The 445546-nt window shown below is 68.7% G+C and carries 404 protein-coding genes, 1 tRNA gene and 3 pseudogenes (2 of these 408 cut by a window edge); 218 read left to right on the top strand and 190 right to left on the bottom strand.

Annotation, left to right across the window (positions count from 1 at the left end; all coding sequences use genetic code 11):
- From ACSQ2H_RS16380 to pepN, 3 genes are all read right to left on the bottom strand, one after another.
- A protein-coding gene (locus tag ACSQ2H_RS16380) for an ATP-binding protein (protein WP_436062452.1) crosses the window boundary here: on the bottom strand, nucleotides 1–1195 show its 5' portion. It extends 1340 nt beyond the left edge of the window; the window shows 1195 of its 2535 coding nt (coding positions 1–1195); the start codon lies at nucleotides 1193–1195; the stop codon falls past the left edge of the window.
- Nucleotides 1196–1284: 89 nt separating this feature from the next.
- A complete protein-coding gene (locus ACSQ2H_RS16375; RefSeq protein ID WP_436062451.1) occupies nucleotides 1285–1779 on the bottom strand; it encodes a response regulator in 495 nt (164 codons plus the stop codon).
- Nucleotides 1780–1865: 86 nt separating this feature from the next.
- Nucleotides 1866–4484, bottom strand: a complete 2619-nt coding sequence (gene pepN / locus ACSQ2H_RS16370) for an aminopeptidase N (protein ID WP_436062450.1) — start codon at nucleotides 4482–4484, stop codon at nucleotides 1866–1868.
- A gap of 124 nt (nucleotides 4485–4608) precedes the next feature.
- Here pepN and ACSQ2H_RS16365 point away from each other — a divergent pair, with 124 nt between their 5' ends.
- Nucleotides 4609–5256 (top strand): OmpW/AlkL family protein, encoded by a 648-nt coding sequence (locus ACSQ2H_RS16365; RefSeq protein ID WP_436062449.1) that lies wholly within the window; start codon nucleotides 4609–4611, stop codon nucleotides 5254–5256.
- Here ACSQ2H_RS16365 and ACSQ2H_RS16360 read toward each other — a convergent pair.
- Together ACSQ2H_RS16360 and ACSQ2H_RS16355 are read right to left on the bottom strand one after the other, a co-directional pair.
- Nucleotides 5253–6242 (bottom strand): helix-turn-helix transcriptional regulator, encoded by a 990-nt coding sequence (locus ACSQ2H_RS16360; RefSeq protein ID WP_436062448.1) that lies wholly within the window; start codon nucleotides 6240–6242, stop codon nucleotides 5253–5255. The genes ACSQ2H_RS16365 and ACSQ2H_RS16360 overlap by 4 nt on opposite strands.
- A gap of 266 nt (nucleotides 6243–6508) precedes the next feature.
- Complete coding sequence (locus ACSQ2H_RS16355; RefSeq protein ID WP_436062447.1) at nucleotides 6509–7078, bottom strand: hypothetical protein; 570 nt, start codon at nucleotides 7076–7078, stop codon at nucleotides 6509–6511.
- Nucleotides 7079–7221: 143 nt separating this feature from the next.
- Between ACSQ2H_RS16355 and ACSQ2H_RS16350 the strand changes: the two genes are divergently transcribed.
- Together ACSQ2H_RS16350 and ACSQ2H_RS16345 are read left to right on the top strand one after the other, a co-directional pair.
- Nucleotides 7222–8343 (top strand): acyl-CoA dehydrogenase family protein, encoded by a 1122-nt coding sequence (locus tag ACSQ2H_RS16350; RefSeq protein WP_436062446.1) that lies wholly within the window; start codon nucleotides 7222–7224, stop codon nucleotides 8341–8343.
- Between the two features lie 14 nt (nucleotides 8344–8357).
- A complete protein-coding gene (locus ACSQ2H_RS16345) occupies nucleotides 8358–9587 on the top strand; it encodes an acyl-CoA dehydrogenase family protein (RefSeq protein WP_436062445.1) in 1230 nt (409 codons plus the stop codon).
- Between the two features lie 78 nt (nucleotides 9588–9665).
- On the opposite strand, the gene ACSQ2H_RS16340 is transcribed toward ACSQ2H_RS16345, so the two are convergent.
- Together ACSQ2H_RS16340 and ACSQ2H_RS16335 are read right to left on the bottom strand one after the other, a co-directional pair.
- Complete coding sequence (locus ACSQ2H_RS16340; RefSeq protein WP_436062444.1) at nucleotides 9666–10802, bottom strand: glycosyltransferase; 1137 nt, start codon at nucleotides 10800–10802, stop codon at nucleotides 9666–9668.
- A gap of 213 nt (nucleotides 10803–11015) precedes the next feature.
- Nucleotides 11016–12806: a vWA domain-containing protein gene (locus tag ACSQ2H_RS16335; RefSeq protein WP_436062443.1), complete on the bottom strand. Its 1791-nt coding sequence runs from the start codon at nucleotides 12804–12806 to the stop codon at nucleotides 11016–11018.
- A gap of 218 nt (nucleotides 12807–13024) precedes the next feature.
- Between ACSQ2H_RS16335 and ACSQ2H_RS16330 the strand changes: the two genes are divergently transcribed.
- Entirely contained in the window at nucleotides 13025–15193 is a 2169-nt protein-coding gene (locus tag ACSQ2H_RS16330; protein WP_436062442.1) for a TonB-dependent receptor domain-containing protein, read from the top strand.
- A 69-nt stretch (nucleotides 15194–15262) separates the two neighbouring features.
- On the opposite strand, the gene ACSQ2H_RS16325 is transcribed toward ACSQ2H_RS16330, so the two are convergent.
- Together ACSQ2H_RS16325 and ACSQ2H_RS16320 are read right to left on the bottom strand one after the other, a co-directional pair.
- On the bottom strand, nucleotides 15263–15445 hold the full coding sequence (locus tag ACSQ2H_RS16325) for a CsbD family protein (RefSeq protein WP_436062441.1): 183 nt from the start codon (nucleotides 15443–15445) through the stop codon (nucleotides 15263–15265).
- A 60-nt stretch (nucleotides 15446–15505) separates the two neighbouring features.
- The gene (locus ACSQ2H_RS16320; RefSeq protein ID WP_436062440.1) at nucleotides 15506–16093 is read right to left on the bottom strand and encodes a TetR/AcrR family transcriptional regulator; all 588 of its coding nucleotides are present in this window, start codon (nucleotides 16091–16093) and stop codon (nucleotides 15506–15508) included.
- 93 nt (nucleotides 16094–16186) lie between these two features.
- Between ACSQ2H_RS16320 and ACSQ2H_RS16315 the strand changes: the two genes are divergently transcribed.
- From ACSQ2H_RS16315 to ACSQ2H_RS16305, 3 genes are all read left to right on the top strand, one after another.
- A complete protein-coding gene (locus ACSQ2H_RS16315; RefSeq protein WP_436062439.1) occupies nucleotides 16187–16546 on the top strand; it encodes a CC_3452 family protein in 360 nt (119 codons plus the stop codon).
- A 163-nt stretch (nucleotides 16547–16709) separates the two neighbouring features.
- On the top strand, nucleotides 16710–18377 hold the full coding sequence (gene ettA / locus ACSQ2H_RS16310; RefSeq protein ID WP_436062438.1) for an energy-dependent translational throttle protein EttA: 1668 nt from the start codon (nucleotides 16710–16712) through the stop codon (nucleotides 18375–18377).
- Between the two features lie 111 nt (nucleotides 18378–18488).
- Nucleotides 18489–19760, top strand: coding sequence for a calcium-binding protein (locus tag ACSQ2H_RS16305; RefSeq protein ID WP_436062437.1), 1272 nt, complete (start codon nucleotides 18489–18491; stop codon nucleotides 19758–19760).
- Here the strand turns inward: ACSQ2H_RS16305 and ygiD are convergent.
- The 3 genes from ygiD to ACSQ2H_RS16290 are packed head-to-tail and all read right to left on the bottom strand — an operon-like array spanning nucleotide 19757 to nucleotide 22310.
- Entirely contained in the window at nucleotides 19757–20548 is a 792-nt protein-coding gene (ygiD, locus tag ACSQ2H_RS16300; protein WP_436062436.1) for a 4,5-DOPA dioxygenase extradiol, read from the bottom strand. The two genes, ACSQ2H_RS16305 and ygiD, sit on opposite strands and share 4 nt — an antisense overlap.
- A gap of 35 nt (nucleotides 20549–20583) precedes the next feature.
- Complete coding sequence (locus ACSQ2H_RS16295; protein ID WP_436062435.1) at nucleotides 20584–21801, bottom strand: MFS transporter; 1218 nt, start codon at nucleotides 21799–21801, stop codon at nucleotides 20584–20586.
- Entirely contained in the window at nucleotides 21798–22310 is a 513-nt protein-coding gene (locus ACSQ2H_RS16290; RefSeq protein ID WP_436062434.1) for a hypothetical protein, read from the bottom strand. Before ACSQ2H_RS16290 ends, ACSQ2H_RS16295 begins: the two co-directional genes overlap by 4 nt.
- 51 nt (nucleotides 22311–22361) lie before the next feature.
- Between ACSQ2H_RS16290 and ACSQ2H_RS16285 the strand changes: the two genes are divergently transcribed.
- From ACSQ2H_RS16285 to metH, 6 genes are all read left to right on the top strand, one after another.
- Nucleotides 22362–23297 carry a 2-hydroxyacid dehydrogenase gene (locus ACSQ2H_RS16285; protein WP_436062433.1) on the top strand — a complete coding sequence of 312 codons (936 nt, stop codon included), beginning with the start codon at nucleotides 22362–22364 and terminating at the stop codon, nucleotides 23295–23297.
- 98 nt (nucleotides 23298–23395) lie between these two features.
- Complete coding sequence (locus tag ACSQ2H_RS16280; protein ID WP_436062432.1) at nucleotides 23396–24367, top strand: ArsR/SmtB family transcription factor; 972 nt, start codon at nucleotides 23396–23398, stop codon at nucleotides 24365–24367.
- Nucleotides 24364–25296 (top strand): methylenetetrahydrofolate reductase [NAD(P)H], encoded by a 933-nt coding sequence (gene metF, locus ACSQ2H_RS16275; protein WP_436062431.1) that lies wholly within the window; start codon nucleotides 24364–24366, stop codon nucleotides 25294–25296. The genes ACSQ2H_RS16280 and metF overlap by 4 nt, the downstream gene beginning before the upstream one ends.
- On the top strand, nucleotides 25293–26153 hold the full coding sequence (bla, locus tag ACSQ2H_RS16270; protein WP_436062430.1) for a subclass B3 metallo-beta-lactamase: 861 nt from the start codon (nucleotides 25293–25295) through the stop codon (nucleotides 26151–26153). The genes metF and bla overlap by 4 nt, the downstream gene beginning before the upstream one ends.
- Nucleotides 26150–27211: a homocysteine S-methyltransferase family protein gene (locus tag ACSQ2H_RS16265; RefSeq protein ID WP_436062429.1), complete on the top strand. Its 1062-nt coding sequence runs from the start codon at nucleotides 26150–26152 to the stop codon at nucleotides 27209–27211. The genes bla and ACSQ2H_RS16265 overlap by 4 nt, the downstream gene beginning before the upstream one ends.
- Nucleotides 27212–27292: 81 nt before the next feature.
- On the top strand, nucleotides 27293–29953 hold the full coding sequence (metH, locus tag ACSQ2H_RS16260) for a methionine synthase (protein ID WP_436062428.1): 2661 nt from the start codon (nucleotides 27293–27295) through the stop codon (nucleotides 29951–29953).
- 79 nt (nucleotides 29954–30032) lie between these two features.
- Here the strand turns inward: metH and ACSQ2H_RS16255 are convergent, their stop codons facing one another.
- On the bottom strand, nucleotides 30033–30578 hold the full coding sequence (locus tag ACSQ2H_RS16255) for a hypothetical protein (RefSeq protein WP_436062427.1): 546 nt from the start codon (nucleotides 30576–30578) through the stop codon (nucleotides 30033–30035).
- A 199-nt stretch (nucleotides 30579–30777) separates the two neighbouring features.
- On the opposite strand from ACSQ2H_RS16255, the gene ACSQ2H_RS16250 reads away from it, so the two are divergent.
- Nucleotides 30778–31527, top strand: a complete 750-nt coding sequence (locus ACSQ2H_RS16250) for a DUF5131 family protein (protein WP_436062426.1) — start codon at nucleotides 30778–30780, stop codon at nucleotides 31525–31527.
- A gap of 56 nt (nucleotides 31528–31583) precedes the next feature.
- A complete protein-coding gene (gene tcmP / locus ACSQ2H_RS16245; RefSeq protein WP_436062425.1) occupies nucleotides 31584–32744 on the top strand; it encodes a three-Cys-motif partner protein TcmP in 1161 nt (386 codons plus the stop codon).
- A 141-nt stretch (nucleotides 32745–32885) separates the two neighbouring features.
- On the opposite strand, the gene ACSQ2H_RS16240 is transcribed toward tcmP, so the two are convergent.
- Together ACSQ2H_RS16240 and ACSQ2H_RS16235 are read right to left on the bottom strand one after the other, a co-directional pair.
- Nucleotides 32886–33206, bottom strand: a complete 321-nt coding sequence (locus ACSQ2H_RS16240; RefSeq protein ID WP_436062424.1) for a hypothetical protein — start codon at nucleotides 33204–33206, stop codon at nucleotides 32886–32888.
- Nucleotides 33207–33230: 24 nt separating this feature from the next.
- Entirely contained in the window at nucleotides 33231–33494 is a 264-nt protein-coding gene (locus ACSQ2H_RS16235; RefSeq protein WP_436062423.1) for a hypothetical protein, read from the bottom strand.
- A 219-nt stretch (nucleotides 33495–33713) separates the two neighbouring features.
- On the opposite strand from ACSQ2H_RS16235, the gene ACSQ2H_RS16230 reads away from it, so the two are divergent.
- The 5 genes from ACSQ2H_RS16230 to ACSQ2H_RS16210 all read left to right on the top strand — a co-directional run bounded on the left by ACSQ2H_RS16230 (nucleotide 33714) and on the right by ACSQ2H_RS16210 (nucleotide 40242).
- A complete protein-coding gene (locus ACSQ2H_RS16230) occupies nucleotides 33714–34469 on the top strand; it encodes a hypothetical protein (protein WP_436062422.1) in 756 nt (251 codons plus the stop codon).
- Between the two features lie 576 nt (nucleotides 34470–35045).
- Nucleotides 35046–35816: a TIM barrel protein gene (locus tag ACSQ2H_RS16225; RefSeq protein ID WP_436062421.1), complete on the top strand. Its 771-nt coding sequence runs from the start codon at nucleotides 35046–35048 to the stop codon at nucleotides 35814–35816.
- Nucleotides 35817–35825: 9 nt separating this feature from the next.
- Nucleotides 35826–37490, top strand: a complete 1665-nt coding sequence (locus ACSQ2H_RS16220) for a GMC oxidoreductase (protein WP_436062420.1) — start codon at nucleotides 35826–35828, stop codon at nucleotides 37488–37490.
- A gap of 116 nt (nucleotides 37491–37606) precedes the next feature.
- On the top strand, nucleotides 37607–38026 hold the full coding sequence (locus tag ACSQ2H_RS16215; RefSeq protein ID WP_436062419.1) for a hypothetical protein: 420 nt from the start codon (nucleotides 37607–37609) through the stop codon (nucleotides 38024–38026).
- A complete protein-coding gene (locus ACSQ2H_RS16210; RefSeq protein WP_436062418.1) occupies nucleotides 38026–40242 on the top strand; it encodes a zinc dependent phospholipase C family protein in 2217 nt (738 codons plus the stop codon). The genes ACSQ2H_RS16215 and ACSQ2H_RS16210 overlap by 1 nt, the downstream gene beginning before the upstream one ends.
- Here the strand turns inward: ACSQ2H_RS16210 and ACSQ2H_RS16205 are convergent.
- The 3 genes from ACSQ2H_RS16205 to ACSQ2H_RS16195 all read right to left on the bottom strand — a co-directional run bounded on the left by ACSQ2H_RS16205 (nucleotide 40239) and on the right by ACSQ2H_RS16195 (nucleotide 41970).
- On the bottom strand, nucleotides 40239–40844 hold the full coding sequence (locus ACSQ2H_RS16205) for a peptidylprolyl isomerase (protein WP_436062417.1): 606 nt from the start codon (nucleotides 40842–40844) through the stop codon (nucleotides 40239–40241). The two genes, ACSQ2H_RS16210 and ACSQ2H_RS16205, sit on opposite strands and share 4 nt — an antisense overlap.
- 34 nt (nucleotides 40845–40878) lie before the next feature.
- Nucleotides 40879–41322, bottom strand: coding sequence for a c-type cytochrome (locus tag ACSQ2H_RS16200; protein WP_436062416.1), 444 nt, complete (start codon nucleotides 41320–41322; stop codon nucleotides 40879–40881).
- Between the two features lie 75 nt (nucleotides 41323–41397).
- Nucleotides 41398–41970 carry a CAP domain-containing protein gene (locus ACSQ2H_RS16195; RefSeq protein WP_436063579.1) on the bottom strand — a complete coding sequence of 191 codons (573 nt, stop codon included), beginning with the start codon at nucleotides 41968–41970 and terminating at the stop codon, nucleotides 41398–41400.
- A gap of 144 nt (nucleotides 41971–42114) precedes the next feature.
- On the opposite strand from ACSQ2H_RS16195, the gene ACSQ2H_RS16190 reads away from it, so the two are divergent.
- A complete protein-coding gene (locus ACSQ2H_RS16190) occupies nucleotides 42115–42768 on the top strand; it encodes a glutathione S-transferase family protein (protein ID WP_436062415.1) in 654 nt (217 codons plus the stop codon).
- Here the strand turns inward: ACSQ2H_RS16190 and ACSQ2H_RS16185 are convergent.
- The 6 genes from ACSQ2H_RS16185 to ACSQ2H_RS16160 form a co-directional block, all read right to left on the bottom strand.
- Nucleotides 42765–43442 (bottom strand): nitroreductase, encoded by a 678-nt coding sequence (locus tag ACSQ2H_RS16185; RefSeq protein ID WP_436062414.1) that lies wholly within the window; start codon nucleotides 43440–43442, stop codon nucleotides 42765–42767. The two genes, ACSQ2H_RS16190 and ACSQ2H_RS16185, sit on opposite strands and share 4 nt — an antisense overlap.
- 121 nt (nucleotides 43443–43563) lie before the next feature.
- Nucleotides 43564–43737, bottom strand: coding sequence for a hypothetical protein (locus tag ACSQ2H_RS16180; RefSeq protein WP_436062413.1), 174 nt, complete (start codon nucleotides 43735–43737; stop codon nucleotides 43564–43566).
- A gap of 10 nt (nucleotides 43738–43747) precedes the next feature.
- Nucleotides 43748–44119: a hypothetical protein gene (locus ACSQ2H_RS16175; RefSeq protein WP_436062412.1), complete on the bottom strand. Its 372-nt coding sequence runs from the start codon at nucleotides 44117–44119 to the stop codon at nucleotides 43748–43750.
- 106 nt (nucleotides 44120–44225) lie between these two features.
- Nucleotides 44226–46832: an AMP-binding protein gene (locus tag ACSQ2H_RS16170; protein WP_436062411.1), complete on the bottom strand. Its 2607-nt coding sequence runs from the start codon at nucleotides 46830–46832 to the stop codon at nucleotides 44226–44228.
- A gap of 154 nt (nucleotides 46833–46986) precedes the next feature.
- Entirely contained in the window at nucleotides 46987–49176 is a 2190-nt protein-coding gene (gene katG / locus ACSQ2H_RS16165; RefSeq protein WP_436062410.1) for a catalase/peroxidase HPI, read from the bottom strand.
- 166 nt (nucleotides 49177–49342) lie between these two features.
- The gene (locus ACSQ2H_RS16160) at nucleotides 49343–50665 is read right to left on the bottom strand and encodes a pyridoxal phosphate-dependent aminotransferase (protein ID WP_436062409.1); all 1323 of its coding nucleotides are present in this window, start codon (nucleotides 50663–50665) and stop codon (nucleotides 49343–49345) included.
- 166 nt (nucleotides 50666–50831) lie between these two features.
- Between ACSQ2H_RS16160 and ACSQ2H_RS16155 the strand changes: the two genes are divergently transcribed.
- A complete protein-coding gene (locus tag ACSQ2H_RS16155; RefSeq protein ID WP_436062408.1) occupies nucleotides 50832–51650 on the top strand; it encodes a MipA/OmpV family protein in 819 nt (272 codons plus the stop codon).
- Between the two features lie 31 nt (nucleotides 51651–51681).
- Here ACSQ2H_RS16155 and ACSQ2H_RS16150 read toward each other — a convergent pair whose 3' ends face one another.
- Nucleotides 51682–53094: an aldehyde dehydrogenase family protein gene (locus ACSQ2H_RS16150; protein WP_436062407.1), complete on the bottom strand. Its 1413-nt coding sequence runs from the start codon at nucleotides 53092–53094 to the stop codon at nucleotides 51682–51684.
- A 107-nt stretch (nucleotides 53095–53201) separates the two neighbouring features.
- Nucleotides 53202–55130 (bottom strand): pyrroloquinoline quinone-dependent dehydrogenase, encoded by a 1929-nt coding sequence (locus ACSQ2H_RS16145; protein ID WP_436062406.1) that lies wholly within the window; start codon nucleotides 55128–55130, stop codon nucleotides 53202–53204.
- 214 nt (nucleotides 55131–55344) lie between these two features.
- On the opposite strand from ACSQ2H_RS16145, the gene ACSQ2H_RS16140 reads away from it, so the two are divergent.
- Genes ACSQ2H_RS16140 through ACSQ2H_RS16130 form a run of 3 tightly spaced genes read left to right on the top strand, consistent with a single transcriptional unit; the run spans nucleotide 55345 to nucleotide 58106 of the window.
- On the top strand, nucleotides 55345–56130 hold the full coding sequence (locus ACSQ2H_RS16140) for a DUF2092 domain-containing protein (protein ID WP_436062405.1): 786 nt from the start codon (nucleotides 55345–55347) through the stop codon (nucleotides 56128–56130).
- Nucleotides 56131–56143: 13 nt separating this feature from the next.
- Nucleotides 56144–56953 carry a hypothetical protein gene (locus tag ACSQ2H_RS16135; RefSeq protein WP_436062404.1) on the top strand — a complete coding sequence of 270 codons (810 nt, stop codon included), beginning with the start codon at nucleotides 56144–56146 and terminating at the stop codon, nucleotides 56951–56953.
- A 13-nt stretch (nucleotides 56954–56966) separates the two neighbouring features.
- Nucleotides 56967–58106, top strand: a complete 1140-nt coding sequence (locus ACSQ2H_RS16130) for an amidohydrolase family protein (protein WP_436062403.1) — start codon at nucleotides 56967–56969, stop codon at nucleotides 58104–58106.
- Here the strand turns inward: ACSQ2H_RS16130 and ACSQ2H_RS16125 are convergent.
- From ACSQ2H_RS16125 to ACSQ2H_RS16080, 10 genes are all read right to left on the bottom strand, one after another.
- Nucleotides 58103–59662: a hypothetical protein gene (locus tag ACSQ2H_RS16125; RefSeq protein WP_436062402.1), complete on the bottom strand. Its 1560-nt coding sequence runs from the start codon at nucleotides 59660–59662 to the stop codon at nucleotides 58103–58105. The genes ACSQ2H_RS16130 and ACSQ2H_RS16125 overlap by 4 nt on opposite strands.
- Before the next feature lie 12 nt (nucleotides 59663–59674).
- Nucleotides 59675–60709, bottom strand: coding sequence for a glutaminase A (glsA, locus tag ACSQ2H_RS16120; RefSeq protein WP_436062401.1), 1035 nt, complete (start codon nucleotides 60707–60709; stop codon nucleotides 59675–59677).
- A 16-nt stretch (nucleotides 60710–60725) separates the two neighbouring features.
- The gene (locus tag ACSQ2H_RS16115) at nucleotides 60726–61934 is read right to left on the bottom strand and encodes a DcaP family trimeric outer membrane transporter (RefSeq protein ID WP_436062400.1); all 1209 of its coding nucleotides are present in this window, start codon (nucleotides 61932–61934) and stop codon (nucleotides 60726–60728) included.
- Nucleotides 61935–62127: 193 nt separating this feature from the next.
- Nucleotides 62128–62550, bottom strand: a complete 423-nt coding sequence (locus ACSQ2H_RS16110; RefSeq protein WP_436062399.1) for a DUF202 domain-containing protein — start codon at nucleotides 62548–62550, stop codon at nucleotides 62128–62130.
- 9 nt (nucleotides 62551–62559) lie between these two features.
- Nucleotides 62560–63996: an OprO/OprP family phosphate-selective porin gene (locus ACSQ2H_RS16105; protein WP_436062398.1), complete on the bottom strand. Its 1437-nt coding sequence runs from the start codon at nucleotides 63994–63996 to the stop codon at nucleotides 62560–62562.
- Between the two features lie 131 nt (nucleotides 63997–64127).
- Complete coding sequence (locus ACSQ2H_RS16100; RefSeq protein WP_436062397.1) at nucleotides 64128–65027, bottom strand: transporter; 900 nt, start codon at nucleotides 65025–65027, stop codon at nucleotides 64128–64130.
- A 10-nt stretch (nucleotides 65028–65037) separates the two neighbouring features.
- Nucleotides 65038–66444, bottom strand: a complete 1407-nt coding sequence (locus ACSQ2H_RS16095; protein ID WP_436062396.1) for a dihydrolipoyl dehydrogenase family protein — start codon at nucleotides 66442–66444, stop codon at nucleotides 65038–65040.
- Nucleotides 66441–67784: a Dyp-type peroxidase gene (locus ACSQ2H_RS16090; RefSeq protein WP_436062395.1), complete on the bottom strand. Its 1344-nt coding sequence runs from the start codon at nucleotides 67782–67784 to the stop codon at nucleotides 66441–66443. The genes ACSQ2H_RS16095 and ACSQ2H_RS16090 overlap by 4 nt, the downstream gene beginning before the upstream one ends.
- Nucleotides 67785–67791: 7 nt before the next feature.
- Entirely contained in the window at nucleotides 67792–68802 is a 1011-nt protein-coding gene (locus ACSQ2H_RS16085; protein ID WP_436062394.1) for a hypothetical protein, read from the bottom strand.
- Between the two features lie 12 nt (nucleotides 68803–68814).
- A complete protein-coding gene (locus tag ACSQ2H_RS16080) occupies nucleotides 68815–69369 on the bottom strand; it encodes a hypothetical protein (RefSeq protein ID WP_436062393.1) in 555 nt (184 codons plus the stop codon).
- 255 nt (nucleotides 69370–69624) lie between these two features.
- Between ACSQ2H_RS16080 and ACSQ2H_RS16075 the strand changes: the two genes are divergently transcribed.
- From ACSQ2H_RS16075 to ACSQ2H_RS16060, 4 genes are all read left to right on the top strand, one after another.
- Nucleotides 69625–70080 carry a surface-adhesin E family protein gene (locus ACSQ2H_RS16075; protein ID WP_436062392.1) on the top strand — a complete coding sequence of 152 codons (456 nt, stop codon included), beginning with the start codon at nucleotides 69625–69627 and terminating at the stop codon, nucleotides 70078–70080.
- Nucleotides 70081–70170: 90 nt separating this feature from the next.
- The gene (locus tag ACSQ2H_RS16070) at nucleotides 70171–71160 is read left to right on the top strand and encodes a helix-turn-helix domain-containing protein (protein ID WP_436062391.1); all 990 of its coding nucleotides are present in this window, start codon (nucleotides 70171–70173) and stop codon (nucleotides 71158–71160) included.
- Between the two features lie 14 nt (nucleotides 71161–71174).
- Nucleotides 71175–72416, top strand: coding sequence for an amidohydrolase family protein (locus ACSQ2H_RS16065; RefSeq protein WP_436062390.1), 1242 nt, complete (start codon nucleotides 71175–71177; stop codon nucleotides 72414–72416).
- Nucleotides 72413–72730, top strand: a complete 318-nt coding sequence (locus tag ACSQ2H_RS16060; protein ID WP_436062389.1) for an antibiotic biosynthesis monooxygenase family protein — start codon at nucleotides 72413–72415, stop codon at nucleotides 72728–72730. Before ACSQ2H_RS16065 ends, ACSQ2H_RS16060 begins: the two co-directional genes overlap by 4 nt.
- On the opposite strand, the gene ACSQ2H_RS16055 is transcribed toward ACSQ2H_RS16060, so the two are convergent.
- Nucleotides 72727–73146 carry a YybH family protein gene (locus ACSQ2H_RS16055; RefSeq protein ID WP_436062388.1) on the bottom strand — a complete coding sequence of 140 codons (420 nt, stop codon included), beginning with the start codon at nucleotides 73144–73146 and terminating at the stop codon, nucleotides 72727–72729. The genes ACSQ2H_RS16060 and ACSQ2H_RS16055 overlap by 4 nt on opposite strands.
- Nucleotides 73147–73296: 150 nt before the next feature.
- Between ACSQ2H_RS16055 and ACSQ2H_RS16050 the strand changes: the two genes are divergently transcribed.
- Nucleotides 73297–73626: a hypothetical protein gene (locus ACSQ2H_RS16050; protein WP_436062387.1), complete on the top strand. Its 330-nt coding sequence runs from the start codon at nucleotides 73297–73299 to the stop codon at nucleotides 73624–73626.
- A gap of 39 nt (nucleotides 73627–73665) precedes the next feature.
- On the opposite strand, the gene ACSQ2H_RS16045 is transcribed toward ACSQ2H_RS16050, so the two are convergent.
- A complete protein-coding gene (locus tag ACSQ2H_RS16045) occupies nucleotides 73666–73980 on the bottom strand; it encodes a hypothetical protein (protein ID WP_436062386.1) in 315 nt (104 codons plus the stop codon).
- Between the two features lie 89 nt (nucleotides 73981–74069).
- On the opposite strand from ACSQ2H_RS16045, the gene ACSQ2H_RS16040 reads away from it, so the two are divergent.
- Nucleotides 74070–74456 (top strand): hypothetical protein, encoded by a 387-nt coding sequence (locus tag ACSQ2H_RS16040; protein ID WP_436062385.1) that lies wholly within the window; start codon nucleotides 74070–74072, stop codon nucleotides 74454–74456.
- Here the strand turns inward: ACSQ2H_RS16040 and ACSQ2H_RS16035 are convergent.
- Together ACSQ2H_RS16035 and ACSQ2H_RS16030 are read right to left on the bottom strand one after the other, a co-directional pair.
- Nucleotides 74453–74863 (bottom strand): hypothetical protein, encoded by a 411-nt coding sequence (locus tag ACSQ2H_RS16035; protein ID WP_436062384.1) that lies wholly within the window; start codon nucleotides 74861–74863, stop codon nucleotides 74453–74455. The genes ACSQ2H_RS16040 and ACSQ2H_RS16035 overlap by 4 nt on opposite strands.
- 90 nt (nucleotides 74864–74953) lie before the next feature.
- The gene (locus ACSQ2H_RS16030; RefSeq protein ID WP_436062383.1) at nucleotides 74954–75181 is read right to left on the bottom strand and encodes a hypothetical protein; all 228 of its coding nucleotides are present in this window, start codon (nucleotides 75179–75181) and stop codon (nucleotides 74954–74956) included.
- A gap of 287 nt (nucleotides 75182–75468) precedes the next feature.
- Here ACSQ2H_RS16030 and ACSQ2H_RS16025 point away from each other — a divergent pair, with 287 nt between their 5' ends.
- Complete coding sequence (locus tag ACSQ2H_RS16025; protein WP_436062382.1) at nucleotides 75469–75879, top strand: hypothetical protein; 411 nt, start codon at nucleotides 75469–75471, stop codon at nucleotides 75877–75879.
- On the opposite strand, the gene ACSQ2H_RS16020 is transcribed toward ACSQ2H_RS16025, so the two are convergent.
- Nucleotides 75876–76805, bottom strand: coding sequence for a LysR substrate-binding domain-containing protein (locus ACSQ2H_RS16020; RefSeq protein WP_436062381.1), 930 nt, complete (start codon nucleotides 76803–76805; stop codon nucleotides 75876–75878). The two genes, ACSQ2H_RS16025 and ACSQ2H_RS16020, sit on opposite strands and share 4 nt — an antisense overlap.
- A gap of 97 nt (nucleotides 76806–76902) precedes the next feature.
- On the opposite strand from ACSQ2H_RS16020, the gene ACSQ2H_RS16015 reads away from it, so the two are divergent.
- The gene (locus ACSQ2H_RS16015) at nucleotides 76903–77079 is read left to right on the top strand and encodes a hypothetical protein (RefSeq protein WP_436062380.1); all 177 of its coding nucleotides are present in this window, start codon (nucleotides 76903–76905) and stop codon (nucleotides 77077–77079) included.
- A 62-nt stretch (nucleotides 77080–77141) separates the two neighbouring features.
- On the opposite strand, the gene ACSQ2H_RS16010 is transcribed toward ACSQ2H_RS16015, so the two are convergent.
- Nucleotides 77142–77396, bottom strand: coding sequence for a DUF3297 family protein (locus ACSQ2H_RS16010; RefSeq protein WP_436062379.1), 255 nt, complete (start codon nucleotides 77394–77396; stop codon nucleotides 77142–77144).
- Between the two features lie 32 nt (nucleotides 77397–77428).
- Nucleotides 77429–78346: an HAD family hydrolase gene (locus ACSQ2H_RS16005; protein ID WP_436062378.1), complete on the bottom strand. Its 918-nt coding sequence runs from the start codon at nucleotides 78344–78346 to the stop codon at nucleotides 77429–77431.
- Between the two features lie 174 nt (nucleotides 78347–78520).
- On the opposite strand from ACSQ2H_RS16005, the gene ACSQ2H_RS16000 reads away from it, so the two are divergent.
- A complete protein-coding gene (locus tag ACSQ2H_RS16000) occupies nucleotides 78521–78904 on the top strand; it encodes a hypothetical protein (protein ID WP_436062377.1) in 384 nt (127 codons plus the stop codon).
- Nucleotides 78905–79018: 114 nt separating this feature from the next.
- A complete protein-coding gene (locus ACSQ2H_RS15995; RefSeq protein ID WP_436062376.1) occupies nucleotides 79019–80974 on the top strand; it encodes an oleate hydratase in 1956 nt (651 codons plus the stop codon).
- Here ACSQ2H_RS15995 and ACSQ2H_RS15990 read toward each other — a convergent pair.
- Nucleotides 80971–82344: a PLP-dependent aminotransferase family protein gene (locus ACSQ2H_RS15990; RefSeq protein WP_436062375.1), complete on the bottom strand. Its 1374-nt coding sequence runs from the start codon at nucleotides 82342–82344 to the stop codon at nucleotides 80971–80973. The two genes, ACSQ2H_RS15995 and ACSQ2H_RS15990, sit on opposite strands and share 4 nt — an antisense overlap.
- Before the next feature lie 80 nt (nucleotides 82345–82424).
- Between ACSQ2H_RS15990 and ACSQ2H_RS15985 the strand changes: the two genes are divergently transcribed.
- On the top strand, nucleotides 82425–82865 hold the full coding sequence (locus ACSQ2H_RS15985) for a DUF983 domain-containing protein (RefSeq protein ID WP_436062374.1): 441 nt from the start codon (nucleotides 82425–82427) through the stop codon (nucleotides 82863–82865).
- Nucleotides 82866–83105: 240 nt separating this feature from the next.
- On the opposite strand, the gene ACSQ2H_RS15980 is transcribed toward ACSQ2H_RS15985, so the two are convergent.
- Both ACSQ2H_RS15980 and ACSQ2H_RS15975 read right to left on the bottom strand, forming a co-directional pair.
- A complete protein-coding gene (locus ACSQ2H_RS15980) occupies nucleotides 83106–83468 on the bottom strand; it encodes an EthD domain-containing protein (protein ID WP_436062373.1) in 363 nt (120 codons plus the stop codon).
- A complete protein-coding gene (locus ACSQ2H_RS15975) occupies nucleotides 83468–84187 on the bottom strand; it encodes a dienelactone hydrolase family protein (RefSeq protein WP_436062372.1) in 720 nt (239 codons plus the stop codon). The genes ACSQ2H_RS15980 and ACSQ2H_RS15975 overlap by 1 nt, the downstream gene beginning before the upstream one ends.
- A gap of 135 nt (nucleotides 84188–84322) precedes the next feature.
- On the opposite strand from ACSQ2H_RS15975, the gene ACSQ2H_RS15970 reads away from it, so the two are divergent.
- The 3 genes from ACSQ2H_RS15970 to ACSQ2H_RS15960 all read left to right on the top strand — a co-directional run bounded on the left by ACSQ2H_RS15970 (nucleotide 84323) and on the right by ACSQ2H_RS15960 (nucleotide 86007).
- Nucleotides 84323–84685: a nuclear transport factor 2 family protein gene (locus ACSQ2H_RS15970; protein ID WP_436062371.1), complete on the top strand. Its 363-nt coding sequence runs from the start codon at nucleotides 84323–84325 to the stop codon at nucleotides 84683–84685.
- Nucleotides 84686–84953: 268 nt separating this feature from the next.
- Nucleotides 84954–85715, top strand: coding sequence for an outer membrane protein (locus ACSQ2H_RS15965; RefSeq protein WP_436062370.1), 762 nt, complete (start codon nucleotides 84954–84956; stop codon nucleotides 85713–85715).
- 82 nt (nucleotides 85716–85797) lie between these two features.
- Nucleotides 85798–86007, top strand: coding sequence for a dodecin (locus tag ACSQ2H_RS15960; RefSeq protein ID WP_436062369.1), 210 nt, complete (start codon nucleotides 85798–85800; stop codon nucleotides 86005–86007).
- Here ACSQ2H_RS15960 and ACSQ2H_RS15955 read toward each other — a convergent pair.
- Nucleotides 85994–86647, bottom strand: a complete 654-nt coding sequence (locus tag ACSQ2H_RS15955) for a DsbA family protein (protein ID WP_436062368.1) — start codon at nucleotides 86645–86647, stop codon at nucleotides 85994–85996. The two genes, ACSQ2H_RS15960 and ACSQ2H_RS15955, sit on opposite strands and share 14 nt — an antisense overlap.
- Nucleotides 86648–86804: 157 nt before the next feature.
- Between ACSQ2H_RS15955 and ACSQ2H_RS15950 the strand changes: the two genes are divergently transcribed.
- The gene (locus tag ACSQ2H_RS15950; protein ID WP_436062367.1) at nucleotides 86805–87305 is read left to right on the top strand and encodes a GNAT family N-acetyltransferase; all 501 of its coding nucleotides are present in this window, start codon (nucleotides 86805–86807) and stop codon (nucleotides 87303–87305) included.
- Between the two features lie 147 nt (nucleotides 87306–87452).
- Here ACSQ2H_RS15950 and ACSQ2H_RS15945 read toward each other — a convergent pair whose 3' ends face one another.
- Nucleotides 87453–88058: an FMN-dependent NADH-azoreductase gene (locus ACSQ2H_RS15945; RefSeq protein WP_436062366.1), complete on the bottom strand. Its 606-nt coding sequence runs from the start codon at nucleotides 88056–88058 to the stop codon at nucleotides 87453–87455.
- A gap of 111 nt (nucleotides 88059–88169) precedes the next feature.
- Between ACSQ2H_RS15945 and ACSQ2H_RS15940 the strand changes: the two genes are divergently transcribed.
- The gene (locus ACSQ2H_RS15940) at nucleotides 88170–89099 is read left to right on the top strand and encodes a LysR family transcriptional regulator (protein ID WP_436062365.1); all 930 of its coding nucleotides are present in this window, start codon (nucleotides 88170–88172) and stop codon (nucleotides 89097–89099) included.
- A gap of 66 nt (nucleotides 89100–89165) precedes the next feature.
- Here ACSQ2H_RS15940 and ACSQ2H_RS15935 read toward each other — a convergent pair whose 3' ends face one another.
- The 4 genes from ACSQ2H_RS15935 to ACSQ2H_RS15920 all read right to left on the bottom strand — a co-directional run bounded on the left by ACSQ2H_RS15935 (nucleotide 89166) and on the right by ACSQ2H_RS15920 (nucleotide 97579).
- Nucleotides 89166–91946: a TonB-dependent receptor gene (locus tag ACSQ2H_RS15935; protein WP_436062364.1), complete on the bottom strand. Its 2781-nt coding sequence runs from the start codon at nucleotides 91944–91946 to the stop codon at nucleotides 89166–89168.
- Between the two features lie 511 nt (nucleotides 91947–92457).
- On the bottom strand, nucleotides 92458–93141 hold the full coding sequence (locus ACSQ2H_RS15930; protein WP_436062363.1) for a division plane positioning ATPase MipZ: 684 nt from the start codon (nucleotides 93139–93141) through the stop codon (nucleotides 92458–92460).
- A gap of 166 nt (nucleotides 93142–93307) precedes the next feature.
- The gene (locus ACSQ2H_RS15925) at nucleotides 93308–93907 is read right to left on the bottom strand and encodes a hypothetical protein (protein ID WP_436062362.1); all 600 of its coding nucleotides are present in this window, start codon (nucleotides 93905–93907) and stop codon (nucleotides 93308–93310) included.
- Nucleotides 93908–93928: 21 nt separating this feature from the next.
- Nucleotides 93929–97579 (bottom strand): hydantoinase B/oxoprolinase family protein, encoded by a 3651-nt coding sequence (locus ACSQ2H_RS15920; protein WP_436062361.1) that lies wholly within the window; start codon nucleotides 97577–97579, stop codon nucleotides 93929–93931.
- A gap of 70 nt (nucleotides 97580–97649) precedes the next feature.
- Between ACSQ2H_RS15920 and ACSQ2H_RS15915 the strand changes: the two genes are divergently transcribed.
- From ACSQ2H_RS15915 to ACSQ2H_RS15905, 3 genes are all read left to right on the top strand, one after another.
- A complete protein-coding gene (locus ACSQ2H_RS15915; RefSeq protein ID WP_436062360.1) occupies nucleotides 97650–98345 on the top strand; it encodes a TerB family tellurite resistance protein in 696 nt (231 codons plus the stop codon).
- 102 nt (nucleotides 98346–98447) lie between these two features.
- On the top strand, nucleotides 98448–98741 hold the full coding sequence (locus tag ACSQ2H_RS15910; RefSeq protein ID WP_183774354.1) for a hypothetical protein: 294 nt from the start codon (nucleotides 98448–98450) through the stop codon (nucleotides 98739–98741).
- Between the two features lie 11 nt (nucleotides 98742–98752).
- On the top strand, nucleotides 98753–99220 hold the full coding sequence (locus ACSQ2H_RS15905; protein ID WP_436062359.1) for an N-acetyltransferase family protein: 468 nt from the start codon (nucleotides 98753–98755) through the stop codon (nucleotides 99218–99220).
- On the opposite strand, the gene ACSQ2H_RS15900 is transcribed toward ACSQ2H_RS15905, so the two are convergent.
- Entirely contained in the window at nucleotides 99217–99597 is a 381-nt protein-coding gene (locus ACSQ2H_RS15900) for an energy transducer TonB (protein WP_436062358.1), read from the bottom strand. The genes ACSQ2H_RS15905 and ACSQ2H_RS15900 overlap by 4 nt on opposite strands.
- Before the next feature lie 180 nt (nucleotides 99598–99777).
- On the opposite strand from ACSQ2H_RS15900, the gene ACSQ2H_RS15895 reads away from it, so the two are divergent.
- From ACSQ2H_RS15895 to ACSQ2H_RS15855, 9 genes are all read left to right on the top strand, one after another.
- The gene (locus ACSQ2H_RS15895; protein ID WP_056015703.1) at nucleotides 99778–100068 is read left to right on the top strand and encodes a putative quinol monooxygenase; all 291 of its coding nucleotides are present in this window, start codon (nucleotides 99778–99780) and stop codon (nucleotides 100066–100068) included.
- A 5-nt stretch (nucleotides 100069–100073) separates the two neighbouring features.
- Entirely contained in the window at nucleotides 100074–101297 is a 1224-nt protein-coding gene (locus ACSQ2H_RS15890) for an acyl-CoA dehydrogenase family protein (RefSeq protein WP_436062357.1), read from the top strand.
- Between the two features lie 198 nt (nucleotides 101298–101495).
- Nucleotides 101496–102308 carry a DUF2092 domain-containing protein gene (locus tag ACSQ2H_RS15885; RefSeq protein WP_436062356.1) on the top strand — a complete coding sequence of 271 codons (813 nt, stop codon included), beginning with the start codon at nucleotides 101496–101498 and terminating at the stop codon, nucleotides 102306–102308.
- Entirely contained in the window at nucleotides 102305–103228 is a 924-nt protein-coding gene (locus ACSQ2H_RS15880) for a hypothetical protein (protein ID WP_436062355.1), read from the top strand. The genes ACSQ2H_RS15885 and ACSQ2H_RS15880 overlap by 4 nt, the downstream gene beginning before the upstream one ends.
- Nucleotides 103229–103235: 7 nt before the next feature.
- Nucleotides 103236–104180 (top strand): tetratricopeptide repeat protein, encoded by a 945-nt coding sequence (locus ACSQ2H_RS15875; RefSeq protein ID WP_436062354.1) that lies wholly within the window; start codon nucleotides 103236–103238, stop codon nucleotides 104178–104180.
- Nucleotides 104181–104239: 59 nt separating this feature from the next.
- A complete protein-coding gene (locus ACSQ2H_RS15870; RefSeq protein WP_436062353.1) occupies nucleotides 104240–104872 on the top strand; it encodes a TetR/AcrR family transcriptional regulator in 633 nt (210 codons plus the stop codon).
- A gap of 143 nt (nucleotides 104873–105015) precedes the next feature.
- Nucleotides 105016–106629, top strand: coding sequence for a long-chain fatty acid--CoA ligase (locus ACSQ2H_RS15865; RefSeq protein WP_436062352.1), 1614 nt, complete (start codon nucleotides 105016–105018; stop codon nucleotides 106627–106629).
- Nucleotides 106630–106648: 19 nt separating this feature from the next.
- Nucleotides 106649–108211: a tannase/feruloyl esterase family alpha/beta hydrolase gene (locus tag ACSQ2H_RS15860; protein WP_436062351.1), complete on the top strand. Its 1563-nt coding sequence runs from the start codon at nucleotides 106649–106651 to the stop codon at nucleotides 108209–108211.
- A gap of 25 nt (nucleotides 108212–108236) precedes the next feature.
- Complete coding sequence (locus ACSQ2H_RS15855; protein ID WP_436062350.1) at nucleotides 108237–109184, top strand: alpha/beta hydrolase; 948 nt, start codon at nucleotides 108237–108239, stop codon at nucleotides 109182–109184.
- Nucleotides 109185–109217: 33 nt separating this feature from the next.
- Here ACSQ2H_RS15855 and ACSQ2H_RS15850 read toward each other — a convergent pair whose 3' ends face one another.
- From ACSQ2H_RS15850 to ACSQ2H_RS15840, 3 genes are all read right to left on the bottom strand, one after another.
- Nucleotides 109218–110000, bottom strand: coding sequence for a DeoR/GlpR family DNA-binding transcription regulator (locus tag ACSQ2H_RS15850; RefSeq protein WP_436062349.1), 783 nt, complete (start codon nucleotides 109998–110000; stop codon nucleotides 109218–109220).
- A 93-nt stretch (nucleotides 110001–110093) separates the two neighbouring features.
- Nucleotides 110094–111386, bottom strand: a complete 1293-nt coding sequence (gene rhaI, locus ACSQ2H_RS15845; RefSeq protein ID WP_436062348.1) for an L-rhamnose catabolism isomerase — start codon at nucleotides 111384–111386, stop codon at nucleotides 110094–110096.
- Nucleotides 111387–111496: 110 nt separating this feature from the next.
- Nucleotides 111497–113614 (bottom strand): bifunctional rhamnulose-1-phosphate aldolase/short-chain dehydrogenase, encoded by a 2118-nt coding sequence (locus tag ACSQ2H_RS15840; RefSeq protein ID WP_436062347.1) that lies wholly within the window; start codon nucleotides 113612–113614, stop codon nucleotides 111497–111499.
- Between the two features lie 100 nt (nucleotides 113615–113714).
- Between ACSQ2H_RS15840 and ACSQ2H_RS15835 the strand changes: the two genes are divergently transcribed.
- From ACSQ2H_RS15835 to ACSQ2H_RS15805, 7 genes are all read left to right on the top strand, one after another.
- A complete protein-coding gene (locus ACSQ2H_RS15835; protein WP_436062346.1) occupies nucleotides 113715–115136 on the top strand; it encodes an FGGY-family carbohydrate kinase in 1422 nt (473 codons plus the stop codon).
- The gene (locus ACSQ2H_RS15830) at nucleotides 115133–116299 is read left to right on the top strand and encodes an L-lactate dehydrogenase (protein ID WP_436062345.1); all 1167 of its coding nucleotides are present in this window, start codon (nucleotides 115133–115135) and stop codon (nucleotides 116297–116299) included. Before ACSQ2H_RS15835 ends, ACSQ2H_RS15830 begins: the two co-directional genes overlap by 4 nt.
- A gap of 83 nt (nucleotides 116300–116382) precedes the next feature.
- Nucleotides 116383–119721 (top strand): glycosyl hydrolase, encoded by a 3339-nt coding sequence (locus tag ACSQ2H_RS15825; protein WP_436062344.1) that lies wholly within the window; start codon nucleotides 116383–116385, stop codon nucleotides 119719–119721.
- Nucleotides 119722–119966: 245 nt separating this feature from the next.
- A complete protein-coding gene (locus ACSQ2H_RS15820; protein WP_436062343.1) occupies nucleotides 119967–122627 on the top strand; it encodes a TonB-dependent receptor domain-containing protein in 2661 nt (886 codons plus the stop codon).
- Nucleotides 122628–122673: 46 nt separating this feature from the next.
- The gene (locus tag ACSQ2H_RS15815; protein WP_436062342.1) at nucleotides 122674–123981 is read left to right on the top strand and encodes an MFS transporter; all 1308 of its coding nucleotides are present in this window, start codon (nucleotides 122674–122676) and stop codon (nucleotides 123979–123981) included.
- 90 nt (nucleotides 123982–124071) lie between these two features.
- Nucleotides 124072–125052 carry an NAD(P)H-dependent flavin oxidoreductase gene (locus tag ACSQ2H_RS15810; protein WP_436062341.1) on the top strand — a complete coding sequence of 327 codons (981 nt, stop codon included), beginning with the start codon at nucleotides 124072–124074 and terminating at the stop codon, nucleotides 125050–125052.
- A 149-nt stretch (nucleotides 125053–125201) separates the two neighbouring features.
- On the top strand, nucleotides 125202–125798 hold the full coding sequence (locus ACSQ2H_RS15805) for a malonic semialdehyde reductase (protein WP_436062340.1): 597 nt from the start codon (nucleotides 125202–125204) through the stop codon (nucleotides 125796–125798).
- Nucleotides 125799–125804: 6 nt separating this feature from the next.
- Here the strand turns inward: ACSQ2H_RS15805 and ACSQ2H_RS15800 are convergent, their stop codons facing one another.
- Both ACSQ2H_RS15800 and ACSQ2H_RS15795 read right to left on the bottom strand, forming a co-directional pair.
- A complete protein-coding gene (locus ACSQ2H_RS15800) occupies nucleotides 125805–126614 on the bottom strand; it encodes a class I SAM-dependent methyltransferase (protein ID WP_436062339.1) in 810 nt (269 codons plus the stop codon).
- Nucleotides 126615–126693: 79 nt separating this feature from the next.
- Nucleotides 126694–127311: a TetR/AcrR family transcriptional regulator gene (locus ACSQ2H_RS15795; protein ID WP_436062338.1), complete on the bottom strand. Its 618-nt coding sequence runs from the start codon at nucleotides 127309–127311 to the stop codon at nucleotides 126694–126696.
- A 137-nt stretch (nucleotides 127312–127448) separates the two neighbouring features.
- Between ACSQ2H_RS15795 and ACSQ2H_RS15790 the strand changes: the two genes are divergently transcribed.
- Nucleotides 127449–127976 (top strand): VOC family protein, encoded by a 528-nt coding sequence (locus tag ACSQ2H_RS15790; RefSeq protein WP_436062337.1) that lies wholly within the window; start codon nucleotides 127449–127451, stop codon nucleotides 127974–127976.
- Between the two features lie 11 nt (nucleotides 127977–127987).
- Nucleotides 127988–128539, top strand: a complete 552-nt coding sequence (locus tag ACSQ2H_RS15785; RefSeq protein WP_436062336.1) for a carboxymuconolactone decarboxylase family protein — start codon at nucleotides 127988–127990, stop codon at nucleotides 128537–128539.
- A gap of 40 nt (nucleotides 128540–128579) precedes the next feature.
- On the opposite strand, the gene ACSQ2H_RS15780 is transcribed toward ACSQ2H_RS15785, so the two are convergent.
- From ACSQ2H_RS15780 to ACSQ2H_RS15765, 4 genes are all read right to left on the bottom strand, one after another.
- Complete coding sequence (locus tag ACSQ2H_RS15780) at nucleotides 128580–129677, bottom strand: hypothetical protein (protein ID WP_436062335.1); 1098 nt, start codon at nucleotides 129675–129677, stop codon at nucleotides 128580–128582.
- A 13-nt stretch (nucleotides 129678–129690) separates the two neighbouring features.
- Complete coding sequence (locus ACSQ2H_RS15775; RefSeq protein ID WP_436062334.1) at nucleotides 129691–131646, bottom strand: outer membrane protein assembly factor BamB family protein; 1956 nt, start codon at nucleotides 131644–131646, stop codon at nucleotides 129691–129693.
- 64 nt (nucleotides 131647–131710) lie between these two features.
- A complete protein-coding gene (locus ACSQ2H_RS15770; protein ID WP_436062333.1) occupies nucleotides 131711–134101 on the bottom strand; it encodes a TonB-dependent receptor in 2391 nt (796 codons plus the stop codon).
- A 212-nt stretch (nucleotides 134102–134313) separates the two neighbouring features.
- Nucleotides 134314–135111 carry an SDR family NAD(P)-dependent oxidoreductase gene (locus ACSQ2H_RS15765; RefSeq protein WP_436062332.1) on the bottom strand — a complete coding sequence of 266 codons (798 nt, stop codon included), beginning with the start codon at nucleotides 135109–135111 and terminating at the stop codon, nucleotides 134314–134316.
- Nucleotides 135112–135251: 140 nt separating this feature from the next.
- On the opposite strand from ACSQ2H_RS15765, the gene ACSQ2H_RS15760 reads away from it, so the two are divergent.
- Both ACSQ2H_RS15760 and ACSQ2H_RS15755 read left to right on the top strand, forming a co-directional pair.
- Nucleotides 135252–136820, top strand: coding sequence for a class I adenylate-forming enzyme family protein (locus ACSQ2H_RS15760; protein ID WP_436062331.1), 1569 nt, complete (start codon nucleotides 135252–135254; stop codon nucleotides 136818–136820).
- A 118-nt stretch (nucleotides 136821–136938) separates the two neighbouring features.
- On the top strand, nucleotides 136939–138147 hold the full coding sequence (locus tag ACSQ2H_RS15755) for a TetR family transcriptional regulator (RefSeq protein ID WP_436062330.1): 1209 nt from the start codon (nucleotides 136939–136941) through the stop codon (nucleotides 138145–138147).
- Nucleotides 138148–138430: 283 nt separating this feature from the next.
- Here ACSQ2H_RS15755 and ACSQ2H_RS15750 read toward each other — a convergent pair whose 3' ends face one another.
- Nucleotides 138431–139633 (bottom strand): acetyl-CoA C-acyltransferase, encoded by a 1203-nt coding sequence (locus tag ACSQ2H_RS15750; RefSeq protein ID WP_436062329.1) that lies wholly within the window; start codon nucleotides 139631–139633, stop codon nucleotides 138431–138433.
- Nucleotides 139634–139809: 176 nt separating this feature from the next.
- On the opposite strand from ACSQ2H_RS15750, the gene ACSQ2H_RS15745 reads away from it, so the two are divergent.
- From ACSQ2H_RS15745 to ACSQ2H_RS15725, 5 genes are all read left to right on the top strand, one after another.
- Nucleotides 139810–140682, top strand: a complete 873-nt coding sequence (locus tag ACSQ2H_RS15745) for an alpha/beta hydrolase (protein ID WP_436062328.1) — start codon at nucleotides 139810–139812, stop codon at nucleotides 140680–140682.
- A 12-nt stretch (nucleotides 140683–140694) separates the two neighbouring features.
- Entirely contained in the window at nucleotides 140695–141567 is an 873-nt protein-coding gene (locus ACSQ2H_RS15740; protein WP_436062327.1) for an SDR family NAD(P)-dependent oxidoreductase, read from the top strand.
- 22 nt (nucleotides 141568–141589) lie between these two features.
- Entirely contained in the window at nucleotides 141590–142873 is a 1284-nt protein-coding gene (locus ACSQ2H_RS15735; protein ID WP_436062326.1) for a 3-hydroxyacyl-CoA dehydrogenase NAD-binding domain-containing protein, read from the top strand.
- An 80-nt stretch (nucleotides 142874–142953) separates the two neighbouring features.
- The gene (locus ACSQ2H_RS15730) at nucleotides 142954–144381 is read left to right on the top strand and encodes an MFS transporter (protein ID WP_436062325.1); all 1428 of its coding nucleotides are present in this window, start codon (nucleotides 142954–142956) and stop codon (nucleotides 144379–144381) included.
- Nucleotides 144378–144740, top strand: coding sequence for a c-type cytochrome (locus ACSQ2H_RS15725; protein ID WP_436062324.1), 363 nt, complete (start codon nucleotides 144378–144380; stop codon nucleotides 144738–144740). The genes ACSQ2H_RS15730 and ACSQ2H_RS15725 overlap by 4 nt, the downstream gene beginning before the upstream one ends.
- Nucleotides 144741–144742: 2 nt before the next feature.
- On the opposite strand, the gene ACSQ2H_RS15720 is transcribed toward ACSQ2H_RS15725, so the two are convergent.
- The 6 genes from ACSQ2H_RS15720 to ACSQ2H_RS15695 form a co-directional block, all read right to left on the bottom strand.
- Complete coding sequence (locus ACSQ2H_RS15720) at nucleotides 144743–146137, bottom strand: efflux transporter outer membrane subunit (RefSeq protein ID WP_436062323.1); 1395 nt, start codon at nucleotides 146135–146137, stop codon at nucleotides 144743–144745.
- Nucleotides 146130–149291, bottom strand: a complete 3162-nt coding sequence (locus ACSQ2H_RS15715) for a multidrug efflux RND transporter permease subunit (RefSeq protein ID WP_436062322.1) — start codon at nucleotides 149289–149291, stop codon at nucleotides 146130–146132. The genes ACSQ2H_RS15720 and ACSQ2H_RS15715 overlap by 8 nt, the downstream gene beginning before the upstream one ends.
- Before the next feature lie 18 nt (nucleotides 149292–149309).
- Nucleotides 149310–150419: an efflux RND transporter periplasmic adaptor subunit gene (locus tag ACSQ2H_RS15710; protein WP_436063578.1), complete on the bottom strand. Its 1110-nt coding sequence runs from the start codon at nucleotides 150417–150419 to the stop codon at nucleotides 149310–149312.
- A 147-nt stretch (nucleotides 150420–150566) separates the two neighbouring features.
- Nucleotides 150567–152042, bottom strand: coding sequence for an efflux transporter outer membrane subunit (locus ACSQ2H_RS15705; RefSeq protein ID WP_436062321.1), 1476 nt, complete (start codon nucleotides 152040–152042; stop codon nucleotides 150567–150569).
- The gene (locus tag ACSQ2H_RS15700) at nucleotides 152026–153558 is read right to left on the bottom strand and encodes a DHA2 family efflux MFS transporter permease subunit (RefSeq protein WP_436062320.1); all 1533 of its coding nucleotides are present in this window, start codon (nucleotides 153556–153558) and stop codon (nucleotides 152026–152028) included. Before ACSQ2H_RS15700 ends, ACSQ2H_RS15705 begins: the two co-directional genes overlap by 17 nt.
- Complete coding sequence (locus tag ACSQ2H_RS15695) at nucleotides 153555–154634, bottom strand: HlyD family secretion protein (RefSeq protein WP_436062319.1); 1080 nt, start codon at nucleotides 154632–154634, stop codon at nucleotides 153555–153557. Before ACSQ2H_RS15695 ends, ACSQ2H_RS15700 begins: the two co-directional genes overlap by 4 nt.
- 150 nt (nucleotides 154635–154784) lie before the next feature.
- On the opposite strand from ACSQ2H_RS15695, the gene ACSQ2H_RS15690 reads away from it, so the two are divergent.
- Together ACSQ2H_RS15690 and ACSQ2H_RS15685 are read left to right on the top strand one after the other, a co-directional pair.
- On the top strand, nucleotides 154785–155732 hold the full coding sequence (locus ACSQ2H_RS15690; RefSeq protein ID WP_436062318.1) for a LysR family transcriptional regulator: 948 nt from the start codon (nucleotides 154785–154787) through the stop codon (nucleotides 155730–155732).
- Between the two features lie 141 nt (nucleotides 155733–155873).
- Nucleotides 155874–157061 (top strand): OprO/OprP family phosphate-selective porin, encoded by a 1188-nt coding sequence (locus tag ACSQ2H_RS15685; RefSeq protein ID WP_436062317.1) that lies wholly within the window; start codon nucleotides 155874–155876, stop codon nucleotides 157059–157061.
- A gap of 41 nt (nucleotides 157062–157102) precedes the next feature.
- On the opposite strand, the gene ACSQ2H_RS15680 is transcribed toward ACSQ2H_RS15685, so the two are convergent.
- Nucleotides 157103–158380 (bottom strand): cytochrome P450, encoded by a 1278-nt coding sequence (locus tag ACSQ2H_RS15680; protein ID WP_436062316.1) that lies wholly within the window; start codon nucleotides 158378–158380, stop codon nucleotides 157103–157105.
- Between the two features lie 167 nt (nucleotides 158381–158547).
- On the opposite strand from ACSQ2H_RS15680, the gene ACSQ2H_RS15675 reads away from it, so the two are divergent.
- Nucleotides 158548–159648, top strand: coding sequence for an NADH:flavin oxidoreductase (locus ACSQ2H_RS15675; protein WP_436062315.1), 1101 nt, complete (start codon nucleotides 158548–158550; stop codon nucleotides 159646–159648).
- A gap of 136 nt (nucleotides 159649–159784) precedes the next feature.
- Here the strand turns inward: ACSQ2H_RS15675 and ACSQ2H_RS15670 are convergent, their stop codons facing one another.
- From ACSQ2H_RS15670 to ACSQ2H_RS15645, 6 genes are all read right to left on the bottom strand, one after another.
- Nucleotides 159785–160696 (bottom strand): SMP-30/gluconolactonase/LRE family protein, encoded by a 912-nt coding sequence (locus tag ACSQ2H_RS15670; RefSeq protein ID WP_436062314.1) that lies wholly within the window; start codon nucleotides 160694–160696, stop codon nucleotides 159785–159787.
- Between the two features lie 59 nt (nucleotides 160697–160755).
- Nucleotides 160756–161274 carry a dihydrofolate reductase gene (locus tag ACSQ2H_RS15665; RefSeq protein WP_436062313.1) on the bottom strand — a complete coding sequence of 173 codons (519 nt, stop codon included), beginning with the start codon at nucleotides 161272–161274 and terminating at the stop codon, nucleotides 160756–160758.
- The gene (locus ACSQ2H_RS15660; RefSeq protein ID WP_436062312.1) at nucleotides 161271–162671 is read right to left on the bottom strand and encodes an ATP-binding protein; all 1401 of its coding nucleotides are present in this window, start codon (nucleotides 162669–162671) and stop codon (nucleotides 161271–161273) included. Before ACSQ2H_RS15660 ends, ACSQ2H_RS15665 begins: the two co-directional genes overlap by 4 nt.
- Nucleotides 162668–163351 carry a response regulator transcription factor gene (locus ACSQ2H_RS15655; RefSeq protein WP_436062311.1) on the bottom strand — a complete coding sequence of 228 codons (684 nt, stop codon included), beginning with the start codon at nucleotides 163349–163351 and terminating at the stop codon, nucleotides 162668–162670. Before ACSQ2H_RS15655 ends, ACSQ2H_RS15660 begins: the two co-directional genes overlap by 4 nt.
- 116 nt (nucleotides 163352–163467) lie before the next feature.
- A complete protein-coding gene (locus tag ACSQ2H_RS15650; protein ID WP_436062310.1) occupies nucleotides 163468–163692 on the bottom strand; it encodes a hypothetical protein in 225 nt (74 codons plus the stop codon).
- Between the two features lie 111 nt (nucleotides 163693–163803).
- The gene (locus tag ACSQ2H_RS15645; RefSeq protein WP_436062309.1) at nucleotides 163804–164640 is read right to left on the bottom strand and encodes a thymidylate synthase; all 837 of its coding nucleotides are present in this window, start codon (nucleotides 164638–164640) and stop codon (nucleotides 163804–163806) included.
- 175 nt (nucleotides 164641–164815) lie between these two features.
- Between ACSQ2H_RS15645 and ACSQ2H_RS15640 the strand changes: the two genes are divergently transcribed.
- On the top strand, nucleotides 164816–165106 hold the full coding sequence (locus ACSQ2H_RS15640; RefSeq protein ID WP_436062308.1) for a hypothetical protein: 291 nt from the start codon (nucleotides 164816–164818) through the stop codon (nucleotides 165104–165106).
- On the opposite strand, the gene ACSQ2H_RS15635 is transcribed toward ACSQ2H_RS15640, so the two are convergent.
- On the bottom strand, nucleotides 165103–165657 hold the full coding sequence (locus ACSQ2H_RS15635; RefSeq protein WP_436062307.1) for a DUF924 family protein: 555 nt from the start codon (nucleotides 165655–165657) through the stop codon (nucleotides 165103–165105). The genes ACSQ2H_RS15640 and ACSQ2H_RS15635 overlap by 4 nt on opposite strands.
- 205 nt (nucleotides 165658–165862) lie before the next feature.
- Between ACSQ2H_RS15635 and ilvC the strand changes: the two genes are divergently transcribed.
- Nucleotides 165863–166882, top strand: coding sequence for a ketol-acid reductoisomerase (gene ilvC / locus ACSQ2H_RS15630; protein ID WP_436062306.1), 1020 nt, complete (start codon nucleotides 165863–165865; stop codon nucleotides 166880–166882).
- 136 nt (nucleotides 166883–167018) lie between these two features.
- Nucleotides 167019–167507, top strand: a complete 489-nt coding sequence (locus ACSQ2H_RS15625) for a hypothetical protein (protein ID WP_436062305.1) — start codon at nucleotides 167019–167021, stop codon at nucleotides 167505–167507.
- Nucleotides 167508–167520: 13 nt separating this feature from the next.
- Here the strand turns inward: ACSQ2H_RS15625 and ACSQ2H_RS15620 are convergent, their stop codons facing one another.
- Nucleotides 167521–168219, bottom strand: a complete 699-nt coding sequence (locus tag ACSQ2H_RS15620; protein ID WP_436062304.1) for a peptidoglycan DD-metalloendopeptidase family protein — start codon at nucleotides 168217–168219, stop codon at nucleotides 167521–167523.
- A gap of 375 nt (nucleotides 168220–168594) precedes the next feature.
- On the opposite strand from ACSQ2H_RS15620, the gene ACSQ2H_RS15615 reads away from it, so the two are divergent.
- Nucleotides 168595–169968, top strand: a complete 1374-nt coding sequence (locus tag ACSQ2H_RS15615; RefSeq protein ID WP_436062303.1) for an alpha,alpha-trehalose-phosphate synthase (UDP-forming) — start codon at nucleotides 168595–168597, stop codon at nucleotides 169966–169968.
- Here the strand turns inward: ACSQ2H_RS15615 and ACSQ2H_RS15610 are convergent.
- Complete coding sequence (locus ACSQ2H_RS15610) at nucleotides 169965–170387, bottom strand: VOC family protein (protein ID WP_436062302.1); 423 nt, start codon at nucleotides 170385–170387, stop codon at nucleotides 169965–169967. The genes ACSQ2H_RS15615 and ACSQ2H_RS15610 overlap by 4 nt on opposite strands.
- 80 nt (nucleotides 170388–170467) lie before the next feature.
- Here ACSQ2H_RS15610 and ACSQ2H_RS15605 point away from each other — a divergent pair, with 80 nt between their 5' ends.
- Nucleotides 170468–170749, top strand: a complete 282-nt coding sequence (locus tag ACSQ2H_RS15605) for a hypothetical protein (RefSeq protein ID WP_436062301.1) — start codon at nucleotides 170468–170470, stop codon at nucleotides 170747–170749.
- Here the strand turns inward: ACSQ2H_RS15605 and ACSQ2H_RS15600 are convergent.
- The gene (locus ACSQ2H_RS15600; protein WP_436062300.1) at nucleotides 170746–171510 is read right to left on the bottom strand and encodes a tRNA1(Val) (adenine(37)-N6)-methyltransferase; all 765 of its coding nucleotides are present in this window, start codon (nucleotides 171508–171510) and stop codon (nucleotides 170746–170748) included. The genes ACSQ2H_RS15605 and ACSQ2H_RS15600 overlap by 4 nt on opposite strands.
- Before the next feature lie 113 nt (nucleotides 171511–171623).
- On the opposite strand from ACSQ2H_RS15600, the gene ACSQ2H_RS15595 reads away from it, so the two are divergent.
- Complete coding sequence (locus tag ACSQ2H_RS15595) at nucleotides 171624–172640, top strand: polyprenyl synthetase family protein (RefSeq protein ID WP_436062299.1); 1017 nt, start codon at nucleotides 171624–171626, stop codon at nucleotides 172638–172640.
- Nucleotides 172641–172708: 68 nt separating this feature from the next.
- Here the strand turns inward: ACSQ2H_RS15595 and fumC are convergent, their stop codons facing one another.
- Nucleotides 172709–174100 (bottom strand): class II fumarate hydratase, encoded by a 1392-nt coding sequence (gene fumC, locus ACSQ2H_RS15590; RefSeq protein WP_436062298.1) that lies wholly within the window; start codon nucleotides 174098–174100, stop codon nucleotides 172709–172711.
- An 84-nt stretch (nucleotides 174101–174184) separates the two neighbouring features.
- On the opposite strand from fumC, the gene ACSQ2H_RS15585 reads away from it, so the two are divergent.
- On the top strand, nucleotides 174185–174574 hold the full coding sequence (locus tag ACSQ2H_RS15585; RefSeq protein WP_436062297.1) for a RusA family crossover junction endodeoxyribonuclease: 390 nt from the start codon (nucleotides 174185–174187) through the stop codon (nucleotides 174572–174574).
- A 67-nt stretch (nucleotides 174575–174641) separates the two neighbouring features.
- Here the strand turns inward: ACSQ2H_RS15585 and sciP are convergent, their stop codons facing one another.
- From sciP to ACSQ2H_RS15565, 4 genes are all read right to left on the bottom strand, one after another.
- Nucleotides 174642–174929 carry a CtrA inhibitor SciP gene (gene sciP / locus ACSQ2H_RS15580; RefSeq protein ID WP_436062296.1) on the bottom strand — a complete coding sequence of 96 codons (288 nt, stop codon included), beginning with the start codon at nucleotides 174927–174929 and terminating at the stop codon, nucleotides 174642–174644.
- 166 nt (nucleotides 174930–175095) lie between these two features.
- Nucleotides 175096–176484, bottom strand: coding sequence for a flagellar hook protein FlgE (locus ACSQ2H_RS15575; protein WP_436062295.1), 1389 nt, complete (start codon nucleotides 176482–176484; stop codon nucleotides 175096–175098).
- A gap of 41 nt (nucleotides 176485–176525) precedes the next feature.
- On the bottom strand, nucleotides 176526–177269 hold the full coding sequence (locus ACSQ2H_RS15570) for a flagellar hook assembly protein FlgD (protein WP_436062294.1): 744 nt from the start codon (nucleotides 177267–177269) through the stop codon (nucleotides 176526–176528).
- A gap of 9 nt (nucleotides 177270–177278) precedes the next feature.
- Nucleotides 177279–178760, bottom strand: coding sequence for a flagellar hook-length control protein FliK (locus ACSQ2H_RS15565; RefSeq protein WP_436062293.1), 1482 nt, complete (start codon nucleotides 178758–178760; stop codon nucleotides 177279–177281).
- 418 nt (nucleotides 178761–179178) lie between these two features.
- Here ACSQ2H_RS15565 and flgK point away from each other — a divergent pair, with 418 nt between their 5' ends.
- From flgK to ACSQ2H_RS15545, 4 genes are read left to right on the top strand one after another with little or no spacing between them, the layout of a single operon-like run.
- Entirely contained in the window at nucleotides 179179–181275 is a 2097-nt protein-coding gene (flgK, locus tag ACSQ2H_RS15560; RefSeq protein ID WP_436062292.1) for a flagellar hook-associated protein FlgK, read from the top strand.
- Between the two features lie 12 nt (nucleotides 181276–181287).
- Nucleotides 181288–182214 carry a flagellin gene (locus tag ACSQ2H_RS15555; protein ID WP_436062291.1) on the top strand — a complete coding sequence of 309 codons (927 nt, stop codon included), beginning with the start codon at nucleotides 181288–181290 and terminating at the stop codon, nucleotides 182212–182214.
- A 55-nt stretch (nucleotides 182215–182269) separates the two neighbouring features.
- Nucleotides 182270–183430: a tRNA 2-thiouridine(34) synthase MnmA gene (gene mnmA, locus ACSQ2H_RS15550; protein ID WP_436062290.1), complete on the top strand. Its 1161-nt coding sequence runs from the start codon at nucleotides 182270–182272 to the stop codon at nucleotides 183428–183430.
- A gap of 48 nt (nucleotides 183431–183478) precedes the next feature.
- Complete coding sequence (locus ACSQ2H_RS15545) at nucleotides 183479–184669, top strand: acetyl-CoA C-acyltransferase (protein ID WP_436062289.1); 1191 nt, start codon at nucleotides 183479–183481, stop codon at nucleotides 184667–184669.
- A 117-nt stretch (nucleotides 184670–184786) separates the two neighbouring features.
- On the opposite strand, the gene ACSQ2H_RS15540 is transcribed toward ACSQ2H_RS15545, so the two are convergent.
- Both ACSQ2H_RS15540 and ACSQ2H_RS15535 read right to left on the bottom strand, forming a co-directional pair.
- Nucleotides 184787–185083, bottom strand: coding sequence for a GIY-YIG nuclease family protein (locus ACSQ2H_RS15540; RefSeq protein ID WP_436062288.1), 297 nt, complete (start codon nucleotides 185081–185083; stop codon nucleotides 184787–184789).
- The gene (locus ACSQ2H_RS15535; RefSeq protein ID WP_436062287.1) at nucleotides 185084–185638 is read right to left on the bottom strand and encodes a DUF3617 domain-containing protein; all 555 of its coding nucleotides are present in this window, start codon (nucleotides 185636–185638) and stop codon (nucleotides 185084–185086) included. It lies immediately after the preceding gene.
- A gap of 69 nt (nucleotides 185639–185707) precedes the next feature.
- Here ACSQ2H_RS15535 and ACSQ2H_RS15530 point away from each other — a divergent pair, with 69 nt between their 5' ends.
- A complete protein-coding gene (locus tag ACSQ2H_RS15530) occupies nucleotides 185708–185983 on the top strand; it encodes a GNAT family N-acetyltransferase (RefSeq protein WP_436062286.1) in 276 nt (91 codons plus the stop codon).
- Here the strand turns inward: ACSQ2H_RS15530 and ACSQ2H_RS15525 are convergent.
- From ACSQ2H_RS15525 to ACSQ2H_RS15510, 4 genes are all read right to left on the bottom strand, one after another.
- Nucleotides 185980–186264 carry a hypothetical protein gene (locus ACSQ2H_RS15525; protein WP_436062285.1) on the bottom strand — a complete coding sequence of 95 codons (285 nt, stop codon included), beginning with the start codon at nucleotides 186262–186264 and terminating at the stop codon, nucleotides 185980–185982. The two genes, ACSQ2H_RS15530 and ACSQ2H_RS15525, sit on opposite strands and share 4 nt — an antisense overlap.
- A 73-nt stretch (nucleotides 186265–186337) precedes the next feature.
- The gene (locus ACSQ2H_RS15520) at nucleotides 186338–186628 is read right to left on the bottom strand and encodes a hypothetical protein (RefSeq protein ID WP_436062284.1); all 291 of its coding nucleotides are present in this window, start codon (nucleotides 186626–186628) and stop codon (nucleotides 186338–186340) included.
- 228 nt (nucleotides 186629–186856) lie between these two features.
- A complete protein-coding gene (gene uvrB / locus ACSQ2H_RS15515; protein WP_436062283.1) occupies nucleotides 186857–189100 on the bottom strand; it encodes an excinuclease ABC subunit UvrB in 2244 nt (747 codons plus the stop codon).
- A gap of 70 nt (nucleotides 189101–189170) precedes the next feature.
- Entirely contained in the window at nucleotides 189171–190286 is a 1116-nt protein-coding gene (locus ACSQ2H_RS15510; RefSeq protein ID WP_436062282.1) for an alpha/beta fold hydrolase, read from the bottom strand.
- Nucleotides 190287–190329: 43 nt separating this feature from the next.
- Between ACSQ2H_RS15510 and ACSQ2H_RS15505 the strand changes: the two genes are divergently transcribed.
- Genes ACSQ2H_RS15505 through ACSQ2H_RS15495 form a run of 3 tightly spaced genes read left to right on the top strand, consistent with a single transcriptional unit; the run spans nucleotide 190330 to nucleotide 193042 of the window.
- Entirely contained in the window at nucleotides 190330–191469 is a 1140-nt protein-coding gene (locus tag ACSQ2H_RS15505) for a beta-ketoacyl-ACP synthase III (protein WP_436062281.1), read from the top strand.
- On the top strand, nucleotides 191406–192128 hold the full coding sequence (locus tag ACSQ2H_RS15500; RefSeq protein ID WP_436062280.1) for an iron-containing redox enzyme family protein: 723 nt from the start codon (nucleotides 191406–191408) through the stop codon (nucleotides 192126–192128). The genes ACSQ2H_RS15505 and ACSQ2H_RS15500 overlap by 64 nt, the downstream gene beginning before the upstream one ends.
- The gene (locus tag ACSQ2H_RS15495) at nucleotides 192125–193042 is read left to right on the top strand and encodes a DUF6999 family protein (RefSeq protein WP_436062279.1); all 918 of its coding nucleotides are present in this window, start codon (nucleotides 192125–192127) and stop codon (nucleotides 193040–193042) included. Before ACSQ2H_RS15500 ends, ACSQ2H_RS15495 begins: the two co-directional genes overlap by 4 nt.
- Here the strand turns inward: ACSQ2H_RS15495 and ACSQ2H_RS15490 are convergent.
- The 3 genes from ACSQ2H_RS15490 to ACSQ2H_RS15480 all read right to left on the bottom strand — a co-directional run bounded on the left by ACSQ2H_RS15490 (nucleotide 193039) and on the right by ACSQ2H_RS15480 (nucleotide 194199).
- On the bottom strand, nucleotides 193039–193446 hold the full coding sequence (locus ACSQ2H_RS15490) for a hypothetical protein (RefSeq protein WP_436062278.1): 408 nt from the start codon (nucleotides 193444–193446) through the stop codon (nucleotides 193039–193041). The two genes, ACSQ2H_RS15495 and ACSQ2H_RS15490, sit on opposite strands and share 4 nt — an antisense overlap.
- Before the next feature lie 205 nt (nucleotides 193447–193651).
- A complete protein-coding gene (locus tag ACSQ2H_RS15485) occupies nucleotides 193652–193834 on the bottom strand; it encodes a hypothetical protein (protein ID WP_436062277.1) in 183 nt (60 codons plus the stop codon).
- 122 nt (nucleotides 193835–193956) lie between these two features.
- Complete coding sequence (locus ACSQ2H_RS15480) at nucleotides 193957–194199, bottom strand: hypothetical protein (RefSeq protein ID WP_436062276.1); 243 nt, start codon at nucleotides 194197–194199, stop codon at nucleotides 193957–193959.
- A 37-nt stretch (nucleotides 194200–194236) separates the two neighbouring features.
- Here ACSQ2H_RS15480 and ACSQ2H_RS15475 point away from each other — a divergent pair, with 37 nt between their 5' ends.
- Both ACSQ2H_RS15475 and ACSQ2H_RS15470 read left to right on the top strand, forming a co-directional pair.
- Nucleotides 194237–195196: a cell wall hydrolase gene (locus tag ACSQ2H_RS15475; RefSeq protein WP_436062275.1), complete on the top strand. Its 960-nt coding sequence runs from the start codon at nucleotides 194237–194239 to the stop codon at nucleotides 195194–195196.
- Nucleotides 195197–195291: 95 nt separating this feature from the next.
- Nucleotides 195292–195852, top strand: a complete 561-nt coding sequence (locus tag ACSQ2H_RS15470) for a DUF1003 domain-containing protein (protein WP_436062274.1) — start codon at nucleotides 195292–195294, stop codon at nucleotides 195850–195852.
- Here ACSQ2H_RS15470 and ACSQ2H_RS15465 read toward each other — a convergent pair.
- Nucleotides 195849–196790 carry a GlxA family transcriptional regulator gene (locus tag ACSQ2H_RS15465; RefSeq protein ID WP_436062273.1) on the bottom strand — a complete coding sequence of 314 codons (942 nt, stop codon included), beginning with the start codon at nucleotides 196788–196790 and terminating at the stop codon, nucleotides 195849–195851. The two genes, ACSQ2H_RS15470 and ACSQ2H_RS15465, sit on opposite strands and share 4 nt — an antisense overlap.
- Nucleotides 196791–196872: 82 nt before the next feature.
- Between ACSQ2H_RS15465 and ACSQ2H_RS15460 the strand changes: the two genes are divergently transcribed.
- Nucleotides 196873–197562: a DJ-1/PfpI family protein gene (locus ACSQ2H_RS15460; protein ID WP_436062272.1), complete on the top strand. Its 690-nt coding sequence runs from the start codon at nucleotides 196873–196875 to the stop codon at nucleotides 197560–197562.
- Here the strand turns inward: ACSQ2H_RS15460 and ACSQ2H_RS15455 are convergent.
- The 6 genes from ACSQ2H_RS15455 to ACSQ2H_RS15430 form a co-directional block, all read right to left on the bottom strand.
- On the bottom strand, nucleotides 197559–199244 hold the full coding sequence (locus ACSQ2H_RS15455) for an ATP-binding protein (protein WP_436062271.1): 1686 nt from the start codon (nucleotides 199242–199244) through the stop codon (nucleotides 197559–197561). The genes ACSQ2H_RS15460 and ACSQ2H_RS15455 overlap by 4 nt on opposite strands.
- 102 nt (nucleotides 199245–199346) lie before the next feature.
- The gene (locus tag ACSQ2H_RS15450) at nucleotides 199347–199556 is read right to left on the bottom strand and encodes a hypothetical protein (protein WP_293399526.1); all 210 of its coding nucleotides are present in this window, start codon (nucleotides 199554–199556) and stop codon (nucleotides 199347–199349) included.
- A gap of 57 nt (nucleotides 199557–199613) precedes the next feature.
- Nucleotides 199614–200459: a carboxylating nicotinate-nucleotide diphosphorylase gene (gene nadC, locus ACSQ2H_RS15445; RefSeq protein ID WP_436062270.1), complete on the bottom strand. Its 846-nt coding sequence runs from the start codon at nucleotides 200457–200459 to the stop codon at nucleotides 199614–199616.
- Nucleotides 200456–201967: an L-aspartate oxidase gene (locus ACSQ2H_RS15440; protein WP_436062269.1), complete on the bottom strand. Its 1512-nt coding sequence runs from the start codon at nucleotides 201965–201967 to the stop codon at nucleotides 200456–200458. The genes nadC and ACSQ2H_RS15440 overlap by 4 nt, the downstream gene beginning before the upstream one ends.
- 2 nt (nucleotides 201968–201969) lie before the next feature.
- Nucleotides 201970–203052: a quinolinate synthase NadA gene (nadA, locus tag ACSQ2H_RS15435; protein ID WP_436062268.1), complete on the bottom strand. Its 1083-nt coding sequence runs from the start codon at nucleotides 203050–203052 to the stop codon at nucleotides 201970–201972.
- A 186-nt stretch (nucleotides 203053–203238) separates the two neighbouring features.
- The gene (locus ACSQ2H_RS15430) at nucleotides 203239–205506 is read right to left on the bottom strand and encodes a PAS domain-containing protein (protein ID WP_436062267.1); all 2268 of its coding nucleotides are present in this window, start codon (nucleotides 205504–205506) and stop codon (nucleotides 203239–203241) included.
- A gap of 191 nt (nucleotides 205507–205697) precedes the next feature.
- On the opposite strand from ACSQ2H_RS15430, the gene ACSQ2H_RS15425 reads away from it, so the two are divergent.
- Both ACSQ2H_RS15425 and ACSQ2H_RS15420 read left to right on the top strand, forming a co-directional pair.
- On the top strand, nucleotides 205698–206951 hold the full coding sequence (locus tag ACSQ2H_RS15425; protein ID WP_436062266.1) for a cell wall hydrolase: 1254 nt from the start codon (nucleotides 205698–205700) through the stop codon (nucleotides 206949–206951).
- A gap of 11 nt (nucleotides 206952–206962) precedes the next feature.
- Nucleotides 206963–207742 (top strand): PIG-L deacetylase family protein, encoded by a 780-nt coding sequence (locus ACSQ2H_RS15420; protein ID WP_436062265.1) that lies wholly within the window; start codon nucleotides 206963–206965, stop codon nucleotides 207740–207742.
- Here ACSQ2H_RS15420 and ACSQ2H_RS15415 read toward each other — a convergent pair.
- The 3 genes from ACSQ2H_RS15415 to ACSQ2H_RS15405 are packed head-to-tail and all read right to left on the bottom strand — an operon-like array spanning nucleotide 207718 to nucleotide 211184.
- On the bottom strand, nucleotides 207718–208875 hold the full coding sequence (locus tag ACSQ2H_RS15415) for a Gfo/Idh/MocA family protein (RefSeq protein ID WP_436062264.1): 1158 nt from the start codon (nucleotides 208873–208875) through the stop codon (nucleotides 207718–207720). The two genes, ACSQ2H_RS15420 and ACSQ2H_RS15415, sit on opposite strands and share 25 nt — an antisense overlap.
- A gap of 53 nt (nucleotides 208876–208928) precedes the next feature.
- Complete coding sequence (locus ACSQ2H_RS15410; RefSeq protein WP_436062263.1) at nucleotides 208929–209426, bottom strand: GNAT family N-acetyltransferase; 498 nt, start codon at nucleotides 209424–209426, stop codon at nucleotides 208929–208931.
- Nucleotides 209427–209447: 21 nt separating this feature from the next.
- A complete protein-coding gene (locus ACSQ2H_RS15405) occupies nucleotides 209448–211184 on the bottom strand; it encodes an N-acyl-D-amino-acid deacylase family protein (RefSeq protein WP_436062262.1) in 1737 nt (578 codons plus the stop codon).
- A gap of 127 nt (nucleotides 211185–211311) precedes the next feature.
- Here ACSQ2H_RS15405 and ACSQ2H_RS15400 point away from each other — a divergent pair, with 127 nt between their 5' ends.
- Entirely contained in the window at nucleotides 211312–211821 is a 510-nt protein-coding gene (locus ACSQ2H_RS15400; RefSeq protein ID WP_436062261.1) for a hypothetical protein, read from the top strand.
- Between the two features lie 134 nt (nucleotides 211822–211955).
- On the opposite strand, the gene ACSQ2H_RS15395 is transcribed toward ACSQ2H_RS15400, so the two are convergent.
- The 8 genes from ACSQ2H_RS15395 to ACSQ2H_RS15360 form a co-directional block, all read right to left on the bottom strand.
- Nucleotides 211956–213254 carry a UDP-N-acetylglucosamine 1-carboxyvinyltransferase gene (locus ACSQ2H_RS15395; protein ID WP_436062260.1) on the bottom strand — a complete coding sequence of 433 codons (1299 nt, stop codon included), beginning with the start codon at nucleotides 213252–213254 and terminating at the stop codon, nucleotides 211956–211958.
- 79 nt (nucleotides 213255–213333) lie between these two features.
- Nucleotides 213334–214341, bottom strand: coding sequence for a thioredoxin-disulfide reductase (gene trxB / locus ACSQ2H_RS15390; protein WP_436062259.1), 1008 nt, complete (start codon nucleotides 214339–214341; stop codon nucleotides 213334–213336).
- Nucleotides 214342–214417: 76 nt separating this feature from the next.
- The gene (gene pseG / locus ACSQ2H_RS15385; RefSeq protein WP_436062258.1) at nucleotides 214418–215473 is read right to left on the bottom strand and encodes a UDP-2,4-diacetamido-2,4,6-trideoxy-beta-L-altropyranose hydrolase; all 1056 of its coding nucleotides are present in this window, start codon (nucleotides 215471–215473) and stop codon (nucleotides 214418–214420) included.
- Between the two features lie 48 nt (nucleotides 215474–215521).
- Nucleotides 215522–215953 (bottom strand): N-acetyltransferase family protein, encoded by a 432-nt coding sequence (locus tag ACSQ2H_RS15380; RefSeq protein ID WP_436062257.1) that lies wholly within the window; start codon nucleotides 215951–215953, stop codon nucleotides 215522–215524.
- A gap of 4 nt (nucleotides 215954–215957) precedes the next feature.
- On the bottom strand, nucleotides 215958–216953 hold the full coding sequence (locus ACSQ2H_RS15375) for a mitochondrial fission ELM1 family protein (protein ID WP_436062256.1): 996 nt from the start codon (nucleotides 216951–216953) through the stop codon (nucleotides 215958–215960).
- 17 nt (nucleotides 216954–216970) lie between these two features.
- Nucleotides 216971–217444, bottom strand: coding sequence for a transcription elongation factor GreA (gene greA, locus ACSQ2H_RS15370; RefSeq protein ID WP_436062255.1), 474 nt, complete (start codon nucleotides 217442–217444; stop codon nucleotides 216971–216973).
- Nucleotides 217445–217616: 172 nt separating this feature from the next.
- Nucleotides 217617–218117, bottom strand: a complete 501-nt coding sequence (locus tag ACSQ2H_RS15365; protein WP_436062254.1) for an AAA family ATPase — start codon at nucleotides 218115–218117, stop codon at nucleotides 217617–217619.
- A 56-nt stretch (nucleotides 218118–218173) separates the two neighbouring features.
- Nucleotides 218174–218971, bottom strand: coding sequence for an SDR family NAD(P)-dependent oxidoreductase (locus tag ACSQ2H_RS15360; RefSeq protein WP_436062253.1), 798 nt, complete (start codon nucleotides 218969–218971; stop codon nucleotides 218174–218176).
- 102 nt (nucleotides 218972–219073) lie between these two features.
- On the opposite strand from ACSQ2H_RS15360, the gene ACSQ2H_RS15355 reads away from it, so the two are divergent.
- Nucleotides 219074–219592 (top strand): N-acetyltransferase family protein, encoded by a 519-nt coding sequence (locus tag ACSQ2H_RS15355; RefSeq protein ID WP_436062252.1) that lies wholly within the window; start codon nucleotides 219074–219076, stop codon nucleotides 219590–219592.
- Nucleotides 219593–219618: 26 nt separating this feature from the next.
- Here the strand turns inward: ACSQ2H_RS15355 and ACSQ2H_RS15350 are convergent, their stop codons facing one another.
- Nucleotides 219619–219783 carry a hypothetical protein gene (locus ACSQ2H_RS15350; protein WP_293399576.1) on the bottom strand — a complete coding sequence of 55 codons (165 nt, stop codon included), beginning with the start codon at nucleotides 219781–219783 and terminating at the stop codon, nucleotides 219619–219621.
- A gap of 292 nt (nucleotides 219784–220075) precedes the next feature.
- Between ACSQ2H_RS15350 and ACSQ2H_RS15345 the strand changes: the two are divergent.
- The 3 genes and pseudogenes from ACSQ2H_RS15345 to ACSQ2H_RS15335 all read left to right on the top strand — a co-directional run.
- Nucleotides 220076–220270: pseudogene (locus ACSQ2H_RS15345) on the top strand (sigma factor); the annotation flags it as partial.
- Between the two features lie 106 nt (nucleotides 220271–220376).
- A complete protein-coding gene (locus ACSQ2H_RS15340) occupies nucleotides 220377–220667 on the top strand; it encodes a hypothetical protein (protein ID WP_436063605.1) in 291 nt (96 codons plus the stop codon).
- A gap of 13 nt (nucleotides 220668–220680) precedes the next feature.
- The gene (locus tag ACSQ2H_RS15335) at nucleotides 220681–221064 is read left to right on the top strand and encodes a VOC family protein (RefSeq protein WP_436062251.1); all 384 of its coding nucleotides are present in this window, start codon (nucleotides 220681–220683) and stop codon (nucleotides 221062–221064) included.
- Between the two features lie 49 nt (nucleotides 221065–221113).
- Here ACSQ2H_RS15335 and carB read toward each other — a convergent pair whose 3' ends face one another.
- Nucleotides 221114–224404, bottom strand: a complete 3291-nt coding sequence (gene carB, locus ACSQ2H_RS15330) for a carbamoyl-phosphate synthase large subunit (RefSeq protein ID WP_436062250.1) — start codon at nucleotides 224402–224404, stop codon at nucleotides 221114–221116.
- Nucleotides 224405–224640: 236 nt separating this feature from the next.
- Nucleotides 224641–224847 (bottom strand): cold-shock protein, encoded by a 207-nt coding sequence (locus tag ACSQ2H_RS15325; RefSeq protein ID WP_183774102.1) that lies wholly within the window; start codon nucleotides 224845–224847, stop codon nucleotides 224641–224643.
- Between the two features lie 754 nt (nucleotides 224848–225601).
- Here ACSQ2H_RS15325 and ACSQ2H_RS15320 point away from each other — a divergent pair.
- The 3 genes from ACSQ2H_RS15320 (at nucleotide 225602) to ACSQ2H_RS15310 (ending at nucleotide 227377) form a co-directional block, all read left to right on the top strand.
- Nucleotides 225602–226117, top strand: coding sequence for a sigma-70 family RNA polymerase sigma factor (locus ACSQ2H_RS15320; RefSeq protein WP_436062249.1), 516 nt, complete (start codon nucleotides 225602–225604; stop codon nucleotides 226115–226117).
- The gene (locus tag ACSQ2H_RS15315) at nucleotides 226114–226839 is read left to right on the top strand and encodes an anti-sigma factor (protein ID WP_436062248.1); all 726 of its coding nucleotides are present in this window, start codon (nucleotides 226114–226116) and stop codon (nucleotides 226837–226839) included. The genes ACSQ2H_RS15320 and ACSQ2H_RS15315 overlap by 4 nt, the downstream gene beginning before the upstream one ends.
- A gap of 67 nt (nucleotides 226840–226906) precedes the next feature.
- Nucleotides 226907–227377, top strand: a complete 471-nt coding sequence (locus ACSQ2H_RS15310; RefSeq protein WP_436062247.1) for a YbjN domain-containing protein — start codon at nucleotides 226907–226909, stop codon at nucleotides 227375–227377.
- A gap of 46 nt (nucleotides 227378–227423) precedes the next feature.
- On the opposite strand, the gene carA is transcribed toward ACSQ2H_RS15310, so the two are convergent.
- A complete protein-coding gene (gene carA, locus ACSQ2H_RS15305) occupies nucleotides 227424–228596 on the bottom strand; it encodes a glutamine-hydrolyzing carbamoyl-phosphate synthase small subunit (RefSeq protein ID WP_436062246.1) in 1173 nt (390 codons plus the stop codon).
- A 700-nt stretch (nucleotides 228597–229296) separates the two neighbouring features.
- Between carA and ACSQ2H_RS15300 the strand changes: the two are divergent.
- Nucleotides 229297–229398 (top strand): annotated as a pseudogene (locus ACSQ2H_RS15300) (PEPxxWA-CTERM sorting domain-containing protein); the annotation flags it as partial.
- Between the two features lie 66 nt (nucleotides 229399–229464).
- On the opposite strand, the gene ACSQ2H_RS15295 reads toward ACSQ2H_RS15300, so the two are convergent.
- Nucleotides 229465–230577 (bottom strand): response regulator, encoded by a 1113-nt coding sequence (locus tag ACSQ2H_RS15295; protein ID WP_436062245.1) that lies wholly within the window; start codon nucleotides 230575–230577, stop codon nucleotides 229465–229467.
- Between the two features lie 155 nt (nucleotides 230578–230732).
- Between ACSQ2H_RS15295 and ACSQ2H_RS15290 the strand changes: the two genes are divergently transcribed.
- From ACSQ2H_RS15290 to ACSQ2H_RS15275, 4 genes are all read left to right on the top strand, one after another.
- The gene (locus ACSQ2H_RS15290; protein ID WP_436062244.1) at nucleotides 230733–231428 is read left to right on the top strand and encodes an HAD family hydrolase; all 696 of its coding nucleotides are present in this window, start codon (nucleotides 230733–230735) and stop codon (nucleotides 231426–231428) included.
- Between the two features lie 73 nt (nucleotides 231429–231501).
- Nucleotides 231502–231894 (top strand): hypothetical protein, encoded by a 393-nt coding sequence (locus ACSQ2H_RS15285; protein WP_436062243.1) that lies wholly within the window; start codon nucleotides 231502–231504, stop codon nucleotides 231892–231894.
- Nucleotides 231894–232445, top strand: coding sequence for a hypothetical protein (locus ACSQ2H_RS15280; protein WP_436062242.1), 552 nt, complete (start codon nucleotides 231894–231896; stop codon nucleotides 232443–232445). Before ACSQ2H_RS15285 ends, ACSQ2H_RS15280 begins: the two co-directional genes overlap by 1 nt.
- Nucleotides 232446–232456: 11 nt before the next feature.
- Nucleotides 232457–233329, top strand: a complete 873-nt coding sequence (locus tag ACSQ2H_RS15275; RefSeq protein ID WP_436062241.1) for a sigma-70 family RNA polymerase sigma factor — start codon at nucleotides 232457–232459, stop codon at nucleotides 233327–233329.
- Here the strand turns inward: ACSQ2H_RS15275 and ACSQ2H_RS15270 are convergent.
- Nucleotides 233323–234258 carry a DUF808 domain-containing protein gene (locus tag ACSQ2H_RS15270; protein WP_436062240.1) on the bottom strand — a complete coding sequence of 312 codons (936 nt, stop codon included), beginning with the start codon at nucleotides 234256–234258 and terminating at the stop codon, nucleotides 233323–233325. The genes ACSQ2H_RS15275 and ACSQ2H_RS15270 overlap by 7 nt on opposite strands.
- A 178-nt stretch (nucleotides 234259–234436) precedes the next feature.
- Here ACSQ2H_RS15270 and ACSQ2H_RS15265 point away from each other — a divergent pair, with 178 nt between their 5' ends.
- The 5 genes from ACSQ2H_RS15265 to ACSQ2H_RS15245 all read left to right on the top strand — a co-directional run bounded on the left by ACSQ2H_RS15265 (nucleotide 234437) and on the right by ACSQ2H_RS15245 (nucleotide 242039).
- The gene (locus ACSQ2H_RS15265; RefSeq protein ID WP_436062239.1) at nucleotides 234437–235450 is read left to right on the top strand and encodes a sensor histidine kinase; all 1014 of its coding nucleotides are present in this window, start codon (nucleotides 234437–234439) and stop codon (nucleotides 235448–235450) included.
- 41 nt (nucleotides 235451–235491) lie between these two features.
- On the top strand, nucleotides 235492–237393 hold the full coding sequence (dnaG, locus tag ACSQ2H_RS15260; protein WP_436063577.1) for a DNA primase: 1902 nt from the start codon (nucleotides 235492–235494) through the stop codon (nucleotides 237391–237393).
- 79 nt (nucleotides 237394–237472) lie between these two features.
- Nucleotides 237473–239416: an RNA polymerase sigma factor RpoD gene (rpoD, locus tag ACSQ2H_RS15255; protein WP_436062238.1), complete on the top strand. Its 1944-nt coding sequence runs from the start codon at nucleotides 237473–237475 to the stop codon at nucleotides 239414–239416.
- Between the two features lie 70 nt (nucleotides 239417–239486).
- Complete coding sequence (locus ACSQ2H_RS15250; protein ID WP_436062237.1) at nucleotides 239487–241094, top strand: M28 family metallopeptidase; 1608 nt, start codon at nucleotides 239487–239489, stop codon at nucleotides 241092–241094.
- A 51-nt stretch (nucleotides 241095–241145) separates the two neighbouring features.
- Entirely contained in the window at nucleotides 241146–242039 is an 894-nt protein-coding gene (locus tag ACSQ2H_RS15245) for a hypothetical protein (protein WP_436062236.1), read from the top strand.
- Here ACSQ2H_RS15245 and ACSQ2H_RS15240 read toward each other — a convergent pair.
- Nucleotides 242036–242656: a TIGR02466 family protein gene (locus ACSQ2H_RS15240; protein ID WP_436062235.1), complete on the bottom strand. Its 621-nt coding sequence runs from the start codon at nucleotides 242654–242656 to the stop codon at nucleotides 242036–242038. The two genes, ACSQ2H_RS15245 and ACSQ2H_RS15240, sit on opposite strands and share 4 nt — an antisense overlap.
- Nucleotides 242657–242693: 37 nt before the next feature.
- Complete coding sequence (locus ACSQ2H_RS15235) at nucleotides 242694–242915, bottom strand: flagellar basal body rod C-terminal domain-containing protein (RefSeq protein ID WP_436062234.1); 222 nt, start codon at nucleotides 242913–242915, stop codon at nucleotides 242694–242696.
- A gap of 145 nt (nucleotides 242916–243060) precedes the next feature.
- Here ACSQ2H_RS15235 and ACSQ2H_RS15230 point away from each other — a divergent pair, with 145 nt between their 5' ends.
- Complete coding sequence (locus ACSQ2H_RS15230; protein ID WP_436062233.1) at nucleotides 243061–243420, top strand: hypothetical protein; 360 nt, start codon at nucleotides 243061–243063, stop codon at nucleotides 243418–243420.
- Nucleotides 243421–243465: 45 nt separating this feature from the next.
- Here ACSQ2H_RS15230 and ACSQ2H_RS15225 read toward each other — a convergent pair whose 3' ends face one another.
- Both ACSQ2H_RS15225 and ACSQ2H_RS15220 read right to left on the bottom strand, forming a co-directional pair.
- Nucleotides 243466–244722, bottom strand: a complete 1257-nt coding sequence (locus tag ACSQ2H_RS15225; RefSeq protein ID WP_436062232.1) for a serine hydrolase domain-containing protein — start codon at nucleotides 244720–244722, stop codon at nucleotides 243466–243468.
- Nucleotides 244723–244820: 98 nt separating this feature from the next.
- Nucleotides 244821–245366 (bottom strand): YbhB/YbcL family Raf kinase inhibitor-like protein, encoded by a 546-nt coding sequence (locus ACSQ2H_RS15220; protein WP_436062231.1) that lies wholly within the window; start codon nucleotides 245364–245366, stop codon nucleotides 244821–244823.
- An 85-nt stretch (nucleotides 245367–245451) separates the two neighbouring features.
- Between ACSQ2H_RS15220 and ACSQ2H_RS15215 the strand changes: the two genes are divergently transcribed.
- The 3 genes from ACSQ2H_RS15215 to ACSQ2H_RS15205 all read left to right on the top strand — a co-directional run bounded on the left by ACSQ2H_RS15215 (nucleotide 245452) and on the right by ACSQ2H_RS15205 (nucleotide 247373).
- Entirely contained in the window at nucleotides 245452–246360 is a 909-nt protein-coding gene (locus tag ACSQ2H_RS15215; protein ID WP_436062230.1) for an alpha/beta hydrolase, read from the top strand.
- Nucleotides 246361–246558: 198 nt separating this feature from the next.
- A complete protein-coding gene (panD, locus tag ACSQ2H_RS15210; RefSeq protein ID WP_056025476.1) occupies nucleotides 246559–246915 on the top strand; it encodes an aspartate 1-decarboxylase in 357 nt (118 codons plus the stop codon).
- On the top strand, nucleotides 246915–247373 hold the full coding sequence (locus ACSQ2H_RS15205; protein ID WP_436062229.1) for a hypothetical protein: 459 nt from the start codon (nucleotides 246915–246917) through the stop codon (nucleotides 247371–247373). The genes panD and ACSQ2H_RS15205 overlap by 1 nt, the downstream gene beginning before the upstream one ends.
- Before the next feature lie 29 nt (nucleotides 247374–247402).
- Here ACSQ2H_RS15205 and ACSQ2H_RS15200 read toward each other — a convergent pair whose 3' ends face one another.
- Entirely contained in the window at nucleotides 247403–248143 is a 741-nt protein-coding gene (locus tag ACSQ2H_RS15200) for an SIMPL domain-containing protein (RefSeq protein ID WP_436062228.1), read from the bottom strand.
- A gap of 151 nt (nucleotides 248144–248294) precedes the next feature.
- On the opposite strand from ACSQ2H_RS15200, the gene ACSQ2H_RS15195 reads away from it, so the two are divergent.
- The 6 genes from ACSQ2H_RS15195 to ACSQ2H_RS15170 all read left to right on the top strand — a co-directional run bounded on the left by ACSQ2H_RS15195 (nucleotide 248295) and on the right by ACSQ2H_RS15170 (nucleotide 255528).
- Nucleotides 248295–248370: transfer RNA gene (locus tag ACSQ2H_RS15195), tRNA-Ile, on the top strand.
- Between the two features lie 256 nt (nucleotides 248371–248626).
- On the top strand, nucleotides 248627–249133 hold the full coding sequence (locus ACSQ2H_RS15190; protein ID WP_436062227.1) for an RNA polymerase sigma factor: 507 nt from the start codon (nucleotides 248627–248629) through the stop codon (nucleotides 249131–249133).
- Nucleotides 249126–250124 carry a FecR family protein gene (locus tag ACSQ2H_RS15185; protein ID WP_436062226.1) on the top strand — a complete coding sequence of 333 codons (999 nt, stop codon included), beginning with the start codon at nucleotides 249126–249128 and terminating at the stop codon, nucleotides 250122–250124. Before ACSQ2H_RS15190 ends, ACSQ2H_RS15185 begins: the two co-directional genes overlap by 8 nt.
- A 95-nt stretch (nucleotides 250125–250219) precedes the next feature.
- On the top strand, nucleotides 250220–253426 hold the full coding sequence (locus ACSQ2H_RS15180; protein ID WP_436062225.1) for a TonB-dependent receptor: 3207 nt from the start codon (nucleotides 250220–250222) through the stop codon (nucleotides 253424–253426).
- A 2-nt stretch (nucleotides 253427–253428) separates the two neighbouring features.
- Nucleotides 253429–254289, top strand: a complete 861-nt coding sequence (locus ACSQ2H_RS15175; RefSeq protein WP_436062224.1) for a glycerophosphodiester phosphodiesterase family protein — start codon at nucleotides 253429–253431, stop codon at nucleotides 254287–254289.
- Between the two features lie 159 nt (nucleotides 254290–254448).
- On the top strand, nucleotides 254449–255528 hold the full coding sequence (locus tag ACSQ2H_RS15170; protein WP_436062223.1) for a flavodoxin family protein: 1080 nt from the start codon (nucleotides 254449–254451) through the stop codon (nucleotides 255526–255528).
- A gap of 3 nt (nucleotides 255529–255531) precedes the next feature.
- On the opposite strand, the gene ACSQ2H_RS15165 is transcribed toward ACSQ2H_RS15170, so the two are convergent.
- Complete coding sequence (locus tag ACSQ2H_RS15165; RefSeq protein WP_436062222.1) at nucleotides 255532–255729, bottom strand: hypothetical protein; 198 nt, start codon at nucleotides 255727–255729, stop codon at nucleotides 255532–255534.
- Between the two features lie 648 nt (nucleotides 255730–256377).
- Between ACSQ2H_RS15165 and ACSQ2H_RS15160 the strand changes: the two genes are divergently transcribed.
- Together ACSQ2H_RS15160 and ACSQ2H_RS15155 are read left to right on the top strand one after the other, a co-directional pair.
- On the top strand, nucleotides 256378–256803 hold the full coding sequence (locus tag ACSQ2H_RS15160) for a response regulator (RefSeq protein WP_436062221.1): 426 nt from the start codon (nucleotides 256378–256380) through the stop codon (nucleotides 256801–256803).
- Nucleotides 256804–256897: 94 nt separating this feature from the next.
- Complete coding sequence (locus ACSQ2H_RS15155) at nucleotides 256898–257086, top strand: DUF3606 domain-containing protein (RefSeq protein WP_436062220.1); 189 nt, start codon at nucleotides 256898–256900, stop codon at nucleotides 257084–257086.
- Nucleotides 257087–257537: 451 nt separating this feature from the next.
- Here the strand turns inward: ACSQ2H_RS15155 and ACSQ2H_RS15150 are convergent, their stop codons facing one another.
- Nucleotides 257538–257699 carry a hypothetical protein gene (locus tag ACSQ2H_RS15150; protein WP_436062219.1) on the bottom strand — a complete coding sequence of 54 codons (162 nt, stop codon included), beginning with the start codon at nucleotides 257697–257699 and terminating at the stop codon, nucleotides 257538–257540.
- A 130-nt stretch (nucleotides 257700–257829) separates the two neighbouring features.
- Between ACSQ2H_RS15150 and ACSQ2H_RS15145 the strand changes: the two genes are divergently transcribed.
- A complete protein-coding gene (locus ACSQ2H_RS15145; protein ID WP_436062218.1) occupies nucleotides 257830–259923 on the top strand; it encodes a catalase in 2094 nt (697 codons plus the stop codon).
- A gap of 200 nt (nucleotides 259924–260123) precedes the next feature.
- Here ACSQ2H_RS15145 and ACSQ2H_RS15140 read toward each other — a convergent pair whose 3' ends face one another.
- Together ACSQ2H_RS15140 and ACSQ2H_RS15135 are read right to left on the bottom strand one after the other, a co-directional pair.
- Complete coding sequence (locus tag ACSQ2H_RS15140; RefSeq protein ID WP_436062217.1) at nucleotides 260124–260666, bottom strand: hemerythrin domain-containing protein; 543 nt, start codon at nucleotides 260664–260666, stop codon at nucleotides 260124–260126.
- 65 nt (nucleotides 260667–260731) lie between these two features.
- Nucleotides 260732–260956 (bottom strand): hypothetical protein, encoded by a 225-nt coding sequence (locus tag ACSQ2H_RS15135; protein WP_436062216.1) that lies wholly within the window; start codon nucleotides 260954–260956, stop codon nucleotides 260732–260734.
- 279 nt (nucleotides 260957–261235) lie between these two features.
- Here ACSQ2H_RS15135 and ACSQ2H_RS15130 point away from each other — a divergent pair, with 279 nt between their 5' ends.
- The 6 genes from ACSQ2H_RS15130 to ACSQ2H_RS15105 all read left to right on the top strand — a co-directional run bounded on the left by ACSQ2H_RS15130 (nucleotide 261236) and on the right by ACSQ2H_RS15105 (nucleotide 265684).
- Complete coding sequence (locus ACSQ2H_RS15130; protein ID WP_436062215.1) at nucleotides 261236–262276, top strand: sensor histidine kinase; 1041 nt, start codon at nucleotides 261236–261238, stop codon at nucleotides 262274–262276.
- Nucleotides 262273–263034, top strand: coding sequence for a Crp/Fnr family transcriptional regulator (locus tag ACSQ2H_RS15125; protein ID WP_436062214.1), 762 nt, complete (start codon nucleotides 262273–262275; stop codon nucleotides 263032–263034). Before ACSQ2H_RS15130 ends, ACSQ2H_RS15125 begins: the two co-directional genes overlap by 4 nt.
- Nucleotides 263035–263079: 45 nt before the next feature.
- A complete protein-coding gene (locus tag ACSQ2H_RS15120; protein ID WP_436062213.1) occupies nucleotides 263080–263493 on the top strand; it encodes a response regulator in 414 nt (137 codons plus the stop codon).
- A gap of 90 nt (nucleotides 263494–263583) precedes the next feature.
- A complete protein-coding gene (locus tag ACSQ2H_RS15115) occupies nucleotides 263584–265176 on the top strand; it encodes a sensor histidine kinase (RefSeq protein WP_436062212.1) in 1593 nt (530 codons plus the stop codon).
- 68 nt (nucleotides 265177–265244) lie between these two features.
- Nucleotides 265245–265451: a hypothetical protein gene (locus tag ACSQ2H_RS15110; protein ID WP_436062211.1), complete on the top strand. Its 207-nt coding sequence runs from the start codon at nucleotides 265245–265247 to the stop codon at nucleotides 265449–265451.
- Nucleotides 265448–265684: a hypothetical protein gene (locus ACSQ2H_RS15105; protein WP_436062210.1), complete on the top strand. Its 237-nt coding sequence runs from the start codon at nucleotides 265448–265450 to the stop codon at nucleotides 265682–265684. Before ACSQ2H_RS15110 ends, ACSQ2H_RS15105 begins: the two co-directional genes overlap by 4 nt.
- 26 nt (nucleotides 265685–265710) lie before the next feature.
- On the opposite strand, the gene ACSQ2H_RS15100 is transcribed toward ACSQ2H_RS15105, so the two are convergent.
- Nucleotides 265711–267141 carry a L,D-transpeptidase family protein gene (locus ACSQ2H_RS15100; RefSeq protein ID WP_436062209.1) on the bottom strand — a complete coding sequence of 477 codons (1431 nt, stop codon included), beginning with the start codon at nucleotides 267139–267141 and terminating at the stop codon, nucleotides 265711–265713.
- A gap of 111 nt (nucleotides 267142–267252) precedes the next feature.
- On the opposite strand from ACSQ2H_RS15100, the gene ACSQ2H_RS15095 reads away from it, so the two are divergent.
- The gene (locus tag ACSQ2H_RS15095; protein WP_436062208.1) at nucleotides 267253–267573 is read left to right on the top strand and encodes a hypothetical protein; all 321 of its coding nucleotides are present in this window, start codon (nucleotides 267253–267255) and stop codon (nucleotides 267571–267573) included.
- 9 nt (nucleotides 267574–267582) lie between these two features.
- Here the strand turns inward: ACSQ2H_RS15095 and ACSQ2H_RS15090 are convergent, their stop codons facing one another.
- The 5 genes from ACSQ2H_RS15090 to ACSQ2H_RS15070 all read right to left on the bottom strand — a co-directional run bounded on the left by ACSQ2H_RS15090 (nucleotide 267583) and on the right by ACSQ2H_RS15070 (nucleotide 274263).
- A complete protein-coding gene (locus tag ACSQ2H_RS15090; protein ID WP_436062207.1) occupies nucleotides 267583–268131 on the bottom strand; it encodes a hemerythrin domain-containing protein in 549 nt (182 codons plus the stop codon).
- Between the two features lie 140 nt (nucleotides 268132–268271).
- Nucleotides 268272–269444: a hybrid sensor histidine kinase/response regulator gene (locus ACSQ2H_RS15085; RefSeq protein ID WP_436062206.1), complete on the bottom strand. Its 1173-nt coding sequence runs from the start codon at nucleotides 269442–269444 to the stop codon at nucleotides 268272–268274.
- A 3-nt stretch (nucleotides 269445–269447) separates the two neighbouring features.
- Entirely contained in the window at nucleotides 269448–270014 is a 567-nt protein-coding gene (locus ACSQ2H_RS15080) for a chemotaxis protein CheB (RefSeq protein WP_436062205.1), read from the bottom strand.
- On the bottom strand, nucleotides 270011–270814 hold the full coding sequence (locus tag ACSQ2H_RS15075; RefSeq protein ID WP_436063576.1) for a CheR family methyltransferase: 804 nt from the start codon (nucleotides 270812–270814) through the stop codon (nucleotides 270011–270013). Before ACSQ2H_RS15075 ends, ACSQ2H_RS15080 begins: the two co-directional genes overlap by 4 nt.
- 20 nt (nucleotides 270815–270834) lie before the next feature.
- Nucleotides 270835–274263, bottom strand: a complete 3429-nt coding sequence (locus ACSQ2H_RS15070) for a response regulator (protein WP_436062204.1) — start codon at nucleotides 274261–274263, stop codon at nucleotides 270835–270837.
- Nucleotides 274264–274551: 288 nt separating this feature from the next.
- Here ACSQ2H_RS15070 and ACSQ2H_RS15065 point away from each other — a divergent pair, with 288 nt between their 5' ends.
- Nucleotides 274552–274794, top strand: a complete 243-nt coding sequence (locus tag ACSQ2H_RS15065) for a hypothetical protein (RefSeq protein WP_436062203.1) — start codon at nucleotides 274552–274554, stop codon at nucleotides 274792–274794.
- Between the two features lie 61 nt (nucleotides 274795–274855).
- Here ACSQ2H_RS15065 and ACSQ2H_RS15060 read toward each other — a convergent pair whose 3' ends face one another.
- A complete protein-coding gene (locus ACSQ2H_RS15060; protein WP_436062202.1) occupies nucleotides 274856–275557 on the bottom strand; it encodes a 4'-phosphopantetheinyl transferase family protein in 702 nt (233 codons plus the stop codon).
- A 287-nt stretch (nucleotides 275558–275844) separates the two neighbouring features.
- On the opposite strand from ACSQ2H_RS15060, the gene ACSQ2H_RS15055 reads away from it, so the two are divergent.
- Together ACSQ2H_RS15055 and ACSQ2H_RS15050 are read left to right on the top strand one after the other, a co-directional pair.
- A complete protein-coding gene (locus tag ACSQ2H_RS15055; RefSeq protein ID WP_436062201.1) occupies nucleotides 275845–280284 on the top strand; it encodes a MupA/Atu3671 family FMN-dependent luciferase-like monooxygenase in 4440 nt (1479 codons plus the stop codon).
- A gap of 10 nt (nucleotides 280285–280294) precedes the next feature.
- Nucleotides 280295–289576, top strand: coding sequence for an amino acid adenylation domain-containing protein (locus ACSQ2H_RS15050; protein ID WP_436062200.1), 9282 nt, complete (start codon nucleotides 280295–280297; stop codon nucleotides 289574–289576).
- Here the strand turns inward: ACSQ2H_RS15050 and ACSQ2H_RS15045 are convergent.
- Entirely contained in the window at nucleotides 289498–290142 is a 645-nt protein-coding gene (locus tag ACSQ2H_RS15045) for an alpha/beta hydrolase (RefSeq protein ID WP_436062199.1), read from the bottom strand. The genes ACSQ2H_RS15050 and ACSQ2H_RS15045 overlap by 79 nt on opposite strands.
- A 294-nt stretch (nucleotides 290143–290436) precedes the next feature.
- Entirely contained in the window at nucleotides 290437–291021 is a 585-nt protein-coding gene (locus tag ACSQ2H_RS15040; protein ID WP_436062198.1) for a hypothetical protein, read from the bottom strand.
- Between the two features lie 240 nt (nucleotides 291022–291261).
- Here ACSQ2H_RS15040 and ACSQ2H_RS15035 point away from each other — a divergent pair, with 240 nt between their 5' ends.
- A complete protein-coding gene (locus ACSQ2H_RS15035; RefSeq protein WP_436062197.1) occupies nucleotides 291262–294033 on the top strand; it encodes a M14 family zinc carboxypeptidase in 2772 nt (923 codons plus the stop codon).
- Nucleotides 294034–294162: 129 nt separating this feature from the next.
- Here the strand turns inward: ACSQ2H_RS15035 and ACSQ2H_RS15030 are convergent, their stop codons facing one another.
- Entirely contained in the window at nucleotides 294163–296457 is a 2295-nt protein-coding gene (locus ACSQ2H_RS15030; RefSeq protein ID WP_436062196.1) for a TonB-dependent receptor, read from the bottom strand.
- 96 nt (nucleotides 296458–296553) lie between these two features.
- Nucleotides 296554–297459 carry a transcriptional regulator GcvA gene (gene gcvA, locus ACSQ2H_RS15025; RefSeq protein WP_436062195.1) on the bottom strand — a complete coding sequence of 302 codons (906 nt, stop codon included), beginning with the start codon at nucleotides 297457–297459 and terminating at the stop codon, nucleotides 296554–296556.
- A 106-nt stretch (nucleotides 297460–297565) separates the two neighbouring features.
- Here gcvA and ACSQ2H_RS15020 point away from each other — a divergent pair, with 106 nt between their 5' ends.
- The 6 genes from ACSQ2H_RS15020 (at nucleotide 297566) to ACSQ2H_RS14995 (ending at nucleotide 302830) form a co-directional block, all read left to right on the top strand.
- Nucleotides 297566–298597, top strand: a complete 1032-nt coding sequence (locus tag ACSQ2H_RS15020) for a DUF1338 domain-containing protein (RefSeq protein WP_436062194.1) — start codon at nucleotides 297566–297568, stop codon at nucleotides 298595–298597.
- Nucleotides 298594–300039, top strand: a complete 1446-nt coding sequence (locus ACSQ2H_RS15015) for an FAD-binding oxidoreductase (protein WP_436062193.1) — start codon at nucleotides 298594–298596, stop codon at nucleotides 300037–300039. Before ACSQ2H_RS15020 ends, ACSQ2H_RS15015 begins: the two co-directional genes overlap by 4 nt.
- A 133-nt stretch (nucleotides 300040–300172) precedes the next feature.
- Nucleotides 300173–301480, top strand: a complete 1308-nt coding sequence (locus ACSQ2H_RS15010) for a dicarboxylate/amino acid:cation symporter (RefSeq protein WP_436062192.1) — start codon at nucleotides 300173–300175, stop codon at nucleotides 301478–301480.
- Between the two features lie 205 nt (nucleotides 301481–301685).
- On the top strand, nucleotides 301686–302321 hold the full coding sequence (locus ACSQ2H_RS15005) for an RNA polymerase sigma factor (RefSeq protein ID WP_436062191.1): 636 nt from the start codon (nucleotides 301686–301688) through the stop codon (nucleotides 302319–302321).
- Nucleotides 302206–302478 (top strand): FecR/PupR family sigma factor regulator, encoded by a 273-nt coding sequence (locus ACSQ2H_RS15000; protein WP_436062190.1) that lies wholly within the window; start codon nucleotides 302206–302208, stop codon nucleotides 302476–302478. Before ACSQ2H_RS15005 ends, ACSQ2H_RS15000 begins: the two co-directional genes overlap by 116 nt.
- Nucleotides 302405–302830, top strand: a complete 426-nt coding sequence (locus ACSQ2H_RS14995) for a c-type cytochrome (RefSeq protein ID WP_436062189.1) — start codon at nucleotides 302405–302407, stop codon at nucleotides 302828–302830. Before ACSQ2H_RS15000 ends, ACSQ2H_RS14995 begins: the two co-directional genes overlap by 74 nt.
- On the opposite strand, the gene ACSQ2H_RS14990 is transcribed toward ACSQ2H_RS14995, so the two are convergent.
- Both ACSQ2H_RS14990 and ACSQ2H_RS14985 read right to left on the bottom strand, forming a co-directional pair.
- Entirely contained in the window at nucleotides 302827–303180 is a 354-nt protein-coding gene (locus ACSQ2H_RS14990) for a c-type cytochrome (protein ID WP_436062188.1), read from the bottom strand. The two genes, ACSQ2H_RS14995 and ACSQ2H_RS14990, sit on opposite strands and share 4 nt — an antisense overlap.
- An 11-nt stretch (nucleotides 303181–303191) precedes the next feature.
- Nucleotides 303192–305108 (bottom strand): thiamine pyrophosphate-binding protein, encoded by a 1917-nt coding sequence (locus tag ACSQ2H_RS14985; protein ID WP_436062187.1) that lies wholly within the window; start codon nucleotides 305106–305108, stop codon nucleotides 303192–303194.
- A gap of 251 nt (nucleotides 305109–305359) precedes the next feature.
- On the opposite strand from ACSQ2H_RS14985, the gene ACSQ2H_RS14980 reads away from it, so the two are divergent.
- Together ACSQ2H_RS14980 and ACSQ2H_RS14975 are read left to right on the top strand one after the other, a co-directional pair.
- Nucleotides 305360–308176 (top strand): M14 family metallopeptidase, encoded by a 2817-nt coding sequence (locus tag ACSQ2H_RS14980; RefSeq protein ID WP_436062186.1) that lies wholly within the window; start codon nucleotides 305360–305362, stop codon nucleotides 308174–308176.
- 106 nt (nucleotides 308177–308282) lie between these two features.
- Entirely contained in the window at nucleotides 308283–309623 is a 1341-nt protein-coding gene (locus ACSQ2H_RS14975) for an OprO/OprP family phosphate-selective porin (protein WP_436062185.1), read from the top strand.
- On the opposite strand, the gene ACSQ2H_RS14970 is transcribed toward ACSQ2H_RS14975, so the two are convergent.
- The gene (locus tag ACSQ2H_RS14970) at nucleotides 309620–310873 is read right to left on the bottom strand and encodes a pyridoxal phosphate-dependent aminotransferase (protein WP_436062184.1); all 1254 of its coding nucleotides are present in this window, start codon (nucleotides 310871–310873) and stop codon (nucleotides 309620–309622) included. The two genes, ACSQ2H_RS14975 and ACSQ2H_RS14970, sit on opposite strands and share 4 nt — an antisense overlap.
- A 280-nt stretch (nucleotides 310874–311153) precedes the next feature.
- Between ACSQ2H_RS14970 and ACSQ2H_RS14965 the strand changes: the two genes are divergently transcribed.
- The 6 genes from ACSQ2H_RS14965 to ACSQ2H_RS14940 all read left to right on the top strand — a co-directional run bounded on the left by ACSQ2H_RS14965 (nucleotide 311154) and on the right by ACSQ2H_RS14940 (nucleotide 319870).
- Nucleotides 311154–311660: an RNA polymerase sigma factor gene (locus ACSQ2H_RS14965; protein ID WP_436062183.1), complete on the top strand. Its 507-nt coding sequence runs from the start codon at nucleotides 311154–311156 to the stop codon at nucleotides 311658–311660.
- Nucleotides 311657–312673 carry a FecR family protein gene (locus ACSQ2H_RS14960; protein ID WP_436062182.1) on the top strand — a complete coding sequence of 339 codons (1017 nt, stop codon included), beginning with the start codon at nucleotides 311657–311659 and terminating at the stop codon, nucleotides 312671–312673. Before ACSQ2H_RS14965 ends, ACSQ2H_RS14960 begins: the two co-directional genes overlap by 4 nt.
- 71 nt (nucleotides 312674–312744) lie before the next feature.
- Complete coding sequence (locus tag ACSQ2H_RS14955; protein WP_436062181.1) at nucleotides 312745–315915, top strand: TonB-dependent receptor; 3171 nt, start codon at nucleotides 312745–312747, stop codon at nucleotides 315913–315915.
- A gap of 59 nt (nucleotides 315916–315974) precedes the next feature.
- Nucleotides 315975–317678 (top strand): gamma-glutamyltransferase, encoded by a 1704-nt coding sequence (gene ggt, locus ACSQ2H_RS14950; RefSeq protein ID WP_436062180.1) that lies wholly within the window; start codon nucleotides 315975–315977, stop codon nucleotides 317676–317678.
- 75 nt (nucleotides 317679–317753) lie between these two features.
- Nucleotides 317754–319436, top strand: a complete 1683-nt coding sequence (locus tag ACSQ2H_RS14945; protein ID WP_436062179.1) for a sulfatase-like hydrolase/transferase — start codon at nucleotides 317754–317756, stop codon at nucleotides 319434–319436.
- Complete coding sequence (locus ACSQ2H_RS14940) at nucleotides 319424–319870, top strand: hypothetical protein (protein WP_436062178.1); 447 nt, start codon at nucleotides 319424–319426, stop codon at nucleotides 319868–319870. Before ACSQ2H_RS14945 ends, ACSQ2H_RS14940 begins: the two co-directional genes overlap by 13 nt.
- On the opposite strand, the gene ACSQ2H_RS14935 is transcribed toward ACSQ2H_RS14940, so the two are convergent.
- A complete protein-coding gene (locus ACSQ2H_RS14935) occupies nucleotides 319867–320283 on the bottom strand; it encodes a DUF1330 domain-containing protein (protein WP_436062177.1) in 417 nt (138 codons plus the stop codon). The genes ACSQ2H_RS14940 and ACSQ2H_RS14935 overlap by 4 nt on opposite strands.
- Before the next feature lie 10 nt (nucleotides 320284–320293).
- On the bottom strand, nucleotides 320294–321196 hold the full coding sequence (locus ACSQ2H_RS14930; RefSeq protein ID WP_436062176.1) for a haloalkane dehalogenase: 903 nt from the start codon (nucleotides 321194–321196) through the stop codon (nucleotides 320294–320296).
- A gap of 87 nt (nucleotides 321197–321283) precedes the next feature.
- Between ACSQ2H_RS14930 and ACSQ2H_RS14925 the strand changes: the two genes are divergently transcribed.
- The 3 genes from ACSQ2H_RS14925 (at nucleotide 321284) to ACSQ2H_RS14915 (ending at nucleotide 324040) form a co-directional block, all read left to right on the top strand.
- Nucleotides 321284–322378, top strand: coding sequence for an MBL fold metallo-hydrolase (locus ACSQ2H_RS14925; protein ID WP_436062175.1), 1095 nt, complete (start codon nucleotides 321284–321286; stop codon nucleotides 322376–322378).
- Between the two features lie 12 nt (nucleotides 322379–322390).
- Complete coding sequence (locus tag ACSQ2H_RS14920) at nucleotides 322391–323422, top strand: glutathione S-transferase family protein (protein ID WP_436062174.1); 1032 nt, start codon at nucleotides 322391–322393, stop codon at nucleotides 323420–323422.
- A gap of 66 nt (nucleotides 323423–323488) precedes the next feature.
- On the top strand, nucleotides 323489–324040 hold the full coding sequence (locus ACSQ2H_RS14915; protein ID WP_436062173.1) for a TetR/AcrR family transcriptional regulator: 552 nt from the start codon (nucleotides 323489–323491) through the stop codon (nucleotides 324038–324040).
- Here ACSQ2H_RS14915 and ACSQ2H_RS14910 read toward each other — a convergent pair.
- The 4 genes from ACSQ2H_RS14910 to ACSQ2H_RS14895 form a co-directional block, all read right to left on the bottom strand.
- The gene (locus ACSQ2H_RS14910) at nucleotides 324037–325533 is read right to left on the bottom strand and encodes a S10 family peptidase (protein WP_436062172.1); all 1497 of its coding nucleotides are present in this window, start codon (nucleotides 325531–325533) and stop codon (nucleotides 324037–324039) included. The genes ACSQ2H_RS14915 and ACSQ2H_RS14910 overlap by 4 nt on opposite strands.
- Nucleotides 325521–327236 carry a hypothetical protein gene (locus ACSQ2H_RS14905; protein WP_436062171.1) on the bottom strand — a complete coding sequence of 572 codons (1716 nt, stop codon included), beginning with the start codon at nucleotides 327234–327236 and terminating at the stop codon, nucleotides 325521–325523. The genes ACSQ2H_RS14910 and ACSQ2H_RS14905 overlap by 13 nt, the downstream gene beginning before the upstream one ends.
- On the bottom strand, nucleotides 327236–328486 hold the full coding sequence (locus ACSQ2H_RS14900) for an aminotransferase class V-fold PLP-dependent enzyme (protein ID WP_436062170.1): 1251 nt from the start codon (nucleotides 328484–328486) through the stop codon (nucleotides 327236–327238). Before ACSQ2H_RS14900 ends, ACSQ2H_RS14905 begins: the two co-directional genes overlap by 1 nt.
- Nucleotides 328487–328646: 160 nt before the next feature.
- Entirely contained in the window at nucleotides 328647–329129 is a 483-nt protein-coding gene (locus ACSQ2H_RS14895; RefSeq protein WP_183774014.1) for an Lrp/AsnC family transcriptional regulator, read from the bottom strand.
- Nucleotides 329130–329292: 163 nt separating this feature from the next.
- On the opposite strand from ACSQ2H_RS14895, the gene ACSQ2H_RS14890 reads away from it, so the two are divergent.
- The 6 genes from ACSQ2H_RS14890 to ACSQ2H_RS14865 all read left to right on the top strand — a co-directional run bounded on the left by ACSQ2H_RS14890 (nucleotide 329293) and on the right by ACSQ2H_RS14865 (nucleotide 338685).
- The gene (locus ACSQ2H_RS14890; protein WP_436062169.1) at nucleotides 329293–330447 is read left to right on the top strand and encodes a pyridoxal phosphate-dependent aminotransferase; all 1155 of its coding nucleotides are present in this window, start codon (nucleotides 329293–329295) and stop codon (nucleotides 330445–330447) included.
- Nucleotides 330448–330690: 243 nt separating this feature from the next.
- Complete coding sequence (locus ACSQ2H_RS14885) at nucleotides 330691–333663, top strand: TonB-dependent receptor domain-containing protein (protein WP_436062168.1); 2973 nt, start codon at nucleotides 330691–330693, stop codon at nucleotides 333661–333663.
- 102 nt (nucleotides 333664–333765) lie between these two features.
- The gene (locus tag ACSQ2H_RS14880) at nucleotides 333766–334743 is read left to right on the top strand and encodes an ornithine cyclodeaminase family protein (protein ID WP_436062167.1); all 978 of its coding nucleotides are present in this window, start codon (nucleotides 333766–333768) and stop codon (nucleotides 334741–334743) included.
- Nucleotides 334740–336047, top strand: coding sequence for an APC family permease (locus tag ACSQ2H_RS14875; protein WP_436062166.1), 1308 nt, complete (start codon nucleotides 334740–334742; stop codon nucleotides 336045–336047). Before ACSQ2H_RS14880 ends, ACSQ2H_RS14875 begins: the two co-directional genes overlap by 4 nt.
- Complete coding sequence (locus tag ACSQ2H_RS14870; RefSeq protein WP_436062165.1) at nucleotides 336047–336997, top strand: ornithine cyclodeaminase family protein; 951 nt, start codon at nucleotides 336047–336049, stop codon at nucleotides 336995–336997. Before ACSQ2H_RS14875 ends, ACSQ2H_RS14870 begins: the two co-directional genes overlap by 1 nt.
- Nucleotides 336997–338685, top strand: a complete 1689-nt coding sequence (locus tag ACSQ2H_RS14865) for a hypothetical protein (RefSeq protein WP_436062164.1) — start codon at nucleotides 336997–336999, stop codon at nucleotides 338683–338685. Before ACSQ2H_RS14870 ends, ACSQ2H_RS14865 begins: the two co-directional genes overlap by 1 nt.
- A gap of 126 nt (nucleotides 338686–338811) precedes the next feature.
- Here the strand turns inward: ACSQ2H_RS14865 and ACSQ2H_RS14860 are convergent, their stop codons facing one another.
- Nucleotides 338812–340299, bottom strand: coding sequence for a S10 family peptidase (locus tag ACSQ2H_RS14860; RefSeq protein ID WP_436062163.1), 1488 nt, complete (start codon nucleotides 340297–340299; stop codon nucleotides 338812–338814).
- 355 nt (nucleotides 340300–340654) lie between these two features.
- Here ACSQ2H_RS14860 and ACSQ2H_RS14855 point away from each other — a divergent pair, with 355 nt between their 5' ends.
- The 4 genes from ACSQ2H_RS14855 (at nucleotide 340655) to ACSQ2H_RS14840 (ending at nucleotide 345276) form a co-directional block, all read left to right on the top strand.
- Nucleotides 340655–342103, top strand: a complete 1449-nt coding sequence (locus tag ACSQ2H_RS14855; RefSeq protein WP_436062162.1) for a S10 family peptidase — start codon at nucleotides 340655–340657, stop codon at nucleotides 342101–342103.
- A gap of 173 nt (nucleotides 342104–342276) precedes the next feature.
- Complete coding sequence (locus tag ACSQ2H_RS14850) at nucleotides 342277–344304, top strand: amidohydrolase family protein (RefSeq protein ID WP_436062161.1); 2028 nt, start codon at nucleotides 342277–342279, stop codon at nucleotides 344302–344304.
- Between the two features lie 140 nt (nucleotides 344305–344444).
- Nucleotides 344445–344642, top strand: coding sequence for a hypothetical protein (locus ACSQ2H_RS14845; RefSeq protein ID WP_436062160.1), 198 nt, complete (start codon nucleotides 344445–344447; stop codon nucleotides 344640–344642).
- A gap of 40 nt (nucleotides 344643–344682) precedes the next feature.
- The gene (locus ACSQ2H_RS14840) at nucleotides 344683–345276 is read left to right on the top strand and encodes a hypothetical protein (protein WP_436062159.1); all 594 of its coding nucleotides are present in this window, start codon (nucleotides 344683–344685) and stop codon (nucleotides 345274–345276) included.
- On the opposite strand, the gene ACSQ2H_RS14835 is transcribed toward ACSQ2H_RS14840, so the two are convergent.
- Nucleotides 345273–345548: a hypothetical protein gene (locus ACSQ2H_RS14835; RefSeq protein ID WP_436062158.1), complete on the bottom strand. Its 276-nt coding sequence runs from the start codon at nucleotides 345546–345548 to the stop codon at nucleotides 345273–345275. The genes ACSQ2H_RS14840 and ACSQ2H_RS14835 overlap by 4 nt on opposite strands.
- 83 nt (nucleotides 345549–345631) lie before the next feature.
- On the opposite strand from ACSQ2H_RS14835, the gene ACSQ2H_RS14830 reads away from it, so the two are divergent.
- The gene (locus ACSQ2H_RS14830; RefSeq protein WP_436062157.1) at nucleotides 345632–346390 is read left to right on the top strand and encodes a class I SAM-dependent methyltransferase; all 759 of its coding nucleotides are present in this window, start codon (nucleotides 345632–345634) and stop codon (nucleotides 346388–346390) included.
- Here ACSQ2H_RS14830 and ACSQ2H_RS14825 read toward each other — a convergent pair.
- Both ACSQ2H_RS14825 and ACSQ2H_RS14820 read right to left on the bottom strand, forming a co-directional pair.
- Nucleotides 346387–348534 carry a beta-N-acetylhexosaminidase gene (locus ACSQ2H_RS14825; protein ID WP_436062156.1) on the bottom strand — a complete coding sequence of 716 codons (2148 nt, stop codon included), beginning with the start codon at nucleotides 348532–348534 and terminating at the stop codon, nucleotides 346387–346389. The two genes, ACSQ2H_RS14830 and ACSQ2H_RS14825, sit on opposite strands and share 4 nt — an antisense overlap.
- A gap of 136 nt (nucleotides 348535–348670) precedes the next feature.
- On the bottom strand, nucleotides 348671–351007 hold the full coding sequence (locus ACSQ2H_RS14820; RefSeq protein WP_436062155.1) for a TonB-dependent receptor: 2337 nt from the start codon (nucleotides 351005–351007) through the stop codon (nucleotides 348671–348673).
- Between the two features lie 304 nt (nucleotides 351008–351311).
- Between ACSQ2H_RS14820 and ACSQ2H_RS14815 the strand changes: the two genes are divergently transcribed.
- From ACSQ2H_RS14815 to ACSQ2H_RS14795, 5 genes are all read left to right on the top strand, one after another.
- Nucleotides 351312–351914: a TetR/AcrR family transcriptional regulator gene (locus tag ACSQ2H_RS14815; RefSeq protein WP_436062154.1), complete on the top strand. Its 603-nt coding sequence runs from the start codon at nucleotides 351312–351314 to the stop codon at nucleotides 351912–351914.
- The gene (locus ACSQ2H_RS14810; RefSeq protein ID WP_436062153.1) at nucleotides 351911–352774 is read left to right on the top strand and encodes a GDSL-type esterase/lipase family protein; all 864 of its coding nucleotides are present in this window, start codon (nucleotides 351911–351913) and stop codon (nucleotides 352772–352774) included. The genes ACSQ2H_RS14815 and ACSQ2H_RS14810 overlap by 4 nt, the downstream gene beginning before the upstream one ends.
- Before the next feature lie 2 nt (nucleotides 352775–352776).
- The gene (locus ACSQ2H_RS14805; RefSeq protein WP_436062152.1) at nucleotides 352777–353556 is read left to right on the top strand and encodes a 3-keto-disaccharide hydrolase; all 780 of its coding nucleotides are present in this window, start codon (nucleotides 352777–352779) and stop codon (nucleotides 353554–353556) included.
- A 5-nt stretch (nucleotides 353557–353561) separates the two neighbouring features.
- The gene (locus ACSQ2H_RS14800) at nucleotides 353562–354308 is read left to right on the top strand and encodes a carbon-nitrogen hydrolase family protein (RefSeq protein WP_436062151.1); all 747 of its coding nucleotides are present in this window, start codon (nucleotides 353562–353564) and stop codon (nucleotides 354306–354308) included.
- Nucleotides 354309–354369: 61 nt separating this feature from the next.
- On the top strand, nucleotides 354370–356193 hold the full coding sequence (locus ACSQ2H_RS14795) for an AAA family ATPase (protein ID WP_436062150.1): 1824 nt from the start codon (nucleotides 354370–354372) through the stop codon (nucleotides 356191–356193).
- Here ACSQ2H_RS14795 and ACSQ2H_RS14790 read toward each other — a convergent pair.
- Nucleotides 356190–356933, bottom strand: coding sequence for a PEP-CTERM sorting domain-containing protein (locus ACSQ2H_RS14790; RefSeq protein WP_436062149.1), 744 nt, complete (start codon nucleotides 356931–356933; stop codon nucleotides 356190–356192). The two genes, ACSQ2H_RS14795 and ACSQ2H_RS14790, sit on opposite strands and share 4 nt — an antisense overlap.
- Before the next feature lie 145 nt (nucleotides 356934–357078).
- Here ACSQ2H_RS14790 and ACSQ2H_RS14785 point away from each other — a divergent pair, with 145 nt between their 5' ends.
- Nucleotides 357079–357945, top strand: a complete 867-nt coding sequence (locus ACSQ2H_RS14785; protein ID WP_436062148.1) for a helix-turn-helix domain-containing protein — start codon at nucleotides 357079–357081, stop codon at nucleotides 357943–357945.
- Between the two features lie 9 nt (nucleotides 357946–357954).
- Here ACSQ2H_RS14785 and dmeF read toward each other — a convergent pair whose 3' ends face one another.
- From dmeF to ACSQ2H_RS14770, 3 genes are all read right to left on the bottom strand, one after another.
- Complete coding sequence (dmeF, locus tag ACSQ2H_RS14780; RefSeq protein WP_436062147.1) at nucleotides 357955–358914, bottom strand: CDF family Co(II)/Ni(II) efflux transporter DmeF; 960 nt, start codon at nucleotides 358912–358914, stop codon at nucleotides 357955–357957.
- Nucleotides 358915–358922: 8 nt separating this feature from the next.
- The gene (locus ACSQ2H_RS14775) at nucleotides 358923–359198 is read right to left on the bottom strand and encodes a metal/formaldehyde-sensitive transcriptional repressor (RefSeq protein ID WP_436062146.1); all 276 of its coding nucleotides are present in this window, start codon (nucleotides 359196–359198) and stop codon (nucleotides 358923–358925) included.
- A gap of 85 nt (nucleotides 359199–359283) precedes the next feature.
- The gene (locus tag ACSQ2H_RS14770; RefSeq protein WP_436062145.1) at nucleotides 359284–360225 is read right to left on the bottom strand and encodes a homocysteine S-methyltransferase family protein; all 942 of its coding nucleotides are present in this window, start codon (nucleotides 360223–360225) and stop codon (nucleotides 359284–359286) included.
- Between the two features lie 228 nt (nucleotides 360226–360453).
- Between ACSQ2H_RS14770 and ACSQ2H_RS14765 the strand changes: the two genes are divergently transcribed.
- Nucleotides 360454–360897: a hypothetical protein gene (locus tag ACSQ2H_RS14765; RefSeq protein ID WP_436062144.1), complete on the top strand. Its 444-nt coding sequence runs from the start codon at nucleotides 360454–360456 to the stop codon at nucleotides 360895–360897.
- 48 nt (nucleotides 360898–360945) lie between these two features.
- On the opposite strand, the gene ACSQ2H_RS14760 is transcribed toward ACSQ2H_RS14765, so the two are convergent.
- The gene (locus ACSQ2H_RS14760) at nucleotides 360946–361854 is read right to left on the bottom strand and encodes a hypothetical protein (protein ID WP_436062143.1); all 909 of its coding nucleotides are present in this window, start codon (nucleotides 361852–361854) and stop codon (nucleotides 360946–360948) included.
- 67 nt (nucleotides 361855–361921) lie between these two features.
- Here ACSQ2H_RS14760 and ACSQ2H_RS14755 point away from each other — a divergent pair, with 67 nt between their 5' ends.
- Entirely contained in the window at nucleotides 361922–362461 is a 540-nt protein-coding gene (locus ACSQ2H_RS14755; RefSeq protein WP_436062142.1) for a hypothetical protein, read from the top strand.
- A gap of 30 nt (nucleotides 362462–362491) precedes the next feature.
- Here ACSQ2H_RS14755 and ACSQ2H_RS14750 read toward each other — a convergent pair whose 3' ends face one another.
- A complete protein-coding gene (locus tag ACSQ2H_RS14750; protein ID WP_436062141.1) occupies nucleotides 362492–362980 on the bottom strand; it encodes a globin domain-containing protein in 489 nt (162 codons plus the stop codon).
- A gap of 113 nt (nucleotides 362981–363093) precedes the next feature.
- Between ACSQ2H_RS14750 and ACSQ2H_RS14745 the strand changes: the two genes are divergently transcribed.
- Nucleotides 363094–364062, top strand: a complete 969-nt coding sequence (locus ACSQ2H_RS14745) for a LysR family transcriptional regulator (RefSeq protein WP_436062140.1) — start codon at nucleotides 363094–363096, stop codon at nucleotides 364060–364062.
- Between the two features lie 11 nt (nucleotides 364063–364073).
- Here the strand turns inward: ACSQ2H_RS14745 and ACSQ2H_RS14740 are convergent, their stop codons facing one another.
- Nucleotides 364074–364559 carry a 2TM domain-containing protein gene (locus tag ACSQ2H_RS14740; protein WP_436062139.1) on the bottom strand — a complete coding sequence of 162 codons (486 nt, stop codon included), beginning with the start codon at nucleotides 364557–364559 and terminating at the stop codon, nucleotides 364074–364076.
- 276 nt (nucleotides 364560–364835) lie between these two features.
- On the opposite strand from ACSQ2H_RS14740, the gene ACSQ2H_RS14735 reads away from it, so the two are divergent.
- Nucleotides 364836–365504 (top strand): AAA family ATPase, encoded by a 669-nt coding sequence (locus tag ACSQ2H_RS14735; RefSeq protein ID WP_436062138.1) that lies wholly within the window; start codon nucleotides 364836–364838, stop codon nucleotides 365502–365504.
- Nucleotides 365505–365680: 176 nt separating this feature from the next.
- Here ACSQ2H_RS14735 and ACSQ2H_RS14730 read toward each other — a convergent pair whose 3' ends face one another.
- On the bottom strand, nucleotides 365681–366691 hold the full coding sequence (locus tag ACSQ2H_RS14730) for a LacI family DNA-binding transcriptional regulator (protein ID WP_436062137.1): 1011 nt from the start codon (nucleotides 366689–366691) through the stop codon (nucleotides 365681–365683).
- Between the two features lie 185 nt (nucleotides 366692–366876).
- Between ACSQ2H_RS14730 and ACSQ2H_RS14725 the strand changes: the two genes are divergently transcribed.
- The 5 genes from ACSQ2H_RS14725 to ACSQ2H_RS14705 are packed head-to-tail and all read left to right on the top strand — an operon-like array spanning nucleotide 366877 to nucleotide 371729.
- Nucleotides 366877–368163, top strand: a complete 1287-nt coding sequence (locus ACSQ2H_RS14725; RefSeq protein WP_436062136.1) for an MFS transporter — start codon at nucleotides 366877–366879, stop codon at nucleotides 368161–368163.
- A gap of 24 nt (nucleotides 368164–368187) precedes the next feature.
- A complete protein-coding gene (locus ACSQ2H_RS14720) occupies nucleotides 368188–369156 on the top strand; it encodes a sugar phosphate isomerase/epimerase family protein (protein ID WP_436062135.1) in 969 nt (322 codons plus the stop codon).
- Nucleotides 369156–370304, top strand: a complete 1149-nt coding sequence (locus tag ACSQ2H_RS14715; RefSeq protein WP_436062134.1) for a Gfo/Idh/MocA family protein — start codon at nucleotides 369156–369158, stop codon at nucleotides 370302–370304. Before ACSQ2H_RS14720 ends, ACSQ2H_RS14715 begins: the two co-directional genes overlap by 1 nt.
- Entirely contained in the window at nucleotides 370301–371356 is a 1056-nt protein-coding gene (locus ACSQ2H_RS14710) for a sugar phosphate isomerase/epimerase family protein (RefSeq protein WP_436062133.1), read from the top strand. Before ACSQ2H_RS14715 ends, ACSQ2H_RS14710 begins: the two co-directional genes overlap by 4 nt.
- 16 nt (nucleotides 371357–371372) lie before the next feature.
- Nucleotides 371373–371729: a c-type cytochrome gene (locus ACSQ2H_RS14705; RefSeq protein WP_436062132.1), complete on the top strand. Its 357-nt coding sequence runs from the start codon at nucleotides 371373–371375 to the stop codon at nucleotides 371727–371729.
- On the opposite strand, the gene ACSQ2H_RS14700 is transcribed toward ACSQ2H_RS14705, so the two are convergent.
- On the bottom strand, nucleotides 371726–372733 hold the full coding sequence (locus tag ACSQ2H_RS14700; RefSeq protein WP_436062131.1) for a methyltransferase: 1008 nt from the start codon (nucleotides 372731–372733) through the stop codon (nucleotides 371726–371728). The genes ACSQ2H_RS14705 and ACSQ2H_RS14700 overlap by 4 nt on opposite strands.
- A gap of 68 nt (nucleotides 372734–372801) precedes the next feature.
- Nucleotides 372802–373608, bottom strand: coding sequence for a 3-keto-disaccharide hydrolase (locus ACSQ2H_RS14695; RefSeq protein ID WP_436062130.1), 807 nt, complete (start codon nucleotides 373606–373608; stop codon nucleotides 372802–372804).
- 181 nt (nucleotides 373609–373789) lie between these two features.
- Here ACSQ2H_RS14695 and ACSQ2H_RS14690 point away from each other — a divergent pair, with 181 nt between their 5' ends.
- Together ACSQ2H_RS14690 and ACSQ2H_RS14685 are read left to right on the top strand one after the other, a co-directional pair.
- Complete coding sequence (locus tag ACSQ2H_RS14690; protein WP_436062129.1) at nucleotides 373790–375520, top strand: GMC oxidoreductase; 1731 nt, start codon at nucleotides 373790–373792, stop codon at nucleotides 375518–375520.
- Nucleotides 375520–376080 carry a gluconate 2-dehydrogenase subunit 3 family protein gene (locus tag ACSQ2H_RS14685; RefSeq protein ID WP_436062128.1) on the top strand — a complete coding sequence of 187 codons (561 nt, stop codon included), beginning with the start codon at nucleotides 375520–375522 and terminating at the stop codon, nucleotides 376078–376080. The genes ACSQ2H_RS14690 and ACSQ2H_RS14685 overlap by 1 nt, the downstream gene beginning before the upstream one ends.
- Here ACSQ2H_RS14685 and ACSQ2H_RS14680 read toward each other — a convergent pair whose 3' ends face one another.
- The 5 genes from ACSQ2H_RS14680 to ACSQ2H_RS14660 all read right to left on the bottom strand — a co-directional run bounded on the left by ACSQ2H_RS14680 (nucleotide 376081) and on the right by ACSQ2H_RS14660 (nucleotide 379339).
- Nucleotides 376081–376785, bottom strand: a complete 705-nt coding sequence (locus tag ACSQ2H_RS14680) for a DUF3313 family protein (RefSeq protein WP_436062127.1) — start codon at nucleotides 376783–376785, stop codon at nucleotides 376081–376083. It lies immediately after the preceding gene.
- Between the two features lie 103 nt (nucleotides 376786–376888).
- Nucleotides 376889–377752, bottom strand: a complete 864-nt coding sequence (locus ACSQ2H_RS14675; protein WP_436062126.1) for a bile acid:sodium symporter family protein — start codon at nucleotides 377750–377752, stop codon at nucleotides 376889–376891.
- Between the two features lie 33 nt (nucleotides 377753–377785).
- Entirely contained in the window at nucleotides 377786–378391 is a 606-nt protein-coding gene (locus tag ACSQ2H_RS14670; protein ID WP_436062125.1) for a DUF4136 domain-containing protein, read from the bottom strand.
- Nucleotides 378392–378528: 137 nt separating this feature from the next.
- Nucleotides 378529–378891 carry a DUF1622 domain-containing protein gene (locus ACSQ2H_RS14665; protein WP_436062124.1) on the bottom strand — a complete coding sequence of 121 codons (363 nt, stop codon included), beginning with the start codon at nucleotides 378889–378891 and terminating at the stop codon, nucleotides 378529–378531.
- A gap of 19 nt (nucleotides 378892–378910) precedes the next feature.
- Nucleotides 378911–379339 carry an EF-hand domain-containing protein gene (locus ACSQ2H_RS14660; RefSeq protein WP_436062123.1) on the bottom strand — a complete coding sequence of 143 codons (429 nt, stop codon included), beginning with the start codon at nucleotides 379337–379339 and terminating at the stop codon, nucleotides 378911–378913.
- A gap of 324 nt (nucleotides 379340–379663) precedes the next feature.
- Here ACSQ2H_RS14660 and ACSQ2H_RS14655 point away from each other — a divergent pair, with 324 nt between their 5' ends.
- On the top strand, nucleotides 379664–380446 hold the full coding sequence (locus tag ACSQ2H_RS14655; protein WP_436062122.1) for a hypothetical protein: 783 nt from the start codon (nucleotides 379664–379666) through the stop codon (nucleotides 380444–380446).
- Here the strand turns inward: ACSQ2H_RS14655 and ACSQ2H_RS14650 are convergent.
- The 5 genes from ACSQ2H_RS14650 to ACSQ2H_RS14630 form a co-directional block, all read right to left on the bottom strand.
- On the bottom strand, nucleotides 380443–381387 hold the full coding sequence (locus ACSQ2H_RS14650) for a formylglycine-generating enzyme family protein (RefSeq protein ID WP_436062121.1): 945 nt from the start codon (nucleotides 381385–381387) through the stop codon (nucleotides 380443–380445). The genes ACSQ2H_RS14655 and ACSQ2H_RS14650 overlap by 4 nt on opposite strands.
- A 307-nt stretch (nucleotides 381388–381694) precedes the next feature.
- On the bottom strand, nucleotides 381695–382276 hold the full coding sequence (locus ACSQ2H_RS14645; protein WP_436062120.1) for a hypothetical protein: 582 nt from the start codon (nucleotides 382274–382276) through the stop codon (nucleotides 381695–381697).
- 10 nt (nucleotides 382277–382286) lie between these two features.
- Nucleotides 382287–383063, bottom strand: a complete 777-nt coding sequence (locus tag ACSQ2H_RS14640; protein WP_436062119.1) for a DUF2092 domain-containing protein — start codon at nucleotides 383061–383063, stop codon at nucleotides 382287–382289.
- Complete coding sequence (locus ACSQ2H_RS14635; protein ID WP_436062118.1) at nucleotides 383060–384361, bottom strand: DUF1254 domain-containing protein; 1302 nt, start codon at nucleotides 384359–384361, stop codon at nucleotides 383060–383062. Before ACSQ2H_RS14635 ends, ACSQ2H_RS14640 begins: the two co-directional genes overlap by 4 nt.
- A 96-nt stretch (nucleotides 384362–384457) precedes the next feature.
- Nucleotides 384458–385093: a response regulator gene (locus tag ACSQ2H_RS14630; RefSeq protein WP_436062117.1), complete on the bottom strand. Its 636-nt coding sequence runs from the start codon at nucleotides 385091–385093 to the stop codon at nucleotides 384458–384460.
- A 230-nt stretch (nucleotides 385094–385323) separates the two neighbouring features.
- On the opposite strand from ACSQ2H_RS14630, the gene ACSQ2H_RS14625 reads away from it, so the two are divergent.
- The gene (locus ACSQ2H_RS14625; RefSeq protein WP_436062116.1) at nucleotides 385324–386826 is read left to right on the top strand and encodes a PAS domain-containing protein; all 1503 of its coding nucleotides are present in this window, start codon (nucleotides 385324–385326) and stop codon (nucleotides 386824–386826) included.
- A gap of 1 nt (nucleotide 386827) precedes the next feature.
- On the opposite strand, the gene trhA is transcribed toward ACSQ2H_RS14625, so the two are convergent.
- Nucleotides 386828–387490, bottom strand: a complete 663-nt coding sequence (trhA, locus tag ACSQ2H_RS14620) for a PAQR family membrane homeostasis protein TrhA (RefSeq protein ID WP_436062115.1) — start codon at nucleotides 387488–387490, stop codon at nucleotides 386828–386830.
- A gap of 175 nt (nucleotides 387491–387665) precedes the next feature.
- Here trhA and ACSQ2H_RS14615 point away from each other — a divergent pair, with 175 nt between their 5' ends.
- From ACSQ2H_RS14615 to ACSQ2H_RS14595, 5 genes are all read left to right on the top strand, one after another.
- Entirely contained in the window at nucleotides 387666–389549 is a 1884-nt protein-coding gene (locus ACSQ2H_RS14615; protein WP_436062114.1) for an ATP-binding protein, read from the top strand.
- On the top strand, nucleotides 389546–390226 hold the full coding sequence (locus ACSQ2H_RS14610; RefSeq protein WP_436062113.1) for a response regulator transcription factor: 681 nt from the start codon (nucleotides 389546–389548) through the stop codon (nucleotides 390224–390226). The genes ACSQ2H_RS14615 and ACSQ2H_RS14610 overlap by 4 nt, the downstream gene beginning before the upstream one ends.
- A 194-nt stretch (nucleotides 390227–390420) precedes the next feature.
- The gene (locus ACSQ2H_RS14605; RefSeq protein WP_436062112.1) at nucleotides 390421–391833 is read left to right on the top strand and encodes a pilus assembly protein TadG-related protein; all 1413 of its coding nucleotides are present in this window, start codon (nucleotides 390421–390423) and stop codon (nucleotides 391831–391833) included.
- Entirely contained in the window at nucleotides 391830–392393 is a 564-nt protein-coding gene (locus ACSQ2H_RS14600; protein ID WP_436062111.1) for a TadE/TadG family type IV pilus assembly protein, read from the top strand. Before ACSQ2H_RS14605 ends, ACSQ2H_RS14600 begins: the two co-directional genes overlap by 4 nt.
- Before the next feature lie 5 nt (nucleotides 392394–392398).
- Nucleotides 392399–392782: a TadE/TadG family type IV pilus assembly protein gene (locus tag ACSQ2H_RS14595; RefSeq protein WP_436062110.1), complete on the top strand. Its 384-nt coding sequence runs from the start codon at nucleotides 392399–392401 to the stop codon at nucleotides 392780–392782.
- 12 nt (nucleotides 392783–392794) lie between these two features.
- Here ACSQ2H_RS14595 and ACSQ2H_RS14590 read toward each other — a convergent pair whose 3' ends face one another.
- Nucleotides 392795–392983, bottom strand: a complete 189-nt coding sequence (locus ACSQ2H_RS14590) for a hypothetical protein (protein ID WP_436062109.1) — start codon at nucleotides 392981–392983, stop codon at nucleotides 392795–392797.
- Between the two features lie 95 nt (nucleotides 392984–393078).
- On the opposite strand from ACSQ2H_RS14590, the gene ACSQ2H_RS14585 reads away from it, so the two are divergent.
- The 14 genes from ACSQ2H_RS14585 (at nucleotide 393079) to ACSQ2H_RS14520 (ending at nucleotide 405411) form a co-directional block, all read left to right on the top strand.
- Nucleotides 393079–394038, top strand: coding sequence for an ABC transporter ATP-binding protein (locus tag ACSQ2H_RS14585; protein WP_436062108.1), 960 nt, complete (start codon nucleotides 393079–393081; stop codon nucleotides 394036–394038).
- Nucleotides 394035–395009 (top strand): ABC transporter permease, encoded by a 975-nt coding sequence (locus ACSQ2H_RS14580; RefSeq protein ID WP_436062107.1) that lies wholly within the window; start codon nucleotides 394035–394037, stop codon nucleotides 395007–395009. Before ACSQ2H_RS14585 ends, ACSQ2H_RS14580 begins: the two co-directional genes overlap by 4 nt.
- A 389-nt stretch (nucleotides 395010–395398) precedes the next feature.
- Entirely contained in the window at nucleotides 395399–395575 is a 177-nt protein-coding gene (locus ACSQ2H_RS14575) for a Flp family type IVb pilin (RefSeq protein WP_436062106.1), read from the top strand.
- 124 nt (nucleotides 395576–395699) lie between these two features.
- Nucleotides 395700–396542, top strand: coding sequence for a Flp pilus assembly protein CpaB (gene cpaB / locus ACSQ2H_RS14570; RefSeq protein WP_436062105.1), 843 nt, complete (start codon nucleotides 395700–395702; stop codon nucleotides 396540–396542).
- A 44-nt stretch (nucleotides 396543–396586) separates the two neighbouring features.
- The gene (locus tag ACSQ2H_RS14565) at nucleotides 396587–398041 is read left to right on the top strand and encodes a type II and III secretion system protein family protein (protein ID WP_436062104.1); all 1455 of its coding nucleotides are present in this window, start codon (nucleotides 396587–396589) and stop codon (nucleotides 398039–398041) included.
- A 10-nt stretch (nucleotides 398042–398051) separates the two neighbouring features.
- Nucleotides 398052–398339 (top strand): hypothetical protein, encoded by a 288-nt coding sequence (locus ACSQ2H_RS14560; protein WP_436062103.1) that lies wholly within the window; start codon nucleotides 398052–398054, stop codon nucleotides 398337–398339.
- A gap of 50 nt (nucleotides 398340–398389) precedes the next feature.
- Complete coding sequence (locus ACSQ2H_RS14555) at nucleotides 398390–399595, top strand: AAA family ATPase (protein WP_436062102.1); 1206 nt, start codon at nucleotides 398390–398392, stop codon at nucleotides 399593–399595.
- 4 nt (nucleotides 399596–399599) lie between these two features.
- Nucleotides 399600–400937 carry a CpaF family protein gene (locus tag ACSQ2H_RS14550; protein ID WP_436062101.1) on the top strand — a complete coding sequence of 446 codons (1338 nt, stop codon included), beginning with the start codon at nucleotides 399600–399602 and terminating at the stop codon, nucleotides 400935–400937.
- Nucleotides 400938–401921 (top strand): type II secretion system F family protein, encoded by a 984-nt coding sequence (locus tag ACSQ2H_RS14545; RefSeq protein ID WP_436062100.1) that lies wholly within the window; start codon nucleotides 400938–400940, stop codon nucleotides 401919–401921.
- Nucleotides 401922–401931: 10 nt separating this feature from the next.
- The gene (locus tag ACSQ2H_RS14540; RefSeq protein WP_436062099.1) at nucleotides 401932–402879 is read left to right on the top strand and encodes a type II secretion system F family protein; all 948 of its coding nucleotides are present in this window, start codon (nucleotides 401932–401934) and stop codon (nucleotides 402877–402879) included.
- A 17-nt stretch (nucleotides 402880–402896) separates the two neighbouring features.
- Nucleotides 402897–403736, top strand: coding sequence for a LytR C-terminal domain-containing protein (locus tag ACSQ2H_RS14535; protein ID WP_436062098.1), 840 nt, complete (start codon nucleotides 402897–402899; stop codon nucleotides 403734–403736).
- Between the two features lies 1 nt (nucleotide 403737).
- Nucleotides 403738–404616, top strand: coding sequence for a tetratricopeptide repeat protein (locus ACSQ2H_RS14530; RefSeq protein ID WP_436062097.1), 879 nt, complete (start codon nucleotides 403738–403740; stop codon nucleotides 404614–404616).
- The gene (locus tag ACSQ2H_RS14525) at nucleotides 404603–405118 is read left to right on the top strand and encodes an A24 family peptidase (RefSeq protein ID WP_436062096.1); all 516 of its coding nucleotides are present in this window, start codon (nucleotides 404603–404605) and stop codon (nucleotides 405116–405118) included. The genes ACSQ2H_RS14530 and ACSQ2H_RS14525 overlap by 14 nt, the downstream gene beginning before the upstream one ends.
- Nucleotides 405119–405225: 107 nt before the next feature.
- Nucleotides 405226–405411, top strand: a complete 186-nt coding sequence (locus tag ACSQ2H_RS14520) for a hypothetical protein (RefSeq protein WP_436062095.1) — start codon at nucleotides 405226–405228, stop codon at nucleotides 405409–405411.
- On the opposite strand, the gene ACSQ2H_RS14515 is transcribed toward ACSQ2H_RS14520, so the two are convergent.
- From ACSQ2H_RS14515 to ACSQ2H_RS14505, 3 genes are all read right to left on the bottom strand, one after another.
- The gene (locus ACSQ2H_RS14515) at nucleotides 405412–405795 is read right to left on the bottom strand and encodes a DUF3597 family protein (protein WP_183773907.1); all 384 of its coding nucleotides are present in this window, start codon (nucleotides 405793–405795) and stop codon (nucleotides 405412–405414) included.
- A 58-nt stretch (nucleotides 405796–405853) separates the two neighbouring features.
- Nucleotides 405854–408574, bottom strand: a complete 2721-nt coding sequence (locus ACSQ2H_RS14510; protein WP_436062094.1) for a TonB-dependent receptor — start codon at nucleotides 408572–408574, stop codon at nucleotides 405854–405856.
- A 155-nt stretch (nucleotides 408575–408729) separates the two neighbouring features.
- Nucleotides 408730–409932 (bottom strand): M24 family metallopeptidase, encoded by a 1203-nt coding sequence (locus ACSQ2H_RS14505; protein ID WP_436062093.1) that lies wholly within the window; start codon nucleotides 409930–409932, stop codon nucleotides 408730–408732.
- Nucleotides 409933–410001: 69 nt separating this feature from the next.
- Between ACSQ2H_RS14505 and ACSQ2H_RS14500 the strand changes: the two genes are divergently transcribed.
- The 4 genes from ACSQ2H_RS14500 to ACSQ2H_RS14485 all read left to right on the top strand — a co-directional run bounded on the left by ACSQ2H_RS14500 (nucleotide 410002) and on the right by ACSQ2H_RS14485 (nucleotide 413556).
- On the top strand, nucleotides 410002–410499 hold the full coding sequence (locus ACSQ2H_RS14500) for a GAF domain-containing protein (RefSeq protein ID WP_436062092.1): 498 nt from the start codon (nucleotides 410002–410004) through the stop codon (nucleotides 410497–410499).
- A gap of 66 nt (nucleotides 410500–410565) precedes the next feature.
- Nucleotides 410566–411711: a GNAT family N-acetyltransferase gene (locus ACSQ2H_RS14495; RefSeq protein ID WP_436063575.1), complete on the top strand. Its 1146-nt coding sequence runs from the start codon at nucleotides 410566–410568 to the stop codon at nucleotides 411709–411711.
- A 4-nt stretch (nucleotides 411712–411715) separates the two neighbouring features.
- Entirely contained in the window at nucleotides 411716–412648 is a 933-nt protein-coding gene (locus tag ACSQ2H_RS14490) for a glycosyltransferase family 2 protein (protein WP_436062091.1), read from the top strand.
- Nucleotides 412645–413556 carry a hypothetical protein gene (locus ACSQ2H_RS14485; protein WP_436062090.1) on the top strand — a complete coding sequence of 304 codons (912 nt, stop codon included), beginning with the start codon at nucleotides 412645–412647 and terminating at the stop codon, nucleotides 413554–413556. The genes ACSQ2H_RS14490 and ACSQ2H_RS14485 overlap by 4 nt, the downstream gene beginning before the upstream one ends.
- Here ACSQ2H_RS14485 and ACSQ2H_RS14480 read toward each other — a convergent pair.
- Nucleotides 413553–413969 (bottom strand): hypothetical protein, encoded by a 417-nt coding sequence (locus tag ACSQ2H_RS14480; RefSeq protein ID WP_436062089.1) that lies wholly within the window; start codon nucleotides 413967–413969, stop codon nucleotides 413553–413555. The genes ACSQ2H_RS14485 and ACSQ2H_RS14480 overlap by 4 nt on opposite strands.
- A 154-nt stretch (nucleotides 413970–414123) precedes the next feature.
- On the opposite strand from ACSQ2H_RS14480, the gene ACSQ2H_RS14475 reads away from it, so the two are divergent.
- From ACSQ2H_RS14475 to ACSQ2H_RS14460, 4 genes are read left to right on the top strand one after another with little or no spacing between them, the layout of a single operon-like run.
- Nucleotides 414124–415356 (top strand): FAD-dependent oxidoreductase, encoded by a 1233-nt coding sequence (locus tag ACSQ2H_RS14475; RefSeq protein WP_436062088.1) that lies wholly within the window; start codon nucleotides 414124–414126, stop codon nucleotides 415354–415356.
- Nucleotides 415357–415701, top strand: a complete 345-nt coding sequence (locus ACSQ2H_RS14470; RefSeq protein WP_436062087.1) for a nuclear transport factor 2 family protein — start codon at nucleotides 415357–415359, stop codon at nucleotides 415699–415701. It abuts the gene before it with no gap.
- Nucleotides 415698–416774 carry a phosphotransferase gene (locus tag ACSQ2H_RS14465; RefSeq protein ID WP_436062086.1) on the top strand — a complete coding sequence of 359 codons (1077 nt, stop codon included), beginning with the start codon at nucleotides 415698–415700 and terminating at the stop codon, nucleotides 416772–416774. The genes ACSQ2H_RS14470 and ACSQ2H_RS14465 overlap by 4 nt, the downstream gene beginning before the upstream one ends.
- A gap of 13 nt (nucleotides 416775–416787) precedes the next feature.
- Nucleotides 416788–417189 carry a GFA family protein gene (locus tag ACSQ2H_RS14460; RefSeq protein ID WP_436062085.1) on the top strand — a complete coding sequence of 134 codons (402 nt, stop codon included), beginning with the start codon at nucleotides 416788–416790 and terminating at the stop codon, nucleotides 417187–417189.
- 4 nt (nucleotides 417190–417193) lie between these two features.
- On the opposite strand, the gene ACSQ2H_RS14455 is transcribed toward ACSQ2H_RS14460, so the two are convergent.
- Together ACSQ2H_RS14455 and ACSQ2H_RS14450 are read right to left on the bottom strand one after the other, a co-directional pair.
- On the bottom strand, nucleotides 417194–417772 hold the full coding sequence (locus tag ACSQ2H_RS14455) for a pyridoxamine 5'-phosphate oxidase family protein (protein WP_436062084.1): 579 nt from the start codon (nucleotides 417770–417772) through the stop codon (nucleotides 417194–417196).
- An 87-nt stretch (nucleotides 417773–417859) separates the two neighbouring features.
- A pseudogene (locus ACSQ2H_RS14450) lies at nucleotides 417860–417967 on the bottom strand (PEPxxWA-CTERM sorting domain-containing protein); the annotation flags it as partial.
- 626 nt (nucleotides 417968–418593) lie between these two features.
- On the opposite strand from ACSQ2H_RS14450, the gene ACSQ2H_RS14445 reads away from it, so the two are divergent.
- The 3 genes from ACSQ2H_RS14445 (at nucleotide 418594) to ACSQ2H_RS14435 (ending at nucleotide 423176) form a co-directional block, all read left to right on the top strand.
- Nucleotides 418594–419766: an acetyl-CoA C-acetyltransferase gene (locus ACSQ2H_RS14445; RefSeq protein WP_293399988.1), complete on the top strand. Its 1173-nt coding sequence runs from the start codon at nucleotides 418594–418596 to the stop codon at nucleotides 419764–419766.
- Between the two features lie 51 nt (nucleotides 419767–419817).
- Nucleotides 419818–420516, top strand: a complete 699-nt coding sequence (locus ACSQ2H_RS14440; RefSeq protein ID WP_436062083.1) for an SDR family NAD(P)-dependent oxidoreductase — start codon at nucleotides 419818–419820, stop codon at nucleotides 420514–420516.
- Between the two features lie 113 nt (nucleotides 420517–420629).
- The gene (locus ACSQ2H_RS14435) at nucleotides 420630–423176 is read left to right on the top strand and encodes a TonB-dependent receptor (protein WP_436062082.1); all 2547 of its coding nucleotides are present in this window, start codon (nucleotides 420630–420632) and stop codon (nucleotides 423174–423176) included.
- On the opposite strand, the gene ACSQ2H_RS14430 is transcribed toward ACSQ2H_RS14435, so the two are convergent.
- On the bottom strand, nucleotides 423157–424488 hold the full coding sequence (locus ACSQ2H_RS14430) for a PQQ-dependent sugar dehydrogenase (protein WP_436062081.1): 1332 nt from the start codon (nucleotides 424486–424488) through the stop codon (nucleotides 423157–423159). The two genes, ACSQ2H_RS14435 and ACSQ2H_RS14430, sit on opposite strands and share 20 nt — an antisense overlap.
- 146 nt (nucleotides 424489–424634) lie before the next feature.
- Between ACSQ2H_RS14430 and ACSQ2H_RS14425 the strand changes: the two genes are divergently transcribed.
- Both ACSQ2H_RS14425 and ACSQ2H_RS14420 read left to right on the top strand, forming a co-directional pair.
- Nucleotides 424635–426215, top strand: a complete 1581-nt coding sequence (locus ACSQ2H_RS14425; RefSeq protein WP_436062080.1) for a carboxylesterase/lipase family protein — start codon at nucleotides 424635–424637, stop codon at nucleotides 426213–426215.
- Between the two features lie 55 nt (nucleotides 426216–426270).
- Nucleotides 426271–427278 (top strand): LacI family DNA-binding transcriptional regulator, encoded by a 1008-nt coding sequence (locus ACSQ2H_RS14420; RefSeq protein WP_436062079.1) that lies wholly within the window; start codon nucleotides 426271–426273, stop codon nucleotides 427276–427278.
- On the opposite strand, the gene ACSQ2H_RS14415 is transcribed toward ACSQ2H_RS14420, so the two are convergent.
- The 5 genes from ACSQ2H_RS14415 to ACSQ2H_RS14395 form a co-directional block, all read right to left on the bottom strand.
- Nucleotides 427275–428291 carry a LacI family DNA-binding transcriptional regulator gene (locus ACSQ2H_RS14415; RefSeq protein WP_436062078.1) on the bottom strand — a complete coding sequence of 339 codons (1017 nt, stop codon included), beginning with the start codon at nucleotides 428289–428291 and terminating at the stop codon, nucleotides 427275–427277. The genes ACSQ2H_RS14420 and ACSQ2H_RS14415 overlap by 4 nt on opposite strands.
- Nucleotides 428292–428503: 212 nt before the next feature.
- The gene (gene bioB, locus ACSQ2H_RS14410; RefSeq protein ID WP_436062077.1) at nucleotides 428504–429520 is read right to left on the bottom strand and encodes a biotin synthase BioB; all 1017 of its coding nucleotides are present in this window, start codon (nucleotides 429518–429520) and stop codon (nucleotides 428504–428506) included.
- A complete protein-coding gene (locus tag ACSQ2H_RS14405) occupies nucleotides 429517–429915 on the bottom strand; it encodes a MerR family transcriptional regulator (protein WP_436062076.1) in 399 nt (132 codons plus the stop codon). Before ACSQ2H_RS14405 ends, bioB begins: the two co-directional genes overlap by 4 nt.
- Complete coding sequence (locus ACSQ2H_RS14400) at nucleotides 429912–431888, bottom strand: acetyl-CoA carboxylase biotin carboxylase subunit (RefSeq protein ID WP_436062075.1); 1977 nt, start codon at nucleotides 431886–431888, stop codon at nucleotides 429912–429914. Before ACSQ2H_RS14400 ends, ACSQ2H_RS14405 begins: the two co-directional genes overlap by 4 nt.
- Nucleotides 431889–431898: 10 nt before the next feature.
- Entirely contained in the window at nucleotides 431899–433458 is a 1560-nt protein-coding gene (locus ACSQ2H_RS14395; protein WP_436063574.1) for an acyl-CoA carboxylase subunit beta, read from the bottom strand.
- 144 nt (nucleotides 433459–433602) lie between these two features.
- Here ACSQ2H_RS14395 and ACSQ2H_RS14390 point away from each other — a divergent pair, with 144 nt between their 5' ends.
- Entirely contained in the window at nucleotides 433603–435012 is a 1410-nt protein-coding gene (locus ACSQ2H_RS14390; protein ID WP_436062074.1) for a helix-turn-helix domain-containing protein, read from the top strand.
- On the opposite strand, the gene ACSQ2H_RS14385 is transcribed toward ACSQ2H_RS14390, so the two are convergent.
- The 5 genes from ACSQ2H_RS14385 to ACSQ2H_RS14365 all read right to left on the bottom strand — a co-directional run bounded on the left by ACSQ2H_RS14385 (nucleotide 435009) and on the right by ACSQ2H_RS14365 (nucleotide 438698).
- Nucleotides 435009–435482: a DUF411 domain-containing protein gene (locus ACSQ2H_RS14385; protein ID WP_436062073.1), complete on the bottom strand. Its 474-nt coding sequence runs from the start codon at nucleotides 435480–435482 to the stop codon at nucleotides 435009–435011. The genes ACSQ2H_RS14390 and ACSQ2H_RS14385 overlap by 4 nt on opposite strands.
- 88 nt (nucleotides 435483–435570) lie before the next feature.
- Entirely contained in the window at nucleotides 435571–435687 is a 117-nt protein-coding gene (locus ACSQ2H_RS14380; protein WP_436062072.1) for a DUF2474 family protein, read from the bottom strand.
- A complete protein-coding gene (cydB, locus tag ACSQ2H_RS14375; RefSeq protein WP_436062071.1) occupies nucleotides 435687–436688 on the bottom strand; it encodes a cytochrome d ubiquinol oxidase subunit II in 1002 nt (333 codons plus the stop codon). Before cydB ends, ACSQ2H_RS14380 begins: the two co-directional genes overlap by 1 nt.
- Complete coding sequence (locus tag ACSQ2H_RS14370) at nucleotides 436685–438112, bottom strand: cytochrome ubiquinol oxidase subunit I (RefSeq protein WP_436062070.1); 1428 nt, start codon at nucleotides 438110–438112, stop codon at nucleotides 436685–436687. Before ACSQ2H_RS14370 ends, cydB begins: the two co-directional genes overlap by 4 nt.
- Complete coding sequence (locus tag ACSQ2H_RS14365) at nucleotides 438105–438698, bottom strand: GbsR/MarR family transcriptional regulator (RefSeq protein ID WP_436062069.1); 594 nt, start codon at nucleotides 438696–438698, stop codon at nucleotides 438105–438107. The genes ACSQ2H_RS14370 and ACSQ2H_RS14365 overlap by 8 nt, the downstream gene beginning before the upstream one ends.
- Before the next feature lie 788 nt (nucleotides 438699–439486).
- Between ACSQ2H_RS14365 and ACSQ2H_RS14360 the strand changes: the two genes are divergently transcribed.
- The 4 genes from ACSQ2H_RS14360 to ACSQ2H_RS14345 all read left to right on the top strand — a co-directional run.
- Entirely contained in the window at nucleotides 439487–440317 is an 831-nt protein-coding gene (locus ACSQ2H_RS14360; protein WP_436062068.1) for an aminotransferase, read from the top strand.
- Nucleotides 440317–443940, top strand: coding sequence for a DEAD/DEAH box helicase (locus ACSQ2H_RS14355; protein WP_436062067.1), 3624 nt, complete (start codon nucleotides 440317–440319; stop codon nucleotides 443938–443940). Before ACSQ2H_RS14360 ends, ACSQ2H_RS14355 begins: the two co-directional genes overlap by 1 nt.
- A gap of 208 nt (nucleotides 443941–444148) precedes the next feature.
- Nucleotides 444149–444979, top strand: a complete 831-nt coding sequence (locus ACSQ2H_RS14350; RefSeq protein WP_436062066.1) for a hypothetical protein — start codon at nucleotides 444149–444151, stop codon at nucleotides 444977–444979.
- 250 nt (nucleotides 444980–445229) lie between these two features.
- Nucleotides 445230–445546, top strand: partial view of a hypothetical protein gene (locus tag ACSQ2H_RS14345; protein WP_436062065.1) — the 5' portion only. It continues 262 nt past the right edge of the window; the window shows 317 of its 579 coding nt (coding positions 1–317); its start codon is at nucleotides 445230–445232; the stop codon falls past the right edge of the window.

Below are 445546 nucleotides of genomic sequence, written 5' to 3'. Positions count from 1 at the left end.
CGCGGAACGAGACGTCGAAGCCGCCGTACATCGCCGCCGTCGACAGCGCCTGGCGGACCCGCTCGCGATGATCGGGCGACACCCGGTCCAACACCTCCTGGCCGGAGACCACGCCGCCGCCGCCCCAGCCGAGGATCGCGCCGGTGACGTCGGACATGAACATCTGGTCGGTGGTCAAGTCCCACTCCCAGATCCCGCAGCGGGCGGCCTCGACCGCCAGGCGGAAGCGTTGCTCGGAGTCGATGAAGGCCTGTTGGGCGCTCTCAATGCGGCGGCTCTGATTCAGCAGCAGCAGGCCGAGCGCGAAGGCGACCACCAACGGGGCGGTGAGCCAGGCGAGCTCGCGGCTCACCGACAGGCCTTCGTGGGCGCTTGAAGGCGTGGCCGCCACGGTCAGCAACGCGCCGCCCATCGACGGGCGGGCCACGATGTCGAGCGGCGCGCCGTCAGGCTTGGCGCCCTTCAGCAGGCCGCCAGCGCGGTTGAGATCGGCGGCGGAAACGCCGAAGCCCCGGCTGACGTCCGGGGCCTGCGACAGTCCGCCGGCGCCGAGCGCCGCGATGATCCGCCCGTCGGCGGCGGCGAGCGCCTGGTCTGGGGAGAGGGCGGCGCCCAAACGTGTCGGATCGCCGATGGCGACGATGCGGCGTCGGCCTTTCGGGGTCATCGCCTCGATCGAGGCGGCCATCGCCGGCGAGGCCTGGGCCGAGCCGCCGAACCAGAGCGCCGTCTTGCCGCGCTCGATCTCGGCCGTCAGGGCGCGCCAATCGACGCCCGTCGCCTTGCCGGCCAGCGCGATCACGCCCTGATCGTCGAGGACGGCCACGGCGGTGGCGGCGCCTGCGGCCACAGCCAGGCCGGATTCGGCTGCGTCCAGCGGTGGGTCGGCGCGGCGCTGTAGGGTTTCTCGCGCCGCCAACAGGCCGCCGCGCAGCGCTGCGCCTTCGGCCTCGATGCGTCCGGCCAGCGCCTCGGCGCGGCCGGGCAGGGCGGCGTTCTCAAGCGTTTGGGCCTGGGGCTCGCGGCTGATCCGCACCACGGCGACCGCCGTGTAGACGGCCAGCAGCAGCAGGGTCGACAGGATGGCGATGCGCACGAACCCCTGGTGCGCAAGGAGCCCCGCCCCCGGCGCGGGGGCGCCGCGCAGGCGGCCGGGCCGACCTTCGGCCTTGTCCTTGCCCCCGCGTTTGGCCAAAGCCCAGCCGCTCCTCTGCGTGCCGATTCACCTTAACGATGAGTCTACGCAAGCCGGCTGGTCGCGTCACGGCCCGTCTAGCTCAACCGTCAGGGTTTCGCGCGCCGATCGGCACGACGTTCCGGACCTGTGTATTTCGGGTCATCATGCCGGCGGCGATCGGGTCCGAAATAGCTGCCGCAGCGGACGAAGGGCCGGCTCTTGTCGATCACCCAGGCGATGCGCTTGAGCAGGTCGGCGGGGGTGATCGGCTTGACGCAGAACTCGTTCACGCCGGCGTCCCGCGCAGCCATGATCCTTGGCCGGTCGGCATGGCCGGTCAGCAGGATGATCGGCGTATAGGGCGCCGGGCTTTCGGGCGCGGTGCGCAGCCAGCGCGCGAAGTCGACGCCTTCCTCGGCGCCCAGCATGTAGTCGAGGATGACGATATCGCTCGGCGACGCACGCATCCGTGCCTTGGCCGTCGCGATGGTCTGGGCGTCGTCGAGTTGGCTGGCGCCGAACCCGCGCAGCATCGCCTTCACCAGGTTCACCGCGTGGGTGCTGTCATCGACGATCAGGAACCGCAGCCGATGAAGGGACATGACGGGCGCTCCAAGCCTGTCCCCGACGTTCCGGAATTCACGTAAAGATTCCGTTCGTTGCCGTGCGCCGGGGACGGTCGGTGGCGCTAGTCGGCCAACGCCTTGCTGGCCAGTTCGTAGACGTTCTTCGACAGGCCTTCAGTCGCGGCGATGCGAGCCAGTTGCTCCTTCATCAGCGCGCCGAGCTCGGGCTTGTAGCGCCGCCAGCCACCGAGAGGTTCGACCAGGCGCGCGGCGGTCATCGGGTTGAAACCGTCGACGGCTAGGATCTGGTCGGCCAGGAACCGGTAGCCGGCGCCGCTCGGGTCGTGGAAGCGCGCCGGGTTGAAGTTGGCGAAGGTCGAGACCAGCGCTCGCAGGCGGTTAGGGTTCTTCTGGTCGAAGGCCGGATGTGCGGTCAGCCCCATGACGCGGCCCAGAGCCGATTCGTCCGGGTCGCGGGCCTGCAGGGCGAACCACTTGTCGATCACCAGCGGCTCGGACTTCCAGCGCTCGAAGAAGTCGGTCAGAGCGTTCTCGTAGAGCTCGCCGCCAACCAGCATCAGCGCCGACAGGCCGCCGATCGCGTCGGTCATGTTGGCCGCGGCACGATAATGGCCGTCCGCCAGCTCGCCGATCTCGGCCCGCGGATTGGCGGACATCAGGTCCAGGGCGGCGTTGCGCAGCGCCCGACGTCCCGCACTGGCCGCGTCCGGCGAGAACTCGCCGAGCTCCTGCAGCCCGATGTGCAGGTGCTTGAGGTCGTCGGTCAGGTGCAGGGCCAGGCGCGTCCGCAGCGCCTCGCGCGCCTCATGGATGGCGGCCGGGTCGGCCGGCTGGATGGCCAGGGCGAGGTCGGACTCGCTAGGCAGCGACAGCAGCAGAGCCTTGAACGCCGGGTCGGACGCCTGGTCGGACAGCGCCCGGCCGAGAGCCTCGGCGAAACGCTCTTCGCCGACCTCGTCCGGCGCGCCCTGGGCGCGGGCGATGATCAGGGCGCGGGCCAGTTCCTGGCCGGACTCCCAGCGATTGAACAGGTCAGGGTCGCCGGCCAGCTGCACGTAGCGATCGGCCGGGCGCGCATCGGTGCGCAGCGTCACCGGCGAGGAAAACCCGCGCAGGGCCGAAACCACCGGTGCTGCGTCAACGCCGGTGAGGGTCACGGTCTTGGCGGCGCCGTCGAGGACGATCAACGTCTCGTCGACCGCCTGGCCGTCACGCTCGAAGGCCAGGGTCCGGCCCTCGCCGTCGAGCAGGCCGAGGATCACCGGCACCGGCAATGGCCGCTTGTCGGGCTGGCCCGGCGTCGGCGGCGTCGCTTGGCTGAGCTCGACCGTCAGGGTGCGCGCCGCGGCGTCATAGCGGTGGGCGAGCGACACCTTCGGCGTGCCGGCCTGTTCGTACCAGGCGAAGAAGTCGCTCAGGTCCTGGCCGCTGACCTCGGCGAAACAGCGGATGAATTCCTCGACCGTGGTGGCGTGGCCGTCCCAGCGCTCGAAATAGAGATCCATGCCCTGCCGGAAGGCCTCGGCCCCGATCAGGGTCTTGAGCATCCGGATGACCTCGGCGCCCTTCTCGTAAATCGTCGCGGTGTAGAAGTTGTCGATCTTCATGTAGCTCGACGGGCGCACCGGGTGGGCCAGCGGGCCCTGGTCTTCGGGGAACTGGCGCGCGCGCAGCGCCTTCACGTCCTTGATCCGCTGGACCGCGTGGCCGCGCATGTCGGCCGAGAAGCTCTGGTCGCGGAAGACGGTCAGGCCTTCCTTCAGGCACAGCTGGAACCAGTCGCGGCAGGTGATCCGGTCGCCAGTCCAGTTGTGGAAGTACTCGTGGGCCACGACGCTCTCGATACGCTCGTAGTCGAGGTCGGTGGCGGTGGCGGGATCGGCCAACAGCAGCGAGGAGTTGAAGATGTTCAACCCCTTGTTCTCCATGGCCCCGAAGTTGAAGTCGCGGACAGCGACGATCATGAAGAGGTCGAGGTCGTACTCACGTCCGAACGCGTCCTCGTCCCACTTCATCGAGCGCTTGAGCGCGTCCATTGCGTAGGCGGCGCGCGGCGCCATGCCGGTGTCGACGAAGATGCGCAGGTCGACGGTGCGGCCGGTCATGGTGACCAGCTTGTCTTCCAGCACGTCCAGTTCGCCGCCGACCAGGGCGAACAGGTAGGCGGGCTTGGGGAAGGGGTCGTTCCAAACCGCGAAATGGCGGTCGCCCGGCAGTTCGCCGGCCTCCAGCAGGTTGCCGTTCGACAGCAGATGGCGGAACGCCTTGTCAGCGACGATCCGCACCGTGAAGCGTGACAGCACGTCCGGCCGGTCCGGATACCAGGTGATCTTGCGGAATCCCTCGGCCTCGCACTGGGTGCAGAAGCGGCCGCCGGACATGTAGAGGCCTTCGAGGGCCTTGTTGTTCTCCGGGTCGATCTCGACCTCGGTCTCCAGCACGAAGACGTCCGGAACGTTGGGCACGGTCAGGAACTCGGCGTCGATCGTGCGCTCATCCTCAGCCAGCATGCGGCCGTCCAGCGCCACCGAGATCGGCTTCAACCGCTCGCCGTTCAGCACCAGGGGATCTGCGTGCTCCCCATTGCGCCGGATGCTCAGCCTTGCCTTCACCCGCGTGGTGTTGGGCGCGAGGTCGAAGTCGAGACGGACCTCGTCGATCAGGAAGGCGGGCGGGGTGTAGTCGGCGAGCCGGATCGCCTGGGGCGTTTCTGTGCGCATGAGGCGCATTTAGCCATGCGCGGCGCCGTCCGCCAGTACGCCGATTTGAGGTCGGTCAAGGCGCAGCTTCCTGATCGGCGGGATGTCTCCCCAGGTAATAGTCACAAGAGTTTTGGGGATATTCATGACGACCGCTCGCTTTGCGGTGGCCCTTGGGGCCGCCCTCGCCATCGCCGCGCCCGCCGCCGCGCAGGACTTTCGTCCGAAGGAAAAAGGACTGCTGATGCTGAACGCCCGCATCAGCGGCGTCCTGACCGATGCAGAGGATCCGATCCTGACCCGCGGCGGCGCCGACAGCGGCCTGAAGGCCAAGGTCGGCGACGACGTGATGCCGACGCTGGGCCTGACCTACTTCCTGACCGACAACCTCGCCATCGAGGCCATCGCCGGGACCACCCAACACGAGGTCAAAGCGGTCGGGCCGGGGACGGACGTCGCGGTGCACGAAACCTGGGTGCTGCCGCCGGTCGTGTCGCTGCAGTACCACTTCGCGCCACAAGCCAAGGTCAGTCCCTATGTCGGCGCGGGCGTCAACTACATGATCTTCTACGGCGGCGAGGACGAGAACGGCTTCAAGGTCGATATCGACAACGGCTTTGGCTATGCGCTGCAGGCCGGGGTCGACGTCGCTCTGAGCGGGCCGTGGAGCGCCAACCTGGACGTCAAGAAGGTGTTCTTCGAGACCGACGCCTCGGTCAACGGCGGGGCGCTCAAGAGCAAGGTGAAGCTCGATCCGTGGGTGGTCTCGGCCGGGTTCGGCTACAAGTTCTAGCCGCCTGACGGCGGGAACCGCCGCGCAAGCTCGGCCTTCGAATGGATGTCGAGCTTGCGGTAGATCGAGGTGAGCTGGTTGCGGACCGTGGCGGGGCGAACACCCAACTTCGCGGCCACCTCGCCATGCGAGGCGCCGTCGGCGAACAGGCGGGCGACCCGCATCTCGGCCGGCGTCAGCCCCTGATCGTCGCGACGGCCCGCCGAGAGCACGCTGCGTCCCGGGCTGCGCATGAGGTGGAAGTCCAGGCCGGCCGCAGTCAGCTCCGACGTCCCCGGCTGCAGGATCATGCGGACCTCGGCTGGCAAGAGCGGCCCGGTCCAGTCTGGGAAGGCGCTGCGCAACAGCCCGCTGAACCCGGAGTCGGCCGCTTGCAGCCGGCCGTCGTCATCGATCACCGCGTGACTGCGACCGGGCAGCACGGCGCTGGTCTCATGGGCGGCCAACGCCTGGCGCTGCCGCCAGGCGGTCGCCAAGTGCGGCATCAGCAACTGCAGCCGATCGCGCTCGGCGTCGGAGTACGCGGCGGCTGGATCGGCGCGGAACAGAAACAGCATCTCGCCGAGGTCCGCGGCGGGATCGGCATGGACCAGTCCCAGCGCATGCTCGATGCCGGCGGGACTGGAGAACTCGCGATAGATGTCGGTGCGGTGATAGTCGGCCAGCGCCATGACGTCCTCGTTGCGGAACGCCACGCCCGGCTCGGCGACGGCGGCGGCGCGCACGAAGTCGTGCGCCTGCCAGTTCAGCGCGTAGTTCATCAGCATCTCGGGCGCATGGTCGACCAAAGCGACGCTATGGATGGTGTTGGTCGAGTGCGCGCCGGACGCCCAGACGCCGGAGTCGAACGCCAGAACCTCGCGCAGCTGGCGAAGGGTAAGCTCCTTGAACTCAGCGTACGGGAGGGTGAGGACGCCCTGGTAGATCCGGTTGATCGCCTCATTGAGGGACGCCCGGGATGACTTCGGCTGGATATCGTCGGGCACGGCCGCCTTTCAGTCGCTCATAGGGCATTTGCACTATTGAGGGGTGTACGCGCCGGCGGCAATACTAGTTGCGAACAAGCAACGAGCGGACTTGCTCAGGCGGGGCCAGTTGCTGGTTTGCGGAGTTCGGGCGGGGCGTCTCAGATGACGCGGGTTGGCGCCGCGCCGGATCGCCGAAAGGGAAGGGGCCGCGTCGGGGGACACGGCCCCTCCCGAATTCAGGGTCCGTCGTCCTTAGCGCTCAGCCTGTCCCCAAGGATCTGCGCTCAGGCCACGGCCGCCCTGGCGGGAGTCGGGCTCGCCGTCGGCGCTTCTCGGAAGTGCCGGTCCAGCTTGGCGATTTCCTCGGCGATGCGCTGCAGCTCGGGCGGTGCATCGCCGGCGCTCTCGTCCACCAGCCGCACGACTTCACGGGCCAGCGCCAGCAGGTGCGGCGAGCGTGCGATGAGACGCGCCTGAAATTCGATCTTGTGCGGGTCGCGGTCGTACTCGGCGCCCGGCACGCGCCAGCCGCCCCAGTCGGCTGCATCGGTGACCACCACCGGATAGGTGCCCGGGTAGGGGTGATGCGCGGCGTCCTCTTCGGTCTGCCACTTGTTGCGGGCGCGCATGAGCCGCCAGGGCGGTGCGCCGGTCCCCAACGCTTCGGCGCCGCTTTCCTGCTCAGGCTTCAACTCGTGCGCCTGGAACTCGCGGTTCAGTCCGACGTCGTAGGTTACCCGGACCGGCTCGTCGAAACCCTTGGCCCAGACCGGCACGATCTTCTCGATCGTCGCCCAGACTCCGACGCTCTCGACCCAGACCTTCTGGTTACGCTGGTAGATCGCCTTGGCCATGCGCGCCTTCCCGGGCTCTTGTTCAGCAGGCCATAAAACCCTGAATTTCTTGACGCGGGGTCAATCTTTTCAAGGCGCGTCGGGTGCGTATGGTGGCCGCCAGCAAGCATCAACCGGCCGCACAGACGGCGGAATGGGCGGAAATGAATTTCGATTTCTCCGACGACCAGAAGTTTCTGAAGAACGAGGCGCGCAAGTTCCTCGACGCCAACTGCCCGACCTCACGGGTGCGCAAGGTGCTCGACGACGAGGCCGCGGCCTATGACGCCGACCTCTGGAAGGCGGTCGCCGGACAGGGCTGGCTCGGCGCGGCGATCCCCGAGGCGCATGGCGGCCTTGGACTGGGCCATCTTGAGCTTTGCGTGATCGCTGAGGAGCTTGGTCGCGCCGTCGCGCCGATCCCGTTCGCCTCGACGGTCTACTTCCTGGCCGAGGCGGTCATGCTGGCCGGCGACGATCAGCAGAAGGCCGAGCTGCTGCCGAAAGTCGCGGCCGGCGAAATCATCGGCGCGGTCGCCACGTCCGAAGGCCCCGGCGTCGTCACCGCCTCGAACCTGCAGGCCGTCGTTGCGGACGGCAAGCTCAGCGGCGTGAAGGTGCCGGTGGCCGACGGCGACATCGCCGACATCGCCCTGGTGCTGGCCAAGGAGAACGGCAAGCCGGGCCTATACCTCGTCGACCTCAACGACGCGGCGGTGACGCGCGAGGCGGTCAAGACCCTCGACCCGACCCGTGACGCCGCCAAGCTGAGCTTCAACGGCGCGGCGGCTCGCCGGTTGGGCGGCGCCGGCGAAGGCGTCGACCTGCTTGAGCAGGTCTTCGACCGCGCCGCCGTGCTGCTGGCCTTCGAACAGACCGGCGGCGCCGACCGATGCCTTGAGATGGCCAAGGAGTACGCCATGGAGCGCTACGCTTTCGGCCGGGTCATCGCCTCCTATCAGGCGATCAAGCACAAGCTCGCCGACATGTACGTCAAGAACGAGCTCTCGCGTTCGAACGCCTACTACGGCGCCTGGGCGCTGAACACGAACGCGCCGGAACTGCCGGTCGCGGCCAGCGCTGCGCGGATCGCCGCCAGCGAGGCCTACTGGTTCGGCTCCAAGGAGAACATCCAGACCCACGGCGGCATCGGCTTCACCTGGGAGATGGACTGCCATCTGCACTATCGGCGCTCGCGCCAGCTCTCGCTCGTGGCCGGTGCGCCGCGCGTCTGGAAGGAGCGTCTCGTCAGCCACCTCGAACGCCGCAACGTCGAAGCCGCCTAAGGGAGAGCAGGACCATGGATTTCAACGACACTCCCGAAGAAGCCGCCTACCGCAAGCAGGTTCGCGACTGGCTCGACGCCAACGCCCCGAAGAAGCAGGAAGGCTCGGCCGATCCTGAAGGCGGCGACGGCATGGCCGCCTCGAAGGCCTGGCAGGCCAAGAAGGCCGCCGCCGGCTACGCCTGCATCACCTGGCCCAAGGAATGGGGCGGGCAGGGCGGCACGCCGGTGCAGCAGGTGATCTTCAACCAGGAAGAGGCCAAGCATCCGATCCCCGGCAATCCGTTCCAGATCGGCCTGGGCATGTGCCTGCCGACGGTGATGACCTTCGCCGACGCCGAAACCAAGACGCGGTTCGTGGGCCCCGCCCTGCGCGGCGAGGAGATCTGGAGCCAGCTGTTCTCCGAACCGTCCGGCGGCTCGGACGTGGCGGCCTCGCGCACCAAGGCCGAGCGCGTCGACGACGGCTCCGGCGATTGGGTTATCAACGGCCAGAAGGTGTGGACGACGGGTGCCCAGTTTTCGGACTATGGGATTGTAATCGTTCGGACAAATCCGGACGTGCCGAAGCATAAGGGCCTGACGATGTTCTGGCTCGACCTCAAGGATCCGGGGGTCGAGGTCAAGCCGATCCACCAGATGTCGGGCGGTTCGGGCTTCAACGAGGTGTTCTTCACCAACGTGCGGGTCAAGGACAGCCAGCGGCTGGGCGCGGAGGGCGACGGCTGGAAGGTCAGCCTGGTCACGCTGATGAACGAGCGTCTCGCGGTCGGCGGCGCAACCGGTGCGGGCTGGAGCCAGTTCATGGAGACGGCGCGCAAGACGCCCGGTCTCGACGGCGCCTCGGCGCTGCAGGACCAGGCGCTGCGCGAGAAGCTGGCCGACTGGTACGTCCAGGCCGAGGGGCTCAAGCATACCCGCAACCGCACCATGACGGCGCTGTCGCGCGGCCAGACGCCGGGACCCGAGAGCTCGATCGGCAAGATCATCTCGGCCGTGCAAATGCAGGAGCTGGCCAACACCGCGGTCGAGATGCTCGATCAGTACGGGATCATCAATGACGAGGACCTGGCCCCGCTCAGCGCGGCGTTCCACTGGTCGCTGATGTTCGCGCCGGGCCTACGGATCGCGGGCGGCACCGACGAGATCCTGCGCAACATCATCGCCGAGCGCGTGCTCGGCCTGCCCGGCGACATCCGCGTCGACAAGGACGTGGCGTTCAAGGATATGCCGACCGGCCGCTGAAGCCACTGGGCGCCGACGAGTTGGGAGGCGCTCCGGCCTTGAAGGCTCCCCGCGAGGGGAGCCTTTCTTTTTTTCGGCTCAGGCCCGCAGGGGGACGATCTCGACCGCGCTGCGGCGAGCGACCAACTCGCCGTAGATCCGGGTCAGGCCCTCGAAGGTGTTGTCCCACCGGTGACGTTGTTCGGCGCGGCGCCGCGCGGCGCGCTTCAACTGCGCCATGTCCCGCTCGAACAGCGCCTCGATCGCCTCGGCCATGCCGGCAGGATCGACGCTCCTGGCGCGCTGTCCGACGCTATCGTCGATCAACTCGGAGATGCCGCCGCGCGACGGTCCGACCACCGGCAGGCCGGCGGCCAGGGCCTCCAGCACCACCAGGCCGAAAGGTTCGTTCTCATTGGCGTGCACCAGGGCGTCGCAGCTGGCGATCACCCCGGCCAGCTTCACCGGATCGCGCTCGTAGCCCATGGGGATCACCCGCGGGGAGTAGTGGGTGTCCTTGGCTGCGCCGACCAGCAGCAGGTAGTAGGGCGCGCCGAGCCGTTCGACCGCGCAGATCAGGCTTTCGATATTCTTCTCGCGCGCCGGCCGCCCGGCGAACACCAGCAGCCGCGCATTGCCCGGCAGGCCGAGGCGCCGCTTCAGCCGCTCGCTGTCGGCCCGGCTGGGGTGGAAGAGTTCGGTATCGACGCCGAGCATCTGCACGCTGACCTTCTCGACTCCGGCCTCGGACAGGCGTTGGGCGATGTGGCGGCTTGGAGCGACGACACGGTCGAAACGCTGGAAGGTGGCGGCCCAGTGCTTCATGGCCGGCGCCTCGGCCCACTCGCCGAAGTGCAGCGCGGCCAGGGCGGCCGCGTCCGTATGGCAAAAGCCGACCACAGGGACGCCCAAGGCCTCGCCGGCGTCGAGCGCCGCATGACCTGGCACGAACATGTCGCCAGCCTCGATGATGTCGGGCTCCAGCATCCGGATCACAGTTTCCCACTTCGTGGTCGAGGCAGGCATCCGGTAGCCGTCGCCGAACGGCAGCCGGGCGGCGGCGACGCTGACGATCCCATGCGCGGCAAGGCCCGTGGTCGCGCCCGGGACCACCATTGTGTGGCTGATGTCGGGGCGGCGCTCGGCCAGCCAGTCGCGCTTCTGATGCAGGTATCGTTTCACGCCGCCGGAGCGCGGCGCGTACATCATGGTGGTGTCGATCAGGTGGAAACCCATGCGACCCGGTGCACCAAAATGCGGAGCCTCTGTCGGGTCGAGTCGTATCAGATTCTCAGAGCGCGAGTCGGTGACGTCGAACACTCGCCGCCTCCCTCATGTTTGGACCCTGGGCTAACGAACGGGCGAGGGATTTGGTTTCTTACAGTTTTCACGCCGCAGGCGAACTGGCGCAGGCCCGCACGTCGGACGGCGGACCTGCGCACTGCCCGGTCAGTCGGCGCGCGGCTGGCTCTCCCCGGCGGCGCGGACCAACTGAACGAACTCGGCGCGGATCCCGTAGGGGTCGTCCCCGCGGGCGCTCTGGGCCAGGGCGCTGACGTCGTTCCACCCGTAGGCCGCATCGATACGCGGATCGGCCTTCAGCATCTGCCCGAAGGCGGCGACGGCCAGGGCCCAGCGCGTCGCCTCGGGCGCGGCCTGCACGGTCGGGAAGGCGTCGCGCGCGCCGATCGGCCGCTCGATCAGCTTTGACGTGGCGCCGCCTGGAAGCTTGTAGCGGATCTTCAGATAGGCGAGCTCGCGGGCCGCGCCCGGCGCCGCCGACGGCCGGGCCGAGCTATAGCGCAGGGGATCACTGGAGCCGCGCGCGCCGGCCCGGGTGATTTCATAGAGCGCCGTGACCGAAGCGCGGGATCCGACCTCGCCGGCGTCGACCTGGTCGTTGTTGAAATCTTCGCGCTGCAGCATCCGCGTCTCGTAGCCGATCAGCCGGTACTCGCTGACGCTCGCAGGATTGAACTCGACCTGGATCTTCACGTCGTCGGCGATCGGGAACAGCGAGCTGGCGAAGTCGTCGCGCAGCAGCTTGCGGGCCTCGTTCAGCGTGTCGATGTAGGCCGCGATCCCGTTTCCGTTCTGGGCCAGGGTCTGCATCATCACGTCGTTGTAGTTGCCGCGGCCGAAGCCGTAGACCGACAGGTACGTCCCTTCCTTGCGCTTGGCGGCGACCAGGTCCTTGAGCTTGGCGGGGTCAGCGACGCCGACGTTGAAGTCGCCGTCAGTCATCAGGATCACGCGGTTGACCGCTTTCGGATCGAAGTTCTGCTTGGCGAGGTCGTAGGCCAATTTCAGGCCTGAACCGCCGGCTGTGGAGCCGCCGGCCCGCAATGCGCCGAGCGCGCATCGCACCTTCAGCTTGTTGCGCCCGTCGGTCGGGGCAAGGACGGCGCCGGCCGACCCCGCGTAGGCGACGATGGCCACGCGGTCCTGCGGTCGAAGTTGATCGACCAACAGGTTCAGCGACTTGATCGCCAGCGGCAGCCGGTCTGCGCTCCACATCGAACCGGAGGTGTCGACCAGGAACACAAGGTTGAGCGGCGGCTCGCTGTTGCGCGGCAGGTCGTACCCCTGCAGTCCGATGTGCACGATCTGACGATCCTTGGCCCAAGGGGACGGGGTGACCGCCACATAGGGCCGGAAGGGCGTCGCGCGGTCGGCGGGCTGGGCATAGCCGTAGTCGAAGTAGTTGATCATCTCCTCGACGCGGACCGCGTCGCCAGGCGGACGCGCGCCATCGTTCAGGAACCGTCGCACATTGGCGTAGGAGGCGGTGTCGACGTCGACCGAGAAGGTGGAGACGGGCTCCTCGGCGACCTGTTTGATCGGATTGGCCTGGGCGCCTGGGTAGCGCTCGGTGTCGACGTGCGGGCGGACCGATGACCCGGTGACCACCATCGGGCTCGGCGGCGGCGGTTCGGGCGGCGCGATCCGGTATTGGACCGGCGGGACCGGCAGGGGCGGGATCTGCGGCAGCGCCTCGGCGGCGCGAGGCGAAGGCATCGGCGGCGGGGCCGGCATCGGCGCCGCGCGATAGGTCTGGCGCGGCGACGCACCGTCGTATCCCGTCGGCTGGGCCGGGTAGCCCAGGGCTTCGCAGGCGGCGGGCGTAGGCGCGCCGTCGCGGACCGCTGGCTGCGCCTGCGGGGCGGTGGGGGCGGATAGCGCAGTCAACGCCGCCAGGCTGGTGACGGAGGCGCTACGCAACATCTTCTGCACTGTCATGGCGAACCTCTCGATAACTCCATGGCCCAGCTTGGCGCGTCGGCTGCGGCGAAATGTCGGCGTCATCGCGACGCGGGCGAGGCATCACAACTGCGTCAGATTGTTGAGAATAGGTCTCAGGAGCGATTGCATCTGAGCTTGGGCGTGTTAGTGCGACTAAATCGCATGTAGCTTAAGTGTAGGGGATAGCTTTGTTAGCGCCGATAACCCGTGCCCTCGTGAGGACCAGCGCGGGCGTTTGTCTCGCCTTCTCGGCCGGAGCCGCCTTCGCGGAGGTCGAGACCGAAGATCGGCGCAAGGCTCCGGCCGCCCGTGCGGTGAGCGCCGAGAGCGCGGCCACAGACGTCAACGACATCGAGGGCGTGGTCGTCACCGCTGCGGGCTTCGAGCAGAAGATCGTCGATGCGCCGGCCAGCGTCACGGTGATCTCCCGTACGGACCTGCAGCAGATGCGCGCGACCAACCTCGCCGAGGTGCTCTCGACCATCGAGGGCGTCGACGTCGGCGGTTCGGTCGGCAAGACCGGCGGCCTCAACATCAACATCCGGGGCATGGGCAGCGACTACACGCTGATCCTGATCGACGGCCGCCGTCAGAACACCGCCGGCAGCGTGACGCCGAACGGCTTTGGCGAAACCTCGACCAGCTTCATGCCGCCGGTGAGCGCGATCGAGCGCATCGAGGTCGTGCGCGGGCCGGTGTCCACGCTCTACGGCTCGGACGCCATGGGCGGCGTGGTCAACATCATCACCCGCAAGGTCGGCGAGACCTGGGGCGGCTCGGTCACCCTGGACGGCACGATCCAGACCGACGACGAGTTCGGCGACATCTACGGCGGCAACGTCTACGCCAGCGGACCGCTGGTGCCGGGCCTGCTTGGCCTGACGCTGCGCGGGTCTTTCGTCGATCGCCAGGCTTCGGGTCTGACCTTCGAGAACGTCAACGGCATGTCGACGCCGGTCACCGGCTTTGGCCGAAGCTCGACCAAGAGCGAGATTCGCGGCTACGGCGCGCGGCTCAGTTGGACGCCGACGGACGACATGGACTTCTGGCTCGACGCCGACATCGGCACCCAGTGGTACGACAACTCCAAAGGCCAGATGGGCACCAACACCGTGGCCGGCGGCTATGGCGATGCTCTGGAGTTCAATCGTCAGCAATACGCCCTGGCGCACAATTGGCGGCTGCCGTTCGGCGTGCTCGAGAGCAACCTCTCGCGCGGGATCACCGAGACCAAAGGCCGGATCATTCCGCCAGGCGTCGCGGGCGCCGGCGGCGCACGGACGCTGGAATCGACCAACACCATCTTTGACACCAAGTTCTACTCGCAGTGGCGCAACCACACTTTCACGGTGGGCGGCCAGTACTGGGACGCCGAGATGGTCGACGGCGTCGCGCCCGGCAATTTCGAGCACCAGCAATGGGCGATCTACGCCGAGGACGAGTGGCGCTTCACCGAGACGCTCGCCCTGACGGTTGGCGCGCGCCATGACGACCACAGCAAGTTCGGCGGTCACTTCAGCCCGCGCGCCTACCTCGTCTGGAACCCGAACGAACACTGGACGGTGAAGGGCGGCGTCAGCCAGGGCTTCAAGACCCCGCGCCTCGAGCAACTGGCCAGCGGCATCAATGGCTTCGGCAATCAGGGCCGCCTGCCGCTGCTGGGCACCCCGACCCTGACGCCGGAGACCAGCACCAGCAGCGAGATCGGCGTCTACTTCGACAACCTGCAGGGCTTCTCGGCGAACGTCACGGTCTTCGACAACCAGTTCAAGGACAAGATCGCCACTGGTGTTCCGGTCGCCAACTGCAGTTCCGGCATGACCCAGGCCCAGTACAACTCCGGCGCCGGGCGCCCGGCCGGCTGCGTCGACGTCGGCTTCTTCCCCGGCTTTGCGACCTTCGGCCAGAGCGTCAACATCGACGAGGCGGTCACCCGCGGCGTCGAGACGGCCATGCGGCTGCGGTTCCTGGAGACCTGGACCCTCAACGCCAACTACACCTACACCGACAGCGAGCAGAAGAGCGGCGCCTCGGCGGGGCAGAAGCTGACCGACACGCCCGAGCACATGGCCAACGCCGAGCTGCGCTGGAACGCCACCGAGCGTCTGGCGGCCTGGCTGCGCGGCGAGTACCGCAGCGAGCGGTTCCGCAGCGATGCGCCGTCCCGCGCGGCGCTTGGCGACTTCAAGGCCTACAGCCTGTTCCACGTCGGCGGCTCGTTCCAGGTCACCGAGCGCGTGACGGTCAACGCCACGATCTACAACCTGTTCGACAAGGACTTCGTGCGCCTGCTGCCCTACGGCTCGCCGGTCGCCTATGCGCCCGAGTACACCAACAACCAGGAACCGCGGCGCCTGTGGCTGTCGGTGAAAGTCGACTTCTAGCCTGCCGCCCTAGCGGGCATGAGAAAGGCCGCGCCTTTGGGCGCGGCCTTTTTTCGTTCTGGGGCGTCGCTAGTGCTTCAGCGCGTCGCGCGCGGCGTCCTTGATGTCGCCGACACCCTTTTGAAGCTTGCCCTCGGTCTTTTCGACGGCGCCTTCCGCCTCGAGCCGGCGATTGCCGGTGGCCTTGCCGGCGGCCTGCTTGATGGAGCCGGTGGCTTCCTTAGCGGCGCCTTTGATCTGATCCTTGTGCATCACGTACTCCTTACGACTGTCGGCAAGGATTACGCGGCGCGGCCGCGATCGTTCCCTCGCTTAGAGGCGCGCCAGACGATCGAGCAGGGCCCCGAAGGCCGCCCGCGCCGCCTTGCGGGCGGTCGCGTCTTCCAGCATCCGCCGCGCATCGTTGTGGCCGAGCACGTAGCTCTTCATCTGGAACACGGCCATCGCGACCTCTTCGTCGGGCAGGGGAGGATCGCGCAGGGCCTGCATTTCCCGCGACAGCGTGCGCCGCCATTGCCGGACGCGCTTCTGCAGCAGGTCGCGCAGCGGGCCCGGCTGATCGTCCAGCTCGATGCTGGCGGCCATGATCAGGCAGCCGCCGGCCGCCTTTTCGACCTCCGACCAGTCCAGCCAGCGCTCGAAGATCGCCTCAAGCCGCGTCCGGCCGGCGGGCAGGGCCTCGGCCGGCGTCCAGACGAACTCGACGAAGCGGTCGAACTCCTGCTCCAGGGCGACCAGTTCCATCGCCTCCTTGGACTCGAAATGCTTGAAGAGGCCGCTCTTCGACAGGCCGACGGCCTCGGCCACGTCGTTCAGGCTGACCGCGCCGAACCCCTTGAGCGCGGCCTGACGCGCCGTCTCATCCAGGATCCTCGCCCGTGTGGCGTCGCCCTTGCGCAAGTCCGGCCTCCCGCCGCTTGACAAAAAGTGACCGATCGTGCTCTTTTGGCGTTAGTGACCGATCGTGCCTTTTCTACGTCGTCAGGACGCAACATGCAATTTCAAGCTCTCTCCCTCGCCGCGGCTGCTGCGGCTCTTCTGATCGCCAGCCCGGCCGCCGCGGCCGGCGTCGGCTTCTCCGCCAACGCCAAGCTGCAGGCGCCGGTGTCGGCCCCGACCAAGACCGTGGTCGGCGACCTGGCGTGGACCTGCGAAGGCGACACCTGCAAGGGCGTCTCCGAGCGCCGCGCCGGCCTCGACTCGCTGATGAAGGAATGCCGCAAGGTCTCGGCCGCCATTGGCCCGCTCGCTAGCTACAACAGCCGCGGCCGGGTGATGACCGAGCGCAACGTCGCCGCCTGCAACCGCCTGGCGGGCGAGAGCCAGGCTGACAAGGAACTCGCCGCGAAATAGCCGTGGCTCCGCCGCCCGCCTCTTTTCCTGCTCGGGGCGGGCGGCGTTTTTCTTAAGGCGAGGAGGAGCGGCGCAAGCCCCACACATTGCGCCTTGCGTCTGCGGCGGCTATTTCCCTCGTCGAATTCCCTGATCTTTTCGGCAGAGCGAGCGCGGACGCCTCATGGCGCAGCAGTATATTTTCCAGATGCAGGGCCTGACCAAGGCCTATCCCGGCGGCAAGAAGGTGTTCGAGAACATCTGGCTGTCGTTCTACTCGGACGCCAAGATCGGCGTCGTCGGGGTCAACGGCTCGGGCAAATCGACCCTGCTGAAGATCATGGCCGGGATCGACAAGGAATTTAACGGCGAGGCCAAGGCGGCCGACGGCGTGAAGATGGGCTACCTGCAGCAGGAGCCCCACCTCGACGAACAGCTGAACGTCTGGGGCAACGTCATCGCCTGGTGCGAAGAGAAGAAGATCTTCGACCGCTACAACGAGATCGCCGCCAAGCTGGGCGAGGACTACTCCGACGAGCTCATGGAGGAGATGACCGCCCTCCAGGAGAAGATCGACGCCGGCGACCTGTGGGACATCGACAGCCGCGTCGAGATGGCCATGGACGCCCTGCGCTGCCCGCCGAACGACTGGCCGGTGGACAAGCTGTCGGGCGGTGAGAAGCGCCGCGTGGCGCTGGCCCGCCTGCTGCTGTCCAAGCCGGACATGCTGCTGCTCGACGAACCGACCAACCACCTGGACGCCGAGTCGGTGGCCTGGCTGCAGCATCACCTGGAAGCCTTCCCGGGCTGCGTGATCCTCGTCACCCACGACCGCTACTTCCTGGACCAGGTCACCAAGTGGACGCTGGAACTCGACCGCGGCAAGGGCCACCCGCACGAGGGCAACTACTCCAGCTGGCTGGAAGCCAAGACCAAGCGGATCGTCCAGGAGCAATCGGAATCCGAGGCTCGCCAGCGCGCCATGACCCGCGAACTGGAGTGGGTCCGCTCGGGCGCAAAGGCCCGCCAGGCCAAGTCCAAGGCCCGTCTGGCCGCCTATGACGACATGGTGCGCGAACAGGAGAACTCGCGCCAGGCGCAGAGCTTCTCGACCATCCAGATCCCGCCCGGTCCGCGCCTGGGCAACCTCGTCATCGAGGCCAAGGACCTTTCGAAGGCCTATGGCGACAAGGTGCTGTTCGAGAACCTCTCGTTCAGCCTGCCGCCGAACGGCATCGTCGGCGTCATCGGCCCGAACGGCGCCGGCAAGTCGACCCTGTTCCGAATCATCACCGGCCAGGAGCAGCCGGATTCGGGGACCTTCCGTCTCGGCGAGACGGTGAAGCTGTCCTACGTGGACCAGAGCCGCGACGCGCTCGATCCCAACAAGACCATCTGGCAGGAGGTCTCCCAGGGCCTCGACATCCTCACGGTCGGCAAGCGCGAGATCAACACGCGCTCGTATGTGGGCTCGTTCAACTTCAAGGGCGGCGACCAGCAGAAGAAGGTCGGCCTGCTGTCGGGCGGTGAGCGCAACCGCGTCCACCTGGCCAAGACCCTGACCACCGGCGGCAACGTCATCCTGCTCGACGAACCGACCAACGACCTCGACATCGAGACCTTGCAGAACCTCGAAGAGGCGCTGGAGGAATTCGCCGGCTGCGCCGTGGTCATCTCCCACGACCGCTGGTTCCTGGACCGTCTGGCCACCCACATCCTGGCCTTCGAGGGCGACAGCCACGTCGAGTGGTTCGAAGGCAACTTCGAAGCCTACGAAGAGGACAAGAAGCGCCGCCTGGGCGCCGACAGCCTGATCCCGCATCGGATCAAGTTCCAGAAGTTCACGCGCTGACCTTGCGTCAAGGTTGCATGGCGCAGCCTTGACGTGCGACGCTAACCCCGCGTGACCTGTCTATGGGGCGGCCTTGTCGTGGGGCCGGGGCAGGTCGCTGGGGGATGCGGCATGACCGTCGCCTACATTACGACCGCCGACAACGAGACGCTGAGCGGCACGCTGGGCAATGACAGCCTGGCCGGCGGGAGCGGCAGCGACTCCCTGACCGGACTGGCCGGCGACGACACGCTCTACGGCGGCGCCGGCGATGACCTGATCGTCGATGGAGCGGGCCTCGACCGTATCGACGGCGGCGCGGGCATGGACATCGTGTCGCTCGAGGACGCGACCACTCCGCTCGAGGTCTGGGTCAACCAGGAAGGCCTGCCGGGCGGCGCGCGCGTCTTCAACGCCGAAGCGATCTTCCTCGGACACTACGGGACGCGGGTCTACGCCACCTTCGGCGAGGACATCATCATCGGCGGCCGCGGCGGCGACTATATCGACGGGGGCTTCGACGACGACGCCCTGGCCGGGATGGGCGGCAACGACACCCTGCTCGGCGGCTTCGGAATGGACGTCCTGGACGGCGGGGCCGGGGACGACATCCTGGACGGCGGCGCCGACGATGATCTGGCTGACTTCTCCGGCGCGCCGGGCGTCGTGAACATCGATCTCAACATCACCGGGCCGCAGTTCACGGGCTATGGCCTGGATCAGTTGATCCGCATCGAGGCGCTGCAGGGCTCGCGGCACGGCGGCGTGCTGCGCGGCGACGCCGCCGACAACGTCTTCTTCGGCCTGACCGGCTCGGACACCATGTTCGGGGGCGCGGGCGACGACATCCTCATCGACGACGGCGGCCGCAACATGCTGCGCGGCGAGGAAGGCAACGACTACCTCGAAGGCGGCAACGAGTTCGACGACCTGCACGGCAACACCGGCGACGACACGGTCGTGGGCTTTGGCGGCGACGACTGGGTGGTCGGCGGCCAGGGGCGCGACGTGCTCCTGGGCGACGGCGGCAACGACCTCGTCTACGGCAACATGGGCGACGACACCTGTTACGGCGGCACAGGCGCGGACACGATCCGCGGCGGCCAGGACAACGACACCATAATCGGCGGAGCCGGTGACGACTGGCTGTTCGGCGACCGCGGGGCCGACACCATGAGCGGCGGGCTCGGCGCCGACACCTTCACGATCTTCGACGGGGCCGGGATCGACCGGGTGATCGACTTCTCGTCGGCCGAGGGCGATCGCGTGCGGATCGAGGGCGGCGGCACCTACACCGTGACCCAGCAGGGCGCTGACACGGTGGTCACGGTCGGCGAGGCCCAGATGACCCTGGTCGGGGTGCAGGCCTCGACCTTGCCGCCCGGGTGGATCTTCGCCGCCTAGGCGGCGCGGCCCAGCACCACCCCGGTCATGCTGATCGCGCCCAGGTCGATGGCGTCGTTGAAGAAACGCACCTCGTCGTCCTGGCTCTGCGCACCCAGCACGTAGAGCAGCGGCAGGTAGTGCTCGTCTGTCGGGATCGACAGACGGGCGTCCTGGCCCAGGCTCATCCAGTCGATCAGCGGCGCGTGGTCGTGGGCGGCGATCAGGTCCTTGACGGTCTCGTTGAAACGGTCGGCCCAGTCGAGCGGCTCGGCGCTCTGGGCGCGGATCGCCAGGCGCAGGTTGTGCACCCAATCGCCGGAGCCGACGATCAGCACGCCCTCGTCGCGCAGTTCGGCCAGCTTGCGCCCCAGGTCGTAGTGGAACTGCGGCGGCTGGCGCAGGTCGATGGCCAGCTGCAGGACGGGGATGTCGGCCTGCGGGAACATGTGCATCAGCACCGACCAGGTCCCGTGATCCAGGCCCCAGTCGTGATCCTGGCGCACCGCGACTGGCGCGAGCAGGTCGCTGACCCGCTCGACCAGCCAGGCGTCGCCCGGAGCCGGATACTGGATGTCGTAGAGCGGCTTGGGGAAGCCGTAGAAGTCATGGATCGTCCGCGGCTGGCTCATCGCCGTGATGGCGGTCTCCTCGACGTACCAATGCGCCGAGACGCAGAGGATCGCCTTCGGGCGCGGCAGGCTGGCGCCTAGTTCGCGCCAGGTCCGCGCATAGTCGCCGCCAAGGGCGTTCATCGGGCTGCCGTGGCCGACGAAGATCGCCGGCATGTGGGGGACGCGTTCGCTCATGACGCCCTTCTAGATCGGTAGCGCTTGGCGCTAGGTCAATCGGCCGCGTCAATCTCGCGCAAATCGCGCAGCGGCGACAGCGCTCCGATCAGCGGCAGGGCGACGAATCCCAAGGCGGCGATCAGCAAGGCGGCGCGTGGACCGACGGCGGCGCCCAGCGCCCCGCCGCCCAAGGCGCCGACGACGGCCATCGCGCCGGGCCCGGCCAGGAAGGCGCCCGAAACGCGGGCGAGCGCGGCCTGCGGGACCAGCGCTTGGCGCAGGCTCGCCGCCAGGATTGCGCCGGCGACAGCCAGTGCATCACCGATCAGCTGCGAGACCACCAATGCCGCCAGCCCCGCCGTCGGAGTGGCGGGCGCGAACGGCGTGATCAGCACGGCGAGCCCGGCGCCGGTCATCGCCGCGAGGATCGCCGGTCCATGGCCGAGCCGGCGCGCCAGCCGGGAGGCGAGGGCGGCCCCGGCCAATGCGCCCGCGCCGCCCGCCGCGATCGCCAAGCCGAGCATGGACGGCGAGAGGCCGAGCGTGCGGATCGCGAACAGCACGTAGAGCGCGCTGAACACGCCGCCGAACAACCCCTGCGCCGACTCCATGGCCAGCAGCGGCCGCACGCGCCGGTCGGTCCAGGCCATGCGTAAGCCGGCCGTGAATTCGCGACGCCAGTTTTCCCGCGGGCCTTGGAAGGGCGCGGGCTCAGGCGTCTTGATCGTCGCCAGCCACAGCGCCGAGGCGCCATAGGTCGCCGCGTTGACCGCGAGCGCGATCGGGGCGCTGAGCCACTGAAACAGCAGCCCGGCCAGGGCGGGGCCGCCGACCTCGGCGGTCGCGTCGGTCGCCGCCAGGCGGGAATTGGCCGCGATCAGCCCTTCGCGTTCGACCAGGGTCGGCAGATAGGCGTGGCTGGCCATCTTGAAGATCGCGCTGATTGCGGCCGTCAGGGCCGCGACCACGAACACCTGCGGCAGATCGAGCACGCCGAGCACCGCTGCAACCGGAATGGAGATCAGCAGCGCCGCGCGCAGCAGGTCTGCCCAGATCAGCACCGGCCGGCGACGGGCGCGATCTATGTACGGACCGCCGGCCAGCGCCGCCAGCAGGGCCGCGCCGCTGGCGACGGCGGCCAGGGGCCCCAAGGCCGAGGCCTGCGCGCCCAGGGCGATCACCGCCATGATCGGCAGGCCCTCGCGGGTTATGCGTGCGCCGAACGCCGAGATCGCCTGGGCCGCCCAAAGCCGTTGAAAGGCCGGGCTCACGGCGTCAGGCTCGACAAGAAGGTCTCTATCGCGCGGTCGCCCGCCAGCCGGCGTACGCTTGCATGCGGCGCGAGTTGCGCCAGGCGACGTTCGATCTCGGGGCGAGCGTGGCGATCATAGGTCCAGATGTCCGCCAGCATCTCGCGGCTGGGCGTGTCGCGGCAGCCGTCAGGCAGGTCGGCGCGCCGGGCGCCGGAGGGAGCGAGACATCGCCTGAGCGCCCGGGTCAGCGCCAGCCACCGGGGCTGCTCCAGCCAGACGATCAGTTCGGCGCGGGGCAGGGTGATGTCGCCGACCAGGGACAGGAAGCTCCCGTCCACGATCCAGGCGTCGCCAGCCAGCGCCTCGCCGACGCGCTCGCGGAACGCGGTCGGGTCACCGTGGGTCCAGCCGGGGCCATAGTAGAGCGGGTCGAGGTGAACGACCGGCAGGTCGAGGGCGCCGCCCAGCCGGCGCGCCAGGCGAGACTTGCCGCTGCCGGAATTGCCAAGGATCACCACGCGACGCATGACGGCCTCCCTCGACCCTGGCTATAGGACGTCCACACCTCGGAGAACCCCATGACCGACGCCGCCAAGCCGCTTGTCCTGATTTCCCACCAGATGCTGTCGCCGGTGCAACAGGCGCTGGAGGCGGCGGGCTACGACGTGGCGCGTCGGTGGGAGCTGGCTCCGGGCCAGGCGGAGCGGGTGCGGGCGATCGTGCATGCCGGCGAAATCCCGCTGAGCGGCGAATTTCTCGAAAGCCTGCCGCGGCTAGGTCTCATCGCCAATGTCAGCGTCGGCTACGACGGCGTCGACGTGCCGTGGTGCCGTTCGCGCGGCATCGAAGTCACCCACGCCAAGGGGCTGAACGCCGACGACGTCGCTGATCACGCCATCGGCCTGCTGATCGCCGGCTGGCGCAACATTGTGGCCGGGGACGCGGTGGTGCGCGCGGGCGGATGGCGCGACGACCCGCGGGTCGGCAACCGGCCAGGACTGCGCGGCCGCAAGCTTGGGGTCATGGGGCTCGGTGCGATCGGCGAGGCGGTCGCCATGCGGGGCGCGGCGATGGGCATGGAGATCCTCTGGTGGGGTCCGCGCGAGAAGCCGGAGGCTCCCTGGCCGCGAGCCGAGAGTCTGTCGGCGTTGGCGCAGGCGAGCGACATCCTGGTCGTGGCCTGCCGCGCCGACGAGACCAACCGCAAGGCGGTCAATCGAGAGGTGCTCGACGCGCTGGGCGCTCGCGGCATGCTGGTGAACGTCGCGCGCGGTTCGATCATCGATGAGGACGCCCTGATCGCGGCTCTGAAGGAGGGGCGACTGGGCCGGGCGGCGCTGGATGTGTTCGAAACCGAGCCGACGCCCGCCGCGCGATGGGCTGACGTTCCGAACACTGTGCTGACGCCGCACAGCGCGGGCGGGACGGTCGACTCCATCCCGCGAATGGTCGGTCAGGCGCTCGAGAATGTTCGCCTGTTCATCGCCGGCGAACCGGTGATGAGCGCGGTTTAACCGCGCCGCGCCGACGCATGCTATAAGCCGCCCGTTCAGGCGGGTTCGCGGACCGTCCGCAGCTTGACATAAAGACATAAAGATATCTTTATGTGCCCATGACGCTCACCACGAGTCAGGCGGTGGAGATTTTGCGCGCGGCGGGCGAACCGACGCGTCTGCGGATTCTTGCGCTGCTGGCGGGCGAGGAGCTGGCGGTCCTGGAGCTGTGCCGGGTGCTGGACCAGAGCCAGCCGCGCGTCTCGCGTCATCTCAAGTTGCTGGCCGAGGCCGGGCTGGTCGAGCGGTTCCCCGATGGAGCCTGGGTGTTCTACCGCCTCGTGACCTCGGGCGACGCCCGGCGCCTGGCCGACGAGGCGCTGCGGCTGATCGATCCGACCGACGCGATCATCATCCGCGACGCCGAGCGGCTGCAGGCCGTCCGCGGCGAGCGTTCGGCGGAGGCCGGCGAGTACTTCGCGCGCAACGCCGCGCGCTGGGACGAAATCCGCTCGCTTTATGTCTCGGAGAACGATGTCGAGACGGCGATCCTCGACGCTGTCGGGCCAGGGCCGTTCAAACGGCTCGTGGACCTGGGCTCCGGCACGGGCCGCATGCTGACCCTCTTGGGACCGCACGCCGAAGCGGCGGTCGGTCTCGACCTCTCCCAGCAGATGCTCAACATCGCGCGCAACCATGTCGCCGAGGCCGGCCTCGAAGGCTTCGAGCTGCGCCACGGCGATATCTTTGGCACCCGCCTGCCGGGGCAGAGCGCCGACCTCGTGGTCGTCCACCAGGTCCTGCACTACCTCGCCGACCCCGCCGCCGCCGTGCGCGAAGCCGCACGCCTGGTCGCCGAGGGCGGCCGGCTGCTCATCATCGACTTCGCCCCGCACAACCTCGAGTTCCTGCGCGAGCAGCACCAGCATCGGCGTCTCGGCTTCGCCGAGCCGGAGATGGCGCGCTGGCTGGAGGAGGCGGCGCTGACCGACATCCGCGTGACTGCGCTGCCGCCCGCCCGGGCTGAAGGGCTCACCGTGAAAATCTGGGTCGCCGAGCGCGCCCGCCTGCCGCAAAGGAGCGCCGCATGAGCCCTCATGAAACCGCGCTCGGACCCGTCGCCCGCGCCGCCGCTGGAAATGCGCGCCGCCCGTCCGTGTCGTTCGAGTTCTCGCCGCCCAAGACGCCCGAGGCCGAGGAGAGCCTGTGGGAGGCGATCCGCCGGCTCGAGCCGCTGAACCCGTCCTTCGTCTCGGTGACCTATGGCGCCGGCGGCTCCACCCGTGACCGCACGCACCGCACGGTCGTCAGGATGCTGAAGGAGACGACCCTAAAACCTGCCGCTCACCTGACCTGCGTCGAAGCCTCGCGCGCCGAGGTCGACGAGGTCGTGCAGGCCTACTGGGACGCCGGCATCCGCCATATCGTCGCTCTGCGCGGCGACCCGCCGGGCAATATCGGCGGCGTCTATGTGCCCCGCGCCGACGGCTATCTGAACGCCACCGAACTGACCGCCGGCATCAAGGCCGTCGCTCCGTTCGAGGTCAGCGTCAGCCTCTATCCGCAGATCCATCCGGAAAGCCCGTCGATCGATCACGACATCGACGTCCTGAAGGCCAAGATCGACGCGGGCGCGACCCGAGCCATCACCCAGTTCTTCTACGACATCGACGCCTACCTGTTCTTCATGGACAAGCTGCGCAAGGCGGGGGTCACGATCCCGGTCTCGCCGGGGATCATGCCGGTGTCGAACTACAAGGGCCTGAAGAAGATGGCCGGGCCGGTGGGCATCCCGATCCCGGCCTGGCTGGGCAACCTGTTCGAAGGCCTCGACAAGGACCCGGAGACACGCAAGTTGATCGCCGCCTCGGTGGCCTCGGAAATGTGCGTGCGCCTGGCTGAAGAAGGCTATTCGGACTTCCACTTCTACACGCTGAACCGGGCCGACCTCGTTTACGCGATCTGCCGGGTGCTGGGCGTGCGCGAGACCCCGATCGAGCCGGCCGAGGCGGCGGCATGAAGCGTCTCGCCCTCGCTCTGGGCCTGCTGACCTACGCCTCCGCCGCGCAGGCGCAGTCGCCGGCCAACTGGACCCAGCCGACCGAGCCGTTCCAGATCGCCGACAACCTCTACTACGTGGGGACGGCGGGCCTGTCGGCGTTCCTGATCACGACGCCGGAGGGCCACGTCCTGATCGACGGCGCCATGCCGACCAGCGCCAAGCCGATCGAGGCGAGCATCGCCAAGCTGGGCTTCAAGCCGGCGGACGTGAAGGTGCTGCTGAACACCCACGCCCACTTCGACCATGCCGGCGGCCTGGCCGAGCTGAAGAAGGATACGGGCGCGAAGCTCGCCGCCTCGGCCGGCGACCGCCAAGCGCTGGAGAGCGGCAAGTACATCGGCTCCGAAGACGTGAAGGCGTTCGACTTCGCGCCGGTGAAGGTCGACCGGGTCCTCAAGGACGGCGACACGGTCACGCTTGGCGGCGAGACTCTGACCGCGCATGTGACGCCGGGCCATACGGCGGGCTGCACGACCTGGACCTTTCCGGTGACCATAGGTGGCCAGCGTCACGAGGCGGTGCTCTATTGCAGCACCTCCGTCGCCGCCAACCGTCTGGTCTCCAAGACCAAAGGGCCGCAATACCCGGGCATCGTCGCCGACTACGAGCAGAGCTTCGCCAAACTGCGCGCCCTGAAGGCCGACGTCTTCCTGGCCCCGCACGCCGAACAGTTCGGCATGGCGGCCAAGCGCGCCAAGCTGGCGGACGGCGGCCCCAATCCCTTTATTGATCCCGGCATGCTGCAGGCGACGATCGCCAGCAGCGAAAAGGCCTTCCGCCAGGATCTCGCCAAGCAACAGGAAGCCGCGAAATGACCCGTCAGGACCGTATCGCCGCGCTCAAGCAGATCGCCAAGGAGCGCATCCTCATCCTCGACGGCTCCTGGGGCGTGATGATCCAGAAGCGCGGCCTGGCGGAGGCCGATTACCGCGGCGAGCGCTTCGCCGGCCACGCCCTTGAGCTCAAGGGCAACAACGACCTGCTCTGCATCACCCGTCCGGACATCATCGGCGACCTGCACGACCAGTACTACGGCGCCGGCGCTGACATCTCCGAGACCAACACCTTCTCGGCGACGACCATCGCCCAGGCCGAGTACGACTGCGGCGAGGCGGTCTATGACATCAACTTCCTGGGCGCGAAGATCGCCCGCGAGCGGGCCGACGCCTGGACGGCCAAGGAGCCGCACAAGCCGCGCTTCGTCGCCGGCTCGATCGGCCCGCTGCCGAAGATGCTGTCGATGTCCTCGGACGTGAACGATCCGGGCGCGCGCCTGGTCACCTTCGACGAGGTCTATCAGGCCTACCGCGAGCAGATGATCGCGCTGCACGACGGCGGCGTGGACATGTATCTGATCGAGACCATCACCGACACGCTCAACTGCAAGGCGGCGATCAAGGCCATCCTCGACCTTGAGGACGAGGGCTACGAGCCGCTGCCGATCTGGATCTCGGGCACCATCACCGACCGCTCGGGCCGCACGCTGTCGGGCCAGACGGTCGAGGCGTTCTGGAACTCGGTGAAGCACGCCAAGCCGTTCGCCATCGGCCTCAACTGCGCGCTGGGCGCGGACCTGATGCGGCCGCACATCGCCGAGCTGGCCCGGGTCGCCGACACCCTGGTCTCGGCCTATCCGAACGCGGGCCTACCCAACGCCATGGGCGAATACGACGAGCAGCCGCACCAGACCGGCCATCAGCTGCACGAGTGGGCCGAGCAGGGCCTGGTCAACATCCTCGGCGGTTGCTGCGGCACGACGCCGGACCACATCAAGCACGTAGCCGAGGCGGTCGCCGGCGTCACGCCGCGCCAGCCGCCCGAGCGGCCCAAGGCGATGCGGCTGGCGGGCCTCGAACCGTTCGAGTTGGCGTAGGTCCGTCCGCGGACTGTGTTACTTCCCGGCTTCGGCCAAACCTGATTCAGCTTGGGTCCCCGCTTCGGCGGGGAATTTGCGATGCGACCTGTCTTCATCAACGTCGGCGAACGGACCAACGTCACCGGCTCGGCCAAGTTCAAGAAGCTGATCGTCGAGGGCGACTACGCCGCGGCGCTGAGCGTCGCGCGCCAGCAGGTCGAGGCCGGGGCGCAGGTCATCGACATCAACATGGATGAGGGTCTGCTGGACTCGGTCCAGGCCATGAAGACCTACCTCAACCTGCTGGCCGCCGAGCCCGACATCGCCCGCGTGCCGGTCATGGTCGACTCGTCCAAGTGGGAGGTCATCGAGGCGGGGCTGAAGTGCGTCCAGGGCAAGTGCATCGTCAACTCGATCTCGATGAAGGAAGGCGAGGCCAAGTTCATCGAGCAGGCCAAGGCCTGCCTGCGCTACGGCGCGGCCGTCGTGGTCATGGCCTTCGACGAGGTCGGCCAGGCCGACACCGCTGAGCGCAAGTACGAAATCTGCGAGCGCGCCTACCGCATCCTCGTCGACCAGGTCGGCTTCCCGCCCGAAGACATCATCTTCGACCCCAACATCTTCGCGGTCGCCACCGGCATCGAGGAGCACGACAACTACGCCGTCGACTTCATCGAGGGCACGCGGCGCATCAAGCAAAACCTGCCGCACGCCCGCGTCTCGGGCGGCGTCTCCAACGTCTCGTTCAGCTTCCGCGGCAACGAGCCGGTCCGCCGGGCGATCCACTCGGTGTTCCTCTACCACGCCATCGCCGCAGGCATGGACATGGGCATCGTCAACGCCGGCGACCTGCCGGTCTATGACGACATCGACCCCGAGCTGCGCGAGGCCGTCGAGGACGTGATCCTCAACCGCCCCCAGCGCACCAACGTCTCCAACACCGAGCGGCTGGTCGACCTGGCCCCGAAGTACAAGGGCCAGAAGGGCGAGGCCAAGGTCGTCGACCTGGCCTGGCGCCAGGCCAGCGTCGGCTCGCGCCTGGCCCACGCCCTGGTCCACGGCATCACCGACTATATCGACGCCGACACCGAGGAAGCCCGGCAAGCGGCCGAGCGCCCGCTGCACGTCATCGAAGGCCCGCTGATGGACGGCATGAACGTCGTCGGCGACCTGTTCGGCTCGGGCAAGATGTTCCTGCCCCAGGTGGTCAAGTCGGCCCGGGTGATGAAGCAGGCCGTCGCCTACCTGATGCCGTTCATGGAGGCCGAGAAGGAAGGCCAGCCGCGCACCAGCGCCGGCAAGATCCTGATGGCCACCGTCAAGGGCGACGTCCACGACATCGGCAAGAACATCGTCGGCGTGGTCCTGCAGTGCAACAACTACGAGGTCATCGACCTCGGCGTCATGGTCCCGGCCGACCGCATCCTCGACGCGGCCAAGGAGCACGCCGTCGACATCGTCGGCCTCTCGGGCCTGATCACCCCCAGCCTCGACGAGATGGTCTATGTCGCCGGCGAGATGGAGCGCCGCGGCTTCGACATCCCGCTGCTGATCGGCGGCGCCACCACCAGCAAGACCCACACCGCGGTCAAGATCGAGCCGGCCTACAAGGCCGGCGGCACCACCTATGTGCTCGACGCCAGCCGCGCGGTCGGCGTCGTCGCCGGCCTGCTGTCGCCGACCGAAAAGGCCCGCATCGGCGCCGAGACCCGGGCCGACTACGCCAAGGTCCGTGAGAGCTACGCCCGCGGGCTGGGGAACCGCGCCCGCGCCACCCTGGCCGAGGCGCGGGGCAACGCCTTCCAGCCGGACTTCAAAGACTATGCGCCGCCCAAGCCCAGCTTCCTCGGCACCCGCAGCTTCGTTTCCTACGACCTGGCCGAACTGGCCCGCCACATCGACTGGTCGCCGTTCTTCGCCTCCTGGGAGCTGATCGGCCGCTTCCCGCAGATCCTCGAGGACGACGTGGTCGGCGAGGCGGCCCGCGACCTCTATCGCGACGCCCAGGCGATGCTCACGAAGATCATCGACGAGAAGTGGTTCGAGGCCCGCGGCGTGGTCGGCTTCTGGCCGGCCGCCGCCGACGGCGACGACATCGTGCTCTATACGGGCGAAGACCGCGCCGCCGAGCTCACCCGCCTGCACAGCCTTCGCCAGCAGATGCCCAAGGACAAGAGCCGCGAGGACGGCGGCAGGGCCAATGTCGCCCTGGCCGACTTCGTGGCCCCGGTCGGCGGCCGGCCCGACTATGTCGGCGGCTTTGCGGTCACCGCCGGCCACGGCGAGATCGAGGTCGCCCAGCGCTTCAAGGAGGCCGGCGACGACTACTCGGCCATCCTCGCCACCGCGCTCGCCGACCGCCTGGCCGAGGCCTTCGCCGAAGCCATGCACCGCAAGGTCCGCACCGAGCTCTGGGGCTACGCGCCCGAGGAGCCCTTCGACATCGACGCCCTGGTCGCCGAACAGTACCGCGGCGTGCGCCCGGCCCCCGGCTACCCGGCCCAGCCCGACCACACCGAAAAGGCGACGCTGTTCAAGATCCTCGACGCCGAGGCGGCGACCGGCATGGAGCTGACCGAAAGCTTCGCCATGAACCCGCCGGCCAGCGTCTCAGGCCTCTACTTCGCCCACCCGGAGGCGCACTACTTCGGCGTCGGCCGGATCGAGAAGGACCAGGTCGAGGACTACGCGGCGCGCAAGGGCTGGGAACTGAAGACGGCCGAACGCTGGCTGGCGCCGATCCTCAATTACGAGCCGTAGGGGGGCGGGCTCTCAGCTGACGGAGGGAAGACCGACACTCCGGCAGTAGGTTCGAATGCCCGCGGTGTACCCACAGATATCAGCGCATCCGGCGCACGTCGCTTCGTACGCGGATCGCTTGGGGCGGACGCTCGGCGTCCCGGAAGTCGACGTCGTGGAACGTGATCGAATACTCCTTGTGCTCGATCGTAATTGATCCAGCGCGTTTCACTGATCGCCTAAGCTGGTCGATCAGCGCGATCTCCTTATCGTCGGGGGGAACCGAGGTGGTTGTAACCTGCGGCAGCGAGCGGACGCTTCCCCTGCCATCCTTCAAGTTCTGAAGCGTCTCCAAGAGGAACTTGATCGCCCCCGGCCCATCAGCGAGCAGTGCGACCACGCCTGCGCTCAAGCTGATCAGCTGTACCCAAACCTCAAGGGAGCCGAGCTTGGCTCCGACCAATCGAAAGTGGAACTGGTCGGAGAGTTGCCCCCGGTAGCGAAGATCGCGATTGATCAGACCCTCAAGGACCTTCACCACATCATCGATTTGAGCGAACGACGGCGGAGGCTTGTCGCCCTCGAACATCGACCCTGGAAACGCGAGGCGAAGGACCTCCTCGGCGTTTCCTCGATAGTCGGTCATTGCCCCCTCCAGCCTGTGAAGCCCACCTGCGACTCGCACGCTTTACGGTTGCGCTCAAGGCACCGTCGTCGGGGGGCGCGCCGGTGGCGCTCTGGATCGCGCGCGCAGTCGATCACGACTGGCTGGGGAATTAGGCGTCCCATCGCATATTGTCACGCTGCGCGAACGCAGATATGTTCTTGATATGTTCGAGTGAAACATGGCCGATAGCAGCGCAATCGAATGGACTGACGCAACGTGGAACCCAGTGACCGGGTGCACGAAGATCACGGCCGGCTGTGACAACTGCTACGCGGAGCGTTTCTCGGAGCGTTTCCGGGGCACGGCAGGTCACCCGTTCGAAAACGGCTTCGACCTGCAGTTGCGGCCGGCACGACTGGAGCAGCCGCTGGGCTGGCGTCGACCTCGCATGATCTTCGTCAACTCCATGAGCGACCTGTTCCACAAGGATATCCCGGCCGGGTTCATCGACCGGGTGTTTGACACCATGGAGGCGGGCAACTGGCACACGTACCAAGTGCTCACCAAACGAAGTTCGCTAATGCGCGACTACCTGATCCGGCGGTACGGGTCGAGCAGCGCGCCGGTACACATCTGGTGCGGCGTGTCGATTGAAGACGGCTCCAACACCGCCCGTCTACGGCACCTGCAGGAGAGCCCCGCCACTGTCCGATTCCTCTCGATCGAACCACTCCTGGGTCCGGTCGGCCGCATCAACCTAGACGGCATCTCGTGGGTGATCGCAGGCGGTGAGAGCGGCCCCGGCGCGCGGCCGCTAGAGGCGGAATGGGTTCGTGGGGTGCGCGACCAGTGCACCGCGCAGGGCGTCGCCTTCTTCTTCAAGCAGTGGGGCGGGCTGCGCCCTAAGTCCGGTGGGCGGCAGCTCGACGGGCGCGAATGGAGCCAGTTCCCCACGGTGGGCACCCCGGTGACAATAGCCGCCGAATGAAGCTTGAACGCCAGCCCGAAATCGTGCTGCCGCCGCCAGGGCAAAGAGGCTAAGGCGTGGTCGCTGACCCTTTGAACTATGTGGGCCGCGAGCAGGCGCTCGTTAAGCACTACTTCCTTGAGGCCTATCTTGAGAGTCTAATCTTCAAGACGGCCAGCGCATACGACGAGGTCGCCTACGTCGACGGCTTCTCAGGACCTTGGCAGAGCACGGGCGAGGACTTCGAGGACACCTCCTTCGGGATAGCGCTTGCAGCCCTGCGGAAAGCGAAGGCCTCTTGGAAGGATCTACGCGGCCGGGACGTGAAGATGTCCGCCTTCCTGGTCGAGAAGTCCTCCGCCGCCTTCACGAACCTAGATACGATCAGGGCGAAGTTCCCGGACATCGAGATACGTACCTACAACCGCGACTTTATGGCGGTCGCAGACACCCTGGTTCGCGACATCCCCGCTCAGGCGTTCGCCTTTGTCCTCATCGACCCCAAGGGCTGGCGCATCAACATGCAGCAGCTCGGAGGCTTGCTCGGGCGACCAAACTCTGAGGTCGTGTTCAACTTTATGTTCGACTTCATCAACCGCGCGGCCTCGATGAGCCTTCCTGCGCTCCAGGACGGGCTGAGGGAATTGATGCCGTACGGCAACTGGCGTGCGAAGCTGTCTGGAAACTTGGAGCCGGACGAACGGCGCGCAGTGCTGGTCGAGGGCTTCCGCGACACCCTCGCAACCATCGGCCGCTACAAGTACGTCGCCGAGATCCCGGTCCTCCGGCCGCTGAAAGACCGAACGCTCTATTCCTTGTTCTACGGCACCCGGCACGAGAAGGGCATCGAGGTCTTCCGTGCTTGCCACTTGAAGACCGAGCGCCATCAGGCGGAGGTGCGAACGGCCACAAAACGCACTCACGAGGAACGGTCCACCGGACAACCGTCCCTCTTCGGTCGCGATGTCCAGTTCGGGCCGCGGGAGATCGAGGCGTACTTGGAGGAGCAAAAGTTACGGGCCGAGCAGACAATTCTCGCACTGGCACCTCAAGCACCCGCCCAGATAACCTATGCTGGCCTATGGCCGCAGGTCCTGGCGAGGCACGCTGTGACCCTTCCGGACGTCAACAGGATCTCTGCGAAGCTGAGGGGATCCGGTGATTTGATCTTCCACGACTGGGAGCCGGGCAAGCGGGTGCCGGCCGACACATACCGGCTCTCACGCAAGCCCGCTTGAAGGCGCGACACAGGATCGCCGGCGTTCGAGGGAGAGCTTCTTCGCCGACGGTGCGGCGAATGAACGTCTGCTTCCCGTAGCGATCCCAACGTCCGCTCCTAGCGCTAAACGGCCGCGCGCAAAATCGTGCTGTTCGTTTGCCTATCCGTCTTCATCTCGACGAGTTAGCCGGTGGACGATCGCGCCGGCGCAGTGGCGATCGCCAGCGTCGTCGACGACGATTCTGCCGAGGGGCCGCGTTTCAACGGTAGTTGGCTTCAGGCCCACGGCCAGCGCGGCCTCAGAAACACGAGCGCTGATGTCCTGCATGACTGTGTCCCTCGTTCGGGCACGATCGCCCAGCCGTTGCTGGAAGTATGTCGCGAGGAAGCCGTAGCGTAGCGTTTCGGACTCTTCGAACAGATCGCGAATCTTTTCGAGATCCGCCTGGAAGGCAGCCGGTGCCTTCTTGATCTCAACCACGCAGAATGGGTGTGGCTTCGCGTATTACTTATCGCCATGCCTCATTAGCGCGATGTCCACGCGCCGCCGATCGCCCTCAATTCCAAGTCGCGCAAGGGTGGCCTCAAGCTCGATGACCGGCCTCGAGATCTTGCCCGCGGCATAGAGCTTCTCCGCCACCGACACTTGAATGAGATTTTCCGCCCCGGAGTCGCCGGGCCAAACTCGGCCGTTGCTCCAAGCCTTGGCGCGCTTGAGGGCCAAACCCAGGCCAGCGACCACGCCGCTACGAACTTCCACTTCGTTCATGATCCATCCCGACTCTCCGATGCGAAGCTGCACCATAAGCTACCAGCGGCGCAGGGGGAGCCGTAACGGGGCGGGTTCGTGCGAAGACGCCTTGGTTCCGAAGTCCGGACTTGGCGCATCGTAGACGAATGTGTGGAAGTGAAGTTCCCATTTTGTTCTTGCGCTCCCGCCGCCGCCGTGAGACACTGAAGCCTTCTCATTTGCTGTCGTGGGGGCGTGATGCCTTCGTTGTCGCCGGGCCCGGGGCGGGCCAGGGTTCGGGCGTGCGTGCGCTTTACGCCGGAGCTGGGACGGGAGATCTGCGCGCGGGTGGCGGCGGGCGAGAGCCAGCATGCGCTGGCTCGGGAGCCCGGGATGCCGTCGCGGCGGACGTTTCGCGACTGGGCGCTGCGCGAGCCTGAGTTCGGGGCGGCGTTCGAGGCCGCCAAGCTGGAGGGGCGGCGGCGGCAGATCGCGGCCGACCGCGCGGCGGACCTGCGGCCGGGCAGCGGCAAGCTCTGGCGGCGGATGATGGCCCAGGCCTCGCCCGTGCGGCGGCGCGGGGGCAGCGTCTCGATCCTGACGCCGGAGCTGGCCGAGGAGATCTGCCTGCGTATCGCCGGCGGCGAGAGCGTGCTGGCGCTGTCGGCCGATCCGGACATGCCGTGCGCCGGCTCGATCTATGGCTGGGCGCGGCGCGACGACTGGTTCCGCGAGATGTACGTGCGCGCCAAGGAGATCGCCGCCGATCTGCATTTCGACCTGGCCTACGAGGTGGCGCTGGAGGCGACCGAGGATTCGGTGCGCGGCGACCGGCTGCGGGTGCAGGTGCTGCGCTGGCGGGTGGCGCTGATCGAGCCGAAGAAATACGGGCTGCGGCGGATGTTGGGGCCGGCGGGGGAGGCTGGCGAGGCCGAGGGGCCGCAGCCGTTTGGGATCGAGTTGGTGAACTTCGTGCAAGAGCCGGGCGGAGGCTGGCGGGAGGCGGGGTCTTGAGCGCGCTGGCGCGCTGTGCGGCGGAGGGGCCCCCCTCACCCTGACCCTCTCCCCCAGGGGGGCGAGGGGACGCTGTGTCGAACGCTTTCTCACTCTGCGGCGGGGCCGCCCCTATTCCTCCTCTCCCCGCTGGAGGGGAGAGGTTGGGTGAGGGGAGGGCGGCGCGGAGCGGCGCTCTTGCAGGGTTGGCGGTTGTGGGCGGAGGGGTTGGTCCCCTCACCCTAACCCTCTCCCCCAAGGGGGCGAGGGAATGTGTCCGGGGAGTTGCGCCGTCATCTTCTCCGCCTGGTCCTCGGCGTGGGGTTGGTCCCGGTCTTCTCCTCTCCCCGCTCGAGGGGAGAGGTTGGGTGAGGGGAGAGGCGGCGCGGAGCGGCGCTTTGCGGGCTGGCGGTTGCAGGGCGGAGGGGTTTGGCCCCCTCACCCTAGCCCTCTCCCCCAGGGGGGCGAGGGAACTGGTCTGCGCTGCTGGGCCGGAACGTGCGCTGCGGCGTCCTTGGGTCTTGCCGTGTAATCGATTGTATGGACACTGGCGCGCGATGGCTGCGCCTGTGGGACGGCGGCTGCAGGGAGGTGAGCGTGCGGCAGAGCTTTGCCTGGTGGTCGTTTACGGCCGGCCGCGAGGTCGAGCCGGCGGGGTTCCTGCGCGCGGCGGTCGAGGCCGGGGCGCGCGGCGTGGAGATGCTGCCGCCGCAGCTGTGGCCGCTGGCCCGCGAGCTCGGGCTGTCGATCGTCACCGTCACCGGCCACAAGCTGGAGGAAGGCTTCAACGATCCAGCCCGGCATGCGGGCTTGCGGGACCATGTGCGGCGCACGATCGACGCGGCCGCGGCGGGCGGGGCCGAGGCGGTGATCGTGTTCGCGGGGAACCGGTTCGGCGACGGCGACGACGCGCGGGCGGTGGCCGCCTGCGTCGAGGGGCTGGGGCCGGTCGTGGAGCATGCGCAAGGGGCCGGGGTGCGGCTGCTGATGGAGTTGCTGAACAGCAAGGTCGACCATCCGGGGCAGCAGTGCGACCGCACGGAGTTTGGCGCGCAGGTGGTGCGCGGGGTCGGCTCGCCGACGCTGAAGCTGCTCTATGACGGCTATCATATGCAGTTGATGGAGGGCGACCTCAGCCGCACCATCAAGGCCAATTTCGAGCTGATCGGTCATGTCCATACGGCCGGGGCGCCGGGGCGGCGCGACCTGGATGACCGCCAGGAGATCAACTGGCGCGGCATCGCCGGGCTGCTGGACCATCTCGGCTACGACCAGTGGGTCGGCCACGAATTCATTCCGCGGGGCGAGCCGATCGCCGCGCTCAAGCAGGCGCTGGCGGTGTTCGACGCGCCGGGCGGTAAGGCGTAAGGTTTGACCATGCAGTTCGACGCGATCGTAGTGGGTTCGGGCATCAGCGGCGGCTGGGTCGCCAAGGAGCTGTGCGAGCGCGGCCTGAAGGTGCTGATGCTCGAGCGCGGGCCGAACATCGAGCATGGGGACGACTACAGCCACGAGGAGGCTGGACGGCTGCGCTGGCGCGACGACCAGATCCCCGACGACGAGAAGGCGCTGCACTACCCGTATTATGTCGGCGTCAGCTACGCGATGTTCAACTCGAACAAGAAGTTCTGGGCCAGCGACCACGACTATCCGTACGAGCAGGCCGAGGGAAAGCCGTACCGCTGGATCCGCGGCTATCACCTGGGCGGGCGCTCGCTGACCTGGGCGCGGCAGTCCTATCGCTGGGCGCCGGACGACTTTGAATCCAACCTCAAGGACGGGCACGGCGCCGACTGGCCGATCCGCTACGAGGACCTGGAGCCGTGGTACGACCACGTCGAGGCGTTCGTCGGGGTCAGCGGCAATTACGATGAGGTCCCGCAACTGCCGGACGGCGACTTCCTGCCGCCGTTCCCGTTCAATTGCGTCGAGGAGGACGCCCAGGGCCGCATCGAGGCGGCGTTCCCGACGAGGCGCTTCCTGATGGGGCGCTGCGCGAACCTCAGCCGGGTGGCCAAGCCGCAGATGGACCTGGGGCGCAAGCGCTGCGAGGGCTATGTGCGCTGCCATCACGGCTGTCCGCTGGGGGCGGCGTTCTCGACCCAGGCCGCGACGCTGCCGGCGGCGCGGGCGACCGGCAACCTGACCGTGATCACCGACGCGATCGTCGAGAGCGTGGTCTACGACCCGGCGACGAAGCGGGTGACCGGCGTGCGGACGATCGACCGGCTGAGCAAGGTCGCGACGACCTATGACGCCAAGATGGTGTTCCTCAACGCCTCGGCGATCAACTCGGCGGCGTTGATGCTGAACTCGCGCTCGGAGGCGTTCCCGCGCGGGCTGGCCAACGGCAGCGACCAGGTCGGGCGCAACCTGATGGACCATGTCGGCTGCGGCCAGATCGTCGGGACCTATCCGGCCGGCTTCGAGGACCAGCCCTGGCAGGCCGACCGGCCGACCGGCATCTACATCCCGCGCTATGCGGGGATCACCGAGACCGACAAGCCCTATCTGCGCGGCTTCGGCATGCAGGGCGGGGCGCGCAAGGTCCGCCGCAGCGACGGCGAGGGCCGCGCCTGGGTGCTGTCGCTGGGGCCGTTCGGCGAGGTGCTGCCCGATCCAGAGAACCGGGTGACGCTGTCGGCCTCGCGGGTCGACAGCTGGGGGATCCCGCTGCCGCGCATCGAGGCCGCGCACGGGGCCAACGAGCAGGCGATGATGCGCGAGGCCGCGCGCGACGCCGCCGCCATGCTGGCCGCCGCCGGCTGCACCGACATCACCCCCTGGGAAGAGGCCGGCGCCAGCCTGACGCCGCCGGGCGACCGCATCCACGAGATGGGCACGGCGCGGATGGGCCGCGACCCGGCGACCTCGGTGTTCAACGGCTGGGGCCAGGCGCACGAGGTGGCGAACCTGTTCTGCTCGGACGGAGCGGTGATGGCCTCCAGCGCCTCGATGAACCCGTCGCTGACCTACATGGCGCTGTCGGCCAGGACCGCGAACCACGCCGCCGACCTGCTGGAGCAGGGGGCGTTTTCGTAAGGCGCAGGGCGCGCTTCGTCGCTTGAGCGCGCCGGGCCCGCCGCCCGGCGCAGCGGCGCTGCAAAGCTGAACGGCGGGCGGCAGGGTCGCGGCGACCTCAGCCCCAGGACCGCCCGATGAAACTCGCCGCCGCCGCGCTCGCCGCGCTCTTCGTCTGCCTCGCCCAGCCGGCCGCCGCCGACGACGGCTTCAAGCCGCTGGGCGTCTGGGCCGCCCGCATCGACAAGGTCGAGACCCCGTCGCAGGACCGGCTGGTCCACGTCTACGTCACCTTGCGCAACATCAGCGACAAGCCGCTGGTGCAGACCGAGCGGGTGGCGCTGCTGATGGAGGACAGCCTGGGCGTCACGGTCGAGAGCGGCCAGGGCCTGCAGCCGATCGCCGGCTATCCGAAGCTGTTCGACTCGCCGCCGCCGATGACGCCGCCGGGCGGCGAGATCGCCGCCAAGTACGTCTTCGACCGCAACAAGGACGCCAGGGTCGTGGCGATCATGGTCGAGGAGAGCCGCGAGCACCTGGCCACCTTCACGTTCTGATGCGCGGGGGACATGTTCTGGCGGCGGGCGCGGCGCTGAGCCTGTGCCTGGCCGGGCCGGCCCTGGCCTGGAAGCCCAAGACCCACGTCTACCTGGCCGAGGAGGCGATGCGCGACGCCCTCGCCGACGGCAAGGTGACCTTGGGCGAGATCGACCCGCAGACCGGCGAACTGGTCGGGACTCTCGGCGCCTTCGAGGTCGAGCCCAAGGCGCTGGCGGCGCTGAAGGGCGGGGCCAAGCAGTTCCGGGCCGGGGTGCTGGGCCCCGACGCCTATCCCGACATCCTGACCGGCCAGCAGATCATCCATCCCGACGAGTCGGCGGCCGGCGGCGGCGGGGCGAGCGGCAGCGACGCCTGGCTGAGCTGGATCCACCGCAAGGGCTTCGTCGAGAGCGGCGACGCCAAGGTCAACGCCTTCGCGCTCGGCTACCTGACCCACGCGGCCGGCGACGTGTTCGCCCACACCTACGTCAATCACTATGCCGGCGGCGAGTTCACCCTCGACCCGGCGATGAACGCGGTGAAGCACCTGACGCTGGAGGGCTATATCGGCGAGCGGACGCCGCGCACGGTCAACGCCTTCTCGACGCGGATCGCCAGCGGCCGGCCGTGCGACCGGCGCAAGCAGGACGACCTGCCCGACGACGGGACGCCGTGCGGCATCCGCTATGAGTCCGTCTACCTGCCGGTGACCAGCGAGGACACCTCGATCGCCGGGGTCGAGGCGTTCATCTGGCGTGAGATGATCGACGCGCGGCCGGGCAGCGAGCTGGCGACCCGGCTCTATCGGGGCGAGGCCACCGGACGCTCCATCCCCTGGATCTTCTCGCGGCTGCGCACGCGGGTGCAGGCGCGGGTCGACGCCTATGAGGCCAAGCGCGCGACGCTGTCGGGCCTGGAGCGGGCGGCGTTCGAGGCGACGAGCGGACCGGGCGCGGCCTATGACCGGGCCTGGGTCGAGGACATCGACCGCGGACTGCAGGCCTGGCCCGCGACCAGCCACGAGGTCGCCAAGGCGCTGGTGTTCTCCGACGCTGGGGCCGACCTCGACCGGGCCGAGACCGCGATGGGGCTCTATGTGCGCGACCACATGCTGTCGATGGCCGGCGCGCCGGACGGGGTGGTGCAGGTCAGCGCCGCGGTGATCGAGACGATCTCGAAGCTGATGCCCGAGGTGTTCGTCGGCGTGCTGGAGGAAATCCTGCGGGCGCCGCTCAACGCCACGGTCGAGGGCGCGACCGGCCAGACCCTGGACAAGTGGAAGGACTATCTGAGCCGCCCGCACGCCCACTTCGACGATGTGATGGGGCAGGGCGGCGGCGGCCACGGCGGGGCGCAGGCGCACACGGTGAACCTGAGCGACTTCAACCGCGAGCAACTGAAGATCGACGACGCCGGCTATGCGAACGCGGCGTTGCGCTGGGAGACGGAGCGCTTCGCACCGGCCTTCAACACCCTGCAGATGACCAAGCTGCTGCTGCTCAGCGACAAGGGCAGGCGCGAGCTGGAGCAGGCGCTGACCGGGCGCGGCGCCCTGGTGGCGCTGGGCTCGGACAACCTGATGCTGGGCTGGGTGCGCTCGATGGACGCCGGCAACCAGTGGCAGGCGCTGCCCTCCAAGCAGCCGGGGGCCTCGCCGCAGCCCACCCTTGCGCAGAGCGGCGGGGCGGCCTGGCGGCGGCTGTTCATGCGCCAGCTGGGCGAGGAGCCGCTGGCGCAGGAGCCGGCCAGGGAGCCCGAAACCCCGGCGCCGCAGGAGCCGCAGGGACCAGGGACCCCCGCGCCGCAGGAGCCCGCGCCGCCGCAGCAACCCGAAGCGCCGCCGCCGAAGCCGCCTGCGCCGCAACCGCCGCGCCCGGACCCGACCGGAACCTTCAAGCGGCTAGGCGCCTGGTCGGTGCGGATCGACCGCGTCGAGCGGCCGGCCGACGACCGGCTCGTGCATGTCTACCTGACCCTGCGCAACGACGGGCCGCGGCGGCTGTTGCAGACGCAGGACGTCAGCGTCGTGCACCGCGACAGCATGGGGATCAGCGCCGAGAGCAGCCAGAGCCTGAAGCCGCAGACTGGCCGTCCGGAGCTGTTCGGGGCGCCGCAGCCGGTGGCGCTGCCCGGGCGCGAACTGCGCGCCAAGTACGTGTTCGACCGCAACGGCGCGACGACGGGGATTACGGTGCGCGAGGGCGCCGACTACAGCGCCGAGTTCGGCTTCTAGGCCCGGCGCATGGTCAGGATCGGCACCGGCGGCTTCAGCCACTGGCCGCGCTGGTCCTTGAACTTGGTCTCGCCGTTGGTGGGCAGCGAGAGGATCTTCTCGACGATCGGCATGCCCTGGACCACCTGGCCGAAGGCGGCGTAGCCGAGGTTGTCGCCGGAGGCCTTGGGATTGGCGTCGAGATAGGGCTGGTCGCCGACGCAGATGAAGAAGTTGCTGGTCGCCGTGCCGGTGGCGAAGCGGCCGAGCGAGATCGTGCCGTTGAGGTGCTTGAGGCCGGTCCTGGTCGTGCTCTCGTGGGCGATCGGCGGGAACGGCCGGACCTTGGCGTCCGGGGCGCCGACGATGGTGCCGTCCTTGGGAACGCCCGGCGTGCGTGCGGCGCGGAAGAAGCTCCCGCCGTCATAGGACTTGGCGTCGACGTAGCGCAGGAAGTTGGCGGTGGTCAGCGGCGCCTTGCGCGGCTCCAGCTCGACGATGATGGACCCGCGCGGGGTCTTGATGACCACCCGCGGCTTGCCTGCGGCGGCCAGCGCGGCGCGCGGCGCGGCGAGGACCAGGCCGCCGGCGGCGATCAGGCTGCGTCGAGGAAGGTCGCTCATCGGGGCTCTCCGGTCACGTCTGCGCCATAGCAGATCAGCCTTTGGGGCGGGAAGTCCGCGCGGCCTCGCGCATCGGGCCGCGGCCGTCCGTGCCGTGCCAGATCTGCAGGGTGACGCCCTCGGCGTCGGTCGCGTAGCGGAACTGGCCGCGGGTCAGGTCCGGGGTGCCGAGGATCTCGGCGCCCTCGCCGCCGAGACCGTGGCAGGAGGCGCAGTGCGCCTGGTAGAGCGGCACGGCGCGGACGATCGCCGCCTGATCGCGCGGCGCGCCGGCCAGGGCCAGGACGTACTCGGTGAGGTCGGCGATCTCGGAGGGGCCGAGCTCGCCGCTGTCGCCGAAGCCCGGCATGCTCGCGGTCTGCGGCCAGGAGGTCAGGCGGGCGCTCTCGGAAGCGCGGGGAATCTGCTGGAGGCCGTAGGCGCCGAGCGCCAGGGCGCCGACCAGGCCGGCGCAGAGGAAAGCGGGTACGCGGGACATGGCCGCAGTCTAGGGCCCGCCGGGCCCGCGCGCCTAGACCATCGTCAATGCATCAGAGTTGGACGCGGCAGGCGCCTAGCGCGGAGCCAGCGCCCCGGCGAAGTCGATCACGCACATGGCGCCGTAGGCCGAGTGCGAGCCGCAGGCGACCCCAGCCAGGCTGTAGCCGGCGCCGAAGATGGTCTTGCGGTGGCCGCGGCCGGGCACGCGGCTGTCGACGATCAGCTGGACCACCACCTCGCGGGCGCTGGCGTAGCCGTAGGAGATGGTCTCGGCGCTCATCCCGGCCCAGACGCCCTGGTTCTTGAGGCGGGCGGCGAGCCCGCCGGCCCCAGCGCCATGGCCCTCGGCCCCGCGGCGGGCCTGAGCGCGGACGTGGGCGCCGGCGGCGGCGGCCAGACCCGGATGGGCGGCCAGCGGCGGCAGCGGCCGCTGGGACAGCAGGAAGCCGATGGCCTCGTCGACCACGTACGGGTCCTCGTCGCGCAACGCCCAGCCGCCGCGGGCCAGCTCGTCGGCGTAGCGGGCGGGATTGGCGCGGGCGTAGTTGAGTTCGGCCAGCACCTCGGCCTCGAGGCCGCGGGCCTGGGCGGAGACGGGCAGGCAAAGCACGGCGAGCAGCGCGACAAGGCGCGCGCGAAGGGACATCGTGACCACGCACGAACTCCAGTCATCAGATGTCCCCCGGCCAAGCTCTAGCGGGGTTCGCGGCGGCCGCGCCCTGCGGCAAAGCGCGCGGCCTGTCGGAACGCAGAGCGCCGGTTCGTCCTTGGGGAAATGAAGGAGACCCGCATGGCCCCGATCATCACCGCATTCGAAGCCTCGCCGGATCGCGGGCGCGGCCTGGCGCGCGACATGCGCGTGCGCTGGGCGCTGGAGGAGGTCGGCCAGCCCTATGACGTGCGGCTGGTGTCGTTCGCGGCGATGAAGCAGCCGGCGCACCTGGCGCTGCATCCGTTCGGGCAGATCCCGACCTTCGAGGACGGCGAGCTGGCGCTGTTCGAGTCCGGGGCGATCATCCTGCACCTGGCCGAGCGCCACGAGGGCCTGCTGCCGGCCGATCCGGACGCGCGGGCCCGAGCGATCGGCTGGATGTTCGCGGCGCTGAACACGGTCGAGCCGCCGATCGTCGAGCGCGAGCAGACCCGGCTGGTGGAGCGCGACAAGCCGTGGTTCGACGCGCGGGCGCCGATGCTGGAGGCTCGCGTGCGCCAGCGGTTGGACGCGCTGTCGCGTCGGCTGGGCGAGGCCGAATGGCTGGACGGGGCGTTCAGCGCCGGCGACCTGATGATGGTCAGCGTGCTGCGCCGGCCGGCGGGGGCCGAGCTGTTGGCCGACTATCCGAACCTGGCCGCCTATGTGGCGCGCGGCGAGGCGCGGCCGGCCCACCAGCGGGCCTTCGCCGACCAGCTGGCGGTGTTCGAGACGTCCGGCGGGACGGCTTAGTCGTCGAAGCCGACGAAGACGCTGGCCTCGGCCACAGACTTGCGCTCGGAGACCACGGCGTTGGCCGGGAAGTCGTCGTCGGGCCAGCCCAGGGCGACCGCCTTCATGATCACCTGGTCGTCGGCGATGCCGGCGTGCTCGCGGACCACGGGCGACTGCATGATGCCCTGGCTGTTGATCACCGCGCCGAGGCCGCGCGACCAGGCGGCGTTGACCAGGGCGGTGGTCACCGCGCCGCAGTCGAACGGGGTGTCGTCGCTGGTGGCCAGGACGCGGTCATAGGTGATGATCACGCAGACCGGCGCGTCGAACTGGCGAAAGCCGCGCAGCACCCAGTCCTGGCGGCCCTCCTTGTCCTCGCGGGCGATGCCCATGGCGGCGAACAGCTGCTTGGCGACTCCGACCTGGCGGTCGCGGTGCAGGCCGGCGAAGGCCTCGCCGGTGCGGAATTCGCGCGAATGCGGGACGCCCGCCAGGTTGCGCTCGGTGTTGCCGGCCCGGATCCTGTCCAGCGGCTCGCCGGTGAGGACGTAGAAGTTCCACGGCTGGGTGTTCATCGACGACGGCGCGCGCATGGCCAAAGCGAGGACCTCCTCGATCAGCTTGCGGGGAACCGGATCGGGCTTGTAGCCGCGGATGCTGCGGCGGCCGAGGATGACGTCGTCAAACTGCATGATGGAGCTCAGGTTCGTTGGCGCAGGGCCAGAGAACTGCCAGCATTCCGCAGCGAAAGCCAATGGGGCGTTTGTTGCTGGGGCGGCCCGGACAGGGCGCGCCGCAGAGGTTCCGCAGAGATTAGTCGACGATGTCGACGACGGCCCCGACGGCGCCGCCGATGGCCGCGCCCTTGCCGGCGTTGCCCGACAGGCTGCCGATCCCCGCCCCGACGGCGACGCCGGTGGCGGTGGCGCAGGCGGCGAGCATCGCGCTCAGGGCGATCGCCGCGACGGTGAAACCGAGCTTCTTCATGTCGTCGGTCCTACTTGGCCGGAGGAAATTGCGGCTTGGCGATTTCGCGCCAGACCACAGAGAGGACGGGCTTGTTCAACTGGGTCGGGTTGGCGCGGTACCAGCCGTCGACGACCCGGATGGCTTCTTCGAGGTCGGTGTGCTTGAGGCCGCGCTGGGCGGTCCGCGAGAAGGTCTGCTCGGCGCCCGGCATGTTCTTGGCGTCCCACGAGGCGCCGACGGAGATCATGTTGGAGACGCCGGCGAGATAGGCGCGCTGCTGTTCGATCGAGGAACGCTTCCAGTCGTTGCCGTCTGCGAGGTGCGTGAGGATCGGCTGGGCGGCGGCGGGCCAGGCGCCCAGCAACGCGGCTGCGACGAAGAGCGGGAAGCGGCGGCGCATACGCAGGTCCTTCCTTCAGGCGACGGTTCCGACCCTCGCAGCTGTACGACGGCGCCGGCTGAAGGTGGATCGGGCGAAACCCCGAACGCGATCGTCGTGAACGGCCCTAGCGCAAGTTGGCGGCGCGGGCGGCAAGCAGGCCGCCGAGCCGCGCGCGCACCAGGCCGTCGGCGGCGCCGAACGCCCGATAGGCGATCCAGGCGATCGCAAAGCTCAGCGTCAGGGCGACGGCGATGTTGGCCGGATCGGAAAGCCCGCGCGGGTCCACGTAGTGGATCACGATCGAATGCAGCAGGTAGACGTAGAGCGTCGCCATGCCGAGCGTGGCGGCCAGGCGTCCGAGCCAACGCGGGGCCGGAATCGACACGCGCAGCCCCAGGATGGCCAGCGCCGCGGAGGTGAAGCCGAGAACCTGCAGGTTCATGTCGATCCGGTCGAGCAAGGCGAGGGTCAGGATCGCCATGGCGATGGTGGCGGCGACCTGCCGGCGCCCGCGCATCGCCTGCATCATCCAGCCGAGCACGAAGACGCTGAACGCCTCGGGCAGGCCGCGCTGGCCGACATAGGGCAGGCCCTGCTCCTGCTGGACCAGCGCCAGCACCGCCAACACCGGCGCCAGCAGCGCCGAGGCGATCAAGCCTGACCGCCAGGGCCGCGCAGCAACTTCCCGGCGCAAGGGACCGAGCGCCGCGACCAGCGCCATCACCACCACGATCTGCGCATAGAGGCTGACGAACCAGAACGGACCGAGCAGCGAGCCGAACATCAGCGGCTGGTAGTTTCCGACCAGCAGGACGTAGCTGAGCGGCGGCGGCTCTCGCATCAGCCCATAGGCCGCCAGCAGCAGGAAGTAGAGCGGCACGATCGGGTAGAGCAGGCGCCTGGCGAAGGCGACCGCGTCGCCGTCGGCGATCTGCCGCAGCTGGAAGCGGCTCATGGAAAAGCCCATGACCGCGATCAGCGCCCAGGTGCCGCCGCGGATCGGATAGTCGCTGGCGTGCTGGGCGACGACGAGCGAGATCGCCAGGAGCCGCAGCAGCAGGTCGGTGTCGATGCGCGCGAGCGGCGGCCTGGCGGCGTCGGCCGGGACCATCGCCTCCAGCTCGGCCAGGGTCATGTTCTCCCAACCGCTCGGCGCGCGCCCCAGCCGGTCCTCGAGCGCCAGCTGCATGGTCAGGTAGCTCAGCGAGTCGCCCCCGAGACTGGTGAAGCTGTCGTGGGGGGCCACGGTCGGGCTGCGGGTGGCCTCGCGCAGGATCGCGGCCAGGCTCCCCGACGCCGCCGCCTCGCGACGGGCGGCCAGCGAGGCGTCCGCCGCCTCGGCGGCGATCTGCTCCAGCGCCTGCTGGTCGATCTTGCCCGACGGCAGCAGCGGCGGATCGGCGAGCAGGGCGGTGGCGATGGCGGCCGGCGGCAGGTCGTAGAGACTGGCGACGAGCGTGCGTGCGGCGTCCACCTGGGCGGCGTCGCGCACCAGCAGCACCAGCCGGTCGCCCGCGCCGACGGCGTGGGCGCGAACGCCGGCCTGGCCCAGCGCGAGTTCGATCTGGTCGAGGCTCAGGCGCAGGCCGAAGAGCTTCACGAAGCGCTTCATGCGCCCGACGATGCGGTAGAAGCCCTGGGGCGTGCGCTCGGCGATGTCGCCGGTCCGCAGTTGCGGCGGGCCGGGCGGCGCGGCGAGGCCGGCGCGCCCGGTGGCGTAGCCCATCATCACGTTCGGGCCCTCGTAGACCAGTTCGCCCGGGCGGCCGACGCCGGCGATCTCGTCGCCGTTCTCGCCCGCCAGCCAGATCCGGCCGCCGGGGATCGCCTGGCCGATGGTGTCGGCGGCCTCGGGCAGAGCCTGCGGCGGGACCCAGGCGATTCGCGGCGCAGCTTCGGTCTGGCCGTACATCAGCACGAGGTCCCAGCCGGCCTTGAGCCCGAGATCGGAGAACCGCCGGACCATGTCCGGGGCGAGCCGGCCGCCGGCCTGGGTGACGTAGCGCAGGCGCGGCAGCTCGGCGCCGGAGAAGCCCGATGCGGCGAGCAACTCGAACTGGTGCGGCACCAGCGCCAGGCTGGTCACGCCCGCCGCGCGGGCCTCGGGGAGAAACGCCGGATCGCTCACCGAGCGGTCGCTCAGCGCCAGCGCCGCGCCGACCGAGAGGTACGAGTTCAGCACCGACATGCCATAGGAATAGAACAGCGGCAGGGTGGCGGCGGCGCGGTCGTCGGCGGTCAGGCGCAGGTACTGGGCGATGGCGTCGGCGTTGGACGCGACGGCGTCCCGCGAAAGGCGGACCATCTTGGGCTCGCCGGTGCTGCCCGAGGTCGACAGGAGCAGCGCCAGGTCAGGGTGCGGCCGCGGCCAGTCCCGGGCCTGCCAGCCCGCGCGGGGCTCGATGAGCATGCGCCCGGCCGGCGCAGCCTTCAGGTGGACGTCGGGCGTCCAGACCTCATCGATGCGGCTGCCTGGCGGCGACGCGCCGGGCTCCTGCAGGATGACCGGGAAGCCCGCGCGCAGGGCGCCTAGATAGGCGGCGATCGCCTCGGGCGTCGCGGCGAAGTCGAGCAAAAGCAGCGGCGTACGGCCGGCGGCCAGGGCCTGTAATTCCGCGGCCCAGCGGTCGGCGCTCTGCGACAGCGCGCGATAGCTCGTCTCGTCGCCATTGGCCGCAATCAGCGCCGGCCGGTCAGCATCGACGACGTCCAACGTCCAGAACGGCCGCATCGCTACACCGAATGGTATTTTCCCACGGCGCAACTCTACATTGGATCTCGGTCGCGTCTATCGGGTCGGTGCGGGCGAGGAGCAGATTGCCCAAAAACGCAGCGCCCCCGGGCGGGCCGGGGGCGCTGTTTCGTCCGTCGACGTGGTTCCGACCCTAGGCGAGGTCGAAGCGGTCGGCGTTCATGACCTTGGTCCAGGCGGCGACGAAGTCCTTGACGAACTTCTCGCCGGCGTCGGCCGAGGCGTAGACCTCGGACAGCGCGCGCAGCTGGGAGTTGGAGCCGAACACCAGGTCGGTGCGGGTGGCGGTCCAGAGCTCCTGCTTGCTGTCCCGGTCGGTGCCGACGAACACCTCGTCGGCGTGGCCGTCGACCTCTTTCCAGGCCGTCTTCATGTCGAGCAGGTTGACGAAGAAGTCGTTCGTCAGCGCGCCGGGACGGTCGGTGAGCACGCCATGAGCCTTGCCGCCGGTGTTGGCGCCCAGCACCCGCAGGCCGCCGACCAGGACGGTCATTTGCGGCGCCGAGAGGCCCAGCAGCTGGGCGCGGTCGACCAGCAGTTCTTCGGTCGGGACGTTGAAGGCCACCTGCAGGTAGTTGCGGAAGCCGTCGACCCGCGGCTCGAGCACCGCGAAGCCCTCGACGTCGGTCTGGTCCTGCGAGGCGTCGGTGCGGCCCGGCGTGAACGGGACGTCGATCTTGTGGCCGGCGTCGGCGGCGGCCTTTTCGATGCCGACCGAGCCGCCCAGGACGATGAGGTCGGCGATCGAGACGGACTTGCCGAAGCCGGCCTTGATGTCCTCATAGGCCTTGAGCACGCGGGCGAGCTTGGGCGGATCGTTGACCTCCCAGTCCTTCTGCGGGGCCAGGCGGATGCGCGCGCCGTTGGCGCCGCCGCGGTGGTCGGAGCCGCGATAGGTCGAGGCCGAGGCCCAGGCGGTCGAGACCAGCTCGGCGACGGTCAGGCCCGAGGCGGCGATCTTGTCCTTCAGCGCCTTGATGTCGGCGGCGTCGATGACCGGACCGCTCTGGGCCGGGATCGGGTCCTGCCAGATCAGGTCCTCGGCCGGGACTTCCGGACCGAGGTAGCGGGCCTTGGGCCCCATGTCGCGGTGGCAGAGCTTGAACCAGGCGCGGGCGAAGGCGTCGGCGAACAGGGCCGGGTCGTCGCGGAACGACTCCGAGATCTTCCGGAAGCCCGGGTCGATCTTCAGGGCCATGTCGGCGGTGGTCATCATCGTCGGGACGCGGCGGTCAGGGCTGTGAGCGCCCGGCGCCATATCCTCGGGCTTCTGGTCGACCGGCTGCCACTGCTTGGCCCCGGCCGGGCTGCGCACGAGCTCGTACTCGTAGTCGAGCAGCATATGGAAGAAGGTGTTGTCCCACTTGATCGGCGTGGGGGTCCAGGCGCCTTCCAGGCCCGAGGTGATGGTGTGGTCGCCCATGCCGCTCTCGTGGCCGCTCTGCCAGCCGAGGCCCTGCTGGGCGATGTCGGCGCCCTCGGGGGCGGAGCCGACCTTGGAGGCGTCGCCGGCCCCGTGGGCCTTGCCGAAGGTGTGGCCGCCCGCCGTCAGGGCGACGGTCTCTTCGTCGTTCATGCCCATGCGGTGGAAGGTCTCGCGGATGTCGCGGGCCGAGGCCAGGGCGTCGGCGACGCCGCCGGGACCTTCCGGATTGACGTAGATCAGGCCCATCTGGATCGCCGCCAGCGGGCTTTCCAGGACCATGTTCTTCTCAGGCTGGATGCGGGTCTCGTTGCCTTCCTGGCCGACCCACAGCTCTTCGGTGCCCCAGTAGACGTCGCGCTCGGGCTCCCAGACGTCGGCGCGGCCGCCGCCGAAGCCGAACACCGGGCCGCCCATGGACTCGATGGCGACGTTGCCGGCCAGGATCATCAGGTCGGCCCAGGAGAGGTGAGCGCCGTACTTCTGCTTGATCGGCCACAGCAGGCGGCGGGCCTTGTCGAGGTTGCCGTTGTCCGGCCACGAGTTCAGCGGCGCGAACCGCTGTTGGCCCGCGCCCGCGCCGCCGCGGCCGTCGCCGGTGCGGTAGGTGCCGGCGCTGTGCCAGGCCATGCGGATGAAGAACGGGCCGTAGTGGCCATAGTCGGCCGGCCACCAGGGCTGGCTGTCGGTCATCAGCGCGGTCAGGTCGCGCTTCACCGCCTGATAGTCGAGCGCCTTGAAGGCCTTGGCATAGTTGAAGTCCTCGCCCATCGGGTCGCCGGTGCGGAGGATTTCGAGCGAAAGATGGTTGGGCCACCAGTCGCGATTGGTGCGTCCCAGCAGCGAACGCAGGGCGCCCCGCTCTTTGCGCGGGTCGTTGAGCGGCGATGCGTCATCCATGTCCAAAGTCCTCCCGTAACGGCGATCTCCAAAGAGCGTAGGCCCAGGATTTCGCGCTGGCTAATGGGAAAACTTTGTCGTCGCTATTGAGACAATCAATGGAACGCTTCGTATTCATAGAACCGCCCCGCGCGTAGACCGGCGCGGGGCGAAGCCTAGCTTGGCTTTAAGCGGCCGAGATGCTGGGGCGGGCGGCGCTGGCGAGATAGCCGCGCAGGGCCGCGGCGAGGTCAGTCAGCACGGCCTCGAACTTGGCTTCGTCGGCCTCCAGCAGCGTGAAGCGGAAGCCCTGCAGGTCGGAGTTGAAGCCGGTGGAGAGCGGCACCACGCAGATGCCGGTGGCGGCCAGCAGGTGCAGCACGAAGCGCTGGTCCAGCGCTGCGCCGAGATGCGGGGCGATGATCGCCGAGGCGCTGTCGGAGGCAGGCAGCGACTGCGCGAGATTGAGGGCCCCGTGCTGGAACACCGCGGTCATGTAGAAAGCGCCGCGGGCCGGATGGATGGTGATCTCGGGGATCGTGGACAGCACCTCGGCGGCGCGCTTGGCGCGGCGGTCATAGGCGCCGACGCGCTGCTCGAGGTAGGGATAGTAGCGCGGGTCGCCCATCACCTGCGGCAGCACGCGCTGGGGCAGGGTGGTGGCGCAGACCTCCAGCATCTTGGTCTCGAGCAGCGAGCGCGCGAAGCGGTCGAAGTCGGCGTCCTGGTCGCGGTTGTAGATCTCGATCCAGCCGCAGCGCGCGCCGGGCCAGGGGAATTCCTTGGAGATGCCGCGCATGGCGATGGCCGGCACCTGCCCGATCACCGAGGCCAGCTTGCGCATGTCCGAGCCGGGATAGGCGAGGTTCGAATAGATCTCGTCAGAGATCAGGAACAGGCCGTAGCGGCGGGCGATGTCGACGATCGCGGCCAGGGTGTCCTGCGGATAGACGAAGCCGGTGGGGTTGTCGGGATTGATGATCAGGATGGCGGCGATCTGCGGATTGGCCGCGACCTTGGATTCCAGATCGGCGAGGTCCGGCTTCCAGCCGTTCTGCGGATCGAGGCGATAGGTGATGTGCGGCGCGCCGGCGTGGGCGGCCTCGGCCGAGGAGTGGGTCGGATAGGCCGGGTTCGGGCCGATCACCCGGGCGGCCGGATGCAGCGCGCCGTAGATCGTCGAGATCGCGTCGCCGAGCCCGTTGAAGAACAGGATGTCGTCGGCGGTGATCTGGATGCCGCCTTCCAGGTTCCGCTCGTTGGCGATGTAGGCGCGGGTGTCGTCCAGGCCCTTGGTCGGCGAGTAGGCGAAGCTCAGGTCGTCCTGAGCGACCTGGCCGACGATCTCCTTGATCCAGGCCGGCGGCCGTTCGCCCTTGGCGACGGGGTCGCCGATGTTCTCCCAGCGGATCGGCTGGCCTGCTGCCTCGATAGCCTTGGCGACCTCCACGATCTGGCGGATTTCGTAGCGGAGGTTGTCGGCTCCGGGATGGACGATGGAGGTGCGCAAGAGAGTTCCGTTCGATCACTCTGGGTTCGGACGGCTCTGATCCTAGATCGCAGAGATGAACGCAAGCTGGCATCATCGTACCGGCGACAATCTGCGGCGACGTGACTTCGGCAACCGAACGGCGAAGCTGTGCGTTGGGTGATCTGCAGCGGGTGGAGGGTACGCCATGGGCGTTCGAGGTTCAGTCGCGTCCCAGCTTATCAAGCCTGGCTTCGCCGCGGTGATCGCGGTGGGCGTCGCCGCGCCGGCGGCGTCGCAGGAGGCCCCGACCATTCTCGGCTGGACGCTGGACAGCCTACGGGCCGGCGTGAACTACGCCCCCGACTACATGGGATCCGACGACTACCGGCCGTGGTTCACCGGGGCTGTGGTGCTGGTGCGGCGCGATGCGCCGCCGACCCCGAGCGGCGCGCCTGACGACGGCGTGAGCCTGGGCCTGTTCGACGCCGGGCCGCTGACCTTCGGCGTGGTCGGGCGCTGGCGCTCCGAGCGGAAGGACGAAGACGACCTGCGCGGGTTCGAGAAGATCGATCCGGCCGTGGAGGCCGGCGGCTTCGTCAATTGGTGGGCGTCCGACTGGCTGCGGATGCGGGCCGAGGTGCGGCGCGGGTTCGGCGGCCATGAAGCCTGGGTCGGCGACCTGGCGGCCGACGCGGTCATGCGCGGCGAGCGCTGGACGCTGACCGCCGGGCCGCGGCTCGACTGGGGCGACGAGGATTTCACCAGCACCTATTTCGCGGTCACGCCGCTGGAGGCCTCGCGCAGCCCGCTGGGCATAGCGGCCTATTCGCCGAGCGGCGCCTCCTGGTCGCCGGGCGTGGTCGCCAGCGCTAAATATCGGGTGACGCCGCGCTGGAGCGTCGAGAGCGTGGCCACCTATTACAAGATCACCGGCGACGCCGCCGACAGCCCGATCGTCGGGCAGTTGGGCTCGGACGACCAGTTCAGCATCAGCCTCAGCGGGCGATACACGCTGGGACAGTAGGTCCCCGGCCGGAGCCGGGGACGCAAGCCCGTCAGCGGGCCATGTTCAAGACCTGGACCTGGGTGAACTCCTTGAGGCCCTCTTCGCCCAGCTCGCTGCCGACGCCCGAGAGCTTGGCGCCCCCGAACGGCAGGTGCGGCTGCAGGTCGGCGTGCTTGTTGATCCAGACCGTGCCGGACTCCATGCCGGCCGCCAGGCCCCAGGCGCGCTCGGCGTCCTTGGCCCAGATCGAGCCGCCGAGGCCGTAGTCCGAGGCGTTGGCGCGGGCCACGGCGTCGGCGGCGTCGGAGAACTTGATCAGCGGCAGCACCGGGCCAAACTGCTCCTCGTCGACCAGCGCTGAGCCGTCGGTGATGTCGCGCACGATGGTCGGGCGGATGAAGTAGCCGGTGTCGCCGGCCCGTTGGCCGCCGGCGATGACCTTGCCGTCACGCTTACCGGCCTCGATGTAGCCCAGCACCTTGTCGAACTGGGCCTTGTTCTGCAGCGGCCCGAACTCGGTGCCCTGTTCCAGGCCGTCGCCGACCACCGCGGCGTCGGCCAGCTTGGCCAGCTCGTCGCACATGGCGTCGTAGATGCTCTCGTGAATGTAGACCCGCTTGGCGGCGATGCAGACCTGGCCGGAGTTCTGGAAGGCGGCGGCGAAGATCTTCGGCGCGGTCTCCACCGGATCGACGTCGTCCAGCACGATGGCCGCGTCGTTGCCGCCGAGCTCGAGGGTGACGCGCTTCAGCGCGTCGGCGGCGCCGGCCATGACCCGCTTGCCGGTCTCGGTCGAGCCGGTGAAGCTGATCTTGCGGATGTCGGGGTGACCGGTGATCGCCGCGCCCAGATCGTTGGCGTCGGCGATGACGTTGAGCACGCCGGGCGGGACCAGATCCTTGACCAGCTCGGCGATCTTCAGGGTCGAGAGCGGCGTGGTCGCGGCCGGCTTGAGCACGATGGTGTTGCCGGCCAGCAGCGCGGCCGGGACCTTGAAGGCCATCAGGATCAGCGGGAAGTTCCAGGGCACGATGGCCCCGATCACGCCCAGCGGCTTGCGGCGGATCTCGACGCGGCCCTTGTCGTCGTCCTGGACGGTCTTGGCCGGCAGGTCGAGGGTGGCGAAGTAGCGGAAGAACGCCGCCGCGCCGAACACCTCGCCCATCGCCGCCTGCAGCGGCTTGCCCTGTTCCTGGGTCAGCAGGCGCGAGAGCTCCGGCAGCGCGCCCTGGATGGCGTCGGCCATGGCCAGCAGCGCCTTGCGGCGTTCGTCGATCGAGGTCGCGGCCCAGGCCGGGAACGCGGCCTTGGCGGCGGCGACCGCCTGGTCGAGCTGGGCCTTCGAGGCGCGCGAGCAGACGGCGACGGTCTGTTCGGTGGCCGGGTTGATCACGTCCATCGTCGCGTCGCCGGCCACCAGCTGGCCGCCGATCAGAAGCTTGAAGTCAGGCGTAGCAGTCATTTGGAGCGTTCCTTCCCGAAACTCTGGCCCGAAGTCCTGGCCCGCGATTTTGGGCGCCACGCTCGACCCGTTACGTTGCGGCGGTCAAGTCAGGTTCTGGTCGGGCCCTAGTCGGGCAGGGCGAAGGCCACGACCTGGTCGCCGCGCTTGGTGCCGCCCTTGGCGTGGCCGCCGGCGGCGATGACCACGTACTGGCGGCCCTTCCAGACATAGGTCATCGGAGTGGCCTGGCCGCCGGCCGGCAGGCGGCCTTTCCAGAGCTCCTGGCCGGACTTGGCGTCGAAGGCGCGCAGATAGTCGTCCATGGCCGCGCCGATGAACACCAGGCCGGAGGCGGTGGCGATCGGGCCGCCCATGTTCGGCGTGCCGACCCCGCGCATGACCAGCTGCGAGCCGGGCGCCAGGTCGCGGGTGGTGCCCAGCGGGGTGCGCCAGAGCACCTTGCCGGTGGTCATGTCGACGGCGGTGAGCAGGCCCCAGGGCGGCGGGTTGCAGGGCAGGCCGAGCGGCGAGAGCAGCAGTTCGCGGCGCATGCCGTAGGGGGCGCCGGCCTGGGGGCTGATCTCCAGGTCGGGATTGGCCTGCTTCTCGCCCGCGACCTTGGCGGCCGGGACCAGGGTCACCTTGTGCAGGGCCGAGGAGGTGTTGAGGAAGGCCACGCCGCGGCGCTGGTCGAAGGCCAGGCCACCCCAGTTCGAGCCGCCGCCGGTGAACGGGTAGAGGATTGTGCCCTTGGTGCTGGGCGGGGTGTAGAGCCCCTCGTTGCGGGCGCCGGCGATCAGCTTGCGGCAGGCGTCCTTGTCCCAGGGCGTCAGGCCGAAGGCGTCGTCCGGGGTGATGCGATTGGGGGCCAGCGGCTCCGGGGCCACCGGGAACGGCTGGGTGGGCGAGAGCACCTCGCCGACCTCGCCGCCCTGGGGCACGGGGCGTTCCTCGACCGGGATGATCGGGCGGCCGGTCTCGCGGTCGAGGGTGAAGACCAGGCCCTGCTTGGTGGTCTGGATCACCGCCGGGCGGACCGGCCCGCCGCGGTAGCCGAGCATGGCCAGGGTCGGCTGGGCCGGGACGTCGTAGTCCCAGACGTCGTGGTGGGTGGTCTGGAAGGCCCAGGCGACCTGGCCGGTCGCGGCGTGGACGGCGACGACCGAGTTGGCGTGGCCGGCGTCGCCCGGCCGCGCCGCGCCGTAGAAGTCCGGGCTGGGGCTGGAGGTCGGCAGGAACACCAGGCCGCGGGCCGGATCGGCCGACATCGGGGCCCAGACGTTGGCGGCGCCAGCGACCACGCCGGGGCCGGCCCCCTGCAGCGGGTCGTAGGTCCAGCGCAGGGCGCCGGTGACCGCGTCGAAGGCGTGGACGGCGCCGGGCGTCTCGCGGACCCGCTGGTTGTCGTCGATGGACGAGCCGACGACGACGATCCCGTCGATCACCACCGGGGCCGAGGTGATCTGCGCGCCGCCCGGCCGCGCCAGCTGGGCGCCGGGCATGGCGTCGACCGCGCCGCCCTGGCCAAAGCCAGCACAGGCCTTGCCGGTCGCGGCGTCGAGCGAGAACAGCCGCCGGTCGTTGGTGGCCATGAAGATGCGCTCGGCGCAGGGGGCGTTCGCCGGGGCGGCGGGGTCGCGCCAGTAGGCGACGCCGCGGCAGTTGAAGCTGTTGGGATAGCGCAGCGTGGCGTCGATCTTCGGATCGAAGGTCCAGAGCGCTTGGCCGGTGCCGGGATCATGGGCGCTGGCGACGTTGAACGGGCTGCAGAGGAAGAGCCGGCCGCCGGCCAGGATCGGAGTGGCCTCGAAGGCGGCGCGTTGGACCGCGTCGGCGTGCGTCTGCATGTGACCGGTGGAATAGGTCCAGGCGACCTTCAGGCCCTGGACGTTGGCCGGGGTGATCTGGGCGGCGGGCGAGAACCGTTGGCCGCCGGCGTCGCCGCCGTAATAGGGCCAGTCGGCGTCCGGGGCCGGCGCGGGCGGAGCGACCGCGGGGCTGCAGGCGGCGAGGACGAGGACGGAGAGGGCCGGGACGGCGAAGCGCTGGATCATGGGGCGATGATCGCGCCGGCCCGGGGCTTGGAAAGGCTGCTGGGACGAGCGGCGCGCGGGGCGGGGCGAGCGGCGTGAAGACCTGGGGCCGCCAAGTGCTTGGCGGGGTTCGCGCCTAGGGTTTCTACCGATGGTTAGGCATTGGGGATGGGGCGACAATCGTCTTCTCCAAGGGATCGGCCCGCCCGGGCCTTGCCGAACTCAGAGAACGACCATGCGGACCATTCCGGCCATCGTCAGTTCCGTCGCGTTTCTACTGTTGGGTCCCGACCTGGTCCTGGCGCAGGCCAAGCCGGCGCCGGCCGCTCCGGCCGCGTCCGGGCAGGAGCTGCCGCCGCAGGAGGTCGAGGAAGACGCCCTGAAGGCGCTCAGGCGCATGGGCGCCTATCTCGACACCTTGAAGACGTTCGGCATCACCGCCGACACGACGATCGACGTCGTCACGATGGACGGCCAGCGGCTGCAACTGGACGGGGTCACCAAATACAAGGTCCGCCGTCCCAACGGCTTCGTCATCGACCTGAACAGCGACATCAAGAAGCGGACCTTCTTCTACGACGGCAAGTCGTTCACGGTGTCCGCGCCGGAGCTCAAGTATTACGCGACGGTCGATGCGCCGCCGACCAACGCCGCCACCCTGGACGCGATCTACGAAAAGTTCGGCATCGCGCTGCCGCTAGAGGACCTGTTCCACTGGAGCGGCGACAAGACGCGCGAGGACAAGCTGATCTCGGGCTTCGTCGTCGGGCCGGCGACCATCGACGGCGTCGAAACCACGCACTACGCCTTCCGCGAAAAGGACATGGACTGGCAGATCTGGATCCAGCAGGGCGCCAAGCCGCTGCCCAAGAAGCTGGTGATCATCGACCGCACCGACGAGACGGGCCCGACCTATGTCGCGCGGCTGAGCTGGACCGAGAACCCGACCTACACCGAGAAGGATTTTGCCTTCACGCCCGCGAGCGACGCCAAGCCGATCAAGTTCATGGCGGCGCGCTGAGGAGGATGCGGCGATGACCAGAGCGCGTCTTTATCGAGCCACCCTCGCCACCGCGATCGTCTCGATCGTCTGCATGGCGGCGTTCGACAGCTACGCCCGCGGGCGCGGCGGCGGCGGCGTCCGCGGCGGCGGCATGTCGAGCATGAGCCGTGGTTCGTCGATGAGCCGCGGCAGCATGGGCGGCGCCTCGCGCAGCATGAACTCGGCGCCGCGGCAGAGCAGCTCGATGAGCCGCGGGAGCAGCTACGGCGGCAGCCGCGGGCAAGGCTCGTATTCCGGCGGCCGCACCGGCGGCGCGCAGGGCGCCTACGCCGGCAGCCGTCCGGCCGCGGGCCAGGGCGCGGGCCAGGGCGGCTATGCGGGCAATCGCCCGGCGGGCGGCCAGGGCGCCTATGCCGGCAACCGTCCGGCTGGAGGCCAGGGCGCCTATGCTGGGAACCGACCGAACGCCGGGCAGGGCGGGCGGGCCAATGCGGGCCAACTGCCGGCCCGCGGCGACGGCGTCCGCAACAGCGGCAACAACGTCAACCGCGGCAACATCAACGTCGGCAACGACATCAATATCGACGGCGACAACGACTGGGGCTGGGGCGGCTGGGACGACCATCCGATCGGCGCCGGGATCGCGTTCGGCACCGCCGCGGCGGTCACCTCGGCGGCGATCTACGGCTCGATGTACCACGCGCTGCCCTATGGCTGCTCGCCCTACTACGGGTCGTACTACTCGTGCGGGGGCATGTATTACGAGCCTCGCTACGAGGGCGACACGGTCGTCTATGTGACTGTGCCGGACCCGGCTCAGCCGCCGCCCCCGCCGCAATAACAGGACCGTCAGCATGCACCTTCGGCCGATCGCCCTGGCGGCGAGCGTCCTGGCCCTGGCGGCCGTCCCCGGCTACGCGGCGGCCCAGGCCCCGTTCAAGCCCGACCCGACCCCGCCGGTCCCGGTCTTCAAGCGCAGCCTGGCGTCGTTCGCCAAGTCGAACCCCGATCCGCAGTGCTTCGACCGCAAGACCGAGCCCTATACCGGGGTCTCGGACGCCCACTTCCATCCGCGGCCGTTCGGCGGCCAGGCGATCGAGCCGACCACGCTGTTCCAGTTCTTCGACAAGGCCGGCGTGCGGTTCGTGACCTATATGGGCATCGGCCAGTCGCTCGATATGAAGTCGGACTGCACCTACTACCTGAACTGTCCGGGCACCAAGGCGCTGCCGAGCATCAAGAACGACTTCGTCAACGCCCAGGAAGTGAAGGTCTATCCGCACGACAACGTCCACATCACCCTGTCGATGACGTTCGTGGACCTGGCCCACCCGGAAGGCGCGGTGGACACCATCAAGCTCTACGACCGGGAATTCCCGGGGATGTTCGCCTGGATGGGCGAGGCCAACGTCATGAAGCAGGCGCTGCTGAACAACGGCTTCGAGCCGCCGACCTTCGAGAGCATCGACCGCTGGGCGCCGTTCATGAAGGTGCTGCAGGAGCGCGGGATCCCGATCACCCTGCACGCCGACCTGGGCAACGACGCCGAGCCGACCAAGTTCGTGCCGCTGATGCAGCACGTGCTGAAGACCTATCCGAACAACAAGATCGTCTGGGCGCACATGGGGCTCTCGAAAGAGCTGACCAAGATGGATCCCAAGCTGCACGTGGCGATCATGCGCAAGGCGCTGGACACCTATCCGAACCTGATGCTCGATATATCCTGGGACGTGATCTACAACGCCTACCACCAATACGGGCAGGACTTCATCGACCTGTTCAACGCCTATCCGACCCGGATCCTGAACGGCACGGATTTCGTCGCCGCCAGCGACAAGCCGTTCGAGCAGTACTGGAAGGAGCTGGAGATCACGAGCCGGGTGAACCGGCGCCTGAACGACGAGGCGTTCCGGCAGATCGCTCTGGGCGAAAACTACTTCCGGCTGCTGAACCTGGACTACGCCGCGCCGCCGGTCTGCCGCGCCGGCCGTTAGAAGGCCAGCGAGAAGTCGGTGACGAAGGTGAAGCCGTTGCCGCCGACCGGAACCGGATAGGCGGTGTAGCCGACCGGCGAGTTCTTGACCCACAGGCCCATGACGTTCACCCGCAGGTCGCGGCGCTGCAGCGGGAAATAGTTGATGCCGAGGGCCAGGTCCCAGGGATCGCCGTACTGGCCGAAGATCTGCGATCCCGAAGCGTAGAGCTGCAGGGTCTTGGGGATGACCATGGCCGAGGCCTGCAGCGAGTAGCCCTGGTCGAAGAAGTGGTCGCGGGGAAGGATTCCCTCGTACTGCAGCGGGTCGAGCCAGCGGGCGTAGTATTCGCCCTCGAGCGCGTAGCCCTTGTATTTGACGGCCGCGTCGAGGGCCATCATCTGGTAACGGACCTCGGTGATCCGCCCTGTGCCGAACGCGGTCGGGCTGAAGATCAGGGTGCCGTCGGACAGCCGGATCTGGGTGTTCTCGATCGAGTCGGTAGCCGGCTGCGACTGCGGGTCCTCGGAGCTGCGCGTGTAGTGGGCGCTGAACAGGGTGGCGACTTCCTGGTGCTCCTCGAAGTCGCCGTAGCCGTTGGCGGGGCCGAACTCCTTGGTGGTGGGCATCCAGGTCAGGGCGGCCGACCAGGTGTTGGGCTTGGCGTCGAGCTGGCGGGCCTGGACGCCCAGCGCGCTGAGGTTGTTGGCGAGCATCACCCGGTATTCGAGGCCGTCGACGATCTTGCCTTCGGCCCAGATGCCTTGGGTGTAGGAGCCGCGGAAGAACTCGTCGGCGATGGGGCGGTTGTCGTTGCGCAGCCAGTACGGGAAGGTCCGGTTCGTCGAGCGGGTCGAGGGCACCGAATGGATGCCGAAGAAGGCCCGGAAGTGCTCGTTGAAGGTCCAGTTGATGTTGCCGGCGGCGACCACCTGGGCGCCGAGCCCCTGGCTGGTCTGCGAGGTCCAGACATACGCGTTGTAGCCGAACCGCGGATCGAACAGCCAACCGCGCAGCGTGATCTGGACCTTGGCGAGCTGGAAGTCCTCGCGCGGGGTGACGTCGAACGGCTGGCCGAAGTAGCTCGTATAGGTCTTGTCCATGCCGTGCTGGTTCAGATAGCGCAGGTAGCTGACCAGGCCGAGGTCCACCTCGCCGGCGTCGGAGCGGATCAGGACCACGCCCTTGCCGGGCTCGAAGCCGCCCCACTTGGCGCCCGGCTCAGGGGCCTCCGCGCGCCGGCGCAGATCGAGGTTCGGCTGGTCCGCGGCGGCGAGCTCGGGGGCCGGCGAGGGCAAGGCCGGGTCTCCGGCCACCAGGCTGAACTGGCGCGACAGCGCGTCGATGCGCCGGGCGCGAGCTTCCTCGGCCGCCTTGGCGGCGGCCGACTCGGCCTTCAGCGCTTCGATCTCCCGGCGGATGTCGGCGAGCGCCGCGTCCGAGGCGCCCGGCGCGGGCGCGGGAAGCGCGGTGGTCTGCGCTTCGTCCGCGGCGGCCGCCGGGCTGGTGATCGCCAAGAGCAGGGCTGCGCTGCTGCAGCCCGCTGCGAGCGCCCTGCGCGCTCCCCCACTACGCATGACGTTCTCCGACTAGACCGGCTGCACCGAGTACGGGTTGCCGCCGAGGGCGTTGGAAATCGAGGTGATCGCGCGCTGGCCACGCACGCTGTTGCCGGCCGCGTCGAGCGGCGGCGCGAAGGTGCCGATGCCGAACTTGCCTGGCGAGACGGCGATGATGCCGCCGCCGACGCCGCTCTTGGCCGGCAGGCCGGTGTGGAACAGCCACTTGCCGCTGTCGTCGTAGAGGCCGGCGGTGGCCATCACGGCCAGGATGCCGGGAACGTGGCGCTGGTCGACGACCTGCTTGCGGGTGACCGGGTTCCGGCCGCCGTTGGCCAGGGTTGCGGCCATGACCGCGAGGTCCTTGGCGTTCACCGCGATCGCGCATTGGCGGGTGTAGAGATCGACGGCCTGGGCCGGGTCGCCGGGGAAGCGCTCATAGGCCGACATCAGCTGGCCGATGGCGCGGTTGCGCTGGTTGGTGTCGGCCTCGGACTTGTAGACCACCTGGTCGACGTCGAGCTGGCGGCCGGCGAAGTCGCTGTGAATGCCGAGGATCTTGCGCCAGACCTCGTCGGCGCTGCCGCCCTTGACCATGCCGGTGGTGGCGATGGCGCCCGGGTTCACGAACGGGTTCATCTCCTTGCCCTTGAACTGCTCCACGGCGGTGATCGAGTTGAACACCTGGCCGGTGGCGTCGACGCCGATGCTGTTCTCGACCAGGTCCTCGCCGGATTCCTGGAACACCAGGGCCATGGTGAAGACCTTGGAGATCGACTGGATCGAGAACTTGGGCTCGATGTCGCCGACGAAGGACGACTTGTTGGTCGGGGTGACCAGGCCGATCCCGAAGTAGTTGGACGGCACCTGGGCGAGCGCCGGGATGTAGTCGGCGTTCTTGCCCTCGTTCAGGCTCTTGTACTGCGCATGGGCGGCCTTGACGGCGGCGTCCACGTTGCCGGGCGCCGCAGGCGCCGACTGGGCGAGCGCCGGGCCGGCGGCGGAGGCGGCGGCCATGAAGGCGAAGGCCTTGGCCAGGTCCCGCCGGGAAGCGTTGGCTTGCATGATCGAGTGCTCCTGATCAGCGGAAATCGTTGCTGGAGAAGGCGTACTTGAACGAAACCTGGAGGCGGTAATCCTCGCCTTCCTCGCCGTCCTTGTCCTCGCGGGTGCCCCACAGGAACTCGCCGCCCATCATGATCTTGTCCGACGGCGTGTAGAGCAGGTTCACCGAGGCGTACTGCGCGGTCTGGAAGGCGGTCCCTTCCTGGAAGTTGGTGTTGTCGACCTGGACGCGGCTGTAGCCGATCGAGGAACTCCACTGATCGTTCCAGTAGTGGTCGTAGTAGGCCATCATCCCGAACAGCGGCACGACGTCGCCGCGCAGGCCGATGGGCGGCGGCGCGCCGGGGACCGGCGGCGGGGCGTTGAGGCGGTCGGCCTCCGGCGCCAGGTCGGTGCCGCCGTCGTTCATGTAGCTGGCGATGCCTTCGCCATAGACGGCGCCGAGATGGATGACGTCCTTCTCGAGCAGCTTGATGTTGGAGGTGAGGTTGACGCCCCAGCCGGTCTTGCTGTCGGACGGCTCGTTGTTCGGCGTGCCGGCGGTTTCGAAGCCCACGCGGCGCAGGATGCCGGCGACCTGGACGTGGCCCCAGCCGCCGTCATAGCGCCAGTGCGCGGTCAGGTCGGGAAGCTCCTCGTCGCCCTGCAGGCCGCCGGCGATGTCTGAGTCGATGAGCCGGACGTTGCCGGGGTCGATGTCGTTGCTCGGCTGCTCCACCGCGACGGCGAACTGGTGAGGCCCGGTCTTGTAGGTGAAGCGGATCTGCGGGTTGCGCAGAAACACCATGCCGTTGGGGCCCCAGTAGTCGATGGTGTTGGGGAAGGTGTCGCCGTCCATGAACAGGCTGTTGGTCTGGCCAGCGAGGATCGGTCCCCATTCGCCGTAGGCGTGGCGCAGGCGGAAGGTCGTCTGCCCGGCGTCGTCGCCGACGCCGTAGAGATCGAACTCGAAGCGGACGAAGAGGTCCTGACCGCCGATGGGCTGCTTGGCCCGCACGCCGAGGCGCGATTGCCGGGCGCTGAGGATGGCCTGCCCATCATCGCCATATATGCCGTCGACCGTGGGGATCTTGGACGGGCGCAAGGTCGCGTCCCAGTCCGGATGCACCCGCTTGAAGTCTTGGACATAGTCCAACTGGGCGAAGCCGTAGACTTCGAAGTTGGGTTCGCTCTGGGCGTGCGCCGCCCCTGCAAAGCACAAGCCGACCATCGCCGCCCCAAGCATGAGGCGGAGCCTTAGGTCGCGAACATTTCGCGCCATAACCAGCTCTCCAGATTTTCACCCACAAGCGGGGCTAGTGGAGATACTGCGGCCGAGGTTTGGCGCGGCCAATCAGGTAGAATCCTAGGGTAGGCGGGGTCGTTGCTGAGGGGGCTGAACCTTTACTTGTCTTTACTTCACCACCCGCGGGCGAGTTTCAGCCCAACGCCTGGACGATCATCGAGGCCAGCGCCGCGAGGCCGACGGCGAGCAGCAGGAAGGCGACCACGAAGGTCGCGCGGGTGCTGTAGGCCTGTCGGCCGGCGACGCCCGGCGGCAGGCGATAGCGCCGCTGGAGGATCGCCAGGTAGCGCAGCTGGTTGAAGGCGCCCCAGCCGAGATTGAGCATTCCGATGGCGACCAGAGCCAGTCCAAGGCGTCGCGCGATCTGGTCGAGGTCTATGCTGAAGGTGGCTTCGGCGCCGGCCTTGTTCAGGAAGGCGTGGATAGTGAAGCCGAACCCGATCATCGAGATGGAGGCCTGGACGATCTGGATCATCGTGCGCTCGACATCGCGCAGGGCCGCGTCGCGGGCGGCCACCAGAACCGAAAGCGCCTGTTCCGACCTGTCTTCCGACATCGCGTGCTCCTAGAACGAGTACCGGATGCGGACCGCCATGATATCAAGGTTTTGCCCGATCTGGACGCCGATCGGGGGTGTCGATGGAACCGGTCCGAACGGGTCGGGGTCATCAGGTCCTGCCGGATTGAGCCGGTCGACGTTCACATGCAGGTAGTTGAACATCACCCGCACCCGCGGCCGCGGATACCAGAGCACGGCCGCGCCCAGGATCTCCTGCCGTCCGCCGCGCACGCCGCCCGTCGGCGTGGGCTGGCCCGCCGCGCCCTCGTGGTCGTTGAGGTCCATGACGCTGTAGCGGAACGCCAGTTCCAGCGCGCCCCAACCGCCGCCGCCGATCGGGGACAGCGGTTTGGGAAACGAGAAGGCGGCGAGCGACTGGTCGAAGCGGCGGGTCTCGCCGGTGAGGATCCAACTGCCTTGGACGTAGAACCCGGAGAACTGCGGGTCGCCGGGTTCCGGGCCGTGGCGCTTGACCCCGAACAGGAAGCCCTCGGCCTGCAGATAGAAGTTCCGGCGCTGGGCGGCGAACTCGAGGCCGAGGATGCGGGCCTGGTCGGCGTCGATCTCGCCGGTGTCGATCAGCGGGGTGTCGTCGACGTCGATCTCGGGCGTGTTGAGGAAGCGGACCGGGAAGCGGTCCGGACGGCCCGGGTCGGACTCGCTGGTCGGCGTCAGGACGAAAGTCCCGTTGACGCCCAGGTGGATACGGTAGTCGGAATGCAATTTGAACGCCCGCGTATAGCGCCCCAGGATGGCGGCCCGCGGGGCGTAATCGTCGCCGCTGTCGAGCGGCGGGCCGGTCAGGCTGAGCGCGGCCATCGATCCTGGCACGACGCGCCGGACCGTCACCCCGACGCGGCCGTCGCCGCCGCCGAGCGAACGGGCGAGGTCGGCGGCGGTCGCCCGCTCGAGGAACAGGTTGCTGTCCGAACTGGTCGCGCCCTCCATGTTGGTCGGCGGCGAGAAGGCCCCGACCCGGATCGAGTAGGGTTTGCGGATGTAGCTGGCCCAGACCTCGGCGACGCGGGCCTCGCCCGCCTCGTCGGCGTCGCCGAACTCGAACATGGCGCGGTAGGCGATGTGGTCCCCGTGCGAACCCTCCCAGCCCAGGCGCGCGCGACGCAGGTAGGAGCCGTCGCTCAGATTGCGCGCCCGCAGCGGATCGCCGAGATCCACGCCGCCGCGCCGGAAGTCGCTCTCGGGCGGACCTTCGGCGGCCTGGTCATAGATCGCGCCGTCGTACTGGAGGTAGCCGTGGAAGGTCCAAGGCCCCAGGCGGAAGTCCAGGTCCAGCAACGGCGCCAGGGAAAAGCCGCCGCTGTCGGCCTGCGCCGCGGCGTCGGCGGGGGCGGCGACCGGCGCGGGGCTCTGGGTCGGCGGCGGCGACGGCTCGCCGGAAACCGCCGCTGCGAGCGCGGCGCTCGTCGTGGCTATGGCGTACACGATCGCCGCACTCCCGCTGCGCCGATCGTCACGCGATCAACGCCGATGACGAGATCGTCCCGGAACCGCGCCGGGCCCGACATTAGGTGAACACCTGAGGCGGGAGCGCGAATAACCTCCAGCGTTGACGGTCAGAACGGCGCGACCAGCGCGGTCCGGAAGAACCAGCCGTCGGGGCCGTCGTCGTCACGCTCGATGACGTGCTGGTAGGTGAAGATCACGCTCGTGCTGGCCACGAACGGCAGCGCCAGGCTGCCTCCCGCCGACCAGCCGTGGGCGCCGTTGGCGTCGGGTCGCCCGTCGGTGACGGTCTCGCCGCCCTGTCGGTAGAGCATGTCGGCCGAGGCCCAGATCCGGCGGCTGAAACTGTGGGTCAGGTGCGCCTCGACGCTGAACAGCGGGTCCTTGGCGCTGCGCCCGGCGCCGAACGGGTCGTCGTTGTCCTCGTAGAAGGTCAGGGTCGGCAGCACCTCCAGGCTGGTCAGCCCAGGTTCGCGATAGGAACGGCCGGTCGCGAAGACGGTCGGCAGGCCGACCTGATAGGCGATGCGGTTGGCGCCCAGGTTGACCGGCTTGTCGTGGCCGTAGGCGCCAGTCGGGAAGTAGACGCGCCCGAGCACGCCCAGGCCGAAGCCCGGCTTGAAGTCGGCGAACGCCTCTGGCGACAAGGCCGGCGAGCCGATCAGGCCGACCGTGCCGCCGATCTGCATGTCTCCGAAGCCCGAGCTCTTGGGCGCTCCGCTGGAGCGGACGGAGCCGGTCGGCAGGATCAGGAACGGGGTCACCGGCCGGCCGCCGACGTCGAAGGTGCGGGCGTAGCGGAACACCAGGATGTCGGTGTCGATCTTCGAGCCCGGTACGACCGAACCCGGCTCCGGCGTCTCGTTGCCGCGCTTGTTGACCAGGAAGGCGGTGACGTTCTGCGCGCCGACCGGGGCCAGTTGATAGACCCGCGGCCCGTCGTCCTGGGCGTGGGCCGCGCCGGCCAGGAAAAGTACGAGTCCCGCCAGGAAGGCCGCGATCCGCATCATCTGGAACAGGTCATCCCACCGCCGCAGAGGCCCCTGCCGCGAGGTTCAGCTTTCGCGTCGCGAGCGCGGCGGCGCGGCCGAGCACCCCGGCATAGGTCGGAAAGCTCAACGGCAGCCGGGCCAGGCCCTCGGCGCCGAGGCCCCCGGCCATGGCGACGGCCGCGATCTGGGCCACGTCCACAGCCCGGTCGCCGACCAGATGGCAGCCGAGGATGCGGCCGCCTGGCCGCTCGACGATCAGCTTGCAGAAGCCGGTGGTGCGCCCGTCGATGATGGCGCGGGTCATGGCGCCGAACTCGGCGATGGCGACCTCGACATCGTGTGACTGGCGGGCCTGCGCCTCGCTGAGCCCGACCTGGGCGTATTCCGGGTCGGTGAAGCTTCCGACCGGATTGACCGCGTGCTCGGCGACTTCGCCCGCGCCGGTCACGGCGTTGCTGGCGGCGGCGAAGCCGGACTGCAGGGCTTGGGGCGCGAGCATGCGATGGCCGGTGACGTCGCCGGCGGCGAAGACATGGGGCGCGGTGGTGCGCTGGGCGGCGTCGACGCGGACGAAGCCGCGCTCGTTGGTCTCGACCCCGGCGGCCGAAAGGTTCAGGGCGGCGGTGTCGGCGACCCAGCCGACGGCCATGACGATCACTGCGGCTTCGGCTTGCCAGCGCGCGCCGTCCTTGGCGTAGATCATCCGCACGCCGGACGGGGCCGGTTCGAAGGCCTCGATCGCGCCGAAGTTCTCGTGGATCGCGATGCCGGCCTCGCGGAAGGCGGCGGCGACGCAGGCCGAGACCTCCGGCTCCTCGGTGCGCAGGATGCGCTCGCCGGACTCGAACAGCTCGACCTTGGAGCCGAAGGCGTTGAACACCGAGGCGACCTGCGCGCCGGTGGCCCCGGAGCCGACCACGATCAGCGAGGGCGGGACCTCGGTCAGCGACCAGGCGTCGCTGTGGGTGGCGGTCAGCTCGAAGCCCGGGACCTGCAGGCGGCGGCTGACCCCGCCGGTGCAGAGGATCACCTTGTCGGCCGGCAGGCGGCGGCCGGTCGCGGTCTCGATCACATGGGCTTCGGCGAAGCGGGCGAGGCCTTGGTGCTCCAGCACCGTGACGCCGGCGGCGTCGACCTGGGCGCGAAGGGCCGAACTGCGGGCGGCTTCCTCGACCACCTCGGCGACGCGGCCGAGCAGGCGCCGATAGTCGAGCGCCGGGCGCCCGACGCTGACGCCGTAGTCGCCGAGCTGGCGGGCCTCGCGCATCAGCCGGGCCGCATGGGCCAGGGTGCGCACCGGCACCGGCCCGTCGTTGCCGGCCATGCCGCCGAACGCGCCGCTGGTCACCAGGGTGGTCTGGGCGCCCAGGTCGGCGGCTCGCAGCGCGGCCATGACGCCGGCCGGGCCGGCCCCGATCACCACGACCTGGGTCATGCGGCGTCGTCCGGTAACTCGGCCAGCCAGCGCAGGGCGCTGAGGCTCGGCATGAAGCCGTATTCGCCGCCGCGGGTGGTCACGAAGGCGGCCAGGCCCTGCAGGCGGCGCGGGATCGGGCGGCGGGGGATCGCATAGCCGCCCTGGCCGTCGGCCGCGCCGGTCACCGGATCCTTGGCGTCGCCGAGGCCCAGGAACTCGCCGCCGTTCACCCACTCGGACTGCACGAACTCGAACTGCCGCTTCAGGTGGGCGCCGACGAAGGCGAACATCAGGCCGCGGTCGGCGCCGTCGTCCTCCAGCGCGCCGGCCGGCAGCGGCGTCCCGTAGACGGTGCCGCGACGGATCATCCGGTGCAGGCGGACGACGCCGGCCACCTCGGCGTCGCGCGGGTTGCAGCGGCGTACGTGCGAGCCGGGCGGCGTCCTGTAGCCGGTGGCGTCGTCGGCCTTGAACAGGAAGGCGTTGTTGCGGGCCGGATCGGCGCCGAGCGCCGGATCGTCATGCAGCGGGCAGAGGGCCAGCGGCGCGCCGCTGCGCCAGCGGCCCATCATCTTGGCGGCGAGCAGTTCCTCGTCGTCGGCGCCGCTGGAATTGGCCTGCAGGTAGCGGCGGAAGGCGGCGACGTCCTGGCGTAGCTTGCGGAACACGACATAGCTGCCGTTGCGGCCGAGCACGTCGGGCAGCGGGGCCGGGGGCAGGCCGCCCATCTCGTCGCGATAGCCGATCACCAGCTCGCCGGCCTTGAGCGGGGCTTCGAGTGGGTTTGTGCCGGGCACGCCGCTGCCTTCGATGGCCGGGTGGCTGATCCCGTCCTTGAAGCCGAACGGCTCCTTTTCGTCGGGCGGGGCGTGGCAGTCCTGCCGCCAGATCGGCACGACGCCGGCCAGGTCCGCGAACGCGGCGCGAGCTCGGCCGACTGCTGCGTCGAGGGCCGCGGTGTCCGGCGCCAGACCGACCAGGATGACGTGGACGCCGGGGCCGCCGAACGGCGCCTCCCAGTGTTCGGGCGCGCTCGGGCCGACGTCGCCGAGCGCGGCGGCGCGCGCGGTCATGCCCTGGCGGAATTCCCAGGCGAAGCTGTCCAGCGACGCCTCCGGCACGCCCAGCGCCTGCAGCCCCTCGAAGGTCAGGGCGACGCTGACCCAGGTGTCGCGGCCGGGCCGGTCGGGCGCGGCGGCGGAGGTCACCACCTCGCTCAGCCGGCGCAGCAGCTCGCGGCCCTCGCGGCGGTCGTCGATCCGCAGCAGGATGTAGGTCGCCGCATAGGGCGAGGGGCGGGGGCGCAGCACCCCGCTCTGGATGTCGTCCAGTTCCAGCACGCTCGGATCGCCTGCCATCGCCGCCTCACGCGCTCACGAGGTTTTTCCAGAAGCGCTCCAGGCTCGCATCGCCGCCGAACAGGGTGCTGAAGACGGTGGAGTCGCAGACCACCACGTCGCCGCCGCGGCCGCCGCCGGGCGGGACCCAGACCAGGGTGTTGAACTCGGTCTCGCCCGCCGCCGTGAATGGGTGCGGCCGCGAGAGGTCGATCGGCTGACGGGCCAGCACCCGCGCGGTCCCGTCGTCGCGGGTGACCGCGTAGTGCGGCAGGTGCATGTGGAAGTTCAGGCTCTCGACCCCCTCGAGCAGCCCGGCGGCGTCGAGGTCGCGGAAGGCGGTGAACGGGGCGATCTGGTTGGTCGTACCCTCGCGCACCGCCGGGCGCAGCGCCCAGCGGTTCTCGACGGGGATGTCCAGCGCCTTGAGCAGGGCCAGGGCGTACTGGCCGAAGCGTTGCTGGCGCGGGACCAGCAGGTCCCCGTGGTGGGCGTACTCCATCGCCCGCTGGTCGAGGTCGTCGGTGGCGCCGACGTCGTGGTGCGGACCGATCACCAGCCGGGTTCCGTCGCGGGCCAGCCAGGCGCGCAGGGCCTCGATCTCGGCCTGGGTCGGAGTCTGGCCGGTGACGTTGTGGTCGAGGCCGAACAGGAAGAGCGTGTCGCAGTCGTCCAGAACCCGCGCGTCCAGCGGCTGGGCGAAGCCGGCCTGGTCGACCCGCTGGAACACCGGGACCGGCTGGCCGGTGACCTCGCCGACTAGGGTCTGGAACGGCACCCAGGCCCAGAAGAACAGCTCCAGCGAGCCGGCGACACCCTGCTGGAACTGCAGCGGGTCGGCGAAGCGCGGAATTTCGTAGGCCGGCCAGAGGACGCGGCGCACCTCGGTCATGGTCGAGAAGCGGTTGTCCATCTCGGCGACGTTGCGGTTGGCCTCGGCCGGATAGCTCCAGGCGATGTAGATGCTGACCCGCCGGCGGCCGGGGACGCCGGGCCGAGGAACGTGGGTCTGGTTGTAGGTGCGGGCCGGTTCGGTCATGGCCGCGCGCCGCTACTGCAACTGGTCGAGCGCGTCGCTGAGCGAGGCCTTCAGGCGCAAGGCCTTCTTGATCTCGTCGCCGCTCACATAGGGGTATTCGCCGTACTCCAGGAAGCTGGGGATCTGGTGTTCGCGGGCGTACTTCACGAAGGCGGCCGGGTTGGTTTTCCAGTCGGTCGGGAAGTCCTCGAGGTTCTCGAACACCGTGTCGACGCCGGACAGCTTGAACAGCTCGACGGCGTCCTCGGTGTACTTGTCGAAGTCGGTGTCGAAGATCCCCTGGTACATGAAGTAGGTGTCGTTCCCGATCGGGAACAGCAGCCAGCGCAGGAAGTGCAGCTTCAGCGGCGCGAGCAGGCCGGGATTGTCGCGGATCGCGGCCTCGATGGTTTTTCCGTGGGCGCGGATCACCTCCTCGCGGCCGGGCACGATCTTGGCCAGCAGCGAAAACCCGTAGTTGGCCGGCGTCTTCGGAAAGGCCGGACCGTAGGGGCCGTCCACCCGCTCGAAATAGCCTTCCTTGGGGATCGCCAGGGCGGCTGGCTGGAGGAAATTCTGAGCTGACACAGGGAGCGCTCCATGATGGCGGCGGCCTGCGGCGCAGCCCGTCCCGTCCGATCGCACCCTAGGACCCGGCGGAGGCCGATCACTCAGGCGAAACCCTGGGACGCTTGCGCCGCGAACCCTGGCCATGGCGCGGCTCCTGGGCGGCGAAGATGGCGCCGATCCTGAACCGGCCGGGCGTGTGGAACGTTAACTGTCCCAGTCGCGAACGGCCCCGCCGCCCGCGGGATGGGCCACGCTCGCTCGGAGGGCTGTGGGATGAGCTATCGCAAGGCGGCGGTCGCCGCATTGGGTCTGGCGCTGCTGGCCAGCGGCGCGCAGGCTGCGCCGTTCGAGGCTGTCAGCTTCAAGAAAGGCCAGAGCGCCCTGGTCTACGACGTCGGCAGTGTGCGGCGCGAAGGGGCGATGGCCCAGGCCTGGGTCTACCAGATCGTCGCCACGCCGATGGACGGGGCGAGCATGGTGGCGACGTTTCGCGAGTTCTCGTGCGCCATGCGCCGGACCCGCGACCTCGCCCGCCGCTTCGTTTCGCCGGACGGGCAGACCCTGCGCGCCGTCGAGACGGCGGGCGAGTGGCAGGACGTGGCCCCCGGCGACGAGCGCTACGAACTGATGCAGCAGGTCTGCACCGGCAAGCCGCAGCGGATCGCCGGGCACCAGATGTCGGTGTTCGATTTCCAGACCGTGGTCCGCGAGGCCCTGGGCGCCCGCTAGGCTTCACAAATCCGCACGGACCGATGGCCGATCCGCACCGGCGGCGATCGTGCGCTTGCACGCGCGCGCCGGGCTGGCCACGGTGGGGCGATGACGAGGTGGATCGACCAAGCCGAGCTGACGGCCATGGCCCAGCGCCAGTCGGGCCTGGAGATCCTGCGCCAGCTCTATCCGCCCGATCGCACCGCCCATGTCGAGACGCTGGAGTTCCTGCCGGTCGAGGAGGGGCTGTTCTGCTCGCTCAACGCCTGGCGCACGACGGCGCCGACCGCCGACCATACGGTGGTGCGCAACTCCATCGGACTGCAGTTCGTGCAGACCGGGGCCGTGCGCCAGACCCTGGCCGGGCACGGCCGCTACCTGCACGCCGGCGCGCGGGTCTGCCTGACGACGTTTCCCAAGGAGACGCGGCAGGTGCGCCGCTACGGCGCGGGGCTGGACGTGAAGTACATCGGCGCCTGGGTGGCGCCCGACCTGCTGGTCGACAAGTTCGGGCTTGAGGTCGAGGCGTTGCCGGAGCCGCTGGCCGCGTTCTTCCGCGGCGAGACCAGCCAGCCGTTCTGCATGAGCCTGCCGCTGCCGCCGCGGCTGTGGCTGGCGCTGGACGAGGTGTTCGCCAGCGGCTTCACCGGCAAGCTGCGCCAGACCTACATGGCCACCAAGATGACCGAGCTGGTCTGCGAGCTGACGGCGTCGCTGGGTCGCGCGCCCACGCCGGCCGCCGGGGCGGCGGGGCAGGCCGAGCTGTCGCCGCGCGAGCAGGTGCTGATCGAGACGGCGGCGATGATCTACATGCGCGAACTGGCCGCCCCGCCGTCGGTCGACGCGCTGGCTGCGCGCATCGGCCTGAACCGCAACCGGCTGTCGGCCGGTTTCAAGCAGGTGTTCGGCTGCACGCCGCACGACTATTCCAAGCGCCAGCGCATGGACTGGGCGCGCCGGCTGATCCTGGACGGGACGATGCGGCTGGGCGAGGTGGCGCAGGCGGTGGGCTATGCGAGCCCGTCAAGCTTCAGCCGCGCCTTCACCGACCACTTCGGATTTCCCCCCTCGGCGGCCCCGCCGGCCGCGAGCTTTTGAGTCAAGGACCTGACATGGCTGGCTTTGTGATCGTCAACGCGCGGCTGCTCGACCTCGAGGCCGGGGTTCTGCGCGGCGGGGCTTCGCTGCGCATCGAAGGCGACAAGATCGTCGAGGTGGTCGAGGGTGGGCGCCAGATCGCCGCCGGCGACGGCGTGAGCGTGATCGACGCCGGCGGGCGCACGCTGATGCCTGGGCTGATCGACGCTCACGTGCACGCGGCTCTGACGACGATGGACTTCGCGGCCCTGGCGCGGCGGCAGACCTCGTGGCGGGCGATCGAGACCAAATACATCCTGGAAGGCATGCTGGCCCGCGGCTTCACCACGGTGCGCGACGCCGGCGGGCTGGATCCGGGCATCGCCAACGCGCTGGACCGCGGGTTGGTGAAGGGGCCGCGGGTGTTCCGCTCGGGCCGGGTGCTGAGCCAGACCGGCGGCCACGGCGACAGCGAGCCGGTGGAAGAGCACCCGCAGCTCTGCGCCTGCTCGATCCGCTCGTCGTTCTTCAGCCACGTGGCCGACGGGGTCGACGCCGTGCGCAAGGCCGCGCGTGAGGAGCTGAAGTCGGGGGCCCACCAGATCAAGGTGATGGCCGGCGGCGGGGTGGCCACGCCCTCCGACCCGATCGACATGGTGCAGTACACCGAAGAGGAGATCCGCGCGGCGGTCGAGGAAGCGCGAGCGCGCCGCACCTACGCCTTCGCGCACGCCTATATCCCCGAAGCGATCGAGCGGGCGGCGCGGGCGGGCGTGCGCTCGATCGAGCACGGCAACCTGATCGACGCGGCCTCGGCCCGGACCATGGCCCAGGCCGGCTGCTTCCTGGTGCCGACGCTGGTGACCTACGACCAGATCGCCGAGACCGGCAAGCAGCTGCGCTTCCCGAGCGAGAGCCTGCGCAAGCTGGGCGACGTGCTGCACGCCGGGGTCGGGGCGGTGCAGACCGCGCTGGACGCCGGGGTGAAGGTCGGGTTCGGCACCGACCTGCTTGGCGAAACCCACCCGGCCCAGTCCAAGGAGCTGCTGCTGCGCGCCCAGGTGCAGAGCAACGCCGACGTGCTGCGCTCGGCCACCCTGGTCAACGCCGAGCTGCTGCAGCGCCAGGGGCAGCTGGGCGAGCTGGCGCCGGGGGCGTTTGCCGACCTGCTGCTGGTCGACGGCGACCCGCTGGCGGACCTCAACGTGCTGTGCGGCCAGGGCGAGCGCATCGACCTGATCATGCGCGGCGGCGTGCTGGCCAAGAACGCGCTGTGAGCGGCGTGCGCAGCGTCATCCGCTTCACGGTCGAACCTGGCCGGGAAGCCGAATTCGAAGCGGCCTTCGCCGCCTGCGGGATGCTGACCCGGCCGCGGGCGATCGAGGGGTTCGTCGAGGCTGAGCTGGTGCGCGGGCTGGAGAACCCGAGCGAGTACCTGGTGATCGGGCGCTGGGCCGATCAGGCGGCCTATGCCGCCTGGCAGGCGCGCTCGCTGGAGGGCGTCACAGCCGAGCAGCGCCAGGCGCTGCTGGACACACTGGTCGATCCGCGGCCGGGCGCGGCCTACGCGGTGGTGCAGAAGGGAGCCTAGGCCGCCTGGCCCTTGGCCCACGCCCAGGCGGCGATACGCCAGTCGGCGGCCACTTTCCGAAGCGCAGTCGTGAAGGTCGCGCCCGTCTGGGTCACGGGCCGCCCGTTCAGCGCGAAGGTCATGGTGGCCGGCGAGACGACATAAGCGGCGTCGCCGCTGACATCGGCGTGCAGCGGAGGCCCGAGGGTGACGTGGTAGTCGCGAGCGCCGAGATGCTCGCCCTCGGCCAGTACGTCGCCGTACCAGTCCGTCGGGGCGGTCGGACCATGCCAAAGATGCGGGGCCATCCCATCGAGGATCGTGCCGGGTACGGCGAAGCAGGCCGCCATGGCCGGGCCGTCGCCACGATTGAAGGCGCCTATGTAGCGCTCCACAGCGGCGAGGACGGCCGCTGTCTCCGGTGCTTCAAGGGACATCGAGTGGCTCCTGGGGCTCATCGGCCACCATGGCCCTGCCGGGGGCGGCGGCCGATCAGGCGTACACCGGAGATTGGAAGAGGCGTCCCCGAGGGTGCGACCGGCGGCGGCGGGGTGGCCTGGAGGCGCTTGTCGGGTTAACTGCCTGCCATGGCGAAGACCAAACAAAGCGACGAGTTCGAAATCGAGGTCGACGGGGAGCCCTATGTCTGGTGGCTCCACCGCCGGCCGCAATGGTCCAGCGACACGGCGAAGTGGCGCGGCATGGCGATCGCCGTGCGGCACCAGGAGGGCAAGCGCGAAGCGGTGGTGGAGTTTCCGCCAGGGCCGCAGCCGCGGTTCGGCGCTCCGCAGTTGCAGGCCTCGCAGATTGCACGGCCGCTGGTGGCGAACGCCATCGCCTCGGCCGTCGCCGCCGGCTGGGAACCGCTGTCGCGCGGCAAGACCGTCACCATCGTCGTGGACGAGGCCGGCGGCTGACGTCGCCCCCCGCGCCACGGCGAAGGGGGCGAACGCGGATCAGACTTCGTGGTGCAGCGTCCGGGCGGCCGGCTGGCCGGCGAGGAGGTCTTCGTGCTCGGCGTCGCGGACGGCGCGCGAGACGTTGAGGCGGGTGAAGAGGTGGCCCTGGGCTTCGGCCAGCGTCGCCTGGGACAGTTGCTTGGCGCGCGACAGGTCGCTGCAGACGCCGAGGCCGACGATGGTCACCTCGGGCCCTTGAAGCGCCAGCACGGCGAAATTGCCCGCCGTCGGCGTGTGATGATCGCTCTCCGGCCAGGCCCGGAAGCGGTAGGCGGCGCCCGAAGCGCCCCGGAGTTCAACAAATTCACGCATCAACACTATCCAAGCGCCCAACAGGCGCCAATTTCCAGAACTATCGGACCAGGGAATCACCGATCCACGAACAGGAGCCGAACCGGCGCATGTCGGAGTCTATCGAGCGCTTCCTGCGCCGTCGCCCCACGATCTCCACACATGCGCCACTTGGCCGCGTGTTTAATGTCCTGCGAGAGACCTGGAGACTGGACGACGACCCCAAACGCACGACCCCCGACAGCGGTTTCATCGCCACCGGACGATCTGCGTCCGAAGCCGCGGACCTGGCCCGTGAATGGACCGGCCGGTACGCCAAGCATGGCTTCGACAAGCCCTCCGGCGCCTGGTGGGCGGTGGAAGGCCCGCACATCCACCGCGTCACCGTCGCGCCGCGCCGCCGCCGTTCGGTGGGGCTGGCGCTGGGCCTGGGGGCCGCCGGCCTGGCGGCCGTGCTGGTCGCCCGCGGCGCTTCGGGGCGCCGCTCCGACCGCTAGCAGGCGTAGCGCCGCTCGATGGTCACCCGGCGGCCGATGTACGGGTCATAGACCCGGTCGCGGCTGACGCAGGTGCGCGGGGCGTAGGCGTAGGGGCGAGCGTAGCCGCCGCCGTAGTAGCCGTTGTCGTAGTAGCGCGAGCTGTCTCCGTAGTAGCCGCCGTTGTTGTAGTAACCGTTGCTGTAATAGCTGTTGTCGTAATAGCCGCGGTTCTTGTTGTTCGAGCCGACGATGGCCGCGCCGAGCGCCAGGCCCAGCACGCCGCCGACGATGGCGGCCGCCGCGGCGTCATTGTTGTCGTGGCCGCGGTGGTAGCGATAGGGCTCGGCCTGCGCCGAACCGGCGCTCGCCGCGATGGCGCCGGCCGCTGTGACCGCCGCGAGGGTAGCTGTCAGGAGCTTCTTCATGCTCGCCTCCTTCCGGCCTCGCCCTGATGTGGGGATGGCCAGGTTCAGGCGGTAAAATCGCAAAGTCCCGCTGAACGCAGGCTGAATGGGTTAATTACCTACGGTGCCGGGCCGCGCCGGCTCCGCATGCGGCAAGGCCTCGGCGCTCCAGGGGTTTCCGCGCGGGGTGACCACGGTGAAGTCGGGGCCGCTGATCAGCGCGACCATCGCGCCGGCGTGCGGCTCGGCCGCCGGCGTGCGGTTGGCGAATGTCGGCGTCTCGGCCGCAGAGGCCGAGGCGATCGCTACAATAAAGACGGTCGTCGCCAGAACTTTCATCTCAGAACCCTTGCTGTCCCGTCGCCGGGAAACCATCAAGATTCCGTCCCTCACGCGGGGTTGTGCGAGATGTCGGCGCGGCTTTCCACTCAATTCACCTATGTCACGAAAGTTTATCGCGACTGCGATGCTCGGAAGCGTGCGGTGACTGCTGATTGGGCGCCGCAGGCCCACGGTGACGGTTGCGGCGGCGATTGTGATTTCGCCGTCATCTGCTCGCCATGTTCGCGCAGTTAAGCGTTCCGTCCTTGCGCTGGCGTTGTCGGCGCGTGTTCACGGAGCAGACGGTGAAAGCAGTTTCCATGGCGATCCTCGCGGCGACGGCGCTGGGAATGGCGGCCTGCGGCGAGAAGACGGCGGGGGCGCAGGGCGGCGACCCGAACGCCGGTCTGGACGTCGCCATCCGCAGTTGGCACGCCGAGCTGAAGGCCAACGATCCGCAGTGCAAGGGCAAGCCGGACGGCGAGCAGTGCCGGGCGTTCGAGGTGGCCTGCAAGGGTCTGCGCGAGGTGAGCCCCGACGAGGCGGCGCACGGCATGACGGCCAAGATCGGCGCGGCGATCGGCTGGGAAGCCTGGGATGCGGCGCGTTCGGAATACCGCCCGACCTCGGCCGTGGCCGAGTTCCAGAAGGTCGGCGGCGAGTGGAAGCGCGTCGCGACCGGCCCGGTGAACCTGTCGACCTGCGTGGCGTCCTAGGGTTCGCGCCGCGGATAGTCGCGCAGGACCGGGTCCTGCGCGACGCAGTCGAGAATCCATTCACGGAACGCCCTGATCTTGGGCGCGCGGGCGCGGTCGGCGCGATAGGCCAGCCAATAGGCCCCGCCGTAGTGGGCGACCGTCTTGAACGGCATGACCAGGCGTCCCGACGCAAGTTCGGGCGTGAAGAAGAACGGGCAGGCCAGCGCCACGCCCTGTTCGCCCAGGGCGGAGGCGACCTCCAGCGTCTGGCTGTCGCCGATGATGCGCGGGGTGCGGATGTCGGCGGCGTCCTGGCGCCCGACGCCGACCGCGGCGAACCAGATCGCCCACTCGTCCGGCGAACCGATCAGCGGCGCGTCGAGCAGGTCCTCGGGGCGGCTCAGGCCGCCCAACCGCTCGCGCATGGCCGGCGTGCAGAGCGGCGCATGGATGTGCGGGAACAGATAATGGCTTTCGATCCCTGGCCAGACGCCTTCGCCTGAGCGCAGGGCGACGTCGAAGTTCTCGTGCGCGAGATCGACGAGCCGCGTCGAGGTGTCCAGCCGCACGGCGATCGAGGGATGCTGCAGCTGGAACGCGCCGATCCGCGGCGCCAGCCACTGGTTGGCGGCGGTGGCCAGCGAGGTGATCGACAGCACGCCTTCGCCGACCTCGGTGATGTCCTGCAGCGCGGTGCGCAGGACGCTGACCGCCTCGCTGGCGGCGCGCGACAGCCGCTCGCCGGCGGTGGTGAGCACGACCTCGCGCGGCAGCCGCTGGAACAGCGTCTGGTCGAGCCGCTTCTCCAGCGCCTTCACCTGCCAGCTGACCGCCGCCTGGGTGACGCCGAGCTCCTGCGCGGCGCGGGTGAAGCTGCGCAGCCGGGCGGCGGCCTCGAACACGCGAATGGCGCTGAGCGGGATGGTGGCGAGGATGTCTGACATAAGCGTACCTAATGCATAACGCAGGAGGACGCGTTTGTCAGTAATCGCCGTTCGGCCGATTTTCGCTTTGTCACAAGGCGGAATGAAGGAGCCGGCGATGGAAGAGCTGCACAGGCTGCATAAGGACGTTCCCTTCGGCTGGGTCCTCTGGCTGCAGGAGATCTTCGGTCAGGCGGCGCGCAAGGCGGCGGTGCGCGAGGCCGCGGCCGGTCGCGGGCCGCGCGTCGGCGAGACCGTGCCGGACGACCTGCACTGCCTGTCGGCGCCGCACTAGCGGCGCTTGCGATATCTTAGGGAGAACCGGGCGCGGTCACGCTGACCGCGCCGACGCGTGGCTTACTCAGCCACGTCCTGGAAGTAGGGCTCGACCGTGCCCTGCAGCTTGACGGTCATGGCGTTGCCCTTGCGGTCGACGGTCTTGCCGACGCTGAGCCGCACCCAGCCTTCGCTGACGCAGTACTCGTCGACATTGGTCTTCTCGACGCCCTTGAAGCGGACGCCGACGCCGCGCGCCAGGGCCTCCTCGTTGTAGTGCGGGCTGGCGGGGTTGACCGAGAGGCGGTCGGGCGGAGTGGTCAGCGTGTCGCTCATCGCGCCCGATTAGCCTTCCTTGGCGAGATTGCCTAGTCCGGGAACACCTTGGCCCAGTCGCGCTTGACGCTGACCAGCTGGATGCCGAACTCGTCCGCGCGGTCGAGGGTCTCGGTCAGCGGGCTGAGTTTGAAGTCGCGGTCGTAGGCGGTCTCGCGCGCGTCGTCGTCGTGATGGACGAGCAGGGCCAGGCGCCGGCCGGGGCCGTCGAGGGTGTAGCGCAGCATCGCCTGGTCGCCGTCGGAGTTGCCGAACGCCAGGATCGGGCGGCGGCCGATGTGCAGGCCGATGTTGGCCGGCTTCACGGCCCGGTCGTCGAAGGTGTCGAGCTGCGCCAGCTTCATCAGCGCGAAGCGGCCGTCGGTTTCCTGAAGCTCGGTCTTTACGCTGGAGCCGATCACCTGCTCGGGCGGCACGCCGTACACCTGCTCGGCGAAGGCGCGCATGAAGTCGATGCCGCCGCCCGAGACGATGAAGGTCTTGAAGCCGTGTTCGCGCAGGTAGGCGAGCAGCTCGAGCTGCGGCTGGTAGACGACCTGCGGGTAGGGACGATCGAGCTTGGGGTGGCGGGCGCTGGCCAGCCACTGGCGGACCTCGTCCTGGAAGGTCTCGATGCTCATGCCGGCGTGGACGGCGAAGGCGAACTCGAAGACGCCCTGCCTGCCCAACGCATGGATGGCGGCGAGGTCGTGCTCGAGGAAGGCCTTGAACGGCTGGCGCTGGGCGAGCGAAGGGTCGGCGGCCGCCATGGCCGCGGCCCGGTCTTGGGTGAACAGCACCTGGACCTGCAGAGGCTGTTCGCACCAGAGGGTGCCGTCGTTGTCGAACACCGCGATGCGCTCGGGCGCGGGCGTGAAGTCGGGGCCGGCCTCGTCGGTGACGGCGGCGACGAAGTCGAGGATGGCGCGGCGGGCCGCCCCATCGGTCCAGGATGGCAGAGCTTGGGCCACGGGTTTCTCCAATTGACCCGCAACTTCGCGTAGCAGGCCGAGGCGGCCTATCGGGGTTTCCCCGCAAATCGGCGGCGTGAGAACGCCGAGCCCCGTCAACGCCCTCTTAAGCAGCGGCCCGACAGGATGGCGGGGCCCTTGCGCGACAGGGGTCTTGCGACCTGGGAGGTCGGCATGTCGGTGACCCGGACGTCCAGCGTGCGGCGGTCTCACGACCACTTCGAGCCGGACGGCTCGCTCGATCCGCAGGCCCAGAAGCGCCTGCGCGGTCATATCGAGCAGATCGACTACACGGCCTACGCCTCGAACCGCGAGGTGATCGGGCAGATGCTCGGCCAGGCCGACGCGGCCAAGTTCCAGAAGCTGGCGGTGGCCGCGGCGCTGGCCCGCAGCCAGTGGGTGGCCCAGGCCCTGGCCCTCAGCGAGAGCCCGCATCCGCTGACCGTGCAGGAAACCGAGGGGCTCGGCGCGCTGCGCAGCGCCTATGAGGAGCTGACCGAGGCCTACGAGGCCATGCGGCGCATGGTCGAGCGCGGGTACCTGACCTTTCCCGCCTAGCCAGAGGTTGTGCGGGAAACGCCTGATTGAACTTGATCGATGAGGACGCTTCGGTCGCGAGGCGTGGGCGGCGACCTGCCGCTGGACGCCTCGTCAGGTTCAGAAAGGCCCGCCATGACCGACTCCCGCAAGCCGTTCACGGTGGAGCCCGACGCCTCGGCCGCCTACTGGTCCAATCGCGCCGACAACAGCCTGCCGCCGCCCGACATGATGGGCGCCTACATGCGCAATCGGCCGGTGGCGACGCCGGTCGCGGGCCGCAAGGCCTGGATCATCGGCAGCGGCATCGCCGGGCTGGCGGCGGCCTTCTACATGATCCGCGACGGCGGCATGGCCGGGGAGGACATAACCATCCTCGACGCGATGCAGATCGAGGGCGGCTCGCTCGACGGGGCGGGGGACCCCGAGCAGGGCTACATCGTCCGCGGCGGCCGGGAGATGAACTGGAACTACGACAACCTGTGGGACATGTTCCAGGACGTGCAGGCGCTGGAGCTGCCGAAGGGCTACAGCGTCCTGGACGAGTACCGGCTGGTCAACGACAACGACCCGAACTTCTCCAAGGCCCGGCTGATGCACAAGCGCGGGCAGATCCGGGATTTCTCCACGCTCGGGCTGTCGACGTCCCAGCAGTGGGAGGTCATCCGCCTGCTGCTGAAGCGCAAGGACGAGCTCGACGACATCACCATCGAGCAGTACTTCAGCGCCGGATTCCTGGAGACGAACTTCTGGTATCTCTGGCGCTCGATGTTCGCCTTCGAGAACTGGCAGAGCCTTCTGGAAATGAAGCTCTACATGCACCGGTTCCTCGACGCGATCGACGGGCTGGCCGACATGTCGGCGCTGGTGTTCCCCAAGTACAATCAGTTCGACAGCTTCGTGCGGCCGCTGGTCGCCCACCTGCGCGAGCGCGGCGTGAAGGTGCAGTTCGACACCCGGGCCTACGATCTGGAGATGAACGTCGAGGGCCCGGCCCGCACCGTCACCGCCATCCGCGCCGTGCAGGGCGGCGCCGATACGACCATCAAGCTGGGCCCCGACGACGTGGTCTTCGCCCTGACCGGCTCGATGACCGAGGGTACGGCCTATGGCGACATGAACACCGCCCCGGTGCTGGAGCGCGGCGCCCACGATCCGGGCGAGCACAGCGATTGGGCGCTGTGGAAGAACCTGGCCAAGGCCTCGCCGATCTTCGGCAAGCCCGAGAAGTTCTACGGCGACGTGCCCGGCTCGATGTGGGAGTCGGTGACGCTGACCTGCAAGCCCTCGCCGCTGGTCGACAAGCTCAAGGAGCTGTCGGTGAACGACCCCTATTCGGGCAAGACGGCGACCGGCGGGATCATCACCTTCACCGACTCCAGCTGGGTGCTCAGCTTCACCTGCAACCGCCAGCCGCACTTCCCGGACCAGCCCAAGGACGTGCTGGTGCTGTGGGTCTACGCCCTGCTGATGGACAAGGACGGCGACCACGTGAAGAAGCCGATGCCGGCCTGCACCGGCGCCGAGATCCTGGCCGAGCTCTGCTATCACCTGGGGATCGAGGATCAGGTCGAGGCGGTGGTGGCCAACACCAAGGCGCGGCTGGCCCTGATGCCCTACATCACCGCCCAGTTCATGCCGCGCGCGGCCGGCGACCGGCCGCACGTCGTGCCGGCCGGCTGCACGAACCTCGGCCTCATGGGCCAGTTCGTGGAGACCGCGAACGACATCATCTTCACGATGGACTCATCGATCCGCACTGCGCGCGTGGCGGTCTACACGCTGCTCGGCCTGAGGAAGCAGGTCCCCGACATCAGCCCGACCCAGTACGACATCCGCGCGATGCTGAAGGGCGCGCGGGCGCTGAACAACGGCGAGCCGTTCCCAGGGGAGCGACTGCTGCACCGGCTGCTGGACAAGACCTATTTCGCCCACATCCTGCCGCCGCTGCCCGAGCCCGAGGCGGGCCGCCGCGAACTGGCCGAGAGCGAACTGAAGGCGCTGCTCGGCAAGGGCGACCAGGCCCTGGGCCGGCTGATCGGCTGGCTGGAGCACGTGCGCGGCAGTTTCGCCGCCCGCAAAGGCGGCTAGACCACCATCCGGCCGGTCGGCTCGCCGCCAAGGATCGCGGCGACGCCGCGCAGGGCCTGGGCGAGCACCGACTGCTTGGCCGGTCCGCCGAGCGAGATGCGCAGGCCGCCGCGCGCGCCCGGCGCGGCGGCGAAGGCGTCGGAGGTGACCAGCGACAGGCCGCGACTCTGGGCGGTGTCGCGCAGGCGATCACCTGGCCAGTGGTCGGGGGTGTCGAGCCAGATGTGGATGGCCTCGGGCGAGCCTTTGGCCGCGGGCAGGATCTGGCGGGCCAGGGCCTGGCGCTCGACCGCCTCGGCGCGGACGGCGGCCAGCACCTTGTCGGCGGTCCCCTCGCGAATCCAGGCGGTGACGATAGCCGCGCCGAGCGGAGCGGGCATCAGGGTGGTGGCGCGCAGGGCCTCGGCCAGGCGCTGGGCGGCGGCCGGATCGGGCGCGGCGACATAGGCGATGCGCAGGCCCGGAGACAGCGCCTTGGCGGTGGTCGCCAGATGCCAGGTCAGCTCCGGGGCAAAGACGGCGATGGCCGGCAGCGGGGCCGACGGCAATCGGCCGTAAGCGTCGTCCTCAATGATTGGGACGCCGGCGGCGCGCGCGACTTGGGCCACCTCGCGACGCCGGGCCTCGCCCATGGTGGCGGCGGTGGGGTTCTGCTGGGTCGGGATGCAGTAGATCGCCCGGGGCGCGGTGTCGGCGCAGAGGCGGGCGAGGGCGGCCGGCTCGAAGCCGTCGTCGTCGACCGGGCAGGCGACGAGGCGCAGCCCCAGCAGGGCGGCGGCCGAACGAACGCCGGGGAACGTCAGCGGCTCGACGATGACGGCGTCGCCGCGCCGCGCCAGCAGGGCCAGGGTGGCGGTCAGCGCCGCCTGGGCGCCGGGCGCCACGACGATGCGGTCGGGAGCGACCTCGCCCAGGCAGGGGGCAAGCCAGGTCGCGCCGGCGGCGCGCTGGGCGAGCGAGCCGCCCGGCGGGTGATAGGCCATCAAGGCCTGCGGATCGGTGCGGTCGAGCACCGCGCCAGCGGTCTCCTTCAGGAGTTTGCCGAGGTTGAGCCCCTTGGGCGGTGGCGGCAGGTTCATCGACAGATCGACGAGCCCGGCCTCGTCCTCGGCCGCGCGGCCGGCGACGAAGGTGCCGCGCCCGACCGCGCCTTCGACCAAGCCGCGGGCGCGGGCGGCGGCGTAAGCGCGGGTGACGGTGGTGAAGTCGACGCCGAGCGCCGCGGCCACCGCCCGCTGGGGCGGCAACTGCTCGCCGGCCTGCAGTTCGCCGTCGGCGATCGCCGCCTCGAGCGCGCGCAGGATCGCCAGGTAGATCGGGCCGCCGCCGCGTTCGACGCGCCGCAGCCAAAGGGTCGCCGGGCCGGCCATGCTTGCTATCCCGCTCCGAAATCCATACATTGATATTCAATTGTAGGCATCAATGCAACGATTGTATGTAGGACCTGGCCATGGCCGACGCCAACCAAACCTATGACCCGCCGCTGCCGATCATTTCGGGGCTGACCTGCCGCTGTCCGCGCTGCGGCAAGGGCAAGCTGTTCAGCGGCTTCCTGAAGATGGCCCCGAGCTGCGAAGCCTGCGGGCTCGACTTCTCGTTCGCCGACCCGGCCGACGGCCCGGCTTTCTTCGTAATGACCGCCATCGGCATGATCGTCATCGCGGTCTTCACCTGGGTCGAGGTGGTCTATCACCCGCCGATATGGGTTCACGTGGTGACGGTGTTTCCGGCCCTGATCATCGGCTGCCTGGGTACGCTGCGGCCGGTGAAGGCCTGGCTGGTGGCCTCGCAGTTCTTCCACAAGGCCGAGGAGGCGCGGTTCTCCAGCCTGGGCGGACATGGCGAGGGCGGCTTCGGCCTGCGTGGCAAGGCGCGCGACCGGGCGGCGTAGTCAGATCAAATTCGACCTCAGGTAGGGTGTTCTCGGCGCCACGTTCCCGCATTTTGTGGTGGCAGATCCGCCTGCGGAACAACTGCGACAAGAATGTTAATTGGATGGACTCACTGCGTCCGTCATAAAGACGCCATCGTTTCGACGCGGCGCCGATGACGGCGACGAGGTCCGCCTGTGGGGACAGGCTAAGAGGGCGCTTCCGACTTCGGTCGGGAGCGCCCTTTTCTTTGTCCCGCCTCAGAAGATGACGTGCTCGTGGCCCCACCAGAGCGGGGAGCGCGCCAGGTCGATGAATCGCCTTTCGTCCTCCAGCAGCAGGGCCCCGGCTTCGCGCGCGGCCTGCGGCTCGGCGGCCGCCATGTCCTCGAAACTGTCCCACCAGAGCTGGGCGACGCCGTCGAAGCCTTCTGGGCCGCCGCGGACGTCGCGCAAGGCGGCCGAGGCGTCCAGCGGCAGGCTGTGCAACTGGACGTAGCGCCGGATGCGCAGCGTCTCGCGCACGCTGGCGACCAGCGGGGCGTGGGTGTTCAGCCAGTAGTCCTGGAACTGCTCGCGGGTCAGTTCGGGCCGGCGAACCAGGGCGAAGGTGAGCTTGAGCATCAGGCCAGGACCTCGCCCAGGAAGCCCGCCATGGCGGTCCAGGCCCGGTGGGCGACAGCCTCGTGATACTCGATGCCCATGTCGGGCATGTTCGCGCCGGGGTTCATGAAGGCGTGCTTGGCGCCGCCGAAGGCGTGGATCTGCCAGTCGGCCTTGGCTGCGGTCAGCTCCTGGCCGAGGGCGACGACGTCGGCCGGCGGCACCATCGGATCGTCCCAGCCGTGATAGGCGGCGACCTTGGCCTGGATCGGATTGACGGTCGGCAGGCCTGGCGGGGTGAACAGGCCATGGAAGCTGGCGACGCCGTTCAGCGGGGCGCCGGCGCGGGCGAGGTCGAGCACGCAGAGGCCGCCGAAGCAGAAGCCGATCGCCGCCAGCCGGTCGGCGCGCAGTTCGGGCAGGGCGGCGACCACCTCGACGACCTGCAGCAGTCGCCGGCGCAGTTCGGCCCGGTCCTGGACCAGCGGGGTCATCAGCGCTTCGCACTCGGCCGGCGTCTCGCCGCGCTTGCCCTTGCCGTAGAGGTCGACGCAGAACGCGCCGTAACCGAGACCGGCCAGGCGGTGGGCGAACTGCTCCTGGCCCTCCGAGCGACCTTCCCAGCCGTGGAACACCAGCACGCCCGGCAGCGGTCCGGCGGCGCCGTCGGGCAGCACCAGGGCCCCGTCGTGCAGGGCGTCGTCGCGATGATACTCGATCGTGCGGATGTGGCTTTCCATGGCCGGTTCCTCCCTTTGCCGCGACGCTAGGCGCTGGTCGACGGGTTCGGCAAGGCGGCCGCCACGTTACCTGGCGGGTAATCGCGCGGCCTTCGCGGCGCGCGCATGGTCGGGACGTCAACAAGGAGCTGACCCATGACCACCGCCGCCGACATCGCCGAAATCTACATCGCCGCCTGGAATGAGACTGACGTCGCCGCCCGCCAGGCGATGATCGCCGACACCTGGACCGGAGACGCGATCTATGTCGATCCGCTGGCCGCCGTCGAAGGCCACGCCGGGGTCGACGCCCTGATCGCCGGGGTGCAGGAGCGCTTCCCTGGCTTCCGCTTCGCCCTGATCGGCGAGCCGGACGGCCATGGCGATCATGTCCGCTTCTCCTGGGGTCTTGGGCCGGACGGCGTCGCCGACGCGCCGATCAAGGGCACCGACTATGTGCGGGTCGAGGACGGCCGGCTGAAGACCGTCACCGGCTTCCTGGACCAGGTTCCCGGCTGAGCCGGCGGACCGCTTCATCGCGTGGGGCGCGGCGGGCTGGAGCACGCCGCGCCCTTGTTGCATTTGGGCCTGAGCGGCCCATCGGGCATCGACCTGATCTGTGCGGCGACTGGCCGCGGCGCCAAAATGGTCGGGCTGGAGACCTTTCCGGCCATGCCTTCGAGCCCTGATGCATATGGATGCCTTGCTCGACCCCGGCGCCCCTTCGCTGGAGGTGGTCAGATGACCGGGCGTGTTAGCCACAACCCGAAAACGACAGGGGATAGTGATGTCTCTTAAGTTAGTTTTGGCGGCCGCCGGCTGCGTCAGCCTGCTCGCGCCCGCTTCGGCTCTCGCCCAGGACTACGACTGGACCGGCTTCTATGTCGGCGGCAACGTCGGCGCGAGCTGGGGCGACACCTCGATCAAGACGAGGATCGAGCGAGGCGGCGGCGCGGCGCCGATCGACGCGCGCGACGTCGCCGCGCTTAACGCGCCGATCGCCGAGGACAGCAATGATACGGGATTCACCGGAGGCATCCAGGGCGGCTACAACTTTCAGTCCGGCAACTGGGTGTTCGGACTGGAGACCGATGTCGGCTGGATGGACATCGGCCAGAGCCGGACCAATTCCTACATTCTTCCCTCGGTGATCAATCCGCCGATCACGGCGACTGTCAGCCAGGAGGTCAGCACCGACTGGGTGTGGACGCTGCGGCCGCGCATCGGCTGGGCCAGCGGGCCGATGATGTTCTATGGCACCGCAGGCCTGGCCGTTTCGAACGTCGAGGTGAAGGCCAGCTACGCCGACAATCGGGCGCTGGGGAACACCGGCAGCTTCAACGATGACAACACCAAAACCGGCTGGGCCGCAGGCCTGGGCGGCGCCTACGCCATCAGCGACAACCTGTCGGCGCGCGGCGAGTGGATCTACACCGACTTTGGGAAGGTGCGGGCCTCCTGGGTGACCCCGAACGGCTATGCGGCGTTCACGACCGAAGCCGACACGCGGGCCAACCTCCTGAGGATCGGGCTGGACTACAAGTTCTGAGGCAGGGCGGCCGGCGTCGCCGCCGGCCGCAACTTCCCCGCCAGCGCGGCCGTTCTCCCTTATGACGCAAGGGAGGCCCGCCATGGCCGACGACAATGTCTACAAGATCCTCGAACTCGCCGGTTCGTCGACAAAGAGCATCGACGACGCGGTCCAAACCGCGATCTCCAAGGCCAGCGCGACCGTGCGCAACATCCGCTGGTTCGAGGTGATGCAGGTCCGCGGCCATGTCGAGAACGGCAAGGTCGGGCACTATCAGGTGCTGCTGAAGGTCGGCTTCACGCTCGAGTGACGGCGTCCGGCTCGGTGCCGAGCCATTGGTGCAGCACCTGCAGCACCGGCTCGGCCGGCTGGTAGCCGCGGTTGACGATGCCGTAGTGGCCTTCCTCGTTCGGGCCGCCGACCAGGGTCGGGAAGCCGGTCACCCCGGCGCGCTGGGCGGTGGCGTAGTCGTTCCAGGTCTCGTGCTTGAGGTCGTCGGTCTCGAAGTCGGCGAGGAACGCCTGGCGATCGACCCCGTAGTCCGCAGCCAGCTCGGCGAGGACCTCGGCCTTGGTCACGTCCAGGCCCTCGGCGTAGAAGGCGTGGTGCAGGCGGGCCAGGAACAGCAGGGCCTTTTCGCCGTCCTCGCGGCGGACGCGGACGATAGCCCTGGCGGCGGGATCGGTGTCGTAGAGGAAGCCCGGCCGGTCCAGCACGGCGTCGTCGAACGGCAGGCCGGTGGCCTCGTGCACATGCTCCCAGTGGATCTTCAGTTCGGTCTTGGCCTGCTCGGTGGTCGGCTTGTCGTTGCCGGGACGAAGGCCGCCCATGACCAGCTGGATCGGCAGGGCGCGGCCGAAGGTGCGCCGGATCTGGCCGATCACCGGCGAGAATCCGTAGCACCACGAGCACATCGGGTCGGCGAAGTAGATCAGGCGGGGCGTCTGCATGGCGGCATCCTCTCGTCGCGTCTATGTAATGCGCAGCGGCCGCCTGGGCGAGCCGGATGGAGACCACGATCCTTGAAGGCCTGACGCCGCATCTGTCGCGAACCAGCCTGCAAGCGCGCCGCCGCGGCGCGCCGATCCCTCCTGACCGGACGTATCCATGACCCATATCCGCCCTGCGCGCGCCGCCGAGATAGAACCTGTGCGCGACATCGAACGCCTTTCGGCGAGCCGCTTTCTGGGCACCGACCGGGCCTGGCTGGCCGAGGACGAGCCGACCGACGCCGCGACCCTTGCCGCCCGGATCGCGGCCGGCGGATTGCTGGTCGCCGAGGACCAGGGCGCAGCGGTCGCCTTCGTGATGTTCCGACCGGAGGAGGGCTGCGCCTATGTCGAGCAGATCGACGTGCTGCCCAGCCATGCGCGCCGCGGAATGGGCGCGGCGCTGCTGGATGCGGTGGCCGAACTGGCCCGCGTGCGCGGCTGGCCGGCCCTGACGCTGTCGACCTTCAAGGACGTGCCGTTCAACGCGCCGTACTATGCGCGGCTGGGCTTTGCGGTGGTCGCGGACCTGACGCCGGGCATGGCGCAGATCCGGGCCGAACATGAAGCGCGCGGCCTCGACGAGACCGCGCGCGTGTTCATGCATCGGGACGTTTAGGGAGATGCTCCCCCGTTGAGGGAGCTGTCAGCCGCTAGGGTGACTGAGGGGGACCGCTCGGTCTGGGCCGTTGAGAGCAGTCCCCCTCCGTCTCGGCGCGGTGCGCGCCGATCCACCTCCCCCAGAGAGGGGAGGATCTTGGGCGGCTTATGCCGAGAGCTTGGCCAGTTCGGCGCGGCTGTCGGCCAGCGCCTGATCGCGGGCGTCGGGGCCGTAGCCGATCTTCTCGGCGCGGATGAAGGTCACGTCGGTCAGGCCGACGAAGCCGAGCAGCTGGCGCAGATAGGGCTCCTGGAAGTCGAGCGCCTGGGCCGGGCCTTCGCTGTAGAGGCCGCCGCGGCTCTCGACGACGATCACCTTCTTGCCGGTCAGCAGGCCCTCGGGGCCGGCCTCGGAGTAGCGGAACGTCTCGCCGGCGCGCAGCACGTGGTCGAACCACGAGCGCAGGGTGGTCGGGACGCTGAAGTTGTACATCGGCGCGCCGATGACGATGACGTCGGCAGCGCGTAGCTCGGCGATCAGCTTGTCGGAGAGCGCGCGGGCTTCATGCTCGGCGGGGGTCGACGGCTGGGCGCGGACGCCGGCCACGGTGGACGGCAGCAGGTGCGGGATCGGATCGGCGCCCAGATCGCGGAATACGATCTGGGCGGCCGGATCGCGGGCGGTCAGTTCGGTGACGGCGTCGGCGACCAGCAGGCGCGAGATCGAGGCCTCGCCGCTGACGCTGCTGTTGAGAACGAGAATGTTGGTCAAGGCGCCCTCCAAGGCGTTGAGTGAATTCGACGCCGACAGAGGTGTGGTCTTGAATGGTGCAACAGTAGCCCGATATTTCGCACCAGATTGTTGCATGAATGGGAACGCAAGGTGCTCGACCTCGAAGACATCCAGGCTTTTGCGGAAGTGGCCGAGGCGCAAAGCTTCGGGCGTGCGGGCCAGCGGCTGGGGCTGTCGAAGTCGATGATCAGCCGGCGCGTGGCCCGGCTGGAGGCGGAACTGGGAACCCAGCTGCTGAGTCGCACCACGCGCGGGGTCTCGGTGACCGAGGCCGGCATCGAGTTCAAGGAGCGGGCCGACCGGGTGCTGGCCGAACTTGAGGCCGCGCGCGACGATCTGGCCCAGCGCGGCGAGGAGATCGTCGGCTCGCTGCGGCTCTCGGCGCCGTTGTCGTTCGGCATGACCCACCTGTCGGCGGTGCTGGCCGAACTGGCCGTGCGTCACCCGAAGCTGCACCTCGACGTCTCCTACAGCGACCGGTTCGTCGACCTGATCGGCGAGCGCTACGACGCGGCGGTGCGGATCGGGACGCTGGAGGATTCCAGTCTGGTGGCGCGCAAGATCGCGCCGATCCGCGCGGCGCTGGTCGCCAGTCCGGCCTTCCTGGAGGCGCACGGAACCCCGGCGCGGCCCGAGGACCTGGACGGCCTGCCGGCGGTGACCAGCGGCGTCGAGGTCTGGCGGTTCCTGGACGGCAAGCGGACGGTGACGGTGCGCCCCGAAGGCCGCTTCAAGGCCGACAACGGTCCGGCCGTGCTGGCCGGGGCGGCCGCGGGGCTGGGGGTGGCGATGCTGCCGACCTTCCTGATGGGACCGGCGATCGACCGCGGCGAGGTGGTCCCGCTGCTGCTCGATTTCCCGACCCCGCCGGCCGGGCTCTATGTCGTGCGTCCGCCGCCGGCCGCGCACATGTCGGGCAAGGTGCGGGCGCTGACGGAGCTGATGTTGGAGAGGTTCGGCGGCGAGCCCTTCTGGGACGCCTGTTACGCGCGCCGGGTCGCCGAGGGCCTGCCCGTCTGACGGACAAAAAAATAGGGCGGCTCCCGTAGGAGCCGCCCCAGTCAGAGTTCTCGAGGGGGAAGACCTCTAGAACTTCTTGGTGACGCCCAGCTTGTAGTACCGGCCCAGCGGGTTCGCCGTGAACGGGTCGTAGCTGAGGTCAAGACGGGCGAACGGCGGATCTTCGTCCAGCACGTTGATGATCGAAGCCGTCACGGTCGTGTCCCAGGGCAGGAACACGCGATAGGCCAGGTCGTGCGTGATGAAAGCGTCGATCTTGCGGCCGTTCTGGTTGGTCGCGAAGGTCGAGGAGCCGCCACGGGTGTCGACCATGTTGTCGACGTAGCGGACGGTCCAGCGCAGGTTGTGGTCGCCGCGGGTGTATTCGGCGAAGGCGCTGCCCTTCCACTGCGGCTGCGAGCCGTAGCCGAGGTAGTCCATGGTGCCGACGTAGTCGGTTTCCGGCGCGGTGACGATGCCTTCGATCGTGTTCTGAGCGACCACGTAGTCGATGACGTAGGTGACGTCGGCGCCGAAGTTCATGTCGCCGCCGAAGACGTCACGAGCCGTGTAGTTGGCCGAGACGTCGATGCCGCTGGTCTTCACGTCCGGACCGTTCACGAAGTAGTGGCGGACCCGGTTGATGTTCGCGGCCGAGCAGGCGCCGTTGAACGAGATGCGGTCCTGCAGCGCGGCGAAGGCCGGGTTGCCGCAGTTGTTGGCGCCGGCGGCGCCGTTCGGGAAGATCGTGTTGACGATCTGCGAACCGCTTTCCGACCGGATCGGGCCTTCGAAGTCGAACGACCAGTAGTCGACCGAAGCGCGGAAGTCGCCGAAGTCGAACAGGGCGCCGAGGTTCAGCGTCTTGGCCTTTTCCGGCTCCAGGTTCGGGTTGCCCCACAGGTCGTAGGCGCGATAGCCGCCGGCCGCGGTGGTGTACGACAGGTTGGTCGTCGCGGTCGGAGCGATCTGGGTCTGCGGCGGGGCGCGGAACGTCGAGCCGGCCGAGACGCGGAACGCCAGCCAGTCGGTGGCCTGCCACTTCAGAGCGACCTTCGGGTTGGTGGTCGCGCCGATGTTGCCGCCGTAGTCCTCGTAGCGGATCGCCAGGGTGCCGGTCAGGCTGTCGGTGAACGGCATCTGGGCTTCGACGAAGGCCGCGCCGACCGAGTAGTCGAGGTCGTAGTCGGCCAGGGCGCCGAAGAAGCTGAACGGACCGTTCTGAGCCACGCAGGTCGCGCCCGGGTTCACCGACGAGTCGGCGCAGGGGCTGGCTGCGATGTTGGTGTCGTTGTTGTTACGACGCTCGACGCCGCTCCAGCGGTATTGACCGCCGGCGGCCCAGGCCAGCGGACCGGCGCCGAAGTCGACGCTGCCCACTTCGCCGTTGAACACCAGGTCGGCGGTGAACATACGCGAGCGAATTTTGTAGCCGTAGTCGCCGAAGATGTAGTCGAGCACTTCGCGGCTGTTGGCCGTGGAGGCGACGTAGTTCGGGTTGGTGCGGCCGTCGATCACGTTACCGGCGACGCCGGTCGAGAACGGGTTGAACCACAGACAGCCGTTGGCGCCCGCGGTCGTGCCTTGGCAGTTGTCGCCGCCGAAGCCGGTGAGGGCCCGCTGCAACTTGGCGACCAGGATGTCCGGGGTGGCGATCTCGGAGTTCGAGTCCATGTAGGTGACAGCGGCGTCCCAGCCGATGCCGCCCGCAACGTCGAACTCGCCTTTCAGGCCGGCCGACACGCGGTAGGTTTCGAAGAAGCGCTTGTCGTGCTTCGCGCCGCCGCCGAACAGGTCGTTGCCGCCGACGCCGATCGGACGCCAGGCGATCGACGTGAACACGCCGTTGCCGGCCGCCGCGGCCTGGGCCGGGGTCAGCTGGCCGAGCAGGGCCTGCAGGCCGGGGTTGTTGCCCGGGATGTAGAAGCCGTTGTTGCGTTCGTTGATGCCGGTGACCGCCGAGCTCGGGTAGTTGTTCGGCGGGTACGACGGCGACGAGTGCTCTTGCTGCACGTCGTGGGCCGCGTACAGGACTTCGGCGTGGAACTTGGTCTTCTCGGTGAGATTGACGTTGATCTCGCCGTACAGCTGCCAGTGATCTTCGTCTTCGATGAGGTTGTTGAAGCCGATGAACTGGAATTGGCAGCCGCTGGCGCTCAGCGGCCCGGAGATGGCGTTACAGCCCGGATCGACAAGCGTGCCGACGCCGGCGCCGAAGGTGCCGCTCGCGTTGCGGGTCTGATAGATGCCCGGGTTGCCGAACGCCGACCAGCCGCCCTGCGGGTTGTCGGTGAGCGAACGCATCGCGAAGTCACGCTCGGTGACCGGCAGCGCGGTGCGCTTGCGGTAGCCGGCGGTCAGCAGGATGTCGGCGTTCTCGCCTTGCCAGCCGTAGGCGGCGTTCACGGTGTAGTCGCCGTCGGTGCCGTCGATGTACGAGTAGTTGCCCGACAGTTCCAGGCCCGAGAAGTTCTTGCGGGTGATGAAGTTCACGACGCCGGCGACGGCGTCCGAGCCGTAGGTGGCGGCCGCGCCGTCCTTCAGCACTTCCACGCGGCCGATGGCGGCCGACGGGATCATGTTGGTGTCGACGTAGATCGCGCCCGGCGAGATCGCCATGCGGCGGCCGTTCATCAGCACCAGGGTGCGTTCCGAGCCGAGGCCGCGCAGGTTGACGTTGCCGACGCCGGTCGATTGGGCCGCGGCGTACTGGTTGGCTTCGCCGAGGACGCCGGACACCGCCGGGATCGACTTCAGCAGGTCAACCGTGCTCGGCGAGCCTTGCTTCTGCATTTCATCTTGGCCGATCACGTTGATCGGCAGAGCCGCGTTTTCGGGCGAGCCGGCGATGAAAGAGCCGGTGACCACGATTTCTTCAACCGCAGTAGCTTCGTCTTGCGCGCTGGCGGGGCCAGCGAGTCCGAGGACCGCCAGGAGCGCCAGGGAGGAGGCTCCTGCGAGGTACCTAGAATGCAACATTCGTTTCCCCTAATATAACTACGTTATACGTCGAATTGTCGTCTTAACGTGGCGCAGGAAAAAGCGGCGACGCCCTGAAAACGCAAGTCTCTTTTCCGTCACGGAAAGAATAACGCCGCTACATCGTCGTAATCGAATGCCGTTATCGCAAAAATGGCGCTCAAATTTTCGACGTAAACGCTAAATCGTACCGAGGATTCGAAATCTGATCGAATTTCCTCATAGAAATCAGTGCGCAGTTTTGCGCTGCCCGTCGAATTGGCTGCGGCGCCCGAAAATGTCGCTTCTGCGCCACAGATGGCGCGGAATTGTCTTCAACGGCGCGGTATGCTGGAAATTAAGACGTGTAAACGCTGTTCGCCGAGAATCCTGGCGAGCGTTCGGGATTCCGCCAGGCGGACTAGTTTGACGTTTCGGTAGGTTTTGCCACCAAATCGAGCACCGAGGTGAGGTAGGCCTCGGCGTTGGCGCGGGCGGCGGGAACACCGCTGACGCCGCTGGCCTCTAGCTGGTCGAAGCCGCCGCCGACCGCGAACAGGGTGCGGAAGGCTTCCTTCTCGATCAGCGGGGTGGGCAGGATCTCGATCTCGCTGGTCCGCAGCTGGGCGACCACTTCCTTCAGCGAGCGCGGGCGCAGGGCGGCCGGAACCCGGGTCAGAAGGCAGCGATGGGGCAGGGGGCGTCCGGCCCGGCGGCCGAACTGGGTGACCATCTCGGCGGCCTTGATGGCCTGGATCGCCTCGAGCTGCGAGGCGGCGAGCGGGGTGACCACCAGGTCCAGGCGCATGGTGGTGAAGGCCATCGCGCCGCGGACCGAGCCCTCGGTGTCGAGGATCAGCCAGTCGGGCTGCTTGCGCTGCGCCTCACGCAGGGCGTCGCGCATGTCCTCCATCATCGGAGCGGGATGGATGCTGATCTTGTCGGGGCGACCGGGCAGCGAGGCCCAGTGCACCAGCGGCTTGTTGGGATCGGAATCGATCATCGCCACCCGCTGGCCGCGCTCGACGAGGCCGAGGGCGAGCAGCAGCGCCGCGGTGGTTTTTCCCGCGCCACCCTTCGGATTGACAAAGGCGACTGTCGGCAAGCCGGTCTCTCTGTTGGAGCGCCCCCCGGCGGGACCTAGGCGTAAACCATAGCGGTCCGCGGCCGGACTATCGAGCGGGTATGCGGCGCTACTTTGTCCTAGGGGCGGCGGACCCACGCCATCCCGATTTGCGAGGCAAGAACGGGATGACGCCTTTGCCCGGAACCTAGCTGGTCGGGGCTTCGGCCGGAGGCGGGGCCTCGGGGGCGGCGGCGGCTTCCAGCCCGGCGGTCGGGTCGAAGGCGGCGCCGAGCAGCTTGGCGTTCTTCTCCAGGCGTTCGGCGGTCGGGCTGCAGCGGACCGGCAGCGACCAGCTCATCCATTCCTGGGCGAGGCGTGCCTTGGTCAGGTTCGGGGCGCCGGCCCAGACTGCCTGGCCTTTCTTGATCGCCGCCGCGCCGATCGGGCCGAGCGGCCGGATGCTGGCCTTCTCGGCGGTCTCGATGGCGCGCTCGAAGCTCTTGAGGTCCTTGCGGCTCTGCTTCTGCATGTCGGCGTAGACCTTGAGGTCCTCGGCCAGCGAACGGCCCGGCGGACGATAGGTGGTCTCGATGCGGGTCACCTCCGGCATCACCTGATCATGCAGGCTGAGATAGCCGGTGAGCGCGCCGTGGCACCACGAGACCAGCCCATAGTCGTCGCGCGGCGCGCCGACCGGCCAGGGCATGTCCTCGATCCCGTCGGGAGTCGCGGGCGCAGCGGCGGCGGCCGGCTCGGCGGCCTGGTCGACGGCCAGAAGGGCGAGAGCGATGAGTAGCGCTGGCATGGAACCTCGTTGAAGACTGGATCAGGCGGCCGCCCCGAATCCCCCGCCCCCGGGGGTTTCGATCTCGATGATATCGTCAGCCGCGACTGTAAGCGAAAAACAGCCGGGCAGTTCCTTTACCGCGCCGTCGGCGGCGATCAAACGCTGGGCGCCGGGAAGGGCGGCCCCGCCGCCGGCGATCCCCTGGGGCGCGTGGTCGCGGCGCGTGGAGAGCAGCGCGGCCTCCATGGGCGCCAGGAAGCGGATCCGTCGGAACGCACCCTCGCCGCCGCGCCGGGCCCCGTCGCCCGCCGAGCCGCGGCGGATGGCGAAGGCCTCGACCCGCACGGGGAAGCGGCGTTCGAGGATCTCAGGGTCGGTGAGGCGCGAGTTGGTCATGTGGGTGTGGACGGCGCTGGTCCCGGCCTGCCCGGCGGTGGCGCCGGCCCCGCCGCAGATGGTCTCGTAGTACTGGCGGGCCTCGTCGCCGAAGGTGAAGTTGTTCATCGAGCCCTGGGCGTTGGCCATCACGCCCAGCGCAGCATAGAGCGCATCGACGACGTGCTGGCTGGTCTCGACATTGCCGGCGACGACGGCGGCGGGATAGCGCGGGGCCAGCATCGAGCCTTCGCGGGTCAGGATCTTCAGCGGCTCCAGGCAACCGGCGTTCAGCGGGATGTCGTCGTCGACCAGGCTGCGGAAGACGTAGAGCGCGGCGGCGTCGACGATCGCCGACGGGGCGTTGAAGTTCGAGCCGAGCTGCGCGGCCGAGTCGCGGAAGTCCAGCACCGCCTCGCCGGCGGCCGCATCGACGGTTGTGCGCACGACGATCTCGCCGCCGCCGTCCATCGGCACGCGGGCGGTCCCGTCCTTGAGCTTGCCGACAGCGCGGCGGACCGAGGCGGCTGCGTTGGCCTGGACGAAGCCCATATAGGCCGCGACCGCGTCGCCGCCGAAGGTCTCGATCATGCCGCTGACCGCGGCGGCGCCGGCCTGGCAGGCGGCGATCTGGGCCTTGAGGTCGGCGAGATTGCGGTCCGGGGCGCGGGACGGGTAGCGGCCGGCGGTCAGGGCTTGTCGGACCGCGTCCTCCAGGAAGACGCCGCCGCTCATGATCGGCAGGGCGTCGAGCAGCACGCCTTCCTCCTCCAGCGTATGGGAGAACGGCGGCATCGAACCGGGCTGGATGCCGCCGACGTCGGCGTGGTGGCCGCGGGCGGCGACGTAGAAGGCGGGGCGCTCGGCGTCGCCCACGAACACCGGCATGACCACGGTGATGTCGGGCAGGTGGGTGCCGCCGGCATAGGGGTTGTTGAGCGCGAAGGCGTCGCCGGGCTTGAGATCGGCGTGACGGTCCCGGACGGCGCGGACGCTGGCGCCCATCGAGCCGAGATGCACGGGCATGTGCGGGGCGTTGGCGACCAGGCCGCCGTCCAGGTCGAACAGGGCGCAGGAGAAGTCGAGCCGCTCCTTGATGTTCACCGAGTGGGCCGTGCGCTCCAACGCCGCGCCCATCGCCTCGGCCACGCCCATGAAGCGCTTGTTGAAGAGCTCGAGAGTGACGGGATCGGGCTTGTCGAGCGCCATGGCTGCGGCTTTGCGGCGGCCGGCCTGCTCCAGGCGCACCATGCCGTCGGGGCCGGGCGCCGCGGTCCAGCCGGGGGAAAGCGCGATCTGGGTGTCGGCGCGCACGATCAGGGCCGGGCCTTCGGCGGCGGTCAGTTCATCGGCGGCGATCACCGGCGCGTCGTGCCAGACGCCGTGGAAGAACATGCGGGTCATATCCCCTCTCCCTCCGCCCAGCGGGGGGAGAGGGGAGGGTGAGGGGGGGCTCTCGGCAGCGCTGGCGTACCCGAGGGGCGGCGGAGCGTCGCTTCGCGACGCGCCCCTCACCCCGCCCTCTCCCAATGAATGGGGCGAGGGAGATGTTGTCACGCTCACGGCTTCGGCCTCGACCGAGGCGATGACGATCGGTAGGGCGGCCTCGACGAAGCCGAACATCCGCTTGTGTGCGCCTTCGAAAGCCGAGGTCACCTCGGCCAGCGGGCCGAGGGCGACCGGCAGTTCGGCGTCGGCGCCCTCGTAGCGCAGGCGCAGGGTGCGGCGGACCTCGCCGGCGTCCGCGCCCTGCTCGGCGAGGGCGGCGCGGGCGGCGGTCTCGGCCTGTTCGGCCGCGGCCTGGGCGCGGACCAGGCCCTCGGCGTCGAGCCGCGCGCCGAGCCCGACCTGGCGCAGGCTGGCGAGTTGCGCCTGACCGATGCCCCAGGCCGAGAGCACACTGCCGTAGCGCGGGCAGATCACCTGCGAGGGGCCCAGAGCCTCGGCGACCTCGCAGGCGACCTGGCCTGCGGCGCCGCCGAAGGCGGTCAGGGCGTGGTCGCGCGGGTCGAAGCCGCGCTCGGTGGAGATGCGGTCGGTGGCGCGGGCCATCTGCTCGACGGCGATGGCGACGAAGCCCTCGGCGGCGGCCTCGACGCTGGTCGCGCCCATGGCGTCGGCGAGCGTCTGCACCGCGGCGCGGGCGGCGGCGACGTCGAGCGGAGCGTCGGCGTTCGGGCCGAAGATCGCCGGGAAGAAGCGTGGATCGAGCCGGCCGAGCACCAGGTTGGCGTCGGTGACCGTGGCTGGGCCGCCGCGGCCGTAGGCGGCGGGACCGGGATCGGCGCCGGCGCTCTGCGGCCCGACCCGGGCGCGCAGGCCATCGAAGGCGAGGATCGAGCCGCCGCCGGCCGCGACGGTCTCGACGTCGAGCATCGGGCTGCGCAGCTTGACCCCGGCGACCTTGGCGCTGTCGCGGCGTTCCAGCAGGCCGGCGTAGCGGCAGACGTCGGTCGAGGTGCCGCCCATGTCGAAGCCCAGCGCCTGCTCGGCGCCGGCGATCTGGGCGGTGCGGGCGACGCCGACTACGCCGCCGGCCGGGCCGGACACCACCGCGTCGCGGCCGCGGAACGCCTGGGCGTGCACGAGACCGCCGGCCGAGGTCATGAAGTAGAGCGGCGCGCCTTCGACGGCGGTCGCGACCCGCTCGACATAGGCCTGCAGGATCGGGGTCAGGTAGGCGTCGGCGACGGTGGTCTCGGCCCGCGGCACAAAGCGGGGCAGGGGCGAGACCTCGTGGCTGAGGGCGACGAACGGGAAGCCGGCCTCGCGCGCCAGTTCGCCGGCTCGCCGCTCATGGGCGGGATTGAGGTCGGCGTGCAGGAAGGCGATCGCGGCCGAGGCGAATCCCTCGGCCCTGGCCTGACGCAGGCCGGCCATCAGTGCGGCCTCGTCGAGGGTGCGAACGACGGCGCCGTCGGCGGCCAGCCGCTCGGCCGCCTCGACGACGCCGGAATAGAGCGGTTCGGGCCGCTCGATGTTCAGAGCGAAGAGGTCGGGCCGCGCCTGGTCGCCGATGACCAGGGCGTCGGCGAAGCCGGCGGTGACAACCAGCAGGGTCTTGGCGCCGGCGCGCTCCAGCAGAGCGTTGGTCGCCACGGTGGTGCCCATCTTGATCGCCCGGACCCGCGCGGCCGGGAAGGGCTCTCCGGGCGTGACGCTGAGCACCCGGCGCATGGCCTCGACGGCGGCGTCAGCATAGGCGGGCGAGGCCGAGAGCAGCTTCAGGGAGACTTCCTGGCCGTCGTCGGCGCGGGCGATCACGTCGGTGAAGGTGCCGCCGCGATCGATCCAGAAGCTCCAAAGCCTGTCCAAACTGTAACCTTTCGCGGGGGCGATCTGCATTGTCAGGACCGACGCCGGGCCTTACAGCTTGGATACTCCCATGAGCTTCTGGCGCAACATTGCTGGGCTCGCAGTCAAGAAGCCCGATGCGGGCGACTGCGCCGATTGTCCGGCCACCCGGCCGGGCGAGGATCCCGCCTTTTCCACCGCCGTCACCGCGCTGGGCGCGAAGCTGGCCAAGGCCGACGGCCGCGCCAGCATCGGCGAGTTCGACGCCTTTTCGCAGGTGTTCCAGCCGGACGCGGCGTCCGAGCGCAACATCCACCGGCTGTACGACCTGGCCCGCCAGACGACGCGCGGATTCGAGAGCTATGCGCGGCGGCTGGCCAAGCGCTACGCGGGCTGCCCGACCCTGCTTGAGGACGTGCTCGACGGCCTGTTCCACATCGCCGCCGCCGACGGCGTGGTGACCCAGGACGAACTCGAATACCTGGAGCAGGTCTCGGACCTGTTCGGCTTTTCGCCGCTGGTGTTCCGCCGGCTGAAGGCCGTGCACCTGGGGATCGGCGCCGACGACCCATATGGCGTGCTCGACGTGGCGCACGACGCCTCCGACGCCGAGGTCCGCGCGATCTGGAAGGCGGCCCTGTCGGAGGCGCACCCCGACCGGGCCCGCGCCCGCGGCCTGCCCAGCGAGTTCATCGAGGTCGCCGAAGCCAAGTCGGCGGCGATCAACGCCGCGTTCGATGAAATCATGCGCGAACGGCGGGCGATGGCGCTCGAAGGGGCGGCATGATGCGGCCACTTTGTCGTGTTCTGACTGGTTCTCGTTGACGTCGGGGATCGTCCGACCGAATTATCCGTTTAGCCGTAACAAGCGGCGCCCTTGAGGATGCTCATGGTTCGCGAATTCGCCAGGAAGCACGGGTCCACCCTTCGCGGTCTCGCCGCGGTCGGAGGGGCTCTGGCCACCGTCGCCGCCATCGCGGTCGGCGCGGTGCTCGCCGTCTTCTTTGCGGCCACGGTGGTGGTGATCGCGGTCATGGCCTCGGCGCTGCTGGCGCTCGCGGGCCTCGCCCTGCGCGCCAAGAAGGCCCGGGCCACCCGCCGCGACGACGGCGTCATCGAAGCGCGCCACCTGGGCGGCCACCACTGGGTGGCCTACGGCTGGAACGAGCGCCAGGGCCGCTAGGGCCCGACCCCATGTACCTCCTGAGGTCCTTCCGCCCCGGCGACGAAGCCGGGGTGGTCGCCGTGCTGGACGACACCTTCGAGTCCACCTGGGGGCCGCAGCTGCGCCCCGAGGTCCTGGCCCGCCGCCGCCGCGCGCAGCCGGCGAGGGCCTACGTCGCCGAAAAGGGCGCGGCCTTCGTGCTGGCGGTCGAGGACGACCAGATCCTCGGCATGGTTCACTGGGACGGCGACTTCGTCCACGCCCTGCACGTCGCCGGCGCGGCCCAGCGGCGCGGCGTCGGGCGGGCGTTGCTGGCCCACGCCGAGCAGGCGATGGCCGCGGCGGGAGAGAGCTCGGCCCGGCTGGAGACCGACACCTTCAACACCCGCTCGCGGGCGTTCTACGCCGCGCTCGGCTATCGCGAGATCGACAGCTATCCCGACCTTGCGTGGGAGAGCGGCCTGACGACGCTGCTGCTGGAAAAGCCGCTCGGTTAGCGCGGCGGCAGGGAGAAGCGCATCGGGAAGACGGCGACGGTCCCGGGGGCGGCCGTTTCGTCCGGAGGGGCCGTGAAGCGCATGATGCAGCCAAGCTTGGCTGCGGCGTCCCCGAAGCCATGGCCCGGCTTGTCCTCTTCCAGCCAGGTGCAGGAGGTCGGGCGGCGCTTTTCGTCGAGGCGGCATTGGGTGATGGCGGCGCCTTCGATGCCCTGGCGCTGCGCCGCCGCGGGATAGTAGCGCGGCGGCGGCTTGCCTTTGCAGGTCCACCAGGGGTTCGAAGTCGGCAGTTCGGCCGGGAGAATTTGCGGTCCCTTGGCGAGCGCCGGTCCGGCGGCCAACAGCGCGAGCATGGCGCCTGCTGCGTAGATGTTCATGCTGGGCCCCGCCTCTTGCGGCGACGTCATAGCCAAACGCGTCAGCGCGCGCCACTGGACGGTCGGCCGGTTCCTGCGACCTCGCCGCGATTACCTGCCGCTGAATGGGCCTAACGGCGCCTTGCGGGAGGCTGACGGCGCCACTAGGCTCCCATTCAAACAATCGTTGGGAGAAACGGCATGATCGGCGTGGTGGCGACCCTCAAGGTCCAGGACGGCAAGCAATCCGAGTTCGAGGCGATCTTCATCGATCTCGCCAAGCAGGTCCGGGCCAACGAGCCGGGCAACATCGCCTACCAGCTGACCAAGAGCCGCACCGACCCGACCGTCTACAAGGTGCTGGAGCTCTACAAGGACGAGGACGCCCTGAAGGCTCACGGCGGCACCGACTACTTCAAGGCCGCCGGCGCCAAGATGGGCCCCTGCATGGGCGGCCGTCCCGAGATCGAATACCTCGACGCCGTGGAGTAGGCGCCATGGACCTCGAATTCTCGAAGGAAGACCTGGCGTTCCGTGACGAGGTTCGGGCCTTTATCGCCGAGGCCTTCGACGACGACATGCGCGCGCGTTCCGCGCAGTCGAAGAACGCCCATATCGACAAGGCGGGCCAGGTCCGCTGGCTGAAGCGCCTGAACGACAAGGGCTGGATCGCGCCCGATTGGCCGAAGGAATACGGCGGAACCGGCTGGAGCCACGCCCAGAAGTACATCTTCGACATGGAGATGGCCCTGGCCGGCGCGCCGTCGACCTCGAACATGGGGCTCAAGATGTGCGCCCCGGTGGTGATGGCGTTCGGGACCCCCGAGCAGAAGGCTCAGCACCTACCGAAGATCCTCTCCACCGACGTCTGGTGGTGCCAGGGCTATTCCGAACCCGGCTCGGGCTCGGACCTCGCCTCGCTGTCCATGAAAGCTGAGAGGGACGGTGATTATTACGTCCTAAACGGTTCAAAAATTTGGACAACTTACGCGCAGTGGGCCGACTGGATGTTCTGCCTGGTGCGGACCTCCAGCGAGGATATCCGGCAGAAGGGCATCTCGTTCCTGCTGCTGGAGATGAACACGCCGGGCATCACCATCGTGCCGCTGCCGACCCTGGACGGCCCGCCCGAGGGCGACCAGGAGATCAACCAGGTGTTCTTCGAGAACGTCCGGGTGCCGGTCGCCAACCGGATCGGCGAGGAAGGCCAGGGCTGGACCTACGCCAAGTACCTGCTGCAGTTCGAGCGCGGCAATCCGTATGCGGCGGGCCTGACCAACCAGCTCAACAAGGTGCGCAAGATCGCCAGCCTGGAGCCGTCGGACGGCGGCGGGCGGATGATCGACGACCCGGACTTCCGCAAGAAGCTGAGCGAGATGCAGATCAAGGTGGACGTGCTGAACGCCACCGAGCTGCGGATGTTCTCGGCGCGCTCCTCGGGCGAGGCGATGGGGGCGGCGTCCTCGATGCTGAAGCTGGAGGGCAGCCAGGCCCAGCAGGCGGTGACCGAGCTGGCGCTGGAAGCGGCGGGGATCTACGCCCAGCCGTTCGTGCGCGACACCTGGGCCGAGATCCGCGGCGAGCGCAACGAACCGCGGGCCGGTCCGGACTACGCAGCGACCATCGCCCCGACCTACTTCAACTACCGCAAGACCTCGATCTATGCGGGGTCGAACGAGATCCAGCACAACATCATGGCCAAGATGGTGCTGGGGCTGTAGCCGGAGATTTCATGGGGTTGCGGTTTCGGTCGCAATCCCATGAATCTGCTGCAATATTTGTGTTTCGGGCCGCGCTGATCCGGTCGGCCGCCTCCTGGATTTCCCTCTCCCAGCCTAGCTAGTTTCCCCGATATCGACGGTCGGGGGCGGAGCCTAACGTGCCGCTTGTGGGGTGACCTGCGAGAGGGACGTAGCCGCATGCGACGGGTGTCTGGGGTGGTTCGTAGGATCGGGCTGGGCCGCATCGCGGCGGCCGGTCTTTGTGTCGGTCTTGCCGGCGGCGCGCCGGCGCTGGCCCAGCAACCCGCGACGCCGCCCGCGGCCGCAGCGCCCGCCCGGGTCGATCCGGCGGCGGTGCAGGCGCTCAGCCAGATGAGCGCCTTCCTCCAATCGCTCTCGACCTTTGCGCTGAAGACCGACACCAGCCTGGAGGTCGTCACCAACGACGATCAGAAGATCCAGCTGGTCGGCACCGCGTCGTACAAGGTCCGCAAGCCCGACGCCTTCGTGGTCGACGTGGTCAGCTCCAGCTGGAACCGCCGCTACATCTACGCCGGCGGCCAGTTCACGGTGTACGCCCCGGAGCTGGGCTACTACGCGACCGTGCCGAGCCAGGCGACGATCCAGGCCACGATCGCCGACGTGGCGACCCGGTTCGGGATATCCATGCCGCTCGACGACCTCTTCCGTTGGAGTAGTCCGGGCGGACGCGAGGCGGCGTTGGACTCCGCCTTCCTGGTGGGCGCCGAGGTCCTCGACGGCGTCAAGACCAACCACTACGCGTTCCGCGAGGGCCAAATCGACTGGCAGGTCTGGATCCAGCAGGGCGCCCAGCCGCTGCCGCGCCGGGTGGTGATCATCGACCGCCGCGACAAGACCAATCCGGCCTACATCGCAAACCTAACCTGGACGCTGAACCCTCCGCTCACCGACGCCGACTTCGCGTTCCAGCCGGGTAAGGGCGCGACCCGGATCCGCATCGATCAGCCAACCCCGGGAGACGCGCAATGAGCAACCTCAAGCGCCTGGGCCTGGCCGCGGCCCTGATCGCGACTGGCGTCCTCATGGCCGACCAGGCGCTGGCCCGTGGCGGCCGCGGTGGCGGCGGCGGCGGCTTTGGCGGCGGCGGCGGCCGGGGCGGCGGCGGGTTCGGCGGCGGAGGCGGCGGCTTCAGCGCGGGCGGCGGCGTCCGCGGCGGCGGCGCGACCAGCATCGGCGGCGGCGGCTACAACGGCGGTCGCGGGTCGAGCGGCTTCACCCGGCCTTCCGGCGGGGCCGGCGGGGTCGGCGCGGCGGGGCGGCCGAGCGGCGGCGCGGGAATCGCCACGCGGCCCAGCGGCGGCCCGGGAGGTCCGGGCGGCATCGGCGGTCCTGGGGGCGTCGGCGGCCCAGGCGGCGTCGGGGGACCGGGCGGCGTCGGCGGTCCTGGCCGGCCTGGCGGCATCGGCGGCCCGGGCGGCCCGGGCGGCCCAGGGGGCGTCGGCGGCATAGGCGGAGTCGGGGGCGTGGGCGGCGTCGGCGGGCCAGGACGACCGGGCGGCATCGGCGGCGCCGGCGGCATCGGCAACGGCGGCAACATCAACGCCGGCAACAACGTCAATATCGACATCGACGGCGGCTGGGGCGGCTGGGTGGACTATCCCTTCCTGGCCGGCGCGGCGTTCGCCTGGACCACCGCGGCGGTGGTCGGATCGATGTACTACGCGCTGCCGCACGGCTGCGGGCCCTACTCGTGGGGCGGCTACGGCTACTACTATTGCGGCGGCGCCTATTATGAGCCCCGCTACGAGGGCGACACCGTGGTCTATGTCACGGTTCCGGACCCGTCGGGCGGCAAGCAGCCTCCGCCCAGCGAGGCGAGTGCGCCGGCCGCCGCGGCGCCGACGCCGACCCCGTCGCCCACCCCGCCGCCGACGTCGCCGAAGGAGTAGGACGACCGTGGCCCTCTTCCATGCCGTCGCGATGCTCCTGGCGCTGCAAGCCCCCGCGCAGACCTCGTCGCAGCCCTTGCCGGACACGGTGAACGCCAGCCCGGCCGTGCAGGAGGCGCTGAAGAAGGTCGACGCCGGCGACCTGGCGCCGCTGATCAAGCTGGCCGACGGCGGCGACGCCGACGCGCAGTACTATGCGGGCGTGGTGTTCCTGTTCGGCCGCGGCGCGGTCCCCAAGGATCCGGCGCGCGGCTGCGCCTATGAAGAGAAGGCGTCCGCCACCCGCGGGGACGCGATGCACCTGGTCGGCATGTGCCACCAGAGCGGGGCGGCCGGCGCGCCGGACAAGGCCAAGGCCGAAGCGGCCTACACCCGTGCGACCGCGATGGGCTTCACCAAGTCGAAGTGCGCCCTGGGCCAGATGCTGATGGCCGATCCTCAGAGCGCCGCGCGCGGCCTGCAGCTGTGCAAGGAGGCCGCGGACGCTGGGGACGCGGACGCCCAGGCGGCGGTGGGCAACGCCTATTTCAACGGGACCGCCGGCGGCGAGCGCGACCTGAAGTCGGCGCGGACCTGGTACGAGAAAGCCGCCAAGCAGAACAACCTCGACGCCTCGCGGCGGCTGGGCGAGATGTACGCCAAGGGCGACGGCGGCCCGAAGGACGAGAAGAAGGCCATGGAACTGTGGACCGCCGGCGAGAAGGCCGGCGATCCGCTGGTGTCGATCCTGGTCGCCGACCAGCTGTTCTCTGAGATCTCCGGCGGCCGCAAGCCTGGGCCGGGGACCTACGCCTTCCGGGGCGGGGTGCCGACCAAGGACATCGAAGTGATCGAAGAGTGGTATCGCCAGGCCAAGACGAAAGATCCGCGCCCGGACGTGCAGGCGAGGGCCGACTATGCGCTGTCGATCCTCTCGGGGCTCAAGTCCGCCGCCAATGTGAAGAAGCGCTAGCCTGCGGTTCCCCTGCGTCGGGCTTGGGTATCGCGGCTCGTGCGGATAACTGTGGAGCCATGAGCACGGTCCCGCGGCGCCCCCGCCGCACGCAGCAACAACGGTCCGCCGACACGCGCCAGGCGCTGCTGGAGGGGGCCGTTCGGGTCATCTACGAGCGGGGATACGCCGGCGCGACGACGGCGGTCATCGCGCAGGAAGCGGGGATCACCCGCGGCAGCATCATCTTCCATTTCAGCACCCGCGCGCAGTTCATGGCCGAGGTGCTGCGCGCGATCTTCGAGGAAGAGCGCGAGGAATATGCGCGGCTCGAGCGCGATCTCAACCTCGGCTTCCAGGCCGAGGACTGGATCGAGATGTGCTGGCGTGTGCTGAGCCGGCCGTCCGGCGTCGCCTTCCTGGAGATCCAGATGGCGGCGCGCAGCGACCCTGAGCTCGCCGAACAGGTGGCGAGCGTCAGCTCCGGACTCGAGCAGATCGGCGTCGAGTTCCTCAGTGAACGGTTCAAGGGCGACGTCGACGGCACGCTCGCGGCGATCCGTCTGGTCGTGTGGGCGATCCGCGGCTTTTCGATCGGCAAGATGATCCTTCCCGACTGGGATGCGCAGGACCGGCCGGTGGAAATGTTCAAGGACATGTTCCGGGCCGGGGTGAAGGCCGGCGCCTTCGGCCCGAAGCCGGTCAAAGCCTGACGATCGCCGCCGTCCGCGACGCCGTGATTTTCCCGCCGACGTCGTTCATTGTTGAACGCTCGGGCGATCTATGACTAAAGTTGATCGTATGTGATGCAAAATGCGCGCGGCCATCGAAGCCAGCGCCGGCGGAGGAAGTGTCGATGGTTCCGGGGCTGATGCAGCCGACGCAGCTGCAGATCGCCAGCATTCTTCGGTATGCGCAGCAGGCGCATGGCGGCCGCGAGATCGTCTCGCGCCAGATCGAGGAGCCGGTCTGGCGCTATGACTATGCGCGCTTCGCCAAGCGCGTGGAGCGGGCGGCCAAGGCGTTGCAGCGCCTGGGCGTCAAGCCGGGAGACCGGGTCACGTCGCTGGCCTGGAACACCCATCGGCACCTGGAGCTGTTCTATGCCGTCACCGGCATTGGGGCGGTGCTGCACACGGCCAATCCGCGGCTGTTCGACGAGCAGATCGCCTACACCGTCAATCACGCCGAGAGCGGGGTGCTGCTGTTCGAGCGCAACCTGGCGCCGGTGGTGGAGCGCCTGGGCTCGCAGTTGGCCACGGTGCGCGCGCGGGTCAGCCTGACGGCCGAGCCGATGGCCGGCGCGCTTTGCTACGAGGACCTGATCGCGGCCGAGGAGGACGGCTTCGACTGGCCGGTGTTCGACGAGAACTCAGGCGCTTTCCTTTGCTACACCTCGGGCACGACGGGCGATCCGAAGGGCGTGCTCTACTCGCACCGCGCGGTGGTGCTGCACGCGATGGGCGCGGGGCTCAACGCGGCCTTCGGGTTCACGGCGTTCGACGTGGTGCTGCCGTGCTCGTCGCTCTACCACGCCACCGCCTGGGGCCTGCCGTTCGTGGCCCCGATGTGCGGCGCCAAGCTGGTGCTGCCGGCCGACAAGATGGACGGCGCCAGCCTGCAGGAGCTGATCGCCCACGAGGGCGTGACCTTCACCGGCGGCGTGCCGACCATCTGGACCATGTACCTGGCGCACCTGGAGCAGACCGGCGAGACGCCCGGCGCGCTGAAGCGGGTGATGATCGGCGGGTCGGCCGTGCCGCGCGCCATGGCCGAGGCGCTGAAGAGCCGCTACGGCGTCGACACCCTGCAGATCTGGGGCATGACCGAGACCGCGCCGATGGGCGTCATCTCCTCGCCGACCCCGGCCCTGGCCGAGCTGGGCGAGGAGGAGATGCTGGAGACCATCTGGTCGCGGCAGGGCCGCCTGCAGTACGGCGTCGAGTTGCGCATCGTCGACGAAGCCGGGCAGGTGCTGGCCTGGGACGGCGAGACGCCGGGGGCGCTGCAGGTGCGCGGCCCCTGGGTGGTGCAGCGCTACTTCCGGCAGGATCGCGATGCGGCCGGGCCGGACGGCTGGTTCGACACCGGCGACGTGGCGACGATCGACGCGAACGGCTTCATGCGGATCACCGACCGGACCAAGGACGTCATCAAGTCGGGCGGCGAGTGGATCAGCTCGATCGACCTGGAGAACGTCGCGGTCGGCTGTCCGGGCGTGAAGATCGCCGCGGTGGTCGGCGTGCATCATCCCAAGTGGGAGGAGCGGCCGATCCTGGTGGTCGAGCCCCACGACGGCGCCGAGGTCACCGCCGACCAGATGCGCGAGTACCTGGCGCCGCGGATCGCCAAGTGGTGGACGCCGGACGACGTGGTCTTCGCCAGGGTGCCGCTGACCGCCACCGGCAAGATCGACAAGAAGGTGCTGCGCGAAGCCTACCGCGAGCACCTGACCAGCAAGAAATCCTGACAGTTCTTCGGGGGCACTCATGAAGAAGACCATCCGCCTGGGCGCCGGCGCGCTCGGGGCCGCCGCGGCGCTTTGGCCGCTCGCCCAGGCGCAGGCCGCGGGCTGTGAAGACCTGGTCGGCAAGAAGGTCGGCGGCGGCGTGGTGACGTCGGCCGAGCGGTTGGCGGCCGGGGCCAAGCTGTCGCTGACCGGTCCTTGGGCGGCCGCGCCGATCGCGCCGCTGCCGGCGGCGATCTGCCGGGTGAAGGCGCAGATCTCTCCCGTCGCCGGCTCGCTGATCAATGTGGAGGTGTGGCTGCCGGAGACCTGGAACGGCAAGTTCGTCGGCCTGGGCGGCGGCGGCTACAGCGGCGGCCTCGACACCGCGGCGATCATGTTCCCGCCGCTGACGACGCAGGGCTATGCGACCGCGGCGACCGACGTCGGCCACCCGAGCAGCGAAGACGCCAAGTGGTCGAACGGCCAGCCGCAGAAACTGGTCGACTGGGCGCACCGCGGCAACCACGTCACGGCGGTGTTCGCCAAGGCGCTGATCGCCTCGCATTACGCCAAGGAGGCGCAACGCTCGTACTTCCACGGCTGCTCCAACGGCGGGCGTGATGCGCTGATGGAGGCCTGGCGCTATCCGCAGGACTATGACGGCATCGTCGCCGGGGCCCCGGCCGCGCCTTGGACCCGCGCCATGACCGGTTTCGCGTGGAACATGCGGGCGCTGGACGGGCCGCCGAAGGTGACGCTCACGCCGGCCAAGCTGAAGCTGGTCACCAAGACGGTGATGGCGCGCTGCGACGCGCTGGACGGGGTGAAGGATGGGCTGCTGGAAGACCCGCGCGCCTGCCGCTTCGATCCGGCCGAGCTGGAGTGCAAGGCGGGGCAGAGCGCCGAGTGCCTGAGCGGCGACGAGGTGAAGGCGCTGCGGGCGATCTATCAGGGGCCGCGCACCCGCGACGGCAAGCAGATCTCGGCCGGCTTCGCGCCGGGCGGCGAGGCGAGCGAGTGGCCAGCCTGGATCACCAACGAAAAGGCCAACCAGCGCAACTTCGCGACCGAGACCTTCCGCTGGTTCGTGCATCGCAATGAGGCCTGGACGCTCGACCGCTTCGACCTGGACCGCGACTTCGCGCTGGGCCTGAAGCGGATGGGGCCGGTGATCGACTCCGATAATCGCGACCTGCGCCCATTCCTGAAGCAGGGCGGCAAGCTGATCCTCTATCACGGCTGGAACGACGCGGCCCTGCCGCCCGAAAACTCCATCGCCTACTACGCGGAGATGACGAAGCTGGCCGGACCGATGGGCGATCAGGCCCGTCTGTTCATGGCGCCGGGCATGGGCCACTGCTTCGGCGGCGAGGGCCCGAACCGGTTCGACATGGTCAGCGAACTCGATCGCTGGTTCGAGAGCGGCGCGGCGCCCGAGCGGGTGATCGCCGCCAAGCCCGACAACATGTTCGCGGCCCTGGCCGGTTGGCCGACCGAGACGCTGCAGTCGCGGCCGCTCTGCGCCTGGCCCAAGCGGGCCCGCTGGAACGGAACCGGCTCCACCGACGACGCCGCGAACTTCAGCTGCGTGGCCGCGGAGTAGACCATTGTACCTGAGAGGAAACGCCATGAAGGCCGTCTCGATGTCGCTCGCCGCGGGTCTCGCCGCTGCGATTCTGCTGGCGGGCGCGCCCGCCTTGGCCCAGCCGACCGCCGCAGCGCAGGCGACACGGCTGGGGGCCGAGCGCAAGTCGGTCGAGACCATTCGCCTCTATCCGGGCGTCGCTCCGGGCTCGGAGAGTTGGAAGCAGGTCGAGCGTACGACCCCGCACATGGCCGGGCAGGGCAGCCGCCTGACCCGCAACGTCGTCTCGCCGACGCTGGAAGTGTTCCTGCCCGACCCGGCCAAGGCCACCGGCGCCGGCGTGATCATCGCGCCCGGCGGCGGCATGCGGTTCCTGTCCTACGACACCGAAGGCGTCTGGGTCGCTCAATGGCTGGCCGAGCACGGCGTCGCGGCCTTCGTGCTGAAGTACCGGACGGTCGAGACCCCGGCCGGCGACCTGGAGTTCCTGCAGTCGCTGCAGGCGATGTTCGCCAAGCTGGGGGCGAGCCCGACCGGGGCCGGGCCGCTGGAAGGCGCCGATTTCGCCACCGCCGACGGCGTTCGCGCGCTGCAGGTGGCCAAGGAGCGCGCCAAGGACTGGAAGGTCGACCCTAGCCGCATCGGGATCATGGGTTTCTCGGCCGGCGCGCGGGTGACGGTCGGAGCGGTGGACGCGGGCGCCAAGCCGGCCTTCGCCGCACCGATCTATGGCGGCGCGTTCGGCGAGCCCCTGAAGCTGGACGATGCGCCGCCGATGTTCCTGGCCGTGTCGTCGGACGACAAGCTGGCCTCGCCCACCGTGATCGAGCTGTTCACCAAGCTGCAGGCGGCCGGCAAGTCGCCGGAACTGCACGTCTACCACACCGGCGGCCACGGCTATGGGCTGGAGGCCAAGGCCAACAGCTCGGCGCATTGGATCGACGAGTTCTACTGGTGGCTGGAGTCGGCCGGGTTTCTGAAGACGCGCTGACGCCGAAGGGCCGCCCCGCGCGGGGCGGCCGCCTCAGTCGGCGATGATCAGCTGGACGCCGGCCTTTTCGACGATGCGGCGTTCATCGTCGGTGACGCCGGCGTCGGTGACGACGATGTCGATCTCTTCCAGGCCGCAGACCACGTTGCCGGACGGACCGCGGAACTTGGAGCTGTCGACCAGCAGCACGATCTGCTCGGCGCGCTCGATCAGGCGGCGCTCGGCGGCGACCAGCACCACGTCGGCCTGCATGATGCCGTGCGGGCCGACGGCCGCGGCGCCCATGAACAGTTTCGGCGCATGGAAGCGGGGCATGCTCTCTTCGCCCGCCGCGGACAGGATGATGTTCTGCTCGCGGAAAACCGAGCCGGCCGGGACCAGCACCCGGGTTCCCTGCTGCGGCAGCAGCGCGTCGACGATGTGCAGCGAGTTGGTCAGCACCTGCAGGTGCAGGCCCTCCAGGTGCGGGCACATCTGCAGGGTCGTCGACCCGCCGTCGAGCATCACCGCCTCGCCGGGCGCGCAGAGCGCGGCGGCGGCCTTGCCGATGGCGGCCTTCTCCTTGCGGTGGTGGGCGATGTTCTCATGGAACGGCACACCGCTCAGCATCGGCACGGCGGCCGCGCCGCCGGACTGGGCCGGGAGCTTGGCCCCGCCGCGCACGCGGACGAGCTGGCCTTCCTGGGCCATGCGTTCGAGATCGCGCCGAATGGTGGCCGGCGAGGCGTCGAGGTTGGCGATGAACTCCTGGTAGGACGCAAAGCCTCGCGGCTGCATCAACTCCAGGATCAGCCGCTCGCGCTCCGTGGCGTGCATTCGGTAGAATCTCCCCCTTCAGACGGGCAAGGACACTTCTTTCCGCCGGGTCCCGAACAAGCAAGCAATTTCAATCATCATGCGTCGTAATGCTCACACGATGCCGGCGCCGAGCCCCACGGCGCGGCGCTTCTGCGCCTTGCGGCCGCGCCAGCCGCTGTCGCGATAGGCGGCGAGGACGTCGACGGCGCCGCCGGACCTGACCCGGGCCATGGCCAGGATCGGGGTGACGTCGGTGCGATAGGCGCCGCGCAGCGCCTGGAAAGCCATCATCACGTCGTCGGCCTCCTGGGCGGCGGTGAGGGCCGGGCGGTCGACCAGCAGCGCCTTGGCGTAGGCGCCGACGATCGCCTCGGCCGAGGACAGCATGCTCTCGATCGGGTCGGTGACGTTGTGCGACTGGTCGATCATGTAGGCGGGATTGAAGCCGTCGCGCGGGTTCAGCTCGGCCTGCACCAGCTCGTTGAACACCAGGAACAGCTGGTGCGGATTGATGGAGCCGGAGTCGAGGTCGTCGTCGCCGTACTTGCTGTCGTTGAAGTGGAAGCCGCCGAGTTTTCCAAACCGGTGCAGGCGCGCGACGATCTGCTCGATGTTCACGTTCGGGGCGTGGTGGCCGAGGTCGACCAGGCATTGGGCCTTGGGCCCGAGCTGCTGGGCGGCCAGGATGCTGGAGCCCCAGTCCTGGATCACGGTCGAGTAGAAGGCCGGCTCGTACATCTTGTGCTCGAGCAGCATGCGCCAGTCGTCGGGCAGGGCGGCGTAGATGCCGGCGGCGCTGTCGAGGTAGCGGTCGAGCGAGGCGCCGAGGTCCTGCTGGCCGGGGAAGTTGGTGCCGTCGCCGAGCCAGACGGTCAGGGCGTTGGAGCCCAGTTTCGCGCCGATCTCGATGCACTCGACGTTGTGGGCGATGGCCTGGGCGCGGACGGCGGGATCACGCGCGGTCAGGCTGCCGCTGCGATAGGAGTGCGCCTGACCGGGCTGGTCCTGGAAGGTGTTGGAGTTGACCGCATCGAAGCCGAGGCCGAGCGCGGCGGCTTCCTGGCGCAGGCCGGCGTAGTCGTCGACGAAGTCCCACGGGAAGTGCGGCGAGACCCGCGGCGTGGCGCGGCTGAGCTGGTTGACGACCGCGCAGTCCTCCAGCTTCTCGTGAATGTCGGTCGGCTCTCCCGGGATCGGAAACTTGGCGAAGCGCGTGCCGCCGCGGCCCGCGCCCCAGGTCGGCAGGGCGACGGAGAAGGCCTGCGCGCGGGCGGTGATCGTCTCGATGTCGACACCGCGGCGGGCGAGGGCGCGGCCCAGGCTGTCGTAGTCGTCCTCGAGCGCAACGCGGCGCGCGTCGTTGTGGCTCTCGATTGCGTCCTGCGAGAGGGGAAGGCCGCTCATGTGGTTTCGTCCCGGTACTGTCGTCTTCTGATTAGATCACGGCCGGAGCCCCCAGGGCATCGGCGACCCCGGCCGTGACAGGCTGACGGAGGGCTCGACCTCCTCCTGGCCTAGCGGGTGAACGCCTGCGCGTTGCCGGCGTCGACGTTGAGAATGTTGCCGGTGGACTTGGCCGAGGCGTCGCCGGCGAAGAACCAGACGGCTTCGGCGATGTCCTCGGGCAGGACGCTGCGCTTGAGCATGGAGCGGTTCTTGTAGAACTCCTCCAGCTCCTCGCCTGGATCGACGCCATAGGCGCCGGCGCGCTCCTGGCGCCAGTCGCCGTCCCAGATCCGCGAGCCGCGGATCACCGCGTCGGGATTGACCACATTGACCCGCAGGCCGTCCGCCGCGCCTTCAAGCGCCAGGCAGCGGGCCAGGTGCAGGGCGGCGGCCTTGGCCGAGGCGTAGGCTGAGGCGTTGGGGGTGGCGGCCAGGGCGTTCTTGGAGCCGATGAACACGATGCTGCCGGCCTTCTGCAGCTTCATCAGCGGGAAGGCGGCGCGCGAGGTCAGGAAGTAGCCCTCGGCCAGGACGTCGTAGTTCTTGCGCCAGAGGGCGACGGTCGTCTCTTCGATCGGCGCGGAGGAGGCGATGCCGGCGTTGGCGACCAGGATGTCGAGGCCGCCGAACTCGCGGGCGCAGGCCTCGAACGCGGCGGCGACCTGGGCCTCGTCAGTGACGTCGCAGACCGTCGCGCGAACCAGGTCGCGGCCGAAGGCCTGGGCGAGCGACTGCCGGGCGCCTTCCAGCGGTTCGGCGGCGAGGTCGAGCAGCATCACGCAGGCGCCGTCGGCCAGCAGGCGCGCGGCGGTGGCGCGGCCGATGCCGCCGGCGCCGCCGGTAACGACGGCGATCTTGCCGACCAGGGCCTTCGGCTTGGGCATGCGCTGCAGCTTGGCCTCTTCCAGCGCCCAGTACTCGATGGCGAAGGCCTCCTGTTCAGGCAGGCCGATATAGTCGCCGATGGCCTCGGCGCCGCGCATCACGTTGATGGCGTTGCCGTAGAACTCGCCGGCCAGGCGGGCGGTGGTCTTGTCGGCGGCGAAGGTGAAGCGACCAAGGCCCGGGACCAGGATCACCACCGGGTTGGGATCGCGCATCTTCGGATCGGCCGGGGCGGCGCAGCGGCCGTAGTAGGCGCCGTAGTCCGCGCGGTAGGCGGCGAACCGCTCGGCCAGGTAGGCGTCGTCGTCGAGCCGGGCGGGATCGAGCGTCAGCGGCGCGATCTTGGTGCGCAGGAAATGGTCGGGGCAGGAGGTGCCGATGGCCGCCAGCCGGGCGAAGTCCTTCGAGCCCACGAATTCCAGCGCCTCGGCGTCGTCCGAGAAGTGGCCGAGCTTGGAGCGTTCGCCTGGCATGTTGGCGCGCAGGCGCGGCATCAGGCGGGCGGCGGCGTCGGCGCGCCCTGCCGGCGCGAGCGGCGCGGCGACCTGACCGCCGAACGCCGCGCGTCCGGCCATGCGGGCGTTGAGATGGTTGGCGGCGTCGGCGATCAGGTCGATGGTGTTCTGGTAGCAGGCCTGCGAGGTCTCGCCCCAGCAGATGATCCCGTGGCCGGCCAGCATCACGCCGCGCAGCCCGGGATGGGCCTTCACGTAGTCGCGGATCTGTACGCCGAGCTCGAAGCCCGGACGCTTCCAGGGCAGCCAGCCGACCGCGCCGCCCCAGATCTCGCGGGTCGCGGCCTCGCCGCCCGAGGAGGCGGCCAGGGCGATGAGCGCGTCGGGGTGGACATGGTCGATGTGCGCGAAGGGCAGCAGGCCGTGCAGCGGCGTGTCGATCGAGGCGGCGCGCGGGTTCAGGTTGAAGGTGCAGTGGGGAAGGTAGCTCACCATCTCGTCCTCGAACGCCACACCGCGATAGAGCTTCTCGGTGGCGCGGAACTTGTCGAGATAGAGGGTCGAGAAACCGTCCAGCTTCATGGAGCCGATGTCGCCGCCGGACCCCTTCACCCAGAGGACCTCGACCTGCTCCGCGGTGAGCGGATCGGTTTCCGAGAGCTTGGCCGAGGTGTTGCCGCCGCCGAAGTTGGTGACCGTGAGGTCGGACCCCAGCAGATTGGATCGATAGAGCAGCAGCGCCTCCGGCGACATCGCCGCCGCCGCGGCCTTGTCCCACCGGCTTTCGGGCACCGCGAACGGGAGGGCCAGCGCCCGATCGGCCACCGGGCCGGCTTCACTCTTCATATACGGGGTCCTCCCGAGGACGCTGCACGTCGATCTAATTCGCTGGTCTTATATGATCATTTTCGCTAACTATCAATCAAACGAATTCAGGGAGGAGCGTTTGCAGGGGGGGCTGACCGTGGTGCTCGACGTGGGCAAGACGCTGACGAAGCTCAGCCTCTGGGGCCCGTCAGGCGAAGTGCTGGCGCGCGAGTCGCGGCCCAACCAGCGGATCGACGCCGGCCGCTACGCCGCGCTCGACGCCAAGGGCATCGAGGCCTGGGCGGCGCAGGTTCTGTCTCAGTTCGCGCGGCGAGGCGCGATCGCCCGGATCATCCCGGTTGCACATGGCGCCGGCTTCGCGGTGCTGCGCGATGGCGCGCTGGCGTGCCCGCCGCCCGACTACGAAGAACCGCCGCCGCAGGCGATCGCGCAGGCCTACGAGCAGCAGCGCGACGGGTTCGCGCTGACCGGTTCGCCGCGGCTGCCCAACGGTCTCAATCTCGGCGCCCAGCTGGCTTGGATGGAGGCGCTCCACCCAGGCCTGCTGGACGACGGCGCGGTCATCGTCCCCTGGCCGCAATACTGGGCCTGGGTGTTCAGCGGCGTGGCGGCGAGCGAGGTGACGAGCCTGGGCTGCCACAGCGACCTCTGGCGGCCGCTGGAGGGGCGGGCGAGCGGGCTGGCGCAGGCGCGCGGCTGGGCCTCGCGGCTGGCGCCGCTGCGCCGGGCCGGCGAGGTGCTGGGGACGTTGCGGCTTGCCTGGGCCGAGAGGACCGGCCTGCCGCCGGAGACCGAGGTTCACGTCGGCCTGCACGATAGCAACGCTGCGCTGATCGCGGCCCGAGGCTTTCCGGAGATCGCCGATCACGAGTCGACCGTGCTCTCGACGGGCACCTGGTTCGTCGGCATGCGTTCGCCGGCCCCAGGCGCGGCCGTCGATATCGGCGCGTTGCCTGAAGGCCGCGACTGCCTGGTCAATGTCGACGCCCATGGCGCGCCGATCCCTTCGGCGCGGTTCATGGGCGGGCGCGAGGTCGAACTGCTTTCGGGGATCGACACCCGGCGGATCGACATCCGGCCCGACCAGCCGCTGCTTGTGGCGGCCGTCGCGGACGTGGTGCGGGCCGGGGCGAAGGTGCTGCCGACCATGACGCCGGGCGTCGGGCCGTTTCCGAACGGCCACGGGCGCTGGATCGCGATGCCGACCGATCCGGTCGCGCGCCGGGCCGCCGTCTGCCTCTATCTGGCGATGAGCGCCCACGCCTCGCTTGGCCTGATCGGCGCGCGCGAGCGCATCGTGGTGGAGGGGCGGTTCGCCGAGGCCGAGGTGTTCGTGCGGGCGCTGGCCTCGCTGCGCCCGGCCGATGAGATCTACGTCTCCAACGCCGAGCACGACGTGTCCTATGGCGCGTTGCGCCTGCTCGACGCGGGGCGCAAGCCGCTGTCGTCGCTGACCCGGATGAGGCCGCTGGAGGTCGATCTCAGCGCCTATGCACGCGACTGGGAGCGCGAGGCCGCGCGGATCGAGGCGGCGGCGTGAAGGCGGCGTCGGTCTCGGATTATCGTGAGCTCGCCCGGCGACGGCTGCCGCGGTTCCTGTTCGAGTACATCGACGGCGGCGCGTACGACGAGGTGACGCTGGGCGCCAACCTCGATGATCTCCGGGGACTGGCGCTGCGCCAGCGGGTGCTGCGCGACGTCTCGACGATCGACACCTCGACCACGCTGTTCGGCCGCAGGCAGCGCCTGCCGGTGGCGCTGGGCCCCATCGGCCTGGCCGGCATGAACGCGCGGCGCGGCGAGGTGCAGGCCGCGCGGGCGGCTGAGGCGGCCGGCGTTCCGTTCACGCTCTCGACGGTGTCGGCCTGCAGCCTCGACGAGGTCGCCGCCGGCGTCAGCGAGCCGTTCTGGTTTCAGCTCTACATGATCCGCGACCGGGGGTTCATGCAGGCGATGCTGGAGAAGGCCGCATGGCTCGGCTGCAGCGCGCTGGTGTTCACGGTCGACATGCCGGTGCCGGGGACGCGCTACCGGGATTATCGCTCCGGCCTGGCCGGGGCCTCGGGGCTGGCCAGCGCCGCGCGCCGCGCGCTGCAGGGCGCCTGCCGCCCCGGCTGGGCGTGGGACGTCGGCCTGCTGGGCGGCCCGCATCAACTGGGCAATGTCGCGCCGGTGCTTGGGCGCGACACCGGCCTGGAGGACTTCTTCCGCTGGATGCGGGACAACTTCGATCCGACCATCACCTGGCGCGACCTGGAGGCGGTGCGCGAGGCCTGGAAAGGCCCGCTGATCCTCAAGGGCGTGCTCGACGCCGACGACGCGCGCAACGCCGCGGCCTTGGGCGCGGACGGGGTGATCGTTTCCAATCATGGCGGACGCCAGCTGGACGGCGCGCTGTCGACAGCGCGGGCGCTGCCGGAGATCGCCCAAGCGGTCGGCGATCGGTTGACGGTGCTGGCCGACGGCGGCGTGCGCACAGGGCTCGACGTGGTGCGGCTGATGGCGCTGGGCGCCCAGGGCGTGCTGCTGGGCCGGGTCTGGGCCTATGCGCTGGCCGGCGCGGGCGGCAAGGGCGTCAGCCATGTCCTGCAATTGATCGAGGCGGAGATGCGGGTGGCGATGGCGCTGACCGGCGTCACGCGAGTCGAGGAAATCTGTGCGGAGATCCTGGCGGACGCGCCTAGGGATCGCGCCGCGGCCTAGGTGCGCGGCTTGTTCGAGTTCTGGGCGGTCGCCGGGCCGCCCCGCGGGGAGGGGATACACCCATGCATAGCGGCGACTTTCGAATGACGCGCAGGTCCCTCATCGCCTCTGGCGCGGCGCTGGCCTTGGCGCCCGCCGCCGCCCGCGCTGCGCCCGGCGCGGACGACTTGCTGGCCGGATTTCTCGCCCCCCCGCAGGCCGCGCGCCCGCGCACCTGGTGGCATTGGATGGCCGGCAACGTCACCGCCGAGGGCGCCCGCCTGGACCTCGAATGGATGCAGCGCGTGGGGCTGGGCGGCGTGCATGCCTTCTCGGGCCAGCTGTTCGGCGAACCCGCCCTGGCCGAGCCGCGCGCGCCGTTCATGAGCCCGGTGTGGCGCAAGGTGTTCCGCGACTCCGCCGAGTTCGCCCATGCGGCCGGCATGGAGGTCGGCATCGCCGGCTCGCCCGGCTGGAGCCAGACGGGCGGGACGTTCGTGCCGCCGCAGGACGGCATGAAGAAGTACGTTTGGAGTGTCACCGAGGTCGAAGGCGGACGGCCGCTCGCCGGGCCGCTGAAGGCGCCGCCGCGCGCGGTCGGGCCGTTCCAGGGCATGGCCAAGGCCAGCCGGGCGCAACAGCTGAAGGGCGACGTCTACGGCGAGGCTTTCGTCGTGGCCTTCCCGACGCCGGCCTCGGAGGAAGGCGCGAGCGTTCCGGCGCATGTCGCCGACTACGGGCCGATCGACCTCTCGCCGCTGGCGGCCGGAGAGTTGTCGGTGTCGGTCAAGCTGCCGATCCAGGCGCCGTCGAGGTCAGCCTGGATCGAGGCGCGCTATCCGGCGCCGACGCGGATCATGGCGTTGAGCATCGGCCTGAAGGACGGCGCGGCCGTCGAGGTGCTGGCCAGCGACGACGGGACCACCTTCCGCAAGGTTGCCGAGGACGTGGTCATCGCGACCTCGGGCGTCGACCATCCGGCCACGCAGCAGACGCTGTCCTTCGACGCGGTCACCGCCCGGGTGTTCCGGGTGGTGATGACGGAGCTCGATCCCACGCCGCCGCTGCCCGGCCTGCCGCCGGGCTTCGGGCGGCCGCGTCCGCCGCTGAAGGCGTTCGACATCGCGGCGTTCAGTCTGGAGCGGTCGGGGCGGGTGCACCGGTTCGAGGCCAAGGCCGGCTTCGACACCACCATCGGCGCGGCCGGGCCGACGCCTGCGGTCGCTGCGGACGCGCTGGTGCGGCGCGCCGACGTCGTCGACCTGAGCGGCAAGCTTCGGCCCGACGGCGTGCTCGACTGGACCCCGCCGCCGGGGCGCTGGACGGTGCTGCGCTTCGGCTGGTCGCTGACCGGCGCCAGCAACGGGCCGGCCGAGCCGGAGGCGACAGGGCTGGAGGTGGACAAGCTCGATGCGGCGGCGGTGCGCCGCTACGCTGACGCCTATCTCGGGCTCTACGACGAGGCGACGGGATCGAAGGTCGGCTCGAACGCCGTCTCGACCCTGCTCACCGACAGCTGGGAGGCTGGGTTCCAGAACTGGACGCCGGCCCTGTTCGACGAGTTCCGCCGCCGCCGCGGTTATGAGCCGACGCCCTATGCGCCGGTGCTCGCCGGCCGGGTGGTCGACAGCGCCGAGACCAGCGACCGGTTCCTCTGGGACCTGCGGCTGACCCTGAAGGAACTGCTGGCCGACGCCCACTATGGGACCTTGGCCACGGCGCTGCACCAGCGGGGCATGACCTATTACACCGAGGCGTCGGGCGACAATCCGCGCATCCTCGGCGACGGCATGGCGATCAAGGGCCGTTCCGACATCCCGACCGCCGAGTACTGGTACCGCGACTTCGCGTCCGGGCCAGGGCAGCTGTCGCTGAAGGCCGACCTGGAAGAGGCGGCGTCGGCCGCCCACGTCTACGGCAAGCGCCTGGTCGCGGCTGAATCGCTGACGGTAGCGGCCGGGACGGATCCCTGGTCGTTCTCGCCGCGCATGCTCAAGCCGGTGGCCGACGAGATCTTCGCGCGCGGGATCAACCGCATCATCATCCATGACTCGCGCCAGCAGCCGCTGGTCGACGCCAAGCCGGGCATGACGCTGGCGATCTTCGGCCAGTACTTCAATCGCAACGAGACCTGGGCCGAGGACGCCGGCCCGTGGATCGACTATCTGGCGCGTACCTCGCATCTGCTGCAGCAGGGCGATTTCGTCGCCGACGTCGCCTACTTCTACGGCGAGGATCGCAATCTCTCGGAGCTGTTCCGGCGGCGGCTGAACACCGACGTGCCGGTTGGTCACCGCTACGACTACGTCAACCGCGAGGCGCTGCTGGACCTTCTGTCGGTGCGGGGCGGGCGCATCGTGACGCCCGGCGGGATGAGTTATCGCGTGCTCTATTTGCCCGACCACGTGACCCGTCACACCGAGCCGGTGTTGCGCAAGATCGGCGAGCTGTTGAAGGCGGGCGCGGTGGTGGTCGGGCCCAGGCCGCTCGGCGGGCTGGGGCTGACCGCGCCGGACGCGGCGATCGAGACGCTGGCCGATGAGATCTGGGGCGCGGCGCCCTTGGCGCCGACCGGACGCAAGGTCGGGCGAGGCAAGCTCTACCCGAGCCTGGCCGACGCCCTGGCGGGGGAGGGCGTTGCGGCGGACTTCCGCTTCGAGGGCGCAGCCGACGCTGAACTGCTGGCGCTGCATCGGCGAACGCGCGAAGCCGACATCTACTTCGTCTCCAATCAGAAGGAGCGCGCCGAGGAGGTGTCGGCCTCGTTCCGCGTGGCCGGCCGGGCTCCCGAGGTCTGGCGGGCCGTCGACGGCTCGATGGAGCCGCTTGGTTATGCGACCGAAGGCGGGCTGACCAAGGTCGCGCTTCGGCTCGAACCGTACGAGGCGCTGTTCGTGGTCTTCCGCAAATCGACGCGCCAGAAGGCCTGGCAGGCGGCGGGCCGACGGACATCGGTGGCGGCGAGCGTTCAGGCGTCCTGGAGCGTGAGCTTCGGGCCGGGGCTGGCTGCGCCGGCGCCGACGAGCTTCGAGGCGCTGACGTCGTGGTCGGAATCGGGCGACCCGCTCATCCGCTACTATTCCGGCTCGGCGACCTATCGCGCGAGCGTTGATGTGGTCGGCATGGCGCCCGGCGAGCGGTGGTTGCTCGACCTCGGCGAAGTGCACGAGTTGGCCGTCGTCGAGGTCAATGGGAAGCCGGTGGGCACGGCCTGGCACGCGCCCTACCGGCTCGATGTCACCGACGTCCTCAAGCCCGGCCGCAACGAGATCGCCGTGCGGGTCGTGAACCTGTGGCCGAACCGGCTGATCGGCGACAAACAGCCGGGTGCCAAGCCGGTGACGTTCGCGCCCATGTCGACCTACACCGCCCAATCGCCGCTGCTGCCATCGGGCTTGCTGGGGCCGGTGAGGCTGCTGGTCTCGCGCAAAACCACGAAGTGATCACAAGCGAGCGAGGCGGCGGGCTGTCCGGCTAGGCCTCCGGCCGCCCCGCCAAAGGCGGCCTAAGCCATTACGAAATAGGGATTTCGTGACGTCCCTCTAAGCGGAGGGTATCGGGCGATCCGGTCGCAGCGGTGCGAAATGAAATGATCGAAAATGATCGCAATAGTTATAACTTGCCCAAAGCTGCGCGCTGACGTAAAGATTCACGAAAGAACGTAAGAACAAATTCCTGGGGGGATTCCATGGGCCATCGTTCCAATCGCGCTGTTCAATTGCTTGGCGGCGCCGCGCTGAGCGCGATCCTCGCCGCGCTGGCGTCACCCGTGCTGGCGCAGGGCGCCGCGCCCCGCTCGGACGCCGAGACGGTCGAGGAAGTCGTCGTCACCGGCACCATGATCCGCGGCGTCGCACCGGTCGGCACCAACGTTATCGGCGTCAACGAAGAGCAGATCCAGAAGCTGGGCGCCGTCAGCACCCAGCAGGTGCTGGCGCAGATCCCGGCCATCAGCAGTCAGTTCAACCGCACGCCGGCGACCGTCGCCAGCATCGGGGCGACGACCCAGCGTCCGAACATCCGCAACCTCGGCGGCGCCGGCGGCAACACCACCCTGGTGCTGATCGACGGGCGCAACGTGGTCGGCGCCGGCATCCTGATGACCACGCCGGACTCCAGCATCCTGCCCCCGAGCGTGCTGCAGCGGGTCGAGGTGATGGCCGACGGCGGCTCGTCGCTCTACGGCGCCGACGCGGTGGGCGGCATCATCAACTACATCACCAAGCGCAAGGCCGACGGCTTCGAGGTCTCGGGCCACTACGGCGTGGCCGATCCCGGCTACTGGGCCGGCGATCTGAACCTGACCGCCGGGACCAGCTGGACCGGCGGTTCGGCGTACGTCGCCGCGTCGTATCGTGAGAACAGCAACCTCACCGCTTCCAAGCGCAGCTATCCGCGTCAGGACCTGCGTCCGCAGGGCGGCGACGACTTCCGAGTGACCAACTGCGCCGCGCCGAACGTGACGGTCGGCGCCGTGACCTTCGCCGCGCCGGGCTTTGCGGCCGGCTCGCTGAACCGCTGCGACACGGCGCTGTTCGACGACATCGTGCCGGAAGAGCGCCAGTGGGGGCTGTTCGGCTCGTTCAGCCAGGAGCTCTCCGACAGCCTCAGCTTCAACGGCACCGCCTATTGGAGCGAGCGCAAGACCACCCAGGCCAACGCCCAGCTGACGGCGTCGGGCGTGGTGGTGCCGCAGACCAATCCGTTCTTCGTGCGTCTTGCGCCGGGGACCAGCGAGACCCTGGCCTTCAGCTTCTCGCCGGTGCTCGGCGACTACGCCTATTCGACAGCGTCGCTGAAGCAGTGGGGCGTGACCCCCGAGATCACCGCCAAGCTGGGCGGCGATTGGCAGCTGAAGGCGATGTTCAACTACGGCCACAGCGAGACCCAGGCCTTCTCGCCGCTGGTGAACCCGGTGGCGCTGGCCTTGGCCGCGGCTGGAACGACGACCACGACGGCGCTCAACCCGTTCAATCTCTCGCAGACCAATCCGGCGGTGATCAGCGCGATCACCAACTACGGCAAGGATGCGCGGGCGATCCAGACCCTGACCGACGTGCGGGCGATCGCTGACGGGCCGCTGTTCGCGCTGCCGGGCGGCGACGTGCGCATGGCCGTCGGCGCCGAGCATCAGATCCAGACCTCGCGCGCCAGCAGCGTCGACGGCCCGCGCGGCGGGTTCGGCGACCTGACCATCAAGGACGCCGACCGCAACGTGACCTCGGTGTTCGCCCAGGTGGTCGTGCCGGTGATCGGCGAAGACAACGCCCTGCCGCTGGTCCAGGCGTTCACGCTGGACGCCTCGATCCGCTACGACGACTACAGCGACTTCGGCGACACCACGAACCCCAAGGTCGGCTTCACCTGGCAGGTGGGCGCGGGCTTCAGCGTCCGCGGCAACTACGGCACCGCCTTCAACGCGCCGAGCCTGGCCGACACCACCGGCGCCGTCGACAGCCGCGCCCAGGTCCTGGCGGTCAGCCCGATCCGCGCGCCGACCTCGCCGATCACCGACCTGTTCCGGCCGACCATCGTGCTGGCCGGCGGTAATCCGGACCTGAAGCCGCAGACCGCCGACACCTGGTCGGTCGGCGTCGACTGGAAGCCCGACTTCTTCCCCATGCTCCAGGCCGGCCTGACCTATTGGAACGTGGAGCTCGAGGACGCGATCACGGTCGTGCCGCCGGGCTTCCCGGGCTCGCTGTTCACGGTGCCGGCGTTCCAGAAGTTCATCACCATCAACCCGACCCTGGCCCAGGCCCAGGCGGCGACGGCGGGCCTGTTCATCGACGGCGCGCCGAGCGTCGCAGCGCTGTTCTCGCCGTTCTCCAGCCCTTACGCGATCATCGATGCGCGCCGTAAGAACGTCGGGTCGCTGTACGTCTCGGGCCTGGATTTCTACGCCAACTACGCCCAGCCGGTCTCGTTCGGCACGGTGTTCGCCAGCGTCAGCGGGACCTACACCCTGAACCGCGAGAGCGAGGCCTACGACGGCGCGCCGAAGACCGATCTGCTGGACGCCAATGTCAGCCGGCTGCAACTCGGCGCCACCATCGGGGCGACCTGGGACAAGCTGACGGCCTCGGCGACGGTCAATCACAGCGAGGGCTACGACGTCACGGGCGCCGGGACGCAGACCCGCACCGACTCCTTCTCGCCGGTGAACCTGGCCTTCGTCTACGACTTCGGCGGCGAGACCTGGGACCGGGATCTGACCCTGACCCTGAACATCGACAACGTGTTCGACGAAGAGGTCCCGTTCCTGAACATCAGCCCGGGGATCGGCGCGCCGGTCAACGGCTCGACACTGGGCCGGTTCGTGAACCTCGGCGTGCGCAAGCGCTTCTAAGCCGCCCGGCGGGGAGGGCGCGACGTTCGACAGAGCAGGAAGACACATGGGCTCCGATCACACGTCCGCCGCGCCCGGCGCGTTCGCCGCGTCCGACACGCGCGAGGACTGGAAGAACACCATCCTGGCGGGGCTGGCGAACTACATCGACGCCGGGTCTATCGTGGCCGGCTCGGCGGCGCTGGCGCTCTGGGCGAGCGCCTACGGCCTCAGCACCACCTTCATCGGCCTGTTGGGCGCGTTCAGCGCCAATGCGATCTCGGCCGGGGTCGGGGCGCTGATCGGCGGGCGGCTTTGCGACCGGTTCGGCCGCAAGCGCATCTACCAGTACGACATGCTGTTCTACGCCTTCGGCATGCTGTGGCTGGTGTTCGCCACCGCGCCCTGGATGATCGTGGTCGGCTTCGTGCTGGTCGGCCTGGCGGTCGGCGCCGACATTCCCGCGTCCTGGTCGCTGATCGCCGAGCAGGCCCCCAAGGGCAAGCGCGGCAAGCACAGCGGCGTGGCTCAGGTGCTCTGGTACCTCGGCCCGGTCGTGGTGATGGTGATGTTCTTCGTGCTCGCGCCGCTGGGCCTGCTGGGCGCGCGGATCGTGTTCGCGCATCTGGCGATCCTGGCGCTGGTGCTGACCCTGCTGCGTTCGCGGATGAAGGAGTCCGAGCGCTGGACGCAGGCCCAGGAGGAGGCCAAGCGCGCCAGGCTGGCGGGGGAGGCGTCGGCCGAGGTCTCGCCCTGGCGCGAGCTGATGCAGCCCAAGAACCTGAAGGCCATGGCGTTCCTGATCGGCATGTACGGCATGTGGAACCTGTGGGCCGGGACCAACGGGTTCTTCTTCCCCTACATCCTCAGCACGGTCGGCAATCAGACCCAGGCGGTCAGCGTGGCGGTGCAGGCGCTGAACTTCGGCCTGGGCATCGTCTCGATCATCTTCATCTTCATGAAGTTCGCCGACCGGGTGAACCAGCGGCTGCTGTTTGCGATCTCGGCGCTGATGCAGGTCGTGGCGATGGCTCTGCTGGCGATCTTCCCGCTGACCTTGCCGGTGGCGCTGCTGCACGTCGTGCTCGGCGGCATCGCGGTGGGCTTCGGCGCGCAGTCGTTCTTCCAGCTCTGGAGTTCGGAGCTGTTCCCGACCCGGATCCGCAGCACCGCCCAGGGCGTGACGTTCGCCGTCGTGCGCTTCGGGCTGGGGATCTGGAGCTTCTTCGTACCGGCGCTGACGGCGACCGGCTTCCACACCCTGGCCTGGATCCTGACCGGCTTCCTGGCGGCCAGCGGACTGATCGGGACCCTCTGGGCGCCGCGTAACGAGGGCAAGTCGCTCGAAGAGATCGAGGCCGAACGCGCGGCCTGATCGGCGACCTCGACGCTTGCCGTCTTGGCCCCGAGCCCAGCTTCCTCTAGGGCTTGAGGTCAAAGAACAGGCGAAACAGGGAGGAGCGCCATGATCAAGACCCGCATTACCGAGATGTTCGGCGTCGAGACGCCGCTAATCATGGGCGGCATGACCGGCGTGGGCTATGCGCCGCTGGTCGCCGCCGTGGCCAACGCCGGGGCGCTTGGCTTCATCACCGCGCACCACTCGCCGACCGCCGAGGCGCTGTGGGAAGAGATCAAGCGCTGTAAGGAACTCACCGACAAGCCGTTCGGGATCAACCTGACCCTGCTGCCGTCGCTCAACCCGATCCCCTATGACGAGTACCGCGAGGCGATCATTGAGAGCGGCATCAAGATCGTCGAGACCGCCGGTCGCAACCCGACCGACCACTTGCCGCGCTTCAAGGAAAACGGGGTGAAGGTGATCCACAAGTGCACCTCGGTCCGCCACGCGGTGACCGCCGCGCGCCATGGCATCGACGTGATCTCCATCGACGGCTTCGAATGCGCCGGCCATCCGGGCGAGGACGATGTGGGCCTGGTGGTGCTGCTGCCGGCCACGGTGGACGCCGTGGACGTGCCGGTGATCGCCTCGGGCGGCATGGCCGACGGCCGCGGCCTAGCCGCCGCCCTGGCCCTGGGCGCCGAGGGCGTCAACATGGGCACGCGCTTCATGGCCACCCAGGAGTGCGCCATCCATGAGAACGTGAAGAAGAAGATCGTCGAGAACACCGAGCGCGACACGCTGCTGACCAACCGAACGCTGCGCAATACCAGCCGGGTGGCGCGCAACGCGGTGTCCGAGGAGGTCGTGCGCATCCAGCAGGACCCGACCAAGACCATCGAGGACGTGCGCCACCTGGTCGCCGGCGTTCGCGGCCGGACCAACGTCATGGGCAAGGGCGACACCGACGACGGGATCTGGACCGTCGGCCAGAGCCAGGGCCTGATCCACGACATCCCGACCACCGCCGAACTGGTGCGCAACATCATGCGTCAGGCCGAAGAGGTGCTCGAGCGCAGCGCGCGCCGGCTGCAGACCGCCTAGGAAGCGAAGGGGCCCGTGCGCGGGCCCCGACGTTCCGGCCGATGTCGTTTAATTCCCACTATTTTTATATACATTAATTCGAAGACCTCATAGACGGGCCCCACGGGCGGCCCGAACCGCGCCGGACAATCAACCGCGGTCCTGAAGCTATGAGCGAACACGACGTCCTGTCCGATCCTGCCCTCGACCAGCTGTTCCGCAGCGCCCGGTCGGCCAACGCCTGGACGCCGCAGCCGGTGTCGGAGGCGACGCTGCGCGAGCTCTACGACCTGGCGAGGCTCGGCCCGACCTCGGCCAACGTCTCGCCGGCGAGGTTCGTGTTCCTGACGACGCCGCAGGCGAAGGCCCGGCTGGCGCCGCATCTGTCCAGCGCCAACCGCGCCAAGTCCCTGGCAGCGCCGGTCACCGCGATCATCGGCTACGACCTGAACTTCGCCGAGAAGATCCCGGAGCTGTTTCCGCACAATCCCGGCGCGAAGGCGTGGTTCGCCGATCCCGAGCTCGCGGCAATCACGGCGCTGCGCAACGGCACGCTGCAGGGCGCCTACCTGATCCTCGCCGCCCGCGCGCTCGGCCTGGATTGCGGGCCGATGTCCGGCTTCGACCATGCGGGCGTCGACGCCGAGTTCTTCGCGGGAACCACGGTGGTCAGCAACTTCGTCTGCAATCTCGGTCATGCGGACCGCAGCGGCGCCTTCGAACGACTGCCAAGGCTGTCGTTCGAAGGCGCCTGCCGGATCGAGTGACGCGCCTCAGGCGGTCACCGTCACCTTGAGGAACGTGGCCGGGATCTCCGTCCGCCCGGCGTCGCCGCGGTTCTGACTGGCGAACAGCGCCGAGAGCTCGGACTGCAACTGCGCCTCGCGGCCGTCGTCCTTGGCGGCGGCGAAGGCGTTCATGGTCGGCCCGTAGAAGTCCCGGAAAACAGCCAAGAAGCTGTCGGGCGAGCCGGGATGCCGAAAGGTGTAGGTCGCCCGCTCGCACTGGATCCGGTCGGCGGGGACGCCGGCCTGGCCGAAGCGCTCGCGGACATTGTCCTCCAGTCCCCAGGTGACCGGGCTGACGAAGCCTTCCGGCGGCGGCGGGGTGTAGGCCGCGCTGGTCTGCAGGATCTTGGCGATCAGGGTCGGGTCTCCGGGGATCCAGTTGCCCATGACGACGCGGCCGCCCGGGCGGGTGACGCGGACCATCTCGCGGGCGACGTCGAACGGCCGCGGGGCGAACATCGCCCCGAACATGCTGACCACCAGGTCGAAGCTGTCGTCGGCGATCCCCTCCAGATTGGAGGCGTCGCCCTCCTCGAAGCGCAGGTTCGAGAGACCGGCCGCCTTGGCCCGCTCGCGGCCGGCCGCCACCAGGTTGGAGGCGATGTCGACGCCGAGCACGTTGGCGCCGCGCTGGGCGGAGGGCAGGGCGGTGGTGCCGTCGCCGCAGCCGAGATCGAGGACGTCCATCCCCGCCTTGACGTCGAGACCGGCGACCACTTCGTCGCCGCTTTCACGCATGGTGGAGGCCAGGCGCGTGAAGTCGCCCTTTTCCCACAGAGCCTTGTTTGCATTCATCTTGTGTCGCTCCGAGATAACATCGTTCTCGATACTATCTTCGGAGTGCTGGCGCCATCAGGCGTGCACCGCAGGCGGCTCAGCGCAGGACGGTGCCGATGAAGTTGTCGATGAACCGCGCCACGGCGGCGTCGACCTGCGGGCGGGGCGGCATTTCCGTCGAGGTGGTGAAGTGCTCGCGGCGGATCAGGGTCAGGCCAGCGGCGAACATCCGCGCGGTTTCACGCGGGTCAGGCGCGATCAGGCCGTGCGCCTGGGCGAAGTGGGCGCAGTAGTCGGCGAGCAGGTGGATCTCCTCGCGGTAGAGGGCGTCGTTGAACCGCTGCTGGCCTGGGCCGCCGGGACCCTCCTTGCTGATCGTCGCCATGTAGCGATGCTCGCGCGGGTCGATCCAGCGATCGACCAGATGCCGGCCGCAGAGCCGGAAGAAGGCCGGCGGGTCGTCGGCCAGGGCGCGGTACTCCGGGCTCTTCAGGCGCTCAACAAACTCGGCCGGCCCCCATTGGGCGATCAGGGCGTTGTAGAGGTCGTCCTTGCCGGCGAAGTGGTTGTAGAGGCTGCTTTCGCGCAGACCTGCGGCGCGGGCCAGCATGCGCATCGAGGTTCCGGCGAACCCGTGCTGGGCGAACAGCTCGAGCGCGGCGTCCATGATCCGCCGCCGGGTCGTGCCTTCCTCGGCTCTGTCCATCACCTGCATGGGCCGCTCGTACGCTGAAACAGCTCTGCTCAACAATCGACCTTGTGACACGAACGAACGTTCGTTACGAGGTGCGACGAACGATCGTTCGTAGATCGGCGCCCAACGCCGGCGGCGGCGAGCTCCAGGGAGGAACCATGAGCCGGATTTTCGGGAAGGTCTGCCAGAACGGCTATGTCGTGCGTGACATCCAGGCGGCGATGAACCACTGGATCGACGTCATGGGCGTCGGGCCGTGGTTCTACATCGAGGACGTCAAGACCGACTGGTTCAAGCACCGCGGCGTCGACTCGGATGTGAAGATGTCGATCGCCCTGGCCAATTCGGGCGACCTGCAGATCGAGCTGATCCAGCAGCGCAACGATGCGCCGTCGATGTACAAGGAGTTCCTGGACGCCGGGCTCGAGGGCCTGCAGCACATGTCCTATTGGACGCACGACTATCAGGGCCTCTACGACAAGGCTCTGGGGCTCGGCTACGCCGTCGGCCACGAAGGCGCGATCGGCGGCGAGAAGGGGCGCTTCGCCTATTTCGACACCCAGGCGCATCCCGGCACGGTGGTCGAGATCTCGGACATCAGCGGCACGAAGGGACGCACCTTCGAACACATCCGCAAGGTGGCGGACGGCTGGGACGGCGCCGACCCGATCCGGACGTTCAAGTGAGGGCGGGCAGGATGAACTACCCAGACCTGGAGAGCCTGTCGCCGGAGCTCAAGGCGATCCTGGCCGGCAAGCGCGAAGCCAACGTCTACAAGATGCTGATGCACTCGCCGAACCTGGCGCCGGGGTTCACGGCCCTGGCCGACGCGGCGATGTGGAGCAAGACGTGGCCGGCGACCTGGCGCGAGCTGGCGATCGTGCGGGTCGGGCGGCTCTACAACTCGCCCTACGAGGTGCATCAGCACGAGCAGATCGGCCGGCTGATGGGGCTCAGCGACGCGCAGCTGGCGGCGTGCGCGCTCGGCGCCGACCAGGGGGCGCTGTCGGACGATGAGCGCACGATCCTGCGCCTGACCGACGCCCTGGTAGAGCGCCACACCCTGAGCGCCGCCGAGCGGGAGGAGGGGCTGAAGATCCTCGACCTCAACGGCTTTGCGGACTTCGTGATGACCGTCGGCTTCTACCAGCTGGTCAGCAACTTCCTGAACGTCTTCGAGGTCGAGATCGAGCCGCACGACCTGTTCCCCAAGCCGGACGGGCGCCGGGCCGCCGCGGCGGCGCCGTAACGCGAGACGGGCCGACCCACTGCTGGGCCGGCCCGACCGCCTACTCGGCGTAGAGGTTGTCGAAGCGTCCGACCTTGCAGCTGTAGCCTTCCGGCGGCGCCGTCAGCTTGAACTTGGCCGGGTCGGATCCCTTCGGGTGCGAGGCCATGGTCTTCAGGGCCCAGAGGTTGAAGGCCTGGGTGTTCACCTGCGGCCACATGTGGCCGTGGTCGGCGGTGCAGGCGACGTGGACCACGTTGGACTTGGAGCTGAAGTAGTTCGAGCCCGCCTGGGTGCTGGGGCGGTAGTCGGCGCAGAGCACCGAGCCGCAGTGCCAGATGTCCTTCTCGCCGCCCCAGACGGTGATGACGATCAGGGGCGACAGGTCATCCTTCAGCGGGAACGGTCCGATGCGGCCCTGATGGATCTTGGCCGGCGCGTCGATCACCGCCTGGCGGGCGGCGTCGAAGCTGAGGGGCGCGCCGTCGTCCTGGCTGACATACCACTCGCCGGAGATCGGCATGCCCCCGGCCCAGAAGTCGGAGCGGAAGGTCAGGGCGCGGTTGGTCATCGTGCCGCCGGAGGAAATCCCGCCGATGTAGAAGCGGCTGGCGTCGAGCGGGAACTTGGTCCCGACGCACTTGATCATCGCCTCGAAGAAGCTGGAGTCCGGGCCTTCGTCGTTCTTCCAGACGTCGCCGGCGGCGGTCGGGGCGCGGCCCTCGCGCCAGGGCATCCAGTTCCAGCCGCTTTTGCCGGGGCCGTTGCAGGCGCCGCCGCCGAGGTTCGGATCCTGGCCCGCGCACTCGCGGACCGGGCCGATGACGGTGAAGCCCTGGTCGGCCATCAGGGCGTTGGCGCCGCTGCGGGGGACGTTGAGGTTGGCGTAGGTCGACTCCACCGTGCCGGTCAGCGGCACCCAGACCGGGGCGGGGCCGCTGACGCCCTTGGCCGGGTGGACGTAGAAGGCGCGCTTCTCGCCCTTGTGCGGGAAGTCGACGTTGAGGCCTTCCTTGACCTGGTAGCCGTCGGGGCACTCCCAGGTGATCTTCGGCGCCTTGGCGGCGGCCTGCTGCTCGGGCGGCTTGGGGGCGGCGGCGCAGTTGGCGAGCGTGGCGGTCAGGGCCGCGGCGCCGAGCAGCTTGAGTTGGAAATTCATCGGTGTTCCCCCGTCACTTTCCGTCGATCGAGAAGGCCATCAGCACGTTGCCGTCGGCCCCGGTCAGGTCGCGTCCGGCGCTGGCGCCCGAGCGGCCCGCATAGCCTGAGTGCACGTAGACCATGCCCCCGGCGATGGTCGGCCCGGCGCCGTCCATGACGCCGCCATAGGCTTGGCGGCCGCCCAGCACGGCGATGGGTTGGGAGCCGGTGTCGTAGGACCAGACCACCTTGCCGTTCTTGGCGTCATACGCGCGGAAAATCCCGTCATAGGCGCCGGCGAACACCAGGCCCGGCATGGCGCTCACCGCCTGAGAGACGGCGCCGTGACACCACCGACCCGTCCAGCGGCACTCCGGCTTGGCGGGCGAGGGCGCGCTCCACAGCAGTTCGCCGTCGGAGATGCGAAGGGCGTAGACGCCGGGCTTGCCCTCGGGCCCGGCCAGCACGTCGGAGACCCCGACGTAGAGCCGCTGGCCGTCGCTGGCCATGCCGAACTCGATGCCGCCGAGCGCGCTGCCCGGACCGATGCGGCGCTTCCAGACGATCTTGCCTTCAGCGGCGGGATCCAGGGCGTAGACGTGGCCGGACTTCTGGCCGACCAGCAGCATCTGCTTGCCGCCGGGCAGGTCCTGGAGGATCGGCGAGTTGCCGATCGAGAAGTCGGGGCCGAGGTTCTTCGGGCAGTTGGCGGCCGGCTCCCTGCGGCCGGGGCCTACCCAGCAACCGTTGATGTAGTTGTCGTTGGCCAGCAGCTGGTGCTTCCAGCGGACCTCGCCGGAGACCATGTCCAGCGCCATCACCGCGTCCGCGCCGTCGTGGGGCACATCCGTGTAGGAGTTGGACGTGCCGACGTAGACCAGCCCACGCTTGGCGTCGATCGTCGGCGCCGACCAGATGGCCCCGCCCGACGGACCCCACATGGGTCGGCCCAGCCGGTTGGTGGCGAACACCTGGGGCTCGACGGCGGTGGTGTGGGTCTTCCAGAGCACCTTGCCGCTGGCGACGTCCAGGGCGACCAGCGAGCCGCGGAACTTGCAGCACTCCCAGCCGTCGTACTCGGCGAAGGCCTCGACGCCCGAGGAGATCGGCACGAACAGCTTGCCGTCGTGGACGGTGGGCGCGCCGGTCATCTGCAGGCCGGCGGAGTCGTCGATCTTGGTCTTCCAGAGCTGCTTGCCGGTTTCGGCGTCGAGCGCGACCGCGGCCTTGGTCCAGTCCGAGAAGAACAGGGCGTGGCGCGCCGGGGAGCCGGCGGGCAGCGGAATGACGGTGACGCTGGAACGGGTGGCGGCCTCGGCCTCGTGGCGCCAGCGCACGCAGCCGGTCTTGGCGTCGAGCGCGTAGACGGCGCCGGACATGCTGGTGGTGAACAGCCAGTCGCCGACGATGGTCGCCTGGCCGTTCTTGGCGCCGGGATAGTTGAAGGCCCACTTGAGCTTCAGGCGCGAGACGTCGGCGGCCTTCAGGCCGGGCTTCTCCTGGTAGCGGGCGTTGCGGCCGGTCGGGCTCCAGCCGTTCCAGCCAGCGGCCTTCAGCTTGATCGGCGGGGCGGGCGTCTCGCACTTGGGCGCGTCGAGCGGCATGCTCGCGGCCGACGGTCCCCAGATGCTGTTGGGATCGATGTCGCCGGCGACCGGCGGCAGCTTGGTCCCGGTGATGTAGGCGGCGATGGCGGCCTTCTCGGCGCCGGACAGGCCCTCGGCCATCGGGGCCATGGCGCCGTTGGTCAGCGAGGAGATGATGAAGGAGGGCGGGTTCTTGGCGAGCACGTCGCGGGCCGGGGTGCGGTCGACGGCGTTGTCGTGGCAGGCGGCGCAGCGCTCCTGGTAGAGCGCTTCCCCGTCGGGCGGCGGGGCGATGTTGTCGGAGGCCTGGGCGGCGAGCGACGCGCCGAGGGCCAGGGCGAGCGCGGTCAGGGTCGCCGGAGCGATCGCCGCGCGGGCGCGCGACGGCAGACGCTGGATCATACGGAACTCATCAGCTTGAACGGCGAAGCGCCCGGACCTGTCGGCCCGGGCGCTCGCAGGGCGATCAGAAGCGGTAGCGGAGTTGCAGGTTGTAGAAGCGGCCGCCGCCCAGGTTGTGGGTGGTGGCGTAGTTCACGTTCGCGCCGCCGACGATGATCGAGGTGTCGTAGATCTCGTCGGTCAGGTTGGTGACGCCCAGGACGATGTCGTACTGGTTGGTCGCGGCGCGCCAGGTCAGGTTGGTGTTGACCAGGGTGTAGCCCTTCACCTCGAACAGCGGGTTGTCGAAGACGCTCTGGTTGTACGAGCTCTGGTAGGCGACCGAGCCGCCCCAGATCAGCGAGCCGGGCTCGAACTCCCAGGTGTAGGTCCCCGAGACGCTGGCCTTGTGGGTCGGCGAGCGCGGCATGGTGTTGCCGGACAGGTCCTGCGGCGTGTTCAGCGGCAGCGACGTGTTGGTGTTGTCGATGGCGCAGCAGAACTTCTTGATCTCGCCGTGCAGGTAGCTGTAGCCGCCCTGCAGCCAGAGCGACGGCAGCGGGCGCCAGTCGCCCTCGAGCTCGAGCCCATAGAGCTCGGACTTGTCGATGTTGGTGTACTGGGCGAACGAGCCGCCGGTCAGCGCGTTGAAGGCGGTGATCGGCGCCTGGAAGTCACGGTAATCATAGTAGAAAATCGCGCCCGACAGCCGCAGGTCCGGCGTCACGTCGTGCTTCACGCCCAGCTCGTAGCTGTAGAGCTTTTCCGGGTCGGTGGTGTTGTTGGCGGTGGCGTCGCCGAGGGTGAAGCCGCCGGCCTTGTAGCCCTGCGCGAAGTTCGCATAGACGAGCAGGTCGTCGCTCGGCTCGTACTCGGCGCCGAGGCGGATGGTGTAGCCGTCCTGCTTCAGCTTCAGCAGCTTGCCCGCGTATTCGGGGGCGGCCCAGATGTCGCCGGCGACGGTCTGAGGCGTGGACTCGAAGGCCGCGCCGAAGACCGGGTTCCAGAAGACGTAGCGGAACTGGGTGGTCGCGCGCTTGGAGTCGACCGTGTAGCGCAGGCCGCCGGTCAGCCGCCAGCTGTCGTCCAGGTGCCAGGTCGCCTGGCCGAAGGCCGCCGCCGATTGCTGCCGCAGGATGTTGTGCTGCTGGTAGTAGGCGCGATCGGGGTTGGCCAGGGCGGCCGGGTAGGGCGCGGCGCCGAAGATCGGCGTCGCCAGCTGCGGGACGTCCGGCATCGCCTCCCAGTAGCGCTCGTTGTAGTCGCTCTTGAGGAAATAGGCGCCGACCGTCCATTCGAGCTTCTCGTGGTCGTTGCCGACCAGGCGCAGCTCGTGGGTGAAGTACTGGTTCCGGTTCAGATAGTTGGCGGTCATGTTGGTGCTGACCACCGTGCCTTCGGCGAGGCCGGTGCCGGTGACCTGGCCGGGCTGCGAGCCGGCGACGTACGACCCGCGCGAGGTGTTGTCGAAGTCGCTGTAGCCCTTGGCTTTGTACTGGGCGATGCCGCCGACGTAGTAGAGCGTGGCGGGGCCGAGGTTCCAGTCGGCGTTGAGGATGTGGACCTGGTTGCCGGTCAGCTTGTCGACGCCGCGCTGGTCGATGTTGATGCGGCGCGGCTCGTTCGACGGCGAGGCGATTTCGTACTGGTACGTCGGGTTTGGCGCCAGAGCTCCCATAAACCCGACGGTGTTGTAGCGGCCCGGCGCGGTCTCGGCCGGGGTGTTGTTGTAGCTGAAGGTCGTCGAGCGCAGCAGGAAGTGCAGGTCCTCGGTGACGTCGCCCTCGAGCTGGAACTCGGCGTAGAAGTTGTCGACGTCGTAGCCGGCCTTGTAGGGGGCGATGTTCTTCGAGGCGGAGTCGCCCTGGTTGATCGCCTGCACCCCGATCCGGGCGCGGTACTTGTCGTTGATCGGGCCGGCGACGGTCACGCCGACCGTGCTCCAGTTGTAGCGGCCGTAGCCGACCAGGGCCTCGCCCATGAAGGTCTCGGTCGGGCGACGGCTCAGCAGGTTGGCGGCGCCGCCGATGGCGTCGCGGCCCCAGGCGGTGCCCTGCGGCCCGCGCAGGAACTGCACGTTGCCGCCGAACAGGGTGCTCTCGCCGACGGTGTTGAAGTCGACGTTGTAGAAGCCGTTCACATAGTAGGCGATGGCGTTCTCGGACCCGAGCGCGGTGGTCAGGTTCTGGCGGCCGATGCCGCGCATGTTGACGCCGGTGTCGGAGATGTAGACGCCTGGGGTCAGGTTCACCATGTCGCGCACAGAGTTGGCGCCGATCAGGTTGCGCTCTTCGGCGCCGAAGGTGGTGACGGAGACCGGCGCGCTCTCGATCTCGGCCTCATGGCGCTGGGCGGTGACGACCAGCTCTTCGATCACGTAGGCGCCCTCGCGCGCCTCCGACTGCGCGCTCGCCGCGTGCGGAATGAACGCCACGCCCATAGCGGTGGTGGCGAGCAAAAGCCGTTGCAGGTTCATGTTTCCCCCCGTCGCGGACCGCGCGCGGCGGTCCCGTTGTCAATAGTGGTTAGGCGACTCGATGAACGCCGGTCGCCTTGAAAGTATGCATACTACAGACTCAAAAAAACGAGCATGACAATCCATCAAAGGAAAAATGATCCTACTTGCTGATGAGTTTGTGTGTTCGTGATGCGTCCGCGCCGCACCCGCGGGCGCGGCGCGGGGCTGGTTCACTCGTAGTTGGTGCGGCCGCCGGCGGTCATGCCGCCGTCCACGACCAGGTCGTGGCAGTTGATGTAGGCGCCCTCGTCGCTGGCCAGGAACAGCGCAGCCGTGGCGATGTCGTGCGGCAGGCCGGCGCGGCGCAGCGGCGTGGCCTTGGAGAGGTTGCGGGTCAGCTTGGCGAGCTTGGCGTCGCCGGCGCCGGCCTCCATCTGCGAGGCGACGGCCGAGCCGCCGAAGAAGATCGGCGTGGCGATCGCGCCCGGGGCGATGGAATTGACGCTGATCCCGTACTGGCCAAGTTCCATGCCCGCCAGCTTGGTGGCCTGGACGACCGCGGCCTTGGCCATCGAATAGAGATAACCTCCCATGTGGGTGCGGGCCGCGGCGACGCTGGAGTTGTTGATGATCGCGCCGCGCCCTTGCGCGCGCATGATCGGAGCGGCGTGCTTGATGCCGAACACGACGCTGCCGACCAGCAGGTCCATCGCATAGCTGAAATGTTCGGGCGTGACGGTCTCGACGTCGCCGTCGGTCGGGCCGCCGGCGTTGTTGAACAGGCAGTCGAGCCGCCCGTAGGTGTCGACCGCGGCCTGGATCGCGCGGGCGATGTCGGCCTCGCGGCGGACGTCGGCCTGGACGAAGGTCGCGCCGAGGCGGGCGGCCATCTCCGCGCCCTTGTCGGCGTTGCGAGCGGCGATGACGACCTTGGCGCCCTCGGCGACGAACAGCTCGACGCTGGCCTCGCCGATGCCGCTGGTGCCGCCGGTGATCACCGCGACCTTGCCTTGAAGTCTTCCTGTCATGCCTGTTCTCCGTGGGGTGTGATCAGCGGCTTTTGTCGCGGCGCTTTGTCCAATCCAAGCATTTTTGACGAATTGCCACTTTTCAGTCGGCATCTATCGTGGCTATCAATCGACAAATTTGAACACGCAGTAGGATTTGCATGTCAGTCGCTGAGATTCTCGATCGTGACTTCGGCACGCTGGCCGACGTGATCCGCGCGCAGGCGGCGGAACTGGGCGGCAAGGCGGCGCTGGTCGACGCCAAGCGGACGATCTCCTACGCTGAGCTGGACGAGCTGATGGACCGCATCGCCGTGGCGCTGCAGCGCGACGGGGTCGGCAAGGCCGAGGTGGCGGCGATCTGCGCGACGACGAGCGCCGAGTACGGGGCGAGCTTCTTCGGGATCCTGCGGGCCGGGGCGATCGTGGCCCCGCTGGCGCCGTCCTCGACGCCCGAGAGCCTGGTGATGATGCTCAACGACTCGGGGGCGAAGGTGTTCTTCCTGGACGCTGGCGTCGCCAAGCAGCTGGAAGGCGTGGCGGGTCAGATCACCGCCAAACGCGTGGCGCTGGACGGCTCGGACGCTGGCGTGGCGTTCGAAGACTGGCTGGCCCCGAAGGGCTCCAAGCCCGCGCCGGTCGAGGTCGATCCCGACCAGGGCTTCAACATCATCTACTCGTCGGGCACCACCGGCGCGCCGAAGGGCATCGTCCAGCCGCACCGCATGCGCTGGGGCCAGATCCGCCGCGGGGTCTATCCGGCCCAGTCGGTGACGATGATCTCGACGCCGCTCTATTCGAACACCACCCTGGTCTCGTACCTGCCGACGATCTCCAACGGCGGCACGGCGGTGCTGATGCCGAAGTTCGACGCCGAGCAGTTCCTGAAGCTGTCGCAGCAGCACCGCGCCACCCACGCCATGCTGGTGCCGGTGCAGTACCGCCGGCTGATGGAGCGGCCCGACTTCGACAGCTACGACCTATCGTCCTACGTGATGAAGTTCTCGACCTCCGCGCCGTTCTCGCCGGAGATCAAGGCCGACGTGCTCAAGCGCTGGCCGGGCGGGCTGATCGAATACTACGGCATGACCGAGGGCGGCGGCTCCTGCGGCCTGCTGGCCCACGAGCATCCCGACAAGCTGCACACGGTCGGCCGGCCGCTGCCGGGCCACGACATCCGCCTGATCGGCGAGGACGGGGTCGAGGTCCCGCAAGGCGAGATCGGCGAGGTCGTCGGCCGCTCGGGCGCGATGATGGTCGGCTACCACAACCAGCCGGGCAAGACGTCGGAGGCCGAGTGGTACAGCCCCGAGGGCCTGCGCTACATCCGCACCGGCGACGTCGGCCGCTTCGACGAGGACGGCTTCCTGACGCTCATGGACCGCAAGAAGGACATGATCATCTCGGGCGGCTTCAACATCTATCCGAGCGACCTCGAGGCCGAGATCGTCCAGCACGAGGCGGTGCTGGAAGCGGCCGTGGTCGGCGTGCTCTCCGACAAGTGGGGCGAGACGCCGGTGGCGTTCGTGGCGCTGAAGCCCGGCCAGAGCGTCGAGGCCGAGACCCTGCGCGAATGGGTCAACGCCAAGCTCGGCAAGACCCAGCGGCTGGCCGACCTGATCCTGGTCGAGGGCCTGCCGCGCAGCCATATCGGCAAGGTGCTCAAGCGCGAACTGCGCGACGACTACACCGCATCTTCCGCCGGAGTGGCGGCCGGTTCGGCGAAATGAAGATGCGTCACTCAAGAGACTCGGCCGTCCAAGGGCGGCCGGGGGGAAAGGCGCTTGGTTGAGCCGGCGTCCGACTGCATCTAATACGGAGCACGGCCGCACCGAGACCCCGACCCGAATGACCCGACGCACGAGTGAGCGTTTCGAGCGCCGCAAGAAAGACATCGTGGCCTCCGCGGTGCAGGCGCTGAACCGCAAGGGCGTGCGGGGGATGACGCTGGCCGACGTGGCCGCCCAACTCGGCATCGTCCCGACCGGGGTCATCTACTACTTCAAGAATAAGGAAGAACTGGCCGAGGCCTGCTTCCAGCTGGCGGTCGCGCGCTACGAGGGGTTCGTCGAGCAGGCGGTGGGCGCAGAGACCGCGCGCGAGCGGATCGCAGCGTTCAATCGCGCCTACTTCGACTTCCGCCACGCCGTGGCGTTGGGCGAGGCCGAGCATGTCGCGGTGTTCAACGACGTCCGCGCGCTCAATCGCGAAGCCGTCAACGTCGCCTATGTCGACATGTTCCGACACATTCGCTCGCTGTTTGACGGCGTGGGCGCGGAGCGACTGACCCGGCTGGAGCGCAATGCGCGCACGCACCTGCTGCTGTCCGAAGCCTTCTGGGAAGTCGTCTGGCTGAGCAAGCTGGAGCCCGAGGACTATGAGCGGGCCGCGGACCGGACGCAGTCGCTGCTGCTGGACGGGCTGATGGCCGGCGGCGCGCAATGGAATCCGCTGCCGCTGCCGGACCTGATCTCGGACGACGAGGCGGACGCCGGCGAGCTGTTCCTGCGCGCGGCGACCCAGCTGATCAACGAGGAGGGCTATCTGGGCGCCTCGGTCGACAAGATCTCGGCGCGGCTGAACCTGACCAAGGGCGCGTTCTACTACCATCACGAGACCAAGGACGAGCTGGTGGTGGCCTGCTTCGAGCGCACCTTCCAGATCATGCGCCGGGCGATCCGCCAGGCCGAGCGCGTCTCGGCCAACGGGCTGCAGGCGCTGATGACGGCCGCGGCGGCCCTGGTCGAGTGTCAGCTATCGGGCACCTCGCCGCTGCTGCGCACCTCTGCGCTGACCACCGCGCCGGTGTCGATCCAGCCGCAGCTTCACGCCAAGTTCGACGGCGTGTCGGATCGCTTCGCCGCCCTGCTGTCGGACGGGATCGCCGACGGTTCGGTGCGTCCGGTGGACGTGAACATCACCGCCCAGATGCTGACGGCGATGATCAACGCCGCCGCCGAGCTGCACTTCTGGACGCCGGGCCTGCAGCGCGGCCAGGAGGTCGATCTCTATGTACGCCCGTTCTTCGAGGGGCTGCTGACCCCCGGCGCGGCCTGACAAAGAAAAGGGGCCGCACGCGGCGACCCCTTTCAAGGTGCGGACGGCCGGTGCGGCGATCAGGATGCGACCCGCCGCCGACCGTCCGGGGAGGCCCTTAGAAGATCTCGAAGAGGCCGGCCGCGCCCCACCGAAATCGCCGAAAGCGATTTCGGCGACTCTTTGATGATGGGCGCGGCTCTCCGTCCTCTTAGAAGATCTCGAAGAGGCCGGCCGCGCCCCACCGAAATCGCCGAAAGCGATTTCGGCGACTCTTTGATGATGGGCGCGGCTCTCCGTCCTCTTAGAAGATCTCGAAGAGGCCGGCCGCGCCCATGCCGCCGCCGACGCACATGGTGACGACGCCGTACTTGGCGCCGCGGCGCTTGCCTTCGATCAGCACGTGGCCGGTCGAGCGGGCGCCGGTCATCCCGTAGGGGTGGCCGATGGAGATCGCGCCGCCCGAGACGTTCAGGCGATCGTTCGGAATGCCCAGCGTGTCGCGGCAGTAGAGGACCTGGCTGGCGAAGGCTTCGTTCAGCTCCCAGATGCCGATGTCGTCGACGGTCAGGCCGGCCTGCTTCAGCAGCTTCGGCACCGCGAACACCGGGCCGATGCCCATCTCCTCGGGCGCGCAGCCGGCGACGGCCATGCCGCGGTAGGCGCCCAGGGCCTTCAGACCGCGGCGTTCGGCTTCCTTGGCTTCCATCAGCACCACGGCGGCGGCGCCGTCCGACAGCTGGCTGGCGTTGCCGGCGGTGACGTACTTGCCTTCCTTGACGAAGGGGCCGCCCTTGAAGACGGGCTGCAGCTTTTGCAGGTCCTCGAGCGTGGTCTGCGGGCGGTTGCCCTCGTCGGCCGAGAGGGTGATCTCGCGCTTGGACTGCTCGCCGGTGGCCTTGTCGACAACGATCATGGTGGTGGTGATGGCCGCGATCTCGGCGTCCATGCGGCCTTCGGCCTGGGCCTGGGCGGTGCGCTGCTGCGACTGCAGGCCGTACTCGTCCTGGGCCTGGCGGCTGACGCCATAGCGTTCGGCGACCAGTTCGGCGGTCTCCAGCATCGGCACGTAGAGGCCGGGGGCCGAGCGGACCAGTTCCGGGTCGCCCGAGCGGTAGTTGTTCATGTGCTGGTTCTGGACCAGCGAGATCGACTCGACGCCGCCGCCGACCGTCACGGTCATGCCATCGACGATGATCTGCTTGGCCGCCGTGGCGATGGCCATCAGGCCCGAGGAGCACTGGCGGTCGATGGTCTGGCCGGCGACCGACTGCGGCAGGCCGGCGCGCAGGGCGGCCTGGCGGGCGGTGTTGAAGCCGGTCGAGCCCTGGGGCAGGGCGCAGCCCATCACGACATCGTCGATCTCGGCCGGATCAACGCCGGCGCGCTGCACGGCGTGAGCGATGGCGTGGCCGCCGAGCGCCTGGGCCTGGGTGTCGTTGAAGGCGCCGCGGAAGGCCCGGCCGATCGGCGTGCGGGCGGTGGAGACGATGACGGCTTCGCGCAAGATGTGCTTCTCCGTGGGGCGAAGGCCGCCCGTGGTTGAGATGATAGTATTTACTCCGGCTTGCCGGATCGCTTTGGAATTAGCCGCGAAATTTAACGACGGCAATTTATTTGAGTGAGCAGTTTGCAAATCGCGGAGGCTTGGATAACGTGCCGGGCAATCGAGGAGGGGGTCGCGTGGCGTACGAGGTCGAGCGCAAATCCGTGATCGTGTGGAGCGAGGGTTCGCGGCTCGCAGCCGAGGTCCTGCGGCCGCGCGGCGTGGCCGGTCCGCTGCCCGCGATCTTGTTGGCGCACGGCTGGGGCGGGCTGAAGGAGCACCTGATCGAGCTCTATGCCGAGCGCTTCGCGGCGGCCGGCTTCGTCGTCCTGGCCTTCGACTACCGCGGCTGGGGCGGGTCGGACGGGCGGATCATCGCCGCGGCCGACGCGCCGATGATGAGGGAGCGCGGCCCGCAGACGCTGAGCGTCCAGGTGCTGCGCGAGGTGGTGGATCCGGTCGACCAGATCGCCGACGTCCGCAACGCCTTCGCCTGGCTGATCGCCGAGGACGGCGTCGATCCGGCGCGGGTCGGCCTCTGGGGATCAAGCTATGGCGGCGGCCACGTGGTCAGCGTGGCCGGCATGGAGGCGCGGGTGAAGGCGGTCGTCGCCCAGATCGGCGGCTACGGCCATCCGCGCGAGGACTGGTATCGCGACCTGGCCTATCGGCGAATGTCGGACAAGGCGCGCGGGGTTCTGGATCCGCCGGTGCCGCAGGGCGTCGACGGCTCGCCGGGACTGGCCGGGACGCCGGACGTCGCGCGCCAGTTCGGGCATGCGCCGCTGGACCATGCGCGGCGGGTGACGGCCCCGACCTTGTTCATCGACGCCGAGTTCGAAGAGTACAACGACCCGTCGCTGCAGGGCGGAGCGGCGTTCGAGATCCTGCGCGCCAACGGGGTGACCGCCGAGCGCGCGACGTTCCCGTGCACGCATTACCGCGTCTACGACGACCACCTGGCCGAGGCCCGCGCCATGGCCCTCGACTGGTTTCAGCGACATCTCTGAGGGATCTGGATCGTGCAGGATCTGAATGGAAAGGTCGCCGTCATCACCGGCGGCGCCAGCGGCATCGGTCTGGCCATGGCCCATGCGTTCGGCGGTCGGGGCATGAAGCTGGTGATCGCCGACATCCAGCAGGACGCGTTGGACCGCGCGGTCGGCGAACTGAGCGCGGCTGGCCATGAGGCGGTGGGCGTGCGCGTCGACGTGACGGACTACGCCTCGGTCGAGGCGCTGCGCGAGGCGGCGCTGGCGGCGTTCGGCAAGGTGCACGTGCTGGTCAACAACGCCGGGGTGTCGATCACCGGGCCGATCTGGCGGCTGGCCCTGGACGACTGGCGTTGGGTGCACGACGTCAACGTCTGGGGCGTGATCCACGGGATCAAGGCGTTCGTCCCGCTGCTGATCGAGCAGGGCGAGCCGGCGCACGTGATCAACACCGCCTCGCTGGCCTCGTTCAACGGCGGCGGCGAGCACTCGCCCTACTGCTCGTCGAAGGCGGCGGCCCTGTCGATCAGCCAGTCCTTGCATTCGGAACTGGCGGCCTGGAACACCCAGGTCGGCGTCTCGGTGGTCTGTCCCGGGATGGTGGACACCCAGATCCACAAGTCGAACCGCAACCGTCCGTCAGGCGACCAGCCCTGGAGCGACCGCGAGTGGAACGACCCGGCCCATGTGAAGGGCTCCGAGGTCTTCCAGGGCCGCGGCGTGCAACCTGGCGACATCGCGCAGGCGACGCTGGAGGCCCTGACCGAGGGCCGCTTCTACGTCTTCAACGGCGACAACTGGCGCGACTACGTGCGCGGCCAGACCGACGTCGCCTTGGCCGGCGGCAATCCGCCGGTCGTCACCTGGGGCCCGGACCTGCGTCCCAAGCCCTCCGCCCAGTGATCTATCGCGTGAGACCAAAGTCATGACTGCAACCGCGGCCCTGGAAGCCGAAACCTATCTCGCCAAAGCCGAGCAGGACTGCTGGGTGATCCCCGACATTCCGGCCGACACGCCGACGCGGCCGGTGGCCAAGGTGGGGATCATCGGCGCCGGCACCATGGGCGGCGGCATCGCCATGAACTTCGCCAATGTCGGCATGGCGGTGACCATCGTCGAGACCAAGGCCGAGGCGCTGGACCGCGGGTTGGCGGTCGTGCGCCGCAACTACGAGAACTCGGCCAAGCGCGGCCGCTTCTCGATGGAGGAGGCCGAGGCCCGCATCGGGCGGCTGACCGGCGCGCTGACGCTGGAGGCCCTGGCCGACTGCGATCTGGTGATCGAGGCGGTCTACGAGGACATGGGGCTGAAGAAGCAGATCTTCGCCGACCTCGACCGGATCACCAAGCCGGGCGCGATCCTGGCCAGCAACACGTCGTACCTCGACGTCGACGAGATCGCCTCGGCGACCAGCCGACCGCAGGACGTGGTCGGGATGCACTTCTTCTCGCCGGCCAACGTCATGCTGCTGTGCGAGGTCGTGCGCGGCGAGAAGACCGCCAAGGACGTGGTCGCCACGGCCATGGAAGTCGCCCGCAAGATCGGCAAGATCGGCGCGGTGGTGGGCGTCGGCCCCGGCTTCGTCGGCAACCGCATGCTGTTCCCGCGCCAGGACCAGGCCAACCTGCTGATCCTGGAAGGCGCGATGCCCTGGGACGTCGACCGCGTGCTGCGCGAGTTCGGTTTCCGCATGGGCCCGTTCGCGATGAGCGATCTGTCGGGCCTGGACATCGGCTGGAACGCCGCCAAGTCGAAGGGCGAGACCCTGCGCGACGTGCTCTGCGAAATGGACCGCCGCGGCCAGAAGACCGGCGCCGGCTATTACGACTATGACGCCGAGCGCAATCCGCTGCCGTCGCCGACGGTCGAGAAGATCATCGCCGAGTTCGCGGCCCGCAAGGGGCTGCCCCAGCGCAAGATCGACGACGCCGAGATCCTGGCGCGGCTGGTCTATCCGATGATCAACGAGGGCGCGCGCATCCTGGAGGAAGGCAAGGCGATCCGCGCCTCGGACATCGACGTGGTCTGGGTGCACGGCTTCCGCTGGCCGACCGACAAGGGCGGTCCGATGTTCTACGCCGACCAGGTGGGCCTGCCGGCCGTGGTCGAGGCGCTCAAGCGCTTCGAGGCCCAGGTCGGCCCGGCGATGAAGCCGGCGCCGCTGCTCGAGCGGCTGGCCGCGCAGGGCAAGGGCTTCGGCGACCTCTAGCGACTGACAACGAGAACAGGGCGCGCCGCAGGCCTCTGCGGCGCGCCGATCGACCCGGCGCGCCGGGCGGGGAGGGGATCATGGACGGGCCAGCGGCGCGAAAGAGCGTCCTCGACAAGATCGGCTATGGGGCCGGCTCCATCGCCTTCGGGGTGAAGGACAACGGCTTCGGCACGCTGCTGATCCTGTTCTACAATCAGGCCCTGGGCCTGCCGGCCAGCACGGTCGGGCTGGCGGTGATGATCTCGCTGGTCGTCGATGCGGTCATGGACCCGCTGATCGGCCACGTGTCGGACAACTGGCGTTCGCGCTGGGGGCGGCGCCACCCGTTCATGTACGCCTCGATCATCCCGACGGCGCTGGGCTTCTATCTGCTGTGGAACCCGCCGGCGGCGCTGACCCATGGGCAGCTGTTCCTCTACCTGGTCTGCCTGTCGATCGCGGTGCGGTTCTCGATCTCGCTGTTCGAGATCCCGAGCCACTCGCTGGTGGTCGAACTGGCCGAGGACTACGACGAGCGCACCAGTCTGCTGAGCTACCGGCAGTTCTTCGGCTGGATCGCCGGCCTGCTGCTGTCGATCGCCTCGTTCAGCGTCTTCCTGCGTCCGACCGAGGCCTATCCGGTCGGCACGCTCAATCCGCAGGGCTATGCGACCTACGGCCTGGTCGGGGCGCTGATCATGATCGTCGCCATGCTCGGCTCGTCGCTGGCGACCCACAAGCACATCAAGACCTTCACGCCGACGCCGGCTTCGCGCGGGCTCAACCTCTTCCAGACCCTGCGCGAGATCTTCAACGCCGTCTCGCACCGGCCGTACCTGATCATGGTCGGCGCCACGGTGTTCGGAGCCATGGCCGGCGGCGTGGCCAGCTCGATGCTGGTCTATTTCCGCCTGTTCTTCTGGGGTCTGACCAACGACCAGATCTCGATCATCATCGCCGGCAACTTCGCCTCGGTGGCGGTCGGCGTGTTCCTGGCCGGGCGATTGTCGAAGTGGATCGGCAAGAAGTGGGGCGCGGCGGCGATGCTGGTCCTGTCGATGACCGTCAATCCGTCGCTCTACATGCTGCGGGTGGTCGACGTGCTGCCGGCCAACGGCTCGACGTCGCTGCTGACCATCCTGATCCTGGCCAGCTTCCTGAACACCGTCTTCACGATCGTCGGTTCGATCCTGTCCGCGGCGATGATGGCCGACGTGGTCGAGGACGCCCAGGCGCGGACGGGGCGGAAGACCCCGGGGCTCTACTTCGCGGCGAACAGCTTCGCCCTGCAGTGCGTGTCGGGGGCGGGGGTGATCATCGCCACGACGATCATCGACCTGGCGGGCTTCCCGATCGGCGCGAAGCCCGGCCAGGTGCCGCAGGAGACGCTGAACCGGCTGGCGATCTACGAGGTGCCGATCCTGGTCGGGCTCTACATCTGCGCACTGGTCTGCGTGCTGCTCTATCCGATCACCCGCCAACGGCACGCCGAGAACCTGCAAGCCATCGCCAGGAGCGCGACATGAAGACGATGCTGGCGCTCGCCGCGGCCGGATTGCTGGCGGCAGCTCCCGCGGCGGCCCAGGCGCCGAGCGGCGAGACCCTGTTCAAGCAGCGTTGCGGGACCTGTCATACGATCGACGCCGGCGGGCCCGCGAAGCTGGGGCCGCCGCTGCGCGGGGTGGTCGGCCGCGGCGCCGGCGCGGCGGCGGGCTACGCCTATTCGCCGGCGCTCAAGCGCTCGGGGCTGACCTGGGACAGGGCAAACCTCGACGGCTATCTCGCCCGGCCGGCTGGAAAGGTCCCGGGGACCAAGATGCTGATCGGCCTGCCGAGCGCCGAGCAACGCGCGGCCGTGATCGGCTATCTGGCGACGCAGAAGTAGCGTCAGTCGGTCTGGCCGCCGCCGAGCGCGATGTAGAGCGAGACCTGGTTGCGCAGATTGGCGCCGCGCAGCTGCAGCAGCGACTGCTGGGCCGAGAACAGGTTGCGCTCGGCGTCGAGCACTTCGAGGTAGATGGCGATGCCGTTGGCGTAGCGCAGGCGGGCGGTCTCGGCGAGCCGCTCCTGGGCCTCGACGGCGCGCTCCTGGGCGACGATCTGGTCGGCGATGAAGCGGCGGCCGGCCAGAGCGTCGGCGACGTCCTGGAAGGCGCCCTGCACGGTGCGCTGATAACTGGCGACGGCGATGTCGCGCTGGGCGCGGGCGGCGTCGAGCTGGCCACGGCGGGCGCCCCAGTCGAGCAGCGGCAGCACGATCCCGGCGCCGTAGCTCCAGGCCTGGCGGTCCGTGCCGACCAGGTCGTTCAGTTCGCGCGAGGCGTAGCCGGTGGCGCCGGTCAGCGAAATGCGCGGGAAGTAGGCGGCGCGCGCCGCGCCGATGTCGGCGTTGGCGGCCTTGAGCTGGGCCTCGGCCTGCATGATGTCCGGCCGGTTGACCAGCAGGTCCGACGGCAGGCCGACGTCGAGCCGCTCGAACATCTTCTGCTGGGCCAGCGGCACGGGGCGCGGCAGCGCGGCAGTGTCGACCGGGCCGCCGACCAGCACGGTGAGCAGGTTGACCGCGACCGCCTCGGTGCGCCGCAGCTCGGCCAGCTGGGTCTGGGCGTCGGTCAGCAGCGACACCGACTGGTCGTAGTCGGCCGATGAGGTGACCCCGGCCTCGAGCCGCAGGCGGGCGATCTCCAGCCCCTCGCGGCGGGAGGCGAGGGTGCGCTCGGCCAGGGCGATGCGCTCTTCGTTCTCGCGCAAGGTCATGTAGGCGATGGCCACCTGGCGGATCAGCGCCAGGCGGAAGGCGCGCTGGCCCTCGACGCTGGCCAGATAGCTGTAGCGAGCGGCGTCGGAGAGGTTGCGGACCCGGCCCCAGAAGTCGAGCTCGAAGGCCGAGATGCCGAGGTCGAGGTCGTAGGACTCGGCGGTGATCGGTTGGCCGGTCACCGAGACGTCGCCAGGTTGGCGGGCGCGGGCTCCGGAGGCCTCGAGATTGACGTTCGGAAGCTGGGCGGAGCGGGCGATGTGGTACTGGGCGCGGGCCTGTTCGACCTGGGCGACGGAGACGGCGAGGTCGCGATTGTTCGCCAGGGCCGTGGCGATGACGATCTCCAGCCGTGGGTCGTCGAAGAAGTCGCGCCACCCGACCTGGGTCGCCTTGATGGCTCCGGCCGGAGGCGCGTCATAGGTCGGGAAAGTCGCAGCGACCGGCGGGATCGGCTGCTCGTAGCGGGGAGCGAAGGAGCAGCCGCCGAGGGCGAGGACGAGCAGCAGCGGCCAGCTACGCATGGGGCGGCTCCTGCGGGGCCTGATCGGCGTGCAGGCGTCCGCGGGTCAGCCAGCGGCGAGCCGAGAGGTAGAAGACCGGGGTCAGGAACACGCCGAGCAGGGTGACCGCGACCATGCCGCCGATGACCCCGGTGCCGACCGCCTGACGGCTGGCCGCGCCGGCGCCCGTGGCCGTGAACAGCGGCACCATCCCGAGGATGAAGGCCAGCGAGGTCATGACGATGGGGCGAAGCCTCAGCCGCGCCGCCTGCAGGATCGCTTCACGGGTGCTCAGGCCCGCCTCTTCCTGCTCGATGGCGAATTCAACGATGAGGATGGCGTTCTTCGCCGACAGGCCGATGATCGTGATCAGCCCGACGTTGAAATAGATGTCCGCCGACAGGCCGCGCAGCAGGGTGAGCAGCACCGCGCCCATCACCCCGATCGGCACGCCCAGCAGCACCGCCAGCGGGATCGGCCAGCTCTCGTAGAGCGCCGCCAGCACCAGGAAGACGATCAGCATCGACAGCGCCAGCAGTGCGGCGACCTGGGACCCGGCCTGCCTTTCCTCGAAGGCGATGCCCGTCCATTCGTAGCCAAAGCCGGTCGGAAGGACGCGGTCGGCGATCTTCTCCATCTCGTCCAGCGCCGCGCCGCTGGACTGGCCGGGGGCGGCGGCGCCCGAGATGGTGAGCGAGGGATAGCCGTTGTAGCGCTGCTGCTGGGGCGGGCCGGAGGTCCACTTGGTGCGGCTGAAAGCGGAGAACGGCACCATCTGGCCGCCGGCGTTGCGGACCTGGAGGTTGAGCAGGTTCTCGGGCGTCATCCGCTGCTCGGCCGAGGACTGGATCAACACCCGCGCGATGGACCCGCTGTAAGTGAAGTCGTTGGCGTAGGACGAGGCGAGCGCGATGGAGAGGGTGTTGTTGATGTCGCCGATCGCCACGCCCAGGGCGCGGGCCTGGACCCGGTCGATGTCGAGATAGAGCTGCGGCGCGTCGGGTTGGCCCTCTGGGCGCACGCCGACCAGCAGGGGGCTGCGGGAGGCCTCGGCCAGGACCTGGTCGCGGGCGGCGGTCAGGGCGGCGGCGTCGGCGCCGCCGCGGTTCTGGATCTTCATGCTGAAGCCGCTGGAGGTGCCGAGCGCGGGGATCGGCGGCGGGTTCAGGGCGAAGATGTTGGCGCTTTTAACGCCGGCCAGAGCCGCCATGGCGCGGCCGCTGAGGGCCTCGACGCCGTGGGCGGCGCCGGGCCGTTCTTCCCACGGCTGCAGGGCGATGAAGCCCATGGCCGCGTTCTGACCCTGGCCGAAGAAGTTGAAGCCATGGATCATCACGATGCTGCGCACCTCGGGCTGCTTCTTGAAGAAGGCGCTGGCCTGGTCGATGGCGGTCTGGGTGCGCTGGGCGGTGGCCCCAGGCGGGGCGTCGATGGTGACCAGCATGACGCCCTGGTCCTCCGAAGGCAGGAAGCCGCCGGGCAGGCGCATGTAGAGCAGGCCGGTCAGCAGGACCGCGAGCACGAACACCGCCAACCAGCGCAGCGGCGCGCTCAGCATTCGCGCCACTCCGTTCTCATAGCGGTGGGTCACGTTGGTGAAGCCGCGATTGAAGCCGCCCAGCAGGCGGTCGATCATGGCGAAGTAGGGGAGCTTCGGCGCGTCGTGGGGTCGATGCGGCTTGATCAGGGTCGCGCAGAGGGCGGGCGTCAGGGTCAGGGCCAGCAGGGCCGAGAAGCCGATCGAGACCGCCAGGGTGACCGAGAACTGCCGATAGATGCCGCCGGAGGTGCCGGGAAAGAACGCCATCGGCAGGAATACGGTCATCAGCACCAGGGTGATGCCGATAATGGCCGAGGTGATCTGGCCCATCGCCTTCACCGTCGCCTCGCGCGGGGGCAGGCCCTCTTCGGCCATGATCCGCTCGACGTTCTCGACCACCACGATGGCGTCGTCGACCAGGATGCCGATCGCCACCACCATGCCGAACAGCGACAGGATGTTGATCGAGTAGTTGAAGACCAGCAGGCCGAAACAGGCCCCGGCCAGGGCCACGGGCACGACGATCGTCGGGATCAGGGTCGCGCGCCAGTTCTGCAGGAACAGGAACATGACGACGAAGACGAGGACCATCGCCTCGACCAGGGTCTTCACCACCTCCTCGACTGAGGCGCGGATGAAGGGCGTGGTGTCGTAGGGCGTCGACCACGCGATGTCCTCGGGGAAGGTGCGTGACAGCTCGTCGAGCCGCGCGCGGACCCCGTCGGCGGTGGCCAGGGCGTTGGCCCCGGTGGCCAGCTGGATGCCGATGCCGGCCATGGTGGCGCCGTTCAGGGTCGATCCGGTCAGGTAGTTGTCGGCCCCGAGTTCGACGCGGGCGACGTCGCCGAGGTGGATGGTCGAGCCGTCCGGATTGGCGCGCAGGATGATCTGGCGGAACTGCTCGGGGTTGGTGAAGCGGTTCTGGGTGACGACGGTGGCGTTGAGCTGGGTCTTGCCGGCGATCGGTTGGTCGCCGAGGCTGCCGCCGGCGGTCTGGCTGTTCTGTTCCTGAACCGCGGCCAGCACCTCGGACGCCGAAAGGCTGTAGCCGGCGAGCTTCTGCGGATCGAGCCAGATGCGCATGGCGTACTGGGTGCCGAACAGCCGCACGTCGCCGACGCCGGGCACGCGGCGCAGCTCGTCGACCACACTGTTCGACGCGAAGTTGCCCAGGCCCAGGCTGTCGGTGCGGCCGCTCTTCGAAGTCAGGGCGACCAGCATGAGGAAGCCGGAATTGGCGGCGTTGACCTGGACGCCCTGGCGGCGGACCTCTTCGGGCAGTCGCGGCTCGACCCGGCTGAGGCGGTTCTGGACCTCCATCTGGGCGATGTTGATGTCCGTCCCGGACTTGAAGGTGACGGTCAGCGAGGCGGTGCCGTTCGAACGGCTGGTGGCCTCCATGTAGAGAAAGCCCGGGACGCCGTTCATCTCCTTCTCGATCACCGAGGTGACGTTCTGGTCGAGGGTGGCGGCGTCGGCGCCGGGATAGGTGACCGACAGGGTCAGCGAGGGCGGGGCGACGGTCGGGTACTGCTCGATCGGCAGCGAGCGTAGGGCGATCAGCCCGGCCAGCAGAATCCCCAGGGCGATGACCCAGGCGAAGACCGGGCGATGGGCGAAGAAACTGCTGTTCATGGCCCGCCCTCCCTGTCCCTAAGGCTTTCCGGCCGTAGGCGGCGCGGCGGCGGGCTTGGGCTTGGCGATGGTCACCTTCTGGCCGGGCTTGACCTTCTGCAGGCCGTCGACGACCACCCGCTCGCCTGACTTGAGACCGGAGGCGACGACGAAGTGATCGCCGGTCATGGCCCCGAGCGTCACCGGGCGGGCCGCGACCGTCCCGTCGGCCCCGACGACCATGACGCTGGCGTTCTCGCCGGACATCTGCACCGCCTGCTGCGGCACGGTCAGGGAGTTGGGGATGGGCGCGCCGGCCAGGCGGGCGCGCACGAACTGGCCCGGCAGGAGGACCCGCTCGGGGTTCGGAAACTCCGCGCGCAGCAGAAGCCCGCCCGTCGAGGGATCGACCGCCTGGTCGAGGAAGTTCAGATGCCCGACCGGGCCATAGATGCTGCCGTCCTCGAGGACGAGCTGGACCTCGACCCTGTCCAATCGGGGGAGGCTGACCTTGGCGCTGGCGGCGCGGCGGCGCAGTTCCAGGATTTCGGCGTTGGGCAGCGAGAAACGGACATAGATCGGGCTGAGCTGCTCGACCCGGGTCAGCAGGGTCGCCTGGGAGGCGGAGACCAACGCGCCCTCGGTCACTTCGGCCCGGCCGACACGGCCGCCGATCGGCGCGGTGACGGTGGTGTAGCTCAGATCGAGCTTGGCTCTCTCAAGCGCCGCCTCGGCCGAGGCGACGTCGGCCTCGCCCTGGCGTACGGCGGCCTGGGCGGCGTCGAATTCCTGGGCGCTGATCGCCTTGCGTTCGACCAGCGGCGTATAGCGAGCCAGGTCCTTGCGGGCGTTGCCGAGCGTGGCCTGGGCGCGCTGCAGGGCTGCGCGGGCGCTGGCCTCGCTGGCGCGTTTCTCGCGCGGGTCGATGGCGAAGAGGGGCGCGCCTTCGCGCACGTCGGTGCCTTCTTCGTAGAGTCGCCGCTCGACGATCCCGTCGACGCGGGCACGGACTTCGGCGGTGCGGACGGCCTCGACGCGGCCGGGAAGCTCGACGATCTCGTCGACGGTTCGCGGCACGAGGGTGAGGGCGTCGACCTCCATCGGCGGCGGGGGCCCGGCCTGCTGTCCGCCACGGCCGCAGCCGGCCACGGCCAAGGCGAGACCCGCGAGGAGGCCAGCCCATGCGGCGCGGCGTGGATGACTACCGACCATGGTCGCGCGCCCCCATTCGTCCTGTTCAGCTTGCTCTGAACGCGGAGACGCCGGATCGGGTTTCGCAGACCGGTGTTCTGGCTATCAGCCGCCAGTGCTTGCCGGGACGGTTCGCCAGTCGGCGCCGGTCGCTGCGAACAGGCGCACAGCGTCAGCCAAACGCTGCCCGTCGGCGCGGGCCAGGGAGGCGCGGTTCTCGTTGACCCGTCGCTGGGCGTCGAGCACGTCGAGGAAGGCCCCGCCGCCGCGTTCGTAGGCGACCTTGGTCAGGCGCAGGTTCTCGTCGGCTTGCGCCAGGGTGCGCTGGTGCGCGGCGCGGGAGTCCTCGTCGGCCGAGAGCGCGGTGAGCGCATCGGCCACCTGGGCGAAGGCGGTCAGCACCGTCTGCTGATAGCGGGCCGAGGCGGCGCCGGCGGCCTCGCGGGCCTGCTGGCGTCGGGCTTTCAGCGCGCCGCCGTTGAACAGCGGAGCGGTGAGGCCCGCGCCGATGTCCCATCCCGTCGCGCCGTAGCCGAACAGGTTGGCGCCCTTCAGCGAGCCCTGGGTGATCGAGGAGGTCAACTGGAGCTTGGGGTAGAGGTCGGCGGTGGCCACGCCGATGTCGGCGGTGGCCGCATGCAGGTCGGCCTCGGCCGCCAGGATGTCCGGCCGGCGGCGGACCAACTCGGACGGCAGGGCGACGGGGACTGGCGCGGCGAGCGAGAGATGGGTCAGCTGGAAGTCGGGCGCGGTCCAGTCGGCGGGCGCCTGGCCGACGAGTACGGCGAGGGCGTGGCGGGCGGCGGCGAGCTGGGCGCGCAACGGCGGCAGCAAGGTGCGGTCCTGCTCGAGCTGGCTCTGGGCGGCGACGCGCGCGGTGCTGGTCGAACCGCCGAGTTCGTTGGCCTTGCGGACGAGTTCGACATTGGCCTGGTCGGCGGCGATCATCTGCTCGGTGGCGTCGATCTGGGCCTGGAGGGTGGCGATGGTCACCGCCTGCAGCGCGACGTTGCTGGTGAGGGTGAGATAGGCGGCCTCGGCGCGGCGGGCCTGAGCCTCGGCGCGGGCGGCCGCGCCCTCGACGCGGCGACGTTCGCCGCCGAACAGGTCGAGGTCGTAACCAACGCCGCCGCCGACCGAGTAGAGGGTGAAGGTCGGGTTCTCCAACTGCACGTCGCCAAAGCCGGTGAAGCCGAAGGCCTGGAGGTTGGCGCGCTCGCGATGGAGCCCGGCGTTGAGGTCGGCCTGGGGACCGGCCTCGCCGCGCGCCTGGGCCAGAGCCGAGCGGGCCTGGCGCAGGGTGGCGTCGGCCTCGACCAGGGTCGGACTGCCGGCCAGGGCCTGGCGGATCACAGCATTGAGCTCGGGCGAGCCGAGCGCGTTCCACCAGGGACCGCTGGCGGCGGTGGCCGGATCGAGCCGGGCCGCCTGGGGCGCGGCGTCGCCGGCCATCGCGTAGCCGTTCGCGATCGGCGCATCGGGCGACTGGAAGTCGGGGCCGACGGTCGCGCAGGCGGTCAGCAGGATGGAGAGGCTCGCGCCAAGCAGCGCGCGCCGGCGGGAACTAGTCGACAGCGACATGATGGTCCGTCTCGGTCTTGGTCTTGGGGGAGCGCATCAGCAGGATCAGCGGCGCGCAGAGGATGGTGATGCCCAGCATCAGCCGGAAGTCGTCGATGTAGGACAGCATCGAGGCCTGACGGGTGATCATGGCGTTGAGGCCGGCGATGGCGCTTTGGGTGTGGAAGGCCAGCGGGGCGTAGGCCTGATAGAGCGGATTGTCGGGGCGGGCGTGCTCGACCAGGGTCGCGTGGTGGACCTCGATGCCGCTGACGAAGCGGGCCTGCATGATCGAGATGCCGGCCGCCGAGCCGATGTTGCGGATCAGGGTGAAGAGGCCCGCGCCCTCGGCCCGGTGCTCGGGCAGCACGGTGGCGAAGGCGATGGTCGACAGCGGCACGAAGATCAGGCCGGTGCCGACGCCGGACAGGAAGCCCGACACGATGATCAGATGGGTGTCCATGCCCAGGCTGAAGTGGGTCATCTGCCAGAGCGAGATCGCGCTGATCGAGAGGCCGGCCAGCAGGATCAGCTTGATGTTCACCCGGCCGATGAGCTGGCCGACCGCGAACATGGCGATGAACGATCCGATGCCGCGCGGCATGCTGACCAGGCCGGTGAAGGCGACCGGGTAGCCGAGCAGGGTCTGCATCATCGGCGGCAGCAGGGCCAAGGTCGAATAGAGCAGGATGCCGATGAAGAAGCCGAACACGCAGCAGGTGACGAAGTTGGCGTCGGCGATCAGCGCGCGGGCGACGAACGGCTTGGGCGCGGTGGCCATCTGAACCACGAACATCCAGACGGCGATCACCGCCACCACCAGATAGGTCCAGATCTCGGCCGAGCCGAACCAGTCCTGGCCCGGGCCGCGGTCGAGCATCATCTGGAAGGCCCCGATGGCCAGGGCCAAGGTGGCGAAGCCGATAGCGTCGAACGGACGCTTCTCGGCGCTCTTCTTCTCGGAGAGGAACAGGAAGACGCCGGCGAAGGCGAGGATGCCGATCGGCAGGTTGATGAAGAACACCCAGCGCCAGTCGAGGTTGTCGGTCAGCCAGCCGCCGAGCGCCGGGCCGAGGATCGGGCCGAGCACCGCGCCGGCCCCCCAGACGGCCATGGCCTGGCCATGCTTCTCGGGCGGGTTGATGTCGAGCAGGACGGCTTGCGACAGCGGGATCAGGGCCGCGCCGAACAGACCCTGGAGCAGGCGGAAGAGCACGATCTCGACCAGGTTGCCGGCGATGCCGCACAGCATCGAGGCGACCGTGAAGCCGGCGATCGAGACCAGGAACACAGTCTTGCGGCCGAGGCGATCGGACAGGAAGCCGGTCAGCGGCGTCATGATCGTGGCCGCCACGATGTAGGAGGTCAGGACCCAGGTGATCTGGTCGGCCGAGGCCGAGACGCTGCCCTGGATGTGCGGCAGGGCGACATTGGCGATCGTCGTGTCCAGCGAGTTCATCACCGTCGCCAGCATGACGGAGATGGTGATCGCCGCCACGTTGGCGCCATCGCCCTTGTTGGCGGCGGAGTTGGTCATTTCCCGAGCGCCGAGCGGACGTCGACCTTGGCGGTGGCGCTGAGCCCGCCGCTGAGGTTCGGGGCGGCCTCGTCGAGCGCGAGGCGCACGGGCAGCCGCTGGACGACCTTGACCCAGTTGCCGGTGGCGTTCTCGGCCGGCAGCAGCGCGAAGCTGGAGCCGGTGCCGGGGCTGAAGCTGACCACATGGGCCTTCAGTTCATGGTCGTAGGCGTCGACCTTGACGGTGGCCGGCTGTCCGACCCGCATATGGGCGAGCTGGTCTTCCTTGAAGTTGGCTTCGATCCAGGGCGTGCCCGAGATCAGCCAGAACAGGGTCTGGGCGGTGGCGACGCGGTTGCCGGCCTGCAGTTGCTCGACCTTGGCGACGACCCCGTCGGCCGGCGCGATGACCGTGGTGTAGGAGAGGTTCAGGCGGGCGCGTTCCAGTTCCGCCTTGGCCTGCAGGACCTTGGGGTGCTGGTCCGGCGAGGCGCCGGCGCGGCCGCCGATGTCGGCCAGGGCCGAGGCCATCTGTTGGCGCACGACCGCGACCTGGCGGCGGGCCTGCTCGGCCTCGTGCGCGGCCTGGTCGGCCTGGGCCTGGGTAGAGACGCCGGCGGCGGCCAGACCCTTCTGGCGGACGGCTTCGCGCTCGGTGTAGCTGACCCGCTCCTGGGCGGCGGCCAGATCGGCGCCGCGCTGGGCGTAGACGCCCTGGGTGCTCTCGACGTTGAACCGGGCGGCGGCCAGCGCAGCCTCGGCCTGGGCGACGGCGACCTGATAGTCGGCCGGGTCGAGCTTGAAGAGCACGTCGCCCTTGCGGACGGTCTGGTTCTCCTTGACGTCGACCTCGATCACCCGCCCGTCGATGCTGGGGCTGATCGCCGTGCGGGCCGTTTGGACATAGGCGTTGTCGGTGGTCTCGAACCGCCCGCCCGTCAGCACGAAATACCCGACCGCGGCCAGCACCACGACCGGTCCGCCGATCATCAGCGGCAGCCGCAGTTTCTGGCCAAGGGTGCGTTCCGGCGGCCGCTGGCTGGCCGCTTCCTGTTCGGCCTCGGCGATCGCCTGATAGCCTTCCGCGTCGCTCACGCGCTGCTCCAACGTCTGTGCGCGGCCGGTTGATCGCCGTCCGCGCAGGGCTCTGACTTGTCATGAGAGGAGGGCGGGGAGGCCCAACCTGGAGCGCGGCAGATATGCCTCCACATGCCATGAGCCAAATGATAGTTTATCACCAAGGATATGAATGATGCGCATTTCAATACGCTCGACCTGAACCTGTTGCGGGTGTTCCAGGCGCTGCTCGAGGAACAGAGCGCCACCCGGGCCGGCGAGCGACTGGGCCTGACCCAGTCGGCGGTCAGCCATGCGCTCGGCCGGCTACGTGCGTCGCTGGGCGACGAACTGTTCGAGCGCGGCGCGGCTGGCCTGCAGGCGACGCCGCGCGCGCTGGAGATGGCGCCAGCGATCGGCGTCGCCTTGAAGATGCTGGAGGACGCGGTCTCGCCGAGCCGGTTCGATCCGGCGACGACCGACCGATTGTTCCATGTCGCCGCCAGCCCCTATGCCAGCTCGGTGATCATGCCGGCGGTGGTGCGCCGGGTCCTGGCCGAGGCGTCCGGGGCCAAGCTGCACCTGGTGTCGCCGACCTCGAACCTGGTCGACGACCTCGACCGCGGGCGGCTGGACGTGGTGATCGGCGCCTTCGACCATGTCGACGACCGGTTCGAGCATTTTCCGCTGTTCGACGAGACCGGGGTCTGGGTGATCCGGACCGGCCACCCGGCGTTGTCGCCGGGGATCTCCGACGAGGTGCTCGCCAAGCTGCCGCGGCTGCTGATCTCGGGAGCCGAGCCGCGCGAGCCGGCCCGGGGGCGCGGCCTGGGCCTGCAGCGGCTGTCCAACTGGCACGACTCCTATGCGCTGGGCGGGGTCGCCTTGCGCGAGGTCGACAGCCCGATCAGCGTGCCCGACGCCTACTCCGCGCTGGTCATGGTGGGGGAGACCGACGTCGCGGCGCTGATGCCGCGGCGGCTGGCGATGCTGGCCGAGCAGGCTGGCCGCGTGGTGGTGATCGAGTCCGACGGCGCCTCGCCGCCATTCACCCTGGGGGCGGTGGTGCGGCGCGGCGAGCGCGGCGCCGTCGCCTGGCTGCTGGACCTGATCGTCGAGGTCGGGCGGAAGATCTAGGCGCCGCGACGATTAGATCGTCCGGTCCGGTGCTGAGACCTTGATCTGCTGCGTCTTATGGACGAGCAGGTACGCCGGCGGCGGCGGGGCTCAGAGTCGGGCAGGCCGCTGGGGGGCGTCGTCATTTTCAAATTGTCAGCCATGGCCTGCGCCGCGGGGCTTGCGGCCTGCGCCGCGCCGGCCGCCGCCTCGGACGTGGACTTCCATTGGGACGGCCGCCAGTTCGTGACCGCCGACGGCGGCTTCAGCCTGCGGCCGAAGGGGCGGCTGCTGCTGGACGCCTCGACCACCGGCGGGTCGGCGTTCGCTGAGCGCAATCTGAAGGGCGACGAAGTCCGCGCCCTGCGGTTCGGCGTCGAGGGCATGGTCGGGGACCACCTGTTCTACACCGCCGAGGGGGACTTCGCCGGCGACAAGGCGATCCTGCGGGGGACCTATCTGGCCTGGCGCGACCGCTGGGCGGGCAAGGATGTCGAACTGGTCCTGGGCAACCGGCTCAGCGAACGTGGGCTGGACGGGTCGAGCAGCTCGGACGGCACGCCGTTCCTGGAGCGCAACGCCGTGGCCCAGGCGGTGATCCCGCTGAAGGGCTATTACGGCTGGGGCGGCATCGCCAAGGTCTATGGCGGCGACTGGCACGTGACGACCCAGGTGGCGGGGGACGATCCGGGCAACCTGGGCGTGGCCAGGGACGTGACGACCTATCTGGTTCGGGCCCACTGGAATCCGATGAAGTCGGCGGCGGGCGTCGTGCACCTGGGCGCCTGGGGCTTCTACGAGGATTTTCCGGCCGATCTGGCCAGCCACTCGCGCAACATCGCCTGGGCCGGGCACCTCAACAAGGAAGTCCAGGTGCCGCTCGGAACCCTGGGTGCCCCCGTCTATGGCACCGGCTATGGGGTGGAGCTCGGCGGCGCGCGCGGGCCGGTCTGGGGCTTCTTCGAGGCCGGGCGACGCGTGATCGACACCCGCGCCGACAATGTGACAGCCGACGCCACCGCCTGGACCGCCGGCTGGATGATCACCGGCGAGAACTCGGCCTATTCGAGCCGCGGCGGAACCTTCGTGAAGATCGGGCCGCGCTCGCCGGTGTCGAAGGGCGGGCCGGGCGCCTGGGAGGTGGCGGTGCGCTACCAGACCCTGGACAACACCGACGCGCCGCTGGGCGGCAAGGGCCAGGAGGCCGAGGTGGGCGTGAACTGGCGGCTGGAGGACTGGCTGCGGCTGATGGTCAACCTCAACCACTGGGAGGTCACGCACCGGGCCGGCAAGTACGCGGGCGTCGATGACGGCGACAGCCTGGCCGGTCGGCTGCAGATCGCGTTCTGAGGCAAGTCAGGGGGCCGTCGCCGGCCCCCTGCTCGTCGTGTCTAGTAGCGCGAGGGGATGACCACCTTCATCGCCTCGTAGCCCTTCACGAAGGACGAGAGGACGCGCTTGGGTTCTTCGACCACCTCGATCGACGGGAAGCGCTGAAGGACTTCTTCCCAGAGGATCTTCAGCTGCAGTTCGGCCAGGCGGTTGCCCACGCAACGGTGGATGCCGAAGCCGAACGACATGTGGTTGCGCGGGCGTTCGCGGTCGATGATGTAGTCGTTCGGCCGATCAATGACCTCATCGTCGCGGTTGCCCGAGACGTACCACATGATGACCTTCTCGCCCTTTTTCATCTGCTTGCCCTGGAACTCGAAGTCCTGGGTCAGGGTGCGCCGCATGTGGGCCAGCGGCGTCTGCCAGCGGATGGTCTCCGACACCATCGACGGGATCAGCGCCGGGTTGTCATAGAGCTTCTTCTTCTGGTCAGGGTTCTGGTGCATGGCCAGGACCGAGCCGGTCATCGTGTTGCGGGTGGTGTCGTTGCCCCCGACGATCAGCAGGATCAGGTTCCCGAGATACTCCATGCGATCCATGTTCTTGGTCGCCTCGCCGTGGGCGAGCATGGAGATCAGGTCGCCCCGCGGCGGTTCGTTGACGCGTTCGTTCCAGAGGCGCGTGAAGTAGTCCACGCACTCGAACAGCTCCATCTTGCGTTCCTGGTCGGCGACCTCGGGATCGGTGGAGCTGAACAGGCCCGATTCCGGCCCGGCGGTGGCGATGTCCGACCAGCGGGTCAGCTTGCGGCGATCTTCCCAGGGGAAGTCGAACAGGGTCGCCAGCATCTGGGTAGTCAGCTCGATCGAGACCTTGTCGACCCAGTCGAACTCCTCGCCGATCGGCAGGCTGTCGAGCGTGCGCTGGATGCGCTCGCGGATCAGCGGCTCGAGTTCATGCAGGCTGGTGGGCGAGACGATCGGGCTGACGGTCTTGCGCTGGATGTCGTGCTTGGGCGGGTCCATCGCGATGAACATCGGGAGGGTGAAGTCCTCCTTCTGGTCGAAGATCGTGATCGACGGCTCGGACGAGAACACCTCGTGATTGGTGTCGATCGCCATGATGTCGTTGTACTTGGTCACCGACCAGTAGGGGCCGTCCTCGTGCAGGCCTTCCTTGTGGTAGTGGACCGGGTCCTCCTTCCGGAGGCGTTCGAAGTAGGGCCACATGGTCTCGGAGCGGAACAGCTCCGGATCGGCCACATTGAACTCGTCAAGCGGCAGGGCGTAGGCCTTGGCGCGAGCTTCAGACTTAAGATCGACGGCGCCGTCGCTCATCACATTTCCTCCGAGTCCGGCCTTGAGTGACCGCTGTTCACCTGACAATGGCGCCGGAATGGCTTCAGGGGAAGTTGCTGGCGTGCAACAGAAAATCTGAACTGACAAAACGACCGGTCGTGCGTAAATCCGCAATCTGCGAACACCTGTTTGAAACCGGAGCGACCATGTCGGCCGACGTCCTCTTCAAGCCCTTTGAATTCAAGGGTCTGCGCCTTCCCAACCGCATCGTCATGGCGCCCATGACGCGTTCATTCTCGCCGGACGGCGTCGCGACGGACGACGTGGCCCAGTACTACAAGCGCCGCGCCGCGGCCCAGGTGGGGCTGATCGTTTCGGAAGGAACCGGCGTCGATCGCCCGGCCTCGCTCAACGACAAGAACGTTCCGCGATTCCACGGCGAGAAGGAGCTGGCCGCCTGGAAGCACGTGATCGACGAGGTCCACTCGGTCGGCGGGGTGATGGCGCCGCAGCTCTGGCACGTCGGCAACGTTCGGACCCGCGATCCGGAGTGGAACCCGCCGGGCCCCTATGACAGCCCGTCCGGCCTGTCGCGTCCGGGCAAGGAGTTCGGCGCGCCGATGACCGAGGAAGAGGTCGCCGACGCGGTGCGCGCCTTCGCCGAAGCCGCCGCCGCGGCCAAGGCCCTGGGCTTCGACTCGATCGAACTGCACGGCGCGCACGGCTACCTGATCGACCAGTTCTTCTGGGATGGCACCAACCTGCGCGAAGACGCCTACGGTTCGAAGGACCTGCCGGGCCGCGCGCGGTTCGCGGCCGACATCCTGAAGGCGGTGCGCAAGGCGGTCGGACCGGACTATCCGGTGATCATCCGCATCAGCCAGTGGAAGCAGCAGGACTACGAGGTGAAGCTGGCCCAGGACCCGAAGGCGCTGGAAGCCTGGCTTGGCGCGCTGGTCGACGCCGGGGCCGACATCCTGCACTGCTCGCAGCGCCGGTTCTGGGAGCCGGAGTTCGAAGGTTCGGACCTGAACTTCGCCGGTTGGGCCAAGAAGCTGACCGGCGTGCCGACCATCACCGTGGGCTCGGTCGGCCTGTCGGGCGAGTTCATCGCCGCCTTTGCGGGCGAGGGCTCCAAGCCGGCCTCGCTGGAGGAGCTGGAGCGCCGCCTGGACCGCGGGGAGTTCGACCTGGTCGGCGTCGGCCGCGCCCTGCTGCAGGATCCGGAGTGGGTCGTGAAGATCCGCGAAGGCCGCACTGGCGAACTGAAGAACTTCGAGCGCGACGCGCTGGCGAAGCTTTACTAGGGCCTCTAGTTGCTCCCCCACTGGGGGAGCTGTCCGCCGAATGGCGGGCTGAGGGGGACTGCAGCCTCAGCAGGCCCCCTCCGTCTCGGCGCCAGGCTCCAATCCACCTCCCCCAAGAGGGGAGGAATTGGCCTGCCTAGCCGTTGAAGTTCAGCTTCAGACCCGGGCGCGGCCAGGTGGTCTTGTAGAGCTTGCCGGTCGAGGAGGCGGTGATCCACGCCGTCTTCATGTCCGGGCCGCCGAAGCAGATGTTGGTCGTGATGAAGTCGGGCACCGGATAGTGCTCGACCGTGCCGTTCGGATCGAAGGCGGTGATGCCGCCGTTGAGGATGGTGGCGACGCAGACCTTGCCCGAGGCCTCGACGGCCAGGCTGTCGAGGAACTGGACGCCCGGCAGGTTGCAGACCGAGCGGCCGGGCGCGAAGCCGGCCGGTGGGGCCAGCACGCCGGGCTCGACCACGTCGAAGGCCCAGAGGCGGCCGAGCTGGGTGTCGGCGAGGTAGACGGTCTTTTCGTCCGGCGAGAGGCCGACGCCGTTCGGTGCGATCAGGTGGTCGCGTTGGCGGCTGACGTGACTGCCGTCGATCTTCCCATAGTAGAGCGCGCCGAAGCGGCGGCCGTCGGGGGTGCTGGCGCCGTGATCGGAGAACCAGAAGCCGCCCTGCTTGTCGAACACCAGGTCGTTGGGGCCGACGAAGGGGCGTCCCTCGCAGCTGTCGTAGAGCGTCTTGAGCTCGCCGGTGGCGAGATCGTAGCGCTGGATGTAGCCGCCCTTGTGGGTGTCGGGCGTCGGGCCCGGAATGGTCAGGCCGTCCTGGGTCGGCCAGGTGAACGAGGCGCCGTTGTTGGTGATGTAGATGGCGCCGTCCGGGCCGATGGCCGCGCCGTTCGGGCCGCCGCCGGTTTCGACCACGATCTCCTTGCGTCCGTCAGGATGGACGCGGGTCAGGCGCTGGCCCTTGATCTCGGTGAGGATCACCGAGCCGTCGTTCATGGCGATCGGGCCCTCGGGAAACTCGAAGCCCTCGGCGACAAGCTGCATATCCATGGTCGTCCCTCCTGGCTGGCCACTCGGAACGGTGGCGTTGAGGGCTCGACTATGACCGATCAGCGGCGTTCCAACACCCGAATTTTAAACGCGTGTTCGTCGCCTTCCCCGGCCGGGTGCGAGACGCTGCTGACCTCGGTCCAGCGGGCCTCGTCGATCGGCGAGAGGGTGACGTCGCCAGGGACCTCGGCGTCGACGTCGGTCAGGTAGATGCGCTGGGCGCGGGTCAGGGCCAGCTCGAACAGCGAGGCGCCGCCGATCACGCAGAACTCGCCGACGCCGTCCTCGGCCGCCTGTTCGCGGGCGATGGAGACCGCCTCGCTGAAGTTGTCGCAGACCACCGCGCCCTTGGCCTCGAAGGATCCGTCGCGGGTCAGCACGATGTTGGTGCGGCCGGGCAGCGGCTTCTTGGGCAGGCTCTCCCAGGTCTTGCGGCCCATGATCACCGGCTTGCCCATGGTCACCGCCCGGAAATTGGCGAGATCGGTCTTGAGCCGCCAGGGCAGGGCGCCGTCCTTGCCGATGACGCCGTTGCGGTCGCGGGCGATGGGCCCGGCGGTGAGGATCGGGGTGCTCATGCCCCGGTCATAGCAGAGTCCGTGGATGGGCGACCCAGGCGATTGTCGGCCAGGCCGATCACTGCGCGCAGGCCGGGATGGGCGTCCTCGAGCTCCAGGGCGCCGCCGTGCAGCTTGGCGCAGGCCGCGGCGATGGCCAGCCCCAGCCCGCCGCCGGGTTTGGAGCGGGCCTCGTCGAGCCGCACGAACCGCTCGCGCACGCGGCCGCGATGCTCCGGCGCGATGCCGGGGCCGCTATCGCTGACCACGATGCGGATCAGGCCAGGCGCCTCCTCGAGCGTCAGGCGGACGACCGCGCCATCGCCGGCGTGGTGGGCGGCGTTGTGCAGCAGGTTGCCGACGGCCTGGCGCAGGATCAGTTCGTGGCCCTGGACGACGAGCGGGCCGCGCGGCTCGGGGGCGACGAAGGTCTGGCCGGCGTCCTCGATCACCGGGGCGAACAGTTCGCCGACCTCGGCGACCAGCGCGGCGAGGTCCAACGGGGCCATCATGTCGCGCGACAGGCCCGCCTCGGCGCGGGCGATGTCCATCAGCGCCGACAAGGTCGAGAGCGCGCGGTCGGCCTCGCCGTGCGCCTGCTCAATGGCGTCGAGCCGGTCCTCCTCGCCAATCTGCGGTTCGAGGGCGCGTGCGAGGTCGGCGCGCATGCGGGTGAGGGGCGAGCGCAGGTCGTGGGCGAGGCTGTCGGTGACCGTGCGCATGCCGGTCATCAGCTCCTCGATGCGGTCGAGCATGGCGTTCATGGATTCCCCCAGCCGGTCGAAGACGTCGCCCTTGGGGTGGGTTTCGGTGCGGGCCGACAGGTCGCCGTCGGCGATGCGGCCGGCGGTGGCGGCCAGGGTCTCCATGCGCCGCAGCAGCAGGCTGTTGAACCAGATCGCCGCCAGCAGCACCGCGCCGACCGCGGCGAGCAGCGCGATCGCAGCGCTGGCGAGGAGGGCGCGGCGGAAGGCGATGCGCTCGCCGATGTCCTCGTAGACGACCAGCGCGCCGCCCATCGACAGCGGTTGGACCAGAACCCGCCAGGGCGAGCCTCGGCCCTCCTCGACGATGTTGAGCTTGGCCGCGCCCGAGGCTGGCAGCTGTTGGGCGGTCTCAAGTCGCGCGCCGCCGAGCAGGCGGCCGTCCACGTCGTAGAGCGCATAGCGGAACGCGCCGCCCGGATCCGTCTTCTCGCGCAGGTCGAGGGCGCGGGCGAGCGGCGCCAAGCCTTCCTCATGGGCGAAGGCGACGAAGTAGTCGCGCGCGGCCTCGGCCACTTCGCGCTGGCGCTTGCCGATGATCGCCTCGCCGACGCGGTCGATGGTCAGCAGGCCCACGGCCAGGGCAGAGAGCGCCACGGCCAGCAGGACGAAGAACACCGCGCCGGGGCGCAGGCGTGAACCGAGCGGCCTCACGGCTCCTGCGACAGGCGGTAGCCTGTTCCGCGCAGAGTGTGCAGCAGCGGTTGGGCGAACCCTTCGTCGATCTTCTTGCGCAGCCGGCTGATATGGGTGTCGACGACGCTGGTGTGAGGGTCGAAGCGGTAGTCCCAGACCTGTTCGAGCAGCATGGTGCGGGTGACGACGCGGTCCTTGTGCCGCATCAGGTACTCCAGCAGCTTGAACTCGCGCGGCAGCAGGTCGAGCGTGCGCCCCTCGCGGCTGACCCGGCGCGACAACAGGTCGATGGATAGGTCGCCGCAGACGAGCTTGGTCTCGACCTCAGGCCCCGACCGCCGGCGCATCAGGTTCTCCAGCCGCGCCGAGAGCTCGGAATAGCCGAAGGGCTTGGTCAGGTAGTCGTCGCCGCCGGCCCGCAGGCCCTTCACACGTTCGTCGAGGTGGCTGAGCGCCGACAGGATGATGATCGGGGTGGAGATGGAGGCCGCGCGCAGCGCCTTGATGACGCTGAGACCGTCCATGCCCGGGACCATTCGGTCCATGATGACCGCGTCGAAGCCTTCGCCGCTGGCGGCGTAGAAGCCGTCGCGGCCGTCGGCTACGTGTTCGGCCGTGTAGCCTTCCTCGCGCAGGCCCTTGAGGATGTAGTCGGCCGTTTCGGCGTCGTCCTCGACCAGCAGGATACGGCGGCTCATGGGCGGCGCTCCGTCTTGCTCTGCGGCGAGGATGGCGCGGTTTTCGAAAGGCTCCAAGACGGTCGGGCGGCCGCGGGAGACCGGCCGCCCGACCAACGCACAAGGGGAGGTGGGGATCACCCCTTGGCGACGCACGCCTTGATGAAGGCGGCCTTGTCGCCGGTGTGCGTCTTTTGGCTGTTCCAGGCCTTTTCGCACTCGGCCTTCTTGGCGGCCGGGGTCGGCTTGGCGGCGGCCATGGTGGTCTTGGCCGGGGCGGCGGGCGCCGGGGTCGCGGCGAAAGCCGCCGAGCCGGCGATCAGGCTGAGGGCGATGGCCGCTGGGGCGATGAGGTTGCGCATGAAGCTCTCCTAGAGATGTCGGCCGGATCGTTCCGGACAAGGAGAGCAAACCGCGGCGGGCCCTCAGGCCGCGGTCCGCGAACTCGCAAATCTGTAAGTTTGGCCAGCCGGTTAGACTGCGATCGGGGCTTCGATCTTGTCGTGGGCCTTGTAGCCGCGGAGCTTGAAGTCCTCGAACTCGAAGGCGAACAGGTCACGCTTGTCGGCGATCTCCATCACCGGCAGCGGCAGCGGCTGGCGGGCGAGTTGCTCGCGGGCCTGGTCGAGGTGGTTCAGATAGAGGTGCGCGTCGCCCAGGGTGTGCACGAACTCGCCCGGTTCGAGACCCGTCACCTTGGCGACCATCATGGTCAGCAGGGCGTAGGAGGCGATGTTGAACGGCACGCCCAGAAACACGTCGGCCGAGCGCTGATAGAGCTGGCAGCTCAGCTTTCCATCGGCGACGAAGAACTGGAACAGGCAGTGGCAGGGCGGCAGCGCCATGTCGTCGACGTCGGCCGGGTTCCAGGCCGAGACGATGTGGCGGCGCGAGTTGGGCGTGGTCTTCAGCCCCTCGACGACATTGGCGATCTGGTCGATCACCCGGCCATCAGGCGCGGTCCACGAGCGCCACTGCTTGCCGTAGACGGGGCCCAGCTCGCCGCCTTCGTCCGCCCATTCATCCCAGATGCTGACGCCGCGTTCTTGCAGCCACTTCACGTTGGTGTCGCCGCGCAGGAACCACAGCAGTTCGAGAATGATCGACTTGCGATGCAGCTTCTTGGTGGTGAGAAGCGGGAAGCCCTTGGCAAGATCGAACCGCATCTGGCGGCCGAAGACGCCCAGCGTGCCGGTGCCCGTGCGGTCGCCGCGCTGGGCGCCGTTGTCCAGGATGTCCTGGAGCAGGTCGAGGTACTGCCGCTCGGGGTGGTCGGCGGCGGCGTCGGCGATGGCGACGTGAGCGTTCATCAGGCGGGACCGCTGGCTGTTCGGGTCGTGATTCGGTGGTGATTCGGCCTTGGCGTGAACGCCCCAATGGGATGTTCGTCCACAGCTGGACGGCAAATCCTAGATAGCGCAGATTGGCGAAAGGAACTCCATGGTTGCGCTTGTGTCTGGTGCAACGCCTTCAGGACTGAACTCAATGCTTGTTTCGCTCGCCTTCGCCGCCGTTCTTGCAGCGTCCAGCGCTTCTACCGAAACGCCGCCCTCCGCGGCCCCCGCGACATCGGCCGCTCCGGCGCCCGCCGTCGCCCCGGCCAAGGCCGCCAAGGAAGAAAAGCTCGTCTGCAAGTACGAGGCGGAGACCGGTAGCCGGTTTTCCAAGAAGGTCTGCATGACCCCGGCGCAGGCTAAGGCTCGTCGCGATGAGGCTCGCAAGGCGGTGTCCGACATCCAGACCAACTCCGCGATCGCCCCCGGCGTCGGTCCCTAACCTGAAAAGCCCCCGTCGCTCAGGAACGCCAGCTCCTCGGTGGTGCTGACCCGTCCGAGGCAGGCGTTGCGGTGGGGAAAGCGCCCGAACCTGACGATGATCTCCCGATGCAGGTCGGCCCAGCGCAGCGATTCCGCATCGCCGGCGTCGTCCTTCAGGCCAGTGAAGAGGCGAACGGCCTCGTCCTGATCGGCGAGGTCCTCGGAATGCTCGAAGGGCAGGTAGAAGAACTGACGCAGGCCTGCGTCGGTCGCGCGGTCGTGTCCCGAGGCTAGGGCGTTGCGCGCGACGTGGCGGGCCTTCGGATCGGTGGCGAAGGCGTGGCCCGAGCCGCGATAGAGGTTGCGCGGAAACTGATCGAGCAGGATCAGCAGCGCCAGAGAGCCTTCGGGCGAGGCCATCCAGCCGTCGTACTCGCCGCGGGCGGCGGCGTAATGCACAGGCTCGAACCTGAGCGCGATCGCCTCGTCGAACCTGGCGTTCTTGGCGAACCACTTTTCGGGTCCCGCCGCCGTCCAGAAGCCGACCACGTCCTTGGGTGTCGCCGCCATGCACTGACCTCCTGCTTGGATAGCCTATGTCCAACGGAGGCGGATTTGGTTCAAGGGCGACCGCAGGCATTCAGTTTTTCCGGCGAAACGCCGCATCGCCGAGAGCTTCCCTTGACCTCCGCGCAAAATTCCCCTCCATAGCCCGGCCTTTGCTGCGGCGCCGTTGCGCGGAACCGTGGCTACCTTCGACTTCAGGAGAATGATCATGCGCGTCTACTATGACCGCGACGCCGACCTCGCCCGCATCCTGGACAAGAAGATTGCGATCGTAGGCTATGGTAGCCAAGGTCGCGCTCACGCGCTGAACCTTAAGGACTCCGGCGTCAAAGACGTAGTGGTAGCGCTTCGCCCGGGTTCGGCCACCGCCAAGAAGGTGGAAGCCGACGGCCTGAAGGTGATGACCGTGGCTGACGCGTCGGCCTGGGCCGACGCCATCATGGTGCTGGCGCCCGACGAACTGCAACGCGGCATCTACGCCAACGAAATCGCCCCGAACATCAAGGACGGCGCGGCGCTTCTGTTCGCGCACGGCCTGAACGTGCACTTCAACCTGATCGAGCCGAAGGACAGCATCGACGTCCTGATGATCGCGCCGAAGGGCCCGGGTCACACCGTGCGCGGCGAGTATCAAAAGGGCGGCGGCGTGCCGTGCCTCATCGCCATCCACCACAACTCGACGGGCAACGCGCTGGACTTCGGTCTGGCCTACGCCTCGGCGATCGGCGGCGGCCGTTCGGGCGTCATCGAGACCACCTTCCGTGAAGAGTGCGAGACCGACCTGTTCGGCGAGCAGGCCGTGCTCTGCGGCGGCCTGGTGGAACTGATCCGCGCCGGCTTCGAAACCCTGGTCGAGGCGGGCTATGCGCCCGAAATGGCCTATTTCGAGTGCTTGCACGAGGTGAAGCTGATCGTGGACCTGATCTACGAAGGCGGCATCTCGAACATGAACTACTCGATCTCGAACACGGCCGAGTACGGCGAGTACGTCACCGGCCCGCGCATGGTCACCCCGGACACCAAGGCCGAGATGAAGCGCGTGCTGGAAGACATCCAGTCGGGCCGCTTCGTGCGCGACTTCATGCTGGAGAACGAGGCCGGTCAGCCGAGCCTGAAGGCGACCCGTCGCCGCGCCTCCGAGCATCAGATCGAGGAAGTGGGTCAGCGCCTGCGCGCCATGATGCCCTGGATCACCAAGAACAAGCTGGTCGACACCGCCCGCAACTAAGGGCGTTCAGCTTTCAGAGACTAGAAAGGCCCGGACTCGCGTCCGGGCCTTTTCGTTTGTCCAGTTTGGTCGCGAGCCCGAAGACCTTCACCGCTGAAGCGGGTTGGTCGGCGCGCCGATGGGGCAGGGTGGGGGAATGCTCATTCCGCTCTTGATGCTCCAGGCAGCGCCCCCTTCCGCTGCGGTGATTGACTGCTCGGCCGCCGAGCACCGACAGCTCGACTTCTGGCTTGGGCGTTGGGAGGTTCGCGACACCAGGACCGGCGCGCCGGCTGGAGAGAGCGAGATCGCGCCTGTCTTCAAGGGGTGTGGCCTGCAGGAGGACTTCAAGGGCGTCGACGGCTTCGAGGGCGGCAGCCTGAATATGTGGGACCGCGCGCGTCGCGAGTGGGTTCAGTTCGGTTCGGGCTCCACGGGCGCGCGGCGGCTGTTCGCCGGCCGATGGGACGGCCGACGCATGAGCCTGTTGAGCGGACAGGAGCGTCCGGACGCGGCGACGGTGCTGATCCGCATGCACCTGCAGCCGACGGCGGATGGCGCGGTTCGCCAGTGGTCGGAAAGCTCAGGCGACTATGGCGTCAGTTGGCGCGTCCGGTACGACTACACCTACCGTCGCAAGGGGTAAGCCGCCGCAAGGACTAGGCGCCGAAGCGGGTGACATAGCGCTCGCTGAGCACGGCGGTGGCGTCCATGCGCTTCTGGTTCGGGCCCATCAGTTCCAGGTGCACGTGGTCGGTCATGCCGCCCGGGTAGCGGGCCTGCAGGCCGTGGGCGACGCCGATGTCCTGGCCTAGGCGCACGATGTCGCCTTCGGCGACGTTGGGGTCGATGTAGAACACCCGGGCCACATACTTGATGGCCGGATTGGTGATTTCGACGAACTTCAGGTGCTTATCGTCGGCATAGGCCATGCCGACCTTGGTGACATAGCCGGAGATCGGCGCGGCGACCGCCTGGCCCGCGTCGGCCATGAAGTCGACGCCCTCGTGCTTGCGCGAACCGCCGTCGCGCGAGGCCCCGAACGCGCCAAAGCCGTAGGCGTCATGCGTGCGGGGGGCGTTTCCGGTCGGATTGACGAAATCGGCGGCGCCGTCGCCGTCGACGTCCTTGCCCTGCCAGACCAACACCTTCTCGCCAGTTGCGGGCGGCGCGACGGGTTCCAACGCCAAGGCCAGGGGCTTGTCCCCATGGGCGCTGGTGAAGCTGGCGCGGGCGGCGGCGTGCGCGCCAGCCTGCAGGAAGCCCGCAGCGAGAACGGCGGCGCCCAGAGTCAGCCAGGTCTGGGTCATCCAGAGGTGGAACTTGTCAGGAGCAGGCGTCGTCGTGGCGCGGAACATGCGTCTGTCGTTTCCTCTTCGAATGGCGGCTGATCGACGTTGGACGCCGGGCCCTCACTTCGCCCCTGGCGGTCCATATGGAGACTCGCGTCGGCCCGCAGCATGTGACCGGGTGTCGCTGGTCTAAATGTGCAAGGTCACGGTTGCGTGAGACTGGGCGACGCGCCCCTGAGATGTGTTACAAGGTCGGTGCGAGATGTTCGCAGTATCGCCCATATATTTTTGCGGGCGAGCGGTCGGGCCGCAGCGTTCGATCTGACCTATTCGAGCCGAACGTGTCGGATGTTCTGACATCGGCTAAGGAAAGTCTCAAATACTGTTTGTAAAAGCGAAATCTATACGCGTGCCCGTTCGTCATCAGTCGAGGTGCGTGCGATGAGTCGTCTGATCGTGGTGTCCAATCGCGTGCAGCCGCCCGGAGACGGCGGCGAGGGCGCGGTCGGCGGCCTGGCCATGGCGCTGGCCGCGGCGCTGCGCGAGCACAGCGGCGTCTGGTTCGGCTGGAGCGGCCAGACGGTCGATGAGTACACGGGCCAGATCTCGATCCAGAAGGTCGGCGGCGTGACCGTGGCGACCGTCGATCTCGAGGAGCAGGATCGCCAGGAGTACTATAACGGCTACGCCAACCGCACGCTTTGGCCGCTCTTCCACTACCGCGTCGACCTTTCCGCCTACGAGCGCTCGTTCAGCGAAGGCTACGGCCGGGTCAACGCGCGCTTCGCCGACGCCCTGGCGCCGTTGATCGGGCCCGACGACCTGATCTGGGTCCACGACTACCATCTCATCCCGCTGGCGCAGGAGTTGCGGCGGCGAGGGGTGCGCAACCGCATCGGCTTCTTTCTGCACATCCCCTGGCCGGCGCGACGGCTGCTGCTGACTCTTCCGGATCATGCGGCCCTGGTCGAGGCGTTGTTCGCCTACGACCTGCTGGGTTTCCAGACCGAGGACTCCGCCAGCGCCTTCCGCGACTACGTGACCGCCGAGGTAGGCGGGACCGTCGACGACGAGGGCGTCGGCCACGCGTTCGGCCGCTCGAGCAAGATCGGGGCGTTCCCGATCGGACTGGACGTCGAAGGCTTCGAGGCCGCCGCCGCCGGCGAGGTCGCCAAGGCGGAGCTGGAGCGGATGCAGGCCAGCCAGAACGGCCGGGCGATGATCGTCGGCGTCGATCGCCTCGACTACTCCAAGGGGCTCGAAGAGCGGTTCCTGGCCTATGAGCAGGTGCTGCTCGACCACGAGGAACTGCGCGAACAGGTCTTCCTGCTGCAGATCGCGACGCCCAGCCGCGAGGAGGTCGACGCCTATCAGGACATCCGTGCGCGGCTGGACGCCGTGACTGGGCGGATCAACGGCGCCTTCGCCACCGTCGACTGGGTGCCGATCCGCTATGTGAACCGGGGCTATCGCCGCGACGAGCTGGCTGGTGTCTACCGCGCCGCGCGGATCGGACTGGTGACGCCGCTGCGCGACGGCATGAACCTGGTGGCCAAGGAGTACGTCGCCGCCCAGGACTCCGACGATCCGGGCGTGCTGGTGCTGTCGCAATTCGCCGGCGCCAGCGAGCAGATGAGCCAGGCGCTGATCGTCAATCCGTTCAACCGCGAGGAGGTGGCCGAGGCCATCGTGCGCGGGCTGGCCATGGACAAGGCCGAGCGCATCGATCGCTGGAGCGCGCTGATGGACGGGCTGCGACGGACCGACGTCTCGGCCTGGCGCGACGACTATGTCGCGGCGTTGGCCGCGCGCTAGACCGGCCAGATTCCCTGATGGAGGACCACCCGGTAGCCATCGGGGTCCTCGTAGGTGACGCCTTCGCGGTCCCAGTAGGGATTGAAGGATTCCACCGGGCGATGGCCGCGCCGCTGCATGACGCCGATCATCCGGCTCCAGGCGCGGGCGTCGGGCATGTAGACCACGAGCAGGTTGTCAGGCGTCGGCGCGCGGCCGGCGGCGTGGCCGCGGGCGCTGGTGAACTCCAGGTGATAGGGCGCGCCTGGGAAGCCGAGGATCACGCCGTCGAAGCCGTCGTGATCGGAAAAGCGGGTCAGCTCAGGAAAGCCGAGGCCGTCGCGATAGAAGGCGACGATGGCCTCCATCTGGTCGGTCGGCCGCGCCACCCGCAGGATGCAACCGGCCAGCGGCGGTCGTTCGAGGGTGACAGGCGACATCGCGACCTCCTGATTTGGAAAGTACATACTTTCCTAAAAGGCTCCGTCATGTTTGTAAATCAATAGCTTTGCAAAAGGCGATGGCCAGCGAGGTCATCGACGCTCGCGTCAGCCCCGTTCATGCTGCCGCGATGACCGACTCCCTGACCGCCTGTGACATCCCGCCGGTCGCCACGGTCTCGCGGTCGACCTACTTCATGGCCGACGAGGCGGCGCTGGTCCGCCAGGGCGCGCGGCCGGTGCTGGGCGTCGCCGACGCGCGGGTCTTCCGCCACGGATTCAACGATCAAAGCGCCGAAATCTGGTCTGACGACGGCGTCCTGCTGGCGGTCTCCCACCAGGTGGTGTGGTTTAAGAGCTAAGCCCAGGCGAGGGCGGCTTGCCCGCGCAGGATCGCCTCGGCCTCGGCGGTGTGCTTGGCGCCGTGCGCGGGATGAAGAACCTGCGGCGGCAGCAGCACGAGCGGGGCCTTGCCGGTCTTGATCGCGCGGACCAACACCCGCTTGGCCGGCGCCTCGGCGCGCGGGTGGACGGGCCGGATCTGGAACGAGCCGGCCTTGGGCGCGAGCAGGGCCAGGATGTCGGCCAGACGGTCGGCGCGGTGGATCAGGGTGATAGATCCGCCCTCGCGCACGGCCTTGAGCAGAAAGCCGGTCCAGGCGGCCAAGCCGCCGTCAGCCATCCAGGCTCCGGTCTTCTCCGGCGCAGGCGCGCGTAACGTCGCTGGATCGTCGAAGAACGGCGGGTTGGCCATGACCGCGTCGAACGGGGGCTTTCCAAGTTGTTTGAAGGGGAGGGCGACGTCGCCCTCGAGAACTTCGACGCGGTCCTGCATGCTGTTGGCCTGGACGTTCTGGCGGGCGAGGGCGACGGCGGTCGGGTCACGCTCCATTCCAACGAAGCTCGCGCCCGGACGGCGGGCGGCCGCGGCGAGCAGCGCGCCGCCCGGCCCGCAGCCTGCCTCCAGCACCCGCGCGCCGTCGCCGGCGTCGCAGGCGGCCGCGAGCAGAGCCGCATCCATGCCTGCACGATAGCCTCGCACACCCTGGCGTAGCAGAACTCGCCCGCCAAGCAGCCGGTCCTCGGAAATTGCCGCGTCTGTCAGGTCTGACACTGGTTCCATTTGCGCTCGGAGACGGCTAAGCCCGCCTTGACCCTGGTCTATCCCGTGACCATTGTCGCCCGCAAACGCCGGCCCCTTGCGAGGGGCGTCGAACGCCTTGGAGTTACGGTATTTTGGACGCCGCCAGCGCCGCGATCGCCCGCGAAAAACCCGTCTCGATCGACGGGCTCCTGGAACTCGCGAAGCCCGACATGGCCAAGGTCGACGCCCTGATCCGTGATCGCATGCAGAGCCCCGTCTCGGTGATCCCGGCCCTGGCCGAGCACCTGATCGGCGGATCGGCCAAGCGCCTGCGTCCGTTGCTGACCATCGCCGCCGCGCGCGTCGCCGGGGCCCAGGACGACGCCTGCCTGAAGCTGGCAGCGGCGGTCGAGTTCATTCACACCGCGACGCTGCTGCACGACGACGTGGTGGACTCCTCGCAGCTGCGCCGCGGCAAGGTCGCCGCGCACCTGATCTGGGGAGCTCCGGCGAGCGTGCTGGTCGGCGACTTCCTGTTCGCCCGCGCCTTCGAACTGATGGTCGAGGCCGGTTCGATGCAGGCGCTGGAGATCCTGGCCCGCGCCAGCCGCGTCATCGCCGAGGGCGAGGTGCTGCAGCTGACGCGCGCCCACGACCTGAACCTGTCGCAGGATCTGTACCTGGAGATCATCAAGGCCAAGACCGCCGAACTGTTCGCCGCCGCGGCCGAGGCCGGCGCAGTGTCGGCCGGGGCCAGCCCCGAACGTCGTGAGGCGCTGCGCAAGTTCGGTCAGGACCTGGGCCTGGCGTTCCAGCTGGTCGACGACGCCCTCGACTACAGCGGCGACGCGGCCACCCTGGGCAAGAACGCCGGCGACGACTTCCGCGAAGGCAAGGCGACGCTGCCGTTGCTGCTGGCCATCGCCAAGACCGGCGCGGCCGAGAAGCCGTTCTGGGACCGGACGGTCGGCCGCCGCGAGCAAAGCGAAGAAGACTTCGAACGCGCCCGCGGCCTGGTGGCCTCGACCGGCGCCGACGCGGCGACCCTGGCCTTGGCCGGCGACTATGCCGCGACCGCCAAGGCGCAGCTGACCGACTTCGCGACCAGCAACAGCTGGCGCCCGGCGCTGGAAGACCTCGCCGACTTCGCGGTCCAGCGGAAGGCGTAGCGGCTTCCCGCTCCAGGCACAAAAAAGGCCGCCCTCGGGCGGCCTTTTCCGTTTCAGGGCGTCGATGATCAGCCCGGGCTGATCATCTTTTCCGGGCGCACGAGGGCGTCGAACTCTTCGTTGGTGACGTAGCCGCCGCCGACGGCTTCGTCGCGCAGGGTCGTGCCGTTCTTATGGGCCGTCTTGGCGATCTTGGCGGCGTTGTCGTAGCCGATCTTGCTGTTCAGGGCGGTGACCAGCATCAGCGAGCGTTCGAGCGCCGCCTTGATGTTGTCCTCGCGGGCCTCGATGCCGACCACGCAGTTGTCGGTGAACGAGATCGAGGCGTCGGCCAGCAGGCGGCACGACTGCAGGAAGTTATAGGCCATCACCGGGTTGAAGACGTTGAGCTCGAAGTGGCCCGAGGCGCCGGCGAAGGTCAGGGCGGCGTTATTTCCGAACACCTGGGTGCAGACCATGGTCAGGGCTTCGCACTGGGTCGGATTGACCTTGCCCGGCATGATTGACGAGCCGGGCTCGTTTTCCGGCAGGGCCAGTTCACCGAGGCCCGAGCGCGGGCCGGAGCCCAGGAAGCGGATGTCGTTGGCGATCTTGAACAGCGAGCCGGCGACCGTGTTGATCGCGCCATGGCTGAAGACCATGGCGTCGTGGGCGGCCAGGGCCTCGAACTTGTTCGGCGCGGTCACGAACGGCAGGTGGGTGATCTCGGCGATCTTCTTGGCGACCAGCTCGGCGAAGCCGACCGGGGCGTTGAGGCCGGTGCCGACCGCGGTGCCGCCCTGGGCCAGTTCATAGAGGCCGTAGAGGCTGTCCTTGATGCGGCGCACGCCGTTGGCGACCTGCTGCGAGTAGCCCGAGAACTCCTGGCCCAGCGTCAGCGGGGTGGCGTCCTGGGTGTGGGTGCGGCCGATCTTGATGATGTGGTCGAAGGCCTTGACCTTGACCTTCAGGGCCGCGTGCAGGTGCTCGAGCGCCGGCATCAGTTCCTTGGCCACCTGCTCGGCGCAGGCGACGTGCATGGCCGTCGGGTAGGTGTCGTTCGACGACTGACTCATGTTGACGTGGTCGTTCGGGTGCACCGGGCTCTTGGAGCCCATGACCCCGCCCAGCATCTCGATGGCGCGGTTCGAGATCACCTCGTTGGCGTTCATGTTCGACTGGGTGCCCGAGCCGGTCTGCCAGACCACCAGCGGGAAGTGGTCGTCGAGCTTGCCGTCGATGACTTCCTGGGCGGCGGCGACGATGGCCGCGCCGATCTTCGGGTCGAGCTTGCCGAGCTCCATGTTGGCTTCGGCGGCGGCGCGCTTGACGATGCCGAGGGCGCGGATCACCGACTTCGGCTGGCGTTCCCAGCCGATCTTGAAGTTGCCGATCGAGCGCTGCGACTGCGCGCCCCAATAGACGTTGGTCGCGACCTCGATGGGTCCGAAGGTGTCGGTCTCGGTGCGGGTCGCGGTCATGATGTCTTCAGCTCCGGTGAGTTCGCAGCGCCGGTTTAGCGAACACGCGCGAGACTGCAAGGCGCGCAGGCCCTAAGGAGGGGCATGGACGGCGATTGGATATCCCACGGGAAGGTGCGGGCGCGCGAGGCCGAGGGCGTCGTCGAGGTGGTGGTCGACGGCCTGACCACCCAGGCGAAGTACTACAAGCCGCTGGTCTATGAGTTCTTCCGAAAAGCCTGGCGCGGCTCGCGGCCGAGCTGGGGTGAGTTCGGCGTCGACATCGTCATGGAGTATGTCGGCGACCCGCCCTGGATCGACCTGGACAACCTGGCCAAGGCGATCTTGGACGCCATCAAGGGCTACACCTTCCACGACGACGCCCAGGTGGCGCGGCTGCTGGTCGAGCGGCGGGCTGGGGACCGCGAGCAGATCACGGTGACCGTGCGCAAGCTGTCGGACGTGAACCTGCTGGGCGCCGCCTACCAGCGTTGAGAAACGAAAGCGGCCGCGCCCTGGTGGGCGCGGCCGCGGTTCGCAAATCCCGGAGGGGTCTACGGGATCAGCGGTACTGCTGCAGACGGGTCGTGCGCAGGCCGGCGAGGCCGTGGCGATCGATCGACTTTTGCCAGGCGAGGAATTCCTCGTTGGTCAGCGAGTAGCGTTCGCACGCTTCGTCGAGCGTCAGCAGCCCGCCGCGCACGGCGGCGACCACTTCGGCCTTGCGACGGATCACCCAGCGACCGGTGTCGGCCGGCGGCAGATCCTTGAGCGTCAGGGGCGCACCCGTCGGACCGATGACGTACGCCTCGCCGCGGCTGTTCGTGCGCGTCTGCTGTTGTTGCAACATGGCTTTACGCCTTTCCGACCATCACTGTTCGGGAAGAATGTAACGGGTGGGACATAACGGCCGGTGAATCACGATAGTAAACAATTCCTTGCTCATGATTCGCCGTTGTCCGTTTTTGGTACAGTCTAAGTTATCGAGTGATGTTGTAAGTTGTTAACGACCAATATTACCTCTTAATATTGATCAACTCCTCAAGCATCTGGTCTGCAGTGGTGATGATCTTCGAAGATGCTGAGTAGGCTTTCTGGGTCGTGATCAGGCCCGTGAACTCAGCGGACAGGTCGACCGTCGAAGCTTCCAACGTACCGGCGGCGATTTCGCCGGCCCCGCCGATGCCCGGCTGCTTGATCACGAACTCGCCCGAAGGGATCGTGGCGCGATAGGCGTTACCGCTGACCGCCGCCAGGCCGTCAGGATTGGCGAAGCTGGCGAGACCGATCTTCGCAATCTGGCGAACCTCAGAGTTGTCGAAGATCGCCGAAACAACGCCGTCCTCGCTGACTTCAACGCCGACCACGTTGCCGACGTTGGCGCCGTCGGAATTGGCCGAGTTCAGGGTCGAGGGCGAGGCGTACTGGGTGACCTTGCTCCAATCGAGATCGATGTCCGACGCCTGGATGCCGAGGCTGTCGGCCCAGCGCGGCGTGGCGGCCGAGCCCGAGGCGCCGAGGTTCAGCTTCGCAGTCGGACCGAACAGGGTGGTGCCGGCGGCCGCGAGGTCCAGCTGACCGTCGGCGGTGAAGGCGACATTGCCCGAAGCGATCAGGCCGTTGGTGGCGCCGCTGATGTCGCTGGCCGGGACGGCGTACATTTCCGCCTTCCAGAGGTTCGGCGTGGCGTTGTCCTTCACGAAGGCCACGGCGACCTTGTGGGTGGCGCCCACGGAGTCGATGACGTTCATTTCGAAGGTGAAGTCCGGCTGCACGCCGGTGGCCGGGTCCTGGTTGACCGCCCAGTTGGCCATCGCGCCGGCGCCGAGCGTCGTATAGCTCGTGTTCTTCGCGGCGTCGGCGGTCAGGCTCTTGTTGAGGTTGGCGTTGACCACGATGTTGCCGGTGGCGCGGACCGCTGCGCCCAGGTTCTTCACGTTGATCGACTGCATCATGTTCAGGTCGGACGGGTTCGTGTTGAACGAGCCGTCGTCCTGCACCGGCCAGCCCTGCAGATAGAGCTTGGCGTCGTTGACGAGGTAGCCGTCGGCGTCGACGCTGAACGAGCCGGAGCGCGTGAAGACCCGCTCGTCGTTGGCGGTGAGCGTGCCGCCCTTGGTGGCGACGACGAAGAAGCCGTCGCCCGAGATGCCGAGATCGGTCGGCGAGGTCGCCGATTGGATCAGGCCCTGCTGGCTGATGAACTGGCGGGTGACCGCCTGCACGCCGCCGGCCGAATAGCGGCCCTTGACCGCCTGGGCGGTCACGACGTTGGCGAAGTTCACCTGGTTACGCTTGTAGGCGGTGGTGTTGACGTTGGCGATGTTGTCCGAAATCGCCGCCAGGGCCGACGAGTTGGTGATCAGCCCGGAAACGCCGGAGAGCATGGCGCTGTTGATGCTCATGGGTGTCTACCTTTCTATACGAATGCTGTGACGGCGCGCGCTCAGGCGGCCTGCTGCTCGGGCGACGTGTCGTCGTCCGGCTTGTCGGGATCGGGGGTGGTGTCGGTGGCGGCCGTCTTCTGCACGTCGGCGATGGAGGTGACTTTCTCCCAGCCGATCTGGACGCCGTTGACGGTGATGAAGGTTTTGCCGCTGCTCTGCTCGACGCCGGTGACGACGCCCTTGATGAAGTTGGTGACGCCGACGGTGGCGCCCGCAGAGTCCTTGGCGGTGATGCGAAGGGTGTAGGTGTCGCCGTTCGGCAGCTGGGCGCCGGTGCGATCCTTGCCGTTCCACGAGTAGGTGTGGTCGCCGGCCTTGAGGTCATCGCCGCTGGCCTTCTCGATCTGGACGACCTTGCCGAGGCTGTTGACCACTTCGATGGTCACCTCGCTCGCCTCGCGGTCGAGCTTGTACGACCAGTCGGCCTTACCGGCGGTCAGCTTGGCCTCGTTGTGCACGGCGCGGACCTCGCGGCCGAGCAGGCTGACCGAGGTCTGGATGCCCGAACCGGTGTTGGTGACCAGCTTCTCCAGCAGGTCGTTGGTCAGCAGCTGCTGTTCGACGCCGGTCATCTGGACCAGCTGCTGGGTGAACTGGGTGGAGTCCATCGGCGACAGCGGATCCTGATTTTTGATCTGCGCCGTGAGCAGGTTCATGAACGTCTCGTAGCTGTCGGCCAGGCGTGTGCGCCCGGTGTTCGAGGCGCCGGCGCTGCCAGCCGCTGCGGTCGGGTCGATCGCCATGGCGGTCTCCTAGATCCGGATGTCCACGCCGGTCTCGGACCGGCGGGCGTATTGAAGGGCGGCGATCGCAGCGGTCTCGGCCGCCTCGCCGGCGGTGCCGAGCACCGCCTGGAAGGCCCGGCCGCGCCAGGCGCCATCGTTCTGCTGTTGCTGCTGGGCCAAGCCGCGGCCATCGCCGCCGCGGTCGTTGACGTCGAAGGAGAGGCCGCCAGTCAGGTCGAAGCCGGCCTGTTCGAGGGCGCGCTGCAGCTCGTGCGAGCGGGCGCGCACCTCGGCGGCGGCCTGCGGCGAGTCGAACGACATGGCCGCGGTCATCTTGCCGCTGGCGGCGATCTCGACCGAGACGCTGACGTGGCCGAGGCCGGCCGGGGTCAGCTCAACGTCAAATTTCGTGGCCCGGCCTTCCAGCTTCTTGCTGATCTGAGCCGTCAGGCTGGCGATGGTCTCGGAGGTGGCGCGCACCGGCGCGGCCTGGGCGGGTGCGTGGGCGTGAGCCGCCGGAGCCGCGGGGGCGGGCGCCTGGACGTCCGGCGTGTCGGTCACAGGGGCCGGCTCGCTCTTGATCTCCTTGGGCGCGGGCGGCGCGACGTCGGTTTCGAGCGCGGCGGCGGTCTTGCCGGCGTCGCCGGCGCTGGCCGCAGCGGTCACCGCATTGGCTGCGACAACGCCGTCGTCGGCGGGCGCGGCCTGCTGACCGGCATCGCCGCGGCGACGGCCGGCGTCAGCATGGCGCGCCGGACGAGCGGCTTGCGAAGTCTCCTGCGGCTTGACCTCGTCGGCGACGGCCGGGGTGGCGGCCTCGGCCTGGGCGAGTTCGGCCTGCGGCGCGTCAGCCGCGGCCGCGGCCGCGGCGGCCTGAGGCGCGGGCGCGGAGGTCGGCTGCGGAGCCGGCGCGGCGGTCGTCACCGGCTTGGCCGCAGGCTTTGCGGGGGGCTCGGCGACGGCGGGCTTCGCGGCCAGCGGGGGCGCGGCCGGCGTCTGGGCGGCGGGCGGCTGGGCGTCTTGCAGCGTCTCAGGCGTGTTGGCGGCGATCGCCGTCGCCGACGGCGCAGTCGCGGCGTCGGTCGCGAGATCGGCGGGAGGCGGCGGCGCGAACACGGTCGCCGCTGGCGTGGCCGGTTGCGACGGCGCATCGCCGAGCGCCTCGCCGCTCGGGGCGGCGACGGTCTGGATCGGCTGGGGGACGGCCTGCGGCGCGACGAGCAGGGCGGCCAGCGTCATGGCGTCGGCGGGCGGCGTCGGCGCGGCCGGATCGGCGACCTTGGCGTCGCCCGTGGTCGGCTGATCGGCTTCGGCCCCGTCAGTCGCTTCGCCTTCGACGGGGGCGGCGAACGGGCTGGCGCCAGCCGTCCCGGTCGTCGCGGTTTGCTCGGTCGGCCCGAAGAACGCGGCCAGCAGCGCCTCGAAACCGCCCACCGCGCTCTGGCCGCCGTTCGTCGGGGCGGAGGCGATCGGGTTCGTAATCGGCAAATTGAACAGGGGCGCTGTCATGGCTTCCAGTGAATCCGCCCGGCGATCGGCTGGGCTTATCGATGGGAGCGCTTCTGCGCCGCGTACATTCGACGGGGCCTGAGCAACCTTTGCGCCAACTGATCAAGTGATGGAAAATAAACAGAAAAGTCTGTTTTCGACGGTCGGCGGAGGCGGCGGGCGTGGCGTTTTTTGCCGGGCCGAAGCTGCGCGATGGGTCGTCCCTGCCGCCCTGACCTCGACGGCGGACAGGGCGCTGGTCAGGACGCCTTGAGGAACTGGCGCCGGTCTTGCGCCGTGTTTTGGCGGTTCGGCGAACTCCAAAACGGATTTCGTTGAAAAGATTGGATTTTTGCATGGCCCACGCGCGGGTGTTCACCAATGTCCCGGCAGATTTCGCCGGGTCGCGCGTCAGGCTTTGCCGGGCGGAGGGTAAACCTTGTCACTGACGGCTATGCTCAAGACGGCGTCGTCCGGGCTGAACGCGGCTCAGATGAACCTGCGCGTCACGTCGGACAACATCGCCAACGTCAACACGTCCGGCTACGTCCGCAAACAGGTCGACCAGACGCCGCTGGTCGTCGGCGGCCAGGGCATGGGCGTCGACATCCAGGGCGTCCGGCGGATCACCGACCAGTATCTGCAGCTCGCCTCGCTGACCGCGTCATCGGACGCGTCGCGCTGGGACGTGTTCTCGCAGTACCTCGACAACGCCCAGAGCCTGTTCGGCAACCCCGGCAAGGAAACCTTCTACTTCTCGCGCCTGGACCAGATCTTCACGGCCTTCGCCGCGGCGGCGGACGATCCGTCGTCGAGCCTGCTGCGCAGCCAGGGGATCTCCAAGGTCGAGGACTTCCTGACCGAGACCGGCCGCATCAACGCCCAGATCAACGAACTGGGCGAGACGGTCGATGCGCGGATCTCCTCGAACGTGAACCGCATCAACGACCTGCTGCGGCAGATCAACCAGATGAACGCCGACATCAGCCGCGCCAAGCTGACCAGCGGCGACGCGTCGGGTTCGGAGAACATCCAGAGCCAGCTGGTCGACGAACTGGCCACGCTCATGAACGTGCAGGTGGCGCAGCGCACCAACGGCGGGGTGACCATCCGCTCGTCGGAGGGGCTGCTGCTCGCCGGCGACGGCAAGGCTGCGACCTTGAGCTACAACCGCACGGACGCGACCAAAGGCTACATCGCGGTCGAGCCGGAGGGGGGCGTGGGCTTCCCGCAGCCGATCCAGATCTCGGGCGGCGAAATCCGCGGGCTGATGGACCTGCGCGACACCACCCTGCCGGGGATGGCCGATCAACTCGGCGAGTTCATCTCGCGCACGGTCGAGCAGATCAACGCGGCGCACAACAAGACCACGGCCTCGCCGCCGCCGAAGGTGCTGAACGGCCGCGACACCGGGCTGGATCTGCCGACCGCCGTGGGCGGCTTCACCGGCAAGACGACGGTGGCGATCCTCGACAAGGACGGCGTGGTCCAGAGCCGCGTCGACATTGACTTCGACGCCGGGACCATGGTTCCGGGCGGCGCCTTCACGCCGGCCAGCTTCCTGACCAGCCTGAACACGGCGATGGGCGGGGCGGCGACGGCCAGCTTCACCAACGGGGCGCTCAGCTTCGCGGGCGTCGGCGACAACCGTCTCGCTATCGACGAGGGCACCTCGGCCAAGGCGGGGCGCGGCTTCTCGCACTTCTTCGGCCTGAACGATCTCGTCCGCTCCGGCGACATGATGAGCTACGAGACCGGGCTGCGCGGAACCGACCCGCACGGGTTCACGCCAGGTCAGACCATCAGCTTCCGGTTGGCGCAGGCGGACGGCAAGCCGATCCGCGACATGACCTTCACGATGCCCGGCCCGCCGGTCAATTCGATGGACGATCTGGTTGCGGCCCTGAACGATCCGGCGACGGGCGTCGGCGTCAACGGCTCGTTCAGCCTCGACGCCAAGGGCGCGCTGACCTTCACGGGCTCGGCGCCGCAGAACGCCACGCTATCCATAACCCAGGATCAAACGCAGCGCGGGGCGGCCGGGCCGTCGATGAGCCAGCTGTTCGGCCTGGGCGTGATCGTCCGCAACGGGCGGGCCAGCAGCTACCAGGTGGATTCGGCGATCGCCCAGGACCCGATGAAGCTCGGTCTGGCGACGCTCGATCTGTCGGTGGCGGCCGGGAAGCCGGCGGTCACCGCCGGCGACGGTCGCGGCGCCCGGCTGCTGGCTGCGGCGGGGGACGTCACGACCACCTTCTCGCCCGCCGGCACGCTCGGCACGGTGACCATGACCCTGTCGCGCTATGCGGCCGAGTTCGGCGGCTCCATCGGCCGCCAGGCCGAGGCCGCGGACAACCGCAAGAGCGCGGCGGAGTCGGTGTCGAATGAAGCCCAGGCGCGCCGCGACGCGGTCGAGGGCGTGAACGTCGACGAAGAACTCGTCCGACTGACGACTTATCAACAGGCCTTCAACGCTTCCGCCCGCATGATCCAGGCGGCGAAGGAGCTGTTCGACGTCCTGACGAACATGGTTTAACGGAGCCTGACGATGTATCGCGTCACGACCGGCGGCAATTACAGCCTGGTTCTTCGGAACATCATGCTCGCCCAGCAGAAGCAGATGAGCGCGGGCGACCGCGTGGCGACCCAAGAGAACGGGGCGAACCTCAAGGACTATTCGCGCAACGCCGAGATGCTGACGGCCATGCGTTCGGTGGAGACCCGCACCGGCGGCTATCTCGACCAGAACAAGCTGATCGCCGACAAGCTGACGACCCAGGACTTTGCGATGACCCAGCTGGCCGACGCGGCGGCCGGCACCAAGCAAGCGATCGAAGAGGCCATCGCCACGGGCCGCACCGACACCCTGATGCAGGAGATCGAGGCGCAGTTTCGCAACGCCGTGTCGTCGATGAACTCGCGCTATGGCGGCAAGTACCTGTTCGCCGGCGGGAAGATCGACACCATGCCGGTCACCGCGCAGGCGCTGTCGGACCTGACCAATCCGCTGACCCCGGCGATCGCCGACTTCTTCCAGAACGACGACTTCATCACCGAGCACAAGGTCGACGACGCGACCACGGTGAAGACCGGGCTGCTGGCCGACGATCTGGGGACGCAGATGCTCCAAGCCTTCAAAACGCTGCAGGCCTTCCACGAGGCGACGCCGTTCGGCGGCACGATGACCGACGCGCAGCGGACCTTCCTGACCAACGAACTGGCCAACTGGGACACGGTCTCCAGCGACGTCATCGACAAGACGGCCCGCAACGGGATGGTGCAGGCGCGGGTAGATGACGTGAAGGTCGACCTGACGGCGCGCCAGAACAGCCTGAAGGGCATGATCGGCGACATCGTCGACGCCAACATGCCCTTGGCCTCGGTCGAGCTGGAAAAGGCGACCTTGGCGCTGCAGGCTTCGACGCAGGTGTTCATCACGCTGCGAGATTCTTCGCTGCTGAACGCGCTGAAGTAGGTCGCTGACGCGGGCGGCCTCGCAAATCGGGGCGCCAACCGCTACATAGCGCGCCATGAACGCGCTTTTCACAGACGCCGCCGTGGAAGCCGCGCGCGCCGCCGTGGGCCTCAAGCCCGGCGCGCGGGTCGTCGCGGCCATGTCCGGCGGTGTGGACTCCACCGTCACCGCCGCCCTGCTGGCCAGGGCCGGCTACGACGTCGTGGGCGTGACGCTGCAGCTCTATGACCATGGCGCGGCGATCCAGAAGAAGGGCGCCTGCTGCGCGGGCCAGGACATCCACGACGCGCGGACCGCCGCCGACGTCATCGGCATCCCGCATTACGTCCTCGACTACGAAAGCAAGTTCAAGCAGCAGGTCATCGAGGACTTCGCCGACGCCTACCTGCGCGGCGAGACGCCGGTGCCGTGCATCCGCTGCAATCAGACCGTCAAGTTCCGCGACCTGCTGGACGTGGCGCGCGACCTGGGCGCCGAAGCCATGGCCACCGGACACTATGTCCAGCGCGCCGAGGGCCGCCACGGGGCGCAACTGCTGCGCGCCATCGATCCGGCCCGTGACCAGAGCTACTTCCTGTTCGCGACGACGCGCGAGCAGCTCGACTTCCTGCGTTTTCCGCTGGGCGGCCTGCCCAAGCCGGAAGTGCGCCGGGTGGCGGCGGAGCTCGGCTTGGCGGCCGCGGACAAGCCTGACAGCCAGGACATCTGCTTCGTGCCGGAAGGCCGCTACACGACGATCATCGACCGCCTGCGCCCGCAAGGCGCGGAAGCGGGCGACGTCGTGCACATGGACGGCCGGGTGCTCGGCCGCCACGAAGGCGTCACCCGCTACACGATCGGCCAGCGCCGCGGCCTCAACATCGCGGTCGGCGACCCGCTGTTCGTGGTCAAGATCGACGCCGACAAGCGCCAGGTGATCGTCGGCCCGCGCGAGGCGCTGCTGACCAGCGCCCTGACGCTGAAGGAAACCAACTGGCTGGGCGAAGGCGACGACATGGCTGACGCGGTCGGGCGGCCGGTGCTGGCGCGGGTGCGCTCCACCCGCGAACCGGTGCCCGGGCGGCTTGCGCTGCGCGGCGGCGTGGCGGCGGTCGAGCTCGACACCCCCGAAGAAGGCGTCGCGCCAGGCCAGGCCTGCGTCCTCTATGCGCCCGAGCAGCCCGAGCGGGTTCTGGGCGGCGGCTTCATCGACACGACGGAACGCGCCGCCGGCTGACGCTGGGGCAGCATTCCAATTCGCCAGGCGGAGAATTATATCGGCGGCATGACCCAAGCCGCCGATCCCGTCGTCATCGCCTCCTATGCCCGTACCCCGATGGGGAGCTTCCAGGGCTCGCTAAGCGCGCTCAAGGCCACCGAACTCGGGGCCGCCGCCGTCCGCGCCGCTGTCGAGCGGGCAGGGGTGTCGCCCGAAGCTGTCGAGCAGATCTTCATGGGCTGCGTGCTGCCGGCCGGGCTCGGCCAGGCGCCGGCCCGCCAGGCGGCGCTGGGTGCGGGCCTGCCGACCTCGGTCGAGGCCACCACCCTGAACAAGATGTGCGGCTCGGGCATGCAGGCTGCGATCATGGCCCATGACGCCCTGGCGGCCGGGACCGCCGATATCGTGATCGCCGGCGGCATGGAGAGCATGACCAACGCGCCGTACCTGCTGAACAAGCACCGCGGCGGCGCGCGCATCGGCCACGACACCGCCTTTGACCACATGTACCTGGACGGGCTGGAGGACGCCTACGAGCCGGGCCGCCTGATGGGTTCGTTCGCCGATGAGACGGCGCGGACCTACCAGTTCACGCGCGAGGCGATGGACGAGTTCGCGATCTCCTCGCTCGCCCGCGCCCGGGCGGCGACCGAGAGCGGCGCCTTCGCCCGCGAGATCGTTCCGGTCGAGGTCGTGAGCCGCAAGGGCAGTGAGACCGTCTCGACCGACGAGCAGCCGCTGAAGGCCGACCCGGCCAAGATCCCGACCCTGAAGCCGGCGTTCGGCAAGGACGGCGCGATCACCGCGGCCAACGCCTCGTCGATCTCGGACGGCGCCGCGGCGCTGGTGATGACCCGCGCCTCGGTGGCCGAGAAGCTGGGCCTGAAGGTGGTCGCCAGGGTGGTCAGCCACGCCGCCCACGCCCACGAGCCGGGCCTGTTCACCACCGCCCCCGTGCCGGCGATGCAGAAGGCGTTGAAGAAGGCTGGCTGGAGCGTCGACGACGTCGACCTGTTCGAGGTCAACGAAGCCTTCGCGGTGGTGGCGATGATCGCCGAGCGCGAACTCGGCATCGATCGCGCCAAGCTGAACGTCAACGGCGGCGCCTGCGCGCTCGGCCACCCTATCGGCGCCAGCGGCGCGCGGATCCTGGCCACCCTGATTTCGGCGCTCGAAGCCCGCGGCGGCAAGCGCGGCGTGGCCAGCCTCTGCATCGGCGGCGGCGAAGCCACCGCGATGGCGGTGGAGCTGGTCTAGCCGCTCTAACCGGTCATCCCGGCGAAGGCCGGGACCCAGCTCATAGGACTGGGCAGATCACGCTTCTAGCGCTGTGGCTGAATCTGGGTCCCGGCCTTCGCCGGGATGACCGGAGGATTAGAACGACAGCAGGTTGTTCAGGTCGTCGTTCAGGTCGCGCCAATCAGGATTGCTGTCCTCGATCAGGCGCAGCTTCCAGGCCCGGCGCCATTCCTTGATCTGGCGCTCGCGTTGGAACGCTGCGCCGCGGCTTTCGTGGGCTTCGAACCAAACGAGCAGGGTGACCTCATACTTGGCGGTGAAGGCTGAGCCCTGTCCCGCCTTATGGTTCAAAACCCGCTTGGCTAAGTCGTCGGTCGAGCCGCAGTAGAGCGTGCCGTTGCGCTGGCTCGCCATGAGGTAGGTGTAGAACACCTATCGAGCCGCCGCTCCCGTCGAGGCGGCGTCGTAGCGGACGCCGCTGGGGATCGACATGTCGCCAGGGTGCCATTCCTTGGGGCAGACGCCCTTCCAGGCGGCCTCGACCTTCACCGTCCGCTCGCCGTTGGCGATCGGCAGTTGGGCGCCGGTGGTGACCTGGGTTCCTTCGGCCTCGTAGCGGAGCGAGAAGTCGCCGCGGGCGACGCCCTTGGTGACGACCTTGCCGCGGGCGCCCATGTCGCAGACCGAGGCGAAGCGCAGGGAGTTGTCTTCCTGACGGGTGACGGCGTTTTCGCTGCAGTTGTCGCGCGTGCCCTGCGCGCCCATCCAGTCGACCTGGCGATCGACCTTCTCGTCGATGCAGACGAGCGTCGTCTGGACGGTGTCGCCGATGGTCAGGCGGGTTTCCCAAAGCCCGGGCTGGCGCGGCGGCGGACGCTTGATGTTGGCGCGCGTGACGCCGTCCGGATCGGTCACCGCAGCCGGCTGGCAGCCGCCGAGGGCGACGACCGCAATGGCGGCCCCGAGCAGATTTCGGATTGCGTACATGCGTCCCCCTCGACACCGTACGGTTGACGGGCCGAACCATACTTCTGCGCAAACGTTAAATTACGGACCATGAGCAGCGAACTTCGCGACAACCAAGCCGAGCAGCGGTTCGAGATGACCGAGCAGGGCATGACCTCCTGGGCCGACTATCGCCTCGCCGGCGAGCGGCTCTACATCGATCACGTCGAAAGCCCGGTTCCGCTGCGCGGCACCGGCGCGTCGGGGCGGCTGATGGCGGGGCTGGCCGCCAACGCGCGCGACCGCGGCTTGAAGATCGTGCCGATCTGCGGCTTTGCGGCCGCTTGGCTCCGCCGCAGCCATGAGTTCCGCGGCCTGCTGGCCTAGGTGCGGCCGGCCAGCGCCTTGATCGTGTTGCCGCTGGCCTCGCAGTCGGCGGCCAGCCGGCGGGCGATTTCGCGCACGCCGACCGGATAAGCCTCGCCGCCGTCGGCGATCTCGCCAGACAGCCTCTCGACCTCGGCCATGGCGGCCTCCAAGGCGGCGACATGCTCGCGCGCCAGGTTCCGCGCCTGCGCTTGCAGACGTCCGATCCGTTCGGCGAGGCTGGGCGCCGCCGTTGGGGTTTGATTGCCGGCCACCACACTGAGGGCCGCTGACGCACGCATCCGATTCACCATTTGGCGCTCCCAAAGCTGCACAGTCTGGAAGCGCCGCTGCAGGATGCGGGCCGGCCGGGCGTCAGACGCGGGAGGAGATCGCCTCGAGGGTCTGGACCTTGGCTTCGCAGTCCTCGGCCATCCGACGGGCCAGATCGCGCACGCCGGCCGGATAGGCCTCGCCGCCGTCGGAGATCTCGGCGGACAGGCGCTCGACCTCGATCAGGGCCAGGCTTAGGGCGTGGATGTGTTCGCGGGCCAGGGACTTGGCTTCCGCCTGGAGCCGCCGAATGCGTTCGGAAAGCTCACGGCCCGTAAGCGGCTTGGACTTGTCGGCCGAGTTGTCGGCCACCACGGAAAGCGGAGGCGTCATGGGTTCTTCCCCAGGCGGAGCTTCCTGTCCGCGGCCCCCGTCGGACCGCGTCGACAGCGCTCCCCAATCGACTTCACTACGCACGAAGCGGGGCCGTGGTTCCGGGCTTTCGAAACTTAACGATATCGCCTGTCGCACTGTGGAGTTTGGGTTACAGGCGTATAGCCAAGCTGGCGCTACGCTCGGTTGTTTCCCAAGTTGGAACAAGGGGTTATCCCTATTGCGCAGCTAGCGTTTGCCCTTGCGGAACCGCTCCTGGCTTTCGGCCCGCGCCTCGGCCCGGACCTTCTTGACCACCTCGCGGTCGGCGGTCTCGCCCTCGCCGGTGAGGGCGTCGTTGGCGAACTCCAGATCGAGCAGTTTGAGGCGCTTGATCTCGTCGCGCAGGCGCGCGGCGGTCTCGAACTCGAGGTCGGCCGCGGCCTGGCGCATCTTGGCTTCGAGGTCGCGCAGGGTGGCCTTGAAGTTGTCGCCCAGGAACGGCTTGCCGGCTTCTTCGGCGACGCCGGCCGGCACCAGCACGCGGTCCTTCTCGTACGGCGAGGCGAGGATTTCCTTGATCTGGCTCTTCACGCTCTCGGGCGTGATGCCGTGCTCGAGGTTATAGGCCTCCTGCTTCTCGCGGCGGCGCTGGGTCTCGGCCATGGCCCGTTCCATCGAGCCGGTGACGTGGTCGGCGTAGAGGACGACCTTGCCGTCGACGTTCCGCGCCGCGCGGCCGATGGTCTGGATCAGCGAGGTTTCGGAGCGCAGGAAGCCTTCCTTGTCGGCGTCGAGGATGGCGACGAGCCCGACCTCGGGAATGTCGAGGCCTTCGCGCAGCAGGTTGATGCCGATCAGCACGTCGAAGGCGCCGAGCCGCAGGTCGCGGATGATCTCGATCCGCTCCATGGTGTCGATGTCCGAGTGCATGTAGCGGACCCGCAGGCCCTGCTCGTGCATGTACTCCGTCAGGTCCTCGGCCATCTTCTTGGTCAGGACGGTGATCAGGGTGCGATAGCCGCGGGCGATGGTGTCGCGCGCCTCGGCGATGACGTCGTCGACCTGGCTGTGATTGTCCTTGGAGACCGGGCGCACCTCGACCGGCGGATCGATCAGGCCGGTGGGCCGGATGACCTGCTCGGCGAAGACGCCGCCGGAGCGCTCCAGCTCCCAGGCCGCCGGGGTGGCCGAGACGTTGACCGTCTGTGGCCGCATGGCGTCCCACTCCTCGAACTTGAGCGGGCGGTTGTCGAGGCAGGAGGGCAGGCGGAAGCCATACTCGGCGAGGGTGAACTTGCGCCGATAGTCGCCGCGATACATCGCGCCGATCTGCGGCACCGCCTGGTGGCTCTCGTCGATGAAGAGCAGGGCGTTCTCGGGGATGTACTCGAAGAAGGTCGGCGGCGGTTCGCCGGTGCGGCGGCCGGACAGGAAGCGGCTGTAGTTCTCGATGCCCGCGCAGGAGCCCGTGGCCTGGATCATCTCCAGGTCGAAGGTGGTGCGCTGCTCCAGCCGCTGCGCCTCCAGCAGCTTGCCGTTGGCCACCAGCCAGTCCAGCCGCTCCTTCAGTTCGTCGCGGATCTGGATGACCGCCTGATTGAGGGTCGGGCGCGGCGTGACGTGGTGGCTGTTGGCGTAGATCTTGATGCCTTCGAGGTCGGCGGTCTTCTTGCCGGTCAGCGGGTCGAATTCGCTGATCGCCTCGACCTCGTCGCCGAACAGCGAGATGCGCCAGGCGCGGTCCTCGTAGTGGGCGGGGAAGACCTCGATGGTGTCGCCGCGGCGGCGGAATGAGCCGCGCTCGAACGCCTGATCGTTGCGCTTGTATTGCAGGGCCACCAGGTCGGCCATGAGCTGCTTCTCGTCGAGCCGCTGGCCGGGCTCGATGGTGAAGGTCATGGCGGTGTAGGTCTCGACCGAGCCGATGCCGTAGATGCAGCTGACCGAGGCCACGACGATGACGTCGTCGCGCTCGAGGATCGCGCGGGTGGCCGAGTGGCGCATCCGGTCGATCTGCTCGTTAATCGAGGAGTCTTTCTCGATGTAGGTGTCGGTCCGCGGCACGTAGGCCTCGGGCTGGTAGTAGTCGTAGTACGAGACGAAGAACTCGACCGCGTTCTCGGGGAAGAACGCCTTGAACTCGGAATAGAGCTGCGCGGCCAGGGTCTTGTTGGGCGCCAGGATCAGCGCCGGGCGCTGGGTCTCCTCGATCACCTTGGCCATGGTGAAGGTCTTGCCCGAGCCGGTGACGCCCAGCAGCACCTGGTCCTGCTCGCGGCCTTCGAGGCCGGCGACGAGGTCGGCGATGGCGGTCGGCTGGTCGCCGGCCGGCTGGAAGTCGCTGACCAGCTTGAACCGCTTGCCGCCTTCGGATTTGGCCGGGCGGGCGGGCCGGTGCGGCTTCCACAGCATCGGCATGGCGTTTTCGTCGTAGTCGAAGCTCGCCGACATGTCGGCGACGCCAGGACCGGGATCGGCGGAGCGGGGCATGGACGTCAAGGTAGGATCGTTCATGGCCCAACGCTAGCGCGGGCGCGTGTCAGAACCTGTCAGCAGGGTGTCAGCCGCGCAGCAACGGCAGGTTCGCCTTCAGCACCTGCAGGAACTTGCCGGACATCAGCAGGATGGCGTTGTGGCCGCCGCCTGGGATGATCACCCAGCGCTTGGCCGGCGCCTGGATCTTCTCGAAGTAGGCGGCGGCCAGGGAGGTCGGGGTCTGGATGTCCTGGTCGCCCTGGATGATCAGCACCGGAACCGGGATGGCGGGGGCGGGGACGTCGTCGCTGTAGGCCATCAGGGCGGCCAGCATCTGGGTCGTGGTGTGCTGGCCGGCGGCGACCCAATCGCGGACCTGCTGGAGACCATAGTCGGGGGCCAGCAGCAGGCGGCCGAGCATGGTGCGCATCGTGCCGCGTTCGCTGGCGGGCGGGTGGGCCATGAGGACCTTGCGTTCGGCCAGCAGCGGCTTGACCCCGTCATAGGGCGGCGGACCGATCTCCCGAAGGCGAGCGAGGGCCTTATGGGCGCCGCGGGCCTCGAGGCGCTCGGCCAGTTCGCGGTAGCCGACCGCTTCGTTGGCGGCCATGTCCACGACCTGACCGGCGCCGACATAGGCCGCGAAGAGGTCTGGGCGTCGCCGGACCATCTCGACGCCGAGCACCGAGCCCCAGGAGACGCCGAGCAGGATCGCGCGCTCGTGACCCAAGCGGCGCAGGGCGTGGGCCACGACCTCCAGCCCGTCGCGGGCGATGCGGTCGAGCGTGAGGTCGACGTCCGCGCGGTTGCGGCCGAAGGTGCGCCCGGCGCCCGGCTGGTCCCACTGGACGAGGGTGAAGTCGCGCTCCCAGGCGCGGAAGTCCTCATAGCCCAGCGGCAGGAACGCCGTGCCGGGGCCACCGTGCAGCAGGACCAATACGGGGTTTTCGACGTCCTCGCCCCGGATCGAGACCCACTGTTCGACGCCATTGATCGATATGAAGCCGGCCTGGTCGATCCCGTTCGGCGTGCGGATCGCCTGGCGGCGGCGTGCGCCGGCGCGGGCCGCGGCCAGCCAGAGCGCGAGGCCGGCGACAAGGGCGATCAGCAGCAGAGCGATGGATGTCACGGCGACCTCGCGAGCTTCACTGCCAAGCTTGTACGACGAGACCGCCGGCGCTTCGAGACCCTTGCAGAGCATCGGAAGCTCGACGGCGGCGGGCGGCTGTGGCCATCGTGCGGCGATGACTGAGCTGTCGGACGTCTACATCACCGGTACGGGCGCGTTCCTGCCCGGCGCACCGGTCCCGGCCGAGCGCATCGAGGACCATCTTGGTCGGATCGGCGGCCGAGGCAGTCTGCTCGGGCGCCGGGCGCTGCGCTGGAACGGGGTCGAGACGCGCCACTATGCGCTCGACGACCAGGGGCGGGCGACCCACTCCAACGCGGGCATGTGCGCGCTAGCGATCCGCGCGGCGCTCGATGATGCGGGCCTCGGCCCGGAAGACCTGCAGTTCCTGGCGGCCGCCACGACCCAAGGCGACTATCTGGTGCCGGGCCACGCCGCCAACGTGCACGGCGAATTGGGCGCGGGCCCGCTGGAGATCGCCAGTTTCCAGTCGGTGTGCGGCTCGTCGCTGATGGCGGCCAAGGCGGCCTGGCTGTCGGTGCGGGCCGGGGAGCATAGGGTGACGGTCGCCGGGGCCAGCGAATTCTCCTCCCGCTGGTTCCAGCCGAGCTTCTACGAGGGCACGGCGCTGGTCGACGAGAAGGGGAGGCTGCGCGCCGAGGCCGACTATCTGCGGTTCACCCTGTCGGACGGCGCCGGCGCGGTGGTGATGGAGCCCGCGCCGCGGCCGACGGGGCTTAGCCTGCGGGTGAAGTTCATCGATCTGGTGTCGCTGGCCGACCGCTTCGATCCCTGCATGTGGGCGGGTGCGTCGGTCGAAGGGCGGACGGACCCGATGGCGACGTGGTCGTTCGCGGGTCCGGCGGCGGCCCACGCCCAGGGCGCTGTGGCGCTGCTGCAGGACTTCGAGCTGCTGAAGCGGGTGATCCGCGCCTGGGTCGGGGTTTATCTCGCCAAGGTCGACGAAGGCCGCATCGCGCCCAGGGAGGTGGACCACCTTCTCTGTCACTACTCGGCGCGTTCGCTGCGCGAGGAGATCGTTTCGCTGCTGGAGGCGACGGCGGGGATGATCCCCGAGGCGCGCTGGTTCTCAAACCTGCCGCGCGTCGGCAACATCGGCTCGGCTTCGATCTGGGTGATGCTGGACGAATTCATGCGCTCCGAGCGGCTGAAGCCCGGCGAACAGGTGCTATGCGTCGTGCCGGAGAGCGGCCGGGCCTTCGTGGGCTTCATGCTGCTGGAGGCGGTGGGATGAACGACGTCAGCGACGTGATGCGGCGGCTGACGGTCGTCTTCACCGAGTTCGAGGGGCGGCTGGAGCAGACGCCGCTGATCCGCAAGCTGACCCGCGGGCGGTTCACCCTGGACGACTACCGGACCTTTCTGAGCGGACTGCGCCAGCAAGTGAAGGACGGGGCGCTGTGGATGTCGCGCGCCGCCTCGAACATCGACGAGGAACACCTGGAGCTGCGCTCGATCCTGATGCGCCATGCGGTGACCGAACACAGGGACTTCCGGCTGCTGGAGGCGGACTTCGTGGCCTCGGGCGGCGAATTGGCCGCGATCCAGGGCGCGGAGAAGAACATCGGCTCCGAGGCGCTCTCGGCCTGGATGTTCCACGAGGCGTCCAAGCCCAATCCCTTCGGGCTGCTCGGCGCGATGTGGATCATCGAGGGGCTAGGCTCGATCAAGGCGGCGGAGTGGGGGGCGCTGGCCCGCCAACGGCTGGACCTGCCCGAGCACGCGGTGCGGTTCCTGCTCTATCACGGCGAGAACGACGCCGAGCACATCAAGGAGTTCGAGGAGATGCTCGGGCTGGTGCTGCCCGACGCGGCGACGGCCGAGCGGATCGTGAAGACCGCGCAGGTCACCGCCAGGCTCTACGCGTTGCAGATCGAGGAGATGACGGCTTGAGTACGGCGGACTTCGACCTCGCCAAGTACGATCCGCGCGACCCCGATCCCTGGCTGGCCCTCTACCTCGACCAGGGCCTGCCGATCGCGCTGGAAGCCAAGTCCGCGCTGCTGCGCGGCAACCGCTCGTGGTCGCGGCGCTGGCTGTTCCCGATCGCCCGTCCGGCGGTGTTCGCCTTCTTCATCCTGGTGAAGATCCTGCGCGGGCTGTCGCCGCATCACCCGAACCTGAACGGGGCGCTGCATCGGCTGATCCACTGGGGCCTGCGCAACTTTGCGAGCCCCGACGCCAACACCCTGATCCTGCGCCATTTTCACATCGGCACCGAACTGCTGGCCTTCATCAAGGCGAACGCGGGTCCGGTAGAGGTCGAGACCGTCCCGCTGCGCCCGCGCACCCTGAAGGACCTGGAAGACAACGTCTTCCTGCAGCACGACCTCAACATCTTCAATTTCATCATCCAGCTTAGCGCCAGCCTGCGCGCCCAGGGCCGCGACCTGGCGCCGGTCGAGCGGCCGGACTTCTCGATGATCTCGGACGAGCCGTTTGAACTGGCGCCGCTGCCGAACGGCCGGCTGAACTTCGCCGACGTCCAGACCGCGATCGAGGCCTACACGCCGATGTACGCCCTCTTGCTGCCGCGGGCGGATTTCGTGCGGGCGGCGCAGTCGCTGCAACTGGACGAGACCGTCGCGATCTACATCGGCAAGATCCTCGGCACCGACTACCACATGTCGTTCGTCAAGAACGGCCACCCGATGGTGCCGCTCTCGACCCTGACGGCCGGTCATCGGCTGATGATGCATGGGCTGGACTGCGAGGCGTTCCATGGCTGGCTGCGGCTGCTGAAGCAGCGCCAGGCCATGGGACTGAGCCTCGACCCCCGCAATCCGATCGGGGCGACGCCGGCCTAGCGTTCGGCGCGCTGGGCTTGGCGTTCGAGCGCCTCGCACTTGGCGGTCGTGACCTGCGGCCACGGGCCGGGGTCGGAGCCGATGCGGCGCAGCGCTTCCTCCTCGCTGATCCGTTCGCGGATAGCCAGTTGTTCGGCGGCGCGGTCGGCGAAGGCGCGCCCCGAGCGCATGGCGCTGTCGAACTGGGCGCGGGCGGCTGCGTCCTCGCGGCGGGCGATGGCGACCCGGCCGCCGCCGGTCGAGACGTTGGTCGCCTCGCGTCCCCAGCTCGGGCTCGGGAAGGCGGGGGTGGCGCGAAGATACCGCTGCATCGCGCACGCCTGCTGCACGCGCCAGGACGGCGCGGCGACGGCGGGCGTGGCGAGCCCGGCCGCAACAGTCAGCAGGATGACGTGCTTCAGCATCAGCGTCAGTTTGAGATCAGAATTGGGGCGCGTCCGTGGCGGACCACGCCTCGCGGGGCCGCAAGTTGGCATGCGCGACCACTATTAACCACCCCTCGTTCGGTGAACGGGAGTCGGAAAGAGTGCGCGCCGCGTCAGGCGGGCGAGGCCCCGCCCTCGCGGCGCGCTGGCGATCCTGTCCGGGGGGAGAGGATCCTGTCGGAATCTACTTGTCGGCCGCCTTGCTGACGACGGTTCCGGCGGCCGCACCGGCGACGGCGCCGACCGGCCCGCCGACCACGGCGCCGGCCGCTGCGCCGGTGGCCGCACGCTGCTCGACGCTATGCCCGCAGGCGGCCAGCGTCAGGGCGAATCCGGCGGCGGCGAGCAGGGTGAAGGACTTGCGCATGAGGTGACGTCTCCGCGTTTGAAAGCTGTGCAGCGGGAACGGCGGGGCATGGCGGAGGTTCCCTGGCCAAGTTCGCGTCGTTAACGAAACCTGAAAAAAATCGCGCGCTGCGACGCAATATCTCATTGCGAATCCGCTCGGCGATGGTCATAAACCACATCAACTTCGCCGTAGCCTGTCACTCCACGTGTAATCGACAGGCTCTCAGTCGCGCCGCCGCCAGCATGAGCAGGGGCCTTCGCGACGACGATGTCGGGGGGCGACTTCGCCCTCGCCACACGGGACACGATCTTCTTGAATTTCAATAGTAAGGCTCGCGCCGATTGGCGCGTGCCGGCATGCGCCGCATTGATCGGTTCAGGCATTGGCCTGGCCCTGGGCGCAACATACATGGTCGGCGGCATGGCTCGCACGGCTGCTGACGACGCCCGTGCAGCGCGGATTGCGCGTGCGGCCGAAGGCGGCTTTTCGGAGTCCACCCTGCAAGCCGCTGCGACGGACCCTGGCGTCCTGCGCATCGCCAGCCGGCATGACCCGCTGGCCGCGAGCGGCGCGGCCCAACGCGATCGCCAAAGCGCCATTCTCGCCGCACGGCTTGAAAAGGCGCCGAACGCGGCGGCGGAAATTCCGCTGCGCGGCGCTATCGAAGCCGCCCTGCCGGCGGCTGCGCCGTTCCGGTTGGCCGGGGCGCTGGAAACCTCTCGCGAGCTCGAGTGCCTGACCCAGGCTGTCTACTTCGAAGCTCGCGGGGAGACGCCGGCCGGCCAGGCCGCCGTCGCCCAGGTAGTGCTTAACCGCGTTCGCCACCCTTCGTTCCCCAAGAGCGTTTGCGGCGTGGTGTTCCAGGGCGCAGGCAAGCGCGTCGGCTGCCAGTTCAGCTTCGCGTGCGACGGCTCGATGCGGCGCGGTCGCGAGGTCGCGGCTTGGAACCGGGCTCGGAAAGTCGCATCCAAAGCGCTGGCCGGCAATGTGATGGCCTCGATCGGCGACGCGACCCACTTCCACACCACCAATGTGGCCCCGAACTGGGGGCCGCGCCTGGTGCGGACGGCCGAAGTCGGGATGCACGTCTTCTATCGCGTGGGACGTGGCGGCGGCGCTGCGCCGAAGGCGCAGGACCGTGTCTACTACGCCAGCTATGCGGCGACGCCGACTCCGGCGTCGATCGAAGTCGCCGGCGACATGCGCGCGGCGCTGCTGAAGACTGAGCGCAAGCCTGACGCCGTCGGACAGGCGGACCAAAAGCCCGAACTGGTCAAGGACGCTGACACGTCGGCGCCGAAGCTGCTGCCGATCGCGGCCCATCCGGGCAAGGCGCCGGCGCTGCGAGCCGAGCCGGACGCCATGGTCGGGGACGACTAAGCACACGGTCGCCTGGCCGTTCTCCTCGACCACGCCTTGCGCCATGCTCCCCCTCGCCGGGGACATGGCCGGGGCGAGTCGAGCGAGGTGGCGTGATGAGCGATGCGGCGGCGCGTGACGAGCTGGCCCGGGGCCTGCTCAACTGCGGCTATGAGGACCTCAATCCGGTCCAGAAGAGCGTCATCGACCTGATCGTGACGGAGACGCCGAGCCGCGCGCCTGGGCTGATCCGCGACGAGCGGCGGTTCGGCGAGCGCCTGGCCGACCGCGTGGCCGTATTGGGCGGTTCCTGGGCGTTTATCATCGGTTTCAGCGTGGCGCTGCTGCTCTGGATGGCCTGGAACGTCGCGACCAAGTCGTTGCACCTGGCGTTCGATCCCTATCCGTTCATTTTCCTGAACCTGCTGCTCTCGACGCTCGCCGCCCTGCAGGCGCCGGTGATCATGATGAGCCAGAACCGGCAGAGCGTGACCGACCGCAAGGCGGCGGAGTACGACTACGTCGTGAACCTGCGCGCCGAACTTGAGATCCTGCGGCTGCACGACAAGCTCGACGCCCTGCAAGGCGAGGAACTGATGGCGCTTCTGATGGAGCAGGCGGACCGCATCGAGCGGCTGACCGAGCAGGTCGCGGCCCTTTCGGTCGCCCGCCGTTAGGCGCGGGACGAGCGGCGCAGCGCCTGGGGCGGCTGGCCGAAGGCGCGCAGGAAGGCCCGGCGCATACGCTCCGGGTCGCCGAAACCTGTAGCCGCGGCCACTCGGTCAATCGGTTCCGACGAGCCTTCCACCCGCTCGCGGGCGGTCTCGAGCCGCAGGCGTTCGACCGCCTTGGCTGGGGTCATGCCGGTCTCGGCGGCGAACGCACGGGCGAAGTGGCGGGGACTCATCGCCGCCTGATCGGCGAGACGCTCCACGTTCAGCGGCTCGGACAGCCGCTCGCGCATCCAGTCGAGCAGGGGGGCGAAGCGCCCGCCCTGGCCGCCCATTTCCAGCAGCGCCGAGAATTGCGACTGGCCGCCCGGCCGGCGGTGATAGACCACGAGCTGTTGGGCTACGGCCCGGGCGAGGTCCTCGCCGTGGTCCTCGGCGACCAGGGCCAGCGACAGGTCGATGCCGGCCGTGATCCCGGCCGACGACCAGACGTCGCCGTCGCGTACGAAGATCCTGTCCGGCTCCAACCGCACCTTGGGATAGCGGCGGGCAAAGTCAGGACAGCGCTGCCAATGGGTGGTGGCGCGTCGGCCGTCCAGCAGACCAGCCTCGGCGAGGATGTAGGCTCCTGAGCAGACGCTGGCGGTCCTGCGGCCCCGCGCCGACGCGGCGCGCACCCAGTCGAGGGTGAGGGGGCAGATGGCCGGCCCGCGCGTGCCTTCGCCGCCGGCGACGACGAGCGTGTCGAGCTGCGCGTCGTCCAGCGGTCCGGCGATCATCTGCACGCCCGAGCTCGAGGCGACCGGACCTGGGTCCCGCGCCATGACCTGCAGCGCGTAGGCCCCGGGCACGAACCGGGCGGCGATCTCGAACACCGCGATCGGCCCGGTCGCGTCGAGGATCTGGAAGTCCGGAAAGACGAGCAGGCCGATAGTGCGGGTCATGGCGATAAACGAGGGATCTTTGTCATTTCTGCCGGAAGCTAGGTCGCGCAATGTCGGTCGTCAAATTCCTTTGGAGGCCGCCATGCCCAAGCTGCAGATCGTCATCGCGCTCTATCCGGGCGTCACGCACCTCGACTTCACCGGACCGCACCAGGTGCTGTCGCGGCTGCCGAACGCCGAGGTGGCGGTCGCCTCGGTGGGCGGCCAGGACATCGAGGCCGAGGGCCTGACCTTCACGCGACTGGCGGATTTGGCGTCGATCGAACGGTGCGATGTGCTCTGCGTGCCGGGCGGCCTGGGCACGACCGACGCGATGCAGGACGACGTTTTCATGGCGGAGATCCGTCGTCTGGGGGCGCAGGCCAAGTACCTGACCAGCGTCTGCACGGGTTCGCTGATCCTGGCGGCGGCGGGCTTCCTGAAGGGCAAGCGGGCCGCCTGCCACTGGGCCTGGCGCGACCTGCTGGTTCCGTTCGGCGCCATCGTCGACGACAGCCGGGTGGCCCGCGACGGGAACATCATCACCGGCGGCGGCGTGACCGCGGGCCTGGACTTCGCGTTCGTGCTGATGGCCGAACTGGCGGGCGAGACCCTGGCCAAGTCGGTGCAGCTGGGGCTCGAATATGCGCCGTCTCCGCCGTTCGCATCCGGGCGTCCGGAACTGGCCTCGCCGGAGATCCTGGCGGCGGTGAAGGCGCGGATGGAGCCGCTCGCCAATGGTCGTCGCGAGGCTGTCGAGGCTGTCGCCGCCCGTTTGGAGGCCGCGGACTAGGCCGCCAGGGCGCGGACCAGGGCCGAGGGCTCGATCGGCTTGCTCAGATAGCCATTGAAGCCGAGCGCCAGCAGGCGCTCGCGCTCGCCGGTCATGGCGTCGGCGGTCAGGGCGACGACCGGCAGCGTCTGGCGTCCGGCTGCGCGAATGGCCGCCAGGGTCTCGATGCCGCTCATCTCCGGCATGTGAATGTCCATCAGCACGATATCGAAGTCGGCGTCGTCCAGTCGCGCCAGGCCCTCGGCGCCGCTGGAGGCGGTCGAGACGCTGGCTCCGATGGCTTCCAGCAGGGCGCGGGCGACCTCCTGATTGGTGGGGTTGTCGTCGACGACGAGCACGCGCAGGGCCGCCTCCAGATCGCCGGGACCGTCGCTGAACTCCTCCTCGGCCTCCGCCGCGGCCAGCGGCAGCTCCAGGGTGAAGCGCGCGCCTTCGCCCAGGCGGCTCTCGACGCTCAGGTCGCCGCCCATCATGCGAGCCAGTTCGCGCGAAATGGCGAGGCCGAGACCCGTGCCGCCGAAGCGGCGCGAGATGCTGCTGTCGGCCTGGGTGAAGCCGTGGAACAGGCGGGCCTGGGTGGCTTCGTCGAGACCTGGTCCTGTGTCGGAGACGGTGAACGCGATCCCCGCGGCGGTGGTTCGGACGGTCAGGCGGACCTCGCCGGCCGACGTAAACTTGACCGCGTTGGAGAGCAGGTTTTGCAGGATCTGACGCAGGCGGGCTTCGTCGCCGGACGTCCAGCGTGGGATGTCGGCGGGGAGATCGCAGACCAGGGCCAAGCCCTTGTCCTGCGCCGTATGGCTCCAGAGGTCGATGGTGCGCGCCACCGCCTGGTGCAGGTTGAAGGGGCGGGCGTCGATGTCGAACTTGCCGGACTCGATCTTGGCGAGGTCCAGAACATCGTTGAGGATGGTCATCAGCCCGCCGCCGGACCGCAGCAGGGTCTTCACATACTGCGCCTGACGGGCGTCCAGATCGGTGCGGTCGAGCGCATGGGCCATGCCGAGCACGCCGTTCATCGGGGTGCGCAGTTCGTGGCTCATCATCGCCAGGAAGGTTGACTTGGCCTCGCTGGCGGCGCGGGCGGCGCCGGACTGAGCCTCCAGGTCGGCCAGGGCGGCGCTCAACTGGCGAGAGGCGGCGACGCCGCGCGCCGCGGAGACGATCGCATAGCCGACATAGACCATGACCCCCAGGGCGACGAACGCCTGCTGGGCGCCGTGAAAGCGGGGGAAGAGCAGAGGCGCCAGCAGGATGCACAGCCCGCTCGGCGCGCCGAAGACGAGCGACGCCAACGGCGAGCGGTAGGCGTGGCTCATGCCGTTGAACAGCAGCGCCGACCAGACCAGCAAGGCGAAGTACTCAGAGCCGGAGAAGTCAGCCAGCCAGTAGGCGACGCCCAGGCCGACCCAGACGCCGTTGATGGCGAGGGCCGATCCCAGGTACGAGATGCGTTGCGCGCGCGTGGGAACGCCACGCGCATGCGGCGCGGTGGCGATCATCGTCCAGGCCTCGCCAAAGGCGAAGAACGCTACCCAACCAAGGGCGATTGCGGGCGAGAGCGTCCAACTCACCAGCACCGCATAGACCGCGACGGTGATCCAACGCGACGGAGCCATCCTGCGCGCGGCGCGCGCGACGCCGTCGAAGCCCTCGTCAAACTCGAAAACCGGAAACTTCATTACGCCGCCCGCTACTTGCGACGCAGGTTGCATAGGAATGCGGAAGAGAGACTTAACGCGCTAAAGGTGGTCTTCGAGTAACGATGCTATCTTGGGGTGTAGTCAGCGGTCCTGGGTGCGGGCGTGCACCGTGTCGACGTTCTGGTGAATGTTGCCCTGCCGGCCCTGGCTCTTGGTGTTGAAGTCGTCGCCGTGGCCGGCCGAGTGGACGCCGGTCTTGGCGTCGCGGCGATCGCGGCCTTCGCCCTGGATGTCGGGGCGTTGGCCGCGGAAGGACCGTTGTTCCTTCGGGATCGGGGGCGCCTTGCTCATGGGGAGCTCCTTTCCTTGACCTGGAAGGAACAGCCCGTAGAGCGGCTTGTTCCCGGCTCAGACCGCGTCGAGGCCGATGTCGAGGACGCTCGCCGAGTGGGTGAGGGCGCCGACGCTGATGACCTGGACGCCGGTCCGGGCGATGCCGCCGACCGTCTGCAGGTTGACGCCGCCGGAGGCCTCAAGCGTGACGGCGCCGCCGGTCATCGCCACCGCCTTGGCCAGGTCCTCGAGGCTGAAATTGTCCAGCATGATGACGTCGGGCCGATGGGGCAGGGCCTCTTCGAGCTGGGCCAGGCTGTCGACCTCGACCTCGATCTTCATCAGGTGGCCGGCCGCGGCGCGGGCGCGCTTCAGCGCTTCGCCGACCCCGCCGCAGGCGGCGACGTGGTTGTCCTTGATCAGGATCGCGTCATCCAGGCCGAAGCGGTGATTGAGGCCGCCGCCGCAACGAACGGCGTACTTCTCCAGGTGCCGCAGGCCGGGCGTGGTCTTGCGGGTGTCGGCGATGCGCGCCTCGGTTCCGGCGACCGCCTGGACGTAGTCACGGGTCAGGGTGGCGACGCCGGAAAGGCGGCCGAGCAGGTTGAGCGCCGTACGCTCGGCCGACAACAGGGCGCGGGCGTTCGCCTCTACCTTGGCCAGGACGTCGCCGGGCTGGACCTCGTCGCCGTCGGCGACCATGGCCCCGAACGTCGCGTCGGGATCCAGCGCTAGCACCGCCAGTCGCGCGCAGGCCAGGCCCGCGACGACGCCGTTCTGGCGGGCGGCGAAGACGGCGGCCAGCCGCGCATCCGCTGCGATGCACGCCTGGGCGGTCACGTCGCCGGCGCGGCCGAGGTCTTCGGCCAGGGCGGCGGACACCACCGGCTGGATGAGCAGGTCAGGAATGGGAGCGATCATTCGGCGGCGATGCTGGAGGCCGTAGAGGCCAGGTTGAGGAATGTGCGAGCCGGCGCGGCGTCGGCCGGCCCGTCGGCGCGGAAGTGGGCGCCGAGACTGGCCGGACGGTCGAGCGCGGCCTGGGCGACCAGGCGGGCGGCGACCAGCGACGGGGCGCGGCCGTAGGCGGCCTCCATGGCGTCGATCAGGGCGAGCAGCCGGGTGAGGCCCTCGGCGTCACGCACCACGCCGGCGTCGCGGCTCATGGCGGCGCGAAGCTGGGCGAGCGCCTGGCTCGGGAGGTCCGGGGCCGCGACCGCGCGCAGCGGCCGGGTTTTGGGATCTTCGAAGACCGCGGCGGCGCGGCCGGCCCGGGCGCCGAAGACCGCCGCTTCCAGCAGGGAGTTCGAGGCTAGGCGGTTGGCGCCGTGCACGCCGGTGGAGGCGCATTCGCCGGCGGCGTAGAGGCCCGGCAGGCTGGTCGCGCCGTCGGCGTCAGTGACGATGCCGCCCATGTGGTAGTGGCAGGCCGGGGCGACGGGGATCGGCTGCACCCGCGGGTCGACTCCGCCGGAGAGGCAGGCGGCGAACACCGCCGGAAACTCGTCCGGGAAATGGGCCCCGACCGCGGCGCGGGCGTCGAGAAACGCGCCACGGCCGGCTTCGCGCTCGGCATGGATGGCGCGGGCCACCACATCGCGCGGGGCCAGTTCGGCGTCGGGGTGGTAGCGGGCCATGAACGCCTCGCCGGCGCCGTCGATCAGCTTCGCGCCTTCGCCGCGCAGGGCCTCGGTCGCCAGCGGCGCGGGATCGCGGCCGATGTCGATGGCGGTCGGGTGGAACTGCACGAACTCCGGATCGGCGATGGTCGCGCCGGCCAGGGCGGCCAGGGCCAGGCCCTCGCCCTTCAGCTCCGGCGGGGTGGTGGTCACGCCGTAGAGGCCGCCGACGCCGCCGGTCGCCAGGATGGTCGCCGGGGCGACGAACTCGATCAGCTGGCCGTCTTCCTCGGCGAGGACCCCGCGCACGCGGCCCTCGGCGTCGCGGAGCAGGCCGCGCAGCCGGCAGCCGGCGCGAACCGTCACGTGGCGCGAGGACAGGGTCGCGGCGATGACTGCGTCCATGATCGCCCGACCGGCCTGGTCGCCCTTCACCCGGGCGACGCGCGAGCGAGAATGGGCGGCCTCGAGGCTGGTGGCGAAGTCGCCGTCGGCCGTGCGGTCGAACGGCGCGCCCAAGGCGGCCAGGGCGCGGACCGCCTGCGGGCCTTCCTGCGCGAGGATGGCGGCCATGGCCGGATCGACCAGGCCAGCGCCCGCCGCGATGGTGTCAGCCGCGTGGAGTTCGGGGGCGTCGTCGCCGCTGAGCGCTGCGGCCATGCCGCCCTGCGCCCAGGCGGAGGAACATCCCTGGCTCAGCGGGGCGCCGGTCAGGACCAGGGCCTTTCGCGGTGCGGCGGCCAGGGCTGCGGACAGCCCGGCCAGGCCGGCGCCGACGATCAGCACGCCGTCGTGCTTGATCCGCTCCATGATCAGATCAGCTCGACGTCCACGTGGTGACGGGCCTTCACGAGGTCGTAGCGGGCCGGAATCGCGGGCGGCGGCAGGTCGATCATACGTTGGACCGCCAAGCGGGCGCGGTCGGCGATCGCCGGATCGACAGTGACCTCGTAGCGGTTGTGCAGCAGAGCGTCGTAGATGTTCTGGAGGCTGATCTTCTTCATGTGCGGGCACAGGTTGCACGGGCGCACGAACTCGGTGAACGGCGCGTCGGCGGCGACATTGTCGGCCATCGAGCACTCGGTGATCAGCACCACCTGCTTGGGCTTGCGCTGCAGGACGTAGTCGTTCATCGCCGCGGTCGAGCCGGCGAAGTCCGAGACTTCCAGCACCTCGGCCGGGCACTCCGGGTGGGCCAGGATCTCGGCGTTCGGATAGGACGCCTTGAGCTCCAGGATGTCCTCGGCCGTGAAGCGCTCATGCACCTCGCAGCGGCCCTTCCAGGCGATGATGCCGACCTCGGTCTGGCGCGCCACGTTGCGGGCCAGGAACTCGTCAGGGATCAGGATGACCTTGTCGACGCCCCATTCCTTGGCGACGTGCTCGACCACCTGCACGGCGTTGGCGCTGGTGCAGCAGACGTCGGTCTCGGCCTTCACGTCGGCGGTGGTGTTCACATAGGTAACCACCGGCAGGCCCGGATAGCGCTGCTTGATCAGGCGCACGTCGGCGCCGGTGATCGAGGAGGCGAGGCTGCACCCGGCGGTCAGGTCTGGGATCAGGATGGTCTTTTCGGGCGACAGGATCTTCGAGGTTTCGGCCATGAAGTGCACGCCGGCCTGGACGATGATCGCCGCGTCCGACTTCGCCGCTTCCTTGGCCAGGCCCAGGCTGTCGCCGACATAGTCGCCGACCCCGTGGAAGATCTCGGGCGTCATGTAGTTGTGCGCCAGGATCACCGCGTTCTTCTCGCGCTTCAGGCGATTGATCTCGGCGATGAGCGGGGCGTGGAGGCGCCACTCCATCGGAGTGACGTGATGCTTCACCTTCTCCCACATGGGCGAGGTGGCGGCTTCGACAGCGGGCGTAAACGCGAATTGCGAACCGTCGGCCATTGTATCCCTCCTTATGCTCAAATTGAGCATTTCGTCGGCCTCAAAAAACGCCGCGGGATGTCTGCAGCGCCCCGTCGGCGTCTGTGATTATGCTCAAAACGAGCAAAACCGATGACTGATGATATAGACCCCTGCCAGGGGCGGCACAAGCCCACATTATCTTGAAGCCCTGTGAGGGAAGCCTCGTCAGGCCGCCTGGCTGCGGGGATCGACGTTGTCGGCCAAGGCCCGAGCCAAGGCGTCGGCGGCGTAGGGCTTTCGCAGCAACGGCCACGGCGTCTCGGCGGTGAACGGCTGGGCCTCGCCCGCGTACCCGGTCGAGAGAATGACCGGCAGGCCGGGCCGGCGTTCGTTGATCGCGGCGGCGAGATCGAGTCCGGATCGGCCGCCTGGCATGACCAGGTCGGTCAGCACGGCGTCAAGTTCCGGATGCTGCTCGAGCGCGGTCAGGGCTTGGTCGACGTCGATCGCGCGCACCACGACGTGGCCAAGTTCGGCAAGCATGGCGCTGACCATCTCGCCGACCTCGGCGTCATCCTCCACGAGCAGCACGTTGAGACGGCGGACGTTCGGCGGCTTCTCCTGTTCGCCCGCTGGCGAGGAAAGGGCAGGCGCCTCGCTGCAGCGCGGGAGATACAGGCTGACCGCGGCGCCAGCGCCGGCGGTGGTCTCGATGGTGACGCCGCCGCCGCTCTGACGGGCGAAGCCGTAGGCCTGGGACAGGCCAAGTCCAGTGCCCTTGCCGATCTCCTTGGTGGTGAAGAACGGTTCGAAGGCGCGGGCGAGCACCTCGGGCGCCATGCCCATGCCGTCGTCACGCACCTCGACGCGGACATAGTCGCCGGCGGCGACGTCCTGCACCTGGCCGTCGAGGAGCGTGCAGGCTTCGGTGTGGATGGCGATGGATCCGCCCTGGCTGACGGCGTCGCGCGCGTTGACGACGAGGTTCATCATCGCGGCGTCGAATTGGCCCTGGTCGATCATGGCCACGGCCTGCGGCGCGCCGGCGACAAGCGTGAACTTGACCGCCTCGCCGACCGCCCGGCGCAGCAGCGGCTCGCTTTCGGCCAGCAGGTCGTCGATGCGCACGGCCTCGGGTTTGAGCGCCTGGCGTCGCGAGAAGGCCAGCAGTTGGTGGGTCAGTCGCTCGCCGCGCCTCGCCGCCCCCAGCGCCGCCTCGATCATCCGGTCGCGGCGCTCGACGTCATCGGGCTTACGCTGGATCAGGTCGAGCGCCCCGGTGATGACGGTCAGCAGATTGTTGAAGTCGTGCGCCACCCCGCCGGTGAGCTGGCCGACGGCCTCCAGCTTCTGGGCGTGGTGCAGGCGGGCCTGGGCCTCGTCGCGTTCGGCGACCGCAGCCTCGACACGTTCGGCCAGCAGTTCGTTGATGTCCTGCAGGTCGTGCTCGGCGTCCTTGGCGTCGGTGATGTCGATCCCGATGCCGATGAAGCCGGCGAAAGCGCCGTCCGGCCCGTAGCGCGGCTGGGAGACCGAGCGGATCCAGCACCATTCGCCGGTCTTTCGGCGATAGCGGGCTTCCAGGCGGAAGGGCTTGCGCGAGGCTTCGCCCGCGACCTGTTCCTTGAGGATCCGCGGCAGGTCGTCGGGGTGGAGCGCTTCGCGCCAGTCGAATTCGAGCGCCTGATCGTAGGGCAGGCCCAGATAGTCGACATAGGCCTGGTTCACGAACTCGCGGCGACCATCGGTCGTGGAAACCCAAAGCAGGGCCGGAGCGCTATCGGCCAGGGCGCGAAACCGTTCTTCGCTTTCTTGAAGTTTTTCAAAAGCGTGGCGGCGGTCGGTGATGTCGATGTTGACGCCGACCGCCCGGACTGCGCGGCCGGTTCCATTGACCAGCACCTCGCCGCGAGAGAGCAGCCAGCGAACTTCGCCGTCAGGCCGTAGAATCCGGAACTCGCACGGCTCCATCTGGCCGCTGCGGATCGCGGCGATGTTGTTCAGGCGGACCCGCTCGCGGTCGTCCGGATGGACGACATCGAGCAGCTTGCGCACGCCGGCCCGGGTGCTGATCGGCAGGCCCAGATTGCGGTAGAGCGCGGGCGACCAGAAGCCTTCGCCGCTCTCGGCGTCCCAGTCCCAGAGCCCGACGTCGCCGGCGTTCTGGGCCATCTGCAGCCGCGCCTCGCTGCGGTCGAGCGCGGCCTGCGCCTCGTCCAGCCGCAGGACGATCTCGCGCAGGGTGGCGGCGACGAACACGGTGACCGCCCCGGAGAGCGCATAGAGGCCTACGCCTGCGCGCACCGCCGGATCGACCGGCAGTCCGCCGCGCAGCGCCAACGAGGTCGCCAAGGCGGCCGCCAGGCTGATCCAGCCCCACCTCTGGCCTGCGAACAGTGTGGCGACGATGAAGGCCGGGAAATGCGTGACCGACAGCGCGAATGCAGTGTCCCAGCCCGCGAACAGTCCCCGGATGACCACGGCGGCAGCCATCGCGCCCAGGCTGACGGCCAGCGCGACCAGCAGCGGCGGGGAGCGTCGCGGTATGAAACGCAGCGGTGATCCGGCGGGCGTCATATTGTTGGACGCTGTGCTGATTCCGGCCCCGGACGGGACGTTCTCAGGACCATGCGAGCCTGAGCGCATAGGCGCAACACTCGATCTTGGCGGGTTTGGCCCCTATCTTGCCAGTTTCCGGCTGCATGGAGCCGGGACTGAAACAGATTGGGACCTCGCCGCTGCCGCTGTCGCAGATCATCTCCCAGCGTGGCCTGATCGGGGCCCTGGCGACGACCTGCGGGTTGGCGGTGATATTGCTCGCCTGTGTGAACCCCCGCTACGCCGACGGAAGCGACGGGAGGTCGCAGGGGGTGGCGCAGGTGACGCGGACCTTCTCCGACCGTGGCTTGACCCGACTGACCGCCGATATGGACCCGGCGATGCTGGCCCTGGCCAAGCGGCATGATCCGTTGACGCGCCAGGCCGACCCCTGGGGTCGGACAGTCGGCTGGACCAGTCTCGACATCTCGAAGATTCCCGATCTCGGCCTCGACACGACGTCGGTGGAGACGGCCGAGGAGATCAACGCCATGCGGGCGTTCTCCAAGCTGCCGATCCGGCCGATGCGGCCGTTCGTGCTGCACGCCGGCGGTCAGGACGCAAACCGGGCGCTCAAGTGCCTGTCCGAGGCGGTCTATTACGAGAGCGCCCGCGAGCCGCGGCTCGGCCAGGAGGCGGTCGCCCAGGTGGTGCTGAACCGCGTGCGCCATCCGGCCTACCCGAAGTCGGTCTGCGGCGTGGTCTATCAGGGCTCGGCCCGGTCGACGGGTTGCCAGTTCAGCTTCACCTGCGACGGCTCGCTCCGCTACGCGCCCGAGGCGGGCCTGTGGCGCCAGGCCCAGGAGGTCGCGCGCCGGGCCCTGGCCGGTCACGTCAACAAGTCGGTGGGTTCGGCGACCCACTATCACGCCGAATACGTCGCCCCGTACTGGGCCCCGACCCTGGTGAAGATGAAGCAGGTCGGGCTGCACATCTTCTATCGCTGGACCGGCCCCTGGGGCGAACCGCCGGCCTTCACCGGCCGCTACGCCGGCGGCGAGGCCTTCATCTCGCCGGCGATCCTCGGCGGACTGGACGCCCGCACCAACGGGCTGCTGGATCCGGAGACGCAGGGCATCGGCGGCGGCCGCCAGGTGACGCTGGCCGTGGCCGGCGAGGTTCGCACCTACAACGTCGCCGACGCCTCGGCCACGGGTGGGGAGCGGACGCGGGTGCTCGGCACGCTCTATGCCCCGCGCCGCAAGCCGACCGCCCAGGAGGTCCAGGAGATCAACCGCTCGCTGGCGGCCATGGAAGCCAAGGACGACGACGCCGGGGCGGCCGACGCCCCCCCGCACAAGGCCGGGCCGGATACTGGCGCTGGCGCGCTTCAGGAGTAAGCTCGGCGGTCATGACCGCCGTTCTCGCGATCCACGCACACCCGGACGACATCGAAACCCTCTGCGCCGGGACGCTCGCCGTGCTGGCCGCGGCCGGACATCAGATCCGCATCGCCACCGTCACCGGCGGGGATCTCGGCTCGACCGCGATCGCGCCGGCGGAGACGTCGCGCATCCGTCAGGCCGAGGCGGCGCGGGCCGCGGCGTTGATCGGCGCGCAGTACCGCTGCGGCGAGGTTCCGGACCTGGGCGTGTTCAACGACGATCCGACCCGTCGGCGGGTGACCGAGCTGATCCGCTGGGCGCAGGCAGAAGTGGTGATCACGGCCTCGCCGGCCGACTACCATCCCGACCATGAGGCGGTCAGCCAACTGGTGCGCGACGCCTGTTTCGCCGCCTCGGTGCCGAACTATGCGACCGGCGAGGCGGAGCCGCTGGAGGCCATTCCACACCTCTACTTCATGGACCCGATCGGCGGCCGCGACCGCGAGGGCGTCTGGACGGTTCCCGACTTCGGCGCCGACGTCGCGGCGGTGTTCGAGACCAAGAAGGCGATGCTCGCCTGCCATGTCAGCCAGGACGCCTGGGTCGCGCGCCAGCACGACATTCCCGATCACCTGGCCTCGATGGAGGCCTGGACCCGAAAGCGGGCCCGCGACTTCGAAGCGGACCTGGCCGAGGGCTTTCGCCAGTACCGGCACCATCCCTATCCGCGGACGCCGCTGCTGCAGGAGATGCTGGGCGCGAGGCTGTTGACGCCGTTGGCTCAGGCTCCGCGCGCGGCGTCGTAGCGGGCCCACATCGGGCCGCAGTCGAGCATGTCGCCGGTCTGCATCGCCTCGTCGATGGCCATGACGGTGAGGCCCGCCTCCATCGACTCGAACGGCGTCACCGGAAAGTCCTGGCGGCCCTCGAGGGTGGCCAGCAGGTCGCGGGCCATGGCCTGGTCGGCGCCGTTGTGGCTGTCCTCGGTGCGGTCGCCGTAGTCGATGCGCTCGGGCTTGCCGCGGTCCATGGCGCGGCGGACCATCAGCTTGTTGCGGACCAGATCGGCGATCAGGGTGCCTTCGGTCCCGGCGACGTACCAGCGCCGTTCGGGCAGGGCGACGTGGCTGTTGGCGTGGAACGACAGCCGCACGCCGTTCTCGTACTGCACCAGGGCGTTCTGGTGGTCGGTGACGTCCATGTCGGAGTGGAAGGCGTCGTTGGCGCTGGCCCAGCCGGCGTCGCGTAGGGCGTAGGCCAGCTGGCCGTCGCTATAGGTGTAGTGGCCGGCGCGATCGGGCACGAAGATGTCGCGGCCGCCGAAACTGGCGACTTTGGCCGGCCGCGAACGGGTCAGGCGGCCGAAGATATCGAAGTCGTGGCAGACCTTGTCGAGCAGGTACGAGCCGCCATAGGCCTGCTTGCGCCGCCAGTTGCGGGCCAGATAACCGCCGTGCTCGGGCGGCAGGTGTTCGGTGGCGTCGATGGAGATCACCTGGCCGAGCTGGCCGGCGTCCACGCGGGCGATGGTCTCGCGCACGATCGACATCGAGCGCATGACCAGGCCGATATAGAGCGGCGGGCCGCCACCGACGGCCAGGCGATGCGCGAGGGCCAGGGTCTCTGACTGGGTCCGCACGATCGGCTTTTCGGCGAAGATCGGATAGCCGGCGTCGAGGGCCTGATTGAGGTGCTCGAAGTGCAGGTGGTTGGGTGAGCCGATCATCACCAGGTCGTACGGGCCTTGGGCCAGAAGTTCGGCGGCGTCGGCGAGGGCCGGGCCAGGATCGATCCCGGCGTCGGCCAGGATCGGCGCGCCGACCGGGGCCGGATCGACATGGGCGGCGACCTGCAGGCTCCAGCCGACCTCCTTCATCGCCGCCAGCACGTGGGCGATGCGCTGGCCCAGTCCGATGACGCCGATACGGTAGGTTTTCATGGCCGCCTTCCAGAAAGCTGACGGCTGGAGCTTAGCGCGGGCTGGGCCGGCGGCTAGTGGCCTTCGCCGCCGCCGAACGCGTCCGGATAGGCGACCAGCAGCGGCGCATCGAGCGCGCCGTCCTCGAGCGCGAGGGCCATGAAGGCCGGGCTGGCCGAGTAGGGCGACTTCACCTGGGCGGCGGCCTGCCGGCTGAAGCCGAACTTCGGGTAGTACTCCGGGTGGCCAAGCACGATGACCGCGTGGGCGCCGAAGTCCTTGGCGGTCTCGATCGAGGCGGCGGTCAGCCGCTTGCCGACGCCGTCGCGCTGGCGGTCCGGCCGCACGGCCAGCGGCGCCAGGGCGGCGTAGAGGTTCACGCTGTCGGCCCACAGCCGGCTGTAGAGGATGTGGCCGACGACCTCGCCGTTCTCCTCCTCGACCAGTTCGAACATCACGTCGCCATCCGCGCGCAGCTTCTCGACGAGGTCGGCTTCGTCGGGCTGCCCGAAGGCGGCGGCGACGATCTCGCGGATGGCGGCGTGGTCGGCGGGGCGGGCGTGACGGATCATGCCGTCAGCATAGGCGCGGTCCTATTCCGCGGCCAGGGCCGCTGCGGGCGCAACCTGTGGGCCACGGATCAGCTTGCCGGGCAGTTCGCCGGTGGCCTCGCCATGTTCGAAGGTGACGACGCCGCTGACCACGGTGGCGCGATAGCCGCTGGCGCGCTGGATCAGGCGGCGGCCGTCGGCGGGCAGGTCGAAGACCATCTCCGGCGCGTGGATCGCCAGGGCGTCGAAGTCGATGACGTTGATGTCGGCCTTCATGCCCGGCGCAAGGACGCCGCGATCGTTCAGGCCGTAGAACTGCGCGGTTTCGCGGGTCTGCATCGAGACGACCTTCTCCAGCGGCATGCGCTCGCCGCGGGCGCGGTCGCGCACCCAGTAGGTCAGCATGTAGGTCGGGAAGCTGGCGTCGCAGATCACCCCGCAGTGCGCGCCGCCGTCCGACAGGCTGAGCACGGTGTTGGGATCGTGCATCATCTCGACGATGTGGTCGAAGCTGTGCTCGGCGTAGTTCAGCAGGGGCAGGTAGATATAGCCGGCGCCGTCGTTCTCCATGAGCATGTCGTAGACGACGGCCTCGGGCGTCGCGCCTTGGCGAGCCGCTTCGGCGGCGACCGAGTCCTCGGCGCGCGGCTCGTAGTCGAGCTGGCCGTTCCGCTCAAGGCGGAACATGTTGCCGAAGTCCTGCAGCAGCGCGCCCATGGCCGGCGCCTGGGGCGTCACCTCCGAGATGATCGCCTCGCGGACCGCCGGGTCGCGCAGGTGTTGCAGGCGTTCGGCGAAGGGCAGGGCGGCGATGGCGCGGTAGGCGCTCTTGCGGATGAAGGGGTGCACGGTCGACTGCCAGCCCAGCACCATGCCGGTCGGGCGGCAGGCGATGCCGGCCTTGATGTTGGCGCCCTGCGCCTGGGCCTCGGCGGTCAGGGCCAGCATGTCGCGCCACTTGTTCGGCTGGAACGGCGACTGCAGCAGGCTGTAGTTGACCGGCAGCCCGGTCTCCTTGGCGAACGCGGCCATCCAGGCGAATTCGTCCTCGGGGATGGTCATGTCGGAGGCGAGCTCGAACACGCCGTGGCCAGCCTCGCCCAGGGCCCGGCCGATGCCGATCATCTCGTCGGCGCCGGCGAAGGTGCCGGGGATCACCTCGCCGTCCTTGGTCCGGTGCAGGGCGGTGCGGGAGGTCGAGAAGCCCAGCGCGCCGGCCTGGACCGCCTCGCGGGTGATGCGGGCCATCTCGGCGATGTCCTCGGGCGTGGCGACCTCGTTGCGGGCGCCGCGCTCGTCCATGACGTAGGCGCGGATGGCGCTGTGCGGGGCCTGGGCGGCGACGTCGAGCACGCGCGGCTTGCGGTCCAGGCTGTCGAGATATTCGGGGAAGGTCTCCCAGTCCCACTTCATGCCTTCGGCCAGCGCCGAGCCGGGAATGTCCTCGACCGCTTCCATGATGCCGATCAGCCAGTCGTGGCGGTCGGGCCGGGCGGGCGCGAAGCCGACGCCGCAATTGCCCATGACCACGGTCGTGACCCCGTGCCAGCAGGACGGGCTGAGATAGGCGTCCCAGGTCACCTGGCCGTCATAGTGGGTGTGGATGTCGACCCAGCCGGGAGTGACCAGCAGGCCGGCCGCATCGATCTCGCGCCGGCCCTGTTCGGGCACCTGTCCGACCTTGGCGATGACGCCGCCGGACACCGCCACGTCGGCCTGGCGGGGCGCTGAGCCCGTGCCGTCGACCACCAGACCACGCCGAATGACCAGATCGTACATGGCTTCCTCCCAGGAATTTTTGGAAGGCTAGGTACGGTGACCCCACGTCACTCAAGAGGCGAGCGGAGCTGAACCCGCGGCCGTCGGGCGCGTTCCACAAGACCAGCGCAACTCGAGAGGGGCGACCATGTCCATCAACAACCGCCGTGAACTCAGCCTGCTCAACCACGAAGAGGGCGAGCTGATCCGCGCCTCGCACCATCCGGCGATCGCCGACCTCGACGCCAAGGATCTGGCCGAGACGCGCAAGCGCCTGCGGGCGATGCGCGACAAGGAACGCACCCTGGCTCGGCAACGGGTTCGTACGGTCAGCGGCAAGGGCGAGCCGCGCGGCAGCGGCACCGCCGAGCATCTCCAAGAGCGCAAGCAGGTGTTCGCCAGCGCCCTGAAGCGGGTGAACAAGCAGGCCCATCGGATGGCTGTCGAGGAGGCGCGCGCCGCCCACGTCGAGGCCTCGAAGAAGGCGCTGGCCATGCGCCGCGCCGCCGGCGCCTCATCGCGCCCGTCTCCCGGCAAGACCGCCAGCGGCGGGATGCAGGCGGTCGAGAGCAGCAAGACCGCATCGAAGGTCGCGCCGGCCAAGGTCGGAAGCGTCTCGCAGGCGAACAAGAACGCTCAGGCCAAGCGAGACAAATAGCGCTGACGTTGTTCCTCCCCTGTTGGGGCAGGTGGCGCGCGTAGCGCGACGGAGGGGGCCTGCTGACTTAAGCAAGCCCCCTCAGTCAGCCGATCGGCTGACAGCTCCCCCAAAAGGGAAGCAATTGATGGAGATCAGTCGCCGGCGACCCAGCTGACGTCGGCGCCCAGCGCGTTCAGGTTCTCGACGAACTTCGGGTGGGCGCGCTGGATCGGCGAGGCATTGAGGATGGTGCTCTCGCCCTCGATGCTGGCGGCCAGCATGAAGAGCGCGATGGCCACGCGGATGATGTAGGGGCTCTCGACCGTCGCCGGGGTCAGCGGCTTGCCGCCCCAGGTGATCAGCCGATGCGGATCGCAGAGCAGGGCGTGGGCGCCGAACTTGCCGAGTTCGGAGTGCCAGCCGAGCGCGCCGTCATAGACCTTGTTCCAGAACATCACCTGGCCTTCGGCGCGCACGCCGAGCGCCACGAAGATCGGCAGGAGGTCGGCCGGGACGTAGGGCCACGGCGCGGCCTCGACCTTGGTCAGGATGTTCGAGGTGAAGGGCTCGCGGACCTTGAGCTTGCCGTCGACCCGGGCGCGGCTGAAGCCGTTCTCGTGGGTCACCTCGACGCCGAACTTGGCGAAGGTGCGGTCCAGCAGCGGGAACTGTTCGACCGAGCCGTTCTGGACGGCGATCTCACCGCCGGTGATCGCGCCCATGGCCAGGAAGGTCGCGACCTCGTGGAAGTCGTCGGCGAAGGTGAATTCGACGCCGCCGAGGCTGTCGACGCCGGAGACGGTCAGGCGCGAGCCGCCGACGCCCTGGATGCGCGCGCCCATGCCGGCCAGAAACTCGCAGAACTCCTGGACGTGCGGCTCGCAGGCCGAGTTGGTCAGGCGCGACAGCCCCTTGGCGGTGGCCGCGCAGAGCACGAAGTTCTCGGTGGTGGTGACCGAGGCGTAGTCGAGCCAGTGCTGGGTGGCGGTGAAGCCCTTGGGCGTGGCGATCACCGTCGCGCCGGGCTCGCTGGTCACCTCGGCGCCGAACGCCTTGAAGACGTCGATGTGCGGGTCGATCTCACGCGAGCCGAGCGTGCAGCCGGTGACGTCCTCCTCCAGGCTGGCGCGGCCGAAGCGGTGCAGCAGGGCCGGGATCAGCATGATCGACGAGCGCATGCCCAGCGGCAGGTGCGCGGCCTTGGGGTCGAGGTCGCGGCCATGGTGCAGCCGCAGGGTCCCGGTGGCGTAGTCCATGTCCACCGACGAGCCGAGCTTTCCGAAGAAATCCAGCAGCTTGCGCACGTCGGTGATGTCCGGCACCCGGTGCAGGACGATCGGTTCGTCGCTCAGCAGGGTGGCGCAGAGCACCGGCAGGACGGCGTTCTTATTGGCGGACGGCGTGATGGTCCCACGCAAGGCGCGGCCGCCTCGCACGATCAGGTTCGTCATGGCGGCGCGTGGCCTCGTCTTTCGGGAAGGGCGGCCGGCGGCCGCCCGCTAAGTTGAACTCGTCTGCGCGGTCAGCCGGTCACCAGGCGCCGATGCGCTGGGCCTCGTGATGGCTGATCGGATGCTTGGCCTTCTCGTGGTCTTCTTCAGCCAGCAATCTTACCGCTTCCAGCGCAGCCATGCAGCCCATGCCCGCGGCGGTGACGGCCTGGCGGTAGACGTCGTCGGTCACGTCGCCGGCGGCGTAGACGCCCTTGATGGCGGTCGCGGCGCTGCCGGGGACGACCTTCAGATAGCCCGAGCCGTCCATCTCAAGCTGGCCCTTGAACAGCTCGGAGGCCGGGGCGTGGCCGATGGCGATGAACACCCCGTCGGCCGCGATCTCGCGAACCTCGCCGGTGCCCACGTCCTTCAGCTTCACGCCGGTGACGCCGAGCGGCTCGGTCGTGCCGACGACTTCGTCGATGGCGACGTTCCAGATCACCTCGATCTTCGGGTGCGCGAACAGGCGCTCCTGCAGGATCTTCTCGGCGCGGAACTCGTCGCGGCGGTGCACGACGGTGACCTTGGAGGCGAAGTTGGTCAGGAACAGCGCTTCCTCGACCGCGGTGTTGCCGCCGCCGACCACCACGACTTCCTTGCCGCGGTAGAAGAAGCCGTCGCAGGTGGCGCAGGCCGACACGCCGAAGCCCTGGAACTTCTGCTCCGTGTCGAGGCCCAGCCACTTGGCCTGGGCGCCGGTGGCGATGATCAGGGTCTCGGCCAGCCAGACCTCGCCGCTGTCGCATTCCAGGCGGAACGGGCGCTGGCTGAGGTCGGCCTTGATGACGATGTCGTTGATGATCTCGGTGCCGACGTGGGCGGCCTGGGCCTGCATCTGCTCCATCAGCCAGGGGCCCTGGATGACGTCGGCGAAGCCCGGATAGTTCTCCACGTCGGTGGTGATGGTCAGCTGGCCGCCCGGCTGGATGCCGGCGATCAGCACCGGTTTGAGCAGCGCGCGCGCGGCGTAGATGGCGGCGGTGTAGCCGGCCGGGCCGGAACCCAGGATCAGGCAGCGGGTGGTGCGAGGAGCATTCTGCGACATGGCGTCTATGTAGGGGAGATTCTGAGCGGTTGCGACAGGCGCCGGGCGTGGTCGGTCAGCGCACGCGCCGCAGGGCTCAGACGCCGGGGTCGCGCGCCGCCAAACGTGGGGCCGAGATGACCTCCAGCAGGGCCTCCGCGACGCGCTGCGCGCCGAGCCCGTCGCAGAGCTCCAGGCTGGCGGCGGTCAGGCGCGTGCGGGTGGCGGTGTCGCTGAGCAGGCGCACCGCGGCCCGGTCGAAGGCGGCGGCGAAGTCCTCGTCGCCGGCGTCGACCACCAGGGCGGCGTCGCGATCAGCCAATGCGCGGGCGGCCGGGCGCTGGTTCTCGGCCAGCACCACCAGCACCGAGGGCAGGCCCAGGGTGCAGCGCTCCCAGGTGGTCGATCCGCCGGCCCCGAACGCGACGTCGGCCTCCAGCGTCAGGCGGGCCATGTCCTGGGCGTCGACGTGCAGGGTGACGCGCGGGTCGTGCGCCGCCACGCGGGTCAGTCCCGGCAGGCTGGGAGCGTCGGCGCCCAGCACGACGTCGAAGGCCAAGTGTCCGTTGCGTTGACGCAGGCGGTCGAGCACCCGCGAGGTGACGGCGCCGACATCGGTCAGGCCAAGCGCGACCAGCACCCGCTCCACCGGGCCGCCGCGCCGGGCGATCGCCGCCTCGCGCAGGGCGGCGAACTCCGGCCGCAGGGGCGCATAGCGGGGGCCGAGCAGCAGGCGCGCGCCCTCGGCCAGGGAGGCGTAGTCGGCCTCGGTCCGGGCCGGGCCGGAGTCCAGCACGAGGTCGGCGGCCAGGGGGCGGTCGGCCCGGTCGTCAATGACGAGCGTCGGGCGTCCCTGTGCGATGAACTGGTGATCGACGCGGCCGAGGCCGTAGTGGTCGAACACGACAGCGTCGAAGGCCAGGCCGGCGATGGCGGCCGGCAAGTCGGCTGCAGCGATGGAGGCGACCTCCTCGCGGCTCATGTCCGGGGCGAAGGCGTCGAGAATGCCGGCGACGACCGGCGGGGCCAGGAACACGCATTCGGCGCCGTGTTCGCCGAGCGCCCTCGCCAGGCTGAGCGAGCGCATCACATGTCCGCCGCCGACCGCCGGGCCAGCGTTGGCGATGAAGAGGATGCGAGGCCGCAGAATCATCTTGCAACCATGGGACGCCGAAACCCGTGGCTTGAAAAGGGGCGCGGCTCAGCGCGGCAGGCGTACGAAGAACAGTTCCGGGTCGCCGGGATCGAGATGATCGACCTGCCCGGCTGGCAGGTAGCCGCGGGCCGGCAGCAGCTGGCGCATGATCGCGTTCGAAACGTTGGTCGAGACGAACAGCTTCTGGGCGGCGTGCGCCCGTTCGATCTCGTCCAGCAGCGCGCTGGCCACGCCGCGGCGCTGCAGGCGCGCGTCGGTGACGATCAGGTCGAGGAAGGGATTGCTGAAGAACCAGCCCGTGACGGCGAAGCCGGCCGGCTGGTCGTCGAGAAGGGCCAGCCGCGCGACCCGCCCGTGCTCCCCTGCGAAGGCGCGGCGAAGCCAGTCGGCGCGGTGCGGGCTGCTCGCGGCGGTCGGGTCGATCGACAGGGCGATATGGGCGTCGTCGGCTCGGGCCAGGCGGATCGAGACGGCCATGGCCCTAGTTCCTTCGCGCGTCGAAGCGGCGCAACACCTCGTCGGCCGCCCGCTCGGTCTCGGCCAGCGGTTCGTAGGTCCAGCGGTGGAAAGCGCCGCCGAACGGCCGCGCCGCGCCCAGGCGTTCCAGGTCCTCGTGGAACAGGCGGAATTTCAGGCTCTCGCCGTCCATCTTCATCACGAACACCGGCTTGCCGGTCGAGGCCGCGTCCGTGGCGAGGTTGGTCGAGTCCTCGGTGACCAGGATGTAGTCGGCCGCCGCGAGGTAGGCGAAATAGGGATTGTCGCCTTCGCCGTCCCAGATCACGCCGGGCACGTGCTTAAGCCGCGCCTCGAGGATGTTCTTGGCCGGATCGGGCGTGCGGCGGGTGAAGCTGACCATCACCGAGCCGCCTTCCTGGACGACCGGCAGCTCGATCTCGCGGGCCATCGCGGCCGCGCGCTCTGGCGAGATGTCGTGGGCCTTGGACTTGCCGCCGATGATCACCGCCACGCGCGGACGCGGCAGGGCGTCGAGCTCCGTCTGGAAGCGCTGCAGGTCGGCGGCCATGCGCTCGGCGTTCACCCGGCCCGGCGAGCCGGTGATCGGAAAGACGTTGTCGCCGTCCAGCCGGTCGTGCTTGGGCGGGATGACCAGGTCGAACAGCCGGGTCGGCATGCGCGGATCCTGGACCTGGACCACGTAGGTCTTGCGGCCGGACCAGCGTCGCATGCGGATGGACAGCGGCAGGGTGGCGCGGCCGGCCGCGATCCAGATGTCGGGCCAGGGCGGGGCGATGTCGCTTTGCGGGGTCAGCAGCCGGCGCGGGAACGGGGTCAGCCACCAGGGCAGGCGGCCGATCCAGCTCTTCCAGCCGATCTGCTTGACGACGATCTGCGCGGAGCGCTTGCGCGCGATCGCGTTGGCCAGACCGACGACCTGGGCCTCAATGCCCGCGCGCCCGTCCGACACCGCCCAGATGACGAGCGGCGCGGCGGGCGTCGGGTTTGATGCTGACAAGCCGGAGGTCCCGGAGCCTAGATCCACTCGACTTTGAGGATCTCGTAGGCTTTGCCGCCGCCAGGAGTGTTCACCTCGACGACGTCGCCGGGTTCCTTGCCGATCATGGCTCGGGCCAGCGGCGAGACGATGGAGATCTTGCCTTGCTTCACGTCGGCTTCGTGTTCGCCGACGATCTGGTAGCGGGCTTCTTCCTCGGTGTCTTCGTCGACCACCGAAACGGTGGCCCCGAACTTCACCTGGGTGCCGGACAGCTTGGATACGTCAATGACCTGGGCGCGGGCCATCCGGTCCTCGATCTCGGCGATCTGGCCTTCGATCCAGCCCTGCCGCTCCTTAGCGGCGTGGTACTCGGCGTTCTCGGAGAGGTCGCCATGCGAGCGCGCTTCCGCGATCGCAGCGATCACGGCGGGTCGCTCGGCGGTCTTCAAACGCTTCAGTTCATCGTCGAGGGCTTGCCAGCCCTCGGCGGTCATCGGGACTTTTTCCATCGTGGATGAGGACTCGGATTCGCCCTTTTGGGAGTTCGTTGCCGGCCGCGGGCGCAGGCGTCCGGGGGGGTAGAGATTAGATGTCGCAGCACAAAAACTCAAGGGCGCGCCGGCAGACGGCCCCAGGTGCTCAGTTCGAAAGCTGTTGAGAAGCGTGCAAGACGCTGTGTCGTCAGGCGCTTTCCGAGACGATTGAGCCTTGCAGTTCCTTGGCGTCGGGGGCCTCGAAGACCCCCTCGATGAAGTCGAACATCTCCGGCGTCACGCCGATCGAGAAGGTCTCGCCGCGAACCACGCTGCGCTCCAGCACGCGGGCGCGGCGCACTTCGGCCGGCGCAGTCACGAAATGGAACTGAAGCGGCAACTCGACGGCCTGGCCGATCTCGGCCACGCGGGCGCGGTCGGAGCGGCGCAGCAGGCCGAGGTCGAGCACCACCGAGGTGCCCGCGGCGATGACGCCGGCCGCCGTGGACCAGATCTGGGCCTCGCAGCGTTCGACCCGCTCCATCATCCAGTGGTACTCGATGGGTTCGGGCATGTCGGCGGCGAACAGCCGCGCCATCCAGTCGTCGATCGCGAAGTGGACGGCCGGCTCGCGCCGGGCCAGTTCCTTGGCGTAGGTGGACTTTCCGGCGCCGGAGGGGCCGTAGACGACGTGAAGCGTGGCGGTCATGCCCCGCCCGTAGAACATTTCCGTCCGCGCGGAAACGTCTACGGGCGTCGCAGCGGCTATTTCACCGACAACCCGCCGTCGATGACAATTTCCGCCCCGGTGACGTAGCGGCTCTCGTCCGAGGCCAACCACAGCACGCCGTTGGCGATGTCCTCCGGATAGCCCTTCACGCCGAGCGGCACGCCCTCGGCGCTCATGGCGTCCAGCGCCGCGCCGCGGGGCGGGCGGGCGTTGTCGCCGACTTCGCCGGTGCCGACGATGGTGTCCCAGATCGGGGTCTCGATGATGCCCGGGTGGACCGAGTTGACCCGCACGCCGTCCTTGGCCGCGGCGCATTCCATGGCCACGGCCTTGGTGAAGAGGCGCACGCCGCCCTTGGTGGCGCAGTAGCCGGCCAGGATCGCCGAGCCCTTCAGGCCGGCGACCGAGGACATGTTGATGATCGAGCCGCCGCCGTTCTCGCGCATCAGCGGGATCGAGTGCTTCACGCCCAGGAAGACGCCGTCGAGATTGACCGCAGTCTGCTTCTGGAAGTCGGCCAGGGTCATGGTCAGGACCGAGCCGCCGATGCCGATGCCGGCGTTGTTGACCAGGATGTCGAGGCGGCCGTGCGCGGCCTTCACGGCGGCGATCACGTCGATCCAGGCCTGCTCGGAGGTGACGTCGTGGTGCAGGTAGCTGGCCTGGCCGCCCATCGCCTTGATGGCCTCGACCGTCTGGGCGCCCTTGTCGTCCTGCAGGTCGGTGACGACGATCGTCGCGCCTTCCTGGGCCAGCCGTTCGGCGCAGCCGCGCCCGATCCCGCTCGCCCCGCCGGTGACCAGCGCAACCTTACCTTCGACCCGACCGGCCATGCTTCGACTCCCTAAGTGATCGTTGTTTAGTTTTCCTACGCCTAGCCTAGCTCGACGATAGAGGCCAGCCTCCGACGCCAGTCAGAGATTCGGAGTATCGGTATGTCGATCAGCATTCGTCCCTGCGTGCCGGGCGACGAGACGGCCCTGTCGCTGGTCGGCCAGGCGACGTTTCTGGAGACCTATGCGGGCGTCCTGCCGGCCGGCGACATCCTGAGCCACTGCCGTACTCAGCACGGCGAGAGCCTCTATGCGCAATGGCTGGCCAAGCCCGGCTACCGGCTGTGGCTGGCCGAGATGGACGAGGGCGGCGCGCCGGTCGGCTATGCGGCGCTGACGCCGCCGGAGCTGCCGGTGGCGACGGGGGAGGGCGACGTCGAACTGAAGCGCATCTACCTGCTCAACCGCTTCCACGGCACGGGCCTCGGCGGCAGGCTGATGGCGACGGCGTTGGAGAGCGCCGCGCAAGCGGGGTTTACCCGCATGCTGCTGGGCGTGTTTGGCGGAAATTCGCGCGCAATCGCGTTCTATGCCCGCCAAGGCTACGTTGAGGCGGGCGTCCGGAAGTTCCGCGTAGGCGCCAACGAGTACGACGACCTGGTTCTGGCTAGATCCCTATAGGGGCCGCCGTACCCGAGGCTGGCGTCCTACCAGGTGACTTTTCCGTTGGCCGTGAGCAGGCCAATCAGCATGGCCGCTCCAAGGGCGATGATCAGACCCACGACGATAAGGTCTGTATACCCCTCGAAGCGCTCTAGCAGATGCCTGTTCTTATGATGGTGGACCTCACCCTCGTGGTGTCCGGTTTGCATGGCTTTTCCTTCGCACACTGAATCAGAGGACACGTCCTCGCCAGACTGCGACAGGCGCCCATGCGGGCCGACCGGCTGGTCATCAAGGGCCGCCGGAACGCGCCCACTTTGCGCCCACCGAAGTGAGGCGACGCTCTGAGGTTGCGCCCGCAAAGAACGTCGGTCAATCAGCAAAACGCAGCTAAGTCGTTCACAAACTTGAGGTTGCGAGCCGCTCGCATAGCAGCGCCTTCGCCCCCAGATAGAGCTGCGTAGACTGCGCTTGAGCGCAAAGCTTTCGGATCGACAGGCGATGGACCGCAAGACCTATGTGAGGCTGCTGCGCGATGCGCGCGGGCGGACACGCTGTCCGGGCGAGGCGGAGGACCTCCTGCAGTCCGTCCTGCTTGCGGCTGTCGAGGCCAGCCGCGCCGACCTGACCTGCAGTGAAAACCGTCGTTGGTTGAGCGGAGTGCTGCGCAACCGCGCCCTGCACGAGGCGCGCTCGGCAGGCCGCCGTCGCCGGAGGGAGAGCGCCTACGTCTCCCTTGTCGCCGGGAGCCGCGAGGCCGCGACGGCTGCCGACGGCTCTGCGCACAACGGCTCTGCTGGTCGTGACCGGCCACACGAAACCGGAGATCGCGTGGCTGCTCGGCCTGTCGGACGTGGCGTTGCGCAAGCGGATCAGCGACATCAAGCGGCGCGCCGGCGACTTTGGACTTCGCGGGCCGGCGGGAGAGCGCGCCCTGCAAGGCGACTTGCCCTTCGGTCTGCTGCGCCGGGCCCTGATCGGGGTGGTGCGTTCGGCCGAGCTGGCGATCGGGACACACGATCCCGACGGCCATCTGTTCGTCGTGTCCTCACAAAACGGCGCGCCGCGGCAACTAAGGGCGTCCAAGATCTGAAAGGGAGAGACACATGTTCGGCAAAGTGCGGATCGGCACGATCTGCTTCTACGTGACCGACATCGCGCGGACCGAGACGTTCTATCGTGACGTCCTCGGCCTGGAGGTCGCCAATATGGGAGACGACGGCTCGGGGAACGATTGGCTGCAGGCCAACACCGCGGGCGGGGTGGAGCTGATCTTCTTCAACGCCGAGTGCACGCCTGGCAACTCGCCGATCATCGTCTTCGATCTGGCCAAGGGCGGGATCGACACCGTGGTCGCCGCGTTGGCCGAGAAGGGGGCGACCATCGTCACGCCGGTCAGCCACGCCCCCGGCGGATGGTCCGCTGAGTTTTCAGACCCCGACGGGCATCTGATCTCGATGTATCAGTCCGACGAGGCGCCCCGCAGCTAGGGAGCGCCGAAACGCGCGAGGGGTGCTTGCCGCCTCTCGCGCGCCTGGATCAGGCGTAGCTTTGCAGCGGGCGCACGTCGAGGGTGTCCTCGACGGTCGCCACGATGGCCTGGGCCGCGGCCAGGGCGCCCGCGGCGGTCGTGAAGTAGGGCGTCTTCATCATCAGCGCGGTGCGGCGGATTTCGAAGCTGTCGGCCAGCGACTGCTTGCCCTCGGTGGTGTTGAAGACCAGCTGGATCTCGCCGTTCTTCATCGCGTCGACGATGTGCGGACGTCCTTCCAGCACCTTCTTCACCTGCTCGACCTCCAGGCCCTGTTCGGCCAGGTAGCCGCCGGTGCCGGCCGTCGCGACGACCTTGAAGCCTTGGCTCAGAAGCAGCTTCACCGGCTCCAGGATCCAGGGCTTGTCGGCGTCCTTCACCGAGACGAACACCTTGCCGGTCTTGGGCAGCTTCACGCCGCCGCCGAGCTGGCTCTTGGCGAAGGCGCGGGCGAAGGCCGCGCCATTGGTCTCGCCCGGGCGGATCCAGTCGAGGCCCATGACCTCGCCGGTCGAACGCATTTCCGGGCCCAGCACCGTGTCGACGCCGGCGAAGCGGGCGAACGGGAACACAGCCTCCTTCACCGCGACGTGGTCGTAGGGCTTTTCGGTCAGGTTGAAGCTGGCGAGCTTCTCGCCGGCCATCAGCTTGGCGGCGATCGAGGCCAGCGGCTGGCCGATGGTCTTGGCGACGAACGGCACCGTGCGGCTGGCGCGCGGGTTCACTTCCAGCACGTAGATGCGCGGATTGTCGGAGTGCGGCTCCTCGATGGCGAACTGCACATTCATCAGGCCGCGCACTTCCAGGGCCCGGGCCATGGCCTCGGTCTGGCGCTTCAGCTCGGCGATGGTTTCCGGCTTCAGCGAGAACGGCGGCAGCGAGCAGGCGCTGTCGCCCGAGTGCACGCCGGCCTCCTCGATGTGCTCCATGACCCCGGCGACGAACACCTGGCCGGCGTCGTCGCACAGGGCGTCGACGTCCACTTCGGTCGCCCGGCTCAGGTACTGGTCGATCAACACCGGGCTGTCGCCCGACACCTGGACGGCGGTGTTGACGTAGCGCTCGAGCTGTTCGTCGTCGCGGATGATCTCCATCGCCCGGCCGCCCAGCACGTAGGAGGGGCGGATGACGATCGGATAGCCGACCTTGTGCGCGCCGGCGAAGGCCTCGTCGCGCGAGCGGGCGATGGCGTTGACCGGCTGGGCGATCTTCAGCTTGTGCAGCAGCTGCTGGAAGCGCTCGCGGTCCTCGGCCAGGTCGATGGCGTCGGGCGAGGTGCCCAGGATCGGGATGCCGGCGTCTTCCAGCGGCTTGGCCAGCTTCAGCGGGGTCTGGCCGCCGAACTGGACGATGACGCCCAGCAGCGTCCCGCGGGCCTGCTCGACCGCGATCAGCTCCAGCACGTCCTCGGCCGTCAGCGGCTCGAAGTACAGGCGGTCGGAGGTGTCGTAGTCGGTGGAGACGGTCTCGGGGTTGCAGTTGACCATGATCGACTCCACGCCGATGTCGGCGAGGGCGAAGGCCGCGTGACAGCAGCAGTAGTCGAACTCGATGCCCTGGCCGATCCGGTTCGGACCGCCGCCCAGGATGATCGCCTTCTTGCGATCGCTCGGCTCGCTTTCGCACTCGGGGATCTGGCCCAGAGCGCCGGTCTCGTAGGTCGAGTACATGTACGGCGTGGCGGCGCGGAACTCGCCCGCGCAGCTGTCGATACGCTTGAACACCGGGCGCACGCCATGGGCGCGGCGCTGTTCGCGGACCTCGGCCTCGGTGGTGTGGGTCAGCTTGGCAAGGCGCGCGTCGGAGAAGCCCTGCGCCTTCACGGCCCGGAACTCGGCGGCCGTGCCGGGCAGGCCACGGTCGCGGATAGCGGCCTCGGCCTGGATCAGCGTCTGCAGTTGGCGCAGGAACCAGGGCTCGTACGAGCAGGCCGCATTGACCTCCTCGACGCTCAGCCCGTGGCGGAATGCCTGGGCGATCACCAGCAGGCGGTCCGGCGTCGGCTGCCCCAGGGCGCGGATCACCGCGGCGCGGCCGGTCTCGGCGTCGTGGGCGCCTTCGATCTCGACCTCGTCCAGGCCGGTCAGGCCGGTTTCCAGGCCGCGCAGGGCCTTCTGCAGGCTCTCGGCGAAGGTGCGGCCGATGGCCATGACCTCACCCACCGACTTCATGGCGGTGGTCAGGGTCGGCTCCGAACCCGGATACTTCTCGAAGGCGAAGCGCGGGATCTTGGTGACGACGTAGTCGATGCTCGGCTCGAACGAGGCCGGGGTCGCGCCGGTGATGTCGTTCATCAGCTCGTCGAGGGTGTAGCCGACTGCCAGTCGCGCGGCGACCTTGGCGATCGGGAAGCCGGTGGCCTTCGAGGCCAGCGCCGACGAGCGCGACACCCGCGGGTTCATTTCGATGACGACCATGCGGCCGTCGGCCGGGTTCACGGCGAACTGCACGTTCGAGCCGCCGGTCTCGACGCCGATCTCGCGTAGCACGGCGATCGAGGCCGCCCGCATACGCTGGTATTCCTTGTCGGTCAGCGTGAGGGCAGGGGCGACCGTGATGGAGTCGCCGGTGTGCACGCCCATCGGGTCGATGTTCTCGATGGAGCAGACGATGATGCAGTTGTCCGCCTTGTCGCGGACGACCTCCATCTCATACTCCTTCCAGCCCAGCACGCTCTCCTCGATGAGGACTTCGGTGGTGGGGGACAGGTCGAGACCGCGTTCGACGATCTCTTTGAATTCCTCGACATTGTAGGCGATGCCGCCGCCGGTGCCGGCCAGGGTGAAGGACGGACGGATGATCGCCGGCAGGCCGACGAACTCCAGGCCTTCCATGGCCTCGTCCATCGAGTGGGCCGCCTTGGACTTCGGGCTCTCAAGGCCCAGCTTGTCCATGGCGTCGCGGAACTTCTGGCGGTCCTCGGCCTTGTCGATGACCTCAGCCTTGGCGCCGATCATTTCGACCCCGTACTTGGCCAGCGCGCCGGAGGCCTCAAGGGCCAGGGCGGTGTTCAGCGCGGTCTGGCCGCCCATGGTCGGCAGCAGGGCGTCAGGGCGCTCCTTGGCGATGATCTTCTCGACCATCTCCGGGGTGATCGGCTCGATGTACGTGGCGTCGGCCACGTCCGGGTCGGTCATGATCGTGGCCGGGTTCGAGTTGACCAGCACGATGCGGTAGCCCTCGGCGCGCAGCGCCTTGCAGGCCTGGACGCCCGAGTAGTCGAACTCACAGGCCTGGCCGATCACGATCGGCCCGGCGCCGATGATGAGGATCGAGGAGATGTCAGTGCGTTTCGGCATGTCCACTCGCGCGCATGGGCGGTCGCACTCTTCAAGCGCGCCCGGTCCCGGTCAATCTGCAGGTTAAGGGGGCCGTTTAGAGACGGAGTCGCTCGCGCGCAAGCGGCGATGGCGGCAATCTCGCCGCAGGCGGCCCCGGCGCGGCGGAGCGGAGGCGCTCCAACGAAAACGGGCCGGCGTTTCCGCCGGCCCGCAGCCGTTTCGATGCTAGGGCCAAAAGGCCTTTGCCGAACTGCTTAGACTTGCAGGTTGCCGGCGGCCATCTTGCCGCTGCGACGGTCCTGCTCGAGTTCGTAGGTGATCTTTTGGCCTTCGTTCAGGCTGCGGAGTCCGGCGCGTTCAACGGCCGAGATGTGAACGAAGATGTCCGCGCCGCCATCGTCGGGTTGGATGAAGCCATAGCCCTTGGTTCCGTTGAACCATTTAACAGTGCCGGTAGCCATAGAAGTGTCGTCCTTGGGTAAGTCGTTCCGCGGCCCAAGCCTTTTGGGTCACGCATCAAATTTCGGGAGGGTCGGAGAGCAGGTTCGGTGCGCCGGAAATGTGGAGCGTCGAAAATCAGCCGAACCATACGAGTTTGACAGCCTGACGTTAGCGCGCTTCCGGAGCCCCCGCAAGGCGATCCATGGAACGGCGCTCTCCCGCCCTGAAGGGAAAAGATCCACAGGGAGAGGTGCGGAATCGTAAGCAGAGAAGGGCGATATCGATAATGTCGGGTCGGCGCCGGTTCCCCGTTTGAAAGTTTTCGGCGCCGATGCCGCCTCTCGCCTGAGTAGAATTGTGCGCCCTTGCCCGGTGAACTGTGAGGGGGCCGCAGGCGTCGGAAAGGGCCGAGGTCAACGGCGGCGATCGACGTCACCATCATTCCAGGCGGGATTTCGCACGATAATACAGTCAGGTCACATCGCGTGGAGGGCTCTCAAGTTTCGCGTTCCGTGTCGCCGAAGCAACAGCGACGTTGCCGGTCTCCATGGGCGGAACTGTTCTGGCCGTGGATGATTACTCGGATCTCGAAGCTCGAGTTTTGCGTGCACCGGCCGAGCGTCGGCCTCGATCCTCGCCGCCAGGCCGACGCTACTATGTTGTGCTGCGGCGCCGCCTGAAGCCTTTCCTCGCGAACGGGAGTCGGGCAGCTTCGCCGATGACCACGGTTTGGGATTGCCAACGATCGCCACCTCCGACCCCATGGCTGACCTGATGTCGCAGATCGCGGCAGGCGATCGCGCGGCGATGCGCCGGCTCTACGACGCCACGTCCGCGAAGCTATTCGGCGTCTGCATTCGTATCCTCTCGGACAGGGACGAGAGCGAGGACGTGCTGCAGGAAGTCTATCTCACCATTTGGCGACGCGCCGACCGCTATGAGGCGGAGCGGGCGAGCGTCATGGCCTGGATATCCACCATCGCCCGCAACCGCGCCATCGACCGCCTGCGCGCTCGCGGGCCGCTCGCCTATGCCGACCCCGTCGAGGACTTGCAGATCGAGGATGAGGCGCCCGGGGCCGAGGCGCTGCTGGAGACGGCTCAGGCCGGCCAGGCGTTGGCCAACTGCCTGGACGAACTGGACGCGCGAACCCAGGGCGCGATCCGCACGGCGTTCTTCGAGGGACTGACCTACGAGGCCCTGGCCCGGCGGCTGGACGAGCCCCTAGGGACGGTGAAGAGCTGGATCCGCCGCGGTCTCCTGAAACTGCGGGGGTGCCTGGAGCGATGAGCGACATCGGCCCCGAACTCCCGGACGACGAAGCCCTGGCCGCCGAACATGCGCTGGGCGTGCTCACCGCGCACGAAAGGGCGGCCGCCGAACAGCGCATGGCCCGTGACCCGGTCTTCGCGGCGGACGTGCTGGCCTGGCGTGCGCGCCTGGCGCCGCTGGCCGAGGAGATCGCGGCGGTGGCGGCGCCCGCCGGGCTATGGCCGCGGATCGAGCGGATGCTGGCGGCGAACGACAACGCCCAGGGCGTGCGGCGGCGACTGCGGTTCTGGCGCGCGGCGACGCTCGGCTCGCTGGCGGTGACGGCCGCCAGTCTCGCGGCGGTGGTGTTCCTCGCCGCGCGGCCGCCTGAGGTGATCACCCAGCCGCGGCCGCCGATGGGGCCGATGATGAACGCGCGGCTGATGAGCGACGGCGGCCAGCCGCTGTTCCTCGCCGCCTATGATCCGGAACGGAAGTCGATCCTGGTGGCCTCGCTGGTGCCGCCCGGGGCCGACCCCGACCACAGTCACGAGCTGTGGTTGATCCCCGCCGACGGCAAGCCGCGCTCGCTGGGCCTGATCGATCCAGGGGCGTCCAAGGCGTTGCCGATGTCCGAGCCGATGGCGGATATGACCACCGAAGGCGTCTCGCTGGCGGTCACGGTCGAGCCGCGCGGCGGTTCGCACCAGGCCGGGCCCTCGGGCCCGGTTGCGGCGGTCGGCAAGCTGGCGCGTCTCTAGCGGCTCGGCTGGCGCGGCGCGGGCGAAGCGCCCTATGCTCCACGTCCAGTTGAGAGGTTTCTAGTCGATGAGAACGAGTCTGCTTGCGGCGAGCGCCGCGGTCCTGCTCCTGTCGGGCGGCGAGGCGTCGGCGGCCCCCGAGCTGCACAAGGACGGCATGACCCTGAAGGAAGTCCAGTCCTGGCTGCTCGAGAGCGGCTACAAGGCTGAGCTCAAGAAGGACGACGGCGAGGGCTACATCACGAGTTCGGCCGAAGGCGTGAGCTTCGAGATCTATCCCAACGACTGCCGCCAGGGCCGTTGCGCCTCGATGCAGATGGTCGCCGCCTTCAACGTGAAGGAGAAGCTCGACGCGCAGAAGGCGAACGAGTGGAACTCCTCGAAGCGTTATGTCGACTGCTACATCGACGACGAAGGCGACCCCTGGTTCACCTACGACATCAATGTCAGCCCCGGCGGGACGCGCGCGGCCCTGGACGACAATTTCAGCGTCTGGCTGAGCTTCCTGCCCGATATCAAGGAACACATCGGGTGGTAGAACGAGAAAGGCCGGCGCCTGGGGGCCGGCCTTTCGTCTATTTCGCCTACTTCTTCGCCGCGTCCATGTACCCGGCGAAGCGCTCGAACAGGTAGAGCGAGTCCGTCGGCCCCGGGGAGGCTTCCGGGTGGTGCTGGACGCTGAACACGGGCTTGTCCTTCAGGGCGATGCCGGCGTTGGTGCCGTCGAACAGCGAGACGTGGGTTTCGACGACCGGCTCGGGCAGGCTGTCGCGGTCGACCGTGAAGCCGTGGTTCATCGAGACGATTTCGACCTTGCCGGTGGTCACGTCCTTGACCGGATGGTTCGCGCCGTGGTGGCCCTGGTCCATCTTGACGGTCTTGGCGCCCAGGGCGCGGGCCATCATCTGGTGGCCGAGGCAGATGCCGAACACCGGCACGCCGCTTTCAACCAGCTTCTTGATCTCCGGCACGGCGTATTCGCCGGTCGCGGCCGGGTCGCCCGGGCCGTTGGACAGCAGCACGCCGTCCGGCTTGCGGGCCAGAACGTCCTCGGCGCTGGTCTTGGCCGGCACGACGGTGACGCGGGCGCCGATCGAGGTGAGCGCGCGCAGGATGTTGCGCTTCACGCCGTAGTCGAGGACCACGACCTCATACTTCGGCTCCGACGCCGGCTTGGCGTAGCCCTCGGGCCAATCCCACAGGCCCTCGTCATAGATGAACGGCTGCAGGCAGGAGGCGTCCTTGGCCAGGTCCAGGCCTTCCAGGCCGGCCCACGCCTTGGCCTTTTCGATCAGGGCGGGAATGTCGAACTCGCCGGTCGGCGAATGGGCGATGACGCCGTGCGGCATGCCGTTCTCGCGGATCGAGCGGGTCAGGGCGCGGGTGTCGACGCCGGCCAGGCCGATGACGCCACGACGCTTCATCCAGGTGTCGAGGTCGCCCTCGGAGCGCCAGTTGGCCGGGGCGGTGGGCACGTCGCGGAAAATCGCGCCGCGCGCCGCGGTTTCGGCCGAACCGGACATCTGCTCGATGTCCTCGACGTTGACCCCGACATTGCCCATGTGCGGGAAGGTGAAGGCCACGATCTGGGACATGTAGGAGGGGTCCGTGAGGATCTCCTGGTAGCCGGTCATCGCGGTGTTGAAGCAGACCTCGCCGACCGCATCGCCGGTCGCGCCGACGCCGACGCCTTGCAATACGGTTCCATTGGCGAGAACCAGAACGCCCGTGACACCCGGGAGCAGTTCAACAGTCATCTGGCGTCTCCATCAGAGGGGGCATGCTCGCAAAAAGACGGGCCAGGGTGAACCCCGCCCGTTCTTCAACTGTCCGCATGTTTCGGCAAACGGCCGCGTACCTACTGACTCGCGCCGGGCGGGTCAATGCGGCGCGCCGTCGATCGGTCGTCCAACCGCCAATCCCGAAAAATAACTCCGCACGGCGAACCGCGTTCTCTTTTTGCGCGAGGCCTATTGCTGCACGCATGCGACGCATGGCATCGGCGCCCGGATAGCAGCGTTTTCTCAACTATTGGGGGCTCCAATGAAACTCGGACTTCTGTGCGCTCTGCTGGCTTCCGCCGCAGTCGCCACCCCGGCCGCGGCCGGTGTCATCGTCGCCGATTCCGGCTGGCAGGACGACCAGATTACAGGCGTCGGCACGCCCAGCCAGGGCTCGGCCTGGACCTTCACGGTCGGGACTTCGGCCTACTTCCGCATCACCGACGCCTTTATCCAAGGCGATGTGTTCTCGCTCTATGACGGCGCCATCCTCCTGGCGAAGACCACCTTCACCACCACCAGCGACGCCATCGATTCCTACAACGGCACGGCGTGGTCGGACCTCGGCTACAGCCGCCTGAGCTACCTGGTCGGCCCGGGTTCGTACTCGTTCACGATCACCGGCGACGGGGCCGGCGGCGTGCCGGCGGGCTTCGCGGTGCGCCTCGACTCGGTCGCGGCGGTTCCGGAACCGGCCACCTGGGCGATGATGATCCTCGGCTTCGGCGCCGCCGGCGTTGCGATCCGCGGTTCGCGCCGCCGTCTCGCGGTCGCCTAAGGCTTCGCTTCAGTCTGCGTTGCGGCCCGTCCCTGCATGCCAGGGGCGGGCCGTATCATTTTCGCCTCAGCCCGGCAGGACGCCGGAGATCGCCTCGAACAGGGCGTCGGCGCGCACCGGTTTGCCGATGTGGCGGTCGGCCCCGGCCTCGGTCGAGGACTTCAGGTCGTCCGGCGAGGTGTTGGCGCTGATCACGATGATCGGCGCGCGGGGCAGGCCGGGCCCCTCGGCCTTGCGGATCGCGCGGATCGCGGTCAGCCCGTCCATCACCGGCATGCGCAAGTCCATCAGCACCAGATCGAACCCGCCCTGACGCCAGGCCTCGACAGCCTGCTCGCCGTTCTCGACGCTGGTCACTTCGGCCCCGGCCGCGCCCAGCATCAGCTCCAGCACCTTGCGGTTGGTGGGATTGTCGTCGGCGGCCAGGATCCGCAGGGGCGGGGCCTCGCCGTCCTGGATCGGCGCCTGGGCGGCGTCCGCCTCATGCGCGGCGTCGCCGTAGTCGAGCAGGCCGCCGACCAGCCGGTCGAGCTGGCGGGCCGACCCCTGGATGTCGGCGACCAGCCCCCGCTGCTCGTCGTCGAGCGCGGTCCGCTCCAGCGCCGCGATCAGGCCGAGCACCCCGTTCAGCGGGGTGCGCAGCTCGTGGCTCATGTCGGCGACGAACTCGGTCTTGGCGCGGCTGGCGACCTCGGCCCGGTGCAGGGCGTCTTCGAGCGCGGCGGCCTGGCGCTTCATCTGGGTGATGTCGACCCGCAGGCCGATCACCCCGCCGTCGGCGGTGCGCCGCTCCTCGATCATCAGCCAGCGGCCGTCGGCCAGCCGCTGCTCGTGCCGTTCGCCGGTGGGGTTCTTCAGCTTGGCCAGGCGCGACGCCAGCCATTCCTCCTCGCGGCCGACAGCGTCCGGATAGTCGCCGCGGGCGACGCCGGTGCGCAGGGTGTCGGCCAGGGTGACCTGCGACGAAAACAGGTCGGCCGAGCGGTGGTAGATCTCGGCGTAGCGCTTGTTCCAGAGCAGGTAGCGGCCGTCGGCGTCGAGGAAGACGATGCCTTCGGGCAGCAGGTCCAGCGCTTCGCGCAGCCGCTGGCCCGCGACCTCGGCCTGGGCGTTGGCCGCCGCCAGCGCCCGCCCGCCCAGCAGGCGGGCGATCCGTTCCCGAAGCCTGACCTTCGGCATCTCGCTCCCCGACGATTCGCCCCAAGATGCTCATGAGACGCCGATCGTCCTGCGGCCACGCCAACAGAGCCGCCGCGGGCCGCGGATCGTGCGTTAAGCTCAAGCTTTGGGCACCGGGGTTCGCTTTTCGCGCACGAGCGTCTATTTCGGCGGCCATGAGCATCACGACGGTCGGCCTCGATGCCGACGACACCCTCTGGCATAACGAGACGATCTTCCGGCTGACCCATGACCGGTTCAGCGAATTGCTGTCCGGGGTCGCCGACAAGGAGGCGCTGGAGAAGCGCCTGGCCGAGGTCGAGAAGCGTAACCTGCGGCTCTACGGCTACGGGGTGAAGGGTTTCACGCTGTCGATGATCGAGACGGCGATGGAGATGACCGGCGGCGAGCCCCCCGGCCATGTAATCCGCGAGATTCTGGCGGTCGGCCGCGAGATGTTGAGCGAACCGGTCGAGCCGCTGCCCGGCGTCGACGACACCCTGGCCGAGCTCTCGAAGCGCTACCGGCTGGTGCTGATCACAAAGGGCGACCTGCTGCACCAGGAGCAGAAGCTGGCGGCCTCGGGCCTCGGCGATCTGTTCGCGGCCGTCGAGATCGTCAGCGAGAAGGACGCCTCGACCTATAGCCGCGTCTTCGCCCGTCACGGCACCGGCCCGGAGCAGGCGGTGATGTGCGGTAACTCGATGCGCTCGGACATCCTGCCGGCGATCGAGGCCGGGGCCTACGGCGCCTATGTGCCCTATCCGCTGATCTGGGCGCACGAGATGGCCGATGCGCCGGAAGGTCACGCGCGGTTCGCCGAACTGGCCAGCATCCGCGACCTGCCGGCCTGGATCGATGGGCTGAAGTGATGCCTATTTCGCCGGCGATGTCACAGCCGGCGGCTCCGATCCGTCCTTGGGGGCGATGGTTCGGAGAAATCAGATGTCGCGCATTATCGCCGCCGCCCTGGGTCTGTTGCTGGGGCTGAACGCCCTGGCCATGCTGTTCGCCTCGTTCTGGTGGTACAACGCCGTGCCAGGCGTGACCGCCACCGGCCCCTACAATCCGCACTTCGTCCGCGATATCGGGGCGACCTACCTGGTCGTCGCCGGCGGCTTGGCCTGGTTCGCCGCCCGCCCGGTCCAGGGCTGGCCCGCGCTCGTCGCCGGGGCGAGCTTCCTAGTGCTGCATGCCGGGGCCCATGTGTTCGACGCCAGTTGCTCGGCCGACCCGGTGGCCGATCTCATCCGCGACCTGCCGGGCGTCTTCGCGCCCGCCCTGATCGCGGGGGCCATCGCTCTCTTCAACCGCCCCACCCGGATCGGAGCCGCCTGATGCTGAAATCCCTGCTCGCCCGTCAGATCGGGAAGATGGAAAGCCGCTGGGGCTACGACGCCAGCTACATCCGCCGCGTGCTGGCGGTCAGTCCGAGCGGCCTGCTGCGTTTCGGCCTGGTCAGTTCAATGGTCGACGCCAAGGCCGCGCCCGCGGCGGCCATCGCCGCGGCCAAGCTGGTCGGGACCCTGGCCGAGGACTGCGGGCCCTGCGTGCAGATCGTCGTCGACATGGCCGCGGCCGACGGCGTCGCGCCGCAGGTCCTGCGGGCGATCCTGGCCGAAGACGAGGCGGCGATGGGCGCCGATGCGGCCCTGGCCTGGCGTTTCGCCCGCGCGAGTCTATGCCGCGACATGGCCGCCGCCGATCCGCTGCGCGATCAGATCGCCGGCCGCTGGGGCGACAAGGGCCTGGTCGCGGTCAGCCTGGCCCTGACGACGGCGCGCATGTACCCGACGCTCAAGTACGCGCTGGGCTACGGCAAGGCGTGCTCGAAGGTGACCGTGGACGGCCAGGCCGCGCCGATGGCCCACGCGCCGATGGCGGCGTAGGGTTCGCGATCATGGCCGCCGACATCGACATCTTCGAAGCCCAGCGCCCGCGCCTGATCCGGCTCGCCTACCGGATGCTCGGCTCGGTCGCCGAGGCCGAGGACGTGGTCCAGGACGCCTGGCTTCGCTGGACGCGGACCGAGGAGGAGGTTCGCGATCCGGTCGGCTGGCTGGTGCGGGTGACCAGCCGGCTCTGCATCGACCGGCTGCGCTCGGCCAAGGCCCAGCGCGAGGCCTATCGCGGTCCCTGGCTGCCCGAGCCGCTGATCGAGGAGCTCAGCGTCGATCCGGTCGAGCGGGCCGAGGACGTGTCCGTCGCCTTCCTGCTGGCGCTGGAGCGGCTGTCGCCGTTGGAGCGGGCGGTGTTCCTGCTGCACGACGTGTTCGACGAGGACTACGCGTCTGTCGCCGAGACCCTTGGCCGCAACGAGGCTGCGGTGCGCCAGCTCGCCGCCCGGGCGCGGGCCCACGTCAAGGACAACCGCCCCCGCTTCACCGTCAGCCAGGAGGATGCGGCCAAGCTCGCCGCCGCCTTCATGGCCGCCGCGGCCCAGGGCGACATGAAGGCCTTGTCCTCGGTGCTCGCCGAGGACGCTGTGCTGATCTCCGACGGCGGCGGCAAGCGGACCGCGGCGCTGCGGCCGATGATCGGGCGTGACGACATCATCCGGCTGCTGGAAGGGCTCGCCTGGCGTACGGGCGGTTCGCAGCTATGGCCGATCAGTTTCCGGGCGGTGCGGATCAACGGCTATCCCGGCGTGATCATGGAGCGCGAGGACGGGCCGATGACGGTGGCGTTCCAGCCTGGGGAGGACGGCAAGCTGGCGGCAATCTACCTGGTCCGCAATCCGGACAAGCTGGGACGTCTGCCCTTGGATCAGTGAGCCTTGCGGTGTGGCAGCAGGTGCAACACCCCGGCGATGACGCTGCCGATCAACAGGCCGACGACCGCCGAGCCGACCGCGAAAGTCACCCAGCCGGTGACCGGCCCGATCAGGGGAACCTGGCCGGCCCAGTGCGAGGCGCCCTCGACCCAGACTGGGAGCGGCGTCAGGTGGAAGTGCTCGAGGCCATGGACAATGATGCCGCCGCCGACCCACAGCATGGCGGCGGTGCCGATCACGGTCAGCCAGTTCATCACCACCGGCATGCCCTTGACCAGCATGCGGCCGATGGCCTGGGAGGCGCGCGCCGGACGCTTGGCCATGTGCAGGCCGATGTCGTCCATCTTCACGATCAGGCCGACCACGCCATAGACCGCGGCGGTGATCGCGATCCCGACCAGCAGCAGGGCGCCGGCCTGGACGAAGATCGGGCGATCGGCGACGTCGGCGAGGGCGATGGCCATGATCTCGGCCGACAGGATGAGGTCGGTGCGGATCGCCCCGCTGACCTTCTGGTCCTCCAGCTCTGTGGCGCTGAGCGCGAGCTCTTCAGGCTCGTCGGCCTCGTCCTCGCCGCGGATCGCCTCGATGATCTTCTCGGTGGCCTCGAAGCAGAGATAGGCGCCGCCGGCCATCAGCAGCGGCGTCACGCCCCACGGTGCGAAGGCGCTGAGCAGCAGCGCGCCCGGCAGCAGGAACAGCAGTTTGTTGCGCAGCGAGCCGATGGCGATGCGCAGGACGATCGGCAGTTCGCGCTCTGGCGAGAAGCCCATCGCATAGCCGGGCGTCACCGCGGTGTCGTCGACGACCACTCCCACAGCCTTGGTTCCCGCCTTGCCGGCGGCCCCGGCGACGTCGTCCAGCGAGGCGGCGGCCATCTTGGCGATGCCCGCAACATCGTCGAGCAGAGCCACAAGTCCGGATGCCATCGGGAACCTCTGTTGATTGAGAGACTTGAGCCAATATCGCGGGTCGGTACGAGCTAGTCACGCGAGCGTAAAGTCGCTTCGCTCATACGTCCCGGGCTGCCTGTGGATGGAACGGGGTCAGATGCAACGGCCCAGAAAGCAAGCGGCTCCCGCGCCCTTCGTGGATGGGGGCGGCCGCATGATCCAGTTGGTGCGCAGCTTCGACTGGGCGACGACCCCGTTGGGCGCGGCGCCGGACTGGCCGCCCGAACTGAAGACCATGGTCAACTTCATCCTGGAATCACAGTTCCCGATGGTGATCATCTGGGGCGAGCGCCTGACGACGATCTACAACGACGCCTTCCTGCCGATCCTCGGCGACAAGCCCGAGGCGCTGGGACGGTCGTTCGCCGACGTCTGGTCCGAAGTGTGGGACGAGGTCGAGCCGCTGGTGACCCACGCCTTCGCGGGCGAAGCGACCTTCACCAAGGACTATCCGCTGACGGTGGTGCGCTCCGAGCAGCCGGAGCAGGCCTGGTTCACCTCCTGCTTCAGCCCGCTGCGGCTGGCGAACGGCGACATCTGCGGGGTCGTCGACACGGTGGTGGAGACGACCGCGACGGTCCGGGCGCACGCCGACCTCGACACCTTGGCCCAGGAGATGAGCCACCGGCTGAAGAACACCATGGCCACGGTCCAGGCGGTCGCGTCGCAGTCGCTGAAGGAGGTGGTCGAGCGCTCCGTGGTCGAGGAGTTCCTCGACCGCATCGTCACCCTCGGCAATGCGCACGACGTATTGTTCCGCCAGAACTGGCAGCCGGTGCCCTTGCGGCGGGTGGCCGAGGCGAGCTTGTCGCCGCTCGACGGCCTGGGCCAGATCCACCTCAAGGGGCGCGAGGTGCAGATCGGCGTGCGCACCACGATGGCGTTGTCGCTGCTGCTGCACGAACTGGCGACTAACGCGGCCAAGTATGGCGCGCTCTCGACCGCCAACGGCCGGGTCGACCTGGACTGGGGGGTGCGCGCCGGGGTGTTCCGCCTGCGCTGGCGCGAGTGCGGCGGCCCGCCGGTCGTGCCGCCGGCCCACGCCGGCTTCGGCAGCCGTCTGATCGACCTCGGTCTATCGCCCGAAGGCTCGGTGGCGCGGCGTTATGGGGCCGAAGGCGTCGAGGTCGACATCGAGACGCCAGTGTCGGGGCTGCTGGATCGCTGAGGGGGCTACGCCGCGGCTCCGGACGCTGTATCATCTGCGTGGTGCGCGTCGACGAACACTTCCTTGATGAGATCAAATCCCGCCTCCGGCCTTCCGACGTGATCGGGCGGACGGTGAAGCTGCGCAAGCAGGGGCGGGAGTATGTCGGCCTGTCGCCGTTCAACAAGGAGAAGACGCCCTCGTTCTACGTGAACGACGAGAAGGGGCAGTTCTTCGATTTTTCGTCGGGCAAGAACGGCGATCTGATCACCTTCCTGCAAGAGACCGAGCGCCTCACCTTCATGGAGGCGGTCGAGCGGTTGGCCGCCGAGGCGGGCCTCGCGATGCCCGAGGTCGACGCCCGTTCGGCCGAGCAGGAGCGTCAGCGCCAGGGACTGTCGGACTGGATGGACGCCGCCGCCCAGTGGTTCGAAGGCGCCCTGCGCAGGCCTGAGGGCAAGGAGGCGCGCGCCTATCTGGAGCGCCGCGGCCTGCCGGAATCCGAATGGGCGCGCTTCCGCCTTGGATTTTCACCGCCCGGTCGTACGGCGCTGAAGGACTATCTGGTCACCAAGGGCGCGCGGCCGGGAGAGCTTGTCGAAGCCGGGCTGCTGATCGCGCCGGAGGAGGGCGGTGCGCCCTACGACCGCTTCCGCGACCGGATCATCTTTCCGATCTCCGATCACCGCGGCCGGATCCTGTCGTTCGGCGGCCGGGCGATGGACCCGCAGGCCCGCGCCAAGTACCTGAACGGCCCGGAAAGCCCGCTCTTCCACAAGGGGCGCACGCTCTACGGGGTCGGCGAGGCCCGCAAGATCCTCGGGGCCGCGCCCAGCGGCGAGAACCCCTCCCTGGTCGTGGTCGAGGGCTACATGGACGCCATCGCCTGCCAGCGGGCCGGGATCGCCGCCGTCGCGCCGCTCGGCACGGCGCTGACCGAAGATCAGATGGAGATGCTCTGGCGGCTGCACGGCGAGCCCACCCTCTCGTTCGACGGCGACCGCGCGGGGCGTCAGGCGGCCTCGCGCTCGATCGACCGGGCTTTGCCGCTGCTCAAGCCCGGCAAGAGCTTCAAGTTCGCGATCGTCGAGGGCGGCAAGGATCCGGACGAGGTGCTGCGCGAGCAGGGGGCGGTCGCCCTCCGCGCCCAGTTGTCGCAGACCACGGCCTTCGTCGACGCGCTGTTCACCCGCGAGCACGACCTGGAGCCGCTCGATACCCCTGAGCGGAGGGCCGGCTTCAAGAACCGGCTGCGCAACGCGGCCGGCCAGATCGCCGACAAGGACCTTCAGCAGGCCTACCGCGAAGCGCTGATGGAGCGCTTCGACGCGACCGGTCCGAAGGGGCGCGCGGCTCCCGAGCAAAACGCCCGTCCGCAACGTGGAAATGCAGGCGGTTCAAGAGGTTGGCGCGGCGGCGGGCGCGAATGGATCGACCCGGCGCCGACCGAGGCGGGACGCGAGGCGGCGCGCCGGCTCGCCGTGTCGATCGACCCGGTGGCGGCCACGCTCGCCAAGTATGCGATCGACGATCCCGGCGTTCTGGACGAACATCTGGAGAACTCGTTCCTCGCCAAAGGCTTCGGTGTCGAAGCTCTAGCGAAGCTGACGGGCGAGATCATCGGATTCAGATTGGATGCTGATCATCTTGACACCGCGACTCTCGCACGCCATCTGGCGTCTTGCGGGTTTAATGCGCTGCTGACAGACATCGACCGGGCCGCTGCGAAATCGGGCGCGCCCATCTTGAAACCGGATGTCTCCCTCGACGTCGCTAGATCCCAGTGGTCGCAAGCTTTCGCGGGCCTTTCACGGCTCGTGGCGCTCGACGAGGCTATTGCGTCCGCCAAGGGTAACCTTAGCGGTCGTTCCGATATGGAAGCTCTCGAGCGTCTGAAAGGCGAACGCGACACGCTGAAACGCGCGATCAGAACGGGAACGATTTGGGCGGGAGAAGGGTCGTAAGGGAGTACGACCGTCTGTTCGCTATTGGAGCATCTTCGGCCCGCGCCTTGCATGGCGCGGCCGAAATCCGGAGACCTAGATGAGCACGAACACGGCTGAAGCGGAAACCACTGAAACGACCGGCGGTGATGGTCCGCTGCTCGACCTCACCGACGCCGGCGTAAAGAAGTTCATCAAGCAGGCCAAGGCCCGCGGCTACGTCACCATGGACGAGCTGAACAAGGTCTTGCCCTCTGAGGAAGTCACCTCCGAGGCCATCGAAGACACCCTCGCCATGCTTTCGGAGATGGGCGTCAACGTCGTCGAGGCTGAGGAAGACGCCGAGGGCGGCGAAGTCGCCGTCCGGGAAGAAACCGCGGTGGTCGAGACCACCAAGGAAGCGGCCTACGACCGCACCGACGACCCGGTTCGGATGTACCTGCGTGAAATGGGCTCGGTGGAGCTGCTCTCGCGCGAAGGCGAAATCGCCATCGCCAAGCGCATCGAAGCCGGCCGCGACACCATGATCCGCGGTCTGTGCGAAAGCGCGCTGACCTTCGAAGCTATCATGGTCTGGCGCGAGGAGCTCGGCTCCGGCCGCATCCTGCTGCGGGAAGTCATCGACCTCGAGCAGACCTATGGCGGAGCCAACGCCGCCGCGGCCGAGCTGGCCGGCGGCGCGGAAGCCGAAGCTGAGGAAGAAGAGACCACCGAAGACGGCGAGGCCGTCGCCAAGGCCGAGGGCGCCGAGGACGACGACGACTTCGACGACGGCGCTGGTCCGACCATCAGCGCCATGGAAGGCGAGCTGCGCGAAGGCGTGATGGCGACCCTGGACGCCATCGCCTCCGAGTTCGACTCGTTCCGTGCATTACAGGAAAAGCTCGTCGGCAAGCGCCTGAAGGGCGAAGACCTCTCGGATGCCGACCGCAAGTCCTACACCAGCGCCTCGCTGGCCATCGTCCAGCACCTGAAGACCCTGAAGCTGAACAACAACCGCATCGAGGCGCTGGTCGAGCAGCTCTATGCGATCAACAAGCGCCTGATGGGCCTGGAAGGCCGCCTGCTGCGTCTGGCCGACAGCTACGGCATTTCGCGCTCGGAGTTCCTCAAGGCCTACTTCGGCCAGGAACTGTCGCCGAACTGGACCGACCAGGTGAAGCCGCTGGGCGTTCGCTGGACCAAGTTCGTCGAGAACGACGCCGGTCAGATCGGCGACATCCGCGCCGAGGTCGCCGCCCTGGCGACCGAAACCGGCGTGCCGATCGACGACTATCGCCGCATCGTTCAGACCGTCCAGAAGGGCGAGCGCGAAGCGCGTCAGGCCAAGAAGGAAATGGTCGAGGCCAACCTGCGCCTCGTGATCTCGATCGCCAAGAAGTACACCAACCGCGGCCTGCAGTTCCTGGACCTGATCCAGGAAGGCAACATCGGCCTGATGAAGGCGGTCGATAAGTTCGAATACCGTCGCGGCTACAAGTTCTCGACCTACGCCACCTGGTGGATCCGCCAGGCGATCACCCGCTCGATCGCCGACCAGGCCCGGACCATCCGGATCCCGGTGCACATGATCGAGACGATCAACAAGATCGTCCGCACCAGCCGCCAGATGCTGCACGAGATCGGCCGCGAGCCGACCCCGGAGGAACTGGCCGAGAAGCTGGCCATGCCGCTGGAAAAGGTCCGCAAGGTCCTGAAGATCGCCAAGGAGCCGATCTCGCTCGAAACCCCGATCGGGGACGAGGAAGACAGCCACCTGGGCGACTTCATCGAGGACAAGAACGCGATCCTGCCCATCGACGCGGCGATCCAGTCGAACCTGCGCGAGACCACCACCCGCGTGCTGGCGTCGCTGACGCCGCGCGAGGAACGCGTCCTGCGCATGCGCTTCGGGATCGGCATGAACACCGACCACACCCTCGAAGAGGTCGGCCAGCAGTTCAGCGTCACCCGCGAACGGATCCGTCAGATCGAGGCCAAGGCGCTTCGCAAGCTGAAGCACCCGTCGCGGTCGCGTAAGCTGCGCAGCTTCCTCGACAGCTAGGACTATTCGGCGCTGGCAGCGCCTGGACGCCCTCGACTAAGCTCTGCGGAGGTTGGTCGGGGGCGTTTTCATGAATCTTTCCAGGAATCTGGCGCGGGGCCTGACCTGCGCGGCGGCAATTGCTGCTCTGTCGACAGGAGCGCACGCTCAGCCCAACACGCGCTCGGCCGAACGCATCAAGGCCCATGTCGGCTTTCTGGCCGACGACCTGCTGCAGGGGCGCGAGGCGGGCACGGCCGGGTTCGACGTCGCCGCGGCCTATGTCGCCTCGCAATTGGCGCAGATCGGCGTGAAGCCCGGTGCGGCGGACGGAACCTACTTCCAGCGCGTGTCGATGGTCGCCGGCCGGCCGTCGGACGAGGGCGCGCTCGCGTTGACTTCGAAGGCGGGGCCAGCGCCGCTGAAGTTCGGCGAGGACTTTCTGCCAGGCCGCAATCTGCTCTCGGCGAGCACCCGCGTCGCCGCGCCGCTGGTCTTCGTCGGGTATGGCGTGCGCACCCCGACGCAGGACGACTATGCCGGGCTCAATGTGAAGGGGAAGATCGTCGTCGCCCTCAGCGGTGCGCCGGCCGGTCTGCAGACCGAGGAGCGCGCCTATTACGCCGGCGTCCGCACCAAGCGCCTGGCGGCCGAGGCGAAGGGCGCGGTCGGGTTCATCACCATCATGGCGCCCTCGGACGAGACCCGCCGCCCGTTCGCCAACAGTGCGCGCCAGTGGCGCAACTGGGCGATGGCCTGGCGCGCGCCCGACGGCGCGGCCTTCTCGCCGGCGGCGACGACGCCGGATCTCGGAATTCTGAGCGTGAAGGGCGCCGCCAAGCTCTTCGTCGGGGCTCGGCAATCCTACGACGAAGTGGTGAGAGCGGCGGAGACCGACGCGCCGCCGCGGTTCGCCCTGCCATATGGCCTGGACGCGACGATCAACACCGAGACGAAGATCGTCGAGAGCGCCAATGTCGTCGGCCGCATCGAGGGCTCCGACCCCAAACTGAAGGACGAGGTGGTCGTCCTGTCGGCGCACCTCGACCACATCGGCGTCACCCCGCCAATCAAAGGCGACGCGATCAACAACGGCGCGCTCGACAACGCAAGCGGGGTGGCCACCACCCTGGAGGTCGCCCGCGCCTTCGTTGAGGGCAAGCCGCCGCGCCGCACGCTGCTGTTCCTGCTCAACACCGCCGAGGAAAAGGGGCTGGTCGGCGCCGACTACTTCGCGCGTCACCCGCCGACCACCGCGCCGATCGTGGCGAATATCAATCTCGACATGCCGGTCCTGACCTACGACTTCGTTGACGTGGTGGCGTTCGGAGCCGAGCGCTCGAGCCTCGGCCCGACGGTGCAGCGGGCGGCAGGTCGGATGGGGCTGAGGCTCTCGCCCGATCCGCTGCCGGAGGAGGGACTGTTCACCCGCAGCGATCACTTCCGCTTCGTCGAGCAGGGCGTGCCGTCGGTGTTCCTGATGACCGGCTTCGAGAATGGCGGCCGCGAGGCCTTCACCTCGTTCCTCAAGGATCACTACCACAAGCCCAGCGACGACCTTTCGCTGCCGATCGACTACGGAGCCGGGGCGAAGTTCGCGGCGATCAACTACGAGATCGCCCGCGAAGTGGCGGACGCTGACGCCCGTCCGGCCTGGAATTCAGGCGACTTCTTCGGGACGCTGTTCGGCAGGCGGTGACAGAACGCCGATAGGCGAGCAAGCTTGGCCCATCAGGATGAGGTGGGCGAGATGCGCAGGACGGTCCTTGGATTGGCGGTGGGGTTGGCCCTGGCCGGGGGAGCGCAGGCGCAGCAGATCGTTCCCGGGCCGAAGATGACCCAGGCCGAGGGCGTGCAACTGTTCGAGGCCGGGGGATTCACGGTCGGGAACGGCGCGGCGATCAATGTCTGCGGGACGGCCTCGCAGCCGAAATTCGTGTTCATGGACCTCAACGGCGACGGGGCGCTGGAGGCGGCCGCCGTCGACAAGAACCCCTCCTGCTATGGCGGCGAGGGGCTGTGGTTCACGCTGCTGGCCAAGGGCAAGGACGGCCGCTGGCGCGCTATCGCGCGAGATAGTGGAGCCTTGGGCTTCGAAACCTCACGAACGAACGGCTGGTTGGACGTCCGCGTCACCGCCGACTGCGCGCGTATCTGGAAGTATGCCGGCGACGGTTATCAGCGCCCGGCGGCCTGCGCGCCGGCTTCGCTCGACAAGGCGACGGCCGCAACCGGCGTCACCGCCGCCGACCGCACCGCCGCCATGCGCGCCGCGGGTTTCGTCTCCCAAGGCGGGCGCTGGCTGGGCGGCGAGGGCAACTGCGAGGCCGTCATCGAGCCCAGCGACATCCGCGATCTCAATGGCGACGGCCGCCAGGAGATCGTCATCACCGAGAGCGGGACCTTCTGCTACGGCAATACCGGCCAGGGTTTCTACATCATGGAGCGCGCCGGAAACGGCTGGCGCACGCTCTTCCAGTCGCCCGGAATTCCGGATTTTCTGCCGACCAAGGGCGCGGGCGGCTGGCCGGACATCGTGCTGGGCGGACCGGGCTTTTGTTTCCCGGTCGTGCGCTACAACGGCAAGACCTACGCCGTTCACCGCCAGAAGGAAGAACAGCCCGGCGCCTGCTCGGGCCGCTAGCGCCAGGCGTAGTTGAAGCTGACCGAGATCCGTTCCTTGCGGGCGGCGTTGGCCGGGACCTCGTGGCGCAGCCAGCTTTCCCACATCAGCACCGTGCCCGGCTCGGGCTGCAGGTAGACGAAGCTGCGGGCGTCCTCCGGCGCGTCCGCCTCGCGCGGCGGGGCGGCCATCATCAGCGGCAGCCGCGGGTCTTCCAGCTTCAGTGCGCTCGCGCCCTTGGGGATCGCGACATAGACGGTGCCCGACAGCACGCTGTGAGGGTGGATATGGCCCGAATGCGCCGCGCCGGGCTTCAGGATGTTCACCCACAGGCTGTCGAGCTTCAGCCGCCGGCGGCCGAGGTCGAGGTGCAGCGCCTTGGCGTAGGCGGCCGCGTGCTTGTCGAGCTTGCGCTTGAGGTCCTCGAAGATGCTGGCCCGCATCGGCAGGTCGTCGAGCGAGGCGTAGGACGTGTAGCCGCCATAGCCGTGCTCGCGGCACCAGGCCTGGCCGGCCATGTCCTCGTCGGCCAGCATCCGGCAGGCGTCTTCAAGCTCGGCGTTGAAGTCGGCGAAGCCGCGCTCGCCGGCGAGGCTGGCTTCATAGACCTGGGTGACGAAGAGGGGGCGCAGGCTCATGGCCCGGCGCTAACGGTCCGCAGCCCGGATGTCAAAGCTAGGCGAGCACGTCCAGCAGTTTGCCCGTCATCTCCTGAGCGCTGCGGATGACCGCGGCGTTGGCGGCGAAGGCGGTCTTGGCGGTGATCTGCTCGACGATCTCGGCCGGCAGGTCGACGGCTTCTCCTTCGACGCCCATGCGGGCGGTGCGGCTGGCCGAGGCGTCGAAGCGACGGCTGGCGGCGAGCATGCCGTATTGTGCGGTGGCGATCGGATCCATCGGGAGCCCCTTCCACCCCGGATCTTGCGCCTTGTGCGGTTAAGTCTTCGCGCAGCGACATGATGAAGACGCCGCTCACCATAGGCGCTTGAAACTCGCCATGCCCGGCGCGTGTTATGGTCAAGTCGAACTGGAGGTTAGTCCGATGATCCGCACCGCATTGATCGCCGCCGCGACCCTAGTCGCCTTCGCCAGCGCCGCCGCGGCCCAGGCCCCGCTGTCGCAGAACCCGCCGACCCAGACGGTCATCTGCCTGGATGTGAACGGCCAGACCCTGCCGGTGTCCTGCAAGGTGCCGGCCAGCCGTCTCGACAAGCGCGAGGACATTTGCCTGTGCCACACCGGCATGCAGGTCGATATCGCGATCTGCCCGGACGGGGTGAAGGCGCCGGCTGAGAACCGCGCCTACGAAAAGGCCCGCAAGGCCGCCGTCAAACACGGCAGCCTGCTCGGCGCGACGTACGAGGGCCAGCCGATGTGCGTCGCCGGCCGCAACACCTACTGAAGCGGACTTGTCCGGCTCAAGCGAACGCTTGAGCCGGAGACGGGCCTAGAGCGGCTTGCCGAGCGCGGCGTAGGTCAGCTTCTGGAAGACGGGCAGGGCGGCGCGCCCTCCCATACGCTGCCCGGTGGCCAGCTGCGAGGCGGCTTCCGGCTCCAGCGGGATCGAGTTCTGGATCAGGTAGATCATCACCATGTCCTCGACGGGGTCGGCCTGCCACCAGGTGCCGAACGCGCCCGGCCAGCCGAACGAACCCTCGGAGCCGGCGCCCATCCAGGCCTGCTTTTCCGGGTCGGTGATCACCGAGACGCCGAGGCCGAAGCCCTGGCCCAGCCAGAACGGAATGCCCATGAACGGGATCTGGCGCTGCTCCGGCGTCAGGCGGTTCTCGCGCATCGACTCGAGCGTCTCGCGCTTGATGTAGCGCACGCCGTCCAGCTCGCCGCCGTTCAGCATCATCCGGGCGAAGCGCAGATAGTCGTCGGCCGTCGAGATCAGGCCGCCGCCGCCGGCGCAGAACTCCGGCGGGCCCGGCAGGTGCGGGAAGGAGATGTCCTCCATCGCATCGGTCTTCGGGTTGATCCGGTAGAGCTTGGCCATGCGGTCGCGCTTTTCCGGCGGGCACCAGAAGTCGGTGTCGGTCATGCCGAGCGGCTTCAGGATCCGCTCCATGATGAACTCGCGATAGCCCTGGCCCGACACCCGCCCGACCAGGAAGCCGAGCACGTCGGTGGCGTGGCTGTAGTGGAAGCGGTCGCCCGGCTGGTAGGAGAGCGGCAGCTGCCCCAGCGCCTTCAGCCACTGGTCGGGGCTGAGGTGGCCGCCGAGCGGCGAGCCCAGCGCGTCCTCGTGGGCCTGGGCGATCGGTCCCATCGAGGTGAAGGCGTAGGCCAGGCCCGAGCGGTGGGTCATCAGGTCGTCGACGGTGATGTCGCGGACGGCCGGAACGGTGTCGTCCACCGGGCCGTTCGCCGACCTCAGGACGCGCATGTCCTTGAATTCCGGCATCCACTTGGTGATTGGATCGTCCATGCGGAGCTTGCCTTCCTCCACCAGCATCAGGGTGGCGATCGACGTGATCGGCTTGGTCATCGAGGCGATGCGGAACAAGGTGTCGCGGGTCATCGGCGCCTGGCCGGCCACGTCGCGGTAGCCGAGCGTATTGACCTGGGCGACCTCGCCCTTGCGCCAGAGCAGGGTCACGAAGCCCGAGAGATCGCCGGCGTCGACAATGGGCTGCAGGGAAGCGGGGATCGCCGCCAGACCGTTGGAAGAAAAGCCGCCCAGAGCCAGATCGCCGTCCATGTCGCCTCGCCAGATGATCCGCCGAGGTCGCATGCCAAGGCGTTTCCTCAGCTATGCCCTGGATGACGTGGAGCCCGTCAACATACTTTTTCTTCGAATTATTGCCGGCGCGGCGCCTCGTAAGTGGCCATCATTTCGCCCTGGGCGACCGTGTGGCCCTTGAGGATGTTGAGCAGCTCGTGCAACGGCGTGTCCGGCCCGACCTCGATATGCTGATCGAGAGCGAAGACCTGGAAGTAGTAGCGGTGCACCCCGTGGCCTGCGGGCGGGCGCGGACCGAACCAGCCATAGTCGCCCGCGTCATTGCGGCCCTGGATGATCGGGTGCGGCGGGTCGATGTACTGGGCCTGCGGCACGCCCTCCGGTAGGCCGCCGGCCTCGGCTGGAATGTTCCAGACCATCCAGTGAATGAACGGCTTCTCCATCGGCGCGTCGGGGTCTTCGACGATCAGGGCGTAGCTTTCGGCGCCCTCGACCTCGGTCCAGGTGATCGGCGGGGAGAGGTTCTCGTAATAGGCCGAGTGACGGTCGGCCAGACGGCCGTCCGGGGCCTGGGACGGCGACATGACGACCAAGCCGCTTTCGTCGCGCGGTTCGACCTTGAAGATGGTGATGGTTTCGCCGGAATGGGTGGGGCTGGACATCGGGCTGCTCCTTGGGCTCCCCGGAAGGAAGCGCGTCGCCAACGGCTTGGTTGCGGCGACCGGGAAAAGGCCCTAGCCGGTATGCATGATCCCGCATCGCGTATCCGCTTCGGTTCGCCTGGCCCTTGTCGCCGCGCTGGCGGCGGCCTGCGCGGCCTGTACGCCGCTTGGGGTGTTCGCCACCTTCACGCCGCGCGACCCGGCGATCCTGACCGCGCATGATCAGCCCTACGGTCCCGGCGGCCGGCAGAGCCTGGACGTTTATGCGCCGCGGCGGATGGACGCCGCCCGGCCTGTCGCGGTGTTTCTCTATGGCGGCGGTTGGGAGCGCGGGCGCAAGTGGGACTACGGCTGGGTCGCCCAGGCCTTGGCCGCGCGCGGCTATGTCGTGGTGCTGCCGGACTACCGGCTCTATCCGCAAGTGCGGTTCCCGGAATTCCTGAACGACAGCGCCCAGGCCGTGCGCTGGGCCGTCGATCATGCCGCCGCCTATGGGGGCGATCCCTCACGCGTCGTGCTGCTGGGCCATTCGGCCGGGGCCTACAATGCAGTGATGCTCGGGCTGGAGCCGAGCTATCTGCTGCGCGCCGGCGTCGATCCGGCCCGCATCGTCGGCGTGGTCGGCATCGCCGGCCCCTATGACTTCCTGCCGCTAAAGGGGCGCATGGCCGATGTGTTCGGGGTTGGTGATCCGGCCGCCACCCAGCCCGTGAGGCTGGCGCGGGCCGACGCGCCGCCCATCCTGCTGGTCACCGGGGCGGCGGACACGATCGTCGATCCGCGAGAGACTGCCTCGCTGGATGCGGCGCTTCGCGCGGCGGGCGCCCAGGTCGAGAGCCGGAGCTATCCGGACGTGGGCCACAACGAGATCATGGCCGCTATGTCCCGCCCGTTCCGCGATCGCGCGAGCGTGCTCAACGACATCACGGGGTTCATGGAACAGGTCGCTGACGCCCCGGTAGCTCACGCGTTTGTCACTCGCCGCGAACCCTGATCAAACGGGCGATGAATAGCCCCTAAGTGCCAGAAAACATGATTTAAAGGCGCGCTCGCGGACCGTTGTTCGGCCGCGACATATTGCCGTTAGGTCAACCTTGCTGCGCCGCCGCAATTGTGGTGTTCCCCAATCGACGCTATATCCGGCGGCCCTTCGTTTCCGAAGGTTTGTGCGCCGCAGTTAGAAGGACCGCCCATGCTGGTGACCCTGATGAAGGCCAAGCTTCACCGCGCCACGGTGACTCAGGCCGATCTCGAGTATGAAGGCTCGATCGCGATCGACCGCGATCTGCTGGACGCCTCGGGCATCCTCCCCCACGAGCAAGTCGACGTCCTGAACATCACCACCGGTGCGCGGTTCACCACCTACGCCATCGAAGCGCCGCGCGGATCCAAGGTGATCGGCGTCAACGGCGCGGCCGCTCGCCTCGTCCAAAAGGGCGACAAGGTGATCGTGGTCACGTACGGCATGCTGCCGGCCGAGGAGGCCCGCAACTATTCGCCCAGCGTCGTGCTTCTCGACGACGGCAACGAGATCAAGCAGGCCGCCTGATGCGCGCCCTGGCCGCGCTGGGGCTGTCCGCCGCGGTCCTCGCCGCCTGTTCGCCGGCTGCGCCCAAGGGCGTGGACAAGGCTGTGCTTGACGAAGCCGTATCCCGCGCCATCGGCGACCCCGGCACCTGCGTGCTGATCGCTGAGGGCGGCAGGACCGTCTACCAATACGGCACCCATGTCGTGTGCGGCCGCGCGCTTCCGTCCTGCGAGGGGGCGGGCGTGCAAACGCTTGAGCAGCTGCTGAAAGCGACGTCGCCGGAGGCCGAGCGCCAGACCGCCAGCTGCCGTAGCAATCCCGAAGGCAGCCGCATCGTCGCCTGGGCCAGCGGTCCGGTCGAGGGGCGGCCGGGCATGACCTACGCCGCGGTAATGGAGGCCAACGAGGCGCCGCCCGGCATCGTCATCGCCGACAAGCTGACCGCCGCCTTCGCACGAGCCGGTCTGGGCCCGAAGTAAGCCCTCCCCCGGAGGGGAGGGCCGCATGCTTACCGCGACAGTTCGTAGAGACCGGTGATGTCGACCCGGACGTTCAGCTCGCCCGCGGCGATGGGCGCGCCGCCGTCCGCCTTCTCCATGCGGGCATAGGCCATCATCGGGACCGGGGGCGGGGACGGCATGTAGCCGCCGCCTTCGCTGAGATTCACCAGGCGGCCGACGCGGTGGCCGGTGGCCTTGGCGTAGAGGTCGGCCTTGGCGGCCAGCGCCTTGACCGCTTCCTGGCGGGCCGCGTTCTCGGCGGCGGTCGGGTCCTTCAGGCCGAAGGAGATGCCGTTCACCTGGTTGGCGCCGGCCTTGACCGTGGCGTCGACAGCCACGCCCAGCTTGTTCAGGTCATTGACGGTGATCGTCACCTGGTTCGAGGCCTGATAGCCGCGCAGCTTCGGCGGCTCGTTCTGCACGTAGTCGTACTGGGCGTTGAGGTTGAGGCCCGAGGTCTGGATGTCCTTCTCGGCGACGCCGGCCTTGCGCAGGGCGGCGATCACCGAATTCATCTTCTCGTTGTTGGCGGCCAAGGCGCCGGCGGCGGTCGGGGCCTCGGTCACGACGCCGAGATTGATCGTCGCCTTGTCCGGCGCGACGCGGGTCTCGCCGTACGCCGAGAGGTTGAGCGTGGTCGTCTGGAACATCGCACCTGCCGAGGGTTGGACGGTCTGAGCGAAGGCGGCGGGCGCGGCGGCGGTGGCGAGCAGCAGGGCCATGGCGCCGGCGCGGACGAAGGTCTTCATCTAAATCTCCACAAACGCCCCGGGGGTAGGGCGGGATTGGGTCTCCAAACGTCGGGTGACGGTGGAGGTTGCAGTTCTGACAAAGCCAAGCTGAACGGCAGCTTTAAGGCGCGTGCAGGTCGTGGTAACCCGCACCCCTGCGTCGCTGCAGGGGCCTGTAGCTCAATGGTTAGAGCCGACCGCTCATAACGGTCTGGTTGTAGGTTCGAGTCCTACCGGGCCCACCAGCGATGTTCGAGCCTCGCTCGCCCTCCGTTTTGCACGCCGCGCCCTTCGCTCGTTGGTTTCCGGCCGACCTGGCCGCGCGCGGACGGCGGCCATCATCAAACTGTTACGCAGACCCGCTTTAGGAGCGCAGCCTGAACGCCCGGCGTCGCCGGGGCCGGCGATTCACAGGAGAGCTGGCGGTCGCACCCCATGACTGGCGAGCGGGACATCATCACAGCTTGGATCGCCCGGGAAATCGTCCCCCATGAGGGCGTCATGCGCAAATGGCTCGCGCGGCGCTGGCGCGGCGCGGTCGACGCGGAGGACGTCATCCAGGAAGCCTATTGCCGGATCGCCGGGCTGGCGCGCGTCGACCATATCGACAACCCGGCCGCCTACTTTCACCGAACCGTTCACACGGCGGCCACGGACATGGCGCGCCGCGCCGGCGCAAATAATCTGGTTTCGGTGACCCAAGAAGACTGGTTCGGCGTCATCGATAGTAGGCCCCTTCAGGATCGTGCGCTGGAGGCGGCCGAAGAACTCCATCGGGTGAACGCTCTGCTTTCAGGTCTGTCAGACACCTGCCGACGGGTGATCGAGCTGCGGCGCATCGAAGGGCTGTCGCGAAAGGAAACGTCCGAGCGGCTGGGCGTGAGCGAGAACGATGTGAAGAACCTGTTGGTGCGCGGCCTGCAGAAAGTCCTGAAGACCATCGCTGAGCAAGAAGCGGAAGGCGAAGATCAGGAGCAAGCCCGCAGGAAGGTGCAGGCGAATGGGTAGCCCGGCCGGCAGCATCGACGACCAGGCCGCTCAATGGGCGGTCGAGACCGCTTATGGCGAACTGACAGCTGAGGGGCGCGCCAAACTGGACGTCTGGCTCGCGGCGGACAGGCGCCATCGCGGAGCCTATGCGCGTGCGCGAGCCGTGTTTCTGGCCATGGAGGACGCCGTCGTCGGCGCCAGTCCCGCGGCGACGTCGCCGGTGCTTGGCCTGGTCGACGAGGCCCCTCATTCGCCGACCATGCGCCGGCCTTCGATCTCGTCGGGCGGGCGGAAAGTCTTCGGGGCCGCGTTGGCCGCTTGTCTTGCGCTCTTCGTTCTCGGCGGCGTGCTCGTAGCGTCCCGCACCGATAAACCCGATGTGGCGGCCGAGCATATCGTCAAGCTGGAGGACGGTTCCGTCGCGACCCTGCAGCCCGACGCACGGATCGACGTCGTCCTGTCGGCGGACGCGCGGCGGATCACCTTGCTGAGCGGCGACGCCACCTTCCGGGTCGCAAAGGATCGTGCCCGCCCGTTCGTCGTGCGGTCGGGCGAGGTCTACGCGCAGGCGACCGGAACGGTCTACTCGGTCGCGCGCGTCGGGCTCAGGGGCGGGACCGTGAAGGTCATGGAAGGCAGCGTGCTGGTCTGGCCCGGGGATCAGCGCGAACGGGCGGTGTTGCTGCAAGCCGGCGAGGCGTTGACCCTCGACCCGCCATCGCCGCCGCCGCCCAGCCCGCGCCCGGCCAAGGTCGCAAGCAAAGGCCCGCCGCGGCCGTCGGCATCGGCGCCGATCGCGCTGGACGACACGCCGATCCGCGTGGCCGTCGCGCGTCTCAACCGCGTCAACGACACCAAGATCGTCCTGGCCGACCCGGCGATCGGGGACATCCGGATCGTCGGCTTGTTCAAGGCGGACGATCCAGACGAATTCGCGGAAATGGCGGCGGCCGTATCCGGCGGCGAAGTCGAGCGTCGCGCTGGGCTTATCGTAATAAAACCGAGATAAAACAGAGCAGAATATTTAATACGCCGAACCCGATCCAAATCCGGGAAGCGCCCTGTCGAGAGATTGAAAGATGTCAATCTTCGGGGGTTCTCTAGGTGCTGCGTACAACGTTCCAATCGACTGTTTCGACCCTGGCGGTCGCGGCGGTGTTCTGTCTGCCGGCCGTCGCACAGGCCCAGGCGCGCAACTTTGACGTCCCGGCGCAGGCCGCCTCGACCGGAATTCAGGAATTCGCCCGCCAGGCGGGGATACGGGTCATCGCGACCGCTGCAGACACCAGCCAGCGGCGGACGAACGCCGTCCAGGGCAGCCTCGACACGCGTCAGGCCATGGACCGGCTGCTGTCGGGCACGGGCCTCTCAGTGCGCAGCTTCGATGGCGGCGTTGCGGTGTTGAGCGCAGCGGACGGGCGATCCGATGCGGGCGCTGAGGTCGAAGCCCTCGTCGTCACCGGCAGCCGCATCGCCCGTCCGGAACTGGACTCGTCGATGCCGGTCAGCATCGTCTCATTCGACGCGGCCAAGGATTTCGGTAGGTTCACGGCCTATGACGCGCTGAAGCAGGTCCCGGCCGTCGCCCCGGGCTTGGGCGAATGGAGCTCGCGCAGTCAGGCGTACGACAAGGGCGTCGCCAACATCAACCTGCGCAACATGGGTGCGAACCGCTCGCTGGTCGTCGTGGACGGCCATCGATGGGTCTCGGGCGGCGCGCGCACGATGGCAGTCGACCTGAACACCATTCCTTCGGCGTTGATCGAACGTTTCGAGGTCGTCACGGGCGGTGCGGCGGCGATCTACGGGGCGGACGCCGTCACCGGCGCCGTCAACGTCATCATGAAGAAGGAGATGACCGGCGTCTCGACGTCGCTCACGTCCGGCATCTCCGAGGAGGGCGACGCCGACCAGCACCAGTTCTCGGCGGCCACGGGGTTCAAGTTCGCCGATGATCGCGGCCGCGTCGTGATCGGCGGCAACTTCATCTACACCTCGCCGGTCCTCGCCACGGATCGCTATCCGAAGAACTGGGCCTATCAGGTGAACCCGGCCAACACCGGGCCCAATGACGGCATCCCCGACAACATTATCGTCGACACCAAGCAGTTCTACCGGTCCAACTATTCCACCTTCTGCCTCTTCAACCTGCAGGGGTGCGGGACGACGCGGAACGGCGACTGGTACCAGCTGATCAATGGCCAGGTCGTACAGATCCCCCGGGACTCCTATCGCGTCATCACCACGGGCGAACTGGGCACGCAGGCCGGAGGACCGGACACCGCCTTCGGCACCTTGGCCAACATCACCATCCGAGACGAGTCCAAGAAGGCCTCGGTCTACGCGAACCTCTCCTACGATCTGACGCCGGACGTCGTCTGGAACACGTCGTTCGGCCTGGCCAAGAGCTGGGTCAGCGGCAGCAGTTCCTGGCCGCACTATCGGGACGACTTTCGGCCGACCAACTGGTGGGGCGTCAACCCCGCGACGGGTGCAGGTCACTCGGGGGAAGTCGCCCGGCTGACCGACCCCTATCTCCCCGAGTCGCTCCGTCAGTTCATGGTGGCCAATGGCCTGACCTCCATTCCCTTGAACCGGCAGTACACGAACCTGCCGATCCAGGAGGAGATCCACGACCGCACCGCCTTCACCCTCGGTTCGGAGGTCAGCGGGCCGCTGACCGACAGACTGAACTGGCAGGGGTTCGTTCGCTACGGGCAGGTGAAGGATCAGGTCCGCTACACCAACATGCTCGGCAAGCGCGAATGGCTGTACGGGCGGGACGCCATCGTCCTGGATGGGCAAGTCGTCTGCGCCGACGCCGGCGCGCGCGCCAGCGGCTGCGTTCCCTTCAGCTTCTACACCACCGACGCGCCCAGCCAGGCGTGGGTGGACTATGCGATGTACGACCGCCACGAGCGGACCAAGAACCAGATGCTGAACGCCGGCGTCGGCGTCGACGGCAGCCTGTTCAGGTTGCCGGCCGGCGACGTCCTGGTCGCGGCCGGCCTTGAGTGGCGGCAGGAAAAGCTCGCCACCCGGGACGATCCCGATACGGCCAAGCTCAGCAACATCATCTGGGCGCCGGGCATGGACCACTCCGTGCACCCGTCGATGGACGCCACCCGCAACGTTTCGGAAGCCTATGCGGAAGTGGTGGTCCCGCTGCTGAGCGACGTACCCCTGGCGCACAAGCTCTCGGTGGAGGGCGCCTATCGCTACTCCCACTATAACGACAACCCCGCGACCGACACCTGGAAGCTGGGCTTCAACTGGGCTCCGATCCCCGGCCTGACGTTCCGCGGCGCCAAGTCGTACAGCGTACGCGTGCCCAACTTCGGCGAGCTCTTCTCGCCCATCGGCGTGCAGAACCTGGGCAGCATCGCCGACCCCTGCGAAGCGGCGTTGATCAACCAGGACCGCGATCGTGCGGCCAACTGCGCGGCCACGGTTCCGGGGTGGAAAGGGCCGCTGCCCGACGCCAACCTCAACGCGCCGCGGATCTTCACGGGCGGCAATCCGAACCTGACTCCGGAAACCGGAGACACCCACTCGTTCGGGGTCGTCGTGCAGCCGAGCTTCCTTCCCGGCTTCGACCTCACCGTCGACTACTGGGCGATCGACATCGAAAACGTCGTCACCTCCATCGCCTACACCACGATCATGAACAACTGCGTGGACGCCAGCGGCGGCCCGGACATGGGCTACTGCCGGTTCGTCCACCGGCATGCGAGCGACGGTCCGGGCCACCTGGCCGGCCAGGTGGACTTCGTGGAGGCGCAGTTCGCCAACCTGGCGGCGCGCCGCTCGCGCGGGATCGACTACTCGGCAAATTACCGCCGCCCGCTGGGCGACGGCGTTCTGCGCCTGAACTTCATGGGGTCGCAGCTGCTCGAACAGACGACGATCGCGCAGATCGGCGGCACGGCCAGCGACGCCGCAGGGCAATGGAACAATCCGAAGTTTAGGGGCACGCTGACGGCCGGCTACGAGATCGGAAGGTTCAGGTTCGGCCTGAACACCACCTACACCTCGGCCAGCCGGTTCAACGTCAACGACCAGTCGGCTGAGACGCGCGAGAGGTCCGAAGTCCCGGCGTACTTCAACCACAACATGAGCGTGACCTTCAGTCCGACGGACCAGTACAGCATCCAGCTCGGCGTGCGGAACTTCACCAACAACCGCATCGACCATCCAGTCCTTCAGTGGACCTACGCCGCCCCGAACCAGACGGAAGGCAACGCCCAGGGCGTCGCGTTCATGGACGCGGTCGGCCGCTATTTCTTCCTCACCCTGAAGGCGGACTTCTGATCATGCGGGCGCTTCTCTCAATCATCGCCGCCGTAATGCTCGCGCCCTGCGCGCATGCGGCTCAGCCCAGCCAGCCGATCGTGATCGCCCATCGCGGCGGCGCCTTGCTGATGCCGGAGAACACCTTGCCAGCCTTCGACCACGCCGTCGCCCTGGGCGCCGAGATGCTCGAGTTCGACATCGTCATGACCGCCGACGACCAGCTCGTCGTTCAGCACGACCCCACGGTCAACGCCACCTTCTGCACCGCCGAGCCCGGGGCGGGCGTGTCGCCTGGCCCGGTGCGGGCGATGACGCTGGCCGACGTGCTCAAGTTCGATTGCGGATCGAAACATCGGGCCATCTATCCGACCCAGAAGCCGGTCCCTGGCGCGCGCATGCCGACGCCTGATGCGGTCTTCGCCCGCTACAAGGACGCCCCGGCGCTGTTCTTCGGCGAGACCAAGATGCCCAAGCCGGCCGAGGGCCAGGTCGATCCGGTGGTGTTCGCCCGCCTCATCGACGCCGCGGTGCGCAAGCACGGCCTTGAGGGCCGCTTCATCCTGCAATCCTTCGACTGGCGAACGATTGACGCGATGCACGAGATCAACCCGCGTATCCGCACCTGCCTGCTGGGTGCGAAGGCCGAGAAGGGAGCCTATCTGCCGCTGCTTCGTCAGCACCACGCCAGTTGTCTGACCCTGAGTTCCAAGGTCACCGACGCGGAGGAGGTGAGGGACCTGCGTGACGCCGGCGTGATGGTGATCTCCGACGTCGTCGACGACGAGGCTGGCTGGCGGGTCAACCGCGAGCTGGGGATGAGCGCGATTTTCACGAACGACCCTGAGGGTCTGATCGCGTTTCTGAGGCGAACGCCCAACTGAAGCATCAGCCGGCAGGTCGGGACGACTTGTGCGGTCCCGCGCGGCGGGACGTCCCACGGCGTAGGTTGGCCGTGGGCTACCGCCACGCGCCGGAGCCCGGACAGCGGCGGAACCCGCGTTCCTGCGCCCCGTTGCCTTCGGGGCGACAAGGAAGCGGCGATGTCCAAGACCCCCGAGCCCCGCAAGGGGATGCCGAGCCCGGAACTAACAGAGGCGCAGTTCCGTGATCGCTACCTCAGCGCCTTCGTCGATCCGGTCTTCGAACCGCTGGCCGTTGAGCTCGACAAGATCATGACCGCGGCCTGGGACGCCTACTCGAACGCCCGGAAGGCGCCGCGCACCCGCCAGGCGGGACCCGGCTATGGTGATCCGGATTATGATCTTTCCGTCGACTGGCTGGCCGCAAGGGCCGAGATCGAGGCGGCCCAGGCCCGGCACGACGACCAGGACGGCCCCTGCCGCATACTGGTGATCAATTGCTCCTCGCGCAGCGAGCACACCTGCCCGGGCGAGATGTCGAAGTCCTACCGTCTGGCCGATCTTTCCCGCGAGGAGATGGAGGCTCAGGGCGTCTCGGTGAACCTGCTCGATCTCTCGCGCCTGGCTTCGGAGTTCGGCCGCGAGATCCACCCTTGCAAGGCGTGTTTCTCGACCGCCGCGGCGCTCTGCCACTGGCCGTGCTCTTGCTACCCGAACTACGCACTCGGCCAGGTCCACGACTGGATGAACGAGATCTATCCGATGTGGGTCGAGGCGCACGGTGTGATGATCATCACCCCGGTCAACTGGTATCAGGTCTCCTCGCCGCTGAAGCTGATGATGGACAGGCTGGTCTGCGCTGATGGCGGCAACCCCGATCCGACCTTGACCCAGGGCAAGGACGCCAAGAAGGCCAAGGCCGTCGAACTGGCCGGCTGGGACTATCCCAAGCACCTTGAGGGGCGGGTCTTCTCGGTCATCGTGCACGGCGACGTCGAGGGCGCCGAGAACGTCCGCCGCAGCATATCCGACTGGCTGCGCTTCATGGACCTGATCCCGGCCGGGGTGAGCGCGGAGCTCGATCGCTACATCGGCTACTGGGAGCCCTATGCGACCAACCACGAGGCGTTGGACGCCGACCGCGCGATGCAGAACGAGGTGCTGAACGCCGCCCGCACCCTGATCGAGGCGGCCAAGGCCCGCCACGCCGGCAAGATGCTGGTTGCCGGCCGCCACCTGAAGCCGGCCCGCCAGAAGTAGGCGCTAGTAGGACGTGCCGACCCGATTGCAGGTGAGCACCCGCCGCGCGCCGTGCCAGATCACGACCTTCACGGCGCTCTCGTGCTGCTCCAACAGCAGCGTGGCCTCGTTCAGCGCTTCGGAGTCGTTGTCGAGGAATTCGACGGAGAACGTCGTCGAAACGCCGTCAGAATTCGTGGGGTAGAATGTGTAATTTTCCAATGTTTTGCTTCCCGCTCGGCGGGAGCACATGGATCTTCATCCAAACTTCCAGTCGCGAAATGCCAGGAAAACCCCTCATCGCGATGGAGAAATATTGGACGTCAATTTTGAAGATGTCCACGTATTCCGATCATCGTGCATCACGATGCCGACATTTTTCTGTATTCGACCTGCAAATATTGTGACGCGGTTCGCGCCAATACGCTCTAGCCACGATGGGCTCCAGCAGCCAAGGCCCATTCACGGGCAGGCGAACAGCGCCCCAAGGATCGCCCGAGAGCAAGGCCCTCGCCGATGCCATGCGAAGACCGCAGGCGACTGCGATCGCTATCGAACCAAGCCACGCTCCGAAGTATCAAATGTTGATGCTGGCAACTGGCTGAGGAGCCTAGCGTTTCTGCTGGCGGACCGGCGACCCCTCCTCAATCCCTGGCGTCGTGCCGTGGCCCGCTCCCTCTTTGGGGGCGGGTCTCCGCGCCGCCAATAGACCCATCGGCCCGCGAGACGTGATGTCGGCAAGGGGATCGAACAGCGCCGCTCCGCGTTCAGTTCGCACAGGTAGCCCGCCGATATGGCGGAGCGCAGACCCCTCGTCAGCGACAGTCCGACAAACTTTGGTTCGCTGTGGGCCAGCAAGGCGGCCACAAGATGGACCTTGGCAATTATCGGATCCTCGTCGCAGAGGATGACTATCTGCTGTCCGCGGATATCGCTGAAGCACTCGAGCGGGCAGGCGCGCGCGTCGTCGGCCCAGTCGCTTCCATCACTGAGGCGTTGGCGCTCCTCGATTTCGGCCAGATCGATGGCGCGGTCATCGACGTCGGGCTGCGGGACGGCGAAGCCCACGACCTGGTGTCGGCGCTACGTCGTGACCGTGTGCCCTACGTGATCCTGTCAGGCTATGAGCCGGAGCAATTCGGACATCTCGGCGACGAGGGGGCCTTCTTCGAGAAGCCGGCCATGGCCGAACGTGTCTTGGGCCGGCTCGCCGACCAGATCCTGACCATGCTGTCGGCGCGGCGCGGAGAGCGCGCAGGACGCCCCGGGGAACGGCGGCGAGTTGTGGGAGTTTGAGACCGGTCGGGATGTCCCTTCCTGGCGACCCGTGAAAGCGCCCCGCTCCGCAGGTTAGCCCCGCGCGGAGCGGGGACATTTCAGAGGCTGGCCCATGTCCGACGACAAGACCAACGCCGACGAACCCGACCGCAGCCGGGTACCCAGCGAAGATGACAGCGAGCTGCAGTATCTGGCCAGCAAGCACAGGATCACGACGGAACAGGCGCAGGAACTGATCCGTAAGCACGGCGACAATCGCGCCGCGCTTGATGAGGCCGCGGCGCGCCTGCGCAGCACCTGACGCCACCTGCTTGCGCCGCGACGCCTCGCCCGAAAATCGAGCCTCTACATCAAAAGTGAACGCGCTCACGCCGCGCCGAAACCAATCTGTGGCGGTGGCGTTCTCGGGGGCCATTTGGAGGCTGAGCGATGCGAGTGGAGTACACGGTTTGCGAGTCGGCAGGCCGCTGGAGGGTGCAGTGGGGCGCGACTAGCTCCTTGATCTGCGGTGATTTCGACAAGGCGGTTCGGGCTTCCGAGAACCTGGCGCGGGCTGCGGCCGAGCGGGGCGAGAAGGGCGTCGTAAAGATCGTGGGTGACGGCGGTCGGCAGGAGATCAGGGTATTTGCCCCTGAGCTATCCCGTGGCCAGCCTCGAACCATTTACGAACCCGAACAGGACTGGAGAAACCTGCCTCAAGCGCGTTCGGGCTAGGCCTTCGCTGGGGGCGAACTCGCCCCCAGCCACGCCCCCTAGAAGACGCCCGCCCGCTGGCCGATGAAGATGATCGCAAGGACGATCAGCACGACCTGGATGATCCAGTTTAGCGGGGAGGGGATCGGCATCTTCTGCACGGCGAACAGCGCCAGGGCGAGGAGCACGACGACGACGAGGATCAGGATCAGAATGGACATGAAGTCCAAACCTGCACCTTGGCTGGAGGTTCCACTACTGAGCCGCGGGCGCGAACCATGACTCGAGTTGCGACCAAACCCTCCGCCCGGCGTTTCCGGTCCACCACCCCACACACAAGGACCGGTTCTCATGGCGACTGCCAAAGAACGCGCCGCGCGCGCGACGACGACCGCTCTCGGCGCCGGCGGCGAGACTCACCAGAGCGCAAGCGCGCCTGATGCCCGGCTGACCACCAATCACGGCGTGCCGATCAGCGACAACCAGAACTCCCTGAAGGGCGGTCGACGCGGCCCGACCCTGCTGGAAGACTTCGTCCTGCGCGAGAAGATCCAGCACTTCGACCATGAGCGCATCCCTGAGCGGATCGTCCACGCTCGTGGGTCGGCGGCTCACGGCATCTTCGAACTGACCGAGTCACTGGCCGACGTCACCCGCGCCAGAATTCTGACCGAGGTGGGCGAGAAGACCGAGGTGTTCGTCCGCTTCTCCACTGTGGCCGGCGGAGCCGGTTCGGTGGACACGCCCCGGGACGTGCGCGGCTTCGCGGTCAAGCTTTATACCAAGGAGGGCAACTGGGATCTCGTCGGCAACAACATCCCGGTGTTCTTCATCCAGGACGCCATCAAGTTTCCCGACCTCGTCCACTCGGTGAAGATGGAGGCCGACAGGGCCTATCCCCAGGCCGCCAGCGCTCATGACACCTTCTGGGATTTCGTCGGCCTGATGCCCGAGACCACCCACATGATCATGTGGGCGATGTCGGACCGCGCCATTCCCCGCTCGTTCCGGATGATGGAGGGGTTCGGCGTCAACACCTTCCGGCTTCTGAATGACGCGGACGAGGCGACGTTCGTGAAGTTCCACTGGCGTCCGAAGCTCGGCCTGCAGTCCACCTGCTGGGACGAGGCGGTGAAGATCGCCGGCGCCGATCCGGACTATCAGCGGCGCGATCTCCATGAAGCGATCGAACGGGGCGACTTCCCGGAGTGGGAATTCGGGGTCCAGCTGCTGTCCCAGGCGGAGGCGGACGCCTTGCCGTTCGACATCCTGGACGCGACCAAGGTCATCCCGGAGGAACTGGCGCCGATCCGGGTGGTTGGCCGTCTCATCCTCAATCGGAACCCCGACAACTTCTTCGCCGAGACTGAGCAGGCCGCGTTCCTGCCGACCAACGTGCCGCCCGGCATCGACTTCTCGGAGGACCCGCTGCTGCAGGGGCGGCTGTTCTCGTACCAGGACACTCAACTGTCGCGCCTCGGCACCGTCAACTTCCACCAAATCCCGATCAACAGCGCCAAGGGCTGCCCGTTCCAGAACCTGCAGCGCGACGGCAAGATGCAAACCCTGATCCCGAAGGGCCGGGCGAACTACGAGCCCAACAGCCTGGCTGAGCACGGGGAAATCGGCGGCCCCCGCGAAGACCCGGAAGGCGGCTTCCGGAGCTTTGCACTCCCGCTCGAGGAGACCAAGGTGCGGTTGCGCGCCGAGACCTTCGCTGACCACTACAGCCATGCGCGACTGTTCTACCGCTCGCAGAGCGCCGTTGAGCAGGCGCACTTGGCGAGCGCCATCGTCTTCGAGCTTTCGAAGGTGGCCATCGAACCGATCCGCGTTCGCGTCATGGCCAACCTGCGCAATGTCGACGAAGACCTCGCCGCGCGAGTGGCGGCCGGATTGAATATGGAGCTGCCGGCCAAGTCCAAGCCTGCGGCTGAGCCGATCGACATGGAGCCCTCACCGGCGCTGCGGTTGATCGACAAGTACCCGGCCAGCCTCAAGGGCCGCGCCGTAGCGATCCTGGTCACCGACGGCGCCGACGGCGGCGTGGTGGACGCGGTGCGCAAGGCGGCCGAGGCGGCCGGCGCCGCGGTCAAGATCGTCGCGCCCAAGATCGGCGGCGTGACGCTGAGCGATGGGGCCGCCCTCAAGGCCGACGGCCAGTTGGCCGGCTCGCCATCGGTGTTGTTCGACGCCGTCGCCCTGGTCCTGTCGGACGAGGGCTGCGCGGAGTTGTTGAAAGAGAGCGCGGCGATCGACTTCGTGCACAACGCCTTCGTGCACCTGAAGGCGATCGGCTTCACGCCACAGGCCCAACCGCTGCTCGACAAGGCCGGCGTCGAGCCGGACGACGGCGTGGTCGAGCTCGGCGCCGCAAAGGCCTTCATCGCCCCTGCGAGCACGCGGCAATGGGACCGCGAGCCCAAGGTGCGGGCGCTGGCCTAGGCGCCCGCACCGGCGTCGGCGGGCCGCCAACAGGGCCGCCCGCCGCGCAGCTCCAGTCGACGCGTCAAACCCATCAAGGCCCCCGTCGTAGTTCATCAGGACGCCTCAACGCCCCCGATCCGGAAGATCGGAGGCGCGCGCCTGCACAGGCGGCTGAACGTGGGAGAGACGCCCGCCGGCCCAAGGCCGCGGACGAAGGGTCAGTGAGCGGCGGGTCGGCCGAGCTCGGCCATGAGCTCGCTTTTGCGAGCCTTCAGCCGCTCGCCCATCTGGTCGAGATCTTCGTCGCCCTTCTTGGCCTGGGAGAACAGCCCGCCAGGCTGTTCCTCCTCCTTCACGTGGTGCTTGATGTACTCGCCCAGCACCTTGACCTTGGCGTCATAGAACTCGTCAGACGGCTTCATGGCCTCGATCTCGGCGATCAGCTTCTTGGCCGAGTCGTGCTCGACATAGGCTTCGTCCAGCAGGTCGTCCTCCACCTCGCCGCGCTCGGCGGGATAGAAGATTTCCTCTTCGATGCGGGTGTGGACCTTGAGCGCCAGTGCAATCCTGTTGAACAGCGCGAGACGTTCTTTCTCGTTTTCCAGCTGCTCGTATTCATCGAACCAGGCTTCCACCTCGCGGTGATCCTGCTTCAGCAGGCTGATCGCCAAGGGATCGCGCCGACCGGTGCGGCGCGTGCGTCGCGGGGCGGCGCGCGTCGTGGCTTTGGACTTTGCCGTGGATTTTGCGGCAGTGGCCATGACCTTCCTCTCGATGGGTTGAATGGGCGGTGGGCGGAGCGGAGGAGCCGCTCCGCCGGGGCTCCTCAGCGCGGCCCTGCGCCGCGCTCGACGTCATCAGCGCCGCGGTCTTGGCGGTCGACCTGTGTGTCGCGGTCTTGCCGCCCGTCATCCGGACGCTCTCGCGGATGCTGTTCTTCCGGGCGGAAGGTGCGTTCCTCGCCCTGCGACTGCTGCCCGTCCTGGGGCCGCTGGCCGCCTTCATGCGGATTGACGCCGGCGGGATTGGTGTCTGGGTTCAGCTGGGTCATCGTTTCCTCCTTGTTGAGTAGGAGGCCAACGGCCGCATTCAGCGGGCGTTCCAGTTGTGAAGCTATAATAATAAATAAATACAGTGACTTATTATCATATGTTAATCGCGTTGGCTCGACGCGAAATTCAAGTCACGCGTCTTTCGCGCGCCGGACTATCAAATGTGGAGATGTCCGCACGCCTGGCGCGGTAGAATGCACGAGGTCGGTTGATCGCTTCTCGGAGTGACGCCTTTCAGATCTGGGCGGCGACCACCGTTCGGGCCTGCGGCAAGGGACATGCAATGGATAGAGGGCTTTGAATTGCGTAACAGCGCATTGAACGCGGCCAACGATTCCATCGTGGCGGAGGCGCGGGCGGAACTGGCGATGGAGATCGCCGGGCTGGGGACGTTCGAGCGCGATCTGCAATCGGGTTGGGTGAGCTTCTCGGACCGGGCGAGCGAAATCTACGGCGTCGGCGCCGCCATGCCGTGGGGCGACTGGCTCCAAGGCGTGCACCTCGAAGACCGCCCCGACCTGCTGGCGCTGAAGGAGCAAATCCTCGTCGACGCCAGCCTGATCGACTGCGAAGCCGCATTCCGCTACCGGCGCATGGATGGAGCCGAGCGCTACATCGTCAAGCGCTTCCGTGTGTTGCGTGACGGCGCGGGTACGCCGGTGCTGGTGGTCGGCGTCATCGCCGATGAGACGCTCCGCAGGGCCGAGGAGCTGCGCGGCGCCTGGCTTCTCGCCCAGCTCCAGCATCGGGTGAAGAACGTGATGGCCATGGTCCGATCGCTGGCGCGACGCACGCTTGAGAACTCGAGTGATCTCGGTGGGTACTTCTCGCACTTCGATGGCCGTCTGAACGCTCTGGCACGTGTCCAGAGCGCCCTGGTGCGCCGGGTCGACGAGGGTCTGGATGTCGAGGAAATGGTCCGCGAGGAACTGCTTCAGGTCGCCGCGGAAGACGAGCAAATCGCCGTCGGCGGACCGGCGGTGCGGTTGCATGGCCCGGCGGCCGAGTACATGGCGCTGACCCTCCATGAGCTGGCCGTCAACGCCATGAAATTCGGCGCGCTAGCGGCCCAGGGAGGAAAGGTGCTTGTCGCTTGGGATGTTTCGCGCGAGGCCGACGGCGAACGGCTCCGGCTGAGCTGGTGCGAGAGCGGGGTCCCAGCCATGGCGGCGAACCCAGCGCGCGTTGGCTTTGGCCGCCAGCTCGTCGAGCAAGGCCTTCCCTATCAACTGGACGCCAGGACGGCGTTCAACCTCGAGCCGGGAGGCGTGCGGTGCGAGCTGGACATCCCGCTCTCGGTCGGGGAGGGACGCTCGTGAGCGTCGGGCTGAGCCAATCGCCGGGGCCGCGCGCCGGTATCGTCATCCAGCGGCTGAAGGCCATCGCCCATCTTGGCGAGGACGCCGAGGCGTTGTTCGCAAGTCTTTCCGATGTCCAGTCGCTCCCAGCCGGGGCCGAGATGGTCACCGAACGCGATACGATGGAGCGGCCGCGCTATTTGCTCAGTGGCTGGGCGGCCAAGGTGCGCTGGCTACCCGACGGGCGCCGCCAGATCTTCAACTTCATGGTGCCGGGAGAGGGCCTGGGGGTGTGCATGCGTCCCAACCCGCTTGCCCTATCGACAGTCGTGGCGCTGACGCCGCTACAGTACATCGACGCTGGACCAGTGCAGCGGGCCATTCTCAGCGACGACGAGCGGTGGAACGACCTGCGTGAAGCCATTCACGTCGCCTCCAGCCTGGGCGAGGCCTATTTGCTGTCGCAGATCATGCGCCTGGGCCGACAGACGGCCTACGAGCGGCTGTGCCATTTGCTGCTGGAGATCCGCGATCGGCTGATGCTCGTCGGCATGGCCAGCGAGACGCACTTCGTCATGCCGATGACCCAGGAGACGCTGGCGGATGCGACAGGGCTCAGCATCGTCCACGTCAACCGCATCCTGCAACAGCTACGCCGCGAACGCCTCCTCGAATTGCAGGCCGGAAAGGCTCACCTCCGCGATCCGGCCACCCTCGCGGCGATCGCCGACTACAAGGCGCCGCAGCCTTCCGAAGCGGCTCATCGGTTCCGTCATTAACATGGGTGAATGCCGCCGCCTGACTTAGGCGGCAAAGGTCCCGGCGTGCGTACGGACCGCGGGGGAATTCAGGACGAGGAAGCGGCGCTCGCCGGGCTGGTCGGGCGACGCGTGCTCGTGGTGGAAGACGACTGGCTGCTGGCCAGCGAAATCACCAGGGTCCTGGAAGCCGCCAACTGCGTGGTGATCGGTCCGGCGCCCACCGTGGCGCAGGCTCTGGCGCACGTCGAGGACGCGCCGGCCCTGGACGCCGCGCTCCTGGACATCAATCTGCAGGGTCAGCTGAGCTACGAGGTGGCCGACCTTCTGCTGGCGCGGGGCGTACGCTTCGCCTTTGTGACCGGCTATCCCAAGACCATGCTGCCGCGACGATTCAGCGACGTTCCGCTGTACGAGAAGCCGTTCGAGCCGCGCCGCGTCCTGAGCGGCCTGCTGGCCGGCGACGCGGAGCCGGCCTGAGAGAGCCCGACCGCGACGTGCAATCAATCGTGTAATTGACCACCTCGCCGGAGCGGAACCGCCGTCGGCCGCTTAACATTGGTGAATGCGATGGCCCTGCGTGGCGACGTCATACTGCCGCGATCGGCCCTGGAGGTTTCGGTGAGCGCTCGGCAGATGAATGGCGGCGGCGCGGCCGCCGTGGTGGGGATGCCCACGCCGCCCGCCAGTGAAATGGAGGCGCTGCAGGCGCTCTACGACCTGACCGACCGGCTGCTGAGAGCCGAGAGCCAGGAAGACATCTTCGACGCCGCGCTTGACGCCATGGAGCAGGGACTCGGCTGTCCGCGGGCTTCGATCCTGCTGTTCGACGAGATGGGCGTCATGCGCTTTGTCGCGTGGCGCGGACTCTCCGACGCGTACCGCGCGGCAGTCGAGGGTCATACGCCGTGGCGGCCGGGTGAAGAGGGAGCCTCGCCGATAGCGATCGGCGACATCGAGGCCTCGAGCGAAGCCGATGACATCAAGGCGACGGTCCGAGGCGAAGGGATCGGGGCGCTGGCCTTCGTGCCGCTGACCTCTGCCGGGGCGGTGATCGGCAAGTTCATGGTCTATCGTCCGGCGCCGCACGACTTCGGCGAAGCCGAAATCCGGCTGGCCCTGATCATTGCGCGACAGCTCGGATTTGCGCTTGAGCGTCATCAGGCCGAGGATCGCGCCCGGCGGAGCGGCGAACAGTTCGCGGCCATCTTCGACAACATCCCGGTGATGATCAAACTGTTCGAGCCGCAGTCGGGGCGGCTTCGGCTGAACTGGCAGTTCACACGCACCCTCGGCTGGACAGGCGCGGAGGCCGCCTCGCTCGACCTTATGGCGGAGCTCTTTCCAGACCCCGCGGTTCGCGCCCAGGTTCGCGGCAAGATGGATAGCTGCGAGCCCGGGTGGTTCGACGTCGCGATGATGGCCCGCGACGGCCGAATCCTCGAGACTAGCTGGGCCAATATTCGGCTCTCGGACGATAGTCGGGTCGGCATTGGGATCGACATCAGCGAGCGAAAGCAGGCCCTGGAGCGACAGCAGCTTCTTCTGCATGAGATGGATCACCGCGTCCGCAACCTCTTCAGCCTGACAAGCAGCATGGTTCGGCTCAGTGCACGCGAGCCCGGAGACCGAGCGGGGCTGGCCCGCGACCTGGAAGAGCGGCTGGCGGCCCTGGCGGCCGCGCATGCTCTGACGATGCGGAAGGACGGCGAGGGGGCGAGTGCTGCGAAACTTCATCAGCTCATCCGCGCGATCCTGGCTCCCTACCACCGCGGCGACGAAGGGCAGCTGGAGGTCGTCGGACAGGACGTGGCTCTACGCGGCGAAGCGGGGACCTCGTTTGCGATCCTAATCTATGAACTGGCGACCAACGCGGCCAAGTACGGGGCGTTGTCCCAGGCCGGGGGCAAGATCAAGATCGCGACGCGGCGCAAGCATCATGTCTTGGAACTGGATTGGAAAGAGTCGGGCGGGCCCCCTGTCGCGGCCATGCCCGCGGCCGGCTTCGGTAGCCGCCTCTGTCGCGCGGCCGTAGCCCAGCTTGGGGGCGATCTGCAGCAGGTCTGGCGCCCGGAAGGCTTGCAGATCCGTCTCTCGGTGGCGCTCGATCGGTGCCTGCCGGGCGACCCGCATGGCGACGCCGGTCTCGCCGCCGCCAGCTGACTCCATCATTTGCAAATGCGCCGGCGCCTTGACGGTCGCAGTCTCGCCACCGCGAGGAGAGCCGACCCATGTCCGCCGTCGCCGAAATCATCGTCATTCGCTTTGCAGGAGGATGGACCCTGCTCGCCCGAAGCGGGCGATGGGGCCGTTACGCGTCGAGCGAGGATGCGGAGCGGGCAGGCCGCCGAATTCAGGGCCGAGAGGTGGCGCAGGGGCGCGAGTGCATGCTGCTGCTTCAGGACGCCAGTGGGCGGCTTCGCCCGGCCGACATATGACGACCTATTCGGTCATCGTCGTCGATGCGATCGGTGTGCTGATCGGCAAACTCGAGATGGACTTCGAGTCGGACCTGGAAGCGATCGCATCCATCTTCGGGGCGGATTTCCCGCAGCGTTGTGAACTCTGGTGCGGCCAGCGTTTTCTAGGGCTTTTCCCCGCCGCTGCGACGCTGGACGCACCTGGTGCGAGCGCCCCTATTTCTCATGACGGTGTTCGGCGCTTCGTCTGAGGTTCGCCCGGCAGGCCGGGCGGCCGCTACGGTCCTGGCTCAGCGCCTCGCGCCTTGGCCCGCGATTCGTCGCCCGCCTCAAATCCCAGCGCCCGCGCCACCCGGGTGTTCCAGTTGTAAGGGTCCGCGCGCACGATGGCCTGGCCGCTCTCGTTGAAGAGCACGGTCTGATAGAGCAGGCGGACCGGGATGGGATTGGGCAACGAGACGTTCTGCTCCTGTCCTTCGGAGCGCGCGCGGCGCCATGCATCGCTGACGCCTTCCTGGGCGGCGACGATCTCGGCGAAGCCGAGGGCGTCCTCGACCCGCACGCAGCCATGGCTGCGCTGACGCTGAACCTCGCCGAAGAGCTGCTTGGCCGGCGTGTCGTGAAGGTAGATGGCGTGCTCGTTGGCCATGTCGAACTTCACCAGACCGAGCGAGTTGCTCGGCCCTGCGGCCTGCACGATCCAGCCGTCCTTCCAGGCCATGTTGTTGCGGCGAAGATAGTCTTCACCCTTGGAGGCAAGTTCCCGGCGCTCGATGGAGCGCGGGACGGTCCAGGTTGGATTGGCGACGAGGCGTTGGATCGGCGAGGCGAGCTGGGGGGTCGCCGTATCGGGCTCGCCGACAATGACCCTGCGGCTGTCGACGATGACTCCGTCTCGCCAGTAGTTCAGCCGGGCCGCGGCGATGTTGACGTCGATACGGGTGGCGGGCGGCTCGCGCTCCAGCCACCGCAGGCGCTCCATATTGGCGGCGATCTGCCGGGCCCGCTGGCTTTCGGTGAGGCTGAGCGCTTCGAGCGTCCGCCCGCCGAGCACGCCGTCGGCGCTTATGCCGTAGTCGGCCTGCATCCGTCGAACCGCCGCGACGATCGGGGCGGAGTAGACAACGCCCTGCGCCTCGCGGGACTTAAGGTAGTCGAGGGCGACGAGTTGCGCGGCCACGGCCGGCACGCGCGGATCGGATTGCCCCGGCTTGATCGACGCCGACGCCTTCGAGAGAGCAGGACTCGGGGCCGCCCCCTCACGTCCCAAGGCGAGGTAGGCTTCGGAGAGCTTGCGATAGTTGTCGTCCTGCGGCGCCAGGCCTTCCAGCCAGTCGCCCACCTTGCGGTCGGCCATCGCCTGGGCCAGTCCCCGCTTCAGATCAGGCTCCGGGCGCGGCAGGGTGTAGATCTCGAACAGCTTGTGCGGATCGCTCGCACCCCGCGCCAGGGCCGAGGCGTAGGCGAGAGCCGCCTTGGTCAGGGCCGCGTCGTCCTGCCCGCGCGTCGGGGCCTCGAACGGCAGTTTGTCCAGGCCGTGCGCGCGGCGCTTGTCGATGGCGTCCGCCAGCTGCCGCGTCAGACCCGCGTCCCACGGCGGCGCTTCGAGCGTCTGGTCGGCGGCGGATCGGTCTGGGGGCGTCTTGGCGTTGCAGCCCATGAGGGCGAGGGACAAAACAAGCGGGGCGACGAACTGAGCTGGGCGCACGCGGAACTCCTACTGGACAGCGTCAACGCCTAAGGCGGCGCTTGCGCTCCATCGGCGGGCGACTTGCAAACCTGTGGGGGCGGTTCCCATCTATTGAGCGAGGAGTCGCCGATGGACATGTCGCCTGCCGTTCTGGGGTATCTGTTTGGATTGTTCGCAGTGGGCGTGGTCGCGTTCACGGTCGGCCTGCGCCTCGGCGTGCGGACGACCGTCAAGCCGCCCCCCTCGGAAGATGAGCAAGTCGCCGCCGCGTTCGGCGTGCTGCGCCGCCATTTCGAGCGCTGCGCCCTCGCGGAGCTGGAATCCACAGGCGCGCCGATCTGGTCTCCCGACCCCGCGCGTGTTGCAGACCTCAGCTACGGTTTGGAGCGTGACGTTCCGGCGTTGGTGGGGCGCAACGGGGCCGCGCGGCGCGCTCCCGGGGAACGATAGATCGTCACCTCAGCTGAGCTTGATCTTTCGCTCGATCTCGGCGGCGGCCTTTTCGGCCTTCTTGCGGCGCTCGAAGACGCTTCGCATGTGCCTCAGGTCGCTGTCGCTGAGCCGCTCTTCGGCGGCCACGAACTGCTCCTGCTCCTCTTCCCGGATATGATGCAGGTACTCGGCCTTGAGGCCGGCGAACCGCCGCAGCCAGCCCGGTGAGGCCATGTCGCGCGCGGCGAGATCGGCGAGCATGTCGTCGATCTCCTTGTGCTCGGCGATGGCGTGCCGCGCGAAATCGGTCGTCTGCGGATCCCGCAGCACGCTCGACCACAGGGCCTGCTCCTCGGCCGCAGCATGGGCCTTCAACTCTTTGACGAGCTCCTCGAAGAGCTTGCGACGCTCGTCGGAAGCGCCGTGGGTCTCCTCGATCATGGCCAGAAGCGCGCGGTGACGGTCGTGGTCTTCGACCAGGCGGCCGAATACGTCGGGATCGCCGCGGAAACTGGTCTTCGGCGTGCTCCCGAGACGGGCGGGCAGGTCCGGAGCCAGGGCCTTGGCCTTCGCCACTGCGGACGCCTTGGCCTGCGCATCTGTTACTCTGCTGCTTGCCTGCACCATTTCCGCGCCCTTTCCGCATTCCGCCCGACACAGCTGGGCCGATGGGGCGTACGCAGGCGAGGACCAAAAGTTCCAGCGGGCGGGACGGGTCAGTCTGCAAACGCTAGGGCGTGCTCCGGAGCCAGCGGAAGAACGAGCGTAAAGCGGGTCTCGCGCACACACGAGGAGGCGCTGAGCTCGCCGCCATGCGCCTTGGCGATCTCCGAAGCGATGTGCAGACCCAGCCCAAGACCGCCCTGGCTCGGCTGAACTTCGCCGCGCACGAAGGGGTGGAACAGCCGCTCCATCACCGCCGGCGGGATGGGCTCGCCGCTGTTGGCGACCGATAGCGTCAACCGCTCCCCGGCGATCGCCGCGCACAACCGCACGGGCGCATGCTCAGCGCCATAGGCGAGGGCGTTGGCCAGCAGGTTCGAGACGAGCTGGCTCAGCCGGCCCGGATCGACCGGCGCCTGGGCGGGAAGGTGAAAATCGCACTCGATCAGGCGATCGGGATGGCTCGCCTGCAGTTCCTCGACCACCTGGCGCAAGATCGGTTCGAGGTGCTGGTCGCGGCGTTCGACGGCGATCCCACCGCCGAGCCTGCCGCGCGCGAAGTCCATGACGTCGTCGATCAGCCCGGCCATCCGATCGGCGCTGGCTTCCATCAGCCGTATGACGTTCTGCCCTTTGTCGCTCAGCGACTCCTTGCGCAGAAGTCGGGCCGCGCCGCCGATCGAGGCGAGGGGATTGCGCAGGTCATGGCCGAGCACCGCGATGAACTGCTCGCGCAGTCGGGCGGTCTCCTGCTCGTGAAGCAGTTGGCGGCGCGTCAGCTGTTCCATGGTCTCCAGCGCCTTGGCGTGCGCCTGGAGTTGATCGCGCTGCTCGGCCAGTTGCTGGCGCTGACGGTGGAGCTCGAAGAAGACATTGGCCTTGCTGCGCAGGATGTCCGCCTCGATGGGCTTCTGGATGAAGTCCACGGCGCCGGCCTCGTAGCCGCGGAAACGCCGCCGTCCATCGGCGCTGCCCGCCGTCAGGAAGATAATCGGGACGTGGCGGGCGCGCGCTGCGCCGCGCATGAACTCGGCGAGCTGAAATCCGTCCATGTGCGGCATCTGCACGTCGACCAGGGCCAGGGCGAATTCATGCACGAGAAGCAGCTCGAGCGCCTCTTCGCCCGAACGGGCCGTGAGGCACTGAAGGCCGTCGCGCCGCAGCAGGGCCTCCAGCGAGACGAGGTTCTCTTCCAGGTCGTCGACCAGCAGGAACTTGACGGGCATGAGCTATCTGCTCCCCATGGCGATCAGGATGGATGCAAGTTCGGCCAGCTTCGCTGAACGAGCCGATGGGCACGCCTTGAGCGCCGCGTCCGGCATGGTCGACACGTGGGCGTGGGCCGGGTCTTCCACCAACGCGATGCCGCCGCCGTCGGAGACCGCCTTGAGTCCGGCCGCACCGTCGGAGCTGGCGCCGGTCAGCACCACCCCGGCCAGGCCCGGTCCATAGGCGTCGGCCGCGCTCTCGAAGAGGACGTCGATCGACGGGCGTGAATGCAGCACGGGCGGGTCGTCCGAAAGGCCGAGCGTGAGGTCCTGCTCCACGAGCAGGTGGTAGTCGGCCGGAGCGAAGTAGATCGTGCCGGCCTCGACGGGTTCCTTGTCTTCGGCTTCGCGCACCGGCAGGCGGCACTTGGCCTCGAACAGCGGCACCAGCGCGTTGGTTCGGGCGGGCGGCACGTGCACGACGATCAGGACCGGCAGTGCGAAGTCCTCCGGCAGCGCCGGCAAGATGGCTGAGAGCGCCTCCACGGCGCCCGCCGACGCGCCCATGACGATGGCCTGCGGGATCATGCGTCGCGCCTCTGATAGATCTTCTCTTCGGGCACGAACGGCGCAAAGGCGTCGGCATGGGTGGAGAACCGCAGGCTCTCCTTCGATCCCAGCCCGAGGAAGCCCTTACGCGTCAGCGCGTCGCGGAAAAGGCCGGTGGCGCGGTCCTGGAACTGCCGGTCGAAGTAGATCAGTACGTTGCGGCAGGAGATCAGCTGCATCTCAGCGAACACCGCATCAGTGACCAGGCTGTGGTCGGAGAAGACCACGCGATCGCGCAGCGACTGGTCGAGGACCGCGTTGCCGTAGTCGGCGCTGTAATAGTCCGAGAGCGACGACTTGCCGCCGGCTTCCTGGTGGTTGGCGGTGAACGCCTTGATGCGCTCGAGGCTGTAGACGCCGCGCGAGGCGGTTGCGAGCGCCTCGGGATTGATGTCGGTCGCATAGAAGAGCGTGCGCGCTTCAAGACCCTCTTCTCGAAACAGGATGACGAACGAGTAGAGCTCCTCGCCGCCGCTGCAGCCGGCGATCCAGACCTTGAGGGACGGATAGGTGCGCAGGTGCGGGATGACCTTCTCGCGCAGCGCTCGCCAATAGCTGGGGTCGCGGAACATCTCGCTGACCTGGACGGTCAGATAGTCGAGCAACTGCGGCAGCACCGCAGGATCGTGGAGCACGCCGTCCTGCAGGGCTGAAAAGCTGGGATATCCCAGTTGCTTCAGGGCCTGGCGCAGCCGGCGCTTGATGGAGGCGCGCGAGTACTGCCGGAAGTCGTAGTGGTAGCGGCGGTAGAGCGCCTCGAGCAGCAGCTCGATCTCCATGTCCTCGACCCGGGTCACGCTTACCTCGGCATCCAGACGCGGACGAGCGACAGCAGTTTGTCGACGTCGAGGGGCTTGGCCATGTAGTCGCTGGCCCCGGCCTGCAGGCAGCGCTCTTGATCGTCAGGCATGGCCTTGGCGGTCAACGCCACGATTGGCAGCTTGGCCCAGCGCGGGTTCTTGCGGATCTCCCGGGTTGCGGTGAGGCCGTCCATCACCGGCATCATGACGTCCATCAGGACGAGGTCGATGCCCGGCCCGTCCTGGGAGGCCTCAAGTGCGGCGATGGCTTCTTCGCCGTTGCGCGCGATCTCGATGACCGCGCCACGCGGTTCGAGGATGTTGGACAGCGAGTAGATGTTCCGCACATCGTCCTCGACGATGAGGATGCGGCGGCCTTCGAGCACAGCGTCGCGGTTGCGGGCCTTGCGCAGCATCTTGCGCTGCTCAGGCGGCAGCTTGGACACCACCTGGTGCAGGAACAGCGAGACCTCGTCGAGCAGCCGTTCGGGCGACTTGGCGCCCTTGATGATGATCGAGTGAGAGTAGCGGCGCAGCTGCTGCTCGTCGTCGGGCGACAGGTCGTGGCCGGTATAGACGATCACCGGGGGGAAGGAGCCGCCCTCGCTGCTCAACGTCTCGAGTAGTGCGAAGCCTGAAGCATCCGGCAGCGACAGGTCCAGGACCATGCAGTCGAAGGTCTCCTGCTTGAGGCGCTCCAGGCATTCGGCGGCGCTGCCGACGCCGACCGTCTCGACGTCGCCCGAGGCCAGCAGGCGGCTCACCGCGTCGCGCTGAACCTCGTCGTCCTCGACGATCAGCACTCGGCGCACCGTCCGCGTGAGTTGTGCTTCCAGTGACTGGAGAACCTGCGCCAGTTCCTCGCGCTTCACCGGCTTGACGAGGTACCCCACGGCGCCGAGCGACAGAGCGGTCTGGGTGTGGTCGGAGGCCGAAACCACGTGGACAGGGATGTGACGGGTCTCGTCGTCGCGTTTGAGCTGGTCGAGGACGGTCAGGCCTGACTGGTCCGGCAGGCCGACGTCGAGCACCACGGCGCTGGGCTTGAAACGTTTGGCCAGGTCCAGAGCTTCCACAGCGGTGCGGGCGACCAGGCTCTGGAAGCCGAGATCTCGCGACAGGTCGCGGACGATGGCGGCGAAGGGGCCGTCGTCCTCGATGATCAGCAGGCTGCGCCGCCCCGGGACCAGCCCATCGCGGTCATCGGCGAGCGTCTGCGCCGGCCTGGCCTGCAAGGGGGAGGGGCGGGCCGCCGCCGTCGGCGTGGCGACCGGGCTCGCCACGGGCGGAGCCGGGCGCGGCGCCACCAGGGACGGGTCGTAGGCGAGGGGGACCACTAGCGTGAACGTGCTGCCTTGCCCCTCGGTGCTGGTCACCGAGATCGTTCCGCCGAGCAGCCTGGCCAGTTCGGTGGAGATCGACAGTCCAAGCCCCGTGCCGCCGTACCTGCGGCTGATGGTGCCGTCCGCCTGGTGGAAGGCCTGGAAGATGCTGGCCTGCTGGTCCTGGGCGATGCCGATGCCGGTGTCGGTCACCGAGAACGCCACCCGGTCGCTGTCGACCGGCGCGATCGTCAGGCTGACGGCGCCGGCCTCGGTGAACTTGAAGGCGTTCGACAGCAGGTTCTTGAGGATCTGCTCCAGCCGTTGGCGGTCGGTCTCCAGACTGGCGGGCCCGCCGGCGTCGACGTCGATCTCGAAGGCCAGGCCACGCTCGGCGGCGATCGGACTGAACAGCTGGTCCAGACCGGCCGCCAGACTCGCAAGCGAGGTTGACTCGGGGCGGATCTGAAGATGGCCGGCCTCGATCTTGGAGAGATCGAGGATGTCGTTGATGAGCGTCAGAAGGTCGTCGCCCGACGACTGGATGGTCCGTGCGAACTTGACCTGTTCCTCGGTCAGATTGCCGTCGGCGTTGTCGCCCAGGAGCTTGGAGAGGATCAGCAGCGAATTGAGCGGCGTGCGCAGCTCATGGGACATGTTGGCCAGGAAGTCAGACTTGTAGCGGCTGGCCTGTTCGAGCTCGCGCGCCTTGAGCTCGACCGTGGCGTTGAAGCGGGCGAGGTCGTCCCTCTGCGTCTCCAACTGCTGGGCTTGCTCTTCGAGCTGGGTGTTGGTCTGCTCGAGCTCGACCTGCTGCTGCTCGAGCCGGACCTGGGATTCCTTCAGCGCGCGGCCTTGCTCTTCCAGTTCCTCGTTGGAGACGCGCAGCTCTTCGCTCTGCACCTGCAGTTCCTCGGACTGCCGCTGGGTCTCGGCGAGCAGGGCGCGCAGTTCGCTGCGGTACTGGGCCGATCGCATGGCCACGCCGATCGCCGGCGCCGCCTTTTCCAGCAGCTCCAGGATCGGGGCGTCCACGGGGTTGAGGAAGCCAAGCTCCATGACGCCGGTCACTTCGCCGTCGGCCAGCAGCGGGGTGATCAGCAGGTGGGCGGGTTTCGATCGGCCAAGGGCCGAGCCGATCGTGAGGTAGCCCTCCGGGACATCACGGACCAGCACCGCCGCCCCGGTGTCGACGACCTGTCCAAGAAGGCCCTCGCGTGCGGCGAACCGTTCGGTGATGGTCGCGTCGGCCGGAACGCCGAACTTGGCGGCCAGCCGGTAGTCGCCATTGTCGTCGGCGAAGACCGCCCCGGCCTGCGCGCCGACGTAACGCGCGTAGAAGTCGAGCACCCCGTCGCCCAGCTGGGGGAGGGAGAGATCGCCCAGCATGGCCGTGGCGGCGCCCGCCTGGCCCGTGCGCAGCCAGTCCTCACGAGCCCGGGCCTTGGTCGCACGCCGGACCAGCAGTCCGACGACGAGCGTCAGGGCCAAGCCGAGCACGCACGACAGAATGCCGCTGATCCAGGCCGTCCGATAGGCGGCTTCCATCTCCACAAGCCGGATCGATCGCTGTCGGATTTCCTCCTGCTGCATGGAGTCGAGCTGCGAGCGGATGGCGTCCATGACCGCCTTGCCGCGGCCGGCTTCCACCACGGCGGCGGCCGCGTCGCGGCCCTGGCTGCGCCGCAGGACGATCGTCTGTTCAAGCTCGACGAGCTTGGCGTTGACGTTCCGGCGCAGGGAGCCGATCCGGCTTTGCTGGACGGGATTGTTCCGGGCCTCGTCCGCGATGGCTTCCAAGCGCGACGGGATGGCGGCGACCGCGTCGTTGTAGGGATCGAGATACCGCTCGTCGCCGGTCATGACGAAGCCGCGCTGACCCGTCTCGGCGTCCTGCAACGACGAGAGCAGTCGGCTGAACGACATGATGACGGTGTGCGTGCGAACGACCTGCTCGTTGTTGTCGCGCAGCATCTGGACGTTGAAGAACGCGAGGGCGCCGCTGAGCACGAAAAACACCAGGGCCGCGACCAGTCCGATGGTGGTCCAGACCTCGGAGCGGCGGGCGAACGGCGAGGAGGTATCGGGCAGGGACGCAGCCGCCATTCGTATTCCTTGTACGCTTTCGGACGCCACAACCCCGCGGCGCGACCGACGTAACAGTTCGCCGCCCCTAACCGAAACCTCGTTTGTTAATGCGCGCTGGTTCGACGCGCCCCCATGGTTGCGGCGGCCACGAGTTCGTCGCGGTCGCATGAACCCAAGCTTCGCTGGCGTTGGGGGTCTGGCGCGCCCGCTGTCGATGGCAGGCCTAACATCCCGGCGATCACTTCCCGGTGAACCATTTGCGCCGGTGGGGCTTTCCTACCGGCTTGGAACATAGAGGAGACAAGGATGCGCAATCTGACGATCATCGCCGCCGGAGCCGCCGCGCTGCTGCTGACCGCCTGCAATAGTCCGCAGGACAAGGCCGCCGAGCGGCAAGCCGACGCCCTCGAAGCACAGGCCGCGGCGACGCCTAACGAAGCGCAGGAAAAGGCGCTCAACGCCGAAGCCGACAGGGTCGAGCAGCAAGCCGGCAATGCAGACGGCGGGGCGACCACCGCCAACACGCCGGATACCAGCCCGTCGAAGTGAGATCAGCGTGGCGGCCAGCCCCTCGCGGGTTGGTCGCCACAGCCCTCATTCTTATCCCCAGCTACGCCGAATGCTGGCGGCTGTGAGTAGACAATATGTACCCAGGGCGCTTCCAACTCGTGACGGTGATCGCCCCCACGGGCAGGGGATGGTCGCGCCGTGCGACGGCGCAGATCATGTCGCCCATGCGGACGTCGAGGACGTGAAAATCGTGTCGCACGCCGTCATCGACGGTCGAGACGCGCCGCCACTGGTCGAAGTCTACGGAGGGGAAGCCCACGGTGACGCGGGACGGGTCGTGCGTGACCCCTTTTCCGAGGGACTTGAGGACGGCTTCCTTCCTGACCCAGAGCCGCAACAGATCCACGTCCGCCAGATCGCGTTCATGCGGTTCGACCAGTTCGTCGGGCGAGAAGACGTGGGTCATTTCCTCGCGGGTCAGGACGAGCGATCCGGTCTCCAGATCGACCCCGATTTCGCGCTCGCGGTCGACCGCGATCACCGCAAAATCATCTGAGTGCGCCAGATTGAAATGCGGACCGCCCGGAAGGCTGAGTTTTCCCCACTCGTTGACGTGGAACGAGATGTCCGCCGGTGCGCACGCAAGATAGGTGGCGAGGACGCTTCGCAGCGCTGCGTGAGCGACAACGTAGCGTCGTTGCAGGTGATCGAAGTGAAATGAGCGTGCCCTGGCGAGTTCCTCCGGCGAAAGGCTCGCCGTGAGTTCGGTCGTCACCGGCCCGGCAAGATCAATTTGGATCAAGTCCAGAATGGCTCAGATCCCCCCCGTCATCGTCAGCTGACCGTTTCCAGCCTCTCCGTCTACAGCATTTATGTGGACGGGAACGCGTCGCGGAAGTCTTTAATTAATGCCTGTATGTCCTTGTTGCGTTGTCGAATTTCGTTACCGAAAAAATTGTTATGTCACCTAACGATCCCGTTGTCCCCCCGGCATCGCACTAGCTAGTCTTTTCAGTATGTAACTAGATAAGCTCTCTTGTCGCAGGAAATCCTTGTCGGCCAGAACGGCCGAACTTTTGGCGGTTTCAAATGACGATACAAAGCGCCTACTTTGTTGGGGATGGCACACTTCTGATCCGCTGCGCGGAAGCGTTTGCGGAGACCGGCGGGCAGGTGGCGGGCGTCGTCACCTCGGACCCCCAGATCATGGCCTGGGCGCGCGAGGCCGGGCATGCGCTGCTCGGCGTCCCAGGGTCGCCGGAGCTTGAGCGCGGCGGGGCTGACTACCTGTTCAGCGTGGCGAACCTCACGGTCCTTGCGCCTGACGCGCTGGCCGCCGCGCGGGTGATGGCGATCAACTTCCACGATGGTCCGCTGCCTGGACGTGGCGGGTTGAACGTTCCGGCGTGGGCGATCCTCGAAGGCGCTGAAGAGCACGCCGTGACGTGGCACGAGATGGTCGAGGCCGTCGATGCTGGGCGCGTGTTGAAGTCGCGCAGCTTTGCGATCACGCCGACCGAGACGACGTTCAGCCTGAACCTGCGCTGCTACGAGGCGGGCGAGGAGACTTTCCGGGAGCTCTTGAACGACCTTTCCACGGGGCGCTTGAGCGCGACGCCGTTGAGCGGGCGGCGCGGTCAGTACGCGCGAGCGAAGCGTCCGGCCGCCCTCGGGGTCCTGGACTTCACGCGGCCTGCGGCCGAGCTTGGCGCCATGGTGCGGGCGCTGGACTTCGGGGCGCGGCGCAACCCCTTGGCGCTGCCGAAGGTGCTGCTGGGCGATAAGCTCCTGGCGGTGCGCGCGCTGGAGCTCAAGGGCGAGGGCAGGGGGCGGCCAGGCGAAGTTCTCGCGCTTGACCCCAGTTCGATCACGTTGATGGCCGCGGACAGCGCCGTAGACCTGACGGGTCTCACGGACATGGACGGTCAGGCGGTCGATCCGACTTCGCTGGGCCTTGCGGTCGGCGCGTCGGTCGCCACGCTTTCGGTGGACGCTGCGACACTGCGGGACGTGGGTCTTGCTGAACGCTTCTGGGAAGGCGCACTGGCGAGCGCCAGTCCCTTGCTTCCTCCCTATCCGCGGGACCATGCGGCGGGCGCAGCCGAGGCGCCGCTCGCTGTCGGGCAGGTCGCTGCGGACGCGCTTGGCGCGGCCTGGGCCGCGTGGCTGGCGTGCTGTTCGGGCCAGTCGCGCGTCACGCTCGCGGCGGCGGCCGAAGCTGCAAACCCCGCGCTGTCCGATCGGCTTCCGATCACCGTCGAGCTCGACCTCGCCGGCACGGCCGGATCTGCATACTCCGCCTACTCGGCGGCCTTGGGCCAAGCTCAGGCGCAGGGGCCAATGGCGGCTGACCTGCCCTTGCGGCTCGAAGGGCAGGCCGCGGCGCAGGTCGCGCGGTCGGCTCTTGGCGTCGTCATCGCCGGCCCGCCTAGCCGGATCGCGGCCGACATCGTGCTTCATGGCGATCCAGCGACCATCAGCGTCCGCGCCGGTCTCTTCGCGCCCGATGTGGTGAGCGCAATCGCTGCCGATTTCAGCGCCTTCTGCAACGGCTTCCTCGGTGAGCCAAGCGCCGCGCTGGCCAGCCTGCCGCTGGGCCACAGCCAAGCGACTTCGGCGGCGGAAGGGCCGGGCGAGAGCGTCGACACCATCCACGCCTTGATCGCCAAGATGGCGCAGGACATGCCGGACGCCGTCGCCATCGAGGATGGCGGCCGCAAGCTGACCTATCGCGAGCTCGAGGAACGAGCGGACAGGCTGGCCGGCGCGTTGGCCGCGCGCGGCGCTGGCCCAGGTTCAGTGGTCGGGCTCCATCTCGATCGCGGCGCCGATCTTCTCGTGAGCATGCTGGCCATCCTCAAGTCGGGCGCGGCCTATCTGCCGCTCGATCCGACCTATCCGGCCGATCGCATCGCCTTCATGGTCGAGGACTCGGGGGCGGCGCTGGTGGTGGCCGACATGGGCGCCGCCGTGCCCGGCTTCCTCGATCCGGCCCGCATGGTTTCGCACGAGGCCGGCCAGGAGTTCGCCGGCATGAGAGGCGAGCCAAGCGACCTCGCCTACCTGATCTACACGTCCGGTTCGACCGGCCGGCCCAAGGGCGTGATGATCGAGCATCGCAATGTCACGAACTTCTTCGCGGGCATGGATCGCGTCGTGCCGCTCGAGCGCGGGGCGCGGCTGCTGGCGGTCACGTCGATGTCGTTTGATATCTCCGTGCTGGAGCTCTTGTGGACGCTGACGCGCGGCGCGACGGTCGTGCTGCAGGGCGGTGGCGGCAAGGGCGACATGCCCGCCTTTTCGCTGTTCTACTTCGCGGCTCAGTCCGGTCCCGCGGGCGCGGACGCCTATCGCGTCCTGTTCGAGGGTGCACGCTTCGCCGACGAAAACGGCTTCGAGGCCATCTGGACGCCCGAGCGCCACTTCCATGAGTTCGGCGGCCTCTACCCAAGCCCGGCGATCAGTTCGGCCGCGCTGGCCGGGATGACGAAAAACGTCAAGCTGCGGGCCGGATCGGTGGTCGCCCCGCTGCACCATCCGGTGTCCATCGCCGAAAGCTGGGCGCTGGTCGACAACCTGTCCGGCGGGCGGGCCGGCATCGCGATCGCGTCCGGCTGGCAGCCGAACGATTTCATTCTTCGGCCGGAGAACTTCCCCGAGCGCAAGTCGATCGCGTTGGGAACCGTCGATACGCTCCGCCGCCTGTGGGCCGGCGAGGCCCTCGAGTTTCCCGGGCCCGACGGCAAGCCGGTCGCTGTGAACATCCATCCGCGTCCGGTGCAGAAGGACTTCCCGCTCTGGATCACCGCGGCGGGCAATGTCGACACCTTCGCCGAGGCCGGACGTCTCGGATGCGGGGTGCTGACCCATCTGCTCGGCCAGTCCATCGACGAGCTGAAGGAAAAAATCGCGGCCTATCGTCAGGCGCGCGCCGAGGCTGGCTTCGACGGAGCCGGTCACGTGGTGCTGATGCTGCACACCTTCGTTTCCGAGGACGAGGAAACGGTGCTGCGCACCGCGCGCCAGCCGATGAAGTCCTATCTCAACAGCGCCGTCGACCTGGTGCGCCGCGCGTCGTGGACCTTCCCGACCTTCGTCTCGCGGGCCGACGCCACGGGGCGCAGCCCCCAGCAGGTTTTTGAGACCGAGGACCTTACGCCGGACGAGCTCGACGCCCTGCTGGATCATGCATTCGAGCGGTACTACCGCCGAGCCGGGCTGTTCGGGACCCCGGAGACCGCGAAGGAGATCGTCCGCGACGTGACCGCGGCGGGCGTCGACGAAATCGCCTGCCTTATCGACTTCGGCATCGAGTCCGAGGCCGTGTTGGCCAATCTCAAGCACATCCGCACGCTGATGAGCGAATTGGAGCGGGAGGGCGGCGTCGGCCACAAGAGCTCGGTGGCTCAGGACATTGTCGACAACGCGATCACCCATTTGCAGTGCACGCCGTCGATGGCCGCCTATCTCGCCGCCGACGCTGCGGGCAAGCGGGCGCTCCAGCAACTCGATTGCCTGATGGTCGGCGGCGAGGCGCTGGCGCCGGATCTCGCGCGCGACCTGCGCGCCGGTCTCAAGGGACGGCTGCTCAACATGTATGGGCCGACCGAAACGACGATCTGGTCGTCGGTCGCTGCGCTTGACGAGGTCGGCGAGCGGGTCCCGCTCGGCGAGCCGATCGCCAACACGGGTTTGAGCGTCCGCGCGCCCGGCGGCCAACTGGCGCCCAGGACCATGGAAGGCGAGTTGTGGATCTCGGGCGCGGGCGTTTCGCCTGGCTACTGGCGGCGGCCGGACCTCACGGCGGAACGGTTCGTCGAGCGTGAGGGCCAGCGCTGGTATCGGACGGGCGATCTCGCGCGGATGCAGGGCGACGGCTCGCTGGAGTTCCTCGGGCGGATCGACAATCAGGTGAAGGTCCGCGGCCACCGCATCGAGCTCGGAGAGATCGAGGCCGTGATCGCTGAATCCGACGCCGTCCGACAGGTGGCGGTGAAGGCCGTCGAGTTCGGCGCCGACGACCAGCGGCTGGTCGCCTACGTCACGGTGGGCGCTTCGGCGTTCAGCGAACAGGAGCTGCTCGCGCGGCTGGCCGAAAAGCTGCCCGAGTTCATGCGTCCGACGCAGATCGTCGTGCTCGACCGTATGCCCATGACGCCGAACGGCAAGATCGACCGGAAGGCGTTGCCGCTTCCCAAGACGGTCGCTGAGCGCGGTGAGATGGTCGCCGCGACCGACGACACCGAAGCGGCCGTGGCGTCGATCTGGAAGGACGCTCTGGGGCTGGAAGAGATCTCTGTCACCGAGAACGTCTTCGATCTCGGTGCGCACTCGCTGCTGGTCGTTCAGATGCAGCGGCGCATGAAGGCGCACTTCGCGCGCGACATCGCCATTACCGACATCTTCCGGTTCCCGACGGTTCGCGCGATCGCGGCGCATCTGTCGAGCGACGCCGCTCCGGCCAACACCGCCGCCGACAGGGGCGCTGCGCGCGCCGCCGCCCGGCTGGCCAGAATGGGCCGCAGATAGGGAGGGGGACGTGGGACACGATGCGAGCACTGCGTCTGGCGGCCGTATCGCCATTGTCGGGCGGGCTGGCCGATTTCCCTCGGCACGTAATGTCGATGAGTTCTGGGCGATGCTCCGCGATGCGCGCAATGGCGCGCAGCGCCTGACCGACGCCGAGCTGCTGGCGCGCGGCGTCAGCCGCCGGCGCCTCGCCGACCCGAACTATGTGCGCGTCGCCAACGTCCTGCCGGACATGGAGTGTTTCGACGCCGGCTTCTTTGGGTTTTCGCCGCGCGAGGCGTCGATCCTGGATCCCCAGCATCGGCACTTCCTCGAGTGCGGCTGGGAAGCCCTCGAGGATGCTGGCTATGTTCCGGAGAAGTTCGACGGCCGCATCGGCGTGTTCGCCGGATCGGGCATGCAGGCCTATCTGCCGTTCAACCTGCTGAGCAATCCTGCGCTGGCCGAGGAAATCGGTCTTTTCCTGCTGCGCCACACGGGTAACGACAAGGACTTCCTCACCACCCGCCTGTCCTATCTGCTGAACCTCACCGGCCCGTCGATTGCGGTTCAGACCGCCTGCTCGACCTCGCTGGTGGCCGTGCACACGGCTATCGGCTCGCTGCTGAACATGGAATGCGACATGGCCCTTGCGGGCGGTGTCACCATCGAGCTGCCGCATCGTGTCGGCTACACGTACAGCGAAGGTGAAATCCTCTCGCCGGACGGACTGTGCCGGGCCTTCGACGAGGACAGCAAGGGCACGGTGTTCGGCTCGGGCGTCGCGCTGGTGGTGCTTCGTCGCTACGAGGATGCGCTGGCGGACGGCGACGACATCAAGGCCGTGATCCTGGCCAGCGCGGTTAACAACGACGGCTCCGGCAAGGCGAGCTACCTCGCGCCCTCGGTCGACGGACAGGCTGAAGCGGCCGCCGAGGCGCTCGCGCTGTCGGGACTGTCGGCCGCCGACATTTCCTACATCGAGACCCATGGGACCGGGACGCCGATCGGCGATCCGATCGAACTCGCCGCGCTCCAGCAGGTCTATGGCGGCGCGCCAAAGGCCGGCATCGGCATCGGCTCGGTCAAGACCAACATCGGCCACCTCGATACGGCCGCCGGCAGCGCCAGCCTGATCAAGGTCGTCGAGGCGATGCGGCATCGCACGCTGCCCGCCAGCCTCAATTTCTCGAAGCCCAACAGCCGGTTCGACTTCGACGCCAGCCCGTTCCGCGTGGTCGCCGAAGGCGCCGCTTGGGAGCGGAGCGTTCCGCTGCGCGCGGCGATCAACTCGCTCGGCGTCGGCGGCACCAACGCGCACGTGATCCTCGAGGAGGCGCCGCGCCGCGAGGCGTCGGCCGATGACGGCGCCTGGAAGCTTTATCCGTTCAGCGCGCGCACGAAGCCCAATCTCGACGACACGCGCGAGCGTTGGGCCGACTGGCTGGGCGGTGACGTGCCCGGCCTGCCCGACATCGCCTTCACGCTGCGCGAGGGCCGCCGCACGTTCGGCGAGCGCGTCGTCGTCGCCGCCCGCGACGCGAATGAACTGCGGTCGGCGCTGGCTGCGCGCAGCTCGGCCTATCGCCAGCAGGGCAGCGCAGGCGATCGTGCGCCCCGCATCGTCTTCCTCTACCCGGGCGGCGGCGCGCAGTACCCCGGGGCCGGCGCGGGAATGCTGGCGGCCTATCCGGTCTTCGCCGACGCCGTGCGCGCGTGTTTCGCTGGGCTGCCGCCGATCGCGCCGGCAGACCTCTACGAGATCATGTTCCGCCGCGAGCGCGACGACGCCGAGGCGAAGGCGAAGCTCGAACGCTCCGGGTACGCCATCCCGGCCCTGTTCATTCTCGAATACGCTTACACCAAGCTCTGGCAGTCCTGGGGCGTGAAGCCGGCCGCGATCCTGGCCCACTCCGTCGGCGAGTACGCCGGCGCGGTCGCGGCCGGCGCCATGCAACTCGCCGATGCGCTCAAGATCGTCGCACTGCGCGGCAAGGTCATGGACGAGGCGCCCGCGGGCGCGATGACGTCTGTGCCGCTTTCCGTCGATCGCGTGCAGCCCTATCTCGGCGACACGCTGGATATCGCGGCGATCAACACCGCCGAAACGACGGTGCTGTCGGGCCAGACCGCCGACGTCCAACGGGTCGAAGAGGCCTTGGCGAAGGCCGGCATCGAGGCGCGGCGGATCCACATCGAGGTCGCCGCGCACTCTCGGCAACTGGACGGCCAGCTTGAGCCGTTCCGGGCCGGGTTCGCCGGCGTGACGTTCGAGAAGCCGGCCGTGCCGATGGCGTCGTCCATGCGCGGCGGCTGGGCGACAGACGAGGATCTCTGCTCGGCCGACTACTGGGTGCAGCACCTGCGCAGCACCGTGCGCTTCGCCGACGCCGCGCGGACCGTCCTGGCCGGCGAGCCGAGCATCGTCATTGAGGTGGGTCCCGGGCAGTCGCTCGGCCCGTTGATCGAGGCCTGCAACGCGCCCGTCCCGCCGCGCGCCGTCCTCTACTCCTCGCCACGCCCACGCGACACGAACGATGAGGCCGGAGTCGCGCTCGCCGCGTTCGGCGGGGTCTGGGCTCACGGAGCCGATGTCGACTGGTCGCTCGCCGTGCCGACGGACGGCGCGCGCGTCTCGCTGCCCACCTACGCCTTCGCCAAGGAGCGGCATTGGGTCGAGCCGGGACGTGGCGTGGCCCTTGCCGAAGCCGAAGACGCGCCGGAACTCGTCCGCAAGCTGGACCTTGCTGAGTGGTTCGAGGATCTGGGCTGGAGCGAGCAGCCGCGCAACGGCGTGGCGGCGAAGCTGGACGGCGACTGGCTGGTCTTTGCGGGTGGCGACGAACTGTCCGAGGCGGTCTTGGCTCGGCTTGGCGCCGACGGCGCCCGCACGGTCACGGTCCGTATGGGCGCCGGCTTCAGCCGAGGCGGCGATGGCTTCACGGTTCGCCCGGACAGCCAGGAAGACTTCGACGCCCTGGGCGAAGCGTTGCCATCGACGCCGGCGCGCATCCTCTATCTCTGGGGCGTCGATCCGAACTCGGCCGCCGACGCGTTCTCTGGCGCGTATCTGCTTTCGCGCCTGTTGCAGCAGGCCGATTCAGGACTGCCGACACACCTGACCTTCGTCGTTCAGGGCTCCGCGAGCGTCGACGGCGAGCCCGTCGCCAATCCTCAGGCCAACGCGCTGCTCGGCCCGGCCCGGGTCGCGCCGCGCGAGGTCCCCGGCCTGACCTCGGTGCTTGTCGACTTCGGAGAGGGCTCGGACCTGGACGCGCTGCTGGCCGAAGCCGCAGCTCCGGGCGAAGCCGATCATGTGGCGCTGCGCGAAGGCCGCTTCGTGCGGTCTCGGAAGGCCGCTACGGCAGTCAAGCCGCACGATCTCCCACGGCGCCTGCGCAGGAGCGGCGCCTATCTGATCACCGGCGGCGTCGGCGGCATTGGTCGTGAAATGGCCCGCTGGCTGGCGGACGTCGCGCAGGCCCGTCTGGTCCTGTTGTCGCGCCATGCCACGGAAGACGCCTCCCTTCGCGCCGAAATCGAAGCGCGCGGCGGGGAGGTCATGTTCGTTCAAGCCGACCTTGCCGATCCTGACGCGACCGTGGCGGCCTTGGGCGCGATCGCCGAGCGCTTCGGCGCGCTGAACGGGGTCATCCATGCGGCCGGCGTCTTGGACGACGCGCCGCTCGCCCTGCAGCCGCTCGAAGCCGCGCTCGCCGTCATGGAGCCGAAGCTCATCGGCGCGCGCACGCTCGGCCGGCTCTATCCGGACGGCAGCCTCGACTTCTTCGCGGTTGTCTCGTCGACCTCTGTGCTGCTCGGTGGCGTGGGACAGACGTCCTATGCCGGCGCCAACGCCGCGCTGGAAGCCTTCGCCGCCAGTCGCAAGGACGGTTTCTCGATCGCCTGGGGCGCTTGGCGCGACATCGGCATGGCTGCGCGCGCCTATGGCGCCGGCGCGGTCGCCGCCAACGGCGATGCGCTGCTCGGCAGTCGCCAGGATGCAGCCGGCGGCTCGATCGTGTTCGAGAGCGTGATCGACCCGGATACCGATTGGCGCGTGGCCGAACACCTCGTGGATGGCGTGCCGGTCTTGCCGGGGGCCGCCTCGATGGAGCTGGCGCAGGTCGCGGCCCTCGCGGTCATGGGGCCGCGGCCGTTCGTTCTCGACGCGTTGCAGTTCACCGCCGCCATGACTTTCGAACGCATGCCGCGCCGGGTCGCGGTTCGGCTCGAGCCTGCGCCGGACGGCTTTGAACTGGCGATCGAGAGCCGCGCCGTCATGAGCGCCGAGCCGGTTGAGCACATGCGCGCCCGCGTCGTCGCGCTGGATGCGCCGACGCCTCGGCCGACGCCGATGAGCGTTTCGGACTGGCCGGTTTCCGCGGCGAGCGGCCAACCGGTGCAGAACCGGCTGATCGGCTTTGGTCCCCGTTGGAACTGCGTGGGCGAGATCCGCGCGGCCCAGAACCAGGTGTCAGGCGAATTCGCCCTGGCCGAGGCTTTCCGCGGCGACCTCGTCGATCACCCGCTGCATCCGGCCTTGCTCGACATGGCGGCGACGATCGGCATGGCCCTCGTGCCCCTGACTGGCAGCGTCTATGCGCCAATGTCGGCCGGCAGGATGCAGGTGTTTGCGCCGCTGACCGACCGCATCGTCGCGCATGCGGAGTTGATCGCCAGCGAGGCCGGGCGGTTCGCGTCGTTCAAGGTCGCCATCTGCGACATGGCGGGCGACGTCCTGGTGCAGATCGAGGACTTCGCCCTGCGCGCCATCGCCGCCGGCGGGCTCGCCGTGGCGCAGCCGCGGCAGAGCCTTAGCAGCCAGTTGCTGTCGACAGGCATCCGGCGCCTGGAGGCGCCAGAGCTGTTCGCGCGGGTCTTCGACCATGGCGCGCGCCAGATGGTGGTCTCGCCGGTTTCGATCGATCTGCTGCGGTTGGCCATGGTCGAGGCTCCCGCGGCCGACAAGCAGGTCAGCCAGAGCCGGCCCGAGCAGCAGATCGCCGATCCTGTCACCGCACGACTGGCGGCCATCTGGAGCGACATTCTCGGCGTTTCCGGCATCGCGCCCGAAGACGACTTCTTCGCGCTGGGCGGGCACTCGCTGAACGCGGTCCGCATGATCGCGCGGGTGCGCAAGGAATTCGGCGTGTCGTTGCCGTTGGGTAAGCTGTTCGAGGCGCCGCGCCTTGAGGCCTTCGCGGTGCTGTTGGGCGCCGGTGCGGCTCCGCCCGACCAAATCACCGAGACGTCGTCGACGCCCCCCGAGCGGCAGCGAAGCTTGGAGCCGCGGCGTATCGCGATGACCGAGGGCCAGCGCGAAATCGCCGGCAGCATCCTCGTCGATCGCTCGGCGCTCATCGCCTACAACCTGTCCTTCTCCATGCACGTGGCGGGCGCTCTCGACCTGCCGGCCCTGCGCGCCGCGTTCGCGGCGCTCGTCGATCGGCACGAGGTGCTGCGGGCCGCCTTCGACCTGGAAGGCGCGACGCTGAACATCCTGCCCCAGGGCGGCTTCGACCTGGACGAGCATGACCTCTCCGAGCTGGAAGAGGCGCGCGCTCAGGCGCAGCGCGACGCGCTGATGCATGCGGCGGCCGGCGCGCCGTTCGACCTGACCGGAGGCCCGCTGCTGCGTGGCCTGTCGCTGCGCCTGCCTCATGGACGATCCGAGTTGGTGCTGATCGTCCATCACATTGTCTGCGACGGCTGGTCGGCCGGGGTGCTCATGCGCGACCTCGCAGCGCTGTACACGGCTGCGCTGAAGGGCGAGCCAGCCGCCTTGCCGCCGGCCGAGGGCGTCAGCGACCTGGTCGAGGCCGAGGCGCAGTGGCGCGGTTCGGCCGAGGCTGAAGCGCACCGCCAGTTCTGGCTTGAAAAGTACTCCGGCCCGCTGCCGGTCATGGATCTGACCTTCGACAAGCCGCATCCGGCGATGCCGACGACCGCCGCGGCGCGGGTCGTCACCCGGCTCGACGGAACGTTGGAAACGGCGCTGCGCGGCGTGGCCCAGAGGGCCGATACGCCGCTGCGCAACCTGATCTTCGCGAGCTTCCGCTACTACCTGTCGCTGATGGCCGGCACGACCGACGTAACCGTGGGCATCCCGGTGGCGGGGCAGATCGCGCATGGCCTGGAAGACGTCGTCGCCCATGGCGTCAGCTTCCTCCCGGTGCGCGCCACCGTCGAGCGCAACGCCACGCTTCGCGACCTGCTGAGCCAGGCGCGTCGGGACATGCTCGAGGCGGTGGAGCACCAGAACTACACCCACGGGGCGTTGGTCCGCGACCTGCAGGCGCCGCGCACCTCTGCACGCCACTTGCTTGCACCGGTCGTCGTCAACATCGACGGGCTGGCCGATCTCGAGAGCATCGCACTGGGCGGCGCTACCGCGCGCATCGAGGTCAATTCGACGGGGCACGAGTTCTTCGACCTGTTCTTCAACCAGTTCGACGCGCCGGGCCGGGTGGAGCTCACCTGGAACTACAAGACTGATCTCTTCTACGACGCGACCATCGAACTGCATGCGGACAATCTGATGAGCCTCCTTCGGGCCATCGCCGCGACGCCGGATGCGATGGATCAGCCGCTCGCCACGCTGCTTGCACACGGCCGTGAGATCGGCCCGGCCAGCGGTTCCCACGTCGATCCGGGCGCTGCTGGACCGCAGACGGTCACCGAAGTCTTCCGAGATGTCGCCAGCAGGCACGCCGGCAAGGTCGCCGTGCGGTTCGGCGACCAGGTGATGACCTATGCCGAACTGGACCAGCGCTCGGATGCGCTGGCCGCCATGCTGGTCGCAGCCGGCGTTCGTCCGGGCGACCTCGTCGGCATTTCGTCGCAGCGCTCGCTGTCGCTGGTGGTTGCGGTATTCGGCGTCTTGAAGGCGGGCGCGGGCTACGCGCCTTTCGACGTCAGTCTGCCGGCTGAACGGTTGCGCTTCATGGCGCGGGACACGGGCATCTCCATCCTGCTCGGCGATTGTCCCGCCGCAGCGCAGGAAGGCGTGCGGATCATCTCCTGGGCCGAGTTCCCGCAGAGCCCGGCTATCCGTCCGACGGTGGCGATCGACGGCGCGTCCATTGCCTATGTGATGTTCACCTCCGGCACGACGGGGGTTCCGAAGGGAGTCGTGCTGCCGCATCGCTCGATCATTCGGATGTTGCGCGACACCAACTGGCTGCAGATGTCGGACGCGACCGTCACGCTGCATTCGTCGGCCTTCGCGTTCGACACCTCGATCATCGACCTGTTTGCGTCGCTGCTGCATGGCGGGACCCTGGTGGTGCCGCCGGACGGCGCCCTTTCGATCTCGCAACTCGCCGACGCGATCCAGAGTCATGGCGTCAACACGCTCTGGCTGACGTCCGGCCTGTTCCACGCCATCGCCGACCTGCGGCCGAAGACCTTCGCCAGCGTCACCCAGGTCATCGTCGGGGGCGACGTCGTTTCACCCGCCCATGTGGGACGGGTCATGGCGGCCTGTCCGAACATCGCCGTCATCAACGGCTACGGACCGACAGAGAGCTGCGTGACCAACGCGCATACAGTCACGCCGGCCGATCTGTCGCGCGGCCTGCCGTTGCCGATCGGACCGGCCATTCCGGGCACGCAGTCCTACATTCTCGATGAGAACCTCAATCCGGTTCCGGACGGGATCATCGGCGAACTCTGCATCGCTGGCCGCGGCCTGGCGCTGGGCTACTGGAACCGCCCGGAACTGACCGCGGAGAAGTTCGTCACCGCGCCCTGGGATCCGACGCTGAAGCTCTATCGCTCGGGCGATCTGGTGCTGAACCCGGGAAACGGGGTGCTGCGTTTCTTCGGGCGGGCCGACACCCAGGTGAAGATCCGCGGCTTCCGCGTCGAGCTGACCGAGATCGAGCAGGCGTTGGACGCCCATCCGGCCATTCGACAGTCCGTGGTGGCGGCCGTCGTGCCGCAAGGCCAGTCGGACAAGGTGCTGGCCGCCTACTTCGTGGCGCAGGGAAAGGCGCCGGAGGCCGCCGAACTGAGGGGCTTCCTCGTTTCGCGTCTGCCGGACTTCGCCATGCCGTCATTCTTCGTGGCGATGGATGAGATCCCGCTCAACGCCAACGGCAAGCCGGATCGGCGCGCGCTGCCGGCGCTGCACAGCCCAAGATCGAATGGCGAGGCCGACGCGGCGCTGCGAGGCGACGCCGAGGCGCGGTTGGCGAAGATCTGGTCCGCCGTGCTCGGCGTGAACGTGAGCTCAGCCGCCGCCAACTTCTTCCAGATGGGCGGCCACTCGCTCCTGGCGGTGCGGTTGTTCGATCGCATTCGCAGCGACTTCGGGCACGACCTGCCGATCTCCACGTTGTTCAGCCATCAGACGCTGCGCGAGCTTGCGGAGTTGCTCGAGATGACGACCCCGGCGACTACCGAAGCCAATCCAAACGCCGACTGGGACACGAGCGCGGTCATCCACCCCGGGCCCGATCGCGACGAGCGCCCGTTGTTCATCGCGGGCGGCGTCGGCGGCAACGTCAACAATCTCATGGAGCTTGGGGCCCAACTCGGGCTTCACCGGGCGGTGGTGGGCTTCCAGACGCGCGGCGTGCTCGGTCACAAGCCGTATGAGACCATCGAGGAAATGGCCGCCGCGAACATTCGATACATGCGGCGTCACCAGCCGAAAGGTCCCTATCTGCTGGCCGGCTACTCCGGCGGTTCGTTCACGGCCTTCGAAATGGCCCGACAGCTCGAGATGGCGGGTGAGAAGGTGGATCGGCTGTTCGTGCTCGACACCTATGCGCCGGGCTTCGCCAAGGAATTCAGGCCGCCCGTCAAGCTGGGCGTGGGCGAGTGGCTGCTCGACGAGTTCCAGCTGTTGCGCATCGAGGGGCTGCCCCTGTTCTTCGAGCGGCGCGCCAAGGCCGTGCGCACCAGGATCATGCGTGGCCGGCGCATCCGCTTCGTCGAGAACTCCAGCCTGTCGCACTCGCGCTATCAGGTGATGCAGGACATCTGGATGGCGGCGGCTCGGAAGTACGAAGGCGGCAAGATCAGCGCGCCGGTCACGTTGTTCCGCACCCGGCCGCGGCGCCTGCTGGCGCGCCGCGCTCTCGAGCTCGATCCGACCCTCGGCTGGGGAACGGTGTCCAATCCGTCGACGGTCGAGACCCCGTGGGTCGATGGCGACCACATGGGAATGTTGAAGGATCAGAACGTCCGGCTGCTGGCCAAGATGATCGAAAGTCGGATCGCGCCTCAGGACGACGGCGCCACGACCCGCGAAATGAACGTCTCCATCGCATCGGCCAGCCCCAACCTGGCGAGGTCGGCGTGATGCCCGTCCGGAATCTCCAGGTACTCCTTCGGGCCGGGAGCCTCCTGGAATAGCTGGCGCGCCCGGGCGACAGGCAAGGATTCGTCCAGCGCGCCGTGCACAAAGAGCTTGGGCGCGCTGATGGCGCGGACGTGGTCGATGTTGTCGTATCGCTCGGCCCACATCACCGAACAGAACGGGAAGCCCTTGTAGGCGTCCTGGTAGTAGAGGCAGGCGCGATAGGGCGAGGCTTCGAACACTACGGCGTCGAAGGGACGCGCCGTCGCAAGCCGGCTGCCGACGCCTGCGCCCAGGCTGAAGCCGTGCAGAACACGCTTGCCGGTCGGCGCGCCCATCAACTCGTCGAGTTGGTCGTAGAAGGCGAGGGCGTCGCGGGCGAAGTTCATCTCGCTGGCCTTGCCGCCCGTGCCGCGCGAGCCGCGGTACTCCATCATGGCGATCCCAAAGCCGCGATCGCGCAGGGTGCGGAGCCGCTCGAACGACGAGTCCACATCGGCTCCGTTGCCATAGAAACTCATGATGACGGGCTTGCCCGGCGCCGGCAGGGAGAGCCGAGCACCGATCATTTGGCCGTCAGTGGAGCGAAACTGGATCGATTTCACGCCATTGCGGGCGTTGGGCGGAAGCGACCTCGCGTCTCGGCCAAAGTCATAGATTCCATAATTTTGGAACGCCCAAACACTGGTGAGAGCAAGTGCGGCCAAGACGAGCAGGGCGGTCGTCGTAATATTGACTATCGACATTTCGTTGCTCGATGCGGCGCGTAAGCTCAATCTCGCAGGAGCGTTGAACGCCCGCAATGGCCGTTCGGATGCGTCGCCTGGGTCTGTGTAGCGGCTCGCAAGGCCGGGGCCAGACGATCAGTCCCATTCGGGGTTCTTCTTCTTTCTCGGGGCAAGCAGCCCCGGGTAGGGGCCTTTGCCGATGCGGTACTCGCACCAAACGTCGTCCTTGGGGCACTCGAACACGCCATCGAACTGCTTCTTCAGTTTGGGACTGATGACGGCGTAGGACGGGCCGTCCTGGGCCCCCGCCGCCAGCTTGCGGTTGCAGTCCTCCTGTTCGGCCTTGGTGAGCGCCAGAAAGTCCGCCGACTGGCAACCGACGCCTGCGCGGAGGGATCGGCTGACACCCTCCGACTGCGGGAGGCCGCCTGGCCGTACGCGCCACGCGCCGTCATCGGCCATTGCTCGCGGAGGGGCGGGCGCGTCCTGCGGGCGGCGGTCGCGCGAGCGATGCAGCGCGGGCGTCGTCGAGGGCGCGGCGGGCAGCGCGCGCGGCGGCGATAACTCGCGTGGCGGCGGCGTCAGAATGACATTCAGGACGACCTCGTCGTCTGGGAGAGGGTCCTGGGGCGCCAGCAGCAGGCCCGCTGCGAGCAGCCCATGGAGGGCGATCGCCAGCAGGATCGCCGTGGCGGGGCGCGGGCCGAACGTCTTGGACACAACAGAACCTTGCAGGCAGATCCGGTCGGACCACTTGAGCGCCTATCGACGGCTCGGCTGCGGCCGCACCAAGGCGTGTTCGTGTCGTCTCTGGCCGAGATTGCAACACGTCCGCCACAAAGCTGGACTGTAGGGCGAGCGCGCCGGCTTGCGGCTGCGGCGGATCGTACGCCTGCGAGTGCGGGGCCATGGCCGCCAGCCGTCCTACTCCTCGGCCCAATTTCGGGCGGAGGAGGCGAGATGCGCAGACGACTTCTGGCGACCACGATCTTGATCGGGACAATGACCTTCGCGGGCCAGGCGGCAGGCGCCGGGCCGACCGTCACCACCCCGCGAGCGGCCTATGGCTTCGACATCGGCGACAACTACAAGCTCGCCAACTACACCCAGATGGAGGCCTACTGGCGAAAGCTCGCCGGCGAGAGCGATCGGATGAAGCTGGTCAGCATCGGCAAGACCGCCGAGGGGCGCGAGCAGCTGATGGCCATCGTCTCTTCGCCCGAAAACCTCAAGTCGCTCGACCGCTATCGCGAGATCGCCCGGCGGCTGGCCCAGGCTGACGGCCTGACGCCCGAGCAGGCGAGGGCGCTGGCTCGCGAGGGCAAGGCCGTGGTCTGGATCGACGGCGGCCTGCACGCCACCGAGACGGTCGGGACGCAGGAACTGACCCAGATCCTCTACGAGGTGCTGAAGGGCGACGACGCGGAAACGCGCCGGATTCTCGACGAGGTGATCATCCTCTTTGCGCACGCCAACCCGGATGGAATGGAGCTGGTGTCGGACTGGTACATGGCCAATCCGGTTCCCGAAAAGCGCGAGTTCGAGAGCATTCCGCGGCTGTACCACAAGTATGTGGGGCACGATAATAACCGCGACTTCTTCATGTCGAACATGCCCGAGACGGAGAACATCAACCGTATTCTCTACCGGGAGTGGTTTCCGCAGATCGTCTATAACCACCACCAGTCCGGACCGCCGGGCACGGTGGTGTTCATGCCCACGCACCGCGACCCCTACAACTTCAACCTCGACCCGCTGGTGCTGACCGGCCTGGACGGGGTCGGCGCCAGCATGCACGCGCGGCTGATCGCCGAGGGCAAGCCGGGCGGGGTGCGCCGGGACTATGCGCCCTACACCAACTGGGCGGGCACGACGTTGCGGGCCAACGCCCTGTTCCACAATTCGATCGGGGTGATCACCGAGATCATCGGTTCGCCCAGTCCGGCGCGCCTGGAACTGATCGCGCGCAACCAGTTGCCGACCAACGACAACCTGATGCCGGTCGCGCCGCAGACTTGGACCTTCAAGCAGTCGATCGACTATTCGATCTCGATGAACCGCGCGGTGCTCGACTATGCGGCGCGCAACCGCGAGACCCTGCTGCACTCGATCTATGCGATGGCGCAGAACGGCATCGACAAGGGATCGCGCGACAGCTGGACCGTGACGCCCAGCCTGATCGCCAAGCTGGACGAAGAAGCCAAGAAAATCCCCTACCGCCAGGACACCCCGCGTTGGGGCATGGGCTTCTCGTCGGCGGCGATCGAGCCGTCGCTCTACGAGCAGGTGCTGCGCAATCCGGCCAAGCGCGATCCGCGCGGCTACATCCTCACCGCCGATCAGGCCGACCTGCCGCGCGTGGTCGTGTTCATGAACGCCCTGGTGAAGAGCGGCCTGCAGGTCGAGCGGGCCACCGCGCCGTTCTCGGTCGCCGGCAAGTCGTACCCGGCCGGATCGTTCGTCGTGAAGACCGCCCAGCCTTATCGCGCCCAGGTGCTGGACATGTTCGAAGCCCAGGACCATCCGAACGACCTGGCCTATCCGGGCGGTCCGCCGATCCCGCCGCACAACGTCACGGGCTACACGCTGGCCTACCAGATGGGGGTGAAGTTCGACCGTATCCTCGACGGCTTCGAGGCGCCGACGCAGCCGGTCACCGACGTGATGAAGCCGCCAGCCGCGGCGATCCAGGGAACCGGCAAAGCCGGCTATCTGGTCAGCCACGAGATCAACAACGCCTTCATCCTGCAGAACCGGCTGCTGAAGGCCGGCAAGGAAGTCCACTGGATCAAGCCGGCCGTCTCCGCCGACGGCGTCGACTTCGCGCCTGGAGCGCTGTGGATCCCGGAGGCGCCGGGCGTCCGCGCGGTGGTCGAGGCCACGGCCAAGGAGGCCGGCGTGGCGGCCCTCGCCGTGGCGGCCCAGCCGGCCGGGGAGACGATCAAGATGAAGCCGATCCGCATCGGCCTGGTCGATCTCTACGGCGGGGTCATGCCGTCAGGCTGGAACCGCTGGCTGTTCGAGACCTACGAGTTTCCGTTCGAGGTGGTCTATCCCCAGCGTCTCGACGTCGGGAACCTGAACAAGGACTTCGACGTGCTGGTGTTCGCCGACGACACCGTGCTTGAGCCGCCGGCTCCCGATCGCCCGCGCCGCGCCCCGCCCAAGCCGCAGGACGTGCCCGCGAAGTACCGCGCCTGGCTCGGGGAGGTGAGCGAGGACAAGACGGTCCCGCAACTCGACGCCTTTGTGCGCAAGGGCGGATCGATCGTTGCGGTCGGCAGCGCCACGCGGCTCGGCTATGACCTGAAGCTACCGATCAGCGACGCGCTGGTGGAGACGGGCGCCGACGGGGCGGCCAAGCCGCTCGGCAGGGGCAAGTTCTACATTCCCGGGTCGATCATGGCCAACGTGGTGGACAACGAGGATCCGCTGGCCTTCGGCCTGCCCAAGGACCTGAACGTCTACTACTACAACAGTCCCGCCTTCAAGGTTGCGTCTGGCGCGACGGACGCCAGGTCGGTGGCCTACTTCTCGGGCAAGCAAACCCTGCGCAGCGGCTGGGCGTGGGGCCAGTCGCACCTGGACGGCGCCAGCTCGGTGGTGGACGCCTCGCTGGGTCGCGGCAAGGTGTTCCTGATGGGGCCGGAGGTCACCCAACTCGGCCAGTCGCAGGGCACCTACAAGCTGCTGTTCAATGGGCTGTACTACGGCCCGGCAACGGCCCGCTGAGGCGCATTACCTGAGAACATCGAGGGGAGGCGTGATGAGCGCCTCCCCATTTTCATGACCAACGCCCAATGAAAAGCGCCGCCGGCCTTCTGGCCGGCGGCGCCTCTGCGCAAACCCTGGGGCGTGGGGTCAGAACGATTTGCGCAGGTTCAGGCCGACGGTGCGGGGCAGGACCGAGTTGGTCAGCATTTCCGAACCGGCGCTGGAGGAGACCGTGTTCGCGCCGAAGATGTCGAAGGCGTTGCGGACGAAGAGGTAGGCCCCCCAATCCTCGCCTTCGAGGCCGGCGCGCAGGTTCACGACACCGAAGTCGCCCTGCTTCTCGTAATAGACGTTGGTCGGACGGAAGTGGGAGTAGGACTTGCCAGTGTAGCTGTAGTCCATCCGAACGACGCCATCGAACGAGTCGCTGACCGGCCACATGTACTCGACGCCGGCCGAGCCCATGAACTTGGCGACCTGGGGGATCTGGTCCCCGGCGTCGCCGAGCGAGGTCGAGTCACGGATGTTCGGGTTGATCTGATCCTCAAGCAGCTTCGGGTCGGTGAAGGTCAGGCCGCCGTTCAGCGACAGGCCGTCGATCGGACGGGCGTTGAACTCCAGCTCGATGCCGCGAATGCGGGCCTTGCCGGCGTTGAGGATGAAGCTGCAGCAGCCGCTGAGCGTCTGGGCGGAGGTTTGAATGTCCTCCCAGTCGATCTGGTAGATGGCGGCGTTCAGGATCAGGCGCCGGTCGAACCACGAGGTCTTCACCCCCAACTCGTAGTTCCAGACGGCGTCAGGGCCGTAGGGAACGAGGGCGGCTTCCAGGTTCGGGGTGTTGTTGGCCCCGCCGGGGCGGAAGCCCTGGGCGGCCGTGGCGTAGACCAGAATGTCGCTGTTGTACTGATAGTTGACGCTGAACTTCTTCAGCCAGCCGTCGGCGTCGGCGCCGTAGCTGCGGTAGGGCTCGACGAGCGAACCGGACACCCAGTTGGGCATGTCGGTCTGCCCGCTGGTGGTCTTCTCGTACTTGTAGCGGCGCAGGCCGAGGTTGAGGGTCAGGCCTTCCAGCAGCTCGTAGGAGACGTCGCCGAAGAACGCGGTCTGGGTCGTGTCGGTGTCGATCTCGCGGTGGAAGAAGATGGTCGGCGGCACGCCGATCACGCCGGTCTTGCCGTCGACGACGGCCAGGGTGCTGTCGACGTGGTCTTCGCGGACCTCATAGAAGGCCCCGACTGTCCACTGCAGCTTGCTCTCGCCGTTGGACGACATGCGAAGCTCGTTGGTGGAGGTGTGGACCCAGGCAGGCTTGTACAGCGTCGTCGGGGTCAGCGAGAGCGAGAAGGTCCTGAACTGGGCCAGCTGGGCGGCGTTGCAGGTGGTGGTCGGGATGCCGAGCGACTGGGTGAACCAGTTGCGGCAGTTGGTGGCGCTCGTCGAGTTGCTGAGCATCGTATAGGTGTAGTCGCTGGCGTTGAGCTGATCCCACTCGTAGTACGAGGAGGCCCAGGTCACCGTGGCGAAGCCGGCGTCGTAGCTGAGGTCGCTGGAGACCAGTGAGAGCTCGTCGCGGTTGATCGGGATCACGTAGCGGTCGGTGGCGTAGTCCTTGGCGCCCAGGGCCGGATACCAGCTGGAGCCGCCGCCGGGAGCGTCGGTCTTCTGGTACATCCCCATGCCGTACCAGGTGATGTTCTCGGTCGGCCGCGCCGTCAACATCAGCCGGCCGCCGTAGGTGGTCTTCTCGTTGATGTTCTTGGCTTGGTAGCGGATGTTGTCGATGAAGCCGCCGCGGGTCTCCTGGTAGAGCACCGCCCGCGCCCCGAGCTTGTCGTCGAGGATCGGGATGTTGACCATGCCCTTGACGTAATAGCTGAGGTCGCCTTCGCGCATGGCCGCCGCCTGGGCCTCGACCGTGCCGGCGTAGTTGTTGGTGTCGGCCTTGTTGAAGATCACGCGGACCGTGCCGCCCATCGAGCCCGAGCCGTAGAGGGTGCCTTGCGGGCCGCGCAGCACTTCGATGCGCTCGACGTCGAACAGGTTGCCGTCCTGCGACGAACCGCCGGAGTTCTGGGTGGTGTCGGATGGGCCGGTCAGCGGGGTTTCGTCGTAGTAGAGGCCGACCGTCGCCTCGCCGGACGCCTGGATGCCGCGCAGGGTGATGCGGCCGCCGCCGTCGGCGCCGCCGCCGATCTTCAGGCTGGGGACCTGCGAAGTCACATCTTGCAGCGACGTCGCGCCAATCTTCTCCAGGGTGTTCTCGCCGAGCGCGGTGATGGCGATCGGGGTCGACTGGACGGTCGTCTCACGCCGGGTGGCGGTGACGATCAGTTCCTCGACTTCGGAGGAGGCCTGGGCGTGGCCGATGGCTGGCATGGCCACGGCCGCTGCGGTGGCCATGACGTATAGCTTGAAGGTGGTTCGCGGTTTTCTCGTGCGCATGGTCTATCCCCTCGTTCGGGCGCCGCGGCGGGAGGCGCAGCTGCCTGGACAGGGAGACGGCGGGGTTGTTCGACCCCGCACATGCGATGATGCGGTTTAGCTTGGCCGGGCTTCTCGGGCCTTGGCGACGACCCAGCGGGTGAAGGCCTTGACCGGCGACGTGGCGACCTTTTCGTCGGGCACGACCCAGTAGTAGGCGCTGGGACTGGTCATCTCGTGGTCGAACAGCACCTGCAGCCGCGCGGTGGCGAGTTCCTCCTCGATCAGCACCCGCGGCAGCAGCGCTGCGCCGAGGCCGGCCGCCGCCGCCTGGGCGATCATTGCGAACTGCTCGTAGCGCGGCCCGCGGTGGACGCCGGGGCAATCCACGCCAAGGGACTCAAACCAATTGGCCCAGGCCAGCGGGCGCGTCGTCTGGTGGAGCAGGGTGGCTCTCGACAGGTCCTCCGGAGTCCAGAGCGCCTGGCTCTCGCGATACTCCGGGCTGCACACTGCGATCATCACCTCGTCCATGAGGTGGTAGCTCTCGGCTGAGGGCCAGGTCGGATTGCCGTAGTGAATGGCCGCGTCGAAGGTCTCGGCGCCGAAGCTGAACGGCTGCAGCCTCGTGGCGAAGTTGAGCGTGATGTCCGGATACTGCCGCATGAAGTCCGGCAGCCGCGGCACCAGCCAACGGGTCGCGAAGGTCGGCAGCACCGCGATGTTCAGGATGGCGGTGGAATCGGCGAAGGCCATGATCCGGTGCGTGGCCTCGCGCAGCTCCCCAAGAATTCGCCGGACTTCCTGCAGGTAGACCGCGCCGGCAGCGGTGAGGATCACGCGCTGGCGGATGCGTTCGAACAGCGTCACGCCGATCCGATCCTCCAGCAGCCGCACGGCCCGGCTGACCGCGCTCTGGGTCAGGTTCAGCTCGGCCGCGGCGCGGGTGAAGCTGGCATGGCGCGCCGCGCTTTCGAACGCCACGAGATCTCCGATCGAGGGGAGCAGAACCTGCCTAGTCATTCCGTTTTCTCATGAAGTATTCGATTTAAATCGCTTTCAAAGGCAATGGTAATCAGGAAATCTTTTGATCGATAAGTGGCGTTCACAAATAATCTGAGGTTCTGTGATGGTCGACGTGCAGTTGTGCAAACTGGTTCAGGGCGCACTTGATGACGTGCGCGCCGGAGCGCTGTTCAACTTGCTCGATGTCCGCTCTGAACTCTTGGCGCCGACTGAGAAGGTCTCCCGCGCAGTCATGGCGCAGGCGCTCAACATGGTGTTGTTCAACGACCTGCTCGAGCGGGTGCCGGCCGCCAAGGCCTATGCGCAGGACTGCCTGCGCGAAGGGCGCAAGGTCTTCCACGATCATGGTGCGGTCCGCACGGTCGTGCTCGACGGCATGGGTGAACTCCCGTCGGGCCAGGGCGCGCTTCTGCGCGTTCTGGCGCCGCTCGGATACAAGCTGAACGGTGTCTATCCGCTCGACCGCCTCAAGATGACAGGGCGCTCCTACGCCCAGGCCGACTATCCGGCCGACATCGCCCAATTCTTCGTCAGCGAGCTGCACGTCGACCGCTTTTCGGAGGCATTCGGCGCGGCGGTCGGGCGAGTGACCGCCAGCTCGCACGATCCGCTGACGCCAGCCGTGTCGGCTGTGCTGGAGCGCTTCGAGCGTGACGGAGAGGTCGAGTTCGAGGATGCGGCTTCGGCGTTGCCGGTGCTCGCCGCATGCTTCGATCGTCAGCACGCCGACCCCGCCGTGACCGACTACGAGACGCTTCTGGCCGAGTCGGCGGAAATGGCCTGGATCGCCACCGAGGGGAACGCCTTCAACCACGCGACCGACCGCGTGCCCGACGTCGAGGCCCTGGCTGAAGCGCAAAAGGCGCTCGGCCGGCCGATGAAGGATGCGGTGGAGGTGTCGCTGTCCAAGCGCGTGCGCCAGACCGCCTTCCGCGCCGCCCAGGTCGTGAGGTCCTTCGCCGACGGCCGCGGCGGTCTGGTCGAGCGGACCGTGCCGGGCTCGTTTTACGAGTTCATCACCCGGATGCCGATGATCGACGAGGCCACGGGCGAGGAGACGCTGGATCTCGCCTTCGACAGCTCCAACGCCCAGGGCATCTTCAAGATGACCGAGGCGGCGAAGGTTGATGCATGATCGCCGCCGCATCCCAGCTGGCGGCTGATCTCGAAGCCATCGTCGGTTCGGTGGGCCTGATCATGGATCGCGCCGAGATGCGCGGCTACGAGATCGCGGCGCGCTATGGCGAAGGGCGCGCGGCCCTCGTCGTGCGGCCGGCGGACGTCGCTGAGGTGTCTGCGGTGGTGGCGCTGTGCGTGAAGCGTGGCGTACGGGTCATTCCGCAAGGCGCCAACACCGGCCTGGTCGGCGGCTCGACGCCCGACGGATCGGGCGACCAGGTCGTGCTCAGCCTCGACCGCCTGCGCCAGCCTTTGAAAGTCGATGCGGTCAATCGAACCGTCGAGGCCGGGGCGGGCGTGCGCTTGTCGGCGGTCAATGACCTGTTGAGCCCGTTGGGGCTTTGGCTGCCGATCGATCTGGGCGCTGACCCGACCATCGGCGGCATGGCGGCGACCAACACCGGCGGCGCCCGGTTCATCCGATATGGCGACATGCGCCGCCAAATCCTGGGACTGCAGGTCGTTCTCGCCGACGAGGCGGGCACCGTGATCGAGCTCAAGCGCGGCGTGCGAAAGGACAATACGGGTCTGGACCTGCGCCAGCTGTTCGTCGGGGCCTGCGGCGGCTTTGGCGTGATCACTCGCGTCGAAATGGAGGTGCAGCGTCAGCCGCGCCAGACGGCGGCGGCGCTCATCCTGTTGTCCGATCCGGCCGTCGCCCTGCCGCTGCTGGCGCACTTCGAGCGCGAGGCGGGCGAACTTCTGAGCGCGTTCGAAGGCATGTCCGGCGAGGCGTTGGCGCGCGCGCTGGCGCACGTGCCGGGGTTGCGCGATCCCTTTGCCGGACGTGCGCCGCCATCCTATGCGGTGCTGGTCGAGCTAAGCTGCGTGCGTCCCGTGCGGATCGGCGAGACGCCCATCGACAAGGTGCTGGAGGCCTGCGTCGCCGAGTGGTGGGAGCGTGACGACGTCGCGACCCTGGACGCTTTGATCGGACCGCCCGAGGATCTGTGGGCTGTGCGGCATGCGATCTCGGAGGGTCTGCGGGAGTCGGGGCGCCTGATCGGTTTCGACCTGGCGTTCCGGCGTTCGGACCTCTTCGCGTTCCGGGATGCGGCGATCGCCATGCTGGCGGTGGAGTTTCCGGAGTTCGTGGTCTGTGACTTCGGCCACATCGGCGACGGCGGGGTGCACTTCAATCTGGTCTGTTCGATGGCCGTTGCCGCTGATGAGGCGCGGTCGCGGCTTCTGCGCGAGCGGGTCTACGCGCTGGCGGTCGGGGAGTTCGGCGGCAGCTTCAGCGGCGAGCACGGCCTGGGGCGGGTGAATCTGCCGTTCTATCAAGCCTACACCCCTGCGCGGATCCAGGCGTTGTCGGGCGCGGTGCAGCGAGCGTTCACCGCAGCGCCGCTTGGGGTTGTGGACTATGCGAAACCGGTCGTCAGCGCGGTTCAATAGTTGCGCATGGCCGGGCCGAAAGGCCTATCGATTGAGCATAGTTTGAATTGAGTAGAGTTAAATACAAATAGCTCGATGGTTTTGCTTCAAGCTGCGTAAACTAAATATAGTTGATGTTGTTGGGGGCGTTGCGGTGAGTTCTGGAGACGCGAGTGTTGGTGGCGGGAAGTCCCGTCGAGGTCTCGCCCACTATCTCAAGACCTATTGGTTCGACGTCGTGCTCTGGAAGCGGATCGTCGGCGCAATGCTGGTCGGGGCGCTCGTTGGCCTGGCCCTTGGTGAGGCTGCGGTCCAGCTCAAGTGGATCGGCGACATCTTCGTGCGCCTGGTGCGGATGCTGGTCATTCCGCTGGTGTTCACGACCATCGTCGTCGGCGTCATCTCGATCGCCGACGTGCGCCGGCTTGGCTCGATCGGCGCCAAGACGCTGTTTCTGTACTTCATCACCACCTTGCTGGGGGCCTGTCTCGGCCTGCTGATCGGGGGGCTGATCCAGCCCGGCGTCGGGGTGGAGTTCGCTTCGGCTGCGGCCGCGCCGGCGCTGGCTGAGCCGGCGTCGTTGAGCGAGCAGTTCCTCGGGATCATTCCGATCAATCCCGTCGCAGCGCTCGCCAACGGCGACATGCTGGCGGTGATCTTCTTCGCCATCATGTTCGGGGCGTCCCTGCTCATGGCGCGCGAGCACTGCGCGCCGTTGAACGCCGTCTTCGAAGGCGCGGCGGCGGCGATGCAGCAGCTGACCCGGATCGTCATGGAGTTCGCGCCGTTCGGCGTCTTCGCGCTGATCGCCTGGGTCGCAGGCACGAGCGGGCCGTCGGTCTTCGTCAACATCGGATTGCTGGCGCTCTGCGTGCTAATCGGCTGCACGCTCCAGGTGCTGATCGTTCACGGCGGGTTGGTGCGGCTGGCGGCGCGGCTGCCGGCCCGACCGTTCTACCGCGACATCGCCGACGCCGTTGTCGTGGCGTTCTCGACCTCGTCGAGCGCCGCGACCCTGCCGGTGGTCATGCGGGTCGCCGAGGAAAACCTCGGCGTCAGCAAGGCGGTGTCGTCGACGGCGCTGCCGATCGGGGCGACGATCAGCATGGACGGCACGGCGATGTATGTCGGCCTGCTGGCGATGTTCTCGGCCCAGGCGTTCGGCGTCGAGCTGACCTGGAGCCAGTACGTGATGATCGTGCTGTCGACGGCGATCGTCGCGATCGGCTCGGCGCCGATCCCGTCGGCCGCGCTCTTCCTGCTGGCCGGGGTGCTGCAGGTCGTCGGCCTGAGCGCCGAACAGACCGCCCTGGTGGTGGGCTTCATCCTGCCGTTCGACCGGCCGCTCGACATGATGAGGACGGTGCCGAACTGCACCTCGGACCTCTCGGTGGCGGTGACCGTGGCGCGCTGGGAAGGCGAGCTGGACGAGGCGGTCTATCGCGCGCCGCCGACCAGCTGAACGTGGTCGGGGACATGCTCAGGTTGTGTGGCGTCTCTGTGAATAAATAAGTTGCGAGTATTATTCGGGCGACTTGAGTAATTGCCGAGCAAGCAGGCGAAAGAGCAAGAGGTCGGTCCGTATTGTTGGTGGGTGTGACGGTTCCAGCGGTGAAATAACAAAGTTTAAGTCACCGAGTTGGGCCATCGAGTGTTGGGGGCCAAATATGAGCGGCGGAAGGTCTGAAGTGTCGTCCAGGACGCGGAAAAAGCGTTCGGAAGCGACGGAGTTCATCAAGCCCCTGCGGGCGTTCTTTGGGGCCCGGGCCCATCGCGACGATGTCGACGACCTGGTGCAGGATGTCCTCATCCGCATGCACAACCGCCCGCCCGAGGAAATCCAGAACCTCGACAGCTACATCTTTCAGGTCGCGATGAATGTTCTGCGCGACGCGTACCGGCGAGATCGCGTGAGGTTGAAGACCTATCACTGCGAGCTTCTCGAAAATTCCCACCCGCTCGACGAATTTTCTCCCGAACGCATAGTGCGGGCTCGCGAGGAACTGCGTCATACGATTGCGGCGATGAGCGAATTGCCGGAGAAGACCCGCGATGTGCTGGTCCTGCTCCGGTGGGAAGGTCTGACCTACCCGCAAGTGGCCGAGCGGCTGTCCATTTCGGTGAGCGCCGTCGAGAAGCACGTGACAAGATCGATGCGTCATCTGCTGACGCGTTTGCTGGATGAAGATGAGCCGCAAGACGACGAAGGCAGGGCCGGACCAGAAGTCGCTCGCGGAGGCAAGCGCGTGGCTGGCGCGCATGTCGTCTCCCTCCGCGACGTTAGAAGACGCGTCTGCTGTTGATGCGTGGCTGGCCGAGGATCCGCGCAACCTCGTGGCCTGGCGGGCGGCCTGCGCGCTGTGGGCTGAGCTGGGCGGCGCTGGCGATGATCCGGCCGTGGCGGCGCTTCGCGCCGAGACCGCACGCCGGACGGCGCGCCGCGACGGCAAGGACGACTGATCTCGCCGGACTGCTCAGCGTCCTGACGCTGGCGGTCGCCCCGAGCGCGGCAGCCGATCCGGGGGCGGACCTCTACCGCCGCCATTGTGCGGTCTGTCACTCTTTGGAGCCTGGCGAAAATAAGCTCGGGCCGTCGCTGGCCGAGGTGGTCGGCGGCAAGGCCGGCCAGGCGCCGGGTTACAACTACTCGGCGGCGATGCGGGCCGCCGGCGGCGTCTGGGACGTCAGCCGGCTCGACGCCTTCCTGGAGAACTCGCGGGCCGCGGTCCCGGGCAACAAGATGGCCTTTGCAACCAAGACCAGCCCCGCCGATCGCGCCGCGATCATCGGCTTCCTGCGCGCCCAGCCCTAGCGGGGGCGCAGGATCGCCGGCATGTCGCGCTCGGCGCGCGGGCCGGGCAAGGCCCGCAGATAGGCGAAGACGTCGGCGAGTTCGCGGTTGGTCATCAGCAGGCGGCTGTAGGCCGGCATGATGTTCGACGGCGTGCGCATCTGCGCGACATAGGCCTCATAGGGCAGCTGGGTGTCGGCGAGCACAGGGCCTGGCCCGCCGCCCTGACCGACGCTGCCGTGGCAGTTCTGGCAGCCGTTCTTCAGATAGGCCTGGCGTCCCGCGGCGCGGTCGCCGCGCGGAGCTTCCTGGGCGGCGAGCGGCTGCGCGGCGGCGAGGACGGCGAGCAGCGGAAACAGCGCAAGGCGCATGATCGGGATCCTCAACGCGGTTCGACGACGGCGTCGATCAAGGCCGGCTCGCCGCGTTTGACGACGGCCAGGGCGCGCTTGATCGCGCCGCGCAGGTCCTTCGGATCGGTGATCGGGCCTTCGGCGTAGACGCCCATGGACCTGGCCATCTGCGCGAAATCGATGTGAGGCGAGTCGAGGGCGGTCCCGATGCCGACCCGGTCCATGCCGCGGCTGCGCCGGGCGGCCATGTTCTGCACGTACATGACCTCCTGATGGTAGGCCCTATTGTTGTACATCAGGTACAGAATTGGAATTTTGTGGTGCGCGGCGCTCCAAAGCACGCCGGGACCGAACATCAGGTCGCCGTCGCCCTGGAAGGCGACGCTCAGCCGGCCCTTGTCACGGTTCGCCAAGGCCGCGCCCAGCGCCGCCGGCGCGAAGTAACCGAGGCCCCAGCCGCCAGACCCGCCATTGAACCGATAGTGCCGGTCGGCCGGCCACATCCGCCGCCAGGCCGGCATCAGCCCCTCGCCGACCAGCGACCAGTCCTCGTCGCGGATCTGGTCCCAGAGCTCGGCGGTCAGGCGGGCGGTGGTGATCGGCGTGGAATCCCAGCCGATGCTGGCCTCGCGCCGCATGCGCTCAAGATTGGCGGCCTGGGCCCTGCCGTACCGGACCGCGCGAGCCTCGCGGGCGTCGGCCGAGGCCGGATCCAAGCGCTTCTTGACCGCCTCGATGAGCGGCCGCAGCGAGGTCTGGGCGTCGCCTGTGACTGAAATATCGACGTCCTGGTAGCGGCCGAAGTCCTGGAAGTTCGACTTCAGGAACAGGTCCTTGGCGCCGATATGGATGGTCTTGGCGCCGTCCTTGGTGAGCGGCCGCGAGCGGCGGACGATGCGGTCGGTCGAGGCGTTGAGCGCCTGCCAGAAGTCGTTGACCTCCAGCCCCACCACGACGTCGGCCTGGCCGATGGTCGCCGCCCCGCGGAAGCTCTGGTTGAGGCGGTGATGGGCCGGGAAGTTGGTGCGGCCGTTGCGGTCGATGACCGCGCACTGAAGGGTCTCGGCCAGCTCGACGAGCAGGTCCATGCCCTCCTGGCCGCGCGCCATCCGGTCGGCGATCAGCACTGGAGACTGCGCCTGGGCCAGCAGGCGGGCCGTCTCCTCGATCGCCGCGTCGTTGGCCTGGGGCAGGGCGAGGTTCGGCGGGCGCGGGATCCGCAGCGCCTGGCGATCCTCGATCGGATGCTCCTGAAGCTCGGTGTCGACCGACAGCACCACCGGTCCCATCGGCGGGGTCATCGCGATCTGGTAGGCGCGGACCAGCGACTCCCCGAAGCCCTGCAGGGTGTGGGGCTGGTCGTCCCACTTGATGTAGTCGCGGACCATGCCGACCGGGTCCTGGGCCGAGTGAACCCACTCGGAGCGCTGTCGCTTGTCGGACTCCATGGTGTTGCCGCCCAGGACGATCACCGGCGCCCGGTCGCAATAGGCGTTGTAGATCGCCATGCTCGCGTGCTGCAGACCGACGGTGCCGTGAACCATCATCGCCAGCGGCTTGCCCGAGATCTTGGCGTAGCCGTGCCCCATGGCCACGGCGATCTCCTCGTGGGTGCAGGTCAGCAGTTCGGGACTGACGTTGCCGCCGTGGTTGACCAGCGCCTCGTGCAGGCCGCGGAAGCTCGAGGCGGGATTGGTCAGCACATAGGGGATGTCCAGCGACTTGATGACGTCGACCATGTAGTCGGCGCCGCCGGAAGCCTGGATGACGGGATCGCCGGGCGGTCCGCTCTCCAGCGCCTCGTCGGGGCGGGGCAGGGCGCGCGCGGCCTCGGGCGTCGCCGCGGACTGGGCGGCCGCCAACGAGGGGGCGGCCAGGCCCGCGGCGCCGGCGAGCGCGCCGCCACGAAGAAGCGCGCGTCGGTGAAGATCTGGAACGTCCGACACTGCAACTCCCCCTAGCCGCGTTCGCCGACGCTACGGTTCCTCAGGAGGCGCGACGCGAAAAGCGATTTTTCCTCATTAGTTCATGCGGTTGCGGAATGCGGCTGAGGCGCGGTCGACGTGCGGTTCGGGAGCCTCGCGAAATTTGCGCCGATCGAGTGCGGGGTCGCCGCGCCGCGCCGTCCAACCCCCCGAAGACCAAACGAGATCGAGACGCCCGCCAAGCTCGGCGGCGTCAGCCAGGGGGTATGTCGATGCGCGCGAAACTGTTAGCGGCCACCACGGTGGGGCTGGTTCTGGGGCTGCAGGCGCCGGGGGCCTGGGCGCAGACCGCCGGGCCGATCACCCCGCCCAAGGCGGTCTTCGGCTTCGACATCGGCGACGACTATTCGCTCGCCAACTACACGCAGCTGCAGACCTACTGGACGAAGCTGGCGGCCGAGTCCGACCGCATGAAGCTGACCAGCATCGGCAAGACCGCCGAGGGCCGCGACCAGCTGATGGCCATCGTCTCGACGCCCGAGAACCTCAAGAACCTGGCCCGCTATCAGGAGATCGCACGCAAGCTGGCCAAGGCTGAGGGCCTGACCGACGCCGAAGCCAAGGCGCTGGCGAAGGAAGGCAAGGCGATCGTCTGGATCGACGGCGGCCTGCACGCCACCGAGACCGTGGGCGCCCAGCAGGTCACCCAGATGCTCTACGAGATGGTCAGCGGCAACGACGCCGAGACGCTCGGCTTCCTCAAGGATGCGATCATCCTGTTCGCCCACGCCAATCCGGACGGCATGGAGCTCGTGTCCAACTGGTACATGAGGAACAAGGACCCGCAGAAGCGCGAGATGGAGGCGGTTCCGCGCCTCTATCAAAAGTACGTCGGTCACGACAACAACCGCGACTTCTACATGTCGAACCAGGCGGAAAACATCAACATCAACAAGGTGTTGTACCGCGAGTGGTTCCCGCAGATCGTCTACAACCACCACCAGACCGGGCCTGGCGGGATGATCGTCTTCATCCCGACCTTCCGAGACCCCTTCAACTACAACCTCGATCCGCTGGCGATCACCGGCCTGGACGGGGTCGGCGCCTTCATGCACGAGCGGCTGATCCGCGAGGACAAGGCCGGCTCGGGCCGTCGCAGCGTGGCGACCTATTCGAACTGGACCAATGCGACGCTGCGCTCGACGGCGCTGTTCCACAACTCGATCGGCATCCTGACCGAGATCAGCGGCTCGCCGACCCCGATCAAGATCGACCTGATCCCCAAGGAGCAGCTGGCGCGCAACGACTTGCCGATGCCGATCGATCCGCAGAGCGATTGGAAGTTCAAGCAGTCGATCGACTACTCGATCAGCATGAACCGGGCGGTTCTCGACTACGCCACGCGCAACAAGGAGAACCTGCTCTACGCCTTCTACAAGATGGGCAAGAACGGGGTCGACAAGGGCGCGCGCGACACCTGGACGACGACGCCCAAGCGGATCGCGGCCCTGGAGGCCGCCGCCAAGGCCGGTCCGGCGTTCGATCCTGGCCCGGTGCGCTGGGGCATGGGGCGCGCGCCGAACGCCGTCGATCCGAAGCTGTTCGAGCCCATGCTGCGCAATCCGGCCGATCGAGACCCGCGCGGCTACATCATTCCCGCCGACCAGACCGACGTTCCGACCGCGGTGGCGTTCGTGAACGTGCTGATCAAGGGCGGCGTGGACGTGGAGGTCGCCAAGGCCCCGTTCACGGCCGGCGGCAAGAGCTATCCGGCCGGTTCCTACGTCGTGAAGACCGGCCAGGCCTATCGCGCCCACGTGCTCGACATGTTCGAGCCCCAGGACCATCCGGACGACTTCCCGTTCCCCGGCGGCGCGCCGATCCCGCCCTACGACGTCGCCGGCTACACCCCGGCCTACCAGATGGGGATCAAGTTCGACCGCATCCTCGACGGGTTCGATGCGCCGACCGAAAAGCTGCCGGACATCGTCGCGCCCCCGCCCGGCAAGATCGTCGGCGACGGCGGCGCGGGCTACCTGATCAGCCACGAGGTCAACAACGCCTTCATCGTCAAGAACCGGCTGCTGAAGGCTGGAAAGCCGGTGTTCTGGGTCAAGTCGGCGGTCACCGCGGGCGGCAAGTCGTTCACGCCGGGAGCCATCTGGACGCCGGCCGGCCCGGGCGTGCGCGAACTGATCGAGAAGGCGGCGCGCGACACCGGCGTCGACGCCTACGCCCTCGACGCCAAGCCGACCGGTGAGGCCATGGCCATCAAGCCGGTCCGCATCGGCCTGGTCGACGTCTATGGCGGCAACATGCCCTCGGGCTGGATCCGCTGGATCTTCGAGCAGTTCGAGTTCCCGTACGAGGTCGTCTATCCCAAGCAGCTGGACGCCGGCGGCCTGGCCAAGAAGTACGACGTCCTGGTGTTCGCCAACGACATTGTCGCCGAGCCGAACGCCCGCACACGGCCGCAGCCCAAGGCCGAGGATATTCCCGCCGAATTCCGGCCCTGGCTGGGGACCATCACCGAGGCCAAGACCGTGCCGCAGCTGGACAGCTTCGTCCGCGGCGGGGGCACGCTGATCGCCATCGGCAGCTCGACCAAGCTGGCCAAGGACCTGAAGCTGCCGGTCAGCGACGCGCTGGCCGAGACGGGGGCGGATGGAAAGCTGGTCCACCTGCCGCGCACGAAGTTCTTCGTGCCCGGCGCGATCATGGCCAACAAGGTCGATATCAGCGACCCGCTGGCCTACGGCATGCCCGAGGACGTGAAGGTCTACTACTACAACAGCCCGGCTTTCAAACTGGACCCGAACGCCGCCGGGGTGCGCAGCGTCGCGACCTTCCCGGGTCCCAAGACCCTGCTCAGCGGCTGGGCCTGGGGGCAGGAGCGGCTGGCGGGCGCCAGCTCGATCGTCGAGGCCGACCTGGGCAAGGGCAAGGTGTTCCTGATGGGCCCCGAAGTCACCCAGCGGGGCCAGTCGCACGGCACCTACAAGCTGTTCTTCAACGGCCTGTTCTACGGACCGGCCGCCGCGGCGGCCCCGAAGTCGGCGTCCCTCCCGACGAAGTCCGGCGAGGAATAGGCCGGGCGCGCGCCGCCCCCGCGGGGCGGCGCGCTTTCCCCAACCTGGGAGCGGTCCGATCCGCAAGTTCCTGAGTTCGCCCCGGCCCGGCGCCATCTGCGCCGGCGTGGGCCTTTTCGTGCTGATGTTCAGCCCCTTGCAGGCGCTCGCCGCCGAGGACGAGGCGGGGCTTCGCGATCTCGTCGCGCGGCAGGCCGGCGAGATCGAAGACCTGAAGGCGCGGCTGGCGGCGTTGGAGACGGCGGTCGGCCGCGCCGCGGCGGCGCCGGCCGCCAAGCCCGTGGCCGCTCAGGCGCCGCCGACGACGGCGGCCACCGTCATCAACTGGGGGCGGACGGTCCCCGAGCTCATCAATCCCGAGCGTCAGCTGAGCTTCCGGCCCAAGGGGCGAATGCTGGCCGACGCCTCCACGACCTGGGGATCGGAGCATCCGGCCCGCAACATTTCGGGGACGGAGCTGCGCGCCCTGCGGCTCGGCTTCGAAGGCGGCCTGGGGCCGAGCCTGGCCTACGCCTTCGAGGTCGACTTCGCCGACAACAACGCCTCGGTGAAGGGGGCCTATCTCGCCTGGCGCGATCGCTGGGACGGGACGGACATCGAGGTGTCGCTCGGCAACCGCCTCAGCGAACGCAGCATCGAGGGCTCCAGCAGTTCGGAGGCGACGCCGTTCATGGAGCGCAACGCCGTGGCCTCGGCGATCACCCCGCTCAAGGGGTTCTACGGCCTGGGCGTGCTCGGCAAGGCCTATGGGCCGAGCTGGCACCTGGCGGCCCAGGTCGCCGGCGACGACGTCAGCGGCGGCGAGGCGCGCGACACCCTGACCTACATGCTGCGCGGGCACTGGAACCCGGTCCGCTCCGCCGGGGCAGCGATCCACCTGGGCGGCTGGGGTTTCTATGAAGCCTATCCGGCCGGGATGGCGAGCCTGTCGCGGAGCAGCCTCTGGGGCGGCCATTTCAACGACAATGTGCAGGTCCCGCTGGGCGCGATCGGCGGGCCGGACCGGGGGTATGGCTATGGCCTGGAGCTGGGGGGCGTGCGCGGCCCGCTATGGAGCTTCCTGGAGGCCGGGCGCCGCACGATCGACGCAGCGGGCGGCCGGGTCGAGATCGACGCCTGGGCCTTGTCGGCGGGATGGATCCTGACCGGCGAGGGCGCGCCCTACAGCCCCCGCGGCGGCACGTTCGTGCGGATCGCGCCCAACGCGCCGCTGTCCAAGGGCGGTCTCGGCTCGCTGGAGCTGACCGCCCGCTATCAGGGCCTCGACAACCGCGCGCCGCTCGGCGGCGAGGGGCGCGAGGCGACGCTGGGCGCGACCTGGCGGTTGGAGGACTGGATGCGGGTCATGCTCAACCTCAGCCTCTGGGAGGTCCGCCATCCGTCCGGGCCCTATGGCGGCCCGGACGACGGGGCGACCCTGGCGAGCCGCCTGCAGCTGTCGTTCTAGCCGTGGCGTCCCTCGCAGCGGGGCGTCGGCGGCAGGGTCAGGTCGGCCGTCGCCGCGGCCAGCTTCCGGCAGGCTTCGCGCAGCGACGCCGGCGAGGCGGCGAACGAGAACCGCAGATGCCCCGGACCGCCGAACACCGAGCCGGGCACCGCAGCGACGCCCGCCACGTCGAGGAAGTGGGCGGCGACGTCCAGGTCGCTGGCCAGCACCTTGCCGGCGGCCGTACGCGCGCCGATCAGGCGCTCGATGCGGGGGAACACATAGAAGGCGCCGTCCGGCGCGGGGCATTCGAAGCCGGGAATGGCGTTGAGCAGGGCGACCAGTTCGTCGCGGCGCTGGCGGAAGGCCTCGACCATGTCGCGGCGGCGGTCCTGCGGGCCGCTGAGCGCGGCGGCGGCGGCGGCCTGGCTGATCGAGCAGGGGGCGGACGTGGTCTGGCTCTGCACCGTCGCCATGACGGCGATCAGCGGCGCCGGCCCGATCCCCCAGCCGATCCGCCAGCCGGTCATCGCGTAGGCCTTGGAGGCGCCGCTGACGACCAGGGTGCGGGCGGCCAGTTCGGGGCGGGCCATCGGCAGCGGCGCGCGCACGGCGCCGTCGTAGACCAGGTCCTCGTAGATGTCGTCGCAGAGCAGCCAGACGTGAGGATTGGCGGCCAGCACGGCGGCGATCTTGTCGACTTCGGCCTCGTCGAGCACCGAGCCGGTCGGGTTGCCGGGCGAGTTGAGCAGCAGCCAGCGGGTGCGCGGACCGATGGCGCGGGCGATGGCGTCGGCGTCGATCCGCCAGCCGCGCTCGGCCGACCAGCGGCCCTTGGCGATCACCGGGCGGCCGCTGCAGATCCGCACCATGTCGGCGTAGGAGGTCCAATAGGGGGCGGGGAGGACGACCTCGTCGCCGGGATTGAGGGTGGCGTCGAAGGCGTTGTGGATCACCTGCTTGGCGCCGGAACTGGCGATGATCTGGCGGTTGTCGAGGGGCATGCCGCGGGCGGCCATGCGCCAGGCGATGGTCGAGAGCAGGTCGTTGGAGCCGGTCAGGGCGGTGTACTTGGTCTGGCCCTGGTCGATCGCCTGCTTGGCCGCGATCTTGATCGACTCCGGCGTGTCGAAGTCCGGCTCGCCGACGGTGAGGTCGATGATCGGGCGGCCCTGGGCGCGAAGCTCCCTGGCGCGCGCCGACAGGGCGAGGATGGGCGAGACTCCGATTTCGGAGATCCGGGCGGCGGTCCTGAGCAACGCGTCTTGCAATGGGGTTCTCTGTGTAATCGTGGGTGTACTCGACCTGATAATTTAAGTGATTGTTGTGGCTGATGTGGAGCGAGTATTTCGGATGATGTCATGAGTTGGCGTAATAAACTGCTTCAGTTCATGACGTATTGAATGCGCGTTGAGTATAATTTCGCGTCCATGACTGATGGTCGGGCGGGCGAATTTATCCCGCGCAGATTTGTCGCGGCCTGCTGAGGTGATAGACGCGCGCGGCGTCTTCATAAGGACGGCAAGCGAAAGAGGACCGCGCGACCTGGGCATGACGCAGGCAAGCAGCGTCGAAATGGACGAGATGGCGCGTCGCTATGCGGTTCCGCTGGCGCGCTATTTCCGCGCGCGCGTGCGCTCGGCGGCCGACATCGACGACATGGTGCAGGAGGTGTTCCTGCGGCTGGCGGCGCGGCGCGAGGGCGGGACGCTCGAGGCGCCCGAGAACTACCTGTTCACGGTGGCCGCCAGCGTGCTGAACGACAGCTTCCGGCGGGCGGCGCGGCGCGGCGGCGCGCATCAGTTGTTCGACGAGCGGCTGCATGCGGAAGAGGATTTCTCGCCGGAACGGGTCTATCTGGGCCGCGAGCAGCTGCGGGTCGTCGAGACGGCGCTGCACGAGTTGCCGGAGCGCACGCGGGTGGTCTTCGTCCTGCATCGCTACGAGGAGATGAGCTACGCGCAGATCGCGCGGCAGCTGCAGGTGTCGGTGAGCGCGATCGAAAAGCACATGATCAAGGCGCTGGCCCACCTGACCAAGCGGGGGAGGCGCTCATGAGCCCCGCCCTGTTGAACCGTGATCCGGACGAGGTCGCCGCCGAGCTGTTCCTGCGGCGCCGCGCGGGCGACTGGAGCGAGGCCGACGCGCGCGAGCTGGCCGACTGGCTCGAGGCCGCGCCGTTGCATCGCGAGTGCTTCGAAGATGTCGAGCACATGTGGGGCGCGGCCGGCGAGGGCGCCGGCAGCCCGGCCGTGCGCGCGATGCGGGCCGAGGCGCTGGCCGCCCAGCCGCAGGGCCGGCGCTGGCCGATGCGCAGCTTCGCGGCGATGGCCGCCTCGCTGGCGGTGGTGGTCGTGGCTGGCGGCGTCGGGCTGCTGACCCAGCGCGAAGGCCTGCTGGCGCCGGCGGTCGAGCGCCAGGCGCAGGTCTACCGCACCGCCGTCGGTGAGCGGGCGACGGTGACCCTGGCGGACGGCTCGCGTCTGCTGCTCAACACCGCCAGCGAGGTGCGGGTCGACTATTCTGCCAAGCGCCGCGGCCTGCAGCTGGTCTCGGGCGAGGCCTGGTTCGACGTCGCCAAGGACGCCTCGCGGCCGTTCGTGGTCGGCGCGGGCCAGCACACGGTCACGGCGGTCGGCACCTCGTTCGACGTGCGCCTGGAGAAGGCCGGGCTGCGGGTGGCGGTGGTCGAGGGCAAGGTGGCGGTCGACGCGGTCGGCCGCGGCCGGGTCTCCGAGGTCAAGGCCGGCGAGCGCATCGACGTCGAGGGCCGCGCGGCGGTGCTGCGTCCGTCCGGGCCGGTGGCCGGCGACTGGCGCGAGGGGCGGATCGAGTTCGCTTCGGCGACGCTGGCCGAGGCCGCGGCCGAGATGAACCGCTATCGGCGTACGCCCATCGTGGTCACGGATCCCGCCGTGGCGCGGATGCGGGTCAGCGGCGTGTTCTATTCGGGCGAGAACAGCGGCTTCCTGGACGCCTTGCCCCTGACCCACCCGGTCTCGGTGCAGGTCGGAGGCGACGCCGTGCGCATCGGACCGGCCCGCGACAAAAAAACTTCATCTTTGAAGTGAGGCGCCCGCGCGCCCTGGCGTCTTCGCCTGGAAACCCGCAGTTCGCGGGGCGGGGTTAGAAGGGGGCGCGTATGTCGTTCAATCATCTCAAGGCCATGGCGTTCGCCACGTCGGCGGCCGTGGCTCTGGTCGGCTCGGCCGCCTGGGCGCAGGCCCCGGCGCGGGCGCAGTTCGACATTCCGGCCCAGGACCTGGGCGCGGCGCTGCGCAGCCTGGGCGTCCAGGCCGGCCGCGAGGTGCTGTTCGACCCGGCGGTGGTCGACGGCCTGCGCGCTCCGGCCGTGCGCGGCGACATGGCGGTCTCCTCGGCGGTCGAGCGGCTGCTGGTCGGGCAGGGCCTGCGTTCGCGTGAGAGCGGCCGGACCATCATCATCGAGCGCGCGCCGGCCGGGGCCAGCGTGAGCAAGGCCTCGACGGCCGGTCCGCTGGTCGCCGCGAGCGAGCCGGCGGAAGTCGCCGAGGTCGAAGAGATCATCGTCGTCGGTTCGAACCTGGCTGGCGTCACCGAGCGCGGCCTGCTGCCGGTTTCGGTCGTCGACCGCCGCGAGCTGGAGATGACCGGCGCGGTCACCGCCGGTGAAATGATCGCCGCCCTGCCGCAGTCCGGCGGCCAGGCGTTCAACAACGAGCAGCAGGGCCCCAACCAGGCGCGCGGCGACGTCGCCTCGGCCAACCTGCGCGGGCTCGGCTCGGGCAACACCCTGGTGCTGCTGGACGGCCGCCGGATGGTAGGGCACCCCGGCACCCAGCAAGAGGGCTCGGTCCCCGTCCAGGTCGTCAACCTGAACACCATTCCGGCCACGGCCCTGAAGCGCGTCGAAGTGCTGCGCGACGGCGGCGCGGCCATCTACGGCTCCGACGCGGTGGCCGGCGTGCTGAACAACGTGCTCGACGACAGCTATGTCGGCGGCCAGATCGTCGCCCGATACGGCGGCTCGGAAGGCACGAAGCTGGCCGAGACCTCGCTCGGCGCGAAGTGGGGGCGGGAGTTCAACGACGGCGCCACGCACGTCGCCCTGTTCGGCGAGTACTTCGACCGCACGGCCATGCCGGCCAGCGACCGCGACTACGCCTCGACCGACAACCTCGGCAGCCGCGTTCCTTCGCAGTACGCCGGCAGCTTCGACAACCGCTCGAGCCTGACGCCCTGGCTGACCGGTCGGGTCGGGACCGCGGTGACCAACTTCGGACCGTCCTTCACCGCCTTCCACATGCAGCCGTGCTCGTACACCGGCTCGGACGCCCAGGTCGGCGGCGGCGTCTGCATCGACGGCGGCTCGGCGACGCTCGACACCTCGCTGCGCACCGACGAGGCGCCGGAACGCACCATGTCGCCGAGCTCGGAGCGCTACAGCCTGATGGCCGTGGCCAGCCACGACTTCGGCCCGGTCGAGTGGTTCGGCCAGGCGCTGTACTACGGCGCGACGTCCAGCTCGGTCCGCGGCGGCACCACCAACCTGACGTCGGCTCCGCTGACCATCGGCGTCAACAACCCCTACAACCCGTTCGGCTCCGGGCCCGGCCGCCTGGCCGGCTACACCGGCCCGGCCCAGGCGATCACCGTCGTCGGTCTGCGGGTGGACGATGTCGGCCGCCGCCGCATCGACGTCGACTCCGACGCCTATCGGCTGCTGAGCGGCCTGCGCGGCGACCTGGGCGACTGGTCGTGGGAGAGCGCGCTGCTCTACTCGCACGCCCGCACCAAGGACGTCGAAAGCAACCGCGTCAGCAACACCGCTCTGCAAGCGGCGCTGAACAGCAGCGATCCGACCCGCGCCTACAACCCGTTCAACGGCGGCGACCTCAGCAATGTCGGCGGCTTCGACGCCACCTCGAACCCGGCCTCGGTGGTCGATCCGCTGCGGGTCAGCATCTCGCGCGACGGCACCACCAGCCTGGCCCTGTGGGACGCCAAGATCAGCAACCCGAACGCCTTCAGCGTGCTGGACCGCAATGTCGGCCTGGCTTTCGGCGCCGAGTGGCGGCGTGAGACCTTCAAGGACGACCGCGACCCGCTGATCGACGGCACGGTCACCTTCGCCACCGCCGGCGGCCCGACGAGCGATGCGATGGGCTCCAGCCCGACGCCCGACACCTCCGGCTCGCGCAAGGTGTTCTCGGCCTTCGCCGAACTGCAGACCTCGCTGATTCCGGAAGACGCCGACATCCCGCTGGTCCAGAGCCTGGACCTGCAGCTGGCCGCCCGCTTCGAGGACTATTCGGACATCAACGAGCAGGTCCTGAAGCCGAAGGTCGCCCTCGGCTGGCGCCTGAACGACAACCTCCTGGTCCGCGCCGCCTATTCCCAGGGCTTCCGCGCGCCGAACCTGGAGACCGTGAACGCCTCTGAGATCCGCCGCGTCCAGGAAAACCTGACCGACTACTACAGCTGCGCCGTGGCGCAGGGCGTGACCCAGTTCTCGCAGCTGAACCGCGCGGGCTGCTCGGCCTATCGCTACAACGTCGAAGACGTGCGGGCCGGCAACAAGGACCTGAAGTCCGAGACCAGCGACAACTTCAGCGCCGGCGTGGTGTTCACCCCGACCCCGGACCTGATGTTCTCCATCGACTGGTGGCGGATCGAGCAGGACGGCGTGGTCGGCGTGTTCGAGTCGCAGGACCACCTGAACCTCGACGCCATCGGCCGCCTCGGCGGCTCGGGTCCGAACCCGGCCCTTACCCGCAACACGCTGGGAGAGCCGATCCGGATCGCCAACCAGTTCCTGAACCTCGACTCCCGCACCATCGAAGGCATCGATCTCAGCGCCACCTGGCGGATCGACGCCACCCAGTTCGGCGACTTCCGCCTGGGTGTCGACGTCTCCCTGCTGCAGAAGTTCGACCAGACGCCGTCGGCGGAATCGGCGGCCCTGCTGGCGGCCGGCCTGCCGGCCAGCGCCGGCGGCTCGCTGATCGAGCAGGACGACAACCCGCGCACCCGCGGCCAGGCCTATGCGACCTGGACGTCGGGCCCCTGGGAGGTCTCCGGCTACGCCCGCTATGTGGGCGGGGTGAAGGACAGCTCGGCGCTGCTCTACAAGGGCGACGACTGGCTGACGTTCAACGCCGCGGTCGGTTATGCGGCGGACGAGGGCGCGCTGGCGGGGATGAGCTTCCGCGTCGGGGTCAACAACCTCACCGACGAGGATCCGCCGCTGGCCGACGAGACCTTCGGCTACTTCACGAAGCTCTACAGCAACCGCGGGCGCTACTGGTTCGCCCAGGTGACCAAGAACTTCTAACGGCCCAGTACCCGGCCCGCGGCGCCCGCCGCGGGCCCTTCTGCTTTTCCGGAGACCCCATGCGCCTGACCGCGACCCTCGCCGCCATTCTGGCGGCCGCCAGCCTCGCTGCGCCCGCCCAGGCCCAGGCCGTCAAGGGCGCGGCCGAGTACATCCTCGACTATGACGCGATCCATCATCCGGTGATGGGCCGCAAGGGGATGGTGGTCAGCCAGAGCGAGATCGCTTCGCAGGTCGGCGCCGACATCCTGCGCCAGGGCGGCAATGCGGTGGATGCGGCCGTGGCGACGGGGTTGGCGCTGGCCGTCACCCTGCCGCGCGCGGGCAATCTCGGCGGCGGCGGCTTCATGCTCGTGCATCTGGCCAAGGAGAAGAAGACCCTCGCCATCGACTACTACGGCCAGGCGCCGGCGGCGACGGACGCGGCGCTGCTAGCCGGACCGAACGGCAAGATGGATCCGGCCAAGCGCTACTCGCACCGCGCCGTCGCTGTGCCGGGCACGGTGAAGGGCCTCTACGAGGTGCATCGCCAGTACGGCAAGCTGCCCTGGAAGAAGCTGGTCGAGCCGGCGGTGAAGCTGGCGAGCGACGGCCTCATCCTGACCGATGACATGACCTATGCGCTGGACGTCTATCGCGAGGGTCTGCTGGCCGACGCGCCGTCGGCCAAGGCGCTCTACAAGGCCGGCGGGGCGACCTATGTCCCGGGCGAGCGGCTGAAGCAGCCGGACCTGGCCTGGTCGCTGCGCCAGATCCGCGACGGCGGCGCCGACGCCTTCTATCGCGGCGAGCTTGGCCGCCGCGTGGTGGCCGGCGTGCAGGCCGGGGGCGGGGTGCTGACCCAGGCCGACCTGGCCGGCTACGAGATCAAGATCCAGGAGCCGCTGTGGTGCGACTATCGCGGCACGCCGGTGGCCTACATGCCGCCGCCGGCCGCCGGCGTGCTGCTCTGCGAGCTGATGAACATCGTCGAGCGCTTCCCGATGGCCGAGTACGGCCAGAACAGCGTCCAGTCCCTGCACGTCAACGCCGAGGCGATGAAGCTGGTGTTCGCCGACCGCGCCAAGTTCATGGGCGGCTGGCCGCAGTACCAGCCGCCGGTGGGCGGCCTCTCCAGCAAGGCCTACGCGGCCGAGCGAGCCAAGCTGATCGACCTCGGCAAGGCCATGGACCAGAAGGTTTCGCCCGGCGACCCGCTGCTGTTTGAAAGCCGCGACACCACCCACTATTCGGTCGCCGACGCCGAGGGCAACGTGGTCAGCAACACCTTCACGCTCGGCTCGTCGTTCGGCGCGCACGTGATGGCGGCCGGCACCGGCTTCTTCCTCAACGACGCCATGGCCAACTTCGCCTGGGGCGGCGACGAGCGCGCCAATGCGCCCGAGCCCGGCAAGCGGGTGATCTCGACCATCACCCCGCTGATCGCCTTCAAGGACGACAAGCCCTGGCTGGTCGCCGGCACGCCGGGCGGCACGCGGATCATCCCGGCTATGGCGCAGCTGCTGAGCAACGTCGTCGACCACAAGCTGAACGTCGCCGAGGCGACGCAGCGGCCCCGCATCTTCCAGGCCGCCAGCGACACGCCGATCGAGTTCGAGCCGGGCTTCCCGATCGACATGCTGAAGCTGATGGAGGCCAAGGGCCACAAGACCCGCACCAGCCTGACCATGGGCTCGACCCAGTCGATCATGATCGAGGACGGGGTGTTCGAGGGCGGGGCCGACAGCCGCCGGCCCGACGCGGCCGCGGTTCCCGTCGACTAGGGGTTGCACGCCAGGGGTTGCCCCCCGACCGATGTAGTGGCACGGTTAGTGTCAATATAAGGTCGGGAGGCGACGATGAAGCGGCGTTGGAAGTGGCTGGGCGCGTCCGTGCTGGTGCTGGCGGCGGGGGCCGGGCTGGCGGCGGCGAACCGCACGACGATCCTCTCGATGATCGCCCGGGCGCAGATGCCGCCGGTCGAGGACAACCGCGCGGTGGCCTGGGCGCAGGGACCGCAGGCGCCGGCCGAGGGCGAGCGGCCGCCGAACGTGGTGTTCATCCTGGCCGACGACCTCGGCTACAACGACATCACCATCAATGGGGGCGGGGTGGCGAACGGCGCCGTGCCGACGCCCAACATCGACTCCATCGGCCAGCAAGGCGTGGTGTTCGCCGCAGGCTACGCCGGCAATGCGACCTGCGCGCCCTCGCGGGCGGCGATCATGACCGGCCGCTATCCGACCCGTTTCGGCTTCGAGTTCACGCCGGCCCCGGTGGCGTTCGCGCGGATGGTCGGCACCGAGGCCGAGCCCGGCGCGATCGTGAAGCCGAAGTTCTTCGCCGACCGCATCAAGGACATGCCGCCCGCCAGCACCGTGCGTAATCCGGCGGCGGTCAATGCGCTCAGCATGCCGTCCAGCGAGATCACCATCGCCGAGGTGCTGAAGACCAAGGGCTATCACACCGTCCACCTGGGCAAGTGGCACCTGGGCGGGCAGAAGGGTTCGCGGCCGGAGGATCAGGGCTTCGACGAGAGCCTGGGCTTCATCGCCGGCGGCTCGATGTTCCTGCCCGCCAAGGACCCGAACGTCGTCAACTCCAAGCAGGACTGGGACGCCATCGACCGCTTCCTGTGGCCGAACCTGCCGTACGCCGTGCAGTTCAACGGATCGTCGCTGTTCAAGCCCAAGGGCTACATGACCGACTATCTGACCGACGAAGCGGTGAAGGCGATCAAGGCCAACCGCAACCGGCCGTTCTTCCTCTACTACGCGCCCAACGCCATCCATACGCCGCTGCAAGCGACCAAGGCCGACTACGACGCGTTGCCGCAGATCAAGGACCACCGCACCCGGGTCTATGGCGCCATGACCCGCAACCTCGACGCCAACATCGGCCGGATCCTGCAGGCGCTGAAGGACGAGGGGCTGGACCAGAACACGCTGGTGATCTTCTCGAGCGACAACGGCGGCGCCGGCTATGTCGGGCTGCCCGACGTCAACAAGCCCTATCGCGGGTTCAAGTCGACCTTCTTCGAGGGCGGGGTGCGCACGCCGTTCTTCATGCGCTGGCCGGGCGCGATCAAGCCGGGCACGACCTATGGCTATCCGGTCGGGCACATCGACATCTTCGCCACCGCGGCGGCGGCGGGCGGGGCGGGGCTGCCGACCGACCGGCCGATCGACGGCGTCGACCTGCTGCCGCATGTCCAGGGCAAGAACACGGCGCGGCCGCACCAGACGCTGTTCTGGCGTTCGGGCCAGTACAAGGCCGTGCTCGACGGCGACTGGAAGCTGCAGGTCAACGGCGCGCGCGACAAGGTCTGGCTCTACGACCTAGCCAGCGACCCGACTGAGCAGCGCGACATGGCCGCCGCCCAGCCGGAGAAGGTCAAGGCGCTGAAGGACCTCATCGCCCGCCAGGACGCCCAGAGCGTCAAGCCCATCTGGCCCTCGCTGCTGCAAGGGCCGGTGTTCATCGACAAGCCGGGCGGCGTTCCTCAGAAGGCCGGCGACGAATACATCCTGTGGGACAACTGACGATGGCGCTGCTGCCGCCTTCGACCAACGACCAGTACCGAGGCGCACAGCTCTCGGCGTGGGCGCTGGGCCTGGCGGCGCTGCTCACGCTCGGGCCGGGGCTGATCCACAGCTTCCTGCCGGATGGGGGCGCTGTCTCCATCGCCGGTCTTGACCTTGGCGACCGCCGCGATCTCGTGATCGGCGTGTTCGCCTGGCAGGGCGCGACGCAGATCGCCTTCGGCCTGGCCATGCTGGCGGTCGCCGTCCGCTACCGCAACCTGACGCCGCTCATGCTCTGCCTGCTCGTCGTTGAACGCGCCCTGATGGCCTTGCAGGGCTGGGTGCTGCGGCCGCCGGCGAGCGGCCACCATCCCCCCGAACACTATGGCAGTCTGATCGGCGCCGGACTCGCGGTCGTCTTCCTGGCGCTGTCCCTGCGCCCGCGGCCCTAGAAGCCCGCGCCCGGCCTGGTGCGGATGTTGAGCTGTCCCGCCAGGCCGGCGGTGCGGTGGTGCTCGATGGCGTGCATCTGCGGCGACATCGCCATCTGCTGGAAGGCCGCGAGCGAGGGGTACTCGGCGAGCGCCACCATATCCCAGAGCTCATCGACCTCGCCGATCAGCAGGCCGGTGACGTGGCCGCCGTAGCGGATGTTCCCACCCAGGCCCTCGACAAGTTTGCGGACCTCCTCGGCATAGCGGGCGTAAGCCTCCGCGCCGGTCAGGTCGGAGTCCGAGCCGTCGGGGTACTCGGCCTTCGGCTTGAATTTCAGCAGATTGACCATGACGAAGGGGCCATCCTCGCCGGCCCCGAAGAACTCCATCGCCTGTTCGTGCGGCGGGTAGACGGCGTTGACGACGTTCATGGCGGGCTCCCTAGCCGCGTCGGGCGATGAGCCCGCCGATCACCTCGACGATGGCCTCGGAGCTGTCTTCCTGCAGGAAGTGGCCGCCGGGCAGGGTGACGTGCGGCTGGCCCTGGGCGCCGGGGACGCGGGACTGGAACACGGCCTCGCCGCCCTTGGTGATCGGGTCGGCGTCGCTGAAGGCGGTGACCAGCGGCTGCTCGAACCGCTCGAGCACCTTCCAGGCCTCCAGGTTCTGCGCGACCGAGGCGTGCTCGGGCGTCACCGGCACCAGGGCCGGGAACTGGCGCGCGCCTTCCTTGAAGCTCTCGTCCGGGTAGGGCGCGTCGTAGGCGGCGACTTCTTCCGGCGACAGGTCGCGGACCGTGCCGCCGTTGATCAGCATGCCGATCGGCATTTGCGGGACCGACTGGCTGAAGTCGAGCCAGGCCTTGAAGCCGTCGGTCATGCCGCCGCCGGTCGGCAGGCCGGTGTTGGCGACGACGACGCCGGCGAAGCGCTCGGGGAAAGCCGCGACCAGCCGCAGGCCGATCAGACCGCCCCAGTCCTGGCAGAAGAGGGTGAGGCCGTTCAGGTCGAGCTTAGTCAGCCACTCGGTCATCCAGGCCACATGCCGCTCGTAGGTGTAGTCGGCGCGGTCGGCCGGCTTGTCGGAGCGGCCAAAGCCGATGAGGTCGGGGGCGATCACCCGGCAGCCCTTGGCGACCAGGCCGGCGATGACCTTGCGATAAAGGTAGGCCCAGGACGGTTCGCCGTGCAGCAGCAGGACCGGGGCGCCGTCGCGCGGGCCCTCGTCGACATAGTGCAGGCGCAGGGACGTTCCGTCGGCGTCGGTCAGCTGGTGATAGCGCGGCGCGTAGGGCCAGTCGGGCAGGGCGGCGAAACGGTCGTCCGGAGTGCGCAGGATCTGCATCGGGGCCTCGGGGCTAGTCAGTCGTTGAAACTAATGACACTATGCGTGTCATTATAATGCGAGGCGGTCAAGCCGGGGAGGGAAGCGATGGCGCGTGGGTGGAAGATCGGCGTGGCCGTATTGGCGGCGGTCGTGGTCTCGGGGCTGGCGGCCTGGGCGTTCCGCGGCCAGATCGCGGTGGCCGGGATGGAGCGCATCTTCGACAAGGCCATGGCGCCCGATCCCTATTCGGACCTGCCCGACGGCCTGCATGTCGGGCTCTGCGGCTCGGGCTCGCCGATGCCCGATCCTGGGCGGGCCGGGCCCTGCACGGCGGTGCTGGCGGGCCGCCAGCTGTTCGTCATCGACGCCGGGGCGGGCGGCACCAAGAACCTGGCCCTGATGAACCTGCCGCCCGGCATGGTCGACGCGGTGCTGCTGACGCACCTGCATTCCGACCACATCGACGACCTGGGCGAGCTGATGCTGCAGCGCTGGGCCGGCGGCGGGCGTGACGCGCCGGTCCCGGTCTATGGCCCGCTGGGCGTCGACAAGGTCGTGGCCGGGTTCCAGGACGCCTATCTGATCGACCGCGGCTACCGCATCGCGCACCACGGCGAGAAGGTCACGCCGCCCAGCGGCTTCGGCGGGCTCGCCCGGCCGTTCGCCGCGCCGCGCAACGGCCCCGACGTGGTGCTGATCGAGACCCCCGATCTCAAGGTCACTGCGTTCCCGGTCGAGCACGCGCCGGTCGAGCCGGCGGTCGGCTACAAGTTCGTCTACAAGGGCCGCAGCGTCGTGGTCAGCGGCGACACGGCGGTCTCGGCGCGGGTCGAGGCGGCTTCGAAAGGCGTCGACGTGCTGGTGCACGAGGCCTTGGCCCCGAACCTGGTCGCCATCCAGAACAAGGCGGCCGCCGAGCATGGCCGCACGAACCTGGCGGCGATCACCCACGACATCCTGTCGTACCACACCGCTCCGGAGGACGCGGCGCGGATCGCCGAGCGCTCGGGCGCGCGCTACCTGCTGCTGACCCACATCATTCCGCCGCTGCCGATCCGGGCGCTGGAGGGGCCGTTCCTGGGCGACTCGCGCAGGCTCTATTCCGGCCAACTGCGGGTCGGGCACGACGGCGACCTGATCAGCCTGCCGGCCGGGACCGACGATATTCGCTACACTAACCGCCTGGCGATCTTCCGATAGGAGGCGTTCGAGATGAAGGACCCCATCGCGCTCTCGGGCGCGCCCGGTTCGCCCTACACCCGCAAGATGCTGGCGGTGCTGCGCTACCGGCGCATTCCCTACCGCTTCCTGCCGCCGTCGGGGCCGGCGCTGGCCGGCTTGCCGCAGCCGAAGGTCTCGCTGCTGCCGACCTTCTACCTCCCCGACGAGAACGGCGAGCTGGCGGCGGTCACCGACTCCAGCCCGATCATCCGCCGGCTGGAGCGCGAGCACGGCGGCCGCAGCCTGATCCCTGAGGATCCGGCCCTGGCGTTCCTCGACGAGCTGATCGAGGACTTCGCCGACGAGTGGCTGACCAAGGCGATGTTCCACTACCGCTGGGCCTATGAGCCCGACATCGCCAAGTCAGCGGCGATCCTGCCGTGCTGGCGCGGCTTCTGCGTGTCCGACGAGGAACTGGCCGAGCGCGGGCGGCAGTTCGCCGGGCGGCAGATCGGGCGTTTGCGCTATGTCGGCTCCAACCCGGTGACCGGGCCGCTGATCGAGGCGAGCTATCAGCGGTTCCTCGAGGCGTTCGAGGCGCATCTGCGCCACTGGCCCTATCTGCTCGGCCGCCGGCCAGGGGCGGGGGACTTCGCGGTGTTCGGACAGCTGACCCAGTTGGCGGCCTTCGATCCGACGCCGATGGCCCTGACGCTGCGGACCGCGCCGCGGGTGGCGGCCTGGGTCGGGCTGATGGAGGACCTGTCGGGGCTGGAGCCAGGCGCGGGCGACTGGATCTCGCCGGCTGCGCCGCCGCCGACCCTGGCGCCGCTGCTGGCCGAGATTGGACGCGGCTATGTCCCGGTGATGCTGGCCAATGCGCGGGCGGTGATGGCCGGCGCCGAACAGGTCGAGGCGAGCGTCGAGGGCCAGCCCTGGACCCAGCAGCCGTTCCCCTATCAGGCCAAGTGCCTGCGCTGGCTGCGCGAGTCGCACGGGCGGCTCGACGCCGGCGCGCGGGGCGCGGTCGACGCCCTGCTGGCCGGTACCGGCTGCGAAACCATGTTCTCCCCTGGAGCTTGATCCCCGCAGGCCTTAGTCAGGGCTCAAAGAGTCTGCGGGGGCGGAGCGTTGGGTCAGGAACGGTCGGTGGACGGACGGCGGCGGCGAGGCGAGGACAATCGCGCCCGCATTGTCGCGGCGATGCTGGAGATCATCCAGGAGGGCGAGGTTTCGCCCGGCGCCGAGCAGGTCGCCGAGCGCGCCGACGTCGGGCTGCGCACCGTATTCCGGCACTTCAGCGACATGGACAGCCTCTATTCGGAGATGTCCGAGGCCATCGAGCGGGAGATGCAGGCCGCCGTCGATGCGCCGTTCAAGTCGGCCGATCCGCGTGAGCGCGTCGTCGAGCTGGTCGCCCGGCGCGCTGCGGTGTTCGAGAAGATCGCCCCGTTCAAGCGCGCGTCGGACGCGCTGCGACACCGCTCCCGGTTCCTGGAAGCGGCCAGCGAGCGGCTGGTGGCGGCGCTGCGGGCGATCCTGGTGCGCGAGCTGCCGGCCGGCGTCGATCCGCTGCTCGTCGAGAGCCTGGACCTGCTGCTGAGCTGGGAGAGCTGGGCGCGGCTGCGGCGCGAGCAGAGGCTTGCCCCCGCCCGCGCACGCGAAGTGCTCGAGGCCTCGGTGCGGCGGCTCCTGGCCTAGCGCGAGCGCTGGGCCAGGAAGGCGCGGATGTCGGCGGCCAGCAGCCGGGCGCTGTCGTCGCCGAGATAGGGCATGTGTCCGGACGGATAGACCTTCATGGTCAGCCGGTCGCGCGCCAGGCCCGAGTGACGGGCGACGGTCTCGGCCGCGCCGAAGGTGGTGACGAGGTCGTAGTAGCCGGAGCCGACGAACACCCCGAGCGCCGGGTTGCGGCGCATGGCGGTGGCGAGGTCCTCGGCGTAGTTGCGCGGGCCGGCGCCCCAGTTCCAGCGCGAATTGACGTCGGCGAAGGCGATCGACTGATAGGTCGAGGGCGCCTTCACCCTGAGGTCCTGCTCGACGTACTGGTTGAGGCCGGCGACGAACGAGGGCGTGTACTGGCCCATGGCCGGATCGTCGGCGACGGGATCGCCGCCGCTGGCGGCCAGCGGCAGGGTGTAGCGTCCGTCATAGGCGCCGATCTGCAGGCCTTTGTCCTTCAACAGCAGCTCGCCGAACTTCGAGAGCGAGATGCGCAGGTCGGCGTCGAGCCAGGCCTGGGCCGGGAGGCCGGTCAGGGCGGCGAGGCCCTCGGCGACCTTGGCCTTGTCGGCGGCGGGCAGTTCCTCGCCGGCGTAGAGCGCCGGCAGATAGACCTCGCGAGCGAAGCGGCGGGCGTTCTCGGCGGCGGCTTCCGCCGACGGGCCGGCGGCCTTGCCGTGGACCCAGGCGGTGGCGGCCATGGTCGGCAGGCTGGCCAGCGCGCTGCGGTCGTCGCCGGCCCCGCCGCCGCGGTTCATGTCGAAGGCCGGCCCTAGGATGATCACCCCGTTCAGGGTCGTGGCGCCCAGGGCGCCGGCCGGCGACATCGGCCCGCCCATTAGGTTGGTCGCGACGACCGAGGCGCGGACCGTGCCGTAGCTCTCGCCCATCAGGAACTTCGGCGAATTCCAGCGCCCGTTCGCGGTCAGCCAGCCCTGGATGAACTCGCTGGTCGCGCGCGCGTCCTGGGCGACGCCGTAGAAGTCCTCGGCCTTGCCGCCCGGCAGCAGTCGGCTGTAGCCGGTGCCGATCGGGTCGATGAACACCAGGTCGGCGACGTCGAGCAGCGAGTAGGGATTGTCCTCCAATGCGAAGGGCGGAACCGTCGGCGGCTTGACCGGGTCGGCCATGGCGATGCGCCGCGGACCGAGCATGCCCATGTGCAGCCAGACCGACGACGAACCGGGGCCTCCGTTGAACACGAAGACGACCGGACGGTCGGGCTTTGCGCCCTTGGCCACGTAGGAGAAGCTGAACAGGCTGGCGGCCGGCTGGCCGTCGGCGCCCTTGAGGGTCGTCTCCTGCAGGGTGGTCCGGTAGGCGACCTTCTTGCCCATGAAGACGCCGGCGTGGTCGCTGGCGAAGGCGCGCGGCGCGGCGACGACGGGGGCGCGATCCCGCTCAGCCTGGGCCGGGGCCGCGGCCGCGGCGAGCAGCAGGGCGGCGAGGCCGGCCGACATCAGATGGCGCATTGGCTGTCCGGAACTTGGGTGCGGGCCCAGCGGTAGCCGTCCTGGGCCTGGCCGCGGGGCAGATAGGTGATGGCGAGATCCTTGCCGTCGCGGCGGATCTTCAGGGTGATGGTCTGCTCGGGCTTGGCCTGGACGGCGTCCAGCACCACGGCCTCGGTGATCTCGTCGCCCTCCCGGACCCCGGCGACGGCGGCCTGCGATCCGGCGACCAGGCCCTTCACGATCCGCGGGCTGCTGGTCAGCGACGCGCTGTCGAAGCCGAGCTCGAAGGCGCGGAAGCTGGCGGCTTCGCGCTTGAAGCAGGGACCGTAGGCGTTTGACGATGGGACCAGCAGGGCGCCGGCCATCATCGCGGCGTGCTCGGAGCGCGCCTGGGGGCCCAGCTCAGCGGTGATGAGCTCAAGCCAGGCGTCGGTGTCGTAGGGCTTTCCGGCTTCGCGCCGCGCCATCATCGCCTTGACCAGGTCGTCCAGCCGGCGCTTGCCGCCCGACTTGTCGCGGACCTGGGCGTCGACCATGGCCATGTAGAAGGCGCCGCGGTCGTAGGGCAGCTTGCGCACCCGCGTGTCGCTCCAGAACTTGGCGGCGATCTCGCTGGCCGGCGCGGTGCGGACCGGGTTGCCGTAGTAGCTCTGCGCCCGCTCGTTGATCTGGGCCAGGAAGTCGTCGGTCGTGATCAGGCCCGAGCGCCACGGGATGGTCGCCGAGTAGAACTCGGCGAGCCCTTCGCCGTACCAGGAGATGATGCCGTTCGGGCCGTTCAGGCTGCCGGGCCAGTTGTGGACGATCTCGTGCGCCAGGTGGTGCCGCATGCCGTCGACGGTCGGGGGCGGATCGTCGCCGAAGCCGGACATGAACGAGTTGATCAGCCCGGCGCCGCCCGTGCCCGGATAGGGGTTGTGGCGGAAGAACACGCGATAGGGCTTGCCCGGTTCGCCGAAGAAGGTGGCGATGGCGGTGCGGGCCTTCTCGGTCCACTCCGCGACGGCCGGCACGTCGAACGGCGGGGTCCCCAGCCAGTAGATCGCGAACGGCTGGCCGCTCGAGGCCTCCGGATAGCTCTTCATGGGGCCGGCCATGTAGAAGGTGTTGGCCAGCAGTTCGACCGGCCCGACCAGCTTCAGCTGGCCTTCGCCCAGGCTCTGGGCGCCGCGCGAGCCGGCCGGCATCGCCGCCAGGTCCCAGTCGAGCCCGAGGCTGTAGGGGCGGCTGTTGTCGGGCAGGGCCAGGAATGTCACGCCGGCGCCGTTGAGGCCGCCGGCCTCAGGGCGCAGGTCGAAGGGCGGGCCCGAGCCCAGCTTGGGCCGGAACGCCGCGGCGGTGGCGGCATAGCGGACGGTGACGTCGCCCTGCGTCGGGCGTGCGACCTGCCAGCGGCGGAAGTAGAGAAAGTTCGCCGCGTCGGCCGGGTCGTCCTTCTGGACCAGCGGCACCGCGCCCTTGGCGTCGGTCACCTCGATCTGGGCGGCCTCATAGCGCTGGGTCTCCACCGAGGCGAAGACCATCGGCAGGCGCAGGAAGGGTTCGCCCGGCTTGGCGTTCGGCGCCTGCAGCTTTAGGGTGACGCCGACCTTGTCGACCGCGCCGCCGCTCTGGTGCGGGGCGAGGGTGAGGTTCAGGGCCGGGGGCGCGTTCTGGGCGCCGGCGCTCGTGGCGAGCGCCAGGGCGGCCGCGGCGGCGGCCAGCAGGGTCTTGGTCTTCATCAGGCGGGCGGGGTCCGTGGCAGCGCCGACAGCAGGCGGTCGACGTCGTTCATGTCGTTGAACACCGCCAGCGAGACCCGGAAGCGGTTCTGCGAGACGGTCAGGCGGATGTTGGCGGCCTTCATCAGGTCGCCGAGCTTGGCGCGGGCGTCCTTCAGCGCGAAGGCGACCAGGGCGGTGCGCGAGTCGGGCGGGGTCAGCGGCTGGTAGCCGCGGCCGCGCAGTTCGGTCTGGACGGCCTTGATCAGCGGCTGGCGGGCGGCCTCGATGGCCGGGACGCCGAGGTCCCTGATCAGGCCGAGCGAATAGTCGAGCTGGACGACGCCGGTCCAGGAGGTCGTGCCCATGGCGAACTTGCCGGCCGCGTCGGGCGACATGCCATAGGTGGCCGCGCCGGGGCCCGGCTCGTCATAGGGAAAGACGTGGGACTTGAAGGCGTTGACCTGGTGATAGCCCCACCACGGGCGCTTCACCTTGTCCTGGATCTCCTTGCGCACGTAGAGGAAGCCCAGGCCGAAGTCGCCCATCAGCCACTTGTAGGAAGACGCGGCGGCGAAATCGACGCCGGCCGCGCGCAGGTCGATCGGCGTCACCCCGACGGCGTGGACCATGTCGACATAGACATAGGCGCCGTGGGCGTGGGCCAGGTCGCAGACCGCCTTCAGGTCGTGCGCGAAGCCGTTGTTGGTCGAGACGGCGCTGATCGACACCAGCTTGGTGCGGTCGTTCACCGCCGCCGCCATCTGGCCCATGTCGATGCGGCCTTCCTTGGTCATCGGCAGGGTGACGACGTCCATCCCGGCCTTGCCAAGCTCGCCGTAGGTGTAGAACGAGCCGAAGAAGTGCAGGGCGTCGGTGACGATGCGCCCGCCGCTCTCGGGAATGCCGAGCGCGCGGATCACCAGGTTCTCGCCCATGGTGGTCGACTGGATCAGCGACAGTTCGTCCGGCGCGGCGCCGACCAGCTCGCCGAACTTGGCGATCATCGCGGTTTCCTTGGCCCCGACGCTGTAGTTCGAAACCGTGCCGTCCTGGGTCTTGTAGCGGAGGTACTCCTCCAGCGCCGTGCGCGCGCCCAGCGGCATCGGGTGGGTCGAGCCGGCGTCCAGATGGGTGAACGGCATGCTGGCGAACTCGGCCTTGGCCGGCAGCCGGGCGGCGGGCGAGGCCTGGACCGCGGCGGCGGCCGACTGGGCCAGCGCCCCGCTCGAGGCGGCGGCGGCGACGAGGGCGCGACGCGTCAGCTTCATGATGATCTCGCACTCTTGCGGCCAGGTCCGGCCGTGCTCGAAACGCTATGAGCCGCCGGGCGGATTTTCTTGTCGTTCTCTACGGCGACGGTCGCCGCGGCGGCGAGGATTATGCGGTCCTCGGCGCCCACGCTGCATTACTCATGCGCCAGCGGGGCGGTCAGCGGAACTTGCGCGCCCGCATCGGGATGGCGGTGGTGCTCTTGGACTCGGTCAGGGTCACGATCGAGCGCACGTCGACGACCCCTGGCAGCTTCAGCAGCGTCGAGAAGATGAAGTCCTGATACCAAATCACGTCCGGCGCCAGGATCTTCAGCATGGCGTCCATTTCCCCGAAAACCGTATAGCACTCAAGGATTTCGGGGATGTCGTTGATGGCCTTGTGGAACTTGGCGCGGTCCTCGTCGCTCAAGGTCGTCATCTTCACCTGGGCGAAGATCTGCATCTTGAAGCCGAGCTTCTCGCGATCGACGATCACCACCTGAGCCTTGATGTAGCCTTCCTCGCGCATGCGCTGGATCCGGCGCCAGCAGGGCGACTGCGACAGGCCCACGCGTTCGGCGAGCTCGGCGGTCGAGAGCGATGCGTCGCGCTGCATCAGCTCCAGGATCTTCATGTCGATGGCGTCGAGCTCGGCGGGCATAGCTTATGTCCTTCGTTCGATATGGGCGCATAGCGGATGCGGCTATCGGCGATGTCAAGGCCGAGTAAGGCAAGATAATCCCGTGTGGCGGAATAGGCTCACTCCATAGTCAGCAACTGTCGCCGCACGGCGCAGGCAGCGCCTTGGGGGCGACGAAGTGAATATGCCGAGTAAGTCGCCCAAGGCTGAGGGGACGCACGTGCCGCCGCCAGAGGATTATTCCAACTGGGTGCGGGCAATGATGCGGAACATCGCCGCCGCCCCGGATGCGGCGGTGCTCTACGATTCCACCATCCGCGAGCCGACCGAGCTGCTGGCGCAGGTGGTGCGCGGGGCGTTCGGCGGCGAGATCACCGACCGCTACGAGAGCGTCTTCGCCAACGGCAACCGCTTCGTGGCCGCCGCCGTCGCGCGCCGCTACGGCGTGCAGCCGACCAATGTGCTCTGCACCACGGGCGCCACCAGCGCCATGGGCCTGGCGATCCGCGCCTTCGTGCGGCCCGGCGACCACATCATCGTCGAGACGCCGTGCTTCGACCTGCTGCCGGGCCTGGCCGCGGCGGCGGGCGCGAGCATCAGCTATCTGTCGCGCCGCGCGCCGGACTTCGCGATCGACACCGCCGAGTTGGAGAGCCTGATCCAGCCGGAGACGCGGCTGGTGCTGCTGACCGACCTGCACAACCCGTCCGGCGCGGCCCTGGGGCCGGGGACGCTGCTGGCGCTGGCCGCGCTGGCCGGCAAGAGCGGCGTGCGCATCGTGATCGACGAGGTCTATGGCGACTTCGCCGGGCCGCGCCCGGCCGCCGCCACCTATTCGCCGGAGATCATCAGCGTCGGCAGCCTGACCAAGGTGCAGGGCCTGTTCGCGCTCAAGTGCGGCTGGGCGATCGCCGCCCCCGACAAGATCGAGACGATCATGGCGGCCAGCGAGCAGGGCGACCTGGGCGTTTCCAAGCTCTCGCATGCGGTCGCCGCGCGGGTGCTCGAGGACATGGCGCCGTTCGACGACTATTGGCGCGGGCTCTTGGCGCGTACCAGACCTGTGATTGAGCGGCACGCCGCGGCGATGATCGCCGAGGGCCTGCTGGCCGGCGACGTGCCGCCGCAGGGCTGCATGTACTTCCCGCGCGTGGTCGGGGTGGCCGACACCTACGCCCTGGCCGAGTGGCTGTGGCGCGAGCATCGCGTCGCCGTCGCGCCGGGGGAATTCTTCGGTCTGCCGGGGCATGTGCGGATCGGCTTCGGCGGCGACGCCGACCAGCTCGACCGGGCGCTTGGCCGCTTCGCCGACGCCCTGCGCCGCTATCGGCCGTCCTGATGGCGGCCTTGTGCGCCTCGTCTGCCTGCACCGCATCGGCCATGCAGGCGCGTGTCGCCGAACGCATAAACAATCTGCGACGCTTCGGCGTCGGTTTGAAGAACGAAAAGAAAAACCGCGTAGCGGCGCCTAGGTTTTCCACAAGCGCCACAACGCAAAAGCGGACTTTGCGGCCCGCCCCTATCGGGGAGCGGCGGGACGCGTCGGAGCCGGAGGGGCTCCGCGACAGAAGGGGGATATAAGATGGTTCAGTCAGTTCGCGGGCGCATGCTCGCCACCAGCATGATGGGCGGTTTGGCGATCGCGGCGGCGATGGCCGTTCAGCCGGCCTTCGCCCAGGACGACGTGGCGGTCGAAGAGATCATCGTCACCGGCTCGCGCATCCGTCGCGTCGAGACCGAAACCTCGGCGCCGGTCTCGGTCGTCACCGCCGAGACCCTGACCGACCGCGGCGTGGTCCAGGTCGGCGACATGCTGAACCAGATCAGCTCCAACGTCCCGTCGTTCGCGATGGCTGACGGCACCGGCAACGAGGCCGGCAGCGGCCAGACCTTCCCGAACCTGTTTGGCCTGGGCGCCGGGCGCACCCTGACCCTGGTCAACGGCCGCCGCATGGTCACCACCTCGCAGTCGCGCGCGGTCAGCGGCGTCGACGGCCTGGGTGACCGGGTGGTCGACACCAATATCATCCCGACCGGCCTGATCCAGCGCATCGACGTGGTCCAGGCGGGCGGCGCGGCGGTCTATGGCTCGGACGCCATCGCCGGCGTGGTCAACTACGTGCTGAAGGACAGCTTCGAGGGCCTGGAGCTCGACGCCCAGTACGGCATCTCCTCGCGCGACGACTATCCGACCCAGGCGCTGCGGGCGACCGCGGGCAAGAACTTCCTGGACGGCCGCGCCAACATCGCGGCGAACCTGGAGTGGTCGAAGACGGAGTCGCTGCTGGACTACGACCGGCCGCGCACCAACCTCGGCCGCGTGACGGTGTCGAACCCGGCCAACCGCACACCGACCGACGGCATCCCGTCGCTGGTCGAGAACCTCAACACCCGGTTCGTGACCTTCAACGCCAACGGCGTGATCTCGCGCGCCGGCCCGCCCTTCGCCAGCCAGATCGGCGCCGTCGCCGGTCAGCCGATCCAGAGCAACGCCACGGGCGACGCCTTCATCCCCTACAATGTCGGCACGCTGGTCAATCCGACGATCCCGCCCTTCACCAGCGGCGGCGACGGCCTGCCGTACCAGGAGCTGGCCGCCCTGCAGGTCGGCATCGAGCGCTGGGTCGGAAACGTCATCGGCCACGTCGACCTGACGGACCGTATCCGGCTGTCGGGCGAGTTCATGTACGCCAAGGTCGAGGGGCGCGATCCCTATGGCCAGCAGGCCAGCAACACGGTGCTGAACAACGCCGCCTCCGGCGCCGGCGCCATCGCCCTGTCGCGCACCAACCCGTTCCTGACCCCGGCCATGTCGGCGGCGCTGGGCGCCGGCGGTCCGCCGCTGTTCATCTCCAAGTTCTGGACCGACCTGCTGCCGACGCGTGAGAACGTCAGCACCACGAACACCGCCCGCGCCGTCGTCGCGCTGGACGGCGACTTCGACTTCGCCGACCGCAACTTCTATTGGAGCGTGTCGGCCAGCCGCGCGGAAACCGACGGCGAGAGCACCGGCTGGGGCGTGATCACCTCGCGCTTCAACAACGCCGTGAACGCCGTGCGCAACAGCTCCGGCGCGATCGTCTGCGCGATCAACGCCGACGCTTCGACCGCCAACGACGATCCGGCCTGTACGCCGCTCAACCCGTTCGGCGTCGGCAACGTCACCCAGGCCAACCGCCTGTACCTGACCGCGCCGATCGGCCAGGACTACCTGAACACCCAGGACGACTACCTGGCGACCATCGGCGGCGACATCTTCAACCTGCCGGCCGGCGCTGTGAAGTTCAGCGCCGCCTACGAGCACCGCCGCGAAGAGGCCAAGTACACGCCGTTCGTCGCCAATCAGCGGGGCATCGTCGGGTCGCAGGTCGCCTCGCAGGCCACCAAGGCCGCCTACAACACCGACGAGTTCTCGGGCGAACTGCTGGTGCCGATCTTTGGCGGCGACTTCACCCTGCCGGGCGTCCGCTCGCTGGAGTTCGACGGCGCCTATCGCCGCGTGAAGCACTCGATCGCCGGCTCGGAGAACATCTGGGGCGCGGGCCTGCGCTGGGAGATCTTCGAAGGCCTGACCATCCGCGGTTCGCGCAGCCGAAACTTCCGGGCGCCGACCCTGGACCAGCTGGCCGCGCCGTCGCGCACGGACCTGTCCAACGCCGGCTGGGATCCCTGCGACGCCGACCGCATCAACTCGGGCCCGAACCCGGCGGTGCGACTGGCCAACTGTCAGGCGCTGTTCGCCGCCAATCCGAGCTTCGGCCCGCTGGCGACGTTCCAGAACCCGTCGGAGAACTTCTCGAACACGCTGGTCACCTCGGGCGGCAATCCGAACCTGCGCAACGAGCTCTCGGACACCAAGACCATCGGCTTCATCTATCAGCCGACCTTCGTGCCCGGCCTGACCATCGTGGTCGACCGCATCGACGTGGACCTGACGGACGGCCTGTCGCCGTTCACGCCGCAGGACTTCATGGCCGCCTGCTACGACTCGAGCAGCCCGTCGGCCGAGATCTGCGGCACCTTCACCCGTGACTCGACCGGCGCCATCGCGACGGCCATGTCGACGACCTTCAACGCCGGCACGGTGGCGTTCCGGGGCGAGACCTACAACGTCAACTACCGCTTCCCGGTGGGCCGCTTCTTCAACGACGCGGACTACGGCGAACTGGAGCTGGCGCTCGATGCGACCCACACCACCCGCTACGAGCAGTCGGTCACCGGCTTCGACGTGAACCGCTATGACGGCACGACGCGCCAGCCGGACTGGGTGGTCGACTTCGACGCGACCTACTCGAACGGCCCGCTGCGGCTCTACTACTCGATGCTCTATCGGCCGGAAGCGAAGATCAACAGCTTCGACACCATCGAGAGCACGCCGACGCCCGAGATCAAGGAGAACTACCTCCACAACTTCTCGGCGCAGTACGCCTTCGACAAGTACACGGTCCGCGCGGGCGTCCTCAACCTGACCGACGAGCAGCCCTCGTTCCCCACCCGGAACTACGGCGACATCCTGGGCCGCCGGTACTATGTCGGCCTGAACGCGCGGTTCTAGGGCCGGCCAAACCGTCGCGCGGACACCTCTCGTCCGCGCGCGGCAGGCGGCGCCGGTCTGACCCACGGGCCGGCGCCGTCGCGCATTTCGGGGCGTAAGGACATGAGTTTGGCGAAGGATGATCTCGGCGACCTGATCGTGCTGGACGCCGCCGCCGTCCGCGCCCGACTGAGCTACGATGCGGCCATTCCCGTGGTCCGCGAGGCGATGACCGCGCTCTCCGACGGGCGGGTCCGCCAGCAGCTGCGCAGCTTCGTGCCGTGGGGCGAGGGCAAGACCTTCGCCATCATGCCGGCGGCGATGTCCGAGGCCGGGGTGTTCGGCGCCAAGCTGGTCAGCGTCTTCAAGCGTCCCGACGGCGGCAAGGCCCACGAGGGCGTCGTGCTGCTGTTCGACCCGCAGACCGGCGCGCCGGTCTGCCTGGCCGACGCCGGCGAAATCACCGCCATCCGCACCGCAGCCGCCAGCGCGGTCGCGACCGACGCCCTGGCGCGGCCGGACGCCGCCGTCCTGACCCTGCTGGGGGCCGGCAAGCAGGCCGCCGCCCACGCCCAGGCGATCGCCAAGGTCCGCGCCCTTCGCCAGATCCGCGTCTGGGCCCGCTCGGAGGAGCAGGCCCGGGCGCTGGCCGCCGACATCGCCGCCAGGTCCGGGATCGAGGCGCTCGCCGCGCCGATCGACGAGGCGCTGGCCGGCGCCGACGTCGTCTGCACGGTCACCGCCGCGGCCGATCCGATCCTATCTGCGGCCCAGGTCGGGCCCGGAACCCACATCAACGTCGTCGGCTCGAGCGGGCCGGCTCAGGCCGAGATCGCAGGCGACCTCGTCGCCGCCGGGCGCTTCATCGTCGATCACCGCGAACACGTGCTGGCGCATGGCGGGGAGTTCCTGCGCGCCAAGGCCGCGGGGCTGGTCGGGGACGACCACATCGCCGCCGAGATCGGCGAAGTCCTGGCCGGTGCGCGGCCGGGCCGCAGCTCGGCCGCCGAGATCACCCTCTACAAGTCGCTCGGCCACGCCGCCCAGGATCTGGCCGCGGCGGCCTGGCTCTATCAAGACGCTACCGGGAAGACGCTATGACCGACCAGACCGCCCGCATGCACAAGGGCGTCGACCTGTGGGCGGTGGTCGCCCTCGGCCTCGGCACCGCCGTCGGCGTCGCCATCTTCTCGGTGATCGCGCCGGCTACGGCGCTGGCCGGGCCGGGGATGCTGCTGGCCGTGGTCGTGGCCGCCATCCCGATGTTCGTCATCGCCATGACCTACGCCTTCATGGGCTCGGCGCTGCCGACCTCGGGCGCCTCGTTCGAGTGGTCGCGGCGGTTCGTGCATCCGTTCGTCGGCTACCTGATCGCCTGGATGCGCATCGTCTCCAACGTCGGGGCGATGCTGATCCTGGCCCTGGTCATGGTCCGCTACCTGTCGATGGTCATCCCGCTGCCGACCAAGCCGACCATGCTGGCGGCCTTCGTGATCTTCTTCTTCGCCAACTATTTCGGGGTCGGGCTGGCGGCGCGGCTGCAGGTGATCCTGATGGGCGCGCTGGTGGTGCTGTTCATTGTCTTCTCCGCCTGGGGCGCGCCGCACGTGCAGGCCGCCCAGTTCGAGCCGTTCCTGCCCAACGGCACGGCCGGGATGCTGGCGGCCATTCCGCTGCTGATCGGCCTGTTCTTCGGCATCGAGGCGGCCACCGAGATCGGCGACGAGGTCAAGGACAGCAAGAAGACCATCCCGCTCGGCATCGGCCTGTCGATCCTCTCGGCCGTGGTGCTCTACCTGATGGTCGGCGCGGTCGCGATGGGCGTCATCGGCCCCGAGGCGCTGGCCGCCAGCGAGACCCCGCTGCTCGACGCGGCGACGCCGTTCATGGGGCCGGTCGCCAAGCCGTTGATCGTCTGCGCGGCGGTGATCGCCATCGCCAAGTCGATCAACTCGCTCTACCTCGGCTTCTCGCGCAGCCTGTTCGCCATGGCCCGCGAGGGCATGCTGCCGGCCGCCCTGGCCAAGGTGCACGCCAAGCACGGCACGCCGCACTACGCCCTGGCGACGATCCTGGGCGCCACGTGCCTGGGGCTGCTGGCCCCGATGAACCTGACCAGCCTGTTCCTGGCGGTGAACATCCCGACGCTGCTGAAGTACGCCGCGACCTGCATCGCCGCGACCGTAGTGGTGCGCAAGCATCCCGACATCTACGAGGGCGCGCGGTTCAAGCTGTCCAAGGGCGCGACCGTCGGCTGGGCCTATGCCGGCTGCGCGGCCGCGCTGGTGGTGGCCGTGCTGGGCTTCTCGGCCGACTGGACGCCCTATGCGGCGCTGGCGGTCTGGGCGGCGATCGGCATCGCCTACTATGCGGTCTCGGGACGCCAGCGGGCGGCGGCGGCCTGATGCGGGTCATCGACCGGCAGGAGGTCGCCCAGCGGCTGACCTACGAGCTCGCCATCCCGATCGTGCGCGAGGCGATGATCGCGTTCTCGACCGGCCAGACGCGGCAGCTGCTGCGCTCGATCATTCCGCTGGCCGAAGGGCGGATGTTCGGCCTGATGCCCGGGGCGCTGGGCGACGAGGCGCCGTTCGGGGCCAAGGTCATCAGCGTCTATCCCGAGAACTTCGCCAAGGGCCGTCAGTCGCACCAGGGACTGATCGTGCTGTTCGATCCAGCCACCGGCGCGCCGGCCTGCGTCGTCCATGCGGGCGAGGTGACGGCGATCCGCACCGCCGCCGCCAGCGCCGCGGCCACCGACGCCTTGGCGCGCCCCGACGCGCGGCGGCTGGCGCTGCTGGGCTATGGCGAGCAGGCGGCGACCCACGCGCGCGCCATCGCCAAGGTGCGGCCGCTGGAGCAGATCACGGTGTGGGGCCGTTCGCTGGACCGCGCGCAGGCGTTCGCCGCGAGCATCGGCAAGGAGCTTGGCGTCCCGACGACCGCCTTCGCCGAGGCCAGGGACGCGGTCGCCGACGCCGACATCATCTGTACGGTGAGCGCCGCCAAGGAGCCGATCCTCAAGGGCGCCTGGGTCGCCCCGGGGACCCACGTCAACGTGGTGGGTTCAAGCTATGCCGGGCCGGTCGAGATCGATGACGAGCTGGTGGTTCGGGCCCGCTTCTTCGCTGACAGCCGCGAGGGCGTGCTGGCCCAGGGGGCGGAGTACCTGAAGGCGCGCGACGCCGGCCTGATCGACGAGCGGCATGTGGTCGGCGAGATCGGCCAGGTGTTCGCCGGCGAATTGGAGGGCCGCCAGACCGCCTTCCAGGTGACGATCTACAAGTCCCTCGGCCACGTGGTGCAGGACCTCGCCAGCGCCTGGGCGCTTTACAAGAGTTCGGAGACTGTTTGATGCGTAAGGGCTTTTTCGCCGCCGCGCTGCTCGCCTCAGCGAGCCTCGCCACGATGGCCCAGGCGCAGCAGCGGTTCGAGGTGACGCTGGCGCCGGGGCCGCTGAGCGCCGACGCCCAGCAGGGTTATGTTGACGTGGCCCTGAAGCTGTCGGGCGTCGATGCGCCCGCCGGCCAGCCGTTGCTGACCCTGCCGGTGGTGATCGCCAACACCGCGACGGTGGCGACGACGCTGAAGAACCTGCGTGTCGCCGACGCCGCGGGCGAGGCGCCGGTCAGCTTCAAGGACGATCCGGTCGCCATCGCCTATGGCCGCCACTGGATCCCGGGCCGCGCCCTGAAGGGCGACGTGACGGTCAGCTACCGGGCGCCGATCGACAACACCCCGCCCAAGCGCGGCGCGGGTCCGCCCTATCAGTTGCGCACCGAGGGCGGCGGGCTGTCGGGCGTCGGCAACACCTTCATCCTGATCCCCGAGGGCGAGCAGGCCTACGACGTCAGCCTGCGTTGGGACCTCTCGAAGCTGCCGGGTTCGACGGCGACGTCGAGCTATGGCGACGGCGACGTCTCGCTGGGCGTCGGACCGGCGGGGCGGCTGATGTCGACCGTTTTCATGGCCGGGCCGATGCACCGCTATCCGCAGGCCGCCAAGGGCGGCTTCTCGGCCGTCTGGCTGGGGACGCCGCCGTTCGATCCGGGCCCGGTCATGGACTGGACCCAGCAGCTGCACAGCTGGATGATCGGGTTCTTCCGCGATCCCAGCGAGCCGCCGTACCGGGTGTTCCTGCGCTACAACCCGATCAACGCCGGAGGCGGGGCGGCGCTGACCAACTCGTTCCTGACCACCTACGGCAAGACCGGATCGGGCGAGGCGCTGAAGGGCACCCTGGCCCACGAGATGATCCACACCTGGACGTCGGTGGACGGGCCGGGACAGTGGTTCGGCGAAGGAAATGCGGTTTTCTATCAAGCGCTTCTGCCGATGCGCGCGGGCCTGATCACGCCGGACGACTACCTGGCCGACATCAACGAAACGGCGCGGCGCTACTATTCCAACCCGCTCAACGACACGCCCAACGACCAGATCGCCCCGCGCTTCTGGGAGGACACCCGCGTGCGCGTGCTGCCCTATGACCGCGGCGCGATGTACTTCGCGGTGCTCGACGGCCAGATCCGCAAGGCCTCGGGCGGCAAGCGCTCGGTGGACGACCTGGTCATCGAGATGGTCGAGCGCAATCGCCGCGGCCAGACGACCAGCGAGGCCGACTGGCTGGCGCAGCTGGACAAGGAGATCGGCGCGGCGGGGACCAAGACCCACGCGGCGATGCTGGCGGGCGGGCTGATGCTGCCGGAAGCCGACGGCTTCGGGCCGTGCTTCACGCGCACCACGGGCAAGGTCCGCCGCTTCGAACTGGGCTTCGAGCCCAAGTCGCTGGTCGGCGACGTCAAGACGATCCGCGATCTGCAGCCGGGTTCGGAGGCGGCCAAGGCCGGTCTGCGCGACGGTGACGTGGTGACCTACGGCCAGGCGCTGGACGCCCTGCAGGGCGATCCGGAAAAGCAGCTGACCTTGCAGGTGACGAGAGGCGGAAAGACCTTCCCGATCAGCTACTTGCCGCGGGCCGAGGAGGTCGAAATCTATCAGTGGAAGCGGGTGCCCGGCGTGCCGGACGCCGCCTGCGGAAGGTAAGCAAGCGATCCGGTCATCCCAGCGAAGGCCGGGACCCAGGTCGTAGCGTGGTGACCTGGCGAGAAGTCACCACGCACAGCGGCTGAAACTGGGTCCCGGCCTTCGCCGGGATGACCGGCGCTGGGTTCAGCGCCCCGTCACGAACGCCCGCACGTCGTTGCTGAACGCCTTGAGAGCGTCCTCGTTGGTATAGGCCATGTGGCCGCCTTCGTAGTCGTGCAGCACCACGCGGTCGGCCGGCAGCGCCCCGTGGGACCTCAGGTAGCGCGCCGGGCCGATGGTGGTCGTGGTGTCGTAATAGCCGGTGCCGATCATCAGCCGGAAGCTCGGCTTGGCCTTCAGCGCCGCGCCGAAATTGGCTTGATAATCAAAGTCGTTGAACGGGCCGCCGATGCCGCTGGTCGGCGACCAGCCCCAGCCTTGGGTCTCGGGCGCGAAGGAGCGGTACTCGGCCATCGGCCAGGTGACCTTGAGCTCGCCGGCCAGGTAGGCGTCGAGGCTGGGCTTGACCATGTCGGAGACCTTGCCGAACGGGTCGGCGGCGCGCGCCCCGGGGGCGGCGGCGGGGCCGGCGTAACGGGCGTCGTACATCCCCAGCACCTGGCCCTTGTCCTTGAGCAGCTCGCTCACGAAGTCGACCTTGGAGATGATCAGGTCATGGGCGAGGTAGTAGTCGGCGCCGATGCCGGTGAAGGCCTGGAGCTTGCGGGCGATGGCCTCGCGCTCGGCCTGCGGCAGGTCCTGCCCCTTCACGAGGGCCGGAAGATACTCATTCATTCCAAAGGCATAGGCGTCATCGACGAAGGCGGCGATGGTCTTGCCGCCGGTGTCGGCGCGGCCGTGATAGGCAGCGACGGCGGCCAGGGCGGTGATGTTGGACGCGAACGAGACCGCGTTGCCGGGGCGCTGGCTGGTCTCCATCATGTTCACCGCCTGGCCCATCAGGATCACGCCGTCGAGCGGGGTGGTCTTGGCCAGCTGGCCGGCCATCAGCGCCGCGCGGATCGTGCCGTAGCTCTCGCCGAGCACGTACTTCGGAGAGGCTTCGCGGCCATTGGCCTTGAGCCAGGCCTCGACGAAGCCGGAGACCGACTTGGCGTCGCCGTCGACCTGGTAGAAGTCGGCGCGCTTGCCGGCCGGCTGGACGCGGGTGAAGCCGGTCTCGGCCGGGTCGACGAACACCAGGTCGGCGACGTCGAGCAGCGAGTAGGCGTTGTCGACCACCTTGTAAGGCTTGGGAACGTCGGCGGTCACGTCCTGCGGCGGGGCGATCCGGCGCGGGCCGAAAGCGCCCATGTGCAGCCAGGCCGAGGCCGAGCTGGGGCCGCCGTTGAACAGGAAGATCACCGGCCGCGACGCCTTGTCCTTCAAGCCTTCGCGGACATAGGAGGTGGTCACGAAGGCGATGGTCGGCTCGCCGGCGGCGTTGCGCAGCACGGTCTCGCCCACCGTGGCGACGTACTTCACCTTCTGGCCGTTGAAGGTCCCCGTGTGGCGGGTGACGAAGCTCTCGGCGGCCGCGGCGGCGGCCGGGGCGGGAGCGCCTTGAGCATAGGCCTGCGGGGCGCCGGCGCAGAGGAGGAGGAGGGCGAGGGCGGCGGGCTTCAACGGCACTTGGACGGGCTCCGATGGCGGGTCTAGCGGCAGGTTAGGCGGCGCGCGTCGCATTATCTTGCCGATGTTCGCACAGGCGCCTGGCCGGGGCGGGGGCTTTATGCAGAGCGCGAGGTTGGCCGTGCATGGTCCATGCGGGCGAATGCGGGCGGGCAATCAAGCTATTCAACGCCGCCATGGGCGATCGGCAGCTATCGGCGCAGCGGCATAAGCTATCGGCGCCCTTGCAGGAACCTGACTAGCTTATGTGCGGCCAAGGGTCCGGGCCGTGCAGTTCGAAAAGATATTCTGCGCGGTACGGCTATCCTATGTCGAGATTGTCGGGGGAACGGATATGCGCGCCAGCCTGAGGCCCATGCTCCTGGGAGCCTGCCTGACCGCGATCAGCGTCGGCGGCGTGGCGAGCGCCGAACCGGCGGCCGCGAGCGCTGCGCGCGCGCCGGTCGTCGCGGTGACCAAGCACGCCGGGACGTTCAACGGCCAGAAGCTCGCCTACAAGGCCATCGTCGCCGAGACCATCCTGACCGACGCCGCCGGCGCGCCGACCGGATCGCTGGTCACGACGGCCTATGTCCGCGAGGGCGTCGCGGCCGCCGAGCGGCCGGTGCTGTTCCTGTTCAACGGCGGGCCGGGCGCCTCGACCACGCCGCTGCACTTCGGGGCGTTCGGGCCCAAGAAGCGGACCGAGGACGGCCCCAACCAGCGGATGGTCGACAATCCCGACAGCATTCTCGACGCGGTCGACCTGGTGTTCATCGATCCGATCGGCACCGGCTACAGCCGCCCGCTGCCCGGCGTCGACGGCAAGCAGTTCTGGAGCCGCAGCGGCGACGCCGCCGCGGTCAAGACGGTGATGGCGCAGTGGCTGAAGGCCAACGGCCGCGAGGCCTCGCCGCGCTACATGCTCGGCCAGAGCTACGGCACCACGCGCGCGGCGCTGGTCGCCGACATCGGGGCGGACCTGAAGCTCGACGGCGTGCTGCTGTTCGCGCTGGTCGGCTATCCGCCCGGGCGCGAAATGCCGTTCGTGACCACCCTGCCGACCTTCGCGACGACGGCCTGGTATCACCAGAAAGTCGACCGGGCCGGGCGCAGCGTGCAGCAGGTCCACGACGAGGCGGTCGAGTTCGCGCGCACGGCGTACGTCACCGCCCTGATCAAGGGGGCTAGCCTGCCGGCCGCCGAGAAGCGGGCCGTGGCCGAGAAGATGTCGGCGCTGATCGGCCTGCCGGCCGAGTTCATCCTCGCCAAGGACCTGCGGCTGAGCCGCGAGGACTTCATGTTCAACCTGCTCAAGGACCAGGGCCTGCGCACCGGCCAGTTGGACGGGCGCGCGACGGCGCGGCTGGACGCCCCGCCGCAGCGGCCGCCCTATGACGACCCGGGCATGAACTACGCCGCGCCGCGGCCGCCGGGGCCGGCGCCGACCGGGGCGCTGAAGGTCGCCAAGGGGATGAACGCGCTGGAGTCCTACTTCAAGGACACCCTGAAGTTCCGCACCGCCGAGACCTACAACTCGCTGAATCTCGATGTGAACTCGGCCTGGGACTACCAGGGCATGGCCGACGTCAACGGCCTGCTCGGCAAGGCCATGCAGGTGAGCCCGAAGATGCGGCTGTTCTGGGCGGCGGGCTATTACGACGTCACCACGCCGCCGTACGGCGCGCGCTACGCCCTCGACCAAGCCGGGGTGCCGGGCGAGCGGCTGACCGCGGCCTATTTCGACGGCGGGCACTCGGTGTTCACCGACCCCGGCAACCACACGGCGCTGAGCGCGGCCGTGCGCAAGTTCGTCGCGCCGTGAGCGCGGCGAAGCCTCAGTTCCTCCCCCGCTGGGGGAGGTGGATCGATGCGCAGCTTCGAGACGGAGGGGGTTTGCTGAAGACGTCGCAGTCCCCCTCACCGGGCCATTCGGCCCGGAGCTCCCCCAGAGGGGGAGCAACTAAGACTTCCAATCCAATCGAAAAGTCCCCGCCGATGTCCTCTCCTCGCGTTTCGTTTCTTGCTCTTTGCCTGGCCGCCGGGCTCGCCGGTCCGGCCGCTGCGCAGGTGCAGAACTTCGTGGTCATCGCCAACGGCGAGAAGGTCGGCCACCTGACCGCCGACGTGCAGGGCCGCAAGGTCGCCGTCGACTATGCGGTCAGCAACAACGGCCGCGGCCCCAAGGCCAAGGAGACCATCGAGCTGGACGCCTCGGGCGTGCCGGTGAGCTGGTCGATCGACGGCTCGTCGCTGTTCGGCAGCCCGGTGCAGGAGCGCTTCGCCTGGACGCCGGGCAAGGCGGAGTGGACCAGCCAGGCCGACAAGGGCCAGGTCGCGGCCGCCAAGCCGATCCTCTACGCCGCCAACGACGCCAGCCCGTGGATGCTGGGCGTCTATGTGAAGGCGCTGCTAAAAGCCCCGAACAACACTCTGCCGCTGGCGCCGTCGGGCGAGATGCGGCTGAAGGAAGTGCGCAAGCTGACCCTCGGCGAGGGCAAGGCCGCGGTTCCGGTGACGGTCTATGAGCTGTCGGGCATCGACCTGTCGCCGAGCTATGTGCTGATCGACAAGAAGGGCGAGCTGTTCGGGACGCTGGACGGCGAGCTGATCCGCGAGGGCGCGGAAGCCGCCATCCCGCAGCTGCAGAAGGTCAGCCGCGAGGTCGACCTGCAGGCGGCGGTCGACGCCCAGGCCAAGCTGGCCCACCGGTTCGACGCCCCGGTGCGAATCCGCAACGTGAAGGTGTTCGATCCGAAGACCATGACCGTCGGGGGTCTGTCGACCGTCACCGTGTTCAAGGACCAGATCACCAGCGTCGAGCCGGAGGACGCAGGCCGTCCGGTCCCGAAGGGCGAGACTGTGATCGACGGGCAGGGCGGAACGCTGGTGCCGGGCCTGCACGACATGCACTCGCACACCACGCTGCAGTCGAACCTGTTCAACCTGGCGGCCGGGGTCACCGCGGTCCGCGACCAGGGCAACTACAACGAGGAGCTGCTCGGCTGGATCGACGGGCTGGAGACCGGCAAGCTGGCCGGGCCGCGCATCGTCCGCAACGGCTTCCTCGAAGGGCGCAGCCCGTACTCGGCCCGCCACGGCTTCATCGCCGACAGCCTGGAAGGGGCGCTGAAGGACGTGCGCTGGTACGCCGACCACGGCTACTGGCAGATCAAGATCTACAACTCGATGAACCCCGACTGGGTCGCGCCGATCGCCGCCGAGGCGCACCGGCTGGGCATGGGCGTGACCGGCCACGTGCCGGCGTTCTCCTCGCCCGACCGGGTGATCAAGGACGGCTACAACGACATCGCCCACATCAACCAGCTGATGCTGGGCTGGATCCTCGATCCGAAGGAGGACACCCGCACGCCGCTGCGGCTGACCGGCATGGCGCGGGCCAAGGACCTCGATCTCAGCGCCCCGAACGTGCAGGCGACGCTGGCGCTGATGAAGGAAAAGGGCGTGGCGCTGGACACCACGGCGATGATCCTCGAGCGGCTGATGCTGTCGCGTTCGGGCCAGGTGCAGGCGGGCGACGCGCCCTACATCGACCACGTGCCGGTCGGCTATCAGCGCTACCGCAAGCGCAACTTCGTCACCATCTCGGGACCGCAGCAGGACGCCGACTACCACGCCGGCTACGCCAAGGTGCTGGAGACCCTGAAGCTGCTCGACGACCGCGGCATCCAGCTGCTGCCGGGCACCGACGACGGCACCGGCTTCTCGCTGCTGCGCGAGCTGGAGATCTACGTGCAGGCGGGCATCTCGCCCGGCAAGACGCTGCGGCTGGCGACGCTGGACTCGGAAAAGTACTTCGGGCGCGACCATCAGCTGGGCTCGATCGAGCGCGGCAAGCTGGCCGACTTCTTCCTGATCGAAGGCGACCCCACCGCCGACATCAGCAACGTGCGCAAGATCCGCATGACCATGCGCGGCGGCGTCGCCTACTACCCGGCCGAGATCTATGAGCACCTGAACGTCAAGCCGTTCAGCGCCCCGCCGCCGGTGAGCGTCGCGAAGTAGGGGGCTGGTTCCCTTTTTGGGGGAATGGCGGCGGGCGAAGTCGAAGGCGCGCGTCGGACGCCGTTGTCGCGGCGATGTCGCGCCCCCTCATCCGACCCCGCTGCGCGGGGCCACCTTCTCCCACAAGGGGAGAAGGGCGGTTGGCGCGTTGCCTGCCGGCGCCGGACGCCATACTCAAGCTAGTTGATGACGTTCCTCTGGCATCTGCGAGGGTCGCGCTGGCTGGAGAGGTCGATGCGCTCGCCCTGGCCGACGCGGCGATCGAATTCTACGACGTGCCCGAGGGACGTTTCAGCGGGTTCCAACCGCCGCCGCCCAGCTGGGCCAAGGCCGGCTGACCGGAGCGAAGGGGAACTGCGGTTGAGACGAACAGCGTCGTTGATCGGGGCCGCCATCGTGTTGGCGGCGGCGGCGTTGCTCGCGGGCCCGTTCACCTACTACGCGGATCTGGTTCCCCTCCTGGGGCCGGTGCTCCCGCGTCCGCCAAGCGTGCCTAGAGACGCCGCCGCCGAATACAATTGGAAGGCCTCGGGACTGAGATGGAGCTGGGAACGGCCGCTGCCGAACGGATGCGCCGCTTGGGACGCGACTGATCGATACGCAACTCTGAAGCTCGTCCTGAGCGAAGGCGGGTGCGGCGATGCTGGGCGACCGCTCGCCCACACCTCGTTCTCGGAGGAGATCGTGTTCGACGGCGGCGGCGTCGGATGGGGCGGCAGGCCGTGTCCCTACACGATCCCGGACGGCGAGATATCCGCCTTTCGCAGGCTGACCGCCGAGGCGGTCCAAGCATCGACGACGCAGGCGGAACGCAGCGTGCTGAAGCACGTCGACATGCGCCTCGAGGCGGTGGACGGCGGGGCGCTCACGACCGACGCCGGCGGCGGCTGCAACGACCTCGCGCCCGCCGACTACGGAAGCCCTTCGCGCCGTATCGACACCCGGAACGGCCCTGACCGATCGTCCCGCTAGCGGACCTCTTCCGTCTCCTTCGGCGCGGAGACCTTGCGGGTCTTGGCCTGGGCCTTCGGCTTGGGGAGCAGGCGGAAGCGGGTCTGGCACCAGGCGTAGTCGATGCCGACGTCGAGCAGGGCGTCGGAGCGGCCGCAGGGACAGGCGAACTCCATGACCCCGAGCACGCGGTAGGTCTCGCCGGCCTGGAGAGGCACGGGGCGGCCGGTGACATGGTTGGGGGCGGCGTTGACGCAGAGAACGAGATCGCCAGGGCCGACAGCGTCACTCATGGCTTCTTTTCCTAGGCTGGGGCTGAGTTTAGACCCGCAGTCGCAAGGCGCATAGACGCGTTTACCTGCGAGGGAGGCGAGCCGTGGCGATCCATGACAGCACCAAGGGCTATGACGGCGGGGCCAAGGACTATGTGGCCGGACGGCCTGGCTATCCGCCGGAAGCGGCGGCCTGGCTCGCCGAGGTGCTGAAGGTCGGGCCCGGGCGCCGGACGCTGGAGGTGGGCGCGGGGACGGGAAAGTTCCTGCCGGTGCTGAGCGGCTGCGGCGGCGAGATCGTCGCGCTGGAGCCGGTGGCGGCGATGCGCGAGCAGCTGACCGCGGCGTTCCCGCAGGTCGAGGTGCTGGCCGGGACGGCCGACGCCATCCCGCTGCCGGACGGTTCGGTGGACGCGGTGGTCTGCGCCCAGGCGTTTCACTGGTTCGCGACGGCGCCGGCGGTGGCGGAGATGGCCCGCGTGCTGAAGCCGGGCGGAGTGCTGGGCCTGATCTGGAACGTCCGCGACGAGAGCGTACCCTGGGTGGCCGAGCTCTCGACGATCACCGACCCCTGGGAGGGCGACACGCCGCGATATCGGACCGGAGCCTGGCGCAGCGCGTTTCCGGCGCCGGGCCTGGAGTTCATCGGCGAGCGGCATGCGCGCAACGAGCACGTCGGCGGCGCCGAGCAGGTGGTGATCAAGCGCACGCTGTCGGTCAGCTTCATCGCCGCCCTGCCGCCGGCCCAGCGCGAGGCGGTCGAGCGGCATGTCCGCGAACTGATCGCCCGCACGCCGGAGCTGGCGGGCGACCGGGCGGCGTTCCCATACGAGACGGCGATGTTCGCCTATCGGAAGGTCTAGCCGCCGGCGGCCTGCACCAGCCGCCGCACGCCCGGGGTGACCATGATCAGCAGGTCGGCGGGCGGGCGCTTGCCGAAGAACGAGAAGATCGGCCGGGCCGAGGCGGCCTCGAAGGCGTCGGCGCGGTCGAGGACGGTCTTGGCGCGGGCGGCGACGTCGGGGGCGAGCGGCTTGCCGGCCTCCAGGGCGTCGAGGGCGGCGGTTCCGACGGCGGCCATCTCGGCGATGTCGGCGGAGATCGGCACGGCCTCGCGCACGGCGGGGTGATCGGCGGCGACGGCGACGATGCGCGCGTGGTTGGCGCGCCAGACCTCGAAGTCGCCGCGGACGGCGGCTCGGCTTGCAGCCTCGCCGGCGGCCGCGCGCTCGGCCCGAGCGACGAAGGCGCGGGCGACGAGGCTGTCGACCGGGGCGGCGTCGGCCATGGCGGTCAGGTGCTGGACGATCTTCTTGCCGGCGATGGCGGCGGGGACGCGCTTGTCGTGGGCCATGTGGCGGACCGGTCCGACCAGGTCGAGGAAGACCATCAGCGGTTCCGAGGCACCCGGCGCCAGGCGCGAGGCCATGCGGGCGCGGGCGGCCTGGTCCTGCAGGCCGGTGCGGCGCAGGCGGTCCTGCTGGACGGCGAGGCGGGCGTACATGTCGGGGACGTCGCGCACCTCGCGCGGCGACCAGAAGCGCTCGGCCAGCACGGCGGCGCGCGGCCAGAGGCGGTTGTCGAGCATCTCGTCGCTGATCAGCTCGGCCCAGATCGGGGCCTCGCCGCCGATCACCAGGGCTTCCTGCTGCGGCGTCAGCGGGGCCATCGGCTGGACGATGACGCCGTCGGTGACGAAGCGGCCGACCAGCGGGTGCAGCTTGCGGGCGGCCTCGGCGTCGGCCGGGCTCATGCCGGCGGCGGAGGTGTCGAGCGGGTCGAAGCCATAGTGGAACTGGGCGGTGTTCAGCAGGTCGAGATAGTAGCCGGCCGAGACGATGGTTTTGTGCCCCAGCGCGGTGGCGCGCCTGGTGGCGTTGGAGGTGCGCCAGGCCTGGACGACGATGTCGCGCGGCAGGGACCCGGTGTCGATGATCTCCTCCCAGCCGACGACGATCTTACCGCGGCGGGTCAGGGCCTGGTGGATACGGCGATGGAAGTGGGCCTCGACCTCGGCCTTGGTCTTGAGGCCCTCGGCCTTCATCAGCGCCTCGACGCCGGGATCGCCGGCCCAGGCCTCGTCCGGGACCTCGTCGCCGCCGATGTGGAAGTAGGCGTCGGGGAACAGGCCGGCCATCTCGTCGAACAGCTTGGCGACGAAGCGGTAGGTGTCTTCGTCGGCGGGGTTCAGCACCTGGACGCCGGCTGCGCCGCCGCCGGCCGGGTTGGAGGCAAGCTCGGGATAGGCGAGCGTCATGGCCCGCGCGTGGCCCGGCACGTCGAACTCGGGCACCACGCGCACGCCGCGGTCGGCGGCGTAGGCGACCAGCTCGCGGATCTGCGCTTGGGTATAGAACTGGCCGTGGCCGGCGACCTCGTGCAGGCGCGGGTAGCGGCGGCTCTCGACGCGGAAGGCCTCGTTGTCGCTGAGGTGCAGGTGCAGGACGTTGAGCTTGACCTGCTCCATGGCGTCGATCTGGCGCTTGATCGTCTCGACGCTCATGAAGTGGCGGGCGGTGTCGATCATCACCCCGCGCCAGGGAAAGCGCGGCTGGTCGTCGATGGCGACCAGGGGCAGGGAGGCGGCGCCGTCGACGTCGGTCTCGAGCAGCTGGCGCAGGGTGGCCAGGGCCCGCAGCACGCCGACCGGACCGTCGGCCTGGATCGCCACGCCGTGCGGGGCGACCTGCAGGCGATAGGCCTCGCGCGCCTGCAGGGTGAGGGCGCCGGGATCGGCGCCGACGCAGGTGATCTCGAGCGTCGGGCCGGCGGCGGCGAAGGTCTCGACCCCAGTCAGGGCGCCGAGGTCGCGCTGGAAGCGCTCGGCGGCGCGATCGAGCATCGGGTCGCGGCAACCCTCCCAGGCGATGGCGAAGCGGCCGGCGACCGGCAGCGCCCCCTCATGTTCGGTCACCGACTGCGGCAGCGGGGTCAGCGAGACGGCGGCGGCCGGGCCGGCCAGGGCGAGCACGCAGGCGGCGGCGAGGACGGCGGGACGGATCGGCATGGGGCGCGGCCTCCGATGAAAGCGTCCTGGCGGCGGCGCAGGGAGCAGCCGCCGCCAGGCGGTCCGGGACAGATCCGGACCAAGGGCGGCGAGGCGGGGGGAAGCCCGCCACGCCGCGTTCTGTGGTCTTCCGGGACTAGTAGTTGGCGGTGAAGCGGACCCCGAAGTAGCGGGTGTTGTCGCGGCTGATGCCGGTGCGGGTGCGGATCACCGTGCCGGCCGGCGGCAGGAAGATCCCCAGCGTGGTGCCGTAGGTCTCGGCGCTCTCCTCGAAGATGTTGTTGGCCAGCAGGTCGAGCTTGTAGGTGCCGTTGGTGAAGCTGACCCCGGCGTCGACGAAGGTGGTGGCGGCGAGGTTCTTGGCCGGATCGCCGAGCAGGTCGGTGTTGGACTTGCTCTGGGCGCGGACCGTGCCGTTCAGGACGATGTCGTAGTCGCCCAGCACCTGGCGGAAGGTGTAGGCGCCGCTGACCGTGCCGCGCCATTCCGGAGCGCTGGCCAGTTGGCTGCCGGCCAGGTCGCGCTGCACCGGACGGGCTACGGTCTCGCCCGGCACCACGATGGTCTCGCAGCCCTGGGCGGCGGTCTGGCCGGTGTAGCAGGGGGCGTAGGGGAACGACTCGATCTTGGCGTCGGTGTAGGAGACCGCCGCGTTCAGGCGGAAGTCGTCGGTGACCACGGCGGCGGCCGAGACCTCGACCCCGTGGGTGCGGACCTCGCCGACCGAGGCCAGCTTCAGCACCGGGATCGTGTTGGCCTGGGTGGCGTCGTAGAGGATCGTCTGCAGCTGGTAGTTCTCGTAGCGGCTGTCGAAGTAATTGACGTTCAGCGTCATGCGCCGGTCGAACCACTGCGTCTTCAGACCCGCCTCGACGGCCTTCACCTTTTCAGGATCGAGGGTCTTGAGGGTGCCGACCATGGCCACGGTGTTGTCCTCGGCGTCGTAGACCGGCCCCTGCGAGGCCTTGCCGTAGGTGATGTAGGCCATGACGTTGTCGGTCAGGTGGTACTGGACCGAGGCGTCGTAGTTCACGTAGTCGCCGCTGTCGTCGCCCTTGGAGACGACCAGGTCGTTGATCTTCGGGAACGGGATGGTGATGCCGTTTTCCAGCCGGCGGCTGGTCGCCCCGATCGGGTTGAACACCCAGGTGTAGTCGACCTTGTCCTTCTCGTAGCGCAGGCCGCCCATGACCGTGAGCTTGTCGGTGACGTTGTAGGAGGCGTGGCCGAAGACCGCGAAGGCCTCCTGGCCGAACACCCGATGCCAGTCCACCGGCAGCAGGAAGCGGGTGTAGTCGTAGGTGTTCTCGGTGTTCGAGTAGAACGCGCCGGCCACGTACTGCAGCGGCCCGTCGCCGCTGGAGGTCAGGCGCACCTCCTGGGTCACGTACTTGGTCTTGTTGTAGATGTGCGCGAAGCCGTCGAAGTCCGGGCGCATGGCCATGTTGACCAGGGTCGAGGCGGTCAGGTCGGTGGTGGCCGGATTGGTCTCGCGCAGGAACGAGGTGATCGAGGTCAGGGTGGCGGGGCCGAGGTCGTAGTCGAAGCGCAGCACGCCGCCGTCGTCCATGGTGCGGCTCTTGGAGTCGCGCGGCGAGACGAAGCCGTCGAGATCGAAGGAGAGCGGAGCGGGGCGCAGCTCCGAATAGGGCCGCTTGGGGAAGTTGAAGTCGTACGGCGTGAAGATCTGCGACGTCGGGACCGACGAGTAGCCGAGGATCAGCGCGCCCAGGCCCTGTTCCACGGCGTTGCGCTGCTGGTGGAAGCCGGTGATCGTGACGGTGAGGTCCTCGGTCGGGGTCAGCTCCAGCTTCCCGCGGATCCCGTTGACCTCGGAATAGGTGTCGGTGCCGGTGGTCAGGTTGGTCAGCACGCCCTTGGTGTGGCGCGAATAGGCCGAGAGGCTGAAGGCGGCCCAGTCGTTGATCGGCCCGGAGACAAAGGCGCCGAACTGGCGCTCGCCGTCGTCGGTGATCATCGCCGTGCCGAAGCCGGTCCAGGTGCTGGACGGGGAGCGGGTGACCAGGTTGATCAGGCCGCCGGTGGCGTTGCGGCCCGACAGCGTGCCCTGGGGACCGGGCAGCACCTCGACGCGCTCGATGTCGATGAGGTTGTTGGCCAGGGTGGCGCGCGAAGGCTGGGGCACGTCGTCGAGGGTGACGCCGACCTTGTTCTCGGCCCCGATGCTGGAGGCCGAGGTGGCGACGCCGCGGATCGAGAGGCCGGTGCCGGAGATCGAGGGGACCAGCTTCTTGAGGTCGGCGATCTCGGTGACGTTGTTCTGGGCCAGCTCGCCGGCGCCGACCACCTGCACCGGCTTGGGGATGTCCTGGACGTTCTCGGCCCGCTTCTGGGCGGTGACGACGAGTTCGGCCAGCAGGCCGCCGTCGTTGGATTGCGCGGCGGCCGGCGAGGCGGCCATCAGGGCGAGCGCAGAGGACGCCATCAGGGCGCGGCGTGCAGTGATGAACATGTTTTCTCCCCGTATTCGTTCTTGTCGGCGGCCGATCCGGCCGCCCGGTGTTGTTCTGTAATCGTTATCATCGCTGGCCGAGCGCGGGCGCGCAGGGACGGCGACGACGTCGCTGTACTGGGACGTGCGGCCGCGCAGGCGGCGCTGTCTTGGAAAGCCCGACCCGATGCCCCGGAGTCGGCGCAAACCTAAGCTGCGAACTTACATCCGGTCAATACTGCATGTAAGTGACGGCCGAAGCCTTGCCGAGCGGAGGCCGGCGTGCGGATAGTGCGGCCGAGCCCTCCCAGAATCACGAGACCCGATGAGCGAACGTCCACGCCGCATGACCCAGGCCGAGCGCACCGCGCGGACGCGGAGCAAGGTGCTGGCGACGGCGATCGACTGCCTGCACACGGTCGGCTACGCGGCGACCACGACGTCGCTGGTGGCCCAGCGGTCGGGCAGCCGTGGGGCGATGCTGCATCAGTTCCCGACCCGCGCCGACCTGATGCTGGCGGTGGTGGAGGCCGCGTTCGAGGAGGAGATGGACCTCTACGACGCCCGGTTCGGGGCGATCGCCGATCCCAAGGAACGGGTGTTCGCGATCCCCGAGGCGATCTGGGAGACGCTGAGCCGGCCCGCCGGGGTGGCGGTGCTGGAGATCCTGCAGGGCTCGCGCAGCGACCCGGCGATGAGCGCCAGGCTGGCGCCGGTGCTGGCGCGGATCTCCAAGGAGTCGCGGCGGCGGCTGATCAAGTGGTTCGACGCCGACTATCTGGCTGCGCCGGCCGAGATGCGCCTGATCGTCTGGGCGGTGCGCGGGTTGTCTATCTCGCAGGTGCTGGAGCCGGATGTCGGCGACGTGCGCGAGTCGATCCTGCTGCTGCGGCGGCTGATGGAAACGCTGCACGGGGGGAAATCATGAGAAGCCTGATCGTCGCGCTGGGCCTGCTGGCCGCCGGGGCCGCGCAGGCCGCGCCCGTCGGCATGGTCGCCGATCCGTGCCCGCCGCCGGCCGCGCCCGACCCGCTGGGCGTCGAGATCTCGCAGGCGATGGTCGCTGACGCGCCGTTCCCGGCGGCGCTGCTGGCCAAGGCGATGGACCCGGCGCGCGGGGCGGCCGCCGAGAAGGCCAAGGCCGAGCAGGCGGCCCGCGACTGGGCCGACCTCTGCCGCTATCGGCCCGACAACGCCAAGGCGCGGAACGTCGAGGCGGTGTTCATGGGCGACTCGATCACCGAGCTCTGGATGGTCGCCGACCCAGGCTTCTTCAGCGCCGCGCGGCTGGACCGCGGGATCAGCGGCCAGACCAGCGCCCAGATGCTGCTGCGGTTCAACGCCGACGTCGTCGCGCTGAAGCCCAAGGTCGTGCACATCATGGCCGGAACCAACGACGTGGCGGGCAATCTGGGGCCCAACCGTCCCGAGGATTTCAAGAACAATATCAGAGCGATGGCGGACATTGCTAACGCCAGCGGCATCGCCGTCGTGCTGGGCGCGATCCCGCCGGCCGACCGCTTCCTATGGCGGGCCGGGTTGAAGCCGGCGGCGCAGATCGGCGAGCTGAACGCCTGGCTGAAGGCGTTCGCGGCCGAGCGCGGCTATGTCTTCGCCGACTATCACGGGGCGATGGCGACCGAGACGGGGGCGATGCGCCCGGCCTTCAGCAAGGACTTCGTGCACCCCAACCGCGCCGGCTATGCGGTGATGGCCCCGATCGCGCAGGCGGCGCTGGACGAGGCGCAGCGGCGCGGTCCAAGAAAGGCGGCGCTGGGAGGAAGCTAGCGATGAAGATAAGGTTCGCGGCGCTGACCGCGCTGGCCGCGCTGTCGGTGGGGACCGCCTGCGGAGCGCAACTGTTGCCCAAGGACACCGAAGTCTGGACGCCTGTACCGCCGGTCGTCGCGCCGGGCGCGCAGCCAGGCGCGGCGCCGGCCGACGCGCTGGTGCTGTTCGACGGCGCGGACCTTTCCCAATGGGTGGCGACCAAGGACAAGTCGCCGGCCGGCTGGACCGTCGAAGGCGGCGTGCTGACCGTGAACAAGGCGGCCGGCAACATCGAGACCAAGCAGAGCTTCGGCGACTACCAGCTGCACCTGGAGTGGCGGGTCCCGGCGAACATCACCGGCGAGGGCCAGGCGCGCGGCAACGGCGGATTGTTCCTGGCGTCCACCGGCGGCGGCGACGCCGGCTATGAGATCCAGATCCTCGATTCCTACGAGAACCCGACCTACGTCAACGGCCAGGCGGGCAGCATCTACAAGCAGCGTCCGCCGCTGGCCAACGCCATGCGCAAGCCCGGCGAATGGCAGACCTACGACGTCATCTGGCGCGCGCCGGTGTTCGGGGCGGACGGGGCGCTGGTGAAGCCGGCGCGGGTCACGCTGCTGCACAACGGGGTGCTGGTGCAGGACAATGTCGAGCTGACCGGCGAGACGGTGTTCATCGGCAAGCCCAAGTACAAGGCCCACGGCAAGTCGCCGATCAAGCTGCAGGCGCACCGCGACCCCAGCGAGCCGATCAGCTTCCGCAACATCTGGGTGCGCGAGCTGGCGCCGGCGACGTAGCTGCGATGGTGCGCATCGCCGCGGCCCAGACGCCGGAGTTCGTGGACGATCTCGATGCGGCGTTCGGCTACCTGCTGGACGTCGCCCGGCAGGCGCGGGACGCGGCGCTGCTGTGCTTTCCCGAGGGCTTTCTCCAGGGCTACCTGACAGAGGCCGACGCTGCGCGGCGGGCGGCGCTGGACCTCGCGGGGCCGCGGTTTGGCGAGCTGTTGGCGGCGCTGCCGCAGGATGGGCCGATGATCGTTGTCGGCCTGATCGAGGCGGACGGCGAGCACCTCTACAACACCGCCGCGGTGATCCACCGGCGGGGGCTGGTGGGGCGCTATCGCAAGCGCCACCTGCTGGGGCGCGAGCGCTGTTTTCGGCCGGGGAGCGACGTTCCGACCTTCGAGGCGGGCGGCCTGCGCTTCGGGATCAACATCTGCTTCGACACCAATTTCGCCGAGGCGGCGATGAGCGTGGCCGAGCAGGGGGCCTCGCTGCTGCTGTGCCCGGCCAACAACATGCTGCCGCGGCCGGCGGCGATCGAGTGGCGCGACAAGCACAATGCGGTGCGCGGCGAGCGCTGCCGGGAGACCGGCCTGTGGCTGATGTCGGCGGACGTGACCGGAGAGCGGGGCGGGCTGGTCGGCTGGGGGCCGACGGCGGTGCTGACCCCGGACGGCGAAGTCGCCGCGCAACTGGCGCTGGACGCGCCGGGGCTGCTGGTGTTCGACATGCCGGCGACGGCGCGCGGCGGAAGTCGCGGCTAGGCGCTGCGCTGCGGAGATGATCTGCTGGCGCCGGATTCGAGTTGAGTAGTCGGGGGGCTACATGGAAGCGGCGACGAGCGCGCCCCAGACCTTGCCGGCCTGGACGGCTCTCATCTTCATCGGCCTGTACGTCGCGCCGGTCCTGCTGGCGGCGTTCGGGCGGCTGCGCGGCCGCCACCTGATCATCGTCGGGGTGCTCGACCTGTTGCTCGGGTGGACGATCCTCGGCTGGATCCTGGCCGCGGTCCTCGCCGTCTGGTGGCGGCGTTCGGCGGCGCAGGCCGAGGCCGACAGGAAGGCCGAGCCGGTGATGGGGACAAGCGAGCCGCCCGGCGCGCTGCCCAAGCGGTTCGGCCTGCCGCCGGAGCCGGAGCAGGAGCCGGCGCCCATGCCGGCGTGGGAGCCGACGCCGATCGAGCCGAGCTGGCCGGAGGAGCCCGCCAAGCTGCGCGGGGAGGCCGCCGCCATGGCCGACGAGGCGGGCGCCCTTTGGAGCGAGCTTCGGTTCAATTTCGGGCAGGGCCTGGCGACGGTGAAGGACGCCATGGCGGAGCACGGCAGCAGGTCGGCCGACGAGGTGTTCCTGGCCGTGGCCGCGACCGGCGTCTACGTCTGCAATCCGAGCGGCCGCCTGACGCCGCTGGAAGTCGATCTGCTCAACCGCGCCTTCGGGGTCAGCAACACGGCCGACTACTATGCGCGGCTGCGGGGCGGCTACGCCAAGGACCTGGACGCGTTCCGGAGCGACATAGCCCCCCATCTCTCGGCCCTGATGCTCGGCGCGGCGGCCGGCGAGCGGGGCTTCGGGCTGCCGTACACGCCCGCCACCGACGGCATGGTGCGCTTCTTCGGCCGCTTCACCGACGCCCTGGCCCTGGCCGACGACAAGGCCACGGAGGTCGAGCTGGCGCAGATCGCCTGGATCAACCACGTCCTGCATGCCATGGCGCCGACCGTGGAGGAACTGCTGGCGAAGGCGTTTCCGCCCGAGGCCGAGGCGCCGCAAGGCGGCTTCTGCGGCACGGGAATCGCGCCGGGACCGGCGGTGCGGGCCACGCCGGTGAACGACGAGCCGCTGGAGGCCAGCATCGCCAAGCTGCACGCCCTGGTCGGGCTGGCGTCGGTGAAGCAGGAGATCGACACGCTGGTGAACCTGGCCAAGGTCTCGCAGATGCGGCGCGAGCGGAACCTGCCGACGCCGGACATGAGCCTGCACCTGGTGTTCTCGGGCAACCCCGGCACCGGCAAGACGACGGTCGCGCGGATCGTGTCGCAAATCTACGGCAAGCTCGGCCTGATTTCGAAGGGCCACCTGGTCGAGGTCGACCGCAGCCAGATGGTCGGCATCTATCTTGGCCAGACCGCGCCGAAGGTCGCCGGTGTGGTTCAGCAGGCGTTGGGCGGGGTTCTGTTCATCGACGAGGCGTACGCCCTGATGCCCAAGGGCGGCCAGGACTATGGCAGCGAGGCGATCGAGACGCTGCTGAAGCTGATGGAGGACCACCGCGACGACCTGGTGGTCATCGCCGCCGGCTATGGAGATCAGATGGAGGCGTTCCTGAGCTCGAACCCGGGTTTGCGGTCGCGGTTCTCGCGCAACATCGATTTCCCGGACTACACGCCCGAAGAGACCATGGAGATCTTCGAGCGGCAGGCCAAGGGCGCCGACTACGTGCTGACCGACTCGGCGCGCGTCGCCGTCCGGGCCGAACTGGCGCGGCGGCGGGCGGCGGCGGTCAACTTCGCCAACGGCCGCGACGTCCGCAACCTGTTCGAAAGGGTGCTGGCCATGCAGGCCAACCGGCTGGGCCAGAGCACCCTTTCGATCTCGGACGACATGCTCAAGACCATCGAGGAAGCCGACGTGGTCCAGGCGGCCGCCTAGGCCTGCGCCGTGACGCCCCGCGCGCGCCGCAGGCCGAGGCCGGCGCCGAGGAAGCCGACGATCATCAGCGCCCAGCTGGAGGGCTCGGGCACGCCTGAGGCCAGGCCGGCGACCTGCTCCAGCCGCACGTCGTCGAGCAGCACGTCCCAGGCGTTGCCGTTTCCGGTTCCATTGAGCCGCAGGGTGTAGGCCCCCGGCGCGAGCGCGGCGCTCCAGGTCTTCTGCGACCAGGTGCGGTTGCCGTCCTCGTGGGTGAAGAGGCCCGACTGGGCGACCACGTTCTGGCCGGCGTCGAGGATCTGGACCTGCAGGGTCGAGCCGTTGAAGCCGGACTCCACCCCCATGGCGACCGCGAAGTCGAAGCCGGTGGCCCCGGCGCCGAGCACGAAGTCCTGGGAGATCGAGTTGAACAGGGTGACGCCGCCCAGCGGCGACCAGTTCAGCGACAGGAACTGCGAGCCCTCGGCGGCCGAGGCCGGGACCAGCGAGTAGACGACCGGGGCCCGGTAGAGGTCGGAGACGGTCGGATCGCCGAGCACCCAGCCGGGCACGTACTGGGCGGCGACGGCCGGGGCGGGGTAGTGCTGGATATGCCCGCCGGGCGCGTAGCTGTCATAGTAGAACGGCTGGGTCGGGGTTTCTTCGAACCCGCCGTTGACGAGAAGGTTGGCGGCGAGAGCAGGTCCCGCCGGGACCAATGCCGCGGCGACGGCGGCCAGATACTTGAAGGACAAGGTCATTTGCTCCTGAACGGTTCGTCCGGTTGAGCTTGTTCTAGGAGCGAGCGTCGCGAGCACTTTGTAGAAATTCGCCAATCGGCGTCGGCGGCGTTGAACCGGGCCGGATCGGCGCCTAAGCTTCGCCATGACCAGTCGGGCGGATCTCATGGAAGAACCCCAGCCATCCGCGCCGCAGGTCAGGTTCTATCCGCCGGCCGCGAGCCTGCGGGGCCTGATCACCGCCTATTACTTCGTCGAGGTGCCGCCGGGGGCGCACCTCGATCACCTGCACCCCGAGTGGGCGAACGTGCGGTTCGTCATCGACGGCGACTGGACCTGGCGGCTGAGCGAGGACGCGCCGTGGTTCTCGACCCCGGCCGGGCTGTGGGGGCCGACCGACCGCACCGGGACCATCCGCACGGACGGCGGGCTGGTGGTCGGCTTCGGGCTGACGCCGCTGGGCTGGAGCCGGCTGATCGGCGAGAGCGCCGAACCCTACGCCAACGCCGCGGTGGACTTCAGCGACCTCTGGGGGGAGGCGGCCGGCGAGATGCTGGCCGACCTCCTCGCGCGGTCAGACGACGCGGCGCGGGTCGCGGCGCTGGATGGGCGGCTGGAGGCCCGCGCGGCGGCCGCGCCGATCGTCGATCCGGCGGTGCAGCGGGCGGCCAATGCGCTGTTCACCGGCGACATCCGCAGCACCGCGGTGTTCGCCGGCCAGGCCGGGGTCTCGACCCGGACGCTCGACCGGCTGTGCCGCAAGGTGTTCGGCTTTGCGCCCAAGCGGCTGCTGCGTCGCCAGCGGTTCCTGCGCACCCTGGAGCAGATCGGCGGGCAGTTGGACCGGCCGCTGAACACCCTGCTCGACGAGGGCTATGTCGACCAGGCCCACTTCACCCGCGAGTTCCGCGCCTTCATGGGGATGACGCCGAGCGCCTACTACAACCTGCCGCGCGAGGTGCTGCGCCGGGCCGCCGAGAGCCGCCGCGCGGTGATCGGCCAGCCGCTGCAGGGGCTGCACGGGCTGGCGTGAGGAGCGCCGCTAGCGCGCCTCGACGGTGAGGTGCGCCAGTTCGTGGACCGGGATCAGGCGGCGGCGGATCTCGGCGGCGTCGAGGCCGCCGACCACGCTGACGATGGCGGCGTGCGCCTGGGGCCCGACGCGCCAGACGTGCAGGTCGCAGATGCGCGCGTCGCCGGGGCCTTCCAGCAGCTCGCGGACCTCGGCGGCGACGTGCGTGTCGGTGGCGTCGAGCAGCACGCCGGCGGTGTCGCGCATCAGGGTCCAGGACCAGCGGCCGATCACCAGCGCGCCGACGATGCCCATAACCGGGTCGAGCCAGACCCAGCCGAGCAGCCGGCCGGCCAGCAGCGCCACGATCGCCAGCACCGAGGTCAGGGCGTCGGCCAGCACGTGCATGTAGGCCGAGCGCAGGTTGTTGTCGCCGCTGTGGTGGACGCCGTGGTGGCTGTGGTCGTGGTGATGGCCATGGCCGTGATGGTCATGGCCATGGTGATCGTGACTGTGGTGGCCGTGATGATGGCCGGCGCCCAGCAGCAGGGCGCTGACCAGGTTCACCGCCAGGCCGACGACGGCGACAATGGTCGCCTCGCCGAAGGCGACGGTGGTCGGCTCGAGCAGCCGCTTGACGGACTCGACCCCGATGCCGATGGCGACCATGCCCAGCACCAGCGCCGAGGCGAAACCGGCGAGGTCGCCGACCTTGCCGGTGCCGAAGCTGAACCTGTCGCTGCGCGCGTGCTTGCGGGCGTAGCCGTAGGCTGCGGCGGCGACGCCGAGCGCGCCGGCGTGGGTGGCCATGTGGAAGCCGTCGGCCAGCAGCGCCATCGAGCCGGTCCAGTAGCCGGCGATGATCTCGGCGACCATCATCACGGCGGTCAGGCCGACCACCCAGAGCGTGCGGCGGGCGTGGTCGTCGTGCGCCGCGCCGAGGAACACGTGGTCGTGGGCGAGGTCTTCGAGGTCGGCGGCGGTGGTCATGGGTCGGCTCACTTCGAATAGCGGCGGATGGCTTGGATGACTTCTTCGGCGCCCTGGGCGCGGGCGGCGTCGTCGAGGCCCGGCGCGGCGACGTGCTCGCGCAGGTGGGCTTCGACCACCTCGTCGAGCAGGCCGTTGATCGCCCCGCGGGTGGCGGCGACGAGGTGCAGGGTGTCGGCGCAGGCGGCGTGGCCGGCGATCGAGCGCTCGATCGCCTCGACCTGGCCGGCGATGCGGCGGACGCGCTTGAGCAGCGCTTCGTTCTGGGAGGAGAGGTGAGCCATAGGATACCCCCCTATGGTATGGAGGGCGCGGTGGCAAGCGGCGGGGCCGACGTCCGCGTGAGTTCGCGAGGTCGGCGGGCCGGCCTCAGAGGGCTTCGCAGGCCCGGCTCATGGCGGCGATGTGGCGATGGTCAGTCCCGCAGCAGCCGCCCAGCACCTTGATCTGGGGCAGGGCTCGCAGGATGTCGGCGTGCTCGGCGCCCAGTTCGGCGGGATCGCCGTCGTCGAGGTCCGGGGCCTCGTCGAGCTCCTGGTGGCTGCGCCGGGACGCGTTGGCGCGCAGTCCGCGCACGCGCTGCAGCCAGGGGGCGCCGGCCTCGAAGGCCTGGGCGAAGTGGGCCGGGTGCGCGCAGTTGACCATGTAGTAGGCCGGCCAGGCGCCGGTGGCGGCGTCCACCTCGGCCACCGCCTGGCCCAGCGTCTGGCCGGTGGGCAGCTTGCCGTCGGTTTCCACGGTGAAGGAGATCGCCACGGGGGCGCCCTGCGCCTGGGCGGCGCGCGCCAGGCCGATCGCCTCGGGAACGTTGGTCATGGTGATCGCCGCAACCATGTCGGCGCCGGCCGCCACGAACGCCGCGATCTGGTCGGCGTGGTAGGCCTCGGCCGCCTCAGCGGTCATGAGCTTGCCCGGATCGTAGCCGTCGCCGCGCGGTCCGACGCAGCCCGACACCACCAGCGGCGACACCCGGCCGCCGTACTCGTCCCGCAGGGCCTGCATCAGGCGGATGGCCGCGCCGTTGAGCTCGGCCAACTCGGCGGCCGGGACGTCGAGCCGGTCCGCCCAGTCCGCGCTGGCCCGCCAGGTCGGGCTCTCCAGGATGAACCCCCGCCCGTCGTTCTGCGCAATCTGCAGATAGGGCTCGTAGTAGCGCCTGAGGGCCGCTCGTCCCTCTTCGCTACGCAGCAGCATGAAGGCCGCGAAGTGCGGCAGGTCGATCCCGTCGTGGAAGATCAGGCAGGTCTCCAGTCCTCCGTCGGTCAGCACAAGGCCGCCATGCAAATGCGGCAGATCGGCTCCAGAGGTCATGGTCGAATTCCGTTTCGAGTACGGGAGCCGCCTAATCCACTGCACCCACAGGCTCGCCGAGGCCGCGCCAGTCCTTCGCGTGAGTTTACCCCATCGGCGGGAAGTGTTGCGATGTTCCTGGCGGCGACCGCTATTGGGGCGTTCTGCTGAAGGTCCGCCAACGGCGACTGGGTTCGCGACCGAGCTCGACCCGTTGCGGGCCGACAGCATGTTGGGCGACTATGGGCGATGGGTGTTGTTCAGCTCTGGCGCCAGCACGCGATCGTCGCGTTTGGACTCGCTACTGCGGGCTGTGTGACTACGAGCCAACTTTTTCCGCTCGCCTACACCTACAACGATGAGCCCGAGCAGAAGCGGATCGAAGTTCGCTACCGCAACACGACGCCACGGGGCGTCTGCCTGTTACCTGAGCATTGGCCCAACAAGGGCGGCAAGATTCACCAGGACGGAGACACCGCCTTTCTGGTCGTCGAGGGGCGCAGGTTTGCTCTTGAGCCGTTCAATACCGGCTACTGCCCGAACGGCTGTGCGACCTATCTGGCCCCTGGCCAGGAGATCGGGGGCTTTCTGTCGTATCGCGATTTTGGCCTGCCGGCGGACCTCGAAGTCGGCGAGAAAACGCTCGAGTTCGCAGCGCTTGGCTTCTACTGCCCGCCTCCGAAGGGCCGCTAGGCGCCCCAGGCCACGCAGCCGAGCTGTGTCGAACCTGGGGGCGCTACCCTAGTAGTAGATGTAGATGGTTTCGGGCTCGACGAACCAGTCGACCTTTTGTGTGTCGAAGAAATTGGAGAACTCGAGATCCGCAATTCCGGCCTCCGCATCGTATTTCGTCACGGAAAAGACGGCGGAGCCCAGCTTCACCTCTTGAGGGAGATTATCCTTCCGAATTTTGATCGTGGTTTCCTGGTATCTCATCGCGCCGTCCATATCGAACATCAACCTTGAGAGGCCGACGGCGCCTCGGGGGCCGTTCAAGCCAGCGAGGAGGACAGGGGGCCCCCAAAGCCTCTTAACCAGGAACAGGGTGATCTCGGCGTCATCGACCTCGAAATTCGCACGATACTGATAGGGGACCGGATGGATCGCGGTGAATTCCAGATCCTGCGCCTGCTTAGCGCCCCCGAGAAACAGCTTCTCGATCTTCCCATCGCGATCCTCGTCGACCGCGCAGAGCTGAACCATCTCAGAATATCGGGCGGCGAGCTGGGTCAGCCCCAGGGTCGAGGCTGCAGCCAGGGACTGGGCTAGATTTCGCTGATACGCCTCCTGGCAGAGGATCAGAGCATTGGGCGCCAGCTCCGCGAGACGCCCGCCCCGGGCGTTGCGCCGGGTAAACTGCGACCCCGCGGGCGCCGTGAAGGAAATGCCGCCGACAACGGCGTTGATCGCGCCCTCATTCATCGCGACGAACCTGTAGCCGAGCCTGATGTGGACCATCTCGGACCTGTCAGTCTTCAGGCGCACGGTTCGGCCGAGATAGTCATCCCTGTTGCTCGGGATGACCACCTTCTCGAAGGCGTCCACCCGGAAGGATTTCAGATCGGTCGGCGCTGGCGCTGGAGCCGCAGGATCCGCCACCGCGGGACCGCACATCACGACGTCCATAAGCACGGCGATCAGGCCGGCCATTCCCCAAGACTTCAACGCATCGCCCCCCAGCGTGCTCAACCTATGCTTACGCCTCTACGCGCTCCAGATGCGCATCGCTAGCCCTCATGGGCCCTTCTTCGGCGCGATGGACGGCCTGGTCGCGGCGCCGAGCTTCCCTCCGGAAGAGGGCCTGCTCACTTCGTCGAACTTCGTTATATGGTTGGTTGGCGGGGGCCAAGGAGCCAAGCCCATGGTCGCGACTGCAGCAACGAATAACGGACAATCGATCAAAGCCGCCGACAGCTCTCAGGCGGAGCATAATCTGGCGCTGTTTGAGAGGCTCGACTTCGAGGCCTGGAACAAGCGCGATTGGGACCTCTTCAGGCAGTTGCACGGGCGGACCGTGATGGTCGGCGGCTTCGGCCAGCATACCGAGAACGTCGAAGACCACATCGCGTGGGCGCAGGAGTTCCTCCGGCAGAACCCCGAAAACCAGATCGAAGCCCATCCCATCCGGATCGGGGCCGGCGCCTGGACGGCTGTGACCGGCGTCTTCAACGACGGCTCGACCATGGCGACCATCGCCCGCTGGGAGAACGGCCAGGTGGTCGAGGAGTATCTGTTCCAGCTGGTCACGGACCACTGATCACGTCGGCCAGCCCGCGCCGTCCGCCGCCTAGCTCAGCGGTTCGCCGCGCTGGAAGGCGGCGACGCGGGGGGCGTGGTAGGCGCTGACCACGTCGTGGCGCGGTGTGGCCTGGACGTAGACGTCGATCTCGGCGAGCAGGGCGTCCCAGGCCTCGGCGAGCTGCGGGGTGAAGGCCGGGCCGAGGACCTCGCGCACCGCGTCGCGGACGACCGAGAAGAAGGTCGCGAACACCTCGCGCGGGACGTCGTAGCCCTCGTGGGTGATGATCTCGGTCTCGATCATATGGTCGGCGTAGCGCCGCTCGCCGATGAAATCGAGGATGGCGGCGAAGGTGCGCGAGAGCATCTCGCCCTTGATGGCGTTGGTGGTGTCGCGCCAGAAGTACGGCTCCATGTGCGGCTGGAGCTCGAACAGGCGCTTGTAGACGACCGGGGTCGGATCCTCGCAGAGCTCGGCCAGCTGTTCCAGGCTGGCCTCGATTTCCGCGGCGCGCGCGAAGGCGGGGGCTGTCGACATCTGCTTCTCTCCCGTCGGCCTCTGGGGACCTTGGAGGGGAGCCTAGACCGGCGGGCGGGCGCTCGAAACGGCCGATCTTGGAATTCGCGACATAACCAGCTGTTATGCCCGGCATGGCTGAACATGCGAAATCGAAGGGCGTTGGCCCGACGCGGGGCCAGGTCGCCCAGACCCTGCGCCAGACCAACCTCGACCTGCTGCCGATCCTGCTGTCGCTGCTCCGCAGCCGCAGCGTGACGGCCAGCGCCCGCGAACTGGGGATCAGCCAGCCGGCGGTCAGCAAGGCGCTGCGCCAGCTGCGCGAGGCGTTCGCCGACGACCTGATCGTCTCGCGCGGGCGGGAGGCCAAGCTGACCGAGCGCGGGCAGGCGATCCTGGGGCCTCTGGGCGCGATCCTCTGGGACCTGGAGCTGCTGTACGAGCCGCCGCGGCCGTTCGAGCCGAAGAGCGAGGCGCTGCGCATCGTGATCCGGACCGCCGACTATGTGACCGTGCTGCTGGCTCCGCAGCTGGCGAGGCTGTGCGCCCAGGAGGCGCCGCAAGTGGATCTGCGGTTCCTCGAGCAGACGCCCGGCGAGACCGAGGACCGCGACCAGATCGACTTCTTCATCGTGCCGCGGCCCGTCGGGCGGACCTTCGGCAAGCGGATGGAGCGCATGGCGCTGTGGCGCGACGAGATGGTCTGCATCGCCGCGTGCAGCGATGCGCGATGGGGCGAGACGATCACGGCGGCGGAGTTCCGGGCCGCGCGGCAGGTCGTCTATCAGGTCGGCGAGCGAAGCGCCCTGGCGCGGGCCGGGCTGATCCAGCCGACCTCGGTGCTGGAGGTCGCGCCGGTCTGCGAGGTGCCCAACTTCCTGGTCATGGGGGCGATCGTCGAGGAGGCGCAGGGCCTGGCGCTCGTGCCGCGCAAGCTGGCGCAGGAACTGGCGAGGTCGCGCGACATCCGGCTGCTGGAGATCGAGTTTCCCGAGCGGCGGCTCGACATCGACGCGTTCTGGAGCCAGGCGGCGGGCGCGCGGCGCGGTCACGCCTGGTTCCAGGGGCTGCTGGCCCGCGCCGCCGCGCAACTGCCGGCTTAGACTTGGCCGCCCTAGAGCTTGCGGCCGAGGTGCTTCTCGACCTGACGCCGCTCCCAGGCGCCGTCGAGGAACGGCACGAAGTTGAACACGCTCGCGCCGTGAGCCAGCAGGCCGAGGCCCCAGCCGAGCGCCGGCCAGACGAACCACAGATAGTGCGCGTAGCTCATCAGGTTGATGAGGGCGAGGATCGGAATGACGATCAGGTACTGGGTCAGGTGGACATAGAAGCCCTTGACCTTGCGCACGTGGGCGAGGGCGAGGGCTTCGTCGGGCCGGACGTCGTCGGTCCTGACGTTGTCGGGGCGGGTGGTGTCCATGGACGGTTCCTTCAAGCGGTCGAGGTCTGTTTCAAAGACCGCCGCGAGGGCGTTCATCGTCTCGAGGCTGCCGGGCTGGCCGCGCTCGAGCCGTTGAATGGTGCGGACGCTGAGGCCCGATACCTCTGCGAGCTGTTCCTGGGACCAGCCCTTTTGCAGTCGCAGCTTCTGGATCAGCATGTCCAAAGTCCTCGTCGGAGATCGCCCCGACCGTGAAGGATGAAGGCCTGTCGGCTCCACGCCAGCAACCCGCCAGCCGCCCGCCAACAACGCGACGACAGGGCGACAGCACCCCGACAGACTAGGGCCGTCGGGCGCCTGCGCCAACTCCCGCGGCGCTGGACAAGTCCGCGGCGCCGGGCCAGACCTTGGGCCGCGGGCGCAGCGCTTCGTCCGCCGCGGCGGCGCCTAAATTGGGGGCCAGAACCGCCGGGGATCGGTTCGCGCGAGGTGAGTTTGAAGACGTTGGCGGTCATCGCCCTGAAGGGGGGCTCGGGCAAGACCACGGTGGCGACGCACCTGGCGCTGGCGGCGCATCTGCGTGGCCAACAGGCGCTGCTGGTCGACACCGATCCGCAGAATTCGGCGCGGGACATCCTGGAGACACGCGAAGGCGGCGGGCCGCAGGTGGTGAGCGCCGCCGCGCGCAACGTGCTGGCCGCGCAGTTCGGGGCGCTGTCGCAGGGCAAGGACCTGCTGATCATCGACACCGCGGCCGGGGCGGTGGAATCGGTCGGCGAGGCGGTGGTACTGGCCGACTTCGCGCTCCTGGTGGCGCGCCCGACCCTGATCGACCTGTCGGGACTGGCGCGGACGCTGAGCCTGGTGCGCAAGATCGGCAAGCCGTCGGTGGTGGTGATGAACCAGGCCCCGGTGGCGCGCGGCAATGTCGAGGCGCCGCTGGTCAAGCGGGCGATGAAGGGCCTGGACTACATGCGCGCCGAGGTCGCTCCGGCGATCCTGCGCTCGCGCTCGATCTATCAGACGGCGCTGGAGCGAGGCCGCTCGGCCGAGGAATCGCCCGACCGCGCCGCGGCCGGCGAGATCGCCGCGCTCTGGGACTTCGTCGACGCGCGGCTGCGGGCCCTGCCGGCGCCGCAGTCCCGGGACGGGCTCAGCGCCTGACCGCGCGCAGCAGGAAGCGGGAATAGGGCGCAGGCCCAGCTAGAGCGGGCTCCGGCCTTCACCGCTCGTCCCGGCGAAGGCCGGGATCCAAGCGGCGATTGGGCTAGGCTCGACGCCGCCTGTTTCACTGCGAGTCGGCTTGGGTCCCGGCTTTCGCCGGGATGAGCGGGGGTGGGTTAGGGCGTCGGCGGCGCGGCGGTGCTGGCGCGGACGATCAGGCGGTGGGGGAGAGTCACCTGCTGCAGGGTCGTGGCGCGGCCCTTGAGGATGTCTAGCAGCAGGCGCACGACCTCGTGGCCGATGGCGTCCATCGGCTGGCTGACGGTGGTCAGCTGCGGGGCCAGGTACTCGGCGAAGCGGATGTCGTCGAAGCCGACCAGGGAGATGTCGCGCGGGCAGGAGAGGCCGGCGCGGCGGATCGCCTCCAGCGCGCCCATGGCCATCTCGTCGCTGAAGCAGAAGGTCGCGGTCGGGCGGTTCTGGCCCTCCAGCAGGACGGCGGCTTGGTGCAGGCCCGACTCGATGGTGAAGTCGCCGGTGATGACCTGGAGGGCGGCGGTCTGGCCATGGCGCTCGGCGGCGGCGCGCACACCGGCCAGGCGGTCGGCGCTGAGCGGGCTGGCCAGCGGGCCGGTGATCACGCCGACGCGGACGTGACCCAGGCCATAGAGGTGATCCATCACCTCCTGGGCGGCGGCGGTGTTGTCGATGTGGGCGCTGGCCACGCCAAGGTCGGGCGCGAACTCGCAGCCGTTGACGATCGGCGTGCGCGGGCCCATCGCCGCGACCATGTCGACAAGGGTGTCGGGCAGCCGGTGGCCGAGGAAGATCAGGCCGTCGGCCTCTTTGCGGCGGAGCATGGTGGCGTACTGCTCCTCGCGCTCCTCCTGGTGGCGGGTGTCGCCGAGCAGCACCGAGTAGCCGGCCGCATGGGCGGCCTCCTCGACGCCGCGGATGACCCGCGAGAAGAACGGGTTGGAGATGTCCGGCACGGTGACCAGGATCTTCTCGGTGCGCAGGGTGCGCAGGCTCTTGGCCGCGAAGTTCGGCTCGTAGCCGAGGCGGTTCACCGCCTCCATGACCTTTTGCCGGGTGCCTTCCAGAACGAGTTCGGGGGCGCTGAACACCCGGGAGACGGTCGCGGTGGAGACCCCCGCGTCGCGCGCGACATCTTGAATGGTAGGCATCGGCGCGACACTGGCGAGAAGCGCCGGTCATTACAAGGCGCAGGTTCGCCGGGGCGGGGCCGCACAATGCAGTTGCCGCGCGATAGGGCGGCTGTTACGGATGATTTCGATTACATCAGCGCGAGCGCGGGCCGATTCAGGGCCGTAAACGCCGCCGCGATAGCCGGTCGGGGAGGGCCAGGAAGATGACGACGAACGTTCGGCTATTCCTGATGATGGTGCTGCAGCTGGCCATCTGGGGTGCCTGGGCGCCCAAGCTGTTCCCCTACATGACCATGCTGGGCTTCGAGGCCTGGCAGCAGTCGCTGGTCGGCAGCTCGTGGGGCGTGGCCGCGCTGGTCGGGATCTTCTTCTCCAACCAGTTCGCCGACCGCAACTTCTCGGCCGAGCGGTTCCTGGCCGCCAGCCACCTGATCGGCGGCCTGGCCCTGGTGGGGGTGGCGTTCTCGACCAGCTTCTGGCCGTTCTTCGCCTGCTACCTGGTCTATAGCCTGCTCTATGTGCCGACCCTGTCGGTGTCGAACTCGATCGCCTTCGCCAACCTGCGCGACCCGGCGGCCGACTTCGGGACCGTGCGGATGGGCGGCACGGTCGGCTGGGTGATGGTCAGCTGGCCGTTCGTGTTCCTGCTGGGCGCGCACGCCACCGCCGAGCAGGTGCGCTGGATCTTCCTGGTCGCGGCGCTGATCTCGTTCGCCGCCGCCGGCTATTCGCTGACCCTGCCGCACACCCCGCCGCGCAAGGAAGCGGCCGGCATCGACAAGCTGGCCTGGCGCCGGGCGCTGACCCTGCTGGGCACGCCGTTCGTGCTGGTGCTGTTCATCGTCACCTTCATCGATTCCGTGATCCACAACGGCTACTTCGTGGTCTCGGACGCCTTCCTGACCGACCGCGTCGGCATTGCCGGCAACCTGTCGATGGTCGTGCTGAGCCTGGGCCAAGTGGCCGAGATCCTGACCATGTTCCTGCTGGGCCGGGTGCTGATCCGGCTCGGCTGGAAGGCGACGATGATCGTCGGCATCCTGGGCCACGCGGCGCGGTTCGCGGTGTTCGCGTTCTTCGCCGACAGCATCCCGGTGATCGTGGCCGTGCAGCTGCTGCACGGGATCTGCTACGCCTTCTTCTTCGCCACCGTGTACATCTTCGTCGACGCGGTGTTCCCCAAGGACGTGCGCTCGAGCGCCCAGGGGCTGTTCAACCTGCTGATCCTCGGGGTCGGCAATGTGGTGGCGAGCTTCCTGTTCCCGGCGCTGATGGGCCGCCTGACGACCAGCGTCACCGGCGCCGACGGCGTGGCGCGCAACGTCGTCGACTATCCGGCCCTGTTCATGGTCCCGACGGGCCTGGCGCTGGCGGCGGTCGTGCTGCTGGCCCTGTTCTTCCGTCCGCCGACCCGCGGACCTGTCGCGGCCGAGGCGGCCGGCGACGACCCAGCCCTTACCCGCGAACACAGCGTCGCTGCGCCGCACTGATCGGCATGCAGTAGGAGACCCGAGATGACACAAGGATTTCAGCGGCGCACGGTGCTGGCGGGACTGGCAGGAATGGGAGCGGCCATGACGGGATTTGCGACGAACGCCAACGCGGCGGGCAGTAAGCTGTTCTTCCAGCGGCATAGCCTGCCGATCGGACTGCAGCTCTATACGCTCGGCTCCGACGCGGCGAAGGACCTGGAGGGCACGCTCGCCCAGGTCGCCAAGATCGGCTACCGCAACATCGAGCTGGCCGGGCTGCTGGGCAAGACGGCGCCGGAGATGAAGGCGGCGATGGACCGCGCGGGCCTGACCTGCACCAGCGCCCACATCCAGGGCCGGGCGATGGGCTCGCAGAGCTTCAGCGGCGATCTCGGCAAGCTGGCCGAGGACCTGAACGTGCTGGGCGTGAAGTCGGCGGTGATGCCGCTGTTCTACATTCCCGACCGCTTCGAGTTGAAACCGCAGGCGGGCGAGGACGGCCCGGCGTTCCTGAGCCGGATGGCCGGGCAGATGACGCTGGACGACTGGAAGTGGAACGCCGACTTCCTGAACCAGAAGGGCCAGGCGCTGAAGAGCGCGGGCATCGCCGTCGGCTATCACAACCACAACAACGAGTTCGCGCCGATCGAGGGCACGACCGGGATGGACGTCCTGCTGAAGGAGACCGACCCGTCGCTGGTGACCTTCGAGATGGACGCCGGCTGGGTGACCGCCGCCGGCCGTGACCCGTTCGCGCTGCTCAAGGAGCACAAGGGCCGCTTCACCCTGATGCACGTGAAGGACATCAAGGCGACGACGACCTCGAACTTCGCGCTCAAGCAGGACCCGACCGAGGTCGGCGCGGGGATGATCGACTGGAAGAAGCTGCTGCCGGCGGCCTACGAGTCCGGCGTGCGCCAGTTCTTCGTCGAGCAAGAGCCGCCGTTCGCCCTTCCGCGGATCGAGGCCACGAAGATCAGCCACGACTACCTGGCGAGCGTGGCCGCCTGATGACGCGTGGAGTTCCCCTGCGGCTGGCCATGGTCGGCGGCGGACCCGGCTCGTTCATCGGGCCGGTGCATCGGATGGCGGCGGAGTTGGACGGCGCCATCGAGCTGGTCGCGGGCGCGTTCAGCCGCGACGGCGCCAAGAACGCCCAGGCCGCCCAGGCCTGGGGCGTGGCGGCTGATCGGGCCTATGGCGACTATCGCCAGATGCTGGCGGCGGAAGCCGCCCGTCCCGACGGGGCGCAGCTGGTGGCGGTGGTGACCCCCAACCACCTGCACTTCGAGGTGGCTGCCGCGGCGCTGCGGGCCGGAATGCACGTGATCAGCGACAAGCCCGCGACCCTGAACCTGGCCCAGGCGCAGGAGCTGGCCGGCGTGGTCGCGGAGGCGGGCAAACTCTACGCCCTGACCTTCGTCTACACCGGCTATCCGATGGTCCGCGAGGCGCGCGAGATCATCGCCCGCGGCGACCTGGGCTCGGTGCGCAAGGTGATCGTGGAATACTCGCAGGGCTGGCTGTCGCGGCCGATCGAGCGCGACGGGGACAAGCAGGCCGGCTGGCGGGCCGATCCGGCCCAGGCCGGGATCGGCGGCGCGATCGGCGACATCGGCGTGCACGCCTTCAACATCGCCGAGTTCGTGAGCGGCGTGCGGGTCGAGCGGCTGTGCGCCGACCTGGCCGCGGTGGTGCCGGGCCGGACGCTGGACGACGACTGCAACGTGCTGCTGCGCTTCGCCGGCGGGGCGCGCGGGGTGCTGATCGCCTCGCAGATCTCGGCCGGGGCCCGCAACGGCCTGACCATCAAGGTCTATGGCGAGAAGGGCGGCCTGACCTGGTCGCATGAGCGCCACACCGAACTCACCGTCGACTGGCTGGACGGGCCGACCCAGATCCTGCACGCGGCATCGGGCTATCTGAGCGCCGTCGCCCGGGCCGGCTCGCGCATTCCGACCGGACATCCCGAGGGCTTCATCGAGGCCTTCGCCAACATCTACCGAGACTTCGCCGAGGCGGCCGCCGCGGGCCGCGCCGATGCGGGCCTGGCGCCCGACATCGCCGAGGGCGTGCGCAGCATGGCCTTCGTCGAGCGCGCGGTCAGCGCCAACGCCGCGGGCGAGGGCTGGGTCGCGCTGTCAGGAGACGCCGCATGAAGACGCTCAAAGGACCCGGGATCTTCCTGGCCCAGTTCATCGGCGCCGAGCCGCCGTTCGACAAGCTGGAGACGATGGCCAAGTGGGTCGCCTCGATGGGCTATGTCGGCGTGCAGATGCCGACCGGCGGGGCGGACTCGTTCTTCGACCTGGCGCGGGCCGCCGAGAGCCAGACCTATTGCGACGAGGTCGCCGGGGTGCTGGCCGAGCACGGGCTGGTGATCACCGAGCTGTCGACCCACCTGCAGGGCCAGCTGGTCGCGGTGCATCCGGCCTATGACGAGCTGTTCGACGGCTTTGCGCCGCCCGAGCTGCGCGGCAAGCCGGCCGAGCGCCAGGCCTGGGCGGTGGAGCAGGTGAAGGCCGGCGCGATCGCCAGCCGGCGGCTGGGGCTGAAGGCGCACGCGACGTTCTCGGGCGCGTTGGCCTGGCCGTACTTCTATCCGTGGCCGCAGCGGCCGGCGGGCCTGGTGGAGGAAGCCTTCGCCGAGCTGGGCCGGCGCTGGCGGCCGATCCTCGACGCCTTCGAGGAGCAGGGCGTCGACGTCTGCTACGAGATCCATCCGGGCGAGGACCTGCACGACGGGGCGACCTTCGAGCGGTTCCTGGACGAGGTCGGCGGCCACGCGCGCGCCAACATCCTCTACGACCCGAGCCACCTGCTCCTGCAGCAGCTGGACTATCTCGGCTACATCGACCGCTATCACGAGCGCATCCGCGCCTTCCACGTGAAGGACGCCGAGTTCCGGCCGGACGCGCGTTCGGGCGTCTACGGCGGCTACCAGGGCTGGGTCGAGCGGCCGGGACGCTTCCGCTCGCTGGGCGACGGCCAGGTCGACTTCAAGGCGATCTTCTCGAAGATGGCCCAGTACGACTACGACGGCTGGGCGGTGCTGGAGTGGGAGTGCGCCCTGAAGCATCCGGAGGACGGCGCGCGCGAAGGCGCCCAGTTCATCCGCGACCACATCATCCGCGTCACCGAGCACGCCTTCGACGACTTCGCCGGCAGCGCGCCGGACGCCGGCCGCAATCGGCGGCTGCTCGGCCTGTAAGTCTGGAGCTTTGAGTATGAAGTTCGCGATCATCCTGGCCGCGAGCCTGGCGGCGGCCGGCTCGGCTTCGGCCGCGCCCTCGGGCGAGGCGGTGTTCAAGCAGCGCTGCGCGGTCTGCCACTCGATCGCGCCGGCGCCCGGCAAGATGGGACCGCCGCTGGCCGGCGTCGCCGGGCGCAAGGCCGGGACGCTGCCGGGCTACGCCTACAGCAGCGCGATGAAGGGCTCCAAGCTGGTCTGGGACGCCGCCACCCTCGACACCTACCTGAAGGCGCCGGCCAAGAGCGTGCCCGGCACCAAGATGCTGGTCGGCGCGCCCGACGCCGAGCAGCGCGCGGCGCTGGTGCAGTACCTGGGGACGATGAAGAACTAGGCTGCGGTCGCTTCGACCAGGCAGCGCTGGGTCCGCGTCCGTGTGACGCCGGCCTGCCGCAGTCCGGCGGCGTCGAACAGGCCCGCCAGGTCCTCGAGCGTGCGTTCGCGACCGCCGGTGACCACCAGCATCAAGAGGTCGAGCGTGCGGGCGGGATCGAGGACGCCGCTGTCTTCGAGCACCAGGTCTGCGACCATCACCCGTGCACCAGGCGCCATCGCTCGGCGCACCGCCTGCAGGATGCGCACGGCGTCGGCGTCCGACCAGTCGTGCAGGATGTCCATCAAGAAGTAGAGATCGCCCTCCGGAAGCTGATCGTGGAAGAAGTCGCCCGATCGCCGGGTGATGCGCGTGTCCAGTCCTGCGGCGGCGTCGGCCGTGACGTGGGGCAGGTCGAAGAGGATCGGCTTGATGTTCGGCGTGCGGGCCGCAAGGGCGTTCAGAAAGTGGCCGCGACCGCCGCCGACGTCGACGACGCGGGCGAAGGGGCTGAAGTCGTAGGCCGAGAGGACGTCGTCGATGTCGGCGTGCGCCTTGGCGCTCATCGCCTGGTTGAAGAGCGCTGCCGCGTCCGGGTCGGCCGCGAAGTGGGCCCAGATGCCGCCGTCAGGATAGAGCTTGCCCGTGGCCGTGGCTCCGGTGCGCGCGCTGTGCAGGACCTCGCCCCAGGCGCGCCAGCTCCAGTCCGCATGGATCATCCGCACGAAGGGCCGCATGGAGCGGGGATGGTCCTCGCGCAGGAAGCGCGAGAGCCCGTTGTGGCCGACGCTCTGGCCTTCGACCTCGAACACGCCCGCCGCCGCCAGGCCGCGCAGGATCCGGGCGAGCGCTGCGGGGTCGGCGCCGGTCGCGGCGGCCACCTCGCCGATGGGACGCGGCGCGCCGTCGAGCTGGTCGGCGACACCCAGTTCGGCGACGGCGAACAGCAGACGCGGGATCGCGTAACCGGTGGCCAGCGCCCACAGGGCGCCGGTGGCGTCATGCTCCTCGGCGGCGTGGTTCATCGGCGGCCTCCCTGTGCGACCGCCGAACCAAACGCCTTTGTGGGGCGCGACGCTATCGGGGCGATAGCCTAGGGCGCCGTCAGCTCCTGCACCTCGATGTCCTTGAACGCGATGGGATGGCCTTCGCTCTGCAGGGCGATGTAGCCCTCGGTGGCGGTGTGGGTCTCGAAGTAGGGCCGGGCGACGGCGGCGAAGTTGTCGGTCGGGTCGAGGGCGACGCCGGCGTAGCGGTGGACCACCGCGCCGTTGATCTTCTGGGTCACCTCGCCGTTGGGCAGAACTTCGAGCTCGAGGCTGGTCCAGGTTCCGTTGGCGATGGTGGGGGCGGTCGCCGAGGGGATGCAGTGTTCCTTGGCCTTCACCCCGTCGAAGGTGATGCTGGTGCCCGGCGTGCAGACCGCGCCGGTCGGGCGCGGCGCCTCGCCGTCGCGGCCGAGGATCTGGAACTCCACCGACATCGGGAACGGCTGGCGCAGGCTCATGCTCTGCGGGCTCTGGCTGGCGAACATGACGCCGCTGTTGCTGCGCGCCCAGTCGGGGGTGTCGGGCAGGGCAGGGTCGAGAACCCGGTAGTTCAGCCGCAGGCGATAGGCCTTGAACGGGGTCTTGTAGAACAGGTGGCCGAACCGGCTGGCGAACTTGCCGTCGTAGCCGGCGTAGGACACGGCGATCGCGCCGTCCTTGACGACGAAGGTGTCGGCGAAGTTCTCGCCCGCGGGATAGCCGGCGATCTTCGGCGTCCAGCCGTCGAGGGTGTGGCCGTCGAAGATCGGCGTCCACTGGCCGGCCTTCACCGCCTCGGCGTGGGCGGGGGCGGCGAGCAGGGCGAGCGCGGCCAGCGGCGCGAGCGTTTGCGCCAGACGAAGTGACGGCATGGGCTTCCTCCCAGGTGTGGACGCGCGTTCCGGCGTTCCCTTGTGTGCTTGCAATGTAACCCATTTCATGAAACCTGGGAGCCGCAAAGCGCAGGTCGGCGCGAAGGCGGATTCGCGTCCGCCGCCGGCCCGCGAAAAGAACCAGGCGGATCGCGCCGCCGTACTGAGACCGGGGGGAATGATGGCCAATCTGAACGGCCGTTCGCGCCAGGAAAACACCTATGACGCCATCGTCGTCGGCAGCGGGATCAGCGGGGGCTGGGCCGCCAAGGAGCTGACGCAGAAGGGTTTGAAGACCCTGGTGCTGGAGCGCGGGCCGATGGTCCGCCACCTGGAAGACTATCCGACGGCGATGACCGATCCGTGGGACACCAAGTACCCGCAGGGCAAGCTGCCGGCCGACCAGCTGAAGGCGCAATATCCGGTGCAGTCGCGCACCGGCTACACGGTCACCGAATACACCAAGCACTTCTTCGTCCGGGACGACGAGAACCCCTACACCGAGGAAGAGCGCTTCGACTGGATCCGCAGCTACCAGGTGGGCGGGCGCTCGCTGACCTGGGGCCGGCAGAGCTATCGCCACAGCCCGATGGACTTCGAGGCCAACGCCCGCGACGGGATCGCCGTCGACTGGCCGATCCGCTACGCCGACCTGGCGCCCTGGTACGACTATGTGGAGCGCTTCATCGGCGTCTCGGGCCAGAACGAGGGCCTGCCGCATCTGCCGGACGGCCAGTTCCAGCCTCCGATGGAGATGAACTGCGTCGAGAAGGCCTTCAAGTCGCGGGTCGAGGGCCGGTTCGGCGAGCGCCGGATCACCATGGGCCGCGCCGCGCACCTGACCGAGCCGACCGAGGAGCAACTGAGCCTGGGGCGCAGCAAGTGCCAGCACCGCAACATGTGCATGCGCGGCTGCCCGTTCGGCGGCTACTTCAGCTCGAACTCGGCGACCCTGGTGGCGGCCGAGCGGACCGGGAACCTGAACCTGCGGCCGAACGCGATCGTCACCTCGCTGATCTATGACGCCAAGGCCGGCAAGGCGAGCGGCGTGCGGATCCTCGATTCCGAGACGATGAAGGAAGTGGAATACTACGCCGAGGTGATCTTCCTCTGCGCCTCGGCCCTGAACTCGACCTGGATCCTGCTGAACTCGACGAGCTCGCGGTTCGAGAACGGCTTCGGCAACGGCAGCGACCAACTGGGCCGCAACGTCATGGACCACCACTTCCGCGTCGGGGCCAAGGCCGACGTCGAGGAGTTCGCCGACAAGTATTATTCCGGCCGCCGGCCGAACGGCATCTACATCCCGCGCTTCCGCAACCTGGGCGACGCGGCGACCAAGAAGGACTTCCTGCGCGGTTATGGCTACCAGGGCGGGGCCTCGCGCCCCGGCTGGGACCGCGACCTGGCGGGCGAGGGCTTCGGCGCCGAGCGCAAGAGCGCCCTGACCCAGCCCGGCCCGTGGACGATGTCGCTGGGCGCCTTCGGCGAGATCCTGCCCTACGAGGACAACCGCGTGACCCTGAACCACGCGGCCAAGGACAAGTTCGGCCTGCCGACCCTGTCGGCCAAGGTGTCGATCCGCGAGAACGAGAAGGCCATGCGCAAGGACATGCAGGCCGCAGCCGTAGAGATGCTGGAAGCCGCGGGCTTCATGAACGTGCAGGCCGCCGATCTCGGCTACGCGCCGGGCCTGGGCATCCACGAGATGGGCACGGCGCGGATGGGCCGCGACCCGAAGACCTCGGTGCTGAACGCCCACAACCAGGTCCACGAGTGCACGAACGTCTATGTCACCGACGGCGCGGCCATGACCTCGGCCTCCTGCGTGAACCCGTCGCTGACCTACATGGCGCTGACCGCCCGGGCCGTCGACCACGCGGTCCAGGCCAAGCGCAAGGGGGACCTGTGATGCTGAACCGTCGCGACGCGTTCCGGGGCCTGGCCCTGACCATGGGCATGGTGTCGGTCGGCTTCGCCGGCCCGGTCGCCGCCGCCCTGCCGCCGCTGTCCTGGACGCCCAGCGCGCTCGACGCCGAGCAGGCCCGGGCGCTGGACGCCGCGGCCGAGCTGATCGTGCCCAAGACCGACACCCCTGGGGCCCGCGAGGCGAAGGTCCCGCAGTTCGTTGACCGCGCCGTCGCCACCTATCTGCAGGCGCCGCAGGTCGAGCTGCTGAAGACCGGGCTGACGCAGATGAACGCCGATGCGCGGGCCGCGCACGGCAAGGCCTTCGCCGACCTGACGGGCGCCCAGCAGACCGCGCTGCTGACCCGCTACGACCAGGAGGCGGCCGCCGCCCGCAAGGCCTGGAAGCCGCGCCACTTCTTCTCGCTGCTGAAGGAGTACGTGACCATCGGCTACTTCACCTCCGAGCCGGGCGCGACCCTGGCGCTGCGCTACGAGCCGGTGCCGGGCGAGTACCACGGCTGCATCCCGCTGGCCGAGGTCGGCCGGGCCTGGGCGCTGTAGCTAGCGCCGCTGGGCCACCGGGTTCTCGGGGATCGGCGACATGGCCTTGAGCTCGGCCATGGCGTCGAGGCTGATCTTCGCCCAGCGCTTGAACAGCATGGTGAAGTCCGAGCGGTTGGTGACGCTGTTGCGCATGTAGGGGCCGGTGTCGCCGGCTTCGCGCGAGTCGATGGCGCGGCCGAGCAGGGCGCCGGTCTCGGAGTCGCGCGCCTCGATCACCACGGTGGCCGAGCCGGCCTCCTGGCTGAAGGTGCGCGAGCGGCCGGCCATCGGGCGGTCGGGGGCGGTGACATAGAGATTGGCGACGCCGGTGCGCAGGCGCAGGACGTCCGGGCCGGGCGCGGTGACCACCTGATAGCCGGCGTCGTTGTAGGCCTTGATGAACACCTCTTCGAAGCCGGTGCTGACGGCGTTGAGCATCTTCTGGGCGTCGTCCTTGGAGATGCGCTGCGAGAGGTCCATCGCCTCGTTGTTGTAGTCCCGCAGCCAGTTCTTGCGGAACGCGACGTCGGTCGGATCGAGCATCACCTTGGTGTAGCCGCGGAAGTCGGCGCCCGGCAGCACGTAGGCCGCGTCGAACCGCTTGGACTTCACGTTGGTCAGGCCGTCCCAGGTGGCGGGCGGCTCGGCGGCGAACGCCTGGGGCGCGGCGCTGCCCAGCAGGCAGAGGGCGGCGAGCGCGGTGACGACGGCGCGGCGGGTCATGGTGTGGCTCCCTGGCGAAACTTCAGCGTCACCTTGCGCCCCGCGCCCGGAGGCCGAAATCCGGGGAAACCCGCAGTGGCGGGCCAGGGAACCGCGGGGGCGCTCAGGCCGGCCGGGCGGCGGGATAGCGGCGCTTGAACCAGGCCTGGTAGAGCGCGCCCATGATCATGCTGACCAGCAGGTAGAGCAGCACCGCCGCGGTGATCCGCTGGTCGCCGAACGTGGTGTTGGCGATCAGCATGGCGATGCCGGGATGGCGCACCGAGCTGGCGACCGCCAGGGTGGCGCGGTCGTACTCCGCCGGCCCGCCCAGCACGTGGCCGCCGATCAGGGTGACCAGCGTCAGCCCGGCCATCGCCGCCGCGGCCCCGTCGCCGATCAGGCTGCGGACCGCCGGCCAAATGCTCACCAGGATCGGGACGAACACCAGCAAGACCAGCAGCATGCTGAGCCGGTAGACCCAGGGCACGATGCGTTCGGCGAAGTCGGGCGCGATGCGGCGGACGATCATGCCGAGCCCGAGCGGGATCAGCACGCCGGTGGCGACGGTCGCGGCGATGGTGTGGAAGGGCAGGGTCCGCTGGTGCCCGAACAGCCGCGCGGCGAGGTCGAAGACCACCGGCACGGCGATGATGGTGAGCAGCGCCATGGCGACATAGACGCCGTAGGCGTACTCCTTGCGCGCGCCGATCTTGAGCTGCTTGCCGGGCACCAGCGGCGGCACCGGCGAGATCGCCATGAGCATGATGCCGGCCTTCACCGCCGGCTCGAGCGGCAGCAGCCAGACCATGGCGGCGGCGGCGACCGGCGGGATGATCTCGACCGCCAGGACCGCCTTGATCAGCAGGCCCGGCCGCCGCAGCACGTAGAGCAGGTCGCCGTGCCCGGCCTTCAGGCCGACCGTCATGACGAGGCCGGCGAGGCTGAGGGTCAGCAGCAGCGGCAGGATCTGCTTGAGGGCTTCCATGTTCCGGCCGCCTCCGCGGCGAAGCGCTAGGGGTCAGGGCAGGGTCTTGACCATGTCGGCGAAGATCGCATTCACGCCGCTCTGGTCGGCGTCGCTCTCGTCGAGCCGCTTCTGGGAGGTGGCGCGCCAGGCGAGCTTGCCGCTGGCCCGATCGATCAGATCGAGCATCACCGTGCCTTCGACGTAATTGATGTTGCGGACGTCGACGTCCATCGGCGGGCCGTACATGCCCCAGCCGAAGCCGCCGATGCAGCCGCGGATGCCGCAGGCTGCGGGACCGCCCATCGGACCGCCAAAGGTGTCGACCCGGGTCTCGGTCCGGTTCTGCAGGCCGATGTGGTACTGCACGAGCAGGTTGGCCGAGGACTGGTCGGAGACCTGGCGATAGCCCCGGCCGGCCAGGGCGCCTTCGACGGCGGCCTTGACCCGGCCCTGGATGATGTCGTTGTCGATGCGCTTATCGCCCGAACCCGGCTGCGCGCCGGGCGCCCAGGCCCAGGTCGAGCCGGGCGCGACCGCGACGGTGCTGCTCTTGAGCACCGAGACGTTGCCGCCGGGGGTTTCGCAGGCGGTGAGGCCGAGCGTGGCCGTGGTCAGGCCCGCCGCCAGGGCCAGGGATTTCAGGACGCCGCTGCGCATGGTGACTTTCCCATCTTGGTTGCAAGCCGCTCGCCGCGGCTGTGCTGCGAAATGTCCGGCCCCGTCCCGAGGCCAGCAATCGGGTCAAACCCTGGACCGCCGGTGAGGTGCGGCTGACGCCAGATCGCCGGGGACGACTATTTCTCGGGTTCAGGGGCGCCCAGGGGCCGGCTGAAGACCTCCAGGTCCCGTTCGAGGAAATAGTTCAGCGCCGTGCGGATCACCGCGATGGCGGCGAGCTGGCCGATGTCGTCCCAGGTGGGGGCGATGGCGGTGCGGGCGATGTCGGCGGCGAGGGCGAACTCCAGCGCCAGGATGATCCAGCGTGCGAAGCGGGTCCAAACCTGCCGGCGGGTGAGCGCCGTCGGTCCCGACGACATCACCATGTAGCGGCCGGCCAGATAGACGCCCTCGATGACGCCGATGGCGATGCACAGCACGCAGATCATCTCCGCGATGAGCGCGACGTAGGTGGCCAGCTCTTGGAGAACGGATTCCATGGGGGCGTCGGCGACCGGCCTATTTGAGCTTCTTGGAGGCGGTCTTTTCGAGCTGGGCCGCCTCGCCGCGGGTGATCACGCCGTCGCCGTTGGGGTCCTTGGCCTTGAACCGTGCGGCGGTGTAGGCGTCGATCTCGGCCGGGGTCACGACGTTGTCCTTGTTGGCGTCCATGGCCTGGAACCAGCCGCCCTTGCCGACCAGGCCGGCGCGGTCGACGCCGCGTTCCTCAAGATCCATCCGAGTGCTGGCCGCCGCGCGGTCCCATTCCTGGGGGGTGATCTTGCCGTCCTTGTTGGTGTCGGCGCGCATCAGGAAGGCGCGGCGGGAGTCCTGGTACTCCTTGGGCGTGATCTTGCCGTCCTTGTTGGCGTCGGCGAGCAGCGCCTGGGCGGAGGCGCTGGTGGCCAGCAGCGAGAGGGCGGCGGCGGCGAGGACGAGGCGGTTCATGGCGGGGCCTTTCGTCTGGACGGATGTCGCCAGGATGCTCCCGCGTCGCGCGAGGCGGGGCCATTGGGCGTCCACCTGAGAGCGGCTGGGCGATGGGCCTGATGCGCCATTCCCGCAGCGGTGGTCAGGGTTGCACCCGATAGGCGCGCCGTGGGGCCGATGAAACCGTTGCCCGGTTAAGGCGAATAGGTGCGCGATGCTGCACGCAACAGAGGCAAGGGCCAGGCCCGTCCTGGCCGGGGCGCTGCTGGCGCTCTGCCTGAGTTCGGGCGCGCTGGCTCAGGCCGCCGCCTTAGGCGGCGCATTAGCGGGAGACGCTAAGGTATGAAGTTCGTTTCAGTATTTGGCGCAGCGGCGCTGGCGGTCGCGCCGGGCGTGGCCGCCGCCCAGGAGTCCGACGTCGAACTGGCCAAGAAGCTCGCCAACCCGGTTTCGGACCTGGTCAGCCTGCCGTTCCAGTTCAACTACGACTGCTGCTACGGCCCCTCGGACGGCGAGCGGGTGACGCTGAACATCCAGCCGGTGGTGCCGCTGCACCTGAGCGAGGACTGGAACCTGATCATCCGCACCATCGTGCCGGTGATCTCGCAGAGCGAGACCGCGCCGGGGCTCGGCGATCAGATGGGGTTCGGCGATACGCTGCAGACCTTCTTCTTCTCCCCGAAGACCGAGGGGTTCGTGCTGGGCTTCGGACCGGCGATCTCGTACCCGACCGGCACCGACGGGTTCAGCGCCCAGCAGTGGGCGGCGGGGCCGGCGGGCCTGGTGCTGAAGCAGCAGGGGCACATGACCTACGGGCTGCTGGCGACCCAGCTGTGGGCGGTCGACACCACCAAGCCCCAGGAGGTGAACACCACCCTGCTGCAGCCGTTCTTCAACTACACCTTCCCGAACACGACCGGCGTGGTGGTCAATTTCGAGAGCACCTACGACTGGACGCGCGAGCAGTGGACCGTCCCGATGAACGTCGGCGTGACCCACATGTACAAGTTCGGGGCGAACCAGAAGGTGCAGGCCGGCGTGTTCGGCCGCTACTACTTCGACAGCCCCGACGGCGGCCCCGACTGGGGCCTGCGCTTCGTGCTGACCTACCTGATCCCGTCCTAGGGACGCACGACCACGCGGAAGCCGACGTGGCTGGTCGAGGTGTCGATCGGCTGGGCGTGGCGCGCGGCCGGCCGGTAGCGGCGGCAGTAGGAGGGGGCGCAGAGATGCGAGCCGCCCTTCAGGACCTTGCGCGGAATGCGGATCTCCGGCTGGTTCGGGTCATAGCTGGCCTCCATCGCCGCCTGTGCGCGGCTGGTCGCGCAGCAGCCCTTGAAGGGTTCGGCCGAGGCGGTGGACCACCAGTCGGCGGTCCATTCCCAGGTGTTGCCGATCATGTCGGAGAGGCCATAGCCGTTCGCCGGGTAGGAGCCGATCGGCGAGGTGCGCGGCCAGCCGGTCTTGTCGAGGTTCTCGAACGGGAAGCGGCCGTGCCAGGTCTTGGCCATCGGCTTGCCGCCGGGCTCGAAGGCGTCGCCCCAGGCGTAGATCTTGCCGTCCAGGCCGCCGCGCGCGGCGTATTCCCACTCGGCTTCGGTCGGCAACTCCGCGCCGGCCCAGGCGGCGTAGGCCTCGACGTCGGCCCAGGAGACGTGGACCACCGGATGGTCCTCGATCCCCTCGAGCGAGCTGTCGGGGCCGTAGGGATGGCGCCAGTCGGCGCCGGCGACGTAGTGCCACCAGGCCCGGACGTCGTTCAGCGGCACCGGCCCGGCGGTCGGGATGAAGAGCAGCGAGGACGGGACCAGCATGGCCGGATCAGCGCCCGGATAGTCGGCCGGGTCGGCCGGCTTCTCGGCGTTGGTGACCCAGCCGGTGGCCTCGACGAAAGCGGCGAAGTCGCGGTTGCTGACCGGGCGGGCGTCCATCCAGAAGCCCTCGACCTCGACCGGCCGCATCGGGGCTTCCTCGGGATAGTGAACATCCGAGCCCATGCGAAAGCCGCCGCCCGGAATCCACACCATGCCGGGGCGCTGGTCGGGCGCGCGAAGCTGTCGCTGCATGTTGGGCATCCGATGTGTCCTCGATCCGCATTGGTTGTAGGCGATCTGACCACCGGCGGGAACGCTTGGCGATCCGGCGAAACCCCTAGCGAGCTTCGCGCATGGTTAGACCCCGCGCCCTCGAGAGTGACGCGGGGCCTGTCCAGGAGGTCGGGCCCGATGCCCGACTGACGGAGCGTTCCCCGGGGGGAGGGGAAGGAGCGATCCGACAAGGCCATCACAGCACCGCCCGTTAAGTACTGTGATCAGGTCGGCGCCTCAGGCGGGGCGTGGAATACCCCGAGGCCGAGAGGCCTCGGCGCCGGTCCTAGCCTGGGCGGTCCACGACCACGTAGACGACCGTGTCGCCTTCGTACCGGGGCGCGTAGTAGACGCCGCCGCACGAGTAGTAGGTGTAGCCGGAATAGGGGTATGGCGCGCAGGCTGGCGGCAGCGAATAGTAGCGCGAGCCAAGCGCCGCCGACGTCACCGCGGCCGCGGTGCCGAGGGCCACGCCCGCGGCCACCGGATGGTAGTCACGGTCGCCCCAGCCCCAGCCGTTGTCGTGATCGACGTCGATGTTGACGTTGTTGCCGACGTTGACGTTGCCGGTGTTGACCCGATTGCCGCTGCGATTGACGTTCGCGCCGCGATTGACGTTGGCCTGGCGGTTGGAGACGGCGGTGTTGCGGGCGCCGGCGTTGGAGCTGACATTCTGGCGCGACACGTTCTGGCGCGCCGGCGGCGTCGCGCGGGAGGCGGCCGGCCGGGCGCCCTGGACGCTGGAGCGGGCGCCGCCGCGGACCTGGTGCCCGCCGCCGCCGCCGCCGGGACGAGCCTCGGCGAGGACCGGGAACAGCGCCGCCGCCAGCGCCGCTGCGGTCAGGGACAGGCTATGGAACTTCCACATGCGGTGACTCCTACTTGGTGAGGGCGGTCAGGCGGATCGGCAGGGCCCCGGCAGGCGCCTTGAAGGCGAAGGTCTGGGCGTCGAAGGTCGGCTGGAAGTTCCACGACAGGGTGGCCGTGTACTGCGGCGCGCTGGGATCGGTGCGGTCGGTGATGACGATCTTGCGCGGGACCGGGGCGTCGCCCTGAGCGATCCAGATCTGCCAGTCGACGTCGGCCTCGCGGAACGCGTAGTGGTCGGTCATGGTCCCGTCGATCTTGGCCGGACCGACGTAGAGGGCTTCCTTGACCTCATCGGCGCGGCCGCCGCCCGGTTCGCTCCAGCGGAAGAGATCGGTCAGCGGCAGCTCGATGCCGTATTGCTGGCTGGCGAGGGTCAAGGTCTCGCGGATGGTCGGCGGGGCCTCGACCTGGGCGTAGTATTCGGTGCGCGGCGAAGAGACGGTCAGTTGCTTGCCGTCATAGGTGAAGCGGCGGTCCTTGTAGTCGCCCACCCTCTCGATGACGAACCGGTCGGGACGGCGCACCTTGAAGGTGGCGTCGTCGCCGAACTGCAGGCGCTGGCCGTCGTCCAGCACCAGGTCGAAGGCGCCCGTGGTCTTGAGTTCGAAGCTGGTCTGGCCGCCGAGGTAGGCGCTCATCCGCTTCATCGCCTCCATCGCGTCGGGATCGATGTCGCTGTCCGCCGAGGCGGCCGGGGCTGCGGGCGGCTGGGCGGGCTGGGCGAGCGCGGCGGTGGCGAGCAGGGCTGCGACGGCGGCGGCCGAGAGCCAGGGCACTGTTCTCATAACGGGGACTCCCGGTTTTCAGGTTGGGCGGTGAACGATCGACGCGACCCGCCGATGCGTTCGGGGGCGGGCGGGCGCCAGCCGCCTGCGAGCGCGACGGCCTTCGGCCAGTAGAGCTTGAGGCGCAGGCGCAGCCGCCCGGGCGGCGCGGGCAGCCAGTTGGGGGCGTCGGCCGGCTGGTGGTCGATGCGCACGGTCAGCGCCCCGTCCGGGTCGAAGGCCAGGGCGTCGCGGCTGTCGAGGCGTCTAGCCCCCTCTCGCAGCGCGCCGCTGGGCGCGCGGGCGGCCAGTCCTAGCGTCCAGAAGCCGTCGACCGGTGGTCCGGCGCCTGGCGCGAAGCGGACGAGGTACGGCTCCGAGCCCATCAGCGGGCGCCCGTCGGCGTCGCTGTCGCAGATCCACTGCTGCATGTCCTCGGGGGCGGCCGCGCCGAGGCCGGCCAGCAAGGCCGACGCGGAATTGTCCGCCCCGCCAGCGGAGACCGGCCGCCAGGCCGCGCCTTCGGCCGGATCCTGGTCGTGGATCACGCGCGCAATGCCGTCCGAGGTCCCGAGGGTCAGGGCGTCGCGCAGGGGCGTCTCGTCAGGGAGATGGAACGCCTTGCCCGGCACCAGGCCGATGCCGGTGAGGGCGGTGAGGTCAAGGTCCTCGACGGGATAGCGTGCGAGCAGCCGGGCCAGGTGATGAAACAGGCGATGCGGCGAGAGGGTGGTGACGGCGTCCAGGGCCGACTGCAGCGGCGGGTCGACCTGGCCGGCGAGCGGCCGCAGGCGGGCGTCGGGCGGTTCGGCCGGACCAAGCGCAAGCTTCCCGGCCAGGCTGCGGGCGGCGTCCAGGTCCTCTGGCGAGCGGGCGGCGATCCGCACGACGGCCCAGACCAGGTTGGTCGGCGCGCGCCGGGCGACGGCGTCCTTGGGCGCTTCGCCCCGCCAGCCGGGGCCGGCCAGCATGAGATCGAGGCCGCGTGGATGGGTGCGGGGATCGACCCGGCCGATGCGGCGGCCCCAGGCGTCGAACAGCGACACGGCCCAATAGCGGCCGCCCAGATTGGGGAGGGCGAGGAGCATCGGCCCCTCGCTGAGATCGATCCAGGCGCTGGCGCGCACGATCAGGTCGTCGTCGTCGGTCAGGCCGGGCGCGATGACGCTGCACTCGCTCGGCAGCGTCAGCACCTGGTTCATGCTGACAGGGTGCGTGCGGCGCACGGCGTCGACCAGCAGCAAGGGGAACCCGAGAACGACCCCGTCAGCGGCAGCGCGCCGGAGCTCGACCGGATTCGTCTGTAGTTGCGACGCCATGGGCGTAGACGCCTCCTTGTTGAGAGGAAGCGTCCCAGCGCACGCCAACCGCCGCCATCGGGTCAAACCCGATATCGGGGGCCGTCGGTAAGGGACTTAAGGCTGGATAAGATTGTGTTTTATGCCGAAACGAACGAACTCGGCGGCGGTTCGCACCCCTGCCTTGCGCATGGCCGCGGCCCGATGGCTCTCCACGGTCTTGACGCTGATCTGCAGCTGACGGGCGATCTGCTTGTTGGAGTTGCCCTCGGCGATCAACTGCGCGACCTCGAGCTCTCGCATGGTGAAGCTCTCAAGCCGTGAGCGTTTGCGTTCGCTGACCGCCGCCTCCAGCAGGAGTTCCGACACCGAGGAGGAGAAGTAGGGGCGGTTCGCCCCCAGGGCCGAGATGGCCGCCTCCAGGTGTTGTTCGCTCTCGCTCTTCAGCAGGTAGCCGCGGGCCCCCGCAGCCAGACCGCCGCTCACCGTCTCGTCGTCGTCGTGCATGGTGAACAGCAGGACGTTGGTCTGCGGCGAGTCCTGGCGCAACCGCCGGGTGACGGCCAGACCGTTCATGAGCGGCAGCGAAACGTCGATCACGGCGACATCGGGCTGCTCGACCGCGGCGAGTTCGACCGCGGCCTGGCCATCTGAAGCCTCGCCGCACACCTCCCACCCCGGATGGCTTTCGACGATGTCCCTTATCCCCCGCCGGACGATTTCGTGGTCGTCGGCGATCAAGATCCTCAGCATTCAACACCCCAGGTATGAATGCCTAGGGAATACACCCATCGGATTAGTTCGTGCATCAGTAAGATCACCCATATACCTTTGTTCTGGGGCATGTATTCTGGAAGGGTGTTTCTTCCGTCGGGGGAACGGGCGCCGCTGTTTGGGACTTCCTGAGGTCGTTCGACCTGGGAAGCGGGAGACGGACGATGGCGTTAGCCCATACCGACGCAGGCGCGGTGGAGCCGCGATGCGTGTCGGGACGCGACCTGGAACGTGACCATCCCGGCGCGGCGACGTCGCTGGTCGAACAGCGCGCAGGACAGATCAGATTCATATCGGCGAGCCCAGCTTTTGCGGCGCGGCTCGGCGCGCCCCAAGACCTGGGCGGCCGCCGGCTGGAAGAAGTCTGCAGCCCTGCCGACGCGCAACGGTTAAGCGCGCTCGTCGAGCAATGCGCGCAAGGCCGACGGCCCGGGCGCATCGATCGGGTGCTGCACTCCGATGCGTTTCCTCTGGGCGGCCGGGTCTGGGCCTTCCCCGTCGAGTGGGGAGCCGAAGGGGCCGATCAGGTCATCCTGGCGATTCCGCCCGCCGCGCGTCATCACCTGACCACGCGCAACGAGACCCTGTTCGACCATCTGGGGCCGATCAGCTCGGGGATGCTTTACGTCTACGACGTGGTCCAGCAGCGGACGCGCTACATCCATCCGGAGCTGGCCGAGAGCCTGGGCCTGTCGCCGTCCGGCGCGGGCCTGGTCGAGGTGCAGGACCGCCTGCACCCCGACGATCGCATGGTTCTGCAAAACCACCTGCAGGCGATGGCGGCGCTGCGGGACCACGAAGTCTGCGAGACGCAGTTGCGGCTGCGCGGGGCGGAGGGGGACTGGCGGATCGTGCAGTCGCGCGCGCGGGTGTTCTCGCGGACTCCGGAAGGCGCAGTCCGCCGGGTGATCGGCGTGGCGTCCGACGTCACCGTCGCGGTCGCCCAGGCTCAGGCCCTGGCGCGGGCGCAGGCGGATGTGGCGCGCGCCGAAGTGGACGAGCGGCGGCGGATCGGGCGGGAGTTGCACGACTCCACCGCCCAGCACCTCGTGGCCATCGGGCTGTCGCTGGCCGCGCTTGAGCGGCGCACGGTGTTCGACGACAGCCACCAGACGATCCTGCGCGACATCCGCAACTCGATCTCGGCGGCGCACCGGGAGATCCGCACGTTTTCGTTCATGCTGCATCCGCCGCAGGCGAGCGGTCGCGACCTGGTCGAGCGGCTGCGCGTCTTCGCCGACGGCTTCGGCCGGCGCGCCTCGCTGCGGATCTCGGTCGAGGTGGCGGGGCGTCCCGGCGCAACGTCCAGCGCGCAGGACGGGACGCTGTTCCGGATCTTCCAGGAAGCCTTGATGAACGTGCATCGGCACACGGCGGCGCGCTCGGTCCGGGCGGTGCTCAACTATGTCGGCGCCGAAGTCTCGCTGCTGATCGAGGACGACGGCGGGCGGCCGGCCAGCGGCCGCATCCCGAGCGTCGACGACGAGACCGGGGTCGGCATCAGCAGCATGCGGGGCCGGCTCATCGAGCTGGGCGGGCGGCTGGAGCTGGAGTCCGGCGCAGGCGGTCTGCGGTTGAAGGCGCAGCTGCCGTTGCAGGCGCGGCCCAACGAGGTGCGGCCTCCGGCGAAATTGTCGGACGGCGAGGAGCGCTCGTTCGCGCCTCGGCGGCCGCAGTTGGACGCCGAAGGCGCCCCGCCGGGATTGGCGTGACCTAGCGGGCGGTCAGCACGACGCCGAGCAGCACCGCGGCCCAGTGGACGCCGGCGCCGACCACGACATGGCCGTGCCAGATCGCCCGCGCGTAGCGTAGCTGCTTGTTGAGATAGAAGGCGACGCCGCTCGAATAGAGCAGCCCGCCGATCGCCAGCAGCAGCATCGTCAGGCTGGTGGCGTTGGCGAGCAGGGGCTTGAGCGCGACCAGGACGATCCAGCCGAGCAGCAGATAGGCCGCGACCCAGACCCGGCGTCCGATGCCGGGCAGCAGCACCTTGCCGAGCGCGCCGAAGGCGGCGACCGACCACACCGCCGCGGTCATCCCCCAGGCCCACGCGCCGGTCAGGGTCTGGGTCGTGAACGGCGTGTAGGAGCCGGCGATCATCAGGAAGATCCCGGCATGATCGAGCCGCCGCAGCGCCGGCCGAAAGCGCGGCTTGGCGAAGTTGTAGGCGGTCGAAAAGCCAAGCATGGCCAGCAGGCCCAGGGCGTAGATGCCGACCGCGAACGCCATGCTGAGCGACTGTGCGCGCACCGCCAGGGTGAGCAGCACGATCCCGCCGACCAGGGCGAGGGTCAAGCCGACGACGTGCACGACGAGGTCGGCGCATTTGGCGCTGGCGGTCGGATAGTGGCGGGGCGGAACCGCGGGCGGGCTCATGGGGGAGGCTCCTGATCCTGGCGTCGGCGGACGATAGCAGGTTCCGGGCCCGGCGCGAGCGGCGCCACAACGCCTGTTTGGCGAAAGGGCTTATTCGATCTGCATTTATGTGCTTACGATCATTGAAGTAATCGAAGGGTGATGCTTCCAGCCGCAACAGTGCAGGGATGTGTTCATGCCCGTCGGGCGCCAGGATGTCGGGCAGACGCGACCCTCAGGTGGGCGCCTGATCGGCCATGAGGGAGCGGCATACCTCGCCGCGTTCCTTCTGGTCCTGGTCGGGGCCGCCGTCGTCGACCTGGCGCTGATCAACGACTTTCATCTCGAACGCCTGAGCGCGGTGCTGCTGGCCGGGGTGCTGGTGGTGGCCGCGGCCCTAGGGCTGGTCTACGGGCTGGCGGCGGGCGCGGCGGCGTTGGCGGGGCTGCATCTGCTGGCCCAGACCCCGCTGCCGCAGGGATGGTTGTCGCAGGACGGCATGCTGTTCGGGCTGCTCTGCGCGGCGGTGGTCGCCGCGGGGCTTTATGCCGACGTGGCGCGGCGGCGCGAAAGCGCTGCGCGGGCGCTGATCGCGGCGGGCGGGCGGCTGTCGGCGCACGTCTCGGACACCGCGCTCGGCCAATTCATGCGCAGCGTCGGCGGCGAACGCCTCTCGGCCGCCGAGGTGCTGGAGAATATCGCCCGCACGGGCGTCTGCGCCCTGATCGTCGGCGCCGGCTGGGCGCTGGCGCGGGTGACAGGCGACGCCCTGGGCGCGGGCGCGATCCAACTGATCCTGACCGGCGCGGTGTTGCTCGCCGGCGCTTCGCTGGGGGCCAGCCTGGGCCTGGCCGGCGGGGTGCTGACGGTGCTGGCGGTGCTGGCGTTTCCGCCGTCGCAGGCGGGCCAGGCCGGCGGCGCGATGGTCGCGTTCGACCTGCTGATGTACGCGGCCTTCGGATGGGGCGCAGGGCATCTGGCCGATCGTCTGCAGCGCGAGCGGCGCGCGGTCGAGGGCCTGACCGCGGCGAGCCGCGAGTTCGCGGCCGGCGCCGACGAGGCGAGCGTGCGCCAGATCCTGCTCGAGAGCCTGGTCAAGGTCACTGGGGGCGGGGCGGTCGAACTGGTCGACGAGGCCGGCGGCGCGGCGCTGAGCACGCCGGACGACGGCCGGCGGACGCCGTCGGCTGCGACCGGGCGCTGGCGCGAGCGGGCGCTGACGTCGGACGGCCGGGTGGTGGGCGCGGTGCGCTGGCTGCCTGGAGCCCGTGAAGGCCGCAGCGGCGAGTTCGACGAGGTCGCCGCCGCGGTGGTCGATCTCGGCGCCTCGGCGATCGTGCGGGCGCGGCTGGGGGTCGAGAAGTCCGAGATGGAGTTCCGGGCCCGCACCGAGCAACTGCGCACGATCCTGCTCGACGCGGTCTCGCACCATTTCCGCTCGCCGCTGGCGGGCATCCTCGGCTCGGCGACCAGCATCCTGAACCTGCCCGAGCAGCACGACCGCGAGGCGCGGCGTGAGCTGCTGCTGATCATCAAGGAGCAGGCCAACCGGCTGAACCGCTATGTCGAGAACTTCCTCAGCGTGGCGCGGCTGGAGTCCGGCGCGATCGACGTCAACCCGACCGAGGTGGCGCTGGAGCCGCTGCTCTACGACGTCTGGGAGACGTTCGGCGAGGCCGGCGGCGCGCGGCGGTTCCTGCATGTGGAGGTCGGCGAGGCGAGCGTCACGGCCGACCCCGCCCTGCTGGCCCAGGTGATCGGCAACATCCTCGAGAACGCCATCAAGTTCAGCGCCGAAGGCTCGATGGTCGGCGTGCGCGCGCGGCGCGAGGGCGAGGCGGTGATCCTCGAATTCACCGACCAAGGGTGCGGCGTGGCGCCCGGCGCGGAGGACCGGATCTTCGGCCGGTTCTTCCGCGGCCAGGGCACGGCGGCGCCGGGCCTGGGGCTCGGGCTCTACATCACGCGCAGCCTGGTCGAGATGCTGGGTGGTTCGGTCCGGGCGCAGAACCGGTCGGACGGGGAGGGCGGGCTGGTGATCAGCGTCAGTCTGCCAGCGACAAAAGGGGAAGCGCCATGAGCGCAGCAAGCATTCTGATCGTCGAGGACGAGGAGCAACTGCAAAGGATGCTCCGCTCGACGCTGACCCAGGCCGGCTACATGGTGACCACGGCCAGGTCCGGACTCGAGGCGCTGGAACAGCTGGTGCGCAACGAGTTCGGGGTGGTGCTGCTGGATCTCGGCCTGCCGGACATGGACGGCAAGGAGGTGATCGCCCAGGCGCGCGCGATCACCCGAGCCCCGTTCCTGGTGGTGTCGGCCCGCGGCTCGGAGCGCGAGAAGATCGCGGCCCTGGACCTCGGCGCCAACGACTATGTCGCCAAGCCGTTCGACATGGGCGAGCTCATGGCCCGCATCCGCGTGGCGCTGCGCATCCCGCAGCCGGCGCCGGCCAGCAAGCCGACGGCGAAGGGCCTGCATGTCGATGTCGCGGTGCGGCGCGCGACGGTCGACGGCGCCTCGGTGCGGCTGTCGCGCAAGGAGACCGAGCTGCTGGCGCTGCTGATGGAAGCGCACGGCGAGGTCGTGACCCATGACGCGATCATCGAGGCGATCTGGGGCCGCGGGACCGACGCCGACTACATGAACGTGCGGGTGCTGGCCTGGCAGGTCCGGCGCAAGATCGAGCCGGACGGAGCCGCGCCGCGGTTCCTGATCGCCGAGGCCGGGCTAGGGTATCGGCTGAGCCTGGATTGAGGAGTTCGCTGCGTACTTTCCAGTAAATGTGGATATTAAGATTTGTGTTAAGAAATTCGGGTTCGCTCTGTGTTTGAAGATATGCGGTAGATTCCCGTATTGGGTGTTCGACTATTGAATTGATCTGCGAGTTGGACTTCTATTGAGCTCCGGCGTCGCGCTCGGAGCGACGCCCAGCAGGTGGGCTGTCTGTCATGGGCGGAGTCTGCAAGCCATTACAGGATGTGACGCGGAGGCTGCTGGCGCGGCTGTCCGGCCTGGCCGTGGAGCGTCGCGGCAGCGTCAGTCCGATGCTGACCCTGATGATCATTCCGCTGGTCGGCATGCTGGGCATGGCCACCGAGGCCTCCAGCTGGTTCTTCGCCCAGCGCTCGATGCAGGCCGCGGCCGACGCCGCGGTCCTGGCCGCGGCGACCAATGGCTGCGATGCGACCCAGGCGACCTGCGTCGCCGCCCGGACCCCTTACTACAATGTCGAAGCCAGGTCGGTGGCCAGCCGGTTCGGCTATGTCGACGGCACGGCCGATACGACGGTGACCGCGGTCAACAATGCGACCTGTCCGGCGCCGCTGACCGGTTCGAACTGCTATCGGGTGACGATCGAGCGGAAGATGCCGATTAACCTGACCCGGATCGTCGGCTTCCAGGGCGACGCGACAACCGACGCGGGACCGGCGCAGACGGTGCAGGCGTCAGCCGTGGCATCGCCGAAGACCAAGGACACTTACTGCCTGCTGGCCCTGGCCTCGGGCGGGGTCAACACCGACGGTATCCGCTGCAATGGCTGTTCCAAGGCTGACCTGTCCGGGTGCCGGGTGGCGACCAACGGCAGGGCGCGCTGCAATGGCGGAAATCTGAACGCGGACGGCTCCGACGCGGGTGGAAGTCAGAGCAATTGTGCTGCTGGCGGTACGGGGACGACAGGCGTCGCCCATAAGGACGATCCCTATACCGGGCTTGCGTCGAACATTCCGACGCAACAATGCTCAAACCCTTCCAACAGAAATAGCTATCCGCAGACGACCGCCAGCAACCCGCTTTCGGGCAACATTACGTTGCCTGCGTCGCCGCCGCCGTACTGCGGCAACGTCAATCTGAAGGGCGACGTGACGGTCACAACGCCTCCGGGTGGCAGCGTCATGGTGATCCGGAACGGAAGCTTGAACGTTGGCAACTTCACGCTGAAGACGGCCCCCGGGTCGGGCCTGACTATCATTTTCACCGGGCCGACCGGCATTTCGGGATTGAGTCCGAGCTACATCCCAACTGGCAGCGGCACGCTTGATATCGCCGCGCCGACTTCGGGAAACTGGTCGGGCGTGGCGATCTATCAGGATCCGGCGCTGACTTCGGGCGTCAACTGGTCGGCGGCGGGCAGCAGCCCTACCTGGAATGTCACCGGCCTAATCTACCTGCCGAAAGCGGCCGTGACGGTGAGCGGGATCGTCAATAAGGCCAGCAACGGCCACAATTGTTTCGCTCTGGTCGTCGACACTTTCCTCTCCAACGGCACGACGACCTTCCTGGAAAAGCAGACCGAGTGTCCGCAGGCGGGGCTGAAGCCCCCGACCGGCGCGGACGCGACGCGAACGGCGCTGGTCCAATGAGCGCGCGCGGACAGAAAGCCGCCGGGTTCTGGCGGGACGACGCCGGCGCGGCGGCGGCCGAGTTCGTGCTGTGGCTGTCGCTGCTGATCCTGCCGCTGATCAACGCCGTCGACCTGGGCGTCTATGTCTTCAAGAAGATGCAGGTGGAAACCGCCGCCCAGGCCGGGACGCATGCGGTCTGGCGCTCGTGCGATCGGAGCGCGAAGCTGCCGGCGGTGACCAACTGCACGGGGCTGGCCGCGACCATCCAGACGGCGGTGCAGTCGACAAGCCTCGGCTCGACAGTGACGGTGGCGGCCGGGAGCCCGGCCGAGGGCTACTACTGCGTCAACAGCGCCGGCGCGCTGACCCTGGTCGGCACGGCGGGCACGCTGGGATCGGCGCCGGCCAAGCCCAACCCGTTCACCTGCGCCGGGCAGTTCAGCGGATCGACCACGGCGCCGGGCGACTATGTGCGGGTCACGGTGACCTATCCCTACGAGCCGATTTTCGCTCAGGCCTCGATCGCCAGCCTGCTGACCACGCCGATCACCAAGACCGCCTGGATGAGGCTGAACTGATGGGCGTGGTGCGGACCCTGATAGGTAAGCTGCGGCGTGACGAGGCGGGATCCTCTGCGGTCGAGTTCGTATTGATCCTGGTGCCGACGATCCTGTTGACCATCGGGGCGATCAATCTGAGCCTCATGGTCTATACGGTCGCGAACCTGAACTATGCGGCCGAGGACGCGGCGCGTTGCTATGCGGTGAAGAAGACCACCTGCACCAACAACGCCACGATCAACACCTATGCCCGGGCGCGCTATAAGGGGCCGGGCGTTCCGAACTTCGCGGCCACCACCCCGACCTGCGGCAATCAGGTGGTCGGCACTGTGCCTTACGTATTCACCACGGGGCTTACCTCGACGACGTTCACGCTGTCGTCGCAGGCTTGCTATCCGGCGACCTGACCACGTCTCCGGTCAGATCAGGTTGAGACCGAGCTTTGCGGTGAGGGTGGGCAGCAGCAGCGTGTACTGGACCAGGGCGATCGCGTAGAGCGATCCGAGCACCGGCCGGCCTTCGCGGAAATTGATCACCACGCCGGCCAGCAGCGGCCCGCTGATCGGGCCGACGAGGAAGTACGGCGCCAGTCGCTTGAAACGGGACACCTTCGGCCCTCCAGGACGCTGTAGTCATCGCGTGAGCATGGCCGCAGTCAGCAGCGTTAGCAAAAGATTAATCGCCCCAGGCGAGCCTGGGTCTCATGCAGACTGGGGCCGCCGCCTTGCGCGTCGATGCGCTCGCCAAGCGTTTCGCAGGCGGGGGAGGGGTCGTCGACGTCTCCATGCGGCTGGCGGCCGGCAGCATCACGGGTTTCATCGGCGTCAACGGCGCGGGCAAGAGCACGACGCTTCGCTGTATCCTTGGACTGCTCGAGCCCGATGCGGGCCAGATCGAGATGTTCGGCGGACCGGCCGACCGCAACGCGCGGCGGCGGGTCGGCTTCCTGCCCGAGGAGCGCGGCCTGTTTCCCCGCGAGCGGGCGCGCGACGTCATCGCCTTTCATGCGCGGCTGAAGGGGCTGGAGAAGGCGGCCGCCTTCCAGGCCGCCGATCGGCTGCTGGAGCGCATCGGCCTGGCCGACCGCCGCCGCGCGCGGGTCGGCGAGCTGTCGAAGGGCAACGCCCAGCGGGTGCAGCTGCTCTGCGCGCTGGCGCACGGGCCGGACCTGCTGATCCTCGACGAGCCGTTCTCGGGCCTTGATCCCATCGCCCAGGGCGAGGTGCATTCGCTGTTTTCTGAGTTCCGGGCCGGCGGCGGGGCGATCCTGTTCTCGACCCACGCGATGAACGCGGCCGAAAGCCTGTGCGACGAGGTGGTGATCCTGGCCGGCGGCCGCACGGTGTTCGAGGGCGCGGTCGCCGAGGCCGCCGCGGCCTCGCCGCATGGGGCAGTGGTGGTGACGTCGGACGACGCCGGACTGGCGCGGGCCGTCGCGGCGGTCGGCGGAAGCCTTGTGCCGATGGCCTCGCGAATGGGGGAGGCCGCGCGCTGGCGCGTGACCTTGCCGGCCGAGGTGACGCACCCGGCGCTGATGCGGGCCCTGGCCGACCAGTCCGTGCCGATCTTCGCGTTCGAGCCGATCAAGTCGGATCTGGAAGGCGCCTTCTGGCGGCTGGCCTCCGAGCCGCCGCCGGCGCGCGAGGAGCGCAAGGTCGCATGAACCATCCGATCTGGCTCATCGCCGGCCGCGAGTTCCGCGCCTATGTGACCACGGCCAGCTTCTGGGTGGCGCTGGCCATCGGCCCGCTGCTGACCGGCGGGGCGCTGCTGGCGGCGCGGACGCCGCCGCCGGCCCAGGAGCAGTTGGTGGTCACGGCTGAGGCCGGCGGCTGGGAAGCCCGGTTCAGCGACGATTTCCCGCTGTCGCCGGCCGCGCGAGCGCAGGTGCTCGAGATCCTGCGCGGCGAGGGCCAGGCGGTTTCGGCCGCTGCGCCGGCCCCGCAGCGCGAGACCGCCGACCTGTCGCGATTTGCGCTGGTCATGCTGCTGTGGGTGACGCTGGTCGGTTCGCTGGGGATGCTGCTGCAGGCGGTGGTCCGCGAGCGGGCCAACCGGGCGCTGGAGATCCTGATGTCGGCGGCCCGGCCGCTCGACGTGGTGCTGGGCAAGGTGCTCGGGGTCGGGGCGGTGTCGGTCGTGGTGATCGGCGTCTGGCTGTCGGCGCCGGCCGCCGCGGCGTTGTTGCATCCGGGGCCGGCGACGGCGGCGCTGGCGGCGTTCGCCGATCCGCTGCTGCTGGCGCGGGCCGCGGTGATCTACCTGCTGGCGTTCGGCTTCTACGGCTTCCTCACCGTCGCCGCCGGGGTGATGGCGCGCGACAGCGCCGACGCCCAGAACCTGGCCCGGCCGATGTTCGCGGTGCTGCTGGTGGCGTTCTTCACGACGATGGCGGCCGCGGGGGGCGCAGGGGAGAAGACGGCGTGGCTGACTTTCGTGCCGCCGTTCACGCCGTTCATGCTGCTGGTGCGTCCGGCGACCCCCGTCGTGGAGGTCGTGGCGCTCGCCGAGCTGCTGGCCGCGACGGTGCTGGCGGGCTGGTGCGCCAGTGAAGTGCTGCGTCGAGGCGTGTCTCCGATCCGTCTCCGCTCACTTTTTTCGAGTCGATTGAAGACGTCGGCGCGCGATTACTGAATTTACGCACCTCTCTCTAGGTTGAGCGCGAAGCGGTTCTCAAAAACATCGCTGAGTTGAGGTGTTCGCGCGCCAGGGCAGGCCGCCTGGGCGCGGCTGCACGCCAGTGGGGAAAAGCCAGTTCGTCGAGGCGCCAGTCACGGGTCGATCCCTGAAATTTTAACATTCAATAACATTAGAAAATGGATCGAGGGTTGTGCGTTTCCCGCACGAATAAAGTAATGAGTTCTTAAAAAACGGACCTGTTAACCATGTATTTAGGTTTACAGTTGGTTAAGCCTGTGGATTAGTTTTCCACAGGTGGAAGCGCAGGGGGTCCCCAAACTTCAACCGATCCCTGCCGCAGCCATGGTGGCGCGGCCTGTCGTCCAATGAGTGGGAGGCTAAACATGTCCAAGTTTGTTGCATTCCTCAAAGACGAGTCCGGCGCCTCGGCCGCCGAGTATGTTCTGATCCTGGCGATCGTCGGTTCGGCTATTGCTGCCGCCGCGGTTACGCTCGGGGGTTCGATTGGCGATGCGCTCACGGGCGCTGCCGACGCGATCGACGCGCATCCAATCGGATAAAAACTTGGACTGGGCTCGCGATCGTGGCGTGGCAGGCCGCGAGCCCAGTCAAACTTGATGAAATTCCCCGCGGAGCTTGCGAAGCCCGCACCCCGATAGAGCAGCTATCTACGGAAGGCCGCCTATGTCTCTACGTACGCTCGCATCGCTCACAGTCGCGGTTTTGCTTGGCCTGATCGCAGTCCTGCTGGTCCGGGGGGTGATGACCTCCCAGAAGCCGGCAGCCGCCCAGATGGCGGCGATGACGCCGGTGGTGGTGGCGATGGTTCCCATCGAGCGCGGGGTCGAGCTGAAGCCGGCCATGCTCAAGACCGTCAACTATCCGAGCAATGCGGTGCCGGCGGGATCCTTCAAGTCGGCGGAGCTGCTGATCGGCAAGGACGCGCCCAAGCGCACGGCCGTCCGTTCGATGATCGCCAACGAGCCGGTGCTGGCCGCCAAGCTGAGCGGCAGCGAAGGCAAGACCAACCTTTCGGGCGCGTTGACGCCGGGGATGCGCGCGGTGAGCGTGCGTTCCAGCGACGTCGCCGGGGTGGGGGGCTTCGTCCTGCCCGGCGACCATGTCGACATCCTGCTGACCCGGACGGTCGGCAAGGGCGACGGCGAGACCACGGTCACCCAGGTGCTGGCCGAGAACAGCCTGGTGCTGGGCGTCGACCAGATGAGCGACCAGGACGCCGACAAGCCGCAGGTCGCCAAGGCGGTGACCGTCGAGGTCACGCCGGACCAGGCGCAGACGATCTCGCTCGGCCAGTCGGTCGGAGAGGTCAGCCTGTCGCTGCGCCAGTCGGCCGACATCGCGTCGCTGACCAAGAAGGTGACCAGCGTCGGCGACCTGGCCGGACCGGGCGCGCGCAAGGCCGCGCCGGTCAAACGGGCCGCGGTCCGCAAGGGCGACGCCGGCATGACCGAGGTGCGCGTGACGCGCGGGGTGGAGACGGCCGGATATTCGGTCAGGGCCTTCTGAAGGCCGGTTTCGGAATTCCCAGCCGCAGGGCGGCGTGAGGGGGGATGAAGATGAGAACCAACTCAAAACGACTGGCTGCGGCCCTGATGGCCGCGAGCATGGCTCTGGCCGCCGCGCCGAGCGCGTGGGCCCAGAGCGCCTTCGACCCGGCGGGCGCCGTCGAGGTCGAGGTGCCGGCCGGCAAGTCGCAGGTCATCGAGCTGCCGGGAACCTATGTCGATGTCATGGTCGCCAACCCGGAGATCGCCGACGTCCTGCCGCTCAGCAACCGCTCGATCTATGTGGTGGGCAAGAAGGCGGGGGCTACGGGCCTGACCGTCTACGGACCGGGCAAGCGGCTGATCTCGGCGGCCAACATCGTGGTTTCGGCCGACATCGACGGCCTGAAGCGGCGGCTGCACGAACTGCTCCCGAACGAGCGCGGCATCGCCGTGCGCCCGGCCAACCAGTCGGTGGTGCTGTCCGGCACGGTCAGCAGCCCGGCGGCGCTGGGACAGGTGGTTGCCCTGGCCGAAACCTACGCCCCGACCAAGGTGGTCAACATGCTCGGCGTCGAGGGCACCCAGCAGATCATGCTGTCGGTGCGCTTCGTCGAGATGAACCGCGCCACGGCCAAGGGCCTGAAGGTCAACGTCAACCGCAGCGACTGGGACCCGGCCGACGGCCCGCCGAGCGGCGCCAGCCGCTCGGGCGACGATCCGTTCATGGCGGTTTTCACCGGCGACACCATCGTCAAGAACGGCGGGCGGCTGATCGACAGCTTCGGCGCCGTGGCCGCGCTCTACAACGGCAATCTCGAGATCCTGCTCGACGCCCTGGAGACGCGCGGCCTGACCAAGACCCTGGCCGAGCCGAACCTGGTGGCGATGTCGGGCGACACCGCCAGCTTCCTGGCCGGCGGCGAATTCCCCATTCCGGTGGCGCAATCCTCCGCGGCAGGCGATGTGGCTCCGACCATCACCGTCGAATTCAAGCAGTTCGGGGTGTCGCTGGCCTTCACCCCGACCCTGCTGCAGGACGGGCTGATCAACCTGGTGGTCAATCCGGAGGTGTCGAGCATCGACCCGACGGTGTCGGTCGAGATGGGGCTGATCAAGATCCCGGGCATCAAGGTGCGCCGCGCCAAGACCACGGTCGAGCTGCGCGACGGCGAGTCCTTCATGGTCGCGGGCCTGCTCAAGGAAGACTACGAGAACCAGCTGCGGCAATTCCCGTTCGTCGGCGACATGCCGGTGCTTGGCGCGCTGTTCCGGTCGAACGGCTACAAGCGCGAAGAGACCGAACTGGTCATCGTCGTGACGCCGCACCTGGTCACGCCGCGCAAGGGCCGCATCGCCGCGCCCGGCGACACCTTCGTCCCGCCCTCCGACTTCGAGCTGTTCCTGTTCGGCGCCTCGCAGGCGGCGGGGCCGTGGATGCGCCCCGAAGACCGCGCCCTGATGAGCGCCGATCCAGCCCGCGGCGGGATCGAGGGACCGCATGGCCATGTCCTTTACTAGGAGCGCCCCGATGCGCGCACGTCAGACCTTCGCTCTCGTCGTCGTCGCCGCCGGACTGGCCGGCTGCGTCCAGACCCAACCGCACCTGAGCGGCGACTTCGGCTACGCGATCCGCGCCGCCGCGGTCGGACAGATCGCCAACCCTAACGCGGTCTACACCGGCGATCCGGCGCCCGGATCGAACGGCTCGCGGGTCGCTTCGGCGCAGGAGCGCTATCGCACCGGCAAGGTCATCGAGCCGGTCGCCACCGCTTCGTCGCTCACCACCGCAGCTTCGGTCGGCATGGAGGCCAAGTAGCCGGCGCCGCAAGGCGGAGGCGAAGGACAGGTCTGAGCCAGATGGTGGACATGCCAAAGATCTTGCGAGGTTTCGGAGCGGGCGCCGACGTCGGGGCGGCGGTCCGCGGACGGCGCGTCGGGGTGGCCGACGGCGCGATCGGCGGGCCTGAGCGCTTCGCATCGATCGCCGCGCAGTTCCCGCATGTCGTGTTCGAGCCGCTGCCCGGCGGCTGGCCCGAGCCGCCGCCCGGCCTGGACGTGTTCGTGGTCAGCCTGGAAGGCGGCTCGGCGGAGGCGGTCGAGGCCGGGATGCGCCGGCTGTCGGCGAGCGCGCCGCAGACCAGCGTGGTGATCGCGCTGCACGACGCCGATGTGACCACGACCCGGCGGCTGGTGCGGGCCGGTGCGGCCGACGTTCTGCCCCATCCGATCAGCGAACCGGCCCTGGCGCTCAGCCTCGAGCGCCTGCTGACGCTGCGCGAGACGCCTGCGTCCCCGGGCCGGCCCAAGGGCGAGGTCGTCGCCTTCCTGAAGGCCGGCGGCGGGGTCGGCGCAAGCGCGCTGGCCGTGCAGGCCGCCGCCACCGTCGCCGCGCGCGGTTCGGTCGAGGTGTGCCTGGCGGACCTGGACCTCCAGTTCGGCGCCGCCGCGCTCTATCTCGACCTGCCCGAAGCGATCACCCTGGCCGACTGCATGAGCTCGGGCGCGAACCTGGCGGAGACGCCGTTCGCCACCGCCCTGGCCCGGCACCGCTCGGGCGCGCGGGTTCTGGCCGCGCCGCGCGAGATCGTCGCGCTGGAGATGCTGACGCCCGAGCACGTCGAGGCGTTGCTGAGCGGCCTGCGCCGCGACTTCGGACTGGTGCTGGTCGACCTTCCGTCGGTTTGGACGGCGTGGACCAACCAGGTGCTGCATCAGGCCGACCGCATCGTCCTGGTCACCCAGATGAGCGTGCCGCACGTCCAGCTGGTCAAGCGCCAGCTGCGTGTGCTGACCGCCCAGGGGTTGGAGGGGCGGCCCCTGACCCTGGTCTGCAACGGCCTGACCGCCGACCAGACCGCGCTGGTGTCGGTGAAGGCCGCCGAGCGCGCCATCGGGCGCGAGTTCGACGTGGTCATCCCCGACGACGGCAAGACGATGACCGCGGCGATCAACGAGGGCGTGGAGCTGTCCTCGGTGCGCAAGGGCACCAAGCTGGAAAAGGCCGTCGGCGAACTGGCCGGCAAGCTGGCCGCATTGGCGCCGCCCGTCGCGGGCGGCTGGCTGAGAGGGTGATCGGATGCTCTGGAAACCTGCCGCCACGACCGAAGCCGCCGCCGTCGGAACCCCGCAGCCGACGCCGATCGAAGGCGCGACCGCGCTCAAGGTGCGGATCCACCAACGGCTGCTGGAGCTGCTGAATCTCAGCCTGCTGGACAAGACGCCGCGCGAGAGCCTGCGCCTGGAGATCCGCGGCGCGGTCAGCTCGCTGCTCGCCGACGAAAAGCGCATCCTCAACCTGAGCCAGACCGACCAGCTGATCGAAGACGTGCTGGACGAACTGCTGGGCCTGGGTCCCCTGGAGCCGCTGCTGAAGGACGAGAGCGTCAGCGACATCCTGATCAACACCCACAGCACCGTCTATGTGGAGCGCTTCGGCCGGCTGGAGCCGACTGACGTGCGGTTCCAGGACACGCGCCATCTGGTGCGGATCATCAACAAGATCGTCGCCGCAGTCGGTCGGCGGGTGGATGAATCCCAGCCGATGGTGGACGCCCGCCTGGCTGACGGCAGCCGCGTCAACGCGATCATCCCGCCGCTGGCGGTCGATGGGCCGCTGGTCTCGATCCGTAAGTTCGCCAAGAGCCCGATCCATATCGACCGCTTGATCGAGCTGGGCAGCGTCTCGGGCGACATGGCCGCGCTGCTGCGGTCCGTCGTCCAGTCGCATCGCAACGTGCTGATCTCCGGCGGCACCGGGTCGGGCAAGACGACGCTGCTCAACGCGCTGTCGGCGTTCATCGCCCACGACGAGCGGATCGTCACCATCGAGGACTCGGCCGAACTGCAGCTGCAGCAGCCGCACGTCGGTCGCCTGGAGACCCGTCCCGCCAATATCGAGGGCAGGGGGGAGATCACCCAGCGCGAGCTGGTCCGCAACGCCCTCCGGATGCGGCCCGACCGGATCATCGTCGGCGAAGTGCGCGCTGGCGAGGCCTTCGACATGCTGCAGGCGATGAACACCGGCCACGACGGGTCGATGACCACGGTCCACGCCAACAGTCCGCGAGATGCGCTGTCGCGCGTCGAGCAGATGATCGGCATGGCCGGGCTGGAGATCTCGCCGCGCTCGATCCGTCAGCAGATCGCGTCGGCGATCAATGTCGTGATCCAGGCCGAGCGCATGGACGACGGCCGCCGCCGGGTGGTGTCGATCAGCGAGGTGGTCGGCATGGAGGAGGACGTGATCTCTCTGCAGGAGATCTTCCGCTTCCGCCGGCAGGGCCGCGGCGCCGCCGGCGGAGTCGCCGGCGAGTTCGAGACCACCGGGGTTCGCCCTCGCTTCATCGACGTGCTGGTCGCGCGCGGGGTCGAGCTGCCGTCCATCGAGTTCTCGGCAGGGAGGAGGTCGGTCTAGATGACCAATCCGATCATCTACGTCCTGGCGTTCGTCGCCGTCGTCGTGCTGGTGCAGGCGATCGCGCGAGTGGTCTTCTCGGCTGGGGACCGAAACAAGCGGGTCAACCGACGGCTGACGATGATGGAATCCGGCATGAGCCGGGAGGAGATCTTCAGCGCGCTGGTCCGCAAGCCGCCGGGCGCGCGCAGCGCGGGGCGGATCGCGGAATTCTACGACTGGCTGGAGCGGTACCTGCGCCAGGCAGGGCTGCTGATGTCGCCGGCGCGGCTGGCGGCGATCACCGCCGGTCTCGCCGCGGCGCTGTGGCTGGTGGGGCTGAGCGTCGCGAGCTCGGGCGCCGGGCCGAGCCTGCTGGTCAGCGGCGCGATCTCGATGGCGGGCGCCTGCGTGCTCGCCGTGCTCGCCGTGTCGCTCTGGGTTCGGCGCCTGCGCGCGGCGCGGATCAAGAAGATCGAGGAGCAGCTGCCGTCGGCGCTGGACGTGGTCAACCGGGCGGTGCGCGCCGGGCACCCGGTGATCTCGGCCGTCCAGCTGGCCTCGGACGAGATGGGCGACCCGGTCGGGTCGGAGTTCGGGCTGATCGTCGACGAGACGACCTATGGCGTCGATTTCAAGGAGGCGCTGGCCAACTTCGCCCGCCGCACCGGATCGCCGGCCAGCCACTTCTTCGCCGTGAGCGTGGCCATCCAGTCCGAGACCGGCGGCAATCTGGCCGAGATCCTCGAAGGATTGGCCTCGGTCATGCGCGGGCGTCACTCGCTGGGCAAGCGGGTGCGGGCGCTGGCGAGCGAGGGGCGCGCCTCGGCGGTGCTGCTGAGCGTGCTGCCTGTGCTGCTGATCGGCGTGCAGCTGGTGTTCCGGCCCACGGTCTATTCCGACAAGTTTTCCGACCCGATCTTCTGGCCCGTCGTGCTGCTGACGGCGGTCATCTACCTGATCGGCTGGGCGATGGTGCATCGCATCATCAACTTCAAATACTGAGGCGACGACGATGGCTCAGTGGTTCGATCTGGCGATCCAAGCCTTCACTTTCCTGGCGGTGTTCGCGGTGGTCAACATGGCCCAGCGCGCGCTCGGGGCCCAGCTGACCGTGCGCCGGCGACTGGGGCGCGAGGAGGTCAGCGGCCCGCACCTAGCCGAAGGCTCGGTGCTGCGCGACGAGAAGGTTCGCAACCCGGTCCTGCTCTGGGTGCAGTCGGCGACCGCCGGCGGCCAGGCCAAGGACGCCCAGAAGCTGCGCAAGGATTTGTCGCTGGCCGGGTTCGACCAGCCGTCGGCGCCGATCTGGTACGTGATCGCGCGGTTCTCGCTGGCCATCGGCGCGCCGATCCTGCTGATCGGCGGGCTGGCGGCGGCCGGACGGCCGCTGACTGGGCTCGGAGCCTTCATCTTTCCGCTGGTGATCTGCGGCCTGGGGCTGATCACGCCCAAGGCGGTGCTCGACAATCGCACCAACGCGCGCCGCGAGCAGCTCGAACATGAGTTTCCCGACGCCCTCGACCTGATGGTGGTCTGCGTCGAGGCGGGCCTTGGCCTGGAGGCGGCCTTCGTGCGGGTGGCCGTCGAGGTGAAGGAGTCGCATCCACGCATCGCCGAGGAGTTCGGCCGCCTGTCGGACGAGCTGAGCGCCGGACGCGGCCGGGCGGAGGCCCTGCGCGCGCTGGCCGAGCGGCTCGACGTCGACAGCATCCGCTCGTTCGTGGCGCTGCTGATCCAGACCGACCTGCTGGGCGTCAGCATCGGCCAAAGCCTGCGGACCTATTCGGCGGAGATGCGCGAGAGCCGGTTCATGAAGGCCGAGGAGAAGGCGATGCGCATCCCGGTGCTGATGACCATGCCGATCGTCGCCTGCTTCATGCCGGTGATCATCGTGGCGCTGCTGCTGCCGCCGGCGATCGACGTCGTGCGCACGCTGATGCCGGCCCTGGGCGCGGACTGAGCAAGATGAGGACGCCGATGAACACGCTCCGAACCTTCGCGGTCCTGGCCCTGGTTCCCGGGCTGGCCGGCTGCGCCCTGTTCCCTCGCGCCGCCGCCTGGGTGGACTTCAAGGCGGTGCAGCTGAGCGAAGTCCACCGCTTCTCGCGGGAGGACGGCTACTACAACAGCGCCGCCGCGGCGATCGAGCGGCGCGACTACGCCACCGCCCTGGACCTGTTGCAGGGCGCGCGGGCGGCCAAGCCGGACGACGTGCGGGTGCTGAACGCCTTTGCGGTGGTCTACGACAAGCTCGGCCGCTTCGATCTCAGCGCCCGTTACTACGAACAGGCCGAGCGGCTGGACCCCGGCTCGCCGGTGCTCGCCCGCAACATCGCCTATTCGGCCAGCCTGCAGACCCGCCTGGCCGCGCCGCCGAGCTATGCGCTGGCGCAGGTCGAAGCGCCGCGCGCCGCGCGCGTCGAGCCCGCCCTGGCCGCGCGGCCAGCCGTGGTGCGGCTGGCGATGGTCGCGCCGGCCCAGCTCGCGCCGCTGGCCCCAGGCCAGGTGGGGCGTCCCGTGGAGCTGGCCGACGCCTCCGGGCGCGCCGGCGGCGCGGCGAGCGCGCGGGCGGCCTTGCGCCGGCTCGGCTGGTCGGTCGACGAGATCGCAGCGGCCGGCCCGCGGCAGGCCGGCACGACCATCACCTATGGCGACCGCAACGCCTTGGTCGCCCAGGCCCTGCAACGCACGCTGCCGGGGCCGGCCAGCCTGGTCCGATGCCAAGACGACTGCCAGGGCATCCGGCTGGCGATCGGCGCCGACGCGGCCAACTGGTCGTGGAGCGCGCGCGGCGACCAAGCCCTGAAAGGAGACTGAGGTGCGGACGATCGCGATCTTCCTATTCGCTGCCGCCGTCGCGGCGACACCGGCGCAGGCCGGCATCTTCGGGCGTGACGCCAAGGCCGCGCCCCAGGTCAGCGACGCCGCGGTGTCCGAGATTCAGCGGGCCCTGGACGAGCAACGTCTGGTCGACGCCGGACGCATGCTCGACAGCGCCCAGGTCGCCGGAGCGCGCGACCCCCGACTTCAGGTGTTGGGCGGCGATCTCAACCTGCGCCGAGGACGGCTGAATGCGGCGCTCTCGAGCTACAGCGCCGCCGAAGCCGACCTGGGGATGCGGGCGAGGGCGTTGCAGGGGCAGGGGATCACCCTGTCGCTGCAGGGCCGCTCCGACGAGGCGGTGGCCGTGCTGCAGCGGGCGGTGGAGGCCGATCCGAGCGCCTGGCGCGCCTGGAACGCGCTGGGCCGCGAGTACGACAACCGCACCCAGTGGACCAAGGCCGAGAGCGCCTACGCCCAGGCGATGAGCGCATCGGACGGCGACGCCCTGGTGCTCAACAATCGGGGCTACTCGCGGCTGTTGCAGCACCGCCGCGACGAGGCGGTGGCCGACTTCGTGGCCGCCCTCGGCAAGCGGCCGTCGCTGACCGAGGCGCGGACCAACCTGCGCCTGGCGCTGGCGATGCGCGGGGACTACGACCGCGCCCTGGCCGGCGGCGCGCCGGACGACCAGGCGGCGATGCTCAACAACGCCGGCTTCGCGGCCGGGATGCGCGGCGACTACGCGAAGGCCGAAGCCCTGCTGGGCCAGGCGCTGGAAGTGAAGAGCGAGTACTACGGGCGCGCCTCGGAGAACCTGAAGGTGGTGCGGGCGCTGGCGGCGCAGAGCGGACCGAATCCGAATGTGGTCCGCTGACAGCGCGCACATGGTCCTGGCGGCGCTGCTGTCGGGCGTCCTGATCTGCGTGGCGGTCAGCGACATCGTCGCCCGCCGCATTCCCAACGCCGCCGTGGCCGTGGTGGTGGCGCTGTTCGCGCTGTGGGCGCTGGCCGACCGGGGGGCGAGCCTGGGGACCGGGCTGGCGGCGGCGGGGATCGGCTTTGCGGTCGGCTTCGTGCTCTACCTGCTGGGGGTGATGGGCGCCGGCGACGTGAAGCTGTTCGCGGCCGTCGCCCTGTTCACGGGGCTCGGCTACCTGCACCTCTTCGCGCTGGCGACCGTCCTGGCCGGCGGGGCGATGGCCGTGGTCACCCTGGCCGCCAGTCCACGTCGGGCGCTGGTCATGTTCACGTTGAAGGGGCGCGGCGACTACGGCCGCGGCATTCCCTACGGCGTGGCCATCGCGGTCGGCGGCCTGATCGCGATCTGGGGGGCGCTGACCGGAGCCCTGCCGATGGATGTGCTGAACCGCATCTAGCGGCCGGGGCGAGAACTATTCATCGCTTGGAGAATTATACCTGAGCCGGTGGCCTCGACGTCGCCGCGCTGGAGTGGAAGCGCCTCGGTCAAACACGAGGTTCTGACGTGATCTGGCGATCGATGGAGAGCGCGCCGCGAGACGGGCGCGAGATACTGGCTCTGGACGAGGGCCGTTTGCCGATGGTGGTGTTCTGGTCCGAGTGGCTGGAAGGTCACTGGCAGCCGCTGGGGCAGGTCTGGCGCGAGGCGGCCCCGGAGCTCTGGGCCCCGTTGCCGCCTCCGCCGATATGATCAGTCGCGCAGACTGGCGGGCACCACGCCGCCGTTCTTGGCCAGGGCGTCCCAGACCGCCTTCTGCAGGGCGATGTTCTGTTCGGCGCTGCCGTGCGGGCCGGCGTTGACGCCGAGCTCGCCCGCCAGCTCCTTGCGGGCGTCGAGGCTGGAGTCGAGGTCGAGCAGCTTCAGCAGGTCGACGATCGACGTGCGCCAGTTGCCGCCGCCGCCCTTGAGTTCGGCGATCTGGACGAGCACGGCCTCGACATTGACCGGCTCAGGCGGGGGCGGCGGGGCCGCAGCGGCGGGCGCTGCGGCCGGAGCCGGGGCAGGGGCGGCCGGAGCGGCCTCGGGTTTCTTACGGTGAAAAACCTTGTCCATGATCGAGCTGAAGATGCCCATGCGCCGTCTCCCTGTTGGATCGCCCCCTATTAAAGCTCGGCCATGACAGGAGTTCCCGTCAGAACCCCTTGGTGATCGAGATGCCGTAGAGCCGAGGATCGAGCAGGAACACGCTGCGCGTCGCACCCAGGTTCTCGTCGTTGATGTCGAAGCCGACGATGGTGTCGTCGTCGAGCAGGTTCTTCACGAAGAGCTGGACGCTCAGGTCGATGTCGGGATTGGCGACGATCAGGCTGGCGTTGACGTTTTCCCACGCCTCGATGTTGTCGAAGAACGCGTTGTTGTAGCGCATGTAGCTCTCGGACTGGCGGTAGTAGTCGCCCCGCAGGGTGGCGTTCCAGCCGTTGGGCAGCTCCCAGCGGTACTGGGCGCCCAGCGAGACGGTCCATTCCGGAGCATTGGGCAGGTCGTTGCCCGAGAGGTCCTGGATCACCCCTTCGCCGGCTCCGTTGGCGAACCGCGAGACGCCCGGGCCGTAGGTGTAGACGGCGTTGGTGAGCGCATCGGCGGTACCGGCCGGCACGCCGGCGGCCAGCAGCCTTCCGCGGATCGTCGAGGTTCCGGAACCGGTGCCGCCGCAGGCGAAGTTGGCCAGCAGGGTCGAGCCGCCCGGGACCTGCAGCAGGTTGGCCACGCCCTGGGCGTTGAGGATGCAGCCGCCGTTGGTCGAGTTGGCGTAGATGTAGGCCGAGTTGCCCTGGGTGCGGTTGAAGGTGTCGACCACCTGACCTTGTTCGATCTCGGTGTTCAGATAGCCGATGTTGGCGTTGAGCCGCAGATTGTCGATCGGCTCCCAGATCGACTCCATCTCCACGCCCCAGATCTTGGCGTCGATGTTCTCGTTGTAGACCGAGCGGTTCACGCTGCGGCCGATCTGGTAGCCCTGATAGTCGTAGTAGAACGCGGTCAGGTTCAGCAGCAGCCGGCCGTCGGCCAGGGTGTTCTTGGCCCCCACCTCGAAGGCGTTGACGAACTCTGGCTCGTAGCTGGGATTAAGGCCCAGGGCCACGACGCCCGGCGGGTTGAAGCCGCCGCCCTTGTAGCCCTTGGAATAGGACGCATAGAGCAGGGTGTCGTCGGTGAACGACAGGTCCGGCGACCAGTCGACGTTCAGGCGGCCGGTGGTCTCCTTGAACTGCACCTCCTGGTCGGCGGTGAAGCTGGGGCCGCGGCCGGGGGTGAACAGGGTCGAGCCGCTGCCGCGGGTCCACTTCTTGTCGTCGGTGTAGCGCAGGCCGAGCGTGACCTTGAAGTCGTCGGTGGCCTGCCAGTAGAGCTCACCGAAGGCGGCTTTCGACTCCAGCTTATATTCGCTGAGGCTGATGAAGTAGTTGTGCCCGGTGAAGTCCGGATCGCGCAGCGGATCGACATAGGCCAGCGGCTGGACCACGCGCACCGCGGCGGTGGCCGCGTTGGTGGCGACGTAGGTGATGCTGGTCGCCTCGTAGTCGATGTAGATGCCGCCGACGTTGAAGTTGATCGGCCCTTCGAAGTTCGACTGCAGGCGCAGTTCCTGGGTCCACTGCTCGTTGTGGCTGGTGCCGCCGGACTCGCTCATCAGGCGGTCGGTCAGGCCGAACTGCGGGTCGTTCAGAACGCCGGCCGGCGTGAAGGGCGTGATCCCGAACGGCACCGAGGAGAAGCCGCCCGTGGAGTCGCCGCGGGTGTAGTTCTCGTTCTCGTTATAGCTGGTCAGCGAGGTCGCGGTGAGCTGCGGGGTGACGTCCCACTCCAGGTTCAGCTCGTAGAGGTCGGTGCGCGGCCGGTAGGTCGGGCGACCGTAGACCTCGATCTCGCGCAGGTCGCGCGAGATGGTCTTGCCGGCGAAGGCGTCGGTGGTCTGCAGGCCGATCTGCCGGGCGATGATGCCGGTGAAGGTCGAGAGCTGGTTGGTCGTGCCGTAGACGTTGTCGCCGTAGACCGAGGCCGGCAGGCAGCCCTGGGTGAACGCGGCCTGCGCCGCGCCGGTCGGCACGCCGAGCACGTTGGTGAGGCCGAGGTCCTTCTGGCAGAGCTGCTTGCGCGCGCCCCGGGTGTCGTCCTCCGAGAAATTGTCCCAGAGGATGTAGCCGCGGAAGTTGTCGGTCGGCGTGAAGCCGAGGGTGACGCGGGCGGCCCAGATCTCGCGGTCGTCGATGTCCTGACCGTTCAGGGTGTTGTCGGTGTAGCCGTCGCGTTGCAGGGCGAAGCCGGCGGCGCGCAGCTGGAACATGTCGCCGAGCGGCACATTCACGAAGCCCTGCAGCTTGATGCTGTTGAAATTGCCGAACTCGGCGGTGACCGAGGCGTCGAAGACGTCGGTCGGCTTGTTGGTGATGACGTTGACCACCCCGCCGGTGGCGTTGCGGCCATAGAGGGTGCCCTGCGGGCCGCGCAGCACCTCGACCCGCTCGACGTCGTAGAATTCGGCGTCCGCCAAGCGGTTGGAGGTCAGCGGCACGTTGTTGTGGTGGATGCCGACGCCGTCGTCGCCGCCGGTCGAGACAAGCTGGGCGCCGACGCCGCGGATCTGGAAGTTCGTGCGCAGCGCGCGGCGCGTGAAGGTAAGGTTGGGGACCGACTGGACCAGGTTGCCGGCGGTGTCGATGCCGCGGGACCTCAGGGCCTGTTCGCTGAAGGCCGAGACCGCGATCGGGACGTCCTGCACGGACTCTTCCCGTTTCTGGGCGGTGACGATCAGTTCTTCGATGACGGTTCCGCTGCCCGAGGACTGGGCCCAGACGGGCGTGGACCAGACAAGCGCGAGCGCAGACGCAGAAGCCAGCAAGGCTTTGCTCATTCTTCCCTCCCTAGCCCCCAGTTCATGGCGGGGGTCTTCTTGTCGACGGCCATCGTCGAGCGTGGCCGTTCAGAACTGGGAGCTAAGGCCGTAAATTACGCAGCGTCAAACGACTTGTGATTACAAGTCGCCAGGAAGGGTTGTGGTGCGAATGCTCAAGCTTCGCCGAACGGCTTCTCTAGGCTGGGTTGCGGCGCGGTAAACCAGGCCGCGCCGTCGGCGGTGACATGGAAGTGATCCTCCAGCCGGACGCCGAAGGAATCCGGGATCACGATCATCGGCTCGTTGGAGAAGCACATGCCGGGCGCGAGCGGGGTCTTGTCGCCGCGGACCAGATACGGGGCCTCGTGGATCGACAGGCCGATGCCATGGCCGGTGCGGTGGGGCAGGCCGGGCAGGTCGTAGTCGGGGCTGAGGCCGGCGGCGGCCAGCACCCGGCGCGCGACGGCGTCGATCTCCTCGCAGGGGACGCCCGGCTTCACGGCGGCGAAGGCGGCGGCCTGGGCCTGCTTCTCCAGCTCCCAGACGCGGCGCTGCTCGGGCGAGGCCTCGCCGAACACGTAGGTGCGGGTGATGTCGGAGTGGTAGCCCTGGACCTGGCATCCGGTGTCGATCAGGACGATCTGGCCGTCCTCCAGCGCCTGCTCGCCGGGCAGGCCGTGCGGATAGGCGCTGGCCCGGCCAAATTGCACCGCGCAGAAGTAGGAGCCGTTGTCGGCGCCGAGGGCGCGGTGGGCCTGATCGATGAAGCGGCGGACCTCGCCGGTGGTGATCCCCGGGGCCAGGATGCGCGCGGCGCGGCGGTGGACCTCCAGGGTCATGGCCTTGGCCTGGGACATCAGGGCCAGCTCGGCCGGCGACTTGATCATCCGGCAGCCGTCGACCACCGGCGCGCCGTCCAGCAGCGTCAGCCCCGGCGCGGCCTTGGCGATGCCGTTGAACACGAAGAAAGGCAGGGCCGGGTCGATGGCCAGCGACGTCGCGCCGTTCAGCGCCTGCGCCGTCAGTTCGTAGGGGCTCTCGTGCTCATCCCAGAGCAGCAGTTCGGCGTCGACGCCGAGCGCGGCCTCCAATGAGCCGAGTTCGAAGCGCGGGCAGATCATCCGCACGTCGCCTTCGCGCGGCAGGACCATCGCCACCAGCCGCTCGGTCGGGCCCCAGGCGACGCCGGTGAAGTAACGCAGGCTGGGGCCGGCCCCGATGATCAGCGCCTGGGCGCCGATCTTGGCCATGAGCTCGCGGGCGCGGGCGATACGGGCCAGCCGCTCCTGGCGGGTGATCATCTCTGCCGGATGAGGCCAGGGCGCGAGGTCCGCGAGTTCGGCTTGCGCCGTCGAGCCGCCGATGCCGTTGGTCATGTCACGCTCCGGTACTGAGAGGGCGCCGCGCGCTGGCGGCGAAGCAGGCGCGCCCGTATATACGCGGCCATGGCCGAAGCCTTCAACGAACTCACCCTGCCGGCCGAGAAGGCCGAGCGCTACGCCGCCCTGGCCGAGGAGATCGCCGCGGTCCTCGACGGCGAACCGAACCGCACCGCCCGCATGGCGACGCTCGCCTCAATGCTGGCGGCGACCTTCGAGACCTTCTTCTGGACCGGCTTCTACGTGGTCGATCCGGATAAGGAGCGCGAGCTGGTGGTCGGTCCCTACCAGGGCACGCTGGGCTGCCTGCGCATCGCCTTCGGGCGCGGCGTCTGCGGCGCGGCGGCGGCCAGCGGCGAGACCCAGCTGGTGCCGGACGTGCACGCGTTTCCGGGACACATCGCCTGCGACGGACGCTCGCAGAGCGAGGTCGTGGTCCCGGTGTTCGACGCCGCCGGCGCGCTGATCGCGGTGCTGGACGTCGACTCCGACCAGCGCGCCGCTTTCGACGAGGTCGACGCGCTCTGGCTGGAGAAAATCGTGCGGGACACTTTCGCGGCCTGAGAACGGCCCGCGTCTTGCAGCCACGGATGCACCATTCCCTAACCGGGAGACGCTACCGTGTTCGAGATGCTGCGCCTGGAAGTTCTTCGCCCGTTTGAGCTGTCGGACACCGACATCGGCGCCTGGCGCGCGCTGTGCGCCGGTCGGCCGCAGTTTAGAAATCCGCTGCTTGGCCCCGACTTCGCCATCGCCGTCGGCGCGGTGCGCCAGGATGCGCGTGTCGCGATCTGGCGCGAGGGCGACAAGGCGATCGGCTTCCTGGCCTACCACCACCGGCCCGGCGGCATGGCCCGCCCGATCGGTGCGCCGATGTCCGACTATCATGGCCTGGTCGCCGACCGGCCGCTGGACGTTCGTCAGGATCTCGCCGAGTTCGGCCTCTCGGCCTTCCGCTTCACTGGGCTGGTCGATCCGGACGGCGACTTCGCCGCGGCGGTCGCCGGCACGAGCGAGGCCTATGTGATCGAGCTGGACCGCTCGGCCGCGGCCTATCTGGAGACCCTGCGCGCGGCGAGCGCCAAGCGCTTCAAGAATTACCGCCGGCTGGACGGCAAGCTCGACCGCGAGGTCGGCGCCCTGACCCTGCGCGCGCCCGACCACGACCGCGGCGCTTTCGACCAACTGTTGACCTGGAAGCGCGAGCAGCTGCTGCGCACCGGCGCCCACGACTTCCTGGCGCCGGAGTGGACGCGCGAGCTGCTGGCCTCGTTCCTCGACATGCGCGAGGGCCATTTCCAGGGGCTGATGATCAACCTCTACTGCGGCGACAAGCTGCTGGCCGGGCATATCGGCGTGCGGGTCGGCGACGTCTACCACCCTTGGATCGCCTCGACCGATCCGGAGATGGGGGCCTGGTCGCCGGGCCAGCTGTTCCTGCTGCGGGCCATCGCCGCCATGCCGGGCCTGGGGCTGAAGACCTACGACCTGGGCCCGGGCCACGACCACTACAAGCGGCCCTACGCACTGAAGACCAAGCTGATCGGCGAGGGGCTGCTGGCCGCCGCCGGACCGCGGGGCAGGGCGGCAGACGCTTCGGAACGGGCCTGGACGCTGGCCGGCGCGCACGGGGCCGGACCGGTCGGCCGTCTGCGCCGTCGGCTGGACATGATCGCCACCACCGAACTGTCGTTCTCGGGCCGCGCCAGGGGCCTGGCCGGCGCTATCGCGGCGCGGGCCCTGCGTCCGGGCGCGTCGGCGGCGGAGGCGGCCTGAACCGATGGCCGCGCCGCGCGTCAGCCTGGTGATCCCGACCCAGCGTCGTCTCGACGGTCTGGCCGTCGCCGCGCGCTCGACCTTTCGCCAGCAAGGTATTGATTTTGCAGGTCTCGAGCTGGTGGTCGTCGACAACGACCAGACGCCTTCGGCCCAGCCGCTGACCACGGCCCTGGCCGCCGAGGCGCCGTTCCCGGTGATCTACGTCCACGAGCCGGAGCCCGGCGTCGCCAACGCGCGCAATGCGGCGCTGGAGCAAGCGAGCGGCGATTTCATCGCCTTCCTCGACGACGACGAGGAAGCGCCCGAGGGCTGGCTGGCCGCGCTGCTGGGCGCGCAGCAACGGCTCGGCGCCGACGTCGTGTTCGGTCCCGTGCGCGGCCGCGCGCCGGAGAGCGTCACGCGCCATCGCAGCTATCTGGAACGCTTCTTTTCCCGCGAGGGACCGGCGCAGGCCGGCGTGCTCGACCACTACTACGGCTGCGGCGACAGCCTGATCCGCCGCGCGGCGCTGCCGGACCCGAAACGTCCGTTCTCGCCGATCCGCAATCACATCGGCGGCGAGGACGACCTGCTGTTCGGCCAGATGCAGGCCGCCGGCGCCGTCTTCGCCTGGGAGCCGGCGGCCTGGGTCTGGGAAGACCCGGTCCCCTCGCGCCTGACCCTGCGCTACACGATCCCGCGCGCCTTCGCCTACGGCCAGGGGCCGTCGGCCGCCTGCGCCGCCGCAAGCCCGCCCGACCGCGTCGGCCTGGCCAAATGGATGACCCAGGGCCTGTTGCAGGCCGGGGTGTTCGGGCTGCTGGCCGGCTGCAAGTGGCTGGTCCGGGCGCCGGATTTCGCATTCACGCTGGACCGCGCCGCGCGCGGCCTGGGCAAGACCCTCTGGTGGGGGCCTTTCAAGATCCAGTTCTACGGGTTGAGGGCAGGGGCATGAGCATCATTCGCGACTGGACGCCCGACAAGGCGCGCCGCTTCACTAAAGAGAACCTGGCGTTCCAGCACGGCCTGCACGAGCGGCCGATGTTCGACGACGCGGGCCTGGAAGAACTGCTCGACCGCTATCCGCGCGAGAAGCTGGGCGTCTTCACCATGGGCGAGGATCCGGTGGCCTGGACTACCTGGCGCAAGGGTTCGGCCGGGAGCTTGAGCGGCTCGAAGCTGCTGGAGGCCGCGCAGGCCGGGCGCATCTGGCTGAATCTGCGGGCGACCAACGACTACCTGCCGGAGTATGCCGCCCTGGGCGACGAGATCTTCGCCGAGAAGCAGGCGCAGACCGGCGTGCGGACCATGAAGCGCGACCTGGGGATGCTGATCTCCTCGGCAAATGCGCAGGTGTTCTACCATCTCGACGTGCCGCTGGTGTCGCTGTGGCAGCTGCGCGGGCAGAAGAAGGTCTGGGTCTATCCGGTCGACGATCCCTATGTCGGCCAGGAGGTGCTGGAGCGCATCGTCCTGAAGGAGACGGCCGAGCAGTTCACCTTCGATCCGGCCTGGGACGCAGGCGCGCAGGCCTACGACCTGACGCCTGGGACCATGGTCACCTGGGCCCAGAACGCGCCGCACCGGATCGAGAACGGCCCGATGCTGAACGTCTCGCTGTCGATCGAATTCATGACCCCGCAGGCGCTGATGCGGGCCAATGTGATCTACGCCAACGGCGTCATGCGCCGCCGGCTGGGCGCGCGCCCGCGGGTGCAGGACGGCTTCACGCCGGTCGGCCTGGGCAAGGTCGCGGTGGCGCGGGCCGCCAAGGCGATGAAGCTCCAGACCCCGCATGAGCGGATGCTGCCGGTGACCTTCAAGCTGGACGCCGGCCGGCCGGGGACGCTGCTGCCGGCCTAGGGCGCGTCCGCTCGGGGGCGGCCGGCGACAAGCCAGGCTGCGAGCGCCAGCGATAGCAGGAGGCCGCCGCCGATCAGCGAGGCGGCGAAGGTGTAGACGGCGACGCCGTCAAGCACTCCCGATTGCACGGATCGAACCATTCCGGCGATCGCCCATGCCGTCGCCGCGAGGCACGCGACGCCCGCGTAGACGAGGGCTTTGGCCAAACGAAGCAATGCGGGACGTCGGCGGGTCGGAACCGCACGAGCCAATTCGCCTGCGCCAAGGACCAACGCGGCCAAGCCCGCAACCGGCGTCAGCAGATACGCGGCGACTGCGCGGGCCAGGGGATCGGGCGCGAGCAGACTGAAGAGCCAGCTCCCGGCCGCGATGGCGGTGGCGAGAACCAGGGCGAGGCGTCGATCCAATTTCACGCCCGGAAGTGTTTCTTGATTGGCCGCGCATTTCCAGCCTCAGCGCGTCGACGCGTAGGAGGCGCCTGACCCCTGACGGGACGTCAGTCTGGACACGGAGCGCCGGGCGGGCGCGTACTCGCGGGCAAGAACGTGGGTACGGGAGCGCCCCGACATGCAGTCTTACGATCTCATCGTCGTCGGCGGCGGCATCGGCGGGTCGGCGCTGGCGGCCGTCATGGCGCAGGCCGGACGCTCGGTGCTGCTGCTCGAGCAGAGCGAGGTCTACGAAGACAAGGTCCGCGGCGAGTGGATCGCGCCCTGGGGCGTGGCCGAGGTGCATCGGCTGGGGCTATACGACCTGCTGGTCGGGGCCGGCGGCCATCACATCACCCGCCACGTCACCTTCGATGAATCGATCGATCCCAGCGCCGCCGAGGCCACGGCCCTGCCGCTGAGCATCTTCCGCGAGGGGGTGCCGGGTCCGCTCTGCCTGCGCCACCCGCTGCACTGCCAGACGCTGTTCGATGCGGCCAAGGCGGCGGGCGCGGTCGCCTTGCGCGGGGTGATCGTCGGCTCGGTGGAGGCCGGCGCCCGGCCGCGCGTCGTCTACGAGCACGACGGCCAGACGCATGAGGCGACGGCCCGGCTGCTGGTCGGCGCGGACGGGCGCACCTCGCAGGTGCGCGAGGCGGCGGGGATCGCGCTCAACCAGGACAAGCCGCATCACTGGTTCGGCGGCCTGCTGGTCAAGGACGTGGTCGGCTGGGACCCGCAGCTGCAGGCGATCGGCACCGAAGGCGACTTCGGGTTTCTCGCTTTCCCGCAGGGCGGGGGGATGGTGCGGGTCTATGGCGGCTACGCGCTCGACCAGGCGCAACGGTTCAAGGGGCCCGACGGTGCGCGCCGGTTCCTCGACGCGTTCGATCTCGGCTGCAGCCCGGCCAACCGCTGCCTGACCGCGGGCGCGCCGGCCGGGCCGCTGTTCTCCTACGTCAACGCCGACAGCTGGACCGACGAGCCCTATCGCCAGGGCGTGGTGCTGGTCGGCGACGCGGCCGGCTGGAACGACCCGATCATCGGGCTGGGCCTGTCGATCACCTATCGCGACGTGCGCATCGTCTCCGAGCTGCTGAAGGCGACCGACGACTGGGAGCGTCTCGACTTCGAACCGTACGGGACCGAGCGGGCCGAGCGCATGCGCCGGCTGCGCTTCGCCGCCAAGCTGCAGGCCGCCATCGACATGGAGTTCGGCGACGCCGCCCGCGCGCGCCGCCGCCGCCATTTCGAGCGCGCCGCCGCCGATCCCAGCCTGAAGATGCACAGCCTGGCGGTGATGGCCGGGCCCGAGGTCGCGCCCGCCGAGATTTTCACCGAGGCGCACCGCGCCCGCGTGCTGGAGGATTGAGTGGACATCGCCGACTACAACGCCCGCTGGCTGGCGGCCTGGACCGCCAAGGACGTCGACGCCCTGTGCGGCTTCTATAGCGACGACGTGGTCTACAAGGATCCGCAGACGGCGGGCGGACTGACCGGCCAGGCGTCGCTGCGGGCCTACCTGACCGGGCTGTTCGCGGCCACGCCGGCCATGACCTACACGCCCGACGAGACCTGGCCGATCCCCGGCGGCTTCTGCGGCCGCTGGTACTGCGACATCGCCGGCGGCGGGCGGATGCGCGGCTTCGACCTGGTGATCCTCGACGGCGACAAGATCGCGCTCAACGAGGTCTATGTGCACCAGCTGCCGGCATGAGCGCGCGTCCCGACATCCGCGAGCCGGGCGAGATCGACGCGGCCTGGCTCTCGGCCGTGCTGGCGGCCGGCGGCGTCGACGCCTCGGTGCGCAGCTTCGAGGCGAGGCCCGTCGGCACCGGCCAGATCGGCGACAGCGTCCGCTTCCGGCTGACCTATGACCGCGGGGGCGACGATGCGCCGGCCGCCCTGGTCGGCAAGTTCCCGGCCGCCGGCGCCGAGAGCCGGGCCACCGGGATCATGCTGGGCAACTACCTGCGCGAGGTGCGCTTCTACCAGCAGCTGGCGCCCACCGCCCTGGTGCAGACGCCGCGCTGCTACTTCACCGACGTCGACGAGGCGACCAGCAATTTCGTGCTGATGATGGAGGACCTGGCGCCCGCCGAGCAGGGCGACCAACTGACCGGCGTCAGCCTGGAGCAGGCCCGGCTGGTGGTCGAGCAGGCGGCGCGGCTGCATGCCTCCCACTGGGGCGATGAGCGGCTGGACGAGCTGCCTTGGGTGTCGGGCTCCAAGGCCGCGCCGGCCAGCGCCGCCAACGAGGAGATGGTCGCCGCGCTCTGGGCCGGCTTCAAGATGCGCTACGGCGCGCGGATGAAGCCGCAATGGATCGCCACCGGTGACTGGCTGGCCCCGCGCTTCGGCGAATTCGCGCGGACCGAGGGCGGCCCGCGCTGCCTGACCCACAACGACTTTCGGCCCGACAACATGATGTTCGGCACGCCGGCCGGCGGTTATCCGGTGGCGGTGCTGGACTGGCAGTCCTTCGCCTATGGCTGCGGGCCGACCGACCTGGCCTACTTCCTCGCCGGGGCGCTGGCGCCCGACGTCCGCCGCGCCAACGAACCGGCGCTGCTGCAGCTCTACCTCGACACCCTGGCGGCGAACGGCGTGCGGGGCTTCGGCATGGGCGACCTGAAGCCGCTCTATGGCCGCGGCGCCTACCTGCTGTTCGCCACGGCCTTCTTCGCCGCGATGATCGTCACCCAGACCGATCGCGGGGACGAGATGTTCCTGCAGATGATCGGCGGCGCGAGCGACCATCTGTGCGATCATGGGGTGGTGGTCGGATAGACGGGGGGCGCCGGTGCTGAGGGGGACTTGTCACTGCGGCGGGGCGCATTGGACGCTGGAGGGCGATCCTGGGCGGGTCACGGCGTGCAACTGCACGCTCTGCCGTCGCTATGGGACGCTGTGGGCGTACGATTTCGAGAACGAGCGGATCACGGTCGGCGGCCCGACGTCGTCGTACATCCGCGCCGGCGAGGATGATCCCTCGCTGGAGATCCTGTTCTGTCCGACTTGCGCGGGCGTGCTGGGCTGGCGCGGCATGCGGGTGAACCCGGACGGGCGGCGGCGGATGGCGGTCAATCTGCGCCTGGCCGAGCCGGAGGCGGTCGGAGACCTGCCCGTCGACCACTTCGACGGCCTGGAGACCTTCGACGACCTGCCGGCCGACGGCCGCTGCGTCCGCGATCTGTGGTCCTGAGCCGCTAGCGCCGGCGCGGCGGAACCACGTCGCTGAAGATCGAAAAGCTCTTCCAGGCCGGTTCGACCGGCGGCGCATCGGCCTGGGGCACGTAGGGCGAGGGGGCTTTCTGCTCCAGCTCGGGAATGTAGCGTGGGCAGTTGGGGAAGATGTCGGTCGGGGTCACCTCGACCAGCAGCTGGGCGCCCGGCCACTGCGACATCTGCGGATCCTCGCGCAGCACCCGGGCCGCGCCGTTCACCCGCAGGCGGGCGGGCTTGGCGCCGACGCCCAGGAAGAGCAGGCCGACATGCGGATTGACCTCGACGTTGCCGAGGCTGCGGAACATTCCGTTGCCGTCATAGTCAGGGAACACCAGCCGGTCGGGCGCGAGGATGCGGACGAAGCCGGGATCGCCGCCCTTGTATGAGCAGTCGGGACGTCCCTCCGCGTCGGCCGTGGCCAGGAAGAAGAACGGCAGACCCTCGATCAAGGCCTTGTCGGCGTCGGTGAAGCGGTCGTGGCGCAGCCGCTCGTAGAGCCGGTCGGCCAGGGCCTCGCTCTCGAATTCCGCCTGCAGCCCGCGTTGGCCCGAATGGTACATGCGGCCTCCCTTTTGGAGCGAAGCTAACACGAAAACGCCGCCGGCCTCGCGGCCGACGGCGCTAATCGGATCAGATTGGACCGTGCGTCAGGCGGCGACGAGCACGGCCTTGCGGCCGTGGCTGCGCAGCGCCGCGCCGGCCAGGCCGAAGCCCATGATCATCATCGCCCAGGTGGCCGGCTCCGGCACGGCCGAGGGCACGTCCAGCACGACGCGGCCGCCGGTCACCGTGCGCGGGCCGCCGGTCGACTGGAACTCGTAGGACGAGGACAGCAGGTTGGCGCCGCCTTCGGTCAGCGGGAAGAAGTCGAGGCGCAGCTGCTGGGCGTAGCCGGCGGTCGAGATCCGGAAGCCCTGGCTGGGCAGCGAGACCCAGTCGGCGAGGCTGGCGTTGTTATAGGTGAATTGCGAGAAGGCGCCGGCGGCCGAGGCGGTGATGTCGACGGCCAGCAGCGAGGTCAGGGCGTCGTTGGTCGTGAAGCTGCCGGTCAGCGTGCCGCCGCCTTGCAGCGTCACGTTGTCCAGGGTGAACACCTTGGCGGCCCAGGCCGGCGCGGCGGTGGCGATGGCGGCGATGGCGGCGGTGATGGCGATCAGGCGCTTCATGTCGGTTCCAAATCGGGAAAGCTGAGCTTTGTTGCACACGTCTAAGCAATAATGGCGCCAGCAATGCAAGTTAAAGGAGCGGTGTTCGTCGAACGGCAGATGGGCCGCGCGCGGCGCGGCTTCACGTGCGCGTAAACGCCATTGGCTTACGTGACGTCGCGCTCCTAAATGACTCGCCGACGCGCGACGGACGCGCATTTATCGGGAGCGGAACAATGGGCGAAGCCTACATCGTCGCAGCGACGCGGACGGCCGGCGGACGCAAGGGCGGCAAGCTGAAGGATTGGCATCCGGTCGACCTGGGCGCCGTGGTGCTTAACGACATCATCGAGCGCACCGGCGCCGATCCGGCTCTCGTCGAAGACGTGGTCATGGGCTGCGTCGGCCAGGTGGGCGAACAGGCGATCAACGTCGCGCGCAACGCGGTGCTGGCGTCCAAGCTGCCGGAAAGCGTGCCGGCCACCAGCGTCGACCGCCAGTGCGGCTCCTCGCAACAGGCCCTGCAATTCGCCGCCCAGGCCGTGATGAGCGGCACCATGGACGTGGTGATCGCCGCGGGCGTGGAAAGCATGACCCGCGTGCCGATGGGCCTGTCGGCCGCGCTGCCGGCCCAGAACGGCTTTGGCAACTACATGAGCCCGCGCATGAAGGAGCGTTATCCGAACATCCAGTTCAGCCAGTTCATGGGCGCCGAGATGGTCGCCAAGAAGTACGGGCTGACCAAGGACGAGATCGACCAGTACAGCTACGAGTCCCACCAGCGCGCGATCGCCGCCACCCAGGCCGGCAGTTTCAAGAACGAGATCGTCGCAATCGAGGTGGTCGACGCCGAGGGCAACAAGACCCTGCACACCGTCGATGAAGGCATCCGCTTCGACGCCAGCCTGGACGGCATTCGCGGCGTGAAGCTGCTGGCCGAAGGCGGCGCGCTGACCGCGGCCTCGTCCAGCCAGATCTGCGACGGCGCCTCGGCGGTGATGGTCGTGTCGGAAAAGGGCCTGAAGGAACTGGGCGTGAAGCCGCTGGCCCGCATCCACCACCTGTCGCTGCTGGGCCACGACCCGGTGATCATGCTGGAAGCGCCGCTGCCGGCCTCGGAACGCGCCCTGAAGCGCGCCGGCATGAGCGTCGACGACATCGACCTGTTCGAAGTCAACGAAGCCTTCGGTTCGGTGCCGGTCGCGTACATGAAGCAGCTGGGCGTCGCGCGCGACAAGATCAACGTCAACGGCGGCGCGATCGCTCTGGGCCACCCGCTCGGCGCCTCGGGCACCAAGCTGATGGCGACCCTGCTGAACGCCCTCGAGCAGCGCGGCGGCCGCTACGGCCTGCAGACGATGTGCGAAGGCGGTGGTATGGCGAACGTCACTATCGTCGAGCGACTCTAAGGCCTGTCCCGGTTCCGGACGGAGCCGGGTCGCAGTTCTAGGAGAACCCTCATGGCCGGACGCGTCTATGCAATTACGGGCGCGTTCGGCGTGCTGGGTTCGGCCGTGGCGCGCGCCGCCGCGGCCAAGGGCGCGCGGGTCGCGCTCATCGACTATGCGAAGATCCCGCCTGAGGGCCTGGGGGACGAATGCGGTCCCGAGGGCATGATCCTCGGCGGGGTCGACCTCACTGACGCCGTCGCCGCTGGCGCGGCGATCGATGCGGTCGCCAAGCATTTCGGGCGGCTGGACGCCCTGATAAATGTCGCCGGCGGGTTCCGCTGGGAGACGCTGGAAGACGGCTCCTGGGAGACCTGGCATCAGCTGTTCCAGATGAACGTGCTGACCGCCACCAACGCCAGCCGCTCGGCCATCCCGCACCTGAAGCGCAGCGCCAGCGGCCGCATCGTCAATGTCGGCGCCAACGGCGCGCTGAAGGCCTCGATGGGCATGGGCGCCTACGCGGCCTCCAAGGCCGGCGTGCACAAGCTGACCGAGGCCCTGGCCGAGGAACTGAAGGCGGACGGGGTGACCGTCAACGCCGTGCTGCCCTCGATCATCGACACCCCGACCAATCGCGCCGACATGCCGAACGCCGACTTCAGCGCCTGGGTCACACCGGCCGACCTGGCCGCGGCGATTCTGTTCCTGGCCTCGGAAGAGGCGAGGGCGGTGACCGGGGCGCTGTTGCCGGTGACCGGGCGGATTTAGCGGATCAATTGCTCCCCCAGCGGGGGAGGAGCAGGGTGCAGCTTCACACCCACGTCATGGATGTCCCCTACCCGGCGAGGTAGCGCGCCGCTCCCAGGCGCCAGGGGATAGTCATGCTTAAGTTCACGACGCGGCTGCTGGCCGCGGCGAGCGCCCTTGCGCTCACCGGCGGAGCCGCCTTCGCCCAGGACGCCACCCTTGAGGAGATCGTCGTCACCGCCCAGAAGCGCGAGCAGCAGGCGCTGGACGTGCCGATGTCGCTCAGCGCCTATTCGGCCCAGCGGCTGGAGGACCTGGGCGTCCAGGACTTCGCCGACCTGTCGCTGTTCACGCCGGGCTTCGAGGTGCAGGAGCAGTCGCCGAACAATCCGGGATTCGTGGTGCGCGGCATCACCTCGGACGAGACCAACGCCTATTCGGAAGCCCGCGTTTCGGTGTTCCAGGACGGGGTGTCGATCTCCAAGGCCCAGGGCTCGTATGTCGAACTGTTCGACCTGAAGCGGGTCGAGGTCGCCAAGGGGCCGCAATCGACCCTGTTCGGGCGCGGCGCGCTGATCAGCGGCGTCAACATCATCCAGAAGAAGGCCGACACCAGCGGCTTCGGCGGCTACCTGAAGGCCGAGGGCGGCGATTTCGGCTACTTGATGGGCGAGGGGGCCGTAAACCTGCCGATCAGCGAGGCCTTCGCGCTGCGTTTCTCGGGCCGCATCCGCCAGCGTGACGGCTACGTCGAGAACGCGCTCGGCGGCGACGCCTTCCAGTCGGTGGACAGCAAGGCCGCGCGTATCGCCGCGCACTTCGAGCCGAACGACCGCTTGAGCGCCGACTTCATCGTCAACTACCAGCGCGACGAGCCGGCCGGCACGGCCTTCAAGTCCGGCGGCTTCTCGCCGACCGACCCGACCACCGGCCGCGTGCTGGCCGGGCGCGGGGCCAGCGAACCGGCGGCGCTGCGCGCGCCGGCCGGCTTCCAGGGCGGCCGCGAGCTGGGGCTCGAGCGCACCGTCTGGGGCGCGACCGCGCTCGTCGACTACGAGATCAGCGACGCCCTCAGCCTGTCCTCGATCAGCGCCGTGCGCCGGTTCGACAGCCAGGAGACCTTCGATCCGGACGGCATCTCGCTGAACCTGCTGACCGGCCTCAACGACGCGGTCGGCGAGCAGTGGAGCCAGGAGCTGAGGCTCAACTACGACGCCGGCGGTCGCGCGCGCGGCTTCATCGGCGCGGGCCTGTTCCACGAGAACGGCCGCCAGCGGCTGCCGCTGCAGTTCGATGAGCGCATCGCCATCGCCCAGCTCGCCGGGGTGCTGAACGGCGGCCCGGTGCTGGGCCTGCCGGCCACGACGCCGGCCCCCGAGGCGCTGTTCGCCAACACCGCCTTCATCGGCCAGCTGGTGCAGGGCGTCGCGGCCCAGAGCAGCGGCGGGCGGCTGTTGCTGACCCCGGCGCAGGCCCAGGCGATCGCCGCCAACCTGCGCGCCAACCACGTGGAGGAAGCGACCAACACCAGCGAGCTGAACTCCATCGACCTGTTCGGCGACGTCTCGTTCGACGTCACCGACCGCTTCGAAGTCTCGGCCGGCCTGCGCTACACCCGCGACGACAAGACCACCGGCTTCGGCGCGCGCACGGTCGGCGGCCGCAGCGTGCTGGGCGGCGTGATCGGCGCCTCGGGCCTGGCGGCGACCGGCACGGCCCAGGGCATCGCTCAGGCCAACGCCATCATCGCCGCGCTGCAGAGCCCGCAGGTTCAGCAGATCCCCGACGCCCTGCTGCCGATGTTCGGCCTGACCTTCCAGCCGACCTCGGCCAACGGCACGCCGGTCGAGCGGGACCTGGACGACTCCGGGTTCACCTGGCGCCTGGTCGGCCGCTACAAGCTCAGCGAGGACGCCAACCTCTACGCCTCCTACGCCCGCGGGCGTCTGCCGGGGGTGCTGGCCGCCAGCGCGCCGGGCGCGCCCTATGGCGCGGCGCGGTTCGCGGCGGTGGAGGCCGAGACGGTCGACAGCTACGAGGTCGGGGCCAAGGCGGCGCTGCTCGACCGCCGCCTGCGCCTGGACGGGGCGGTCTATCTCTACGACTACGACAACTTCCAGACCGTCGAGCAGCAGGGCACGCTGTTCGTGGTCACCAACGCCGGCAAGGCCAAGGCCTATGGCTTCGAGGGCCAGGTCGAGTGGGCGGTGGCCTCGGGCCTCGACCTCTATGCGACCTACGCCTACAGCCATGCGCGGTTCGAGGACGGCGCCTATGACGGCAACCGCTTCCGGCTGTCGCCCGACCACAGCCTATCTCTGGCGGCGGACTGGAGCTTCGACGCCGTCGGCGGGCGGGTTTCCGTGCGGCCGAGCTACAGCTGGCAGAGCAAGGTGTTCTTCGGCAACGACAACGACCGCGCGGTCTTCCAGCAGCCGCCGGCCTCGCTGGTCGCCGACAACATCCAGGACGAACTGCAGGACGGCTACGGCCTGGCCAACCTGCGTGTCTCGTGGACGGCGCAGAGCGCGCCGCTGACCCTGGAGGCCTTCGTCACCAACATCGCCGACGAGGAGTACCTGATCGACGCCGGCAACACGGGCGACAGCCTGGGCCTGCCGACCTTCGTGGCCGGGCCGCCGCGGATGTGGGGCGTCGGCCTTACCTGGAAGTTCCAGTAGGCGAGGGGGCCACGCGCCACACCGCCTTGCCGACGTCGTCGGCGACCAGCAGGGCCCCGGTCTTGTCGACGGCGACGCCGACGGGCCGACCCTGCGCCTGGTCCTTCGCGTCGAGGAAGCCGGTCAGGAACGCCTCGGGCGGGCCGCTGGGCTTGCCGTTCGCGAACGGCACGAAGACCACGCGGTAGCCGCTGGGCGGCTTGCGGTTCCACGAGCCGTGCTGGCCGATGAACACCCCGCCCTTGTAGCGGGCCGGGAAGGCGTCGGCGTTGTAGAAGGCCAAGCCCAGCGAGGCGGTGTGCGAGCCCAGGGCGTAGTCGGGGACGATGGCCTTGGCGACCAGATCTGGGCGCTGCGGCGTGATCCGCTTGTCCACGTGCTGGCCGAAGTAGCTGTAGGGCCAGCCGTAGAAACCGCCGTCCTGCAGGCTGGTCATGTAGTCGGGGACGAGGTCGTCGCCGAGCATGTCGCGCTCGTTGACCGCGGTCCACGGGACGCCCGTGGCCGGCTCGAAGTCCAGGCCGGTCGGATTGCGCAAACCCGACGCGAACACTCGCGCGGGGCCCGCGGGCAGGGGATAGACGATCACCGCGGCGCGGTTGGTCTCGTTCTCCATGCCGTTCTCGCCGACGTTCGAGTTCGAGCCGACCGTGGCGTAGAGCTTCGCGCCGTCGGGGCTGGCGACGACGTTCTTGGTCCAGTGGTGGTTGATCGGGCCGCCCGGCAGGTCGAACACCTTCTCGCCGACGCCGATGATCTGGGTCTGCCCCTCGGCATAGGGGAAGGCGACCACCGCGTCGTCGTTGGCGACATAGAGCTTGCCGCCCGTCAGGGTCATGCCGAACGGCCGCTTCAGGCCTTCGGCGAAGGTGGTCCGCACCTCGGCGACGCCGTCGCCGTCGCCGTCGCGCAGCAGTGTGATGCGGTTGGGGCTGGGCATGGTCGCGCCGGCCTTTTTCTGCAGCGCATTGGCGATAATGTCGGTGATCCCCTTGGCCTTGGCCGGCTCGGAAGAGGCTTCCGAGACCAGCACGTCGCCGTTGGGCAGCACCAGCAGCCAGCGCGGATGGGCGAGGTCGCCGGCGTAGCGGGTGACGGTGAAGCCCGCCGGGGCGACCGGTGCTGTCCCGGCCGGCCAGCCGACCGCCTGGCGGGCGTTCAAGGTCGGGATCAGGCTCGACTTCGGCGGCGGCAACTGCGGCTTGGCGCCAAAGCCGGCGAACGGATCGGCCGAGCCCTGCCCACAGGCGGCGAGGGCCAGCACGGCCAGCGGCGACGCGACCCGGACCAGGGCGGACTTGAACGGAATCATGACGCAGGCCTTTGAATGAACGGGGATATTTGATCACTAGTCGGGTGAACGCACCAGCGCCGCACGACGTTCGTTTGACAACGTTATCGGGGGCGTCGACCATGCCTGCAGCAAAGCGCGGCCGCGAAGCGGCAGGGGAGGATGGCATGGTCGGAAAGGCGGGCGCGATGGGCGCAGCCATGGCTCTGGGGCTGGCGGGCGCAGCCCAGGCCCAGGGCGACATCGTCAAGGTCGAGAGCGGCCGGCTGCAGGGTGTCGTCCAGGACGGGGTGATCGCCTTCAAGGGGGTGCCGTTCGCCGCCCCGCCGGTCGGGGATCTGCGCTGGCGGCCCCCGCAGCCGGCGGCCAAGTGGAGCGGGATCCGCAGCGCCGCCGCCTACGGCCACGACTGTGCCCAGAAGCCGTTCCCCAGCGACGCCGCCCCGCTTGGGACCGAACCGGCCGAGGACTGCCTGGTGCTGAACGTCTGGCGGCCGGCCGACGCGCCGGCGAACGCCAAGCTGCCGGTCATGGTCTGGATCTATGGCGGCGGCTTCGTGAACGGCGGTTCGTCGCCGGATGTCTATTCCGGGCGCCAGTTCGCCAAGCAGGGCGTGGTGCTGGTCAGCTTCAACTACCGCGTCGGGCGGTTCGGGTTCTTCGCCCATCCGGCCCTGACCAAGGAGAGCCCCGAGGGACCGCACGGTAACTACGGCTTCATGGACCAGATCGCGGCCCTGAAGTGGGTGCAGCGGAATATCGGTGCGTTCGGTGGCGACCCCGGCAACGTGACCATCGTCGGCGAGTCGGCGGGCGGCTTCTCGATCCACGCGCTGATGACCACGCCGGTGGCCAAGGGCCTGTTCCACAAGGCGATCATCGAGTCCGGCGGCGGACGCAGCAACGTCAATGTGAAGCGCCAGGTCAGCGCCCAGGCGCCGGGCGGACCGCCGTCCGGCGAGCAGGTCGGCCTGGCGTTCGCCAAGAGCGTCGGGATCGAGGGCGAGGACGCCGCGGCGCTGGCGGCGCTGCGCCAGCTGCCGGCCGACAAGGTGGTCGCCGGCCTGAACATGATGACCATGTTCACCCCGACCTATGCCGGGCCGATGTCCGACGGCCAGATCGTGACGGGCGAGCCGGGCGCGATCTATGCGGCGGGGGGCGGGGCGGACGTGCCGCTGATCGTCGGCGCCAACAGCATGGACATCGGCTTCTCCATGGCCAAGTCGATGGACGAGGTGTTCGCGCCGTTCGGGCCTGAGCGCCGCGTGGCGGCCGAGGCGGCGTTCGATCCGGGCAAGAGCGGCGACGTCCGCAAGGTCGGGACGTTGGTGGCCAGCGACACCATGATGGTCGAGCCGGCGCGGTTCGTGGCCAAGGCCTGGGCCAAGGCCGGGCGGCCGGTCTACGCCTATCGCTTCAGCTATGTCGCGGACTCCATGCGCAAGGAGTGGCCCGGCGCGCCGCACGCCACCGAGATTCCTTATGTCTTCGACACCGTGAAGGCCAAGTACGGCGAGGCGCTGACGCCGGCGGACGCGGCGATGGCGCAGCTGGCCAGCGCCTATTGGGTCGCCTTCGCCAAGACCGGCGATCCGAACGGCGGCGATCGGCCGGCCTGGCCGCGCTACGAGCTGCCGGGCGATCAGATCCTCGACTTCGCCAATGACGGCGCCAAGGCGCAGGCCGATCCGTGGAAGGCGCGGCTCGACCTCATCGAGCAGGTCGCAGACGCGAAGATGCGCTGAAGCGGCCGCCTGCGAGAATCCACGTTATATCTGCGCGGATGAAGGGCGAGGCAGCGTGACGACGACGATCAAGGACGTAGCGGCGCGGGCAGGGCTGTCGGTGATGACCGTCTCGCGGGTGCTGAACGGCGAACGTCACGTCAGCGCGCAGGCCCGCGAGAAGGTGCAGGCGGCGATCGAGGCGCTGGGCTATCGGCGCAACGTCTTCGCCCGCGGCCTGCCGGGCGCGCGTTCGTTCCTGATCTGCATGCCGGCGCCCGAGATGATCTCGGACTATCTCGCCGAGGTTCAGCAGGGGGCGGTCGAGCGCTGCCGGGCGGCGGGGTATCACCTGGTCGTTCAGCCGTACGACGAGGGCGATGAAGTGAGAGACGCGCCGGTGACGTCGGCGTTGGCGGCCTTGCGGCCGGACGGTTTTCTGCTGGCCCCGCCGATGAGCGACAATCTGGCGGCGATGGACGCTTTGGAGCGGGCCGGAACGCCCTATGCGCGGCTGGCGCCGAGCCTTGAGCCTGCGCGCGGCGCGTGCGTTGCGATCGACGAGGTGGAAGCGGCCCGGGCGATGACGGCGGCCTTGCTGGACCTCGGACATCGCCGCATCGGGTTTGTCGGCGGCCCGGCTGGGCACGGGGCGTCCGCCTGGCGGCTGGCCGGCTATCGGCAGGCGTTGGCCGAGCACGGGGTCGGCTGCGATCCCGACCTGGAAGCCGGTGGCGACTTCATGTTCGAGAGCGGCGAGGCGGCGGGCGAGCGGCTGCTGGCGCTCGCCGAGCGGCCGAGCGCGATCTTCGCCGGCAATGACGACATGGCGCTTGGGGTGATGAGCGCAGCCCAGCGGCTGGGTCTTTCGGCGCCAAACGACCTCTCGGTGGCCGGCTTCGACGGCGGCGAGATCGCCGAACTGGCCTGGCCGCAACTAACCACGATCCGTCAGCCGGTGCAGGCGATGGGCGCGGCGGCCGCCGCGGCGATCATCGCCATGGTGGAGAGCGGCGAGCTGACGGCCAGTTCACAGCAACTCGACTTCACGCTGCTGATGCGCGGCTCGACGGCGGCGCTCTAGGCGGCGGGCGCCGCGCTCGAGGCGCGGACCTCGATCGCGAACGGCAGCTGCCGCGCGGGCTGGTCGAGGGGCTCGCCGTCGGCGAGCGTGATCAGCATGTCGGCGGCGGCCGCGCACATGAGGTCGACCGGCTGGTGGGCGGTGGTCAGTTGCGGGGAGCTGAGGCGCGAAACGCGATTGTCGTCGAAGCCGGCAAGGGCGAGATCGGCGGGCGCCGAGAGCCCGAGCTCGCGGGCCGCGGCCAGCACGCCCAGCGCCATCTTGTCGTTGGTCGCAAAGACCGCCGTCGGGCGATCTGCAGGCGCGAGCAGGGCCCGGCCGGCGGCCATGCCGGACTCGAAGGTGAAGTAGCCTTGGGCGATCCGCTGCGGCGGGACGGCGAGCCCGGCCTCATCCATCGCCCGTTCGAAGCCCGCCTGGCGCTGCTGCGAGGCGCCATGGTCGGGGTGGCCCTGCACGAACCCGATCGCCTGGTGGCCGAGCTCGATCAGGTGGCGGGTGAGGGCGTAGGCGGCGGCGTTGTCGTCGATGAAGACGCACGGGGCGGCTTCGCGCGCCGCGCTGGGGGCGATGCGAACGTGGGCGACGCCGAGCTTGTCCAGCATCGCCATCGCGGCGGGATCATCGCAGATCGGCGGGGTCAGGATGACGCCGTCGAGGCGCAGGCTGGAGATGATCTGCTCGATCTGCTGGGCGACGTCGCCCTGCGAGTCGATCGGCTCCACGACCAGATGATAGCCGGCCTCGCGACAGCGGAGCAGCGCGCCGGATTCGCCCTGGGTGACGTAGCTGTAGTTTGGGTTGTCGTAGAGAAAGCCGATCAGCCGCGAGCGGCCGCCGATCAGGCCGCGGGCGGCGTTGTTGGGCCGGTAGCGGAGGGCGGCGGCGGCGGCCAGCACGCGCTCACGGACTTCCTTGCGGACGTGGGGCTCGCCGTTCAGCACCCGCGAGACGGTCTTGAAGGACACCTCGGCCTTGGTGGCGACGTCTTTGATCGTCGGTTGCCGGGGCAAGCCAATCTCCAGCCGTGCGGGAGGAAAGCTCTCGCGCGCTTTGCGCTCGGCGACAAGCCGGCGCCGGCCGCCGGGAAACCTCAAGTTGTGATTGACAACGTTATCGGAGCGGTGTGTCTACGGGTCGCGCCAACCCGCGCAAAAAACTGGCGGGTCCCGGATGCCCCCGGGACCCGCCGCACTTTGTCGGACGGCGTCGGCGTCGGCGCCGACTAGGCCATGCCCATCACATCTGCTTCGGAAAGGTCGACGCGCTGGCGCGGCTCGCCCATGGTCATGGGGCGCAGGCCGAGGTCGGTCATGAGCGCGGCGTCGGTGTCCTTGTCGGGGTTGGCGGTGGTCAGCAGCTTGCCGCCGATGAACATCGAGTTGGCCCCCGACAGGAAGCACAGCGCCTGCAGTTCGCGGCTCATGTGCTCACGGCCGGCCGAGAGCCGGACCACGGTTTTCGGGCAGACGATGCGGGCCACGGCGATCATCCGCACGAACTCCAGCGGGTCGACCGCCTCGGAATCGCCCAGCGGCGTGCCGGGGATCGGCATCAGGTCGTTGATCGGCAGCGAGTTCGGATGCTCGGGCAGGGTGGCCAGGGCGTGCAGCAGGCCGGCGCGGTCGGTGCGGGTCTCGCCCATGCCGACGATGCCGCCGCAGCAGGTCGACATGCCGACCGAGCGCACGGCCTCCAGGGTGTCGAGCCGGTCCTGGTAGGTGCGGGTGGTGACCACCTGGTCGTAATAGTCCGGGCCGGTGTCGAGGTTGTGGTTGTAGTAGTCGAGGCCGGCGTCCTTGAGCGACTGGGCCTGGTCGCGGGTCAGCATGCCGAGCGTGGCGCAGGTCTCCAGGCCCAGCGCCTTAACCCCCGAGATCATCGCCGCCACCTTCGGCACGTCGCGGTCCTTCAGGTCGCGCCAGGCCGCGCCCATGCAGAAGCGCTGCGCCCCGCCGGCCTTGGCCTCCATCGCCGCGGCGATGACGCTCGTCGCGTCCATCAGCTTGCCGGCCTTCACGCCGGTCTCGAAGTGCTGGCTCTGGCTGCAGTAGCCGCAGTTCTCGGCGCAGCCTCCGGTCTTGACGCTGAGCAGCTGCGAGAGCTGCACCTCGCTCGGATCGAACCAGGCCCGGTGCACCGCCGCGGCCTGGAACACCAGCTCCATGAACGGCAGCTCGAACAGACCCTCGACGTCGGCCAGCGTCCAGTCGTGACGCGGCTCTGCGGGATCGAACCTCACGCGCGCATCTCCACCGGCCACGGGGCGGTCTGGCGATGCACGAGCAGCGCGCTGAGCGCAGCCTCGGCCTCGCGGCGCTCCTGTTCCAGCACCTTCAGGCGTTCCGACAGCCGCGAAACGGCATAGTCGATGTGGGCGCTGCGATCGCCGCCGGCGTCCTGGCGGCTGAGGATGGCGGCGATGTCGTCGAGCGAGAGCCCTGCGCGCCTGAACTCGGCGATGGCGCCGAGCCGCGACAGCGCGTCCTCGTCGTAGCGGCGGCGGTTGAGCTGGTCGCGGCCGGCGCGGACCAGACCGAGCTCCTCATAGTAGCGGATCGCCCGGGCGGTCAGGTCGAGGCGGCGCATCACTTCGCCGAGCGGGATGCTCTGGGTGGTGGATGTCATCTGCATCATGCGAACTCCACGAGGACTTCGTCGGCGGCGACGGAGTCGCCGGCCTTGGGACCGACCGTCTTGACCACGCCCTCGCGCTCGGCCCGGATGATGTTCTGCATCTTCATGGCTTCGACGACGGCGACGGCCTGACCGGCCTGGACAGTCTGGCCCGGTTCGACGTCGAGGCTGACGACGAGGCCGGGCATCGGCGAGAGGATCATCTTGGACGTGTCTGCCGCCTGCTTGGGCGGCAGCTTCTGGTGCAGCTCGGCCGAGCGCGGGGTCAGCACCAGCACGTGGACGAGGGCGGCCCGATGGCGGATCATGAAGCCCTCGGCCGCCGGCTTGACGCTGGCGGTGAACGGGCGGCCGTCGAGCTTGGCCTTGAACAGCGGCAGGCCGGGACGCCAGGCGATCTCGGTGAGCTGGACCGTCCGGCCGTCCTCGAAGGCGACGGTGACGTGGTCGCCGCCGTTGGTGACGCGGACCTTGCGATGCTCGGGACCGGCGACCACCACCCATTCCTCACGCACGAGCTGCGGGGCTGAGCGAGCGGCCAGGCGGCGGTGCATGGCGCAGGCCGTGGCGGCCATCAGGTCGCGCTGCGAGGCGGTGGGCTCGACGCCGTGGAAGCCCTCGGGGAACTCGTCCTTGATGTAGTTGGTCGAGAGTTGGCCGGAGACGAAGCGCTCCTGGTCCATGACGGCGGCCAGGAACGGGATGTTCTGCCCCAGGCCCTCGATGTGGAAGTCCTCGAGCGCGCGGCCCATGGCGGCGATGGCGCCCTTGCGGTCGGGGCCCCAGGTCGAGAGCTTGGAGATCATCGGGTCGTAGAACATCGAAATCTCGTCGCCTTCGCGCACGCCCGCGTCGTTGCGGACCTTGGCGGCGCCGGCCTCGCCCTCCAGCGGCGGCGAGTAGCGGACCAGGCGGCCGATCGACGGCAGGAAGCCGCGATAGGGGTCTTCGGCGTAGATGCGGCTTTCGATGGCCCATCCGTTGATCGAGAGGTCCGACTGCTGGAAGGCGAGCTTCTCGCCGTAGGCCACACGGATCATCTGCTCGACCAGGTCGACGCCGGTGATCAACTCGGTGACCGGATGCTCGACCTGCAGGCGGGTGTTCATCTCCAGGAAGAAGAAGCTCTTGTCCTGACCGGCGACGAACTCGACGGTGCCGGCGCTGTCGTAGTTGACGGCCTGGGCGAGGGCGACGGCCTGCGCGCCCATGGACGCGCGGGTGGCCTCGTCCAGCAGCGGGGAGGGAGCCTCCTCGATGACCTTCTGGTTGCGGCGCTGGATCGAGCATTCGCGCTCGAACAGGTGGACGACATTGCCGTGCTTGTCGCCCAGCACCTGGATCTCGATGTGGCGCGGGCTCTCGATGAATTTCTCAATGAAGATCCGGTCGTCGCCGAAGCTGGCCTTGGCTTCGGCACGGACGGCCGGGAAGCCTTCCTCGACGTCCTTCTCGTTCCAGGCGACGCGGATGCCCTTGCCGCCGCCGCCGGCGCTGGCCTTGATCATCACCGGATAGCCGATCTCGGCGGCGATCTTCAGGGCGTGGGCGACGTCGTCGATCTCGCCGACATGTCCCGGCACGGTGGAGACGCCGGCCTTGGCGGCGAACTTCTTGCTCTCGATCTTGTCGCCCATGGCCTCGATGGCCTTGGGGTTGGGACCGATGAAGACAATGCCCTCGTCGGCCAGCCGCTTGGCGAAGCCGGCGTTCTCCGAGAGGAAGCCGAAGCCGGGGTGCACGGCCTGGGCGCCGGTGGCGCGGCAGGCGGCGACGATCTTGTCGGCGACCAGGTAGCTCTCGGCGGCGGGCGAGCCGCCGATGAAGACGCTCTCGTCAGCCATCTCAACGGCCATCGAGTCGGCGTCAGCCTCGGAGTAGACGACGACCGTGGCGATGCCCATCCGGCGGCAGGTCTTGATGATGCGGACCGCGATCTCGCCGCGGTTGGCGATCAGGATTTTCGTGAACATAAAGCGCGACCTACAGCGGGATGTTGTCGTGTTTCTTCCAGGGATTGGCGAGTTGCTTGCCCTGGAGGTTCTTCAGCGCGTTTGCGATGCGCCGGCGGGTGGAGTGGGGCATGATGACATCGTCGATGTAGCCGCGTGAAGCGGCGACGAACGGATTGGCGAAGCGCTGCTTGTACTCGGCCTCGCGGGCGGCGATGGCCTCGGGGTCGCCGATCTCGGAGCGGAAGATGATCTCGACCGCGCCCTTGGAGCCCATGACCGCGATCTCGGCCGAGGGCCAGGCGTAGTTGACGTCGCCGCGGATGTGCTTGGAGCTCATGACGTCATAGGCCCCGCCATAGGCCTTGCGGGTGATCAGGGTGACCTTCGGCACCGTGGCCTCGGCGTAGGCGAAGAGGAGCTTGGCGCCGTGGCGGATCAGCCCGCCCTGTTCCTGCTTGGTGCCGGGCATGAAGCCGGGCACGTCGACCAGGGTCACCAGCGGGATCTCGAAGGCGTCGCAGAAGCGCACGAAGCGCGCGGCCTTTCTGGACGAGTCGATGTCCAGCACCCCGGCCAGCACCTGCGGCTGGTTGGCGACGACGCCGACGGTGGCCCCGTCGATGCGGCCGAAGCCGCAGATGATGTTCTTGGCGAAGTCCGGGCTGATTTCGAAGAAGTCGGCCTCGTCGACGACCTTCAGGATCAACTCCTTCATGTCGTAGGGCTTGTTGGGATTGGCCGGCACCAGGCTGTCGAGCGAGGGCTCCAGCCGGTCGGTCCGATCGAAGCTCTCGCGCACCGGCGGCTTCTCTCGGTTGGAGAGCGGCAGGAAGTCGACCAGCCGGCGCACCTGGGTCAGCGCCTCCAGGTCGTTCTCGAACGCGCCGTCGGCGACGCCCGACTTCAGCGCATGCACCCGGTAGCCGCCGAGCTCCTCGTGGGTGACCTCCTCGTGGGTCACGGTCTTCACCACGTCCGGGCCGGTCACGTACATGTACGAGGTGTCCTTCACCATGAAGATGAAGTCGGTGATCGCCGGGGAGTACACATCGCCGCCGGCGCAGGGGCCCATGATCACGCTGATCTGCGGGATGACGCCGCTGGCCAGGGTGTTCTGCAGGAAGATGTCGGCGTAGCCGGCCAGGCCGTCGACGCCTTCCTGGATGCGGGCGCCGCCGGCGTCGAACAGCCCGATGATCGGGGCCCCGACCTTCAGCGCCTGCTCCTGCACCTTGACGATCTTGCGGGCGTGGGCGTTCGACAGGCTGCCGCCGAACACCGTGAAGTCCTTGGAGAACACGAACACCAGCCGGCCGTTGATCCGGCCCCAGCCGGTCACCACCCCGTCGCCCGGCACCCGGTTGTCGGCCATCCCGAAGTCGGTCGCCCGGTGCTCGACGAACATGTCGAACTCCTCAAACGAACCCTCGTCCAGCAGCAGGTCCAGACGCTCGCGCGCCGTCAGCTTGCCCTTGCCGTGCTGGCTGGCGATCCGGCGCTCGCCCCCGCCCAGACGCGCCTCGCCACGGCGCTTCTCAAGCTCTTCAAGGATGTGCTTGGCGCCCGTCGGCGCGAGGTTTCGGACGATGGAGTTCACGGGCCTGGCCTCAGTCTGAGCGCCATCGAAAGCAGGCGCGAACCTGCGATAGGCGCCAGGGCAGGTGACGTCATGTGAATAGAGGCGCTATTGTGAAAAACACGCTTCGCAAATTCACATTCTGCAAAGTTGCAAATGTCGCAAAAGCTGTTCGTCGGACCGAAGGTGCGCCGCCTGCGCGAGGCGAGGGGATGGAAGCTGGAGCCTTGCGCGGCAAGGCTTGGCCTGTCGGTCAGCTACCTCTCGCAGATCGAGGCCAACCAGCGGCCGGTCACCGCGCGGGTGCTGATCTCGATGATGCGAGTGTTCGATGTGGACGCCGCCTCGCTCGACGCCGACGACGACCAGCGGATGATCGCCGACCTGCGCGAGGCGACCGCGGAATCGGCCGCCGAGGCCCCCGCGCCGTCGCTGGCGGAGCTGAAGCTGGTGGTGACCAACGCGCCGAGCTTTGCGCGGCACTACCTCGATCTGCACCGCGCGCACCGCCGGGCCGGCGAGCGGCTGAGCGCCACCGACGAGGCCTTGTCGCTGGACGAGACGGTCGCGGCCAGCGCGCAGCTGCCCTACGAGGAGGTGCGCGACTACTTCCACTACAAGAACAACTACATCCACGCCCTGGACGTGGCGGCCGAGCAGCTGCACGGCCGGTGCGGGCTGGTGCCCGAGATCCCGCTGGAGAGCGCGCTGGAGGCCTATCTGCGCGACAAGCTTCAAGTGACCGTGCGGCGGGTGGCGGAAGGCGACCTGATGCGGCGCTACGACCCTGGTAAGCGGGAGCTGACGCTGAACATGGCCCAGCCGGCCGAGACGCGGACCTTTCAGATGGCCTGCCACGTGGTCGCCGCCGAACTGGGCGAGATCATCGAGGCGGAGCTCGAGGCTTCCGAGCTGCGCAGCCCGGCGGCGGTCGACATCTGCCGGATCAGCCTGACCAACTATGCGGCCGGGGCGCTGGTGCTGCCGTACGAGGCGTTTCGTCAGGCGGCGCAGGAGCTGCGCCACGATATCGACGCCCTGACCCTGCGGTTCCAGTCCAGCTTCGAGCAGACCTGCCACCGCTTAAGCACGCTGCAGCGGCCGAGCGCACGCGGGGTGCCGTTCTACTTCGTGCGGGTCGATCCGGCCGGGAACATCACCAAGCGCCACAGCGCCACGAGGTTCCAGTTCGCGCGGTTCGGCGGCACTTGCCCGTTGTGGAACGTGCACGAGGCGTTCGGACGCGACGGCCGCATCCTGACCCAGGTGGCCGAGATGCCGGACGGCGCGCGCTATCTGTGCCTGGCCTGGAGCGTGCTGAAGCGGTCGGGCGGCCACGGCACGCCGGACCGGCGCTACGCCCTCGGTCTGGGCTGCGAGGTCGAGTACGCCGACGCCATCGTCTATTCCGACGGCGTGGACCTGAAGGGACCGCCGGCGCGGATCGGGGTCAGCTGCCGGATCTGCGAGCGCGACGACTGCCTGCAGCGGGCGTTTCCGCCGGTCGACCGCAGCTTCCGGGTGTCGCGCACCGAGCGCTCGATCGTACCGTTCTCGCTCAGCTAGCCGTGGCGGGCGAAGACCTGGGCCTTTCCGGATCGGTCGAGGAGCAGCAGGGTGGCGTAGGCTTCGGTCTCGCCGCTGGGGCTTTCCATGCCGGGCGAGCCGATCGGCATGCCAGGAACGGTCAGGCCGATCGCCTTAGGGCGTTCCTTGAGCAGGCGCAGGACGTCGGCGGGCGGGACATGGCCCTCGACGGCGTAGCCGCCGATCAGACCCGTGTGGCAGGACGACAGGTCGAAGGGGATGCCGTGCTTCTCGCGGATCGGCGTCAGGTCCTCGACCTCGTGCACCGTCGGCTTGAATCCGGCGCGGGTCATGTAGGTGATCCAGCCCTTGCAGCAGCCGCACCAGGGCGTCTTGTAGACGACCAGATCGAGCGGCGGCGCGGCCTGGGCGCAGCCCGCCGTCAGCAGCAGGACAGATGCCGCCAACAGCAGGTGCCGCCGATCGGGGGCCGGGTTCGACGAACTCATTTACTCAACACCATACTCAAAGGCGTGGCCCCGAAGGCGGGGGGAGACCCGCCTAGATAGGATACGCGCGTCGCGCGGCGGTCCCTCATCACAGCAGCCAGGCGCGGAGCAGATAGCTCACGGCGCCGACGGTGAGGACGCCGGCCAACCAGAGGCCGACGAACCAGGCCAGCCGCCGCCAGGACGAGGAGGAGGGGGCGGCCATCAGTGATAGCCCTCGTGGCCGACCTTGCCGCGGAACACCCAGTAGGCGTAGCCGGTATAGGCCAGGATGATCGGGATCAGCACCGAGGCCCCGACCAGCATGAACATCAGGCTGGAGTCGGGGGCCGCGGCCTCCCAGATGGTCACGGCGCCGGGCACCACGTGCGGGAACATGCTGATCCCCAGCCCCACGAAGCTGAGCGCGAAGAGGGCCAGCGCCAGCAGGAAGGGCCAGCGCTCGTGGCCCTTGCGCAGGCTGCGGAAGAACAAGACCGCGCCGATCAGCACCAGCAGCGGCACCTGGGCGGTGAGCAGCACGCTCGGCCAGGCGAACCAGTTCTCGTAATAGGCGCCTTCGAGGAACGGGGTGGCGGCGCTGACCACGCCGATCAGCAGGACCGTGCCCGCGCCGAGCCAGGCCGACATGCGCCGCATGTGAGACTGCATGGCGCCTTCGGTCTTCATGACCAGCCAGGTGGCGCCGAGCAGGGCGTAGCCGACGACCAGGCTGACGCCGGTGAGCAGGCTGAAGGGCGTCAGCCAGTCCCACCACCCGCCCGCGTACTGGCGGCCCTCGACGGCGATCCCTTGCAGGAGCGCGCCCAGGGTCACGCCCTGAGCGAAGGTGGCGATCACCGAGCCGGCGGTGAAGGCGAAGTCCCAGAACGGCCGGTGGTCCGGGTCGCGCCAGCGGAACTCGAACGCCACGCCGCGGAAGATCAGCGCCAGCAGCATGGCGATGATCGGCGCGTAGAGGGCCGGCAGCACGATCGCATAGGCCAGCGGGAAGGCGGCCATCAGCCCGCCGCCGCCCAGCACCAGCCAGGTCTCGTTGCCGTCCCAGACCGGCGCGACGGAGTTCATGGCCGAGTCCCGCTCGGGGCCAGGCTTGAAGGTCGGGAACAGGATGCCGATGCCGAGGTCGAAGCCGTCCATGACGACGTAGGCGAAGACGGCGAAGGCGATGACGAACGCCCAGACGAAGGGGAGGTCGAGGCTCACGAGGCGTCTCCCTGGCCGGTGCGGTGGACGGGAATGCCGGGGGCGGGCGTGATGCCGGCGGTGCGCACCGGATGGTCGGGCGCAGGCTCCAGGCCCGGCTCGCCGGGATGCGGCGCGTGGCTCATCAGTTTCAGGATGTAGCCCGTGCCGGCCGAGAACACGATGAAGTAGACGACCACGAAGGCCAGCAGCGAGGCTGCGACGGCGGGCGCATCGAGCGGCGCGGCCGACTGCGAGGTGCGCAGCAGGCCGTAGACCGTGAACGGCTGGCGGCCGACCTCGGTCGTCACCCATCCGGCCAGGACGGCGACGAAGCCGGCGGGGCCCATGACCAGGGCGAAGCGGTGCAGCCAGGTCCAGTCGTAGAGCTTGCGGCGGGTGCGGGCGAGCAGGCTGACCGCGCCGAGGGTCAGCATCAGCATGCCCAGGCCGACCATGATCCGGAACGACCAGAAGACGATGGAGACGTGCGGCCAGTTCTCGCGCGGCACGGTGTCGAGCCCAGCCAGCGGCGCGTTCGGGTCGTGCTTGAGGATCAGCGACGAGGCTTTCGGGATCGAGATTGCCGAGTGGACGGTGGCGGCCTTCTCGTCGGGGATGCCGAACAGGATCAGCGGCGCGCCTTCCGGGTGGCTCTGGAAGTGGCCCTCCATGGCCATGACCTTGGCGGGCTGGTGCTCCAGGGTGTTCAGGCCGTGCATGTCGCCGGCGAAGATCTGGATCGGGGCGGCCACGGCGATCATGCCCATGGCCATGTTGAACATCACCCGCGCCCCGGCGTTGGTCTTGTCCTTCAGCAGGTGCCAGGCCCCGACCGCGCCCACCACCAGGGCGGTGGTCAGATAGGCGCCGAGCACGGTGTGGACGAGCCTGTAGGGGAACGACGGATTGAAGACGATGGCCCACCAGTCGGCCGGTTCGAACTGGCCGACGGCGTTCATCACGAAGCCCTGCGGCGTCTGCATCCAGCTATTGGCCGAGAGGATCCAGAAGGCCGAGATGAAGGTGCCGATCGCCACCGCCAGGGTGGCCATGTAGTGCAGCTTGGGGCCGACCCTGTTCATGCCGAACAACATCACGCCGAGGAACCCGGCTTCCAGGAAGAAGGCGGTCATCACCTCGTAGGCCATCAGCGGGCCGATCACCGGTCCGGCCTTGTCGGAGAACACCGACCAGTTGGTGCCGAACTGGTAGGACATGGTGATGCCGGAGACGACGCCCATGGCGAAGGCCAGGGCGAAGATCTTCAGCCAGTACTTGAAGAGGTTGAGATAGACCTCCTTGCCGGTCTTCAGCCACAGCCCCTCGAGCACGGCCAGGTAGCTGGCCAGACCGATCGAGAAGGCCGGGAAGATGAAGTGGAACGAGACGGTGAAGGCGAACTGAGCCCGTGCCAGGGTCAGGGCGCTGATGTCGTCAAACATCGGCCTGTCCCTCGGTCTTGCCGCGCCGCCGCGCCTTGCCGCCGGCGACCACCTTCAGGCGGTCTTTGATCTCGAAAACCTTCTGCACCTTGGAGCCCACCTCGAGCAGTTGGATCAGGGTCTGGGTCTCGAGCTTCTGAATGTCCTCCGACCAGCGGGTGACAAGCTCGATGAGGCCGTGCATCTCGGCCATCCGCGCCTGGGCGTGGCGTTCGCCCTCAGTCGCCGGCGTCTCGACCAGCGCCTGGCGCAGCATCGACAGGGTCGGGTCGATCTCCCGCTTGCGCCGTTCCTCGGCCAGGATGCGCACGATCTCCCAGATGTCCTCGGGCGTCGAGAAGTACTCGCGCCGGTCGCCGGGCTTGTGCTGCAGCTTCACCAGCCGCCAGGACGACAACTCCTTGAGCCCCATGCTGACGTTCGAGCGCGAGAAGCCGAGCTTCTCGGTGATGTCGTCGGCGTTCAGCGGCTCCTCGGCCAGGAACAGCAGAGCGTAGATCTGGCCGACCGTGCGGCTGATGCCCCAGCGGCTGCCCATTTCGCCGAAGTGGAGGACGAAGGCCTGGGTGAGGGGAGGAAGATTCATGTTCTCTCGAACTTTCAGGAATTTCTGAAAATTAGAAAATCAACGACGCTGGGTCAATGCTCCGCGCGGCGGCCGAACGCCGCGCGGGTGGAAAGCGGACGCGCGCTGTACTAAGTGGCGCACGAACCCCCGCCGCCCGAGCGCATCCCTTGACCACCCCGACCGCACATCGCGACAGCTACCGACTGTCCGTCGCACCTATGATGGACTGGGTAGATAAGTCTTAAAAATCAGATGGTTGCGAGAGCATCGGCGCTCGCTTTGCTCATCATACGTTCTCGTAGAATTTCATTTTTGTTCGCGCCTCTGTCGGCGTTTCCAGAACTGGACCGACTGGGCAGGCGGTACTGAACCGCGCCTTCCGCCGATGCCGCTCGTCGGCAATGTCTCAGTCGAGATCATTGCCGACCCTCGGAATGTCCGCTCTAGGGCGTCTGCCCAAGCTTAGCCGCTTAACGGCAGAGCCTGACTCGTTTTGGATCGCCCGCTTCAGGCGCCATGTGGCAGCGTCCCCGGTTTGGCCGAGCTTGATCCCAGGGCGACGTTGCAATCGCTCCCTCTTCGCCGGTGCTAGGCCGCGTCAAACGCAAATGTCGCAGCGGGCGAATTTTATCGCTTCATGCCGGCGGCCGATTTCCATAGATTCAGCGCGGGGGAGTTCGACTTTGACTTTGCACAATTGCCCACCGCCAAGGGCTGCGCTGGCACGATGGCTTAAGGACTATCCAAGCGCTATCGACACTTACGGTCACCTGTTGCTCGAGCAAATTTGCGACTGCGACGATGACTTGATCGCCGATTTCGTGGATTACTTCCAATCGGCGCACGCGGATGCCCGCAAGTTCTTCCATGAACAGATGGGCATCGAGCTTCACCCCGATGCGGATGAACCCGAAGCGCATGTCACTTATCCCACCTGCCTACCGTCGATCACGCGACGTGGCCTGTTCGGTGAAGTCATGGCTGGCATGCTCACTGAGCATTACGAATATATCGGCAGCCATGCATGGACGATCCCTGTCTTCCTCTTCCGCTATCACGAGGATGCTGAGGCCTATCTGTTCGCGCTCGTCCGGGATGAAGAGCGCAAACGTGAGGTCTACGGCCGGCGGGGCTCCGATTTCCTCGCGCTAGCGCTCAACGAGGGGGGGGATATTGAGCGCTTCATTGCCGGTGAAGCCAAATGGCGAAAGAAGCTTCAGCCCGCCGTTGTTGCCGAGTTGATGTACGGCAAAAAAAAGAAGGATCCGGAAACCGAGGAACTTGAGCACGACGGCAAGGGTATCTGGTTCCAGATGAATCGGGACACCCCAGCGCCGCACGGCTTGCGACAATTGCAGCGCCTGCTACGCGAAATAGACCCTAACGGCTATTCAACGGCGATCGCAAGGCTCGACCGTGTGCTGGTGGTGTCGGGCGCCGAACCGCTGCCGCGGACCAACCTGGTGATGATCTCGGGCGGCGACGTCCCCAGCCGCAAGCCCAAGACATCGCTGATACCGTGGGAGGTGGTGCCAGAGGAATACACGGCACCGCATGACCTGCAGGTGGTCGAACTCATTCTGAACGACGGCGATAAGCTGATCGATGGCGTCTATGACGCGCTTTGGGCCCTCTGATGCCGGCGAACGATCCGCAACGGCTCGAGATCGCCAATGGCGCGCGCATCGGGCTCGCGTTGGACAACGAGATATCTGCCAATCAGGCGCGTTCCTATGTCCGCTGCCTGCAGATCGGCTGGCGGGTCGACACGATCGGTTGGAACCGCAGGGACTCCGAAGGTCAGTTAGCGGATGCCCGAAGCCTGCTGCAGGCAGCCGAAATCTTCGCAGAGATCGAAGGCCATGACGCGCCGCGCGCGATCGACTGCTACCGGCGTGCCGGCGAGATCCTCGAATGGCTGACGCGCTCCGCAGACGACCTCCGGACGATCGCGCCAATCGAACTACTTGCCGGCGCCGCCTTCCAGCTCGGCGGTCTGCCCGCGATGGCGTCGAGTCTTCTCGGACAACTCGATCTCGTGGAAGACGGCCAGACGCTCTTTGCTGCATTCATCCGCGCCGATTTCGACGCGGTGCTCGTCCATGCAATGACCTTCTGGGATCAGAATGGCGACCTGACCGACGTAGGCTCTTCCCGTCGGATCCTCGAAGAGGACAAGGATGACAGGCTCAGCTGGTATTTCACGGTCGAACTCATTCGCGCGCTCGGCCTGTTTGCGGATTCAATACGGCGCGGGGATGATCGCCGCCTGGCAAAGGCCGCTGCAAAGCTCAAGGCACTCGACGCCATGGCCGTGCGCACCTTCAGCGACGACGTCTCGCTCCTGATCAGCCTGTTGCGGCAAGTCGGTGAACGGTTCGCTGACGCCAGCATCTATCGATCTGTCCGCGCACTTGGCGAACTCAACCTCGAGCGCATGCCACGCATGCTGGCCTTTGCGCGTGACCAGTTCTCCCGCGGCCGCGGCATATTGTGGTCATCGCAGCGCGCCGGTCTCACACGCCTGCTCGAAAACTCGTCCTTTGCGCTATGCACGCCCACCGGATCGGGCAAAACGCTTGTCGCCAATCTCGGCCTCGTAAAGGAGCTGCTGCTGCGCGATCATGGCGAGGTCGTGCCGTTGGCCTTGTATCTCGTCCCGTCCCGCGCGCTCGCCGGTGAGGTGGAAGCGAAGCTGGCATCTGAGCTCGGCCGCGATCTCATCATCACCGGCCTATATGGCGGAGCCGACTGGGGCATAACCGACTACTGGCTGAACGCCTTCCGCCCGACCGTGCTCATCGCCACGGTCGAAAAGGCCGATGCGCTCATGCGCTATCTCGCCCCGCTGCTGCTCAGCCGTCTAAAGCTCCTTATTGTCGATGAGGCCCATCAGGTTCTGCCCGAGGATACGGAAAGCGGCCGCAGCGAATTCGCCGATCACAGCAGCCGCTCGCTCAGGCTCGAAAGCTTCGTTGCGCGCTTGCTTACTCAGGCCCCCGACATGGTCCGCATCGCGCTGACCGCAGTAGCCGGCGGCGGTGCGGGACCCGTGGCACGGTGGATGGAGGGCACTGCCGACGCAGCAGCAATAGGCACGCGGTATCGCAGCACCCGGCAGGTAATCGGCGTGCTCGAAACCGCGTCGGAGCGGCGCAGCACGATGTTGCTCGAGCTTATGAACGGGCGGCCGCTCTATGTGCAGGGCCGTGATGCCCCGGTTTATCTCAACCTCACCATCCCGCCGATGGCTCAGTTGCCCCCGCAGATGAGGTCCAGCCTCTACCGCTTTAACCAAGTGACCGTGCTTTGGACGGCCCTGCATCTCGCCGCGACTGATCGCCGGATCCTCATCTCGTTGGCCCAACAACCCGAACAGACAATGGGGTGGTATGCGGAAGCTTTCGACCTTCCGGCTTGGCAGGAACTGCCGGTGTTCGTGCCGCCTGGGGGCAGGGGCGGTGACCTTTTCGCCGAAGCCCGGGCAGCCTGCGTCGATTATTGCGGGCCCGATTCCTATGAGGTGCGGCTGCTTGATCGTGGAATAGCGACCAGCCATGGCCAGATGCCGCAACGGCTGCGGCGGCTGATGGTGGCGCTGATCGACGAGAAAACCTGTCCGATCACCGTTGCGACCGCGACGCTTACCGAAGGCGTCAATCTCCCATTCGACATCATCTTCGTCACTTCGCTCAAGCGCAGCGCCTACGACAACGTCAAGCGGCAGCCGGTCATCACCCCCTATACCGCAGCTGAGTTCCGCAATCTTGCCGGTCGTGCCGGCAGGCCGGGCGCGACGCGTGGAATGGAAGGGCTAACGCTAGTCGCCTTGCCCACCACGATCGCCACTACCGCCAACGGGCAGAAGCAGATCCAGCGCAATCAGATGGATGCCCTTCGCAAAGACTATGACGAGTTGCGCGAGAAGCTCCGGCGGGACGAGCTGGCTGGCGATGCGACGTTCAGTCCGCTCGCCATGTTGCTCAGCGAACTGCGCGACAAGGCGCGGCTCTATTTCGGGCATCTGACCGATGAGGCCTTTCTGGAATGGCTCGAGCAGGTCGAACCCAGCGAGGTGAGCGACGATGCCGGGACCGGCACCAGCAGCGGGCTTGCCCGGCTGGCCGATACGGTCGACGAGCTCGATGCCTTTGTGATGACGGCTCTAGAGGAGCTCAGCCTTCTTGGGGCGGAACTCGACGGCGCGCAGGCAGAGGCCAAACTCGCCGCTCTCTGGCAAAAGACCTTCACCGTTGCGGCAGCAGCGCAGGAGGCGTGGCTCGAACAGGCGATCGTGCGCCGCGGGCGCGCAATCGTCGAAGACATCTACCCCGACGCCGAGGAACGGAGGCGGCTCTACCAATATGGCTTCTCGCCCTATGTCGGCAGGCGATTCGAGGCGATTGCGCCCGCAATTGGCGACCTGCTGGCGGCTGCTATCGACTATGGCGCCGAGATTCCGGAGCAGCGTCTGGCGCGGTTTGAGGCCCTGGGCGAGCTCTTGAAGGATGATCGCGGCTTCGGCTTCCGCGTGCGCGACACGGTTGGCGATCGCGAGATCCTGGAGGCCTGGACCGACGTTCTGAGCTGGTGGATGCGAGCGCCGGGCGGCGAAGCGCCCGAAGCCGGCAATCTTCGGGCCCGCCAGCGTTTCGTCGCCGACAATCTGGAGTTTCGCTTGGGGGTCGCAATCGGCGCGGTCGTGGCGCAGAAATGGACTGCGGGTGCTGGTGATCCGCTCGCCGTTCCATCGCTTGCAGAATGGAAGGCCACAACGGGGCTTCCCTGGTTCGGCTTCTGGGCGCGCGAGCTGCTTCGCTGGGGAACTCTCGACCCCTTTGTTGCCTTTGCGTTGGCGCAGGGACGCGCGAAGACGCGCGAGGATGCCGAAGCACTGAGGCTCGTATTCGAGCAATGGCTCGGCAAAGAGATTGAAGCGCCAAGCTCCGAGGACCTTATTGATCCCCAGCAGTTTTTGGCGTGGGAACGGAGCCTACCTATCCGCGAACGGGAGCGCGTCGAAGCCGTGCCCGAGGAAGCCGAACTGACCGGCACGGCTGGAGCCATGAAGCGTTATAACGTCCTGCCCATGGCCGGCGAGGACCAGGTCATTTGGCTCGACGCGTCAGGTTACGAGCTTGCTCGGTCTCCGGACGAATTTGGACTGTATGACCGGTCCGACCTAGTGAATGACTATATTCTCGAAGCCGACGGACGAGCCACCGTGCGCCGCGTATTCGCGCGCTCGCAGCATCGGTGATCTCTGCGGCACCACTCCAGAAAGGTGACTAGTTTCTCCACGACTCAGGATCGGCTGCGTGGGAATGGGGGCTTCGACACATCTCAGGGCGACAGGCAGGGAGTGCCCCTTCCTGCCAGCGCCCCAGCACCTCGAAATAGCCATTCACACCTCTTGCAGCTGGCAAATTTGAGCCCACCATGCCCTCAGGCGAGGGGGCAAACGCAAGATGGCCATTGGCGCAACACCAGATGCGGCGACGGTAGCGCAAATCACCGCGGAGGCCACTACCGCCGCGGCCAAGATCGTGGCGCAGGCCCAGGCCGGCAATGCGTCCCTGGCCGCGAGTGCTGCTGTGGTCGCGGCCATCGTGACCTGCGCGGCTACGATCTATGGGGCCCGCAAGAGCGCCCGGACCAACGAGAGCATCGAGCGGCTGAAGCAAGATCGCGAAGACCGCCGGGGCGAGCGCGAGCGTGCCCATCAAGTTTCCCGTTTTAGCGAGCCTCTTGCCCGATCGGCCTATGATCTGCAGAGCCGCCTCTACAATCTGCTGCGCAAAGGGGTGTTGGAGGCCTTCGTTCGTCGAGGGGACGCTCGGGAACGGCGCTATGCGATAGACAACACGGTGTTCCTCATCGCGCAGTACCTTTGCTGGACCGAACTCGTGCGGCGGGAGGTCCAGTTGATCGATCTCGGCGAGAACGACAGAACTCGGCGCCTGCTGCACCTCCAAGACAATATCAGTGGGATCATGGGGACTGATGCCTACTCCGCGAGGCTTCGCATCTTCGCCGGCGAACAGCGGGCTCTGGGCGAGGCCCTTATCGATCCGACGAGCGCGCCAACCTGCATCGGCTACGGCGCGTTCCTGGCGGCATTTCCGCCTCAAAGAAACGCTCTAATCGACGCGCTTCGAAAGGACTTGGAGGTCCTCGCGCGGGACATTGCGCCCGCCGTGCAGCGTTTGGGCGAGTTGCAGCACGCATTGATCGACCTGCTGGATCTGCTGGATGCCGACGCCTTGCGTTTCCCTATGCACAGTCGCTCGAAGGTCTGACGAGACGCGTAGGGGGCGTCACCCGACAAGTGGAGGTTCACTCGTAGCGCGAAGGTCCGGCTTCGGGACTGGAGCCAAGGCCTCCTCGCGGCGCCAGAGGGTCACGACGTTCGGCGGCAAGGCATTCCATCTGTCCACAGGCATTTAGCGCAGTCACGACAGGGTGTCGACGGCCGGCCGGTGTTCTACGTTTGCTGGGGCGGACGTGTTGCTGCTCGCGGCTTTGGCCACGTGGTAGCGCGAGTAGCTTATGTCCCGAGAGAACGCATGCGGCGCGGCGCGGGCGCGCCGCATCGCTGAGGTTGTCGCTAGATGGCAACCCACTGAAGCAGCACGTCTTGCGGCGTTCCTCTCGCGGGTCAGCGTCGGTGCCGCAACCGTGCCTCGGATCGGGCGAGGGTTTAACCGCACCCGGATCGCCAAGGACATCGGCGTGCCGGTCGTCGCGCTGTCAGTCATCTGGGACGATCTCCGGCCCTTCCTGGCCTCTGCATCCAGCGGCGTGCTGGACAGGAGTCGGGTCAAAGGAGCGCTCCCGGATAACCTGGCCGGGCTGATGGACCTTCT

The sequence above is a fragment of the Phenylobacterium sp. LjRoot97 genome (assembly GCF_964254345.1).
In the GTDB taxonomy this organism is placed as follows: Bacteria; Pseudomonadota; Alphaproteobacteria; order Caulobacterales; family Caulobacteraceae; genus Phenylobacterium.
Note: the sequence above shows the minus strand (reverse complement) of the source record. Positions and strands in the feature narration are given on the sequence as shown.

What these genes read in the sequence shown, in the direction of transcription:
- ACSQ2H_RS16195 (WP_436063579.1), bottom strand. Translation starts at nt 41,970, where the DNA reads ATGTCCCTTCGCGCGCGCCTTGTCGCGCTGCTCGCCGTGCTTTGCCTG.
- ACSQ2H_RS15850 (WP_436062349.1), bottom strand. Translation starts at nt 110,000, where the DNA reads ATGCACGCCACGGAGCGCGAGCGGCTGATCCTGGAGTTGATGCAGCCG.
- ACSQ2H_RS14565 (WP_436062104.1), top strand. Translation starts at nt 396,587, where the DNA reads ATGAAGATGAGAACCAACTCAAAACGACTGGCTGCGGCCCTGATGGCC.
- ACSQ2H_RS14425 (WP_436062080.1), top strand. Translation starts at nt 424,635, where the DNA reads ATGGTCGGAAAGGCGGGCGCGATGGGCGCAGCCATGGCTCTGGGGCTG.
- ACSQ2H_RS14400 (WP_436062075.1), bottom strand. Translation starts at nt 431,888, where the DNA reads ATGTTCACGAAAATCCTGATCGCCAACCGCGGCGAGATCGCGGTCCGC.
- ACSQ2H_RS15995 (WP_436062376.1), top strand. Translation starts at nt 79,019, where the DNA reads ATGACCGACTCCCGCAAGCCGTTCACGGTGGAGCCCGACGCCTCGGCC.
- ACSQ2H_RS14930 (WP_436062176.1), bottom strand. Translation starts at nt 321,196, where the DNA reads ATGCAGATCCTGCGCACTCCGGACGACCGTTTCGCCGCCCTGCCCGAC.
- ACSQ2H_RS14810 (WP_436062153.1), top strand. Translation starts at nt 351,911, where the DNA reads ATGAGAAGCCTGATCGTCGCGCTGGGCCTGCTGGCCGCCGGGGCCGCG.
- ACSQ2H_RS15080 (WP_436062205.1), bottom strand. Translation starts at nt 270,014, where the DNA reads ATGATCCCGCAGGCCATCGTCATGGGCGCGTCGGCGGGCGCCGTGGAG.
- ACSQ2H_RS15760 (WP_436062331.1), top strand. Translation starts at nt 135,252, where the DNA reads ATGTCAGTCGCTGAGATTCTCGATCGTGACTTCGGCACGCTGGCCGAC.
- ACSQ2H_RS15625 (WP_436062305.1), top strand. Translation starts at nt 167,019, where the DNA reads ATGCTCATTCCGCTCTTGATGCTCCAGGCAGCGCCCCCTTCCGCTGCG.
- ACSQ2H_RS15960 (WP_436062369.1), top strand. Translation starts at nt 85,798, where the DNA reads ATGGCCGACGACAATGTCTACAAGATCCTCGAACTCGCCGGTTCGTCG.
- ACSQ2H_RS14795 (WP_436062150.1), top strand. Translation starts at nt 354,370, where the DNA reads ATGGAAGCGGCGACGAGCGCGCCCCAGACCTTGCCGGCCTGGACGGCT.
- ACSQ2H_RS15170 (WP_436062223.1), top strand. Translation starts at nt 254,449, where the DNA reads ATGTCCAAGACCCCCGAGCCCCGCAAGGGGATGCCGAGCCCGGAACTA.
- pseG (WP_436062258.1), bottom strand. Translation starts at nt 215,473, where the DNA reads ATGATTCTGCGGCCTCGCATCCTCTTCATCGCCAACGCTGGCCCGGCG.
- ACSQ2H_RS15225 (WP_436062232.1), bottom strand. Translation starts at nt 244,722, where the DNA reads ATGGACGGCGATCTGGCTCTGGGCGGCTTTTCTTCCAACGGTCTGGCG.
- ACSQ2H_RS14905 (WP_436062171.1), bottom strand. Translation starts at nt 327,236, where the DNA reads ATGAAGACCAAGACCCTGCTGGCCGCCGCCGCGGCCGCCCTGGCGCTC.
- ACSQ2H_RS15475 (WP_436062275.1), top strand. Translation starts at nt 194,237, where the DNA reads ATGGCTCGCACGGCTGCTGACGACGCCCGTGCAGCGCGGATTGCGCGT.
- ACSQ2H_RS15545 (WP_436062289.1), top strand. Translation starts at nt 183,479, where the DNA reads ATGACCCAAGCCGCCGATCCCGTCGTCATCGCCTCCTATGCCCGTACC.
- sciP (WP_436062296.1), bottom strand. Translation starts at nt 174,929, where the DNA reads ATGTTGCAACAACAGCAGACGCGCACGAACAGCCGCGGCGAGGCGTAC.
- ACSQ2H_RS14885 (WP_436062168.1), top strand. Translation starts at nt 330,691, where the DNA reads ATGGTTCAGTCAGTTCGCGGGCGCATGCTCGCCACCAGCATGATGGGC.
- ACSQ2H_RS14455 (WP_436062084.1), bottom strand. Translation starts at nt 417,772, where the DNA reads ATGTACCATTCGGGCCAACGCGGGCTGCAGGCGGAATTCGAGAGCGAG.
- ACSQ2H_RS16220 (WP_436062420.1), top strand. Translation starts at nt 35,826, where the DNA reads ATGCAGTTCGACGCGATCGTAGTGGGTTCGGGCATCAGCGGCGGCTGG.
- ACSQ2H_RS15325 (WP_183774102.1), bottom strand. Translation starts at nt 224,847, where the DNA reads ATGGCTACCGGCACTGTTAAATGGTTCAACGGAACCAAGGGCTATGGC.
- ACSQ2H_RS16185 (WP_436062414.1), bottom strand. Translation starts at nt 43,442, where the DNA reads ATGCAGTTTGACGACGTCATCCTCGGCCGCCGCAGCATCCGCGGCTAC.
- ACSQ2H_RS15485 (WP_436062277.1), bottom strand. Translation starts at nt 193,834, where the DNA reads ATGCGCAAGTCCTTCACCCTGCTCGCCGCCGCCGGATTCGCCCTGACG.
- ACSQ2H_RS14690 (WP_436062129.1), top strand. Translation starts at nt 373,790, where the DNA reads ATGGCCAATCTGAACGGCCGTTCGCGCCAGGAAAACACCTATGACGCC.
- glsA (WP_436062401.1), bottom strand. Translation starts at nt 60,709, where the DNA reads ATGCAAGCCAACGCTTCCCGGCGGGACCTGGCCAAGGCCTTCGCCTTC.
- ACSQ2H_RS16365 (WP_436062449.1), top strand. Translation starts at nt 4,609, where the DNA reads ATGACGACCGCTCGCTTTGCGGTGGCCCTTGGGGCCGCCCTCGCCATC.
- ACSQ2H_RS14715 (WP_436062134.1), top strand. Translation starts at nt 369,156, where the DNA reads ATGACGCGTGGAGTTCCCCTGCGGCTGGCCATGGTCGGCGGCGGACCC.
- ACSQ2H_RS15215 (WP_436062230.1), top strand. Translation starts at nt 245,452, where the DNA reads ATGATCCCGCATCGCGTATCCGCTTCGGTTCGCCTGGCCCTTGTCGCC.
- ACSQ2H_RS16280 (WP_436062432.1), top strand. Translation starts at nt 23,396, where the DNA reads ATGACGCTCACCACGAGTCAGGCGGTGGAGATTTTGCGCGCGGCGGGC.
- ACSQ2H_RS16135 (WP_436062404.1), top strand. Translation starts at nt 56,144, where the DNA reads ATGACCAGAGCGCGTCTTTATCGAGCCACCCTCGCCACCGCGATCGTC.
- ACSQ2H_RS16140 (WP_436062405.1), top strand. Translation starts at nt 55,345, where the DNA reads ATGCGGACCATTCCGGCCATCGTCAGTTCCGTCGCGTTTCTACTGTTG.
- ACSQ2H_RS16285 (WP_436062433.1), top strand. Translation starts at nt 22,362, where the DNA reads ATGACCGACGCCGCCAAGCCGCTTGTCCTGATTTCCCACCAGATGCTG.
- ACSQ2H_RS16230 (WP_436062422.1), top strand. Translation starts at nt 33,714, where the DNA reads ATGCCTTCGTTGTCGCCGGGCCCGGGGCGGGCCAGGGTTCGGGCGTGC.
- ACSQ2H_RS15245 (WP_436062236.1), top strand. Translation starts at nt 241,146, where the DNA reads ATGCGCAGGACGGTCCTTGGATTGGCGGTGGGGTTGGCCCTGGCCGGG.
- ACSQ2H_RS15700 (WP_436062320.1), bottom strand. Translation starts at nt 153,558, where the DNA reads ATGACCAACTCCGCCGCCAACAAGGGCGATGGCGCCAACGTGGCGGCG.
- ACSQ2H_RS15430 (WP_436062267.1), bottom strand. Translation starts at nt 205,506, where the DNA reads ATGGCTGCCGCCGTGGTCATCCGGGGACTGTTCGCGGGCTGGGACACT.
- ACSQ2H_RS15880 (WP_436062355.1), top strand. Translation starts at nt 102,305, where the DNA reads ATGAGCAACCTCAAGCGCCTGGGCCTGGCCGCGGCCCTGATCGCGACT.
- ACSQ2H_RS14650 (WP_436062121.1), bottom strand. Translation starts at nt 381,387, where the DNA reads ATGCAGCGACAGCTTCGCGCGCCCGACCAGCGCCCCGGCATGGTGTGG.
- ACSQ2H_RS14770 (WP_436062145.1), bottom strand. Translation starts at nt 360,225, where the DNA reads ATGACCTCTGGAGCCGATCTGCCGCATTTGCATGGCGGCCTTGTGCTG.
- carB (WP_436062250.1), bottom strand. Translation starts at nt 224,404, where the DNA reads ATGCCGAAACGCACTGACATCTCCTCGATCCTCATCATCGGCGCCGGG.
- ACSQ2H_RS14445 (WP_293399988.1), top strand. Translation starts at nt 418,594, where the DNA reads ATGGGCGAAGCCTACATCGTCGCAGCGACGCGGACGGCCGGCGGACGC.
- ACSQ2H_RS15205 (WP_436062229.1), top strand. Translation starts at nt 246,915, where the DNA reads ATGCGCGCCCTGGCCGCGCTGGGGCTGTCCGCCGCGGTCCTCGCCGCC.
- ACSQ2H_RS14580 (WP_436062107.1), top strand. Translation starts at nt 394,035, where the DNA reads ATGAACCATCCGATCTGGCTCATCGCCGGCCGCGAGTTCCGCGCCTAT.
- ACSQ2H_RS15735 (WP_436062326.1), top strand. Translation starts at nt 141,590, where the DNA reads ATGACTGCAACCGCGGCCCTGGAAGCCGAAACCTATCTCGCCAAAGCC.
- ACSQ2H_RS16035 (WP_436062384.1), bottom strand. Translation starts at nt 74,863, where the DNA reads ATGAAGAAGCTCCTGACAGCTACCCTCGCGGCGGTCACAGCGGCCGGC.
- ACSQ2H_RS15570 (WP_436062294.1), bottom strand. Translation starts at nt 177,269, where the DNA reads ATGGCGATCGACCCGACCGCAGCGGCTGGCAGCGCCGGCGCCTCGAAC.
- ACSQ2H_RS15465 (WP_436062273.1), bottom strand. Translation starts at nt 196,790, where the DNA reads ATGACCCGCACTATCGGCCTGCTCGTCTTTCCGGACTTCCAGATCCTC.
- ACSQ2H_RS15280 (WP_436062242.1), top strand. Translation starts at nt 231,894, where the DNA reads ATGCTGAAATCCCTGCTCGCCCGTCAGATCGGGAAGATGGAAAGCCGC.
- ACSQ2H_RS15235 (WP_436062234.1), bottom strand. Translation starts at nt 242,915, where the DNA reads ATGGATCCGATCGCCACCGCACAATACGGCATGCTCGCCGCCAGCCGT.
- ACSQ2H_RS14555 (WP_436062102.1), top strand. Translation starts at nt 398,390, where the DNA reads ATGCCAAAGATCTTGCGAGGTTTCGGAGCGGGCGCCGACGTCGGGGCG.
- ACSQ2H_RS15270 (WP_436062240.1), bottom strand. Translation starts at nt 234,258, where the DNA reads ATGGCATCCGGACTTGTGGCTCTGCTCGACGATGTTGCGGGCATCGCC.
- ACSQ2H_RS14705 (WP_436062132.1), top strand. Translation starts at nt 371,373, where the DNA reads ATGAAGTTCGCGATCATCCTGGCCGCGAGCCTGGCGGCGGCCGGCTCG.
- ACSQ2H_RS16205 (WP_436062417.1), bottom strand. Translation starts at nt 40,844, where the DNA reads ATGAGCGACCTTCCTCGACGCAGCCTGATCGCCGCCGGCGGCCTGGTC.
- ACSQ2H_RS14920 (WP_436062174.1), top strand. Translation starts at nt 322,391, where the DNA reads ATGAAGGACCCCATCGCGCTCTCGGGCGCGCCCGGTTCGCCCTACACC.
- metH (WP_436062428.1), top strand. Translation starts at nt 27,293, where the DNA reads ATGCGACCTGTCTTCATCAACGTCGGCGAACGGACCAACGTCACCGGC.
- ACSQ2H_RS16125 (WP_436062402.1), bottom strand. Translation starts at nt 59,662, where the DNA reads ATGCGTAGTGGGGGAGCGCGCAGGGCGCTCGCAGCGGGCTGCAGCAGC.
- ACSQ2H_RS16050 (WP_436062387.1), top strand. Translation starts at nt 73,297, where the DNA reads ATGGCGAAGACCAAACAAAGCGACGAGTTCGAAATCGAGGTCGACGGG.
- ACSQ2H_RS14960 (WP_436062182.1), top strand. Translation starts at nt 311,657, where the DNA reads ATGAGCCCCGCCCTGTTGAACCGTGATCCGGACGAGGTCGCCGCCGAG.
- bla (WP_436062430.1), top strand. Translation starts at nt 25,293, where the DNA reads ATGAAGCGTCTCGCCCTCGCTCTGGGCCTGCTGACCTACGCCTCCGCC.
- ACSQ2H_RS16090 (WP_436062395.1), bottom strand. Translation starts at nt 67,784, where the DNA reads ATGGCAGGCGATCCGAGCGTGCTGGAACTGGACGACATCCAGAGCGGG.
- ACSQ2H_RS15395 (WP_436062260.1), bottom strand. Translation starts at nt 213,254, where the DNA reads ATGACGAACCTGATCGTGCGAGGCGGCCGCGCCTTGCGTGGGACCATC.
- ACSQ2H_RS16170 (WP_436062411.1), bottom strand. Translation starts at nt 46,832, where the DNA reads ATGCGGCCGTTCTGGACGTTGGACGTCGTCGATGCTGACCGGCCGGCG.
- ACSQ2H_RS15725 (WP_436062324.1), top strand. Translation starts at nt 144,378, where the DNA reads ATGAAGACGATGCTGGCGCTCGCCGCGGCCGGATTGCTGGCGGCAGCT.
- ACSQ2H_RS16375 (WP_436062451.1), bottom strand. Translation starts at nt 1,779, where the DNA reads ATGTCCCTTCATCGGCTGCGGTTCCTGATCGTCGATGACAGCACCCAC.
- ACSQ2H_RS15480 (WP_436062276.1), bottom strand. Translation starts at nt 194,199, where the DNA reads ATGCCTGAACCGATCAATGCGGCGCATGCCGGCACGCGCCAATCGGCG.
- ACSQ2H_RS15005 (WP_436062191.1), top strand. Translation starts at nt 301,686, where the DNA reads ATGAGCGGCGGAAGGTCTGAAGTGTCGTCCAGGACGCGGAAAAAGCGT.
- ACSQ2H_RS14495 (WP_436063575.1), top strand. Translation starts at nt 410,566, where the DNA reads ATGCTGCGCCTGGAAGTTCTTCGCCCGTTTGAGCTGTCGGACACCGAC.
- ACSQ2H_RS15520 (WP_436062284.1), bottom strand. Translation starts at nt 186,628, where the DNA reads ATGACGCCTCCGCTTTCCGTGGTGGCCGACAACTCGGCCGACAAGTCC.
- ACSQ2H_RS14635 (WP_436062118.1), bottom strand. Translation starts at nt 384,361, where the DNA reads ATGGCGTCGCAACTACAGACGAATCCGGTCGAGCTCCGGCGCGCTGCC.
- ACSQ2H_RS15030 (WP_436062196.1), bottom strand. Translation starts at nt 296,457, where the DNA reads ATGCGCACGAGAAAACCGCGAACCACCTTCAAGCTATACGTCATGGCC.
- ACSQ2H_RS15620 (WP_436062304.1), bottom strand. Translation starts at nt 168,219, where the DNA reads ATGTTCCGCGCCACGACGACGCCTGCTCCTGACAAGTTCCACCTCTGG.
- ACSQ2H_RS15770 (WP_436062333.1), bottom strand. Translation starts at nt 134,101, where the DNA reads ATGAACCTGCAACGGCTTTTGCTCGCCACCACCGCTATGGGCGTGGCG.
- ACSQ2H_RS15970 (WP_436062371.1), top strand. Translation starts at nt 84,323, where the DNA reads ATGACCACCGCCGCCGACATCGCCGAAATCTACATCGCCGCCTGGAAT.
- ACSQ2H_RS14680 (WP_436062127.1), bottom strand. Translation starts at nt 376,785, where the DNA reads ATGACCCGCCGCGCCGTCGTCACCGCGCTCGCCGCCCTCTGCCTGCTG.
- ACSQ2H_RS15765 (WP_436062332.1), bottom strand. Translation starts at nt 135,111, where the DNA reads ATGACAGGAAGACTTCAAGGCAAGGTCGCGGTGATCACCGGCGGCACC.
- ACSQ2H_RS16055 (WP_436062388.1), bottom strand. Translation starts at nt 73,146, where the DNA reads ATGTCCCTTGAAGCACCGGAGACAGCGGCCGTCCTCGCCGCTGTGGAG.
- ACSQ2H_RS16015 (WP_436062380.1), top strand. Translation starts at nt 76,903, where the DNA reads ATGGAAGAGCTGCACAGGCTGCATAAGGACGTTCCCTTCGGCTGGGTC.
- ACSQ2H_RS15295 (WP_436062245.1), bottom strand. Translation starts at nt 230,577, where the DNA reads ATGCCGAAGGTCAGGCTTCGGGAACGGATCGCCCGCCTGCTGGGCGGG.
- ACSQ2H_RS15905 (WP_436062359.1), top strand. Translation starts at nt 98,753, where the DNA reads ATGTACCTCCTGAGGTCCTTCCGCCCCGGCGACGAAGCCGGGGTGGTC.
- ACSQ2H_RS14740 (WP_436062139.1), bottom strand. Translation starts at nt 364,559, where the DNA reads ATGCTGATCCAGAAGCTGCGACTGCAAAAGGGCTGGTCCCAGGAACAG.
- ACSQ2H_RS14995 (WP_436062189.1), top strand. Translation starts at nt 302,405, where the DNA reads ATGATCCGGCCGTGGCGGCGCTTCGCGCCGAGACCGCACGCCGGACGG.
- ACSQ2H_RS15555 (WP_436062291.1), top strand. Translation starts at nt 181,288, where the DNA reads ATGTATCGCGTCACGACCGGCGGCAATTACAGCCTGGTTCTTCGGAAC.
- ACSQ2H_RS16110 (WP_436062399.1), bottom strand. Translation starts at nt 62,550, where the DNA reads ATGTCGGAAGACAGGTCGGAACAGGCGCTTTCGGTTCTGGTGGCCGCC.
- ACSQ2H_RS14660 (WP_436062123.1), bottom strand. Translation starts at nt 379,339, where the DNA reads ATGAACCGCCTCGTCCTCGCCGCCGCCGCCCTCTCGCTGCTGGCCACC.
- ACSQ2H_RS15155 (WP_436062220.1), top strand. Translation starts at nt 256,898, where the DNA reads ATGTCCGACGACAAGACCAACGCCGACGAACCCGACCGCAGCCGGGTA.
- ggt (WP_436062180.1), top strand. Translation starts at nt 315,975, where the DNA reads ATGCGCCTGACCGCGACCCTCGCCGCCATTCTGGCGGCCGCCAGCCTC.
- ACSQ2H_RS15130 (WP_436062215.1), top strand. Translation starts at nt 261,236, where the DNA reads ATGCAATGGATAGAGGGCTTTGAATTGCGTAACAGCGCATTGAACGCG.
- ACSQ2H_RS15915 (WP_436062360.1), top strand. Translation starts at nt 97,650, where the DNA reads ATGAGCTTCTGGCGCAACATTGCTGGGCTCGCAGTCAAGAAGCCCGAT.
- ACSQ2H_RS15400 (WP_436062261.1), top strand. Translation starts at nt 211,312, where the DNA reads ATGTCCATCAACAACCGCCGTGAACTCAGCCTGCTCAACCACGAAGAG.
- rhaI (WP_436062348.1), bottom strand. Translation starts at nt 111,386, where the DNA reads ATGAGCGGCCTTCCCCTCTCGCAGGACGCAATCGAGAGCCACAACGAC.
- ACSQ2H_RS14350 (WP_436062066.1), top strand. Translation starts at nt 444,149, where the DNA reads ATGGCCATTGGCGCAACACCAGATGCGGCGACGGTAGCGCAAATCACC.
- ACSQ2H_RS15790 (WP_436062337.1), top strand. Translation starts at nt 127,449, where the DNA reads ATGAGCCGGATTTTCGGGAAGGTCTGCCAGAACGGCTATGTCGTGCGT.
- ACSQ2H_RS15780 (WP_436062335.1), bottom strand. Translation starts at nt 129,677, where the DNA reads ATGAATTTCCAACTCAAGCTGCTCGGCGCCGCGGCCCTGACCGCCACG.
- ACSQ2H_RS14865 (WP_436062164.1), top strand. Translation starts at nt 336,997, where the DNA reads ATGCGTAAGGGCTTTTTCGCCGCCGCGCTGCTCGCCTCAGCGAGCCTC.
- ACSQ2H_RS16325 (WP_436062441.1), bottom strand. Translation starts at nt 15,445, where the DNA reads ATGCACAAGGATCAGATCAAAGGCGCCGCTAAGGAAGCCACCGGCTCC.
- ACSQ2H_RS14685 (WP_436062128.1), top strand. Translation starts at nt 375,520, where the DNA reads ATGCTGAACCGTCGCGACGCGTTCCGGGGCCTGGCCCTGACCATGGGC.
- ACSQ2H_RS15185 (WP_436062226.1), top strand. Translation starts at nt 249,126, where the DNA reads ATGGGTAGCCCGGCCGGCAGCATCGACGACCAGGCCGCTCAATGGGCG.
- ACSQ2H_RS14640 (WP_436062119.1), bottom strand. Translation starts at nt 383,063, where the DNA reads ATGAGAACAGTGCCCTGGCTCTCGGCCGCCGCCGTCGCAGCCCTGCTC.
- ACSQ2H_RS14465 (WP_436062086.1), top strand. Translation starts at nt 415,698, where the DNA reads ATGAGCGCGCGTCCCGACATCCGCGAGCCGGGCGAGATCGACGCGGCC.
- dmeF (WP_436062147.1), bottom strand. Translation starts at nt 358,914, where the DNA reads ATGACCACCGCCGCCGACCTCGAAGACCTCGCCCACGACCACGTGTTC.
- mnmA (WP_436062290.1), top strand. Translation starts at nt 182,270, where the DNA reads ATGAACGCGCTTTTCACAGACGCCGCCGTGGAAGCCGCGCGCGCCGCC.
- trxB (WP_436062259.1), bottom strand. Translation starts at nt 214,341, where the DNA reads ATGTCGCAGAATGCTCCTCGCACCACCCGCTGCCTGATCCTGGGTTCC.
- ACSQ2H_RS14440 (WP_436062083.1), top strand. Translation starts at nt 419,818, where the DNA reads ATGGCCGGACGCGTCTATGCAATTACGGGCGCGTTCGGCGTGCTGGGT.
- ACSQ2H_RS15965 (WP_436062370.1), top strand. Translation starts at nt 84,954, where the DNA reads ATGTCTCTTAAGTTAGTTTTGGCGGCCGCCGGCTGCGTCAGCCTGCTC.
- ACSQ2H_RS15045 (WP_436062199.1), bottom strand. Translation starts at nt 290,142, where the DNA reads ATGATCGGTGCTCGGCTCTCCCTGCCGGCGCCGGGCAAGCCCGTCATC.
- ACSQ2H_RS15200 (WP_436062228.1), bottom strand. Translation starts at nt 248,143, where the DNA reads ATGAAGACCTTCGTCCGCGCCGGCGCCATGGCCCTGCTGCTCGCCACC.
- ACSQ2H_RS16200 (WP_436062416.1), bottom strand. Translation starts at nt 41,322, where the DNA reads ATGTCCCGCGTACCCGCTTTCCTCTGCGCCGGCCTGGTCGGCGCCCTG.
- ACSQ2H_RS15320 (WP_436062249.1), top strand. Translation starts at nt 225,602, where the DNA reads ATGTCGCAGATCGCGGCAGGCGATCGCGCGGCGATGCGCCGGCTCTAC.
- ACSQ2H_RS15720 (WP_436062323.1), bottom strand. Translation starts at nt 146,137, where the DNA reads ATGCGTAGCTGGCCGCTGCTGCTCGTCCTCGCCCTCGGCGGCTGCTCC.
- ACSQ2H_RS15730 (WP_436062325.1), top strand. Translation starts at nt 142,954, where the DNA reads ATGGACGGGCCAGCGGCGCGAAAGAGCGTCCTCGACAAGATCGGCTAT.
- ACSQ2H_RS15645 (WP_436062309.1), bottom strand. Translation starts at nt 164,640, where the DNA reads ATGAACGCTCACGTCGCCATCGCCGACGCCGCCGCCGACCACCCCGAG.
- ACSQ2H_RS15910 (WP_183774354.1), top strand. Translation starts at nt 98,448, where the DNA reads ATGGTTCGCGAATTCGCCAGGAAGCACGGGTCCACCCTTCGCGGTCTC.
- ACSQ2H_RS15505 (WP_436062281.1), top strand. Translation starts at nt 190,330, where the DNA reads ATGACTGAGCTGTCGGACGTCTACATCACCGGTACGGGCGCGTTCCTG.
- ACSQ2H_RS15105 (WP_436062210.1), top strand. Translation starts at nt 265,448, where the DNA reads ATGACGACCTATTCGGTCATCGTCGTCGATGCGATCGGTGTGCTGATC.
- ACSQ2H_RS14750 (WP_436062141.1), bottom strand. Translation starts at nt 362,980, where the DNA reads ATGTCGACAGCCCCCGCCTTCGCGCGCGCCGCGGAAATCGAGGCCAGC.
- ACSQ2H_RS14785 (WP_436062148.1), top strand. Translation starts at nt 357,079, where the DNA reads ATGGAAGAACCCCAGCCATCCGCGCCGCAGGTCAGGTTCTATCCGCCG.
- ACSQ2H_RS14875 (WP_436062166.1), top strand. Translation starts at nt 334,740, where the DNA reads ATGACCGACCAGACCGCCCGCATGCACAAGGGCGTCGACCTGTGGGCG.
- ACSQ2H_RS14500 (WP_436062092.1), top strand. Translation starts at nt 410,002, where the DNA reads ATGGCCGAAGCCTTCAACGAACTCACCCTGCCGGCCGAGAAGGCCGAG.
- ACSQ2H_RS14380 (WP_436062072.1), bottom strand. Translation starts at nt 435,687, where the DNA reads ATGGCCGCCCCCTCCTCCTCGTCCTGGCGGCGGCTGGCCTGGTTCGTC.
- ACSQ2H_RS16150 (WP_436062407.1), bottom strand. Translation starts at nt 53,094, where the DNA reads ATGACTGCTACGCCTGACTTCAAGCTTCTGATCGGCGGCCAGCTGGTG.
- ACSQ2H_RS15450 (WP_293399526.1), bottom strand. Translation starts at nt 199,556, where the DNA reads ATGAGCAAGGCGCCCCCGATCCCGAAGGAACAACGGTCCTTCCGCGGC.
- ACSQ2H_RS16315 (WP_436062439.1), top strand. Translation starts at nt 16,187, where the DNA reads ATGCAATTTCAAGCTCTCTCCCTCGCCGCGGCTGCTGCGGCTCTTCTG.
- ACSQ2H_RS15865 (WP_436062352.1), top strand. Translation starts at nt 105,016, where the DNA reads ATGGTTCCGGGGCTGATGCAGCCGACGCAGCTGCAGATCGCCAGCATT.
- ACSQ2H_RS16010 (WP_436062379.1), bottom strand. Translation starts at nt 77,396, where the DNA reads ATGAGCGACACGCTGACCACTCCGCCCGACCGCCTCTCGGTCAACCCC.
- ACSQ2H_RS15220 (WP_436062231.1), bottom strand. Translation starts at nt 245,366, where the DNA reads ATGTCCAGCCCCACCCATTCCGGCGAAACCATCACCATCTTCAAGGTC.
- ACSQ2H_RS15605 (WP_436062301.1), top strand. Translation starts at nt 170,468, where the DNA reads ATGGCCAGCGAGGTCATCGACGCTCGCGTCAGCCCCGTTCATGCTGCC.
- ACSQ2H_RS14435 (WP_436062082.1), top strand. Translation starts at nt 420,630, where the DNA reads ATGCTTAAGTTCACGACGCGGCTGCTGGCCGCGGCGAGCGCCCTTGCG.
- ACSQ2H_RS15035 (WP_436062197.1), top strand. Translation starts at nt 291,262, where the DNA reads ATGCGCAGACGACTTCTGGCGACCACGATCTTGATCGGGACAATGACC.
- ACSQ2H_RS14700 (WP_436062131.1), bottom strand. Translation starts at nt 372,733, where the DNA reads ATGAACCACGCCGCCGAGGAGCATGACGCCACCGGCGCCCTGTGGGCG.
- ACSQ2H_RS15145 (WP_436062218.1), top strand. Translation starts at nt 257,830, where the DNA reads ATGGCGACTGCCAAAGAACGCGCCGCGCGCGCGACGACGACCGCTCTC.
- ACSQ2H_RS15840 (WP_436062347.1), bottom strand. Translation starts at nt 113,614, where the DNA reads ATGAAGAGTGAAGCCGGCCCGGTGGCCGATCGGGCGCTGGCCCTCCCG.
- ACSQ2H_RS14835 (WP_436062158.1), bottom strand. Translation starts at nt 345,548, where the DNA reads ATGAGTGACGCTGTCGGCCCTGGCGATCTCGTTCTCTGCGTCAACGCC.
- ACSQ2H_RS15150 (WP_436062219.1), bottom strand. Translation starts at nt 257,699, where the DNA reads ATGTCCATTCTGATCCTGATCCTCGTCGTCGTCGTGCTCCTCGCCCTG.
- ACSQ2H_RS14745 (WP_436062140.1), top strand. Translation starts at nt 363,094, where the DNA reads ATGGCTGAACATGCGAAATCGAAGGGCGTTGGCCCGACGCGGGGCCAG.
- ettA (WP_436062438.1), top strand. Translation starts at nt 16,710, where the DNA reads ATGGCGCAGCAGTATATTTTCCAGATGCAGGGCCTGACCAAGGCCTAT.
- ACSQ2H_RS16305 (WP_436062437.1), top strand. Translation starts at nt 18,489, where the DNA reads ATGACCGTCGCCTACATTACGACCGCCGACAACGAGACGCTGAGCGGC.
- ACSQ2H_RS14560 (WP_436062103.1), top strand. Translation starts at nt 398,052, where the DNA reads ATGCGCGCACGTCAGACCTTCGCTCTCGTCGTCGTCGCCGCCGGACTG.
- ACSQ2H_RS16355 (WP_436062447.1), bottom strand. Translation starts at nt 7,078, where the DNA reads ATGGCCAAGGCGATCTACCAGCGTAACCAGAAGGTCTGGGTCGAGAGC.
- ACSQ2H_RS14370 (WP_436062070.1), bottom strand. Translation starts at nt 438,112, where the DNA reads ATGTTTGACGACATCAGCGCCCTGACCCTGGCACGGGCTCAGTTCGCC.
- ACSQ2H_RS14600 (WP_436062111.1), top strand. Translation starts at nt 391,830, where the DNA reads ATGAGCGCGCGCGGACAGAAAGCCGCCGGGTTCTGGCGGGACGACGCC.
- ACSQ2H_RS14490 (WP_436062091.1), top strand. Translation starts at nt 411,716, where the DNA reads ATGGCCGCGCCGCGCGTCAGCCTGGTGATCCCGACCCAGCGTCGTCTC.
- ACSQ2H_RS16180 (WP_436062413.1), bottom strand. Translation starts at nt 43,737, where the DNA reads ATGAAGAAGCTCGGTTTCACCGTCGCGGCGATCGCCCTGAGCGCGATG.
- ACSQ2H_RS14390 (WP_436062074.1), top strand. Translation starts at nt 433,603, where the DNA reads ATGTCGCAAAAGCTGTTCGTCGGACCGAAGGTGCGCCGCCTGCGCGAG.
- ygiD (WP_436062436.1), bottom strand. Translation starts at nt 20,548, where the DNA reads ATGAGCGAACGCGTCCCCCACATGCCGGCGATCTTCGTCGGCCACGGC.
- ACSQ2H_RS15680 (WP_436062316.1), bottom strand. Translation starts at nt 158,380, where the DNA reads ATGAGCGACGGCGCCGTCGATCTTAAGTCTGAAGCTCGCGCCAAGGCC.
- ACSQ2H_RS15250 (WP_436062237.1), top strand. Translation starts at nt 239,487, where the DNA reads ATGAATCTTTCCAGGAATCTGGCGCGGGGCCTGACCTGCGCGGCGGCA.
- ACSQ2H_RS15755 (WP_436062330.1), top strand. Translation starts at nt 136,939, where the DNA reads ATGACCCGACGCACGAGTGAGCGTTTCGAGCGCCGCAAGAAAGACATC.
- ACSQ2H_RS15015 (WP_436062193.1), top strand. Translation starts at nt 298,594, where the DNA reads ATGATCGCCGCCGCATCCCAGCTGGCGGCTGATCTCGAAGCCATCGTC.
- ACSQ2H_RS15355 (WP_436062252.1), top strand. Translation starts at nt 219,074, where the DNA reads ATGTCGATCAGCATTCGTCCCTGCGTGCCGGGCGACGAGACGGCCCTG.
- ACSQ2H_RS14765 (WP_436062144.1), top strand. Translation starts at nt 360,454, where the DNA reads ATGGGTGTTGTTCAGCTCTGGCGCCAGCACGCGATCGTCGCGTTTGGA.
- ACSQ2H_RS15985 (WP_436062374.1), top strand. Translation starts at nt 82,425, where the DNA reads ATGGCCGACGCCAACCAAACCTATGACCCGCCGCTGCCGATCATTTCG.
- ACSQ2H_RS15990 (WP_436062375.1), bottom strand. Translation starts at nt 82,344, where the DNA reads ATGGCCGGCCCGGCGACCCTTTGGCTGCGGCGCGTCGAACGCGGCGGC.
- ACSQ2H_RS16075 (WP_436062392.1), top strand. Translation starts at nt 69,625, where the DNA reads ATGAGCTATCGCAAGGCGGCGGTCGCCGCATTGGGTCTGGCGCTGCTG.
- ACSQ2H_RS15525 (WP_436062285.1), bottom strand. Translation starts at nt 186,264, where the DNA reads ATGCGTGCGTCAGCGGCCCTCAGTGTGGTGGCCGGCAATCAAACCCCA.
- ACSQ2H_RS15095 (WP_436062208.1), top strand. Translation starts at nt 267,253, where the DNA reads ATGGACATGTCGCCTGCCGTTCTGGGGTATCTGTTTGGATTGTTCGCA.
- ACSQ2H_RS15275 (WP_436062241.1), top strand. Translation starts at nt 232,457, where the DNA reads ATGGCCGCCGACATCGACATCTTCGAAGCCCAGCGCCCGCGCCTGATC.
- ACSQ2H_RS16065 (WP_436062390.1), top strand. Translation starts at nt 71,175, where the DNA reads ATGGCTGGCTTTGTGATCGTCAACGCGCGGCTGCTCGACCTCGAGGCC.
- ACSQ2H_RS15500 (WP_436062280.1), top strand. Translation starts at nt 191,406, where the DNA reads ATGCGTCGTGCCGGAGAGCGGCCGGGCCTTCGTGGGCTTCATGCTGCT.
- ACSQ2H_RS15575 (WP_436062295.1), bottom strand. Translation starts at nt 176,484, where the DNA reads ATGAGCATCAACAGCGCCATGCTCTCCGGCGTTTCCGGGCTGATCACC.
- ACSQ2H_RS14820 (WP_436062155.1), bottom strand. Translation starts at nt 351,007, where the DNA reads ATGTTCATCACTGCACGCCGCGCCCTGATGGCGTCCTCTGCGCTCGCC.
- ACSQ2H_RS14775 (WP_436062146.1), bottom strand. Translation starts at nt 359,198, where the DNA reads ATGGCTCACCTCTCCTCCCAGAACGAAGCGCTGCTCAAGCGCGTCCGC.
- ACSQ2H_RS15655 (WP_436062311.1), bottom strand. Translation starts at nt 163,351, where the DNA reads ATGAGCCGCCGTATCCTGCTGGTCGAGGACGACGCCGAAACGGCCGAC.
- ACSQ2H_RS15650 (WP_436062310.1), bottom strand. Translation starts at nt 163,692, where the DNA reads ATGCGCAACCTCATCGCCCCAGCGGCCATCGCCCTCAGCCTGATCGCC.
- ACSQ2H_RS16250 (WP_436062426.1), top strand. Translation starts at nt 30,778, where the DNA reads ATGGCCGATAGCAGCGCAATCGAATGGACTGACGCAACGTGGAACCCA.
- ACSQ2H_RS14645 (WP_436062120.1), bottom strand. Translation starts at nt 382,276, where the DNA reads ATGTGGAAGTTCCATAGCCTGTCCCTGACCGCAGCGGCGCTGGCGGCG.
- ACSQ2H_RS15670 (WP_436062314.1), bottom strand. Translation starts at nt 160,696, where the DNA reads ATGGATATGCAGCTTGTCGCCGAGGGCTTCGAGTTTCCCGAGGGCCCG.
- ACSQ2H_RS14895 (WP_183774014.1), bottom strand. Translation starts at nt 329,129, where the DNA reads ATGCCCGCCGAGCTCGACGCCATCGACATGAAGATCCTGGAGCTGATG.
- ACSQ2H_RS15410 (WP_436062263.1), bottom strand. Translation starts at nt 209,426, where the DNA reads ATGATCCGTCACGCCCGCCCCGCCGACCACGCCGCCATCCGCGAGATC.
- pepN (WP_436062450.1), bottom strand. Translation starts at nt 4,484, where the DNA reads ATGCGCACAGAAACGCCCCAGGCGATCCGGCTCGCCGACTACACCCCG.
- ACSQ2H_RS14965 (WP_436062183.1), top strand. Translation starts at nt 311,154, where the DNA reads ATGACGCAGGCAAGCAGCGTCGAAATGGACGAGATGGCGCGTCGCTAT.
- panD (WP_056025476.1), top strand. Translation starts at nt 246,559, where the DNA reads ATGCTGGTGACCCTGATGAAGGCCAAGCTTCACCGCGCCACGGTGACT.
- ACSQ2H_RS15020 (WP_436062194.1), top strand. Translation starts at nt 297,566, where the DNA reads ATGGTCGACGTGCAGTTGTGCAAACTGGTTCAGGGCGCACTTGATGAC.
- ACSQ2H_RS14665 (WP_436062124.1), bottom strand. Translation starts at nt 378,891, where the DNA reads ATGGAATCCGTTCTCCAAGAGCTGGCCACCTACGTCGCGCTCATCGCG.
- ACSQ2H_RS16265 (WP_436062429.1), top strand. Translation starts at nt 26,150, where the DNA reads ATGACCCGTCAGGACCGTATCGCCGCGCTCAAGCAGATCGCCAAGGAG.
- ACSQ2H_RS14730 (WP_436062137.1), bottom strand. Translation starts at nt 366,691, where the DNA reads ATGCCTACCATTCAAGATGTCGCGCGCGACGCGGGGGTCTCCACCGCG.
- ACSQ2H_RS15360 (WP_436062253.1), bottom strand. Translation starts at nt 218,971, where the DNA reads ATGGCCGGTCGGGTCGAAGGTAAGGTTGCGCTGGTCACCGGCGGGGCG.
- ACSQ2H_RS16100 (WP_436062397.1), bottom strand. Translation starts at nt 65,027, where the DNA reads ATGATGCGGATCGCGGCCTTCCTGGCGGGACTCGTACTTTTCCTGGCC.
- ACSQ2H_RS16020 (WP_436062381.1), bottom strand. Translation starts at nt 76,805, where the DNA reads ATGTCAGACATCCTCGCCACCATCCCGCTCAGCGCCATTCGCGTGTTC.
- katG (WP_436062410.1), bottom strand. Translation starts at nt 49,176, where the DNA reads ATGGATGACGCATCGCCGCTCAACGACCCGCGCAAAGAGCGGGGCGCC.
- ACSQ2H_RS15470 (WP_436062274.1), top strand. Translation starts at nt 195,292, where the DNA reads ATGAGCGATGCGGCGGCGCGTGACGAGCTGGCCCGGGGCCTGCTCAAC.
- ACSQ2H_RS15860 (WP_436062351.1), top strand. Translation starts at nt 106,649, where the DNA reads ATGAAGAAGACCATCCGCCTGGGCGCCGGCGCGCTCGGGGCCGCCGCG.
- greA (WP_436062255.1), bottom strand. Translation starts at nt 217,444, where the DNA reads ATGGAAAAAGTCCCGATGACCGCCGAGGGCTGGCAAGCCCTCGACGAT.
- ACSQ2H_RS14945 (WP_436062179.1), top strand. Translation starts at nt 317,754, where the DNA reads ATGAAGCGGCGTTGGAAGTGGCTGGGCGCGTCCGTGCTGGTGCTGGCG.
- ACSQ2H_RS15900 (WP_436062358.1), bottom strand. Translation starts at nt 99,597, where the DNA reads ATGAACATCTACGCAGCAGGCGCCATGCTCGCGCTGTTGGCCGCCGGA.
- ACSQ2H_RS15980 (WP_436062373.1), bottom strand. Translation starts at nt 83,468, where the DNA reads ATGCTCAAGCTCACCTTCGCCCTGGTTCGCCGGCCCGAACTGACCCGC.
- ACSQ2H_RS14805 (WP_436062152.1), top strand. Translation starts at nt 352,777, where the DNA reads ATGAAGATAAGGTTCGCGGCGCTGACCGCGCTGGCCGCGCTGTCGGTG.
- ACSQ2H_RS14725 (WP_436062136.1), top strand. Translation starts at nt 366,877, where the DNA reads ATGACGACGAACGTTCGGCTATTCCTGATGATGGTGCTGCAGCTGGCC.
- fumC (WP_436062298.1), bottom strand. Translation starts at nt 174,100, where the DNA reads ATGACCGCGACCCGCACCGAGACCGACACCTTCGGACCCATCGAGGTC.
- ACSQ2H_RS15600 (WP_436062300.1), bottom strand. Translation starts at nt 171,510, where the DNA reads ATGGAACCAGTGTCAGACCTGACAGACGCGGCAATTTCCGAGGACCGG.
- ACSQ2H_RS15955 (WP_436062368.1), bottom strand. Translation starts at nt 86,647, where the DNA reads ATGCAGACGCCCCGCCTGATCTACTTCGCCGACCCGATGTGCTCGTGG.
- ACSQ2H_RS15855 (WP_436062350.1), top strand. Translation starts at nt 108,237, where the DNA reads ATGAAGGCCGTCTCGATGTCGCTCGCCGCGGGTCTCGCCGCTGCGATT.
- ACSQ2H_RS14890 (WP_436062169.1), top strand. Translation starts at nt 329,293, where the DNA reads ATGCCGAGTAAGTCGCCCAAGGCTGAGGGGACGCACGTGCCGCCGCCA.
- ACSQ2H_RS15815 (WP_436062342.1), top strand. Translation starts at nt 122,674, where the DNA reads ATGGGCTCCGATCACACGTCCGCCGCGCCCGGCGCGTTCGCCGCGTCC.
- ACSQ2H_RS14990 (WP_436062188.1), bottom strand. Translation starts at nt 303,180, where the DNA reads ATGCGCCTTGCGCTGTTTCCGCTGCTCGCCGTCCTCGCCGCCGCGCAG.
- ACSQ2H_RS14900 (WP_436062170.1), bottom strand. Translation starts at nt 328,486, where the DNA reads ATGAAGCTGACGCGTCGCGCCCTCGTCGCCGCCGCCGCCTCGAGCGGG.
- ACSQ2H_RS14855 (WP_436062162.1), top strand. Translation starts at nt 340,655, where the DNA reads ATGCTCCTGGGAGCCTGCCTGACCGCGATCAGCGTCGGCGGCGTGGCG.
- ACSQ2H_RS15335 (WP_436062251.1), top strand. Translation starts at nt 220,681, where the DNA reads ATGTTCGGCAAAGTGCGGATCGGCACGATCTGCTTCTACGTGACCGAC.
- ACSQ2H_RS15870 (WP_436062353.1), top strand. Translation starts at nt 104,240, where the DNA reads ATGAGCACGGTCCCGCGGCGCCCCCGCCGCACGCAGCAACAACGGTCC.
- ACSQ2H_RS15800 (WP_436062339.1), bottom strand. Translation starts at nt 126,614, where the DNA reads ATGAATGCAAACAAGGCTCTGTGGGAAAAGGGCGACTTCACGCGCCTG.
- ACSQ2H_RS14935 (WP_436062177.1), bottom strand. Translation starts at nt 320,283, where the DNA reads ATGAACGTCGTCAACGCCGTCTACCCGCCGCACGAACAGGCGATGGAG.
- ACSQ2H_RS15610 (WP_436062302.1), bottom strand. Translation starts at nt 170,387, where the DNA reads ATGTCGCCTGTCACCCTCGAACGACCGCCGCTGGCCGGTTGCATCCTG.
- ACSQ2H_RS14405 (WP_436062076.1), bottom strand. Translation starts at nt 429,915, where the DNA reads ATGATGCAGATGACATCCACCACCCAGAGCATCCCGCTCGGCGAAGTG.
- ACSQ2H_RS14540 (WP_436062099.1), top strand. Translation starts at nt 401,932, where the DNA reads ATGGCTCAGTGGTTCGATCTGGCGATCCAAGCCTTCACTTTCCTGGCG.
- ACSQ2H_RS16345 (WP_436062445.1), top strand. Translation starts at nt 8,358, where the DNA reads ATGGATTTCAACGACACTCCCGAAGAAGCCGCCTACCGCAAGCAGGTT.
- ACSQ2H_RS14385 (WP_436062073.1), bottom strand. Translation starts at nt 435,482, where the DNA reads ATGAGTTCGTCGAACCCGGCCCCCGATCGGCGGCACCTGCTGTTGGCG.
- ACSQ2H_RS15365 (WP_436062254.1), bottom strand. Translation starts at nt 218,117, where the DNA reads ATGACCGCCACGCTTCACGTCGTCTACGGCCCCTCCGGCGCCGGAAAG.
- ACSQ2H_RS16045 (WP_436062386.1), bottom strand. Translation starts at nt 73,980, where the DNA reads ATGCGTGAATTTGTTGAACTCCGGGGCGCTTCGGGCGCCGCCTACCGC.
- ACSQ2H_RS15115 (WP_436062212.1), top strand. Translation starts at nt 263,584, where the DNA reads ATGGCCCTGCGTGGCGACGTCATACTGCCGCGATCGGCCCTGGAGGTT.
- ACSQ2H_RS15820 (WP_436062343.1), top strand. Translation starts at nt 119,967, where the DNA reads ATGGGCCATCGTTCCAATCGCGCTGTTCAATTGCTTGGCGGCGCCGCG.
- ACSQ2H_RS15705 (WP_436062321.1), bottom strand. Translation starts at nt 152,042, where the DNA reads ATGTCGCTGTCGACTAGTTCCCGCCGGCGCGCGCTGCTTGGCGCGAGC.
- ACSQ2H_RS14510 (WP_436062094.1), bottom strand. Translation starts at nt 408,574, where the DNA reads ATGAGCAAAGCCTTGCTGGCTTCTGCGTCTGCGCTCGCGCTTGTCTGG.
- ACSQ2H_RS14760 (WP_436062143.1), bottom strand. Translation starts at nt 361,854, where the DNA reads ATGGCCGGCCTGATCGCCGTGCTTATGGACGTCGTGATGTGCGGTCCC.
- ACSQ2H_RS15455 (WP_436062271.1), bottom strand. Translation starts at nt 199,244, where the DNA reads ATGAAGTTTCCGGTTTTCGAGTTTGACGAGGGCTTCGACGGCGTCGCG.
- ACSQ2H_RS15230 (WP_436062233.1), top strand. Translation starts at nt 243,061, where the DNA reads ATGATCCGCACCGCATTGATCGCCGCCGCGACCCTAGTCGCCTTCGCC.
- ACSQ2H_RS15285 (WP_436062243.1), top strand. Translation starts at nt 231,502, where the DNA reads ATGTCGCGCATTATCGCCGCCGCCCTGGGTCTGTTGCTGGGGCTGAAC.
- ACSQ2H_RS15175 (WP_436062224.1), top strand. Translation starts at nt 253,429, where the DNA reads ATGCGGGCGCTTCTCTCAATCATCGCCGCCGTAATGCTCGCGCCCTGC.
- ACSQ2H_RS16290 (WP_436062434.1), bottom strand. Translation starts at nt 22,310, where the DNA reads ATGCGTCGCGTGGTGATCCTTGGCAATTCCGGCAGCGGCAAGTCTCGC.
- gcvA (WP_436062195.1), bottom strand. Translation starts at nt 297,459, where the DNA reads ATGACTAGGCAGGTTCTGCTCCCCTCGATCGGAGATCTCGTGGCGTTC.
- ACSQ2H_RS16350 (WP_436062446.1), top strand. Translation starts at nt 7,222, where the DNA reads ATGAATTTCGATTTCTCCGACGACCAGAAGTTTCTGAAGAACGAGGCG.
- ACSQ2H_RS15890 (WP_436062357.1), top strand. Translation starts at nt 100,074, where the DNA reads ATGGACCTCGAATTCTCGAAGGAAGACCTGGCGTTCCGTGACGAGGTT.
- ACSQ2H_RS15440 (WP_436062269.1), bottom strand. Translation starts at nt 201,967, where the DNA reads ATGGAGCGGATCAAGCACGACGGCGTGCTGATCGTCGGCGCCGGCCTG.
- uvrB (WP_436062283.1), bottom strand. Translation starts at nt 189,100, where the DNA reads ATGCCCCGCTCCGCCGATCCCGGTCCTGGCGTCGCCGACATGTCGGCG.
- ACSQ2H_RS15290 (WP_436062244.1), top strand. Translation starts at nt 230,733, where the DNA reads ATGAGCATCACGACGGTCGGCCTCGATGCCGACGACACCCTCTGGCAT.
- ACSQ2H_RS15065 (WP_436062203.1), top strand. Translation starts at nt 274,552, where the DNA reads ATGCGCAATCTGACGATCATCGCCGCCGGAGCCGCCGCGCTGCTGCTG.
- ACSQ2H_RS14550 (WP_436062101.1), top strand. Translation starts at nt 399,600, where the DNA reads ATGCTCTGGAAACCTGCCGCCACGACCGAAGCCGCCGCCGTCGGAACC.
- ACSQ2H_RS15640 (WP_436062308.1), top strand. Translation starts at nt 164,816, where the DNA reads ATGCTTGTTTCGCTCGCCTTCGCCGCCGTTCTTGCAGCGTCCAGCGCT.
- ACSQ2H_RS15110 (WP_436062211.1), top strand. Translation starts at nt 265,245, where the DNA reads ATGTCCGCCGTCGCCGAAATCATCGTCATTCGCTTTGCAGGAGGATGG.
- ACSQ2H_RS15775 (WP_436062334.1), bottom strand. Translation starts at nt 131,646, where the DNA reads ATGATCCAGCGTCTGCCGTCGCGCGCCCGCGCGGCGATCGCTCCGGCG.
- ACSQ2H_RS16115 (WP_436062400.1), bottom strand. Translation starts at nt 61,934, where the DNA reads ATGCTTGGGGCGGCGATGGTCGGCTTGTGCTTTGCAGGGGCGGCGCAC.
- ACSQ2H_RS14720 (WP_436062135.1), top strand. Translation starts at nt 368,188, where the DNA reads ATGACACAAGGATTTCAGCGGCGCACGGTGCTGGCGGGACTGGCAGGA.
- ACSQ2H_RS15085 (WP_436062206.1), bottom strand. Translation starts at nt 269,444, where the DNA reads ATGCCCGTCAAGTTCCTGCTGGTCGACGACCTGGAAGAGAACCTCGTC.
- ACSQ2H_RS15795 (WP_436062338.1), bottom strand. Translation starts at nt 127,311, where the DNA reads ATGCAGGTGATGGACAGAGCCGAGGAAGGCACGACCCGGCGGCGGATC.
- ACSQ2H_RS14825 (WP_436062156.1), bottom strand. Translation starts at nt 348,534, where the DNA reads ATGCCGATCCGTCCCGCCGTCCTCGCCGCCGCCTGCGTGCTCGCCCTG.
- ACSQ2H_RS15690 (WP_436062318.1), top strand. Translation starts at nt 154,785, where the DNA reads ATGAATGATGCGCATTTCAATACGCTCGACCTGAACCTGTTGCGGGTG.
- ACSQ2H_RS14505 (WP_436062093.1), bottom strand. Translation starts at nt 409,932, where the DNA reads ATGACCAACGGCATCGGCGGCTCGACGGCGCAAGCCGAACTCGCGGAC.
- ACSQ2H_RS14525 (WP_436062096.1), top strand. Translation starts at nt 404,603, where the DNA reads ATGTGGTCCGCTGACAGCGCGCACATGGTCCTGGCGGCGCTGCTGTCG.
- ACSQ2H_RS15460 (WP_436062272.1), top strand. Translation starts at nt 196,873, where the DNA reads ATGCCCAAGCTGCAGATCGTCATCGCGCTCTATCCGGGCGTCACGCAC.
- ACSQ2H_RS15975 (WP_436062372.1), bottom strand. Translation starts at nt 84,187, where the DNA reads ATGGAAAGCCACATCCGCACGATCGAGTATCATCGCGACGACGCCCTG.
- ACSQ2H_RS15190 (WP_436062227.1), top strand. Translation starts at nt 248,627, where the DNA reads ATGCGCAAATGGCTCGCGCGGCGCTGGCGCGGCGCGGTCGACGCGGAG.
- ACSQ2H_RS15055 (WP_436062201.1), top strand. Translation starts at nt 275,845, where the DNA reads ATGACGATACAAAGCGCCTACTTTGTTGGGGATGGCACACTTCTGATC.
- ACSQ2H_RS16030 (WP_436062383.1), bottom strand. Translation starts at nt 75,181, where the DNA reads ATGAAAGTTCTGGCGACGACCGTCTTTATTGTAGCGATCGCCTCGGCC.
- ACSQ2H_RS14710 (WP_436062133.1), top strand. Translation starts at nt 370,301, where the DNA reads ATGAAGACGCTCAAAGGACCCGGGATCTTCCTGGCCCAGTTCATCGGC.
- ACSQ2H_RS15665 (WP_436062313.1), bottom strand. Translation starts at nt 161,274, where the DNA reads ATGAGCACCCCGATCCTCACCGCCGGGCCCATCGCCCGCGACCGCAAC.
- ACSQ2H_RS16190 (WP_436062415.1), top strand. Translation starts at nt 42,115, where the DNA reads ATGGCCCCGATCATCACCGCATTCGAAGCCTCGCCGGATCGCGGGCGC.
- ACSQ2H_RS15405 (WP_436062262.1), bottom strand. Translation starts at nt 211,184, where the DNA reads ATGTACGATCTGGTCATTCGGCGTGGTCTGGTGGTCGACGGCACGGGC.
- ACSQ2H_RS14955 (WP_436062181.1), top strand. Translation starts at nt 312,745, where the DNA reads ATGTCGTTCAATCATCTCAAGGCCATGGCGTTCGCCACGTCGGCGGCC.
- ACSQ2H_RS15070 (WP_436062204.1), bottom strand. Translation starts at nt 274,263, where the DNA reads ATGGCGGCTGCGTCCCTGCCCGATACCTCCTCGCCGTTCGCCCGCCGC.
- ACSQ2H_RS15310 (WP_436062247.1), top strand. Translation starts at nt 226,907, where the DNA reads ATGAGAACGAGTCTGCTTGCGGCGAGCGCCGCGGTCCTGCTCCTGTCG.
- ACSQ2H_RS16000 (WP_436062377.1), top strand. Translation starts at nt 78,521, where the DNA reads ATGTCGGTGACCCGGACGTCCAGCGTGCGGCGGTCTCACGACCACTTC.
- rpoD (WP_436062238.1), top strand. Translation starts at nt 237,473, where the DNA reads ATGAGCACGAACACGGCTGAAGCGGAAACCACTGAAACGACCGGCGGT.
- ACSQ2H_RS16215 (WP_436062419.1), top strand. Translation starts at nt 37,607, where the DNA reads ATGAAACTCGCCGCCGCCGCGCTCGCCGCGCTCTTCGTCTGCCTCGCC.
- ACSQ2H_RS15785 (WP_436062336.1), top strand. Translation starts at nt 127,988, where the DNA reads ATGAACTACCCAGACCTGGAGAGCCTGTCGCCGGAGCTCAAGGCGATC.
- ACSQ2H_RS16040 (WP_436062385.1), top strand. Translation starts at nt 74,070, where the DNA reads ATGTCGGAGTCTATCGAGCGCTTCCTGCGCCGTCGCCCCACGATCTCC.
- ACSQ2H_RS15415 (WP_436062264.1), bottom strand. Translation starts at nt 208,875, where the DNA reads ATGAAAACCTACCGTATCGGCGTCATCGGACTGGGCCAGCGCATCGCC.
- ACSQ2H_RS14585 (WP_436062108.1), top strand. Translation starts at nt 393,079, where the DNA reads ATGCAGACTGGGGCCGCCGCCTTGCGCGTCGATGCGCTCGCCAAGCGT.
- ACSQ2H_RS14925 (WP_436062175.1), top strand. Translation starts at nt 321,284, where the DNA reads ATGGCGCGTGGGTGGAAGATCGGCGTGGCCGTATTGGCGGCGGTCGTG.
- ACSQ2H_RS16145 (WP_436062406.1), bottom strand. Translation starts at nt 55,130, where the DNA reads ATGATCCAGCGCTTCGCCGTCCCGGCCCTCTCCGTCCTCGTCCTCGCC.
- ACSQ2H_RS15135 (WP_436062216.1), bottom strand. Translation starts at nt 260,956, where the DNA reads ATGACCCAGCTGAACCCAGACACCAATCCCGCCGGCGTCAATCCGCAT.
- ACSQ2H_RS14545 (WP_436062100.1), top strand. Translation starts at nt 400,938, where the DNA reads ATGACCAATCCGATCATCTACGTCCTGGCGTTCGTCGCCGTCGTCGTG.
- ACSQ2H_RS16210 (WP_436062418.1), top strand. Translation starts at nt 38,026, where the DNA reads ATGCGCGGGGGACATGTTCTGGCGGCGGGCGCGGCGCTGAGCCTGTGC.
- ACSQ2H_RS15675 (WP_436062315.1), top strand. Translation starts at nt 158,548, where the DNA reads ATGTCGGCCGACGTCCTCTTCAAGCCCTTTGAATTCAAGGGTCTGCGC.
- ACSQ2H_RS14475 (WP_436062088.1), top strand. Translation starts at nt 414,124, where the DNA reads ATGCAGTCTTACGATCTCATCGTCGTCGGCGGCGGCATCGGCGGGTCG.
- ACSQ2H_RS16335 (WP_436062443.1), bottom strand. Translation starts at nt 12,806, where the DNA reads ATGACAGTGCAGAAGATGTTGCGTAGCGCCTCCGTCACCAGCCTGGCG.
- ACSQ2H_RS15160 (WP_436062221.1), top strand. Translation starts at nt 256,378, where the DNA reads ATGGACCTTGGCAATTATCGGATCCTCGTCGCAGAGGATGACTATCTG.
- ACSQ2H_RS15140 (WP_436062217.1), bottom strand. Translation starts at nt 260,666, where the DNA reads ATGGCCACTGCCGCAAAATCCACGGCAAAGTCCAAAGCCACGACGCGC.
- ACSQ2H_RS14675 (WP_436062126.1), bottom strand. Translation starts at nt 377,752, where the DNA reads ATGGAAGCCCTCAAGCAGATCCTGCCGCTGCTGCTGACCCTCAGCCTC.
- carA (WP_436062246.1), bottom strand. Translation starts at nt 228,596, where the DNA reads ATGACTGTTGAACTGCTCCCGGGTGTCACGGGCGTTCTGGTTCTCGCC.
- ACSQ2H_RS14535 (WP_436062098.1), top strand. Translation starts at nt 402,897, where the DNA reads ATGAACACGCTCCGAACCTTCGCGGTCCTGGCCCTGGTTCCCGGGCTG.
- ACSQ2H_RS15950 (WP_436062367.1), top strand. Translation starts at nt 86,805, where the DNA reads ATGACCCATATCCGCCCTGCGCGCGCCGCCGAGATAGAACCTGTGCGC.
- ACSQ2H_RS14980 (WP_436062186.1), top strand. Translation starts at nt 305,360, where the DNA reads ATGCGCGCGAAACTGTTAGCGGCCACCACGGTGGGGCTGGTTCTGGGG.
- ACSQ2H_RS14485 (WP_436062090.1), top strand. Translation starts at nt 412,645, where the DNA reads ATGAGCATCATTCGCGACTGGACGCCCGACAAGGCGCGCCGCTTCACT.
- ACSQ2H_RS14880 (WP_436062167.1), top strand. Translation starts at nt 333,766, where the DNA reads ATGAGTTTGGCGAAGGATGATCTCGGCGACCTGATCGTGCTGGACGCC.
- ACSQ2H_RS14655 (WP_436062122.1), top strand. Translation starts at nt 379,664, where the DNA reads ATGAAGTTCGTTTCAGTATTTGGCGCAGCGGCGCTGGCGGTCGCGCCG.
- ACSQ2H_RS15240 (WP_436062235.1), bottom strand. Translation starts at nt 242,656, where the DNA reads ATGAGCCTGCGCCCCCTCTTCGTCACCCAGGTCTATGAAGCCAGCCTC.
- ACSQ2H_RS15315 (WP_436062248.1), top strand. Translation starts at nt 226,114, where the DNA reads ATGAGCGACATCGGCCCCGAACTCCCGGACGACGAAGCCCTGGCCGCC.
- ACSQ2H_RS14850 (WP_436062161.1), top strand. Translation starts at nt 342,277, where the DNA reads ATGTCCTCTCCTCGCGTTTCGTTTCTTGCTCTTTGCCTGGCCGCCGGG.
- ACSQ2H_RS14355 (WP_436062067.1), top strand. Translation starts at nt 440,317, where the DNA reads ATGCCGGCGAACGATCCGCAACGGCTCGAGATCGCCAATGGCGCGCGC.
- ACSQ2H_RS15510 (WP_436062282.1), bottom strand. Translation starts at nt 190,286, where the DNA reads ATGCTCTGCAAGGGTCTCGAAGCGCCGGCGGTCTCGTCGTACAAGCTT.
- ACSQ2H_RS16175 (WP_436062412.1), bottom strand. Translation starts at nt 44,119, where the DNA reads ATGCGCCGCCGCTTCCCGCTCTTCGTCGCAGCCGCGTTGCTGGGCGCC.
- ACSQ2H_RS15825 (WP_436062344.1), top strand. Translation starts at nt 116,383, where the DNA reads ATGACGCGCAGGTCCCTCATCGCCTCTGGCGCGGCGCTGGCCTTGGCG.
- ACSQ2H_RS14870 (WP_436062165.1), top strand. Translation starts at nt 336,047, where the DNA reads ATGCGGGTCATCGACCGGCAGGAGGTCGCCCAGCGGCTGACCTACGAG.
- ilvC (WP_436062306.1), top strand. Translation starts at nt 165,863, where the DNA reads ATGCGCGTCTACTATGACCGCGACGCCGACCTCGCCCGCATCCTGGAC.
- ACSQ2H_RS14610 (WP_436062113.1), top strand. Translation starts at nt 389,546, where the DNA reads ATGAGCGCAGCAAGCATTCTGATCGTCGAGGACGAGGAGCAACTGCAA.
- ACSQ2H_RS14815 (WP_436062154.1), top strand. Translation starts at nt 351,312, where the DNA reads ATGAGCGAACGTCCACGCCGCATGACCCAGGCCGAGCGCACCGCGCGG.
- cpaB (WP_436062105.1), top strand. Translation starts at nt 395,700, where the DNA reads ATGTCTCTACGTACGCTCGCATCGCTCACAGTCGCGGTTTTGCTTGGC.
- ACSQ2H_RS15075 (WP_436063576.1), bottom strand. Translation starts at nt 270,814, where the DNA reads ATGGAGATCGAGCTGCTGCTCGAGGCGCTCTACCGCCGCTACCACTAC.
- ACSQ2H_RS14695 (WP_436062130.1), bottom strand. Translation starts at nt 373,608, where the DNA reads ATGCCGTCACTTCGTCTGGCGCAAACGCTCGCGCCGCTGGCCGCGCTC.
- trhA (WP_436062115.1), bottom strand. Translation starts at nt 387,490, where the DNA reads ATGAGCCCGCCCGCGGTTCCGCCCCGCCACTATCCGACCGCCAGCGCC.
- metF (WP_436062431.1), top strand. Translation starts at nt 24,364, where the DNA reads ATGAGCCCTCATGAAACCGCGCTCGGACCCGTCGCCCGCGCCGCCGCT.
- ACSQ2H_RS16095 (WP_436062396.1), bottom strand. Translation starts at nt 66,444, where the DNA reads ATGACCCAGGTCGTGGTGATCGGGGCCGGCCCGGCCGGCGTCATGGCC.
- ACSQ2H_RS16130 (WP_436062403.1), top strand. Translation starts at nt 56,967, where the DNA reads ATGCACCTTCGGCCGATCGCCCTGGCGGCGAGCGTCCTGGCCCTGGCG.
- ACSQ2H_RS15810 (WP_436062341.1), top strand. Translation starts at nt 124,072, where the DNA reads ATGATCAAGACCCGCATTACCGAGATGTTCGGCGTCGAGACGCCGCTA.
- ACSQ2H_RS16085 (WP_436062394.1), bottom strand. Translation starts at nt 68,802, where the DNA reads ATGACCGAACCGGCCCGCACCTACAACCAGACCCACGTTCCTCGGCCC.
- ACSQ2H_RS14800 (WP_436062151.1), top strand. Translation starts at nt 353,562, where the DNA reads ATGGTGCGCATCGCCGCGGCCCAGACGCCGGAGTTCGTGGACGATCTC.
- ACSQ2H_RS15530 (WP_436062286.1), top strand. Translation starts at nt 185,708, where the DNA reads ATGAGCAGCGAACTTCGCGACAACCAAGCCGAGCAGCGGTTCGAGATG.
- ACSQ2H_RS16235 (WP_436062423.1), bottom strand. Translation starts at nt 33,494, where the DNA reads ATGAACGAAGTGGAAGTTCGTAGCGGCGTGGTCGCTGGCCTGGGTTTG.
- ACSQ2H_RS15925 (WP_436062362.1), bottom strand. Translation starts at nt 93,907, where the DNA reads ATGCCAGCGCTACTCATCGCTCTCGCCCTTCTGGCCGTCGACCAGGCC.
- ACSQ2H_RS15420 (WP_436062265.1), top strand. Translation starts at nt 206,963, where the DNA reads ATGACCGCCGTTCTCGCGATCCACGCACACCCGGACGACATCGAAACC.
- ACSQ2H_RS15615 (WP_436062303.1), top strand. Translation starts at nt 168,595, where the DNA reads ATGAGTCGTCTGATCGTGGTGTCCAATCGCGTGCAGCCGCCCGGAGAC.
- ACSQ2H_RS14605 (WP_436062112.1), top strand. Translation starts at nt 390,421, where the DNA reads ATGGGCGGAGTCTGCAAGCCATTACAGGATGTGACGCGGAGGCTGCTG.
- ACSQ2H_RS15885 (WP_436062356.1), top strand. Translation starts at nt 101,496, where the DNA reads ATGCGACGGGTGTCTGGGGTGGTTCGTAGGATCGGGCTGGGCCGCATC.
- ACSQ2H_RS15565 (WP_436062293.1), bottom strand. Translation starts at nt 178,760, where the DNA reads ATGACAGCGCCCCTGTTCAATTTGCCGATTACGAACCCGATCGCCTCC.
- ACSQ2H_RS15490 (WP_436062278.1), bottom strand. Translation starts at nt 193,446, where the DNA reads ATGCTGAAGCACGTCATCCTGCTGACTGTTGCGGCCGGGCTCGCCACG.
- ACSQ2H_RS16255 (WP_436062427.1), bottom strand. Translation starts at nt 30,578, where the DNA reads ATGACCGACTATCGAGGAAACGCCGAGGAGGTCCTTCGCCTCGCGTTT.
- ACSQ2H_RS14910 (WP_436062172.1), bottom strand. Translation starts at nt 325,533, where the DNA reads ATGCGCCATCTGATGTCGGCCGGCCTCGCCGCCCTGCTGCTCGCCGCG.
- ACSQ2H_RS14430 (WP_436062081.1), bottom strand. Translation starts at nt 424,488, where the DNA reads ATGATTCCGTTCAAGTCCGCCCTGGTCCGGGTCGCGTCGCCGCTGGCC.
- ACSQ2H_RS14670 (WP_436062125.1), bottom strand. Translation starts at nt 378,391, where the DNA reads ATGCGCAGCGGCGTCCTGAAATCCCTGGCCCTGGCGGCGGGCCTGACC.
- ACSQ2H_RS14615 (WP_436062114.1), top strand. Translation starts at nt 387,666, where the DNA reads ATGCCCGTCGGGCGCCAGGATGTCGGGCAGACGCGACCCTCAGGTGGG.
- ACSQ2H_RS15685 (WP_436062317.1), top strand. Translation starts at nt 155,874, where the DNA reads ATGGCCTGCGCCGCGGGGCTTGCGGCCTGCGCCGCGCCGGCCGCCGCC.
- ACSQ2H_RS15805 (WP_436062340.1), top strand. Translation starts at nt 125,202, where the DNA reads ATGAGCGAACACGACGTCCTGTCCGATCCTGCCCTCGACCAGCTGTTC.
- ACSQ2H_RS15000 (WP_436062190.1), top strand. Translation starts at nt 302,206, where the DNA reads ATGAGCCGCAAGACGACGAAGGCAGGGCCGGACCAGAAGTCGCTCGCG.
- nadA (WP_436062268.1), bottom strand. Translation starts at nt 203,052, where the DNA reads ATGGCCGACGGTTCGCAATTCGCGTTTACGCCCGCTGTCGAAGCCGCC.
- ACSQ2H_RS16340 (WP_436062444.1), bottom strand. Translation starts at nt 10,802, where the DNA reads ATGGGTTTCCACCTGATCGACACCACCATGATGTACGCGCCGCGCTCC.
- ACSQ2H_RS14630 (WP_436062117.1), bottom strand. Translation starts at nt 385,093, where the DNA reads ATGCTGAGGATCTTGATCGCCGACGACCACGAAATCGTCCGGCGGGGG.
- ACSQ2H_RS16070 (WP_436062391.1), top strand. Translation starts at nt 70,171, where the DNA reads ATGACGAGGTGGATCGACCAAGCCGAGCTGACGGCCATGGCCCAGCGC.
- ACSQ2H_RS15350 (WP_293399576.1), bottom strand. Translation starts at nt 219,783, where the DNA reads ATGCAAACCGGACACCACGAGGGTGAGGTCCACCATCATAAGAACAGG.
- ACSQ2H_RS15895 (WP_056015703.1), top strand. Translation starts at nt 99,778, where the DNA reads ATGATCGGCGTGGTGGCGACCCTCAAGGTCCAGGACGGCAAGCAATCC.
- ACSQ2H_RS14575 (WP_436062106.1), top strand. Translation starts at nt 395,399, where the DNA reads ATGTCCAAGTTTGTTGCATTCCTCAAAGACGAGTCCGGCGCCTCGGCC.
- ACSQ2H_RS15265 (WP_436062239.1), top strand. Translation starts at nt 234,437, where the DNA reads ATGATCCAGTTGGTGCGCAGCTTCGACTGGGCGACGACCCCGTTGGGC.
- ACSQ2H_RS14755 (WP_436062142.1), top strand. Translation starts at nt 361,922, where the DNA reads ATGCGCATCGCTAGCCCTCATGGGCCCTTCTTCGGCGCGATGGACGGC.
- ACSQ2H_RS15535 (WP_436062287.1), bottom strand. Translation starts at nt 185,638, where the DNA reads ATGTACGCAATCCGAAATCTGCTCGGGGCCGCCATTGCGGTCGTCGCC.
- ACSQ2H_RS14365 (WP_436062069.1), bottom strand. Translation starts at nt 438,698, where the DNA reads ATGAATCTTCCTCCCCTCACCCAGGCCTTCGTCCTCCACTTCGGCGAA.
- ACSQ2H_RS15715 (WP_436062322.1), bottom strand. Translation starts at nt 149,291, where the DNA reads ATGAACAGCAGTTTCTTCGCCCATCGCCCGGTCTTCGCCTGGGTCATC.
- ACSQ2H_RS14790 (WP_436062149.1), bottom strand. Translation starts at nt 356,933, where the DNA reads ATGACCTTGTCCTTCAAGTATCTGGCCGCCGTCGCCGCGGCATTGGTC.
- ACSQ2H_RS15380 (WP_436062257.1), bottom strand. Translation starts at nt 215,953, where the DNA reads ATGGCCGTCTCGATCCGCCTGGCCCGAGCCGACGACGCCCATATCGCC.
- ACSQ2H_RS15585 (WP_436062297.1), top strand. Translation starts at nt 174,185, where the DNA reads ATGGACGGCGATTGGATATCCCACGGGAAGGTGCGGGCGCGCGAGGCC.
- ACSQ2H_RS15635 (WP_436062307.1), bottom strand. Translation starts at nt 165,657, where the DNA reads ATGGCGGCGACACCCAAGGACGTGGTCGGCTTCTGGACGGCGGCGGGA.
- ACSQ2H_RS16155 (WP_436062408.1), top strand. Translation starts at nt 50,832, where the DNA reads ATGGGCGTTCGAGGTTCAGTCGCGTCCCAGCTTATCAAGCCTGGCTTC.
- ACSQ2H_RS14515 (WP_183773907.1), bottom strand. Translation starts at nt 405,795, where the DNA reads ATGGGCATCTTCAGCTCGATCATGGACAAGGTTTTTCACCGTAAGAAA.
- nadC (WP_436062270.1), bottom strand. Translation starts at nt 200,459, where the DNA reads ATGATCGCTCCCATTCCTGACCTGCTCATCCAGCCGGTGGTGTCCGCC.